Consider the following 461373-nt stretch of genomic DNA (forward strand, 5'->3'; position numbering starts at 1 on the left):
CAAGTGTTATTTCTCCTGCCTTTGTGACTTTGTTCGTGATTTGAGAAAGAGCCTCTGTCTCAAGTTTCATGCGCTGGTTTTCAAGTTCTGCGAGATACATAGCCTGAGACTCATCCACTGGCCTGTGATCTGCAAACCTCATATAATTGGCTTCAAGATAAGCCCTGTAGAACTCAAGTCCAGGTTCTTCGGAAAAGAGCCTGTCCCATTCCTCCTTCCCGAGCGAGGTCAATTTTACGGCTGAAAAAGCTACAGCTTTCTTGTATTCGGTAAACAGATCCTGTGTACTCCTTACCAAGGAAATAAAAAACGGCTCGTTTACGTTTTTACTGAGTTGAGTATGTGAGTAGGTGTACAGAATCTCTAGTGATTTTGAATACTCCTTTTCACTTTCCAGAAAATTAAGTAAATCGGACCCCGACAGCTTTTCAAATTTTGGACTGAAAGTCTCGTTTATCTCTTGCGGTATCTTTTTCAGTCTCTCAAGCTCTTCCGAAGCATCTTCCCTGCTGCTAAAAAGATACGCATCATCCCATTCCGTTGTAACCTCATCAGGATTAAACTCTTCTGATGCAAATTTTTCATTTGTGATTTCAGAAGATCTTTCTGTCGTTTCCGAAGTCCTGCCTTCCGGAAAAACTGCAAAGGACAGCAATGCTCCGAGAGCGAGGGACCCCTTTAATTTTCCTGAGAATATAAGCCTTTTAATTGAATTCATAAAAATGCAACCCCTGCTGTAATATAGAAAAACTGTTTATTATATCAATTATTAGCATTGATCTGATTTATCGCATGCAATCCTGTAGAGCGTATTAACGGGTTCACTCAGGCGAAAACCCTTTCCTCATAATTTATTACACTCTCGATTTCCTTTTCCGGCGATACCGGCAACGTCAGTTCTTCAGGGACTTTCTTTGGATCGGATTGGATACGAACTATACGCTGCGGTAAAGGAATTTCTATACCATTCTCCTCCAGAGTCTTTTTTATATTCCACAGGACTCTGGTTTTTATCCCGAACCATTCACTCACAGGCGCCCAGATTCTGACAGTAAGATTTACCCAGCTGTCCCCAAGATCACTTACGAAAACCGAAGGAGAGGGATTCAGGAGAGCAAAGGGCTCTTTGTCTATAAGGTCTTTGATAAGAAAGATTGCGGCATCTGCATCGTCACTGTAGCGGATCCTTATTGTATATTCAAACCGCCTGACAGGATGCCCGACAATATTTGTGATATTTGTGGTAAAGACCTGCTGGTTGGGCAAGCGGACAAGGAGCCCATCATAGGTTCTTATAATTGTTGAAATTATACGAATGTCAGTTACAAAGCCTGAGATTCCGCTTATCTCAACCTGATCTCCAATCTTTATTGGTCTTTCGACCATAAGGAAAAACCCCGAGATCAGGTTTCCCACAATGTTCTGGCTTGCAAAACCGAGGATGATACCTGTGACTCCTCCTGCAACCAGGAGAGCTGAGGGACTAATTCCTATTAGCGATAGATTAGAGAGGAAAACAATAGTAATCGTGCCGTAATAAAAAATTTTAACTATAGTCTCACACACATCTTTACTGACCCTGTCTTTGAGAGACCTGCGCAGGTAAAGCGAGAGAACTTTGGCAATGAGTATTGAAAAAGAAAGAATTAGAATAAACTTTAGCACCGATCCCAGAGTTACGTTACCGTTTGAGATAGGGAGGCGGATATCAAGAAAATCGAAATCCGTAATCAATAGCCCCACCCCATGTAAAACTTGGGAGGTACGAAACCAAGTTTCTGAAGACTATAGACTCCAAAAGCTTCTTTTCTGGCTTTAAAATCTCTTAGAGGGCTGCTTTTTAGCTCCCCACTAATATGCTGCAATTCAAAACTCGTTTCAGCTGTGTTCCTGTTGAGAATATCCATACGCGCTCGCATGAAAGCGTCGCCATCGCTTCCATAATAAAGTTTCATACCGTATGCACTGAAAACCGCCATTGAGATGGAAGCCCAATCCGAGGAGGTATTTCGAAGAGTCAATTCCATAACTCCCTCCTGTAGAGAATCGGGAGAAGGAGAAATTGAATACACCTTGCTTTTCCAGTGTTTACATAGAATTCCGTTTGAAACCTCCCCGTAAAGGGTAAATTTCTGCCTTGCCAGTGTCATCACATCCAGAAGCTGAATATTCCTGTCTCCCCTATCCGAGATGAAAACACCTATCTCTATCGGAAAAGTAAGGAAAATTCTTCTTTTTGCTCCACCTGCAAGAAGCAGGGTTTTCTCAAATTCGATAAGCAGGTATGGAGTAATTTCTTTAGGTGTATTCAGGGGTTCTACCGGATTTATTATCAGGCGTTTTCCATCCGCAAGGATGATTTTCTCTACTTTATCGGTTCCAAGCGCCCTCCTGTATATCCAGTGCTCTCCGTTGTTTTCCACAGAGATCGAAATCCCTTCCTGCTCTATTGAGAACGGGGGTTTATAATATCCGTACATAATAATCCGGAATTAAAATTTTGATAATTTCTAAATCTCTTAATATAGACTTACAACATTATAAAAATTTTTGCAGTTAAATCCTTTCCTGAATAATGAGGGGACAAAAGCAAAGAAGAAAAAGCAAGCAGGAGGCAGAAAAGAAGAAAATACCTGATAAGAAACAAAGGAAGAAGGGCTGCTAAGAGAGAAAACTATGAAGGCACGGAGAAGAACAAAAGGAAAAATCAGTATACCCTGGAAAAAAGAAAGTCAAACCCATCTCCTTTTCTTAAAATAAAGAAACATACTGACTCCCAGAATAGTCATTCCAAACATTACTGCCGGATAACCCCACCGCCATTCAAGTTCAGGCATGTATTTGAAATTCATGCCGTAAACGCCTGCTATGAAAGTGAGGGGAATGAAAATCGTTGCTATAACAGTCAGAACCTTCATGACATCGTTCATCCTGTAGCTTAAACTGGAGAGGTAGATATCTACCATTGAAGATAGAATATCCCGGAAATCTTCAACTGAATCAATTACCTGGATTGTATGGTCATAAACATCTCTCAGGTAAATGCGGGTAGTCTCTTTGATAAGATCTGACTCAATCCTCTGCAAGCCACTTATCATCTCTCGGAGGGGCCAGACTGCTTTACGGAGGGTAATCATATCCCTTTTATATTTCTGGATAGTCTTGAGAGTTTCAGGGCTTGGCTCTATTATCAGCTCCTCTTCAAGATCTTCTATCTCGTCCCCGAAGTACTCAAGTATCAAAAAGTAATTATCGACGACTGCATCAATTAAGTTGTAGGCAAGATAATCCACCCCGGTTTTTCGCAGGCGAGAAGCCGGATTTACAAACCTTTCCCGCACAGAGTCAAAAGCATCCCAATGCCTTTCCTGAAAAGAGAGGATATAATTGGGTCCAATGATGATGCTTACCTGATCTATAACGATCTCTTTCTTTTCCTTATCAAAGAGCATCATTTTTAAAATCGTATAAATATACGATCCGTAATCTTCAGTCTTAGGTCGCTGCCCTGTGTTGAGCACATCTTCGAGGGTAAGGGGATGGATATCGAAATAACTCCCAAGCTTTTCTATAATGTCTACTCGGTCCAATCCATCCACATTTATCCATAAATTGAGATTGGGCAGGTTCTTAAACTCCATGCATTCTTCTATGGTCTCCAGCTTTCGTTCAATAAGCGTATCACTGTTATAAGCCAAGACCCGGATCTCTACCTTCTCGACCTTCTTTTCTCCCACATGGACGAGTGTTCCAGGTGCAAGCCCGATTTTTGACCCCCTTCTTTCAAAAGACCCCATGCGTGTTTCTCTGCCCCACATTCTAATAAAATAGATTACTCATTAATTCAAACTTCATTGATTTAAGCTTGTGCACAACTTTTTACTCGAATAATTTTTTTAAACTTTTGAGTTATTCTGTCTTATTTTTGATCCAACAGGATTTTCAACTGTACTAAATTTTATATATGCCTGTAGATAGATATATGTATTATTTATTTAATAGAATAATATGTTAAATATATTCAGATCTTTTCCAATAATTGGGAAATTTGGAAAGATCATCAGTTCTAGAATTGCAACATGGGGTGGTTAATATGGTGGAAACAGAGATTATGGATAGTTTATACGGTATGATCAATCAATTCATAGCATTTATTCCGACATTGGTAGCCATAATTCTTTTAATAATTATAGGAACAGTACTCGGGAAATTCCTTGGAAGGATCGGCGCAAAGATACTGGATAGAATAGGACTGGATGAACTCATTGACAGAACTGTTATAGGTGGGATGCTAAGAAGGTCACAGATGAGTACAGTCGCCTTTTTTGATGCAGTTATCCGGTGGTTTATTTATATCATCTTTGCAATAATCATTCTGGATCTTCTGGATATTGACGTTGTGAATGATTTCGTCAATCTTGTAATATACTACATCCCGCTAATTATCTCGGCTATTGTTGTCCTGCTCATAGGATTGCTAATTGTGGATTTTGTCAGCGATTTGCTCGAGAAGCTGCTTATATCGGCTGGAGTAGACGAGAGATTTGAACAAACTCCTATTGGAGCTTCTCTCAGATCTGGAGGGCTGACAGTCTCAAAGGTAATAGCTGGAGTAGTCAGGATATTCGGATATCTGATTTTCCTTACTGCTGCGTTTGATATCCTGCAACAGACCATGATTACCGATCTGTTGAGAGATATTACTCTGTACCTGCCACGTGTCCTTGTAGCTATCCTGATTCTGGTGATAGGTATTCTTGCTATTGATATAGTGATGGACTACCTGAGCAATACCGTCAGAGGCATGAATATAGAAGGGGCAGATATAATTATTCCACTTCTGAGAGGTTTCCTGCTTCTCATTGTGGTTCTGGTTGCCCTGGATACCATGCTAATTGATACTACCATCGTATACATATTCTTCAGGCCGCTGGCATGGGGAGTTGCAATTGTGGTCGCATTCAAGTATGGAGTTAAAGATGCACTTGTCGCCTATGCGAGAGAAAGGAAGTAACCCTTCCTTTTATTAATTTTTGAACTTTTCTTTTTGCATCCTGATTGTATCAATACAGATTAATTAATACATACAAAAAAATCCTGATTGACCGAAGAAGAACCTGTATGCCTGAAGAGGCTGAATAGCAGAACGAGACATCAGGGGGCTCAACTGAGTAAAATATAAAGAGATTTAATAAGAGACCATAGCAGGAAACAACAATAGAAAATTGAGAAAACAACCTGAGAAAGCCTAAGGAGGAGGTTTTTGATTATGGAACTTCCTTCTTTGGGCTAATGGATACTTTTGAGGGTTTTCAGCTTAATATTTTATAATTTTTTGTTTCATTTTATATATTTTTCAGGGGAGAACCTTCCTTTGCAAACCCACTTTTGTACTGTTTTGATCTTTTTTAAATCAATATTTATTTAAAGCTTCTTGTCAATCACTCAGGACATGGAAACCCCCGAAACCCCTTCCTCTTTCGCAGAAAATATGTCCTATTTTGATAGAGGACTGGAGCAGGCATTTACATGGTTTTCTGACAATCTGGGTACGTTCTTATTCATATTTTTTATTGGCTTGGTCACTATAATTGTTGCAAGGAATGTAAACCGCCTTCTGGACAGCTATTTCAAAAGAGCAAACAGCAAGCTGCATATAGACGCCACCTCTTTCCGAATGTTCAGGCATATTATTGTTGCATTAATCTACTTTATGGGAATAGTTGTTGTAATTTTCAGCATTCCAAGTCTTAGAAGCCTCTCAGTTGCCCTCTTTACAGGGGCAGGAATTGCCGGTATTGTCATCGGTCTTGCAGCCCAGAACACACTGAGCAATATAATAGCAGGGCTTTCCCTTGCCATTTTTCAACCTTTCAGGGTTGGAGACCGGCTGAATATTATGAATGAGTATGGGAAGGTTGCAGACCTTAACCTCAGGCATACTGTAATCATAACCTGGGACAACAGGCGGCTTATAATCCCTAACTCTAGAATTAGCAATGAAGCGATAATTAACTGGACTATAGAAGATCCTGCAGTGATCTGGCCAATAGACGTAAAAATTAGCTATGATGCCGACATTGACCTGGCAAGAAAAATCATGATCGAAGAAGCCAGAAAACATCCCAATGTTATGCCCCCGCATGAAGTTAAATATAACGTGGTCAAACCCGGCTTAATCAAGTCCGATAACCTTAAAATAGGACTCTTTGACTCCCCTGTACTTCGTCCCGTAGATCCGGATTTCAGGGAGAGAGGAGGAATTAAAGTAAGTGTTGTCGAACTGGGAGAATTTTCCGTAAATCTCCGCATGAATGTCTGGTTCAGAGATAGGAGTGTCGCGTACAGTTCAGGCTGCGAAATTCTGGAAGCTATTAAAAAACGCTTTGATAAGGAAGGCATAGAAATTCCATATCCACACAGGACTATTGTGTATAAAACCGATTTTAAGAAAGAAAAAGAAGCTCTCGAAAAATTCCCCCATCCAGAGGGGAATAAAACTGATTGCCCGGTTAAAACCGATTAAATCAGACGACTAGGTAAGCAATAAACCGGCTGGCAAGAAAAGCAAATGAGAGATCGGGGGCGAAAGGAGCAGTAAGAAGCTGGTTGATGAAGTTAAGGATGAAAGGTTAAAAGGGGATTTCACAATTCCCTTTCATCAATTACTCTTTTTGTCTTTTTCATGCTGCGGGGAAGTTCTCCTATCTTTACACCCACAACGTCTACGGTTACACCTATGAAGTCTTTGAAGGCTTTACCTATAGCTTTTTCGGTTTTTTGCTTTATTGAAGGGTCTTCTGCATTTTCGATCTCGACCCTGAAGGTCATGCTATCCCTGCCGTTTTTGCGTGTAAGCAAGATCTGGTATTCACTGCTAACGCCCGGAACTCTATGGATAACATCTTCGATCTGACCAGGGTAGATATTTACAGCCTTAAACTTTATACGGTCATCCGACCTTCCCAGAATCCTGTCAATTCTCGGGAAAGGGCAGCCGCATTTACAGACACCTGGAATAATCCGGGTCAGGTCTCTTGTCCTGTAACGAATGAGAGGAGCCCCCTCTTTTGTGAGGGTTGTAATTACAAGTTCTCCAAGCGTGCCTTCAGGAAGCTGTTCTCCAGTAATAGGATCAATTATCTCAAAGAGCAGATGATCGGACCAGTAATGCATGCCTTCATGGAACGAGCAATCAAGAGCAATGCCAGGTCCATAGATCTCAGTCAGCCCGTAGATGTCGAAAGTCTCTATCCCGAGTTCATTTTCGATGCGGCTGCGCATTTTTTCGCTCCAGCGTTCCGAACCTATAATCCCTACCCTTAAATGGATTTTGTCCTTAAGCCCGCGTTTTTCAATTTCTTCGGCGAGCAAAAGAGCATAGGAAGAGGTGCTTGCAAGAGCTGTTGATTTCAGGTCAATAAGCATTTCAAGCTGTTTTTCGGTATTCCCGGGACCTGTTGGGATAGCCATTGCTCCCAGGCGTTCAGCTCCAAGCTGGAATCCTATCCCTGCAGTCCAGAGTCCGTATCCTGGGGTGATCTGAATCCGGTCCAGGTTGGAAAGCCCTGCCAGCATGTAGCAGCGCATCATCATTTCAGCCCAGACATCCACATCTTTGCGGGTATAAGGGATGATTACAGGTTTACCTGTGGTCCCTGAAGAGGAGTGGATCCTTACGACTTCGGCTTCAGGTACTGCTTTCAGCCCGAGAGGATAAGCATCCCTGAGTTCCTCTTTATACGTGAAGGGTAGAAGTTTCAGGTCTTCGAGTGCCTTTATTTTTTCGATATCGATATTTGCTTCCCTGAACTTTTTCTGATAAAATGGACTGCTTTCAACTGCGCGCTTAAGCAGTGCCTTTAATTTTGCAAAAGTATCTTCTTCCGAAATATTGGGATTATAAAGCTGAACATTGGGATCAAGTTCAGAGTCAATAGATGCTTCATACATAAAATTTCACCTTCTGTTCCCCGCTCAGGTACCGGAGATAAATCTGATACATTTCATTGCGCGTTCGAATGCGGCTCTGTTCACAGCTCTGTATTTTTCAGGGATTTCAGCCTCAAGTACTGCCTTTAAAATTTCTTCAGAAAAGGGCAAAGCCCGCGCACCCACAGCCGCTCCAAGCATTGCAACGTTTGCAGCCCTGTATGTCCCTACATCTCCTGCAAGCTCCGTGAAATCGGAACAGATAATGTCAGGGTAGCATTCACATAAAAAGGAGAGCAAAGATGCAGGGTCATATTCAGGGCTTCCTGGCGGTCTTGATGCCGGCGGGATAGGATGAGTATTTACCAGAACCTTCCCGCCCTTCCTGAGAAAAGGCAGGTTCCGTACGGTTTCTGCGGGTTCCAGACCTAAAAGCAGGTCTGCCTGTCCTATGGGGATAAGTGACCCTAAAAGTTTGTCTCCTATTCTCACATGGCTGCTAACCGAACCTTCCCTCTGAGACATGCCTATAGTCTCGGCAGTGCTTACATGGAATCCGGCTCTCATGGCAGCAAGTGCAAGCAGTCGAGAAGCAAGCACAACACCCTGCCCGCCAACGCCTGCAATTAAAATATCATACTTCACAGCTTTTCCCCTCCTATGCAGATAGCTTCCGACGGGCAGATCTGCGCACAAAGCCCGCAACCAATGCAGCTATCATTTATGACAGGCTTATCTGAATCAAGGTTAATAGCAGGGCAGCCGAGTTCTTTTATACAGAAACCACAGCCTGTGCAGTCCTCAGATTTTATTCTGTAATATCTGTCAGATTTTGTAATCCCTGCACATCTGCCTTTGAATACTATAACGGACGGACCTTTAAAGTTCATGGCTTCCTTTGCGGCTTTTACACAATTTACCAGGCTGTCCGCCTCTAAAGTATTTACAGTCTTTACAAATTCGACCCCGCAACTCCTAACCACATCTGCAATCTCAATGGCTTTTGAAGCACTTCCAAGTGCGGTCAGACCCATGCCAGGATGGGGCTGATGTCCTGTCATTGCAGTTGTCCGGTTGTCAAGTACGGCAAGGGTGATATCGGCTCCGTTATAAACAGCGTTTACCACCGCAGGGATGCCTGAATGGAAGAAGGTTGAATCGCCGATAAAAGCTACATGCTTTGCTTTCGGGTTCGTGCGGAAAAGTCCTCCTGCAATGCTAATTCCGGCTCCCATGCAGAGGCAGGTATCCACCATGTTAAGTGGGTATGCATTTCCGAGAGTATAACAGCCTATATCCCCGGAAAAAATCGTATCAATTTGAGCCTCTTTTTTAAGCTGCTTTGCAGCCTGTTTGAAAGCATAAAAGACGGTTCTGTGCATGCAGCCTGCACAGAGGGTAGGTGCGCGGATCGGGAGGGGAGGAAGTTTCTCCCTCGAGATGGCAGGAGAAGCGTGGGAAAGCCGTAAACTCTCCCCAAAAGCCGCAAGTGAATCGTTTATGCTGTCAATGACAAGATCCACATTATATTCCCCACTTACAGGGAAAAAACCGTTCTTTTTTCCATAAACATCAACAGGCAGGTGTGCTTTTCCTATGAGCTGGAGAACCTGTTCCTCAAGGTAAGGATCAAGCTCTTCAGCCACTATCAGCCTGTCAATTCCTCTCAGGAAAGAAAGGACTGCTTTTTCCGGGAATGGATGTACTATCCCAATCTTGAAAAGTGTGAAAGTTTCTTCAAAATTGCTGACAGTTTCCACTGCTTCCTTTACGTAAAGAGCTGAGACGCCTGAAGCAAGAATCCCGATTCTTCCCGATCCCGAAATTGTATTGAATGGAAGCTCAGAAAAACGCTCGGAAAGCTGTGCCTGTATGCTTTCAAGCCAGGGATGCCGCTCGGCAGTAAGCCTCGGAAAGATCGTCCAGCGCCTGTCCTTTACGAATCCCTCGCCAACAGCTTCGACAGGCTCGGGTTCTGCAACTGCAACCTCAACATCCCCGCAGCTATGGGAAACCCGTGTGGTGGTTCTAAGAATAACAGGAATCTCGAATTCGTGCGAAAGCTCAAAAGCAAGCTTTGTCAGTTCATACGCTTCCTGAGGGGTTGCAGGGTCAAGGACAGGAATATTTGCAAAGTGCCCGAAAACTCGCGTATCCTGTTCGGTCTGGGAAGAATGGGGTCCGGGATCATCGGCAACGAGCAGGACAAGGGCTCCTTTTACCCCTATATAACTCAAGCTCATGAGGGGGTCGGATGCGACATTCAATCCTACCTGCTTCATTGTCACAAGTGCCTTTGCTCCGGAATAAGCAGCCCCTACAGCTGTTTCAAGTGCAACCTTTTCATTGCTGGACCACTCAACATAGATTCCACACCTGTCCGCATACCGGATAACCGTCTCCAGAGCCTCGGTTGAAGGAGTCCCAGGATACCCGGTAACCACCTGGACGCCAGCTTCTAAAGCGCCAAGTGCAATGGCTTCATTACCCATTAACAGTTTTTTTTCAGTCAATAAATCATCTCGAATTGAGGGTAATATTTTAACAATTTGGTAATATTAATAAACTTAGATAAACCTCAAGTAAATAAACTTGAAAAGATTTTGGATTTTTCTGAATTCTTAAGCTATTTATCAAAATTATTTTGAGGACCCTAAACCACTTTAAGGCAGTTAACTGTTTTTGTGCCACGGAAAATATGATGCCCATTTATGTACAATGTTGTGAAAAGAAGTACGTAAAATTCAAATATAAAGTTTTTGTTTTATCCTGAACCAGTTTTGTGAAAAACCAAATTTGAGCTAACAAATTCTTTTGCAGTGCGTATCATTCTCAGCAGCCCCACTCCTGATTGATCACCCTCCTTCTAGAACGTAAGCCATCAAAAGAAATTGATGCCGAAGAAGAGAACAGGAAAAAATATTTTGGAATTTTTAGTATTTTTAGGTGTGGGGACCATAAAAGAGGATTGTATCCAATTTAAAGGGATTCCATTACATACACAAATTCCCCACTACCCATAGAAAATTATGCTAATGTTGTATTTATAATTCACTTCGGAAATTGAATTGTAGATTTTATTTGATATCCCAGGTCAATATTGCTTATTCTTATTCTATTTCTTAAAAAGAAATGCCCGAGATTGCTAATCCGATTTTAATCATAGCCCGAGAGTAATAGCTGATCTGGCTCAGGTAGAAAAATGTTCCTGATCCAGAAGAAGGCACCACAACTTACCGGAAATTATTTTAATATTTTGCAATATTGTAAGACTCATGATTAACGAAGATAAAGTGCCAGGCGGCGCTGACAAGTGCCGAGAGTTCGGAGCAATGGGGGATCTCTTACGTGCACTCCAGAAGGAAGAGATGGAGCAAACGGAGACTTCCCCTGAAAAAACCCCCGAAGCCAGAATAACACAAAGCACAATTGACCTTATGACAGAAATCAATGCAACATTAAAAGAAATAGCTGAAACACAGAAGAGCATACTGGAAGAACTCAGAATGATTAAATAACCACAATAGCAAACTTTTTTCTAAAAAATTTTCAGTTCAAAGTTTGTAATAGAAAAATAACACAAAAACTGAATTAGAAACCGAGAGCTGAAAAAATCCTGAGAATCTTCCTGATTTTTATACCATTAGATTCAGATTTGTAGTTTAAGATTTTATTCTTTAATTCTTTAGTATTCTTTAATTCTTTAGAATACGTGACTTTTTGTAAGTATAGCTCCCGATTTCCTTATTGCCAACTGCCTTATTTCTTATTTTCTCAACGCTGCCTGAACCTTTTTAGTGTTTTCTATAGCTTTTCTCTTTAATTCAATCATTTTTTCCATTTCAGCTATTTTGGCTTCCAGCCAGAGTATCTTCATGTCCATCTTCATTAAAGCGATTTCCTTTTTCTGATCTGCAGGGAGAATTTCCCAGATTTCCTTCATCATTCCTCCGTGACCTTCATGCATGTTTAATTACCCCCTTTTCTCTAGCACTGATTTCACTGACAACTGCCACAACAATAACCTGGGACTGGAAAAAGTCTGCTGGCATCATAAAGAGATTATTATTACTGACATATAATAACTAGAGAAATATAAATTAGAATCCTATAATGATTGAAGCTAGAATTTTAAAAGGAAAGAATGTCAAAGAATGTACTGGTGGTCTTATATTTTGTTCGCAGATTACAGTGGATGTTGATTCAGAGAGAAAAAGTTATGATTCTGTCTGGCAGCCCCATTCTGTGGAAATTATGACTTATTCTGGCTTTGAGATTGGGAAGAATCACAACCTGGAAGAACATTCAGGCACAAGCTCGTAAGGGTCCAGTGAACTTCAAATTATGATCCTTCCAGCATCCAATTCTTAAAATGTTAGTTTGCCTTCTCATTCAATCCTGTGAATTTAAACTCAGATCGATTTCTCCCATCCCTGCCCGAAATCTATCAATGGTCTGACCTCATAGACCTCGAAGGTCAATGCAGCGTGTAATAGCTTCGCAGCTTCCTCGCCTACGAAATTTGCAGCCTGGGTCCGGATCATTTCGAGCAGTTCCCCGGATGTCGTATATTCCTTCAGTTTCATATAAACCCGGATGCCTTTCCAATCCGTAATCGAGTCTGCAGGCTCTATGATAGTATAAGTCGCATAAGGATTCTCCAGGAGGTTTGCAAAGGTACGGTTGTTGGCAGTTGCCGCCAGAACAGTCTTTTCATCAATCATTTGAGGCGAGCCGAAAACAGCAGAATCGACCCGTCCGTCACTGCTTGACGTACTGAGGACGCCAAGCCTTGGAGCTTTATTAAAATATTCAATCAAGTTTGCTGGCATATTTTATCTCCTTTGCATTAGTATTATCACTCATCCTTAAAAAGAAAAGCGAAATATTTCGGAACTTTAGCTTTTCAAAGGCAGTTTTTATTTATTTCGTTTAGCCCAGTTTTATTTTTTAGTCTAGCTTTGGAATTTCTGAGCTGGCGAAGGTTTTAGCCCATTCTGATCTGTTTTTTGATTCAATAAACTTTTGAGATTTATGATTTACAGAAATAGGTACACTGCCTTAGCTACAGGAATACAGATGAACCTGCGTTAATATATTCAATCATAAATAATTATGTTTATTGTGTAATATAATTTAGCAAATATTATATAAAATAAAGAATACTAGTATATTTGTGTGGGGAAAGGTAATATTTTTTATGGCGCTAATTTTTATTAGCGGTTTAATGATCACCACAGCTGGAGCGGTGCCGGTGATCGTAGATTTCAAAGATAAAGCTCACCCGGAGATTGTACAGTTTTATGGAAATGTAACGCACTGCTACAAATATATCCCTGCAGTAGCTGCTGATCTTCCGGAGCAGGCTATTGAAAATCTGAAAAAGAATAACAAAATCGCATACATAGAACTAGACTACGAAGTAAGTACATTAGAAGAGACCGCAACGTGGGGAATAACCAGAATTGGGGCTCCATTGGTACATACAAATGGCAACAAGGGGGCTGGAATCAACGTTGCAATAATAGACACCGGAATTAATTATAATCATCCTGACCTGCATGATAACTATAAAGGAGGATATGATTTCGTAAACGATGATATCGATCCTCTTGATGATAACGGGCATGGGACACATTGTGCTGGTATCATTGCTGCGGCAGATAATGATATAGGAGTTATCGGCGTTGCTCCTGAAGCCAATATCTATTCACTCAAAACGGTTAACAGTACAGGAAGCGGTAGTATCAGCGACTTGATAGCCGCAATTGAATGGGCAATTGAGACTCGTAAGGATGCAGACACCTCAAACGATATTCAGATAATATCTATGAGTCTGGCTTCAAAAAGTGGAGTGACAGCACTGGAAGCAGCGTGCTCACAAGCGTACAATTCCGGAATTCTGCTGATTGCAGCTGCTGGGAATTATGGAAACATCGAAGGAACAGGAGACTCTGTAGTTTATCCGGGAGCCTATAGTTCGGTAATAGCAGTTGCAGCAGTCGACTCCTTTAATAATAGGGCTTCATTCTCAAGCACAGGTCCAGCTGTTGAGCTTACTGCACTGGGCGTTAACATACTCTCAATCTCCTATCAGGATGGCTTGAAGTCGTTAAATGGGACATCTATGGCGTGCCCTCATGTTGCAGGAACTGCAGCACTGGTTCTGGCAGCAAACCCATCTTTCACCAACGATAAAGTAAGAGACAGGCTTGCACAAACAGCTACAGACCTTGGGGCTCCAGGAAGGGACAACCTGTATGGATATGGACTTGTGAATGCAGAGGCTGCTGTGGCTGCCCACACCTTATGAAACTTATACATAAGTTAATATGATAACCTGGCAGGTCGAGGATTCCTCCCCAGAAATGAAAACTACTTCCTTTAATCATAAAGTAAAGGAGCAGGGTATGCTCAAAAGCAAACCCATTCCTTATTTCCATCTTAAGTCAATTTGGGTTTTAATCCGAGTTCTATTCATTTACTCCCTTAGTTATGCAGTTAGATTTTTCTGTTTTCTCCAGCTTCTCTTCCCTTATTTTACCTGTGCCTTCTCCATTCCAGATACTTCGTAAACTCCATGGCTATAAGGGTGGTTGAAGCCAGCGGGATTATCATTGCCCAGTCGGAAAGCGAGAGTGGAACAGTCCTGAAAGCCACTTGCATGAAAGGCACGTAGATTGCAGCAAGCTGCAGGAGTATTGTGCTCAATACTGCATAGATAAGGGACTTATTTGTAAAGATTCCCAGGGAAAATACCGAATATCGTTCCGAACGCCAGTTAAAGGCGTTAAACATAAGTGAAACAACTACTAGGGTAAAGATTAAGGTCTGAATTTTTGGAAGGGGCGTCCCGTTACCGAGAGCCCAGTAAAGAACCCCAAGCGACTGGATTGCAATTAAAAGTCCCAGTCCGAGGCTTGCTATAATCATTCGCTTTGAGACCAGCCCTTCTTTTGCTTTAGCCGGTTTCTGCTTCATAAGCCCCCTGTCAGGAGCTTCCAGGGAAAGCGCCATTGGAGGCAGGCCATCGGTAATAAGGTTGATCCAGAGGATCTGAACCGCAATGACAGGCAGAGTCTGCCAGGCAAGCACTCCGACAAGCACGATAAGTACAAGGCCTATATGACAGGTAAGACCGTATGCAATGAAGTTTTTAATATTCTTCAGGATATTCCGGCCCTCTTCGACTGCCGACACGATGGACGCGAAATTGTCATCGGTCAGGATCATGCTTGAGGCTTCCTTACTGACATCCGTACCTGTAATACCCATAGCTATTCCCATATCTGCTGCTTTCAGGGCAGGAGCGTCATTTACTCCGTCTCCGGTCATTGCAACTATGTATCCCTTCTTCTTGAGTGCCTCAACAACTCTCAGCTTGTGTTCTGGATATACCCTTGCGTAGACCGAGACTTTTTCCACGATTTCTTCGAATTCTTTATTGTCAAGCGCATCCAGTTCGACACCTGTGAGGACAAGATCTCCTTCCCGGAAAATCCCGAGTTCCTTTGCAATCGCAAAAGCCGTGGTCTTGTGGTCGCCCGTAATCATCACGGTCCGGATTCCTGCACTGGTACAGGTAGCAATCGCGGTCTTTACCTCCTCTCTAGGAAGGTCACGCATACCCATAAGCCCTGCAAAAACCATTTCTTTTTCAGCGTCTTCAGCAAGAGTGTCTTCCGAAACCTTGCGGTAGGCAAATCCCATAACCCGAAGTGTCAGATTTGCCATGTCGTTTACTACATTGAGGATTTCCTGCTTTCTTTCGGAGGTTAATTCTTCTTCACGCCCCCCAAGGAAAATTTTCGTGCATGAAGAAAGGATAACCTCAGGAGCTCCTTTGGAATATGCATACGTCCCATCTTCGGAAAAATTGAGAGTGGTCATCATCTTCCTCTCGGAAGAAAAAGGAACTTCTCCTTTGCGCCTGTGTTTTTCCTCAAGGGCGGTTTTCCAGATGCCTTCTTTAGCTGCCACAACTACAAGAGCGCCTTCTGTAGGGTCACCTGTAATATCCCATACTCCATTTTCCTCAAACAGTCCTGCATCGTTACAGAGAGCTCCTGCAATCAGCAGCCTGTGAAGATGCACGTCTTCAGAAACAGGTTTGTCCCCGTTGAAGAAATCCCCTGCAGGTTTATATCCTTCGCCAGTAACACTCAAGAGGGTTCCATTCACGTACACCTTTTCAACAGTCATCTTGTTCTGGGTAAGCGTCCCGGTCTTATCGGTGCAAATAATATTGGTAGAGCCAAGTGTTTCTACTGATGGCAATCTTCTTATAAGTGCGTGCCTCTTTACCATTCTCCGAACACCAAGCGCAAGCCCGACTGTCACAACCGCAGGGAGAGCTTCGGGGATAGCCGCAACCGCAAGGGCAACTCCCCAGAGAAACATCTCAAAAGGATCAAAGCCCTGGAAAATTCCGAGTATAGCCACAAAAGCCACGACTATAAGGGTTGCAGTCCCGAGCCAGCGCCCGAACTGGTCAAGTTTTTCCTGAAGGGGTGTTCTCTCCCTTTCGATTTCACCCAGAAGCCCGGCAAGTTTCCCGAAAGCCGTATTCATGCCGGTTGCCGTAACAACGGCTTTACCCCTGCCGTAGGTGACCGAGGTTCCTGTGTAAACCATGTTTTTCCTGTCAGGCTGTGGGGTTTCGGTAGGAAAGATGTCTGTACATTTTCCCACAGGAATTGATTCTCCGGTGAGTGAGGACTCATCTATCTCCAGGGAGAGGGCTTCAAGAAGCCTTGCATCCGCAGGAATCCGATCTCCTGCCTGCAAAACTAAAATATCGCCCGGAACAAGCAGGGAAGACGGAATTTTCACTTCTTTCCCGTCCCTTATAACAAGAGCTTCTGGGCTGGTAAGTGCCTTCAAAAGTTTTATTGACTCTTCTGCCCTGTATTCCTGAACAAAACCAAGCACGCCAGCAAGGAACACGGTAAACAGGATAACAAAAGCATCAATAAGCTCTCCAAGGAAAGCAGAAACAAGTGCTGCAGCGATCAAAATTATAATAAGGAAACTTTTGAATTGAGAAAGAAAAAGCTTTACAACCGAGGTCTTTTCTTCTTCTTTAAGTTCGTTTTTTCCGTATTTTTCAAGCCGGTTCTTCGCTTCTCCCGAACTCAGTCCGTTTTCGGATGTGTTCAGGGTCTTTAGAACCGCGTCTGCGGCTTCATCATAATACATCCAGTTTTTATCTCCAGTTAAACCCATGCAAACGCATTCAGGTTAACAGCGTTTACAATCTGTCAATTTTAACTTATTTTCGGGAGCGTTAGTAATTCCGTAATAGAATATAGAACTTTGTGTGGAAAGATCCTTAAAATGCTCCTGCAAGTCTTTAACAGGCGCATTGAAAATGAAAATTTATGTTTAATTCTGCTGTAAAACAGGGACTTAATACTTAAAATAAAACAGAGTAAAAGCAGAATAACTTCTGGATCATTTCTTAAGTCTGAGCGATTGGATAAAAATAATTTTAGGAGTTATTATCAGGAATTCACGTTAATTTTCCCCGGATAACCATCAATTCCTCAAAAGAAACCTTTTTTCTTGCCACAACCTCAACCGCAAACCCTAATTTCTCCATTTTACCCTTAACCGCTTCCAGCCCGGTAATAGAGGAGATAAGCACAAGAATTTCCCCTCCTGGCTTGAGATAATTCTTTACTTCATCCAGAAAATGGTTCAGAGTATCTCTTCCACTGGTTCCGCCGTCAAAAGCATAATTTAACCATCCAGGGACTTTTTCCTCTCTTGAGGTGGGCAGATAGGGCGGGTTAAAGAGAATAAGGTCAAAAAGAGTCTCCGGATGCCGGGGTTTTAGCCCTTTGAAAAGGTCGGTGCGGATAACCTCAACCCCATTCATTTTCGCACAGCGTGCAGCGTGCGGGTTAATCTCGGTGGCGATAAGGCGGATGTCTTTCAGGTTTGCAAGGAGTACGGCTGATACGAAACCAGAGCCTGTCCCGATTTCAAGGATGTGCATACCTGGTTTTGCCTCTATCAGGGCTGCATCGGTAAGTAAAAAAGAATCTTCGGCAGGCTCATAGACAAGGTTCGTGTCTCCAAGCCTGATCCTGGCTTTTTTGTATTCGATTTCAACCATAATTCCAGGTTTTTATTGTTCTTTTGTTTCTTCTGCGAGAATTGATTTCTTTAAATCAACTATCTTGTTTGCGACCTGTGCAAGCTCCTCTGGAGTCAGGTTCTCAGCGCGTTTGTTCATTAAATCCTCAGGAAGCCGGGCAACCACTTCTTTAACGCTGGGAATTTTGAGCACATGATTCGTATTCAGGATTGCGTTTCTCAATTTTTTCCGGCGCTGGCTGAAAACTGCAGCCACGAAATCCATGAAAAAAGCCTGGTCTTTGACCTCGAAAGGTGCAGGGCGAGGCACAAGTTTAACAACTGCAGAATCAACCTCTGGTGCCGGCTGGAAAGCGCTCTTCGGGACTTTCATCAAAATAGAAGCGTCAGCGAAATAGCACGTATCAACCGTAAGACGCGAATAGTCCTTACAGTTGGGCTGGGAAACCATCCTGGCTGCAAACTCGTACTGGTACATGAGAATGCCAAGCTTGAATTTATGGCGGAGGAGCTTGAAGGTAATCTCCGAAGAGATGGAGTAGGGAAGGTTTGAAACGACCTTATCGAATTCAGGGAAATCTACTTTAAGAGCATCACCAGCAATGATCTCGATATTTTCAACCCCATCAAAACGGTCATGCAGAATCCTGACTAGAGCAGGGTCAAGTTCAATTACAATTACTTTTTTTGCCTTCCGTGCAAGCCTCTCTGTAAGGTTTCCAATACCTGCACCGATTTCAAGCACAACATCTTCGGGTCTCAGATCAGCAGCAGCTACTATCCTATCCAGATAGTCTGTGTCGACCAGAAAATGCTGATCAAAAGTGCCTCCTTTTATATTATATTTTTTAAGAAGAGAACGAACCAGAGCTGAGACCTCCTGAGTTATTGAATAAAAAATAGAATAGAGAGAGTTCACAGCTCACTCAGCTTTCTGGCGACGTGGAGGAGTTGTGAACAGCCTGTACTTGATGAAATCATCCTTTAGTTCTTCTTCAATCCTGTTGGCGATGACTTTAGCCGGGTCATGCAGGCTTGGAATTCTCTCACGGATATCCTGGAAACTCTTGAATTCTCCTTTTTTGCGCTCATCGATTATAGACCACATGAGTTTTTTGCCTATCCCGGGCAGAAGATCAAGCATATGCAGGCGTGTAGTTATGGAACGGGCTTCGTTAAAAAATTTTACAAAGCGCTCCTCCTGAGACCTGACACATGCCTCAAGGATAAAAGGCAGTTCAAGAATGGCTCCTGCCGTAAGCTCAGAATAACCTATTCTTTGCTTTACGTGATCGATTTCATCCCGATCTCCAGGGCCTATATAGACCCTTGATTGAATCTGAGGAACTACACCGTTTTTGGGAACAAGCTCCATAAGGGTAAATTTTTTGTCTCCTATAGCCTGGACAAGAGGCTTCTTCTGGTATGAAGCGGCGCTATTAACGGACTTCCCATATGGGAGGTAGTCAAGAACCCATGCATATTCCTCTCTTTCCTGCAAAATTTCCTGGGATTTTCCGGATGAGCGTGAAGCTCTCTCTGATTGTCTATTTGATTGCGGTTTGCCTGTTGGACGCCTGCCGCCATAAGAAGGTTTTTCAGCAGCTGACCTGCCAGCGTACGGTCTTTCTGATTGCGACTTCTCTACTCTCATCAGCACACATCCTATCAATAAACGTAAAATCCCATGGGAATCTGTGTTCAGGATGTAACTGATCCTGAGTCACACGAGATTTACTTTCATTCGGTTCGGAACCTATCCCATTAATTGGACTTGTCGAATATTCACAAAATTACGAGTATTCTCAAATTTTTATACTGTCCTAATTCTATACTGTCCTGTAACCGTCATCCCCGGACTCCATCTTCCTAACTCAAAGAGTCCTCTGTGTTCGATTTCAAGATTTCAAATCAAGATATTCCCTAATTTAAAGCACTTTAATTTTCGTAATACTTCCCTTATAAGCAACAAGATGAGAACTGCTATATAGCTTATTCCTTTTTAATCTCAGTTTTATTCAATGGCTTCCAGCACGTAATCGAGAATCTGATCCAATTCCTCGTTGCTCAGGGTATATTTCTCTTTAGCGTAGATTGATCGGATTTCGTCCCTTGACTGAGGCAAAATATCTGCGATCCTGATAGCGATTGAAGGCTTCATTTTTTCAAGCTCTAATAACTTGTTAACCAGTTCTCTTGATTTTTCCCCGCTGATTTTTGAAAACAGTTCAGCATGATGCAGGGCTTTTCTGAAACTGTATCCTATCTCAAGCCCCTGCTCCCTGCGCTCGTCTGCGATCTTGGTAAGTAGTTCTTTAACTTCGGCCAAGGTCAATAATTCTTCACTGAGGACTTCCTTAACTATCATTGAAATACACTCTTTTTGACTTAAAAACTGCTTATGCACGAAATTCGATCGTATTTAGCAATGATCTGAATTACAAATAATGTATTCTAATCTGGCTCAGGTATATGTCTGACAACCGATATATAATTATAGATATCCCCGTATCAGAATAAGAGATAAAATCTTAAAAGCAGCTTCTTCAAACTCCCACTCGCCTTTTAGCAGGCCTTCAGGGGGAGATTGAGTTTCCTATACTTATTTACAGGCAATATTTCCTGGAAGTTTCCATAAATTCCTGGCAGTAGCCCAAGCTACAGTAGAAGCCTGCATACTGTAAACTCAGGAAAAAGGGTTAGGTTTTACAACCTAACTGCCCGGAATCGGAATTAATATTTCTGTGGTTTGAGGTGCTGAGGAAGAGAAATAACTTCCTTAATTGCATTTCCGTTGCGGACTTGAAGAATATACGAACGGCCACGCTGCCCGATTACCTTTCCGGTAGAGCCCTGGAACTTAGGATTGGGCATACCTTTCTGAACGCTTGGGTCGATGTCGATATGAACCATCTGCCCTACTTCGAATTCCTGAATTGCCCTGCTTACAGGGGAAATTCCTCTTTCACGAACTGTCTTCTGTAACTTGTACCTTGTGCAGCGTTTTTCGCCGTGGGAGTTTGTCATCGCATGTTCCTCCTTAGAATGCTCGATTAATTTCTCAATAGTATATACAATTTTTCTCTAGATAAGATGAATATTATTTAAATAAATGTTCAGTAAGGCAATACTCTCCTGACCTGCGCATTAAATAAACCTGACAGATTGAATTTAAATATCAACGTTAATCACATCAAGATCTTCCACAAGCGCAGGAACTCCTAAAAGTTCGCTCAGGCTCGGTTTTGTCCTGCCCTCATCTCCGGAAATAAGCTCTTTTACATACAGTCCGCCTTCGCAATTTACTGTTATGTAAGCGTAGCCCTCATCTGTCAGTTCCTCAAGCCTGATACTATGTACGCGCCTCTTCCTGATAAGGTCGGCTCGTCTGTGAACCACACGCTTTGGAGTTTGCTGGGAGATTTCTGCGCCACTTAAAGCCTCAAGACTGGATTTAAGCTTTTCCTCTGAAACAGGCTCTTTAAATGTAACTTTAAGCTTATAAGTTTTATCCGCCTTTGAGCTTTTCAGGGTCTCAATCATATCTTTTCCAGTGAAGGTAAGCTCGCTTACCTCAACCTTTCCTGCAGCTTTTTCGTTGATATCTCTCATGAGGGCTTCAAGATCTGCGCTGCGTTTTTTAGGGGATTTTGCTTCCACTATAAAAGGCCTTCCACTGCCAAGCATCAGGGCATCGATATCTTCTCTGCCTGAACCGTGAAAAGCCGTATCTACTGCCTGGAAAGCTTCGACTACAGGCCCTTTTATAAGCTCGTCTACGGATTCCGGGTACTGCTTCCCTGTAAAACCGCATCTTTCGCATCCCTTTCCCTTGCATTTCCTGCACGGCCAGCGAGTCTGGGGGATTCCCCTGACCAGTTTGCGATAGCGCCCCAGAATATATACCGAGCGGATCTGGAGTTCAACCTCGTTTCTTGCAAGTTCAAGGGTAATTGTGATGTCAGGGTTCTCAAAATCCACATCTTTCTGGACTTTTTCAGCTATTCTTTTACCCACTTCCCTGTTAAGCTCGCTCTTAAGCTGTTCAGCGTATGCAGTTCCTATCTCTGCCCAGAGTATCTCTTCGTTCTCACTCAGAAGCCCACTAACCTTTGTGCCCACGAGGAATGTTGAGTATTCAAGACCCTCAAGGGCTTTTGCAGCTTTATCAGCCCACTCGTCCAGTTTTTTGAACTGGTCAAGGCAAACCCAGCACTGTTCATCTTCACCCATGATTCCAAGTGTTTTTCTTGCAAGCTCACTGCAAGGGGCAAGCTCCCTAAGAAGAGAATCGTCATTTTCAGTTTTGTAGATTCGGTCCCCTTCCAGGGCAAGGGCTAGTTTCAGTGCCTGCCCACGTTCTCTGTTGCTCAGGCCGGTGGACAGTTTTGCAAACTGGCGACCCAGGCAGTTGTCACATACGGGACCTTCGTGAAGAATCTTTTTTGAGATTTCAAGTACATCCATTTTCTTTCACTTTCTTCAAGCTCTTTGTTCGGGAATAGACCTGAGTGAATAATCAGGAAATGAGGGACAAATACTGGGTGAGGGCAACTGTCTTTAAGACGATATGTTACTGCCAGTCCCTGCAAAGGCAAAACTTAGGAAACATGGATTTCCGGAAAAAGTATTCGGAAAGATTTCTCCAGATAAGTTTCTATTCTGATACAGGGAGGTGGAATATAATTTTTGTGTTGGAATAAATTTAGGGATTTCAACTTAGTTCTCAATCCTGCGTTCGATTTCTCCGGGCAATTCCCCTCTTTGCGCTTCAGCTCTGTCCAGCTCATTATGCACAAGGGTTATGCAGTGATTGGAGTGAAGGGAAAGAGGACCCACCGAGATAATTTTCGCCCCTGCCTTAAGAAGCTGCTTTTCCTCTTCTTCGGTAACCCCTATATGGTCTCCCAAGAAGAAGACAGGGTCCCGAATCTCATTTGCAATTGCCCTGATGTCCTCGCCGTCCTCTCTCAGGTAGAAAAGGGTGCGCCCCTCAAACTTCGAGAGCAGGAAACCAAGGTCTCCCCTGCGAATCCAGACGCCTGGAGTGGAACGAATATCTTGCTCAGTTGCATCCTTTTTAAGGGCTTTCTGGATAAGAGAACCGCTGCTTCGCTCGTCTGGATTGAGATATCTCAGGTGAAGCCCTTCAAACCTGATAATTTTTCCTGGGTCAGGTTCTCCAAGAAGCAGCAAGTGTACATTTACATCCCTGCGCATTCCGAAGGAGAGAAAAAGGGCAGAACTCACACAGCGGCAAAGGATATCCATTCTTCCAGCGGAACCAGGAAGATCGTTTAAAGAAAAATCGCCGTCTGTCTTTGCCTTATGCCCTATAATAACGATATCGCGCATGGGCACTATAATTTACTAAGAGATATAAAAGATGTACGCAAACCTTTTTAGGAAAAAGTTTTATCAAAAACTTTTTAGAAAAAAGTTTTATCAAAAACTTTTTAGAAAAAAGTTTTATCAAAAAATTTTTAGAAAAAAGTTTTATCAAAACCTTTTTAGAAAAAAGATTTATCAAAAAGGCAGCCTTAGGATCTTTTGAATAATTTGAATAACAGGACCGGATAAGGATGAAGATACTGGCTATTTCTGATCCCCATGGGGATTATTCGAAGATAAGGAAAATGATGGAAAAGGCAGGAGATTTCGACCTGGCGGTTATTGTCGGAGATATTACTCATTTCGGACCCGATGAGAAGGTAGAAGAACTGATGGAACTCTTTGATAAGCCCGTGCTGGCAATTCCTGGAAATTGTGATCAGAGAAGTATTTTGAATGCCCTTGACGCCTCAAAGGCTACGAATCTGCACGGGAAGATTGAGCAAATAGGAAATATCAGTTTTATAGGGCTTGGCGGCTCAAATCCCACCCCTTTCAACACACCATTTGAGCTTTCAGAAGAGGAAATTGAGAAAGCCCTTGAAGGAATGGTCTGCTCTGCCGAAAATGCAGGTGAGTGTGGAACCATAGTACTTCTGACTCATGCTCCCCCCCATGGCGCACGAGATGAACTTCCTTTCGGGCACGTGGGCAGTAAGGCTATCCAGAAATTCGTTGACAGGGTAGATCTGATAATCTGCGGGCATATCCATGAGGCAAAAGGTCTGGAGAAAGTTGGAAAAACCGTAGTGCTAAACCCTGGCGAAGCTTCCAAAGGTTCCTGCGCCCTTGTTCACCTTCAAGAACCGGAAGGCAAACCCATTGAGGTCGAATTTGTAGAGGTATAAGATACCCGATTCAATAATGTGAAATGTCAATCTATAATCAGCTTCACCCAGACCTGGCAGGCTTTACCGGGAATTGTATATTGTAGGGAATAGACTATGAAGTTTCCGGGTTAATATTCACCTGAAAAGATTTTTCTCAGGTTTATGAACACCTCAGGAAATCTCACACAGGTTTTTCAATATACACTCAACCTTTTTCTTTTTTCAAGGGCTAAATTCATTACCAGGGACACCCATACTATATAATTATATTTTTGTTTTAGCTCGCTAATCAATCTCATTTGCAGAATCAATATTAACTTTATTCATCTGACTACCCATGATCATTCGTCCTATCAAACTATCATTTGCTTTAGTACTCTCATTTATTTACCTGCAGATTTAACTGGCATAATAACCAGGCACAGGCATATTGAAAATCACTAAGAGAAATGTGAATAATAGGATTGTATGACCGATGCCGGAGCAGATGGATAGAATTTAAATAAGTTAAATTGAGAGTTTAGATAAGGATTTTAAATACCTTAAATATGAATTTCAAATATGGTTTCCTTAAAACCTAATTCTGAACTTTATAGATCGAAAGATAATAGAGGTTGAGCTACGGGTATTATTGAAGATTTAGGTTTCGATCCGGTTTTTATGGATTTCATGACGAAGCTTGCCATATCCTTTCTGATTGGAATAATGGTGGGTATAGAAAGGGAGCATAGAGCAATTGAGCATGAAATCTTTGCCGGTGTGAGAACTTACAGCATAACCTGCATAACAGGCATGTTAACTGCTTACGTAAGCGAGGCAACAGGACAGGGTTTTGTTTACGTAGCTGCGCTTTTCATCGGGGCAGTCTGTTCCATAGTCACTTATTCCAAGATTTTTCTCTTCAAACGGATAGGAGTTACCAGCCCTATCAGCCTCTTCTTCATTTTTGTGGTGGGTGTACTTGTAGGCTATGACTACGGCATGTTTGCTATAGTCTCTTCAATAGTTGTAGCTATTCTTCTGATCCAGAAGAAACCTCTTCACCAGTTTGTAGGAAGCCTGACAAAAGAGGAACTTTACAATGCCATACAGTTTCTGGCTGTGGCTTTTATACTTTATCCTGTGATGCCGGATAGAGAGTTCTTCGGAGTTATAAACTTCAGGTCTGCAATCCTTATTGTAATTCTTGTTTCACTTATCAGTTTTTTAAGCTATGTACTCTTGAGAAAGTTCGGTACAACAAGCGGAATCTGTTATTCTGGCTTTGTAGGTGGCTTTGTGAACAGTGAAGCCACAACAGCTGCACTTGCGGGTCTCTCTAAACGAGCAAAGGAAATGGCCGACCCTGTGCTTACCGGAATCCTGCTCTGCAATATTTCCATGCTCATAAGGAATCTTGTGTTAGCTCTGATAGTTGACCCAACTGGTCAGATTACTTTATCTATGCTTCCTGTCCATACCGTGATAATTCTTGTTTCGATATTAATGGCTCTGAGGTATAATAAGAAATTCTGCTCGATAGGAGGAGAAGAGCTTAAAATCGAATCTCCTTTCTCGCTTGGTCAGGCATTCAAGTTCGGTACTGCTTTTACATTGATCCTTATAATAGGAAGTTTTGCCTATAAAGTTGCAGGAACTGCTGGAATCTACATCACCGCCCTCGGGGCTCTCGTCAGTAGTTCTGGAGTAATTGTCTCTGTAACTTTACTCGCCGTAAGCGGAAATATCTCCTATATAACTGCAGCTAACACTGCGGTGCTTGCAAGCATTATGGGTACGGTTAACAAAATTCTGATTTCGAAAATCTCTGGTTCTTCCAGCCTTTTTACCCTTGCAAGAAATACTTTTGGGATAATTGCAGTTATAGGGACTCTTGCTTTACTTTTATGGAACAGCATATGAACAAAGCTTTGAAGTGGATTTGTTTTCAGTAAAAGTATTTTATGATCTTAGAATTGATACTCCAGATCTCCTGTGATGTCTACACTTGATAAGCAGTGAATGCGATCCTCACAGTTACTGCCCATTAGCGAATATCTTTACACGCGAGCAGTAAATTAAAATTATTTAATAAGTAAGCTAAAGCTGTGGGGTGAAAGCAAGCTTCAAGAGTTTTTGAAAGGAATACTTACTCAAAGTAGTAAGAGCAATTCAAAAAGAGTGAAAAGTATATTTATATGTACGGGTAATCTTGAAAAAGAAAAATCAGATTTGAAATGCCCTTAAAGAAGGGCTGCAATACTATAAAATACCGGGTCTTATAAAGACTAAGGAAGCTAAAAATCTGAATAGTCAAGCATCAAATCAAATATTAGCTTATAATTGCATGGAATTTCGAGCTGAGGTATTAGCTTCGGAAATTTTATAACCGCAAGCGGTGGGGAATAAAATGAAAACAAAATTAATTGTGTTGCTTCTTATATTTGGCGTCGTTTTATTTTCAGGATGCGCAGGGGACGAACAGCCTTCGCCAGATGAAAATGGTACTCCTGTAGAAACTGAAACACCGGAAGAAAATGTAACTGCTGTAGAAACTGAAACACCAGAGGAAAATATAACTGCTGTAGAAACTGAAACACCAGAGGAAAATGTAACTGCCGTAGAAGCTGAAACACCGGAAGAAAATGAAACCGAGGAAACAGGCGGGGTTACAACTTCTGATAGAAGACCGGCTACATATACCATAAGGCTGGATAATAATATGGCACGCCCATCAAGTCTTGAGATTAAGCAAGGAGATAGGGTTGTCTGGTTAAACTGGGAGGACAGCCCGAGAAGGGTTTTTACACTTGTAAGTGAAGAAAATCTCTTTAATAACACAAATCTTGTGTACAAGCGTTCTTTTACCTATACCTTCAATGAGACCGGGGAATACCACTTCAGCGTTGTCGGTCAGCCCAGAATGAATGTTACTGTTAGTGTGGTTGAACCCTAAATAATAGCTATTTATAACTAAAAACAGCTGCCGGGAGACCTCCTGGCAAATCTATTTTTAATACTTTTTAAAGCCGGATTTCCTGAGCACACCTTTTATTTGCATTCTCCAAAATACTTATTGTTTTTTTGTTTCACGGCTCCGGTATATAGGGATTTTACCTGACAGCTAGACTACAGAATTCGTAATACACCTTGCCTTTTCCGCAGTATCGCAGGATAAATACACTGGTAAATCTGAAGCTTGGTGCATTGTCAAAAGAACTGGAAGATTTTCTGGATATCAGGGTTGGAGTTGAAAACTGAGACTTTTAATGCTGCAGTTTCTAAGCAGTATACAAAGTAACACTAAGCTCACTTCAGTATTATGTCATCCATATCAGTACTTATCACTCAGAATCCGTGCCCATATCTCAAGAATAACTCCAGCTTAATGAACTGTTATAAGAAAGCGTTATTATTTATAAACGGCTTATATTAAGTTAGGAATACAAAAGAAGATTACTAAATAAGGGGGAGGCGATTGGGAACAAACAAAATAATTCTACTCCTAATAGTTCTGTCAGTAGTAATTTCAGGCTGCCTGAGTTCGGGGGATGAGGAAAATGAAGAGGAAGATCAGGAGGCAGGCGGCAGTTCAGGAGGCTCACAAAGACCGAGACAAATGACAACACCCCCAGGAACGCAGAAAGAGATGTGGACAGCAGAAGAAACGGAAACTGAAGACGAAATGTGGACAGCGGAAGAAATGGGAACTCCAGCGGAGACGGTAGCACAGGAAGAGCTTGAGACACAGACAGAAACAGAAACTCAGGAAGAACTGGGAACACCGCAAGATACAGCAATTCCAGGAGCTGGGGAAGAAGCTGAGGCAGGGCAAACTGAAGAATGGACGGAAGAAGGAGGACAGGCTGGAGATGTACAGTCAGGTGGAGCCGTCCCAACCACACATCCTGTAAGGCTTAAGGATTATCTTATGATTCCCCCAAGACTGGAAATCAATACTGGAGAAACGGTTATATGGAGAAATTATCAGGAATCCAGTGTGCTTTTCCTTACCAGCAGGGAGTATCTTTTTGAGGATCAAAGGCTTGTTTACGGAGATACCTTTGAGTATACATTCACTGAACCGGGCAGCTATAATTTCAGTGTAAAAGGCTATCCCAAGATGCAGATGACCATTACTGTAAAATAATATCCCAAAGTATAGCAGTCTCAAATGATGTATAAAACTATAGTTGAAGGCACAACAAAGGTTTTAGTTCCAGTACCGCCTCAGGATGCAGCCTTCCCTCCGTCGGCAGCTCCGGTTTTTTATAATCCGGAGATGGAGCTTAACCGCGATATTAACGTTGCAGTTACAGCTGCATTTGTGAAAAGGCTCCTTTCGAGAAAAGAGCTTCTCAGGGAAGAAATCCGTTACGTGGACGCTTTTTCGGCGTCAGGGATAAGGGGACTAAGGATTGCAGGTGAAGTAGGTATCCATGCTACCATGAATGACTGGAATTCAGATGCGTTTGAAACGATAAAAGAAAACATCAAAATTAACGGGCTTGAGGAAAGAACCTTGGCTACCCGCAAGAATGCAAATGTATTGCTTCACGAGCAAAAGTTTCATATCGTGGATATTGATCCATTCGGCACTCCTTCACCTTTCCTGGACGCGGCGTCGGCCTCGGTCAAAAATCTGCTGTCGGTTACGGCAACGGACACAGCCCCGTTATGCGGAGCTCATCTGAGAGCCGGGATAAGAAAATATGCAGCCGTGCCTCTTAACACGGAATACCACAGTGAGATGGGGCTTCGAGTTCTCCTGGGAGCCTGTGCCAGAGAGCTTGCAAAGCACGAAAAAGGAATGTTACCCCTTATTTCCCATGTGACACGTCACTATGTTCGCACTTATCTCAAAGTTCTTCCCGGAACAAAACATACTGATAAAACTCTAGAGTCAATGGGTTTCAGCATTCACTGTCCGACATGTGGGTTTCGAGGGTCAGTGTATGGACTTGCAGTACATATCAAGAATGATTGCCCTGTTTGTGGGTCTTTCACACAGATTGCGGGTCCTTTGTGGCTTGGACCCTTCAGGGAACGGGCATTTTGTGATGAGGTTATCTCCGAACTTGAAGTGCATCCTCTAAACACAAAAGACAAAGCGAAAAAGTTAATTACCTTCTGCAGGGACGAACTCGATATCCCGATGTTCTATGACCAGCATGTAATCTGTAAAGAACTCGGAGTTTCCGCAACTGGAATAGAAACCCTCATAGAAGCCCTTAAGGCTCACGGATTTGAAGCGTCAAGGACTCATTTCAGCGGAACCTCGTTCCGAACCAATGCGCCTATAACGGAAATAAAAAAGATAATCAGGGCGCTTTCTGAATGAATTTTCAAGCAAAAGTTGAGAGGCAAATGAAGGTAGGAAACTCTCCCAGTATTGTATATAAACCACTGAAGAATACTTAAAACCTTTGATTGAGGTCCAGAAGTAATCCGCTAGAAAATTCCAATGTGATATTTATGTCCGATGAAAATGCAGAAAAATTATTCTTGCAGGAAAAGCCCACCCGTGCGCTGCTATTTATTGGCTCGATGGGAAAGACTTATGCATCTGTTATTTCTAAAGAGATAGATTCCACCTTTGCCCATACCACAAGAATCCTCGCGAAAATGGAACAGTGCGGACTTATAAGATTCACATTCGAGGGGCGGATAAAGTTTGTCGAACTTACGGAGTACGGGAGAGAAGTCGAAGCTGCCCTCAAAGAGTTCAGGGATATTATCGCAGAGGAACCTCCGGAAATTCAGGAAGAAAAGTCCCGGGAAACAGGGGTCGAAAAAGAGGAATTTACAGCCGGGGAAGAAGAGAAAGAGCCTGAACAGGTAGAAGAGCTTGATCCTCTGAGTGCAGAGATTCTTGAGAAGGTGAAAAAACTCCGGAGTAAAATAGAGAGCATTCACAGGGAGGCAGTGGAACAGGGAGATAGCAAGGATACGATTTCCCGGAAACTTGGTCCTTACAGTAGGGATATAAAGAAACTCCAGAACCAGATTGAAAGGGCAGAGAGCCCAATTAATGAAATTGTCACCTCAGCCCTGAATGAAAGTGAAGAACTTCTGGAAATGTATCTCAGGAACTGAGGGGATGTCCAGCTCCCGGCAAAAAGTAGAGAATTGGTAGGAAGAATATGATAAAAGTTGTAACTCTCCAGCATATTTATGGGAAGAACCGGGAAAGGATGGCAGAACTTCTAAAAACCCTGGTTGAGAATGAATTGAAGGATCTTGAGGTAAAAGTTGAGATATCCATCACCCCTGAAAACTGGGCTGAGTTTACTCTTGAAGGTGAGGATGAGGAAGTGTCTGCAAATTTGCTGACCTCCAGATACGGGACGCCTGTACAAAAAGCTGAACCTGGGAAGGTATACAGGGGCTTTCTCCAGGCTTTTTTAGAGGATGCTTTTCTGGTCAATATTGGTGTACCTGTCAGGGTTGAAGCCGGGGAACTCAAAGCTCTTGGCAGTGGAAAGCCAAAACAGCTTGCCTCAAGGTTCGGTCTTATACCCCATTTGCCGGTTGAAGTCGAGGTTATTGAGGCAAACAAGGATTTAAAAGCTCGTTTCACTAAAAAACAGCTTGATCTCTGGTGGAGCTGGAAAAAAGCAGCTACTGATAGGGTGACTGTTAACGGAGCAACGCGCTCGGAAATCAAAAGTGCAATTAAAAAAACAGGCCACGGAAGGGATATTTACGAAATCGAGCGCCTGGGGCTGCTGGAACATGCAATCGTGTGCCGGGAAAAAACCGATGGTCCAGGTATAGTTGCAGCAATAGGGCCTCGCCTGAAATCCGAAATGGGAGTTGTAATTGGGGAGGCGCGCTGACAGACTGCCCTTAAGAGAAAGCAGGACGAAGCCCGAAAAAAGAGCTGGCATGGGAAAATTTTGTAAGCCAGTAAATTCTAAGAACGAGATGTAGCTTAAACCCCAAAATACTAATAATACTTGGTATGTAGAACAGCGAATGTAATAAAGGAATTCATATTGTTATCTTGAAAAGACAGTGTTCATGCCCTGTCCCATAACACTCAGTCTCGGTAACTTTATAATCCTTTTCAAGCTTTCCTTTAAGGATCCCTTCAATAATGCCTTCTATTAAAGAGCAGAAAGGTTTCCCAATGACAGGCATTGAACTGGCTTTGAAACTATCTTCAATCTGAAGAGCAATGGGATCCGTGAGTACAGAAACCCGGCATTTTCCATGGAATTCTAGAAAATCCCCAATCTCTTTCAGGAGCTCATCCTGGGTTTCGGATTTGAAAATTGAGGAAACAGATATTCCAAGATCGCTTCCTATAGTTTTTACAACTGGAGCATTGTTAATTCCATATGCTTCAAAACCAAAGCAAAGCGCATGAAACAGGATTTCTGCAAAGCAGAACCTGTCATATCCATTTGCAGGAGCCTTTTCCAATAGTTTCCTGTAGTGCTCGATAAATGGTTCCTGAGAGCAACCCATGTAGCGGGATGTGAGGGAATAAATTTTGCGGCGGCGGTCTTTTGGGTTAAAGCTTTCTTCCACAAGCTCGCACGATCTGAGGTTGTTGAGATGTACGGAAATGGTTGACTTGGCTTTTGCTGTATATTTTACGATTTCATCGAATGACCTGGGCTCTTCCCTGAGCAGGTTGAGAATCTGGAGTTTAACAGGGCTGTCTATTGCTATCAGTCCTTTTTCGTTATAAAAAAATTCTGTTCTACTCTCAGATTTTGCCATAATATCTTTAGATAAGTTGCTCTCAGATTATATAAACCGTTCGCATCGCCACGAAGAATATCATAGTATATATAATTACAAACTTATAAAACCACAGTTTAAAGAGTACACTTAGAAAGAGATAACCCTGATTTAATAAGAGAAAACCTGGTTCGGGAAGAGAAATTTATAGTAAGGATATAGATATGCAAGAGAAATTTATAGTAAGGATATAGATATGCTAATAATATAATTCCAGCGAGAACAGCTAGACTGCAAATATACTGAAGCCTTCTGATAAAGCGTGTGAAAGAACTATAATGGAAGTAATAAAAAAGGATGAAAACCCAGATCGTTCGGCCTGGGAACTTTTAAAAAGCAAAGGGGAAAATATATGGGATTATTAGCGAGAATGGAGACAGTGCTCAAATCAAAGATGAGTAAGCTGCTTAACAAAATGGAAGACCCGCGGGAAACGCTGGATTATTCTTATGAGAGGCAGCTGGAATTGCTCCAGAATGTGAAAAAGGGTGTTGCAGAAGTTGCAACTTCAAAGAAGCGCCTCCAGCTTCAGCGTGCAAAGCTGGTTCAGAACATAGACAAACTGGAAGGTCAGGCAAGGGATGCCATTGCATCTGACAGGGAGGATCTTGCAAGGCTCGCTCTTGAAAGAAAGGCTGCCCTCCAGCAGCAGGTTGAAGAGATTAACCGGGAAATTGCAGAGCTTGACAAGCAGCAGGAGAAGCTGGTGGAAGCAGAAAAGCGCCTTTCAACGAAAGTGGAGATTTTCAGGACTCGAAAAGAGTCGATTAAAGCCCAGTATTCGGCAGCTGAAGCCCAGGTGAAAATCAATGAGTCTGTCACAGGAATAAGCGAAGAGATGGCAGATGTAGGTCTTGCACTTGAAAGGGCTGAAAATAAGACTGAAGAGATGAAGGCACGAGCTGAAGCAATCGACGAGCTTATGGAAGCAGGCACACTTGAAGACCTTACGGGCGGCAGGGACGAAATAGACCGGGAACTTGCAAAAATCAGTGCCAAAACCAGTGTAGAATCCGAACTTGCCAGACTCAAGGCTGAAGCCGGAAAAGAAGGCAAATAAGGAAAAGCAGGGGAGAAGAAGATAAGGAAGGGAATGTAAGGAGGTCTGAGAATTGATAATCAGGATTATGGGTGAAGGCCAGTACAGGGCACCGGAGGCTCTTTGTAACGAGTTGAATCAGATCGATAACAGGATTGTGAAATTGGTAGAGGAAGGAAAAGCCGAGGAATTCCAGAAAGAACTTGCTAAGTTGATTTCCGAGATAAAGAAAAATGGGGAGCCAGTTGGAGCGGAGGAGATAACAGAATCCGATATCATCGTGCCGCCAGCGGACCTGAGCCTTGAGGAAGCAAAAGACATATTTAAAGGTTCTGGAATCTTTAAGGATTAAAGTTGCAGCTTTAAAAAATTTTCCGGCACTGGGGATCAGAATTTCGGGTTAGCAGCCTTCAGTGCCTGTATTTATCGAATAACCATCACCGGTACCTTTGAGTGCCTGACAACGTTCTCTGCCACGCTACCGATCAGGAATTTTTTGATGCCTGTCAGACCATGCGTGCCCATTACTATAAGGTCAATATTGTTTTCATCGGCATATTCAAGGATTTTATCCGCTGGAATACCTTTCGAGTATGCGGGCTTAACTTTAACTCCGACTTGTTCTCCCAGTTTTCTCACGTTTTCAACCGCAACTTCTCCCTTATCTGCAAGATACTCCTCAAAGGCTTCACTCCAGCCCATAACCGTTCGCGTGGTTACTGCATGCTTAGTAGAGATTACATACAGGGCATGCACTTCAGCACCTATTGCCTTTGCGATATTTATTCCATATGAGGCAGCTCTTTCTGCATTCTCTGAACCGTCGGTTGCGATCAGAATTCTTTTGAAAAGACTTCCTTCCATTCTATCAACCCCCCTCTATAATAGAAAAACAAGTCCTTTTTAGGCTCACTATTTTCTTATTTTCTCATCATTTTCTTATTTTCTCACTATTTTCCTATTTTCTCACTATTTTCCTATTTTCTCACTATTTTCCTATTTTCTCACTATTTTCTTATTTTGTAATATCCATGAGAGTTTTTCTTTATTAAAACTCATTCTATTCTTTATTCTATAATTAAAAATATAAGTATTAATATTAACCTCATCTTGGGAGTTAGGTAATGAATTATAGCAGAAGCTGCTCCTTTTAGGCAAACTTATAATTTTTTTCTATATTGTATCAACATCTACATCAAACTCATACGTTTGATATTAAAAGCTTATTATAACGGAATTAAAAATAAGCTCCGAAAATTCATAACTCGAAGAAAGGTTTTAAAAATCAATTTAAGTTAGCATGTTGGTATATAGTCTACAAGCATACCATACATTTAAATAACGGATACCGAAACCAACGGATACCGAAACCAGCAGTTTCTACATCTACTGATACCAGTTAAGACTAAAAACCAGCGAAAAAAACCAGAAAAAAAACCAGAAAACTGGCTTCCTTCACTCCATGGAAGAGAGGGAAAAAATTTCCCCTCTCCTCTTCATCCTGTTTGTATGTCCTGCTTTCCCGGATAGCAACTCTTTCGTTACGGCTTTTCATTTAGTCTTTTTTCTTGATGCATGATAATTTCTGGCAAGTTCACACATCTGTTCCGCAACCTCGATAGGGTCTTTCCCCACGAGAATACATACCGGCTCTTTTCCAACTGCACCGGTCTCGCAAAAGATTCTGGGCATTTTTCCCCCTGCAGCCCTAATAGCTTCCTCGATCATCCAGGAGATAGCTTCTCCCCCCGCATCCTTCATATTCTCAGGTTCTTGACTTCGGTCTACAATAGGGAAATCCCATTCCTTCTCTTCACAGTAAGTTTTCAGAAAGTCGGCAATCTCGGGATTATTTGCAAAATCTATAATAGACCTTATCTCAGGATCTTTTTTCCGGATTTCCAGAAGGACACGTGCCATATAACCTGAAGCCCCAAATTTGATTTTTCCAATAGCTGCCGGAAATCCGTCAACTACGGAGATCCTTCCGTCTACTGCAAGCACATCTTCAGGATCTGTTGCTTCTCTTGATGCATATACAAAATTCGTACGAACCTCAGGGATCAAAGCTGAGAATTCCCCACATCCTTCAATCTGTTCAAGCCCAAGATATAAACGCCCAATCATGTCTGCCTTTTCATTGAGATCCATAGCATCACGGCTTCCCATTCAGTTTATCTTATGAGATCTCTTCTGCATCTGTAACTTATGTTATCTGTCTGTTTGTCAAATGTTTTAAAAGAAGTAGCCTGCCTGCCCTTAATGAATAAATTCTATCCGACGTGCCTGTAAGCGTAAGAGCTTATTCGCTACCGGTATCATTTGTCTCTAACCGATAGAAATGATACTCATATGGTTCCCAGGTATCGTTGATGGTTCCGTCTGTGACAGTTACGGTTCTGTTTTCCCATAAGACTTCATACTTTCCATTTGGCACGCCGGCAATTGTTGCAGTATTTGGTGTACAGTCTGCCTCGGTAAAGTCAAGCATGCTGGACGAAGCTATCAGTTTTTTACCTTCGGAATCAGTAAACATATAGGCAGTAACTGCATCGATTGTGCCACCAGGATCTGAAGTTATACTCTCCCTACCGCTGGTTACGTTTGTTCTCAGAAGTGTTCTGTTGCCATTCATAATCCAGGGCCAGATCTGCTCATATTTCGGCTTGAAATCAGCCCACCCTTCGTAGTTTGGAGTCCCGGCTGCATACTTATAAGCATATGAGAAAACCCCCTGCGCTCCGCCTAAGATTCCCATGACAATCTGGCTCTCGTGACGGTCAGCCACTTTTTGCTCAGTATCCAGATCCGGATCTGAAGGATTCACCTCAGTAGCCTGACCAAAAGCTTCGGTTGTTACGTATACAGTCTTTCCTGCATTCTTCCAATCAGGAGCATTGGCAATAAGATTCCCATATACCCAGGCGTGAGGGCGTTCAGGATGGAATTTTGTATAAGTTGTGAAATAACAGACATCCAGCCCCGGGATGAATTCTCTGTCATCAGGTCCAGTCTGCATATCACCTAAATAATCACCAGCAACAGCATTTGGGAAGTACTTTTTCATAGCTGTACGCATGTTGATAAGTGTAGAAGGATCATCTTCCTCGTCAGGAAGATAAACGCCATAGAAATCATTATCAGTAATTCCCATGTCCCTGACGTTTCTCCAGAAGCTTTCAGACTCCATCTGCGGACCGCTGGTAGCTACCAGATATTTCGAAATACCGAGCTGTTTGCCTCTATTAATATTATTAACAAACTGCTGTGGAGTTATAGAAGTCCTCCATCCTAAATGAACAAGCGTAGCACCCTCGGTTAAAAATTGAGTCCCTGTCTCCCATCCCATCATCCCATATGGTGCAACTGTGCCGCGTGGATATGGAAATTCACTGTTATTCGAAGAGTAATTTTCCGATGTATTTTGTCCGTTTGATGCCAGTGCAGCCGATGAGCCGAGAATTAAAACACAAACCAGGACGACTGCTGATGTCAAGAGTGATAAATATAAACTATCCTTAGTTTTCATCTGTTTCTATTCCCCCATTCCATCTCCCTTCCAGATGTGTGTGAATTACTCCGTGATTATAATAAATTTAGATAATATATATAACTGCAGGAGCATACTTCCTGGCACTCGGTTGATACTGTTTACAAATTAATCAGTTATTTTACGGTATTTTTGGGGGCTATAAAAAACAGCGCCGTTTCAATTCAACTGTGCGAGGTAAGCTGCGAATACTGCTGAAGATTTCTCTATAACTGCGATTTCTCAATTATTATAGTAGCAGCTCAGTCTAAATAAATTCTTATATTTTGGGGGAGATACATTCGTAAGAAATTTAAATATCTGAATTTTGCATGTTTACAAGATAATTTCAAAATTCTTTTTATTTTTAACAATTCAATTATAATTTCCAGAGCTGCTTTCATAGTCTGGAACTTTATAAATTCTATGGGGAGTAAGATTCAAAAATCAAGCTTTGGTTTTAGGGCAAACTTGTTTACAAAATGTATGAAGGGAGGCAAATAAAGGTGGAGAAAGATAATCAAAAAATGAAGACAGAGATCAACATGAAGAAGAATTTCAATATAATAAGCATTCTAAATGTGGGGAAAAAGCTAGTAATCTTCAGTGAACTTCTGATTCTATTTTTTGTTATAGGGTCATCTATAGCGATAGCAGATACAGAACCTTCAGAAATAAACACAGCATCTGAGATTCAGAGTAATGCCCTAAACCAGACTGACAGTCTCCCAGAGCTTAAATATGCACCGGAAAACCCCAAATTTACCAGATACCTTAACAATAAAAATTATACTCAAAGTGCACCTTCCCAAAGTGAGTATCAAACCGGTTTTGTACCCACACCTGTAGATCTCAGTCATCTAAGCGATGTTTCAGCAGGACATGTATCTGCTCCGGCTTACTATGATCTGCGAACTCTGAACAGGGTAACAGATGTGAGAGATCAGGGTCATGAAGGAACTTGCTGGGCATTTGCAACCTATGCGTCTCTGGAATCATACTTACTGCCGGAAGAAAACAGGGATTTCTCAGAAAACAATATGAAAAACCTGCTTTCTTCTGCATATCCAGAAGGTTTTGATTATACTCCGGATGAAGGCGGAAATCATCTCATGTCAACAGCCTATCTGGCTCGCTGGAGCGGACCAGTGGATGAAGCCGATGATCCTTATGATCCTTCTAATTATTCCTCGGTCTATTCACCTACGGGATTACGTGTACAGAAACACATACGAGACGTACTAATTATTCCAGACAGGAAAAGTCCAATGGACAATGATAACATAAAATCTGCAGTCCAGAACTACGGAGCGGTATATACCACAATGTACGTCGATCCTGCCTATTATTCCCCTGATCAACGTTACTATTACTTTAACAATGATATTTCATATCCTAATCATGCTGTGGCTATTGTTGGCTGGAATGACTCGTTTGATAAGAATCAATTTTCCAACGTTCCTCCCGGAAATGGTGCATTTATTGTAAAAAATAGCTGGGGCAAGACCTGGGGGGAGGACGGATATTTCTATGTATCCTACTACGACACAAAACTCGGGTACGATGGAAACGTTGTGTTCACAGCTGAAAACACTGATAATTATGATTCCATATACCAGTATGACCCGCTCGGATGGGTCAACAGTGTTGGATATAGTAATCCCACTTGCTGGTGTGCAAACGTCTTTACTGCAAAATCTTATGAAGTTCTCAAAGCCGTAGGTTTCTATACAACAGACTCAAACTGCAACTATGAAATATATATACACACTGATCCAGAGTTCAGCCCCATAAGTAGAACAGGCTATGTTCTTGCCCAAAGCGGTACAATTCCATTTGCAGGCTACCACACGATTCCCCTGAATTCAGGAGTTAAGCTCAAAGCAGGTCAAAAGTTTTCGGTAGTTCTGAAGCTTACAACTCCTGGATATAACTTCCCGATTGCCTTTGAATATCCAAGATCAGGCTACAGTAGTAAAGCAAGAGCAAACACAGGTGAGAGTTTTATAAGTCCTAATGGAATTAAATGGGAAGACTTAACAGCACACTATCCAAATGCAAATGTCTGTGTCAAGGCATTCACCTATCCAATTTCGTTCCCTGTTGCAAACTTCAGCAGCAATGTAAGCGAAGGTTATGTTCCATTGAATGTGCAGTTTAACGACAGCTCAAGAAATGCAACTGGATGGTACTGGGATTTTGGAGATGGAAACTATTCAACCGAGCAGAATCCTGTGCATGTTTATTCCAGAATAGGAACTTATCCTGTCAACCTGACCGCAAGCAATGATAATGGTACAGATTCAAAACTTGCTACTATCGCTGTTCTCAAGCAGCCTGCTTACGCATACATTGCAAACATGGGTAGCAACACTATCTCAGTAATTGACACAGCAAAAGACATTGTTATCACCACTGTGGAAGCAGGTGCTGGCCCTTATGGAGTTGGAGTAAGTCCGGATGGAAAAAAGGTATATGTAGCGAACAATGACAGCAACACTGTCTCTGCAATTGATACTGCAACAAACACTGTTACAGCCACAATTCCTGTAGGAAGGAAGCCCTGGGGAATTGCAGTCGCCCCCGATGGAACAAAGGTGCATGTGGCGAATAATCTGGATAATACTACATCTGTAATTGATACTGCAACGAACACTGTCATAACTACAGTCCCTGCAGGAATTTATCCTTCTGGAGTTGCAGTTACACCGGATGGAACAAAGGTATATTTTGCGAGTTCACATCACTCTGAAAACTCAACAGGCAGTATTGTTTCTGTAATTGACACTGCCACAAATGGGGTTATAGCCTCTGTGCCTGTGGGAAATGTTTCTACAGGAATTTCAGTCACCCCTGATGGAACAAAGGTGTACGTGTCGAACAGTCTGGACGATACTGTCTCTGTAATTGATACGGCTACAAACACTATAATAGCCACAGTGCCTGTAGGAGACAATCCTCAGGGAAATGCCGTGAGTCCAGAAGGAAAAATGGTATATGTGGCGAACTACGACAGCAATACCATTTCTATAATTGACGCGGTAACAGATACTCTTATAGCCTCTGTGCCTGTAGAAGTCAACCCTATTGGCGTTTCATTCAATCCTGATGAAAATGAGGCATATGTGACGAATAGTGGCAGCAACACTGTTTCTGTTATTGACACTGCCACACACAGGGTAAAAACCACAATGAGTGTAGGAGAATTTCCTGCTGCATTCGGGCAATTTATAAAGCAACCAGTACTTCCTTTTGCAAACTTCAACAGCAATGTGAGCGAGGGTTATGCTCCTCTTTCTGTCCAGTTTACCGACCTCTCGAAAAACGCAATGGAGTGGAGCTGGAATTTTGGAGATGGAAATTATTCAACTGAGCAAAATCCAGTGCATATCTTCTCTGCACCACAAATCCATATCGTTAACCTGACAGTAAGCAATGAAAAAGGAACTGCCTCAAAACTTGCTACAATAACTGTCACACAACAAAGCAGCCCAAGCGGCGGTGGCGATGGAAGCACCGATGGAAGCAGTGGAGGCAGTGGAAGCAGCAAAAGTGGGAGTTCAGGCGGTAAACGTGGTGGCAGCCGTGGCGGCGGTGGCGGTGGGGGTGGTTCCCCAGAGCCTGCAAGAAATGTGGATGTAAAGGAACTTTCACAAGTACGCGTTGTAAGCGGAAATTCTGTGAAATTTGATTTCCCGAAGAATGCCACCTGTGTTGTTTATGTGAGTTTTGATGCAAAGAAGACCGCAGGCAAGACTACAACCATTGTTGAACAGCTCAAAGCAAAATCAACCCTGACTTCAAATCTGTCCTCAGGTGAGGTTTATAAATACTTCAACCTCTGGGTTGGAAATGCAGGTTTCGCAACAGAAAAGAACATTGAGAACCCTGTAGTGTGCTTCAAGGTCGAAAAATCCTGGCTTGAGGATAAGAACATAGACCAGAATTCAATCACGCTTAACAGGTACAGCGATAAAAAATGGTCTGAACTGCCCATAAAGCTGTTGAGAGAAGATAGCAAATATCTGTATTTTACGGCTGATACCCCAGGATTCACTTACTTTGCAATAACAGGGAATACCATAGAGAAAGAATCCGAAAACGAAACTGAACTTGCAACGGATATCCAGGACCCCGGACAGGAGAGTATAGCCCTTGGAAGTAAGGATAAACTGGAAAGTAAGGATAGACTGACATCTGAGACGGGAAAAATTACAAGCATACCCGGATTTAGAGCGGTTTGTGGAGTTGTCAGTTTGCTGGCGATATCGTTCTGTAAAAGAAGATTTAATAACTAAAATAATTAAAGTACTAATGAGCGATAAAGTCTGGTAAAATGGGTGGTTAATCCACCTGATATTTTTTAGATATCTCTCTGTTTTGAGGCTTATCTATTTTTGGGCTTGTAATTTATCGTTGAACAGGCAGGCTATTGGTACTGTTTTCTTCAAGTACATGCTATCACATAACCTGATAAGTGCAACATTAAAGAAAAATTTATTTAGTTATCACCGCATATCTTAGTCCGGTTATATCCCCTTCTTTTCATGTCATAAACTTAGATGTTTTTTACTGATAGTCGAGATCTGGATAACTGTGTATTGAAGATATAATCTGGACTGATGCCTGGTGAACTCCTTGGATAGAAAAATAAAATTTAAAGTAATGAGAACCTCCTGTATTTTTGCAGGTATATTATGCCTTGTTCTCGTCTGCCAGATAGCTGCAGCGGACTCTTCTACTTGTCTGGACAATACAAAAAAGATAGCGGTATATCTTCCTTCAACTGATGTTGTGGCTCATGATCCTATATGCACTGCGATGTTTTTTGAATACAACCTTGATTATCTTACAGACTCTACAATTACATCGAATCTCACTAAAAAGAATTACGAGCTGCTTCTTGTTCCTGATAAGCATATGTCAGACAAAGCTGCTACAGCTGTGAACAAGTACCTGAACAGTGGGGGAAAAGTCTGGTTTTTTGCCGATCCAAGAATGAAACCAGACGGTTCTATATCGGACAATAGAATCAATATATTAGGAAAGCCCAGTGAAATCTGGATTAACCGTAGTAGTAATTTTATTGTAGACAATACCGATCCGATAACAAACGGTTTATCCAGATCATACAGATCCCTGAGCACAGCCAATAAATCCACATACACGAGGTCGTTCAATCCTGACAGCGGCAATATATCGGGATTCAAATACAAAGTCCTGGCATCAGTATGCAAAGATGGGGATGTGCTCATCCGATTTGAAAATACAAAAACAGGAGCTAAAGCCATCTATTCAAATGAGAATATGTTCATCTCGGGCGGCTCGTGCAACTATTTCAATAGAGAGACAGCAACCCGCCTGTTCCAGAACAGTAAAAACTGGATTCTTGGGCTTGATAAAAACACATATGGCATAAGCATCACCTATCCTAGAGGTGATAAACAGATAACTGTAACTATAGATGATGTTATGGGGGCAGATAAAGAAATTCAAAAAACCCGTAACTTCTTCGAGATGGAAAAGAGCAAGAAGCTTGCAAACGTGCAGGACATGAACACTTTCTTCATCGTTCCGGAATCACAAACATCAAAATCCGGGCTTGCCTATTTTTCTAAGTACGGGGATACGCACACGATCCATCCACATAGAATCACTGATTGGAGAGCAGATTTTACAGTAGCTCAGTTCCAGAAGAATATTACAAAGGCTCAATCAATAATGAACAAGGCTGCCGGCGTGCCAAACTATGGTTTTTCATCAATCCGGTTCCCCAATACAGCCGCATCCGTTCCGGCTTATCAGGCTGCATCGAATGCAGGGTTCATAATCGACAGCACCTACGGATACTATACCAGCATGACCGCCCTTGGAGATACGCAGTCAAATAACGTATTTTTCCCGAAGCAGAAGATTCTGTACGGAAAAGAGACAAATACCATAGAGATTGAAGTCCCGGGTTATTTCGATATCAGTCCACGTGATGCAAACGACTTTTACAGGAAAAATGCAGCCTGTCTGAAGCATTTCAAAGGAATCAATTTCCCGGCGAACTTTATTATAGCCGGTCATATTCAGGGTATGATGACAAAACCGGACCTGTTCTCAAATATGTCGAAAACCCTGGATTATATAGGCAAAAACACCGGCTATACTGTATTTTCAACGCTTGACCAGATTGCAAAATATAACGACGCTTTGAAATCCACAAAAATTCAGGCATATAACACCCCAAAAGGAGTTACTGTTGACATTACCACCTCAAAACAAATTGATAACTTTACAATTAAGCTGACAAATGTCAAAAAAGGTGTTAAAGCTCAGTATGACGGGACAGATAACTGTGATGTGATCCACGCAGACGGTGTGTATTATGTGTACCATACAGTTAGTCCGGGAACCCATCAGATAAGTGTGACCACTGCCTAACTGAGTATTGAGACTCAGTTTTTTTTAGAAGACAATATACTGCGTGAAATGATCACAGGAAAGCTTTCAAAAGGCTTAAAAAATTAAGCAAGAAAAGTCCTGTACTGTTTGAGGCAGTCTTCAAGAAAGCTGATGAAATTTGCATCAATCCTCAGCATTACAAAAATCTCAATTATCCTCTGAATAAGTAAATTAGAGTAATATCAACTAAGAAGAAGGATAAAAACTAGTCTCTTCACCAGAATTTCCACCAGGGTTTTTTCTGTATAACTTCCGGCAAGGATTCCATATTTATCTTGCTTTTTACTACATCTTTGTCTATCTCCATACTTATTATCTGATCCCAACGTATGGCTTCATTGTGCATCCTTCATTTAAAATTATTAACGATTCATTGTGTATATCATCAACTTTTCCAGAAATATCTTCCCCATTTGTTTTTATTCGTATGTGAGGAAAATCATCAATATAGAAATCAGTCACCATTTGCTTAAAACGGTTTGTGAAATATTTAATTTCCCTGTACAGAATAACTATAAACCTAAAGTTCACAATAAAAACTGATGCGTAGAAACCTAAAACAATTATTCATAGACTCAAATGTTTTGTTATTAATTTTATAATTATATCATAAACAGAAATAGTAAAAAGTAAAACACCGATGTTAAGTCCAATTATTAATCCTATTGAAAACCAATATGAGTAATAAATATATTTTGAGCACTTTTTTAATGATAACTCCTCTGTAAGCTTGGGCTCAGTGTATCTTTTAAAATTGAAAATATAAAAAAAGAAAGCTATAGTTACTACCATAATTAAAGGAAACAAGTTAAAAGATAGAACTACACTCAGCAGATCAATGTCATTTTGTCCCTCATAAAAAAAAATTATGATATACTGTGAAAAAACCAATTTTATTAATTCCATTTATTTTAGAAAGCGTAATCGACAATAAAAGTAAACAAACGAAAAGAAGAAGACCTAATGGTACCCCTTCAAGAAAAAAAAGGTATTTCATCGTCGTGTCATATTTATATCTATCTAATTTATAAAAAAGATTATCTATAGGTTTTGAATTATCGATTAGAAAATTTCTATATTCGTTTCTCCCTTGTACGTGTAGACCTTTGTTATTGAATTTATTTGAAAAGTATACATTGATTGGAATAACTAAAATAGGAATAATAATCCCAGTAATCCCAGTAACGATAACTTGTGTTACCCAATCAGAATTTATCAACTTTTATCACATATCGTCATTTACGACTTGATATAAATAAACTTTATGAAATTTTCATTATAATATTTATTAAAAACGGTTACCAAAGGAGCCACCACGATTTACGTCCATAATTTCGGGCAAAAGATTGTATTTTAACTTGCTGTTTTCCTGTTTTAGGCTCTATATATGATCTGTCTGTTCTGTGTAACTTCATTAAGCTGGCTTATCTGCTTGTTTTTGTAAGTATCTGCTTAAAAATGCCTATAAATAAAAACTTCTTTAGGGATTAACCTAATCCCAGAAACCAATTTCTTCCAAGCTTTAATTCTCTAAAAAAATTGCTGTTGAGAATAAAAGTTTATCACTTTCTAGCACTTTAAAAGAACATATAGCACATTAATCACTGATTTATCTCTTTGTAACAATCAATGCACAAAGGCTTAGCAAAAGATGTTTTGTTTGCCTTTCCGCAGTAGTGACAATATTTTTCTTGATATTTTTTATCCATATACCTTTGCCATGATTTAAAACAGGCAGGGCAGAGGGGCTTGTTTATATCAAAATTAATGCCTTTACCACACCTTATACAAAAACAGCTATTTGGTATTGCTATTTTGCTAACTTTTTTTAATTTCTTGCTGACCCGAATGGTTTGATTGGCAATGTCACCAAAATTGATCAGTTTCTTCTCATACTTTTTACTGGCACCAAATAATAAAGAAAGGTGCTGTGCAATATCTGCATAAAGAACGAGGCGTTCGATTTATCGATTTTAATTCCCATTTCCCAATTGTTTTCCTGGGGAGTGTTGATACAGGTTCATTGATGTAATAATGGCTGAATCTTCATTTAAGTAACATTTAGCGTGCAAATTGTCGAGTGAATAAATGCTAGCATTATTTAGTTGTTATAAAAGGAAATCCATGTCCCTATCATTGATTTCTCCATTCTTGCCAGAACGATACAGTACTTTAATATCAATGTCAGGCGATTCCTTTTCTGCTTGTTGAATCAGTATTTTTATCTTATCAGACATTTGAAGATATGGGCTTACCAGGTATAGCTTTTCTTTAGATCTTGATATCATTTTACTTAGTTCTGAAGAAGTTGCGTTTGTATCAAGAAATTCAACCATTTTAATCACAATCAAAAATCTTTGTTAATTGCATCAACAAGACTTCTCGACAGCATCTCTCTGAGCCTTCAAAGAGAAATACATATTTCGAACATAATTCTCCAGACCATATTTCCATTCCTTACATTCTGGTGTCTCTTGATTTGATTTATTTTTTAGTTTTCCTCATTATTTTGACCCCCTTATAAATTATAGAAAATGTTTCTATTTTTCTGGCTTTAAAAACATTCCAACTTATGTTAATAATTAATATTGATTGGTAGTATAAACATTTAACTGCAGATGAAATTCTTGTTTATAGTATTCTAAAAATAATATTGATTCGTTTAATTTTGTATACTAGGATTAAAAAGCGAGTTAGTTTATACTTAATGATCGCTTAGTTTTCGCAACCAGATATTTAAGTACATTAGTGCACTGGATGAAAAGTACTATCACCTACTGCAACTTTACAAACGGCATGCCCTGTTTTGCTCCCCTAATTAAAAAGACAAAAGGATGTCGAACCTGTAGACTAGTGTTTTCATTTTAAGATAAAGATAACATCTATTCTTCTTTCTCTTTCCTCTTATATTGATAATGAGCAGTAATATTAATCTAGTTTCCAGTATACATCCTTTATGGGGATAATGTGGGGAACAAAGTAACATATTTAGCAATTATTTTGATTTTTCTCATAAGCTTTACATCAATAGCGAGCGCCGGCAAAGAGACTATGATCGTAGGTGAGAGGCTAACATTGAGTCCATCAATCTATGGCAACATTGTTACATGGGCTGAGACTGCTACTGACAGTGCTGTCATGTATAACTTGACTACTGGAAATATAACAGGGCTAGGAGTACATATAGAAAGTAGCCCATCTATTCAAGGAGATAAAATTACATGGTGTGAAGAGGATAACGTAATTGTGTATAACATTTCCACTGACAAAGAAACTAAAATCATTAACGCAAGCAATCCAACGATCTATGGCGATAATCTTGTATATGTAAGATCAAAATATGCTAACGGTCAGCCTTCCTCTTATCAAGATGTTAAGTGCAACAGTTTATATTTATACAACCTTAGCACCAATAAAGAAGTTCAACTAACTCCATATAAGAATGCTCTTATTGGTGCTTCCATTTATGGGAATAAAATTGTATGGACACTATGGACACAGGCAGATCAAGTAAATTCAAGCGAATGGGAATGGAGTACAAACATTTCCATATACGACATATCCACAAAGAGAGTAAGTGACATCAGCAGAACTGGTACAGCACAAGGCAGTAAAATTTATGGAAACATTGTCGTGTGGATAGAATACCAGAACGGATCAATGAATATCCATATGCGAGATATTGCTAAGCATAAAACACGTCAGATTACTTTTGATGGCAATTCGACCAACCCAGATGTATATGGCGATAGAGTAGTGTGGGAAAGGAGATGCTGGGGAGGTGACAGATGGTTGAGTGACATTTATATGTACAATGTTTCAACTAATGAGACAATTCGTATTACAAATAGCACTTATGCAAGCGACCCTGCAATTTATGACGATAAAATTGTATACCTGGACACACGCAATGACATAGAATATCAGGTAGATAGAGATATATACTTGTATAATCTTTCAGCTTAACTCATAAGGCAAAAGCCTCTTTTTTTTATAGGAAGGAGTATAAAAACCAGAAGGTTCTCAGCTAAAGTGATAATTACAAACACTCACTTTTAACGTGTAAACTCCCTAAAGATGAATTTTCACCTTGAGAACAAAGAAAAAAATATACTTTTTATTACTTATTACCTGCAGGACAAAGCATATTGTCAGTAAACCAGAAACGATTTTTACATCCAGTGCACATATTTTCAGGTCCGCTGTTTATTACATAATTGGCAAACTCAGGGTCGCTAACATTCCCCTGCCCACGGCAACAAATAACCATAAGGAGGCATTACAATTCGATATTTAATGTGTTTCTGCGAATCACACTTCGTCTGTTATCTCGATCATCATATTCTTGGGGGAAGCGCAGCGAGTGAAAGGGAATGCGGGCTCTCAAAATGGAAGCATCCCTTTGTCGACTAAATGCAATTAATCTAAAAATTTATATACTTAGAATACTGTATAAAATTATACAATCTGCCAAGGTGGCGGAGGGGTCACGCAATCGCCAGCAGAGCGATTCAGTCCTGGTTCAAATCCGGACCTTGGCTTTTTCTATTCTTAAAGAATTATTTCTTTTTTAAAATAAATTTTTATATTTCTGTCTTTTTAATATCGTTAAATTATCTATCCTTTACTTCATTTAACGAATTAAAAGCAACTTCTTTTGCCATGAATTAGCCTCTTGAGATAACGAAGTGAATGAAAAGGGTGGCATCTTCCCAAAGGGAATTGGGGTGGAAAAACATTTATCATGCCTGAGATATATAAAAAACGTGAATAACACTTAATCTAATAAAAAAGGGCAGCTGATCTATTGGCAAAAGACAAACGCATTAAGTTTCCATCAGGCTCATATCAGGCTTCATATTATGGCGTCAACTATAGAATAGATCCTGAAAACGATATCGTGGAAATGAGCCAGAGGCTAAAACCCAGGTACAGCCCTGAAAGTAAGGAAGAAGCTATCAATCTTGCAAATAAGCTTGGACCAGAAAAGATTAAAAAAAGAGCCAGGCTATTCTCAATGCTTCTTCTCTTCTCAATATTATTATTCCTGTTTTTGCTGATCTTCCCTATATTTTTCCCTGTACAATCCGAAGGTCTTCTATCAGCCGGAAAATTTCTATCAATTGTCTCAGAAGTAGTTTTTCTTTATATGTTTGGGTATTACCGAGCCATGGCAAATTATTTTACAGATTCTTACTGCGAAAAATGTGGAAAGCATTTCGTTTTTGAGGAGTTTCAAGCTCCGCTCGTAAAAGAAGAAAGCAGAATAGATTCCTACACAAAAACCTTAACACAATACTGGCATTGTATAAACTGCGGGCATGAGGAAATAAAAATCGAACCTCAACCCGTAGATCATCATCAAGAAAAAAAACAGGACAATTTAAAAGAAGATACCTGCGAAGAATGCGGGAAAGAACATGCAATAGTGGAATACAGGAATATGGACGTATTAAATCGTGCTCTTAGAAAGAAAATCAGGTACTTTAAATGCAAAAACTGCGGCTACCATGAAATTAGACTAAATAAAAGGTTCAGAATATTTTAACAAAACCGTTTTACTGCGACCATTGAGCCGAAACCCGTTTACGAAAAGGCTTGACCGAAACCGTTGCGCCGGTTTATCATGCCTCCTTGACGGTTTTCGATAAAACCTTTTTTCAAAAGGTTTTTGATCAAACTTTTTTCTAAAAAGTTTGCGCTCCAGGCTTTTTTTCAAATAAATTGAAGACGAGTCCTCTTAAAAGAGGCTCGCTTTTCTAGCTGCCTGGTTTCAGGCTTGTTTCAGAAGCACTTTCATATCTTCTTCAACGGTTGTGTTGGGTCTGAGATTGAAGTTTTCAACCAGCACTTTAACCACGTTAGGTGAGAGGAAAGCCGGAAGTGTCGGGCCGAGGGTAATATTTTTTATGCCAAGACTCAGGAGGGCAAGCAGAACAAGCACGGCTTTTTGTTCGTACCAGGCTATATTATACGAGACCGGCAGGTCGTTTATGTTCTCAAGCCCGAAAACCTCTGCAAGTTTCTGGGCAATTACCACAAGCGAGTAAGAATCGTTGCACTGTCCGGCATCGATAACCCTCGGAATTCCTTCGATGTCACCGAGGTCGAGTTTATTATACCGGTATTTGGCACAGCCTGCAGTAAGAATTACGGTATCTTTAGGCAGGGCTTTTGCAAAATCGGTATAATAGGCTCTTTCTTTATGCCTGCCGTCACAACCTGCCATAACAATGAACCTGCTTATCTTTCCGCTTTTTACAGCGTCTATAATCTTATCCGCGACCGACAGAGCTGCCTCGTGTGCAAAACCTGCGGTTATAGTTCCGCTTTCGATAGGCTCAGGTGGCTTGCTCGTTTTTGCCTGCTCGATTAGAGGAGAAAAATCCTTAGTACCGTCTTCTTTTTCGTATATGTGGGTAAGCCCTTCAAATCCAACAACACCTGTAGTATAAATCCGATTTTTGTACGACTCTCTTGGCGGGATTATACAGTTTGTAGTCATAAGAATTGGACCGTTAAACTTCTCAAACTCTTCATACTGTTTCCACCATGAATTCCCGTAATTGCCTACGAAGTTATCGTATTTTTTGAAGGCAGGGTAGGCATTTGCAGGCAGCATTTCCCCGTGCGTATAAACATCAATTCCTGTGCCTTTTGTCTGCTCAAGCAGCTGTTCCAGGTCCCGGAGGTCATGTCCGCTAATGAGAATTCCGGGTCTGTCCCTGACTCCAATATTAACCGCTGTCGGCTCCGGGTTTCCATAGGTTTCTGTGTTTGCTTTATCGAGCAGGGCAAGCACGGATACGCCTTTTTTTCCGCATTCCAGAACCATTCCGAGCAGAGTTTCCATATCCAGGCTGTCGTCCGTAGTCGAGACAAGCCCTTTTTCTATGAACTCATAGATTCCTTCATCCTTATATCCCAGAACATACGCATGGTGAGCATAAGCAGCCAGACCTTTCAGTCCAAAGGTCAGAATCTCCCGGAGAGACCTGATATCCTCGTCCTGCGTGGAGTGAACTGCGACATCAAGGCTTCCTATATTCTCCGGAGTAACCGTAGCCACCGCAGGCAGGGATTTCTCAGCAGCTAAAGCTTCAGCTGGCAGTTTTCCTTTGATTTCGTCTCTGAGCTTAAACCCTTTGTTTATAAGAGACTCAAATTCCTGTTTATCAAAATTGGTGTTCGTAAGGGTTGCAAAGTAACTGTCAAGTACAAATCTGTCGGTTGCCTCTTCATTAACGCCTGCAGCCCTTGCTTTCAGGTTATAGAAAGAGATACTTTTGAGTACATAGATCAGCCTGTCCTGGAGATCTGCAACTTCTCCTTTTTTACCGCACACCCCATTTTTTGTACAGCCCTTTACATTAAGCGCTTCCTGACACTGGTTACAGAACATTTCTTCACCTCAACCTGTTTGTTATGAAATTCCTGTTTTCTTTATTTAAAAATCATTGGAAGTTCTTGAGTTTTTAAAATACTTAATATAGCATATCCTCGTGTTGGTATATTTCCTGGCGCTAGTATATTTATTATAATTTAATACACAGTAAATGATATAAACTAATATATACGAAACAGTTTCCAAATAGGTACCTGTTGTTTTCTGTAATTTCTGCAAGGCTTGTTTTTTACTTCCTCCTTTTTATCTGGAATTTCGAATTTTATACTACCTTACACCATCTCTATTTAATGCCAATGTTCACTGACTGTAATTCCGGAACAAGTACAATATGTCAACTTATTGTAAACGGAAATCTTTATCTTTGAGTAAACATATTCTCCGGCACCAGTTTGCATATATTTAATGGTTAACAATAAACTCGTTTACCTGCGCTCCGCTAAAAAAAAGCACAGGTAGTAGCTATATCGAGTTCAATAATCCAATATTGAGTTCAGCAGCTAATCTTCAGGGCTAAGCTTTACACAGTGAGGGTTCTTTTCATGAGCAGTAAAACTGAATTTCCAAAGGTAATGTGTACCCAGCACCCTGATTCGGCATCGAGATATATCGCAACACAGGAAGAACCTGAAGAAGCTATAGAAGCTGCAACGGTCTTCGGTTGTGATGAATACATGCCGGATTACGAAGGAAAGGCGACGCCTTACCATCAGAATGTCCAGATTGTATCAAAACTTATAGAGGAAACTAACCTTGTGCCCGGGAAGGACTTTTTCATCACGCCGAGGGCTCCGAGTGCAGTTCAGGAAAACCGGTTCAGGCAACTCATGGTTATGATGTCGATTGCAGAAGCTAATTACAATGCACATGAGTATCCGGACATCCAAGCAATCAATGAGTTCGTGCATCCCATGACAGACAGCGTCAGGGAAATTCTTGAAGCCCAGCAACATATGGTAGCTGTAAGTGAACTTGCAAAAAAGGAATTCGGGTTCTCAATGAAAGTCCCGCGCATAATTCCTCTTATCGAAGATGCTCCTTCACTGCTATATGCAGCAGAGCTTGTCGAAAACACGATGCATGCCTGGAAAGAACGTTTTGGGGCATCACCGGACAAGTTCAGGGTATTTCTGGGAAAATCGGATTCTGCCCTATCTTTCGGGCATGTTGCAAGCACATTATCCTGCAAATACGCAATAAACGGACTATCCGAGCTAAATTCCGAAATCGACACCCAAATCGGGATTATCTTCGGAGCAGGGACTCTGCCTTTCAGGGGACACCTTGACCTGAAAAACGCAGACAATTTCTTCAGGGAGTACCGGGGGATAGGAACCATTACTCTCCAATCAGCCCTCAGGTATAGCCATAAAAAAGGCGACGCTGAAGCCCTGGTAAATCTTGCAAAGGCAAAACTGCCGGAGACACCTGAACTTTTTTCAGCCGAGGAAAAAAAAGAAATAGTAAATCTCATAGGGATATTTGGAGCAGAATACAGTCGGATTCTCAGGCAGATAGCTCCCATGATAAATCGGATAGCTGATCTTCTCCCCCAGCAGCGAGACCGTCTTATGCATAAAGGAACAGGCGGCTATTCAAGAAATGCTCCTGACATTTCGGGTGTTGTCAAACTCTGCCGCACCGATGTAGGAAAAGAGCTTGAAGCCAGCATGCCTGCCGAAAACCTCCATCTTCCCAGGGCGATCAAGTTCACAGGTGCACTTTATTCCATAGGCCTGCCTCCAGAATTCATAGGCACAGGGCGCGCCCTTCAAAAAGCGCAGGAAAAACTCGGAGAAGCCGCCTGTGAAAATCTACTGACAAAGTACTTTCCTTCCCTAGCAAGCGACCTGAATTTTGCATCCCGGTACCTTGACCTCAATGTAGCTTCGCGCTTCCTGCCCGAAGCATGTCTGAAAGAAATCCGCAAAGACATTGAGATAGTACGTGAGATCTTTGACCTTGAAACCAAACCCGAACCCTCATACCGCATCCTGCTGGAAATGATGCAGCCCGACCTTCTCCAGGCAAAAAGTGCAGAAGAATGCATGGATGAGGAAGTTTCCCAGCTTGTGTGCTCGACCCTGACTAAAATGGGGAAAATCAGGAAGGCTCTCGGTTAAGGAAATTTTTCCTTAACCCCCTAAACCTTTTTGGAATTAAAATGCAATTAACCCACTAAATCAAAAAAGTGAAGATTTATATATACAAATGAATAATTCTTAGTATATAAAAATTAACTGTGATCAGATAGCTATCTGGACACGGATTTTACCTGCTTTGTTGTATCACAGGATTCTTGATTTCGTTTGAATCCTCCTTTACGTTCCAATAAGCGATGAGGCTTCGTAAAACGAATAAGTACTGCAGGGATGCAGTATGAATGACCCATAGATTATATGCAGGTGCTAGTTTGGGGTAGACAGGCTAATATAATTCTGCAACAGGGCAGCTATACTTGAAATATGCATATTTTTCTGAAGCTTCATCCAGGATGAGATATGACTCCATTTAAACTGCTTGAGAGGATTGAGTCTCATTACCTTGATCCCTCAAGAATATACAAAATTATAAGAAGAAAATACCAAACATCACACAGGCATAATATCACTTACCTCTATGCTGCCAGTTCCTCTTTGAACAGGTTCTCTCACCGGACAATGGGAAAAGTTACGACAAAAGTTCCGAAATTTGAAACCCCGGTATTCGGAAAAACGACTTTGAAACTTAAGGAGGATAGGGAATGGTAAGCGATGAAGAAATGAGATCTGGAAATATTGTGAATCTCTTCTTGAAATTCGCGTTCCCTACCGTTGTAGGAGTCATCATTGCTGGAATTCAGGGAATAATTGACGGTTTCTTTATAGGAAATGCTATCGGAAGCCAGGGGCTTGCAGCAGTCACCCTTGCATATCCGGCTTATATGGCTATAATCGCAGTTGGAGTAATTATAGGAATAGGGGCATCCAGTCTTACAGCATTGCAACTTGGGAAAGGAAATCTAAACAGAGCCTTGGATATAGTACATAATGCTTTTTCCCTGTGCCTTCTTACAGGAGCTATCTTTACAGTAGCGGGGCTGGTTTTCTGTAAAACTTCAATCAGCTTACTTGGGACAAGCGGTCCTACCCTGGATTTTGCCCGCGAGTACCTGAGGATTATTTTTATGGGTTCGGTTTTCATGATTCTGGCAATTGCCCTTGATCCGCTAGTAAGAAACGACGGGAAACCCAGGCTCTGTATGAATATCATGATTGCAGGAGTAATTGTAAATCTCGTGCTTGACTACCTTTTTATTATGCGTATGGGCATGGGAATGTCAGGTGCCGCTATTGCCACAATAATCTCCTTTGCCCTCCCGGCGTTACTGCTAATACATTATCTGTTTAGCAGTCAGGCAAAACTCAAACTCAGGCTTAAAGCCATGAGCTTGAAACTGGGAACTCTGCTCCAGATCCTCAGAGCCGGAACCCCGTCTTTCGTAATGCAGATATCAATTGCTTTTGTGCTTTTTGCACATAATTATATGCTGCTCAGGTACGGTTCCGAGCTTGCGGTCTCAGCTTACGGCATTATAGGATATGTTTTCTCAATTTTCTATATGCTTTTCGAAGGAATAGCCCTGGGAGTGCAGCCGATTATAGGCTTCAATTTCGGTGCTGGATACTATGAGAGAGTCTCAAAGACCCTGAAACTTACAATTCTCTCATGTATTCTCGTGGGAGCTCTCGGTTTTGCACTGGTCTACCTCTTTCCGGAGAGAGTTATTCAGATTTTCAGCCAGGACGACACCGAACTTCTGGGAATTACGCTGCGAGGAATGGAGATCTTCATGTTCTCTTTGCTCGTTGAAGGTACTGTGCTCCTCACTGCCATCTACTACCAGTCAATAAACAGGGTCCGAGCAGCACTTTTCATCTATCTGGGAAAAATTTTTGTTTTCCTGCTTCCTCTGCTCTTCATTCTGCCGATCTTCTTCGGCCTCGATGGGGTCTGGTCGGCTTCTCCGGTCACAGAGTACCTCATGATGATAATAGCTCTGGTCATGCTTTCGAAGGAATTTAAGTTTCTCAAGCACAATGCAGTAGAGAATAAACATCCAGCTGGTAAAAATCAGGCGTTAACAGTAATCAGACAGATCGGAAAAACCGAAGTAGAGGAAAATTCCAGGTTTGTTAAATTCAAGCCTGCAGAAAAAAAAGACATCTCGTGAGATGCTTCTCAAGGAAATTCCTCTCCTAGAACTTTAAAAAAGAGGCAGAAATGCCTCTTCATTCTTGCTGCAAAAGCAAAGTTTATAAGGAGAGCCAGTTCATGCTGCTGTTATCTCCACTTTCACTAGAATTCTAGTTTTGAATGTGCGTGGTTACAACTTGTTGAGTCCAGCAATGAGTCCAGCAATATAACTTACTCACTTACGGAGTTAATGACTGCTGTAAAGTGCCGCCAGCGGAAAACAATTCCCTGAAGCTTATATTGCGTGGAAAGTGCTAAAAACTCATACCTGTTCTGTAAATATTTTTTATTCCTAATAATTTAGTGGCGATAGTATTTGAAGAGCATAAGCGCAAGCGCCAGAATAGCCGTTACTAAACTGAAAGATGGTGTGGATGCCGCTGGAGTTGAAGCTTCTGAAACTGGCTTTTCATTAGAAGTGGATTGAGTTTCAGATTCAGGTTGTTCAGGAGTAGAAGTTTCGCCTTCGTAATATTCATTAGAGATAGTGCAGTAGGCAACAGTAAAACCTCCATTAACAAGAGGCTCAGAATCTCCATGAGCAAAAATTGCGTAATATATATCTAGAGGTATCGACCCACCTCTCCATCTTTCAGTCGGTTCTACAGTCCATTCGTATTCTTTAGAAGCATTTGCTTCTAAAATTTCCGGTTTCGAGTATTTTTCTATTCTTTCTGTTTAATCTATGCTTATATAAGCCTTTAATAAAGTAGGAAGCTGACGTTGTGTATAAACACCTTTAGAATAGTTACAGGAGCTAGTTTGAAGTCAAATGGGCTATTAACTTTGCCAGAGATTCCTTTTCATAGCAATGCAGCAGAGTTAGCAGCAAAAGTAAGAAAAAAGTGTCAACCTTTAAACCATGATAGATAAAGGGACAAAAACAAACGACAAATTTATGACAATGTTCAGATAACAAAAACAGGTTATAAGTGCATATAATTACATCTTTATAAAGTGAGCAGTATATTTGAGATGCTATTTCTGAATCAATAATCACAGAAAAAAAGTGCATTGAATTGAAAGTGGAGAACTCTCCACTCGATGATGAGGATATATAGCCTATGACGGAATCTGCAAGAAAAATGAGAATTGATATTCTCAACTTTAAACGTGCACTTTCGCTTGTCTGGCAAAGCGCACCTGGATGGACGCTAATAAGTGCCTTTTTAATAGTGCTGCAAGGTGCTCTGCCATTGGCTTCTCTTTATCTTATGAAATTGATAGTGGACTCTGTAACGACTGGTATCTCCTCATCAAATAAAGAGGCTGCCTTCGGACATATCGTGCTCCTTATCTTCCTAGCAGCTGCGGCAGCATTTTTCACTGTCCTGAACAGTGCAGTTTTAAGTATAGTTAGTGAAGCACAGGCAGCTTTGGTTTCAGACAATATCCTTGATTTACTTCATGATAAATCAATTGAGGCTGACCTAGAATATTATGAGAATCCTAAGTATTACGATACACTCTATAGAGCTCAAAATGATGCTCCTTTCAGGCCAACAAGAATAGTTAACAGCATTTTCCAGGTATGCCAAAATGGTATATCCTTAGTGATTGTATTCGGGTTGATTGCTTCTTTTAGCTGGATTGTAGCTGCATCTCTAACAATTGCAGCCATACCAGTAGCCTTTGTTCGTTTGATATACTCAAACAGAATTTATGAATGGCAATGTTCTTGCACGGCAAAGGAACGAAAAGTATGGTATTTTCACTGGCTGCTTACCAGTAATAGTAGTGTAAAGGAAATCAAACTGTTTAATCTTGGGCCTTTGTTCACGAAAAGGTACCATAACTTACGTAAGAAGCTTCGAAAGGAACGATTAACCATAACAGCTAAACAATCTGTAGCAGACCTAGCTACCCAAACCGTTAGTATTGCAACTATTTTTGTAAGTTTCATATTTATCGCTATGAGAGCTTTTCAGGGAAATATAACCCTTGGTGACCTGGTAATGTACTTTGGAGCTTTACAACAGGGCTATTCATTTCTTTCTAATTTCCTAAATGGTTTTGCAGATCTTTACGAGGACAACCTCTTTATGACAACGCTTTATAAATTTTTAGATCTAAAGCCTGCTTTGAAAGAATCATCAAATACAATACCAGTGCCTGAAAAGATTAAAGATGGGATCTTCTTCGAACATGTTGGATTTAGCTATCCTAACCAAAAAACCAGAGTCCTGAAAGACATCAACCTGCACATAAGTGCTGGAAAGACCATAGCTCTTGTTGGAGACAATGGATCGGGCAAAACTACACTGATAAAACTTCTTTGCAGATTCTATGATCCGACTGAAGGAAGGATACTGATTGACGGAATCGACATCCGCAATTTCAAAATACTAGATTTACGAAAAGAAATTAGTATCGTCTTTCAGGATTATATACATTACAATTTAACTGCTAGAGAAAATATTTGGTTCGGTGATGTAAATAAGCCTGTTGACGAAAAAAATATCCTGCAAGCAGCGGCGTGTTCAGGAGCAAATCGTATTATTGAACAGCTTGATAATGGCTACGAGACTATCCTGGGAAAGTGGCTTGAGGATGGCACAGAATTGAGTATTGGGGAATGGCAGAAAATAGCTATTGCCAGGGCTTTTTTCCGGGATTCCCAGATAATAGTTCTGGACGAGCCTACAAGCTCATTAGATCCGAAGGCTGAAGACGAAGTTTTCAAAAAATTTAAGCAAATTGCTGCAGGTCGAACTGCTATAATAATAAGTCACAGACTCTCAACAGTGAAAATGGCGGATTCCATATATTTCATGAAAGAGGGAAGGATCCTGGAAAGTGGTACTCATGATGAATTGATGGCTCTTGATGGTGAGTATGCACAACTTTTTAGGATTCAATCAAAACATTATAACTAAAGAAAAAAGATCTAAGATTAAGTTCTAATTTATGTTTAGTCATGTTACATTTTGCTTTTTTTCAGGATAGCAGCAGTAAAGGTTTTCAAATTTAGAATTAGTTGTAAAATAACAACTTCCCCTGCATCCACCTCGGCAAATGGCTCCTTTATCACAATCTTTACAACTGCCTGTCAGCATACTAACATCAAAATTTCTGTTGTAAGCAAAATTGCCTTCTTTAAACCAGATTTCGGATAAGGATTCTTCACGCAAATTGCCTTCAATAAACTCATCTGAGTACAGGGATTCACAACCTTTTACATTGCCTATACTATCTATTCCCACTACTCGCAAGCCCGCCTGGCATCCTGACCATTCACAAACTGTCCCTGGCGGACCCCTCAAATATGGTTCATTTTCATCAAAGTATCCGATGTCATCTCCTGCATAGATCGCGATCTTCTTTTCTTCACGCTTTTCTCTAATAAACTTGGTAATCAGCGGCACCTTAGCTGGGTCCAGGATAAGATTCTTTTCATCGGCCATATTTCCCATTGGATTAACTATCTGTATCTGCCAGGCCTTTATGCCCTTCTCCACAAGTAACTCATACATTTGCCATAAATCCTCAAAATTACTATCAACCAGACTGGTTACAACAGCCACAGGTATTTTTTCTCTTTTGAAGATATCAAAAGCTTTCATCACTTTTTCGAATGATGTGTTTACATTTCTCATATTATTATGATTGCTTTCCATTCCATCGAGAGAAATTCCCACATTAGTTAATTTGGCGTATTTGATCTGGGCAATTTGTTCATCTCCAAGTAAAAAGCCATTGGTAATAATATTAACATGAAGACCATTTTCAGATAATTTTCTGGCTATTTTTTCCCATCCCTTGTACAGAAAAACTTCTCCTCCAATGAAAGTTACCTGTTCGCATCCAAGTTCTATTAGCTGTTCGGCGACGTTAAGACATTCATCAACTGTGAGTTCTCTTCCTCTGGCTTTTCCTGCCATAGAGCCGCAGTGTTTGCAATTCATATTACATTTTAGCGTAAGTTCCCATACACAGAATTGAGGTATGTATTCAATTTGATTCATTTGTATTACTCCGTATAAAATGAGAATCTGGCAAAAGATAGATTTGAACATCAGGATGCTACATTAATTTAGGGAGGAATGCATTAATTTAGAGGTCAAATTTTAAATATAGTATGACTTACACAGTTGAAGTGTAAAATCAAGTACAATGTATTCTGCAATTAAAAATATACCATTTAACCAGTTATGGGTTTTTTATTGATTTTTCGGTTAAGCTGTGTAAGTCCTTTAAAGATTTCTTAAAGAAATATGAACTAAACTTTCTATAATCTTATTTCTTTCTTCATATTTCAATTACTTCACTTGGTATCCTCGACTACGATCACCCCGTACATGGGCACTATAGGTGGTACTGGTACTACCCCGTATTTCAGCACAGGACATGGTTTTTTCTTTCGTCTGTTTCTGTCAAATTGATGACACCAAGCAATGTTCATTTCATCAATTGTTCCGTCTGTCATCTCTTCACCACTCCATCTAATTTTTTTATTCTTTCAAAATGTAATTAATTAATAGTTTTTCTATAATTTAAAAACCTTAAAATCATAAAGGTACAATTTTATCATACTTGTTTTTGATATTTTATCACTTGTTTTTGCTCCGATTTTACCTCTTGTTTTTGCTTCAATTTTACCGAGACTACTTCCTTATTTTCCTTTAGTTTAACTTTTACTACAGCAGACTGTTTTTGATTAATTGTTCCATCCGATGTTTGTGCAGCATGCTGTAGTTGGTAAAGGTCAACATTCACACCATTTTCTATCTTTGATATGCCAAAACCTTGTTCAGAGCTAGTGTCTATTTCATTATCGCCGTTATTCGACCACGAATCAACCTGTTGTTCTTCATCCAACCTTGCAACTACTTTTTTTATATTACCATCTTTATCATAAACAACTTTTAAATTATTTTTACTGGCTTGATTTATCTCTCCGTTATCCGTTTGGGCAATCTGAACCTGACCAGAAATATAATTAACTCCATCGCGAGTAACGTTTAATGAGGCTGCTTGAACTTGATCCGCTGAAGATCCAGCTACAGCAGTACCGATACATGTCACCATTAATAATACACATATGAACAGCGAAAATATTTTATTAAAGACTGATTTATCTAATATTTCTTATCCCCCCTTGTGTTTAAAAAAACAAAAATACACTCCTGAATAGTATAGCATTATAATTCAGCTTCACTTAGAAGTAAAGTGTCCACTAAGAGTTTGATCGGAATATACATATGCGGAATTACCAGATGCAGAAGCCTGCGTAACACCTAAAGCAGCCATTCCATTCTTAAGTATTTCCGCCTGTGTATACGCAACTGCACTCGCAGATGAGGGCTTATCTACAGAACTTGCAGTTGCGTATACATAATTGGATACGCTTACAGTACCACGGATAACCTTATCTTTCTTAGGGGCTGCACTTGCTCCTGATACCAGCACTGTGAGAAGAATACACAGCACCAAACCCACTGCTATTAATTTTCTCATTTCGCCACACTCCTATGTTTACTTTAAATATTTGACAAATTTTTGTCATGTATTAATAGACGACCAATGCTTATGGAGTCGTCAAAATTATCATTATTTTCCCCACTAATCCATGAAATTCTTCTTTCCGAAGCTATCAAGCCAGCCGAAAGGGCAGTTCACATTACATCATTTATAGTTCACATTACATCATTTATTTTTGTTGCATGTGCATTATGCCTATCACTTTATCCTTTGGTGTAGATATGATTTTTAAGAAGGCTCTTTGCTCCTGGTAGATATCCCCATCCGACGCTTGACTTTGGCTTAACTTAATTTCCCCACTATCGTCTGTATTAATTGTCTTAACTAAATTTGAGTTTGGTTCCGCAATTGAATTTTTATTATTACTGTCATCCGTAGATGGGACATCAACGCTTTGGATTTCGCTCGCTCTTACAGTTGTGATTTCCACCCCACTTTGAGGGTTAACGAATACTTCTTCACTACCCTGCTGGGCTTGAGTTATTATTCCATCTCCAGATAATATCTCAGCAGATTGTTGCTGATCAACATTATAGCTAATCTTGCCATCATTAACGATCACTTCACCTGTTTGAGACTGATCAGCTGAAGACAAAGCTGAAGCACTATTAATAGAAGTTATCATTAGTGCTGCGCATATCAACAGAAAAGTAATACTTTTAAAAGTCAAACTTGTAAATATATTCACTTTTACCCCCTCCATTTAAAAGTGAACTACACTCCCAGAGAATACAGCTTATTGTTTATACTCCGAAGCAACGCTAATAAGCCCACTAGCCCTACATCTATCCAGAGCCACATGAAAATACCAAGATTTGCATTTTTCATATTGATCTGCTGTAATGATCAAAATCCCTAGTAATAAAAAAATGGCTCTGTTCATAGTGGCATTTTTTTTATATAAAAAGATATTCATATATTAAAAAACTATACAGTTTGAAACTTGATTTTTCTCTTCCCTTACGGTCATTCAGAAGACTGCCAGGGAAAAAAACATTTTATATTTTTTTTGTTAAAAGAGTATAGAAGGTGGTCGATGATGTGAACTTAAAGTACAAAAACATAACATTTTACATTTTGATTTAAATCTAAATCTTGGACAGTTGAAGGTCAAATAACATTGATTTTTCAGCTCAATTATATAAATCTATGATTATTTTTATACCTTTTATAATATCAATTATGAAACCCTTTATATTATAATAGTCCTATTATATTGATATTTATCGTTTTAGGCTATATTAATTTTAATGTTTCTTTTATATTCAAAGAGATATATAAAAAGGATAAATTTATATATTTTAGTCGAATCCTAAGTATTGTGACTTATTCCAGCACAACTATGGTGGAAGGGGATGCTAGCTCAGAGTATGCTGAGCACATTTTGCATACGTCTCAGCCTATGGTTGTGAGGGACATTTTATACAATATTAAGTCACAAGTACTGTAAACTAGTACGGGGTATAAGTACTGTAAACTAGTACGGGGTATAGTTAGATATTACAGTATTGTAAATTTGTATGGGTATAGTTTAATCATCACAGCAGAACTACGGGGTAATTAATTAGTGGGTAATAATTAGTGTTTGATAGCTACCACTATCAATGGATCCCACTAATTAGTAATTAATTAGTGGGTAATAATTAGTGTTTGATAGCTACCACTATCAATGGATCCCACTAATTAGTAATTAATTAGTGGGTAATAATTAGTGTTTGATAGCTACCACTATCAATGGATCCCACTAATTAGTAATTAATTAGTGGGTAATAATTAGTGTTTGATAGCTACCACTATCAATGGATCCCACTAATTAGTAATTAATTAGTGGGTAATAATTAGTGTTTGATAGCTACCACTATCAATGGATCCCACTAATTAGTGTTTGATAGCTACCACTATCAATGGATCCCACTAATTAGTGTTTGATAGCTACCACTATCAGTGGATCCCACTAATTAGTGTTTGATAGCTACCACTATCATTAGATCCCACTAATTAGTGCTACAAAGGTACCTCTAGATTTGTTTGTGATGATATATATGTTTAACTTAGGTTTAGGAAGAGGTGAATAAATGAGAAAACTAATTGGAATATTAATTGCACTGTGTCTCCTCACAGCGTTTGTATCAACAGCCTCAGCTGGGGGCTGTAAGCCAGGTGAAAATTGTTTTGATACAAAGATAAAGAATGTTGATAATGGTCTAGCAAAGTCTACACCAATCAAACTTATCGTTGGCGCTAGCGATTCTGAAGCAGAAGCAGAAGCAGAAGCAGAAGGTGACTGCCCACAAGCATATGCAGAAACTGGCGCTGGTCAGCTTGAAACCGGTACCTTTGCTTACGGCATAGCACAAGCAGATGGATACAAGGCTGAAGCCGAAGCCGAATCAGAAAGCAAAGCATTCTCCGTATTTACTGCTAACAAGAAGAAGTACTAATTAAATCTGCATAGGAATTAGTATTGAAAAATACTAATTCCTTTTTTTGAGAGTTTAAAAAACTGTAATAACAGGTCATTTGCCCCGAAGATAAAAACACTGATGATCTTGTTTCTTTTTATAGATATTTATCGTTGCCGAAAATTGTTCAGAAATTAAAGTAATCCCACCGTTAAGGCGATCTCAATATCCATAAAGAAAAGTCATCCTACGAAATATTCAGCGAAGATGGAACGAAACAACTTTTGGTCAAAAATTAAAATCTATAATTAAAAAAGCAATAATTTCATATTATTAAGTAACTGTTGGATAGTCTTCTTAGCTTACTGACAGTTCTTCTGTTATGCAGTACGTATCAAAAAATCAGTAAAAGAGCTGAAAAGAATGAACTGGAAAAAAAGTTTAATACTTATACTGGTTTTGATCTGTATTCCAGTCGCTGCAATCTCGCTTAATAGTGAAACCACATCACAGAATGGAGATGCTTCTGCGGCTTCAAAAGCTACAAGTCAAGCTACAATAAGCGATGAAGACATTTCTATGGCCTCAACACAGGATGGAGATGTTTCTGTGGCTTCAAAAGCTGCAAGTCAGGCTATAATAAGCAGCGGTGGAGACGTTTCTATGGTCTCAAAATCCACAAGTGAGGTCACTGTAAAACAGGGAGAAAGTTATACTGTTTCTCTAAAAGAAGATACGTCTACGGGCTATAATTGGAAAGTGACTCATTCAGATGGGCTCAAACTTCTATCTGACACGAACTCTGATGGAGAAAGGGAATTAAAGTTTCTTGCAGCTCAAAAAGGAAAACAAACAATAAAAGCGGAATACTACAAATCTGGAGAGGAAAGCCTAAAACTCACTTCTGAGTTTGTATTAAATGTAGTTTAATGCACATAGGATTGTGTACCGAGGACAGATATATGTTATAAAGATATAAAGGCAGCAGTTACGATTTTACGAGGAAATTAAAATTATTATAAATCCAGATTGTCCTTCCTGATCATCGGAATCTGACTGCGCACGCTAATTATCGATCTACTTCGAAAAGGCTAGTAACCATATATTAGATGGAAATATTAAGAAATTCTTTCGCTTCTTTTTCCAGAGATTTATATCTATTACCTGAGTTTATAAGAGAAATATGGGGTTTTCATGAAAAGAGGCTCTAACATAATAATCGTACTATTTTTTATATACCTGTCAATTCTCCTTGTTCCTGTCGTCTCTGCAGACCCAAATCCAGTTATAGTACAATATTTTCATCAAAAAGGCTGCCATTATTGCGAGATGACCGACCCTATTGTTGATAAAATTAAAGCTCAATATGAAAATGATGATGTTGTTATAATTGATATAAACACCAGCACCCCCGATGGTTTATATCAGTGGAATAAATATGGATTTGAAGGAATTCCAGCTATCGTGATAAACAATGAAACAAAGCTTTTCGGCGATGGAGAAATTACTGAAGAAAAACTGAGAACCACAATCGACGGGTATCTTGCAAAAAGTAGAGAAGAAACTGAACATACGACAGAGAACGCAACTGAAAACAAACGGGATAGTGAATATATAAATACGAATCTGAATTTACCAGTTGCTTATTCGCTCGGTCTTTTTGCAGGTTTTTCACCCTGTCTGATGGCCATACTGGGGTTTCTATTAAGCTTTACTGCAGGAACAAGCAATAGCACAAAAAATAGCATGATGCGTGCAACAGTATTTGGATTAGGACTGGTGACTTCTTACATAGTTCTGGGTCTGTGTTTGCTCTCTTTCAGAAAGTCAATTCCCAGTTTGGAAGGCTTTTCTTATGTTGCAGGAATAATCATAATTCTCATTGGATTAAACCTATTGGGGATTTTTAATTCACCTGTTGTTATGGATAATTATTTTCAAAACTCGGCTAGGAAATATGTAGGTACTTTGAGTGGAGTTTTCTTCCTTGGAGTACTATTCTCTTTTGTAAAAGTTCCCTGTACTGCTCCGATGCTTCTTGTACTGATCAGCAAAACCATAACAAATGGAACAGTTAGCAACCTGACCATGTTATTTGCTTTCAGCGCTGGAGTATTGACCCCTTTTATAGGAGTTGGCTTGTTAGGAGGCTATACTCTATCTAAACAAATTCGTTCATACAGGATGTACATAAAAAAAGTTAGTGGAATTGCACTTGTATTAATTGGTCTATGGATGATTTTTTAACTAATTTTTAAAAAACACTCATGAATTTACTCTACTTTTACAATAACATATTAGGATTTACCTGCAGGAAAAGAAGCAGCTTATCTTGATCAATTAGAAGCAGCTTATCTTGATCAATTCCTTCGTTTCATGATTCTTCAGAAACCTGTCTCAAGAATGCCTTTTTTAATTTAATTTTATTAGAATTTTAAAACGTTTTACTCAGAAGAAGAAAAGATAAGAGTAAATGCTATGAATACGATCGGGTTTACAAATTCTTAATTAAGTTGCCATTATTCTTAACAAACAGATGTATCATATAACTTACGAAAAATATATTTACTTTAAGAGAGTAGGTTCAACATTAGAAATCTTAATCCTGAAACTTTAATCCTATAAGAAAAGAGGATATCGGATTCTGATGAAACAAAACGGCAGTATGCGGGAAAAAGCCCTTAAAATAGAGAAGCTTGTGAGCTTTCTTTTGCCAGCGGTTATATTTTCCCTGGCTTTGTGGACTCTGGATAGACAGGTGCGTCACTTACACTCAATGTATATCATCAAAAATATTACCATCACTCCACTGAGCCATATAGAGCTTGCCTTTTTTTTAACTTTTTTGAGTTACCTTGCCTTAACAGGCTACGATTATCTGGCAGTCCGTCATATCAACCACCCTATGCCTTATAAACAGACAGCTCGGGCTTCATTTATCAGCATGTCCATAAGTTATAGTATTGGCTTTAATATCCTGACAGGAAGTTCTTTGCGATACAGATTTTATTCAAGAAATGGACTGGGTTTGCGCGAGATATGTGAGATCATAGTTTTCTGTATTCTCACCTTCTGGCTCGGCTTCTGTTTTGTCGGAGGCTTGCTCTTCACATTCTACCCTGTGAATCTGCCGGATTATATACTCAGGAATCCTGTCTCTTTAAACTTAATTGGAATTTTACTTCTGCTGTCCGTTGCTGTTTATTTCTTTTTCTCGTTCAGGAAGTGGAATTTCAGAATAGGGGAGTACCAGATAAGGGTTCCCGAACCAAAAATAGCTTTTTTCCAGCTTGTTTTATCCTCAGTAGATTATCTGCTTTCTGGAAGCATTATCTATTTCCTTTTGCCCTCAAGCCCACACCTTACCATGCTTCACGTACTTGTATTTTTTGCACTGGCTCAAATCATAGGTCTGATAAGCACTGTCCCTGGAGGGCTCGGAGTTTTTGAGACTCTGATGCTGTTTATGCTAGAACCATATTTCGGCACGGTTGATATAATAAGACCGCTTCTTCTCTTCAGGGCAATTTATTACTTCGTACCTTTCCTGTTTGGATTCCTAGCTCTTATATTGTATGAATATGAAGAGAGAGAAGAATTCCTGAAAAAAATCGGAAAAGCTACCTATTCCAGCCTGTCACAGGTAGTACCTCAGATTTTTTCTATTCTTGTCTTTCTTGGAGGTGTTTCTCTCCTCTTTTCCGGAGCTCTGCCTTCAAATCCCAGATACCTGCATGACCTCACTTACATAGTTCCCTTTCCCCTGATAGAATTTTCCAGGTTTTTCGGAAGCATTATGGGTGTATTGCTCCTTCTCCTGGCAAACGGTCTCTGGAAAAGAATTGACGGAGCTTATATTCTCTCACTTGCTGTGCTTTTGATGGGCGGAATTTTTGCCCTCCTGAAAGACTTTGATTATCATGAAGCGTCTGTTCTTTTTACCCTGTTTTTCTTTTTGCTCCCCTGCAGGAAATACTTTTACAGAAAGTCCTCACTTATGCACCAGTCATTTAGCAGCAAGAACATAATTGCTATAATCCTGGTGCTTGTAAGCTTTGTCTGGCTTGGACTTTTCTCATACCGGAATGTGGAATACTCAAACGAGCTCTGGTGGCAGTTTGGAATTAATTCCCAGGCATCCAGCTTTTTAAGGGCAACAGTTGGAACTTTCTTCCTGCTGCTGGTTTTAGGGATAGCTAAAATGCTGAGCCCCTTTTCCAGGGATATTCATATGCCAGGGGAAGAAGAAATGAAACTTGCAAAAACAATTATTAACCAGAGCAAGGAAACTGCTGGAAACCTGGCGCTTACTGGAGACAAATACTTGCTTTTCGACGATGAAAAGCAGGCATTTTTAATGTATGGAATTTACGGAAAGACCTGGGTTGCAATGGGAGACATTGTAGGAACCAGCAAACGGGCAAAAGAGCTGATTTGGGACTTTTATGAGATGAGTAGACTGAACCAGGGCAGGGCTGCTTTTTATGAGGTAAGTGAAAAGTATATTCCTGTGTATCTTGACCTCGGCATGACCCTGATAAAAATCGGGGAGGAAGCAAAAGTTCCCATTGAGACCTTTACCCTGGAAGGAAGTGCAGGAAAAGATTTCCGCTATACTGTGCGAAATGTGGAAAAAAAGGGATACAGGTTTGAAATTGTCTCCGGAGAAGAGGTTCTCCGCCTTATGCCCGAACTCCGACGTATCTCAGATGCCTGGCTGCAAATGAAAGCAGGAAAAGAAAAGCGATTTTCAATTGGGTTTTTTGACGAAAAATATCTGAGCAACTTCCCGATTGCCCTTGTGAGAAACGACTCCGAGATAGTTGCTTTTGCAAACATATGGACTGGAGCAGAAAAGGAAGAAATCAGTGTCGACCTCATGCGCTACGGTCCCAATGCCCCGTACAGAACAATGGAATACCTTTTTATCAAGCTAATGCTCTGGGGAAAAGAAATGGGGTACAAACACTTTTCTCTCGGGATGGCTCCTCTCTCAGGGCTTGAGAATCGACAATTTGCTCCTATCTGGCATAAAATAGGGTCTTTAATTTTTTCCCACGGAGAACACTTTTATAACTATAGGGGAGTAAGGGAGTTTAAAGAGAAATTCAATCCTGTCTGGAGCCCGAGATATATCGCACTCCCGAAAGGATTCAAACAGGGCCTGGTTTTAAAAGATATAGCAGCCCTGATCTCAGGAGGAGTAAAAGGGATTTTCACAAAGGAAAATAAGCGAGCAATAAGCCATAGAGGGCATCAAACTCCAGAAAAAACGCTGGAATAATGCATCAATTCATTAATTCAAACTTATCCAGTATCAGAAACATGAATTCCTTTGTGCCAACCAGATATTCTCGCTGCCCGAGCATTTCTTGCTTTTTCTGCACAAACGGTCCCTCCGCCAGCCCTTCCCCAAATCGCTCAATCAAAGACCGAATTCTTTCTTCATTCACCTCGGGATGAAACTGAAGCGCCACAACCCTTCCGTTATAAATGAATCCCTGGTTCTTGCAGCCCTCGCTTTCAAAAAGGTGAACAGCTCCTGCCGGCAGGTCAAAAGTCCTGCTGTGCCAGTGAAAAACCGTAATCCTTTCCGACAGCCCCTCAAGAAATTCTGGTTTATTTTTGCCGCCGGATGCCCTTACAGGAAACCATCCCATCTCCATATGCGGGTTTTCATAAACGCGGGCGCCGAGGATGTCAGCAAGCAATTGCGCACCAAGGCAGATTCCAAGTATCGGTTTTCCAGTGTCAACTGCCTGCTTGATAAATGCTTTTTCATCCCTCAGCCAGGGATTTTCTTCATAATCGTAGATTCCCATTGGACCACCCATGATGATAAGAAGATCAAAAGAATCAAGTTCCGGGGGACTTTTTGCCTCGTAAAAACGGGTTGACTCAAGCCTGTGTCCTTTGATTCTTGCATATTCTTCAATGGTGCCCAGGGTGTTTATGGGAGAGTGCTGGAGAACGTGGATTTTCATACAAGATCAGTTTGTAATTTCAAGATTAAATACTACCCTTAATTCATTGAGAATTTCATATATTACTGACAGTTCAATCGAAGAAGCTTTGCCCTCTTTTTCTTTATCAAAGGACATTAATTTTTACCAATCTTTTTTAAAATTAAAAATGTTCAATACAGGGATTTGGCTGAAATAAACTTATATTTCAGGATGAAGTTATAAAGATGATCACAATGAACTCTGATATTTTAATACGCAGTTTCATAATAGCCTGTTTAATAACACTTATAACAGTACTTATAGAAGCCGCTTATTACGGATTGCAGCCTGAAAACGCCTATTTAGCCAGCGACGTTGGTTATTCTGTTACCAGTCCTTTTGTGAATAATTATTCAGACTTAACAAGCCCTGTAAACCGGATAATCCTTGGTATAATATTCATCTCTACTTTTGTAATATCTTTAAAGGAGATATCTAAGAGAGCTAAAAAAGAAAAACCATGCAAAAGATATTACTGAAATCCCGACAAGGATGCAATGCATAAAATCTGACAAAAAGATATTCCTTCCTAAATCAGATTTAAGAATCATCTCTACACCTGTGTAGAGATCTCCGATTTATGTAAAGATACCTGATAAACATTTAGTGTCTCTAATAATACATCTGGTATACAAAGATACAGTTATTTTGTTCTTTAGCTTTTATTTAGCAGTTCCAGGGATAACTCAGAGTGGAAACAAATTTCTTTCAGCAGTCGTCCGTACCACAGATTATGGAAATATATAATGATCTGCAGCCAATCTATTCTTAAATAACATTTAAAGGGCTTAAAACAGATTTTTGACTTTTTCCGTTATTTTTCTCTCTTATTCAGTTAATTTAAATAATATTAGAGCTTTATTTAATTCGGGGAATATAAAACTACAATCCTATGAAACAATGGTTGAGGGATGCATTAAGCGCTAAGGTACTGCATTTTTCCACCGCGTTTCCTGTCATAATTCATGAGTATCATTTGATTGAACTCTAATTTGGGAGAAGCTGTATACCAGCGCACGGGAACTCAGGTTAATAGTGAAAAGTATGATCTTTTCAAGCTTTTTGTCAGTGAATGCCTGAAAAAGTTTTAATAAGAGAATTTTCACAAAATAAAAAACTCACAGCTAAAGCTATGGAAAGCATATTAAAAGCTCTCAAAACCTGATCCGGCAATCGAGAATTTACGCCTAACTATCAGACTTACTGGTTAAAGGCAGGGTAAAAGCATGAGATCAACAAAATCGGTTTGTCCGGAATGCAAAAAGATAATTACGGCTTCAATCTTTGAGGAAAATGGAAAACTGATAATGGAAAAAGGCTGCCCTGAACATGGGAACTTCAGGGATATATACTGGTCAGACGCTGAACTTTACAGGAAGTTTGAAATTCATTCACATACCGGATCAGAGATTTCCCATCTCCAGGATTCTGATTCCACAAATTGCCCATTTGATTGCGGTATCTGTCCTGCTCACCAGACAGGAACTTTGCTTGCAAATATAGACATCACCAACAGATGCAACCTTGCATGCCCTGTCTGTTTTGCAAACGCAAGAGTGACAGGTCTCATTTATGAGCCTAGTTTCGAGGAAATCAGAAAGATGATGGAAACGCTCAGAAACGAGAAACCTGTTCCATGCTATGCCGTTCAGTTTTCTGGCGGAGAGCCGACATTAAGGGATGACCTTCCTGAGATTATTGAACTGGCAGAAGAACTGGGTTTTTTGCAAATCCAGATTGCAAGCAACGGAGTTAAGCTTGCAAAAAGTCCAGAGTACTGCAAAAGACTTAAAGACGCCGGACTTCATACAATTTACCTCTCTTTTGATGGAGTCACACCAGATCCCTATATCAAAACCCGGGGTTTTAATGCCCTGCCCCTAAAGTTAAAAGCTATCAAAAACTGCAGGGATTTTGGACCAGATAGTCTTGTGCTTGTGCCGACGCTTGCAAAAGAGGTTAACGATTTCCAAGTTGGAGGAATCATCCGGTTTGCAGCCGAAAATCTTGACATTGTAAAAGGAGTAAATTTCCAGCCAATTGCTTTTACAGGAAGGGTGGACCAATCTCAGCGAGAAGATAAAAGGATTACCATACCTGATGTGCTGAGACTTGTGGAGGAACAGACCGACGGAGAGATCTCCCGCAACGCCTGGTATCCTGTATCTTCTGTAGTCCCTATAAGCCGGTTTTTATCCGCTATGAGGAAAGTCCCAATTCCTGAATTCACAGTCCACCAGCACTGCGGAGCTGCAACCTATCTATTCTTTGAAGAGGGTCATTTTATCCCGATTACAGATTTTATTGATGTTGATGGTTTTCTTGAGTTTATAAACGAAGTAATCCCTGAGATAAATGGGAAAGGAGGGCGGGTCCGAACCCTTGCAAAAGTCATAAAGGAGATCCCAAGGTACATTGACGAGAGCAGGGGACCGAAATCAATAAACGTAACCCGGATGATTCTTGACGTCCTTAAAGCCGGCGACAAAGAACATACCGCACGCTTCCACAGGAATACCCTATTCGTCGGAGTAATGCATTTTCAGGATCTGTATAACATAGATCTTGAGAGGATCAAAAAGTGCGGAGTTCATTATTCTACACCCGATGGCAGAATAATCCCTTTCTGCACATACAATACACTTTACAGGGAATCGGTTGAGCAACAGTTTTCAATGCCCTATACGCAAACAAATAAATCCGAACGTTAATAATGCAAGACAAAATATTGACCTTAGCAGAACAGTAATGACATAAGATAAAAACAGGAATAAAATCCAATAATAGAATATAAAACCAGAACATCAAATAAATTATTTAAAAAATTACCCCCACATATATTGAGATCTCATGAAAGTGTGGCCTCTAAATTCAAAAATTTTAGAAAATCCAGATTCTGAAAATGCAGATCAGAAAAAAACAGGCTTTAAGAAGTTTCAGGTTCCGCAAAAAGGTGAAGCCGGTTCTTTCTGGGAAAACAGGGGAGATAGATACCATTGCGGAGTTGACCTTTATGCCCCTGAAAAAACCGAGGTCGTCTCGATTGAAAGAGGAGTTGTCACAGAGATAGGGATAATGACCTCGCCTGAAATCCTGCCCTACTGGAATCCGACTTATTATGTAATTATTGAACATAGCAGGGAACTGTTCTGCAAATATGGTGAGCTTGCAGGCTTTACCGTGAAAAAAGGAGACGAAATCGAACCTGGGCAATTGATAGGGCATGTGGGCATGGTGCTGAACCCCAGCAAAATCGATGATTTCTGCCCGCTTTATATCCGGAAGTTAAAAGACAGGAATCCGAGCATGCTTCATTTTGAGTTCTGGAAAAAGCAGCCCATTGTTGCGCACAGGAATTATCTTGGGGGAAACTGGTTTGGCGAAGAAAAGCCGGAAAACTTGATTGATCCTACAGGCTACCTTGAACAACTACTATCGTGACATCCACAAATTAGACCTGACAATCTCACCTGTGCACTTATATAAAAGGAAGCTAATTTTTCTTCACACAAGGGTGCAGGAAAAAGCCTTAGCTTGCTGCCGTCTTACTATCTGGCTGGTGTTCTATGGAAAATCCAAATTTTGAGATCTCTGCAATCAATGAAAAAATAAATCGCCTTGAGAAAACTCAGGTAATCAAAAATTATTATCTGGTTCTGGGAGGGGGAAAAATCGGCACGGATTTCCTTCATTATGCCCGGAAAAACAAGTTCCCCTTCGTTCTCGTTATCGATAAGGACGAAAATGCTCCTGCTTCAGATGAGGCAGACATCAAAACTGAAGCCGAGGTGGTAAATCTCCTGAAAAATAAGGCTTCTGAACCTTCACCGAATAAAGTGCTTAAATCTCCCAGAGTAGCAGGGGCAGTCAAAAGGGAAGATGAAGGAGAGAACGAAAAAGAAGATGGGAAACCTGAGATCTACTTTTGCAAAATGGATCTTAAGCACATCCCTTTTCTTTTAAGCTATGGTATTCCTGAATATATTATTCCTGCTGTTCCCTGTCATGCGGTTGCATATATGCTTTCCGAGCTTCTAAAATTCCCTCTTGAACCTGCAAAGAACGAAAGCCTGGAAAAAATAGAAGATAAAAGCCAGAAAGGAAGCAGCCCTGTAACCGAGCTTATTATCGGACCTGAAAACAAAAGGCTCATGACATTTTTCGAAAAGCTTGCAGCTTCCTTTCCTGCTGATGTAATCGCAGGGCGTTACCCTGAACATGGAATGCTCTTTTTCTCTTATGCCAGGGAAGGAGAAATCTGTCCTGACGGCTGTCCGGGTCCTAGAGACCGCTGCCCCACATTCGGGAGGATAAAACCTGAGACCATTACGGAATATGCAGGGAAACTTCGCCAGAGCCTGCCAGGCTGGGTCTTTGAGAGCCACCAGATGAAGCCAGGTACAGGAGGGCTTAAAGGAAAGGAATTCAAGCAGAATCTACTGGAGATCTTTGAGTTTGTAAGAGCATTTAAAGAAAATAAGAGTGGAGAAAGGCTCGAGAATCCAGAAGATAGGGCATTTTTCATTGCCACTACCTGCACATGCCATGGAGTATTGAACCTGTTTTATGTGCTCTGAGAGTTTATTTTAAATAGCCTGATTGTATATTTTGTTAAACAACTGGACTATATAATCTCAATTATGTAGAAGCGCAGCTGGCAGGTGTAAAGCTATACTTGCAGTGATTGAATTCTTAGCGCCGCCAGCTTCGTTCTATTTTTTCGTACAAGCCAAGTAAATTATTTCGTGTGATTTTGTAATAGGGATGGTCTGGACCGTATTTTTTTTCGATTATATCGAGGGATTTTTCATACAGGTTGATTGCAGTTTCGTATTCGCCCATGCTTTCATGCAAGCCTGCAAGGTTGTTAAGAGTTGTGCCAATATCGGGATGGGTAGGACCTAGAGTTTTTTCATAAATCTGAAGGGCACGAGTATAAAGAGGAAGGGCTTTTTTGTGTTGACCAAGAATCCTATAAAGTTCGCCCAGGTTGTTTAAAGTCTTCGCAACGTCAGGGCTGTCAGGACCCAGGATGCGCTCCCGGATTTCGAGAGCTTGCGTGTATAACTCCAGCGCTTTTTCGTAGCGGCCTTTCTGGATATAGACGCCTGCGAGGTTGTTAAGGGTCGTAGCAAAGCCCGTATGTTCAGTTTTTCCGAAATTTTCCATGATTTCCAGGGATCTTGTATAAAGGATCATGGCTTTTTCATACCTTGTGGTCTGGAAATAGAGCAGGGCAAGATTGTTCAGAGTCTGGGCAACCTGCGGATGCTCAGCACCATATACCTTTTCCTGAAGCTTTAATGCCTGCCCGTAAGTATCCTCAGCTTCATCAAGTTTGCCCATCTCCGCGAGCAAAACGCCCAGGTTATTCAAGGTTCCGGCTTTATACCTCATAACCACATGGTTTTCAGGCTCCTGCTCAAGAAGTTTTTCGAGAAGTTTGAGAGCCTTCCTGAAGTGCTCTTCAGCTTTCTCAGGCTTTTCCATTCCCTTATAAAAAAAAGCCATCCTGTTCAGGGTTCTAACAGCGCCTAGGTTCTGCAGGCTGAGGAATTTCTCCTGAATCTTCAGAGCGCGGGTGTAGTATGAGGCGGCGTCTTCATACCTCTCCATCAGATAGTAGAGAGTACCAAGCTCACTTAGTGTATCCCCAGTTTCAGGTCTGGGTTGATTGGCAAGGTTTTCGCGGATTCTCAAAGCCATTAAAAAAAACTCTAGGGCTTTTTCGTAATTCTCTATATAACGGTAGATTCCTGCAAGCCCATTCAGTACAGATGCAGCCTCCGGACTTTCAGCCCCAATCTCCTTTTCCACAATGCCAAGCAGTTCTTCATAAAGGGGAAGGAGTATTTTCCAGTATCCGGATCTGTAGAAAGGCTCGGCTTTAACTATGAACCAGCTTACCAGTTCTTCCGGTTCAAAAGCCTCCTTTGCATGTATAAATGCTTCCTTTAAGGCGATTTCATCTTCAGGGGTGATAAGCTCTGGATCCAGATCTTTCAGCCTGCTTTCGTACCTTTCAAGCAGATCTCGGTGTTTTTTCGTTTTCTTTTCAATTCCCAACTCTTCTCTCGGGTTTTTATTTGAAATGTCAATAGAGCTGTTTTCTCCAGAATTTCTTCTTTTTCCTGAAACTACTTCTTTTCCTGAGATTTCCTCTTTTTCTGAATCTTTGCTGAAATTAGTCATGGTTTACCCCTCCTGAATAAAAAATAAGATAATAAAAGTCTTTATTTTAAGATATACTATATTTCACTCTAAATCACAGAATGCTTCTATATAAAATAAGTTTGTCCAACAATATATATTGTCAAAATCACTAAATTATATAGGATCTAGGCGGTTGAAACACTTTGCAACTCAGATTAAAACACTTCTTTCAATATAATCAAAAATCTTTGAGTTGAATGATTTCTCACTTTTTGCTTTATTGAGTATACTAAAACCTTCACCTCACTATATTCATATATCAGCTTGTGCCATAGCCACAGTATATGGCGAGCTACAAAGCCCTTGTAAAAGATGTTATCAGAAAAGCTGATGTCCTTCTTGAAATAATAGACGCCAGGTTTCCTGACGAGACCCGGAACAGCGAAGTAGAACGCGATATTATTCGCTTAAACAAACCTCTCATAATAGTAATCAACAAATCTGATCTCGTATCAAAGGAAAAACTTGAGAAGACAAAAGCCCGCCTTTCAAAAATTGCACCTGTAGTTTTTGTCTCCAGCAAGGAAAGGTCAGGAACAACAATGCTCAGGCACCAGATCCTCGCATCTGCCGCTATAAAAGCGGGTATAAAAGGGCGAGATATTCTGGTTGGCACTATCGGCTATCCCAATGTCGGCAAATCCTCCGTAATCAACAGCGTTACAGGCAGGCACAGGGCAAGTACATCTCCTATATCGGGACACACAAAAGGCGTTCAGCACGTATATGCAGGCTCACGCATTATGTTTATAGATACGCCTGGAGTTATCCCCTTTGATGAGAAAGATGAATATCTTCAGGGGCTGCTAGGAATAAAGGATGCAACCCACCTCAAGGACAAGATAGGAGTCGCCTTGAAAATAATCGAAAAAATGCTTGCCGAAAATAAAGCAGCCCTTGAATCATTCTATAACGTTACAATCGAAGACGAAAGTTCTTACGATGTGCTTGAGATGATAGGCAGACAGTGTAATTTCCTGCAGAAAAAAGAGGAGGTGGATGAGACAAGAACCGCTACCAGAATAATCAATGACTGGCAAAACGGGCTGCTTCTTATATAAAAACTCACATGATGTTGTTCCGTAAATCTTCGGTACAGATGCACACATTTACAGATATGTGCATCTAGTGAATCGTGACAGATAAGATGTGAGAAGGATAGGTTTCACCTCATTTCCATGAAGCGGTTTATGATTTTTTCAGGCAGCTCATCCCGGTTCTCCTCATCAACCGTGAATACCTCGAATTCTTTCCTCATCCTTTGAGCCAATTGGTGGCTGCTTGACCGATGCAGCACTGCAAGAACAGGTTTATTGGATTCCAGGACTGCTTCAACTGCCGAAACAAAAGCCTCGGATTTGAGCTCCATTGGCCCAACCTCATCGATAACTATCAGGTCACAATCCAGGGCATTCCTTAGAGCATTTGCCCCAATCCTTTCAAGATCTTTCAGGTTGACGTGATATTTTCCAACTCTAGGACCCTTTCCTCTGATAGAAGCCAGGAGTCCTGTTTTTCCGGTAGCAAGGTCTTTTATTGAGAATCCTTCCCTCTCCCCTTCATTCCGAATTTCGGCAGTCTGGATGCCGCCTATTTTTAAGCCCGACTGGTCGGCAAGTTTTTCAGCAACTTTTGCCACAACTGTTGATTTTCCAATACCTGGACTGCCGGTTACCGCGATTCTTAGCACGGTATTTAAGCCCGACTGGTCGGCAAGTTTTTCAGCAACTTTTGCCACAACTGTTGATTTTCCAATACCTGGACTGCCGGTTACCGCGATTCTTAGCACGGTATTTTCGCCCCCATTATATTCCCATTTCCCAGAATTATCTCATTTCCCTGAAAAATAGATCTTGATTTTATTTAAATCGGCAAGCAATGAAGCTTTACGTTGACTATAAAATGATTGCAGAACATACTGGAGTATACATCAGAAGTATCTATTGGGTTAACTTTAGCAAATATATACGAGGTTGAAAATTGTGACTACAGACCAGGAAATTCTTACCAGACTGCAGGAGATCGAGAAGAGAATAGAAAGAATGGAAGCTTCACTCGAAAGCATTAACAATATCCTGAAGAAAGTGGAGCAAAATACCTATTTTGGGTGTTATATGCCAGAGGGGAAACTGGAATAAAAATAGATAAACGGGAAATATATTTCCAGATTTCCCATACCTTACTTTTTTCGACGCTCCGCTTATTAATCGTTTGATGTTATTCCGAGGCAGCAAAAGAGGTGTCTCAAGGTCGCTTTTGTCCCGCGCTGAGGCGCAGATGGGACTAACCAGCTTTATGAATGAAAATCTAATCTGCTCTGTTTTGGGGAACTCAAGGATAAATCTTGAGAATTTAGTTGCAAAAGACGTTCTCTCAGATTCCTATTTAAATTAATTTTCTGGACTCTAAGTATTATTTACTCCATGTTTTCTTAAAAGGACTTCTTTTTTATATTAATATTCCAATGAGCAAATAAAAACAAAAGTATAAATTTGATAGTTTCTAATTTTTATTACTGAGAAGGTGTTTTTTGTGGACTATTACTCCCTCGACCTGCAAATCTCAAAGGGACCTGAAGGTTCCTACAACCTGTAAACAGCTTCAATTCTAGAAGATGGAGAGACTAAAGCCAGCCGAAATTTTGAACTCCGGCGCGATCTGAAACTTATTCAGATGCTGGATAGGATTGAAGAAAAAATTATTATTCCCAGACCCCAGCCTGAAGAAACAACTCATATTGAATTAGGAAAAATGCTGTACAATATTGTATTTTCAGGTGAACTGGGAGAGTACTTCAACAAACGCTTTAACGAAGTTCAGGATGAAAATTGCGGGCTCAGACTTTCATTGCAGTTCAGTGAAGATGTCCCGGAAATTGCAGCTTTGCCCTGGGAATATCTGCACGATGGAGAAGATTTTTTAATCACCAGAAGGAGCATTTTGCTCTCAAGACTTCCAGCCGGGGTAAAGAAAACCGAATCTAAACCACTTGATTCCGTTCTCCGAATGCTGGTAGTAATCTCAAGTCCAGAAGATCCCAAAATTCCACCATTAAACACCGAAAAAGAGCAGGAAATTATTCTGGAAGCCCTGGATAAGCTTCAGAAAGAACAAAAAATTAAGGTCGATTTCACAGAAGACGCCACCTTTGAAAACGTTCAGGGTTACCTTAACGAGCAAGAATATCACATAGTACATTTCACTGGGCATGGAGTAAGCAGAAACGGCAAAGGATATCTCGTATTTGAAACCGAAGATCGAAAAGCCAGACTAATAGACAATAAAATTCTCACAGACCTTTTTTCAGACATGGGCATGAGGCTTGTTGTGCTCAGTTCCTGCGAGTCAGCTAAAGGCTCGAACAAAGAAGCTTTCAGCGATTTAGCCAGTATGCTCTCAAAACGGAGAATTCCGGCTGTAGTCGCCATGCAGTACTCAGTACTGGATGATGTGGCAATCCAGTTTGCATATACGTTTTATAGAACGATTGCAAGCGGGAAATCAGTTGACATTGCCCTTAAAGAAGCCAGAATTGCAATGAAAAATTCAGAAAAGAGTAATGGATTTGACTTTGCAACGCCTGTGCTGTATCTTTCAGACTGCAATTGCGTTCAGGTAGGAGATATAAAACCCGAGCCTGCCGAATTTGTATTCAAACCTACAATGCTTTCGGATTTGCAGGTCATGAAAACTGGCTTCGTTGCTAGAAAAAAAGAGCTTCGAATTCTGGAAAAAGGATTTAGATCGGATATAAGGCGTGCTGCCATCATTCACGGCTTTGGCGGCATGGGAAAAACAGTACTTGCAACCCGACTTGCACTAAAGATGAACGAGTACTTCGATGGAGTCTTCGGGATGAAGTGCACTTCAACTACCAGACCTGAAGATATCCTGACAAGGATTAACAACTTCCTTATGATGAAAGGGAGGTTTGAACTTAATCAGATTCTTAATCAGCCTGAACCACTTGAAACTAAAACTTTCGTGCTGATAAATACACTTAATCAACTGCGTTTCCTTATAATCCTTGACAACTTTGAAGATTGCCTAGACGAAGACCGAAAAGAGATCGAAAGCCCTGAACTAAAGACATTTCTCCAGCAACTTCTGAATAACACCTACACAGGTACGAAATTCATCATAACAACTCGTTACGATTTTGACCCGCTTGAGGGCAGACTGCCTGAAAGCATAGAACATATTTCCCTTCCTGAACTTCACTTCCCGCAGACTAACTGGTTGATGAACAAGTATACAGAACTTGCAAATCTTGACATTCGGAAAAAGAAGCAGATTTACGATATAATAGGCGGACATCCCTGGACAATAGGGAAGTTTGCAAAACTTTCTTCTGTGCAGGGTGTGGACAGCTTAATGCTGGACTTAAAGCCCTTAAAAAAGGAACTTATGGAGTTTACCCTGCTTGAGAAATCTTTCTCGAAACTGGATTCAGAGGCTAAAAAACTTCTTATTTATGCCTCTATTTATGACGAAGCTGTCCCTGTAGAAGCATTATCATGGATTATTGGAGACGAAAAAGACGAAAGCCCATCTATTGTAGAACCTCTTCAAAAACTCATCCAGTGGGGTTTGATCTCAAAAGAGCAAGAATATGACCAAACCGTTTACATGGAACATACAATAGTCAGAAATTTCGCACAGGATAAGCTGAAAGAAGAAGGACTGGACAAAAAGAAGCTTCTTATCAGGGCTGCCAGATACTATGAAAACCTTGTCTCTCAAACCGGAAGCCTCTGGGATATTCTGAAAGCACGGGACTATTACTTCGAAGCGGAAGATTTTGAAAGTGCAAGCGAAATTGTAGAAAGTACTTCAAACCTCCTGATCCGCTGGGGGCATATTGAACTTGCAATGAACCTTTTGAACGAATCTATCAACTCGACATCAGGCGAAACAAAAACAAATGCCGAGTACACTCTTGCAACTATTTACTTCCACCTTGGAGACTTAAACACAGCATTGAAAATATATAATAACATTAGATATAAATGTGAAGAATGGGGGGACAAAAATGGATTTGCAGGAATACTGCACTCACTTGGAATGATTCATCAGGATCAGGGCAACTACGAAGAAGCCGTAAAACTGTACAACCAGTCCCTGAAAATTGCAGAAGAGCTCGGGAACAAAAGCGGAATTGCACACACACTGCACAATCTTGGAACGATTCATCAGGATCAGGGCAACTATGAAGAAGCCGTAAAACTGTACAACCAGTCCCTGAAAATTGCAGAAGAGCTCGGGAACAAAAGCGGAATTGCATCAACACTGCACCAGCTTGGAATGATTCATCAGAGGCAGGGCAACTATGAAGAAGCCGTAAAACTGTATAATCAGTCCCTGAAAATAAAAGAGGAGCTCGGGGATAAAAATGGATTTGCAATAACACTGCACCAGCTTGGAAGAATAAATGAAGAAGAAGGAGAATATAGTAGTGCTCTCAGAAATTATCTCATTTCTTTTTCAATCTTCGAGCAGTTGAATTCGCCTAATAAAGAAATTGTCGCAAGATCCCTTTTAATATTGCGAGATAAAATGGGAGAAAAGGAATTTGATGCTGAGTTTGAGAGGCTGGTGGGAGAATGATTTGTGAACCTATAAAGTGTCCTCACTGCGGGTATAGATACAGGACTGATGTAGAGAAATTTGTGGAAGATGGAGAAATAGTTGCAATTCGCACGGATTTTTCTGATGTTAAGAGATTATTCAAGAGAAAAACTGCCAAAAGTTTCTTTATAGATCTCAAATGCCCCAATTGCGAAAAAGAATTTGAATGGGAAGTGAAGACGTGACCGGGGGGGAAGCTGAGAGCGAAACCTATGAAGAAATTCCTGTTGAAACGGCAGAACCAAATCCTTTCTGGAAGCAGAATGCCTAAAAGCTTGTTGGGGAATCCATCTCCAGCGTGGAAGACACTGCAAAACAGTTTGTTACCATAACAGGGCTGCTCGAAGGGATTTATTTCCATGCGATAGCGTTTTCGGATGTAAAGAACGTGGAAGGGATTTCAGTCCTGATATACGCGGCTCCTCTTGTTTTATGGCTCGCAAGCCTGATTTTTGCGGTAATGGTGCTTGTCAGGAAAAAATATGGTATAAACATAAATTCAAGCCGGAAATCAAAGGAAACGTTTGAAGAAATTCTGGAAGAGAAATATAAGCATATAAGGATATCCAGTGTGTTTTTGATCCTCAGCTTTGTGGCACTTATTATTGCTCTCCTGCATTACATGGGAATTCTTTCCTACATATTTGAGATGTGGCAGAATTCTTCAGTTCAATTGTTCTAAGAATTGCTTTTCTTCTTTTGAGTTTGGTCTTTATTCATTTTTCAGTTTTCGAAAAGCTGGTCGCAAAGCGAACGGTGAGAGCCCCGTTCAAGAAAAACAATAACCATTCAGCCCGTAAAATGTGAATCCTCATTCTTCTTCAATTGTTGTCTCTGTTATGGATAATTTCATAGCTTACCTTTCCCCTGTCAATGCAGTCCCTGACAAGTTTTTCTCTCGGAGAAAGAGCTCCGGTTTTTCCGGTTTTGACCTCGACAAAGACTACCTTATTCATTTCTCCTTCCGAGAGCCCGTCAAAAACAATGAAATCTACAGGGGTGCCGAGGAAGCGGGCATCTTTAGGGTTGTACTCGAAATCCGGGAAATAGGGGATAAGGTGTTCCGTAACCTTGCCGCGGGTGACGGCTTCACTTTTCTTTACTGCGTCCTGGCGGATTTTTTTCTCCTCTTCCAATTTCCAGGTCCTGAAGAGAGTTTCGGCTCTTTCGGAAACCTGACGGTCCATCTCTCTCGCCTGCCAGGCTTCGAACATCTCCCTGGCACGGGACTCGGTCTTGCCTTTCAGGTCAATATATTTCAGGAGAAGATAAGCAGCAAGCAAGCCAAGTAAAAGGGCAAGAGTTGAAATTATCCAGTAGTCCACGGGTATTTCTCCGGAAAAGGTCAGGGTATATGAAAGGTAGGGTAGTGAAAGGTCAGAGTATATAATGAAATTATGTGAGAAATATGTCTCAAATAATAAATTTAGACTCTATAAATAGCTGAAATTATTTAAAACTTCTAGCAGGGCTTTCTTTAGATCAGGATAAATATGCAGATCAGAATAAATATGTAGATCAGACACAGGAAAATAAAAAGTCGAGATACTGGAAAATAAAAATTAAGACATTCAGGAAAGCAATTAAAAAATTCGTGCTGGCAGGGTATTTCCACTTACCAGACACGGGTGTTTTTCAGAGTTGCCAGAATATTTGTGAACTCATTGCTGAACCTGCACTTCACAAAGTCTGGAGAATTCAGGATGTTTTTCTTTATTTCTTGCAATCCGATCAGGAGATTTATATCGTCGCTGTATTCAAATTCTTCATCGGATGCCGTAATGTTCTCCGCAAGAACATCAAGAAGCTTTGGGTCGAGATCGCTTGTAAAATAAGCATCCAGAATCAGAAGATCTGAAATTCTCTTGTAGAAGTCAATGAGCTCCTGGTAGCCGGGTATAGAGTACTTTTTCGCTATTTGCTTCTGCCTGTTGAGATAAATCAGGTAGCGGGAGATTGTACTTATAATGTTTTCAGTAATCTCTTTTTTAGGGAACGTTATTGGAAACCTTTTCAGCATCTGTGCATTCAGACCGCTTGTGTTCCGTACTCCCTGGCGGCTCCAGATTTCGGGGAAAGCACTTGCTATCGAAGAGTTGAGCACGGCTGTAACATAGTGGTAGAGTGTAGGATCCCCGAGCACGATTCCTACTCCATTTGCAAAAACGTACTTGCCGGTCGGATCGTACGAAGCCTGCAGGCGTAAGTTACTGGTAACAATGATTTTAGGCGTATTAATGTATCTCAGGAAGCTCTCGTCCTCAAGGCGATAGTCAGCCGAATCGAATTCCTGTTTTTCAATTTTTGATTGCTGTTTAATTTCCATTAGATGCCTATAAGCTGCAGGAAACTTTGTTTTCAGTTCTTCGGGCTGGAATATCCTGTATTCTTTCCTTATGCTGTTGTCAAGGATCTCATAAGGCAGCATAAACTGGTACTTAGTTGACTGAACCGCAAATTCGCTTGGGACGGAATCATCCACATAGGGGTGCATGAGCTCCTTTTCTATACTTACCTGTTCTATGCCTACATTTGTGTGTGCATCTCTGCTGATGCAGGATGCATCTGTGCAGTTCTCTCTCGAAAGGTCAGCTCTTTGCAAAAAATCATTCGTTGGGGTAACACCTTCAAAAATTTCTATTGAGATGTCTTCTAGGGTTCTAGGGATTTTGCTCAGCCTTTCAACTATCTTGTCTTTACTCCAGAACATATATTTCACTTCTTTTTTATATATATAGGGAATTCCGGGTAAAATGGCTTCTCTGGTGGTTGGATCTTTAAAAATTCGTTTTTGATTTTGAGGCGCCTGATATTAACTCCTCATAATCTTCGTATTAGATGTTGGATGCACTTCTCGATATAATAATTTATTCTTAATAAAGGTTAACAATTGAAAAAACGGTTTTTCATTAAGGCTCAAAAATAAGAAATTAGCGCCATTAAATCTCACTTTTTTCTCAAATAAAATGAAGCTTTTTATGAATTAAGAAATAAATTTGGAGTTTACAATCCAGAAAAGACTTTTAATGTCATTCTCGCATTTTCCAGCATATTATGGTCGTTATTGAAATAAATATAGACTTTCTCAGGCCCAAATTCACGCATTTTCCTGAAAGTTTCGCTAATTTCTTCCATGGAATAATTATAATTGTACCAACCTTCCCTGCCGTGCATCCTCATATATATTATTTTTCCGGGAAAGATGCGGTTCCTGTAGTCCGGGGAATCTACTGATACCAGAGTAACCTCTTTCATAAGTTCTTCACATGCCTCATCATCACCGAGCAGCCTTCTATTCCTGATCTCCAGGGCGAATCTTTCCCCGAGTTTTGCGGCTTCTGCAAACCTGAGTGCCCTTGCTACATCATTGAAGTTCGGAGGCACCTGAAAGAGGTAAAAATCAATAATATGATCCATGGGTTCAAAAAGCTCCCTGAAATTCTCCCAGATTTCAAGGGAACTCCCACTGAGCTGGCGCCAGTGGGTTATGGATCTATGCACTTTTATGCTCCACCTGAGTCCTGCCCCTTTCGTGCTCCAGGCTTCAATCTGCCTGGGAAAGGGAAATCTATAGAAACTGGCGTTAAGCTCGACGCTGTTCAGGCTGGAATTTTCTATAAACCAGTCAAAGTTCTTCTTTTTGTTCCAATCATAGTACCAGCCGCTCGTTCCTACAAACACATCCATACATTTCCCTTTGGACTATCGGCTTAAAGGCAGAATTATTTCAGGTTCACCGGGTTTAGAAGTAGAAATCCTCACATTTCAGTGAAGCTTGTTCCCAGTATTTTTTATACCTTAATGTTTAATATTTCCCGGTCACTTTTGCAATCGTCCTGTGCACGCCATGTATACTCAACCCGCTTCCGAGATACATCATGGGGCAGTACCCTGTAATGCATTCTAGTTTCAGTTTCTGGCAGGCTTCAAGGGCTTTTTCGGTTTCGGTTCTCCAGTGGAGCCAGATTTTGCTTGCGCCTTTTTCCCTTAGTAGGGGAATTAGATCTCCGGGATCGGATTTTGTTATTCCTATAACTGCATTGGCTATGCCTGAGGGAAGAGAAGTGACATCTGTCAGAGAGTTAGGGTCAGGCTTCCCGGAAAGGTCTACAAGATAAACTTTTTTACCACGGTTTTTAAGTTCGGAAGCAGCCCATTTCATGGCTGGCTTTGTGCGGTCAGTAATTATTGTAAAAGCTTCTGCATCCCAGAATTTTTCCCGGTCTAAACCTGTTGGATCCATGTTAGATTCGCCTTCTTTTATAATCTGGATAAAATATAACTCATAAGTATAAATAAGTTGCAATCCTGTGATCTTTAAATTGATATTTAGAATCCTGTTTATTTTCTGCCTGTTTATCCTGCTTAGGGCTTTTAGAGTCTCTGCCCGCTGCCTGAAGCGCTCCGCCAAGTGCCTTTGCAAGTTCACAGTTTTGATTGCACCCCGAGGCACAGGTGCAGTATTTAGGCACGTTTTTCATCATCTACTGCCCTAGGAAACCGAAGGCTTTTAGTTTATCTTCATTTGCGGTCTGCACGAAGTTGTTTAAGTCCTGAATTCCATGATTTTTCACTCAATATTGTACGTTGTATATATATTACGTTGTATATATTCATATACCAGAGCGTCATAATTATATACCGATTTTTGATTGTACAGAAAAATGACCTTTAATAACAACCTTTATGAAGAATATAAGCTAACACCTAATTAACAGTGTTAATTTTTGAGCCTGGGTATAACAAGAAATTAACTTAAATAGTTTTAATCGGGGATAGTTCAGTTTCAAAAATTTCAGAGGCAAATTAAAAATGGAGACGGCTAATGAGAATTCTGAGATCAATTACAGAAATGAATTGCACTTTATCAAGGAAGAAGTAGCATCCCTGCGGAATGACATTTCACGGTTCTTGCAACGTGCAAACCAGCAGCACATCGAAGGAATAATTGGAGAGATGAGAAAGGACTTCATGAGACCTATGGTAGACTATCTATGTGAGGACGCAAGCGAGAGGATGCGTACCCGGATGACTGCTGACTGCGAGATGCGGGATTTTTGTGAGACCGCTTTCCTGGAGCTTTTACAGGAAACCGCAGGGCTTGTTGGGAAGGGCAGGGTCGAAACTGAAACCATAAAGATGTATCGGAACAGGCTTGAAGAACTAAAAAAGGAAACAAAAAACCTCAGTTGCAGCAGGTGTTTTCTAGAAGCTACGAATCTTTTTGAAAAACAAGTCAAACTCATGCGTTCGCTTCAGATTTATGAAGATCGGGAAGAAGAAGGTAACAAGATAGATATTAGTGAAATCGAGCCTGAGAGACTGGTCTCTGAGATCTGCGAGCCGGTAGCAAACCGACAGCGTCTCCTTATGCTCAAGGCACTTTCCGGGGAGAGTAAAACTTTCTCTGAACTTTCCAAACTTACAGGTCTGCGCGGTGGAAATTTACTCTTCCATCTTCAGAAATTGCTTGAGACGGGAATGATTTTACAGCGAAGTGAGCGAGGGGATTATATCATTACCAGAAAAGGTTATTCCACGCTTCAAGGGCTTTTCAGAATTTATTCCGAAATCGAGAAGGAATAAAAACTGAATAGATATAAAGGAAATTAGAGAAAAATAAAAGAAGTGAAGAAATATAAAGAAAATTAAAAAGGAATTAAGAAAGGAGAATCTTATTTCTCAACAAAACCGCCCTGATCTTATTTCTCAACAAAACCTCCTTGCTCAGGTTTTGTGATTTTATAAAAATAATTTCCCAGTGTCGCGATTAGATAAAAATTATTTCCCAGTATCTCAGGATTCTCTATACGTTCTTTGCCTTTCTGAAGTTTTCCGTGCTCAGGGATCAACAATAAAAACCTTAAATCCCTGTTATCTTTAAGAAGGAAATTTAAAGTTTTGTTATGGTAGAGATTTAACTTACCCTAATTATACCAGCAGATACACCTATTAACTTACTCTAATTATACTAACTGATGTACCTGTTCTGTAAATTATAGCCAACTGACTTATACCAGTTGACAAAAAATAAGGAAATAATGGAATACATTATAACTATTTTTTAACCATCATTTCCTATTGCATTAACAGGGCAAAGTTCCAGTGCCTCTTCACAGAGTTCTCTTTCTTCATCAGTTTCAGGTTGCTTATATACATAAGCGTTGGACTCATCTTCGTTCATCCTGAAGTTCTCTGGTGCGGTATCCACACATAGATGACAGGCTATGCAGCTATAGTCACAATAATAAGGTCCTGGAACATTTTCAGCAACTTTGTCTGCTTTATCAGCTATACTCTACTCCCCCATTGCATTTATTTCTCAATAAGAGTAATTAAGAGGATTTTATATAAAATTTAACATTTGAAAACGTTTTTTAGCGCTTCAAAATCCATGATTAGCTTTAAAATTCTGTAGACCTTAACCTGTAACGAAAAAACAGACTTATATCAACAATTGTCAGAAATTCTCTGTAAATGTTATAATCTTTTCTTATGGAAAGAGACTTGTATATAAATCGGCTTTTAGTCTGCTTCATAAAAATTATCTGTTCTAATAAATATATGTAATGATGGAACGGCGCGTTAAAAGCAGCTATTTTCTTTTAAAGCTCTGATAAAGATATAATCCCGAAATGGGATAGTAAGGATTCTTCTCTGCTCCCGAATATACCCTGAAAAGTTACCTTATTTATTTAATAACTTTCTTCTTTATAAGCAATTATATAAAACCAAATAAGGGGGAACAAGTATGGGAATAAATCTTGGAAACCAGAGCCCTGGAGACATGCCTATGAAACTCAGGCTGCCCGGGCCTGAGGTTTCGGGAATTAGCCAGATTGAAGAGCTCATTGCAAAGCGTAGATCCGTACGAAATTATAAAGACAAAAAACTCTCCGAGTCTGTGATTTCTCGTCTGCTCTGGGCAGCTCAGGGCGTAAGTTCGGAGACCGGCTTAAGAACCTCGCCTTCTGCAGGCGCGCTTTACCCGCTAGAAGTTCATCTCGTTATAGGAGAAAGCGGTGAGCTTGAGCCCGGGGTTTACAGGTACGTTCCTGAAGACCATACCCTTGTTCAGGAAATCTCGGGGGATATAAGGGAGAAGCTTTCAAAAGCTGCACTCTCCCAGCCCATGATTAAGAATGCTCCTGCTTCAATTGTAATCTCTGCAGTCTATGCACGGATAACGAGCAGATACGGAAATAGAGGTATTCGTTATACCCATATGGAAGCTGGGCATGCTGCCCAGAATGTATACCTCCTTGGAATGGAACTTGGGATAGGAACCTGTGCAGTAGGGGCTTTTAAAGATGAGGAGGTAAGAAGTGTGCTTAAGTTGCCGGCAAACCAGGAGCCTCTCTATATACTGCCCCTGGGTTACATATGATGAATTCCTTTCCATTATCGGGTTCTTGAAAGGGCTGTAAGAAGGGATTTAAAAAGGGAGTTTAGAAGAGATTCAGATGTTCCTTTTAAGCTCAGGGCTAATCTCGGAGTTTTCACGTATTAGCTTGCCATCAGAGTAAATGTATATTGCAAGCTCGCTTGTTGAGAACCTGACATCCCTGATATCCTCATCAGAAATCCCTTCTATATATTTAACCAGAGCTCTCAAGCTGCTCTGGTGAGCGCAGACCAGAACTTTTTTTCCTGCCTTTACAGCAGGCAGGATTTTCTCTTTGAAATATGGCACTGCACGTTCATATACAGCTTTGAGGCTTTCTCCTTCAGGCGGGCCAGGCTCAAAGTTCCACCGCCAGGAGGCAAGCTTCTCTGCTCCATATTTCTCTTCCATTTTCTGTTTTTTCCTGCCCTGAAGCCTTCCGTAGTAACGTTCGTTTAAAGCAGGCGTTAAATAAATCGGGATAAGCTTTTTACCGAGCTTTTCAGGATACGAATACCAGTCTACTTTCCCTGTACTATCTCCATCGCCTGACCCTTCGTGGACAACAACTCCTGTCTTCTTCTGCCCGGACAGTATTATGAAAAGAGTTTCCTGTGTCCGGACGAGGTTTGAGGCAAAAGCAAGGTCCAGCTCAAACCTTCCAAGCTCTTCTGCACACTCAAGAGCTTCTTCAATCCCCTTCCTGCTGAGAGGAACATCTACCCAGCCGGCAAGCCTGTCATCAGGCTTTAAGCCGGGTTCTCCATGCCTGACAAGTATAAGAACACCCATATAATTCTACTCCATTAAAAATTAAATTCTTAGGAAAACATTTTTTATAAAAATTACATTTATATAAAAACTATGTTAGGCAGATAAGTTATTATAATCAAGTAAATAAGTTTCAATAGTTGGAAGTCAGTAAATTCTCAGGTTTTATTATCTCTTCGGTGCAGGCTTGAACTCAAGTCTGGTGTCGTAAAGAAGGTGCCAGAGATCGCCTTTTTTTTCAATTCTATCCGCATCGATTACAGCTCCCTGTCCCTCAATCTTGAACCTTATACTGCGCTTCCCGAATGTAACTTTTCCGAGCCTGCTTTCCATCCTGCTGTAATCAAGGGCATCAGCAAGCCTGACAAGGGCAGCCACTCTCAAGGTAAGCTGCTGAAGATCTTCTGGCATTTTTCCGAATTCCTTTCCTTTAAGCTTCTCAAGTTTTTCATTTCCAATCCTTTTTTTATGCAGGAAAGCCGTCCAGTAAATGACTGGCCACAGCCTTTCAGGCACTTCCGATGGCGGGTGCTGGAGCAGAATAAGTCTTCCTGCTTTATGATGATTCTCAAAATCCTTAGCCGCGCCTATATCATGAACAAGCGCCGCTATCTCTACAAGCTTTCTCATCTCAGGACGCAGTCCATGAACAGAACTAAGGATATCAAAAAGCTCAAGAGCATTCCTTGCCACATTATCGGCGTGGCTGCGTTCAATTCCATAAACATGGAAAAGATCTTCTAAACGCAGAGGCTCAGACGAAAAGGCTTTCTCCGAATAGCCAGATTTTGAAGATCCGTCAGTTACACTCAAATTTGACTCCTTTCTTATTTTTCTCTCATTAATATCATAATGTACTGACTTAAACTTATTTTCGATCCTTTCATAAGTTATTTTCACTCAAAGCTTTTCTCAAAAGACTTGCATTGCACCACTTGACCACGCCTCCATGCCGGTTTTTGATCAAACTTTTTCTAAAAAGTTTGTGGTCAAGCTATTTTTCAAAAAAGTTTGCGCTCAAGCTATTTTTTTGAAAAGGCTTGCGGGAATGATAAGTCAATTATTATATATAACGTCCAGGCTCTTAATAAGCAATGATTAAAATTAGTTTCAATCAGGGAACGCTTCTTATAGAGGGAAATGTGAGAGTTCCTAATTCAGTCTGGGATGAAAGAAGCGGAAGTTTCAGGGCTCTTGCCCTTTATTACAGAGATATAATAAATTATCTGAAAAATTCAAAAATTCCTTTTAAAGATGAAGTACTTGACCTTCTTCCCTGTCCTGATCTGGCAGCAGCATACGAAGCTTCGGGAAAGAAACTTAAGTTAAGGGATTACCAGGCTGAGGCTCTCGTGTCCTGGGGGGAAAACGATAGATGGGGAGTGATCGTCCTGCCGACAGGTAGTGGAAAAACTCTTGTTGGGATTCGAGCAATTGCAGGCTGCAATACTCCTACCCTTGTTGTTGCTCCAACGCTTGATCTGCTCGAACAGTGGAGAAGACAACTTGAAGAAGCTTTTTCTATGGAAATCGGAAAGCTTGGAGGCGGGGAGAAGAAAATTCTTCCAATAACGGTTTCCACATATGATTCTGCTTATATCTATGCCGAAACCCTTGGGAACAGGTTCGGTCTGCTTATTTTTGACGAGGTTCACCACCTGCCTGCACCTGGGTACAGAAGCATTGCCGAGTTTTCCGCAGCGCCCTACAGGCTTGGGCTGACTGCTACTTACGAACGTGAAGATGAGTTGCATTCAGAGTTGAACAGGCTTGTAGGGGGAAAAGTTTACGAAAAGCATGTTTCGGAACTTGCAGGCGGTCATCTCGCCCCTTACAGAATTAAGCGTGTAGCTGCTGTACTCACGGATGAGGAGAGGAAGAAATACGATGAATACCATTCCATCTATGTCGATTATCTCAGGAAGACCGGGATAGTAATCCGGGGACCAAGGGATTTTCAGAAGCTGGTTATGAAAAGCGGAAGAGACCCAAAAGCCAGGAGAGCCCTTCTTGCAAGAAACGCTGCAAGAGACCTTGCTTTTAATACCGATTCAAAAATTGAAAAGTTAAAAGAGATCTTGAAAGCACATACGGAAGACAGAATATTCATTTTTACGGAGCATAACCGGCTTGTTCACCGGATTTCCAGGGAATTTCTTATTCCTGCAATTACTTACAGAACATCTGCAAAAGAGAGAAATTCTATCCTCGAGAAATTCAGGAAAGGGGAGTACAGAGCTGTAGTCACCTCAAAGGTACTTGACGAGGGCATTGATGTTCCTGAGGCAAACATAGGAATTATAGCCAGCGGGACAGGGAGCAAATTAGCGTATATACAGCGCCTCGGAAGGATTCTCAGGAAAAAGGAAGGAAAAGAAGCCATACTTTATGAAATAATAACCGTAGAAACGACTGAGGCTGAAACTGCAAGGAGGAGAAAGGAAGCTATTTCAATCCGAAAAAAAGCTGAAAAATCAGGAAGGGAAAGCGGAATGAAAAAAGAAAAAAATCCTGGAGGCGGATCACCTGCTTACATCTGACCTGCTTGTAACCCGCATTTCCGGAGGGAAAATAAAGCCTGTATATGCAGCTTTTAATCCAGAAAACCTGGAACTTGCAAGGCTCCTGATAGAGACTTTTGAGCAGCATGTCGGAAAAACTTATGGCGATCTCCTTGCCGAACTTGAGGGCTATGAGGAGATGAATTATCGTTTTATAAGAGGGCTTTCCCAGCTGCTTGGAAGGCGGGCAGTGATCGAAACGGATGCAGCTATTGATCCATTTCTTGCAAGGGAAACGGTTTTTGAAGCCTGTAGAGGCATGGCACTTTCTCGTGCCGAGAGAGAAGAGGCTCTGCAAAAAGCCGCAAAAAAACTTTCAATTTCGACCGAGGAACTCGAAAAAGCACTATGGGCTGACCTTGAGGAAAATCAGGTCGTAAGAAGCTTTCTTCCCCTTTCACCCGCAGAACTTCTCCAACAGTACAATATTTCTCTGACACAGACCCTCCTTTTTCGTGCAATTGATCTTGACATCTGGACTAAAGGCGATTTTCAGAACTTGCTCTGGAGAATCCACCGCCTGGGGCTAATGTACTCCCTTGAAGATACTGAAGAGTCAAAAGGCGAAATTGATAAGGGAAAAGAAAGATCTGAAGGAGAGCCCGGTGGAAAAAAAGAGGGATTAAGAGCGGTTCACCTGCACCTTGACGGGCCAGCCTCTCTTTTTCGGGTCTCTGAACGCTATGGGAATTCCTTTGCAAAAATCTTTCCTGTCCTGCTAAAATCAAAAGGCTGGAAGCTCAGGGCTGGCATTCTTCACAAAGGTTTCCGGGGAAAGCGAATTCTGGAGTTTACTCTTGATGATTCGGAAGAAGCGTTCAAAGTTATGCCTGAGGCAGCTCCGACCCCTGGGGTTCTCCCTCCAGAAATTCAGATTAAAGAAGAAAAAGGAGAATACCAGGCTGGAACTGAAGAAATCGAAGCTGAAGAGGTAGCCTATGACAGCAAGCTTGAACAGATGTTCGGCAGCCTCAGTCTTGGAAGCTGGGAGATAATAAGGGAACCGACAATTCTTAAAGCCGGAAGACATGCTTTTGTCCCTGACTTTGCCCTGCAGCGGAATGGTATAAAGGTATATCTTGAAATTGTGGGGTTCTGGACACCGGAATACCTTGAAAACAAGGTTAAGAAACTCAGGCAAGTGAAAAAGCCTGTAATTCTCCTGATTGACAGGAAACTCAAGTGTTCTGAAAAAGATTTTCCCTCGCAGGAAGTTATTTTCTTTGATAAAAAAATCCCGGCAAACGAGGTCATGAAGATACTTCGAAGGTACGAGGAAAAAAAGCTTTCAGAAGACCGCTCGAAACTTGGGGAAATAGAACTTTCGCTTTCAGGTGAACTTATAAACCTTGAAGAAATTGCAGCCGAAAAAGGAGTACTGCCTGATGCCCTAAAAGGAGTGGTCGCAGACAGGCTTGCGTTAGGAAAATATCAGGATTACGTGCTCCTTGAAAATTACTTAATTCACAGGCAGCTATTGGAAAGAATTGATAAGGAGTTTGAAAAGCCAGGTGCAGTAGAGACATATGCCGACGCAGTAAAAGTTTTTGAGACTTTCGGGCTTGATCGCAGCCTTTACTATCCTGTGCTCGAGCAGCTCGGGTATAAGGTTATCTGGGCAGGGTTGAGTGAAGAGAGTGCGAAGGTGAAAAAAGCCGATGATTAAATAAACTGTAGAAGTTTAATTAGTTTTGAATCGGAAACAAATAGGTTTAACGGGTTAACTAAACTTTGTTTCACCTTCAAACTTCTCTAAACTTCGTTCTTCAGGTTAATTTTGATTCTTCAGGTTAATTCTTATTCTTCAGGCTAATTCTTATTCTTCAGACTAATTCTGATTTCAGCTCATTCAACATATTCCACGTTCTTTTTTACAGGCTTGAAAAGTTTCATGAACTCATGCACCTCTTGAGGAAAATCTGTGCTTATAGGAAGTCCCAGGGCTTTTGCATCAGCAGCTGAGAGAGGAGTGCTGTGGATCATTTCCCCGCTGACCAGTTTATCGACCACTTCATCGAGCCTGCTTTCACCAGAGGGACCTGGCTGGATTTTGCCTTCGAGAAGCTCTTTTGCGACGTCCCTGGTTAGCTTAAGGGCTTTTCTGGAGATGTCGCTCATAACAAGGGTAGCGTCGTCAGCTTTTTCTTTTTTTGTTTCTGCTGCATAGATCCAGGAAGCGGCGGGGAATGTCCCGCGCATGAAATCTCCTATCTGAGGATCTATAGGTCCGATAACGGCATCTTTATCCATCACGATTTCGTTTGCAGCAAGGGCTATAATTGTGCCTCCTGACATTGAATAGTGCGGGATAATAACCCTTGTGTTTTTAGGGTGCCGCCTTAGGGCACGAGCAATCTGGATGCTGGCATGGAGCTGCCCGCCAGGAGTGTGCAGGATGAGTTCAAGCGGGTAATCCTGGTATTGCCTTATCCAGCGCAGGATTTGCTCGGCATCTTCTTCATCTATGTACTGATAGACAGGCAGCCCGAAAACGGAAATTGCCTCTCGCCTGTGGATCATTGTGAGTATTTTGCAGCCGTGTTGTTTTTCCATAGCTCTCAGTTTTGACATGCGCCTCATGCGAATTTGCTTTAGCTGCGACTGTGGGTAGATTACTGCATAGAGAAACAGAAGTATAAACAGGAGAGTCATCAAATCCCAGAGACTAATTGTAGTATTCTCAAGCGTAGCCAGATTATTCCTCCATAAGCTCCCGAAGGCCACTAAAGTTACTGTAAATTGAAATTAGCCTCCGGGTTTAATTTCAATATAAATAGATGTGCAGGCTTTTAATTTTTAGTGCCCCGTCCTGAAGGAAGTAGCAGTATTAGATGGGGTTTAGCAGTATTAGATGGATTTTTGTCTGCAATTAGGAGAAGGAAAGATAGAAAAAATAAAGAAGAGTAGATAAGAAGGTAGAGAATAAAAACTTACAAAAACTTTACCTGGTTTTATTGAGAAATCAGCCTGAGTCCGACTATTCCTGAGAAGATCAGAAAAATACAGAAAACTCTGGCAAGCTCCAGGGACTCGTTAAAGAGCAGAGATCCTAAAACAGTGGTGCCAATAACTCCTATTCCGGTCCAGATTGCGTAGCTGGTTCCTATTGGCAAGGTTTTCAGGGACTGGGACAGGAAATAAAAGCTAAGAATCATGCAAACAACGGTAAAAATACTGGGATAAAGCCGTGTGAAACCGTCAGTATATTTCAGCCCGATTGCCCAGGCAGCCTCAAAAAGCCCCGCGATAAAAAGAAAAAACCATTCCATTTTTGTTTTACAACCTTTTATTTTACAATGCGTTTAAGTAACTTATAGGATCACCGTGAAGACGGCAATTAAAATGCGTTTAACGTTTTTTTCTTTTTATAACTTTGCCTGCAAGAAAGAACTCTGAAAACCTGTTAAGCATCTAAAAAATGCAATAATAAACAAGTAAAATCAGAGCTAGAAAACAGAAAAAAGTTTGAAATTAGAATTAAAAGTTAAAAAGCAGAACTGAATATCAAAATTGGAGATCAAACTAAAAACCTGAACCGAAAATCTAAATTAAAAACTGAAACTAGAAATCTAAATTAAAAACCGGAACTAAAGATCTGAACAAAAAATCGTAACTGAAAATAAGAACTAAAAATAGGAAGAAGAAAACAATAAGCCTTTAATCCATGCCGGATAATATTTCTTCAATATGGGAGCCCCGAAGTACCTGAAACGTTACTTCAAGGTGCAAAAAAATGAAATGCCTGCCCTCTTCAAGGTAACAGAAAGAGTTCCTGTCGAGTTTGACCCAGGCATGCAGCTTGAAGAACTCAGGAAAATTCATGAGAAGGAAATCGAAGAATACCGAAAACTCAGGGAAAATCTTGAAATCGAAGCCGCAGAAGCTCTTGCTTATAAGGATGCGGCTGAGAGGTTAACGTTTTTTACCGAAAGCTTCCTGGAAATGCCGAAAGCCAGCCCCTCCCTCCTCGACCTTAAAGTTGAAATCGTGGACAGGATGCTGGAGAAATGCCACTGCTGCGGATGGCGCTGTGAGGTTAACAGGAAAACAGGTGAAAAAGGTTTCTGCAGGCTGACAGATCTCTCAAATTATGCCTCCGAGTTCCTGCATATGGGAGAAGAGCCAGAACTTGTGCCCTCTCATACAATATTTTTTACGGGCTGTACCTTCGCCTGCGTATACTGCCAGAACTGGGATATTTCAACCTGCCCTGATTCCGGAACCCGCGTCGAACCCAGGAAACTTGCAAAGTTAATAGACCTGCGGAGAATGCATGGAGCAAGGAATGTAAATTTCGTAACTCCTACCCCGCACACACATACTGTACTGAAAACTATCCGTGAAGTCTCTGTAAACACGCCTGTAATCTGGAACTCAAATATGTACCATTCCCGGGAAATTGCAGAAATGCTCGAAGGGGTTGTGGATGTCTACCTGGGGGATTTCAAGTATGGAAACAATGAATGTGCCCGGAGATACTCAAAGATAAAAAATTATCTTGAAGTCGTACAGCCCAATTTCGAATTTGCCTACAAGACCGCAGAAGTCCTCCTTCGCCACCTGGTTCTCCCCGGTCACCTGGAGTGCTGTACAAAGCCCATTGCAGAATGGGTTGAAAAGAATATCCCGCAAATCAGGTTCAACCTTATGTTTCAATACAGGCCGTGTTACCGGGCTATGGAGTATCCGGATCTAGGACGCCACCTGACCCCGGAAGAAGAAGCCAGGGCAATCGATATTGTAAGAGAAGCAGGAATTGAGGATTTGCTTATTTAACATCGAATGCAAGCTGATTGAATTAATAGCGTTGTAAATAGATTAGATCGCTGTAGAAGAAAAGAAGTAAATTTATTTCGATATTAACTCTTTCGATATAATACTCCACAATGTATAAAATTAGCTATATATAACTAGACACACAAATAGCTGTCTATGGGGAGGGGCAGTGGAACATTTAAATTCGTATTGATAGTTCTTACTTTTTGCCTGCTGATCCAGGGGTGTTATGGGCAAAGCGATGGAAGTACAACAGATTCAGACAATTCGCAAAATACACAGGAACCAATTATAATAGAGAGATATGAGTGGATTCTTTTATTACCGATTATTTATGGGAATCTTCTCTTTTTAAGCTGGGTATCGAGGTTTTTTGACAAAATGAACCTTTGTTTTGTTATTTTTATACTTATAGCACTTCTAGTGTTGATTGTTCTCATTATTTTCTGTCCCCAAGTTGTCTTTCTAGGAACAAATAATTCCTCCGCTATTTTGTCCTGTTCTGAGACGTTCCTGCCGGGAGCAAATAATTCCTCTGCTATTTTGTCCTGTATTGAGAGATTCCCATCAGGAGCAGATAGTTCCTGTATCTTTTTTTACTTCTACTTGCTGATTTTTATCATAGTTTCTTTAATTATTATTGCTGTGTTATATAGTGCCTTCTTTAAAAGAGATAAAGAAGGATACAGCCTGATATTAGACAAAGATAAAGTGAAAATATTAGAAGACTACGCGATAGTAAATATAGAAGGCTTAGAAATTGACGAAAAGAAAGTGAAAAACGATGAATGGAAAAAAGGTGATGATGAAGAAAATACATATAAAGATAGAGTAAAAGTCCACAAAGATAAAGTCAGAATAAATAAAAGTCGCATATTGATAGACGAGAATGAGTTAATAGTCAACCTTCACGATATAGTAAGGAATTTTCTTATAATTTTTATGGGGCTCATGTGGCCTACAATACTTCTTTACTTCCACATCAGGCGGATAGACTATGTTACATTTTATGGGATAGAGAGTCTGGCGTTTCCAGTTTACATAATAGTTGCATCCTCTATTGGCGTACTCTCATACCTTTATTTAAGTATTGAAGATACTTTTTGCCAGCTCATTCCGGAATACAAAAAAATAAGCATTGCCTGGTCATATCTTAGAAGAATTGCTATTGCACCTTTTATAGCACTAATAGGTTTTTATATCCTTAAATACATGCGAAACACGGAAGAAATAACTACCTTAGATGCTTATTCTGTATTCATATTTTCTTTTTTTGCAGGAGTGTTTACTAAAACTATAGAAGAATGGGTTTATGAGTGGGTTCAAAAACTTCTTCCAGGGGATAAGAAGAGTGAGTTTGAAGCCAGGACAGAGTACCAGATCAAAGAATCTGAACTTGTCAAAAAGTTGAGATTAGATGAAGATCTAGCGTATGCACTATACAATGTAAAAGTAAGATCCATAGAAGAACTTGCAGCCTCTGATGCTAAGAACCTGAAAAATAGATTGAATTATGATACCCGAAATCTGGGAGAACATATGGGACTCATACTTACGGAGCAACAAGAGAGATTTGACAGCTATTCTGAAAAGCAGATTAGAATGTATATTGACAGAGCTCAGACCTACATGAGTATTAATAAATCAGAATTTGTCACAAAACTTAATATGGATATGGATCTGGCATTCAAACTTTACTATTTTGCCAGCGTAAAAACTCTTGAAGACCTGAAAAACTGTAAACCAGCTGAAGTAATTGAGAAAATCTGCATCTCCAAAAAAGAAGCAGAAGAAATAGCAAAGAGCAAATCTATTAGCCGTAAAGAAGTTTACAAAGATTTATGTGGATATTCAGAATTAGAAGAAGATATTGAAAAATTCAAGAAAAAAGCAGACTGCATTTGCTATTTTGCCCGCATAAAAACTCTTGAAGATCTGAAAAAACGTGATCCAGCTGAAACGTTTGAGAAAATCTACACCTGTAAAGAAGAAGCTGAAGAACTGGCAAATAGAATGAATATTGATGTCAAAGAACTTTACAAAGCTTCGTGTGAATGTCCAGAAAACACAGCAGTAAACAAGATTGGGCTCCAAAATAAGGGAGAAAATCACTCAGATACAGAAAAATAAAATAAGAAGAATAAGGAAAATAAAATAAAAAGAATAAGAAAAAACTAAGGTTCAGAGCAGGTTTAGTAACCTCTAGTGAACCTTATATAACTAGTAATGTGCTGCCGTTTAAGTCCTGAACATTATTGCATGATATTTATATTCATAATACATTGACTGCACATAGCGCATCTCAAAACCATGCTTATTTGCGATTTCCTGAAGTTTATAAGGGTTATGGGAAAAACCGTAAATGTTTCTTGGGCGATTTTTTAAAGTTGCAGATATTGAATACCAGAGGTCGCACCATATCCTGTATAGAGCTTTCAAGACTCCTGCTTTCGGTGCAAATAACCCTAATTTCCATAATGGATATAATCGGGGATCCAGTACGTCAAAAAAGACTATTTTACCATCGGGATTGAGATATTTTGACGCATTGGCAATAAAGGCATCAATCTCTTGAAATGTTAAGTACTGGATTACTCCGGCTGCAGTTATCCGATCAAAGGGGAATTGCAGATGATCCCAGAGAGTTTCATGGTTTGCAAGGATCAGGTCGATGTTATTGCATCCCTTTTCCTTGATCCTTTTATCTGCTTCTCTGAGCATGGATGGAGAAAAATCAACTCCTACAAGTTTTTCATACTTAGGAGCATAATATGTTAGGAGTTCTGCGGAGCCACATCCAAAGTCGAGAAGGGTTTTGCCTCCATCAAGGTGAAATAATTTTTCCCTGGCTTCCAGGGCAAGAAACTCTTCAGTTGAATACCTGTGCCCTCCGTGTGTCTTATCCTTGAAAAAGTCTTCCCAGATATTTATCGGCTTTACATGAACTTTTTTCATCCTCTCCGTGCTTTCTACTTCCATACCCCTTCTTCCTGTATTTTTTTCTTAAAATTAAATTTTAGGAATATCATTAGTCAATTATATTAGTTGTAATAAAATGACCAGCAAGCTCCGAATTGTTTAATTCAAACCGTAAAATAGTGTGTTCTGCTTTTTCGGGAAGATCTGAGAGCCTTTCTGCTTAAGACCAGTACACTATTTTCTTTACCCACCCTAAATACTTCTAATTAATAATATAATATATATTTAATCTTTGGAAAAATAATGTCACTGTAAAATTCTTAAATCAAAAATAAACCCCTGAGTCTTCAGCCGAGAGGATAAGAGTTTATTTCCTCACATTCTCCGATTAAAGATTCGCCAGTTAAAGACTGAATTTCTTATCTTTATCTAATGTTCTTAAAAAAAGCAGCAAAAACGCTAAAATAGACTAAGTTTGCAGAAAAAGGCTTAAGGTAAGAAACTGACGGAAATATATAAAGCCCCCGCAACAGTTCCCCCGGTTCACCTAAACTCAGAACGGAGTTAGAGGTGAGGCATCGGTGCTATTATAATATTCCAGTTAGAATTTTTGCTTGTTTTTTAATTTCTGGTAGCAAATGAAGGCTGGAAAAATTATTCCAGCATCCATTTCCACACAGGTTTGACCAGAATTATTTTCTTTCCGCTCTTGCTTTCAACTTTTACGATTTCCTCATCATCCATTGTAAGAATAAGCCCTTCCTCAAGGCCGTATTCTTCAAGCGCCTCTGTAAGTCCCTGAATTTCTCTTTCCCTGACTGCTGGGCTTCCGAAACAAACCGAAATCTGAATCGCATCTGAGACTTCCTGGCTGTCCTTTTCCTTAATAATGAAATCACATTCTTTCCTGTTCTGGAAATAAAATACCTGTTTTTCCCTTCTCAGCAGTTCAAGGAATACAAGGTTTTCAAATCTCAGCCCGAGGCTGTCAGGATAATCGGGATATACTGCTTTGAAAAAGCCTGTATCTCCTATGTAAACTTTACAGGGAGTTTCTTCAATACCGACATCTTCCTGAATAACATTAATTTTTGGGACCCTGTACACTAAAAAAATATCTTCCAGATAATCAAGATAGCTGTTTATGATCTCCTCATTCTCAATTTCACTCACTTTTTTTAAGGTATCGAGGGAGTATTCCGAAGCCATGTTTGAGATCAGGAATATGGCGAGCTCTCTTAGCTTCTGGATATCATATCCAGCTACAGCCCCCTGTTGCAGACCTTCTTCAAAGTAGTTCCGGCAAAAACTTATGTCACCATTTTTTACTACATCCGGAAAACCACCATTTTCAAAGTATTGCAGGAACATGCACAATAGTTCATCGCATCTGGAGGGCGTTAAAAAGCCTGGCTCCGGTATTCCTTTACCTTTAATCCGCAGGAATTCTTTAAAAGAGAATGGGAAAAGCCTTAGAACTTTTCCTCTTCCTTCAAACCTTGAGGAGAATTCATTTATTGATTTTAGTTTAGATGAAGTCAGGAAGACTCCTGCTCCCTGTGTGTGCAGCCTGTCAACCCAGTTTTCCCATTCAGGGAGATTATGGATCTCATCAAGGAAGTAGAAAACCCGGGCTGTGCTATCTTCAGTTTCCCTTTTACAAAGCTCTGCTGCAGTTTTCTCAATAGCCTGCAAGCCCTCTGGTCCGATCTGCTGCATCCGACTGTCTTCAAAGTCGATATAGAGTTTTGCTCCATCCACAGAGCCTGCAACCTGACTCAGGAAAGAAGTTTTACCTGCGTGAGAAGGACCTGAGATGAGCTTGATTTCACTGCTTTCCACAGTACAGCGGGGGGAAATGCCACGGGGAACTAATTCTGGTGAATTTTGAAAGAATGTCTGGTGACTGAGTATCAGGGGAAGAAGTTCTAGTTCTTGCATGTTACCAGAATAGTTTTTGAAATGGAAATATATAATTTTTCTGGCATGAATAAATGTCTTCGCCCAATAATAACCCCTGGCATATAAGCTGGGAAAATTGACAAAAGCCGGAAGTGTCTTGCAGCCCCGTGAACCGAGAATTTCCATTTATGGAGAGGGCTTGCTATAAACACTTGTCTGAGTCTGGTGTTAATACAATGGGGCTAAAATAAATTAATAGAAACATATAAATAAAGGAGTCAATATGTTCCCTTTATAAAGTAAAAGTCGAATCAACAGGCAGAAGTCAGCCGACAGGTAAGGGTCAGGTCATTTCCTTGAGACTCTGTTAAAACTTTATTCCTTTTTCGATTCATAAATCGTTTTTGTTTTCCCACAGCGTGTACATACAAAATACTTTTCTTTTACATTCGAGGCGTAAATATTCAAGCCGCCGCTTCTCTTCCATTTATGCAGCCCTATAAAGCATAGGATGTTTTTCCTTTGAGATTTTCCGGAAATCTGGTACGGAGCTCTATACCCCAAGAATTCCACTCCTGCCTGCTCTTCTGGAGTTAAAGGTAATTGGTTTTGAATAAGATGACATATCTCATCGGGTTTTATATCATAATTGTTCTGTTACTTTTATAATCTTATTGTGAGTTTTAAAAATGAGATCTTTATAGGGCTGGATTTTTATAGAGTGTTTTTTCTATTTAACAGGTTTAAAAAGAAAGAACTTTTAAAAATATTAATATTTATATAAAGAATTATATTTTTTAAAATAAAGGATTAATTTTATTAGAAAAACTGTTCTGAAGAACATGGAATAATTAACCATATGAAAAAAATAGAGTCATAATAATTAACCACATGAAAAAAATAGAGTCATCAATTCAAGCACGATATTAACTTGATCTCTGTCATGTGCTTGAATTGATGACTGTCGATATTCTTTCACATATAATGCTTCCTGCGTTCGGCGATGGCGGCTGTCTTTCAGACTTGTCAGGTATTCTTAGCAGCAGCTCTTTCGGAATTTGAAGCGGCGGAATTTGAACTTATTACAGAAGTCAAATCCGCGTCCACAGCCCCAGCCGCCGCCAAAGCTGCCACAGCTGAACCATTTAAAGCGGTCAAAGTCTTTGAATCTACCAAAACATCCTCCACACATTAGATTTTCCTCCTTGATTTTATTTTATATTTGTAATACCTCTTTTGTACCTGGTTTTGAATATCTGAGAAGGTGAAATTTTTTGCATAGGCATGTACGATCTCCGAATCAAGCTTTCTATCAACCCTCTCAGACCACCTATAAAACTCACAGGCAATTATTCCAAAAATCCAGCAAGGGATTTTCATTTAAACAAAAACTTGTTTAAATAAAACTGCCCGTAAGTTCAAATAAACATATAATTTGAAATTATATAATATTACTAGAATAATTTCTCCTTATTTAATAATAGACTTAGAAAATCTGGGCAAACCATTGGCTAAAAAAATAGGTTTAATCTTACATTTAATTTATAAAGTTGATTTCTTATTTTTCCTTGATATAGCCGGAATTTTTTACCTACAACTCAATATTTATGCGAAAATAAAGTTTCTTTGGCATAAAAAATCCATATTATCGGGATAAACACAATTATAAGTTCAAAAAGCTCTGGATTTTATTGAAAAATAATGAATTACTCTTTCTATTTGCATAACACATAACTATGATTCCTTTTTTTATAAGATAAAGACTTTGTATAGCCCATATACTGACATCGAAAGCCGCAGGGTCTTTATTTTCATGATACTTAGACTAAAAATTTTCAAATATTTTAGAAAACGAGTAAGCGTTAGAAAGGATTTACTTGGTTTCCAGATAAAAAGATATGATCTAAAATTACAATTGAATTTTGAGAGAAATAAAAATATATAACCATAATTGAGAGAATTTTCCTGAAACTTATCCATTATTCACTAAAAATGGTTACATATTCTATTTCTCCGATTTCTTTGGCTGAATAATTTTTACTGATGTCTGTTTTTAATCTCATTATACTTAGAATACCCTAGACTTCTGCTATCTGGCTGTAAGATGTTAACAAACATCTAATCAGAAGTCTCAGTTTTTATAGCTCAATCAGCCCCAGTACTTAAAAGAAGTTAAAAGAAAAAGATGAGATAGAGGCTTATCCATTGACCTCTTAATAGATGCCGGTCAACTTTAGAAAAGACCCTCTAATCTGTTCTAAGACCTACGTAATCAAGGTTTTCCAGCTTCTATAGTTCGGAGAAGGACTAGTACGAATAAGCCTCATCGATTTTCCATTATATAGGCTGCTTTTAAATATAGATAGTTTATTTTGATTCTTCACTGTTTAGGCGGGCAATATCTATCTAAACAGCTCAGTCTATGGTGGAAGTCAGCAACAGTGATTGAAATCACATCAGGAGTTTAGTATACAATTTAATATTCAGGCAAAAATAAAACTTCTTTGGCATAAATATGCAATGTTCTATATCTATAACTAAACTAAGCACTAAAAACACATATATTTACAGAAAAAATAGTATTGCTAACGTTATCAACTACTCTATTTTTAAACTTCAATACTTTAATGTATTTATTTAAAAGTTGAGAAAACCTGGTTACTCTTATAAATAACAAATTTCGACCTAACCTATGAGTAAATTAGAGAATCTTTCAATGCACTGGGCTCAAAGCAGCCTGAATGGAAATCCTTCGTCCTCAAACACATGAAGATTGATAGCTACTAACTCATAGGTAAAAAATATATAACCATCAATTCAGGAAAGGAAGATTAATCAGAAGCAATCTTCCCGCTTTGAGATGATGGCTACTATTGTTTCATCTATGTTCAAGTTTTCCAGGGTTCAGTGCTATTCTTAGCACCAACCGCCCCAGCCACAGCGTCCCCAGCGACGCCAACCCCAGTTACGGCAGCCCCAGCCGCCCCAACCACAATTTCCGAACCACATTATATTTACCTCCACTATTTTGCGATTCTATTTATTATTTCATACTTTGCAGGTACTGTAGAGATGGACTGTAGGCTAAAGAATTGCACATTCTAACCAAAAACCTTCAGCACTCCACTCATACTTTCACGGCAACTTTTAGAAATTACGCGACTTTTAGAAATCATTGGAGTTACTTGCTTCCATTGGAGAGGAGCAATTTTGTCATGAAAGTACGATTAAACATAGAATTACAAATTATATAAAAGAAATAGAATAACTGTTTCTTAATATTAATAGTCTTGAGAAAACTGGATAAACCTTCTTTCGATAAAACAAACTCACTTTTTCAGTTATTCCACAATATCTAATTCTATTAAAACTCTCAATAAATCAGGAATAATGATCTGTAAGTAGTCTGCGGTTTACTATTCAAGCAAAAAAAGCAATTTCAAGAATAACTGGGGATATATTCCCTGACTAATTTCAATTTGAAGCCTTAAGAGATTTGCATCTGGTTGGAAAGATTGCAGGACTCTTTTTATTTTTAAACTTTATAACTTCAGTTTTTCCTGCTCTAAGTAAAATATGCGTATAAATGGCAGCTATTCAATAGAATAAGTTTTTTGATTTAATCTATAGATAAAAATAGACGAAATCGTAAGTTTATAATAAACTATTATCTTTAACTGGGTTACTCTGTTTTTAATATTTTACGGTTTCTATTAATTTTTTTGCCCACTTCAACTTCTTTTTTTTATGATGTTTATTCCCGGATCTTCAAAATCAAGTTCAGCAAGTTTGACATTCCCAGCCTTGGACTCCTTTGCAATAAAAAAGGGGCTGTGAGTGCTGAGAATCCAATCCTTTACTGTGATTGCTCAGATCAATAATTTTCCAGATCAGCGGCTTTCCAGATCAAATCCTGTGCATGAAACGGAAAACATCTTCATGCTGTACCTTGACCTCGACTCCAAGGCTCTTTCCCTCGGCATCCATAGCTTCCTGGAAAGCTGCAAGGTCAAAGTTCTCCTGTGGGGCTTCTGCAAACATAATCATGGTAAAGATGCCCTGCAAAATAGTCTGAGTGATATCAACAATGTTTACATTGAAATTTGCCATCACAGTAGTGATCCTGGCAACAATTCCTACTCTATCGCTGCCTATAACCGTAATAATGAAACGACTTGATGCCATTTTATATTCTCCTGCTGCTCGGATCTTTTTCCTGCAGACCGATGCTTAAACGTTTAAATTGATAGAGAAAGGTGAGATTTTGCTCAGATTGAAGACCTGATACCTAATAAATTAAACTACTGTTTTAAAATAAATCAACTCAGAGCACTCCTTATATTTAATTATTCTCAAAGGAAATTTATCTCAGAGGAAGAAGCGTTGCCTGCAACTAAATAAAAAGATTTAACCATAGATCTCAAACCTTGCCTTTACAAACAAGTTCAATAATTTTCTCAGCAATTTCGTTAATATTTTCTTTTCCTTTAAGTTTTATTGAAAAATCAGCATATTTCCGGTACAGCGTCATCCTTTCTTCAAAAAGTTCTTTCAAGCTCCTGTCCCTGAGTCCTACTATCCCTCTTTTTCTTGCATTGGGAAGCCTTCTTATAATACTTCTGAAGGGAGCATCCAGAAAAACTATTTTCGATATCTTCTTCAGATGTTCCATGGCTTTTTCGGAATAAACCACACTCCCGCCAGGGGAAATGATGCAGTTGTCAACCTGACCAAGCTTCAGGATAGCTTCTTCTTCAAGCCTGATAAGAGCTGAGTCCCCTTCATTATCAATCAGGGTCTGAAGGGGCATTCCTATATTTTCCGTGATCAGGCGATCCACATCGATAAAAGTGTAATCAAGGCGTTTTGCAAGTACTCTTCCGACAGTGCTTTTTCCTGCTCCTGCCATCCCGATTAATGTTATGTTCATTGACGCACTCTTCTCAGTTCTAGAAATAAAGGAATCCGCTATTTGAGGTTTTCCTACACAAAGGTCAGAGAAATATAAATCATTCGGACAAGATATGTTCTCCAGCTATATAATGTACAATGGTGCCGTTTATCCGAAAGGATCTTTACTTGCGTATAACCTGCCGGGATATATACCATATCCTGTGGTAAATAAAATTGTAGGCTACAAAGATTCCTGGGTAAAAAAGAAAAAAATAGCTTGCCTGGGCGTTATATTCTGAAAGCTGCCAATAGCCCAGATAGAAATATATATTTAATAACGGTCATAAGGTTTATTAAAAATAAGGACATTATGAAAAAGTATAAGAAACCTTAAAGATTAATTTAGAAGTAGATGGTAGGGTCGAGTCCCTATTCTCGTCCCTACCTGCGATCCAACCCAAAGATTAAGAGGAAACCCTATTACTCTTAATCTATATCCTATAGCGGTGTGGGGCTATATATCATAACCGACCCAAAAAAAAGCTCTTAAGCCTAATTTTTAAGCACATTTTGCATTTTTTCTCTAGCAAAATTTTTAATCACATAAAAATATTTAATCAAAACATGAAATTAAATTAGAATTAAAATATTGATTGTTGACGGCATCAATAAGTGAATTAGCGCTAAACTAAAGACTTAGCGGCTTTCTAAGTCATCCTTTCCTCCATTGAGACAAAGTCATACAGGCTTTTGTTTAAAAATAGAAATAAAGGATTTTTAGATTCAATGACAAGTTTAGAAGAATGATAGGAATCCATTTTCAGTCCGCGGATTCCTATCGATGATCCCAACCCCATAAGATTGAGAGTAAGCTCACAACTCTCAACCTGTACTCCCTGATATACTATTTTGAGATATATATTATAACCTGTCTAAAAAATAATTTCTGATTAAAATTTAGCGAATAGGCAGATATTTTTTGACCCTTTAAAATTTTAAAGAACGGAAAATAATGCAATACAATAAATACATACATTAAATGCATACATAAAAAACAAGTGGTATAATAGAAAAAATAAAAAGGGCTCATAAACCCTTTAAAAATTCCAGTCTTTTGGATCAAGTGCTTTGAATAGTTATTCAAGTAAGATAAGCCCTTAGAGGGGGAAAGCCGTTAAAACTTACAGAACTGTAACTCTGGGTATAGGCACCTGCCGTAAAGATATAAACCCGGTTTCCTTCCCGCATTGTATGAGGAAAAGTATACTTGTAATGTTCATAAAGAATATCCATGCTGTCGCAGGTCGGACCTGCAAGGATTACTTCCTCAGCACAGCCCTTTTTATCGCAGAAGATAGGATATTTGATGCACTCATCAAGGGTTTCTATAAGGCCCCCGAATTTGCCGATATCGAGATACACCCATTTGTACTGGTTAAATCTGGCTTTCTTGGAGATCATCACAATTTCACTTACGATTATTCCGGCATTGGCGACAAGAGAGCGCCCGGGTTCTATTATAATTTCAGGTAGCTCCTCCCCGAAGTCTTCATGCAAAAAGCGCCGGATTTCCCGTGCATAAGTCTCTAGATCATGAGCTCGCGCCTGGTATTTTGCAGGAAAGCCTCCACCAAGGTTGATCATCTTCAGATGTATGCCCTTTTCAGCCACTGCCTCAAAAAGGTACTTGCACTTGGAAATAGCATTGTCCCACTGACCAATGTCCCTTTGCTGGGAGCCAACATGAAAAGAAAGCCCATACGGCTCAAGCCCCAGTTTTTCAGCTTTCAAAATGAGCTTATAAATAAGATCGGGATGCGAACCGAATTTTCTTGAGAGAGGCCAGTCAGCCCCATCACTCTCAGTAAGGATACGGAAAAAGACTCTGGATCCTGGCGCTCTTCTGGCTAGCTTTTTCAAATCGCTCTCAGAATCGGTAACATAAAGTCTCACCCCTTTTTCGTATGCATACGCTATGTCCTTCTCCTTTTTGATAGTATTGCCGTAACTGATCCTTTCAGGCTCTACACCAAGCCTGAGAAGCTGATCAAGTTCGTAGATTGTTGCCACATCAAAATTCGAACCTTTATTCTTCAGGGCAAGCACAACCTCATCCATGGGGTTAGCTTTTACAGCATAATGAATTTTCGCAAAAGGCATTTGCTCTACCAGTTCATCATAGCTTTGCTCTATTCTCTGCAGGTCAACGATTAAAAACGGGGTTTCTTTGTCACGGGAGAATTTTTTAATTCGGTTAAACTCGTCTCTTGAGATGAAATCCTCCAGCGGAAATTCGTAATGCTCTCTTCTCAAATTTACTCCCTCTCTAAATGTAAAATGTTCTTAAATTCATGTAATTACTGGTTAATAATTTTTAGTGTTTCAACTATTTGTAATGATTATTAGGTTTATAATCAATTATTTGAGCAATGCGTGAAATAGAACGATTCAAATAAAATTTGAGGTATATAAAACTAATTGTTAATGAATAAAAAGCATAAAAATAGCTTAATTAATTAAGTATTTAATTTAAGCCGTTATATTGTGAAAAAAAGCCTAATTAAAAGGGTTTTTTATATTAAAGACAGTAAAAATCTTTTTAACTCTGTAGAAGAAACTAAAAATCGTAGACAATTCAGAAATATGCAGAGATAATTTTACCCTTTAAAGAGGATATTAAGAATCTAAAGCCTGATAGAAACATTATTAAGCAGTTAAATACTGTTAAGAGACCTGTATATATGTATTTCCATCAGAAAGCTATTATTAAACCATTTTCACTGATATCAAATTTATGAATTTTCTAAGTAATTTTAATATGTACTGGACAGATGCTTCTTTCGGGTTCTGAGCAGTGCTATCAGTAGAGCGATTCCAGAGATTACGAGTCCGTAAATTATGACCTCCAGGCTTAGCTGGAAAAAAAGAAATACTGCAGAGAGGGCACCAAGAAACGGGAGCAGGGGAAAACGCCCGATATTCAGGGGTACTTTATAAGGACGATTTCTGTCGGGGTCAGTATAACGAAGCTTTATGAGGGAAAGATTGACCATGAAAAAGACAATAAAGATCATGAAATTAGAAATATTTGCAACAACTGCAATATCCCCTAGCAGCACAAACAGGGCTGAGAAACAGACAACCCCAAAAATTGCGACCCATGGAGTATGGTATCTGTGATGCACCCTGGAAAGACTTTCTGGAAGCGACCCTGCATCTGCCATGCCATAAACAATCCTCGACCCTCCAAGCATAACCACAAGTACAGTATTCATAGTGGAAAAAAGGGCAATCCAGGACATAAGGACAAAAGCGTCACTCCCAAGAGAAACAGCAACAACATCAGCAAGCGGAACATTTGAAAGTCCCAGAATACGAAAATCGAGCACGCTTACGGCGGTTACTGCCACACACATATAAAGAAGAACAGTAAAAAATATAGCAATAAGCAGGGCTTTTGGCGTAGTTTTTTCAGCTTCTTTCGTTTCCTGAGACAATCTCACAACATCTTCAAACCCGAGAAACGCAAAAAAAATCAGAGTTGAAGCCTCAAAGACTCCTGCCAGATCAGGAGCCTCAAAATAATTTACCGTCCCAAGGTAGGGGAACCCGGTGTAAATGACAATTAAAAGCCCAGTTACTTCTATGAGACTTATAATACTAGCCAGCCTAGCAGATTCTTTTATCCCATATACCATAATAAAGCTGAGAAAAATAAACAGGCATATTATCCCTAATAAATACTCGATTCCGAAAAGGCTGCTGAAATACCTGCCGAATCCCAGAGCAATCGCAGAGGCTGTTATTACTACATAACAGATAACGAGCAATCCAATAAATAAGCCAGCGCGTTCTCCGAAGGCTCTTTTTACAAATTCATACTCTGCTCCAGCTCTGGGATACATGGAAGAAAGCTCCATATAACTAAGGGCGGAAAGTGCAGCCGCTGCCCCAGCAAAGAGAAAAGAAAACCAGACCATATTGCCTGCAAGCCCTGCAGCTTTTCCCATAAGTACATAAATCCCGGCTCCTAAAATATTACCAATTCCTACCAGAGTAGCCTCCAGCAAACTCAATTCCTTTTTTAGCTCAGATTCCCCTTTCATAAAAACCCCTGCGTCCAGAACTTGGGATTCAGGACAAAGATAATCTAAAAACTGGATAGACCTGTTAGAAAGATTATTTTCTGAAGGTTTATAATCAAGTCTATGTTACCTTTCTTTCCAAACTACCCTTTTATATAATGCTCAAATCCCAATACTTTTATAATGCTCTAATCCCAATAAAAGGCTTAGTTTCCGGAAACAAATTTAGTACAGACATTATGCCTACAGTAAGCTTATGCATAAGTGTAATCCTGAGCTTCAGTAACTTATGTTCCTATTCTCCATTAATTTGTCAGATTTGCATAAAAAGAAAATAAGTTGAGAATCGTAATTTCGATTCCCACCTTAAATGTAGCGCCGTAAATAGTTGCCAAAAAAGGCTGGTAAGGTCTCCAAACTGGATCAAATCCTTTTACGGATGAAAGGAGCCTTACAAGTACACTAAAAAAGGGTTCTCAAGGTCTGAATGCAGAGACTTCTCAGGTTGTTTTCATTTTTTGTGCAAGCTCTCGACCAATATCCTCAATCTTTTTCAAATCTTCTTCTCTAGGCTTGCCCTTCACCTGAAGTGTTCCAACAACTTCCATCTTTGAAGGAACAAGAATATCCCCTGCCTGTTTCAAAGCTCCTCCGCCCCAGCCAAAGGACCCGAGTATAACTCCATACTTTGCAGGTGGATTGAGAGCTTTTACAAGGTAAGTGCCGTAAACGGCAAGAGGGTGCATGCCTGCAAGGACGGTGGGAGCCCCAAGGATAATAGCACGGGAATCGACCAGTTCCCTTGCGATATCTCCTGTATCGGAAACTGCAAGGTCATAAATCCTGACATCTATACCTTCTTTCATCAGCACTTCGGCAATAGTTTTGACCATAAGCTGTGTGGAACCCCACATACTCACATAGACAATAAGGGCTTTATTTTCTGTCTCCCCTGCTGTCCATTTTGCATAGGGCTCAAGTATACGCTGAGGATTTTTATAAATAGGTCCATGGCTCGGGGCAATAATCTCAATATCAAGATCCTTTATTTTTTCAAGAGCCTTTGCTCCCATTTTCCCAAAAGGCATCATTATTTCCCCATAATAGCGTTTTGCAAGAGGAATAAGGTCTTCCAGGTCTTCATCGTAAATGCCCTGGGCTGTGTGAGCCCCGAAGAAATCACATGGGAAAAGTACCCTGTCTTCAGGCAGGTATGTGAACATGGTTTCAGGCCAGTGAAGCCAGGGAGCTTCGATAAAGCGCAGGGTTTTGCCTCCCAGGTCAAGCGTATCTCCTTCGGCAACGACCTTAACCCGACCCTCAGGAAGTTCATGGTACAGGCTTGCCATCTTCACGCCTCTTTCCGTAGTAATAAGCACTGAGGCAGGAGCCCTATCCATGATATAACGAATAGCATTGGCATGATCTGGTTCAGCATGATTCATAATAAGGTAGTCCAGTTTCTCGAGGCTGGAAACCATATTTATCTTATTTTCGAACTCCTCTTCGAAACCTGGGTTCACGGTATCTATGAGAGCTACTTTTTCTTGTCCTTTCACAAGGTAAGCGTTATAGCTCGTGCCCTGAGGCAATGGGATCAAAGCATCAAACATTCGGCGGTTCCAATCTTTTGCCCCAACACAGAATACGTCTTTGGCAATCTCAGGAATACTGTAAGTCTCCATATTTTTCCTCCATCTTCCCAATGCAATAAAATTGGCTCAAAATGGGAAGTAGATAAATCTCCATCCACTTCTTCAATTTGAGAATTGAACTTATTTAATGGTTATATTGTTCTCGTATGATATATTTATTAGGCAAAACCCTTAACTGACGAAACCTCAGCGGAAGGGACTTTAACTGGCATCTCAATTTAATCATTCAATATAATTTATAATTAAGAATAGAGCTATGCTATCTCTGTTCTTTTATTTCTTTTATAAAAACAATAAAGGGAAAACTTTATATAGACAGCAGTAAGTTATCTACTTCCTAGCAGGCAAGAGTTTAAAAAATTATAGCCAATGTGGCTACCCGTGAGCCTGAAAATTATTCGGAATTAACAGGATTTTAGCGCCCGAATATGCAGTAAAAAAGAAGGGATAAGCATGAAACCATCATCTATAAAAATGAATCCTAATAAGCTGGTACAGTATCTCAACAAACCAGCAGATGAATTCACCAAAGAAGACATCATGAAGTTTATCAGGGAGAATGGCATAAAGATGCTCAACTTCCGTTATGCTGGCGGGGATGGGAGACTTAAAGCCTTAAACTTCGTCATAAGGAGTGAAGAGCACCTTGATACAGTACTTTCCACCGGAGAAAGAGTGGACGGTTCCAGCCTATTCAAATACATTGAAGCTGATTCAAGCGACCTTTATGTCGTGCCTAAATACCGCACTGCTTTTGTAAATCCATTTGAAAAGATCCCGACCCTTGACTTACTCTGCTCATTCTTTGACAAAGATGGGAATCCTCTTGCAAGTTCAGCCGAAAATATCATGAAGAAGGCTCACGATGTCCTTAAGGAGAAGACAGGCTACGAGTTAAATGTAATGGCTGAACTCGAGTATTATGTTATTTGCGACAAAAACAAGATTGACACTGACTTCCCGGCTGTTGATCAGAGAGGATATCATGAGGCAGGACCTTTCACAAAATTTGAGCAGCTCAGGAAGGATACCATGCTCGCTATTGCTGAAGCTGGGGGATTAATAAAATACGGGCACTCTGAAGTCGGAAATTTCACTGACGATAAATACTACTACGAACAGAATGAAATCGAATTCGAAACCACAAATATTGAGGACGCTGCTGACCGTCTGCTCATTGCAAAGTGGATGCTCAGAATGATTGCAGCCCAGTATGGAGTCACTGTCAGTTATTCCCCGAAAATTACAGTTGGAAAGGCAGGCAGTGGACTGCATATCCACATGAAGCTCATGAAAGACGGCAAGACCGCAACTGTTGACGATGAAGGAAAGCTGAGTGATCCTGCAAAGAAAGCAATCGCTGGCTGCCTGGATATCGCTTCAGCAATTACCGCCTTTGGGAACACGATCCCGACATCCTACCTGCGCCTTGTACCTCACCAGGAAGCTCCAACAAACATCTGTTGGGGAGACAGAAACCGTTCTGCACTCATTCGCGTACCTCTTGGATGGACCGGTGATGCAAGCAAAATGATTACCATTGCAAACCCGAACTATTCTGAAGATTTCAAGAATTTCCACGGCAGACAGACATATGAATTCCGTGCTGCAGACGGCTCTGCTAACATTTATCTCCTCCTTGCCGGACTTTGTGTTGGTACCCGCCATGGTCTTGAGATGGAGAATGCCCTTGAGCTTTCAAAGAAACTTTACATTAATGTGAATATCTTCAAAGAGGAACACAAAGACAGGCTTGCCGAGCTAGAACACCTGCCTGCGTCCTGTTATGAGTCAGCTCAGGCTCTGAAAGCAAAGAAAGAGATCTTCATGCAATACGATGTATTTACTGAAGGTATGCTTGACGGAATTATCAGCAGCCTTGAAGCTTACAACGACTACCAGCTCAGTGAGAGGCTCTACGGCAAGAACGAAGAAATCAGGAAACTTGTGGATCAGTACATCCACATTGGCTGAGACTGTTTCAGCATTTGAAAAACTTTTCTATCCTGAAAAACACAGATCTCTGCTCCTCAGAAAGCAGGGATCTGCCCAAAACAATTTCTTAAAAATCCATTTTCTATAGTTTCAAGAGACAATCTTTTATTGCTTTTGACATCAGCTTTTTATCGCTTTTGACATCAGTTTTCTTCGTTTTTTAGCCAATCTTTCTTACTACTTTTGACTTCAGACTTCTTCATAACTTTTCACTTAAGGTTTCTTTACCCAGTTCTTACCTGACTCCCATCCAGTGAGTTTATCCATTCTAGTTTTACCCCTTCTGACTTTTTAGCACTGCTTTGCACAGTTCATTCTAGTTTTACCCCTTTTGACTTTTCAGCACTGCTTTGCACAGACGCTTCAGGTTTCACATCCAGAGCTGAAATTCAGGGTTTATTTTATCTATCTTAACGAAATCTATAGGTAGCGTAAAGTGATAAAACCCGAATTAAGTACCCGAATTGATCAGAAATGAAAAATAACAGCAATCCAGAAAAACCCATTAAAAAAGATAGAAACCTCCATGAAAACCCTGTTCCAAAAATAACTATAATCAGCTCTGCTCCCGACCTTGCCAGCCAGAATATTAAAGCCCATCTCCTTAGCCTTGAGGAGTGGGAAATTCTTGAGCTCCCTGAAAATTCTGGATTCTCTGCTGCCTGGGAATCAAGGGATGGAAAATTCAGGCTTATCGAAATCGAAGAGATGCATATTTTTCAGGACGGGCTCGACAGAAGACTCGAGAACATAGGGCTGCCAGCCTCTCTTATAATTTTTGCATCCAAACATCGGAGTAAAGAAGAAATCTCTTCCCTGACTGTACATTGCACAGGAAATCCCTCAGATGAAGCAAGGCTTGGAGGCTGCCCTAAATCCCTTGCGGTTTCCTCCCCGGCTGCCATGAAATCTATTCTTATGGAAATGAAGCGCCTGGCTGAACAAAAAAATCTGAAGTATGATGTCACCCTTGAAGTAACCCATCATGGACCCACAGAACTCTCCGTTCCATCGCTTTATGCCGAAATTGGAAGCACCGAGGTGCAGTGGAAAGATCCTGATGCAGGCGAGGTTGCCGCAAAAGCCATCCTTGCAGTTTCCCTTGAGAAAGTGCCTACTGCTCTCGGTTTCGGAGGCGGGCATTATGCCATACGTCAGACAGGACTTCTGCTTGAAACCGGAATCTCTTTCGGGCATAATTTTCCCAAATACCAGCTGGAATTCGTGGACGAAGCCCTGATAAGGCAGGCTATTGAAAAATCAAAGGCTGATTTTGCTTATTTTGACAGGAAATCCATGAAGAGCGAAGATAGGCACAGGATTTCCGAAATCCTTGATAAATTGGGGCTCAAAGTCCTCAAAGAATCTGAGATCAGGGAACAGTACGGGTATGAGAGTTTACAGTAATAATAAATTATATAGGATAATAAATTATATAGGGTGACTGCTGACTTTAGGGAAAATATTTTAACTGAAAAAGCTATCTTCTGAGGAATAATACTTAGAAAAATAATGGAAAACAGTAGAAAAATGAGCTTAGCGATCCTATATTCTAGAAAACTATCACTAAGCTCTTTTTCCAGTCATTCGCAATGTTTTTACACATCATAAATTTGTCTAAGCTTATTGCTTCAGTTTCATAGGTTCTCCGCAGCATGTTACATCGCCGGTACAGCAGGCTTCTGAGGCGCAGGTAACGTCTCCACATTCTTTTACAACCTCAAGCTCAAAACCACATCTTTCGCAGCGAAGAACCTGCCCCAGTTTCAAATCTCCACAATTCATCTTCATACCACCTCAATTGCTTGATAGAAAAGGTATGTAATTTAGATTCAAGCTGATTTTGAAACAATGTTTCTGAACACTGGTCTGTAAAGCCTGAACCGTAAGGAAGTCAAGGAATAATATGTTGCGAATTATTTGAATGTGAAAAATAATCTGGCAAATTTCTGGCAATAACAGAGATTACTGGATTAAACATAGAGATATTATTTATATAGTTGAGTCATATAGAATTAATATGTTTGACCAGGACCTGATCCGAAAACTGCTGGATGAAGGCACAATTAACCAAGCTCAGGCCGAAAAAATGTGAGCTGACCTTGAGGAATATCAAGCGGAGCACAGGTCAAAAAAGCAAATTATTGCCTTTTCTATAATAGGAGCAATATTGCTTGGGATTGGTGCTTCCTCTTTGTAGCTTCCAACTGGGAAAAGATAGGAGACATTTTCCGAATAATTCTTCTTGCAGGAAGCACTGTAAGAATACATTATGCTGGCTATTACCTGAGATATGAAAATCAGAAATATCCGAAACTGGGTTTTGCCCTGATTTTCCTTTCAGCTCTGTTTTTTGGAGCAAGCCTCTTTTTGATTGCCCAGATTTACAATATCAATGCAAACAACAGTACCCTTGTACTGGTATGGCTTCTTGGGGTTTCTCCACTTATCTAGGGCTACAGGTGTACTGCAGTTGCCGGGCTTTGCTCTTTACATTTTACCTCTGGATAAGCCTTCTGTACAATGAGAGAATTGACCTTCGTGAAATGATAAACATCCTGGGTCTTTACCTTATATCAGGCATTGCCCTCTATTTTACGGGAATTTTGCATGAGCTGTCAGAAAAAGTAAAACATGCTGCAGCAGCGTTTAAGTTCGTGGGGCTACAAGCTGTTCTCCTTCTAATATTTATACAGACTTTTAGATTCTGGGTGTCAAAAGACAAAGAGATTGTTCCCGTAATTCATGTTTTTTTAGGGATTCTTTCCTGGCAGTCCTGCTATTAAAACCGTTCCGATCAAAGCTTAAAGATTTCCAAACAGGCATGAGCATGGCTGCAAGTTTGCGGGAGTGGAACAATAAAAAGCTTCAGTTTGAGCGCCAGAAACTGTAGAATCATAAAAGATACATTGAGAATATGCGGATGAACCAGAAGAAAATCCTTTATTTAACCCTTATTTTCTGGCTCCTGATTTTCTCAGGCTTTATTGCTTATAAAGAATACACCCTCAGGACCGGCACTGAAGTTTTGCTCAAAACCCTGCCTGTAGATCCAAGGGACCTTTTCAGGGGAGACTACGTCACCCTTAATTATGAGATCAGTACCCTGGATATGGAAAGGATTGAGGCTGAGAATTCCTATTTCTACTACAGTGATCCTGTATATCTGTCACTGAAACTGGAAAATGGGTATGGCATACCTAAAAAAATCTACACAACCCCACCAAAGAATGAACTTTACATCAAAGGTAAGGTAAAAGATATCACATATGACTGGGAAGCAGAAGAGAACACCATTAAGGAACTCAGAGTAGATTACGGCATTGAAAGCTATTTCGTTCCTGAAGGCAGGGGAATCGAAATCGAGATAGAACAGCAGACAGGACGAAAACAGATTGATGCAAAAGTTATCATCGATAAATACGGAAATGCAGTAGTTAAAAGTTTATTAATCGATGGAGAAGAAATTGAGTTTTAAGCTTAAACCTTTTAAAAAAGGCAGTCTGCCTAATTCTCTGTAAATTTTCCGTTTTTTGAACTGGAGGGATGTTAATTTAAAAAGAATATCATGGGATATTTTCTTGAGAAAAATCCCCTATCCCGTTATAGTTTTTCCGAAAAAATATAAGTGTTCAAGCTTGCTTTTGAACTTCATTAATTAATTGTGCCGTCATGACTGTGTTTCCAATAGAAAAAAGATATATAATGAACGATAAAAGCCACCCAATTACAGGAACAAAGAGCATTGCAACCGTACATATAGATGTAACCAGTGCTTTTTTATCTTCCGAAACGTACACATATCCCCATCCTGGCACAAGAGATAACAGGAACGCCAGAGCTACAACTTTTTGCCCCTTCTCTTTCTCAATTTCACGACATTCTGGACAGAATGTGCTCCTTTTTCCCGCATATTCTAAAGTTTTAAAACAATTAACACAGTACGAATATTTTGATTTCACAATTCCCACTAATTTTGTCCGTTTATCTTCCCCATAAGTATACATATGCCCCAAGTTAAATACCACCTTTAAATAAAGTATATATAATAAAACTCATGAATGTATAAAAAAGTGATGTACATAAAAAATTATATTCAGAAAGTATCAAACGTTAGTATCATGAGTTTACTGTAAAGTTAAGAGTCGATGTTTTGTATACTGTGTGTAAATTTGTTTTTTGATCTTGGTGAAAGAGCGAAAACCCTGAGCAACATTTCGATGCGCGGTTTATTGAGTGCAGAAGTTCTGGCTAAAGAGGTTTGACCGAAAATTATATAATTAGGTAAATCCTAACTAATAAATCAGATCGAGATGAGGGAGAAAAAAGAGCATTTGTTCATAATTTTTGAAAAATTGATCAAAATTAAAAGCGAATGCTCTTCTCAAATCTTCTCAGAGTGTGGGTTATCGGATCTTACGCTCAAGCAGATCGAATATTTAAGAGCCATAGATGAAAACGAAGAAGTAACATTTAGCAAGCTTGCTAAGATCACAAGCAACTCAAAGCCCACCATTACCGAGATGATTAACAAGTTTGTCAAAATGGAGTGTGTCTATAAGGAGAGATCCAAGGACGATGGTAGAATTTTTTACATCCGTCTTACAGAGAAAGGGCATGCTGTAGCCCATGCTGAGGAGCACGCTTTATCACAGGTTATCGAGAGGATAGCAAATTCGCTGGATGAGAAAGAGATGGACATGCTTATCAAAATTCTTGGAAAGATAAGGTAATTTTTTTTGTCCGCAAAAAAAGTTAGGTAAATTGAAACTAAATATTTGAGATAATAATTGAGACGATTGACGATGTATTCAGAGCAAACTAGAGAAAACCGAGAGAAACTGGTAGTACCCCTTTTTGGAATAGTGGTTTACCCTAAAAGCCGGACAAAACTCATGGCTGACAAAGTTACCGGCGAAATCCTGCTAAATGAGATGAAAAATGCCGAATCCGTGAGTGCCATTGGGCTGACAGTAAAAAGCGGCACAAAAGCTTCGGACCTGTCCGAAGACAGCTTGTATAAAATAGGAAATTTACTTAAAATCACATTTATACAGCCTGCTGATGACGGATATCTTGTTGTCGCAAAGGCTATTCAGAGAGTAGAAGCAGTCTCTATATATAGAAGAGATGGGCTGTTTTATGCGACATACAGTCCTGTCTATGATGTGCCTGACTTCGATGAAGACACTGAAGCCGAAGTTATGGCAAGCATAAAGGAGACAATTTACGAAATAAGCAAGAAGTTCCAGGGTTCGGAGCAGTTTACCCGCCCCATTGAGAAGATGGAATCCATTGACCAGATAATAGGCTTTGTCATGCCGTACATACCTGTGAAACTTGCTGAAAAACAGAGGCTTCTGGAGCTAGCTTCAGTTCGTGAACGGTATCTTTTGTTCCTCCACATTCTGACAAAGCATAAAGAAAATGTTAACTTCCAGATCGAAATGGCAAAAAAAGTTACCGACAGAATAAGCAAGTCGAACAGAGAAGCAATGCTCCGCGAGCAGCTGAAGATTATTCAGGAAGAACTCAATGAAGGAGATGATTCAGCATCAGGTGATGCCGCATACAGGGAAAGGATTGAGAACTCAAAGATGCCTGATGAGGTAAAAAAGAAGGCTCTGTCCGAGCTGAAGAAACTCGAAACTGGAGGCAATCACAATCCTGAAGCCAATATTATAAGGAATTACCTCGACCTCTTGCTCGACCTTCCCTGGGTAACCGAAGAGAAAAAGAGCATTGACATTGCCGAAGCCCGGCGTGTGCTTGAGAGCAACCACTACGGACTTGAAAAGGTCAAGGAGAGAATAATCCAGCACCTGGCAGTAATGAAACTGAAAAAGGAGAAGCAGGGCTCAATTCTACTTCTTGTTGGTCCTCCAGGAACCGGGAAAACAAGCCTTGGAAAAAGCATTGCTGATGCCCTGGGCAGGAAATACGTGCGGGTCAGCCTCGGAGGCGTCAAAGATGAAGCCGAAATCCGTGGTCACAGGCGGACATATATAGGAGCTCTTCCAGGAAGGATTATTCAGGGCATGAGAAAAGCAGGCACCAAAAATCCGGTATTTATCCTTGATGAGGTTGATAAGCTTTCAGCTTCTTACTCTGGAGACCCGGCAAGTGCCCTTCTCGAAGTCCTTGACCCTGAACAGAATAGCACCTTCTCAGATCATTATCTGGAAGTTCCATACGACCTGTCGGATGTGCTGTTCATAGCTACTGCCAACTCTATGGCAAGTATCCCATGGCCGCTTCTGGACAGAATGGAGACGATTGAGATCTCAGGGTATACAAAGAATGAGAAGCTCGCTATCGCAAAAGCCCATCTGCTTCCCTATATCCTGGAGGAACATGGTCTTGATGCGGAAAAACTCAAAATCGAGGATGAAGCTCTGAAGGTAATTATTGATAGGTACACCCGAGAAGCAGGCGTTCGTGGGCTTAAAAAACAACTTGCTAAGATTGCAAGATTCGTATCCGAAAAGATCGTTTCAGGCAAAGCCGACCTTCCTTACGTTGTAAGGGTGGATATGCTTAAAGAAATCCTCGGAAAAGAGATAATTCGGCAGGAAGAAGCCAGAAAAGAGAATGTACCCGGCGTGGTTACAGGACTTGCCTGGACACCTGTAGGAGGAGATATTCTCTTCATAGAAGGCACGTTTATGCCAGGCACTGGAAAGCTTACGCTTACAGGGCAGCTTGGGGATGTTATGAAAGAATCGGCAAAGATATCTCTGAGCCTTGTAAGGTCAAGGCTTGCAAACACTGTAAACAGCTTTGACTTTACTTCAAGCGACATCCACATCCACGTGCCTTCAGGTGCAACCCCAAAAGATGGTCCATCTGCTGGTGTGACCCTTTTCACGGCTCTGACATCCCTGATTACGGGCAAAGCGGTTGACCCGAAACTTGCCATGACAGGAGAGGTAACGCTAAGCGGCGCCGTACTGCCTGTTGGCGGCATAAAAGAGAAAGTCCTTGCAGCCCATAGGGCAGGCATAAAGAAGGTAATCTTGCCGAAAGAGAACGAAAGGGATCTTGAGGATGTGCCTGAGGATGTCAGAAACGAACTTAAGTTCATACCTGTAGAGACCATCGAAGAAGTCCTGAAAGAAGCCCTGGATATTGACCTGCCCAGACCGGTAGCGTCATTTCCAGGAAACACTTTCGCACCTGCACACAATGCATAAGTGTTAAGAATTATGCCTAAGCACTGAAAATAATGCATAAACCTTAACAGGTGCAGAATAGGGGTAACGGCTTTCAAAGCCGCAAATACCCCGTACTTTTCCTAATTTTGCATAATTCTGAAACACCTTTTATTTTTCTTCCCATTTTTTTTCATGATCTGATTTTCTTGCCTAACTTATTCGGAATTCTATCTGATATTTCTATCTGATATATGTCTGGAGGATTCAAAGCACTTCAGTTCTTTTTTATAGCGATTGTGATAGCCGTATCGGAAATAAAATTTCTATTTTATAGACAGCAAATATTATCCTGTTTGGAGATTTATATGAAAACGGAACGTTTGGAGGTAAAATATGAAAGTAATGGCAATAAACGGAAGCCCAAGGAAAAACTGGAACACAGCGACCCTGCTGGAGAAAGCTCTTGAAGGTGCAGCATCAGAAGGCGCAGAAACAGAAATTGTCCATCTCTATGACCTTGAGTTCAAAGGGTGCACAAGCTGCTTTGCCTGCAAATTAAAAGATGGAAAAAGCCTTGCAAGATGCGCGATTAAAGATGAACTGACCCCTGTGCTTGAAAGGCTGGAAGAAGCCGATGCGGTAATCCTCGGATCGCCAATATATCTCGGGAACTTAACGGGAGAAATGAGATCCTTCATGGAACGCTATATATTCCCGTATATTACTTACTCAGTTGATGTTCAGACATTTTATCCGAAAAATATCCCGGTTGGTTTCATCTACACCATGAATATCAAGGAAGAAAACTTTGATATGTTTTGTCTTGATAAGGTTTTTGAACTGAACGAAAGGCTTGCAACAAGAATTTTCGGATATTCTGAATCATTATGGAGTACCGACACATACCAGTTTGATGATTATTCAAAGTACCTCTCATCAATCTTCAATCCCGAAGAGAAGGCAAAAAGGCAAAAAGAAGTTTTCCCACAGGACTGTCAGAAAGCCTTTGAGATGGGAGCAAGGTTCGTGAGAAGGCAAAAAGCTCTGGAAGCAGAGAAGGAGAAATAATAAAAAATTAAAGGAAAAATAATAAAAATTACATGAAAAATAATAAAACTTAAAGAAAAAAATTACTTAAACTCAGGCAGCTTCACCACACCCTTGAAGAGCTTGCAAAAAAGTTAAATCTATCCACAGCTTCAGAAGAAAGCCCCAGTTCTTCAAACATTTCCCTGAAAACTGTCCTGTATTCTTCTTCAGGTATAGTTTCTCCACTGCTTCCTGCAGGCATTATGATTTCTAGTCTGACCTTCCCAGAGGCATCGAGGTCAACTATGTACCTGTTCCCATTATTATAAGTCATTATCCTCGCCTCCGGGACAAAATATCTTACCGAACCCAGCCGGTTTCCGTCCTTAAGAAAAACTTCTTCTATGTCTGAGCCTGCTGTGGAGTACGCATAAATACCCATAGGTGAACTGTAACTGGAATAGTCACTGCTTTCCATGAGATAGGCATATACGCCCGGAAAATCCGGAGATTCATTCACCTGTATTTCAGCGTTCCAGGTCTGGTTTTGTGCTGCTTTTTTCAGAGCCCCAAGATAATTTTCCGAAGCTTCATCATCCAGGCTGAAGAGAAGCCCGAATTTTTCAAGCATCCATGAGTCATCCGGAAATTCCGATATCTGTAAGGGAGATCCGGGGTCGGAGTGGCTGAAGTTCGAAATCGCCACATAGGTTCTGGCTTCCGATTCGTCTTCACAAATGAAAACCGTTAGCTCGGAGTTACTATTATAATTGAACCTTATATCCTGCACACGAGCAGCACCTCCGAAACTTTCCCGGACTTCCGGGACATCACCGGGATCAAAGCCCGAAAAACTTCCGGGCCAGGGCCAGGAGCCTTCCACCTCATAACCAGCTTTCTCCGCTTTTGTAAGTACGGAACTGTAGTCAAAAGACCCGATATCAACTTTCTCCTCAGTATAGTACCAGGAGCTATCAATCAAACCCATTATTAAAAAAGGGCTGTAGAGATACAGTACAAAAAGGAGAGGAAGAATTAATAATAGTATCAGTATGACCTTTTGCTTATTCACGAAACCCTCAACTCCTTGGAAAATATTAGTAGACTGGTGACACTGCCAGTGTTAGAAATTATATAAAATCTTAAAAAGTTCAGAGAGTACAAAATAGCTTTTCGTAACATCACAATATAGTATAAAAATAATAAATAAGTTTGCCTTACTTTGCAAACTGTCAGATCAAAAAAACTAGAGAATTTGCGAATCAGAGAAGCCTGCTCAAAGCAGTTCCAAGATGGAAATATAGGTTGATCTCGAAACAGGAGACTCAGTAAAAATCAAAGAATCGGGACTCTATGTTCAAACAGTCCCTCTGATACCTCTTTTCTGCAAAATGCACCACGCAGCAAGTACAAGGGTTCCGCAGCCTAGAGCAATTGCTCCGAGCACAGGGATCTTATCTCCCCACTCAAGGGAGATAAACCACATACCTATAGCCCCGAGGGTGAAATAGGTGAAAATCAGCAGGGAAGAAGCCGAACCTGTGTCCCTGTCAACCTGTTCCAGAACAAGGTTGTTGCTTGGTGGCCGGCTAATACCGACTGAAAAGGTTATTAGGAACATTGGCAGGGCAAAACTCCAGGGGCCATGCTTCCCGGTTGTGAGAAGAAGGATTCCGCCCAGTAAGATTCCTGCAAAACCCATTGTCATTAGGTGTCCGGAACTGAAGACCTTTCTTAACCGGAGACAGGTAATAGAGCCAACCATAATCGCAAGCGCGTTGAAAGCAAAGAAGTAACTATACTTCTGCTCTGTGAGCCCGAATTCAGTGACATAAATCGTAGAAGAGCCTGCTACGAAACTGTAAAGAGGAAAAAGGCTGATTGACATTACCAGTACCATTATCAGGTAAAGAGGATTGAGCATCAGTCGGCCGTAGGCATGCATTACTCTGGAAAATGGAGTGTTCGATACCGAAGTTAGCGTCTCGGGAAAACGAAGAACTCCAAACATTCCGATCCCTCCCATAACTGCCTGTATAATAAAGATCCAGGGCCAGGAGAAGTCAACAAGGATCCAGCCTCCGATTACAGGAGCAAGCATGGGAGCAATTGCCATTATAACAGCTGTATATGCCAGCACTCTTTCCCTTTCCTGCCCCGAGAAAATATCCCTTGTCATTGCCATTGAGAGAGAAGAGCTTGCGGCAGCTCCTGCCGCCTGGAGCATGCGAGAGAATATTAACATGGATGCGCTTGATGCCAGAGCACAGAGAAAACTCGCAACTATGTATACTGCAAGCCCGAAAAGCAAAGGTTTGCGGCGGCCAAACCTGTCGGAAATCGGTCCATAGAATAGAAGGAAAAAACCATAGGTAACAAAGAAGCAAACCAGGGTCAGGTTGATCACTGAAAGGGGCTGATTCCAGGTTTCGGCAAGAGAAGGAAGAGCAGGGAGCATCATATCTGTTGACATTGCGGGAAAAGCTGTTAAAAGAGCTAACAACGGTATTGTTCCCTTTAGATTATCTCGCAAGTTTCCGTTCTGGTTACCTTTAAAGTTATATTTTCCTTTTCGAAAATGCATAGTGGGTCCTTTTACGTTTTTACTTGTTAAGTATATAATCAAATATAATAATTTGCTAAATCTAATAACTGGCTAAATCCAGAAACTCATTATAACCGGATAAACTGATAATAAAGGACATACTGGTTATGAGAGGACAAACTGGTTGTGATAGAATTCATAATATGTAAACTGCCTAAGGAAGGATAAACTAAGGCAAGTGTGATGAGTATCGAAAATAACAGAAGGATTTATAAAAGTTGTCAGTCTGTCCGGATTAAGAAAGTTAATTTAGTCAAAGACTAAAATTTCGTCAATATCAAGTAAGAGGTTAACCGCGGAGACCATAAAACTACCTATTAAGAGACTATCCGAGAAGTGTTGTGACCTGTGATTATTTAAAATAGGAAAGACAGCCGACAGTTAATATATTCTTAATGAGAAATAACAACTTGTTATTTTATTCTTTTGAAAATTGTAAACACTCTTAATACTCAAAGAATGAAATGTTCTTAATTACACAAAGAATGCCCCATAAATGAAATTTGGTATTCGAGGAAGCAAATATGAGAATTAAGTTAACCAGTGTGTTTGTAGATGATCAGGAAAAGGCTCTTAAGTTTTATACTGAGATTTTAGGCTTCGTTAAGAAAACCGATATACCAGTGGGAGAATTCAGGTGGTTAACTGTTGTCTCTCCCGAGGAACCCGAAGGCACAGAATTACTTCTTGAGCCAAATGACAATCCGGCTGCCAGAGAATTCCAGAAAGCACTTTATAATCAAGGGATACCATTAACAGCTTTTTTCGTGGAAGATATTCAAAAAGAATATGAACGAATGAAAAATCTTGGCGTGAAATTTGCCCAGGAACCAACAAAAATGGAAACCACAACCATCGCCGTATTTGATGACACCTGTGGCAATCTCATACAGATAGTGCAGAATAGTTCTGCTTAAATCTTATTCAAAAACTGTATTTTACACAAAGTTTAGATCAGACAAAATTATCCTTGATAGGACAAAAAATAGCTTGAATAAAAAAAATTTGATGTGCTCTCAATTTACTGATTGGTTTAATAAGTATACTTTCATTTAAAAATTAGACACAGATTATAACATTATGAACTCACCTTTTTATTCCAGCCATTAAAAAAGGAAAAGTGAGCAACTTGATAGAACAGCAGCAGTTAATCTATTTTATTGCAGCCTCTGTGACACTTACGCTTCTTCCGGGTCCCGATATCTTATTCGTACTGACCCAGAGCATTTCCCAGGGCAAGAGAGCAGGAATTGTAACCGCATCCGGACTCTGTACAGGCGTATTTGTCCATACCACTGCAGCAGCACTAGGAATTTCTGCTCTTGTGTATAAATCCGCTCTCGCCTTTGAGATTATAAAATATGCAGGGGCAGCTTATCTGCTCTACCTCGCCTGGCAAGCCTTGCGAGAAAATGGAGAGTTAATCTCTTCTGCACCTGTCCGGGAAACCAGTGCCGCTGCCCTTTACAGGCGAGGAATTTTTATGAATGTCTTAAACCCCAAAGTTGCTCTCTTTTTCCTTGCCTTCCTGCCCCAATTCGTAAATATAGATTCCGGAAATATTCCTGTGCAGATGATATTTCTAGGAATAATCTTTATGGTTCAGGCCTGGCTGATTTTTTCCGCAATCTCAGTCTTTGCCGGATCCATTGGCGAAAAAATAATACAGAAGCCAGGCATTGGCAGGTACATTAACTGGGGAAAAACTGGGATTTTCACATTCATTGGGATTAAGCTTGCTCTATCTCATAAATAAGTAAAGATATTGTTAAAAGTAACCCAGTGAAGAATCATGACTGACTAGCCGGGCTACCTAGTTTTCCCTTCTGTTGTTCTGCAAACTTTTTAAATTCTTCTGCCTCTATCACAGGAAACACATCTACCTGGCACAAGTCGGTGAACGGCAGATTATAAGTTATATAATCTTTGACAGTTTCTACATCATACAGCGTAATCACACGCCCCCCGCCTGCATCAAACCATTGATTAATGACTTTTAAACCATTCGGAAAACCCATTTTTTCCACTTGTTCCCATCGTTTATACAGTTCCATTGTATTTTCAGGATCAAATGTTGTTATATCTAACAATAGCATATTTTTCATTCCTTATTTTATCTGATTACTGAGTATAAAAAATTAGTCTGTTTTTACTAGTATATAGGATGCAAGACTCATAAATGTTTTGTACAAATAAGAGAGCTTGTATCAAAAAAGCTGACTCCCTGCTCTGGAATTGCTTAAAACCCTAAAATGCGATAAAACAATTGATAAATTGCAATCTCCACATTTAACAATTAATAGGTCAGATAACTTTCCATCTCTTGATAGATTTATCTCTGCACCAGATTTTGAATAAGCTTCATTCTATAATGTTTGAAATTGATATTGGGCTGGTGCTGTGAAATGAAATGCCCTGCATGTGGTATAGAAAATCGGAGAAGAAATTCAAGAAAAAGAATGGTTATTTATTAAGAGCATCGATCTTAAAGATCGGTTAGTAATGACATGTTATACTTTTTAATATCATTAATGAGTAAGTCACTTATTCTCTGTCTCTAGTCGGGATTCTAGGTATTCCTTCAGAACTACAGCGTTGTTCAATTTTTCATCTTTTGCAGCATAGAGCAGGGTCAGATCGGTTTCTCTAGCTTTTGCGAGAAGTTGCTGCACATAATCCTCTTTATGCTCAAGCTCTTTAAGGTAGCATTTCCTAAATTCCTCCCATTTTTCAGGATCATGAGAAAACCATTTTCTGAGCCTGTCTTCAGGAGCTATTTCCTTTATCCAGAGATCAAATCTTGCTTCGCTTTTCTTGAGACCTCTGGGCCAGAGTCTATCCACAAGTACCCTGAATCCATCTTGATCGGACGGCTGCTCGTAGACTCTTTTAACTCGGATCAATGGATGCTCCCTCTTAACCAATTTAACTCTTTTAACCAGTTGCTCCATCTAAACAAGTTAATTTATGTTTATGTACATTAATGCTTTATATCTGTTTTTTATACCCAGCTTTCAGATTTGCTTTTTATTCCATTTTTTGATTCAATTTTTACTCTTATCTGTTTGGCTCTGGTTTAGTTTTCCTTTCTAGCATAACCTTCTATTTTTACTTGTAACAATTTTCCTTTTATCCCGACTGGGCTTTTTATATCACGGCACCCAATATAACATGTGTTGTCTGTGAAGAAGAGTGTAAAGTTTTGTAAAAATTTAATAAGAACTATTTAATAAAAGTCCCGTACGTTATATAACTATCAGGGGGAAGCATGAGCCAAGGATATGTAAAAAATCTTGTCACCAGAACAATGAGAGAATGGATGGAAAATGATTCCATGACATACAGTGCTGCACTGGCTTTTTATTTTGTACTGAGTCTTCCTGCACTTTTATTATTTTCGGTATCAATAGGCAGTATTTTTTTGATGTCAAAAAGCATTCAGGAAAACATACTCGGTTATCTAGAAGGGGTAGTTGATGAGAGCATAATCAGCATGATCACCTTACTTTTCGAGCGTATTCCGGACATTAATTCTCTCTCTATAAACGCATTAATAGGGTTTGCAATTCTACTCTGGAGCGCTAGCAATATTTTCAGGCAGTTGAAGAACTTCCTTGAACGAGCCTGGAATATAAAACCCTCTGAACCCAATAATATAATGGACTTTGTAAAGGATGCTATGGTATCTTTTGCTATTGTTATTCTCTTTGGAGGGCTGCTCGTACTGAGCATACTTGTTGAAGGGTTCGTTTATACGATCTCAAGATTCTTCCAGAATTATTTTCCTTTCTCACCTTCCATTGCAGATTATGCAGGTTCTATAGCTAGTTTCCTAATGCTTGTGCTATTCTTTATCCTTGTGTATAAACTTCTTCCGGATAAAAGTTTTAATTTGAAATCTGTTCTTATGGGGTCCCTGATAACAGTAATTATGATAACGATAGGTAAATATGTTATGGCACTTTATTTTCTGTACGCCAATCCTGCAAGTGTATATGGGGCTATAGGGTCGATTATATGGTTATTTCTTCTCATCTATTATTCCTCGATAATGATTACTATCGGTGCGGTATTTACAAAAGTTTATTCTGAAAGCTAAAAGTGTACTAAAGATCCCTGCTTCTGTAAGAAAAATCTGTTTACACAAATCGAGATTCTGGCATGAGAGTGAAAAATGTCAGATTGAAGTCTAAAGCCAGAAACCTTCTGAATTCGAAATCTAAATAAAAAAATAAGAATTGGATTCTTAACTTAAAGATCAGACTTTGCTGTTATAAGTATTCCGTTTTTCACTTTTTCTCCACTTTTTCCTCTTTGAGAACCTTTTTTGCAATAAGGAAAACCGCAAATGCAATAATAATAAAGTTTATTAATTCTGCCAGAAAAGCTCCCCAACTTAATACTACAGACCCCAGTTCAAGAGTAGCCTCCCTCCAGGCTCCTCCGGGAATAAAAGGCGTGATTATTGGCATGATTATATTATCCACAAGGGATTTTACAAGAGCTGTAGATGCGATACCCATGATAAAGGCAACTGCAAGTGGGATTACCTTATATTCGTAGAGAAAATCTTTAAATTCACTTAAAAGCCCCATTTGATCCTCCTGTTAATAGATAACTGAAACAATTGGCAATAAAATTAACAGATATATCTAAATTGTAAATTAAGTTCTTAATAAAATAGGAAACATTATTCAGAATTATATACAGAGTAAATATATAAAGGGTTGCTTGAGAAACTGTTAGAAAAAATAGTTCAGCCCTAAAGCTCAAAGGCACGAATTAGTGCCAGCGTTCCATGTGTCTGGAATGGGTTTCAAGATAGGCGCCTTTCTCATAGAAATGGTCATAGAATTCGAGATCCAGGTGCTGTGCCTGAAGATAGGGCATGACAATAATGCTCGGAACCGTTCCAGGGAATTTCCCGAAACGGTCGTAAATGTACTGGGCCTGTAAAGCAATACATGCCTTAAACTTTTCATCGTGCCGCTTTGCCCTGCTTCGGACTGCCTTTGTATCCTTGTAATAGCCTGGGGTTTCCGGATGGAAGGGACCTCCGGAACCGAATTTTCTTTCAGTCAGGGCATCTACAGCCTGGCGCATGTCCTTGTAGTGAGGAAGCGTATAACCCTCAAACACTCCCGGAAGCCCGGTAGGATTGGGAAGGGACCAGCGTTCATCCGTATCATACCTGAAACCAAGTCCGGGCACGTCGGGGTTCCCACTCGCTCCGAGAACTGCAAAAGGATCCATGCCGTTAAACATCCAGCCGCCCAATCCCATTGCCTGCAGCATAAGCATTCCCGAGTAACAGGCGATTGAAAGTTCTGCAGTGGCTTCCGAGAATGACCATAGTTCAAGAAAACTCAAAGGTAAGGGATTCTCGGTGTCAACAAGCTCGCTAAATTCCTCAAGCCCTTCTATCCTTTGCCCATGCACATCATCATAAAAACATGTCCCATTCTGCGTGTAGTAACAGAGCCCAGCAAGCACGTGCTGGGCAAGGTCAGCAACAGGAATAATAAGTGTTGTGCCCGGCTGGTTGACGACCCAGGTATTGTGGGCTTCGACATATGGAGTCTCAGGAGGGATCTTCAGCCTGCCGTCTGCAATTTTTCTAACTCTTGCTCTGTGTGCCCTGAGCAATTCTTCGGTCTCGAAAGTCCCGTTTTCCGAGCGTCTGGCAAGCTCGGGAGCATCACGAGTCTCGAAGAAATAAACGCCTGTATCGTCTGTGAAAAAAACTTCGCTTGTATGGAAGCCGGCAGCCGATGGAAAAGTACGCCCTCCTGCACTGCATGCATAGTTGGCAAGGTAAGGGGCATATCTCTCCCCGCGCATAATCAGATTGTGCCAGCCGGTATTACCTGCTACTGCCGAAAGCACCAGCACCTGTTCCTCTTCAGTCAAAGGCAGAGGATCATGCTTTGATTTGTACTTGAAATAGCCATCCGGAATTGAAGCCCCCATAAAGAAACGGCGTGCCCTTCTGCCAAAAAGTGCATCCACAAATTTGAAATCAAGAACATCCTTAAAACCAGGTGGAAGATTTTCCCTATCCATGTCCAACACCCCATGACAGATTTTGTTAAAGCATTTATAAGGCTTTTGCCCAGTGGCTGTTTCAAAGATGGCTACATATAAGCTACCTCTATAAATTTAACCGGATGCCTTTGCCCAACTAAAAAATTCAGCTAAACAGAACCTTACAATCTGAATGAAGCAAAGTTATCTTATGTACTCGTCTCTTCGGGGTGAAAATACCTCGATAGCTATGGAATCCTCTAGAGTTTCAACGGCATGAGCTACACCGCCTGAAATGTTCCAGGAATCCCCTGGCTCCACATCAAAAGTTTCTTCCCCGATGGTCAGAATAATTTTACCTGAAATCAGGTAACCGGTATGTTCGTGAATATGGTCATGGGTTGGAAGAATACCGCCATCTTTCAGAAAAAATTCGCTCATCAGAGTCTTTTCTCCATATACTATTGTTTTCATACTAACTCCAGGAAGAATTTCCCTGTAACTATTTGCCTTATTTTTGTAAAACATAATACCCTCAACCTTCTGCTACAAACAGATCTGTAAAAAATAAAAACATAATAAATTCAGAAAGAACTCAACTTTACATATTTTTTCTTCCATTTTAATTTGTCGTAAGCCTGTAAATTTAAGGTTTAGCCTGCATTTCGGGGTTTGACCGAGGATTAAGAGAAAAATCTTGAAATTATAACATCCCCCATTTTTCTTTGCTTGAATTTCATAAAATCGACAAGGTAATATTATAACAATAATTTTATATATTAGGAACACATATTATAGTGTAAGGCATCTGATATAAACGCTTTTCTTATACCCAATTCATTTTTATCCCCCTCCCCCCTCCCAAACTCCCAAACACTCCCAATATCAGATGCCTTCCCCTTTTAATTTTCAGTTTCTCGAGATTTTTACATATTCATTTCTTTAGCCTTTCCATCTTTACATCTTTACAACTTTTTAATAGTATTTAGTTTCTTTTTGTCGCCTATATATCTTAGCCTATGTCTTAGAGACTCTCCAATTTCAACTGCATCTCGTTTATTTCTCTTATAAACTCACAGTCCTGAAAGTATCTTGATATTACTTCATCAAAAAGATTATTTAAAAAATTTGGAAGAAGGAACAACAGCCTATGAGTTTTTAACAGGGAATGCAGATTCTATACTCAGTTTCTGAATGAAAAATTCAGGGAAAAAAGTTTTTACAGAAAATAATTTGAGTACTTCGAAAAATTCCCACAAAATAGCAGTATAAAATCAATTTTATATATTTATGGGTATTATTATACTCTGGGCATCTGTAAACTCTCCTTTTAAACACCCCCCTTCTTTATCCCTGTTCCTCCTTAATAAAAACGGATGCCCTTTTCCTTCTAAAAACCTATTTTCTTCCAAGAACCTGTAGAGCCTTTGCTGGAAATGGAAATATTATAAACGAATTCGCTCTTTTGCTCCCTCCTCTCTTTTGCTTTTTCCTATTTTCTCTTGTTTTCTCCTATTTTCTCTTGCTTCTCCTCTCTTTTGCTTTTTTGAGTCTTTCAATTTTACAGAGGAGGCTTTAAAATTGCTTAATAGGCATATTAATGTAAAAACGTATTAGAGAATAAAACAAAATTACGTAAAGAGAAATGGAGATGATACATTGACAGAAAATCCGTTACAGGTTATTGTGGATCAGGACCCTGAATTATTTAACCTGCTTGAAAATACACGTGAACTTGCATTTGTGGAAGGCGGGATTCCTATCAAATACAAGTTCCTGCTCGCAATGGCTCTGGATGCAGCCGGTGGCTCGGCAGGTGGAGTAAAATCCCTTGCAATCCAGGCAATGCAAGCTGGAGCAACAAAAGAGGAAATAATGCAGGCAGTAAGGATAACCCAGTACATTTGCGGGGCTGGAGCCGTTTATACAGCTTCAGAGGCACTTAAAGATATTTTATGAATTAAGAAAAATCAGCAGCTTTAACAGGTTTGACATTTTAACCCTCCCATATCGAGTACCTGCCTCAGGCAAGCAATACAACCGTGATTGTAGATTCTGAACACATTTTCTCTGCTAATTTATACTATCACTTCATTTATATTAATATCTTTATTTCGCAGATAGATGAGATAAACTCGATAAAGAAACTAAAAACGGAAATTCTCTTCCAGGAACAGGGCAGATGCTGCCGAAATTAGATATAAGATACAATATATTCAGGAATTCAACAAGCCATTCGTGCGGTAATCATCGTCGAAATATACTTTGAATCTTTTGGCGAGGAATTAAAGCTAGAATGGATCACTTTGAAACGGGGAGGGGTTTAACATGGAGGATATTCAGAAACTTATGGAAATGCCTGTTAATGAACTGTTGCAGGAATTAAGAGCCCGTGAAACAAAAACCGGGAAAACTGCTATGGCGGTACCTGCAGAACCAAGTGAAAGTCTCAGAGAGTTCGATGATGCAACAATTGTCGGGGTTCTTAAAGAGAAACAGAGAGTAATTTACGGAATTGATGACCGTATTGATGTGTGTTATCTTCCCGACGGACCAGACAAGGATGATGTGGACAGCGTAGTCGCTCTTTTCAGAGCCTCAAAAGTAATTGATAATGGGGATGGTACCTCTACGTTGCAAACCAGCAACTTCGGTGAATCTAAAAATCTGTGCCCTGGGGAACGCTTCAGAAACCAGCCGACAGGAGCTTTCTGTTCTGGTTTTCTAGTTGCACCTGACATCATCGCTACAGCTGGACATTGTGTCAATGCCGGCAATGTAACAAATGTTCGCTTTGTATTCGGATTCCGTATGCGTGATTCAAACACTGCAGAAACTATCATTGACAATACGGAAATCTACCGCGGTGTAGAACTTATAGGGCGAGAAGAAGCAGGACATGGGGCGGATTGGGCACTTGTACGGATTGACCGTCCGGTAACCAACCATCGTATTGCCCGGATAAGAAGGAATGGTAAAGTAAGTGACACTCAAAAACTGCACGTTATAGGGCATCCAGCCGGCTTGCCCACAAAATTCGCGGGTGGAGCGTCAATTCGCGATAATCAGAAGGGCGCATTTTTCACAGCAAATCTTGATACTTATGGGGGAAACTCGGGATCTCCAGTCTTTAACAGTGAGACTCATGAAGTTGAAGGTATTCTTGTTCGGGGTGAAACCGACTTTGTCAGCCAGGGTACCTGTAATGTCTCTCTTGTTTGCCCGAGTTCAGGATGCAGGGGAGAGGACTGCACCCGGACTACCGAATTTCAGCACCTTGTCCCTGAGCCGTCATCCCTTCAGGAACAGCCAATCCCTCGCTGAGAAGACGACTCAGATAGCAAGTCAATAAGAGTATCTTTCTTGTGGTCAGGCAAACGATAAAGCATCGTTTTATTGATTATCCAATCAGATCGACACCGTATTCCTTTTTCTGTAGGGGAGCTACACTTGCACGGTGTCGATCTATAAGCCTGAGGAATTTCAGTAGCTGGCTATAATAAATGAGCAAAAGCTAAATGAGCAGAAGCGTACACCATGTCTTTCTCAACTGTTGATTTTAAAGCCTTTGAAAAAAAAGCAGCTTCAGCTATTGACAGCGCCGAGTCTCTTGAGGAGATTGAAACATTCCTCAGATCACAGCCTGGCGTAAAGTCTGTGCAGCTGGGAGATTACCTGATGAAATCAAATCCCCCGCAGCGTGAGTTTATAGTAGAGTTCAGCATGCAAGACGGCTCAACGGTCAAGAAGATTGTCAATATTTTTGACCTGGGCAACCAGCGGTTCGAGTTCAACGAGCTGCGTGACGAGTAATAGCTATATTCCCTGAGAAAAAAAGACTAATATATTTGGAAATAGCCTTATTCACACGAATAAAAATCTATTTTTTACATTGAGTAAAAATGTTTTTTGTTCAGTTCAATAAAAATTTTAGATTAGTTTTTTCTATTTTCATACGGTTTGGGTACTTTATTCCATTAATAAAGATACAATAACGTATAATTACGTTAATGACGTCATCCTAAAGGTAGAGAGAATAATGGGAGAAAGAGAGCAAGGGGGGATGTGGATGCTTTACCGAAGGATGCCAAAGACCGGAGACAGGATCTCAATACTGGGTTTCGGGTGCATGCGGTTTTCTGTTAAAGATGGAAAGATTGACAGGGAGAAGGCAAAGCGCCAGGTACGTTATGCAATTGATCATGGAGTGAACTACATCGATACGGCGTGGACATATCATCTTGGAGAGAATGAACCCTTCCTGGGTAAGATCCTTGCTGGCGGATATCGAGAAAAGGTCAAGCTTGCTACAAAACTTCCCTCATGGATAATAAAAAGCAGGAAGGATATGGACAGGATACTGAATGCCCAGCTTGAAAGGCTCAGGACAGACCATATCGATTATTATCTTGCTCACTCACTTATCGGAACTTTATGGGACAGGCTGGAAAGCCTTGGAGTAACCGATTTCCTTGACAGAGCGAAAGCTGACGGTCGAATTAAAAATGCGGGATTTTCTTTTCATGGATCAGTCGGGGATTTCAAGCGAATTGTAAATGCATATCCCTGGACTTTCTACCAGATCCAGTATAATTTCCTTGACCGAAAGAATCAGGCAGGTACTGAAGGGCTTAAGTATACCGCCTCAAAAAACTGGGGGTTATTGTCATGGAGCCCCTGCGCGGAGGTAAACTGACAAGGTTTATACCACCTGAGATCAAAGAGATCTGGAACGAAGCTGAAATAAAACGTACACCTGCGGAATGGGGACTTCGCTGGGTGTGGAACCATCCCGAAGTTACGGCTGTGCTTTCAGGCATGAATGAGGAATCCCATATTAAAGAAAACCTGAGAATCGCAGACGAAGCCTATCCGAACTCCCTGACTGAAGCTGAAATGCAGCTGGTGGATAGGGTTGAGGAGAAATACCGCAAGCTTATGAACACAGGCTGCACAGGCTGCAGATATTGTTTACCCTGTCCTTCAGGCGTGGACATTCCTAGCTGTTTTGAGATATATGACAACGTATACCTCTCGGGCGATGAGGATGAAGGCAAGCTTATGTACGCAGCAAAACCAGGTGGAATAATAAGAGATGATGTCCCTGGCTATGCTTCCCAGTGCGTACAGTGCGGACAATGCCTTGAAAAATGCCCTCAACATCTGGATATACCCGCTTTACTGAAGACCATTGCACAAAAATTCGAAGGCGCCGATCCGGAAATCTGGAAAGATGCTGCAAGAGAAAAGTTCGGTAAGGAACAGGAAGCTAAAAGCCATTTAAATCTGGAATCTACAGAAACAAATTCTACTCTGTTTTGAGCACATCCCCGTTGTACCGGTTTATCACCAACCATCGCGCCGCTTGACCACGCCGTTCTGGGGTTTTCGCTCAAGCCTTTTTTGAAAAGGTTTTTGATCAAACTTTTTTCTAAAAAGTTTGCGTTCAAGCAGTTTTTTGAAAAGGCTTGTGGAAAAAATTAAAAGTCAGGGAGACAACTTAAAAAGAAAGGGTAATGGAAATGTTGTACAGAAAAATTCCAAAGAACGGAGATGAGCTCTCTATACTTGGGTTCGGATGCATGCGCCTTCCTGTGAAAGAAGATGGAAAGATTGATGAAGAAAAGGCTACCCGGCAGGTGCGATATGCAATTGACCACGGGATAAATTATATCGACACAGCCTGGCCATATCACATGGGGGAAAGTGAGCTTTTCCTGGGCAGGGCGCTTGCAGGCGGATATCGGGAAAAGGTCAAGCTTGCTACAAAACTCCCATCCTGGACAATAAAAAATACCGATGATATGGACAGGATCCTGAATTCCCAGCTTGAAAGACTCAGGACAGATCATATTGATTATTATTTAATTCATGGGCTTGTGGGGACTTTATGGGATAAAATGGAAAAGCTTGAGGTTCTGGACTTCCTTGATAGAGCTAAGGCTGATGGCAGAATAATAAATGCGGGATTTTCATTCCACGGGTCAATTGAGGATTTTAAGCAGATTGTGGATGCCTATCCCTGGGTTTTCTGCCAGATCCAGTATAATTATCTGGATGAAAAGAACCAGGCAGGAACGGAAGGACTTGAGTATGCAGCCTCAAAAAACCTAGGAATTATTGTCATGGAGCCGCTGCGTGGGGGCAAACTGACAAATCCTGTGCCTCCTGAGATACAGGAGATCTGGAACGAAGCTGAAATAAAACGTACACCTGCGGAATGGGGACTTCGCTGGGTGTGGAACCATCCCGAAGTTACGGTTGTGCTTTCAGGCATGAATGAGGAAGCCCATATTGAAGAAAACCTGAGAATCGCAGACGAAGCTTATCCGAACTCCCTGACTGAAGCTGAACTGCAGCTTGTAAAGCGAGTTGAGCAAAAATATCGTGAACTTATGAAAGTTGGCTGCACAGGCTGCAGGTACTGTTTACCCTGCCCTTCAGGCGTGGACATTCCTGGCTGTTTTGAGATATATGATAATTTTTCCCTTTCAGGCAATGAGAGAGAAGCAAAGTTGATGTATGCAGCAAAGCCAGGCGGGATAATAAGAGGCGATGTGCCCGGGTATGCTTCCCAGTGTGTACAGTGTGGAGAGTGCGTTGAAAAATGCCCGCAGCATCTTGACATTCCTTCCCTGCTTGAAGCTGTGGCAGAAAAATTTGAGGGAAAAGACCACAAGGGATGGAGACTGATTGCGAAAAAGTCTTTCGGGAAAGAGTAAAATGTGTCAAGAGACGTGTAGATGCGTCAGGGAAAAATAACTGGGCTATATAATGGAGCACTGCTCCTTTTTGCCCTTTATTTAGCCTGTTAATACTAACACTGAAATGTAACTGCCCATTTTATTGCCTTTCAGTTCAGCACTCTCTTCCTATCGAAAAAGCCTTCCCAATATTACACCCAATGCTGTAATAGCTCCGGCTTCCTGTGTCGTATATAATTGGACGGATTTTCTCAATGTCCGGGTTCTTATTTTCATCAAGCACGGATTCTTCGGCTTTAATATCAATAATTTCTCCTACAAAGAGGGTGTGAAGCCCTATTTCAAGGGTATGCAGAAGTTTGCACTCAAGGACAATCGGAAATTCTTCGACGTAAGGGGCAGGCACAACTTCACTCCTAACAGGGGTGAGACAGGCTCCCTCAAACTTGTTTTCATCCCGGCCGCTTGTAATGCCGAGGTAATCGGTTTCTTTTACATACTTTTCTGATGGGATACTTACGGTAAATGCTTTATTTTCTATAATGCCGGCATAACTATAAGTTGCTTTTCTTAAGGATACGCTGACACATGGAGGGTTAGAACAGCAGATCCCTCCCCAGGCTGCAGTCATGGCATTGGGTATCCCGTTCATATCGTAAGTGCCTACTACCCAGGTCGGCGTCGGAAACGCGAGTGGCTTTGCTCCTATTGATTGCTTCATGCTTTTAACTTCTTTTCGATAATACAAAAAGGTTTTTTCGAGCCGGGATCATACGCATTCTGTCTGCTGGTATTCCAGGCATTCTTCAGATACTTTATATAATTGATAGCAGGCAAAGTGATAAATTGTTTATTTAGATAATTTATCTGGCGGCTATTATATATATTATGGTTAATATAATAGAGGTACGCGGCTGAAACATCATCTTTAATTAAAAAATAATAGATGATTTCTTTTCCTGTTCAGGATTAATGAATATCCGTTATCCGGGTAAGCACTGGGTCTTCAAACAGGAAAAAACCCGGAGAGCCGTAAAAACCAGTTATAGAAACTTAAAGTTGCTGTAACTGTATTTGAAGTAAGGGGTTAGCAGAATACAGGGGGTATAGAAATAAGAGAAATAAAAATTAAGAAAATACATGTACTGGGTGGTCTGTTAACAGGAACTGTCGCCGGGGTTGCTGCGGGACTGATTGCTGGACTTGTCATGATGTTTATTTACAACAGATTTATTCATGAGAGAGCAGTGCACAAAAAAGTCATATCTGCTTCTAAGGAGTTCCTTAAACCACATAAATGCATCATATTACAATAAGAAATATAAATTTAAAAAATTTAATGTGTTAAACGTGCTGTCAAATTAAACTAACGTTTAATTTCTTTTCCTGCTCAGGATTGGTAAACGTTTATATTCAGCGAGTATCGATCCTCCAGAATCCATGCCCACGAGAGCATTTAAACGCGACCCGGTTATTACCGATGAAAAAGGTGTTTCCCTTGATGGAAATCATGATGGCAAAGCTGGGGGAGATTTCGAATACAGGTTCAATGTCATGAGGTAACAGAGTTCTCTCTGAAAAATCCTTTTAGTTCTTTTTTTCGCTCTTTTTCGAGTCTTTTTTTAATTTTCTTTTTTGTTCTTCTATTCAGCCCTTTTTTATCCTGAATATCTTCTTTATCCTGAATATCTTCTTTATCCTGAATATCTTCTTTTATCCTGAATATATTCTTTTATCCTGAATATATTCTTTTATCCTGATATATTCTTTTATCCTAATATCTTCCATCCGAACAGGATTGCATCTCTTAAACCAGAAGAACTATTTCCTGTCTGTGTTAAAATTTACTCATCAACTCAGTGTTAATTTTCGAATCAGTTTCTCTTTTCAATTTTCCCTGTGTATGCATTTCCTTTCTGTTACGTCACTATAATATACAAGAAGCTTTGAGGATAGTCTTAAGTTATTTAATATTTTATATAGTTGCCGTTATATAATATGTGAGCTATAGGATAGATACAAGAGCATTAAATTCATTACTTCCCTTTCCGGGCAAGAATTATAAAATAATGGGACTGTCCGACAAGGGAAAATTGAGGGGGTGAATGATTGCTAAACATGAGAAAATACGGTAAGCTAATGCTGAGTGCATATATAATGAAGAATATGAAATCAGGGGGTTCTCTAAGGAGTAAGGGCATCTTGCGTAAGTATGCTAAGCTGGCTCTAGGGGCATATCTTCTTAAAAAATTAAAACCAGAGAAATCTGAAAAAGAAATGAAATTTGAAGTAGAACCTGAAGAAGAGATCATACCAAGTGGAGCAGTTGAGGTTAAGGAAGGTAGGGGGTCTTTAATGAAAATCGGTAAAATAACTCTTGGTGTGCTTGCTGGTGCTGCAATCGTATACGCTCTTAAGAAACAGGTTGCTAAAAAGAGCGGGTACAGGATCGGAATGTAATGAGCTGGAGAGAGTATAACCTGTAAAAAGCGAATAAATGGCGTAAACTCCTGCTGGGCATTTGCAGGAGCTGCCATTATATATACAGCTAAAAAATACATGCTATGACAGGTTCCTTCCAGAAGCATAAAAATCTTTTTCCAATCTTTTCAAGCGTGGACAGTCTCCTCCGAGGGTTAAGTCCATCTATCCTGACAGGCAGAAGTTTGCTTTCAGGCATGATTTTTCTATCTGGATCGAGTTCGACATGCCTATGAATAAAGCAACCATTACGAAAAAAACCGTAATAATTAGAAGTTCTGCATCAAAAAAGCCTGTCGATAGTTTGCTAGATATGAATTGGATTCATAATGGACGAGCGTGATATTGTCCTTGATGGGATGGAGATGGAAAGCTTGGCGGAGACTTTGAATTGAATACACTTATAAGGTAGAATCGAAATATGAATTAAAAAGGCTCTGCCTTCCAAAATAATCCAATATCTCTATTTTGATTTACTCTTTCTTCTTTTTTGTGAGCTTTATTGAGTTGACTCCTGCTTGACTTCTGTTTTACTCTGTTTCCTGTTTACTTTCTCAGGTTCGGACAGTTCGCCATATCCTCCGCCGCCCGGGGTTTCAATTACAAAAAGCTCGCCTGCCTTCAGTGCAATCTCTGCCTGACCTCCAACTTCGAGAACACTGCCGTCCCTGCGGATAAGCAGGTTTCTTCCGCACTTTCCGGGTCTTCCGCCTTTGAGCCCAAAAGGCGGGAATTTTCTGTGGCTTGAGAGAATGGCGACATTCATATCTTTCAGGAACCTGAACTTTCGGATAACCCCGTTTCCACCCCTGAACTTGCCTTCTCCGCCGCTTCCTTCCCGTATGGAAAACTCCTCAAGTAAAACTGGAAATCTTGTCTCAAGGATCTCAGGGTCGGTAATCCTTGAGTTGGTCATATGAGTGTGGACAGCATCCGTTCCTGAAAAGTCTGGACCTGCTCCTGCACCTCCGCAAATGGTTTCATAATACTGGAAATCTGCATTTCCGAAGGTAAAATTGTTCATAGTACCCTGGGAAGCCGCAAGTTTGCCCAGGGCTCCGAAAAGGGCATCAACAATATACTGCGATGTTTCAACATTGCCTGCAACAACAGCAGCAGGCGGCTCTGGTCTCAGCAATGAGCCTTCAGGGATAATAATCTCAAGCGGCCTCAGGCAGCCTGCATTAAGGGGGATATCACTTTTTACAAGCGTCCTGAAAGCGTAGAGTACAGCAGCAATGCAAACCGAAGCTGGAGCATTGAAGTTATTCGGAAGCTGGGGGGAAGTACCTGTAAAATCTATTCTTGCACTCCGATTTTTGCGATCAATTGTAACTTTTACCCGGATGGCACTTCCATCGTCGAGTTTATATGTGAATTCCCCATCAGCAAGCCTGTCAATAACTCTTCTGACCGCTTCCTCGGCGTTATCCTGCACATGACCCATATACGCTTCAACCGTCTCAAGGGAAAACTCCTCAATCATCTTACGCAGTTCAGAAAGCCCTTTTTCATTTGCAGCGATCTGTGCACGAATATCAGCAATATTTTGAGCAGGATTTCTTGCAGGATATTTTCCCGAGCCTAGCCAGGCTTTCAGTCTTTCTTCACAGAAACGACCCTGTTCAACAATTTTCATACCCTCGCTCAAAACTCCTTCTTCCAAGATTGTCCTGCTGTTAGGAGGCACAGAACCGGGACTTATTCCTCCTACATCGGCATGATGACCTCTCGAAGCCAGGTAAAACAGGATTTTCCCGGAATCTCCAAACATCGGGGTAACAACCGTGATATCAGGTAGATGGGTTCCCCCGTTGTATGGGGAATTGATAAGATACACATCTCTTGGTCGCATTCCCTTTAATTGCGTCCGGATAAGGGACTTTACGCATTCTCCCATTGAGCCCAGATGCACAGGGATATGAGGAGCATTTGCTATGAGATTCCCCTGCCCATCGAAAACGGCACAGGAAAAATCCAGCCTTTCCTTTATGTTTACCGAGTGAGCAGTATTCTGCAGGGTGAACCCCATCTGCTCGGCAACCGACATGAACTTGTTATTAAATATCTCAAGCATTACAGGATCGACATCAGTTCCTATAGCTATCTGAGCTGGAAGCAGAGTTTTTCTTTTAAGGAAAAGATGGTTGCGTTTAGTAACCCTCCCTTCCCAACCGGGTTCGAGAATAATTGTTGTGTTTTTCTCTATAAGCATCGCGGGCCCGCTTATGCAGGTTCCGGGTTTGAGCTCGTCCCTATTGAAAACTGATGTCTCGTGAAATTCTCCATTGCTATACATCCTGACTTTAGCAACAGGAGAGATAACCGGATTTTCTTCCTTTTCCAGCACAGGGTCAGTAACCCTCTCATTAATCCCGATAGTTTCTACAGAAACAGCTTCAATAATTATGGGCTTTCCCTCCATTATAAATCCGAAGCATTTCCTGTGGGCTTCCTCGAAGCTTTTCCTTAGAGCATCCTTATCCCCAAAATCGACAACCAGCTGCGTATCCGAGCCTGCATAACGCATATGCACTTTATAGAGTGACATAATTTTATCTTCCTGCACTCCTTGTTCGCGCATGAGCCGACTGCCCTCATTTTCAAGCCCAAGAAACACCGGCTTCAAATCTTCTACCAGCGTATCTGAGAGTTCGCTGCCCACATAGTGCTCTTTTATCAGCCTCTGGTCTGCAAGCCCCATGCCGTATGCCGAGAGCACACCTGCATAAGGATGAATGAAAATGCTTTTGATCCCGAGGCTATCTGCAACCCTGCAGGCGTGCTGGGCAGCAGCACCTCCGAAACAGCAGAGGGTATATTCCTTTATATTGTAGCCCCGCTGGACCGAGATTTTCTTTATGGCGTTTGCCATATTCTCAACCGCAACCGAAAGGAAACCCTCGGCTACCTGCTCAGGTGTCCAGATATTACTGTCATTTTCGCTTTCGCTTTTGCCTTCTTTTTTGCCTTCTCCTGAAATCTTTTCAGCAAGCTCTGTGAACTTCCTGCGCACAAGCTCAGAGTCAAGCGGCTGATCGGCGTTAGGCCCAAAAGTAGCCGGAAAAAATGCAGGCTGAAGTTTTCCAAGCATGACATTGCAGTCAGTAACCGTAAGTGGTCCACCTTTTCTGTAACACACCGGACCCGGGTCCGAACCTGCCGAGTCAGGACCTACCCTGAATCTGCCCCCCTCATAATGAAGTATGGAGCCTCCGCCTGCTGCAACCGTATGGATGCGCATCATGGGAGTACGAAGACGCACCCCTGCAATCTCAGTTTCAAGACTGCGCTCGTACTCCCCGCTGTACTGGGCTACATCCGTAGAAGTGCCTCCCATATCGAAAGTAATTATTTTCTTTACCCCTGCCATTTCTGAGGTAGCAACAGCCCCAACGATTCCCCCAGCCGGACCCGACAGGATGCAGTCCTTACCCTGAAAAGTGTTGGCGTCCGTAAGCCCTCCGCTGGACTGCATGAACATTAACCTGGGAGTTTTTTCAGATTCCTTCTTTTTTCCATCCCCTTCTTCATTTTCCCTATCTCCTGTCTCCCCTCTTCTTTTTTCTATTTCACCTTCATTTTTTTTCTCTTCCCTGCCGTCTTCAAGGGATTTCTGAACCATATCAACATACCTGCGGAGCACAGGTGAGAGATAAGCATCGACTACGGTCGTTTCCCCCCTGCTTACGAGTTTAATTAACGGGCTTGTCTGATGGGAGAGTGACACCTGCGTAAACCCGATTTCCCTGGCAAGCCTGCCGAGTTTAAGCTCATGCTCAGGAAACCTGTACGCATGCATGAGTACAATTGCAACTGAGCAAATTCCGGCTTCAAAAGCCGCTTCAAGCTCTTTTCTTGCATTTTTAAGGTCCAGGGCTGCAATTTCCTCCCCGCTGGCTCCTACCCTGCCGGACACCTCGATAACTCTCTCATAAAGCTGGTCAGGAAGTTCGATCTTCTGAGCAAAAATATCCGGGCGATTCTGATACCCGATTCTCAGGACATCCCTGAACCCCCGGTTTATAACAAGAACAGTCCTTTCCCCTTTCCGTTCAAGCAGAGCATTCGTGCCGACCGTTGTTCCCATTTTCACGGATTCTATAATCTCAGCGGGCAGCGGTGCATCTCCTGGCAGCCCGAGAATCTGCCGAATCCCATGCATGGCTGCATCCTTATAGTGGCACGGATCGTCTGAAAGAAGCTTATGAGTGATTATTTTTCCATCAGGACTGCGAGCAACGATATCAGTAAACGTGCCTCCGCGGTCAATCCAGAACTGCCATCCGGCTTTGGGGGACATGAAAGGAATAATTGTATAAGTTGTATTAATTATTAATCGGGAATTTTTAGGTTTAGCTTGATTTTAGATCAACACAAACCGGTTTTCAGAATACACAGAGTCAAAATTAGGGTTCTGCTAACTCTTCGGGAGATGAAGTATGAAAAATGAGGAGGTTAAGTTAGAGTTTTGATTCCTTTTGAGATAGTTGTGAAAATGGATTAAAAATAGAATATTCAAGCTCGCTCAAGTTTGCTTCAGCCTGTCGTGCTCGCCAAATTATCGGTTGATGGCACTTCACTTCCTTTGAGTTTTACCTCCTGTCCTTTGATATTCTTTTTCTTCTTTTCTTCAAGTATTGGGAGGCATGCCACTATTCCGTCAATTATGGCTTCAGGCCTTGGAGTGCAGCCTGGAACATATACATCTACTGGTATTACCTGATCTACTCCGCCTATTACGTTATAGCACCCGTGGAAAATCCCACCTGTGGATGCACAGGCTCCGACTGCCAGAACAACTTTTGGATCAGGAATCTGATTGTAGATGTTTTTAAGTACGTTTACATTTTTGTAATTTACCGCGCCTGTAACCACCATTATGTCCGCCTGCTTGGGGGTGCCTATGTTTAAAATACCAAACCTTTCAGCGTCATATAAAGGGGTAAGACAGGCTACTACTTCAATATCACAGCCATTACAACTATTACAATTTACGTGTATAATCCATGGAGATTTTGCCAGTGTCATAAACAGTCTCTCTTACATTTTTCCTAATTGGTAATATTACAATTATAGGAACTAATTTTATATAAATTTAATTATATAATTAAGAAGCTATCTGGATTAATTATTCTAAGTAAAAGAAAAGGAAAGGAGAAAGAGAAGAAAAAGGAAGAAAAGGAAAGAAAAAGGAAGAAAAGGAAAGAAAAAATAAGCTGTCTGGGCTGTGTACAGCCTCCGATACGGGCTAAAATATTAGGTTCTGCCAGGAATAACTTTCAGGCTTCCTGTGTTTTATCTATTTCCATAGCTTTCAAAACATCAACATTCGAAGTTGTCTGAATTAAATAGAACTGCTGGCTCACAGACGCAGTTTTCCTCGCTGCTGTTTCCATACAGAGCATGAGGATTTTTACAGCATCTTGAAAAGTGCTTTTTTTCGTCCAGTTATCCTTGAAGCATTTATTGGCTATCTGCTTAGTGAATTCGTTTCCGAGGACTATTAAGGTACTTCCTTTCGCGTGCGAAGTTAAGGTTAATTCGGAATCTCTTATTTCGGCAATCGCGTAATTTCCAGCTGAGGCATAAAGTCTCCTTTTTTTGACAACTCCTCCTTCAATTGATGATACTTCCCCTATCAGAACGCCGTCTCTCTCAAAGATTTTGCTTTTGCAGTCCTTGACCGTTATGCTGACCCCGAATTCTCTGGCTTTTTCTGCAAGTTCGTCATCCGTGACTATTGCCCCACTGTAAAGCTCCTTTTCGAGCTTTTCCCGATCCTGCTTATCTCCTTCGAAGGTTATTTCCCGCAGGTCTCCGGTCATTACTGCACCGTTTTTCCCGATAAAAGCGATAACTAGGGTCATGTGATTAATCTCTCCAGGTTTTTCGTAAAATGAATCATCCAGGCTTTCATAAAACAAATCATAACCATCTTACAGATTTGAAAGGGCTTATTCTTAAAAACACTTATAGAAACACAATATATAAAAAAGGGATAGAAAATATAAATTTAGGTTGCAGAAAAGCTAAAAATAAGGATGCTCGGAATTATTTAACATCCTTTAAACCATTTAAATACGCTTCAAGGTCTTTTAAACCATTTAAACGCGCTTCAAGGTCTGTATTGTATCCCTCAAATTAGATATATAGGCGTAAAGTACTATATCAAGTGAGCTGGATTTCTATTCTCCTTTTTTCTTCAGGGAACAGACATTGTAAATATTGCCAAAAATCATTTTTAACTGGAAATTTCTTTCGATAGGAAACCTTAAATATTCATATATGTTATCTATATCTAACTAAATGTTTGAAATATCGAATAATTTGTGGAAAATAAGCAACAAACCCTTTAAAAAAGACTGAAATCAAATGCGAGACGAATTATGGAAAAGACACACCTGTACAAGCTTATTCTTGGAATAATCCTAATAGCCGTCGGAATCTTATCTGTAGTCTTATTGGAAGTCCTTTTCGATAATGATATGCTGATCCCAATCGTTCTCATCAATATTGGACTGATTATTTTCGCTGCCACGGTTTTCAGACACTTCAGGCGTAGAGACCTTCCTGACAGGGACGAAAGGACAAAAAAGCTGGCAGCGTATGGGATTACTTATTCCTGGCTGCTGACTCTTGTTGTCATTGTGGTGCTTTCCTGGGTTCAGTACTTCGGGTTGGCTGAACTGACTGCAAACGGCGTGCTTGGCATACTTCTTTTCTTTATGATTATCTCCTCAAACGTTTTCAGGTGGTACTTCATGCGGAAGGGTGACATCGAATAAGGCTGGAGGGAAAGCCGTGAAAACAAGGATAAAGGAATTCCGGGCGAGGTATGACCTTACTCAGGAAGCCCTTGCAAAAATGGTAGGAGTACGGAGAGAAACAATAGTCTTCCTTGAGAAAGGAAAATACAACCCCTCTCTCAAGCTTGCGTACAAGATCTCAAAGTGTCTGGGAACCACAATCGATGAATTATTTATCTTTGAAGATTCGGATCTTGAATGAATTCCCTGAAGCACTTTTCTTCTCAGCATCTTAATTAATTCTTAATTAAATCTTTATTTTTAAAAGAATTCTGCCGCTCTTTAATGCTTTTTTATCTTTTTCTTTAACAATTTTATCTTTTTCTAACTACATTATATATTTTTTAATATTTATGTCTACTAATCTGATATCTCTTCCGATTTAAAGAATAGAGAAAATAAACTTTTAAACAATTAGATATATTTACATAAGTAAGTCTTTCAGGAGAGAAATATGGACAATACACTGATTGCCTTTCGGAATGTCTGGAAAATCTATCAGATGGGGGAGGTCAAGGTCAATGCCCTGAGAGCTGTAAGCGTAAAGTTCAGGAAAGGAGAGTTCGCCGCAATAATCGGGCCTTCCGGAAGCGGAAAATCCACAATGATGAATCTTGTGGGCTGTCTGGATATTCCCACAAAAGGCGAGATCTACCTGAAAGGCCGGAACATAGCCTGGCTTAAAGAATCGGAGCTTGCAGTTCTGAGAGGCAGAACAATAGGATTTGTTTTCCAGCAGTATAATCTGATTCCTGGCATGACTGCCCTTGAAAACGTACTTCTGCCACTTGAAATTCAGGAAATTGATGATCGGATAGCAGAAAGAAAGGCAAAAAAGTTGCTTTCACTCGTAGGGCTTTCAGATAAAATCCAGCATAAACCTTCTCAACTTTCAGGCGGTCAGCAACAAAGGGTCTCAATAGCAAGGGCTCTTGCCTGCAATCCAGAAATAATCCTCGCAGATGAGCCAACAGGTGCCCTTGACAGTGTAACAGGAAGGGAATTGCTGGAAATGCTTTACAGGCTCTGGAAAGAAGAAGGCAAAACAATAGTCATGGTTACTCATGACCTGCACCTTGCAAAGTACGCAAGCAGGCACATCGAGCTAAAAGATGGAAAAATTGTCAGAGATGGGATAAACGAAGAGAGGCTTACTCCTGAAACCCATCTTGAAGAACAGGAGACTGAAGCCTGAGAGGAAGGCTATCAACGTTTCCAGGTTTTAAGATGACACTCGGGAAATTATTAGAAGATTTTCTGGATTATTTAGAAATTTTCAAAATTATCAGGACTTTCAAACTTAGAATGCTGTATTCAGATTGTACTCAAATCATCTCAGAATTATTCAAATGTGTTTCGAAGTATGCGCTCGATAAAAACCTTTCAGGTACTTCTTTAGACTTATAAAATTGATAAACTGAGGGATATGGATGGATTGTAAATTTACAGGTTTTATTTGCGTGCTTTTACTGCTCTTCTCACTCGCTCAACCCGTCCTGGCAGAAGACAGTTCTGAGGATAAGAGCACTTCTTATGTAAGTGCGGGGCTTGATAAAGGCTTAACTATCGACCTGCTCAACCAGGATCCTGACCCCGTAAAACCCGGGGATATTCTTGAAGTCAGGCTTTCCGTACAGAACATGGGATATAAGGATCTAGAGGACTGTGTGCTGGAAATCAAGCCCAGTTATCCTTTCAAAGCTCTTGCCGGCGAGAAGCTTGTACAGAACATCGGCACTCTGGGAAAACGTTCTGAAGACAGCCGCAGAAAGGTCGTGAAATTCAAGCTAGGGGTTGAGAACAGCGTCAATGCAGGCAAATATCCCCTGAAAGTGTACGCTTATACGAAAGGAGACGGAAATCGGCTTGCTCTTACAAAAGAACTCAATATAGAAATTGATAGCGAATCAAACGCTGAAATCGAGTATATAAGTGTTGAAAAATTGGTGCCCGGAACAAAGACCACTCTTGTTTTCGGCATAAAGAATGTAGGGAACTCTCCTTTGAAAAATGCAATGTTTTCCTGGGAATGTACAGGGGATGTTATCCTGCCTGTGGGTTCAAGCAATGTCAAGCACATTAATCATATTGACATAGGAGATACCGCAAATGTCAGTTTCGAGGTTCTGACGAACGTCAATACGAAGCCAGGTCTGTATAAGCTGGATATGATACTCACGTATGACGATATTGAAGAACTCAAGACTATCACGGAAGCGGGCACTGTAGAAAACCAGAAGCGAAAAGAGATAAAAAGCAAGGCTGGAATCTATGTTGGAGGCACAACTGAGTTTGATATTGCGTTCATGGAAAGGGGACCAACAGGATCTTACACTTTTTCGGTTTCGAATATAGGGAATAATGGGGCAAACTCAGTTAAGGTTTCTGTTCCCCTGCAGGAGAACTGGACTGTTACGGACGGAAGCAACTCCGTAATGCTTGGAAACCTGCAAAAAGGCGACATGACAGTTGCCGATTTCAATCTTAAGCCAAAAGAGGTAGGGAAAGATCTGCCTATAAAATTTGAGATCAGCTATACCTCAAATGATGGAATCAGGCAGGTCGAGGAAAAACAATTAACCCTTTACTCCTCACCTTTTTCCTCATCAATTGAGCCTGGCATGCCAGAAAAGGGCGGGTCAAGCTCATTTAAATACAAGGCAGGATTCGCTATGCTTGCCTGTGTATTATGCGTTGTAGGTTACAAAAAACACCAGAAAAAGATGGGAATGAAAAATGCACAGGAAAAAGAGTTTAATGAAATAAAATCCGAGGACCCGGACAGGTAAATCAAAAGAACGCGGAAGATGGAGTCTGTGTTCCATGAAAACCGGGAAAATTTTAAAAATTGCCCTGAGTATGGTTAAAGCCAATAAGCTGAGAAGCTGGCTGACAATTATAGGGGTGATAATAGGCATTGCCTCGGTAATGGCAATCGTCACTACAGGAGAGTATTTCGAGAAAGAAGTGACTGAGACACTGGAGGGTTTTGGGGGCGATACTATCACAATAGTAGCCTCAACTCCCTTCCACATAACCGATGAAGAATTTGTAATAGAGGATCTGGAAGATCCGGAAGAGAGCTCTGAATATTCGGAAGTAAGTTCGGGGGTAGTTATAGAAAACGACGAGGGGAAAAGGGAAACCGGGACTGATATGTCCGATTATCTCGAATCTGAGTCAGAAGAAGCTGAACTCACAAAAATGGATGTGTTTGCTCTGCGCAGTATTCCGGCTATTGAATATATTAATGTCAATGTTGAAAAGGATGCAGAACTGAAATTCGGGGGTGAGAGCACCTGGGTCTGGGTCAAAGGTGTAGACCCTGAAGTATGGCCCAAAATCTCAAAGAAAGAACTGGAGCAGGGGCGGATGCTGAAAGCCGGGGATAGGAACGTTGTGATTCTTTCAAACGAGCTTGCAAAGGAGAGTTTTGAGAAGGAAATCAGGCTCAACCAGATGATTCTGTTAAACGGAAGGTCATATCGGGTGATCGGAATCCTGGAAGAAAATGGCGGGCTCCTGGGAGGCTTTACCGGACTTTTCGGGAGCAGTGTCTATATGCCTTACCAGGATGTGTATTCCCTTGCCAGGGATGAGGATCTTCCAGAGAGGGAAACCTACAGCTCAATAGAATTAAAACTTCACAAAGGAGCTGACTATAACTCCGCAATTCAGGAGATTGAGAATAAATTAAGAATTTCAAGAAGAGTTAATGAAGATACCCAGGATTTCTATGTTAATTCCAACAGAGAAGCAATAGAAGGCGTCAGAAAATTGATTAACGGGCTTACAGCTTTCCTGGCGTTTATTGCAGGAATTTCTCTTCTTGTAGGTTCTACAGGGATTGCCAATACCATGTTTACATCTGTACTCGAAAAAACTAAAGAGATCGGGATAATGAAAGCCATAGGAGCGAAAAATAGGGATATAATGCTGATCTTTCTTTGCAACTCCGCGATGATTAGCCTTGTAGGCGGGATTATAGGCATTCTCCTCGGCACGGCTGCAGTGCAGGCAGTCCTTCTCTTTCTCTCAATTAGGATGAATGCTCCCTTCGAGTTCGCCCTCAGCCTTAAAGCTACCTTTGTTGCAACCTTTGTTTCCATACTCGTGGGTTTGATTGCAGGGCTGGTGCCTGCAAAGAACGCCTCAGAACTGAAGCCTGTGGACGCATTGAGATATGAGTAAGGTAATAAAAGTAGCTTTTCCATAGATTGAATCTGGTCAATGAAAAAACGCAGGAAGAGGTAAAGAAAAGGACTACTTTAAATAATTCCTTTACCCTAAAAGTACTGAAATGAAAAATCGTGTTCAAAATTCCGGCATCGGAAGAACAGATATAAGGATAAGCAAAATAAAAGAACCAATAGGTTCTGAACCTGCTATCGGAAAGATCTATGACTGTCTTTTTGCCTTATACGGTCCCCAGGGCTGGTGGCCTTTGACCGATCTTCAAAAGACTGGCTTTGCAGTCCCCTCAAAAACCGGTTCTGTCCAGGGATACCATCCTGCCGACTATACCTATCCTCAAACCCGGAACCAGCAATTTGAAATCATCTGCGGAGCCCTGCTCACCCAGAATACGAGCTGGATACAGGTTGAAAAAGCTCTCTCCAACCTTAAACAGATAAATGCTCTTTGCCCAGAAGCAATTCTTTCCCTTGATCCGGAAGCCCTGAAGGAAGCTATCAGACCGGCAGGTTATTATAACCAGAAAGCAGTGCGCCTGAAAACCCTTGCAGGCTGGTTTTCGGAGCTTGGAGACCGGATTCCTGCGCGGGAAGAGCTTCTTTCGTTAAAAGGCGTGGGTCCCGAAACTGCGGATTCTATCCTGCTGTATGCCTTCAAACAGCTTTCCTTTGTCGTTGATGCCTACACAAAAAGAATAGTAACAAACCTTGGTCTTGTTGATGAAAAAGCAGGTTATAATGAAATCAAAGCCCTGTTTGAAGAAAATTTGCCTCAAGACCTGGCTGTGTATCAGGAGTATCATGCCCTGCTTGTTGAGCATGCCAAAAGGTATTATCAGAAAAAAGGCAATTGGGGTAATGATATTTTACTGAAATGTATATCTTAGGGGATGTAATAATAAAAACGATAGTAATATTAAATTCAAAGAACAGATTATAAACTTCTTTGAATGATATAAAGTGTCTGAGAGAATTGTACCTCAAAAAACTTTTGTGGCTCGCTTGTTTTTCGTACAATTGCTCAGTGCAGCAAATTCGTTTTTAAACAAAAATGGATCATAAGTTGCAAACACTGTCTTTTCTTTAGGTCGTTGCCAGAATTTCTAAATAACTCTTTGAATATATCCCGAATTCTCTTTTCACCCATTAACCTTCACTTTGAGCTGAGATACTGGCTGGAACAATAACTGCAAAGCATATTTGGGGATCGAAACTCAAATTTAATTATTAAAAAAAGTTCAAAACCGTGATTCATTATAAGAACCATTTCAGGTGAATACTTTCACATAGCTCGGGTGCTCCTTTTAACCTATTACTCATTATTTATTTTGAGGTTGGTTAAAATGGATACATCAGAAAAATATATCAAAATGTGCTCATTAGCGAAGGAAGTTCAGAGGAAATGGGTGTTCCAATCCGGAGATTTTGTTTACAATCCTGTTTTTGAAGAAGTTGAAGTTTTATTATATCCAGGAAATAATTCTATTAATTATATCTGGCTACCGAGACAGGATCAACTTCAGGAAATCTGTATCGAGTTCTTTATGAAGAATTTAGAGATATCGAGATTCGAAGCATTCCTGCGATTTTTAGAGTGGTACTCCTGGCGTCTTAAATATGCTTTTGAACATGGACTCAAGAATGGAAACGGTTTCATCGACTCGGGAGAAGAACTTTTGTTAAATCGCGCTATGATAATGATGTACGGGAAAAAATGGGATGGAGAGAACTGGGTAATAGCGCTTAAAGGTTATGAACCGAGATCCGGTTCAAGACTATCCCTGGATCAAAGTTATTAAGGCATGATTGTTGCTTCAGAAAACGGAAAGGAAAAAAGGTTGCAGAAACTGTGGAAAATGCCTTTCAGAAAAAGGTTGGAGACAGTGCTTGTCATTATGCCGTTACTGGGAATTATTCAGAATTAAAAGGTTTAGGGAAAAAGAATAAAGCCCTGCGAAACTTCGAGCGAATTCGTCGCCTGCCGGAGTTTTCGCCTTGATTTGCATATATTTCTTTATCCGATTTGAACACCTGTATCGACGTGCAAATACTTAATCAAGCGGCTACACACCCATAATTCAGGGATATTCAACCCATTAATTATTTTTCAGTTAGCCTTTTATGTCGTCTTGCATTGATTTGTGATTCCACTTCTTAAATTTTTGGCTCGAAACGAAGCAGGTCTCTTAGCGGGCTTCTTATACGAGCTTTATTTCGCACCAGTCCGAGAGTTCTGCATCAAGAATCCCTTCATGGACCATCTTCTCGATCTCGTTTTCAACCTGTCCGTACGTGAACTTATAGTCGTGCGAGATTGCGGAGATGACATCGGGGGTGTGGCAGAATCTGTCCGGGAACGCTTCATTGAATATTGCCAGGTTCTTGAGAATCAGTTCCCTGAGTTTTTCCATTTTTACACCTCTTTCTAATTATATTTACTTTTTTAATCTTAGGTTCGAGATCTCTTCTCAACATACTATATTCGTAGTGCAAGCATATATAGATTTTCCTAATATACTATATAGTTTAGAGGTTTTCGGGCGCTTAATTATTAATATACTTAACGCCAGGATTGCAGTTCCTAAACTTAGTTTCCTCAAAACTAAATATTTGAAGAATGTATTATAAGATGCTTTATGAGTATATTTGGAGAGTGTGGATTTAAGAGGGTACAAAAATCAAGATAGAAGTATAATCAGGGTAGAATAAAAATGGCTGAAAACAAAACCAATAAAAATAGAAACAAAACCAATAAGAATAAAAATAATCAATAAAAAGGCTCTGTTGTGAGCCATATCCGGATCTGGCAAACTTATGGCTCCATGATCCCGAAAAAAGGCGCAGACCTTATGCTTGCCCTTGAGCCAATGGAAGCCGTAAGGTACCTAGATTTCCTGAAAGACGGTGGGATTATTATAGTAAATACCCAGCCTGTAGTTCCTGTAACCGTTACTTCGGGTCAGGCAAAATACCCTGAGGTTTCAGATACCCTTGATGCCCTTGTCTGAAAAATACATAGTAAAAGCCTTCAATGCCGATGAACTGGCGTTTGAAGCCGGGAGCAGGCTTTCAATGAATGTCGTAATGGTAGGGGCAGTTTCAGGCTATCTGCCCATTCCGAAAGAAACCCTGCTTGAGAGCATAAAAGCCCTTGTGCCTCAGAAAATGGTTGAAGTGAATCTCAGGGCTTTTGAAGCAGGAAAACAGAAAGTAGAGGAAAGTTGAGACTTAGAAAATCTAAAACTTTCCTTTTTAGAACTTTTTTTCCTTTTTAGAACTTTTCTTTTTTTTCATTGCCTATGCCCATATATACAGGCTTTTTAACGGGGCAATTTAAATATTCTCGTTTTATACACCTATATAAATATATTACATTTAAGAAGTAAGACTTTAATTAAATAGTAAAAATACATCGTCAATATAAATACATAAATTATAGAGTTAACTTTCATTGAGAACAGATACTTTACCTATGACCCACTACATGTGAAGGGGATACTAAAACATGGAACAAATTAAGAATGATATTGTCGATTATTTGAAGGCTAATTCTTTTATGGACAATAACACTCTCCTGAATGATAATGATTCTCTCGCTCAAAATGGCATAATAGATTCAATTGGTTTGCTTGAACTTATGGATTATATCTGTGAGAAATATTCTATTGATATTCCTGAGGACATGCTCACCCCGGAAAATTTTGATACTCTGGAAGGAATTGCGAATATGATAATTAAGCTGTCGAAGTGACACAGTATGCGGATTGATGCGTATATCAGCGAGTACGCCAGAAAAACCCCTCAAAATATTGCTCTTGAAGAGGGCACAAATTCCATTTCCTATAGCTGCCTTGACACTGATATAAATGCTATTGCTTCACATTTGACAGATTTTAATCACTGTCGGTTTGCAATCCTGGCAGAGTCAAGCATGCGGTATATAAAGATGCTTATGGCAGTATACCGATCAGCTAACATTGCCATTCCTCTGCCAATAGAATTTCCCAGGTTCAGTCTTGAGAAGCTTCTTGACACAGCCCATATCAACAATATCCTCACAACCGATACCCAGTACTCAAGATTTGGAGAGGGATTTTTTGAGCGTTTTGGAACTGTAATAGTTCTTTCCAGGGATACTTCCGTAAACATTCTCCGCAAAAATATCGAGACTGAACGGAATAATCCTGAACTTCGGCTTGTTCTTTATACCTCAGGCACAACAGGTACTCCAAAAGGAGTCATGTTAAGTGACAGAAATCTTGTATCAAATGCAGAATCCATAATCAAGGTACTTCGGCTAACCTCCAGTGATAAAGGAGCGCTTGTAATATCCCCTCATCATGCTTTTGGGAATTCCATAATTAACTCCCACCTGGCGTCTGGGGGTTCGGTCTGTGTTGGGAATATGAATTTCATTGCTTCAGTTTTCAACCTTATAGAATCAGATGTCTCAATATTTTATGGAGTACCCAGCACTTACCGTATACTTCTCAAATATCCTGATAGATTCAAACGATCCTTTGCAAAGGTCAGAACTGCTGCATCGGCAGGTGGAGGAATGGATAAAGCTATTGTGAAAGAAATGAAGGAGTTAGTTCCTGGTCTTGAAATCCTTCCTATGTACGGCCAGACTGAAGCAACTGCTAGACTTGCCTACCTGCCAGCAGAAGACGTGGATGAGTTTGTTGACACTATAGGAAAAGCAATTCCGGGTGTTACACTGGATGTCTTTGACTCCGATTCCAATCCCGCAGACCTTAACACAACAGGAGAACTGGTTGCTACTGGGGATAATATTATGCTGGGTTATCTGGACGACGAGATCGCAACTGAAAAGAGAATTATAAACGGTTGGCTCCATACCGGCGACCTCGCACAGAAACTGCCCAATGGATATATCCGACTCCTCGGGCGCAAAGACGACCTTATAAAAATAGGTGATCATCGTGTTAATCCGAGAGAGATTGAGAAAAATATAGAAGAGAACACCGAAGTCTCCAGGGTTTTTGTTGTACCAGTGCCCCATGAACTTATGGGAACTGCAATCAGTCTCCTGGTCATACCTGCAGAAAGAACAGAAATCGAAAAGCTGTTTTCGTTCTGCCGGAAAAACCTGCCAGGTTACCTGTGCCCAAGAGAAATATTATTCATTAATCATCTACCCTTGAGCGAGAACGGGAAAATATCCAATCGATCCATTATAGAGGAGTACAAACATGTCAAAGCTAATATGTAAAAAGTGTATTCTTGATTCCGATATTCCAGGTATACAGATTAACAAGGAAAGTGGTCTCTGCCATTTCTGTGAGACATATACCCCTCTTACTCCTCAGGAAAGGACTGAGTACCTTACAAGAATTGAAAAGCTTTTTGAACAATACGTGGGGGCAGGAAACTACGATATAATTTATGCACTTTCTGGGGGCAAAGACTCCTCATACACCCTTTATAAACTTAAAAAAGATTACCCCTTTTTGAAAGTTCTGGCTGTTCAGTTCAATAATGGTTTTACTTCCGAGGGTGCAATTAGAAACGCAAAAAAGATGTGCGAGATTACAGGCTGCGATTATTTCCAGTTGACAATGAAAGAAGAAATTCTGCTGGATACATTCCGAAAAGCTGCTGAATCTTATGATGCCTTTCCGAGATTTGCCAAATATCGAGCCAGTGATATCTGTAACGTTTGCATCAGTATCATTAAGCAAAAACTGATTGAAAAAGCCATCACTGAGAAGGCTCCTTTTATTGTATTTGCTTTTACAGCCGGGCAGTCTCCTAATCCTATAATCCCTCTATCCGCTAATTTTATCCAGTGGTCAAGAAACCTGTTTGAAACCCAGCTCCAAAAAATAGGCATCGATGATAAGGATGAACTGTTCCTCCTGAAAAAAGCGGTTCTTGCAAATCTCGGTGAGAACGTTCCGAGTATCCTGCACCCTCTCTGCTTATGGGATTATAATGAAGATATAATACTTGAGACCCTGCTGGAAATCGGTTGGGAACCCCCAGGAATCAATGACAGCAACTCAACTAACTGTACCTTGAATTCCTTTGCCTGTTACAACCACCTGAAAAAATATGGATTCCATCCATACACCTTTGATATTGCAGGGCTTGTTCGAAGCGGGGATATGCCCAGGGAAGAAGGGTTTGAGAAAATTACTCAGGAACTGTCTCAACCCCTGATAATGGAGGCTGCAAAGAAGCTAAATTCCAATTTAAATCGATTTTAAAACTTTTTAACTAAGATTTAACATAAATGGTACATTCATTCCGAGGGTTAAGAAGAGATTAAGTAGACTTAATTATACTCTTAAGAGAAAGAGGGAAGAATATAAAAAATGTAGAGAAGAAAGTTTTTACTCTCTTTTGATAAAATCAAATACGGCTACCAATACATAGTAAAGAAATATTTTTAGTTATCAAAAGAAAGTTTGGAAAAATGCTGTGGGACAGGAAAGTTTTATGGTTAAGTCAAAGAAATAAAAATTAGGCTGTTAATTTTTAATATAATCAAAAAGTGACAGAAATAATTTGCATCAAATTTAGGATATGTACAGAGCCTAAAATACTCTTATTTGTTTCATTCTTCCGGGTTATCCATAATTTTTTCGAGTTTATTTCAATGGAAAAACTTTTCTTTTTTATTCTATTTACTGCTGCCTTTCACCTTCCGTTTTCCAACCGCTTTGTCTATGAGGAAGTGCGGCAAGTGACAGACAGAAACAAATGCAATGCAAAAGATTCATGTTTGCAGGGAAAAAATGAGCAGAACAAATAATGATGCTGTAATACTGGGTGCAAATAGTTTAGCTTCAATGGTGCTGTTTTTTTGGATTTGCTTCTGACTTTTTGACATTTATTATTCTATTTTCTTTTCCGACTTACTTTTTCCCAAAAAACAGTTTAATTGTGGACTTAGGTGTGAAGTTACAGATCGATAGCGTCAGCACAATCATCTTTCATAAATTATTTTGTTGAAAAGTAAATTCATTAACTTTATATAATCTTCTAATGTAACTTCTGTAATATAATGTTATTTGAATCGACTAACATTATATGATAAATCTAAGATTTCCACCAGAAAAACACGCTTAAACTTTTAACAATAGCTTATGTGAAAGATCCCTAATTAAGTGGAGTGCTTATGAGTCCCAAGTGTAGCTGTTTGTGGTGATTATTACACTTGTTCACTCTGTTATTAAATTGTAATATCCAGACAATATCTGTATAAAGACTTCCAAACACCTTGACAATAACGTCTCAACAATAGTCTCAGAAAAGAGGTCCTGAAAATGAGCAGTGAGCTTTGTATGGATAATAGCACTCAGAGCATGATTAAAAATGAAGAACAAATATTCACTGCGATTAAGGCTCCTCAAAATCTAACCGTGATTCTTCCTGCTTACAATGAAGAAGTATCCATTGGAAGCATAGTCCTGCTTTCCAAATTGTATGCAGATAGTGTCATCGTTGTTGATGATGGCAGTTCTGACCGCACAGCTGAAATAGCTAGAAAAGCCGGAGCTGAAGTGATAATCCATGAAGTTAACCGTGGAAAAGGCGGAGCCCTAAAAACCGGCTTTACAGCAGCAGCCTCTCTAGGTGCTGATATAATTGTGACAATGGACTCCGATGGTCAGCATAACCCTGCTGACATTCCGAAGTTAGTTGATCCTATTATCAGAGGCGAGGCTGATATTGTCAATGGTAGCCGTTATATAAATGGTCTGGATAGAAATACTCCTGCATACCGCCGTTTTGGACAAAAAATTCTTGACAGGTTCACCAACCTAAACTCAGGCCTCAAAATTACTGATTCTCTGAGCGGTTTTCGCGCATTTGCAGCTTCTACAAAAGACGCTTTTCGCTTCACTGCCGAGGGTATGGCAATAGAAAGCGAAATGCTCGCAGATGCAGGAAAGGCGGGTTTTAGAACTAAAGAAGTAGAAATTGGTGCCCGTTATGATGTTGAGTGCTCAACTTTAAACCCGATTAAACATGGATTTGAGGTTTTTGCAAAGATTTTAAGGGCTATAGAGCTTGAGAAGCCCCTTTTCTGCTTCACAGTGCCTGGTACGTTACTTGTAATAGCCGGTCTCTGTACAGGAGCTTATTTTCTGCATGTCTTTATCTCAGGAGGAAACCTGTATTTCGGACCTACAATACTTATGGTTCTCCTTACTGTTGTAGGGAGCTTTTTGGCACTGATTGGTATACTATTGCATTCAATGTCCACAATCATTAGGGATATCAAAGGAGTTTAAAGCTCAATAATTGGCTGCAGCATAATATTTTATTTTCGGGCAGAAGAGGCTAATGGTTTCAGAGGGGTTAATAAGATGGATAATGTTCCCAAAGTGTCTGTTGTTGTTTGCTCATATTCTCATGAGAGATATTCGGATACTATCGAGACGATAGAGTCGTTAGTCAAGCAATCTTATCAAAATATTGAAATTATTTTAGTGGTCGATAGAAATCTAGATTTATTTAAAGATTTCAATGAATCCGATTATCTAAAGTCATTAGATAATCTGATAATAGGTTTTTCAAATTTGCCTGGTTTATCGAATGCTCGAAATAAAGGAGTTGAACTCTCATCTGGGAGTATTATCGCATTTATTGATGATGATGCTATCGCAGATACAGACTGGATTTCCAATTTAGCAGTTTTTTATAAGGATCCAAAGGTTGTTAGCGTGGGAGGCCCTATGAAACCATTATGGATATCGGGTGAAGCTAAATGGATTCCAGAAGAGTTTTACTGGACAATGGGTTGTTCGTATAAAAGTCAAAAAGATACGATCCATTGTGTAAGGAGTAATTTCGGTTCTAATATGTCGTTTAGAAGTATGGTATTTAGTAAAGTTGGTCTTTTTAATGATAAATACGGTCTGATAAATAACAATATGAGAACTGGGGAAGAGACCGAATTTGGTATTAGAATTTTGAATACACTAAATAATTCAAAGATAATATATAATCCAGATGCGATTGTTTACCACAAAATATTTGAATTCCGCAAATCTTTTGCGTTCTTAGTGAGGCGGTGCTTTGGGTACGGTTGTGCGATATCAAATATAGGTAGTCAGAAAAAATTAGTAGATAATCAATTACAGTCGACGGAGACAAATTTTTTAAGTTATCTGATAAAATTTTCTTTCCCTGAAAGATTGAAAAATATTATTCATCTGAAAAGCGTCTATACTAACACCGCAAATATTGTTGCACTCTTTACTTTTTGTATGGTTGTTTTTGTAGGTTTTGTCAGCGGTGAATTCATTCAATTGATTAACTCATTTTCAAAAGTTGTTTTACATTTTAATGAAAGTTCGCATAATTATTTTGGCAAAGAGAAAACTGATTAATTTATAACTTACGTACTAAATGTATAAAATTAAATATAATAACCACCATTAATTAAAATTATGCTCTAGAAAATTTAGCAGCTTAATGCTAATATTTTTTCAGTTCAAGTATGTCATACATAATTTTATTTATATAAATTATAGATAAATCCTTCAGTTTTGAAAAAATTTAATAAGTTGCGGTGGGCATTTTGAATAAAAATTTGCTGCGTTCGACTATCCTTACTTTTTCCACTTTTCTATCTGCCCTGTGGATATTTTTTATGCATGTTAACTGGAATTACATACAAGATATAAGGCATTCAGACCCGATCTGGCTTGTTAACGGCGTTTGGCCCTGGATCCATATTATAATTATAATGTATGTATTACTTTTCCTCATAATAGTGAAGTATGATCTAAAGGGAAAAATATTCCATCTTATTTTTATCGCTTATTTAGTATTAGTCATAGACTCAACACCATATTTTTTGTCTACTTTATATCGTTTTCCAGACACTATTAACGTAGTACACGCGTCTGTCTTACTCCCAGAAGTATTATCTGACTCGATTGAGTTGTCCTATCCTGAAAGTTTTCCTGGCTCTTACATGTTGTTTCATATAGTTCATTTACTGGCAGGTATAGATTTATTTGCGTTCTCTCGGTTTATTTTCACGCCTTTAGTTTTGATATCCATGTTTGCCTTCTGGTATTTATTAACAGCACATCTTTTTGATTCAAGAGTTGCCTTTATTTCAACTGTGGTTGCAATTCCAACACAAATTATTGAAATATCACTCACTCCCAATTCCTTAGCTATAATATTAACATTAGTTTGCTTATTTTCATGTTTCTCAGATAAATGGAATGCAAAAATTCTATTTTATATAGTTGCGATTGCACTTGTATCAACCCATGCAATACATCCGATTGTATTGCTAGTGATTCTTGTGTTTTTTTATTTTTATATTCGTATAACCAAGTTAAACATACTGGACATAACTTGGAAAAAAATTTGTTTCGTATTTCTCTCTTGGATCACATGGATATTCTCACCATCCTGTGTTATGGGTGCCGGAATAATTGAAACTCTTCATCGTATGCTGTCTTTGGAAAGCAGAAATTGGAGTCATGCTTCCACGTATACAGTTGGTACTGGAAATCTAGCGGCGGATTATGTATGGATACAAAATCTTACGATGTTTAAATATGAGCTGTATGCACTGGTTTTGGCAGTTATAATCGTATGCGATCTTTACTTTATAGGTTTTTATGCCTTCACTACTAACAATATAAATATGTTAAAAGAGCCCAAACTTATTATGAAATATTTTATGCTGCTACTAGGTGTGATTTTCTCAACCATTACTTTAGGTAATTTGATTTTAGGGGGATCAGATACTCAGAATATTATTAGCCGAACATTAAATTATTCACTACTATTTGTTTCGATATTTATAGCTTCATCATTCAGCTCTTTAAATATTCCATCCAAATCTTTACGTAAAACCATTAAGGGTTTCTTTATTGTTTTTCTATTGATTGCCTTTGCAACATATCCATTTTATTCTTACGGCAGAGATTCTTATATCAATTATCCTATGTCCCAGGAAGTCGGATCTAATTTTTTCAGGGATCATGCACCTGATGATAATCTAAATGCAGTTTCATCATACACTAAAGCAGAATATTTCTATCAAATGATGGAAGGTAGAGATGAAGAGGAGGATAACGTGAGGAGATCTACTGTGTATGTTAACGGGTGGTATTCTATGAATTACCAAACTGAAGTCAGTCATGATGTTAGTAATGAGATGACATCAAGTTTTGGATGAGTTGTAAAGTTTTAATAAGTTATTTAAATAACTTTTGAAAGTTTACCTAAGAATTATTCCAAAAAGTATTATATTTCAATTTATTATCATTTGAGTAATGATAAAGCTGAAAATTATGTCGTTTGTGAGATTCTTAATAAAGTGGATAAAAATAGAATTTTAATTACAATCGACAGAAAAGCAGCCTGAAAATAATTAGAAATATGGAGCTCATCTCAAAATCATTTATTTCCATAATGATAAACTCTTGAGATTATTTGGCTAATTCGGAAATCAATTGATTGTCCCAAATTGAGATTTATTTGAAATTTAGAATCTATCTGAGTTTTGTTATGTTTTCAATATTAATCTCAGATAGATTTATGCATAAAGGATAAGATTTTCCTGATGTTTGGAATGCGATAGAAGAATACAGCTATAATATGCATAAAGCAGTTACGTTGAAAGGAAAAAGATAGGGTTAAATAAGTAAGGTAAAAGGTGCTTTAAGTGGGCTTATCTGTTTTTAATTATTTCTGGCTCGTTGTGAGTTTTATTTATGGTAAAGTATTCCATGAAAAAATGAGTGAAGGAGTTACTCATTTCTTCAAAAATTTATCATATGTGGGATTTGGAACATTCATTGGAACTGCCTTTTTATTTACTTTCAATGTGCTCGTCGGCAGGCTACTTGGACCTCTAGAGTACGGAAAATTCAGTCTAGTCCAATCAATTTCAATGTTTTTGTATGTTCCTATGCTTATGGGGTATCATAATGCAATGGTAAAATATAATGCTGAAGAAGAAAAATATGACAGACAGAAAAATGTAATCTCAACGACCTATATTTTAGTGCTTATTTTTACAACAATATCAGTAATTATATATTTATTTATTCCACAAAAAATATTAGAATACTTCTCTGTATCTAATGAAATATTTGATTTATGTATTCTTTTTTCTGTATTATATGCAGTTTATATGCTCCTAACAGCCACAGTTAATGGATTACATAAAATGAAAGCATTTGCAATGATTACTCCAATATATAGCACTATATTATTATTTACTTTTTTAAGCATTGCTTATATAAAGCCCCTTTCATATAAATTAGCTATATTTTCAATGCTTTTTTCATATCTAATAACATCTTGTTTAATACTAATTTATATTCGTAAATACCTTACATATGAGTTTGATAGAAAATGGGCGCATACGTTGACAAATTTTGCAATATACTCAATAATAGGAAGCATGACTTTCGTATTATACCCTAATATAAATCAAATACTAATAAACATGTATATGAGTACTGAAAATTTAGGGCTCTATAATGCTTACAGTTTCGCCTCAGTAAATATTGCGTCGTTAATTTTTAATATTTTCAATGGAGTATTCTTCCCGGTTGCATCAAAATGTAAAGATAAGACTGTTATTCTAAAAAGAATCAATAGAATTGCACCTTATTTAATTATATTCGGAACTATTTTTATAATTATTGTCGAATTTATTATTTTAAATATTTATGGTAGTAAATATACAATAAAAATCCCATTATTGTTTTCATTTGCAATTCTCAGTATTTTAATTGTTTACTATGGAACTTATAACTGGACTTTCTCTTCAGAAGGATTGGATGGTGTTAAATTAGTTAATAAAACTTCAATACTTATAGCTATTATCAATGTAATTTTGGCTATGTTTTTTATACCTTATCTAGGATTAATCGGAGCCACAATATCAACTTCTATTGCACTGGTTATAGGAGTATATTTCTTATTAAGTAAAGGAAAATATTTCAAATATGATAAAATTTAGCCTTGTTTCTAAAATAGTTTATGAAACTCTGAAAAATATGTATTCCATTATGAAAATTAAAAAATTATATTTATATTAGCCAATCGATAGGATTGATGCTTCCAGTTAAATTCTATTAACAAAAGTTTTAATTTTCATACTTATACAGCTATATCTAGCTAATTTAAAGAAATTGATGACCGGATAAATTGATCAAGAAATCACCAAGTATTCACTGAAAAAATGCTGCCTTATTTATTCATACTATATTTAAAATAAATTATTTGACTACGAATGTATAATAAAAGAAGTGAAGGTATGAATTTAATATATTTTTATCCCAAAGAAGACAATGCACCTGCAAATTTAGCACGTGAGTTGTACTTAGCCATTAAAATTAAAAAAGATTTAAATTTATGTATCAGTCCTTATCCTTGCAGTGATCTGTATCCTATGGATTCATACAGCTTAAAAGATTTATTTTTTGGTTCTAACGAATTTGTTGGGGTTCATATGACTACAAGTCCTTTTTTTGCTCCAACAAAACGATTTTTATTGCATCTAATAGCTGTATTAAAAAGAATACCTATTATTTTAAATTATCATGGTGATATTCGAATTGAAACCATGAATCAGCTTAAAAATAAAAGCTGGGTCAACTTCCTTAAATATATTCCAAGCTATCTTTTTGTTTCCCGATTCCTGAAAAATGCAGAAAAAGTAATTGTAAACTCATACAATATGAAATCTCTTGTTGAGAGGAAATATAATGTATCAAATGTTTATGTTATACCAAACGCGATAAATGATTTCTGGTTTTCTGAAAGCAAATCAAAAATTCACTTGGAAGGTTGTCCTTCAATTTTCTATCATGGCAGACTTTCTTATGAAAAAGGGGTTGATCTTCTTATTAAAGGTCTTGCAAAGAGCAAGAGATCAGATGTGATTTTATATATTTCAGGCATTGGTGATCAATTAGATTATTTGAAGTCTATTGCTGCAGAAGAAGGAATTAGTGATAACGTAAAGTTTTTAGGTAAAATTACAAACGATGAACTGAAGATGTATCTATCAAGTGTTGATCTGGCAATATATCCTTCTAGATACGAACCTTTTTCCCTTGCTATTTTAGAGGCTTTTGCTACACTAAACGGTATTGTATTCTATTCTAATAAGGCAGGGATAAATGACTTTGTAAATAATATGAATTTTGAGCTGAAATCTTTTGAACCCACTGTTGACGAAATTGCGAATATTATTCGGAGTCACTATTCTGCCGAAGAAGTGGATCACATTGTATCAATGCAAAAGAAATTTGCAAAATTTTTTACATGGGATTCAGTTTCTGCTCAATATATTCAAGTTTACAATGAATTGAAAAAAAATAAGTAAAATTTTTACCTTTGGATGATGAACTTATGTAATTTATAATTTTATTGATAGTGTGCCTAATTTACTGTAAAATTCGCTCTATCCTTTTACTCTTTTTTGATTTATTCTATTATACACTTATATCTTGTAATCCTCTCTTCACTAATATTACAGTATTGGACCACAAGTCTCGATACTAACTCTTGATTAGAGAATACTCCCATTCACTACTTTGCTTCTTCTTCTTTTTATCTCCTTGTTAGTTCTCTCCATAGCATTTGTTGTCCTTATTCCTTCCAGTGATTCTTTGGAATATAGAGTCAATCATATTTTACAGAAAATTTGGTAAGCTATTGAAGGCTCAGAAAAAGTTAGTAAGAGTAAATTTTATAGCTACATATTTTTGCCGTATTATTTATTTAATTATAGAATTACAATATTATTCTATAGTTATAATTTTCGTAAGTGGCATTACACTTACTTTTATCATTAGATTTTGGAATTAAGTCTTCGGTTTACTAGGATCAATAATTGAAATTAAGTATTGCTGGTGCTTGTAACTCTTATTTTAGCCCTTCCTGGACTCTTTGTGGCGCATCCGTATTCCTCTCTTGAATACCGATCATGATAAAGGAACTTTTTTAGCTTGTAGTTTAAAGTAATTGGTATAAACAAGTGGATTATAAAAAGTACTAGAGCAAATACAGTTTAATACATTATTAATTCTTACGAATCATAAGATTAAGGTATGGTTTAGTAAAAGCTGGGTTTATATTTGGCATTATTTTTTTCAATATTTTTTCATACTTGCGATTCAATCCTTTCGAGGCTAACAACTCATAAATATATTGGCATTTACCATAAATCCCAAAATCGCTGAGATTACTTATAATGTCCAAGCTTTCGATTGGCCCCATAGTAAGCTCGAGCTCGTGGTAACTGACTCCTCTCCCCCATCGGGATAATTTGACCAAATCTTTTGGAACACTATCTGGAAGCTCATTGAACTCATATCTCTTGCTAAAGGAGGCATAATCGTATGCTATGTCGTCTGGCAGCCAATAATAAAACGGCAGAAGCGATGTGTGAGAGTCATAATACCATAACCTATTTGGCGTATCTATGACTGCCCAGATATTTCCCGGCTTTAACATTTCCCATGTTTTTTTATGGAGATCAGCCTTTCCTGTATGGTCATATGTTCCAAGCTGGCGAAAAATATTATAAAATCAAAATCGCTACCAGAGAGTTTGCTTGCAATTTCGGTTGCATTGCACTCAATAAACTGTGCGTTTACACCATGTAGTTCACAGCGTTTTTTCGCAACGGCCAAAGAATCGGCGTCTACATCGACTCCCACAACATTTGCACCTTGCTCAGCTAACGCTACGGTAGAAGAACCCGTACCACATCCTATTTCGAGAATTCGAGCGTTTTTTATGGGTTTTGCACTATCAAGCCAGGGAATTACTGAGTGTCGATCATAATCAAGCCTCTTAATGAGCTGGTTCTCCATGTCCCTCTTTCCTTCTTCCGATTCGAGAAAACTGGTTTCCACATCTCGGTAGAGGTTATACCTTAAACATTCTTTAAGTTCCAGAGCTTTATCATTATTAATCTCAGTAAAGTTTTTTTTTATGCTTTTTGGAACCGAAAAATTAGCAATTGTTTTCTCTGCTAAGGATATGAGGTTTCTATGTATATTCATAATGTGAATGTAAAAACACATGACTATATTAATGTTTTTATAACTTTGCAAAACCTTCAATTTCAGTCAAGATAAACCTGCATTTTTTGTTATGTTATTATACTAACAGTTCTACTTTTACTTCTTTTACTGGTTTTAAAATTTCTACTTAAGATAATTTTCTAAACTTTTTATTACTAATATTATTATTTCAATGATTATTTTACAACGTGAGCGTAGAGGGTCACGAATACCCCGTCCTTTAGGACGGAGATGAAGTAAACCCCTGCCTCTTCGTTTTTCTCTTTAAATCTTTAGACCATAGCTTCCTTGTATAGAGAGTAAATCAGATCGGAAATCAAGGTTGAAATTTCGGCTTTATTCTAAAAGAACAGGGAAGCTCCGCCGGAGCTTCCTGAAAGCTTCAATATCAGTAGACACAATAAAAAAGGTAATAATAGGATGGAAAATTAGCCAAAAAACATATCATGGGATTAAGCATGTAAGTACTTTGATAAAGAAATCAAATAGGTCAAGAAAGTCTCAATGTTATGTGATGGATAATGGATATGATTCCGAAGAAATTCATACTCTAATAAGAAATGAGATAAAAGCAGATTCAATAGTACCTTTAAGAGAAAGAAAAAGAATGAGAATAAACGGAAAATATAGAAAGCAGTAACACGTAGGGTTTGACATAATCACATACAATAGAAGGAATATAGTAAAGACAATAATATATGTAGTAAAAAGGAAATTTGGAGAAACATTAAAAGCAAGAAAGGTTAAAAATCAAGTAAAAGGGGTAAAAGTTAAACTAATAGTTTATAATATAAACGAAAAAGTAGTAGAATTATTATGGATTAAATTAAGGATTTCTACAGAGCGAATAAAAATGAAAAATAAAACAATATAAAGTAAAAAATCAAGATAATATATTATAAAAAACTAGTATAAACGAGAGACACGTCTTTAGAGTAAAAAAAGGGGACAAAGAAAAAAGTCACAGATTTAATTTGCTCCATTGGTGGCAAGATTATATCTGGCTCTGAACTCAGAGTTTTAAAACTCGGCAGCTCTAATTTTAAATCCACATCTGCGGAATATGCAGGTTTTTAAAGGGAGCAGTTTGAAGAGAAAAACATGAGGAATGGAAGTGGAAAAGTTTGTTTCTCAGTGTCCTTATCCCATGCTGAGGATAGGAAAGGATGGAAAGGTTATCTATTCGAATCGGGCAGCAGAGCTCTTCCTTCACGAATGGGGCATAAAAATAGGAGAGAAAGTCCCCTCATCTATTGGAAATACCGTAAAGAGAGTAATTTTCCGAGTAAATCCTGAGACAATAGAAATGAAATTTAGAAAAAAGGTTTACCTTGTCTCATTTCACCCACTTGAAGGGGAAGATCAGGTTAACGCTTACGGATTTGATATAACCAGCCAAAAAAAACTGAAAGAAAAACTTCGGATCAAAGAGCGGCAGAGCGATGCACTCCATAAAATAGGAAGGATGGCTCTCAGGCGCGAAAGCCTGCAGGCTTTTATGGATGAAAGTGTAAAACTGGTTGCAAGGACTCTTGGTGTCGAATACAGTAAAATTATGGAACTTTGTCCTGATGGAAATTTTCTGCTCAGAGCAAGTGAAGGTTGGGAGCCAGAATTTGTAGGAAAGGTTATCGTCAGCGGGAGTAAAGAATACCAGGCAGGGTACACTATATACTCAAAAGTTGCGGTAATTGTAAGAGATTTTAAAAAGGAAAAACGTTTTAGCGCTTCACCTTTTCTGAAAGAGCATGATATAGCCAGCGGGATAAGTGTCACTATAGGAAAGATAGAGAAGCCTTTTGGAGTATTGAGTGTCCACTCAAAGAGACCAAAAAGATTTACTGCGGATGATACGTTTTTCCTCAACTCGGTCGCTGTTCTAATTTCTGAAGTAATCGAACGCAGGCATGCTGAAGAAGAACTCCGCCAGTACAAGGAACAGCTTGAAGAACTGGTTAAACAGAGAACCTCAGAACTTATAAGAATAAACGAGAGGCTTACCGAGGAAATCGCAGGACGCAAGCAGGTTGAGAAAGCCCTTCAGAATAATGTGTATTTTTTGGAAACTTTCCTTGATGCCATCCCCTCGCCAGTCTTTTACAGGAATCTGGAGGGAATCTACCAGGGATGCAACGAAAGATTTGCCCAAGAAATGCTTGGTCTTCCAAAAGAAAAGGTAATAGGGCATTCAATGTTTGAGCCCACTTTCCGCACTATTTTTTCACATATAATATTTTTCGTATTTTTCTCCCATCAATCTCAGTACTTTAATGGTTTCCTCATCCAGATTTAATACTTTCTTTATCCTCTTTCCCTCAATTTCGATCTCTAACTCTGTTATTCTTCTAAACAGGAAGAATATCCATTTCATTGTTGGAGTCTGTGTTTCCTTCTTAACCTGGTTTCTAATAGCCTCTTTTGTTTCTTCCAATCTTGTTCTCAGTTTCCACTCAGCTATTGAATACAACAATAAGCATAGAACCATTACCATTGCAAGTGCTTCTATTCTGGATTCTTTTTTCAGGTATACCTCAGACACTCTGAAACTCTTATCTTTCAGGAACCTGAATCCCCTTTCAACCGTTCCCTGTTCCTTATAGTATTCCAGGAGTTGATCTGGAGTCAACTCCAGATCATTGGTTGCAAGAATGAACCTTCCCAACTTTGCTCTTCTTTCTTTTACTTTCTCCTGATCATGTTTTATCTCCGCTTCTATCAGGTAGAAAGTCTGTACCTCTTCATTTTTCCTTGGTCTTCCTTTCTTGTTTTCAAGTCTGCGAACCTTAGTTGTTATTTCAAGTTTCGTGAACTCATATGATTCATTCTCTTTCAACCATTGTTCAGCAGCCATTCTTGCGTCAGCTTCACAGGCAAATTCACGATTAGAAAGCTTTTTAAGGGATTTTTCTGCTGCTTCAAGCTCCTTAAGAATCTTTTCATCAAATGTCTTCTCTTCCTTCTTTTTCATTTCCTCTGAGCAGAATACACCCCATAACTGTTCTATTCCACCATAGCAGGATTTTGCAGCATAACAAGAATAACGTTCATCAGAGCATGTTTCCAGAATTAAGTCTGCCATCAAGAGTTCCTTTGCTTCATTGATGGTTGCCGGAACTCTCGATATAAAAAAAGCGTTAGTTCCTATCTCTTTTACATTATCTTCAGTATAAAATGCGCTGTCTGCAACATGGTAGACTCTTTCATCGAGATTCAGGTTCTGTGTTAATTCTTTTATGGTTTTGATGAGAACTTTCTTATCTGAACTGTTGCCGTCTAATGCTCTTACAAAAAGAGGAATTCCTTTCTGGTCAGTAACCATGGAAATGGTAAAACGAAGTAAGTCGACTCTTTTGTCTTTAGGATGACCATAAGTAATGTTGATAGTTTTGCCATCATTATCGTATTCATAGTCACCATGAACACTGAAATTTGTAGTATCTGTATGGCAAAAACGGGGGTTAATAGGAACGTGTTTCATAGCTTGCAAAATAATGTGGTTGAAGAGTTCGGTTGCTCCGCATTCCTGGATTTTGTCCAGAGTTCTGCCAAAAACATCATCATTAAGGTGTTCTGGGAGAACACCTTCTCCCAGTAACCTTTCAGTGGGTAAGTTTTCAAAAAAAGCAGGAAACAGGTAAAGACGACGTTCAGTAAACCCTAAACCATTGATACACATTGCCTTAAGAACAGTAGAATGAGGGATGTTATGGCCACTTTTCTTGGGGAGAAGAGTGTCAATCAAATCTGAAATGCCAAGTTCGTCAAATACGCCAGCAATAAGGCCATAATGACCAAGATGAGTTGTGGATTCAGAGCTAGGGGAGAGAGTCATCAAGGTAAAATGGGAAGAGATTTTATAAAAAGTATTGGAAGAATTTAAAAAATATAAAATTAAGAAATTTTACTGCGGAAAGTGGGTTTGAGTTCAGGAAGCAGTTTTCGGATAAAACCTTCGAAGTCTCTACCTATTATGACAGGATTCTTCTTGAGGAAGGCAAAAGCATACCTCATGAAGTGAAAATAATATGCGCCATAAATGGAAAGGAAAGAATTTTTCTTGCCCACAAGGCTACTTACAGCAGTGTATCTGGGGAAATAATCGGAATCGTTGGTGTGATGCTTGATATTACTGAACTTAAAAAAGCCGAGCAAGCTCTTCTGAAGACTGAAGAAATCCGGAAAAAAGAAATTCACCATAGAATCAAAAACAACCTGCAGGTGATCTCATCCTTATTAAGCCTTCAGGCTGAACATTTCAGCGACAGGGAGGTAAGGGAGTCCTTCCATGACAGCCAGAACCGGGTTATATCGATGTCTCAAATTCATGAAGAGCTCTATAAAACAGGAGAAACCGGAAACTTTGAGACCTTTGATTTTAAACCATACCTCCAGAAACTTGCAAATGAGCTCTTCAGTTCATATGTTGTTGGCGATCAGGATATTCACTTAGAACTTGACCTCGAAAGTGTGTTTCTCGGAATGGATACCGGAATTCCTCTCGGGATTATAATTAACGAACTTGTATCCAACTCACTAAAACATGCTTTTCCCAACGGAAAGGGAGAAATCCAGATAAAATTGCACAGAATAGGCAGCGGCAAAATAGAGGATGAAGATAGAGGCACTGACAGGCGTGAACCCCCTGAATATTTACTGGTTGTCTCGGATAATGGAATAGGGCTTCCGGATGAAATCGATTTCAGGCATACTACTTCTCTCGGGCTTCAACTTGTAAATCTCCTCGTGGAACAGATCGAAGGCAGCATTGAGCTTATAAAAGGAGCAGGGACCGAATTCAGGATAAAATTCAGAGAAAATGCCTGCGAAGCATGAAAACAGATTAAAGAAGTACAATATTCTGAAAAAAATATTCTTGAAAAACAATATTCCTGAAAAACGGCATACTCGAATACTAAAAGTTCTGAATCTACACTCTGGTTTATGGAAACTTTAGCATTTCAGGAATTAAAGAGACAGATGTTTTAACGAACCAGAACGCAAAAACCAGAATTACAATATAAGTAATTGCTTCGGCTAACTTACTCATAAAGTTATGGTTGAACTTATAATACATAAGATTTTTTATTATACAGTGGATCTAGCATTTCAGCTTCCTTTTATACTTTTCCAGCAGCTCACAGTGTTATCTAATTAATTTCTTTTTGATTTATTTTATATCTTGAATTAAAATACATGGACAGCAGATGCCTTAAAATACAACCAGATATTGGTTCCTACAGAAAGACTAAGCTCATTGAGAGATTCGCGCGTTATAAACACAGTGATTAACTCTCCAGTATCTACTAGCAATTTTATAAATGATCCTGTATCAATTATTTTATAAATTTTACCTTGAATTGTATTTCTGGCGCTTGTTTGAAACTTTTCCCTGGATACTGTTATCTCATCAGGTCGTATAGTAAAATGAACTTTACCTTTTTTTCCTGATAAAGCAAATACTGTTATGAAATCTGTTTTGATTTTTACGAGACCATCTGAACTATCCTCAATTTGACCGCTCATTAGATTTTCAATACCAATAAAGTCAGCCACAAATCTGTTTTTGGGTTTTCTAAATATTCTATCAGGTGTTCCAGACTGCAGGATCTGACCATTATAGAGTATAATCATTCTATCTGCAAGCTTTTGACCCTGTGAGAGGTCATGAGTAGTCATTATAATGGTTGTTTCAGATTCACGGTTAATTCTCAGGATCAGTTTTTCCATTTTCTTTTTAGATATAGGATCAAGATTTGCAGTCGGTTCATCAAGTAAGAGTAACCTGGGATCTGTAATCATTGCCCGTGCAAGGGCAAGCCTTTGAGTCTCACCACCTGATAACTTAAGCGCATTTCTATTCTCATAGCCTGGAAGACCAATCAACTCAAGGATTTCTTTGATCTTCTTATCCATATTCTCTTTTTTACCCCTGACTTTCAAGCCATAAGCGATATTATCATAAACGCTGGCTTTAAAAGCAAGCGGCTTTTGAAAAACCATTCCAATTTGCCTTCTTATATTCAGCCGAATATCATTCGATTCGTTAGCATTCGTACCTTCAAAATATATAGTCCCAGATGAAGGTTTTTCCAGTAAATCAATTAATCTAAGAAGCACAGTTTTTCCAGATCCAGTTGGACCAACAAGCGCAGTACTGGTCCCCCTTCTAAATTGTAAGTTAATATTCTTGAGAACCTGGAGGTCTCCATAGTTTTTGTAAACTTCTTCCAACTCTACTATGTTCATCCTTACACCTGACCTATTGAATTAATCTTTACCCTGCAGATAATTCAATACTAAATTGATTAGTAGAGCCAGGGAGAGAAGTATGAATCCCAAAGCAATTGAAAGCACCAGATTACCTCTGGATGTCTCAAGAGATATGGCAGTGGTAAAATTCCTTGTAAAGCCTCTGATATTACCCCCTATGAGTATGGCAACTCCTACTTCTGATATAGCCCTACCAAACCCAAGTATTACAGCACTCATTATAGCATAACGAGCTTCCTTTATGATGGTAATTATTGTTTGATAAGTACTGGCTCCCAGAGAGATTGCTAATTCTCTTATCTGGATGCTGACTCCAACAAGAGCAGTGATAGTAAATCCAATAAGAATAGGCAGTATGAGCAGCGTCTGCCCTATTATCATTCCAGTGGGAGTAAAAAGAAGATTTAGAAATCCGAAAGGGCCCTGTTGAGATATCAGGAGGAAAAGAAAAAGCCCCACTAAAACTGTGGGAACGCTGTAAAGGGTTTGAATAAGATTTATCAAGGTTCGTTTTCCTCGAAACTCATAGAAGTAAATTATTCCACCAATAGGAATTGATATTAAGGAAGCTATGAGTGTTGCAGTTAATGAGACATAAAGGCTTAATCTGGTTATTCCTATTAATTCGGGATCGCGCTCTATTATTAATTCTACTGCCTGTAGAATAGCGCTGATAATTTCATTCAAAAAACCACCTGAATCTGGTACGCCCTGAAATTTAGCAATTTTATAGTTTATGAGTGAATGTATCAGTTTTTTAAGTTACACTGACTAAAAAAGATGGTTTAAACCATCTTCATGATGGTAAACCCTGAGATATTGGAATGAAAAGAGGCTGCCCATATTCTTCTCTACCAAAATTCTGGATTATTTCCTGTCCATCCGGAGAAACAAGGAAGTTCACAAAGTTTTGAGCTCCTTCATAATTAACATTCGGATGTCTTTCTGGATTTACAGGCATTGCTGCATAAACATTAAGCAGTTCATCTCCTGTCGTCACTAATGGTACAATCCGGATTCTTCCCTCGTTTGTATATGCAAGAAATGTTCCAGAATCAGTTAAAGTATAAGCATTCTGCTCACTGGCAAGCAAAAGAGTTTCCCCCATACCTCTACCACTTTCAATGTACCATGCACCCGAGCCACTAACTTCCTCATAGCTTACTCCAGTTCTTTCCCAGATTTGTTTCTCCCTTGCATGTGTGCCCGAATCGTCCCCACGCGATGCAAATTTAACCTCATCAGGATTGTTTTGACCTTCTTCCATTATTTTGCTAAAGGCTTCTGTAGCGTTAAGACCTCTTATTCCAGCCGGGTCATTTTCAGGTCCCACAATCCAGAAATAATTATATGCTATTTCTGTACGATTTGTGCCGAATCCACTTTCAATAAATTCCTCTTCTCGATTTTTATCATGAGTAAGAAGAACGTCAGCATCTCCTCTTTCACCATACTTTAAGGCTATACCTGTACCCCCAGATATAACAGACACATCTACTCCGGGATATTTATCTTCAAATGCCGTTTCTATCTCTTCTAAAAGCCCGGTGTCCTCTAAACTGGTCGTGGTAGAAACGATTAATCGTGTTGTCTCCGGTTGTGTAGACGTATTATATGCATATATGCCGGCGCCCACAATCAATATAGCCAGTATGCCGATAATAAGAAAGACTCTGCGATTCATTCTATTCCCCCAATTAATTAAAATATTCTATCAAAATTTAGTACGATTTGTTCACTCAACTATATCAATTATAACTTTCAGCTAATTCTAGTAACGCATTACTACAAAAATTATTATGTGATGTGAAAAAATTATTATGTGGTTATGAAAAATAGGATTATTCTTAAAGAACAAATTAAAATTTTGAGAATTGTTAATGAAAATACAATTAACTCTTTATTTTTATATTTCATAAGAGAAGAACCGAGTGCTTTAGCATTAACTCAGACGGACTGGAGATATTTATTAAACAGGCTCGATGAATAACAAATTGCAAAATAGAAATTATGTTTATAAAAATTTAATATTTTAGTGCGGGAGAAGGGATTCGAACCCCTGAACGCCTGCGCGAAACGATCTTGAGTCGTTCACCGTTGACCGCTTGGTTACTCCCGCTTGGTGCTGAGTTATTTTTGGTTTATATTTACATGGATTTCCTGATTATATCTTGTTTACTACCATCAACCGCTTAGATTACTTCGCTTTTTCAGGAATCCAATAAGGTAACGATAGAACTAGAATATAAAGCTAATCCTGTAAATAAACGATTTGAAAAAAATTTTAAGTTAATTTTAAGTTAATTTTAAGTTAAATCTAAGTTAATTCTAAGTTATTTTAAGTTAATTTTAAATTGATTTTAAGCTAGTTTTAAGTTAATTTAAAATTAACTTAAAGTAGGAATATTGGGACTATTGATCTGAATTTTTTCTGGCTCAGCTTTTCCGACCTTAGATTTTCGATGTTTAGTCCTGCCTGTTTTTCAGGTTTCTTCGCCTGAGCTATTAACACGGACCCAATCAAGATACTCCTTTTCTCCTTCAATTCCCCAGAATTCAATTGCAGGCAGCTCATATGTGTGTAACGACCTTACAAGCTTTGTGATCTCTTCAAAACGTGAAGAATCGGTTTTTACGAACATGGCAATCTCATTGTCTTCTTCAAGCTTTTCCTTCCATCGGTAAACCGAAGATACTGGAAACATATTTACGCAGGCTGCAAGCCTCCTTGAGACAAGCTCTCTTGCAATCTTCGACGCATTCTCCATATTCCCGGCAGTAATATATACAATTCCAAGCATGAGCAGACACCTCACAGAAACCTGATATTATCACAATTGATGCAAGGGACATTACTCCTATGTGACTAGTATCTATCGCATCTCCACGGAAATTAATTTTCCCAGGATATGCCGTATCTATGAATTTAACATGCTTTAACATGATCTAGATATTATATCTTCCATAGGTCGCCACATAATTCCATATATATTTTTATATAATTATGATGTATATAACTATGTACCTTTTTCTGGATATGAGTCTTCTTGAAAAAAGGTGGCAGTATTATATTGATTTAAAATAAATAGTAAAGCATACTATAACATTTTTATACCATATTGAGTACTAAAGCTCTCAACATAATGAACAAATTGGCGTAGAATGCCATACGCAGAGTTATATATCAACGGTATTAAATTTTATTATATATGCTCTCAACAGCTATATATTTACAGCCTTATTAAAAATTCACTTTAAGCCAGCCTGTTATAAATCAGGCTGGCGTAATTCATAACTGATTATGCTTAATTCACAATCGGTTAGCTTAATAGTTTCGGAGAATTTCCTTGAGTGGCACAAGCATTGCACTGGGTATTATTTTATTGTACTGGTTCCTCGTTTCCGTCCTCGATAGAAAGGGGATTCTGGAGAAGTATAACATAAGCACATTCGGGCCGCTTCCCATCCTCATGATAAGGACAACGAGGGGGCTTAAATTTCTGGATGTACTCGCCCGCCCGAAGCTTTACTGGAGGAGCTTTGCGAACCTCGGGATACTGCTGATGTTTGCAGGCATGATTGCAATGTTCCTGGTCATAGCTCTCTCGGACCTCGCGCTGTATACTTCATTCCTTAACGGAAACGTACCAGAACCAGGAAAATACAATGCTCCAAGAAATATCCTGCTTATCCCGGGCGTAAACGAGTTTATTCCTTTTACCTGGGGTGTTATTGCACTCATAGTTACGCTTGTTGTGCACGAATTTTCACATGCAATCCTCTGCAGGGTTGAAGGCATCAGAGTCAAATCAATGGGCATCCTGTATGCTCTAGTTCCTGTAGGGGGTTTTGCTGAGCCTGATGATGAACAGCTTTTCGGGCCAAAGAATACAGAAAAGGAACCTCCTCTCACAGCCACGATCGAAGAAATCGAGGAATGGGAAAAGAGAAAGAAAGCAAGACAAGAAAGTGAGGGATCAGGGCTTAAGGAATTGAAGCAAGAAGAGTCAGGTTCCGGTCCCGTAACAGGCGCCACAAGGACTCAGAGAGCCCGGATTCTTGCAGCAGGCGTTATGGCAAATTTCAGCGTTGCTTTTGTAGCTTTATTACTTTTCTTTGGGCCTGTACTGGGAGCAATTGCTCCCTTAAGCGATGCAATGGTTCTAACCGTAAACGAAAGTTCGCCGGCTGACCTTGCAGGGCTTGAGGAAGGTATGATAATAACACAAATTAATGATACAGATATCACAACAGCCGTAGATCTGCAAACCTATCTCGAGACAACGAGCCCTGGGGACACCGTCCGCATCTATGCCGAGAAAAATGATACTGTTTCCACACACGATTTACAGATTGCTCCAGTCCCTTCGGACTACATTGGTGGAGTGATCGTGGGTGGGGTAGTTCCGGGAAGCCCTGCAGCAGAAGCAGGGATTGAAACCGGAATGACAATGATCAGGATCAACGATACGAAAATGCAAAACGTTGCAGCTTTCATAAACTTTATGGAGACCACACGGGCAAACCAGACCGTAGAAGTAGAGTTACTTCCCCATGAGAATTATACAGGCAACCTTACAGAAAATGGCACTGTAGTTTTCGATGTGAAGCTGTCTTCCAGTTCTGAGGATGATCGCGGTTTCCTTGGAATTGTCTACGGAAATAACGGAGTTGTTGCATTCCCTATGCTGGGGATTTCTGTATGGATGCCGCAGGCAAAAGTATATCTTGATGCCCTTAAGCAAATTCCATCCCTGCTAACCGTGCCTGCAGGCTGGCTTATTCTCTTTGGACTTCCTATTTATGGATTTGCAGGTGAGGGATTCCGTGGCTTCTCAGGTACAATAATACAGTTTTATCAGCCTGTGGGCTGGGCAGAGCCTCTGGGAATAGGGATTTTCTGGATCGCAAATACCCTGCTCTGGATTGGCTGGCTGAACTTTTATGTCGGGCTGTTCAACTGCTTGCCTGCCGTGCCTCTGGACGGAGGTCATGTGTTTAAAGATTATATTTATTCTTTTGTATATCGGCTTACAAGGAGCGATTCGGTCTCAGAAAAGGTCTCAAATTCGATCACAGCAAGCTTTTCGATGTTGATCCTGTTCTCATTTATCTTTATGATATTGGGACCTTTCGTCGGGCAATGGATCTGATTGACCTCAAAATTTCAGACAGATCCCTTACCTTTAAAAAACATAAATCTTCGGGTTTACTACTTTATCTGTACTTTATTCAAGCCGATTATTCTTAATTTTCCTTTTCATTTTTTAAATCTTTTAGAAAGATACGGAAAGCACAGATTAATTGTACCCCTTACTTCTTTTGTTCCGTGTTTTCTGTGCTCTCCGTGTTTAACTTTTCACTTGAGATTGGTTAAGAAGTTTTAGTCATTGATTATAATTCTATTTTAGAACTTAATTAATTTTTTGGCAAAGATTATATCACTTAAGAGATGTTATAATAACTATGAAAATTATCTGCTATTGAGGTGTGGTTATATGGAAAGTTTATCTACAGGAATAGAGGAGCTGGATATACTGATAGATGGAGGTTATCCTAAAGGAAAAAGCATTCTGATTACAGGTCCTCCGGGCTCGGGGAAGACTATTCTCGGGATTCACTTCCTTCACAGGAACTGCAAGGAAGGCAAGAAATGCATATTAATCCTTACAAGGGAACTTACGGAAGATATTCTCAACCAGTCCCATAGCCTCAACCTTGATCTCAAGCCTTTTCTGGAGAATGGGCAGCTTACAATCAAGAACATCTTTGAAGACAAAATGAATAAAATCAAGAGCGCTTCCAAATTCGGGAAAGGGCTCTGTGCTGTGAACACCGATATAATCGAGTATCTCAGCTCCATATCCTCGGAAGTTGATGTCGTGGTTATTGACAATATAGGGGTAATGGCTATAAATCACGATATAAGAGAGTTTGCCGATGAGTTTAGTTCAATCAGTATTATTCTTCTAAAAAATGGATGCACGACCCTTTTTATAATGGATGAGGACTCTTACAATCTCACCCACAGGCTTACCGGCTATATGGTCTTTGGGCTGATTCGGTTAACTTTACAGGAGAATTTTAAATCTGGAAAAACAAAAAAATATCTCTACATTGAAAAGATGAGGGATAAAGCCGTGCCTGTCAAATATTCCTTATTTGATATTACCTCTGAAGGAGTACAAATAATCACAGGCATAAGATGAACTTTTACAGGCTTAACTAAAAACAGAGCTTTGCCTTCCTCTTATAAGGAATTCACAGCAATCATTCCTGTTTCCTATAGTCTTAAGTGCTTCAACACTGAAATCTGGGTCTACTTTCAAAGTTATGATTGAGAATATTTTCCTGGTCAAAGTGCATAGAATAGGGTTTCTTCGGGCTTCTTCCCCCTTCCAGGGGCATTTTGTTCCCTTTACTATGCACGAGCTATCTTTTTCACCCATTTCAGAACAGAAGTCTCCACCCAGCTGGTTCATAATCTCGGCGCAAACCTCGCCTGCATAAGCGAAATCCATCTTCCTGCTTTCAAGATGGTACATCTCAAGCAGGGTATTCTCGACCATGCCTGTCATCTGGTTAATTATTATCTTCTTTTCCTCATTTGAAACAAACTGGAGCAGAGTAGGAATGACTGCGGTCAGGATACCCTGTACCCGGTTTTTTATCTCAAGGCTGTCGCGGTCAGCCACCAGCCTATCATGGAGGTATTTTACCCTGAGTAGAGATTTTACTCTGGTTTTGAGCTCAAGCCTGTTTATGGGTTTTGTAAGAAAATCATCAGCTCCAGCTTCAATTCCTTTGATCCTATCTTCAATCTGGGAAAGCGCAGTAAGCATCAAAACCGGGATAAATTGATTTTTAGGATCGCTTTTGACGATTTTACACACATCATAACCGCTGATCTCAGGCATCATGACATCCAGGAGAATCATATCAGGTTTTTCTTCCTCTAATTTCTGAATAGCTTCTTTCCCGCTGCTGGCAGTAATGACATCATATGGTTCTACTGAAAGATAAGCTTCAATAAGCTCTACGTTTTCAAGCATGTCATCTACAATAAGAATTTTCGGTCTGCTTTTTTTATTCCACAAGGTTTCCTCCCCCGGACTCGCGAATCTTTATCCCTTCAGATGTGATTTCAAAAATAGACATCTCAGGAGAAACAGGAGTGCTGCGCATCTTGGGTATACTCAGGTAGCGCTCCATTTTTCCAAGGTAAGAATTTTCCCTTACCAGCAGGCGAATAGACCCGTAAACCGAATATTCAGCAAGCTGGTGGGTTATGTTGTGTGCGGACTCATCCATGATTAAAAGCGCAGTACAGCCTTTTTTCCTTACCAGGTAATTCAGCGCATCAAACTGGTCTCTGAGCCTTTTTATGGACACCCTAAGAACAAAGGTACCTATATTGTCTATTACAAGGCATTCCGTTCCTTCACGTATTAATTCTACAAGATTGGGAATTTCAATATCCAGACTTTCAGGCTTGAACCCATACCTGGTCTGTCCTATAATTTCGGAACGGTTCTCGAAGATATTTTCTATAATAAGCTGTCCGCTTTCATAGTACGGGGTAAGATCGCGCCCTAAAAGGCTTGCCTGGTAGAGGATATCCTCAGGGGTCTCTTCAGTAGCAATTATCATGCATTTTCTGCCTTCAAGACAGTTTTTATAAATAAAATGAATTCCGAAGATTGTTTTCCCACTCCCTGCTATGCCTGTTATAAGGGTTACTTTGTTTACAGGGTAACCCCCACTTAGCTTCCTGTCAAGCTCCTCTATACCTGTTGAAAGCCTGTCCATTTTTATAGACCCTCTTACTTTCTGTATTCTATCTTTATAGTCTTCCCGTACTCTGAAATTATAGAATCATTAGCCTGCATGATAGAGCGATCTCCTGCAAACTCTGAATTTAGAATTGTTTATAAAGAGACTTGTTCCATTCAACTCCGCATTATATAGACAAAGCCTTCAAACCTTGTTGCCCAATCTTAATCCAACTGTCTTACCGTGCCGTAGAACTTTTGCCTATCAGGTTTTCGTCATTTCAAATTTTTATGAATATTACTTGTTCCACTCTTTTTATTATTGCGCATTCTTATTCTGTCACACTTTCTATATATTTTTATTCACTCATAGATTATCCATATCCAGTTGGGCACTTTATATCAAGATTTCAGGCTGGTCTTTTCCCAGTTAGCGCTTTTTTAACTTAATGATCCTGAATTCTGTCTTTACCAGTTCTGAGATTTCTTCATCATCCTTTTATCTCTTTCATTTTACCCTTTTGGCCTCTTTCTGCTCTTTTTTACCCCAATCTTCTTCGGTCAGATTTCTTTTTGCCTCAATATTCCTGATGTCTTAATTTTGAGAGAAAAGTTTAATATGGATAGCTTCTATCAATAGTGCTACACTGCGGGCTCGTGGGGTAGCCAGGATATCCTAATGGGCTTCGAAGTAAGATTCTTACGAAGATACCCATTGACTCGTGTTCGAATCGCGGCGGGCCCGCTAACTTATTTTTTCCATCCTTCCTGACGTTGTAAAGGAAGCTTATCCTTTTCTGGATTATTTCTTTCAGAGCTGAAAACAGATAATTGGCACTCTTATGCAGATATCCCACAGGATCTAAAAATATAGCAAGTCAATTTAATATATTATTATTAATATACTTCTTCATGGGAAAGGGGGATAAACAGGAAAGAATTTGCTGGCAGAACAGGGGCTTATAAATCAATATAACAACTTGGCGAGAAAGACATTACCTGAAAATTGATTCATTTCTATGTTTTTTTGACATCTTTTGTCACTGAGAGCTCATAGTAGGTTGGTTTGAACTTTCATTATCACCCTTGATTCTTACCAGTCGTCCCAGAAAAAAAATACTCAGTAATAAAAACGGTACGATGCAGCTAAGAAGAAGCTGTTAAAGGTCAATATGGAGAGTAAAAATAGTACCCTGAACCTTGGCACGGTTATTTCGGTCCGCGGCAGCATTGTAGACGTATTTTTCGAGAAGCATTTGCCGCCTGTATACACGTTGCTGCGTACAGGAAAAGAAAACCAGATTGCTATTGAGGTTTTGACCCAGCTTGATGCTCACCGTCTCCGCGGAATCGCTCTGACTCCTACCGAAGGTCTTGCTCGAGGCATGAAAGTGATAGATACAGGTGGACCTTTGAAGGCGCCTGTTGGTAAGGGAATCCTCTCACGAATGTTCGATGTATTTGGAAATGCCATAGACGGCAAGGAGCAGCCATCCGATATTCAATGGCGTTCTATACATCAGGCTCCGCCGCCACTCTCACGTCGGTCTACAATTTCTGAGGTCTTCGAGACTGGCATCAAGATTATAGATGTGCTGGCACCTCTTGAACGCGGTAGCAAGACTGGGCTCTTCGGGGGAGCAGGGGTTGGCAAAACTGTCCTGCTAACAGAAATGATTCACAATATGGTCAAGCATCATCAGGGAGTAAGCATATTTTGCGGCATAGGCGAACGCAGCCGCGAAGGGGAAGAGCTTTATCGTGACATGAAAGCTGCAGGGGTGCTCCCCAATATGGTCATGGTTTTCGGACAGATGAACGAACCTCCAGGCGCTCGTTTCCGGGTAGGTCATACGGCTCTGACAATGGCAGAATATTTCCGGGACGATGAGCATCGCGATGTGCTGCTGCTAATAGATAACATTTTCCGGTTTATCCAGGCTGGTTCTGAGGTATCCGGCTTGATGGGACAGATGCCTTCACGCCTTGGTTACCAGCCGACACTGGGCACTGAGCTGTCAGAACTTGAAGAACGCATTTCCAATACAGACGCTGGAGCCATTATGTCAATTCAAGCCGTGTATGTGCCGGCTGATGACTTTACGGACCCTGCGGCTGTGCATACATTCTCGCATCTTTCTGCTTCGCTTGTTCTTTCGCGCAAAAGAGCAAGCGAAGGACTCTATCCAGCTATTGATCCTTTGCAGTCAAATTCCAAAATATCTACACCTGGCGTTATAGGCGAAAGGCATTATCGTCTGGCTCAGGAAATCCGGCAGACACTTGCACAATACGCCGAACTCAAGGACATTATATCTATGCTTGGCTTGGAGCAGCTGTCGCAGGAAGACCGCAACGTGGTAGCCCGTGCCCGCCGACTGGAACGTTTCCTTACACAGCCGTTTTTCACTACAGAACAATTCACAGGCTATAAAGGCAAATTTGTCGCCCTTTCCGATGCGCTCGAGGGCTGTGAGCGTATTTTGCGCGATGAATTCAAAGAATATGCTGAAAGCGATCTTTACATGATTGGAACAATTGACGAAGCAGTAGCCAAAAAATCAAGCAGGGAAAGATCATGAACTCAGCACTCATGGATCTTAAAATTCTCCTGCCTTTCAAGGTCTTCGCAGATAAGAAAGGCGTATTACGCATAGTTGCCGAAACTCGTGCGGGTTCACTTGGACTTCTGCCACATCGACTTGATTGTGTTGCAGCTCTGGAGCCCGGAATCCTTACCTACGAAACCGAGGCTGAAGGCGAGATTTATGTTGCAGTCGATGAGGGAGTACTGGTAAAAACCGGTCCAAATGTGCTGGTTTCTGTGCGCAATGCCGTTGCCGGAACAGATCTGAGCCAGTTGAAAGAAACCGTAGAGAATGAGTTTTTGGCTGTAGATGAGACCGAGCAAAAAGTCCGTTCAGTGATGACAAAGCTGGAAATCGGGCTTATACGTCGCTTAGCAGAGTTTCGAAGTGGTTGACAGAATGGCAGAAAAACCTTCAAAAGACGAACCCCGTCTGGTCCGCCAGGTTGGGGCAAAGGCTGAACGCAAGCTCAGAGCACAGAGCCAGGTGAACCGGACTATCTGGCTTGGTTTAGGTATGATGGGGCTTATAGGCTGGTCAGTGGCAGTTCCAACCCTGCTTGGTGCTGCACTTGGGCTCTGGCTGGATGAACATTATCCAGCAAGCTATTCCTGGACGCTCACCATGCTGATTATTGGCTTATTCATCGGCTGCCTGAATGCATGGTACTGGGTAAGCAGGGAGCATAGGGAAATGCAACAGAACGAGGAGGATAACAATGAATGATGCTTTAAATCTCGTCTCGGCGCTGGCAGCTGGTTTTTTGCTAGGAGCTTTTTTCTTCGGAGGTCTCTGGTGGACGGTTCAGAGGGGGCTTTCATCCAGACGACCTGCATTGTGGTTTCTCGGCAGCCTGCTGCTGCGTACTGGCATTTCTGTTGCTGGATTTTACCTAGCTTCAGGAGGTCACTTGGAGAGGCTGTTAATATGCTTATTCGGGTTTTTCGCTATGCGCAGTGTTGTGCTCAGAATCACCAGACTCCAGGAGGAAGAACCGAATCAGTTAATAAAGGAGGCCAGTCATGCGAATTAGCCCTGATGAGCTGATTTTCTGGCAGTACGGATTTATCAAGCTCAACGCTACCATTGTGTACACCTGGGGACTGATGCTTTTAATGGCAGTCGGCTCAAAAATCGTTACAGACAAACTTTCCACAGGTCTGAAACGTTCTCGCTGGCAGAATGTTCTGGAAATTATTGTCACGGGTATTTTGAAGCAGATTGAAGACGTCGGCCTGGATAAGCCGCGAAAGTATCTGGACTTTCTGGGTACACTCTTTCTGTTCATTGCCGTAGCTAACCTCTGTATTATTATTCCAGGCTATGAACCACCTACCGGCTCTCTTTCAACCACTGCTGCGCTTGCATTATGCGTGTTTGTAGCTGTGCCGCTCTTCGGGATTGAAGAGCAGGGAGCTGGCAACTACCTGAGGTCGTATACAGAACCCACGATTATTATGCTGCCGTTTAATATAATCAGCGAGGTATCCCGCACCATATCTCTGGCAATTCGTCTGTTTGGTAATATTATGAGTGGCACGATGATCGTTGCCATTTTGCTGACCATTGCGCCGTTCATCTTCCCGGAGCTCATGATTGCTCTAGGTCTGCTCATTGGAATGGTGCAGGCCTACATTTTCAGTATCCTGGCTACAGTTTATATTGCTGCTGCCACCCGAACCAGCAAATCCAGGCGTGAAACTGGGGAATAAGAATGAAATGAAAAATCTAAGAACAGAAGGGGGATATTATGGCTTTAGATAATTATACAACTATAATCGCAGTAGCGTCAATTGTCACCTCTGGCATCACTATAGGTATTGGGGTTCTAGGACCTGCAATCGGTGAAGGGCGAGCTGTTGCTACAGCTCTGAGCTCACTGGCACAGCAACCTGACGCTTCGGCAACCATTACCCGGACCCTGTTCGTTGGCCTTGCTATGATCGAGTCCCTTTCTATCTATTGTTTCGTTATCTCGATTATTCTGATCTTTGCCAACCCATTCTGGAATAGAGCAATTACCTGAGTTGCTGAGGAAAATAGCTTATGCTGATCGATTGGTTCACGGTTATTGCACAGGTACTCAACTTCCTAATACTTGTGTGGTTGCTGAAGCGCTTTCTTTATAAACCCATTCTCAACGCTATTGATGCGCGTGAGAAAAAGGTGGCAGATGAACTTGCGAGTGCCGATGCAAAAGAGGCAGAAGCACAAAGAGAGAAAGAAGAGTTCAAGCGTAAGAACGAGGAATTTGACCAAGAGCGCGCCGAACTCCTCAAAAGGGCACAGGATGAAGCAAGAGCAGAACGCCAGCGGCTTCTAGAGGAAGCACGGAGAGAAGCTTTGGATTTGAAGGCAAAACAGCTGGAAGCATTAAGGATTGACAGAGAGAACTTAAATCGGGAAATAAGCTTCCGGACTCAAAAGGAAGTTTTTGCCATAGCTAGAAAGGTTCTGAGAGATCTGGCTGGAGCAAGCCTCGAAGAAAGTGCTGTTGAAGTGTTTGCTCGAAGGCTTCACGAGTTAAAAGATGAAGAGAAGGAGCAACTGACCTCAGCTATTAGTGCGTCACCAGGTTCCGTGAATATACGCACCGCGTTCGATCTTCCACAAACACAGCGCGACCTGATAAAAAAGACAATTAAGGAAGCACTTGGTGTAGAAATTCAACCAAAATTCGAAACTACTCCGGATCTGGTCAGTGGTATTGAGTTAACAACAAACGGACAAAAAGTGGCGTGGAGTATTAAAGATTATCTCACATCTCTGGAAACAAGTATTGACGAGCTTCTGAAAGAACAGCCCGGAAGCGGGACCAAACCAGAGCCTGAACAGGATGAATCAAGGTCAAAAACCGGATCTTGAGCCGTAACCAGGCATGAAGCCACATCTAATATCTAAACCTGAACAGGAATCCGGGAACGAGCAGGAGTCTGAGAATGAACCCTAATTTTTACTGAACAAAGCGTCACTCCTGAACCAAAATCCACATAAAGGGTCGATGGACATGGAAGCTACAAGCCTGAAAGATATTTTAGATAGGGCTTTCAATGAGATCAGCGAGGTACGTGAGTCATTCACTCCAAGGCTTACTCCAAGGGAGATTGGCACTATAAAGACAGTCTCTACAGGTATTGCCAATGTCTCCGGTCTTCCTGGTGTGGGTTTTGAGGAACTGATAAAGTTTCCCGGCGATGTGTTTGGGATTGCTTTTAACGTGGACGAAGATGAAATCGGTGTTGTCCTGCTCGGCGAACACTATCATCTGAATGCAGGGGATCAGGTTGAACGTACTGGCAGGGTTATGGACGTAGCTGTAGGTGAGGGTTTGTTGGGGCGAGTAATCGATCCTCTGGGTCGGCCATTGGACGGCAAAGGACCTGTAATATCCAGTAAGCGCTTGCCTATTGAACGCCCCAGTCCAGCAATTGTGAACCGTTCTCCTGTCAGCGTGCCTCTTCAGACAGGTATCAAAGTTATTGATGCGTTGATTCCAATAGGACGCGGCCAGAGAGAGTTAATTTTAGGAGACCGTCAGACTGGAAAAACTTCAATTGCAATTGATACAATCCTCAATCAGCGCGATTATAATGTTCTGTGTGTTTATTGTGCAATTGGTCAGCGTGCGTCAGCAGTTGCCAGGGCAGTAGCAATCTTGCGCGAAAAAGGGGCAATGGATTATACTGTCGTTGTGGTGACTGAGGGCAGCGATCCCCCAGGACTAACCTATATTGCTCCTTATTCTGCTACTAGCATTGCAGAATATTTTATGGAAGCTGGTCGGGATGTGCTGATTGTTTATGACGACCTGACCAATCATGTGCGTGCTTATCGCGAACTTTCCCTCTTGCTTCGCCGCCCTCCTGGACGTGAAGCGTATCCTGGCGATATTTTTTATATCCACTCACGGTTATTGGAGCGAGCTACCCACCTGCTCGAAAAGCTCGGCGGTGGCTCACTTACTGCTCTCCCCATTATTGAAACCGAAGCACAGAATATTTCAGCTTATATTCCAACCAATTTGATTTCAATTACTGACGGGCAGATTTATCTCTCACCTTCATTGTTTGAGCTGGGAGTACTGCCTGCAGTTGATGTTGGCAAATCTGTTTCTCGCGTAGGTGGTAAAGCACAGCTTGCAGCCTACCGCGAAGTAGCTGGATATCTGAAGCTAGCCTACTCGCAGTTTGAAGAACTCGAAGCTTTTACCCGGTTTGGTGCCAGGCTGGATGAAAACACACGCAGGATAATAGAGCATGGCAGGCGTATCCGTGCCCTTCTCAAGCAGCCGGAATCCTCTCCTTTGCCCGTACTCGATCAAATTGTTCTTCTGCTTGCTTTAAATGCTAAACTTTTCGACAGCGTGCCACTTGACCGGATGGAAGAGGCTGAAGCATCCCTACGCAGAGCAGTAGTTGATATTCCTGCAGAGGTGCGCGAACATCTCAAAGCTGATGCAGAATTGACCGACAATGACCGAAAAGCAATCCTTGAGATCGCGCGTAAAGCACTGGAACATTTTCAGCCCAGCTAAAACTGAGAATGAGTCAGAAGCTAAAGCTGGAAAAAAATTCGTGCCTGAATCTCAAACATGTGATGAAACAGGGCAGGAAGCTCAAACTGAAGGAAAACCCGAACCGGAGGCTGATGAGAAACAATGAGCGAAACTCTGGCAAGTCTGCGCCTAAAAATCGATAGAGCAAAAGATCTTCAATCTGTCGTTCGAACAATGAAAGCTCTGGCAGCCTCAAATGTAGGACAATATGAAAAATCAGTCAGTGCATTGTCTGATTACTATCGTACAGTTGAGTTAGGACTGAGAACATGTTTCCGGGAAATAGGAACCTCAGTTACTCCTTCAAAACGAAAAAAACAAATGGGTACTGGCACGGTAGGTGCTGTTGTATTTGGTTCAGATCAGGGGCTGGTAGGTCAGTTTAATGATATTATTACGGATTACGCCGTCAAGAAGCTGGCAGCTTTCCCTGGCAAAGTTCAGGTTTGGGGTGTAGGTGAACGTGTTTATTCACGTTTGGCAGAAGCGGGTTTGCCACTTGTAGGGTTGTTTGCGGTACCAAACTCCGTCAAAGCTATTACTCCGCTTATAGGGCAGATCCTTTTGGAGAGCGAAAAACTTCGCAGCCAGGACGAAGATGCTGAACTCTATCTTTTTTATAACCGCCACAAAACCAGGATTACTTATGAGCCTGTCAGTCAGCGATTGCTGCCACTGGACGAGACCTGGCAAAGTGACCTGGCTAAACTCTCCTGGCCAACTAAGAACCTGCCTGAAGTCATAGGGAACAGCGAAGAAACTACGCGAGCGATGATCAGTGAATATCTTTTCGTCTCACTTTTTCGGGCTTGCGCCGAATCCCTGGCAAGTGAAAATTCGAGCAGGCTGGCAGCAATGCAGCGTGCAGACAAAAATATTGAGGATTTGCTTGAGAACCTTAGTGGAGAATTTTACCGTGTGCGGCAGAGTGGCATCGACGAAGAGCTCTTTGAGGTTATCTCAGGCTACGAAGCTTTGTCCAGATCTCGCAGTTCTGATCACCGCAAAGACGATGACTGAGCACAAACTCTGGATAAAACGAGAAACTGATAAATAAGTTCTCTATCTAGACCTGAGAGGATACTGAATTTTTGAGAAGTCACTGAATTTTTGAGAGGCTACTGAATTCTGAGAGGTTATTGAATTTCGGAGAGGTTATTAAATTTCCGAGAGATTATTGAATTTCTGAAGAGGTTACTGAATTTCTGAGAAGATTACTGGTTCTGAAAAGATCGCTGGATTCTGAAAATTATTTGCTCAGAAATAAATTTTAATGTATGGAGACCTTTACATTTATTTGAGAATTCTCAAATCTGACTTTCCAGATAATTATTTATCATCTTAGCAAAATTCTATATCATGAGCTGGTACGGAATAGAAGCAATAAATAGAGCTATCTCAAGAACAAGAAAAGCTCTTTTTGAACCTTTTGACTTCTGGAAATGGGCAAAACTCGCAATAATCATCCTGTTAGGTGGGGCTGGGTCGGGTTATGGGAGTTCGACCAATTACAGTACAGAGACGCAAGACTTAGGAAACAATTTTCCGATTATTGAGCTCCCGGAAACTTTGTTAACTCCCATGATTTTAATAGTAGTATTATTTCTTATTCTAGTTTTGATTCTTTCGTATATTTCCAGTGTCATGGAGTTTGTTTTTGTGGAATCCCTTGTTAGAAACGAAGTAAAGTTCTGGGCTTATTCACGAAGGTTCCTTGGAAAAGGATTCAATCTCCTGCTGGTGCGCTTAGCCATAGGGCTTATATTTCTGGTGCTCCTTGGAATAGCCTTTCTCCCCATTATCCTCGAAAGTCCTTCTGATTTTGCCTTGCCTGAATTGCTTGGAGAGATTTTCTGGCTTGTGGGATTATTTATCTTATTAGCTCTGCTTGCGATTGTAATAGAATCCTTTATCAGTCTTGCAATCCCAGTTTCCATTTACCGGGATAAAGGCATACTTTCAGCTTTCCGCATGATTTATGGAAATTTCAGGAAAAGCTGGAAGGAAGTTATAGTTTACTGGCTTACCAGATTCGTGCTCACGATAGGGACGAGCATTATTGTAATTATTTTCTCCGTGCTGATGACGCTGGTTCTGGGGCTTGGTTTCCTTATTTTTGACGTGGCTCTGTACTTCCTTTTTTCTCAGCTTGTATCGGAATCTCTCACCTGGATACTCCTGATCCCCTTTATCGTCATAGAACTATTTTTAATTCTGGTAATCCTTATTTTCCTTAGCGTTCCCTTTGTGGTTTTCATGAAATATCATCTGCTGAGCTTCCTCGAAGCTTGGTTTGCAGAAGCAGAAATTCCTTTCTTTGATGTTCCTGTAGTAGAACCTGAAACCGGGTTTAATAAGCCTGAGCCAGAATTTTAAACTAATTTAAGAAAGTTCAGGTCCCTGATCTTCCCCTGGCATGTATGGGAAAAGCTCAGGACTCTGAACCATTATATAAATTTATTTCTAGGCATCCAAGTCAGCTTTAAAGGCAAATTCGATATAAAGGATTCTTTAACAAACCGTTGCTCTGCAACCCTTTTACTAAAGGCTTGACCGCAAACTTTTTGAAAAAAGTTTGATCAAAAACCGGCATGATGGCGTGATAAACCGACGCAACGGTTTCTCTCAAGCTTTTTTTTAAAAGGCTTGCGCTCAAGCTTTATTAAAAAAGGCTTGGTTATAACAAAGCTTAAATCAAGAATAGCAATTACTGAATAAATTGATTGGCATGCGGAAGGTCCGTTTCTTTCAGAATAGGCAACGGCTTTCTTTCCCGAAAACGGATATTGTGTTCGTTAAATACTTATTTGAAGTTTAATATATAAGCGGCCGGTAGTAAAGTTTTCCAACAGTTCACCGGTTAAAAGTTAATAGTAACGCCTATCAGGCGGCTGCAAAATAGGATTTGCACTGACCGCACTTTCACTTTAGATAATCTTTCTTCAGGGAGACCCCTATATGATAAAAGAAATCACTGCCAAATATAATGCAGAGCAAATCGAAAAGAAGGTAACGCAGCTCTGGGAAGATAGCGAAGCTTATCAAAAAACCCGGGAGCACCGCAAGACCGGAAAAAAGCTTTTTTTTGTTGATGGACCCCCATATACGACTGGACATATCCACCTTGGGACTGCCTGGAATAAGATCATTAAAGACTCCATTCTTCGCTATTATTCCATGAATAACTATAATATCCTCGAGCGCCCGGGCTGGGATATGCACGGCTTGCCAATCGAGGTCAAAGTCGAAGGTGTGCTAGGCTTCAAATCGAAAAAGGACATAGAGAGCTTTGGGGTAGAGAATTTCATTGAAAAATGTAAAGAATTCGCTCTCACCCAGAAACAAGCAATGACTGAACAGTTCCAGAGGCTTGGGGTCTGGATGAACTGGGAAGACCCCTACATGACCTTAAAAGACAACTACATCGAGGCTGCCTGGTGGACCCTAAAGCAGGCAAGCGAAAAAGACCTGCTTGAGGTTGGCAAGCGCTCAGTCAACTGGTGCCCTCGCTGTGAGACGGCAATTGCGGATTCAGAGGTTGAATATTCCGAAAGAACCGACCCTTCCATTTATGTGAAATTCAAGGTCAAAGGTGAGGAAAACACCTTCATAGTCATCTGGACAACAACCCCCTGGACAATTCCAGCAAACGTAGCTGTAGCCGTACATCCGGACTTTGAATACTCGAAATTCAGGGCTATCAAGCAGGACGGTTCCGAAGAAATTTTGATTACGGCTACAGACCTGATCAAAAATGTCCTTAAACAGGGGAGATATGTTGACTACGAAGTACTTGAAACGATGCGCGGAGACGAACTCACGAAACTTGAGTACGAAAGCCCTATCGGGGATCTTGTGCCCATCCAGAATGAGATAAGGCACGGAGTTTATCTTGCCGATTTCGTAGCTGTAGAAAACACAGGCTGTGTACATATCGCCCCTGGACACGGTATGGATGACTTTAACCTTGGTGTGAAGTATAACCTTCCAATTCTCTGCCCTGTGGGCCCGAACGGCTCCTATACTGAGGAAGCCGGAGAATATGCAGGCAAGAATGTAAGGGAAGCAAACCCGATTGTAATTGAAGATCTCAGGGAACGCAACAGGCTGCTTGCGGAAGGGACAATCACGCACAGGTACGGACACTGCTGGCGCTGCAAAACGCCCATTATCTATCTGGCAACCGAGCAGTGGTTCCTCAAAGTTACCGAGATAAAGGATAAGATGCTTGAGGAAATCGATGCTGTAGATTGGTACCCAGATTGGGCAGGTTCAGCCCGTTTCAGAACCTGGGTGGAAGGCGCCCGGGACTGGTGTATCTCTAGGCAGCGTTATTGGGGAATTCCCATACCGGTCTGGAAGTGTAAAAAGTGTGGAAAGCTTGAGGTAATAGGAACCAAAGCCGAACTGCTGGAAAAATCAGGAACAGCCGGCGATATCGAACTTCACCGACCCTATGTAGATAAAATCACTATCCCCTGTGAGTGCGGCGGAGAGAAGAAGCGCGTAGAAGATGTTTTCGATGTCTGGTTTGATTCAGCTGTAGCGTCATGGGCTACCTTGCAGTTCCCGCAGACACGGGAGCAGTTCGATGAATGGTGGCCTGCTGACTTTATCACTGAGGGACATGACCAGACCCGTGGCTGGTTCTACTCTCAACTGGGAGCAAGCATGGTAAGCTTCGGACGGGCGCCGTATAAGAGTGTGCTCATGCACGGCTTTACGCTTGATGCGGGCGGAAAGAAAATGTCCAAGAGCCTTGGAAACGTGGTTTCACCTATAGATATCGTTGACAGGTTCGGGGCTGATACCCTGCGTGCCTATGTGCTTTCTTCAAGTGCGCCCTGGGACGACCTGAAATTCAACCTTGAAGAAGTAGAAAATATCCACCGCTCAATCAATATTCTCTGGAATGTTTTCAGGTTCCCTCTGCCATATATGGCTCTCGACAATTTTGACCCGCTGAAAATTAGCCTTGATTCCGTAAAAGACGCGCTCAGGGAAGAGGACAGGTGGATTCTCTCAAGAGTCCAATCCGTTATCAAAACCGTGGACGAAGCGATGAGCGGATATCAACTGCATAAAGCCGTGCGCGAAATCATGGAGTTTATTCTGGAAGACCTCTCCCGCTGGTATATCCAGCTTATCCGCCCAAGAACCTGGACCGAGGCTGAGGATCCCGACAAGCTTGCAGCTTATTGCGTGCTTTATGAAGTTTATGTAACCCTTACGAAGCTGATCTCGCCTTTCATGCCTTACCTGGCTGAAGAGATGTACCAGAACCTGATCCGGAACGCAGATCCGAACGCATTGGAATCGGTTCATATGTGCGATTGGCCGACAGTCAATGAAGCTTATCTCGATCCTGAACTTGAGTCAGCAATGGATACTGTGCGTTCTATTGTGGAAGCCGCCTCAAATGCCCGCCAGAAAGCAGGAAGAAAGCTCAGATGGCCTGTATCCCGAATAATTGTTTCCCCTAAAAATGAGGATGTAGCAAAAGCTGTCGAGAACTTGCGCTCAGTCCTTATGGATCAGACTAATTCCAAGTCAATTGTGCTGACGCCTGTAGGTAAGAGCTGGGATGAACTCGGGCTTGAAGTGATTCCAGATCCGGGCAAAATAGGCCCTGTTTTCAAGAAAGACGCAGGAAAAGTCATTTCTGTCCTGCAGAAAGTTGACGGCTTTGCCCTTAAGAAAGCTTTCTCTGAGGCTGGAGAGTTTGAACTTTCCCTTGCAGACGGAACAAGGGTTACAGTAACCTCGAACATGGCAAACTTCAAAGAGACCCTGCCCGAAGGTACAGCAAGTGCAGAATCCGATGCAGGCATTGTCTATGTAGATGCGAACCTGAATCCCGAACTGGAAGCTGAAGGATATGCAAGAGAAGTAATTCGCAGACTTCAGGATATGCGAAAGGAACTTGACCTTGTGGTGGATGAAAATATCCGCGCTCTGGTTAGGATCGAAGACGAAAGGGTCTTAAAGCTAGTTGAAACCCTGAAGGATCTGATCGCAGAAGAAGTAAGAGCCGATATCTTTGAGCTTGGCAGCGATATTAATGTTACCGGAGCCCTTGTAAAGGACTGGGATGTCGAAGGCATTGCCATGAAGATGGGTATCGCAAAAAAGTAAGCCCTGAAGAGGATTGGAGATCAGAGAGGTTTGGAGATCAGAGAGAAGATTGAAAATCTGAGAGAGTTAGAAGCCAAACTATAAAATGGGAAAGGATTGACTGAAATGAATTTTGCTGCCTGGGAGCCGATTTACGAACAAATACTTGAGGATTTTGGATTCGATCGTGCCGGTGATGAAGAAGCAGCCCAATTCCTTTCCCGCAAGCTGACAGAGGAAAATACTGTCAGCCTGTCCGAACTTAAAGCTCTGATCTCTGGAAAGCCTGTCCTGGTATGCGGAAATGCTCCCAAACTCAGGAGAGAGCTTTCAGAAATCAATTTTTCGGATTTTACGGTAATTGCAGCCGACGGGGCAGCCGCAGTTCTTATGGACATGGGCATTGTACCTGAGATTATCTGCACCGACCTTGACGGCAATTCAGAAGCTGATATTGAGAAAGAGATTCTTGCCTGTGAAAAGGGTTCCATTGTCCTGATCCATGCACACGGGGACAATATTGATAAACTCGAAAAATATGTACCTCGCTTTAAGAGATTTATTGCGACTACTCAGGCAAAACCTTTTGATAAGGTGTATAATTTTGGAGGATTTAGCGACGGAGATCGATGCTTTTTCTTAGCAAGGGAGTTCGGAGCAAAAAATATCAAGCTTGCAGGGTTTGATTTTGAAGATCCAGGAGTTAACACCATTAAAAAAAAGAAGTTAAAGTGGGCAAAAAAATTAATAGGTATGGTAGACTATTAAAGAGAAAGTAGTCCATTTAAAGATAATACTATATCATAAGCTTGCCGTTGTGCTTATTTTCATACATGGATTGAATCAAAAAACTTATCCTATTGAATAGCCGTCATTTATATACATATTTTACATAAAACAGGAATGATTGAAGTTATAAAGTTTAAAAATAAAAAGAGTCTTTCAATTTTTCCAACTAGATACAGGTCTCTTAAGGCTTTAAATTGAAATTAGCCAGAAAATAGAACCTAGGTTATTCTTGAGATTACTTTTTTTGCTTGAATAGTGAAATCGCAGATTATCTACAGATCATTATTCCTGATTTATTGAAAGTTTTAATAGAATTAGATATTGTGGAATAAATGCAAAAGTGAGTTTGTTTTATTGACAGAGGGTTTATCCATTTTTCTTAAGACTATTAATATTAAGAAACAGTTATTCTAGATCTTTTATATAATTTATAATTATATTTTTAATCGTACTTTCATGGCAAAATTATTCCTCTCCAACGGAAGCACGTAACTCCGATGATTTCTAAAAGTTGCCGTGAAAGTATGAGTAGGGTATTGAGGACTTCGGTTAGAGAGTGTAATTTTCCAGTGTAGCTCTCTGATCCGAAAGTCCACCTCTAAGCATCTGAAAAGCATAGAGTAACAAATAGCATAAAATAACAAATAAAACTGCAAAATCGTGGAGGTAAATATAATGTGGTGGTTTGGACATTGCGGCTGGGGTTGTCGTAACTGGTTCTGGCGCAAATGGCGCCGCTGTGGTTGGTGCTAAGAATTACTACTGAAACCTGGAACTATTGAACATGGATGAGACTACAGCAGCCATCATCTCAAAGCGGGAGATTGCTTCTGATTAATCGTCCTGTTCTGAGTTGATGGCTACATATTTTTGATATATATTTTTACCTGTTATTTCTGGAATATTACTTTCTAGCCTTCCTGCAGGTGAAGCAGTATTAGCAGCACCAATTCTTTTCTGCAGCTGACCAAGAAGTATACTGCCTGTCTGAGATAAAACTTTGACTTCCGGAAAATTGCAAAACCAAACTAAAAAACGGGGATTCAATATAGCTAACTGAGTCAACGTTTTGATTTCAATGAATACATAACGGACTTCAAGCGAGTAAGAAGAGGGGCTAGCTCATCCTTTTTTTTCATCAGGGATTCAAAGAGAGAAAATAAGACAAATGGCTAAAGAAAGACAAATGGCTAAAGGTGTGCTTTTGATCTCTGGAACAAACCGTCAGCTTCATGTATTCCATAGCGAATTTCATATGGGGAAGGGATTATAACTTGAGAAGCTGAACAGGGTGAGATGCAGAGAATGTCATGCACAATCTGTATTTATCTATGAACAGTTGCCGAACATCATTCTAACCTGCTTCCCTGGCTTAGATTACATCAAAAAGGCGTAGTGATAACCGTTATTAATCCCAATCTTGGTAAGATCGGGAGATCACTGTTGTACCCCTTCAATGAGATACCTTGGGATAAAAAATGGTACTGTGAAGGTAAGCCTTTATCTGTATATCTGTATGACACTTTGGAAGAGATTGACTTACTCCTTGAAATAATTAAAGAGATAGCACGCATGGTGTAAGCATGTTCAAGATTGTTCCCTGTATAAAATACGACAATCGATCAATGACTCCTTCATCACATGATGTTGTTATTGAAGTACCTCTTTCTGTATTTGTCAATGGCCGCCATGCTCTAACTGCAATGATAAGTCCGGTAATGCTTGAAGAATTTATCACAGGTTTTCTATACACAGAAAGGATAATCCGCAAACTGGAAGATATCGACTCCTTGCGTATAGAAGAAAAGGATACTGCTGCCCCTAGTGCAGGTGTTCTGACAAAAAATCCTTTTTCGATAATGGTTTCGAGTAAAACTGTTCTTTCTGGATGCGGCGGCGATACATCATACCTTGATCCTGACAGGCTTCCAAAAATCCAGTCTGATATGCTCATAGAGCCTTCTACAATAAGCAAAATAATGAAGGAAACTCTAGTTTCAGATCTTCACACTAGAACAGGAGGAATTCATATTGTAGGACTTTTTGGACCTAATGGAAAAATCTGCATAATAGAGGACATAGGCAGACACAATGCTCTTGACAAGGTAATAGGTTATGGATTAAAACATGATGTGGATTTTTCCAGAACAATTGTGACCTGTTCGGGAAGACTCTCTTCAGAAATGGTAAGAAAATGCCTGATAGCCAATATTCCTGTTATCGCATCAAGAGGTGCAACAACTACCCTTGCCATAAATATGGGAAAGCAGTCAGGGCTTACTATTATTGGTTTTGTCCGAGGTCACAAGATGATCATATACACAGGTGTGGAAAGAATAATAAGTCAAGAACCTGTTTGATCGCACTAAATCATTTGTTTCAGTCTGGAAACGCAGAATTATCAGGTAGCCCTCAGTTGTTTTATATTAATCGTTTTTTGATGTTTTTCCATCTCATTTTTTATTTTAAATCCTGTCCCAAACTAATATATGTTGAAATTATGAATCTAGCATGAAATTATAAGTCTAACACTATATTCTTCTTCCATGAAATTGATGACATTCTAGGAACTCTATGGATCATATCTCCTCACAGAAACCAATAAAAAAGGCTTCGTGCAGAGACAAGAAAGTTAATGCTAGATTTAGAGCTTGAGTCAATAGAGCCTGCAAATCAAGTATTTAGTTGGAGATCTTAACCAGCCATGAAGCATAAAAATTCAAGAAAAGACTTTGAAGAAAGCCCAACAGAATCTCTTGTAGACCCTTACGGACGAAAGGTGACTGGGCTTCGAATATCCATCACCAATAGGTGTAACTTTTCATGCATGTACTGCCATCGTGAAGGCGAAGATAGCTGCACCTGTGGCCCAGCTGGGCTAGAAATGAAACCTGAGTTGATCTGTGAGATTGTCAGAGTAGCTGCAAAATTTGGAATCCAAAAAGTTAAATTTTCAGGAGGCGAACCTCTAATCCGAAAAGACTTTGAGGAGATTCTTGCCTGCCTTCCTCCATTAAAAGAGGTTTCTGTAACCACAAACGGTTTACAACTTGAAGAACGTGCAAAATCCCTGAAGGCTGCGGGTTTGGATAGAATAAATATAAGTCTCGATACTCTTATTCCCGAAAAATATGAGGAGATTACCGGAGCTCCGCCGGGTTCTCTTGAGAAGGTTATCAGGGGCATTGATAGCGCAGTTGAAGCTGGACTGATCCCTGTAAAGTTGAATATGGTACTCCTGAAAGGTATAAACGATAATGAAATCGATTCCATGATGGAATTTATCCGGCAGTATAAAGGGAAGGTAATTTTGCAACTCATAGAGCTTATGAATATTGACCCAAAGCTTTCAAAATACATGATTGATACGAAAGCCCTTGAGAAAAGCCTGACTGATAGGGCAAGTGATGTTATTGTCAGGCAGTTACACCATCGGAAAAAATATATTATCGACGGGATTGAAGTAGAATTTGTGCACCCTATGGATAACTCGGAATTTTGCGCCTACTGCAGCAGGTTGAGAATTACAGCCGATGGAAAATTTAAACCCTGCCTGCTTGTAAATAAGAATCTTGTAGATTTCCGGGAAGCCAAAAATCCTAAAGAAATAGAAAAGCTCCTCAAGCTTGCTGTAAGTAGACGGAGACCATATTATTCTCCTGTTAATATCTCTAAGTAGAAGAATTGTTAAAAATAAAATAATTACGAAAAAAACATCTTTTTTGAATCAAAATTGAGAAATTAGCGTTTTTCTATTATTAAAATCTCCTTCGCAGTAAAAGTCATACTGATTTTGATTTCAATTTTTGATAAATTGTGGAAAATCTCAAAGAAGATCATTAAAGTCCTGCTCTTTCAACCAATAAGTCTGCAACCTGCTTTGCATCTTTGAATGGGAAATCTTTGTCAGTTATAAGACATCTTGCCTCTGCTGCAGTAACTTCAACATCACCAATTTTACATGTTGTATCCAGCCCCTCAGGTAAAGCAGCAATCAGTTCTTCCAGTGTATTGATTGGAAACTTTGCATCTTTAAGTATTTCTATAATCTGTTCATAAACTTCTTCTCTTACGCTCATCCTTTTTCTCCGATTATATTTTTCTTTTAATAAGAGGATTATCAAAAAATTTAGTGTCTGGTTTTTCTTACGAGAAAAGATAAAGTGATCAAGAAAGTTGCCCAGTAATATTCTTAATAGCACCTATATAAGCCAAAATAATATTATAAGAGGCTGTATCTATTGATACTAAGTATAGATTTAACAATATAGTTGCAAATATGTATGAAGTCGGCAATGAGATGATTGCTGAACGAACATCTCATTGCAATTTTTACAACACTGTATACGCTTTTTCTGCCGGACTGGAACTTCTACGTCTACAAGTTTCCAGGAATACACTTTTTCTCCTGCCTCCAGAAGAATGGGTACAACCTCCTCATGGGGAAGCTTTTCAGTGTTCAGGTACCAGGCATGGAGTTTGGGATAGGCTTTTGTTTTCTCTGGATCAAGGATTATTCTGACACCTTTTATGCTGCGTACTCCTTCAGGTGCCTGTTTGTTTACAGTAACCGCCGTCTTCCCCAGGTTTTTAATCTTCAACCCTCCATTTCCGATTGTAGCACCAGCAAGGATCTGGAATGGGTCAGGCATGCAGCTTTGAGTCTCGGAGGCCACATATATGCGCTCCCCCTCGCTGACATCGAGTGCTTTTTTTGCAATATTGAGATCTGAATGCCAATTAATGCTCCAAAGGTGAGGAAGCCGTGAAAAGGAATGACTTTTTCAATCTGTGAAAGCAGCTCAGGATCTTTTATCTGCTTCATGATTGCTTCTATATTTTCTTTCTCTAATTGCGAGTTTTTATGCAATAAGTACCCCCACAGGTCTAACTGTTATTATTATGAAATATGAATATATGATAATATTTGTGGTCACGATTATATAATTTCTATAATATTTATTGTTAAAATGATTATATATCTAAATAAAATCGTCCCAATAGTCGTAGAAAATCATACTTTTTTTTGTCCCCACAAAAAAAGACCTCGGATTTTTTTAAATAATTTACTTGGAAGTTCAGGCACTTTTAGAGACTTATCTTTTATTTTCTCCAGATCCAATATTATTCTGGATAATAGAGCTCTGCCAAAGTACTGTGGCAACGATTTGAGCCCCTGAACCTGCGAGACTACTTGAATTATGTGATACTTTTTTTCAAAGGAATAGATTTTAAAACTAAAAGATATTCCCAACTTAATGATTATAAATAGAAGATTATTAATATGACAACAATTATTATGTAATAATATGTAATTACATTTATTTTTATAATGAAACTTTATATTATATTCAAATATTTAAAAATTAATGGTTAGAGGCTCCATTAATTCCAATAGCGGGTCAATAAAATCATATGGCAGCCTAAAATCTTCTTTTTGATTACTGTTCAGATAAAGCATTAAAAATGTCGCAGGTGTTTTACTTTGTGGAGATTTAAAAATGGATTTGTAGCGCTGGTTGTAACCTTCCTCGTAGTGATGGCAGGTTTTGGTATAGGTTCTGCAGTTGCAGATAGCTCAATTGACGGTAATTCTACTATTGATTATACTCCCGTCAGTTCTGATTCCATAGCTGATACAACTGTAGACAATAGTGTAGATAAAAATGTAGATAAAATTACAGATGAGACTGCAGATAAAACTACAGATAAAAAAATAGTTGAAAATGTAGATAAAACTACAGAAAAAACTGCAGATGATACAACTGTAGATAATAATGTAGATGAAAATGCAGGTAAAACTACAGATGATACAACTGTAAATAAGAATGTAGATAAGACTACAGATAAAACTGCGGATGATACAGCTGTAGATAAGAATGTAGATAAGAATGTAGACAAAACTACAGATGACAAAACTACAGATGATACAACTGTAGATAAGAATGTAGATAAGACTACAGATAAAACTACAGATGATACAGCTGTAGATAAGAATGTAGATAAGAATGTAGATAAGACTACAGATAAAACTGCAGATGATACATCTGTAAATAAGAATGTAGATAAAACTACAGATAAAACTGCAGACAAGAATGTAGATAACATAGTTGCAGACAACTCAAATGATCAGAAAAGTAAGAATGAAAAAATAATTGATGAGGAAGATGAAGAAGTAGTATGTGAAACTCCAGAGGAAGTAGAAGAAGTCTGCGAAGAAGCTCCAGAAAAAGAAGTTGTATGTAAAACTCCAACAAAAGACGTTAAATGTGTAGAGACAAGCCCGCAAGCTGTTGATCTATGTGTAAATAACACTACCGAACAAGCGAATATATCAGGTACTGATGAGCCAAAAGAAAATATACTGAATAATTTTATTAAAAGTATTCTCAATATATTTAATGGGAATAACTCTTCCGAAACAACTCTGGAACAGACAACTGTCCAAAATACCAGTACTCCAGCAGACAAGAACCTGACCATACATTTCCTTGATGTTGGACAGGGCGACTCTATTCTGATAGAATTTAATAATAGCACTATGCTAATAGATGCAGGGGAAAGTGGTCAAGAAGACTTTATTTTAGACTACCTGCAAAACCAGGGAATTTCCACGCTGAACTATGTAGTTGCAACCCATCCGCATTCTGACCACATCGGCGGTATGGATGATATTCTTAATAATTTCCAGGTTGACAATTTCATTGACAGTGGTTATCCTCATACAACTCAGACATATGAAGATATGCTGACCATAATTGACCAGAAAGACATTCCTTTTGAAGTGGCTCAGGCTGGTCAGACAATTGATTTTGATCCTGCTGTTGATATTGAAGTCATGAGCCCTGGGACTACATATTCAGATGACCTGAACGAAAATTCCGTAGTCCTAAAAATAACTTATGGGGATACTTCTTTCCTGCTCATGGGCGACGCAGGTTTGGAGACTGAAGAAAACATAATGAAAGCTGGTTACGATGTGGATTCTGATATTCTCAAAGTAGGACATCATGGAAGCCAATCTGGAAGCGGAGAAGCCTTTATTTCAGCTGTAAGTCCTGAAGTAAGTGTTATTGAAGTTGGAGCAGAAAATGATTACGGACATCCTGATCCCGAGATTCTTGAGAGATTACAGAAGGTTTCGAAAGTTTACAGAACAGACCTAGATGGTACAGTTACTGTCACAACAGATGGGTCTACCTATACTGTAACTACTCAGAAATCCGATACTCCATATGTAAGTCCTGATCCAGTATTGACAGAAATAAATGAAGTAATACCGACAGAAACATCAACATCTATAAATGAAGTAACATCTGCACAAACATCAACATCTGAACCGGTAAAGGCTCGAGTTGCAATATCAGATACAACTGACGCAAGCATTGAAAACGATGAAAACTCGAAATCTGCATCTACAACGGCGGCATCGAACACAATTGATAAGGATAGCAAGTTATTATATGCAAGTTTAAAATCTGATGTATATCATTCAGCAGGGTGCCAATTCGTCAAACGAATAAAACCGGAAAATCTCATTACATTTAACAGCCAAAAAGAAGCAGAAGCTGCTGGTTACAGAGCATGTAAAGTGTGCGGCGGTAAATAACTGCTCTAAAACAAGCTTAAATTAACAGCATAAACAAATAATCCTTAGTAATGACCCTTGTACAAGTTAATAATCGCAAAATAACCTGCAGGGTCATTTACTAAACATTTTATTTTTTTACACTTTATTTTTCTGAGGATCTCTCCCAAAAATCAAAATTCGCTTTTCTAGGTCTCGCACTTTAAGTGGACAATCATGTTTCTGATCATGAAAGAAATCTTTCTTTTCTTAATAAATCCAATATGTATCAAAAATCAGAGACTATTTTACTTATTTAATTAAATATTGGGATCTCCATATATAAATTTTAAACTCATTCTAATAATGAAAATATGACAATAAGCACAATCAAATTAATAAAAGTAATTCTCAACGTATTATTACCTGAATAATAAAACTATCTAAATGGATACTATTTTTGAAGATAAAATCAGTGGGGGGAGTATATTGAAGAGTAAGATCCTATTTACAGTTTTCATTTTGATTTTCCTGATGGGAGTAATGCCTACAGTATCGGCAAAAGATATTATAGTGGGCTATGGGAGTGGATCAGATTATACAATACAGGAAGCTATAGATAATGCAGAAGCTGGAGATGTAATACTAATAAAGCCTGGAACTTATTTTGAAAATATAAATGTCTCAAAAACAGGACTGACTATTAAACCAGAAACAAGCGGTGTAGTCATACAACCAACGGATAATTCAAATGAAACTGTCACTATAAGCGAGTCAGGTGTAACATTAACTGGTCTTAATATATACGGAGATGTGCTTGTAAGTTTATGGGCTTTTGATAGAAGCTTTGAATACCAAAATGACAACCCTACCTATGTAACAAACAACGTTATCGAGAATGGCGGTATTAGAGTAGGATCAGAGAGTTCTTCTGTTACCATATCTGGGAATCGAGTTTCAGGTAATGGTATAGATGTCTCTTGTTGTGGTTCATATAACGCAATAGTGAATAATGAAGTTTCGAACAGTGTAACAGGTATATCCGTATATGACGAGAGATATATGCCGCCAATTAGAGGTAATAAAATAAGTAACTGTAGCGTAGGAATACATGTTTCAGGGGTAACTTATGATGTTATAAACAACGAGATAACAAATTGTGGAAAAGGCATAGTTGCAGGAGAAACTGGTGGAGCTACGTTAATTGGAAACAAAATAACGTACTGTACCGATTGTGGAGTTGAAGCGATTGGATATTTAGGTATTAACTATAATAACTACTTCAATAACACCGTGAATGTAAAAATTGATGAGTACAGTAATATAAAAGGCTGGAATACTACACTTACCAGCGGTACAAACATTATTGGTGGACCATATATAGGAGGTAACTATTGGGCAAAACCAGATGGGACTGGTTTCTCCCAAACCGCTATTGATGCAAACGGAGACGGAATTGCAGACTCAGCTTATGTTATTGACGAAAATAATATTGACTATTTACCCCTCACAGCTAAGTATAACTCAGTACCACCTGCTTCCGACTTCAAAGCCAATGTAACTTCTGGAGCTGCACCTTTAGTTGTGTTATTCACTGACACCAGCACTGGTGGATCTCCAACTTCCTGGCTATGGGACTTTGGAGACGGTATCACTTCAAAACATGCCATGAATGCAACCCACACGTTTACAAAACCAGGAAATTATACAATCAGCCTGACTGTTGAAAACGCCGCCGGGAATAGTACAGCAACAAAGCCTAATTACATAGTTGTCACTGATTTCACTGATTTAAATGTTCCAATCGCAAATTACAGTAGCAATGTCACAAAGGGTTATGCTCCCCTGACAGTGCAGTTTTATGATCTCTCCCGGAATGCAGTTTCAAGGGTGTGGGACTTCAATAACGACGGAATACCTGATTCCAGTGAACCTAATCCCGTTTATGTGTATACAGCCCCGGGAACGTACTTTGTAAACCTGACAATATACAATGCAAAAGGAGTTTCCTCAAAGGGTACTACAATAACTGTACTGGAAAGCAGTCCCAGCAGTGATAGCAACTCAAACAGTGATAGCAACTCAAACAGTGATGGGAATAGTGGAGAAAGCAAAAAGAGTGGAGGCAGCAGCCGTGGCGGAGGTGGCGGTGGGGGCGGTTCCCCAGAGCCTGCAAGAAATGTGGATGTAAAGGAACTTTCACAAGTACGCGTTGTAAGCGGAAATTCTGTGAAATTTGATTTCCCGAAGAATGCCACCTGTGTTGTTTATGTGAGTTTTGATGCAAAGAAGACCGCAGGCAAGACCACAACCATTGCCGAGCAGCTCAAAGCAAAATCAACCCTGACTTCAAATCTGTCCTCAGGTGAGGTTTATAAATACTTCAACCTCTGGGTCGGAAATGCAGGGTTTGCAACGGAAAAGAATATTGAAAACCCTGTAGTGTGCTTCAAGGTTGAAAAATCCTGGCTTGAGGATAAGAACATTGACCAGAATTCAATCACGCTTAACAGGTACAGCGATAAAAAATGGTCTGAACTGCCCGTAAAGCTGTTGAGAGAAGATAGCAAATATCTGTACTTCAAGGCAGACACCCCAGGCTTCACCCACTTTGCAATAACAGGGAATACCATAGAGAAAGAAGAAGTTGCTGAGACAAAACATGAGTCTGGGATTGAAAATCTAAGAAATAATACTGAAAATGTAACAGTAAGTATCGAGCAAACTTCTGATCAAAACGAAAGTGCAAGTATCCCTGGCTTCAAAATAATTTACGGAATAATCGGGCTTATTGGACTGTTCCTGTGCAAAAGTAGACGATAACGAGTTTTAAACTCGTTTTAAAACGAATTTTAAAGTTATTCTTAGCAGGATTGAGGATAAAAATTGCGGTTTTGATTGTGAGGGATAAAAAACAATTAAAATTAATATCCCTCTCTTTTTATTACCTCATGAGAGCAGAGAAGGAAACATTCTGAATATTATCACTTCCAGACATGAAAGGAGACAGAAACTGCAAAAGAAAGAATATCCAGTTTGCTGAGCGGCTTAAGAACAAAGATATAGGCTGAACTGAATTCTCCAGATAAGGTACACTCAAAAAATCAAGTCTGAAGTCTCCAGATAAAGTTCACTCAAAAGATCAAGTTCTGATATATTATTTTAGAAATTTCCTGACCGGTATTTTATTTCTCTTCCTGGTGATTTCCGAATATTGTTTAACAACTCTCTTTTGCACAAAGGTATAATTATCCAGGGAATCAGATAATCATAAACATCGTCGTCGGAAAAGCCATCCAATTTTTGTTATTCGTATCACACCATTCAACAAAGTGTTTAATAGTATGATTAGTTAGAAATAGTGACTTCTGACTGAGTCCATCAGTCCGATATTTCCTTAAATATCTTGTAATAAACTCATCGTTTTCTTAATAGGGAGATAACATTCATGTCATTTAAACATAGTGGGTTTTATTCGCCTTCCAACAACGAAATTCTGGAGACAATCCAGATGGTCAGGATGGAACATCTAGACATAAGAACCGTAACAATGGGTATCAACCTCAGGGATTGCAGCCATCCTGATATTGAAGTTTTCAATGAGAATATTTACGAAAAAATAACCACACGCGCAAAAGATCTTGTGCGCACAACAGACGAGATCCAGCGCCTCTATGGAATTCCGATAATCAATAAACGAATCTCAGTAACCCCTATAGCCATAGCAGCCGAAAGTTGCAGGTCTAACGATTTCGTATCCATTGCAAAGACCATGGATGAGGCTGCAAAAGATGTACAGGTGGATTTTATAGGAGGTTTTAGTGCCCTTGTCCATAAAGGCGTAACTGCTGGAGACCTGAAGCTTATCAATTCCATTCCGGAAGCCCTCGCAGATACGGAAAAGGTCTGCTCGTCTGTAAACCTTGCTACTACACGCACCGGTATTAATATGGATGCAGTCGGTCTGATGGGCGGCATAATAAAAGAGACTGCGGAGCTGACTGCGGATAAAGATGGGATAGGCTGTGCTAAACTTGTAACCTTTGCAAATGCCCCGGAAGATAATCCCTTTATGGCAGGAGCTTTTCATGGAGTAGGTGAACCCGAGTGCGTCATCAATGTTGGGGTCAGTGGGCCTGGCGTTGTGAATGCTGCAATTAACGAGCTTGAAAACCCGAATCTTACTGAGATTTCCGAGACCATCAAAAAGACAGCCTTTAAAATAACCCGTATGGGCGAAATGGTAGGCAGGGAAGTTTCACGAAGGCTTGGAGTTGAATTCGGGATTCTTGACCTTTCCCTTGCCCCGACACCCGAAATAGGGGACAGTGTTGCTGCAATTCTTGAGGCAATGGGACTTGAGCGATGCGGAGCCCATGGAACGACTGCAGCCCTTGCCCTCCTGAACGATGCCGTGAAAAAAGGCGGGGCAATGGCTTCTTCTTCGGTAGGCGGCCTGAGTGGGGCTTTTATTCCTGTCAGTGAAGACGCAGGTATGATTGAAGCCGTCAGGGCAGGAGCCCTCAGCCTGGAGAAGCTTGAAGCCATGACCAGTATCTGCTCAGTTGGTCTTGATATGATCGCAGTCCCAGGTGACACTCCTGCTTCCACCATATCGGCTATTATTGCCGATGAGATGGCAATAGGAGTAATAAATAGAAAGACCACCGCAGTCAGGATTATCCCTGCACCCGGGAAAGGAGTTGGGGATTCTGTTGAGTTCGGCGGGCTGCTTGGAAATGCCCCTATTATGCCAGTAAGCACTTTCAGTTCTGAGGTTTTCGTAAAACGGGGAGGAAGAATTCCAGCTCCAATCCAGTCACTTACGAACTGAAACAATGGACTGAAAGGTTTTCAAGGACACTGATACTTTCTCAAGAATATCGGATCATATCCGCGAATCTGGCAATTAATTTTTCATGAAGAAGGGTCAATTCACTCCCTGAAGAGCTCTTCAGCCACTGAAATTGCTGGGCTCTTCAAAATAAAAACTTGTAAAAAGAATTTAGGCTTAAAATTTTATGTTAAAATATAATATTTGCCTGGAAACAATTTTTTGTATAATTAATTTAAAATAATTTTATGTTATTCGATATTTTTGAGTAGGGGAATAAGTGGAGCATCATCAGGTCTAGAGTAGGGGAATAAGTGGAGCATCATCAGGCAAACAAACTGGACAAATAAACCGAGAGCGCTGATCTATCTCTTCGAATAAATGTGTTTGGGGGGAGCACGATATCTTCGAAGAGGCTGCATTGGGGGATGCAGTAAACGGATTCAGCGCCTCTGGACTTCTTCCTGCTGTCCATTTGATTCGTTATTCCTCTTAATTAAAGTCTTTAGTTTTCATTTGATGAAGAAACGCAGGGCGATTGAAGAATTAATACAATTATGAGATCCGGAGTTCAGATCGAAAGCCGGCTTCTTTAACCTTACGGAGGTACAGTAATGAAAAGAACTGCACCGAAATCTTATATTACTTCGGGACACAGTGCCTGTCCGGGCTGCTGTGATATTTTTGCTGCAAAATTCACACTCATGGGAGCAGGTCCCAACACCATTATTGTTAACCCGACAGGCTGCCTGGAGGTTACAACTACGCCATACCCATTGACATCATGGCAGGTTCCCTGGATCCATTCGCTTTTTGAGAATGCAGCTGCAGTAGCCTCAGGTATCGAAGCTGGTTTAAAAGCTCTCGGTAAAAAGAAAGATATTAAAGTTATAGCTATTGCAGGTGACGGTGCTACAATGGATATAGGTTTTGGGGCAATTTCTGGTGCGTTTGAGCGAGGACACGACTTCACCTACATCTGTATGGACAATGAAGCCTATATGAACACCGGAGCCCAGCGCAGCAGTGGGACCCCCTATGATGCCAGCACACCGACCACTCCAGCCGGGAAAGCTTCCTTTGGAAACCCATTCCCCAAAAAGAATATGCCTGCCATAATGGCAGCCCACGGCTCTCCGTATGTAGCCACAACCTCGATAGGCTACCCGAGGGACATGATGCGTAAGGTCAAGAAAGCTACCGAAATCGTTGGTCCTACCTACATCCACGCACACGCCCCCTGTACAACAGGCTGGGGTTTTGACACCTCAAAGACCCTTGAGATCGCCAAACTAGCAGTCGAAACCTGCCTCTGGCCCCTCTATGAGATGGAAAATGGGGAAATTACACAGGTCAGAAAAATCAAAGATCCGAGACCGGTAGAGGAATATCTTAAAACTCAGAAGAGGTTTAAACACCTTTTCGTAATGGAAGGTGGAGAAGAGGAGATCAGGAAGATTCAGGCGATAGCAGACTGGAACATAAAGCATTTCGGGCTTCAGTGAAAACAGGGGTTTTAATTGAACGTTTTTACTTTCTCACTTTCAGGTTCTTCAAGCCTGCAGGCGTTTTAAGTTTCATATCCGAGATTTTTTATTTACAGGCATAAGGATTTTTTATTTCGAATCTATCCAGAGCGTCCTCATCATTTCCCTTATTGCTTCTATCTTTTTTATGTTTGCTTCACCGTTTATTATATTAAGCTCATTGAAAGATTCAAGGGCAAGCTTGGCTGCAATTGATGTGTCGTTCAGATACTTGTTTTCTGTATTACTCATAATGGTCTGAAGAGCTGAAGCTGCCTGGAGAATCGCATTTTCCATATTTTCCTCTTCAGCATTTTTTCTAATATCTTCAATAGAGCTTGCTATCTTTCTTACTGTATCCTGAAGGTTTTCTTGCATGGCTGCAGCAGCCATTTCCTGAAGCATAAGCTTTACTCCAACTGCAGCTTCTTCAAGGCTCTTTTGAGCCGTAAGTTTTCCAATATCCCCAAGGCATGAGATGCATATTGCAGCATTTTCAGAATTATCAGGAAACTCCATCCTGGCAACCGCTTTTCCGATTTCTCCAAGACCTATTGCTACTGCTATGGTTTCTCGTTCCTGGTTAAGAAGAGCTGCTGTATTCCCGCTCTTCCCCAGCACTGAGGCTGCGAGCCTGGCTACCATTTCCATCTGCTGTTCAGCAGCTATTTTTCCTATAGCTCCAAATGAAAGCAGTACCCGAACCGTTATGCTTTGCATATTCTGCTGCGTGGAACATTGTAGCAGCCTTTCGAGGCTGCGGATAGCGCTGATTGCAGCTTCTTCCATTCCCTGAACAGCGGCAGCTTTTCCTATCTCCTTTATGGAAATTATCGTTTTTTCAGCTTCTTGCTCCTTTCCTTCACTCAAATAACCTGTGCCGATTTCGGTAAGAATATTAAGAGCCTGACTCACACCTTCTTCAAGCCCTTCATTAACCGAAGTGAACCCTAAACTTACTACCTTGTCTTCATCCTCTGAGAACATCGCGCAGGACTCCTTTTTGAGGCTACTTTTCATTAAATGAGACTGCTAAAAAAGCACAGTATGTAGTAATCAAGAATTCCTTAACCTCTTCAACACCCACTCAATCTATTTTTACAATTATTTCATGTGCTCTTAATTTATGTCTCCCTTGACTCAAATATTTTCAGGTAACAACGTAAGCTTTCAGACGGATTAATAAGCCATTGAATCCATAATTCGTTAGATAAAATTAACAAATTCATTAGATTAAACTGATGAATTATTAGATTAATCTAATAATTCATCAGGAAAAGATGTTACCTTCTTTTATCAAGTATGCGTCATATGGTATACTTACAGGCTAAGAGACAGGTAGCAGAAGGCGATTTATCCGATGCTGGAAAAGAAAATGCAGGCTCAGCAGCCCCGGTGCCAGGCAGAAAATGATTCATTCAGGTGTGAGCTTATAAGCTTTAATGAAGTCCTGCGGCTCTCAAAAATTCTGGCGCGAAAAATCAAAGCTTCAGGTTATAAGCCTGACCTGATTGTAGCAATCGGGAGAGGAGGTTATGTTCCCGGAAGGCTAATTTCCGATTTTTTGCTTTTTGATGATTTAACCTCATTGAAGATCGAGCATTACACACGAGCTGCAAACATACGGGAAGAGGTAAGGATAAAATTCCCTATTCCTGTAGATATAACCGGAAAAAAATCCTGATTGTCGATGATGTAACCGATACCGGCGAGACTCTCAACCTTGCAGTAAGTTACGCTCTGAGCCTGAAACCCACAAGTGTCATGACTGCAGTTCTTCAGCATAAAACCTGCTCAGCTTTCACACCTGATTTTTACGCCCAAAAAATCATTAAATGGCGCTGGATCATTTACCCCTGGGCAAGATATGAAGATTTAGCAGGGTTTGCAGAAAAATCATCCAGGACAGAACCCTTGACTCTCTCAAATCATTAATGAGTTTAGGTGCAGGTACAGACTGGAAATCAAAAAAGCCGAACTCATTGAAATTCTGGATGATCTAACCGAGAGGGGAGAAATCAAAAAAATTAGAAGCGAGCCCCCTGCATGGCAGGTCTCGAAAGATTGATTATACCTATAAGCAGCAGATGTAAAATTACATTACCGTTTCAGTAACCAGCTCCAGATCTCCCTTTGAGAAAACTCTGGATACCCTGACTTTCCAGTCTCCATCTGAACTCTCGCTGTCAGCCTGGATCAGGTTATAACACTGCGTGGTCTTTCCTCTGATTTTGGAGGAACAGAACGTGCCTGCGTTTACCACAAGCATATTATTGAGATTCCAGACCCAGGGAATGTGGCAGTGCCCGCAGAGGACAAGATTAACCTTACATCGATTCAGAAGTTCAAGAATGTCTCCTGCATCTACAAGGACGGTATTTTCCCTGCCTGCAAGAGGTATGGGCACAAGATGATGGTGCAGGGCAAAAATCTTGAAGTCTTTGCCTGTAGTAAAAGCTTCCTTGATCCAGCCGTAGTTTTCCCTGCCGATGTGCCCTTCGTCAAGGTCAGGCTGTGAAGAGTCAGCTCCTACGACAGTAACGTTTCTGAAACTCCGTGAAAAGAACCGATCCTTAAAAAGATCTTCAAAGTGGAGGTACCCTGCGTTCTTCGAATCATGGTTACCAGGGACAAGGATTTTATTTTCGCATTCAATCCTGTCAATGAATTGCTTTACTCCATCATATTCCGCAGAAAATCCATTCTCAGTCAGGTCGCCTGTAATCACAACGAAATCCGGTCCTAACCGGTTTATGCTGTCAACCATAGAATCTGCGATTCCCGGGACAAAATACGCATCTGAATAGTGAATATCCGAAAGATGTACAATCTGTATAATTTTTACTTCCTCTTTTTATTAATTTCAAATATATCAAATTAATTATATTCGAGCACTGGAATTCTGTAGCATTATATATAGTTATCTGTCAAATTTACATATTTACAAATATCTAATTATAATTCATTAAAAAAGAAGACTTACATTAAGAAACCTGTGAAGATGCTATAAATATTTATTTCACATTTATTAGTAGAGAATATCTATAAATTGTAAAGCATTGCAAGCCAAATCTTTATATAGCAAACCTCAGCCTATTTTTTCCCTTCCGACGCGCGGCAAGTCTGTCCTGTCACTTCGTTTTCGATAAAACCTTTTTTGAAAAAGTGTTCGATAAAACCCTTTTTGAAAAGGTTTTCACTTAAACGAGTGAAACGAGTAAAACTGATAGCGCAGTGTATAGGTTTAGAGCAAAGCTTTGACCATCCTCCCGAGACGGGACTCGGGCAACAAATAAATTAATAATGAGTTAGGACTATTCACCTACGTTTCAGCTTCGTCATTATATTTTCATTTAATTTACCCTCAATTTAAGGTGAATTTATGTCATTAGCAAAACTAAGAACACATTATACAGCCGATATCAAGCCTGGAAAGGTTGATAACGGTCAGAAAATTACTCTGGCTGGGTGGGTCCACGAGGTAAGAGACCTCGGAGGGATCTGTTTTGTAGTGCTCCGAGACCGGGAAGGAAAGGCACAGGTCACCCTTGTAAAGAAGAAAGTTGATAAAGAGCTGTTTAACGCTGCAAGAAGGCTTGTTCGCGAATCAGTGATTTCAGTAACTGGCTCAGTTAAATTTGAAGAAAAGGCTCCAAACGGATATGAGCTGCTTCCTGACGAGATCACTGTCCTGAATGTTGCAGATTCTCCCCTGCCAATGGATACTACAGGCAAGGTGGAGGCTGAGCTTGATACCAGGCTGGATTCAAGATTTATCGACCTGAGAAGAGCCGAAACAACTGCAATCTTCAAGATAAGACACCAGGCTCTCCAGGCAATCAGGAAATACTTTGTAGAAAACGGATTTATCGAGACCGCAACCCCCAAGGTCGTAGCGACTGCGACTGAGGGTGGTACAGCACTTTTCCCTATTACCTACTTTGATAGGGAAGCTTTTTTGAACCAAAGTCCCCAGCTCTTCAAGCAAATTCTTATGAGCGGCGGTCTTGATAGGGTCTTTGAGATTGGTCCCATTTTCAGGGCAGAAGAACATGATACCCGCAGGCACCTGAACGAGGCTACTTCTATCGATATAGAGGTCAGTTTCGCAGACCATTTCGATGTAATGGAAATTTTAGAGAACCTTGTAGCTTATGTTTACACTCAGGTTATTGAGAAGTGTACGTCCTCCCTTGAGACACTTGAGGTTGAACTGAAAGTTCCGAAAACTCCTTTCCTCAAGCTTACTTATGATGAAGTAATCGAGATTGTAAATGCCCGCTCGGAAGAGAAAATGCATTGGGGAGATGATCTCAGCACGCTCGGAGAGCATGTTGTGGGTGATTATGTTTACGAAACCACAGAGGAATCACACTATTTCATTATTGACTGGCCAACTGAGATTAAACCATTCTATGCCATGCCTTATGAAGACAGACCAGAGTACAGCAAGTCTTTTGATATGATGCACCGAACAATGGAACTGTCTTCAGGAGCCCAGCGTATCCATATCCCTGACCTGCTTAAGATCCGAATAGAATCACAGGGTCTGAATCCTGAGGGTTTCGAGTTCTACCTGAAGGCTTTCAGATACGGAATGCCTCCACATGCAGGCTGGGGTATGGGCTGTGAAAGGTTTATCATGACCATGCTCGGAACCGAAAATATCAGGGATACCGTACTCTTCCCCAGGGATAGAAGAAGACTTTCTCCCTGAAATTCCCTTATTTTTGGTGTTTAAACAATTTCAGTTAGTCTCCAGTTAATCTCCAGTTTAATAATCATATTATCTTTTCCCAAGATTTGAGCCGGAAGGAAATATATATGGCAGTAAGAAACATTTCCACCGATTCCCCGGAAAAACGTGCAGCAGGTGTTGCTGCTTCCAGGATAGTGGAATCGAGAATGGTTGTGGGGCTTGGAACAGGCTCGACAGTTGCATATACTATAAAAGAACTTGGCAGGAGGATCAGGGAAGAGGGGCTTGAAATTCTGGGTGTTGTCACCTCATACCAGTCGGAGATGCTTGCTATAGAAGCTGGCATCCCTCTAACAACCCTTGCCCAGCACCCTGAACTGGATATTGCTATTGACGGAGTAGATCAGATCGATTCCAGGCTTTACGCAATCAAGGGTGGAGGAGCTGCTCACACCCGGGAAAAAATAGTATCGTCATCTTCAAAACGTTTCGTGGTCGTAGCCGATGAGTCAAAAACAAGTAAGCAGCTTGATAAAACCGTACCTATCGAGGTTTTACCTTTTGCAAAGACCCTTGTGGTTAAGAAGATAAAGGAACTGGGAGGAAAACCCGAGCTGAGGTCTGCTTTAAGAAAAGATGGACCCGTGATAACCGATAATGGAAACTTTATACTTGATGTTGATTTCGGTGTAATAAACGATCCTGAAAACCTTGCTCTCCAACTATCTTCAATTCCTGGAGTTGTAGAACATGGGATATTTTCTAATGTGGATGAACTCTATATCGGGAAAAAAGACGAATCAGTGGAGATAATAAGGAGATAATAGGGATCTGGAATTCAGGAAATAATAGTCTGGAAGCAGTTCAAAATTGTTACAAACAAGGTAAGATTCAGTTAAATATAGCCCAGGCGTAAGCTTTCCTCAGCTTCAATAAAAATCCCCTGAGAGAATAAGAACAACAAAATGACTGCCTTTCGGGCTTCATTTCCGGAGTCTTATGCGAAAATAAAGTTTTACCCTCAAGAATTAACACACACCCGGTATGTTTTTATAGAAGTATTATCAGTAATTTTGTGATCAAATAATACTGCTTCAGATTAGGCAACTGATTAAATTACATTTCCAGGCTGATATTGGGCTAAAGTGGCTGTAAGCCAGGACAATATCAAAATTTTGAGTAACTGTCTTCGACACCTATATTTCATTTTAAGGAGGTTTTGGTTCAGATGGAAAGAAGTGGCCAGCCAATCATAATAGTAGATCCTAGAAAAGAGCGAACAAAGGGAAGAGAAGCGCTCAGCATGAATATTGCGGCTGCAAAGGCAGTGGCCAGTATAGTCAGGAGCACACTCGGACCGAGAGGAATGGACAAGATGCTTATCAATCCCATCGGGGATATAACAATTACAAACGACGGTGCAACTATTTTACACGATATGTCCATTGAGCATCCGGCAGCCAAGATGGTGGTGGAAGTTGCTGAATCACTTGAAAGCTCAGCCGGGGATGGGACTACAAGTGCTGTCGTGCTCACAGGCAGTCTGCTGGAAAAGGCAGAGAGCCTTATTGAGAGTGGAGTGCACCCGACAGCTGTTATTAAAGGATACAGGCTTGCAGCCGAGAAAGCTATCGAGCTTTTTGATAACATGGCGATCCCAGTTGACGAGAGCAAAAAAGACTTGCTTATAGAGGTTGCCAGAACTTCTATTACGGGGAAAGCTTCTGAAAAATATAAACGCATGATTGCGGAACTTTGTGTGAATGCCGCACTCGCTATTCGCGAGAGAGGAATAATCGACCTCAAAGACGTCATTATTGCAAAAGATGTTGGCGGCAAAATTGAAGAAACCGAGTTTGTCGAAGGCATTGTAATAGATAAGGTTGCTCTGGACAGAGAATTCCCTCTGAAGATAGAGAATCCAAAGATTGCCCTCATCGATACATCAATGGAAATTGCCAAGACCGCAAACAAAGCAAAAATTCAGATAAACACGTATAGCGATATTGAGAATTTCGTAAAGCAGGAAGAAGAATCTCTATACGAAATGGCAGACCATATTATTCAAGCAGGCGCAAATGCGGTTTTCTGTTCCAAGGGCATGGATGACAAGGTCGCAGCCTATCTACAAAACCGGGGAGTTTATGCAACCCGCAGGGTTAAGAATGAGGATATGCAGCACCTTGTAGATGCTACAGGCGGAAAACCTGTCCGCAATATCAAGGAACTGACCGAAAAAGAACTTGGTCACGCAGGGCTTCTTGAACAGGTCAGGGATGGCGACCAGGGTAAAACCTACCTAAGGGACTGCAAGGGTGCAAAATCTGTATCGATTGTCATCAGGGGTGCTACCGAGCATGTAGTTGATAACCTTGAACGCGCAATTGATGACGCCCTCTGGGTAGTGAAATGTGCGGTAGAAGATGGCAAGGTTGTTGCAGGCGGCGGTGCATCTGAGGTCGAAGTTGCACTCGGGCTTCGCGCATATGCCTCCAGCATCGGCGGGCGGGAACAGATGGCAGTAAAGGCTTTTGCCGACGCTCTTGAAGAAATCCCCAGGACAATTGCCAGAAACGCAGGTTTGGACACTATCAACGCAATAATAAACCTCAGGGCAAAGCACGCCGAAAACAAAAACGCTGGTCTGAACGTCAATACAGGTGCTGCCGAAGATATGCTCGAAAAAGGCATAATTGATCCTCTAAGGGTTAAGATCAACGCCGTCAAAGCCGGATCAGAAGCCGCAGAAATGGTACTGCGTGTTGATGATATGCTCCGAGCCCAGCGCTCTGAAATGCCTGAAGTCAAACCCGAACACAGGGCAAGCACCTACGACGGCATGACACCCCCGCAGATTGACATGCGCAGGTAAAGACAAGTTAGATAAATACTGGAAGTACTCAGAAAATTTCAAGAAGGAAAGCTGCAGATCCCATTCAGCAACCTTCTTATTTTAATTCTCTTTTGTTTTTTTACATGTTTTTATTGTTCTATTTTTGTTCGAACTATCCTTAAATCCCTTTTTACTTTCTGAATGATTATTATATATTCGCATAAATAAATATAGTGCTAAATTAATATATCCATTGGACTTCAGGACTAAATAGAGGGGTATAAGCTTATTAATGGAGAAGTTAGTGTGACTCCTGAGGACTTCTTTATACAGTTAGTTAATTCACTTCCATTTCCATATAACTTACTTGCAATTTTTATTATAACAATATATATTTTTTTAGCCAAGATTTATTATACGCAGAATAAAAGTAAGGTCAATGAACTTTTAGGATGTCATTTTAAACATATTACTGTTGGTCTAATCCTAATTATAATATCAACAGCCTTTTTGGCTGCCATTTATTTTGTACACGAAAGCTTTTTCTTTCCTGAGCCTCCAGAAGACCGATTTATAGTTGCAATCTCGCCTTTTTATGCGGTTAGTCCCCAGGGTTACTCAGGTAGATATGTATACTCCGGGTAAAATTAAGGACGAAATTGAAAAAGTTGAGGGGAATACAATAAATGTTATAATTCTGGATTCACCTCCAATAACTGATGATAAAGACGCAGTACAGAAAGGGAAAAAAACTGGAGCCCATCTTGTTATTTACGGAGGGGATCATAGGGTTGTTACAGGTGAAACCATTACAGAATTTTATATAATATCCACAAATACATCTTCTACAACACCATTATTCCTGGATGTTAATAGTAGTAAAAAAGCAATTCCTATCTTATATTCCGACAAATCAATTCGGCTTGAATCAGTAAAGCAAAATGTATCCTCTGCCGTATATACAGCTCTTGCATTCGAATACTATAGAAAATCTCAATATGCATCTGCAATTAAAATGTTTAAACACATTGTAAATTATGAAAATGAAAAAACTATTTTATTTTATATTGGGAACTGTTATTGTGAGCTTAGTAATTTTGATGGAAGCGTACCTAATAAATTCCTGATTAATGAAAGTCTGCTAAATGAGAGCTTAGTATACTATTATAAAACTATTGAAATTGATTGCAATTATTCACTTGCTTGGAATAACATAGGATATGTTCTTGAAGAGTTGGGCAATCATGATGAAGCACTAAAAGCCTATGATAAAGCCATTCAGCTTGATCCTAACAATTCAATTGCTTGGGATAACAAAGGATGCACTCTCGATAGCTTAAGTAGGTATGATGAAGCAATAAATGCCTTTGATAAAGCCATTCAGCTTGATCCGAGCAATTCATTTGCTTGGAATAATAAAGGAAGCGCTCTCTATAGTTTAGGTAAGTATGATGAAGCAATAGATGCCTATGATAAAGCCATTCAGCTTGATCCTAACAATTCAATTGCTTGGTATAAGCGAGCATGTGTTTTTTCACTTATCAATGACAAGGAGCAAGCAATGTCTGATTTAAAGTACGCAATTGAGCTTAACTCATCGTACAAAGAAATCTCAAGAAACGATAGTTATTTTGAAAAATTATGGACAGATGAAGAGTTCAAAAAACTAGTGAATAACACTAAATAATCTAGTTAGTATTACTGAATTTAAAAAAAAGACAATAATGATTTGATTAATAGTTGATAATAGCTTGATACCTTTTTAAGGTACTATATTCACCTTTATTTTAAATATTTTCAAAGCCAGCTCAAATTTCCCCGTAAAACTGCCTGTAATCCTCAATTGCTTTTTTAGCCTGTGCAGGAAATTCTTTTTTCATAAATTCTATAAACTCATCTCTTGATTGAATTTCCTTCAGGATTTCAAGCATGCGGGCGGCAAATTTCATCGATTCAACACTTCCTTTCTGTAATTCAAGAGAGAGACAGAGGGCTTCTTTTGGAAAGTACTTCCTCCTGATCCATGGAGAAACCGAGCCAAGAAGCACGCCGTCTTTCAGAATGCTGTAGGCAGGCACCCCTATGAGTTCAAGTCTGTTTTTTCCAGCAAGCTTTTCAAGGTTCTGGCTGGAATATGAGTGAAGTTCAAGATAGATCTCGGGTTTCAGTTCTTCAATAGCCTTGAGGATTTTCTTTCCGGGCCCTGTATAATAACCCGAGGTCAGGGTTGAGACGTACTTTCCACGGTTTACAACTGGAATTAAGGCAAGAGTGCCAGTTTTTGGAGGTTTTATATTCTCCAGGAGTTCAGCTGTATCTTTCCACTCGTTCCCGTGCAGACCCGCAACAAAGAGCCTGACTGGCTTTCCGCTGCCGTAAATTCTAATCTCGGCATCCGGGTGCGAGTCTGGCGTTTTTATATATTCGCGCTTTGCAGGAAAGGGATCTTCTGAACCCTCTATTCCATTAAAAGTCATTCGCTTCAGTACCTCTGTATTGCTTTTATTCGGACTGCCTATTTTCTTCTTCAGATAGGTTTTTTTCTTCAGACAGCTTTTTTTATTCAGACATCTTTTCTTCTTCGGGTAGGGGCTTTCTTGCGATTACATAAATCTCCTGTTTTTCGGAATTGATGACCTGCTGAATTTCAAGCCCGAGATTCTCTATTTTACTAAGGATGGGTTTTGGGTCCTTTCGCTTTGGGATTTTGATAACCTGAAGCAGCTTTCCTCCGGGTCTCAGCAGAGGCAGCACTCTCGAAAGAGCCTTGACCGAATCTTCAGGTTCAAGGGTCATATCTGAAAGAATAACATCCACAGGTTCTTCTGAGAATAAGTTCAGAGGCATAGTAAAAACATCTCCGAATGTCACCTCGACATTTTCCCTCTCGTGTGCGATTTTCCCAAGCTCACTCCTGAAATTCCTGCTGAACTCAATGCCTTTCACGTTTCCAGCAATTTCCGAAGCATAGAGGAGAAATCCACCTGCGCTGGACCCAAGATCAAGCACCCTATCCCCGGGTTTAAGAATCCCGCTTTTCTCCTGAATAAACTTGAGCTTGAAATATCCCTGAGGCTGATCCAGCCCCTCGGTAACCTCAATAACATCCTCAGTAGAAACATCTCTGGAGACCTTTGTTACCACCGTTCCATTAACCTTAACATTTCCGGCAATGATAGCAGCTTTGGCTCTCCCCCTTGATTTGAAATAGCCCATATCCACAAGGTATGCATCCAGTCTCATGGGGCATTGTATCGGCAGAGCCTGTATATATAGCAAGCCGGTGTATAGCAAACTAGAGAAAGCATTTTCAACTGTTGGTTAATTCAAAAAGCATATTAAATTTCAGAATCTTCTCATAATTCGTCTGCTGAGCCAATTTAAGCTTGCATTTCTCAAAAATAGCCCTTCCTGAAAACTGGAATAGACCTGGCATCATGAGTTCAGTCATAAACGAGGTCACAAAGCAGAGCGTGTACATTGAGTTTAGTAAAAAAGAAGGTGGGCAGGCTGGTGGAACTGCCCATGCTTGCCTGTATACTAAACATCAGGGAAACAGGATCCTCAGCGGTGCTGCTAAAATTCGCCACCTGAGACTCCTGTTCGGATTATATTACTTTCTGAGGTTTAATTGTTATTTCATTTAGGTTTAATTGTTATTTCTTTTTAGGTTTAATGGTTATCTCTTTCTTGATGCCTCCCACGTCTATCTTGAAATTCCCGGCTGGGGCAGCTGTTGTATCATAGAAGTAATTGAAGCCCCCATTCGAATCAACTTTTACCTGCTGGAAAGCCGTAATATTCAAATCAACCTTTGAGACCTTTTTTTCAGCATCTCCATCGATTTTTATCTTATAGGTTCCGGGAGGAACGTTTGACTGAGATACTATTGCACTATTCCCTGAAGCATCTGAGCTTTTTGTTAACCAGATAACCTTTTTTACCCTCACATTGAGGTTTTTGGCTCCCTCGGCTTCCACCGTAAAGAAGTTGTTAAGACCTTCAGGGATTTTTATTTCATCAATAGTATATTCAAATTTTCCTTTTGAGACAGGAACAATCTTCTCGAAATTTACAGATATGTCGACTTTTTCTCCCGGAAAATACCCCCTTTTATATTGAGTACATCCCCGGAAGCAGGTTCCTTAGGGGAAAAATCCCATTGGCTAACAGGTTTTTCCAGAACCGTTATGTTTGCGATCATTGAACTTGTGCCGTTTTCATTAACTGCAGTTAGATTAACAGTATAGTTTCCTGCTGCAAAATAAGTATGCACTGGATTTTGCTCGGTTGAATAATTTCCGTCTCCAAAGTCCCAATTTACAGAAGTCGCATTTTCTGACAGATCTGTAAACTGTACCGATAGAGAAACATAACCCTCTGTGACATTGCTGCTGAAGTTTGCTACAGGCAGCACTTGCTCTACCAGAGCAGAACCTATAAACTGCCCAAAGGAACATGGGTAACTTCCCGCACTGACATTGGCTATAACAGTATCTATTACTGTGTCAATTATATGAACAGTAGAAGTATCGGAATTAGTAATGATATGTATATGGTCCTGTCGCCGAGGAATTCTGATATATATCCGGTCCTATGATTGAAGAGTTTTGATGCTCATCTTGCCATATAGTCGAAGAATTATTTGCTGAAACAACTGATGTTGTAGATAAAATCAAAACCAATAATAAAAAATGGGCTGCTAAACCAAAAAATACCGAAAACCTTGTCTCGGTTTTTATATGTATTACCTTCTTTTTTTCTCGATATCAATAATAAAAATAAAAAATTTCATAAATATCAGTTAACAAAAGATTTAAAAGTTTTTCTAGAAATCTCACTTTTATAAAAATATGAGAATCATATTCCAAAATAAATTATAATTTTATTATTAATCGTAGAGAAAAGAATATATTTTTATATAATCTTACTATTTTTATAGCAAAGCTCATACTGAATTCTTTATTCTAACATTAGTTCTCCTGGCATTTCAAAAGAACATAGTCATGTTTGTAATGTGCAAACCTTTGCGCATTCATTTACTGAAATTCAGATTTACTTCCTGTCCGATAAGTCGAGCAAGCCGTTTTATCCTGCAAGCCTGGTGAGATAGTGTATCAAGAGATTCTTAAAAAATTTACCTCATTGTTCCCCCTATGGGCAGTACTTTTGTCTGCTGTTGCATACGTTTATCCTGAGTACTTTGCTCCCCATCAGGGGCTTATTGTGCCTTTTCTGAGCCTTATTATGCTAGGGATGGGGGTTACCCTCTCGGTGAACAGTTTCCTTGCAGTATTGAAGAAGCCGTCAGTGGTTATACTGGGCACTTTAATGCAGTACACCCTCATGCCTCTTGCAGCCTGGATAGTCTGCACGGTTTTGAAGTTGCCTCCCGACCTGGCTATTGGTGTTATTGTGCTTGGGTGCTGCCCGGGCGGCACGGCTTCGAATGTGATTTCTTATTTAGCAAAGGCTGACGTGGCTCTTTCAATAGTCCTTACGTCGGTCTCCACGTTACTTGCTTTTCTTGCAACTCCTTTCCTTACCTGGATTTTCATAGGTCAGACTGTAGAGGTCGATGTCACAGGCATGCTGGTCAGTGTTGTAAATATGGTAATCGTGCCTGTAGTGTTAGGGCTTGCAATCAACCATTTCTTTGAGAAACAAATAAGCACGGTCAAGGAAGTTTTTCCAGCAATTTCAGCCGCAGCTATAGTAATCATTATTGCAATAATAATAGGGACAAATAGCGCAAACCTGGAACAGAGCGGACCACTGATCCTGCTCGCAGTGATCCTGCACAATGGGCTTGGGCTTGCTGGAGGCTACTGGTTTTCAAAAGCTCTGAAACTAAGTGAAATCGAAGCCCGGACTATCGCAATTGAGGTTGGAATGCAGAACTCCGGTCTGAGTGTCGCACTTGCTATAAAGCATTTCACGGCAACAGCCGCACTTCCAGGTGCGATCTTTAGCATCTGGCATAACCTGTCAGGGGCTCTCCTGGCTGGACACTGGTCAAAACAAAGTCCACAGGCTGCTGATAATAATGAGAGGCGCTGGAAAAAAGTTAAGCAAAAAAATTGAGGCAAAAAACTGAGAATCTCAAAAAAGACTAAGATAATGGCTATAGATAATGGTTAACGTCTTCTGCCTCGCCTGATCCGTGAGGCAGTTGTTTTTATTTTTGGTTTTGATTTGCTTCCGGTATCATGAGTTAATGAATTCTCATCTATTTTTTCTGCTGTTTCTGTCGGATTGGAGTTATAAGAAAGGGTTCTTGTCTACAATCTTTATTCAAATCTATTAAAATATTCTAATGTAGATAATTATTTATATAATAGATATAATCTAGCCATCCGTTATATGAATAAAAGCTTAAATCTCGCTTTTCCTGCAGTTTTTCTATGTTTTTTTCTCGTTATTTTTAAGGATAAACTCCTGGCTTAACAGGCTTATTCATGCTGTTTATAGAAAAAAGTCATTAATCCGGGCTGAAAGTATTGAAAGCAAACAGTTTTAGAATTAAAAATAAGAAATCATGCAATTCACCATCGGTAAACCTTACTCATTGAATCTAAATTCGAAGAGCCAGTTATTTGTTGATTAATACTTTCACTTTGCTATATTACTCTATTAATAACAAGTCTGCATTCTGCTGTATGTATCGAAAAATGGGTTGAAAACGGGTTGTATAAATCGGAAAATTGCCATCCGTAGTTTGGATAAATCAATATCAATCAATTATAACTAATTATTTATAATAATATATCGAATTATCTGTCGGAATGAACAACTTGATAAGAAAACGTAAATATTAAGCTTTTCAAAAAGTTCCTGAGAATCATAACATAACATATTAATTCATATTATTTCTGGGTTTTTAGAGTTCAAGGTAAAATCCAGACTTGATTCAGACTTTACTCTTACCTTAAAACTGTCATAAATTAAAATCTGTAAACTAAAATTCTCATCTAATTAATTCAACTGGATAAAACCCGGGAGAAGAAAAATGAAAAATATTATTATTAAAGGGGCACGGGAACACAACCTGAAAGATATCACTGTGGAACTCCCGCGGGACAAATTTATTGTTATTACAGGAGTTTCGGGTTCAGGAAAATCTACTCTGGCTTTTGATACAATTTATGCCGAAGGGCAGCGGCGCTATGTGGAGTCACTCTCGGCTTATGCGCGGCAATTCCTCGGGCTTATGAACAAGCCGGATGTAGACAGCATTGAGGGATTATCTCCTGCGATCTCCATTGAACAGAAAACTACATCAAAAAACCCTCGAAGTACGGTCGGGACTGTTACGGAAATTTATGACTATCTGAGGCTGCTTTTCGCAAGGATAGGCACGCCTTACTGCCCGACTCACAATATTAAAATCGAGTCCCAGTCCCCCGAAAAGATTGCGGACAGCTTGAGCAGGGAATGCGAGGGCATGATTACTATTCTCGCACCTGTGGTTCGGCAAAAGAAAGGGACTTACCAGCATCTTTTCAGGGAACTGAATAATGAGGGTTTCTCCCGGATTAGGGTAAATGGCGAGATCTACAGGACTGACGATGAGATCACCCTCGACCGCTACAAAAAACATGATATTGAAGTTGTAATTGATCGGCTGGATCCCTCTGAAGACCGCTCAAGGCTAGTAGAAGCCTGTGAAAACGCCCTCAAGAAAGGTGACGGGCTTTTAATCGTGGTTGATTCGGAAGGAAAAGACCACCTTTATTCCTCAAATATGGCATGTCCGATCTGCGGAATGGCTTTTGAAGAACTCCAGCCCAGGATGTTTTCCTTCAACAGTCCCTTTGGAGCCTGTGAAGCCTGTAACGGGCTCGGATTCAAGATGGAATTTGACCCGGATCTTATTATTCCGAATAAAAAACTCTGTATTGCGGACGGGGCTGTTGCTCTTTACAGGAATTACCTGGACAGTTACCGGAGTCAGCATCTGAGAGCTGTTGCAAAGCACTTTGGGTTCGATATTTTTACCCCAATTGAGGATCTCACAGATGAGCAGTACAATGTGCTTATGTACGGTTCGAACGAACGAATGCAGTTCGAGATGAGCATGAAGAACGGAGATGCTCACTGGTCACATAAAGGAACGTGGGAAGGACTGATTCCTCAGTCTGAGAGGCTGTACAGCCAGACAAAATCCGAATACAGGCGCAAGGAACTTGAGAAATTCATGCAGGTCAAGCCCTGCCCGAAATGTGAAGGCAGGCGTCTGAAGGAAAAAGTGCTTGCAGTAAAGCTGGGTGGAAAATCCATTGTTGACATAACCGATCTTTCAATTCGGGAATGCATCCAATTTTTCGAAAACCTTGATCTCTCGGAAAAGGAAAGGGAGATAGCAAAGCAGGTTTTAAAGGAAATTCGATCCAGGCTTGGTTTCCTTGAGCATGTGGGACTCGATTATCTCACGCTTTCCCGCAGCTCAGGCACTCTCTCAGGCGGAGAAGCACAGCGGATCCGGCTGGCTACCCAGATAGGTTCAAACCTCATGGGCGTGCTCTATGTGCTGGACGAACCTTCAATAGGGCTGCATCAGAGAGACAATGAAAGGCTTATCCAAACTCTCCAGACCCTGCGGGACCTTGGAAATACCCTGATAGTCGTGGAACACGATGAAGATACCATCCGGGCTGCGGATTATGTACTCGATATAGGACCAGGGGCAGGCATTCACGGAGGTTACGTGGTAGCCGAAGGTACGCCTGAAGAAATTGAAAGGAACAAGGAATCCCTGACAGGACAGTACCTCTCGGGAGAAAAACAGATAAAGCTGCCAGCTTTTCGAAGGCGGAGCGATTCGTTCATCAGGCTTAAAGGGTGCAGGGCAAACAACCTTAAAAACATAGATGTGAATATCCCGATAGGAGTCCTGACCGTGGTTACAGGGGTTTCGGGATCTGGAAAATCCACACTTATTTACGATACACTGTACAAAGCCCTGACAAAGAAAATAAACAAATCAAATGTAACTCCAGGGGAGTATGACGAGCTGATTTTTGATTCCGAGATTGACAAGGTAATCGTTATTGACCAGAGCCCTATCGGCAGGACTCCTCGTTCAAACCCTGCAACCTATACCAAAGTCTTTGATGCTATCAGGCAGGCTTTTGCCGAGACAAAGGAAGCCAAAATCCGGGGCTATAAGAACGGACGCTTCTCTTTCAACGTAAAAGGAGGGCGCTGCGAAGCCTGCCAGGGAGACGGGATGATAAAAATAGAGATGAACTTCCTGCCTGATGTATACATTGAATGTGAGGAGTGTAAAGGTACGCGCTACAACCGGGAAACCCTCGAAGTAAAATACAGGGGCAAATCTATTGCTGAAGTCCTGGATATGACTGTAGAAGAAGCTGCCGAACATTTCGAGAATATACCTGCAATCAAAAGCAAACTCGATACCCTGATAAGGGTCGGGCTTGGTTATATCAAACTTGGGCAGAGTTCAACAACGCTTTCTGGTGGGGAAGCCCAAAGAATTAAACTGACAAGGGAGCTTTCTAAAAAGGGCACCGGAAGGACAATTTACCTCCTTGATGAACCCACAACAGGGCTCCACTTCCATGACGTCAAGAAACTAATTGCAGTCCTTAACAGGCTTGTAGCAAAAGGAAATACCGTGGTTATAATCGAGCACAACATGGACATAATCAAATCAGCAGACTATATCATCGACCTTGGCCCTGAAGGTGGAGATGCAGGCGGAGAGATCATTGCCGAAGGAACCCCAGAAGAGGTGGCTCTGGTTCAGGGAAGCTATACTGCACGCTTCCTTGCACCCAAACTCTCAGACTCATACCAGAGCATGTCAGAAGCAAAGCCTGTTGAGGCAGTTTTCGAAGAAGGAGAAGCGTTTGAGGTTGATTTTGAAGAGTTTGAAGAGGATCTGAGTGATGAGTCCGAAGGATTTGAAGAAAATTCTGAAGAAGACCTTGAAGACAATTCCAGAGGTTTCAGGCACTGCAAACACAGAACCGATAAAGCGCTTGAAGAACAGTTAATTTAAAGTCGATATCAGGTCGATTTAAAGCTGATTTAAAGCCGTTTAAAAGAAAAAACTAATTTAAATCAATTTTAAACTTTGTGTAACGGCTAAAAAATTGGATATGAGGTTTAAAAATGATTGACCTGGAAGCTCTTCCTCACCTCCCTGGCTGTTACCTCTTTAAAAACGAAGAAGGGACTGTGCTGTATGTGGGCAAGGCAAAAGACCTTAAAAAGCGGGTGAGCAGCTACTTCCAGAAACGAGACCATGACCCGAAAACCGAGAGCCTTGTACAAGCTGCTCGAGACCTTGATTTCATTGTCACGAATACGGAAGTAGAGGCTTTACTCCTTGAGAACACTCTGATCAAAAAACACTGGCCGCGATACAATATTGCTCTCAAGGACTCAAAGCGGTATGCCTGCATTCACTTAACCGAAGAAAAGTTTCCAAGGATCAGGCTCTCCAGGAAGAGAAGTGAAAACGGGATCTCTTTTGGACCCTTTATATCGGCAAAGGAAAGAGATTACATTTTTGAGGTTGTAAGAAAGACCTTCCAGCTAAGAACCTGCAAGCAGATGCCAAAGCGTGCCTGCCTGAGATACCACATGGCAGCATGTAGCGGACCCTGCATAGGTGCAATTTCTCCTGAAAAATATGCCGAAAAAGTGAAAAAAGCCAGTTCTGTCCTGAAAGGCAATATCAGAGAACTCATAGAGTCCATGGAGAAGGAGATGAGAGAACTGGCATCAAGGCAGCAGTTCGAGCAGGCTATGGCTCTCAGGGACGAAATTGCAGCTCTTGAATATCTTCAGGAAAAACAGAATGTGGAGAGGCAGAAAAAGCATAACGAGGATATCCTGAGCTATATTGTCAGGGACAACACCGTTTATCTTATGCTTTTCAAGGTTTACAAAGGCACTCTTGAGGACAAACAGGACTATGTTTTTGCTTACGGGGAGAATTTCCTGGAAGAATTCCTGGTACAGTATTACTCCGAGAACGAACCACCTGAAGAACTCATCCTGCCTGAACCTCTTGATGACTCGCTTGTAGATTTTCTTTCACACGTAAAGGGAATTAAGGTGAAAGTTACAGTTCCAAAGCAGGGAGAGAAAAAGGAACTTCTCGACCTTGCCCTGAAAAATGTGGAAATCGGCTTCTTCGGAGACCGGAAAAAGCTCGAAGCCCTGCAAAGTAAACTCTCTCTTCCAAAACTTCCGAATGTTATAGAATGCTTCGATATATCGCATCTCTCAGGCACGGCTACGGTTGGCTCCATGGTGCAGTTTCGCGGAGGCAGACCTGATAAACACAATTACCGCCGTTTCCGGATCGAGGGTGTTGAGGGAATTGATGATTTCGCTTCCATTGCCGAGGTTGTTCGGAGGCGTTACTCCCGCCTGCTTGAGGACAAACATGACCTGCCAGACCTGATCATAATAGATGGGGGAAAAGGTCAGCTTTCCTCAGCTTTTGAAGAACTCCGGAAATTAAAGCTCCGGATTCCTATTATTTCCATAGCCAAGCGGGAAGAAGAGATCTATGTGCCTGGACTTAAGTCTCCGCTTCCAATTAAAAAAGACGACAAAGCCTCGTTATTTATTCAGGAAATCCGGGATGAAGCTCACAGGTTTGCAATCAACTACAACCGCTTGCTAAGGCAGAAATCCCTTATTCCTAAAAATTCCTGATTCTTAAAACTGTATTATTATATAATTTATATATTTAGAATCTCATTATAGGTCTTGATTTTATGAATTCTTCAGATCAAACCTCCCAGACAGTATCTCAAAAATTTTCCGAAACAGCACATAATGCCCGATATCAGGACAGCCCGCAGTTCAAGCTGGTTTCCGATTTTGAGCCCAAGGGTTCCCAGCCGCAGGCAATTAAAAGTCTTGTGGAGGGGTTGAAAAAAGGAGAGCGTTTCCAGACCCTTCTAGGGGTAACCGGGTCAGGGAAAACCTATACCATTGCAAATGTAATAAACCAGATAAAGAAACCCACCCTTGTTATTGCCCATAATAAAACACTTGCTGCCCAGCTCTACAATGAATTCAGGGAATTCTTCCCTGAAAACCGGGTGGAGTATTTCGTCTCCTATTACGATTATTACCAGCCAGAGTCCTATCTTCCTGCCAAAGACCAGTATATTGAAAAAGATGCCATGATTAACCCGAAAATCGAGCAGATGAGGCTTGCTGCAACTGCTTCCCTGATGTCGCGCCAGGACGTTATTGTCGTGGCGTCCGTATCCTGCATTTACGGGCTTGGCAATCCTGAGAACTTCCAGAACATGGGATTTGAATTAAAGGTTGGGGATAGGGTTCAGAGGAAAGAAATCCTGCAAAAGCTCATTGAAATCCAGTTCGAGCGAAACGACCTTGAGCTTATGCCCGGGCGATTCAGGGTAAAAGGGGATACCATTGACATTATTCCCGGTTATTTTGATAACATTATCCGGATTGAGCTTTTCGGGAACGAGATTGATCGGATCTCCGAGGTGGACAAGCAGACCGGACAGCGAACTGAAGACATGGATTATTTCTTCGTCTACCCAGCCAGGCACTATGTCATCCCTGAAGAAGAGCAGAAAAGTGCGATTCAGTCCATTCTTGAAGAGCTTGAGGCTCGTCTTCCTGAACTCGGGCTGCTTGAGTCCCACAGACTGAAACAGCGCACGATTTATGATATAGAAATGATTCAGGAGACCGGAAGTTGCAAAGGCATTGAAAATTATTCGAGGCACTTTGACCACCGCAAGCCCGGAGAGAAACCTTTCTGCCTGCTTGACTATTTCCCTGAGGACTTCCTGATGGTCATTGATGAAAGCCACCAGACCATACCGCAGCTTCACGGGATGTATAACGGGGACCGTTCAAGAAAGAAGAACCTTGTTGACTACGGGTTCAGGCTGCCCAGTGCCTACGATAACAGACCCCTGAAGTTCGATGAATTCGAGAAATACATGAAAAATGTGATCTTTGTCTCAGCAACCCCTGGAGATTACGAAAAAGAGCACTCATCCCGGATCGTGGAACAGATTATCCGCCCAACAGGCCTTGTCGACCCTGAAGTGGAAGTTCGCCCTCTTGAAGGGCAGGTCAGGGACGTTATGCAGGAAGTCAGGAAGGTTGTGGAAAGGGGAGATCGTGCCCTTGTGACCACGCTGACAAAGAAGCTTGCTGAAGAACTTACCGAATACCTTGCAAGGAACGAGATCAAAGCTCGCTATCTGCACTCGGATATCAAAACTATTGAAAGGACTGAGATCATCCGCGAGCTCCGGCTTGGCAAATTCGATGTTCTTGTCGGAATCAATTTGCTAAGGGAAGGGCTTGATATTCCGGAAGTGGGTTTCATAGGCATTCTCGATGCTGATAAAGAAGGTTTCCTGAGAGATTCAAAAAGTTTGATCCAGATAATCGGCAGAGCAGCTCGGAACGCCAATTCAAAGGTTGTCCTGTATGCCGACAATATAACCGATTCCATCAAAACAGCCGTTAACGAGACTGAACGCCGCCGCTCCATGCAGATTGCTTACAATAAAGAACACGGCATAGTCCCGACAACCATCAGGAAACCCATAAGGGAGAAGGTTGTGGATATCACCGACACAAAACACATCCCGAAAACCGATATCCCCAAAATGATCATCGAACTGGAAGCCAAGATGAAAGAAGCAGCCGACAGGCTGGATTTCGAGCGGGCAATCCAGCTAAGGGAAATGATAAAGAAACTGGAGAAAGAGATAAAAGTAGCCTGAGAGGGTTAGAAAGTCTCCATTTTCTTTCTTACCTTTCTACTTTCTACTTTCTTTTGCTTTTTTTACATTTTTTACCTTTTTACCTTCTTTTGCCATTTTTTACATTTTTTTAGCTTTTTTACCTTCTTTCTTTTTTACTTTATTTCTACAAGGTTTCCTTCTACGACAGTATTTTTCTCTTGCCCGCCAGTTTTTTGATCTATGTGTTGATCCACAATTCTTTTAAACTGTAAGTTTGAACCCTGATCAAACCGGATAAAACTACAGAATTCGGATAAAACTACAGAATTATATGTAATACTCAACGTAGAAACGGTAAGCAACCTGAAGTTCTTCCAGCTCCCTGGGCTCCAGTTCAAAATCAGGCTGACCGGCTTTGTAGATTTTTTTCCCTAGATTTTTGAAGGTAGCCTCGCACCTAATATTTTCGGGAAGTTGAGCTTCAAAACTGTCACATTTGTTACAGATTTCCAGGACAAGCTTTTCTATTTCTTCAGAACTGAAGACTTTTTTATTTTCAGGGATGTAATTTACCTCAACTACAAGTTCTTCCTTACTCAACAGATCTGCCCAGAAACCTGAAAATTCAGTTCCTTCTATCCTGTAATCCTGAAGCTCAAAGCTTCTTGTAATTGTATTCTTGATTTTACCGTCCTCCATGTGCTTGTTTTAGGAAGTGGATGTATATAAACTATCTCAAAATAAAACGGACCCTTGAAGGTATTCGATTTTTTAAAACATCGGATTCTCAGAAGCTTTACTCGATGAGAACTTTAACTTATGAGGATCTTCCATAAGAGAATGAACTTTAAAGTACCCTCTAAGGTTCATTGAAACGGATTTTATTTTGGAAAGAAATATTTATATCCACGATTTCAGAATAGCTGCCAATCCGGATAGGAGGACCCCATGTACCGAAACCTGAGGTGACAATTATCTGGAAGTCTCCTTTCTTTGAATAGCCCCAGCTATTTTCAAACACATGCCTGGAAATTAAAGTGTTGGGGAAAAACTGTCCAGCGTGTGTATGTCCGGATAACTGCAAATCAACCCCATTTTGCTGTCCTTCTCCAAGGCTTACTGGCTGGTGATCCAGAAGAATAATCGGTAAGTTACGGTCGATATCCTTTAAAAGCTCGGAAAGCTCGATGCGGGTTTTTCCTGCCATATGGGCTGCCATGCGGTCATCCCGACCAACTATGTAAAACTGGTTGTTTACTTTCACACATTCATCAACCAGGACATTAACTCCAGCCTGTCTGAGGTACTCAATTGCCTGCTTACTCCTGCCTCCAATATATTCATGGTTCCCGAGGACCGCATATACTCCGCACCTGGGCTGTAATTTTTTCAATATTTCCGGCATTTTGTTGCTGATAAAGAATCTCACGTCTTCATCAATGGTGTCTCCAACAAGGAATACAATATCCGGGTCAAGTTCATTGATTTTCTTAACCATTGATTCAAGGTGTTTATTATCAATCACCGGTCCAAGGTGAATATCGGATACCATGACTGCATGGAGTTCTGGCAGTTCAGGCACTGCTTTTTTAATAAAAACATCGTAATGTGTTACACGTGGATGATTTGCATTCCAGGTACCATATATTAAGAGAAGAGATACCATGGATAAAACTGCAAGTCCCCAGTATAATGACGGATAATTAGTCATCTGAGCCCCAGGGAAGGCGAAATTGATCAGGAAGTGAATAATATCCACATCTATCCATATAAGAAGCGAATAATAGACAGCAGCCAGCCAGTAATCTCCAGTTATTGTGGCGAGGTAATTGACAGATCCGGGATAAATTCTCTTTCCTAACTTGACTGCAAAGAGCGAGATTGCAAGGAACAGATAGCCTATCCAGTAGAGAAAAGAGTAAGGCTCAATAAAATTTTGAATTGATTGGAAAAAGCGTAAGCCAACATAATAGTTGCCTGCAAAATAGATCGAGATAAAAATAATAAAAACACAGAGGAAGAGAAAATTCGTTCTTCGGATTACTATTCCATCCCTTTTGTTTACTCCTTCATTTATTTCCCCGGAATCTTCTCTTTTATCTGCCTTCACTTTTATCTGTCTTCATATTTTTATTCAATGTTGCATTTTATCTAATGTTACACTTATCGAATATTATAGTTTTATTATATTTTATATAATATTATTTTTATCATCATTCCTGTTTTCAGAGTTTTTTAAGCATAATTGACATTATGCCCGATCTGGAAGGCTTTGTTGAATGAGGCTGGAACATCATATTTTCCATCATTCCAGAAGACCCGAACATTTCCTCATTGACGCGGTCGTTTATCTCGTCGAAAATCATTTTGTAGGCTGGGCAGTGGGGATCAACGCCTTCTATTTTTCCGTCTGAAGGCACCAGCGCATTGTATGGGCATCCACCTCTGCAATACTTTATATGGGCGCATTTGCTGCATGCCGTGTCCACATATTCTTTATACTGGAACATTTGCTTCCAGGCTTCGGATTGAGCAAGGTCTGCCATTGTCGGGCGGTCATAAACATTACCCATTACATATTCGGGCATGCCTACAAAGCGATAGCAGGGGTATATGCTTCCCTCAGGACCAACCGCAAAGGTATCTCCCATACAGTCAACATAAGTACAGACAGCACCTTTTCCTGTAAATACGCCTTTACACAGATGGTCAATATTCATAACTTCTATTCTGCCCAGATTTTCAAGGTATTTGTCAAGAAGATAAATTAGGAGTTCTCCATACTCTTCAGGTTCAAGGGTCCACTGGTTGGGGTTATCGCCTTTTAAAGAAGGCAAGCAAGGATGGAATTTAAGTGTCAGTCCATTCTCAAGATAAAAGTTGAAAATTTCTTCCCTTGACTTTACAGAATGCGAAGTAAAAGTAGTAATGAATCTAACTTCAAGCCCATGAGCTCTTGCAATTTCATAACCTTTCATGGTTTTATCGAAGTATCCTTTTCCCCTCTGCGAATCATTAAGTTCCTTCGGGCCGTCAAGGCTTGAACCTATTGGAACATTGTATTCGGCAAAAATCTCGGCGATCTCATGGGTCATTTTCCAGAGGTTTGTCTGTATTGCAAAAGCTATATGCCTGGTGCTTAAACCCTCAGCTAGAAGCGGAAGTGCTTCCCTGTAGAATTCCGCGCCTGCCAGGAGCGGTTCCCCGCCATGAAAAGTAAAAGTAACTGAATCTCCCCTGAAAACCTTAAGCCACTCAACCACTTCTTTTATGGTTTCAATTTTCATTATCGGGGATTTCTCTTCGGAACTCCAGCAATAACTGCAGTTAGCAGGACAACCAAGGGTAGGGATCAGCATGACATGAAAAGGCATATTTTAAGCACCCTTTTTTTAAGCTTCCTTAAATTATTAGTACTTTTCTAAGTTGTTCTCAGAAGGAAAAGAAGGTAAAGAGCAACTAAAAAAACCAGCTAAGTAAAAACTGGCTAAATAAGCCAGAGATATAATAGCAAAGAAGGCTACCTCAAAGGTATCATTCTGAAATCAAGTAATATTAATTGAATTCCTTAAACTCAATTCCTTCAAACCTGCATTTTGTAAGTTTTCCCTCGCGAAAAATATACAGGAAAACTTTGAAAAGGGCATAAAGCCTGAAATAATAAGCGAGCAGGACAGAAGAACGAAACCCGCTGATATATATAATTCTCTTATCATCCTTCATAGAATTGTCCAGGAATTTTACTACCCCATCAAAGGTTTCTCTTTCAAGTGTGCTTCCTTTCGGCAGGCGAGGTCCAATCACTATCACGTCTTTCTCCATACCGTCAGCACTTTTCGTTCCTTCTACAAAACCGTAGTTGAAAATTGTTGGCAGCGGAGAGAAGAAAACCTTTTCATAGCCTTTTTTTGTCTTATTATATTTCCAGAAACTGTATTTTGGAGTCTCTATAATAATTTTCATGGGAAATAGTCCTGTTGTAGTCGGGGAGTAACTTTTAAGAGTTTCCTTAGCCTCATGTTTTCCATTTGTCAATTGTGCGTTTTTTAACTCTTTAGCCTTACGTGCCTTTATTACGTGATTTCAATTTCTCAGCCTATGTTTTTCCATGCTTTTAGCCTTTCCTGCAAGCCAAAAAGCATATATTAAAATAGTTCTTCAAAGGCGAATGAATCTGAAAGAATGAAAAATCTGTATCCTGACAATATCTGACAGCAGAGGCACACAAGATGAGTTTTCGAAATAGAGTGAGTTTGCGAGATGCAATGAGAGGTATAATTGAAGAACCCCTGCTTCAGATGGTTCCAAAACGTTTTGATTATATAGGTGATGTGGCTATAATTTCGATCCCTCCAGAGCTTGAGGCTTATAAAGCAACTATTGCTTCAAAGCTGCTTTCCATGCGGGGCAATACGCGGGCTGTGCTTAATAAGGTAAGCAAACTCGAAGGCGAGCACAGGGTTGCGGACTTTGAACTTCTGTTAGGGGAATCAACGGAAACTATTCACAGGGAAAACGGCTATAAATATAAACTGGATGTCAAAAAAGTCTTTTTTAATCCCCGCCTGTACTCGGAAAGAGGAAGGATAGCCTCGAAGATTACGTCTGGAGAGCGTATTATAATTCCTTTCGCAGGAGTAGGTCCTTTTGTGCTTCCTGCCGCAGGAAAAGGGGCGAAAGTATATGCTATTGAGATAAACCCAGATGCCTGTGCCTGCCTCAAGGAAAATATTCGGATTAACAGGCTCGAAGGACAGGTAACCGTTATTCAGGAGGATTTTAAGAAACTTTTCCAGCCTGAGAAAATTTTTCCGATTCTTAACCCTTCGAAAGCCAGTGAAAAACCAGAAACTGGTAAAAATGACGAAAATTGCATTTTTGACAGGGCTATTGTACCGACCCCTTACGGCATGGATCTCGTCCTTGAAAGGATCATAAAGTTTGTAAGAGTAGGCGGATACATTCATTTTTACACCTTTAAAGCCGAATCCCAGATTTCGGAACTAATTGAAGATTATAAAGAAATGGGTCTTGAGGTAGAATTTTACAGGCGCGCCGGAAATGTTGCCCCTGGCATCAGCAGGTGGGTTTTTGATCTTATTAAAAAATAGGTGTGAAAAGGTGTAGAGATTTTTCACTCATCAGCGGCAGAAACCTTCAGTCCTCAAGCCCGATATGCTTCAGGACATGGTGATAATGTTCAGGCGGCAGCCGCGAAAAAAATGCTCCCGTTACAACTTCGCTAAGGGAGGGATGAATATCCATCGCCCGCATGATCGGCGCAGGGCTTCTCAATTCAGTATACATAAGAGGAATTATCTGGTGGATCAGGACTGAGGCATGTGGGCCTATTATATGGGCTCCCAGGATTTTATCTTCCTCCGCATCCAGAATCACCTTTACGAAATAGTCCCTGGCTTCCATAGCCGCTCCTTTAGCAGTATCTTCAAAAAACTTGAGACCTATGACGATTCTTTCCTCTCCGTACCTTTCCACGGCTTTCTGCTCTCCCATGCCTACTCCGGCAATCTCGGGATAGGAAAAAACAGCATGAGGCACGGCGTGGTAGTCTGCCTTTACTTTTTCTTTCATGATGGCATTGAGATAAACTATCCCGGATTCATAGTTTCCCACATGCTTTAGCAGATATTTTCCATTTGCGTCTCCTAACGCCCAGATATTCGGCTGTGAGGTCTCAAGATACTCGTTCACCAGAATCCATCCATTTTTATCGGTTTTGATTCCGGCTCGTTCGGGGTGGAGGATATCGGTATTCGGTACTCTTCCTGTTGCCACGAGGATCTCATCTACAATGATTCTTACTTCCTGTCCCGAATTTCTCTCCTTCGCAATAACAGCTTTCTGTCCGTTTTCTTCTTTCCTGACCTCTACAGCTTCATGGTTCGTAATAATCCGCATATATTCTGACATCTTCATCAAAGCAAGCCTTGAGATCTCGGGCTCTTCCTGCGGAAGAAATTGGGGATTTCTCCCTATAACCGTGACTTCGGCTCCCATAGCTGAGAAAAAGTGCCCGTATTCAGCTGCAATATAACCTCCTCCGAGAATCGCAAGCCTTTTTGGGCATTCCACGAGTCCAAGCACTGTATCGCTCGTGAGGTATCCTGCTTCTTCCAAACCTTTAACAGACGGGATTGCAGGTCTTGAGCCGGTACAAAGGAAGATCATTTCAGAGTGCAGGATTTTGTCACCGACTTTAAGGGTATAAGGAGAAACGAACTCCGCGCTTTCATGATAGTAGTCAAAATACCTGTTTCCGGTCAGACTCTTTTTTATTGCCTCTATATCCTCTCCTATTTTCCTGCGCATCCTTTCCATAATCCCAAGAAAATCGATGCCCTCTATTTTTATCTTAATTCCGAAATTGGTTGCTGTTTCCACTTCCCTGATAAGCTCGGCAGGATAGAGCAGGGTTTTTGAAGGGATGCATCCTCTTGTAAGACAGATCCCGCCAGGTTCGTCTTTGTCGATAACGGCAATTCTCATTTCAGGGTTAAAATCAATAATTTGGTTTATATAATTCATTGCAGAGCCTGTACCTATAATGATAAGATCATAATTCTCCATACTCCTCCCCTCACAGCCGAATACGGCTTGCATCTTTGTCGATTATACTATATTTTATCTCTGGTTATACTTATGGATCAAAATTCTTATTAGATTTCTATATTTTATCTCTGGTTATACTTATGGATCAAAATTCTTATTAGATTTCGTGTATACGCCTGGAGATGAATCAGTGTTATTTTGAGGATTCTGAAAAACAAATGAGAGGCAAAAGTTATTTTATCAACTGGATTATCTCTAAAAAGCTTAAAGATTTGCTAAGAATTTGCGTAAATTTCTCCGACCACAATATCTAAAACAGATATTTTTAAATTTTAATCCGTATTTTTAAATTATCTCTGAAGGAGAAAAACGACTATCTATTTATAAAGATAAGCCTATTCTATGTAACTTCCCACAAAGAGAAAAAACAAAAGATGTACCATAATGAACAGAGCTGCCCCATCTTTTAAAAACAGGAATTCTCTCCAGGGAACTCCTGTAATGCATATCCTTTATCTCCTGCTTATCCTTATAGCTCCTTTTGCAGGGGTGAATATCCTTTTTCTCCTGTCTATCGCACTTTTTGTGAGAATCCGGTTTTCAGGAAGGGTCTTTTCTTATAACAGAAGCGCTATCAGCCTTATATTTTCCCTAGTTCTAATGCTTTTTGTTTCCGTAATTTCAGGAGGCTCTTCTTTTACCTATCCTTTCTACATAGTACTTGCCGCTTTTGCAATTGCAGTTGTAGGAGACCATGGGACTTATTTTTCCGATACCGATCCTGTGCCTGATTTTACTACAAGGAGGAGCAGGATAAAAAAGAGGAGTTTTTCAACACTCTGGAGTTCGGCTTTCCTGGCACTTCGGATTGTTGCCGCATTCCTTGCCGCAAGCTGGATCATCTACTGGCAGGGGCTTTTAGTCTCATACAACCTGGTATTTTTCATAGCTGTAATTGGGGCAGTTACAGGTTCACTTTTCGAGTCAATCCCCTCTAAGATCGATAAGAATATTTCGGTGCCCCTTGGCTCAGGAATGACAATGTGGATTTTTGAGGAGTTCAGATACTGGGTGCCTCCTGAAGAAATAGTTGTAGCACTTGCCTTCTCATTTTTCCTGGGCGTGCTGGCTTACAGGGCGAAAATTGCTGATGTTTCTGCCCTTCTGAGTGCCGCACTTCTGGGAGTCCTGATAATCGTTTTTAGCGGTCTTTCCTGGTTCCTGCTCCTGCTCACGTTCTTTATCCTCGGAGGCGGGTTTACGAGATACAAATATGCTTACAAAGAGTCCATAGGGATTGCCCAGGCTAAAGACGGAATACGGAGTTACGAAAATGTATTTTCAAATAGTACGGCAGCCCTTGTCCTGGCGGTAGCATATGGGGTTTTTCCTGAGCACAGCCTTCCTATTATCTATGCTTATATGGGCACGGTCGCAACAGCTACCGGAGATACCCTTGCAAGTGAAATAGGCACAACTGCAAAAGGAAGACCAAGAATGATAACGACCTTGAAGCCTTCTGAGCCCGGGGCTGATGGGGCAGTGTCACTACTCGGTGAATTTGCTGCAATCCTGGGCTCTGCAGTGATAGGGATTCTTGCATACTTACTGGGAGTCTCGGACAATTTTATATTAACGGTTCTTATAACGACAGCAGGAGGCTTTTTCGGGACAAATATTGATAGTCTCCTTGGAGCTACTCTTCAGAAAAGAGGGGTACTCTCAAACAGCGGAGTAAACTTCGTAGCAACATTTACAGGGGCAGGAATTTCCGCAGCACTGTACTATCTCATAGCCTGAAATATTCATTTATATTTTCAGGCACATATCCTTAAGAAAAAGGGTCATGAGGTATTTTGTTTCTCATTTATTCTAATTTTATTTTGAAGCGTACAGGGAGGTAACCAGATGACTGAAACCGAACATACAGGCAAGAAAGTCCTGCTTGTAATCGCTCAGGAAGAGTTCAGGGATGAGGAATGTTTTATTCCGAAACAGCTTTTTGAGGCAGCGGGAGTAGAAGTTACTGTTGCAGCCGAATCTATGGAAACAGCTAAAGGGATGCTGGGAGGCACAATCAAGCCTGATATAAAAATCTCAGAAGCCAGAATTGACGAATATGATGCAATAGTAATCTCAGGAGGGTCAGGCTCAAGAAAATACTTGTGGGATAACAAAGCGTTGCAAAACCTCGTAAAAGAAGCCGATGCCCTTAAAAAGGTGATTTCTGCGATTTGCATCTCCCCTGTTGTGCTGGCAAGAACAGGTATCCTGAAGGGTAAAGAGAGCACGGTTTTCAAAAGCCCGGATACAGTACGCGAACTTGAGGAACATGGAGCTGTCTATCTGGACCGTGATGTGGTGGTTTCAGGGCGCGTGGTTACAGGGCGAGACCCAGCAAGTGCTGATGCATTTGGTAAAGCCGTACTTGAAGCCCTGAAGAAAGTTTAATTCCTTTCTGAAGCCCTGAGAAAAGGTCAATATCTCATTAAGATCTTATACACAGTCTACTTTGCCAAAAAAAGCAATCTGAGATTTTATTTATTCAATTATTGATGTGCTTGCTATGACAGAGGAACTTGAAGCTATACTGGCTTATCACCAGGCAAGTAAACATAACTTCAAAGCTTATGCGCCTGGGCCTCACCGCCTTGATATGCAGATCATGCCAGATCCCTTCCTAAACTATTATGGAACTCGACTTTTAAATCTGGATTTGTGGAGTGATGAGCAGATAAAAACTGAGATTTTTCCTGCTTATGAACAGGCTTTCTCACCAGAGAAACTCAGGGCAGCAGAACTGAGTAAAAAATCGATTTCCCAGCTTTTTTTCGACAGCTTTGCTATTTCAGCCTGGAAGGCTGCAGGAGGTATGAAATGGCCTCTCCGCGTCAATCCTTCAAGCGGAAACCTGCATCCTACCGAGGTATACCTGATTTCCGGTCCTGTAAAAGGGTTACTTAAAAACCCTTCGGTCTGCCATTATGCCCCTCTGCCTCATGCCCTTGAACTCAGAGCCGAATTCTCCCAGGAGACCTGGGAAATGCTAAGGTCAGGCTTTCCTGATGGCACTATTTTCGTGGGTTTGACTTCAATATACTGGCGGGCTTCCTGGAAATATGGGCTCAGAGCCTTCAGATATGCACAGCATGATATAGGACATGCGATTTCTGCCCTGACATTTGCTGCTGCCGGTCTTGGCTGGAAAACGAGCATTCTTGCAGATATGGGTTCAAAAGAGATAGCAGCACTTCTCGGTATATCCGGGGACAAAGGTCACGAAAAGCAGGAACCTGCCTGTATGCTCGCGGTCTATCCGGCAGGAAAAACCTGCACTAGAGGCAGGCTTTCTTCCGAGGTTATCTCAGCTTTTAAAAACCTTTCCTGGGAAGGCATTCCTAACCGTTTGAGCCCGAAGCATGTTGAATGGGTAGGTATTGAAAAAGCGGCTCTGGCAACTCAAAAGAATGGAACCGATTACCTGGAGAAAAAAGGGGAAATGGAATCTGGTACACGGACCGTTCCACCCCTTAAACCCGACAATTTTGAGGCTCATTCTGATTTTGAGACTGTTCCCCTGCGCAGCATTATTCGCGGAAGGAGAAGCGCTATAGAAATGGATAACAGCGCATACATGGAAAAAGAGACATTTTATGCGATGCTGCAAAAAACCCTTCCTCAGAATAGCCCGATTTTCAATCCTCTCGCCTTTGGTCCTTTCACTCACCTTCTACTTTTCGTAAACCGAGTAAAAGGTCTTTTTCCGGGACTTTATATCTTCCTTCGCAAACCCGAAGAAAAGGAAAGACTTAAAGCTGCTATCATGCCGGATTTTTTATGGGAAAAACCGAAAGATTGTCCATCTGAGCTTGAGCTCTATATGCTAATGGAAGAAACCTTACATTATTTTGCAGCCCAGCTTTCCTGCGCCCAGCGAAAAGCTGCAGATGCCTGTTTCACTGCCTGCATGCTTTCGGAATTCGAAAAGCCTCTGAACAGGTTTGGTGCCTGGATATATCCATACCTTTTCTGGGAATGCGGATTTCTGGGGCAGCTTCTTTACCTTGAAGCCGAAGCAAATGGTCTGAGAGGCTGCGGGATAGGGTGTTTCTTTGATGATCCTTTACATGAAACCATAGGGCTTAAAGGGCTTGAATATCAGGATCTTTATCACTTCGCCGTAGGTTATCCGCTTCAGGAAATAGGCGTTATAACCCTTCCAGCATATGAAGAGTAACTTTTTTAACTCTCCAACCTCGTCATTCCTTTCCCTGTTCTTTGCCTTCTTTGCTTCTTCTTCTCAAGCTTCTTCTTCTTACAATTCCTGGCTGAGAAGGTGGGACAGGTATCTCACATCCTGATGTCAGATCACATTCTATTACAATTCCGCGCAGCAGTCGACCCAGAATATCCGAACCAGTTATAATCCTTTTTTCCTCGCCCCAGTAAAGAATAAGATCCTGATCGATTACATCATCTTCAGGATACTGCGGATATACCTTAAACTGGCGGATCACTTTTTCAAGTCTGGTCTTCGGGGATTTTACCACAACCGGGAAATGGCAATAAGAAAGCGGGATGAATGGACCTTTCTTGTAGACCGCATCCCTCAGGAAACCATCCGCATCAAGCACCATGACAGGCTCATTCTGCGGGTTGGTAATTATTACCCATTTCTTCCCGGATGCTTCGATTTTTTGTAGAAAAGGATCATTCGGTTCCCTTTTGAAAGCAGGAAACACCGGACGGTTGTTTTCGACAGGGAGAGAAATTATGCTTCTCTCGTCTATTATTGAACCCTCATCGGAAATGCTGACGTCATCTATGGAAAGAAAGTTCAGGGCTCCTATTCCTTCAAATTTGCCTATATCTGTCCTTCCTGACTCGATATGTTTTTCGAGCATAATCCGCATAGCTTGCTCCTTGAAGAGTTCAAGCTTTTCCCTACCCAACCACCAGTCAAGAATAAGCGCTGTAGGCTTGGCTACGGGATAGAGCAGCATCTGGTAGAATCGGATTAGAGGGGTCAGCTTTGCTCCCAATGATAGAGCATTTCGGGAAAAATAAGCCTGAGGTGCAATCTCTCCGAAACTGGTAATTACGAAAGTAGAGAAGAGAAATGCCGAAGCCCCTGTCAGCACGGAATCCGTAAGCAGGGCAATCAGGACATTTACGCCTACGTTGCCCCAAAGCAATGTCGTAAGCAGGAAATTTGAATCTCTTCGGATCTGCAGAATTTTGATAGCGTCTTCATTGCCAGCTTCAGCCTCTATCTCAAGCCTGAGTCTTCCAAGTCCAAAAGTTCCAATTGTCATACCGGAAAAAATAGCGGATTGAGTTATGAAGATTAAAATCGCTATCCAGATAAATATTTCATTCATTGTGAGTCTATAACCTCTATAAGCTTCATGCAGAAGTAATTCTGAAACTTAATCTGTTGCCGTTTAACATTTAATTGTAATTGTTCAATGGGTTAATCTGTCAGTGATTAATTGTTTAACATATTAATAACTTTAATAGGGACATAATTCAATAACCAGTCCCTCATTCATTCCATTATATACCATTTTAACTGATTAATTCCTAATTTTATATATTTAACCTGATCGCCGTTATCCTCTAATTTTGATCTATGGCTTTGCATTACTTTACTTTTTTGTAAGTTTAGCCTTACTTTCTTACCTAGTCTGAACCATTAAATTCCTGTAAATTTGATGCATTTTGACAGACTGCCGAAACCGTAAGTTATACTGAATCATCGATCGGTCAAACATGCTGAGGAAAAGTATTATAAGGAGTATTAACCTGAAAAACCTTATCCTTTACAGAATAGATTATGATATTCCTGACCCTGCAGGCTGCAATAATTACTCTTTTGATCAGTGATATACATGAAAAAAGAAACAAATAACGTCAGATCACTTTCTGAAGTCCCCGAGATCTGCCACACCCCTGATGTTCCTGTTGTCGGCACGGAAAAGCGGATTGTACTCCTTATTGCGATACTTGCAGGATTTATCACTCCTTTTGACGGTTCGGCAGTAAATATTGCCCTGCCTGTACTGGGAGCCGAATTTCACATGGATGCTATTGCTCTCTCCTGGGTTGCGACAGCATACCTCCTTTCATCAGCACTGTTTCTTGTCCCGTTCGGAAAAATCGCAGATATTTACGGAAGGAAAAAAATTTTTCTCTATGGTATCGCGGTTTTCAGCCTATCATCTTTAATTATGACCATGGTCTCCTCTACTGAAATGCTGATCGGAGTGCGGGTTTTCCAGGGTATAGGAAGTGCCATGATTTTCGGGACAGGCGTCGCTATAATTACCTCGGTCTTTCCGCCAGGTGAGCGCGGAAAAGCTATTGGTATCTATGTTACTGCAGTTTACATCGGGCTTTCAATAGGTCCCTTACTGGGAGGAGCGATGACACAGTATCTTGGCTGGAGAAGCATCTTTTTCGTAAATGTCCCTATAGGCATTATAACAATTCTGCTGATCCTCTGGAAAATTAAGGGCGAATGGGCGGAGTGTAAAGGAGAAAAATTCGACCTCATAGGATCAGTCATATATGGTGCAGCGATAGTTGCGCTCATGTACGGTTTCTCTGCTCTCCCTGACTTTCAAGGAGCTGCCCTGATAGCCGCAGGAATTCTTGGAATTATAATTTTTGCCCTGTACGAGATGAGAATACCTTCTCCCGTTCTTGATATTTCTCTCCTGACAAAAAACCGAATCTTTGCCTTTTCGAACCTATCTGCGCTCATCAATTATAGCGCGACCTTCGCAGTAACCTTTCTCCTGAGCCTCGACCTGCAGTACACTAAAGGTTTTACTCCTGCCCATGCCGGGACTATCCTGATAGTGCAGCCAGTTGTCATGGCTATGGTTTCACCAATTGCCGGTCGGCTCTCGGACAGGATTGAGCCTCGCATTGTTGCATCGGTAGGAATGACATTTACCGCAATTGGGCTCTTTCTTCTTATTTTCCTTACAGATGTGACTCCTATCTGGTACCTGATTGTCATTCTGATTGTCCTGGGTATAGGTTTCGGGCTCTTTTCGTCCCCAAATACAAATGCAATCATGAGCTCGGTAGATAAAAGATATTATGGCGTCGCATCAGGGATGAACGGGACTATGCGGCTCCTTGGTCAGATGCTCTCAATGGGTATTGCGATGATGATCTTTGCAATTGTTATCGGTCCTGTAGAGATTACCCCCGAATATTACTCCCAGTTCATTTTAAGCCTGCACTATGCGTTTATCCTGTTTACAGCTTTCTGCATTATTGGTATATTCACATCCCTTGTAAGAGGAAAGAGAAAGCCTGTAACTCATGCCGGCATACCTGAGAAGAGCAAAAGATAATAGGTAATCCCTTCTAATTCACTAATTAAGGTGATAATCATGAAGGTTCTTGGAATTAGTGCAAGTCCCAGAGGAAGTGAGAGCAACACCCTTCAACTGGTAAAGTCTGTGATCAAAGGTGCTGAATCCGAAGGTGCGGAAGTCGAACTGATAGACCTCTACACACTTAAGATAGAATACTGCACAGGGTGCGGAGCCTGTTATGCGACAGGAGAGTGCCCCCTGATCGACGATTTTGAGGAGCTTCTTGACAGAATCATGAATGCCGATGGAATTGTTTTTGGGGCTCCGAATTATATTAACTCGGTTCCGGCGCCTATGAAAGCCTTCTTCGATCGGCTTTCAGACGTTATCCACTGTCAGATGCTATCCGGAAAGTTCGGTTGCTCAGTATCCACTGGAGGAGGTACTGCGGATGTGGTCGTAGATTACATGAATAGTGTGCTCATGACTCTTGGAGTTACTGTTGTCGGAGGGCTTGGCGTTGTAATGGCAGGAAACCCGGCTGCACCCCAGCAGGCTGCAGGATCTGCTGAGGAGCTTGGTAAGAAGCTGGTAAAGTCAATCCGCGGAGAAATAAAATATCCGGAGCAGGAGGAACAGCATCGTCAGAATGTCGAATATTTCTGCCGGCTTGCCCAATCCAATAAAGAGCGTTTTGCCCATGACTACGACTGGTACGTACGGATGGGTCTTATAAAGTAAGAATCAGCAGGATGTCTGCGTACCCCACGCCTGAATCTTACTGGAAGTCGGCGTTTAAGTCTGAGTCCGAAGAAATGAAAATTAGCATTAAAAAGAATGAAAAATTAGCATTAAATCATCTCTAAATTTGAAAAGCAGGCAGAGAATCTACCTGCTTTCCTGTTACTTTTAATGTTCAAAATAGAAAAAATCTGCATTTTTCAGACTGATCAGGAATTATCATTTTTCAGATTGATCAGGAATTATCATTTGTTTTATTCGGTGTATAATTCCTTGCTGGTTATCTACTCTACCGTTATCTACTCTTCCGTAAATTTCCTGTTATGTTCTTAATTTCTGCTTTATTGCTAACTTTCTGTTTTACAATTTGACTGCATCACTATTATAGTATGTCCAAATTTTATATACTTTAGTCTATATTTTCTCATAAGCAATTTACAAAACCTGCAATATTTACAAAAACCTGCAGTTTGTTATGGCTTAACTGCCAGCAGGCGGTGAAAAAGATTCGCTTTGAGGCAAAGTACTCATAGGCGTACTGCCATAACTTTATTGTAGCCGGGGGTTTTTTAATGGATGTATCTAATCTAAGCAAGGAACAAGGAGAACACATTCCTGGAATCGACAGGGGTAAGGTTGTAATGTACGGTCTCAGTACCTGTGTGTGGTGCAAGAAAACAAAGAAACTGCTTACCGATCTTGGTGTGGAATTTGAATTTATATACGTGGATAAGCTTGAGGGAGAGCAGGAAGAACAGGCTGTCGAGGAAGTAAAACGCTTCAATCCTTCAGCTTCCTTCCCAACAACTGTTATAAACGGGAAGAAAGCTATCGTGGGTTTTAAAGAAAAAGAAATCCGCGAAGCCCTTGGCTTTTAAGGAGGAAGTTAGCTGAAACAGAGCTAAAAAAGTCTTTGATAAAACTTTTTTAGAAAAGCTTCATTAAAATCTATTGGTTTTCCAAGAAATTTTAATTATAAGGGGATGTTGGGCTGAAAAAGGAAGAAGCTGCCGAGGAAGGTATAACAGATGAGCTTGTGGACAAAGTCTACAGGCATTTGAATAAGCAGGTAGAAGCGTCGGGATATCACCTCAATCCTGATGTCGAGTTTACAAAAGAGCTTATATGGGGGCTGCTCGTCAACGAGCGGCGGTACGGCTATTGGTCCTGCCCGTGCCGGCTCTCTGCCAATAATCTGGAAGAAGACCTGGACATTGTCTGTCCATGCTACTATCGAGATCCCGATCTGAATGACTATGGAGCCTGTTACTGTGCGCTCTATGTTTCGGACGAGGTCATCCGGGGAGAAAGAAGCGTGGAACCGGTTCCAGAAAGGCGCCCTCCCAAAGAGCAGAGAGATATTGAAAGAGAAGAAGAAAAGAAAAGAGCCGAGATGATAGAAAATATGGAATTCACAGGAAAACTTTCAAAGCCAGTATGGAGATGCAAGGTTTGCGGATACCTCTCTGCCATGGACGAACCACCTGGGGTCTGTCCGATTTGTAAAGCCAGAAAGGAAAGATTTGAACGGTTTATGTAAGGTTCAGTAAATTTTTCCTTTATTATTTTCCATTTTTGCAACTTTTTTATTCTAATTTTGATTCTACTTGATAAATTGAGTTCATACTTAAAGAAATCGAAGGATTAAACGAAGGCGTATAAAACTAACAGGTCAGGTTCAATTATAATTATTGGAAAAATGATCAAATGCTGCCTAATAAGAATAAAGGTACTCGACGCTGTCGATGTGGAATATTTTTGACTCTAAAAAACTTCTGTAAGCCTGTAAATTTATAAGGTGAATCTAACCAAATTATATGCATTGAAAATTATATATCCATTTAATTAACAATTATTAACCGGGAAGTCAAGCTGTTATAAAGACATTAGCAGCCATGGGATTTCATGGAAACGATGTTTTCAATTATTTTAATGGGGGTTATCCAGCAGAGGAGAAATCAGGCAGGCTGAAGAACAATACTTCTAGAATCCACACTAATTCGTGGCAACTGTCTGGAATTGATTGAAGCACCTGAGAAAAATTAGTGTTCCATCCAGCTTCAAGTTGGAAAGCTTTTATCTGTTACTGGAATGAATCTAAAATACTGAGAAGCTGTTTAAGCTATATCCGTGTTAATTTTCACTGGAGCTTTCTTAACTTTTATGTTTCAAGTTGAATTTTATGCTAAACCTTTCATAATTTCTGGGAATCTTCTTTGATAAACAGGGCAATTATATGGGAACTAAGAAGTACTTTAGTAAAGGGGGATGATTTATGAGAAAATCACTGGTACCAGGTCTTATTTTATTTATAATTCTTTTTGCTGCACTGCCTTACTCAGCAGGGGCTGTCGATGAAGATCTTCTTAAATATACAAGCTCAGGAAACGCTTTTGGGGGTGGAGATAACCTTCAGATTGACGAGGACATCCAGGGAGATCTGGTGCTTGCAGGCTCCCGGCTTGAAATAAACGGGGATATTGGAGACGATTTCATAGGTGCAGGCGGGCAGTTAATTGTTAACGGCAACGTTTCGGGAAATATTATCGCAGCTGGAGGCTCAATCCGGATTAACGGGAATGTAGGCGGAGATGTAGCAGCCGCAGGCGGTCAGATTTTTCTTTCCCGGGATAGCGTTGTCGAGGGGGATCTTCTACTTGGCGGAGGAGAAATAACGCTTGATGGAATCGTTAACGGAAATGGGGATATCTCAGCAGGTACTTTAAGAGCCGGTGACGACTTCGAGCTTAGAGGGGATCTAAAACTGCAAGCTGAGAATTATCCCCCTGATCTGGATGATAAAGTAGGCGGAAACCTCAATATTACTCAGGTAAATGCAACCGAAGAGCAATATGCAGGTGCCGCCAGAGGGTTTAACGTTTTATCATTTATTATAGGGTTGCTTGCAGCCCTGATCCTGGGTCTGGTTCTTATATATCTTTTCCCGGGTTTCGTAAGAGGGGTTGCAGATCTTGTAAAAGATTCACCTTTGAAAACTGCACTACTGGGCCTTCTGGCTTTGATTTTCCTCCCTGTACTTGCGTTAATCCTGCTTATTACCATATTCGGGTGGAGCCTCTCGGTCCTGATAATCCTGCTTCTGGCACTTGCGGTTCTCATTGCGACAATACCTGTCAAATTGCTTGCAGGTGAGCTAATCTATAATAAAATCTTAAAAAAGGAAGCCGGAGAAATAGCGTATTATCTTGTCGGTGCAGTTGTGTTTGCAATTTTATATGAAATTCCCATTGTGGGATGGCTAATAGGTTTTATTGCACTCATTATCGGGCTGGGGGCGATAATAGCCTGGCTTGGGATTCGCGCCAGGTCGACAGGTTAAATGTGCTAGTTAAACTGGCAGACTTTTTAAGCAGGGGAAAAATTGGAGATCTGGAAAATTAAGAAAACTGGAATTCAGGAGAAAATTAAAAATGGGAAGGAATTTTCAGGAAAGGACTTCCTTCCTGTACTTTTCCATTCCCATCCTTTCAAGAAGATCTCCGAGCCTCTCACCGTCAAGCCCTTCTCTCCTGTAATACTCAAAGGTTTTTTCAAGGACTGAAAATACCTGCTCCTCATCTGCAAGTTCAAGAAGTTTAATCCCTTGCATGGGCTGGAGTCCTGCCTTTCCTCCAACAAAAATCGTGCATCCGATTTTTCCTGCCCTCAGGGCATCTTTCCGGCAGGCAGCAATACAAGCTCCGCAGAGAATACATTTTTTAGTATTTATAAAGGCTTTATCTTCCAGGACTTTTATTGCTCCAACCTTACACGCTTTCTCGCAGAGCTTACAACCGACACAATTCTCTCCAAGAATTTCAGGTTTCACATTGCCCATGATTCCAAAATCGTTTTCCTGAGGTCTTACACAGGCTGAAGGGCAGCCTGTTACTGCAATCTTTAACTTTTTAGGGACAGCTTCTCCAAAGTATTTTTCATCTATCTTGCATGCCAGGTTCTCGCAGTCGATCAAGCCGTTTCTGCAGACCCTATTTCCCTGACAGGCGACAACTGCTCTTACCCTTTTTCCGGCAGAGCCTGCTGAAATGCCCTGTTTCTCAAGTTCATTTCTTGCTGCTTCAGTATCTTCAAGTTTAACAAAAGGGATCTCAATCTGTTGCCTTGATGTTATGTGAATATAGCCAGAACCATATTTTTCAGCTGCATCTGCAATTGCCCGTAGTTTTTTGGCGTCCAGATTCCCACTCACTACCTTCAGCCGCATTGAAAACATATTTTCCTGCCTCTGAGGTAGAAATCCCTTGCTTTTAAGTAAGGACACATCTATTTTTTTTCCACTCATATAGAATCACTTATTACAAAAGCAACTCTTCTTGATGTATATAAGTATTTTTGTATATCATCTGTTTTTTATTAGATTGCAGCTTTTGCCCGAATTCGTAATCTGGGAAATTTGGAAGCATATCTAACCCGAGAAAACAAATTATTTGGATTGGGTAAGTCAAGATAACTTGATCATTAATAAAAGGGTAAAGTAAGAGAAAGAAAAAACATTGAACTGCAAAGGTATTACATAAAATCCGACCCCTATGAAGATACTGAGTATGGCATTTTTTTCCTAAAGTGCAGCCCGACAACAGGCCTATGATAAATAGTTCAGGAATCCCATACGGAGCTGAGAACCGTTTCACATCTTTCAGGCAGTAGATTACAAGCAACAGGAGAATTATAGAGGAAGATTTTCCTCAACGACTGGGAGCATTTCTGGCGGTTCTCTTGAGCTGAAAAACAGGAATTGAAGGGCTTTCGTTGCAAAGGGTGTAAGCGCTATGACCGCAATTGTTACAGGTAAGCCTGTAAAATGCATGCCTGAGATAATACCGGTTGAGGAATTGAGCAATTTTCACAAGTACTGTCTTAGTAAATCTGTCTTCGTAAATTATACTTTCGTCAAGCTCTTCGGGCTGAGTAAATGCAGCCATTATCAGTATCAGGCAAAGCAATATACTTGAAGCCTCAGCCGGCTTTTTTCAGGGTTACTCCCGGGAAGTTCCTCGCTTTTTCTCCAGAAGTGCCCATAATTTTTCACATTCATTTGCTGTAAGCCCGATATGTTTGATAAGGTATTCTTCCGTTTTCTCATTCCTTACCGTACCTTTTATCAAATGGCTTATCGTATCTCTGTGGTGCCCTGTTATTCGTTCAATACTTCGTATCCCATTTTTTTCCAGAAAAAGCCGATATATTAACCTTATTTCATCTGCAGGCAGATGTTTACGGTAAACGGGGGTGCCTACTGTATCCATAAAAAATCTTCCGCAATGTTTACAGTAGTATCTCTGATGTCCGGTCTTATACTTTCCCCGTTTTATAACAGCCTTTCCTTCCGCTCTTTGGTAATATTCACATTCGGGATTTGGGCATAGAACCTCATTCAAGTTTTCAACTGACATAATATAATCAATAAGTTGTAACTTCTATAATATATTTATTTTGCTTGCTTGATTTCAGATGCTATATTCCACGCAGATTATTAAGCACAAAGGCAATCGTTATTCAAAAAATTACTATCGGATAACGGTATGGTACATACCAATATTCTCACATCATATTTATTATTTATGAGAAGCCCGGACTTGCTGCTCCTGCAATTATCTGTCCCAGAGCATCAAGATAACTTTCTTGACCGAAGTCTGCCTGTTCCAGCGATCAAGCCTTTTTCCCGCAAGTGTCCAAATGGCAGGAGATATTCCCTTCTTTTGCATGTTCATCGACTACTGGGATCATCTGCCGAATAAATCCCTATAATCCCGAGACTACCTGTTGGGTTGACCAACCTTACGAGATCATTTATTACCAGGGTCGGGTTTTCTTTTGAGGGATCTTCTTGGTCTCCTGCCTGATAGCCAACCGCATCTATACCTTACATGACACCTTTCACTTTTTTCCCGCCAGGCAGGAGTGACTGCACAATTGCCGGGTTCATAGTCCTTATCATCTGGATCATGGCTACAGGATCACTTACGATAAAAAATCCAGTTAGATTTAGCACCTGAACTCATGCCTTAAATTGAATATTTACCGGGCATTGCATCTGCTGAGAGAATTAAATCAAAAGAAATATACACTTTAAGTAGTAACACAGGACAGATGAAGTCCCTTAAATGACGCATAAATAATCTGCAAATAATATGTAAAAAATTTAATCAGTCGTTACAAATATCAGAATTAAAACAATACCGATAACTGAAATGGTCACAATAATTAGAATATTTATGCTGTTTAAGAAAAATAAATGTGAATATTTAAGTAGTAAAAATTTGCCGAGGGAAGTTGATTGGTAAGCCAAGCATATAAAAACTTACTCAGATTGTTTGAAAGCTTAGAGAATAGGCGTCCATATGACAGATTAAAAAGAATGTTAATTATTTCACTAGCTATCTTTTTCATAGCAGGGCTAACAGTAGCAATAGCAGTATTTTGGGGTGTAAAAACTCCAGGATACCAGCGGGGCTATATAGACGGTTATCGGGAAAGCTACAAGGCTGCTCTCGAAGGTGAACATTACAATGTCAAAGCTGGTCTCCTGAATGAAAGCCGCGGCTTCTACAACGATGGCTACCGAGACGGCTATGATGAAGGCTATCCTGAAGGGCAAATAGACCGGGTAATCTACTTGGAACATGAAGCTGCGAAGAGATACGAAGATAGCCAGCACTCAGAGACCAGCCAGAATAATGAAACCAGTCTGAGTCATGAGACTGACAACGATCATGAAACTATTCAGGGCAACGAGACCAGCCAAAACAGCAGAACCAGCAGACCCCGTGAAATCAACTACCTGAGCGATGATTAAGGTTAATAACATTATAACTCAGAAAAGAAGTGCCTATGCCTTTTTCCGTATTTCACTTAATTTATACCCTTTAAAAACGTGCAACCCCAGAGAAAGCTATAACCCAGTATGTTTTTTTGTATAAGACTAAAAGGATTTATTAATCTCACTTACTAATATTGTTTCCATGCCTGTAGAAACAAGGGAAATATGCGACAGAGAACAATAAAGAAAGTTTTGTGAGGTTTCGGAAATCTACAAGTAAAGGTTATGCTCCAATGGCTGTAATGCGCTTCTCAAAGACGTCATTAGTAGGATTCCTTATATGGGTGTAGATGTTGCCAAGCTCTTTGAGGCCAAAAAGATTGGCTGCATGATTCGTATCCCGGAAGACATATGACGTTATCTGGTATATGGGTACTGTTCGTGCTCCTGTAACCGGGTCCGGACTCTGCCCAGAGTGAAGTGCAAGCGTCCCTAGCTTATAGTTCTCTGTTGTCATTTGAATTATCCTCCCTCTTTACTTGAAGATTATATTTGTCAGCAATATCCTGAAAAGTATCTATTACATAGCGAACTTTCTCCCATGAGAGTCCGTATGTATTGAGTTTCCAGACGCGTGTGGCTCCTGCAAATTCTCCGACAATACCCTTACTTGAGAGTTCATCTGTAAGGAAGAAACCTCTCCGCTTATGTTTCTGTGCTATAACATCAAAACTTTCGGTAGTGTCGATTTTAGATAGTGTATGTTTACGTGGGTACTCAGAGACAACTTTACTGCCTTTTATAGCAAGTAAACCATCAATTAGATAGTTTGATTTTCTCAACTCATCTTCCCAGTTTTTTACTCTCTCCTTAACTGTAGGAAATGAAGCCATCATACCCAGCAATGTTGAGCCCATAAGTGTGCATCCTAGCATTTCGACTTCTTTAACGCCAAACTTGCGTCCGGTAAGATCACCCGTCATCTGTGTTGTGCGGAATATTTTCGGAGCCCATTCCTCAGTCGTTGCCAGTACCCCTGACGGTGCAGGCGATGCCATACTTTTGTGACCTGAGCCCACAACAAAATCCGCGCCAATATCCTTTCCATCCACAGGCATAACCCCAACAGTATATGCACCGTTGTACAGAAGAGGAATATCATACTGATGTGCAACTTTTGCTATGCCCTTTACATCGTGTTCGTTGGCATACTGGTAATCAAAGTGATCTATCATTACCAGCACAGGCAGCTTTCCTGTTTCTTGCTTTACTGCTTCGATCCTTTCAGCAGTAGCATCTGCTGTTACGATATTGTGCTCGTTTAAGGGCACTTCTCTTACTATTCCTCCTGCTTCTTCTACTGCCAGGAACTCTGTATAATGAGCCAGAGCTGAAACAATAACAGAGTCACCTTTATCAACCAGAGTGGAAGCCACTGCCTGAAAGCCGCGCCTTGCACCAGGAACTACACGAGCAACATCCATGTTAACGAAACTTGCGAGTTGTTCATGAAATGGTGCTATGGGCGGACTGCTTATTTTGTCCAGCCTGAAGGGTTTTCGGCAGGCGTCACAGGTGGAGTAGCCGTCACCGTATGCTATGAGAGCTTTTCGGGCTTCAGGTGTAAGCCTTCCTGCTGCCTGAATTGGCTGTATATTGATATAGTTCTCTTCTCTGGACCGGATATCAATATTATTAGCTATTTTCCTGATTTCCGGGACCCCAGTACTGTTCTCTATATCATCCAGAATTTTTCTGACTCTGTCCACTCCTTTTCTAATGGAATGTTCTTCTTCTGGAGTTATAGTATCTGGAAGTCTTTGTCTAAGTATCTCCCGAATATCCTCAAGGGCAAAAAGTGCCTCAAACGTTTTTTGTGTTCTTATATCCATAATATCCCTAAGCTAAGACCCGGAATCGAACCGGGATGAATGGATCTGCAGTCCATTGCGTAACCTTTCCGCCATCTCAGCATTCATATAAATTTAGTTTTGCTTATACGCCCGAGATTCCACAGGCGTACACAGTTATTGCATCTGTGGATTCCTGCGGAAAACGGGCTATTCAAAAGATTGTGGGTTATAGCTGTTTTTTGTCTGTTCATCTACGACTTGGTATTCATACAGGGCGTTAGGTAGATTTTGATTCGCTGCAGGCACTTCACAATTGTGAAGTCTGGATTTTAATCCATTTTCGGCTTTGCTTGCTTTGTTAAAACCTCCTTCATGCTAAAAAATGCATTAAATTTTTTCTGTTAAAAGTTTTCTCATGATAGAAAAAACTTTTAAGCCAGAGTCTGGAATCTAACCGGGATAAATGGATCTGCAGTCCACTACATAGCATTTCCGCCACCAGGCAAATCTAATTCACAATTGTGAACTGATAACATAACATATTCATTATTAATATTTAAAACTATTTTTTAGGGCAAAAAATGCCTTAAGTCAATTAAGTATGGTATAGAAGAATGGTTCGAATAACAGATCATAATCATCTTTAATATTATCTATATATGAAGGCAAAAAGTACCTGAAGATCATCTGTATCCGTAGATTAAGGATGAAAATTGCCTTGTTGGCAGATATAAAACAGCTGTACAAGCCCTGCTGCTAAAAATAAAATTTTATTCATTTTAGCAATTAAATAAAAATTTGTTTTATTTAATTGTAAGCAGCTTATATATTAACGAGGTATTTCTTACAAAAAAGGGTATATCCATAGTTAAGAATTAAGAATTAGCAAATAAAGATGCGAAACTTGTAATTATAAATCCTCCTTTATTCTTGAGTGCTCGGCTAATTAAATGACTCCTGTACCTTCCCTTTGCTTTCCAGATTTATTTTTTAAAACCTCCTCATTTTCACACTAACAGCAAATCTGTAAAAATAAACCCGGTTTTATGTTATGTCGCAATTTTGTATAAAGCCTTCAGAATTGAGTACCTTTTATTCTCCAAGGTTACACTATAGTAAGGTACCAGTTTCGGAGAAAATGCAATAATAAAGTTCGCAAATCTGGGAACATTTCCTGCCATAACATTCGTATACTCAAAATTTCTGGACTGGAGGTCAAGAAACTTATTGTAGTAAAGAAGAGCAATGGATCCCCTCAAGCTAAAAGCCGGGTCCCGGGCGGAAGACCAGGAGACCGTACTTTTCTTTCCGTAAAGAGTCAGATGTGCTGCGACTGCTTCTCCTTCGGGAGTTTCGGATACAAGCATGTAACCGATATTCTTTTTCCGAATCAGGTCAAAAACTTTCCCAAAAAAACCTCTTAGGCAACGGGGGTTTCAGTTCAGTCTCTCATAAACTTTGGAAAACAAATCGTAATAGATTTCAGGATCATATTGCATATCCCGATCCTGAGCCCTGCTTTAACTGCGGATTTAAGGTCTTTCCGGATTGTTCTGGAAATGTTCTTATCTACATTTTCCTTCAGATCCAGGTGGTGGGTATAGTGAACCTTGGAGTCCCAGCTGTTCTAGATAAATGGTCTGATATCCTCGATTCCGGGAGAAAACTTCAGGTGGATACTATCAAGCCCTGCTTTGAAAGGAATTTACTGAGTACATCAAGGATTTCGTGGATCTCCTGTACTTGTTTGCTTGTTCTGGAGCTGGAATTTTCCTTTATAAGAGGTCCGCAATAGTCAGTCGAATTGCAGGTCGAAGATACTATTTTCAGGATTCCCTTGATATTTTTAACAAAAAGGAGGTATCCCCCACAAGCTCACTGTTTTTGAAACAGCCATAGATTCTCACATCCCTGGCAAGTACATCCCTGTAGATCTCAAGCCAGTCACTGGTATGAAAAACTGTCAGAAACTGCCAGAAATAGTAAAGTTTGAAAAAGCTTAAAGAGATTTAATTTGGTTCTATAGCTTTTTCGTGTGCAGTTACCACGTCATCGAGTTTCATGGTTATCTTATCTTCTGAAATTGTGTAAGGAATGCTCTCTTTTGGAAATGCTACACAACCTCCTCCGATACCCGTACCTGTCTCAGCATCAAAGACAGTACCGCAAGAATCACACACAAGAGTACCGTTCTCAAGCGTAAATCCTATTGAATTGCATGGAGGGCATACATTGGACCTGACAAAGACCTTGTCATCAAACCGGTAATCCATGACTACAATTTCGCCTATGTCAGTATTCACTTTAAAGAGAACGTTTGTATTTTCAACCACCGAGCTGGCTTGGAATGGATACCTGATCTGCACTTGCCTGTGCAGTGACCCAGGTAGCTTTTGCAGAACCTGTATCATTTTCACCTGTTGTAGAACCGGTTCCTGCGAATCCGGCTGCTACTAAAGATATTGCGAGTACTAGCAAACTCCAAAAATCAATTTTTTATTCATGTTTTTCATTCCGCGACATTTCCTCTTTTAAATATATGATGCGGTCAGAATACGCTGCAAGTTCTCCATTATGGGTGACCATTACTACGGTCATTTCTCCAGCCAGGGATTTCAGCAAAGAGATTATCATGAATCGTAGCTGCATCAAATGCCCCTGTTGGTTCATCTGCAAGCAGAAACGAAGTATGGCATAGTCGCCATAATAATAAGACTCTTTTCTTAAGGCAACTGTCACTTATGACTTTTACAAAAAAACCGTTCAGAGACTGAACTCGAGCTCCTTGCTGATGCATTTGCAGGCAAAATTGCTGGCGAAGCAGCAGTAGAATCTGCAAGGGGAAAGCTACAATAAAAATCCCTTCACTTCGAGTTTTAATATTCTTTTTCTTCTATTAATCGGAATTGATCATAACCTTTTTAAGCTCACAATAGTTACCATTAATCTATTCACAATTGTTAACATCTTAAAAATACTGATGTTAATGAATTTAATTTCACCATTGAAAACTTCCTGCTGGTAAACAAGAACCAAACTTAGCAAATACACCATCGCAATATGCTTCTTTAAAGGGTATAACCATGGACGCTGAACTTAATGCATTTATAAAAGCATACCTGATAAGTATTGGAAGTGTTCGGGTAGACAGCTCGCTTCTTCCTGACCAGCATAGTAGTATGGCTACAGCTGGACCAGGGGCAGGATGCTCCTCAGTTTTTCTCAGGTCAGGAGACAAACGGGTCAGGCTAGCAATTAATGATTCTTCTCCTTTGTGTATAATGCCTGAAGATGAACATGTTGTCGTTGTTAAAGGTGAAGAAGTAATTGCTAGGGGTGTAGCCGTTTCGCCGGAGAAAGAGGTCAGAAGGGCGGCAGAAATTGTAAAGCAGCTTACACGTGAGTATGACCTTCCTATAGGTGTCTCACTGTATCCCACAAAGACCTCATCCGAAGAACTTTATTCGGCAGGCGCATGCGAGATAAAGTACAATGTCGAGACCATGGATCCTGTACTTTTCCGCCGCTTCTGCCCGGATCTTTCACTGGATTCTGTGCTTGATTCTCTTGATACAGCAGTGGATGTATTCGGCCGAAATCGGGTATCTTCGAACTTCATAATTGGCCTTGGGGAAAGTGACGAGACCGTCCGAAGAGGTATTAAACAGCTTACTGAGCGATGCATAATTCCTATTCTCAGGCCTATATCCCCTCATCCTCTCAGAAAAGATGTAAAAAATATTACCAGACCGGATGCTGCACGGCTTCTAAAACTTGGGAATATGTTGAGGGATATGCTTGATCGCAACTCTCTCTGTGCAGATAAAGCGCAGACAATGTGCCTGTTGTGTACAGGCTGCGACCTTACACCTCATAGAGACCTTTGAAACTGTACTTATGCAGCTCTATTATGTGCTGAATGATAATGATAGCGTATTGATAGAGTATTAATAGCGTACTGATAGCATACTGATCTAATAATAGCGTACTGATAGCATACTGATCTAATTGCAGTCCCCATAACTCTCTGAAGAGTCTTACAAATTCAGATTAGTTTATCTTTTCTATTTTTCCGATATTTCCAATATAATATCCTTATTAGGATATAATTCAGTCAAGAATTGTCTATTTAGGTTAGAAATATCTATTTTTGTGGAAAGCCTTATAAAAACTGGAGCTAAACTCTTGAGCATATGACTCAACAGTTCACTCTTACCATCCAAGCTGGAAAAAACAAGTTCGGAGAACTGGAGGGATTTGACAGCATAGAGATAAGGGCAGGAGACACCTTGTCAATTGTAGGTCCTACCGGCTCGGGAAAATCCGCTTTAATAAATGATATTGAGACCCTTGCACAGGGGGATAGTGTAACAGGCAGGCGGATTCTTATTAATGGAGAAGAGCCTCCCGAAGCTTTTGTACGCGAACCTGCTTTCAAACCGATTTCCCTCATAACCCAGAACACGCGCTGTCTGGCAGATCTCTCGGTCGAAGCATTCCTGCTGATGCATATAAAGGCACGAAAACCTGGCAGGGAAGACTTGCTTGATGAGACAATAAAGCTTGCAAACACATTTACGGGCGAAGCTATCAGCCCTAAAAGCCGGATGAGCGGCTTATCAGGGGGTCAGACCCGATCACTTATGATTGCCGATGCTCTTGTAATCGGGGATACCCCAATACTTTTGCTCGACGAGATCGAGAACGCAGGCATTTTTAAAGACCGGGTAATCGAGTCGCTTCAGGGAAGAAACAAGGCTGTTATCCTTGTAACTCACGATCCTTATCTTGCCCTTAAGGCAAGCCGGCGCATAGTGATGAAACACGGGGGAGTTTCCTCTGTTATCGAGCCAATGGGCAGGGAAAGACACCTTATCGAAGAACTTGCCTTAGTCGAAGACCAGCTTCATAAAATCCGTGAGAAAATAAGGCTGGGAGCTGCTTTCCCATCAAACTCTAGGGAGGTTTTTCCAGAGACATTGATGGCTGCGGTTGAACAGGAGGTAAGCTACAGATGAAACTTCTTATAATTGCAGGCCCTCCAAGCGGAGGAAAAACAGCTGTGATCCGCCAGGTTATAAAAAACCTCCCAGAGGGAGCACTTCCTGCGTTCCTGAAGATTGACGTGGTGCATGCAACTGAAGACGAAGAGCTTGCAGAAGAGTTTGACATTCCTGTCAAAAAGATATATTCCGGAGATGTGTGTCCCGACCACATGGGAATCCTTGTGCTTGAAGATGCATTGCACTGGGCTGCGAGCCTTTCAAGAAATCTTCTGATAGTTGAGAGTGCGGGTCTCTGCCTCAGGTGTACGCCTTATACAACAGATTCACTCGGGATTGCGGTTGTAAGTTCGATGTCAGGCACAAACTCTCCTTTTAAAATGGCGCCCCTGCTTGCACTTGCGGATGTGGCAGTCGTTACCAAGACCGATCTTGTTTCACAGGCTGAAAAAGAGGTTTTCAGGGAAAATATCCGAAAAGTAGTCCCAGGTATTGATATTGTGGAAACAAATGCAATCCAGGGAACCGGGCTGAGGTATCTCATGAGGCGGATTGCCAACCAGCCTGAGATAGGCACGGAACCTGTAGTGCTAAGGGGATCTCCTCCGCTTGGTGTATGTACGGTATGTATCGGCAAAAAGGAGATAGGATGGAAAAACCACTTTGGGATTATCCGTCCGCTCGATATGTCGGAGCCCGTATATAGGGGTGACTGAAGATGAATAAATGGACTCCGCCTGGTAAAAACTGTGGAGCTTGCGGTTCCCAGACCTGCTCTGGCTTTGTTGACCGGCTTGAAGGAGGTTTGGCAGAACCAAGTCTCTGCCCCTTTTACAGTAAAGAGAAAACAAGAAGCCAGGAAAACATCATGAGCTTGGGAAACACTCCAAACCTGAGAAATTTTGTATCCCAGGCTAAAGATTTTACTTACTCGGGAATAGATGTTGTAGGGAAGGAATATGATTTTGTTCTACTCCCGTTTCCGGATGAGCCGTCAGCCAGGAAGTTTATAGTGCCTTTCAGGGCCGATCTTGTTGAAGTATGGGGAATAAAAAAAGGAGACCTTGTAACTGGCCGTCCTGCAGGTCCTGGGTGCCCGGTCTACCATGCTCTTAGAGTTCTGAGTGCAAATCCGGTTACGGGCGTAATCGAGTGTCATACTGTGGGCCCAATGGAAGCACGAAAAGAAGATGTTCATGATGTACAGGCATATCACGTCCATGCTTTTGAAGGAGTTGCCAGTCCTGTAAAAAAGCCTCCTGTTTTTGGAACACGTCAGTATTTCCTGCCTGGCAACTGCATGATAGGGCTTGCACACACTGCTCTTGTGAATATGGTTTTCCAGAAATCCTTCGGAACTCACGTCCGGCTTGAAGATATCAGGATACTATGAAAACGATTGAGGAAATTAACGAGACAGGGTACTATGAAAACGATTGAGGAAATTAACGAGAGAATTGCCTGCAATGATGCGATAGTCCTGACTGCAGCAGAATTTAAGTCCATGGTTCGCAACGGTCAGAAAGTGACTGTCGATGATGTGGATGTGGTCACAACCGGAACATTTGGCGTAATGTCCGGCACGATGGCTGTTATGATGGTACCCGTAGCCGGGAAGTGCAGTTTTGAAAGGGCGGACGCTGTATGGTTAAACGGCGTACCTGCCCAGCCCGGTCCCTGCCCTAACGAACGACTTGGGGTTGTAGATCTTGTGATTAACGGGACAGCCCATGCCGATGATCGTTATGGCGGAGGGCATCTTTTCCGGGATCTTGTAAAAGGAAAAACTATTGATGTGCTGGTGGAGGCACATGGGAGGAGTTACGAAAATCAGGTTACGCTTGATGAGATTGAACTCGCCCGAATAATCACTACAAGACTTGCGTTCAAAAATTATCACGCACTGATAAACCCCACCTCTTCCACGATAAGCTCTATCTTCTCTGTGACAGGACTTACAGGTCCTTTTACGGAAGCGACAGTATCAGGGTGCGGGGAGATAAACCCTCTGCATAATGACCCCTCCCACAGATCGATAGGTGTGGGCACAAGAGTGCTTTTAAACGGTGCACCGGGTTATATCATGGGAAAAGGTACCAGGGCTAGTCCTGATAAGCCAAACGTCTCAGCCTATGCAGATATGAAAGGTATGGACCCTACCATGATGGGCGGGATGAAAACCGCACACGGTCCTGAATGTCTGACCTCGCTTGCAGTCCCTATCCCTGTTCTTGACGAAGAGATCCTTGAGGGGTTAAAAATTCTGGACCGGGATATCCCATTACCGGTATCGGATGTAAACGGGCGTACTGCACATGCAAAAGTAAACTATGGGCATATATGGGAAGGCACTGACAAAGTTATCCGCGTTGAGGAAAGTAAATGTCTGCACCATCCGAACTGTGCTGCAATGCGCACATGTCCAACAGAAGCAATCTCAAATGATTGCGTTATCAACAGAGACCTGTGTATTAACTGTGGAACCTGTACACTCCAGTGCCGTGAAGGAGTATTCCGTGCAAGGCTTGGGTCCATAGAACTGGCTGAAGGAAATGTCCCCATATCCCTGAGGCAGTCAGACAGGGCAAGGGCAGAAAGGCTTTGTACAATGCTTAAGAACCGTATACTAAAGCAGGAGTTCGTACTCACAAAGATGCTGGAACCTCTCTGACCGATTCCGAATTTATGAAATACTCCTGGAATCGCAATACTGCTATCACGTCAACTCTATAATGTTACAGATAACAGGTTGCACTAATAAGTCCAAATTATTGGATAAGTTTATTAGAATTTTCGGAATTGACGTGATATCTATCACTCAGTTAGAAAGATGATTTTATTTTTTTGAAGTGCTGGATTTCTGGGTCATTCATTGATACATAGCTGGTGTTCTTATAGTGAAAGAAAAAATTGAGTTTGACAGTCATACTCATGAAGAAAACAAAGGGATCTCAAAAAATTGTGCAGGGAATTGCGGCAATGCTGGATTCGAGAGATATTCCATATTCCCAGATACGGCGGGAATGGGGAAGGATATTCATAGAGACCACGGCTGCCCGACTTCGATGACCTTCCCATCTGTTACAATTACTCTTGTTTTTCCAAGCAATTCTATTATATGAGGCATTATTAAACCTATTAACTGATTTTAAACTGATCAATATATTAAAAGGGGTAAGATTTTGAAACTCTTTCTTGTGTATTATGTAAATAACTCAGGACTTGGCAAACGACATTCACTAGATTTTAAATTTTTGCGCAGTATTCACTCAAACTTTTTTCAGAACTCGTTACAGTTTCCTAGATGATGTTTCAATCTGCCCAAAACTCGGATTGGGTTGCCCGTACTGCTGTAACATACGGGCAATTTGCAGGAAATTCACAATTGTGAATTCGTCTTATGTTAAATATAGTTATCGAGAAGTTTCTATTATTTAGAAAACTGCGCTTAAAAATCAAAGGAACACAATGAAAAGATATAGAAAAAAGACAAAGAAACTTATAAAAATCGGTATTATGCCTCAGTTCTTCTTAGTCTTACGCTTTATCTTCCGGTATGCATTCCTTTTCATTATCGGCTTGCTCTTCCGGACCACATATACTGCTGCACCTCATTTCAATCCCCCGGGCACTCACGCAGATCTCACAGATCCGTTATACATCGTCAGAAACCATATTGTCGATCAGATCCTGAGCAAGCTTTTCAATTAATTCCTTCGTCTCGCCCTGAAATTCGATCCTGTATCCTCTTTTTCCCGAGATATACTGAGAAGCTGCAGACAGGGCAATCCCAAGCAACTTTGCCACTATTGTCTGTAATTGTCCTTTTTTTACAAGTTCGATTGCAAGGCTGGCTCTTATTGCGGGAACCAGATCCCACACAATCTTCTGACAGGGAGTTTCCATAATTACCTCACTTTTTAAGGTTTACAATTGAGAACAATATAACTTCAGTATATATATTTATTATTAGTAGAAAATAATAGTAAGACTGTTTGAAAAGGAGAAGGTAGAAGTAATATATATCTAGAGAGTGGCTTGATTTAACAGTTTTCAGAATTTCCGAAAAAACCTATGGTTCTCCTGAACACTTATCTTTTCCGTATATTTTACAATAAAACTTAAATAGTCACAATTGTTATGATTATTCACAATTGTGAAGGCGACAATGTGATTGTTGATGATAAGGCAGTTTACATTGACAACTCGGCTACAACTCCTATAAGAAAAGAAGTTGTCGAAGCGATGTTTGCCTATATGAAAGAGAATTTTGGGAACCCTTCTTCCATCTATGAGATTGGAAAGATCTCAAAACATGTAATAGACAGAGCAAGGAAAAGGTTGCCGATGCGCCCGAGGCTGAAGAAAACGAGATCTATTTTACAAATATATACATTGAGACCCGGAGTACAATAAATGGAGAAATATATAGCAGAAAAATATGTCAGACAGATAATGCTTTTTGGAGAAGAAGGCCAGAAAAAATTAAGAAAAGCAAAAATTTTCGTTGCTGGGGCAGGAGGGCTTGGATCTCCGATCTCTACCTATCTTGCCATTGCAGGTATCGGGAAAATAATACTTGCAGATTTTGATTCGGTCGAACTCAGCAATCTCAACAGGCAGTTTCTCCATCATGAAAAAGATGTAGGGAGAGAGAAGATCAAATCCGCAGAGGAAAAACTCCTCTCCCTGAACCCAGAAATAAAAATCGAAACGATCAGAGAAAGAATTACCGAAGAAAACGCAGATTCGGTAGTTCCTTCCTGTGACCTCATAATAGATGCGCTGGACAACTTTGATACAAGGCATGTGCTAAACAGGCTTGCTGTGGAACGGAACATACCCCTGGTTCATGGAGCGGTTTCGGGATACAGGGGGCAGGTAACGACTGTAATTCCGGGAAAAACTCCATGCCTTTACTGTATTTTTCCTACGTCCTTAAAAAAAGAGGTATTTCCGGTACTTGGAACAACTCCAGGGGTAATAGGTACCATCCAGGCTAATGAAGCGATTAAATATATAACAGGGCAAGGAAAGCTTCTGGAAGGACGCCTCCTGTTATGGGACGGGCTTTCATGCTCTTTTAGTGAGCTGAAGATTAATAAAACTGAAAATTGTCCGATCTGCAGAGCTAATAAAGAGTTATGAAGCTCTCTCTGAATTCCTTTTTCATCAGTTCGTCGTTTATTTCTTAATTTATTATTTCATCGTTTATTTCTCAAACCTATTACCTGTTCATAATTTGTGCTTTAAATTTAAACACAAGTCCTGCACCCAACCTTGAGCAACAGAACATCAACTAAGGCAGAAAACTGACTGATGAATAAAGGGAATACTACTAGTAAAAAGGGTTTTCTTCTACACTGGCTCCTTTTTATGATACTGTAGTTATGCCTTTTTCCGGTGTAATGGATAAAGTGGTAAATACTACAAATGCCAAAAAAGGTTCCAAAATATTAGACATTGCCACAGGAACTGGACAGCAGATCGTATATATTAATTTTGATAGGATTGAGAAGGTAAGAAAAATTGTGCTGCAAATTATAGGGGAATTTTAAAAGCTTTTTGTTTCTTAAAAAAGAGACCCTTTAGGGGATTTTTTATTAAAATTTTCGAAAATGTTTATTTCCTTAAAAGAGCAATGTTTAGAGCCGATCTGATTCTAATTTTTCATACGTTTCCCAGGCTGCGGAGAACTTTAGAAGAAATCGCAATTCCCATGCAACTGTCAAGCATTATCGAGGATAGAAGCCCTATTACCTTTCCTTCCTGCAGGATAGGGGAGCCGCTGTCTCCGGGTTTCGGCATATCAAGACACCTAAAGCCCAGATAAAGCAGTGAAGCTCCGGCATTGACCACCCTGCACCGGACAATATGAATATCATTGACAAGAAAAGCTTCCTCCAGTTCAGTTGCACTGCCAAGTTCGGTTATTTTAACAGGATGTTCATAAGGAAGCTTTATCAGGGCAAGATCATAAGCTTTCAGAACACTGGTAACAGCAACTTCCATCCCATTCACTATCAAATTATCTCCTTCCCCCCGGAAGATATGGGATGCTGTGACCATATAAGGCAGCCCTTTGATTAAAATAACGGCGCCAACAATACACCGTTTTCCCTTATAGAAAAAAGAACTGCCTGCTTTTATCATAGATCTTTCATTAATCAACTGATTTTGATTAGATTTATTAATGGCACTTATCATATTTATGTTAAATCACGCTCTATTTACGTTTAAGGAACTCTAGAAGCCTGTATTCTCAAAAATAAGACATGAAGTGCGTATTTCCTGGAGAAATTATCTTCAAAAGTATCGCATCTTGTCTGGCTTATATTTATTATTCAGCTTGTCTCCAGCCTCCCGAATGAAGAGTTTGATCTTAATTTCCCCCTTGATTCGGTATGGAAATGCATATTTTAAAAAATTAGCTGATCCAGTCTGGAAATGCATACTTTAAAGAATTAGAAACAAGTTCATTGACAATCAACCCAAAAGGCACTGCCGTATGCATATCAAAGAAAATATTCTTTCAAGTTCCATGCTTAAGCTGATACTGGAATCTCCAAGCCTGTAAGTCTGGAAAAAAGATTTCAACAAGGTTCTCCAGATATAGAGAGAAGTTCAGCCTATTGATTTCTCCACCTTCGTGCAGTTCTTCATGGATAAGTGCCATAGATAGGACTCTATTCTGGCTTACCCTGGAGGTTTCAAGGGTTTCCGAGTCCTCAACATATCCCCGGTTATTGAAGCTTTCAGCCTGGAGATTGATGTTACAAAATGAGACTTTGGAAATGAGACTTTAGTAATCACAGAGCTATGTTGTTCCTTAAAATTAGCTGAGAAGTAGATGGTAGGGTCGAGTCCCTATTCTCGTCCCTACCTGCAATCCAACCCAAAGATTAAGAGGAACCCTATTACTCTTAATCTGGAAATTAATATAGTGATATAATTATATATCATTTTTGGCGTGAAAAATTAGCTTCATTTTAAATTTTAATGATATTGAAAATTATAATGTAATAAAAAAATTCAATCATAGAATATTTTTTTATATGAAACTATTTTTTGCGTCATAAATTTAAAATAAAATACAATACTAAGTAGATTCCGGAGTGGAGGACTAAGGGAATAAAGTGGGGGATAGCGTCAATATAAAAGATTGCCTGGAGGTTACTGATATATCTTCGAACAAGCGGCAAGGGAGATAATTTCGGAGAAACTGTATATGGGGGAGTACAGTGAAAGAATGAAATACCTCCAGGCAATTTCTTAATGACTGTTTTTCTCTGTTTTCTATCTTTTAGTTTTCTGTTTTAACCTGTGTTGAGACCAATATTTTTATTAAATATTTTAAAGATACAGAGCTTTCCTTGATAAGCCGAATTTACTTTTACTAGTGATTTTTTTTACAAAGACTTTCTGACTCGCAGAAAATTCAATTCCTGACAATAAAGATACGTTTCCTGATTATCATCCTCTTTAGAAAGAAATAGAAAATGATTTAAGGAACATTCTTTTTAGAAAGAAATAGAAAATGAGATAAGAAATATAAAAAGAGATATTAAATGAGAAGCTTAATAGCAAAAAAGTAAACGGAGAGCCTTTTCAAATTTGTTAGCTCTCGTATGTTGCGCCGAATGTCAGAAAAGCTGTTCTATTTTTTAGTCGATTTTATTGAATTTGGAAGAAGCTGCTCCGCAAATTGGACAGTTTCCCTGAGGTTCGCCTTCTAAAGTATATCCACAGACACTGCAGACGTAGTAATCAACCTCTTCATTCTGCCCAATTTCGTTCAAGGCTTTCTCAAATAGTGCGGCATGAATTCTTTCCACTTTGTTTGCCACTTCAAAGCTCCAGAGGGCTCTTTTGTCCTCTTCCTTCTTCGCCTCCTCTATAAATTCAGGGTACATCTTCGTAAATTCATACGTTTCGCCGCTAATAGCATCTTTGAGATTATCCATTGTGGTTCCAACCCCTCCCATCCGCTGAAAATGATTGAGAGCATGGACTGTTTCAGCAGCAGCAGCGGCTCTGAAGAGCTTAGCTATCTGATGATAGCCTTCTTCATCGGCTCTTTTCGCAAAGGCAAGGTATGTTCTGTTTGCCATCGATTCGCCGGTAAATGCGGCTTTAAGATTATCTTTAGAACTCATACATATCTCCCCTTACTAATTAAGATCTTTTCTCATCTTATTTACTATATCATGTAATATCAGTTTAGCGCCCGAACGGGCTGGTATTAAACCGAGATCTGTTGTGCTATGCAATATTATAGTCATTTGCAAAAGTATCTGAATATATTCAGGTATTCTACAAAGCCAATTTTTTGTAAAAAGTATAATAAATTGTATTCTTAATCATCTTTTGACTAAGAGATTATCTTTTGACTAAGAGTATCCTTTTAAAAAAATATTTTTTATATAACTCTTACAATTGCGCTGTTTTATTGATATTATTTAGTCCTGCAAAATAGATCTTAAGTTTGAGTAAGTCCTGCTCTATAATGAACCTGAAATATTTTGCGTTAAACAATTTTTTGCTTTGATAGAATTTTTGATATCATTTATTTAATATATTTTTATGATATCCTATGTGTTGGAGTTGGAATAAAGCAAAAGAATTTCCCGTAGAATACTACCTAGAATTTTAAGGAGTTTTATTCATGAAATATCTAAAAACATGTCCAAAATGCAGGGGTAACCTGGAATTACATTCAGATGGTGAGACCCAGTATTGTAATATTTGCAGTTACTGGACAAAAACCGGTACTGCAAGGCTCGATTCAATAATGATTTATGGATAAGAAATCTACATAAAAAATCATAAAATGAGGGGGAGAAATATGGAATACGAACTTGAGGAAGTCGAAAGAGATTACATCGAATTTAGAAAAGAAATGGGAGAGGAGTAAACACTCTCCATTTTATTACTTCACCATATACTCATGTATTTATTCAAGAGTATACTCTACTTTTATGAAGAAGATTTAACATAGACCTGTTAAAAACAGTTAAATGGTTAATTCCTGCAAATATTCAAAAAGTATCTTTATTCCTTATCTAAAAGTATCTTTATTCCTTATCTAAAAGGATCTTTTATTCCTTATCTAAAGGTATCTTTTATTCCTTATCTAAAAGAACCTTTTATTCCTTATTTATTATGAGTTCCAAGAAAAACTAAAATTGTGAATTCGTATTTAAGAGCAAATTTATTTCTAGTGCAGGACTTATTCATTTTTTTAAAGATTATTAATATTAAGAATAAGTTATTCTGTAGATTTTATATTATTAAATGCTGCATATCGTTCCATTACGTGTTTTTGACCAATACAGAAACAGATCAAACACAATCCGATGAAGGCACAAAAACAGCACTTATTCCTGGTACATGACCATAAAATGAATCTTTCGCAAACTTAGCTGTGTACTATAACAATCAACCTGCTGATCTATGGAACTCATTCAGGGTAGCAAACAGGTTAAAAAGTGATTTTCAGCAATAAGCGGAAAGAAAGAGGCGTGTAAAGGTCATCAATATCGAAGGCAGGTCTCATATGGTACAGAATTGGACGATGACATGAAGAAGGTCGTTTCCGACAACAAATTGAAAGGAGATATTTATGTCACAGGAAAATAATTATCATGCACTTTCAGACGACAAAATTGGGAAAAATTATTCAGAAGAAAACCTGAAATCCTTTCCCATTCAGCAGAATTCAACACCTGCTGAGCTGGTCGATGCGCTCAATCTGGTTTTCGGCAAGCAAACCTATGGCCGCGCAGTCCATGCGAAAGGTATAGTGATGAGGGGAAGGTTTCTTCCCAGCCAGCAGGCATCAACTTTGAGCAAGGCACCGCACTTTCAGGATATCGCAGTTCCCATAACCGTCAGATTTTCCGACTTTGCCGGCATACTCACGATCTCGGATACCGATCCTCTTTCAAGCCCACGCGGTCTTGCATTGAAATTCCACCTGCCGGATGGGACGGAAACGGATCTGATAACGCATTCGTTCAATGGATTCCCCGTCGCCACAATTGATGAGTTCAAGGAACTCTTGATCGCGCTTGGTTCAAGTGGACCTAGTGTTGCTGCGCCTACACCGGCTGATATTTACCTGGCTGCACATCCGATTGCGAAGTCGTTTCTTGAGTCGCAACTGCCACCTCCAGTAAGCTATGCAACACTCACTTATTATGCTGTCAATAGTTTCAAATTCACCAATGCACAGGGTGAGACCAGTTTTGGGCGCTACCAAATAGTTCCTCAGGCAGGCAATCAGTTTTTATCTGAGGAGGAAATTGCGAGAGCATCCCCCAATTACCTTGCTGATGAAATCCGTCAGCGAGTAGCTGACTCTCCTATAAGGTTTAATTTCCGCGTCCAGCTTCCGGAGCCAGGAGATGAAATAGATAATCCTTCAATTGCATGGCCAGATACACGCAAAACTATCGATATCGGTGTTATTGAAATTACGGAAGCAGTCCATGATAGTGCTACAGTGGAGCGTGATCTGCTCTTTCTGCCATCCCGATTACCAGCAGGAATCGAGCCAGCCGACCCGATGGTCTATCGCAGTCCAGCCTATATAATATCATACCAGCGTCGTCATCAATAAATCGAGAGAAAGTTAGGCTGGGACACTCAGCTATCTGAGGTACCTGGCGAATATCAGAGATCCTGGCAGCAGCAGATACAGATTCTTAACCAGATTACCTACAACCCAAGAAACTGCTATTGCAAGTAAGAGCCCTCCAACTAGAGGAGCTATCCCGCGAGGCAAGTTTCCTGTAAAATATGACCATTCAAAACAAGGTTTCAAAGTATACTGATAATGGACTGTAAATACGGTTAATGCATTAGCAATACACTGGTAGTATACTGGCAATTATACTTTTTTATTTTAAAAATTAGATTCTTGTTTAAATTAGTGTTTAGTTGCTATAGCACGTTTGATGTAGCTCATTTGAATAATTTATTATATATTGTAAAAATCGCATTTGATAGATAGTTTTGTGTTATATTTCCTGCACTGATAGGTCTGAAGATGCTGGCTAATTGGTTATAGAAAACCTTGGATAATTTTATACCCCTCATATCAACATACCTGTAAAACAGATAGCTCAGGGGTATTATTACTAACACAGACAGGACACAGGAAATCAGGACAGCTGCACCATAGGGTAATACCGGATGCAGGACGAGGAATAGTGCACAGGTGAGAGTGCTTATTACCAGGAAATGTACCAGGTACAGAGAATAGGATATTTTTCCGAGAAAGACCAGTACCGGAGAAGAAAATATTTTTTGCATCCGTTGACTGTTAAGTAAGACATACATTAACATGCCTGCACCAAGAATATGGTAAGCATACTTTGGTGTCTGGAAGAAACCGTTATCGAGAAACGCGTATAACGAATCAGCTGTCACGGTGCCTACAGGGTATGAACCTAAAAAAAGTCCCGAAGCCAGTACAATAGACAATATTACTTTATTGCTTGTTTTAAATATTGATGTCTTACCGTTGAATACGTCGGCGAGCCCCATTCCTATAATGAAAGCCAGATAGTAAGTGTTGAGGAAGAGCACGACTGCGGCAAGGTAAAATGTCCAGCGGGCACGCAGGGACCCGAAAAATAGAGCCATTGCAAAAACAAGCATCGATCCATAAAATTCTACTGACATGGTCCACAAAACAGGGTTATAGGTATCATCACCTGCGAAAAAAGTCCCCCAAGCCGCCTGTTTAATTGCTTCGGCAAGATCTGGTGTAAAAGTCCAGTAATTGGCATAATTATTGTTTCCTGAGATCATTACAGCTTCAATAAAGTAATGGTACATTTCGGTTGATGCCAGTAAGAATGATAACATTGTAGCTGCAAATACTGGAACAAATAATCTTATATATCGGCGTACTGCACCGCTTATTATTATGCTCCTGTCTTTTGTTTTAAAATATTTTTGAGTTAATACGTAGCCGCTAAGAACGAAGAAGATACAGACCGAAAAGTTCCCTGCGCCTATTAATCCCAGTGGTGTACTTGTAAATATCTTTTCAAGATTTCCGAGATGTGACGGCATCCGATCACTATAGATCATTGCCGGGAGTAATACTATAAAAAAGTGCATTAACATAACATTAATCGCAGCTACACCGCGCAGCCCATCAAGATAGCCAATCTTTTCGGTCATACTTATTGCTCAAGGAGGATTTCATTCAATGGTTTATACAGCTAGTCCTGCTGGAATTTAATGAATTATTCTGCCACCACTGCCCTTATTCTGTCTCAGTTCTGTTTCAGTGCTAGCTTTAGTGGGCATTGATCCTGAATAACGATAGTTACAGATAAAATAAGTCTTTCCATTTGTTCCAATTATGTTTTATTTGTATCGCTCACTAAGCAGAATTATGCTAGAAAAAATTGTTGACTAAGTGGAATTATATTAGAAAAAATTGCTTGACTTAGCAGAATTATGTTAGAAAAAATTGTGTGTAACAGGATAGAAGGCTCTAAATTAGATAGGATAGAAGGCCCTAAATTAGCTTTGATTATAAAAATTCTATTAATGGGGTTTCTATATTTACATAAAAAGTGTTATTACATCATAGAATTTTCATATCAATTCACTAAAAAAATTCCAAAGAATGGATTCGGGAGAATCCAGTTAATCTCCACTGATTTTTACTGTTAATTGAACTTCAGTCTTTCAGGACGGTGCCTCCATCCTCACAATTAGCTATAAACACTCCGTTATTAAGGACGCCGCCGGGAACATTAATGATTCCGTCTTCTATCCAGACTCTATAATTCTCAGAGATTAAACATCCTTCATCCTTTTGGAATATTGAGGAGTGCTTATAGTAGTTCAATCGTATAGTATCTGGGGTTTCCTCATAGAGTCCACATTCTTTGAATTTTTTATTTATGTAGACGTCAAACGTGCCATCATCGTGGAGAATAAAGTGGGTTGTTCTGTTAGTGTATTTTCTGGGCATAGGGATCACACTGGTTTTAATAAGTTAAGATATGAAATTTATTTTTCAGTTTAATCTATAGGGTTTTATTATAGGGTTTTATTTTTGATGCTGTTCGGCTTCATATACAGTTTCACATATTTATATATATTTACTTTTATTTATCATTTTTTAGGGTTTTCAACAGCATCTATAACAGCATTAAATTAGAATAATATAAGTTTTGTCTCTTTAAAACTCATTTTTATTCGGGTTGCTTAAACAGAAATTCGCGCTGGAAATTCTATTGTTGCCTTAGTGAGTTTTTGTTACAGGATATGTTTTTTGTTTACAGGATAGCAAAGATGTGTTGCTGTGGGGCTATTATCTAATCCTTGCCACTTGCTGCTCTTTCTTTTTTACATTAATTCCAACGATTCTTCCAGTTTGGTATAAATATAAAAAGACCCCGACAATTGACATTATTTCTAAAATTGTAAAGTAAATCATTTGTGAACTATCACCCAAATTATAATTATGCCAGATAAATAAAAGATAACCGAAGCAATAAATCATATTGGCATAATACGCTTTATTGACCATAACCATGTATGATGCTATTAAGTTAGGTACGATTATCCAAATAGTTTCTATCATTTTTCCTATCCATTTTTATTATGCGAGTCTCTAAGAACACATAATAATAGTATTATATAAAAGTTATGATAAAAATAAAATTATGCGGTCCTTTCTTACAATAACCGGACAACTTTTGTTTAAAATAAACCAGTTTATATAAAAATATTAGCAGATGTTAAGTTTGATAGTACAATTCATGGAACTGTTTTGCTGCGAATTTGGATAAGTACAGACTAAAAACTCCTGCACAAAATTACCCCAATCCTTGTTTTAGTGGATCTTGCATTCGAATAAGCGTACGGTTCACCGGTTGCTTTGGATGGAATATGTTTCAATCCTTGTTTTAGTGGATCTTGCATTCGAATTCGAAGACAACAGGAGCCGGGCAGGAGTCTTTAAACGGTTTCAATCCTTGTTTTAGTGGATCTTGCATTCGAATCCGCCTACCCATGCTAAACGGTTATCCCCACATCCAGTTTCAATCCTTGTTTTAGTGGATCTTGCATTCGAATGTTTCCCCACCCTGAAAGAGACCTGAGACGAAAGAGTTTCAATCCTTGTTTTAGTGGATCTTGCATTCGAATGTTTCCCCACCCTGAAAGAGACCTGAGACGAAAGAGTTTCAATCCTTGTTTTAGTGGATCTTGCATTCGAATATGTAGATGGGATTGCCTAACCACTCACTTGTAAGTTTCAATCCTTGTTTTAGTGGATCTTGCATTCGAATTCGTAAATGCCGAGGATCACGAAACGTTTGTAGAATTGTTTCAATCCTTGTTTTAGTGGATCTTGCATTCGAATAGAATTCTTCAGTTCATCCCTGATAGGTCTTTCACCCGGTTTCAATCCTTGTTTTAGTGGATCTTGCATTCGAATGTTCTCACCGGACATGGTCGAGGATGGTATGACTAGTTTCAATCCTTGTTTTAGTGGATCTTGCATTCGAATCCATTTTGATTTTATTTTTTTCGTTTGATCTAACGGTTTCAATCCTTGTTTTAGTGGATCTTGCATTCGAATCTTAATTTAATCAGGCTTATAACTGAACTCCCCGACTGTTTCAATCCTTGTTTTAGTGGATCTTGCATTCGAATTTCAGACAAAAAAGAACGCAACTGTGGAGAAGGTATAGTTTCAATCCTTGTTTTAGTGGATCTTGCATTCGAATGATATTGTACGCGGGTGCAGTCGATTGTCCTTGAAAGGTTTCAATCCTTGTTTTAGTGGATCTTGCATTCGAATAAGTATCCGGTACGAACGCTCAGCTGTACATAGGCGGTTTCAATCCTTGTTTTAGTGGATCTTGCATTCGAATAAGTATTGGATGAGTACGAAGAGATGAAAAAGGAAAGTTTCAATCCTTGTTTTAGTGGATCTTGCATTCGAATTGGTCTTCCCGCTGTGCCCTCTGCACTCCCAGGAGAGTTTCAATCCTTGTTTTAGTGGATCTTGCATTCGAATTTCTAACGAGAAACAGGTAAGTTCTTGTCCAAATTGGTTTCAATCCTTGTTTTAGTGGATCTTGCATTCGAATAAAAGGAACTGCTGGAAGGTTATCTATACGAGCCATGTTTCAATCCTTGTTTTAGTGGATCTTGCATTCGAATAATTATGCAAGCGGAGGAACGGTATAGGAACCGCAGCAGTTTCAATCCTTGTTTTAGTGGATCTTGCATTCGAATATGGTTGAAATTACCTTCCCGCTTGGATTCTTCAGTGGTTTCAATCCTTGTTTTAGTGGATCTTGCATTCGAATGGGCTTGATGTCTTGCCAATGGATACAAAGAAGATATGTTTCAATCCTTGTTTTAGTGGATCTTGCATTCGAATAGCAGTCGAAAAGATTTTGAATGTCAGAGAAGAACGTTTCAATCCTTGTTTTAGTGGATCTTGCATTCGAATCAATCGACGACAAGATTACCTTTATTTACGGTACTGGTTTCAATCCTTGTTTTAGTGGATCTTGCATTCGAATGGATCGTCAGATGCTTTTGTGGAAAGAACTGTACGCGTTTCAATCCTTGTTTTAGTGGATCTTGCATTCGAATGAGCTGGATGTAATTCTCATCCTGGCTGCACTACGATGTTTCAATCCTTGTTTTAGTGGATCTTGCATTCGAATAGTTTTATATCAGTTTTGACGATTTCGGGAATATCAAGTTTCAATCCTTGTTTTAGTGGATCTTGCATTCGAATCAAGATTAAAGTTTTGTAGTAAAGCCCAAAGCCTAGTTTCAATCCTTGTTTTAGTGGATCTTGCATTCGAATATATTAAAACAGTTGACTGCCTACGCAAAAGAACACTGGTTTCAATCCTTGTTTTAGTGGATCTTGCATTCGAATGAGGTGGAAATGTCGAATGTCGAATTATGATACACAGTTTCAATCCTTGTTTTAGTGGATCTTGCATTCGAATCCGTCAATTTTTCAGGATCGAATGACCCATTTATAGTTTCAATCCTTGTTTTAGTGGATCTTGCATTCGAATTCAACCGCTACCGAATTTTCGTTTTTGAATACTTGGTTTCAATCCTTGTTTTAGTGGATCTTGCATTCGAATTCCGGGGGTTGAAGGTTGGCGGCCTTCAATCTCTACTGTTTCAATCCTTGTTTTAGTGGATCTTGCATTCGAATCTTTAATCTTGTCTTCTCTGCTCTCTCAATCTCAGTGTTTCAATCCTTGTTTTAGTGGATCTTGCATTCGAATCCAGTGTATGATAAAATGTACTGTCTGAAAGGGAAAAGCGGTTTCAATCCTTGTTTTAGTGGATCTTGCATTCGAATTTTTTTTCCCGTTTTCATCGAGAGAATTCCTCATGGTTTCAATCCTTGTTTTAGTGGATCTTGCATTCGAATCATCAAAAAATACCTCTTGAGTAGTGCCATCTTTAGTTTCAATCCTTGTTTTAGTGGATCTTGCATTCGAATTGGGATAAATGACGAGGTTGAGATTCAGGCAGCTAGTTTCAATCCTTGTTTTAGTGGATCTTGCATTCGAATCTAATCAACAAAAAAATTGAGGGAAACAATAATGAAGTTTCAATCCTTGTTTTAGTGGATCTTGCATTCGAATATATTTTATCTAAGAAGGCGAGAAATATTTACCTGTTTCAATCCTTGTTTTAGTGGATCTTGCATTCGAATTTTATACCAGTTTGCAAAATCCCAGTTTCCAGCTCTGGTTTCAATCCTTGTTTTAGTGGATCTTGCATTCGAATTAGTCAATCCCCAGGACGTCCAGGACCTCGATGAATTGTTTCAATCCTTGTTTTAGTGGATCTTGCATTCGAATATGGATATTCTTCTGTACGCTGTTCTGCTCGTTTTGGGTTTCAATCCTTGTTTTAGTGGATCTTGCATTCGAATGTGCTTAAGCTGTCTGGGAGGGTTGGGGCTGAAGATAGTTTCAATCCTTGTTTTAGTGGATCTTGCATTCGAATGTCGTTCAAGGTTCATCGTGGGGTAGTTGACATAAGTTTCAATCCTTGTTTTAGTGGATCTTGCATTCGAATTCTTAATGCAGAGATGGAGAATGCTGGAGTTCTGAGTGAGTTTCAATCCTTGTTTTAGTGGATCTTGCATTCGAATGTTAATGGTTGCAGGTGGAGCTGCAGCAGGAGCAGGTTTCAATCCTTGTTTTAGTGGATCTTGCATTCGAATGTATAACGAGGTAATCAGGGAAAGGCTAAAACAAAGTTTCAATCCTTGTTTTAGTGGATCTTGCATTCGAATCTGTCCCATACACATCTGAAAATTTCGTACCATTTGCGTTTCAATCCTTGTTTTAGTGGATCTTGCATTCGAATCTGTCAATAGCTCGGCATACGGTCCTTTCGGCAAAGTTTCAATCCTTGTTTTAGTGGATCTTGCATTCGAATAAATAGTACCCCAATCAATAGTCTTTTTATTGACCAGTTTCAATCCTTGTTTTAGTGGATCTTGCATTCGAATTGGTATGTCGTCATGTTCTGTCCTCAATGTCTATAGAGTTTCAATCCTTGTTTTAGTGGATCTTGCATTCGAATGATGGGGAAAGCTGCTCGGTCGCTGGACTTGTGGAGCAGTTTCAATCCTTGTTTTAGTGGATCTTGCATTCGAATGGGATGAAGAAACCACGCTCTTCGTAGATTTTCCGGGTTTCAATCCTTGTTTTAGTGGATCTTGCATTCGAATAATTAACTCGGATAATTTAGTTCTGAAGGGCAAAACGTTTCAATCCTTGTTTTAGTGGATCTTGCATTCGAATCTTTATTTGTACGGGGTGTACGGGGTATTTTTGAAAAAGTTTCAATCCTTGTTTTAGTGGATCTTGCATTCGAATGCCGAGAACCGAGGAATAGACCTCTGTGTAATAAACATGTTTCAATCCTTGTTTTAGTGGATCTTGCATTCGAATTGATGATTTGGATTTATAACAGGATATTTTGAGGGAGTTTCAATCCTTGTTTTAGTGGATCTTGCATTCGAATAGGCGTTGTAGATGTTTAACAGGGTCGAATAAGTAGTTTCAATCCTTGTTTTAGTGGATCTTGCATTCGAATTGAGAGGCTACAGGAGTTATCCTTCGAGGGAGTAAAAAGTTTCAATCCTTGTTTTAGTGGATCTTGCATTCGAATAGACTAGGATGTCAGCTGAGATATTCATCCGAGCCGGTTTCAATCCTTGTTTTAGTGGATCTTGCATTCGAATTCTTAGGTTGTACAATATACTATACAACCTATTACTATAGTTTCAATCCTTGTTTTAGTGGATCTTGCATTCGAATTTGAATCATTGGTGAGTTTTCAAACGGCTACCTTTGTTTCAATCCTTGTTTTAGTGGATCTTGCATTCGAATGTCACAGAGCGCATGATATGCCACATACGTAATCTAGTTTCAATCCTTGTTTTAGTGGATCTTGCATTCGAATCGGATATTATATGTGTGGATACAATCAGAAGGAATAGTTTCAATCCTTGTTTTAGTGGATCTTGCATTCGAATTAGGGATATCACACGTTCATTTCGCGTGAGGCCGTCGGTTTCAATCCTTGTTTTAGTGGATCTTGCATTCGAATTCCTCGCACTCATCCGACTCTGGAAAATATCCGCAAGTTTCAATCCTTGTTTTAGTGGATCTTGCATTCGAATATCACGGAAAAAGGCAGCACAGCCGAGCGTGAAGCCAGTTTCAATCCTTGTTTTAGTGGATCTTGCATTCGAATATGTTTGCAACGGCATAATCTCCCGAAGGCGAATATGGTTTCAATCCTTGTTTTAGTGGATCTTGCATTCGAATTTAAAAATTTAGTAAGTGAACCTTCAATAGACTCCTCGTTTCAATCCTTGTTTTAGTGGATCTTGCATTCGAATAAAAAGAACTAATTCGGAGGAAAAGAAAATGATATGTTTCAATCCTTGTTTTAGTGGATCTTGCATTCGAATAGTATATCCTGTTTTTCAAAGTATGGTCATGCAGGGTTTCAATCCTTGTTTTAGTGGATCTTGCATTCGAATTGTAAAAAAATATAAACACCTATAATAATATAGGAAAGTTTCAATCCTTGTTTTAGTGGATCTTGCATTCGAATTCGGTTAGAATTTGCACTTAAACCGGGGTGAAGAGGTTTCAATCCTTGTTTTAGTGGATCTTGCATTCGAATAGGGGAAAATTTTCTTTTATTTGGCTAGAAAAAGCCTGAAATTGGTCCTATATTAAAACTAAATTTCTTGTTGGGATATTATCAAACCCTTTATAAATACAAGAAATATAATGCTTTCATGGTTTTTGGCTATTATGTATATGCTATTCTACTTATTAAAATCTTGGTTTATTCTTTAACCAGCAATATTTTCTACAGCACAAGTCAATTTCCTAAGTCTGCAGCCAGAAGATTATTGTTTAAGCTTATAACGGTATTTGTATAAAATCGAATATTTTTTACTCTTTTTTAAAATTATAGCTTAACTTACCACTTCACATACAAAAATCTTTAGCGAATTTACATTCACGGCATACCCCTGCGCTGCTGTTTTTTCAATATTAACAAGCTATCAAATTTCTTTCGTCCTTTTGTTGATCTCTGCGATTTTTTCCCAGAACTGTGTAAATTTTTGTGTCAAAAATTTAATATACTACTGTGTATAAAATAGTATCAAGTTAGATGAAGATAAGGGGGAGCTTTCGAATTTTTTAAATTTATTTTTGTTAAGTTCTGGGCGATCCTTATTAAAAAACTTTATAAGTAGGCAAATACTTTAAAAATGGAAGGGACCAAATTATAATAATAATGGGTGGTAATAGTGGGAAACTCCTTCGAGTATGGTCAATACGCAACAATTTCTGGAAGACACTCTGAACCTGTAAGCGGTATAATCAAAGTTGACCTGTATAGAGACGAACAAGAAATTTTACAGGGGTTTGTGCGTAGTAAAGCTGAACAGAAAACAAAATATTATAGCAACAGAATAGCTGAAATGAATCGGAAATACGGCATGGATTACTCAACTTTTCAAAACAGGGTTTATTTAAGAGCAGCCGAGATAGATCTTGAGGAGTGGAATGACCTCGTACTATGGGGAGGTTACGTCAAAGCATATCGATACTGGGCACAGTTCTGCTGAGCTCAGGTTTAAATGCTGGAAACCTGCCGTTCTAGATACTTCATATATTAAGCTCTTGCACAACGAGGAAGAATTAAATATATTTTTTCCGCAATCGAAAAGAGAATAGCATTTATAAGTTATTTCTAACTTTTTTCGGCATCCATAGCTACAGGCTTTATCTTAATTGAAAAACGGAAGAACCTGTGAAGTTATAGAATTTTTATACTATTTCTCATGAACTAACTGGGTAATGTAATGGGCTATTTAATATATCAATTCTCTAAAACTCTTGACTCAATATAAATTGTCTCCACATTCTTTTTTTATAGGTTCACTGTGAATTTAAGCTTATATTTTACTTAATTGCTGAACTTTCCTGCCCTTAGAAACTCCCTTAAAGCTAAGTAGTTAAAAAAATCTAAAAAGATTAATTGAAAAGGGGTTTAAAAGGTTAGTTAAAAAAAGGTTAAAAAGGTTAATTGAAAAGAGGCTAAAAAGGTTAATTGAAAAACAGGAGAAAATTAACCTTCTAATTTTAGTTTTAGCCTATCAATTTAAATTCATTAATCAGGTCTGTCATGTCAAGCTCAAATCCAACAACTGCATACCCCAGGGTAAAATTGCTTATAACCTCAGGATGGAATTCTCCAAAAACCCCAATTTTTTTGCCCTTAATATAGACATCAGCCCGCCTGCCTTCAAGAAAAGCAGGGTCTTCGGATTCCTTCACCTCATAGGGGAGCATCATTTCCCTCATGAAGGCATCCACTACCTCATAAACCTCGGTGAAGTTTGCCTGCGGGTGAATTGAAACTGCAGCTACGTGCTGTCTTGTTATTTCGTTGCGTACAACCTCCCCGAACTCGAAGATTTTTTGAGGAAGTTCCCTGTGCTGGTTTAATGCAAGGATCTCAAGGAGGTTGGGAAGCAAAGCTGTCCTGACCATTGTCTGGTCTTCGCTAATCGAGTGAAGGACATGCGTGACATCATCCGTCTTTTGCCTGCGCATGTTCTCAAAATTGATTTTTTCACTGGTGAGCGTAAAGGGCATGACCTCATAGTAGCCAAGACCAACCATTATTTCATTTATAGGAGAGCGAATCAAAGAAATCGGATGTGCCTTTCCTGCAGTATAGGTCTCGGGAATCCTTAGTTTGATATTCTCATACCCATAACCTTTGCCTATATCCTCGATAAGGTCGTAGTTATGAAGAATGTCAGCCCTGTAAGCCGGAACTTTCACCTCAACAATTTCTTCGTCAAGAACTTCTGCTCCAAAACGCATCCTCTCAAGCTGTTTAACTATTTCTTCCAGCGAGAGTTCCATGCCGAGAAGGGATTTTACCTCAGACTTTGTAAGGAGCCTGCTCTTCGGCTCAAGGTCAGGCAGGATTAACTCTTCGCAGTCGGGTCTGATAACCTTTACAGACTCTATCCGCCCGCCCCTTTCCGCAAGCGCGGTAACTACAATATTCAGGGCAGTGTATACGGCTTCTCCTAGCCCTGTGACATCGATGAAAAGGTCGGTAGTTTTCTCAGTCACGCTTGTAAGTGTCCCGTTAATAATAGGCGGGAAGGACAGCACATTGTCGTCAGCATCCAGAATGATAGGATATTTATCAAAGTCCCTGACAAGATGGGCAAACCTTTTACCTTTGGGATGCTTTTCCAGGATTTCGGTCATGCTCATTTTTTCAGTGTAATCCAGAGGCACGAACTCGAAACTCGGGTCAATAGCCATATACCTGAAAGGCGGCTTTACGTTTGAGAGGTCGTGCACGCCTATTGATACTTTTTTCCTGTTTCTTCCAAGCCCCCAGTGTAGATCTTCCTGAAGATCCATAAGGGATTTTATGGAAGAGGATGTGAACTTTACGCCTCTTACAACTGCACTCCCGAGAAAAGGCCTGATTCTCAGGATATCCTGGCTGACAAAAATCGAAACGTTTGACGGATGTACCTCATACTCGGGCAGCCCGGTCTCAATATCCAGGAAACCTCGCATTGCCCTGGCTACCCCTTCCACACTATAAAGATCAGGTCTATCAGGGAAGAATTCGATATCGATAGACTCTTCTTCAATCCTTTCGATGTCGGCTCCTATCATGGGCACCCTATTTATTATAGTTTCCTTATCGGTTCCTGTGAGTTTCTCGAGGTCGTCATACTGCAAGGTAATTACTGGCATTGGAAATTCATCTCGTGCATGGTGTGGAAAATATATTTTTTAAATATACATCTAATTAGAAAGAATAAGATATATTGTCTTAGAAAATGCTAAGAGATTCTCTCTTTAAGGTATAATTCTTTTGTGAATAACTACAACTTAACTTCCAAAATACTCAACTTTAGATTTAACGTTTTTGTTTGAGGCGGTGTTTGAAGAACTTCAAAAAAAATTGAAAATCTGGAAAGCCTGGAAAACACAGCTCTGGGAGCGAGTTTGTGCTAGAGTCTCAAATTTAAACTGGCTTTTCGCTATTTTGAGTGGGTAATTTACATCCATTTCCTGAGTATTGAAGCAACATGTTCAAAATTTAGAAAGTTTTATTATTTAAAATCAAATTCGAGCTCATTGTTTTTCCCCTTGATCGAATAACTGTATAGTTAATGAATTATTTTTTCAACGCATAAAAAACGGCGAAGAGTTTTTAAATTGTAATTCGTTGAGGCAGGAAATATATTTAAACAATAAACTCAGATTTATTCAAAATAATATATTAAAATATTTGTATAGTTCTAGAGCTATCACAAAACCAATCTTATTCCCAAATCATAACTTTTCAGAAAGATTTCCATAATCAGAAATCGATTGATTATTCAGAATCGGGATTTAGAGAAGTGATATTGAATTTTGGGATAAGTTCATAGTCAAAAATTTCACTGAGGGCAATTAATGAATACTTCATGCCTATGTTCAGGTTCAATATTCTTAGTTAAAATGTTCAGACACTTAAATACCTCTGCCCTAGCTCCAGAGGAGTAAAATAAATGATAACATCTTTACTGGCACATATTGACGTACTTCTTGGCTTTGGCATTTTAATTCTTACTATATTCTACAGATTTGACTTCCCTCCTGTACTGGGTTATCTTGTAACAGGTATGCTGATAGGACCTTATGGGATCGGCATTATAAATGGAGGAGAGATTGTAGATTTAAATTCCGAGCTTGGTGTGATCTTCCTTCTTTTTACAATAGGAGTTGACCTTTCCTTAGGGGAACTCTGGAAAATGAGAAGGGATGTACTGCTTGGGGGAACTCTCCATTTGCTCTTTACAACAGCATTAATTTTTGTTGTATGTTCCGCTTTAGGCTTTAGTCCAGCGACATCTGTCTTTCTCGGTTTGTTAATTTCACTTAGCAGTACCGCAATAGTAATCAAGATTTTTCAGGACAGAAATGAAGTCAATACTGCTCATGGGAAAACTTCGCTTGCAATTCTGATATTTCAGGATCTTGCAATTGTACCTCTGATGTTGATCACTCCGATACTTGCAGGAAATTCTGTAAGTTTTGACGGAGCCCTTCCAGGTATGTTGCTCAAAGGTTCGCTCATTATCCTGGTTTTCATTCTGAGCGACAAATTTCTGTTTCCCTGGATATTTTAGTAGGTAAGACCGGAAGCAAACAATTGTTTCTAGCCAGTGTTGTATTCATCTGTTTATCATCAGCGGTCTTTACCTCGAGTATCGGGCTGTCAACAGCTTTTGGAGCTCTCTTAGCTGGAGTCATTATGTCTGATTCCCAGTACAGTAAACAGGCAATGGGTAATATTTTACCTTTGAAAGACGCGTTTATGTGTTTCTTTTTTGTGTCTGTAGGCATGCTTCTGGATATTAACTATTTACTTGATAACCTCCAGATTCTCGTATTTGCAACACTCGCCTTAATTATCGTAAAATCAATAGCTGGAGTTGTTGCAAATCTCTTTCTTGGGGCTCCTCTCCGTACAACTATATTGACAGGACTTGCACTTTCACAGGTAGGAGAATTCTCTTTTGTTCTTTCCAGATTAGGAGTAGAATATTCACTCCTGACAGAAGAGACTTACCAGGCATTTCTGGCGGTTTCAATCCTTACTATGGGTGCTGCGCCTTTTTTGATTAATGCTGCCTACAAGCCTGTTGACTTTATTGTCAGAAAGGTTTCAGAGACTCCTCTCGGCATGAAAATTGTAAATGGTTTCTATTCAAGCTCTCTTCAAGAGGAAACCGATGTTGAACCTGACATAAAAGACCACATTATAATCGTAGGCTTCGGTTTTTCCGGGAAGGCAATTTCAAATGCTGCAAAAACTGCAGGTATCCCTTATATCATCGTGGAATCAGACCCTGAAACTGTCAAACAGGAAAAAATGAAAGGAGAAAGTATACAATATGGGGATGCGGTATTTGGGGCTGTACTGGAACATGCGGGAATAAAAAATGCAAGAGTTCTTGTAATTGCGATTTCAGATGAAGCCTCTACAAGGAGAATAGTCGAGAAGGCAAAAGAGTTGAACCCTAATGTCTGCATTATTACCAGGGTATGGGATTTACAGGAAATGGAATATCTCAATGACCTCGGTGCAGATGAAATTATCCCCGAAGAATACGAAACTTCAGTAGAGATCTTTTTCCGCATACTGAGAAAGTATCTGGTGCCACAGGAAGATATTGAAAAGTTGGTTAACGACCTGCGATCTAACGGCTATTTAATGATGCGAAAATTGTCTGTCGATACAAGTACAGAATTTAACAGCGAATTCAGTCTAAAGGATGGGCTTCCAGGAGTAGATATTCAGGTGGTTAAAGTAGAAGAAGGCTCTAATTTTGACGGAAAAACCCTGGCAGATCTGGAATTAAGGAAAAAATATAGAGTGACAGTACTTTCTATTCGTAGGGATTCAGAAATGATCTATGTTCCTGATGGGAACTCCCTCATCCAGGCAAAAGACGTCTGCGTTATTTTGGGAGAACCCAAGGATCTTTTCAATATAAGAAAGTTCTTTGAAAATGTTCACGAATAAGCGTCATTTTCTTTGCAACTTTTTAGAGAATAAACTATGCCTTACCCTACTTTTATAAGTAATAAAAAAGCTCTCTTCCCTAAATAAGGAGCAGCCGAAAAATGATGATCGCAGGAATTGATGAAGCCGGAAAAGGTCCTGTAATCGGACCCATGTGCGTAGGAGGCATAAAAATAGAGGAGTCGAGAGCCCATATTCTCAAAGTTCTCGGGGTTGCAGATTCCAAGAAACTGACGCCGAAAAAACGGGAGCATCTTGCAGCCCAGATAAAAAAATATGCGGACGACTTTTTTATTCTGGAGGTCAGCCCTTCTCAGATTGACGAACTCAGGAAGATCATGAGCATGAACGAGATTATGGTTGTCTGTTTCTCGAAGGTGCTCGAATATCTGAAACCAGATGTAGTTTTTGCCGATGCAGCTGATGTTAAAGCCGAGCGTTTTGCATACAACCTCCGCAGACAATATGCAAAAACCAACCCTGCCCATGCAGAGGAAATCGAAATAATCTGCGAACATCAGGCAGATATGATCTATCCCGTTGTTTCGGCTGCTTCAATTATTGCAAAGGTGCGCAGGGACGAGCTTATAAAGGAACTCAAGCAGGAATGGGGCGATTTCGGCAGCGGTTACCCCTCAGACCCCAAGACAAAAGAATTCCTGCTGAAATGGGGAAAAGAGCACTCAGGAGAGTTTCCCAGTATAGTCAGGCAGTCCTGGCAGACTCTAGTAAATATCAGGGAAGAACTGAAAAAGGATGAACTTAAGTGAAAAATCGGAAATTGTAAAAAGAGAGAAAGTTCATAAAAATGAAAAGAATTTCGAAATATAAAAATTCTTTTCACTCGAAATTCCAGTAGATTTTACACTAGCAATAAATCATTATACTTACATATCTATGTTATTCTCATTCATATTTTCCAGGGTTTCTTCTGAGGAAACATTCTCGACAAGAGGCATGTAATCTATATTTCCGGTTGTCTCGTTGACAACGTAAGGCGTGTCTCCTATACCGTTTCCATCAGCATCTGTTCCGTTATAATCATTCCATGTATTGCCTGCTGAACTGCTGTTCCATGTGTTCGTTCCTTCATCTTCAGCATTGAAGAAGTTGAAGAAGTCATTCAGGTAAATCGTGTTACCGGATGATCCGCTGGAATATATCCCAATTCCATTCATGTATATGCTGTTATTAGTCAGGAAATTGGATTCAGCCGTATTGTCAAGCACAATTCCATTATCGTTTCTTAAAACGAAGTTATTTTCAAGTGTGTTCATTCTTGATGTGGACAGTAAGATTCCTATCTCATTTGATTCTACAGTGTTGCCCATAAGGGTATTGTTAGTAGAATTGTCTATGTGAATTCCGTGGTTGTTAATTGTAGCCACATTATTTGACAACTCATTTTCGTTAGATTGGGTCAGGTAAATTCCGCTGGCTCCAAAACCTATAAGGTTGTTGTCAAGGTGGTTAAAATGGGAATTGCTGAGGCCAATGCCAATATCATTCAATATCAGCGTATTGTTACTTATTAAGCAGTTTTGCACGCCTTCAAGGGAAATCCCGACCTCTCTGTCCATATCCATTCCTGAAGGGCCTCCTGCAATATAGAAGCCACTTATTGTCACGTTGTTTGACCTTATGGTGAATACATCCTCAGCCGGAATTGCACCAATTACATAGGTGCGATTCATCATGTCACCCGAAAGGTCGGTGCTCGAGATAATTGAAATTTCCTTATTTACGTTTACATTTTCTCTGTATACGCCAGGGCTTACGAGGATTGTATCTCCATTCTGTGCATTATTAATAGCTTCCTGGATCGAAGTATAGTTTCCTTCCCCATTACTGCCTACGGTGAAAACAGCAGCATCTGCCTGAGTAGATGCCACCCCGAGCACAAGAAGAAGGGCTATGCAAATACTCTGGATCGGTTTTCCTTTCATAGACTGATACTCCCCCTATTAATTATATAGCTAGAAAGATAATTCCTGTCTTTATAATAATTCATAAGAATAATTATCTGAGTTAATAAAAAGATTTTGAAATATATATTCTGAAAAATAAACCTGAACTTATATTTATAAATGCTTTCAATAATTAATTGTAATCGGAAATCTCAGTCAGCACAGGAAACTTGATTTGTATAGCCCGGTAAGAGATCACCAAGAAAGAGAGAAATTTGTCGCAAGAATACCGAAATAGATAAAAGCGTTTAATATAATTAACAGGCACTAATTGCCAGATTAAACTTCCAGATTAAATTGCTAGATCCAACTGTCAGATTAAATTGCAGATTCAACTAGATGAAATTGCCAGATTAAACTACCAGATATGGAAGTAACAGGACTCTCAAAATAAAAACGACAAAACAAAAATATTGATAAATAGAATTAATAACCATATAACTTAGCAGATAAATTAAAATAGTAAATAAATTAAAGTGACAAAAAATTAAAGTGGCAAAATAATTAAAGTCACAGCATAAATTAAAGAGCAAAAGCGGACTAATCAGAAATTTTCCGTGATATAATCCATCATTGACTCGAATACCCGCAGGCCATCGTCTGAGCCCAAAATTGCCTCGGAGGCTCTTTCCGGATGGGGCATGAGACCTAAAATGTTTCTTGAAGAGTTTACTATTCCTGCAATATTCTCAAGAGACCCGTTAGGGTTAGATGCTTCTGTTACTTTTCCGTTTTCATCAACATACCTGAAGACAACCTGCTCGTTCTCGTCAAGCTCTGCCAGGCTTTTCTCTTCGGCATAGAACTGCCCTTCCATATGAGCTATGGGCATCCTGACAATCTCGCCTTTCCTGAACTTCGAGGTAAAAGGCGTATCAACAGTCTCTACCCTTAGGTTTGTCCAGTGGCATCTGAATTTAGGATACTGGTTAGTTGTCAGGGCTCCCTCCAGCAGGCGGGCTTCGGTGAGAATCTGGAAGCCGTTGCAGATCCCCAGGATAGGCTTGCCTTCGGCTGCAAGTTTTTTCACTGAATTCATAATTGGGGTGAGGGCTGCAATCGCTCCTGCCCTGAGATAGTCTCCGTAGGAGAAACCACCAGGTACAACTACTCCGTCAAAACCAGTAAGATCCTCCTGTTTGTACCAGACAGTCTCGGCGTTCACACCCACAACATCTTTAAGGACATGCAGAACGTCAAGGTCGCAGTTTGTGCCTCCGAACTGAAGTATGGCAATTTTCATTTTTTCCCCTCAAGTTTCAAAGTTTTAGTTTTTCTGACCTCAATCGTCTTTCCACAATAGTTCATTTAAGTTCCTTGAGCTCGACTGTATAATTGTGGATGATTGGGTTTGCAATAAGCTTCTGGCACATCTCGTCAACTTTCTGCGCTGCAAGCTCTGCAGATTCAGCTTCAAGCACGATTTCGTACAGCCTTGCGGTTTTTACGCTATCAACCTGGTAGCCAAGTTGTCCGAGAGCCCTTTTTATGGTTGTGCCTTCAGGATCAAGCATACCTGCTTTCTGTTCAATTCTAACTGTTGCCTGGTACTGCATCTTTATAAGCCTCAATTTTAAATTTTGAAATTAAACGAAAATCCCGCTTTTAGAAGTCCGATAATGGATTAAAAGTGAGGGATCAAGTGTAAGGTCATGTAATTTGAAAGTAAACAATTATGGTTTTGAATCAAATAATTAGAAGGCATTTTATTATTCTAGCGATCTTTCTTATTCACTTTTCAATGCTGGCTTGTTTTTAACTTGCCTTGCCAGCACTGATTTCAAGGGAAATAAGGATAAAAGCTATTTAATCTTATGGGTCTTAGAGAATAAAAAGTACATTTTTATTTCTTTTGCTTTAAATTCTTGGTTTGTTGCTAGAGCCTTACGCTTGTCAAGACTGTAGAGCATTCCGAAAATAGCCTTTCAGTAAACTGTTCCGAAAATAGTTTAAAGAATGCTCACGGACTTCTGAGGAAAGCAGGTTCATTTTATGTTTTTGAAATTTTCAACGTCATTAAATATTTCGCCGATCTCAAAAATAAATGCCTTGAACAAAACTTATGTCATGAATTGTTTTTTAGGTCGATTATGATATATATCCCTATCCTTATAAGACTAGTAGATTGAGAGTTCTAGGGTTTCCTCTCAATCTCTGGGTTGGATCGCAGGTAGGGACGAGAATAGGGACTCGAACCCTACCATCTACTTATAGAATGAGATTAAGAGCAATGGGGTTTCCTCTTAATCTCCGGGTTGGATCGCAGGTAGGGACGAGAATAGGGACTCGGACCTACCATCTACTTCTAGACCAATAAATTACTTTTAAAATAATACTGCCTTTTAGCAAGCACTTTTAAAAGCAATTTTTAAAAGCCTCTCTTTTTCTTACAATGTCATTCGGCGTTAATAAAGCTTATGATTGACTCCAGATTCAAACCTTTTAAATATACCTCTTTTATCAATCAATTGTAGTGCCTGTATTAAATTCTTGAGATCATGTCTCCCAATAGTGATTATCCATTCAGACTACTCTGAAAGTTAGCAGGATATTCAAGGGATTAAAGAGCAGCCTGATTAATAGAAAAATACTGAGTAGTCAAAAAAATTGCTGGCTGCTTAAAAATTACTGAAAACCACCTGAAAGCCGCTACAAAATTATTTTGAGAATCCTTAGAGAAAGGTAAAAAACACCATAGGCAGAGAAGCCTCTTCTCCACCCGTCTTTTCCACAACGCAGTTTTTCAAAACTCAATTTTTTTTCATGCCTTAAAATCTTCAGATTTTCACGTTTTCTCTTGCCCACTGCACTCCGGCTTCGAGAACCATCTGGTTGAACTCAATAACTTTAGGCTTCCCTGCGAAGTTTTCAGCAAGAGCTTCCTTGAAGACTTCCTCTTCCAGACCTGTTGCGTTAAGACCAGCGAGGACTCCAAGCATGAATGAGTTGGCAGCCTTTTCTGAACCAGCTTCCTTGGCTTTTTCGGTTGCAGGGACTGAAATGGCTCTGGCATGTGCAGGCGTTTCGACCTCGCCAATAGAGGAATCATAGAGGATAAGCCCTCCTTCACGGACTGTCCCTTTGAACCTTTCAAGGGAAGGACGGTTCATAGCTATCAGGATGTCAGGGGTATAAACCGTAGGAGAGCCTATGGGCTGTCCTGAAATAACAACCGAACAGTTTGATGTGCCCCCTCTCTGCTCCGGACCATAGGATGGGAACCATGATGCATTGAGGTTTGCCTTTACTCCAGCCTGGGCAAGGATAATGCCCATGCTGAGGACACCCTGCCCTCCAAAACCTGCAATTTTGGTCTGGATCGGGGCAAAATCCGTTCTGGCAGGTTTCTCTTCAGCAGCCGCCTCAATGCCGTACAGCTTCTCAAGGGTTTCAGTTGTAAAGTCACTGACTCCGCGGTGGAGAGGTTCGACTTCTTCGGATCTGTCTCTGAAGTTCTTGACTGGGAATTCTTTTTCCATTTCCTCATTTATGAAACGGACAGCCTGTTCCGCATTCATTCTGAGGTTAGTCGGGCAGGCAGCAAGAACCTCAACAAAAGCATATCCTTTGCCATCACGCTGGATCTCAAGCGCCTTCCTTATGGCTTTTCTGGCTTTTCTTATGTGGGAAATATCCGAAACTGAGACCCTCTCAATAAAAACCGGAGCTTTAAGGTTGTCCAGTAACTCGCACATATGGAGAGGATAGCCTGCAAACCTGGGATCTCTGCCCTCAGGACATGTTGTGGTTTTTTCACCCACAAGGGTTGTAGGTGCCATTTGTCCTCCTGTCATTCCGTAAACGGTATTGTTTACAAAAAAGACTGCGAGCTTTTCACCCCGATTTGCAGCCTGAAGAGTCTCATTCAGGCCTATGGAAGCAAGGTCTCCATCTCCCTGGTAAGAAATAACCACGGCATTTTCTTCGGCTCTGGAAACCCCTGTTCCTACCGCAGGCGCCCGTCCATGGGCAACCTGAATATTGCCTGTATCGAAATAATAGTAAGCAAAGACCGCACAGCCCACAGGGCTGATCATAATGGTTCTGTCCTGAATCCCGAGATCGTCAATTGCCTCGGCAATAAGCTTGTGCAAAACCCCATGCCCACAGCCAGGGCAGTAGTGAGTGGCTGTTGAAGCTGCCCCTCCTTTGCGAGGGTAATCCGCATACAGGGCTTTTGGCCTTCCAATAACTTTTTCTCCATTAATAATTTCTGCTGCCATTTTCATGCCTCCCCTGCAATTTTCCTGATTTTATCCATAATCTGGTCAAGGGTGATCAGGTTTCCTCCCATACGGTTTACGAGTTCCACAGGCTGTGAGCAGCTAATTGCAAGCTTGATGTCGTCTTTCATCTGTCCGTTGCTCATTTCCACGGAAATAAAGGAGCAACCCTTGTCTGCCAGAGCTTTCAACGGCGCTTCAGGGAATGGGAAGAGCGTTTTTGGTCTGAAAAGCCCTACTTTGATACCCTCCTGCCTTGAAAGATCCACAGCTGACCTGCAAATCCTGCTGCTGATCCCGTAAGAGACAAGGACAATAGAAGCATCCTCGGTCAGGTATTCCTCATAATCGACTTCGTTCTGCCTTATAAGCTCGTACTTTGCCTGCAGTTTTTCATTAAATCTTCCAAGCTCATTAAAGTCCAGGAAGATCGAGGTTATCAGGTTATGTCGGGTTTCGGCTGTACCGTTGACAGCCCAGGTGGTATCGATTTCAGGAACAATAGCTTGCTTTGGGAACTCAAGGGACTCAATCATCTGCCCGAGCACACCATCTGCAAGTACCACAACGGGGTTTCTGTACTTGAAAGCAAGCTCAAAAGCTTTCATAGTAAAGTCGCACATCTCCTGCACTGAATTCGGGGCAAGCACTATATTTTTGTAGTTTCCGTGCCCCCCGCCTTTTACCACCTGATTATAGTCCGCCTGTTCAGGTCCTATGTTCCCCAAGCCTGGACCTGCCCTCATAACATCTACAAGTACGCAGGGAAGCTCGGCACCGGCAAGGTAGGAAAGCCCTTCCTGCATCAGGCTAATTCCAGGGCCTGAAGAAGCTGTCATAACCCTGTGCCCTGCTGACGCCCCTCCGTAGACCATGTTAATGGCCGACTCTTCGGATTCAGCCTGAACGAATTTCCTGCCTACTTTAGGGAAATATTTGGACGCATCATGCAGAATTTCACTTGCCGGAGTAATCGGGTATCCGAAGAAACAATCACATCCTGCATAGAGTGCCCCGACGATTACTGCGGAGTTACCTTTCATGAGTCGTGTTGCCATATTTTTCCTCCTTTTCTGCCTTATTCCGCTTCCTCAATTTTCAGGGGGATATGAATCTCGATTGCAAGCGGTTCTGGGCAGGTATAATAACAATTCGCGCAGCCTGAGCAGCCCTCTCCTTTGTATTCCACATAATGGTAGCCCCGTGAGTTCAGGTTTTCACTCATGAAAAGCACATCTTTCGGGCAGGCTAGAAGGCAGCGCCCACAGGCTTTACACTCCAGAGTATTAATAACAGGGTATGCTTCTTTTTTATCATCCTTTGGCATATGAATCCTCATTTTATTCCTTTTTCAGTTGCCCTTTGGGCTCTTCTCAGCTTTCAGGTCCATTTTCGGATCTGGGACCATCCGGAGTTTTATTTTTTCCCCGAACTTTTTAAGTCCGTGATTTTTTATCCGGTTTCTGTGACAGAATGAAAGCCTTGAATTATCAATTTATTTTTTACAATCTAAACCATAAGTCTGCTAATCCCGTATGTAGCATGAATAGTCGTTGTATTCCGTAAATTAAAATTTCTTAAATTAACGGGAATAATTAATTGCAAAATGAATCCGAAATCAGATTTCTCAGAGTAAACTTTTCACAAGGTTTAAGATACTTATTTCTTTCTTTTCTTTTTCTTTTTTTAATCTGATCCGAGACTTATTGATTCCAGGGTCAAAATGGACAGAATTAAATCTGATCCTGTTTATACTAATTGGATCCGATCCTCCGTAGCTAAATTTTCCAGTTTTTCTTCAGACTATTCTCAGGATCATTCCTGGCTTTCTAAACCCTGGTCTTTGTGCCGGATCTCAACCCTGCGGATTTTTCCGCTGATGGTCTTTGGAAGTTCCTCAACAAAATCTATAATGCGTGGATACTTGTAAGGGGCAGTGACTCTTTTTACGTGCTCCTGAAGTTCCTTTTTAAGCGCGTCTCCGGGTGTGTACCCTTTTGTGAGCACAACAGTTGCCTTGATAACCTGGCCTCTTATAGGGTCAGGAGCACCTGTAATTGCGCATTCAAGCACCGCAGGATGCTGGATAAGGGCACTTTCTACTTCGAAGGGTCCGACTTTGTATCCTGAGGTCTTTATGATATCGTCAGCCCTTCCCACAAACCACAGGTAGCCGTCTTCGTCCTTCCAGGCCATATCTCCTGTGTGGTAATAGCCATCGTGCCAGGTTTCCTTAGTTTTCTCAGGATCTTTTCCGTAGTGAACAAAGAGCCCTACAGGCTTTCCTTCCATTGTATTGATGACGATTTCTCCCTCTTCCCCGACTTCACAGATCCTGCCGTCCCTGTCCATCAATTCGATTTTAAAACCAGGAGATGGCTTCCCTATTGATCCGGGCTTAGGTTCCATCCAGGGATAGGTCGCAATGGTCACAACAGTTTCAGTTTGCCCGAAGCCTTCCATAAGCTTTATTCCGGTGAATTCCAGAAATCGGTTGTATACCTCAGGGTTAAGAGGTTCACCTGCAACAACCGCGTATTTCAGGGTACCGAAATCATATTTTGAGAGGTCTTCCTTAATCAGGAAGCGATAGATTGTAGGCGGGGCACAGAAAGTTGTAACCCCGTGTCTCGAGGCTTTTTCAAGCAAGTTTTTGGCATCAAAACGGTCATAGTCATAGACAAAAACCGCACAACCTGCGATCCATTGCCCATAGAGTTTTCCCCATACGCATTTTCCCCAGCCGCTGTCTGCAACCGTATAGTGAAGCCCGTCATCTTCCACATTCTGCCAGTATTTTGCAGTGAGAATGTGTCCTAGAGGGTAGGTAAAGTCATGTTCTACCATTTTCGGGAAACCAGCAGTCCCTGAGGAGAAATAAGCGAGGGAAATATCGCTGTTTTTTGTAGCAGCCTCGCCTGTAGGACGTTCAAAATCTGCTGAAGCCTCTTCAAGTTCTTTCCTGAAATCAATCCAGCCTTCTCGAGCTTTTCCTCCAACTACTGCTTTTTTGAGTGGGATATTCCCACACTGGGAATGTGCTTCGTCTACCTGTTCGGGAACTCCATCTTCCGCTATGCAAACAATCATCTTTAGTCCGGCTTTTTCGATCCGGTATACAATATCCCGCGTCTTGAGCATATGTGTTGCAGGTACGGCAATGGCTCCCAGTTTATGCAGTGCAAGGATACAAAACCAGAACTCATACCTGCTCTTTAAGGTGAGCATTACATAGTCGCCTTTCCCTATTCCATGCTTTGCAAAGAAATTCGCGGCTTTATCGCTGTAGTACTTCATATCTTTGAAAGTAAAGCGCCTCTCTTCCCCTTCATCATTACACCAGACCATAGCAAGCTTTTCAGGGGAATCTCTCGCATAGACATCGACTACGTCATAGGCAAAGTTGAAGTTTTCAGGAACAAGGATTTTAAAATTCTCTTTGAAATCCTCATAGGAATCAAAATCGGTTTTGGAAACAAATTTATTGAGCAAAGAGGTCATTTGGACACCCGTTTTATCTGCTTATTTCATAGCTTGTATGTTTTTGAGGGCTTCAGTGCCTGATTCTAATCCTGATTTTGCCCTGCTTCTCGATTTTTCTGCCAGTTTGAGACCAAACATAAATCAGATCAGGTTAAATGCAGGTCAAGTTGACTGCGTTAAATCAGATATTATCAAACCGAATATCCTCAAGCAAATTATCATTGAGTCGTATTATCAAACCGAGCTGTATTGTATTATTACATTATAGCTGCCAGGAATCTGGCTGTTTCTCCATTCAGAGCTTCCATGGCGTGCTTATAAGAGGAATCAAAGTAAATAGAATCTCCTTTATTCAGGATAATCTCATTATTGTGGATATAGACCTTCAGGCTTCCTTCCAGTACATAGTTAAATTCCTGCCCAGGGTGGGAATTGGTTTCAGGTTTTGCTCCGGGCGGTTTGGGCTCGACTGTCACTATAAAAAATTCAGCTTTCTTGTGAATAAATTTTTCAGCCAGGTTCTGGTACTTGTACTGCTTCCTTCTCTCAACGCTAACTCCTTTTCCATCCCGTGTGACTGTAAAAATATTCATGCGCGGCTCTTCTCCTGTCAGGAGGGTAGCCATATCCACGCGCAACTTCTGTGCGATCTCAAAAAGTATACTTGCCGGAATATCCTCGCTTCCGTTTTCATATTTCTCATAAGTCTCTTCGGATACCTGCAGATACTCTGCCATATCTCTGACCGTGAAATCCGATAGCTCACGCAGTTCACGTACTCGATCTGCGATCTCTTTTATTTTTTCCTGCATGATATGTCTTCTCCAGCTGGATTTTTCAAGAATAACTTAAGATCTGCTTAAAAACCTTTGGCTTTGCAGATTTGACTGAATACTTGAAAAGGGAAACTTTTCTTTAAGAATTATTGTGGGTTATTTTTCAGAATTATTGTGGGTTATTTTCCAGAATTATTGTAATTATTTTTTCAGAGTTATGTAATCATTTTTTTAGAATCGTGTTAATTTTCCTTTTGGTATTAATAAGAATTATAATTAATATACATTATCATTAAAGTTCTATCAGGTCATACTATTAACAGGGAATTGCAGGAAGCATAAGAACAAACATAGTAGAACTAAGTCTGAAACATAGTAGAACTAAGTCTGCGCTTTAAAGCAAACAATTTCTCGGATTTAGAAAACAACCCAAATATATAATTATATTTCTAAGAGCAGATTTTTAAACTTAACCAAGCCAGTCTTTATTTCTCAGAATTTGCTGCAGGATATTAATTTAATCCGATAATTGAAATTTAGAGAAGGTTAATAGTAAGACACTATTTTATAATTGTGCTCCAAATTTTTATATTGGGTATTTTTGCAGGCAAATAAGCCTGAGAAAGATATTCTGGATATTTTTTTCTAACAAAGTCTTTAAATAGACTTTAATTTTAAATTCTGTTTTCTAATATTCTTTTTAAATCAATAATTTTATATGCTATCCTTTTAAAAAATAATTCTATAAATTTCTTGGTCGATATGCTGGTTAAAATGTCAAAATATCTAACTTTCAGATGGGTCTTCTTACTTGCAATATCTCTAGTGCTGCTCCCAATTTCAGAAACCGGAGCAGTGGAAAATATTTATGTGTCCCCGGGAGAATCAATCCAGGCTGCAGTAGATAACGCCTCCCATGGCGATATTATTATCGTAGAGCCCGGAGAATATAATGAAAGCATTCAAATCGACCAGGATAATCTGACAATTATCTCAGATTCAAAAGTTCCTTCTGACACGGTTATAAGCGCAGAGAACGCAGACAGCAATGTATTCAAGGTAGTTGCCAGCAACGTAACAATTAGCGGCTTCTCAATAGTTGACAGCAAATGCGGGATTTACCTGAGTAGTGTTCAAAACTGTATCATAAATAACAACAACATCTCTGGAAATAAGATTGGAATCTGCCTGTTTAAATCTGAAAATAACACTCTGTACAATAATCTCGTATATTCAAACACTAACTGCGGCATCAGGTCACTTACTTCTTCAGGAAATACGATATACAGCAATTATTTCAATAATACGAATAATGCCAGGGATGATAAATTCAATGTCTGGAACCTGACCTCAGGCAATTGTTGGAGTGATTACACAGGCAAGGATGAGGATGGAGATGGTATCGGCGACATGGCTTATGTCGTCAACCGCCGGACAAAGAGTATGGATTACAGACCGTTAATGGCTTTCGTTCCACAGCCTCCTATACTGCCGAAAGCGATTTTCACTTCCAATGTTACAATTGGGTATGCCCCTCTCACAGTCGAATTCACGGAATTATCTAAGAATGCCAGCTCACATTTATGGAGTCTTGGAAACCTGAGCCTTTCAAACACATCGGATTTTTTGCATACTTTTACCGATGAAGGCGATTACACGGTTACCCTGACCGTTACTAACGAGAACGGCAGCGACTCGACCAGTATGACCATAAATGTTTTGAAAGCTCCGGACCCTTCGGTTCCGATACTCCCTGAGGCTAAATTTATTACCAATGTTACAGAAGGGTATGTTCCTCTTACGGTACAGTTTTTTGATACTTCCAAAAATGCAGCCTCACTATGCTGGAACTTTGGAGACGGGAAGAGTTCTTACTGCCCAGACCCCATACATACTTTTTGCTGCCCTGGAAATTATACCGTCTGGCTTACAGCAAGAAATGATAATGGCAGTTCTACAACTGGTATCGTTATTACGGTTCTTAAGCCGATAAACCAATCCATCGCTGAAGACAATGATCCGGAGGGCATTGAAGATCAGGGCTTAGGTCGTAGAAACATAGGTAAAAGGATAGATGGAGTTCTGAACAGGGAAAACCTTGATTCTGCTGGTGACTTTATCCTATCCTTTACCGGAACCCGATCTGCTGCGGAACTTGCGCTGTTAGTAGAGCAAGAAATCTTCAGAACTGCAGATCTCATTAAAGATCTGACAGCGGATTCGGTACCCGAAATTGAGTTAAGAGATATTTCCATGCGTGAGTTATTTTTGGGTTTTCTGGGAATAGCTCTGGTACTCTCCATTTTTAGAAGAAAGAGAAAATAATCAATAACTATAAAAATTCATTTTCAATTGAATAGACTGCTTTTAAGCAAGTTTTCCTATCAAATATCATTTTATCTCCGGAATCTTAATTTGAAGCGTGAAAGAGCTTCAATAAATGCTTACGCCTTTGACCGAGGGTAACTTAAGGATTTTGTCCACGAGCTCTCCAGGTACTTTCTTGTCGGTAATTATGGTAAGTCTTGGATTATCAGTTAGATAGGGATCATCTGAGACTGCCTGCCGGATGCTTACATTGCTCTCAGCAATCAGACCTGCAACCTCTGCAAGGATACCAACGTGAGATGCATCTTCGGGAATAATAATGATCACTCCCAAGCCAAGAGAAGGGGCTACGTCTCTAAGGAAAGGGATGGAATGTACATTTTTAAAAATCGTGCTTAGAAGTTCGTCTGAAATAATAGTCTTTGTAGTTGCGTCAACCACCCGCCGGTCAACACCTGCCTCCTTTGCAAGCTGAGTATGTGCTATCTCAATGCCTCCGGAGGTGACCTTTCCTTCTTCGTTTACCTGGAATCCTCGCTCAAAAAGCAATTTAAGCACTTTTGCCTGTGCAGGATATTTTTCAAATTTTTTGAGTAATGTCTGCCACATACACACAAAGTTTAAACCTAGTTCCCTGATATATAGTTTCTTATTGCATTTAATTAAAAACCGCTGTACTGCAAGCGCTGTGCCGCAAGCCTTTTCAAAAAAGGCTTGAGCGAAAACGCTGTTTTTGATCAAACTTTTTCTAAAAAAGTTTGTGCCGCAAGCCTTTTCAAAAAAGGCTTGAGCGAAACCGTTGCGCCGGTTTATCACCAAGCGTTGCGCCGCTTGACCACGCCGCCACGCCATTTTTGATCAAACTTTTTTCTAAAAAGTTTGTGATCAAATATTTTTTCCAAAAAGCTTGCGATAATTCAAATATTTTGGCGTTAACTGTCGCTTGCGTTAATTTGATGTACTAGCAGGAGACGACTCACTAATATGGAAGCATCCAGCACAGGCAGTAAGCAGGAATCCAGAAAAACTGACTATCAGCTCCTTCTTATTGCTGGTCTCAAGAAAGAAATAGAAATGGCTCATAAACTTGACCCTGAACAGCTTGCAGCTGAAATCAGAAGAATCGGCTTCTATTGCCAGCGTTGTGGAAAATGCTGTCGGCGGGCTTTCGGGGACAACAGGGTAGCGGTAATTCCTTCCGAGATCGAGAGAATTCGAGAGCATACAGGTCTGTCAAAATTAGAGGTTGCAGAACCATTTATACCTGAAATTCCTATCCCGAATGAAAACCAGGAAGATGAGGAAAACCACCCCGAGCCTTCTTTCAGGCAGTCAGAGGAAAATGAAGAGCAACTCTCTCCTGAATCCCTTGAGTCTCTTCAGGAGTGTATTGATCTTGAGGGCAAGATTCATGCTTTTGGATGGATACTCAGGCGAAAGAAAAATGGGGATTGTATTTTTATCGAGAAAGATACCCACAGGTGCCAGATATATCCGGTTCGCCCTATGCTCTGCAGCACTTATCCCTTTTATATTGAAGGATTGAGATTGCACACTTGCGAATGTGAGGGGCTCGGGTATCCAATCTCGATCGAGGACAGCCGAAAACTGGCTGAAGATCTCCTCATGAGGTATATTTCGGAACTTGAGGACACCCTTGTCATGTATGAAAAGTTTGTAGATTTCAGGAGAGATAAAAAGGGTCTTGAGATTGCAAAAATGAGCCTGATGAGCCGCACATGTACCTGTATAGTTCACGACAGCCTGGGAAGTACTGAATTATTGGTTAACAGCCAGGACTAACAGAAACTCAGGATTTGCAGGCTAAACTTATCTATTTTTAAAAAAGCTTCGTCTCTTTATGAGCTTGAAAGACTTTTGACTTTTTGCTATAGTACACCATCAATTAAATTTATTTATTAGAAAGAGCCAGTTATTCCCCATGACCGGAATGTCTGCTAATGAAAATCGTCCGATGACCGTTTCGGAAAAGATCTTTTCGAAGGCCTCCGGAAGTCCCGTAAAGGCCGGAGATTTCGTGCTGGCAAATATAGACCTGGCAATGACGCATGACATTACAGGTCCGCTGGCAGTCAAAGGCTTTTACGAGATAATGAAAGACAGAGAAGAGAAAAAAGTCTGGGACCCTACGAAAATAGTGATCGTGTTTGACCACCAAGTTCCTGCGGATTCTATCAACGCCACAGCAAACCATATTATGCTTCGGGAATTTGCTGAGGAACAGGGCATTTTAAATTATGATGTATACGAAGGAGTTTGCCATCAGGTTCTTCCTGAGAAAGGGCATGTGCTGCCAGGAGATCTAATAGTTGGCTCGGACTCGCATACGTGTGCATATGGCGCACTGGGGGCGTTTTCTACGGGCATAGGGTCTACTGATATGGCAGCGGTCTTTGCTACTGGCAAGCTCTGGTTCAGGGTACCTGAAACTTTCCGCTTTGAAGTTGAAGGCAGCCTGCCAGAAAGGGTTTACTCAAAAGACCTTATTCTTCACCTAATAGGCGATGTAGGAGTAGAAGGAGTCAGGTATATGGCTGCTGAGTTTGGAGGCTCAACAATTCGTTCTCTTTCTATTCCTGAGCGCATGACCATGTCCAATATGGCAATCGAGATGGGAGGAAAGGCAGGAATTATCGAAGCAGATGAAGTGACTGCAGACTACCTCAAAGAGAGAATCCTATACTATGAATTTGACCCATACTGGAAATCCGATGAGGGCGCAGAATATGTAGGAGTTAGGCACTACGATGTATCGGACCTTGAGCCCCAGGTTGCCTGCCCTCACAATGTGGATAACGTGAAACCCGTAACCGAAGTTGAAGGCACAAAACTTGACCAGATCTTTGTAGGTTCCTGCACGAATGGCAGGTTTGAGGATATCAAAATCATGGCTGATATTATGGGCGATGAGCCAGTAGCAAAGGGCGTTCGCCTGATTGTTGTTCCCGCATCACGGACCGAGTATATAAAGCTCCTGAAAGCTGGATATATAGAAAAACTTATAAATGCAGGTGCAATCGTAGAATTCCCCTGCTGCGGACCCTGTATGGGTGGCTCTTTCGGCTTGCTTGGGGCTGGAGAAGTGGGCCTTGCAACCTCGAATCGCAACTTTAAAGGCAGAGAAGGAAGTCCTGAATCCTTTGTGTATCTATCTTCCCCTGCAACTGCAGGAGCGTCAGCTCTTACCGGAGAAATTACTGACCCAAGGAAGGTTTGAAAAATCTCCTGTTTTTACTTTTTTGAGATTTCTGGCTTTTGACTTTTTGAATGTTTGTCTAATTAACAGGTGTTAGAATGACGGATACCGATTTATCAATTTTGAACAGGGTATATGAGATCATCTTGGATCGAAAACAGAATTATGACGAGTGCTCATATGTCTGCAAGCTCCTGAATCACCCTAAAGGAATGAATAAGATTCTTGAGAAAGTAGGAGAAGAATCAATTGAAACTATTCTTGCAGTCAGGAACGAAGACCATGACGAGATTGTTTCGGAAAGTTCAGACCTGATCTTTCATCTTCTTATACTGCTTGCTGCAAACAACATTACCCTGGATGAAATTGCAGCCGAACTTAGTGCCAGGCATGAAAGAATGAAAAGGGACTGAAGATTTGGAGGTTTTTACCTCCCGGTTTGAGCATGGAAATAATCCATAACCTAAAAGAATTTAGGAATTCCAGGTTTTCGGCTGCTTCAGGAAACTCTTATGAAAGCTTTCAGGAAGCCGCAAAAAATTCTGCTTTTCAATATACTGCCAGTTCGTTCAGAACATCGGTTTTCGACAGCGTGCCTTTGGGTACACCGTTAATGGTTACGATAAGCCTTCCAACATTATACTTATGGAAGAGTTTTACCACATCGTAGAGTTGCATATCTCCGTCAACTGTGATGAGTTCCTTTGTCATAATATCTTTGACTTTTACGTTCGTTTTTCCCTGGGCAATAGCATGGGCAATATCAGTATAGGTAACAATTCCCACTATCTTTCCTTTGTCTTCTACAGGAGCGCCGTGAACATTGTTCCTGATGAAAAGTCGGGTTGCTTCCTGGATACTTGCATTCAGGTTCACAAGCAGAGGAGGATATTTCATATAATGTTTGACATGTTTTTTAGGGAGAGAGATCATTTCAGTAATATTGAAAAGAATAGAGTTGTTAGTATCATCCCTTCCTATGACTTCTCCACGAATTATCAGGCGGTTTACAGGCGTGGGACCTACCTGAATTTTGTCGTCCATAACGAAGTCTTTTGTGTTTCCTATTACGCGGATGACTCCATTGCATACATCAGGGTTCCTGACAGTCGTAAAACTAATCTCTGAAGCCGTAGCTCCCTCAACTAACACATTGTTTCTGTAGATGGGAACCACTGATTCATTTTTCAATTGCTGTATCCGTAATGCGTCGTATGCTGCTCCTGTGGGTTTATATCCTCCCTTTGGTCCGGGTACTCCTTCCACAAGCCCCAGGGCTTTTAATAACTGCATCTGATTGCGGATAGTCCCAGGATTACGCTGGATGACCTCGGCTATTTCTTCCCCTTTGATTGCCCGGTCTTTTTGCCGCTGAAGGTTGATTAATGCTATAAGAATATCTTTTTGAATCGGAGTGAGTTCCATACTACCACCATTAATTTCATATACCTTTATAAGGATGATGTATAAAACCTATACATCAATAATGTAAGTTAACGCAGATATTTACATAATTAATGATTACAAATAATTACACATTACTATTACAAATATAAAAAGAGTCCGGTTCTGCTTTGAATATCCTCCTGGTTCTTCACTTTACATTGAAGTTGTCACCAGGATTTATAATTACAAATATAAAACCTGAAAATAAATTCCCTCTCAGGGGATCGCCTTCAGGAATCTCTGCAAGACTTTTACTTGCGTGTTTGTTTTGTTAAAACTTTTCATCCATAATAAGGTTTATATGCTCAGCAGAGCCCCAGAGGGTTAGAACATGATGATCTTTGAGAAAATACGTACAGTTCCTACTTCCGATGAATTAATTAATAAAGCCTTCAAGCGGTCAGCACGAGCTATGGCTGGGAAAACTATTGATAGCAGGGAGAGTCGGTTCAGAGCAAATGAATCCATGCTGCTGACCGCTGCAAACATTCTCACGGATAACCTTGCGAATATAGTCAGGAGATTCCCGAGTTTTGAAAGCTTACCCAGATTCTATTATGAGCTTACAGACATTTTGGTAGGTGTAGAAAAGCTCAAGATGTCTCTTGCATCTGTGGACTGGGCAAGCAGGAAGATCCATGAGGTTGCAAGGAGTTATGTTGGGAAAATCCGGGCTTCGGAGGTTCCTGAGCCTGTCCGGAAAGAGGCTTTCGGAAGGCTTGCCTCAATTATCAAATCCATCAGCAAAGACCTTCTTTTCCTCAACGAAGCCAGAAATATTTTGAGGAAGCTTCCTGACGTCCAGGACGAATCTACAATTGTGGTTGCCGGCTATCCGAATGTTGGGAAGTCAAGTTTCGTTTCGAAAATTACAGGTGCAAGCCCAGAGGTAGCTCCCTATCCTTTCACAACAAAAGGAGTAACAATCGGGCACTTTACACGCGATGGGGTGCGCTACCAGGTTATGGATACTCCGGGCCTGCTTGACCGCCCGATGTCCGAAAGAAACGATATTGAAAGACAGGCAATTACCGCAATTCGTTACCTTGATGCAGTCGTAATGTTCATAATTGACCCCAGTGAAAGCTGCGGATACGCAATCGAGGAGCAGAAACGCCTGCTTGCCGAAATTCGAGAGAACTTCAAGCTTCCTATTCTTGTGGTTGCAAATAAAGCTGACAGACCTGAGTTCCAGGAACTTGATGAGGCAGAGTTTAATATTTCTACGGTTACTGGGGAAGGGATTACAGAAGTCATGGACAGACTTCTGGAGATGATTGAAGAAAAGCGCCTATCCTCTCCTTCCGAAGAACCTGATACTGAGCCTGCAATCTGATGCTCGAGTCCCATCTCGGGAGACGGCTCAGATTTTTTAAACTTTTGCGCGATATTTCATCTTAAATTATTCCAAATTGCATGAGGAGGGCAACAGAAATAAGTATAAAGCCGGTTGTCAGTCTGATCTCTACTCTCCATCTTTCCCTGAATTCTGTTACTTTGTTTGGGCTGAGTCCGGAGGCAAGAAGGAGACCCAGGGCAATTACAGGAAGCAGAAGCCCCAGATTATAAATACCCATGTATAATGTTCCCCTTACAATGTCGGTTTTTGTTGCCAGAATACTCAGGAGTGAGAGAAAGATAGCTCCTACGCAGGGGGCTTTAACTAGAGAAAACATGCTTCCGGAGAGGAAGGACAGCAGCAGAAGGTTGTTTTTGTCCATTTTTGCCATGAACCGTTTCAGTGGTTCAGGAGTCCTGAAAGTAGTTTTTGCATGCTTTTTCAGCCAGTAGGCATCAAAGATATGCCAGAAACCGAGCAGGGCAATGAGCAGGATTGAAGCGTCTATAAAACTTTCCTGGATTTCAGGCAGGAAATTAACAACACTGAGTATGCCCAATCCTGCAAGCATATACATTGTAAAGATCCCTATCGAAAACCCAAGTGTGATTTCGAGCATTTCTCTTCTTCTTCCATGCTGGGCAAGGGTGACTGAAGCAAGAAAAGCCATTACTGCGAGTAGACAGGGGTTAAAGCCTGCCATAACGCCTGCTGTCAGAAGCAAGAAGGGGCTGATCCTCTCTATATGTTTACTTTTCCCTTCCCGACTTCCTGTAGTAAGGGAAAGCATAAGATCCTGGGTAATAAGTAAAGGAAATGCCTGGGCTTCGGTCAGAAAAATTCCTGTCGGGCTCTGGGATGTTCCATAAAAGGAGTACTTTAGCCAGCTCTCAGGCATGGAGGCTGAGCCGGAAGCAGGGCTCAGCAATAAAAGAATACAGGTAAGAGCAAATATTCCTTTATTTAAAGACAGCAAACGCACAGATTTCTTTTTCATATGTTTTTCCAGGATTATTTTATGAGGATATTCTAAATTCTCAAGATCAACGGATAAATAATCTTTTCTGAGATCCCGATTTCTGCTTGTTGATGGTTTCTTTCTTATGAGCAGAGAGAATCCGTGTTCGGATCAGTTATCCATTTTTAACTTTCCTGTTTTTATAATGAAAAAAAGTTATGTACTGATAGCAATTATCTCTTTCGTTTTTGTTAATTAATATGATGTATTTAGCTTCAATTATGTATCTGTAATCTAGCTTCAGTTATGTATCTGTATATAATAGAGGTCTCATAAATTTTGTAGAGAATCACCTCAGCTTGCTGAGAGTGAGTATAAATCTATACTCTTCTAATAAACTCAGTAATTTAGCAATTTCAAGCTAAATTGGCTGAAGTAATTGGCTGAAGTGCTGCTATGAAAGATAGCAGCAGAATATTTGACAAAAAAATCCTGATCTGAGAAATCTGAGAAATATATTTCTCAGAATATTTCTCAGAGTATTATTCTTTGGATAGTTTCTCAGAGCACCTTTTCCATGATGCTCAGCGCTCTTTCGATATCTTTCATCGATGCCGCATAGGATATCCGGATGTAGCCTTCTCCTTCGCTTCCGAAAGCTGTACCGGGAACGACAATAATGCCGTTTGATATCATTTTCGAGGCGATCTCTGTGGAATTCGAAACTTTCGGGAAAGCATAGAAAGCGCCTTTTGGAGGGGCACATTCCATTCCAAGCTCGCTCAAGCCTTTTACAAGCACGTCCCTGCGTTTTCTGAACTCCTCGCGCATGGCATTGACAGAATCTTTGGGCCCTGTCACGGCAGCATAAGCGGCTTTCTGAGCGATTGAGTTAGCGCATGCCTGTATGTACTGGTGCACCTTCAGCATCTGGTCAATGTAATCTTTTCTGGCTGCCACATACCCTAGTCTCCAGCCTGTCATAGCATAGCTCTTTGAGGTAGCATTTACCGTAATCACATTATCCGAGTAGCTGGCAGGGCTTACGTGCTCTCCTTCATAAATAAAGTATTCATAGACCTCGTCAGAAATAATAGTTATATTGTGGTCATCAGCAATTTCAGCAAGGGCTTTTATATCTGCCCTGCTTGCAACTGCACCTGTGGGATTTGAAGGGGAATTCAGGACAATGGCTCTCGTTTTCGGGGTAATTTTCTCAAGCACAGTACCAGGCTTCATAGTGAGGTCTTCGGCAAGCGGTACACTCACAGCTTTGCCGTTAAGGATCTCAGTCAGTGCATTATAAGAAACAAAGCCAGGATTTGAAATGAGGACTTCATCCCCGGGATTTAGAAGAGCTGCAAGGGCAATTGTAAGCCCCTCGGATGCTCCCGAAGTTACAATTATTTCTTCCGGGGAAACAGAAAACCCGTTTTCCTCCCTGAACTTGGTACTCAAGGCTTCTCTCAACTCCGGGATTCCAGTACCTACAGTATAACCCGTAAAGCCCTCGTTTATGGCTTTTATTGCGGCAGCTTTGATATGCTCCGGGGTATCAAAATCCGGCTGCCCAAGCCCAAGGTTAATTGCATCCGACCCTGCAGCTTCGAAAATCTTTCTAATCCCAGACGTGTCTATCCTGGTGACGTTTTCAGAAAATTTTATTCCTTTCAAATTGAGCCCTCCTGTATCCCTGCAAATAACTGTTCTGAATATACCCACTGTTTTCCGACAATTTATGGACTATTTTTATTCAATGTTTGTGTGCCTTGACTTAAGTTCGGCTTCCGATGCACCTGTAAGCGTTATCAGCTGCGCGATTATAGAATCAAGGAAAATTAACGAGGTAATTTCGAAAGATGTGCCCAGAGGAGGCATGTTTTTGTAATCCCCACGTAAATTTCTTTCAAGGTAGCCGCCTGCATCAAGGTCGTTTTTGGTCTTGCTCGGAAGGATCATAACTATATCCGAGATTCTACCAAGTGTAGATTCTTTTTTGGAAGTTACCGTTATGAGGGTCGAGCCAATATCTTTTACTATTTTTCCGAGGTCTGCTATAGAGCGGGTTTCCCCTGACCCTGAGATAGCAATTACAACATCCTCTGGCTTAACAGCAGGAGTTATGGTTTCGCCTACCACATACACGCTGAATCCAAGGTGCATAAGCCTCATTGCAAAAGCCTTGGCAACAAGCCCTGACCTTCCGGCTCCCATCAAAAAGATTCTTTCGCCTTCAAGAATTTTCTGGATCATAGCCTTTATGGCTTTTCTGTCAAGTACATCAATTACCTCATTGAGGGTCTCTGCAATCATTCTCATTGATAATAATACTTCTTCGCAGTCGTTTACCTGAACTTTTTCCACATGAGTTACTTTTTCCATATGAGTTCTCCAAAACACATTGGGTTAAATACCTAATTCACTAAATAGATTAAAGTTTTATCTACCTGACTGCATCAATAATTGAAAGCCTGCGTCAAAAATGACATTTATTCTGAAGCGCTTTTTCAAAAGCCTGCTCCACTCCCTTTAAGTTTATGATGTGGATTTTAGGATAAGTTTTTGGAAACTTTCCTTTTATCCTGCCGCAGCACCAGCGCAGGTTTTTACTTGCTTGTTTGCGGGTCGGTCTTGTAATTAATAGCTTTCAATTCCCAATTTTCAATATTGTTCTTAAATTCGTGATAAAGCCTCTGTATATCGCAGTCACTCCCATTCCAGTAAAAGTCCTTACGTGCATCTCCTTTCTTGAGTTCTTCAAGTATAAATTTTGATAAGTGGAAAAGAGCTTTTTTATTGGAGAAAGGAATACTATAGTTTACGCGATAGCCGCCGGCTGTTTTTCCATAGGACACGAGCGTGTACCCTTTACTCTCATATTCCGTGATCTCATCAAAGCTGCAGATTATCTCAAACTCATGAACCGTAGACTGATCGATTTTTGAAATCCCTAGGAGTATCTGCGCTATAATGTGATCAGGAACCTTCCGTCCAAACCATACTGCGATTTTCCCATAAGTACAGGTTACATTAACGTCATTCCTGCCCATCTCAAAGGAGCCGAGGGACTGGGGAGGGAAGATTATAGCTTCCGAGTCTTGGGTCTTCTGGGCACACATTGCTTCCACTTCGTTTATTTACTTGTAGAGACAAGTGCACTTATGAGGTTCCTATCTTTCTTAAGGGTTTTTAGCTGGTTTGCAGGTCCTATTACTGTAAGTCGTTTACTGCTCTGTTTTTTGAACAATTTTCCCAGCAGCGAACCCTCAGAGTTTGCAGGATAACTTTGCATTTCAATACCTGAAAACACATCAGGCTGGATTGCTGACATTGTCATTTCTATAAGCTTTGCTTCCTCCATAGGGTTCAGGCCCTTTTCAAGCACCAGTATTTTACCTTTCCTTACCTCATCGATTATATATCGGACTTTTTCCATTGAAGCCATCTGAGAAATTCGGGCTTCGGATATTAGATCAAGCTGAATTCCCTGCATGTAGATCACCCGAACTGTTTTGCCAGAGCTTCATAAAACGAATCCATTCCAATTCCTTCAAGTGCTGAAACTGGCACCATGGGGTGCTGGGGAAAGGCTTCCTTTATGACGGCTGGGTCGGCATCAGGAAGGTCTATTTTGTTTGCCACAATAAGAAGTGGAAGGTTCCTGGCTTCCATATTCCCTATTACCGTTACATTTACCTGGGTATAAGGATTTTCGGTGGAATCCATAACCAGTATGACACCATCGAGGTCATCCAGCCATTTGACAGCTTCGATTACCCCTTCTGTTGCTTCTTTGGACCGCTTCTTGGACTCGGCATCACTCATTCCCTGCTCCATGAAGTCGTGGAAATCGATTTTTGTAGCAAGCCCGGGCGTGTCTACGATATCAAGGTTGATGGTATGCCCGTTTGCCTCGATAACTATTCCATTCCTTCGTTTGGCATGCCTGGTCTCATGGGCGATATGAGAAACAGAACCCATTGTTTCGTCGCCTCCTACCCAGTCCTTGAGGATCCGGTTGCTGAGGGTTGTCTTGCCGGCATTGGGGGGACCGTAGATTCCTATGCATGCTCCTTTTTTCTTGAAGAGCTTACTGAATATTTTTGAAAAGCTTACCTTAAATCGTTTTATCATATTCATAGCTTCCCTCCTTTGGGAAAAGCACAGCACCTAAGGATTTCTCGGATTGCTTTCCTGTATGGGTTGGTAATTATAGTAAATTTTTGATTTATTGATCCATGCATATAAGTAATTTCCATTTGTTTGTAGTGAGAGGATCAGAGGAAATTGGAGATATTCCTTTCCCTTTCCGGCACATCCAGGTATAAACAGGGGGTTTCGGATCCTTTCTACGGTAAAATAGAAAGTGCCTCCGTGGAAATAACATCAGAATATAAATAAATTGCTTTTATTGCCTTATTCCCTCACCACAATGATAAAAGCTTTTTATTTTGAATAAAAAGCTTTTTATTCAAGAGATATTATTTCTCCTGAAATTCTTTTATTTGTATTAAATTTTTGTATGTGCACTGATGTTCTGCACATTCCTTTATATTTTTTCCTATTTTTATTCATTCAACCTTAAAAATATAAATCATTTATATCAGAATATCTTCCGATATCCACCTGATTTAATGTTAAATACCAGCTTTTACAGCTCAGTTTTCCTCTAGATATTTCAAGATATCTTTTAAAAATTAAGATTATTTTTATAAATTACAGTATATTTTTTTGTATAGCTCAGGGCATTGAAAGGTAAATCTCCCTCGAGTTTAAGATCTTAGCTATATATCTAATTTTTTTATTACTTCAAGCATATTTTACTAAAAACAGCAATACCTTTACCTTTCAGGTGAGGAACATTTCTCATTCCTCAGACAGGGTTTTGCTCATCTGTTCCAGATTTGGCTTTCATCAGTGCAAGGTAATAATCAATAATTTTTAAGCGCCCTTACAGCGACCTTTCGGGTTAAATCTGATAAATTTGAGATCAGGAATATTTATTCATAATTTTATAGTACTTCCTGGTAACAAAGCACTTTTTCTATACACCGCTCAATCTAACTATTTATATATGGGGATTCCCGCTTTCTTGATGAATCTTGAGTCCTGTCTTTGGGCAGCATAATCAGGTTCTATGAAGAAATACAGCAAAAAATATTAAAGAACAGCGCATTCTGAACTTGATGACATTTCAAGGGAATGCCTGCGCATCAGGGGCAGGAACCATAATAAATGCCATAGCAACATGGAAGGGCGCTGCATTTGGAATTGACTTACTGACCTTTGCAGAAGTCGAACTTTCAGAAGATGAGAGAGGAATCTCAGGTTTTATCGAGGAAATGCCTGAAGGGGATACCCGTCTTATTGAGCAGTGTGTCGAAATGACCCTGGAGCGGTTCGGGCTTGAGATGGGAGGTACAGTAAAGACAAGAAGTGAGATCCCTCTGGCAGGCGGGCTCAAGAGCAGCAGTGCCGCAGCAAATGCCTCAGTCCTTGCAACCCTTCGTGCAGTTGGGAAGACTTTACCGCCTCTTGAGATAGTAAAACTGGGGGTGGCGGCTGCAAAAAAAGTAGGGGTTACTATAACAGGCGCCTTTGATGATGCGTGTGCTTCTTTTTTTGGGGGAATTGTGGTTACCGATAACCGTAAAATGGAACTTCTCAGGCGTGAGGAGTTTAATTCAAAAGTCCTGATATTTGCGCCTGCCAAGAAAGCTTTCAGTGCGGATACAGATGTAAAGCGCTCAAGACTTATAGCCCCGTACGTGGAAATTGCTTACGAACTTGCCCTAAAAGGTGAATATGAACGAGCCATGACGCTCAATGGTTTCCTCTATTGCGGAACTCTTGGCTTTGGCACGGAACATATGCTTCGAGCACTTGAGCTCGGGGTAAAAGGAGTAAGCCTATCCGGAACAGGACCCTCATATGCGGCACTTGTCCGAGCTGAACAGGTAAAAGAACTGAGATCAGCCTGGGAAAGCTGTGGAGTAGAAGGTAGGGTTATAGAAACCTCTATAAATAACAGAGATGCAATGTCTTTATAAAGCGAGGGGTTCACTTGAGCGAACTTGAGGCTGTCCGCAAAGAAATTGAAGAAATTGATAGGGAAATTCTTGCCCTTATTAATAAAAGAGTAAACTTGGCTGAGAAGGTACTTGAATCAAAAAGAATAAATGGAACTTCGATAAATGACCAAAGACAAAATGAGGTTGTAATAAACAGGGCTTTAAATGCTGCAACCGAGCTCAATCTTGATCTGGGGTCCATAAAGGCTATTTTTGAGATCCTTATCAAGATGAGTATTGAACGCCAGAACGAGTTGAGTGGCAAGGGAAGTCTGCCCTGATGCTGAGGAGAAAGAAAAATGGTTGATATCTCAATAATCATGGGTTCCGAATCCGATAGGTCTGTCGCCAATCGTGCGGTAGCCGTGCTGGAAAAAAGTAAATACACATATGAAGTAATGGTTATTTCCGCTCACAGGAACCCTGACGAACTTGACAGCTACATCTCAAGCACAGATGCAAAGGTCTTTATTACAATTGCAGGTTTATCAGCAGCCCTTCCAGGAGTCGTGGCTTCCAAAACAAAAAAACCTGTAATAGGAGTTCCTGTTAGTGCAAAACTTGGAGGGCTTGATGCCCTGCTTTCCATTGCCCAGATGCCTCCAGGTGTACCTGTCGGAAGTGTAGGAATAGATAACGGAGCAAATGGTGCACATCTTGCCCTGAGAATCCTAGACTTGATAGATACCGTAAAAACTTAAAAATTCTGTTAACTAAGAGTCTGTTAACTAAGAATCCTGTTAACTGAGAATCCGTTAAAAGCCTTCACTACAGGTTTAAAAACACATAGATTATTTCCTCTATGGATTTTGCCACGAGAATTTCTTTTTTTAAACTGTCTTATTATTTGCTTTTGATCTTTATTATCTATTCTGTTTTTATTATCCATTTTTATATCTGTATAGGAATTAAAAAAAAGATAATTAGAGAACAAGCATTAGAAAACAAGTATTAGAAAACAAGCATTAGAAGACAGTATTAGTGGATTATATTGGGGATGGGCATCTGAGTATTGGGAATGTGGGGAGTTGGGGGTAAAAATGTTGGCTGAGGTTTAAAACAGAATAAGGTTTTTCTCAGATGCCTCACATACAAAAATATGTATCATATTATATAAAAATAGGGATATACTGCTATTTATATCAAATTTTTTGCAGTACCTTAATTTTTTAAAGAATCCTTTAAACGGAAATTTATGTTGACAGTTTAGATTAAGTCTCAAAAAGCCATTGGGAGAGGCTATAAAGATAATAAACTTAAAAACACATGCAAGTATCAGACATTAAGAATAATAAGAAAGAAAATTTTACTCAATTTTTGTCAACAAGTTTTGCTTCGAGGATCTTTAGAGTGCCAGTGTCGCCTTGCCATTCAACCTCACTTTTCACAATCTCAATGCGTTTTTTGAAGAAGGGAGCATCAAGTACAACAGTCTCGTACTCTCCACCTTCACCTGCCATGTGAACCATGTACCTTTTGTTCAGGGCTTTCAGATGTTCAATAGAGTTTACGTTTATAGGGCGACCCAGCCAGGATTTATCAAGACCGTCAGCTGCAACCCTGACAATTCGAATATCAAGCACTTTAGACATTTCGGTGAGCAATTCCTCAGGGTCTCTGTGCCAGAGGGGGGCATAGACCTTAAGTCCCAGGGAGTCGCAGATCTTCTGTACTCTGCCTGCCTGGTACTGGGATTCAATCGCGCCTATGACTACACCATCTACATCCACTTTCTTGAGGGCAAGGGTCAAGTCATCAAGCTCGAGCTCCTTTATTCCACTTGATTCTTGCTGAATCAGCGGGATCTCAGAGGCGGCAGAGATTAATTCTACCATGTGGAGGTTTATTGAGTGGTACATATAGGAATCGTCCCTTGCGGGAATTATATTTATCAGGTGGGTGACTTCATGCCCTTCCAGGAGGGCTTTATATATGGCAAAAATCGAGTCCTTGCCACCGGAAACCAGTGCTGCGAGTCTCATCTGCATTCCTTTTTTTGTTACTTTTTTTCCTTATTTCGGGGAATTATAATGCGTGATCATTATAATATATACTTTTTGAATTTTCATCATCCTGTCTTTGATATTCACAATCTCAGCATCCTTTCTCAAGTTTTCCGAAATTAGCCTCATAGCGGGTCTTCATTTCTTCCCATGTGGGGAGACCTGTCTGGCAACCCCGGGTCTCTACAACAAAGGAGGCTACAGTCGACCCGATTTTTCCGCATGTTGAAAGTGAATACCCTCTGGTGAAAGCCAGCAAAAAACCAGCCCTGTAGGCGTCTCCCGCGCCTGTAGGATCTACAGCTCTGACAGGAATCACAGGTATTATAAGTTCTTCTTCATCTGTATAGACCCTGCTGCCCTCGGCATCATATGTCACCACGATAATATCAATAGCAGCCTTAAGCTCAGAGAAGCTTTTTCCAGTTATCTCTAAGACCCGCCTGATTTCGTGCCGGTTAGCAAAAAGGATATCAGCATGGGCAAGTATAAGCTCAAGGTTTTCTTTCGAATATGTAACAAGATCCTGTCCGGGATCAAAGGAGACGAAGCCGGCAATCTGTGCGATTTTTGAATTGTAGATAGAGTCTGCAGTTGCAAGATGGACAAAATCTACCGGTTCGGGCTCCAAATCTTTGAATTTTGAAGAGGCTCCCCAATAAAAATAGGTTGCCTGGTTGCCTTCCCTGTCCGTGAAAATAAATGCCTTGGAGATTTTCTGATCCTTAAGCCTGTATAGTCTGGAGAGGTCAACACGGGCTTCTGTAAGGAGTTTTTCATATCCTGAGCTTTCAAAATCCATCCCTACAGGAGAAATTAGCTGGCTTTTTCCCCCAAGCCTTGCGATGGCAACTGCAATATTGGCAGCTCCTCCTCCAGGATATTCTTCGTAGTCAATAACAGGGGACGACTCATTTTTTCCTGCGATTTTCTCAACATTTACTATGTAATCAAGGGCAGTATGCCCTACAACCGAAATTACTCTGTCCATGTAGTGTCCTCTTTTCTTATGAGCTGTGAAAATACCCAGAGTCTTTGTGCTGGATATGATTTAAAAAACCAAGTCTGACGGAATGGTAAAACTTGTTTTTGCTGGCTTCAATTAAATGATAAAACTCATTTCTTACCAGAAGTTTCTTCTCGACCGTAAATCTATTCAAGCCAGTAATATAAAAACCAGGGGCATAACTAACCGCAGCATAATATTTCTCTTATCCTTACAGGTTCCGGAAAAACTGTTTATTTGCCTGCTTTGCTCTTCTGCTGCTGTTCGCCTTTCTCGGTTGATCTTTCAAATTCGGTCACTTCAATAACTCTCAACGGAATGTCCCTGAGGGATTTCCCTATGACAGATTTTGCAATCCTTTCCGCATGTTCGGCAGACTCGGCATCAAAAACCTTCATCTCAAAAATAAGACCTACAAGAGCTGTGTTCGCTGCTATGAAAACACTGCTGAAAGGTTCGCCGCACACCGGGCAGGATGTAGTTCCTACGTCAACCTCTACAAAATCCAGTTTAGGGTTCAGGCGTTTTCCAGCCTCAGAAATCGCAACCCCTATAGCATCATCAGCCGTCTTTACATCTCTAACCAACCAAGCTGCTTCAAGTACCACATGAAAGTTCTTCATTCTGTCCACCATGCTTATTTATATAAATTTTTCAGGAAGATCTCCAGATAAGTTAAAGATTTTTACAGGATTTAAGGAATAGAATAAAGTATATAAATTGTTTCTGTTTCGGATATAATATGCTATCCTTTCTCCCTGGTATCAGGGCTCAGTTATTTTTTGACTTTTCTCTCCTTTTTATGCTCACTTACCCATTTATATAGTAAAAAGCGTTTCATCATCGACTGCAAAAACCCCGAGTTTTGCTCCCGCATCAAGCCAGGCATGACCATAGCTGAAAGATGCGAGGGCGTTTACAGGGTCGTTATTTTCCAGGAAATAAACCCCATCTTTATAATAGGCTTCTGCCATCGTATAATAATCCTTTGCAACAGCATACATATGAGAGGCTGGTATTGGGAAGTATTTTGCTTTCTGAAGTGCCCTTTTTAACATATCTTCGTACCTTTTGACTTTTTCATCCAGATCTGCAGGCATTCTAATCACCGCGAGCTTTGCTAGAATATTAATTTTTGTTATTATTTGCGTGTGTTGTTCTCCTTACTCTGCTTCTTTCATGAATCCAATAGGGGCTCCTGCAAGTTTCACAAGTGCTTCAGCCTCAAGAAAGTGCAGTTTCCCGGGAATCACAAGGATATGGAGAGGTTTTCCAAAATCGAAGTCTTTTAAGTTTTCCACGTAGTCTGCTTTTACAACAGGTTTTTCCGAGCCTGCCCTGGCTATTCCTACTGCTGCAGCTCCGCTTATAACCCCTTCTCCTCTTTTTTCCTCAACCTCCAGGAGAAGCTCAAGTGCGGTGTTTACAGTCATATAACCTTTCTCCTGGTCTATATCCAGAAAGACCAAGGTGTGCAGGCCAAGTTCTAAGTTTTGTTTTATAATGTCATAAGGAGTTTCCGAGATTACTCTTGTGCCTCTCCCGCTTTCATAGGGATGAGGAATGCTTGCGGATCTCCCAAAGCGATAGTTCTGCAATCCCGTAAGCCCTGAGACAGCTGAGGCAATTGAAGCCCCGTGAATCAGGCGGGTTTCTATTCCCAGTTTTTCAGCTCTCAGGCGTAAATCTACATGGGTTGTGGAAACCATTGTATCTCCGCCTGTCAGGAAACATAGCTTCTTGTTCCTTGCCTCGCTGAGCCAGTCAGGATGCTGTTCTACATCCTCTCTTGAAAGCAGAAAAACTTTTTTTCCATAAAGCTTCTCCATTCTTTCAAGGCTTGTCCCCATAAGACAGGACGTGTAAAACTCTGCATAAACGAGGTCAGCTTCCCTGATAGCTTCAAGTCCCTTTAAAGAAATGTCATATTCGTCAAAAAGACCCAGACCTATAAATGTAAGCATAGCCCGTTTTAGGAATCCTCTTTGTTTAAAGCTTTTTGTTCGGAGCGACCAGGACGATAAAAATTCATTGTTTCCTATGTTTACGGGCACGATTAACTTATTTATATTTGGAAATTAATACTACAATGGGTTTATAACTGCAGTTTTTAAAGGGGTTTTAATAATGGTTAAAGTTACACTTATTCATGCCAGCTGGTGTACTGCCTGCCCGGCAACTCGTAGATTCTGGAAAGATCTGAAATCTGAATACAACTTTGAATACGAAGAAATAGATGTGGAAACTCCGGAGGGTCAGGCATTGATTGATAAATATGGCATAATTGGGGTTCCTACGACTATTATTGATGGGGAGGTAGCTTTTACGGGTCTTCCGAAAAAAGCCGAAGCGATTGCTCGTATTAGCTGAATTTTAGACTTAAAATGCACATTTTTTGAGACATTCTTCTTAATTTGGAGGAAGCATGTACGACCTAATAATTGTAGGAGGGGGCCCCGCAGGGCTCACAGCCGGTATTTATGCTGTACGTTTCGGGCTTAACACTCTGATTCTTGAAAGAAGCGAGATCAGCGGCCAGATCGCGCTTGCAGATATAGTGGAAAATTACCCTGGCTTTCCATCGATTTCAGGGCTTGAACTGATGGAAAATTATAAAAAGCATGCTCAGGAAGTAGGGGTAGAAACAAAAATAACTGAAGTTCTTTCTGTTCGCACGGAGGGGGATAAGAAAATAGTCTCCACAGACGGCGGAGACCTCGAATCAAAGGCTGTTATAATTGCCACTGGCGCAAATCCCAAGCCTCTGAATGTGCCCGGGGAAAAAGAATTCATTAGTAAAGGAGTATCCTATTGCGCCACATGTGACGGACCATTTTTCAAGAATAAAACGGTTGTAATAGTCGGAGGCGGCAATTCGGCAGTTACGGATGCTCTTTTCCTTTCAAAGATTGCCCGGAAAGTCTATCTTATTCACAGAAGAGACCAGTTGAGAGCTGCAAAAGTCCTTAAGGACAGAGCCTTCGCAACTCCGAATATTGAGTTCATTTTTAATACCCTTGTTCTTGAAATAATAGGCAGCAGCGGAGAAATTCGAAGAGTCGAAAAAGTAATAATTAAAAATCTCAAAAGTGGAGAACAGCGTGAGCTGGCTACAGACGGTGTTTTTATTTACGTAGGCATTCACCCTAACACTGAAATCATTGATGTGGATAAGGATGAGGAAGGCTTTATCAAGACTGACCGTTTCCTTGAGACTTCACAGAAAGGAATTTATGCTGCGGGAGACTGCCGAGACACACCTATCTGGCAACTTGTGGCAGCTGTTAGAGATGGAGCGCTCGCAGCCACTTCTGCAAATGCGTACATAGAAAGCCTAAAAAAGGATGTTACATAAAAAATTATCCGAATAAGGGTCTTCCCAGTCGAAACTGTCTTAAAGTTTATCATCAGTAAATTTTAAAAAACGGAGCAGTAAACCTATTCTGCCCCCTTGTTTTCAATTTTTCGCACATAGCTTTTTTCGGGCTTATTTCAGTATCTGATTGATTTTATTATAGAAATCTATTATCAGGCGTGTTGCTTCGCTGTCCATGTTGAGCTGAAAAGTCCGGATTTGCTTTCCAAGTGGTTTTTCTATAACAATGCCTGATTCAATCAAGGGAGTAATAACCCTTGAGACACTGGAGTGAGACAGACCAGTTTCTTCAGCAATTCCCGAAAGGTAAGTTGATTCATTCTGGTGCTCGATCAAATTTTTGAGAACTGTCATTTGTGCAGTTTTTCCGAAGATTTTTTCCATTGGATCCATTGTTATCATCTCAGAGGTGGCTGTTCTCAGTAAGTAATTCTTATTTCCAATATTAACTTGCTATTTACCGTTATAAACTTATCTGCTTATTGGTTAAGCCGGCGATACATAAAAATTCTTCTAAATATTTGGGTAACTCTGCTTTCTTTAAACTGTATTAAGTTTGTATCAATATCAATTCCAAAAAAATTGGAAAATATTTAATACCTAAGAAAATGTATAATGTATGGTGATGGAGGGTATGAATAATAAAAATCTTGACCATGAGATTTTAAAATTGATTGAAGCGCATCCTGAAATAACTGAAAAGGATATAGCCTCGTCTCTTTCAGTCTCGGAAGAACTGGTAAAAACTCGCATTGAGAGTTTTAAAGATACAAGGCAAAAAATCCTGATTATGGGTGAAGGGAGCAGTACTCCAAATATTAAGACTGCGCTTGAAGCTGAAAACTATAATGTTGTCAAGTTTTCTGGTGGCTCTTCAGCACTTGAAGCCGTGAAAACTGAGAGACCCGACCTTGTATTGCTGGATACCGGACTTGCCGACATTGATAGCTTTAAAATATGCGAGCAACTTAGAAGCAGTTCAAATTACTGGTGGATCCCGGTAATGGTGCTCAGCGAGAGAGGTGGGGCGAAAAATTGGATTAAAGCTTTTGAATCAGGTGTAGATGACTATGTTACTGCGCCTTTCAACCCGGTGGAACTTAGAGCGAGAGTGGGAATGGTATTAAGGCGTGCTCAGGTTTAACTCGAAAGCCAGATAGCAGGAAAGAGCTCCTTCTTTCGCAAGGGCATTGCAAGCGGAAAACGGTTCTGAAAAGACCGATCTTTAGGGCATCCCATCGAAAAATTTTATCTTTTCAGGAATATCCGAAACATTCTAAGGCGTTTTTATTAATTCTTGTACCAAACGTTTTTATTAAATATCCTGTTAAAAATATATGTCACTTCTATAGTGGCTTCCTGAACTTAATTGGTTAATTTATGACATCTGCCACAATTCCCAGTATAATCATATCCAATATTTGTGTAAAGATCTTTGGAATACACTTTTAGAAGATTAAAAGCTGTGAAAGGAAGATTTCCCGTTCTAATTTGAAACTAAGGTCTCAAGTTCAGTCTCCTGAATTTAGAGAGATTCTCATATTCCCAATAGAAACGCTAATAATCAAACTGTTAAAATGCCGTGAGAGAAGGAAATTCCAACTTTTGTCAGAATTGAACTTGTCTTATTTTTCCGTTTTTATTTTATAGGTCTACTTTTTTCATGTCAGGGCAAAAACGTGGAGGAAATAGAAAAAAGTCGGAAAAATCTGAGACTAAAATCAATATATTTTATTAATTTTAATAATAATTTGAAAGAGCTCGATATAAAATTATTTAAGCCTATCTAATTCTTATCCATGACTTTTAAATTATATTTTTAAAATAATAAAACCTCAGAAATATTTCAAAATCCTTAAAAAATAGCAAAACATAGGTTATCATGCGCAACTGTAAATATGTCGTCAGGGCGTAAATCATGGTGTGAGGCGTGAATATCTCCTTATTTTTGATACGGAACTAAAGTACAAAATCGATTTAACGCTCTGAAGGCATATACTATTATTGCTGGAGTTTATGTGACAGATGTGGAAAAACGTAATCGAAAAAAGGTGTGGTTGAGTGATGACTTCGAATGAGTGGTACAATAAAGGCGTTGCACTCCATGAGCTTGGACGATTTCAGGAAGCTCTGGATGCATACAACAAAGCTCTGGAAGCAAGCCCTGACAATGCAAAAATCCTGCTTAACAAAGGGATGGTTCTGAGAAGTCTTTTCAGATATGAAGAGGCTCTCGATGCCCTTAACAGGTCCCTTGAGATCAATCCTGCGGATGCGAAAACCTGGTACACCAAAGCTGAACTGCTTATGGATCTGATGCAGTATAGAGAGGCTCTGGATGCTTACCATCGGGCTATATATCTCGCTCCTGAAGACCCTGAAGCCTGGTACAGGCGAGGAATGGCTCTGAGGGAAATGAAGGCATATGAAGAAGCTATGGATGATTTTGAGAAGGCTATCCGTCTTTATGAAAAGAAATGTGATATGAGTTCCATGAGTGCAAGCGAATGGTGCAAGAAAGGCATGGGGCTCTGCAAGATAAAGAGTTATGAAGAAGCTATTAATGCGTTTGACAAGGCACTTGAATTAAACCCTGCTAACGGAAAGGCTCTTTATAACAAAGGTTTAGCTCTCCGCTGGCTTGGAAAACATGAAGAAGCAAGACTTTATACAGAAAAGGCTGTGGAGGTTTTTGAGAGCAAGATAAAAGCAAATCCTGAAAATGCCCGGTTCTGGTATAATAAAGGAATTGCCCTGAGGGATCTGGAGAGATATAACGAGGCACTTCAGGCTTTTGAGAAGGCTATCGATATCAACCCAAGTTTTACAAAAGCCTGGATTGGTAAAGGTATTGTATACGACAGGATTAAGAAACACCAGAAAGCAATAGAAGCCTATGAGAGAGCAGTCGATATAAACCCAGTTTATTCCGATCTCCTTTGAGTAGCCCGACTTCAGGTTTTTACATAATGTCAAAGCCCAGAGCTAAAAAAAGCCGTTAGCCGAAAATCCTTTTCGGATTTCCAGACTGGCGGCTAAATGTTTACTTTTCTCTGAAATTATTCTATAGCTTGACGTACCTGACTTACAGATCTTGTGTTTAACTTCAACCTGCTCAAGTCTAGTTATAAAATACTAAAATAATTTGTTATTTAATAATAACCTTATTTGTTATTTTGTCAAGTAATAATAACACATCAATTAAGCCAGTCCAAAAGTATACTTTAATCTGTACTCTTTTATTGGATATCGAGCGTAAATGCACTCTCAGCACTGTCCCATTCACCGGTTTATGGATTACAGGTACATCTTGGAGACTTTGCATAGAGGTTCCCAGTGAATCCATAAGCCCAGGGTCTGCAATTCAATTAAAAATATTTTTGTGAATTTACATTAGCCTTATTTTTGTTTAGACTCCGGAATCTCAAGCAAATCCGAAAAGGTACTGAGTCTAAAATCAAAAAATTGATCCATTTCTTCTCCGGGCCTCCAATCTCCATAAGAGGCGTATGCAGTTCTTAATCCTAGTTTGCGGGCAGGCACAATATCCCTTTTAATGCTGTCTCCTACTACCAGAGTTTCATCAGGTTTTGTCCCGAGAGCCTCAAGTGCAAAAAGAAAATGCGCAGGATCTGGCTTTTTTGTTCCAGTCATATCTGCCGCCACGAGGAGATCGAAGTATTTCAGGAGCCCAACTCTTGTAAGCCTTGCCAGTGCATGACGTCTATCGGCATCTGTTATGATTGCAAGTTTTAAACCTAACTCCCTAAGCTTATCAAGAGTGTCCGTTACAGCTGGATAGAGTTCAAGATTTCTTAGTTTTTCCCTCTCATAAATCTCACAACACTCCCTGTAACCCTGAACCGTAAAAAGATTTCTTTCCTGCATGTAGTCACGAATGTTTTCGTAATCTTCAAAACCATAAATTCCCCTCAGAAAATACCTGAAAAGTTCCGAAGGTTCCCCGATAGTGTCTCCTTTTTCCTTCCCAAGATGTGAGATTATCTCCCTGCAGGCTCTGAGTTTTGCGGCTATGAAGTCAAAAAGGGTATTGTCCATATCAAAAAGAATGGCTTTCAGAGTCCCTCGATAAACCTCTTCTGTGTTCTTCTGAACTCTTTTTCTGTTCTTCTCATCTTCTTCCATTTTCTGCCTGCCTTTTTCTGAATTTTGAGTACATTGCTTTTATTTTTCCTTATTCACCTTTCCTGTACTTTTTCCAGAGTTTTTAGGGGAGAGGCTATAAAAGCCATAAAGGACAGATGTATAGATCATAAAGACAACAGATTTAAGTAAATACCTAACGCGGCACTTAAGAGTCCGCAGGATTTACTATAAAAGTCAGAACAGGATATTTTGATATGAACTCCGATGAACCAAATGACAAAGCCTTCACAAAAGAAGGCAGGAAAGAAAAATCTGAAGAAAAACCTGTTTCCGAAGACACGTATATTCTCAATGATACGGGGGATGTGGGGAAGCAGGAAGTTACCGACGAGATCCTTGCAGCCGAACTTAACGAATGCGGACTTGACTTTCTCAGGCTTGGGAAATTTAATGAGGCAATTGTATCTTTTGACAAGGCAATTAGCATAGATCCGAATAACATATACCTTTTAAACAATAAGGCTGCAGTCCTTGAGACCCTTGGAAGATATGAAGAAGCCATTGAGCTTTATAAAAAAGCTATAAAGATCAATCCTGAGGATCCTGATCTCTGGAACAATATAGCTTTTTCCTTTTCCCAGGCTGGAGAGTACAAAGAAGCTATCGAAGCCTATGAAAAAGCTCTTGAGATAAGACCTGACTATCCCAACGCGTGGTATGGAAAAGCCCTGAACCTGAGCCAGGTTGGAGAATACGAGGCGGCTATCGAAGCCTATGAAAAGGTACTTGAGGAAGATCCCGATTATAAAGAAGCCTGGGTAGGAAAAGGAATAGCTCTCGGGCAAATGGGCAACTATGATGAGGCAATTATCGCTTACGACAGGGCATTAGAAATTGATCCTGATTTCCTTGAAGCCTGGTACTATAAAGGTGTGGATCTGGACAGTCTTGGAAGTTACAGGCAGGCACTCAAAGCATATAAAAAATCTGTGGAACTTGATCCTGAGAACGATGATGCCTGGAATAATATGGGAATAGACCTCGAGAATCTCGAAGAATATGATGAAGCAATTAAAGCTTTTGACAAAGCAATTGAAATTAACGCTGAAAATGCCGATGTCTGGTACAACAAAGGTTTTACCCTGAGCCAGATGCAGAGATTTGAAGAAGCCGTAGAGACATACAGGAAAGCAATAGAGCTTGACCCTGAGTATTTCGAAGCTTATTCCAGTCTGGGTTTCGTGCTCGTCCAGCTCAAGCGTTTTGAGGAAGCTCTGGAGATTTATGAGAAGGCGCTCCAGCTTAATCCTGAGGCTGCAGACTCCTGGTTTGGGAAGGCTGTCTGCCTGAGCTTCCTCGGACGGGAAGAAGAGGCTGAAGAAGCATACATAAAAGCTGTAGAAATCGATCCCAGATATGCTGAGGTAGGAGGAGACACACAGTAACCGAACTTTCAAATCAAAGAGCCTGTTCTTATCCAGGACTCTTTTTCATTTGCTCTCTATCTTTTATTTTTTCTCGGATATAGCGGTCTGAAAGAAAGGACGGTCTGAAGGAAAGGATTTAGCATAAAAATAAAAAAATTCTATCGTAGGAAAAAATTGTATACAATATGCCGTCTTGTGGAGGCAGGAAAAAGGAGAAGGCATACGATTCAGATAATTGAGACAATCTTTATCTTTGTTTTTATTCCTTCTCCTTAAATCAAAGTCTTCACTCCGCTTCTTCCTGAACTACCACAGTTCCTCTCATATCTGGATGGATCGAGCAGTAATAATCGTAGCTGCCTGCATTGGTAAACAGGAACTCGTATGAATCTCCCTGGTTCAGAACCTCAGATCTAAAATTGGTCCCTGTACCTACCACGGTATGAGAAGCTGTGTCAAGATTAGTCCATTTTACGGTGTCACCTGTGGAGATATTGACTGTAGCTGGGTTAAAGGCGTTATCTTCTATTGCTACTTCTACAGTCTCGCCGTCACCTATCGGAAGCCCAGACGTTTCTCCCTCTACCGGGGCCGCCGGTTCTTCTGCTGGAGCAGCAGGTGTTTCAGCTGGTGTTATCCGTTCTTCGCTTGCTCCGCCTTCACCTGCTTCCGGTGTTCTTTCTCCTTCCTCAGCCGGAGTTACTCCTTCCTCGATCCCACCTTCTTCACCAGTGTCAGCACATCCTATTGCGAAGAATATGCTGAGTAAAATTATAAAAACTGCAAGTTCTCTTCTCATTCTTTTCCCCCCAAAATAAGGTGGTTTATAATTAATATTCTGATTTTATAATAGTTCCTACCAGATTCTAAACATAGTTTCTTCCAAAATTAAGCTGGCATTATTGTGCTTTAAAGAATGAGACTGAAATAGACCCTCGAATTCCTCATTTTTAATTCATCTTTTTCTCTTATTCAGAGGTAAAATACTTTAAATGTATAAAATAGGTACTTTAAAATGGGTTTAAGGTGTACACAGTATCTTTCATACGGTTAAAGGTATATACAGTGACTTTAACACAAAAAACACTGCCGTCAGTAAAAAGCGATTCAATGGGTTAAGAGCATTTATTTATTTTTGAAGAAGTAGAAAATATTTAAAAGCTCTTTCTTCTAAGCTAAACTCTCAGGCAACCCTGATATATCTTCTAGAGAGGACGCGGGTATGGATATTTAATCCAGTACTTCTATTCAATTACTTTTCTTCCTGCTGCATCTGGAGTGCAACAGCTAAGCTGGTAATATTTAAAGTTTCTGTTAGAACTGTACTTAAATAGTTTTGCATTAGGGGCAATGCATTATGGGCAGGTTCCTGAGCACGGCTGATTATCATAATAATTCAGCCTTGCTAACAGTTGCTGGATTGCCTGCCCATACTGGTATTAATTTAAGTTTATTCAGCTACCGCCTGTGCGGGGAGTTACTCTGATTACTCCACCATTCTCGTCTGCAGTGCCCGTAACGTTTCTGGCTGGAGTCTCTTCTTCAGTTACATTCTCCATTTCAGTTTCAGCTGGGGTGCCTTCTTCAGCCGGAGTTACTGCTACAACTGGAGTTTCTGCTACAACTGGAGTCTCTGCCACTACTTCTTCAACCGGAGTTACAACTTCAACTTCAGTTACAGCCTCAACCTCAGTTACAACCTGCGCTGGAGTCCCTTCTTCAGCTGGAGTTACACCCTCCACTTCTTCAGCTGGAGTTCCTGCTTCCGGAGCCTCTCCCTCTTCACCAGCGCATCCAATTGCGAGGAAAACGCCTAACAATACTATCAACATGATAAGTGCTTTTCTCATACCTTCCCTCCACTTAATCCGTGCGTTTTATAAAATGCTTTATAATAGATATTGAGGTTTTATAATAATTACTGCTAGATTCTGAACATTATTCCTTTTAAGATTCTAATTAGACTCTAAATTTGACTCGCAGGCTTCATAGAGAAATCGTGTTCGATTAACCAATACATTCCTTTTTAAATTATATTTATTTTAAATAGTTACTAAAAATATGTTTATAGAGGGAGTTAGATCTCTATTAGAACCTAAAAAATCCTGGTTCATTAGAAAGAAAAAGAATTAAAAAATAAACTAATAAATATATTCAAATGCTGACCATTAAAAATACCTGGCAGTTGATCATCACTTCAGTTAACCATCATTTTATTGTTATGTCAACCCTAAACTTAATACATTTTACCGGAAAAGAAATTATTTGGCTAACTGTATTTCTTTCCCGGTAAACTGTGATTTCATTGTTTTATCTGACTCTCACCTGCTTTTTTGATTAAACCCAGAAATCTGCTATTAATTGCAAATTTAGAGCAGAAATACAAAGTACAATAAAAAATCTGAGTTTTAGGTGATTGTTTTTACAGATCAGCTTTATCCAGAATTTTTATTCACTTTAGACATACCAGCAGGATCAGACTCTTACCAGTAGGGGCGGACTCTTACCGGTAAAACCGAACTCGTCTGCTTACAATCCTTCTGGATAAATTTATTCACCTTTGCTGGGAGTTACTCTGATTACTCTACCTCCAGTCTGATTTTCAGCGGCGGTCTCTTCCTCCTCAGCTATTTGCTCTTCTTCCTGTGCACCTCCTTCTGGTGTTACATCCTCCACTGCTTCAGCTGGAGTTACATCTTCTACTGCTTCAGCTGGAGTGCCTTCTTCAACTGTAGCTCCTTCTTCAGCCGGAGTTACTGCCACAACTGGAGTTTCTGCTACAACTGGAGTTTCTGCCACTACTTCTTCAACCGGAGTTACAACCTCAACTTCAGTTACAGCCTCAACCTCAGTTACAGCCTGTGCTGGAGTCCCTTCTTCAGCTGGAGTTACATCCTCCACTTCTTCAGCTGGAGTTCCTGCTTCCGGAGCCTCTCCCTCCTCACCAGCGCATCCAATTGCGAGGAAAACGCCTAACAATACTATCAACATGATAAGTGCTTTTCTCATATATTTTCCCCCACATAGTTGTGTGTTTATAACAGATGATCTGTAATAGATGTTGAGGTTTTATAATGATTACTGCTAGATTCTGAACATAATTTCTGCTCAAATCAAGAAATCCGGTTATTTAAGGAGATTTCTCTCTATCGGAGCTTCTATGCAGCATCATTCCGAATAAATTTAAACTGAAAGCTTTATTTTCTCGCCAATTTCTTTAAGTTATAATATTTGGAATTCTAATATTGTAATGCTTTTAAATGACTTTTCGGGGGGAAGTCATGAAGATCAAATCCATTAATCCTTATACAGAAGAGGTAAACTGGGTATATGACTCGTTTTCTTTCGCAGAGTGCGAGGCTAAAATTGGAAAATCCAGGGCTGCTTTTTCCGGATGGAGTTCATTGCCTGTGGAGGAAAGGGCAAAGCATTTCACACGGGTCTCCAGTGTCCTTCGGCAAAATACTGAGATCTATGCCGAAATTATTACTAAGGAGATGGGAAAACCTATCAGGCAGTCAAGGGGCGAGATTGAAAAATGCGCCTGGCTTTGCGATTATTACGCAGAAAATGCAGCAGAATTTCTGAAAGACGAGATTGTGGATACGGGAGCTGAGAAAAGTTATGTAACTTTTGAGCCACTCGGGGTAATTTTTGGGATAATGCCCTGGAATTTTCCATTCTGGCAGGTCTTCAGGTTTGCAGTGCCCGCAATATGTGCAGGAAATGTATGCGTTATCAAACATGCATCAAATGTGCCAAGGTCGGCAATGGAGATTGAGAAAGTTTTTATTGAAGCCGGGTTTCCGGAAAACGTTTTTAGTTCCCTGTTAATTGACGCGAAGACTGCAAGGGAAATTATTGAAAAAGAAATGGTAGATGGAGTTTCGCTTACCGGCAGCGTAGGTGCAGGCTCGGAGATAGGGGAACTTGCCGGAAAACTGATCAAGCCTGTTGTGCTGGAACTGGGAGGTTCAGATCCTTTTATAGTACTTGAGGATGCTGACATCGAGAGGGCTGCGCAGGTAGCTGTAGAATCTCGATTTCTTAATACCGGACAGAGCTGTATTGCTGCCAAGCGCTTTATTGTTATTGAAGACGTTGTGGTTGACTTCATCGAGGCATTTGAGCTTGAAATGCAGGAACTGAAGATCGGGAATCCTATGGATGAGGAGACCGATATAGGACCGATTGCGAAGAAAGAATTTCTCGATAGTCTTGAGAAGGTTTTGAAAGACGCGAAAAAGAAAGGTGCAGAACCTCACATCTATGGAGAAGAGCAGAGTAAGGGTTTCTTCTTTAGACCGACCCTTATCCCTGCAGCAAGTACAGATATGAAGGTCTGCAATGTCGAGGTTTTCGGGCCCATTGCCCCTGTTATCACGGCAAAGGACGAGGATGAAGCCGTAAAAATTGCAAACTCAACAGAATTCGGGCTTGGAGCCGAGATCTGGTCAAGAGACCTTGAAAGAGCCCAGAGGCTGGCAAAAAGAATAAAATCCGGATTTGTAGCAATTAATGGAATGGTCAAATCCGACCCGAGGCTGCCTTTTGGTGGGGTAAAGAAGTCTGGAGTCGGGAGAGAACTTTCCCATTATGGGCTCAAAGAATTTGTGAATATAAAAACAGTTGTTGTCAACAGGTAAAATATCTGAACTGCAAACTTAATTTAAGCTTAAATAGCTTAGTCAGAACTTAATAAGCAAACATGAGTTAGTTATACCCAGTTCGGATAAAAGCCAGATAACTTATTTGAGGTTTTTCATGAAGGCTTCAGATCTTTTCGTTGCCCAGCTTAAGGAGGAAGGTGTAGAATATATCTTCGGGCTGCCAGGCGAAGAAAATCTTGACCTGCTTGAATCCCTTAGGACTTCCGGAATCAAACTTATAGTAACAAGGCATGAACAGGCTGCAGCATTTATGGCTGCAACATATGGGAGGCTGACAGGTAAACCAGGAGTTTGTTTTTCAACGCTTGGTCCAGGGGCTACCAATCTTGTCACAGGTGTTGCCCAGGCACAGCTTATAGGAGCCCCTCTTATTTCCATATCCGGTCAGAAGGCTCTGATCGATAACTGGCAAGCTCGCTTCCAGCTTGTAAATGTTGTCAGGATGATGGAACCTCTCTGCAAAAACGCTGTGTCCATTACAGATCCCGGAATGATTCCCACAGTTATTCGCAACGCCTTCAAACATGCGGAAGCTGAAAGACCAGGAGCTGTACATATCGAGCTTCCTGAAGACGTGGCTGGAGCAGAAACTGAAGCTGTGGTGCAGAAGCGAAGCGAGATTAAAATCCCTCACCCTGATCCCGAAGCTGTAAAAAAAGCCGCAGCCATGATCTGTGAGGCTAAAAATCCGCTGATCATAGTTTCTTCAGGTGCAAACAGGAAAGCGGTCAGTGAAGAGCTCGAGGACTTTGTCCAGCGGACAGGCATCTACCTTGTGCATACCCAGATGGGAAAAGGTGTCGTTCCAGATGACTGCCCTCAGAGTCTCTTTGCCACCGGAATTCATGCCCGAGACTATGTTAACTGCGGAATTGACATAGCTGACCTTATTATTACTATTGGGTACGATATAGTTGAATATCCTCCCTATCTGTGGAACAGGGCACTGGACAAGCAGATTATAAATATTGATTTTGTGGAGTCCGTACCTGACAGGTATTTTAACCCGACTGTAGAAATAATCGGGGATATCGCCTTTTCAATCCGAGAACTTGCCGCATGTATACCGGGAAGACGAGAATTTCCGGTTTTTGAGCAAACTAAAAGTTTCATTGAAGAGAAGATAAACACTGTCGCCAGGAAGAGTTATCCTCCTCTCCCACAGGCGGTAGTCCAGAGTGTCAGGAAGGTGCTCGGGAGAAAAGACATAATCACGCTTGACAACGGGATTTATAAACTCTGGTTTGCTCGCCTTTATAAGACATATGCCCCAAATACCGTGCTCCTTGACAATGCGCTTGCAACTATGGGCGCAGGGCTTCCGTCAGGAATTGCCGCAAAACTTCTTAATCCAGAGCGCCGGGTACTTGCAATCTGTGGGGATGGAGGGTTTATGATGAACTGCCAGGAACTTGAGACTGCAGTCCGATATGGAATCCCTGTTGTCGTCCTTATCCTTAATGACAATGGTTTTGGATTCATTAAATGGAAACAGAAAAAATTGAATTTTACGGATTATGGGCTAGATTATGGAAATCCTGATTTCCCTAGCTTTGCTAGGAGCTTTGGAGCTGAGGGATTCAAGGTTAGGGAAGATGATGACCTTGAAGAGGTTCTCGAGCGAGCTTTTGCCCTTAATAAGGTGGCAGTTATCGAATGTCCTATTGATTATTCTGTAAACTATGAGACTTTCTCGATAGAACTGGGAAAGCTCACATGTAAGTTCTGATCTGAAAATAAAAATTTTGGCTGCAAATAGGGTTTGCGGATTAAATCCATGCAAGCCCCAGATTTTAGAATTAAGCCCTGAGGGGGGGACTAATGGAAGGCAAAGAAAATGAGGCTGGATATCCTGTACACTCACATGATGTAGTTATAGTCGGTGCCGGAATTACAGGGCTTAGGGCGGCGATTGAAACCGTAGATCAGGGGCTCAATACAGCCGTTATTTCTAAGGTGCATCCTCTCCGCTCCCACTCCGTAGCAGCCCAGGGAGGGATAAATGCAGCTTTAGGAAATGCCGTAGCCAGTGATTCCTGGGAAGCACATGCCTTTGATACAGTAAGGGGGTCGGATTATCTGGCTGACCAGGATGCCGTGGAAATCCTGTGTAAAAACGCACCTGAAGCAGTGATAGAGCTTGAGCATTTCGGAACTGTTTTTTCCAGGCTTCCTGACGGCAGGATTGCTCAGAGACCCTTTGGAGGAGGTATGTTCCCAAGAACCTGCTACGCTGCAGATCGGACAGGGCATAATATTCTGCATTCACTCTATGAACAACTTGTTGGCAGGCAGAGAAAAGAAAGTGAAAACTGTGAAAACCGGAAGCCGAGCAAACTTAGCTTTTACGAAGAATTTTTTGTAACCTCCCTTGTAAAGTCAGGAGAAAGCCTGTCTGAGAAAGGCTCGAAGAAAGAAGAAAGATGTGTAGGCTGTACTGCTCTGAATATCGCTGATGGGAACTTGCATGGTTTTACCTGCCATTCTCTTTTACTTGCAACCGGCGGTTTTGGGCGACTTTTTGACCGTTCCACAAACGCCCTGATTAATACAGGGGACGGTGCATCCCTGGCGCTTCGGGCAGGTGTGCCTTTAAAGGACATGGAATTCGTGCAGTTCCATCCAACTACCCTTTACGGCACAAACATCCTGATCACAGAAGGTGCAAGAGGAGAAGGTGGGTATCTCCTGAATAACAGGAATGAGCGTTTTATGGAGAGATATGCCCCTGCCTCCATGGAGCTTGCCCCAAGAGATATTGTTGCGAGAGCCATCCAGCAGGAAATTGAAGAAAGCAGGGGATTTGAGGGCGGTTACGTCCTCCTTGACCTGAGGCACCTGAAAGAGGAGAGAATTACAGAACGCCTGCCCGGGATAAGGCTCATCTGTCTGAACTTTGCAGGCATTGATCCTGTTAAATCTCCAATCCCGGTACAGCCAGGTCAGCATTATTCAATGGGAGGAATTTCGGTAGGCAACTCCCTGGAAACCGAACTCCCAGGGCTGTATGCGGCAGGAGAATGCGCCTGCATAAGCGTGCATGGGGCAAATCGGCTAGGAGGCAATTCTCTGCTTGAAACTGTGGTTTTCGGCAAGCTTGCAGGGCAGGAGATAGGAAAAGCTTTCCTGGCTTCTGGATATGATAGAAAGGAGGCTAAAAAGGCTGTCCTTGAGAGCCTGCATAGGGAAAACGAGCGTATAAAAACCCTGCTCGCCAGAAAATCCGGAGTAAAAATGCACAGCCTCAGGGATGAACTGAGAAAAACAATGTTTGAATATTTCGGAGTTTTTCGGGAAGGGAAAAAGATGGAAAAAGGTTTGGAAAAACTCCTCCAGCTTAAAAACCGCTTTAGCGATGTTTATATTAATAATAAATCCAGAGAATTTAATTATGCACTTATCTATGCTCTCGAACTTGAGGGATTGTTTGATATTGGAGAAGCCGTTGCAAGAGGAGCTATTGCCAGGAAGGAAAGCAGGGGTTCCCATTCAAGGGTTGATTACCCGCAGAGGGACGACAATAACTTCCTTCATCACACTCTGTACAGGCTAAAAAAAGGAAACCCTGTGCTTGAATCCCTACCTGTAAGGATCAGGAAGTTTCCTGTTAAGGAGCGTGTATATTGATGAAATTGAAGGTATTTCGATTTGACAGGAAAGATGGGAAGTCCCGTTATGATACTTTTGAAATCGAGCCCTCTGCAGGAATGACAGTCCTTTCCGCGTTATTCAAAATCCAGGAAGAATTTGATGATTCCCTTGCTTTCCGCTACTCCTGCAGAGGCGCGGTTTGCGGAAGCTGTGCAATGCTGATTAATAAAATACCTTCGCTTGCCTGTCAGACCCGGATAGAATCCCTGCTTAAAGGTGAAAGAAGAGTAAAGTTGCGCCCCTTTCCTGGAATGGAAGAGAATATTTCCTGGGATCCCGAAAATGAGGTACTTGTAGAGCCCCTTCCTTCTCTGCCGAAAATTAAAGACCTTATAGTGGATATGGATAAGTTTTTCGAATTTTACAGAGCAATCGAGCCGACTTTAAAACCGGCTCCAAAACCGCCCGAGAAGGAGCATCTCATGCAGCCTGATCCTGTAAAAGAGCTTGAGAAATACACAAACTGCATACTCTGTGCAGCCTGCGTGAGTGCCTGCCCTGTCTCGGGAAAGGAAAAAGATTTTCTAGGTCCTGCAGCTCTTGCAAAACTGTACAGGTTCTATATAGATCCCCGCGAAGCGAATAATGAATTGCGGCTCATGCTCGCCAACAGCAAATCAGGCTGGTGGGGTTGTGAATTCCATGCCAACTGCAGGGCTGTCTGCCCAAAAGGTGTTCCACCTATTGAGGGCATCGGAAAAGCCAGGAGGCAAATCAAAAAATCTGGGATGGAACCTGTACAAAAATTCTGAGATTCTCAAAGGAGATCTTCTGGGGTGATCTATTACTTTGAATAGTCGGATTGAGAAAGATTCTCTTGGGGAAATGGAAGTTCCAGCTGATGCTTATTATGGCATTCAGACCCAGCGTGCTATCTGTAATTTCCCTGTAAGCGGGCACAGGGCGAGCCCGGAGTTTATCAGGGCATATATTCTTGTAAAAAAGGCAGCAGCACTTACCAATCTGGAGCTTGGAGTGCTTGACAGGGTGAGAGGAGATGCCATTGTAGCTGCAGCCGATGAAGTGCTTTCCGGGCTTTCAGGAAAGTATTCAGACCAGTTTCCTGTGGATATCTTCCAAGCAGGGGCAGGCACTTCTTTTAATATGAACGTTAACGAGGTACTTGCAAACCGGGCTCTGGAAATCCTGGGCCGGAACCGGGGAGATTACAGCTTCCTGAGCCCTAACGACCATGTAAATATGTCTCAATCAACCAATGATACCTTTCCGACCGCCTCAAGCATAGCTGTAATTTTTGCGGCTGACAGGCTTATTGATGTGCTTGCCTCTCTTGCGGAAGCTTTTCAGGCAAAAGCACTGGAATTCTCGAGAATCCCTAAATCTGGCCGGACACACCTTATGGACGCCTTGCCTGTGACTCTTGGCGATGAATTCGGAGCTTATGCGGCTGCGCTGCTGAGGGCTTCAGGCAGGATAAAAGAGCGAAGAAATGATCTGCTTGAACTTCCTTTAGGAGGGACTGCAACCGGGACAGGGGCTAATACCGATCCGAAATATCGCGAGCTTGTAATTTCGAAACTTTCCGAGCTCTGTAAATTACCTTTTCGAAAGGCAAGCAATAGTTTTGAAGCCCTGCAGAGCCGTTCCCAGCTTGCTGCTTTTTCAGGAGCCCTTCGGGAATTAGCACTTGAACTTATAAGAATAGCCAATGATTTGAGGCTCCTTAACGCCGGTCCAACTTCTGGAATTTCTGAAATTGAGCTTCCTGCTGTGCAGCCTGGCTCGTCCATGATGCCGGGAAAATACAACCCTGTAATGGCTGAATGCCTGGATATGATAGGGTTCCAGATTGTAGGCAATGACACTGCAGTGGCTTTTGCAACTCAGGCTGGGCAGCTCGAGCTCAATGTTATGACCCCTGTTATAACCTCCAATATTCTTATGTCAGTTTCCCTTCTCACAAACTATCTGCCGATTTTTCAGACTCGCTGCGTGGAAGGGATAAAAGCGAATGAAGATAGGTGCAGAGCCTACCTTGAGTTGAATCCTACCCTTGTAACCTTCCTTGCCCCAAAGTTAGGGTATCTTAATGCTGCCGAGATTGCAAAAGAGGTGCTGGATAAGAGAATACCTGTAAAGGAAGTCCTGGTAATGAGGGGGTTTTTGAGCAAAGAGGAAGCCGATGAACTACTTAAAATTGAAAACCTGCTACAATTCCCTGGCTCAGAAAAAAGTAAAACGAGCTTGAAAGAGTAAAACGAGATTAGAAAGTAAATGAGATTAAGAGCATTAAGTTAGATTAAAAGCTTTTAAATGAAATTGAGAGTATAAAATTAGATCAAAAGCTTCTTTTATTAGTTTTCAAAACCATGGGTTAACTGCGGTTAATTAAGCGTAGGCTAAGACAATCTGTGTAAAATGAATGAAGGTTTTAAGGCATCCTCAGTTAAGATACCCTTTTCTTTCAAGCCATTCGACCTGAGGCCTTGTATATTTCCAGGTAACATCGGCTTTGGAATCCTGAATTTCCCAGGGGTTCGCTATTACTATATCACCTTCGCGTATCCACATTCTCTTTTTTTTGGACCCAGGAATCCGGCCCATTCGGACGACTCCGTCCATACATTGTAATGTGACCCTTTTTGAACCAAGTAAACCTGATACAGTTGCAAGAACCTCGTTTCTGTCCTTACGGGGAGTACGTACCCTTGTTACTTCCGGGGCATCTCCTGTACCTACAGGCTTATTTGATCCTGCATTTCTCTTTTTCATAATGCTTCTATAATTAGCCAAATTATTCCTCCGATTTTTGTCTCTTATTCGATAGTTTTAATCTCGGATAGTTTTTTCTTGCTTTTACCCTTAATTCGCCTGTTTTTACTTCTTTCCGGATATCTTTACAGGTCTTCACCGTCTAATGCTGTTAACTTTCTCAGAAAGACCTGTAGAACGATTGTTTCCTGGTCCCCAAAAACCCCTGAACAAAAGGTAAAAAGCAAAGCGACTCAAGACAAATAATGAAAATGAATTGAGCATTAATCCTAGCTAAGCCATAAAGCTGGCTAAATCTTTAAAATTAATACCCAACGCAGATCGTTTTTAGAATTTCCTGTGGTTAGGCAGGCAGTCTCTACAGTAAACCGGTCTTCCTTCGGTCGGTTTGAATGGAACTTCAGTCTCAATACCGCAGTCAGAACAGGTAACTCTGGTCATTTCCCTGGGGCTGCTGTTGCCGCCTCTGAATCCTCCGTGGTTTCTGTCTCTGTTGCCACCACGGTAAGAATTTCCTCTGTCATTAAAACCCATTTTCGTTTCACCTCCGTTATAAACGGATAACAATAAGGCAAAAATAAGATTGTATAAAATTTATTGATTAAAAACAAAAATGGAGTTTTTAATAACAGATTATACGTCTCTTTATTTTCAACCACCTCTACATAGTTATTTGATTATATAAATCTTTCTATCAATCATCTTAGAAATCTGCACACTTAATGGAAATTATAAAATCGATCTTGTTGATAGATCTAGAATTTACCTATAAATTTAGAGATTTTATATCTGTTCAGATAGATTATAAAAGAGATTAAATTCCGTAGTTGAATATGAAAAGGAGATTGATGACTCAATAAGAAGAAAAGACTATGAACTTTCAATAAAACATTCTATCCGGTATAATCAATACTATCCGATATGATCATTATAAAAGAAGGGAGTCCGTTTGACCTGCCCAAGCTAACGAAACGGACATAATCTGTTATTAAAATTTTTTGAACAAACCTGGCACGTTAATACCTGTTTTCTCTGGGTTTCCTGTGGTTAGGAAGGCATTCTCTACAGTAGACTGGTCTGTCAGGGTCAGGTCTGAATGGTACCTGAGTTTCAGAGCCACAATCCGAACAGGTTGCGTTGTGCATTTCCCTTAGACCTCCGAACCCTCCGCGGTTGCTGTCCCTTCCCCTGAAGGGATTTCTGTTATTAAAAACCATTTTATTTTCACCTCCGCTTACAGCGGATAGTCATTTGTTTAAAAATAAGACTGTATATTGCTCTTTGATTAAAAACAGGAACTAGTTTTTAATAACAGAATATACATTTCTTTATTTTTAATACTCTTAATATGCAATCAAATTATATAAATCTTACCTATAAAAAGCATACTCATGCAGAAAAGTGCTTTTGCTTCAGAAAATTATAGTAAGTTAATGGAATAACCTCAGAAATTACAGGGAAGTGTTTGAAGAAGAAACATGGGAAGGAGAGAAGGGTTTAACCGAGAGCTGGTTAAAACCGGAGTGATGGGGGAATACAGTTTTATCGAGTTTACTGCATTATTTCGGGTGCTCACTTGAGGTATCCTTTTCTTTCAAGCCATTCGACCTGATGCTTTGTGTATTTCCAGATTACATCGGCTTTGGAATCCTGAATATCCCAGGGGGTGACGATTACTACATCTCCCTCGTGGATCCACATTTTCTTGTTCTTGGATCCTGGAATCCGCCCCATCCGGACTACACCGTCCATACACTGCAATTTCACCCTTTTTGAACCTAAAAGGCTTCCTACGGTTGCCAGGACTTCGTGGTTTTCTTTGCGCGGAGTGCGTACCCTTGTTACTTCCTGCGTGGAGGGTGTAGCGCCCCCAGCCCCTGCTTTTCTTTTTCTTATATTGCTTCTATAATTCGCCAGATTAACTCCTCTTTGATTATCAGTTTGGTTTATTTTATTATGATTTGCTACTTTCTTGTCAACTTATCAAACATTCTATACTAAGCGATGCTTCAGGTACTTTAACGTGAGGGTTCATAAACGGATAGGAATTAAAGAACCTCTAAAAACCTGAATCTTTGAAAGCTCCTGAACCTCAAGAATTTCCACATATCAAAGATATTTAAAGATCCTTCACTGTTCCCCAGCCCAGAGATCCCATCAAACGGTTCTATTATCCCATGAATAAGTAAATTAAAGCATTAATAAAAGTTCGGGATTATAAGATCCCTAGCCTGCTATAAGGTAAAAACTTAGAACAAAAAGAAAGCAGGTGTTGATAATTTTAAAATCAGCACTCACCTTAATTTTAATTTAAAAGCTTTTAAATTAGAATTTCCTATGATTAGACAGGCAATCTCTACAGTAAACTGGTCTTCCTTCAGCCGGCTTGAATGGAACCTGGGTCTCTACACCACAGTCAGAACAAACTGCAGGATACATTTCCCTAGGACCGTTGTTGCTGCCTCTGAAAGCTCCGCGGTTGTCTCTGTTTCCCCGGCTGCTGTCTCTTCCCCTGAAAGAGCTCCCTCTGTTATTAAAACTCATTTTCGTTTCACCTCCGCTTACAGCGGATACAGTCTAAGTTGCCATAAAAATAAGATCTATACATTCTTTTATTAAAAACAAAATGAGTTTTTAATAACAGAGTATATGACTCTTTATTTTTACTGCGATTATGTCCGTGGCTTTTATACTATATAAATGTATCTGAAAAATATCTCTATTACAATAATAAAAACCTGATAACGAAAGAAAGCTTTTCGAGTCATCAATCGTGGTTTTTAACTGAAGAAAGCAAATAAGAGTAGATTTAGAAGGGGAAATAATATTAAATAAAAAATAAATGAAAGAGAAGATAAAAATAAAGAGACGAAAAATAATTAATTAATGAACTCTCATTATCTGCTCTTACTGGCAATTTTATTTGAAGTCTGCGGAACTACATGCATGAAACTTTCCCAGGGATTCTCAAAAATTCTTCCTTCTATACTAATTTTTGTTTTTTATGCGGTGAGCTTTTTCCTATTTACCCTGGCCCTTAAGGGTATGGATGTAAGCATTGCATATGCAGTATGGGCAGGATTAGGTACAGCTCTGATTACTATTATCGGGATTTTATGGTTCAGGGAACCTGTCAATTCTGTGAAAATGATTTCTCTTTTCATTGTCGTGGTAGGGTTAATTGGGCTTAACCTCAGCGACAGAATAACCTGAAAAAACCTGAGCAACCCTGAAACAATAGTCTCAAATATGAAGTCTACCAGCAAACAGATAGTTCTTTCTTGAAAATATTTATATCCTGAGATAAGGACTAGATAAGGACTAAAAATAAGAAAGATATTTCAGGCAGCCCCTGAAATCCGCCCTATCAGGAACTGTCTGAAAGGCTCTTCGCGTAAGGATTTAATCCTAATACATACGGTAGCCGACACCGTCTTGCTACCGATGTAGTTAGGTTCTCATCCCACAGCTGAAATTGCAGGTCTGCCTGCATGCCTGAATCCCTACAGAGAAATGTGGCTATTTCTGCTGCATTCACAACCTTCCTGAAACTTATCAGTCACAGGACAGGTTGCCTGTATGGGACTCATAAGCGGCCTCTGCTGCAATTGCACCGGAAGGGATCAGAGTGTGTGTGACGATATTACAAGAGAGCAGAGGTCGCATTTTCCGTTCGAACTCCCTAAAGTTCATTTTTTTCAGTTTTTCCAGTGTTTATCCATTTTTTGAATTTTCTTTCTTATTTTTAAGATCTTTATTTTTTTCAATTCTAAAGATCTTTAAGCTCCCATTTTGTTACATCCCAACTTTTGACTTTATTTCTCGGGAGGCAAGTTGGGACTAATTCTAAAATTGTAAAATTAAAATATAAGTATACTTTCTTCAACAGTCCAGTAATTTCTCTGGTTGAAGGCTTTTAAAGCTTGATAATACTTTATCTCCCTTTATGAAAGATGAGAAAAATTCAGAATTGTAAAATATTACAGATCAACTCACATATAATTAAATTAGGAGTTGAAAGCCTAAAATAAGAATTTCAATTATTTAATATTCTTATTATTCTCGGTTACATCTGTTAATATTTCTGAAAAAACAAAAAATCCCAGAAATTTTTTTCTATAGCTTCCATTATGGTATACAATCCGAAAATTTCATAACAGGCATGGGATAAGCTCCAGATACCAATTTAGATCTGGAGAAACAGTTAAAGTCGGGCACATCTCTTTCTCTATCTTTCTTCTCTGAAACTCGGGGATGATCAGGAGATTTCGGCGCATTTACGGTTACCCTACTTGCTTAGGCTATTTTTGCAAAAAACTCAGGGACGATCAGGAAATACAGTTACCTTACCCTTGCTTGAGCTATTTTTGCAAGAGCACATACCTGTGCTACCGAAGGAAATGTATTCGCGGCAAATGCCTACCTTGCTTATTCCACAAACTCGCCCATAGTCCCACTAAGGCGGCGCTTTATTGCAAGTTAGCTCTCTATTTTCGGTTTTATTTTATGTTGTATATTGTAAAAAAATGTAAAAGGTAATTAATAGACGTTATAAAATTAATTGGACAGTTAATATATAAATTATTAATTTAATCTGTATATTAACAAATTATGGTCATTATAACAATGAGTATCGGTTCAAACTTATCTTGTCTTGAACCGGAGGGTTAATGTAATTCTGGAGGGTAAGTTTTGAAAATCATGCTTATCGGAGACTGCCGTAACCGGCAGAGGTTCAGTGCCGCATTTTTTGTCATCTTATTTCTATTCTCATCATATGTAGGAAGTGCAGAGGTTATTTATGTAGAACCCGGAAACTCAATCCAAGCTGCAGTAAATAATTCTACATCCGGGGATATTGTAATTGTGAAAGCAGGAGAGTATCAGGAGAACGTGCTTGTCAATGTATCTGGAATAAAGATCAGTTCGGAATCTAATAGCTCTGGAGCTGTGCTTATAAAAGCCAGGGACGGAAATTCAAGCGTATTCCGGGTTAAAGCTGATAACGTGACTATCAGTGGTTTCAATATAACTGGAACAGGGGAAATTACTGCCGCTCCTGAGGCTTCAAATTCCATAAATACCTCTGACCACGGCAATAATTCCAGTAATCTCAGCGATACAGGAGAAAATCCGGTTACAGATCAGGCTCCTGATTCCGAATCGAATGCGTCTGTCTATTTATGGGATGAGATAAGCTGCCCTCCGGCAGGGATCTGTCTTGAGCAGGTAAATAACTGCACAATCGAGAATAATACATTTTTCGAAAATCAGTACGGAGTTTACCTCCAGAACTCCAGAAACTGTACACTCCTGAAAAACACTTTTCTCCGAAACGGCATCTGGCTCGATGAGGGATGTGGGAAGAACTTGCTGCTAAATAATACCATTGAGGGGAGTAATCTCATTATTGGAGCCCATTGCTGGGACAATATAATGTTCCAGAATCGTGTCTTGAATGGCAATGGGATAAGCATTGCCTGCTGCGGTGGAAACAATCTAGTCTCATGGAATGAAATCGTAAACTGCAGTACCGGCATCGATATTTATGACGTTCAGGCAAGAACTGTGCTTCGTGACAATCTGATTACAGGTTGCAGGGAAGGAATTTATTTGACCTTCGTCTTCGATTCCAGAATATATAACAACACGATTTCAAATGGCAGCACAGGCATCCTTCTAAAAGAAGACTGCCACGACAACGAGCTGTCTGACAACAAAATAACAGCAAATAATGAATCTGGCATCTACCTGCTGGATCACAGTGCAAATAACCGAATTTACAATAATTGTTTCAATAATAGCATAAATGTGAAAACAGAAAATGCTGAAGGAAATATCTGGAATACTACGCAGTCTGTTGGGACAAATATAATTGGGGGACCAAACCTGGGAGGAAATTTCTGGGCAAATCCGAATGGTTCGGGTTTTAGCCAGAAATGTACGGACCTAGATAAGGATGGAATCTGTGATTCCCCTTATGAGGTTAATGGCAGTGAATTTGATCACCTGCCACTTTGTTCTGTCTCTTAAAGGATATTGAATATAACTTAATCTGTTCTGGCTTTTCGATTAGCCAGGACTAGATTCCTTTTTCCACTGTAAACTCTGGGAAAAAATTCATTTGGGTTAAACTCCTTCATTATAATTATTATGAGACAGTTGGCGGGAATATGGTTGTTTATAGCACTGGGTTTGTCCTTCGGCCTGTTTGCAGATTTGGGAGCTGCGGACCCAGTTATCCCGAATAATGGGAACGTAAATCTTTCGGAACTCAGGGCTTTTAATCTGCTCTGTAAGTGTGAAACCGGACACATAGTTAATGCGGTTTCTCTCTCTTCCGGGGGGAATTTTCTTGCAACAGGGGGCTTTGATCATAATGTTTCTCTTTTCAATTCTGAGGGAAAAAAACTCTGGAGCTATACTACAGGAGATGTTGTTTATACAGTATCGATTTCTTCGGATGGGACCCGTGTAGCTGCAGGTAGCAACGATAATAAGGTATACTGTTTTGCACGGAATGGTAATCTGCTCTGGGATTATGAAACCGGGGGCAGTCTGAATAGTGTGGCGGTCTCTTACGACGGTTCCTATGTGGCAGCAGGCAGTGAGGACGGCAAGCTATACTTCTTTAGCAGGGAAGGCAAGCTTTTATGGAATTTCGATTCAAGAGATCCCATCCGAAGTGTAGCTATCTCAAGAGATGGTTCCTATGTTGCAGCCGGGGGTTACAATAAGTATATTTACCTTTTTGACAGCAAAGGAAAAAAAATCTGGGAAAGGAAGACAGGCAGTGTAATCAATAGCGTATGCATGACTCCACAAGCTCACTATGTGGCTGCTGGTGGATCCAATTATAATGTGTATCTTCTTTCCCAGAAAGGGGAGTTTTCCTGGATGCATAATCCTGCTTACTGGATCAGCAGCGTTTCACTAACAAGCAACGGCTCACACCTGGCAGCCGGAAGTTTTGACGATAGAGTCTATCTATTTAACAATACAGGCACAAAACTCTGGGACTATAAGGCAAAGGACGATATTTACAGCGTTGCAATTTCCCCAGATGCGTCATTTATTGCAGCCGGAAGCTGGGATGATACGCTTTACGTCCTCGATATGGAGGGAAAAGAATTCTGGAACACCAGTTGTGGAGGAAATATTAACTGCGTGTCTATTTCTCTTGACAGCTCAACTCTTGCCGCGGCAAGTGACGACGGATCAGCGTACCTTTTTGAGCGAAACTCCACGGTTTTTGCACGGCTCTTTGGAGATAGTTTCCTTTACAGTAAAGAGATCAGAGAATCCGACCTTGATAAGGAAGGGGAAACCGGAATACCGCTAAATGAGGGTACTGCAACGACTGAAGGTATTGAAAACGTAGTTGAGATTGCATCGGCTTCTTCAGGTGAAAACTCGGCTGATATAAATAATAAAGCCGATTTGGGCACAGAGAATTACGGCTTTTTGGGGGACTCCTCAGAGCTTTCCGGACTGCTTAATTTCTTTAAGTTTCCTATAGTTCTTTTACTGGCAGTCATGATAGTAGCCATCTTCCTGAAAAACAAAACCTTCAAACGAGCCCAAGAGGAGGACCCTGACGACTTTGAAAACCTTGATGATGAAAAACACATTCCTGAAAATTAAGAAGAAAATCCGAAAATCTGAAATTTACAGAACTGAAGGTATTGAAGGTATAAATCTCCAGTTCTGAAAATTTCCTTTCTATAAATCTTAATCCGTAAATCTCAATTCTGTAAATTTCAATTCTTAAAATCTCAATTCTGAGATTTTAATTCTTTAAATTTTAGTTCTGTAAATCTTAATCCTTTAAACTTCAGTTTCGCAAATTTTAATTCTTTAAATCCCAGTACTGCAAATTTCAATACTATTAATCTCAGTACTGTTAATCTCTATCCCATAAATAATAATCATATAGTTATGAGATCTTATTTTTACTGGAAGTATGTATTTCTCAGCTATGTAGCTTTCAATTATAAGCTGATTTACATCTGTAGAATCTTGTAGAGTCTTAAACAGCTCAATTTTTTAAATATCTGGATCTCTGGCAGTTTTCAAATCTTTGCTTGCAGCTTTGGATAAAGCCCTTACATGGAAATCCACATCGAGCTCCTTGGCAAGCTTTCTACACTCTTCTATGTCTATTTCGGACACTTCAACTACTGTAACTCTTGTATTGATTCCTGCCTGTTTTGCTCCTCTTATAAAATCGAGTACTGCACCATAAGCGTTTTTGTGAACTGGTCTGCAGAGTTTGTTATACTTTTCTTCGGACTCGGCGTTCAAACTTACGGAAATTGAGTCTATACCTGCAGATTTCAACTCCGAAATCACGTCTCTTCTCGGATTTATCAGGGCTGCCTGTCCGTTGGTATCAAGCCTGACCCGGATATTTTGACTTTTTAGCCAGCGGGTTATTGCAAGCACTGTGTCAAACCTGAGAGTGGGTTCTCCAAGTCCTGTGAATACAATCTCTCGATATTTTGAAAGATCCAGTCCTTTCAGGGCTTCAATGACTTCTTCAGTTGTCGGTTCTTTCGAGAGCCTAAGGTTATATCCGTAAACCCCGTCTGCAAAATTGCGGATGCAGAAGACACAATCCGCACTGCATCGGTTTGTAAGGTTAAGATAGAGATTTTTGTGAGCTTCATAGTAGATTGTGTCCATGTGATCAAAATTTCTTACATTCCTTATAACCATGACGTGTTAACTCGGTTTTTCATCCGGGAACTGAAATAACCTTATATATAAGAATTTCTTATTACTCTACTTCTGCCTTTCGTTTATGACTAACGTTTTCAAGCAGAAAGTTTATAGGTGATCATGTACTTCTAAGGTTCGATCTGCGGCATTTAGCTAGCAGTATCTAGTTTCAACTCATTTACTCTCCGCATTGAAGTATCTCAGGCTTTATTAAAAATCTGAAGCTCAATGTTGATAGATGTGTGTTAAAAAACCTATGATTGATGAAAAATTGCGAGTACCGCAATTTCGAAGGAGAAATTTAAATGGCACAATTAGCTAAATTCGATGTTCCAGAAGAACTTACAAACAAAGCACTTGAAGCTCTGGAGCTTGCCAGAGACACTGGAAAGATCAAAAAAGGCACCAATGAAGCCACAAAAGCAATCGAGAGAGGCAATGCAAAGCTCGTTCTCATTGCAGAAGACATAGAGCCTCCCGAGATCGTTGCTCATATCGCTCCTCTTTCCGAAGAAAAGAAAACACCTTACATTTTCGTCAAAAACCAGAAGGAACTGGGTGCAGCCAGCGGGCTTAGTGTGTCCTGTGCAACTGTCGCAATTGTGGATGCAGGAAAAGCAGCTGAAATGGTTCAGGACATTGCCCAGAAGCTTGAAGCTCTTAAATAATCCTGATAATAGGAGGTGCTGATTATGGTTGACGAAAGCACAACCGGCGGCTTTGCTGCTGAGGTCATTGACGTTATCGGGAATACGGGTATGCATGGTGAAGCCAGCCAGATCCAGTGCAGGGTTCTGGAAGGCAGGGACAAGGGTCGTGTTATTACAAGAAACTGCGTAGGCCCTGTGCGCGTTGGCGACATCCTGATGCTTCTTGAAACTTCAAGAGAAGCAAAGAAACTGACCACCAGATAAGAAAGCGGTGAGACGGATGGAACAGAGGAAATGCTATTTTTGTGGGAAGATGCTGGAGCCCGGGACCGGTAAGCTCTACGTCAAGAAAGACGGCTCTACCTACTATATGCACTCTTCCAAGTGCATGAACAACTTCAACCTGGGTAGACTGCCAAGGCGTACCGAGTGGACCGAGAAAGGCAGAATCCAGTTGAAGAAAGCATAAGAATAGAGTTGGCAGTTTATTCGAATTATTAAGGTGTGTACATGGAACAGACATACGTTATGGTAAAGCCTGACGGAGTCCAGCGCGGGCTGATCGGAGAGGTAATTTCCAGAATCGAGAAGCGGGGTTTGAAAATCGTCGCTCTCAAGATGAACGTTATCAGTGAAGATACTGCAAAAGAACACTATGCTGAACATGCAGCAAAACCTTTCTTCTCTGGTCTTGTAGAATTCATCACGTCGGGCCCTTCAGTTTCAATGGTAGTTGAAGGAAAAGACGCAATCCGGGTCATGAGGGCTATAAACGGGGCTACAAACCCTGTAGATGCGGCTCCCGGAACAATCCGTGGTGACTTCGCTCTGGATGTGGGCAGAAATGTAGTTCATGCATCCGATTCCCCCGACGCTGCAGCAAGGGAAATCGCAATTCACTTTAAGGACTCCGAGATAGGGAAATATTCCAGGATTGACGAGGTCTGTCTGTACGAATAAAGCAGGTACTCAAAGCCTTTTTCCGTGTTTCTGAGACTTCAGGACACTACTCCAGGCTTTCTGTTTATCCGGTACGGTACCTGCAATATGGGTCCATAGGGGAAACCCGGACCCTTCTGGACCTGCAGCAAATAAGACGCGGGAATGAGAGAGGTTTTGCATATGGCTGACAAGAAAAATTTAAGGACTCCCATAGTCTGCGTGATGGGGCACGTCGACCACGGGAAAACGACTTTGCTGGACAAGATCAGGGGCACTGCAATTGCTAGTGGAGAAGCCGGCGCTATCACACAGCATATAGGGGCAACTGAAGTCCCAATAGACGTGATTGTCAGCAAGCTCAGAGATCCGAAGCTTCGAGACAGGTTTATAGTGCCAGGACTGCTCTTTATTGATACCCCAGGACACCATGCCTTTACAACTTTAAGAAGCAGGGGAGGCGCTCTAGCCGATCTTGCAGTTGTAGTTGTGGATATAAACGAAGGTTTCAAGCCCCAGACCTATGAGAGTCTGCAGATTTTAAAGCGTTTTAGAACTCCTTTTGTTGTTGTTGCCAATAAGATCGACAAAATTGGCGGCTGGGTTCCACATAAAGACCTGCCTTTTGCAGCCACTTTCAAAAAACAGTCCGGGGATGTCCAGGCTCGGCTTGAGACAAAACTCTACGAAGTAATAGGCGAGCTGTACAATCAAGGTTTTTCAGCAGATCGTTATGACCGGGTTACAAACTTCCAGAAAACCCTGGGTGTTGTGCCTGTAAGTGCTTTTACGGGTGAAGGAATTCCTGATGTCCTTATGGTGCTTCTGGGCCTGGCTCAGAAATTCCTAGAGGCAAACCTGCGGTACAGCGCTACAGGTCCTGGAGTCGGCACTGTGCTAGAAGTCAAGGAAGAGAAAGGACTGGGTACAACCCTTGATATTATTCTCTATGACGGCACTCTGAAAAAGGGCGATACTGTTGTTATCGGAAGCCTGGGAGAACCCATCCAAACAAAGGTCCGTGCGCTTTTAAAACCCAGGGAACTTTCTGAAATCCATTACGAGAGCAAGTTCAAACAGGTGAGTAAGGTCACTGCTGCTGCTGGTGTAAAAATTTCGGCTCCCGGGCTCGAAGGTGCCCTTGCAGGCTCTCCGATAAGGGTTGCTACCGAAGAAACTCTTGATGAGATTGTAGCCCAGATAAAATCCGAGATCGATGAGGTAAGGATTGATACTGATTCGGAAGGTATCATGATCAAAGCCGATACTCTTGGCTCCCTTGAGGCTCTTGTCCATGAGTTTCAGAAAGATGAGATTCCTATCAGGAAAGCCGAAGTAGGAGACATCTCACACCGGGATGCGGTTGAGGCGTCGACTGTCGAAGACCCGATTTATTCCGTGATTGTCGGTTTCAATGTCAAGGTTCACCCTGACGCTAGAGATTTTCTGCAGGAAAGCAATGTGAAGGTATTCACAAGTGATGTGATCTACCGCCTGGTTGAAGATTACCAGAAATATGTGAAAGAACAGCAGGAACAAGCTGAAAAGAAGATTTTTGAAACGATAATCCGTCCCGGAAAATTCAAAATCCTTCCGGGCTGTGTATTCCGCCAGAGCAAGCCTGCAGTTGTCGGCGTAAGAGTGCTTGGTGGAGTCGTGCGGACAAATGTCGATGTTATGCTTGAAAACGGAAACGTTGTAGGCAAGATTAAGGGACTGCAGTCCGAAGGCGAGAACATTCCGTCGGCAGGGGTAGGCAAAGAGGTTGCAATGGCAATTGAAGGCGCAACCGTAGGCAGGCAGATTAAAGAAGAAGACGTGCTCTACATTAATGTGCCTGAGAAGCATGCTAAAATTCTTGAGCACGAGATTTATGATTCCCTTTCAACCGATGAGAAAGAAACTCTTGATGCTTTCCTTTCCCTGAAAAGGAAAGACAATCCTTTCTGGGCAAAATAATGCTTATAAGTGTAGATTACGTTCAGAAGTTATCTCAGGCTGCAAATAAGGTTCAGGTGAAAATTCAGGAAAAATCCGGTTAAAGTTTCGGATGAAAAGGCAAAGGAATTATTAAAAAATAAAATCAGATATTGGAGGATTTCACATGGCTAGTTTCAAAGTTGTAATTTCTGACCCAAAGGAAGGGCGCGCTTACCAGGTCGATGTAAAAGACCCTGAAGCAAACGCATTAATCGGAAAATCAATAGGCGATGTTGTTGACGGCGGCATTTTTGGTCTTACCGGATACAAAATCCAGATCACTGGCGGCTGCGACGGCAGCGGTTTCGTTATGAAACCCGACCTCCCAGGTCCCAGAAGGCAGAGAATCCTGCTTGCAGTCGGCGTGGGCTATTCCCCTAAACTCCCCGGACAGCGCAGGAGAAAGATGATGCGCGGCAAGGAAATTGCCCCTGACATCGTCCAGATCAATGCAAAAGTCGTTGAATACGGAAGCAAATCCATAAGAGCCCTTCTCGGCCTCGAAGCTCCGGCAGAAGCACCAGCAGAAGCTCCAGCAGAGTAATTTCTAAAAGTTCCGCCTGCAGGCGGGCTTTAAAACACTTTTCACTTTATTTTTAGTCCTGGTTCGTTTTTATTTGACCTATTTTGATATTGTTTTTTCTTATTTGGTTTTGTTTTGACTTATTTCATTTGCTATTGATTTTAGTGTTCTTTTTCTACTTCTTGTTTCCTTCTCTCTCGTCTTTTTACAAGTATATTCCCTATAACGAACCCAATTCCCATGAAAATTCCAGTACGTGTTCCATTCATTAAATCATTAGACAGGTACCCTAATAATGTGCATACGATAAGAATAATAATAAAATGCAAAAAATTTGCCATGTCACTATTGAGAGAATGAAGGTTGTGGTTACCAATTTTGAGCATGACGATAACAGTTCATAGTGGTTGAAAACAGATTTCAGATATTCATCAAAATTCCTTTCCCTTCGTTAAATACGTACCACACTAGATAGATAACTCCTACCAGGGCAACAATATTTCCTATCGCTTTAAGGACTAGTATATCTGTGATATCCATAAAAGCAACTCCGATCAGAATATCTGCAACCGCAAATAGAAATGTTCCTTTATCATGTTATTTCCTCCCTAAGTATATTCAGTGTTTAGCATAATCTATTGTAAAAACTATAAGAGCTATAAACCCAAAAATCAGAAAATACTGATTTTGTGTGAGGATTGCCTGCGAAACAAGTGCTAAAACGATACATAGACCAACCACAAATCACAGTATTGGTAAATCTCTTTTTTCACGCATTTTAATAGATGAGAATAATGCTGCAAAGCCCACTAATATAATAAATATAGAGTAATTGCTAGAGTTCATAAAAAATCTATTGTACCAAATAAAATTAGCAGAAAAGAGACTATGAGAGAAATATCACCCCATCTATTCTTATCGGTCTCAGTGATTTGAATATTACCATCTTCCTTTTCTATTTATTTCATCTAAAAGGCAAGAAACAAACTTTAAAACAACTTTAAAATCTATTTCTTGCCCTCAGATATGCAGGATTTAGAGTTGCTCTTAAAACTACTAGATCCTGCAAAACTTTCTCACTTCACAAGTTTAAAATAAATATTGATAAGTTTTTCTGTCAAAATATTCGCCAATTAGCCGTATAGTTTTATGAAAATTTATTACAAAAAATAATATTCACAAAAAGACATCACAATACCGTTTACTGAAATATTTTATCAAAAAGAGAAGTAATGAGAATGATTTTTCATCCTCAGTGTCAGAAAAAAAGTATAAGTTTTTATGCGACTTATAAACGCTTTTAGAGAAGTCTCTTTCCTGGCTCTGCGAAGGCTTTGCACTCATAAACTTCAGTAATTTTCATAACTACAAGGGCTTTTGCAGGGAACTTATCGGATTTAGCTTTAACCTCTTTATACATTTTCTCGTAATCTTCACCTTCGGTCTTTATCTCAATATCCCCTTTTATCTGGTAACAGCCCTCGATGTCCGGACCCCAGACATAAAGTGCTCCTCTCGGATTTTCATCAAGGTTCTTGCGGGTCTTTAGGAAATAATTGTCCGTAATCCAGATAGTTTCCCCATCTTCCTGCAATTTGCACATGCCTATCGGTATTACGTTCGGTTCTCCGCTTTTAGATGCGGTTGCAAACGGAAAAATTTTCATCTTTGCAAAATCATTCTTCATTTCTTCTGTTAATTTTACCATTTATTTTTACCCCTTATTGAATTGGTTTTTATTAATATGGCTGCAATCCGTATATAACTTTCAAGGTATTAAAAACAAAAGAAGTTATAACACTTTTTATTCAGCCTTTTATATTTATAACTTAGCATGCCTTAAGAGGCAGGAAAGCGTGTAGAAAATAAGATAGTATAAATATATATAAATTTCTTAAAAAATATTTAGTAAAAAACGCAATATAAGTTTATAAAGCTTAATACAAAAATCACAAAAATTTGTAATAAAGAAAACAGCCGGAAATAAAACTAGAAATCCTTCTGTTTTAACAGTTAAACACTTTATCCAGGAAATATTGATGAATCCGTAAATCGTCGGTCAATTCCGGATGGAAAGCAAGCGCCAGCACATTTCTCTGCTCTGCGGCAATAATCAGGTCATCAAGCCTGGAAAGTACGCGAACCTCAGGTCCGCAGCTTACAATTCCGGGAGCTCTGATAAACACGCCGGTGAAAGGAGAATCAAGGACCTCAACTTCGAGTTCAGCTTCAAAAGAATCCCTCTGCCGACCAAAAGCGTTCCTGTTAACTCTGGTATCCATAATTCCGAGCAGCTCCTGCCTGGTTTTCTCAACCTGCTCATCCCCTTCCTTCGCAACTACAATCAAACCTGCACAGGTTCCGAGAATTGGAACGCCTCTTGCAGCCGCATCCTTAATCTCTTCTGCAATCCCCTCGCGGGCAAGCAGCCTGCAAAGCGTTGTACTCTCCCCGCCGGGAATCACAATCCCGCTGCACTCCGGGACAATGCCTTTATGCTTTATAGCAACTACCTCTGCATCTGCCCTTCTTTCCCTGAGGGCTCTCCTCAAAGCATCAACATGCTCAGAAACCGCTCCCTGAATAGCGATTACACCTATTTTCATGAAGAACACCATTTTCCAGAAGTAATTTTACCTGTTAATCCAAAAATAAAAAATGAAGAATTTATTCTTACAGCCCGTAAGAAAAAATCCATTTTTAAAAATAAAATTCTAAACCCCGTTTTGTGTGAAACTGAACGCCAGTTTTTCTAAATTGCCGCTTAAGCGAATTAATAATTGTTTTACTTGTCCATAAATTATTCCGCTTGAGGGAGCGTAGCGACCGAAACGGAGGCTTGCTGTTGCGATTACATCGCAACTCCCAGAAAATCTTCGATTTTCTGTGCTCCCGAAGCGAAATTCGGGGTTACCAGCCACGTTCCTGAAGTGCTTCCTCAGCAGGGATCGTACTTGCGCTGATACCTTTCATGCCAGAACCGACGCCTTTTGAAATCTCCGCAAGTTTTGCAGGGTTGTCAAAGTTGTTTACGGCTTCAACGATGGCTTTTGCCATCTTCTCGGGTTTCTCGGCTTTGAAAATGCCTGAACCCACAAAGACTCCATCTGCTCCAAGGCGCATCATCAGTGCTGCATCTGCAGGGGTCGCAATTCCGCCGGCTGCAAAGTTTACCACAGGCAAGCGCTGCATTTTTGAAGTTTCGACTACAAGCTCGATAGGAGCTTCGATTTCCCTGGAAACCATAATCAGTTCTTCTTTAGTCTTCCCGGCAAGTGCACGGATCTCGCCCTGAATCTGCTTCATGTGTTTAACTGCCTGGCTGACATCTCCGGTTCCGGCTTCCCCTTTCGTCCGGATCATGGCTGCCCCTTCGTTAATTCTCCGGAGGGCTTCCCCAAGGTTTCGGGCTCCGCAGACAAAAGGCACGGTAAACTGCGTTTTGTCTATGTGGTAATAAGGGTCGGCAGGGGTCAGAACCTCGGACTCATCTATCATGTCAACACCAAGAGCTTCCAGGATTTCTGCTTCTACGAAGTGACCTATCCTGACTTTTGCCATTACAGGGATTGTAACCGTATCAATTATCTGCTGGATTATTTCAGGATCGGCCATACGCGCAACTCCGCCTGCTTTCCTGATGTCGGCAGGAACAGCCTGGAGAGCCATAACAGCAACTGCTCCGGCTTCTTCTGCGATCCTGGCCTGCTCAGGAGTTGTAACATCCATAATCACACCCCCTTTCTGCATTCTTGCAAAGCCCCGCTTAATAAGCTCGGTTCCGTGTCTTAACTTTTCAAAGTCCATGAATGTCTTCCTCTCTGTTTTGGTATAATTATAAGTCTTATGCCGTGGGAAACCCTCTCCACGGTGAAATGACTCTCAGGTTTTTTCCATTGTTGCAACCGATAGGTTGCGATTTTCGGTTAGTTATATCTCAGGTGAATTGTGAATACGCTCAATAGTTAAAAGCATTATTTAAGTTATTCCTTGTGAATAATTACAGAACAAATTAGATTATAATGATATACGACCTTTCCCTTTTTTCCACAAGAGTAAAATTTTATTAATCCTGTACGGTTCGCTCAATTCTGTACGGTTCATTCCCTCTTTAGCAAGTGCATTACAGAGCCTTACTGCAATCTTTTAATATATTTTTGTTTATAATTTAAGGCTATTAACACTATTTCAGTCTTCATATAATATTATGATCCCCTACCGATTATAAGATATAAAGTTTTCTCAAGATACAGGGCAAATAGGATTCGAAGAATTTCTCGGTAACCCTGAATAATTCAATATTTCTTATTCAATTCTATAGGCTTCAGCGGATTTTGACAACCACAGCATAAGACTATAAAATCCAGTTCTCAGAAACTTTATTAAAATTCCACGAATCTTATTAATCTTAATAACTCTTCCCAGACTTTTCCAATGATCTCCTGTCCAGTTCACTCTCCTGAGCGCCTGCAATCTCCCTTCTATAGAGATTGAGTTTTATGCAGGCGACTGCAGATATCCATATTGTAGATGCAGGGACGAAAGCTTCCAGGAATTCTATGAGTTTAAAGCTGAGAAAGCCTGCAGCTCCGATGGCATCAAACCCGACAGCAAGAACAAAGCAGGAGACTCCAAACAGCAGAAGGGCGATAAATACCCTCAAAACTCTCTGTTCCGCACTTCCAGTATCATCAGGGAGCCCTTTTCGTATAATCAGAATGTATGCTACATTTGTGCCAAGGAAAAATCCTGCTGCTTCAGCACTTACCAGAGATAGAGCTGCAAATGCAGGAAGGAGAACTAAAATAACGGAGTAAAAAATGATATTCTGCCACCTGAATGCAAGTTCGAAGTTCTCTTTCCTGAAAAACTCATCTTTCAGAGGGCTTTTAAGAAATAGGGTAAAAGCGGTCAGTAAAGTTAAGCCTATTGCCGTTCCTCCCAGCACATCTCCCAGGAAATGTCTTCCAAGGTACATCCTCGAAAACGCTACAAGTAATACCATTATTGGAGTCATGATTTTAATTATTCTGCTGCAGAAAATCGCATAACTTCCTCCCCAGAGTGCAGTCGTAAGTGAAGCATGCCCTGAAGGAAAACCAAAACATGAGTGGGTAAGTGATTCATCATGACGAAACGCTTCAAGAACTTCCTTGTCTGGAAGTGCGAACACACCATCAGGTCCATCCCCACTAAAAGGCGAGGTACTCTTTACTCCTGATTCAAGGTTAATCACTCTATTATCTACAAAATCCGGCCTTGGAAAAGCGACTATTGTCTTAAGAATCTCAGTAATCAGCCCTGTCCAGATTAAGAGCTGAAACAGAAGAAAACCTTTCCTGAAACTAATCCCGAAAGTGATGCATATTACTGCGGCAGCTAAGAAGGCTGACGATCCCATTTTAGTTATCAGGATCATCAGAAGGGTAAACCACTCATTTCCAAGGGATTGCAAATAAATTATAGGCTCGGTCTGAAACAAAGGTTCCGTCTCCTAATCAGATAATTGCTGCGGTATCCAGCTTTCCTCAAAAAGACTGGGTAAAGCCAGATATCAGAGAATCTATGAAATTTCTTACTGATTCAGGGCAGATAAATTATTTTAACTTTACTGATTTATTTCCGCACTGGATAATCCGTTTCAGCGTTGCAGGCACAATACCTGTATAACGGGCTTCTTCCAGGGCTGTCTTTCTCCATCTTGCAATGTTTTCAACACCTGCGATGTGGAATACTACTATAAATTTTGCCTGGATTCCGGGATTCTATTTAAGAGGGCAGAAGATTTGTTTAACATATATACAGAAGGCAAAGTTATATCAGAAATATGCGCTAAAGGCTTTTCGGAAGTACAAATCGAAATTCTATGTTAAAAAATGTCGGAAATGAACAAAGGAAATATCAGGATTTTTCCTTTAAAGAAATAATAATCTGTATGGTTTATATCCCTTAGCATATAATTTTCTATTAATATATCTGGGAATTATCCTGTTATATGAAGTATGTCAGGCTCATACATAGACAGGTTTTCAGAGCCTCCCGGAACCTCATGTATTCCGGAAAAGGACATCCAGATTGCAGGATAGTTCCCAGTGTATATAATTTTGGGGGGTAATAAATTCCATGAACAAATTAGTTATATTCTTGCTCATAGCGAGCCTGCTTAGCGCTTTAGGGGGTGCGGCTGCCTTCTATTGCAATTCAGAGGTTTTAGATGTTTCCGAAAAAGCCTGCAATAATACCGAGAGCAAGCACTTAGCTTCACCACAGGATAACTGTAATGAGACCAGAAATAATTCATCCCTGATAGAGACTGAAATTGTAAATATTACAAGCGGGTCTAAGGTTTATCCGGCTTATACAGCAGTTCCGGCTGAAGAAGGAAATTACCCGGCTATAGTACTTATTCACTCATTCAGAGGTTTCGAGCCCGGCTATCAGACTATGGTAGACAGAATGGCTGAAGACGGATATTTTGTGATTGCTCCTTTCTGGCAGACCCACTCCGAAGCTCCTTCGGACGCCGAAGTGGAAGCCCTTATCAGGAACAGCACAGCTTACCTTGAGACAAGGGACGAGGTAGACCCCGAGAAATTAGGGCTTACGGGCTTCTGTGCTGGCGGCAGGTATACCATGCTTTTCCTGCCCCAGATGGATGAGTTCGAATCTGGGGTAGCCTGGTATGGTTTCCCTTACATGGGCGGAACTGAAACCCAGCCCGGCATACCGGCAAACATGACAGACCAGCTTGATGCGCCTATGCTTATAATACACGGCACAAGGGACCAGTATAGCAATATTACCGATATTTACAGGTATGCCAGTGAACTGGACGCAGCTGATAAGTATTTTGAGCTGAAGGTTTACCAGGGCGAACTTCATGGTTTTATGCTTACAGAAGATGGAGAACTTTCTGAAAGCTTTGTTGCACAGGACGCATATGAAGAGATGATAACCTTCTTTGACAGAACATTGAATAATTCGAGCCCGTAAGAACATCTAACAATTCAACGCTGTAAGAACACCAATAGTTCGACATAGTAATTTGAGAGGGGCTGTCCTCTCGTTAACAAATTTTATTTTTAATAAGAGACAAACATTTCCTTTTTATAAAAAACGGCTTCTCGTTTTACCTGCAATCCTGAAGAGTTGCTTTTAATGCCTAACTTTTGTTTCCATTATTCTCAAAAGTAAAGACAACTTTGCAACTCTCGCACACGATTTTTCAAAAAGAAATAATATATCTTTTATTTTCTATATTATATTATAAAAATCCGCGCAGGAATAAGGGGTTATGGTAAACGTAATTTCCCATATGGGAGTGGGTCTACTCATAGGTCTGGCTTTAGGCCTGAAAGGAGACAAGTTGAGAGCCGTAGTGTTATTATCCGTGCTTCCTGATCTGGATTACATCCTGTACTCTGCATTTGTCTTTACCGAAATCAGTCTGAGCCCTGAGGCTAGAAACCAGCTTTTCTATCTGATCGGGCACAGGGAATTCACGCATTCCGTACTCTTCATTGTCATGGTTACACTTTTTATCTGGTTTAAGACAAAAGACTGGCTTTTTACTGTCGGAGGATTCCAGTCCCTTTTCTTCCACTCCTACCTGGATTACGTTACAAGCTGGAAAATGCGTCCTCTCTATCCCTTCAGTACAGATACGTCTATTATGAGAGCCGTTTATTTCTTTGACCCCCTGTTAAATTTACTTCCTCTCCTGCCTCCCTTCATTGTGATTATGGGAAGTTTGAGCAACATGAAAAAAATCAACGGGAAAATAAGAAGCTTCTGCACGTTAATATCAAATATCGATGATAAGCTCTATTCCTCTCTAATTCTTCTGTTACTAGTCTGGCTAACCTTCATGCCGATTTCAAAAGCTTTCCTGATCAACCATATTTCCGAGATCGAAGAAGCCGAAATAAGCTACCAGAGTACCTATCCCGAATCCGTGGATAAGTTCCTGACAGCGTACTCATATAACTCTACACATTATAAAGTCCTCAGAGTAGGTTATCTCTCAGGGATCGAGGAAAGCTTCTACGTTGAAAAGGTTTCCGTGGAGGGAAACATCTCGGATTTTGAGGATTACATAAAAAGAGCGGAGAATCTGTACAGGGAAGGTGTATCTGATGAAATCGATTATCCTGTTTACAGCGTTTCGGGAGATAATAATACGGTAACGGTTACCCTCAGTGATGCAAGAAATCCGTATCTTGAAGAACTGGCTTATTTTAAGTCGTTTTACAGGTTTATTTTTGACAGGAACAGTACAGAGTATGAAGTCTACGCAGGTATGTATGGGGGACAGGAAGAGAGGCTGGGCAAGAACTGGTATGGATGAGCTTCTCAGTCATTACCCTCAAGTAAATAGCCTATGAAAGAATACCATGAGAATCATAGTGTCTTGCCTTCTGTACAGCAGATATCCAAAAGCGTGTCCTAGTTTCCCTTTATACCTGATTGATATTACTGTTCTGATTTACCTTTATACCTGATCGGATTATTATTCTGATTTCCTTTTACACCTATCGAATTACTATTTATCAATTCTTTTATATAATATCAGGCGAATATTATAGATGCTTTCTCAGCAAACTATCAAAAAGAGATTACTCAAACTAAATCAGAAAGAGTGCTTGGAGTACGACATAAAAATCCATGATTTAGATACGCAGTTGGAGAACTGTTAAAATCTGTTAAGAATTATTAGAAAAATTATAGAGATATTACCAAAAACATTAAAATTTGGCTAAAAAATTTACACAGACGGTAAATTTATGGTAAATACACTTTCCCATCTTGGAGTCGGTCTGCTCCTTTCCTATGCTCTGGGTCTTAAAGGAAGGAAGAGACTGGTTTTACTCTTTCTTTCTTTACTTCCAGATCTTGACTACTTCACATATTCGGTATTTACGCTCATCAGCGGCAGTGTAAGCCATGAGGCTCGGAACCAGCTATTCTACCTGCTTGGTCACAGGGAGTTTACACACTCGATTTTTTTTGCTTTCCTTGTCGCACTTCTGATCTGGTTCAGTACTAAAGACAGACGCTTTACTTTCGGAGGGCTTCAGGCTGTTTTCCTTCATATTTTGCTCGATTATACAACAAGTGCAAAAATGCGCCCCTTCTATCCGTTCAGTACCGAGGAGTCAGCTCTCAGAGCCATTTATCCCTTCGACCCAATTCTAAACCTTCTCCCGCTGCTGCCTCTGTATATAGTGGCTTCAGAATTTGTTAAAAACAGCTGGAGTACTAAAGACAGGGATACTTGGAACAGGAAGCTTAATGGGTTAAACAGGTTCCATAGTCTTGTGAACAGAAACGAGAAGAAATTCTATGCCTCCGTAATCCTGGTTCTCCTGCTCTGGATCGTGGTTTTTCCGGTTGCAAAAATCTCCCTGATCAGGCATGTTTCCGATACTGAAGGGACCGAGATAAGCTACAGGAACACTTATCCAATATCCATCGGCAAATTCCTTGCAGCCTACTCGTACAGTGATACCCATTACAAGCTGATAAAAGTCAGCTACTGGTCAGGAGTTGAGAAGAGCTTTTATGTCGAAAAAGTCTCAGTAACAGGCAATGTCCCTGACGCCCAGGCATATGCCGAAAGGGCAGGAAAACTTTACAGTGCTTCAGTACCCCAGGCAATTGATTATCCCGTGTATTCAGTCTCCGAAGAAAACGGGTTAGTAACCGTGGTTTTGAGCGATGCCAGAAATCCGTACGTTGACAAATGGCCTTACTTCGATACAGTCTACAGATTCGTTTTTGATAGAGAGAGCGGAGAATATGAGGTATATGAGAGCCATTATGGAAGACCGGAAAAGAAGCTCGATAAAAATTACTTTGAATAACTCAAATAAATAAAACTGCTTTGAGTGAAGTTGCTTTTAGTGAAGCTGCTTGAGTGAGGCTGCTTCGAGTGAGGCTGCTTTGAGTGAAACTGCTTTGGGTAAAGCTGTTTTGAGTGAAACTGCTTTGAGTGCTCAAATAAATATAAACTTGCTTTTGATAGAAAAAAGCCTTATTTCCAATTACCCTTAAAATAAAAAGGTAATTGGAAAAATTTAATCAGAATGGAACAGACATTTTAAAGACAATTTTTAGACTAGATTTTTCGATTATTTTCTCACTTTCATGAAGTATTTGTCAATTTCTTCCCAGTTGATTATATTCCAGAATCCTTCTATGAACTTGCCCCTATCATTCTTGTAATCAATATAGTAAGCATGTTCCCACACATCAAGGTCCATGATAATCGGATAATCGGGCACAAGATTTACGTTGTGCTTCTCGATCTGCAAAATCATGAGCCTTTCCGTATCCTTACAGTAGGTCAAGGCTGCCCATCCGGAACCTTCAACACTTAATGCGACCTGAGAAAACTCCTTTTTAAACCTGTCAAAGCTTCCGAAATTTTCTTTGATCACTTCAGCCAGTTCGCCGACAGGCTCTTTACTTGAGTTGCTCTCTGGGGTCATCTCCCACCAGAAAAAGTCATGAAGGACATGCCCGCCGAGATTGAATGTCAGAGCTTTTGCGGCGGCTTTATAATCAAAATCCGTTCCTTCTTTCCTTGCCTTGTCCATCATCTCTATAAGTGAGTTTGCATTGGTCACATAAGCCTGATGATGCTTGTCGTGGTGAATGCGTAGCTGTTCTTCGGAAATGTAAGGTTCAAGGTCTGAATAGCCATATTTCAAATCTGGTAACTTGTATAACCCTTTAGCCATGTTGTTATCCCCTATTCCTGATCAAATACATACTAAATCGCCAGATGGCAATTCCAATGCAGAATATAGTTATACGCCGCATCTATTTAAAGGTAAAAGATGCAAACTATGAAAGATTCTTGTAGAAACCTATCTGGATTAGTATTAACTCTCTGGATATTATAAGAATATATAAGAATTCGAACTATTTTTATCTTCTGTTATTATATCTTCCGCTCATGCCATCTTTTTTCTTTTTGGTTTCCTCTGTTTCTCCAAACCTTTCAATTAAAAATATATATTTTCACAGTTATTTTCTTTAACTAAGGGATAAAGAAAATGGTAAACACACTCTCCCACCTGGGAATTGGCTTATTGATCGCTCTTGTCCTCGGCTTCAAAGGAAAAAAGCGAAATGAAGTAGCTTTCATGTCAATTCTTCCGGATCTGGATTTTATACCATATGCGGTATTTGCCCTCATTGCCGGCAGTTTAAGCCATGAGGCTAGAAACCAGCTTTTCTACCTTTTCGGGCACAGGGAATTCATGCACTCCATCCTTTTCATCCTGTTTGTAACGCTTTTGATCTGGCTCAAAACAAAAGACCGCCTGTTCACGGTTGCCGGGCTTGCAGCCATCCTTTCCCACGTCTACCTCGATTACGCGACAAGCTGGAAGATGCGCCCCTTTTATCCGTTCAGCACTGAAACATCCACTCTCGGAGCCGTTCACTTTTTCGACCCGCTGGCAAACCTCATTCCTCTGCTGCCCATTTTTATAGTACTCGTGAGCTACCTGAAAAACCGGGGAAAATGGAGCGGGAAATTCGAGAATTTCTGTGCCTTTGTCACGAGCAACCGCAGCAAATTCTATACAACCCTCGCAGTCGTGCTTGTAATCTGGCTTGTTGCATTCCTGCCTGCGGCAAAACTATTTCTTGTGAATTATATTTCTGGCGCGGAAGGAGCAAAAATCAGCTATCAGAATACCTATCCCTCATCCTTCGGGAAATTCATTACCGCATATCCCTATAACGCCACCCATTACAAAATCATGGAAGTGAGCTACTGGTCAGGCATCGAAAGAAGTGATTATATCGAGAAAATTAACGTGACCGGCAACGTTTCCGATGCCGCCGCCTATGCCGAGAGAGCCGGAAAACTCTACAGCACAGCCGTTCCGCAGGAAATCGATTATCCTGTCTACAGCGTTTCGGAAGGAAATGGATCGGTAACTGTCACGCTGAGCGATGCCAGAAATCCGTACGTTAAGTACTGGGCTTATTTCAAGAAGGTTTACAGGTTCGTTTTTGATAGGGAAAGCGGAGAGTATGTTGCGTATGCGAGCGATAGGCAGGGAGAGAGGGAGGAGAGATTGGAGGAAAATTGGTTTAGAGATATTTCATCTCTCAAAATCAGTTAACTCATAATTCCAGAACCAAGGAAAGTCATCAAATGAAAAACCGATAAAGTCTTCATCATGAGAAATAACCCCTAAGTCTTTTGCCTCTTCCCAGTATTGTTCTACTGCTTCATAGAACTCATGGAATATTTCTGGGTAATACTTGAGAACTCCAATTAACATGTAATTGATATTACTACTTATCTGTAGTTTATAATTAGGTCTAAAAGATGAAAAATATAATCTACTATATAGATATGATAAACATTCTTCCAGATAATTGGTTAACTTATATATTGCCTTTTTAGAAGCTTCATTTTGGGTTCTCCGCCGTTTAGAAGTCTTGCAAATAGTGGATGAGAAGCGTTGTAAATTACTTCTGTGTCAGCCGCTTTATAGAAGCCTGGAGGATGTACAAAAATTGGTGCTTTTCCTATTGAACCAATATGTATTTGCTGTATAAACTTGTTATATTTTCTAAAAACAATATTTTCATCACTTTTTTTAGTATTATAAAATGTTTTGATTACTACTCCTGGTATCGAAGTAATATAAATTTCTGAAGAATCTCCTAAGATTTCATTTAAGAAACTATTTCGCTCCTCTTCACCTTCTTCTTGCATAAGAAGAATGGTTCTTGGGCCAATAAGACTCTTAGTTTCTTCCAATATTTTAGCGTCAGTTATTTTCTCTGGAAGGTCATTAGCGCCAGTAATTGCCAAATTTGTTATATTATCCAGTTCCTTCAAAGTTTTATATTTTCTTTGTCCATCGTCAGAAATAGTTAACAATGGTACATAATTTAAAAAGATTTTTACCAGAGTATTCTTAGATTTTTCACAATAATATAAGCCTTTATATAATAATGATCCCGATAAACTCAGGATCTCATCTTCTAATAGTTCATTAACTTTTTCGATATACTGTTCAACTGAACTTGAATCATTAGTAGTCTTCAAATATTTCTCGAGTCCCTCTAAAATATTTTGCTCTATTTTACCAATAAATTCATAATATTTCTCATCCATAATTACATGTGATCTACTGGGAGATAATGATAATTTAGACTGGCCGGAGATGTTTATTGATGCTTGAATGGCTGCCTTGTAAGATAGCCGTCCAAGTGGGAATTCGCTACTGGGGATTGCAAATCCCCTTTGAGCGATAATACTTAGAACAGTAGGTTTTAAAAAATTAGGTTTAACAACGTATAGTTTTCCCTCTATGCCCTCCTTTTTATCATCGAATGAAACTTCAAAGTGTTCTTTCACGACGTTTTTACTTCTTATTTTTTCCCCTGGTAAAAGAGGTTCATATTTGCTCTTTCCTTTGTCAGTATTAATTTCTATCTGATATTCTATGAAAGGAGCTATTTCTGAAATTGTCTTTACTAATGTCTCGGCGGAAAATGGATGATTGGGTTTTAAATACAAAGTTATCTTTGTTCCATACTTAGAACGATTAGATTGCTTTCTTATAAAATAATCATAAGCTGTTGGAATCTCAAAATATATTGGTTCAGAGGGATTAAACTCTTCTTCAAACGTTTTCCTTCTACTCTCAACAGTAAACTTATCGGCAACCATAAAGACTGATAAAATACCTATTCCGAATTCACTTACTGGATCTACATCTACATTCTTTTGCCGAAACTCTGGACTCTGGTAGTAACTTCTACCGACTCTCATGAAATAATTCTTAAATATTTTTTCATCCATCCCTATGCCATTGTCTTCAATAATCAATTCGTTATTTCTCAAAGAGACTTCTATAGAAGGTTTATATCCATTTCCTTCTCTTTTTTCTAGAGACTCTCTATAACGTACGGCATCTACAGAGTTCTGTAGAAGCTCTCTAAGTGCTACAATCGGATTTCTATAGAGTCCTTCTCCCATCAATAAGTCAAGTACTCTACGATAATCAAGTTCAAAACGGAAATCACAGTATTCATAGCCAATAGAATGAATCTCTGCATCAACTGGCTCAGAAAGTTTAAGTATATACTTATCCTCTAAATTGTCTCTGTAACTTGAGACTAATCGATAGCTATCTTCAATTTCCTTATCGATTTCTTTTATGAATTTTCTAAGTGTTCGTTCCTGTTCTGGATGTTTACAATTAGCTACAATTTTTATCTTCTCAGGTGTAATTTGAAATCCGGTTATAGAGAGATGTTTTTTCCACTCTTTGATACTAACCTCGTCTTTTGGATTTATGTAGTAGAATAAATGTCTCGGAGTTCTCTCGGGATCTACATCCAAAATATCAGCCAATCGAAATATTACAGCTAAATACTGAACATTTACTAGTTTATTCAGTACGACAGTATCATTTGGCCAAGATTTAGTATTATACAAAGCTTTTACTGGAAGCTCATGACTGTCACATACCGCCCTTACCAAGTTACCATATGGAATGTTTTTCCATGAAATTTCAGAATCCAATTTATATTCATCGATTATTTTGTGTGCGCGTTGAACGTGATTTTTTCGAAGAAAATCAGTAAAAGCTTTGTTTTCAATAGCAAGCACTACTTCATAATCACTATTGTTTTTCGCTTCCTCCAACTTTCTGTATAGTTCTTCATTTGAGGTTAAATGTTTTTTAAATTCACTAGTTTTAACTATCTGCTTCCGCTCATCAGAAGATGAGATCATTCCTATATCATGAAGATAGGCAGCATAAATAAGTATGGAAATCTCAATAGTGTTTAATTGTTTAAGAGTTTCACAAGGTATTATTTTGTCCATATTTTCAATTACATGAACGCTGTGATTAGCATTATGCAATGTGAATTCAGGCATGTTTTCTGGAACTCTTTCTAGCAAAGGAGCAGCCTTGCGAACAACTGAAATTATATTTTGTGAAATCTCATAATCTTCGAATGAGGTCTCTTTCGATTCTTCTTTCTCTTTCTCACGAAGCTTTTTAAACAGAACAGTTTGTTTTAACCTGAGAATCGCATCTTCAGACATTTATCTGCTCCTTTTCTGCTTGCAAATCCTTTAAACATATAACCTGATTTATTTTTTGTTTTTATCTTTGTATATTAGTTCAATACTTTCACTTCTTTTCGGTCTCCGTCGCCTGCTCTGCAGGCGTGTACCAACCCTGTTTTAAGAATCGCCAAATCTTAAACCGACACTGAATAATGAATATTCTGAAAAATCATTCCTTTAACGCCTTATTATTAGAAGTGTTTCAAAGTAGTTCGTTTTCTGGAAAAATTTAATCTATGTGTACAAACATTTAAACTAATATGGAAGTGTTAATGTGAATTATTTTACTGTATTTACGGATGTAATACTGAAACCTTCAGAGTTTTTCAAAAAAATGCCTCGTGAGGATAGTTTCGTTCATCCTTTGATTTTCAGCATAATATTTCTATTACTTACAGTATTAACTGGACATTTTTTTGATAGTATTTACCTAAATAAATACATTGAAATCCCTGGACCTGTCTTTATTACTGAACTTTTGCAAATTTTCTTTTCTTATGCATGTGTCTCAATAGGATGTGTTTTGTCTTTTAAATTTCTTGCAAATAAAGAAAATTATGAAGAATCTTTTAAAATAGTTGCTTACTCGTTTGCAGTTTTACCTTTTCAATTTATTCCTTTTTCTCTGATACCAATAATAGCCAGTATATATTGGATACATATTTGCATTCGAGGAGGGCAGTTTGTTTATAATCTGAGTTATTGGAAGTCATGCTTTATTGTATTGATAGGATCATTAGTCTTTCCTATTCTGCTAGCTTTTCTAATAATTGACATCACTTTATATCTATGAAACTGAGAATATTCAATCAATTTTCACTTTGGTGAAGGCTGAATGATTTTTCTCAGAAATTACAGGTAAAGGCAGATGATAAAAACCATATTCTCTTTTAAATCTTACAACATAATTTCACATTTATTTATAGACACTAGTAAAATGCCACGAAAATTATATACATAAACTTTTAGACCCGTAGCATAAGGTTCTGAGAATTCTAAAAACTATACCTTCCGGCACCCAATATTCAAAAAATCGATTCAAAAAACTCACCTCGAAAAATAAGTCCCCCGTCCGGCTCCCCTCCGGACAAAAACCCCGCCGCCGGAAATCAATTCCCCAAAAAAATAATTCCAGCAGCATTTGAGTGAAGAATTATTCTTCTTCACCCGCGTATGTTATTCAGTCTTCTCAACCTCTTCGGGCTCGTCTTTATCAGCGTCTTCAGGTTCTTCGGCTTCTTCGTCAGCGGCTTCGAGGTCTTCAAACTCTTCAGCCTCTTCAAAGTCTTCTTCGGCTTCGTCTTCCTGAAGATTGGTTTCATTGCCGGCTGAAGCTGCTTCTGCGGCTTGCCGGGATCTGGTGGCTTTGGATTTCAGTTCTTCTTCGGTTTTACCGTTCTGGATCCTTGCCACGCCTGCGACTGTGTCACCGGGTTTGAGGTTAATGAGCCTTACGCCCTGAGTGTTTCTACCATGGATTGGGATATCTTTGACCGGGATGCGGATTATTATGCCATCTGCGCTGGTGAAGATAAGCTCGTCATCCTGAGCTACGGACCTAACTCTCGAAACCGGGCCGTTTCTCGCGCTGGTGACTATCGTTTTCACACCTTTTCCGCCGCGGCGGTGCAGAGGATACTGGGAGTACTCAGTTCTTTTACCAAAACCATTTTCAGTAACGGTTAGGAGGGTTGCGTTCTCGTCAACAAGATCCACGCTTACAACCTCGTCTTCGGGACCGTCAAGGGTCATACCGCGGACGCCTCTTGCGGTTCTGCCCATCGGGCGGACATCTTCTTCCGAGAAGCGGATAGCTTTTCCTTTTCTGGATACCATGACCACTTCCTTATTCCCGTCAGTCAGCAGAACCTTCACAAGCTCATCGCCTTCGTCAAGGGTGACTGCGATTATGCCTGCTTTTCTTGGGTTCCTGAACTCGGAGAGAGGCGTCTTTTTGACAATGCCTGCCCGTGTTGCCATAAGCAGATAATGGTTTTCGTCAAACTCTTTTACCGGGATCATGGCATTGATCATTTCGCCTTCATGGAGTTCAAGGAGGTTTACTATGGCTTTGCCTCTCGACTGGCGGGGACCTTCCGGGATCTCATAAACTTTCTGCCAGTAGATCCTTCCCAGGTTTGTAAAGAACAGGATATAATCGTGGGTTGAAGCAATGAAAAGATTTTCCACAAAATCTTCTTCCTTTGTCTCCATGCCGATTATACCCCGCCCTCCTCGGCGCTGCATGGTATAAGTGCTGAGAGGTAGACGTTTTATATAGCCTCCGTTCGTAATCGTGACCACAACTTCTTCTTCGGGAATGAGATCCTCTTCCCTGACCTCAGCAACTGCAGGCAAGATTTTTGTCCTGCGGGCATCGCCATATTTTTCCTTGAGCTCCAGGAGTTCATTCCTGATTATCTCGTATTTGAGCTCATCACTTTCAATAATTTTCTCTAGTTCGCCAATCAGCTTTATAAGACTCTCAAGTTCCTCAATGACCTTTTGAGTCTCAAGCCCTGTCAGGCGCTGTAACCTCATATCAAGGATAGCTTTTGACTGTATCTCATCAAGGGCGAAATTCTCCATCAAGCCTCGCTTTGCTTCATCCGCATTTGCCGAGCCCTTTATAAGAGCAACAACGGCATCTATGTTATCCAGAGCAATTTTCAGCCCTTCAAGGATATGGGCTCGCTCCTCGCTCTTTCTGAGGTCATAAAGCGTCCGCTTCTGGATAATCTCCATCCTGTATTCCAGGTAGATCTCAAGAAGCTCTTTCAGGTTCAACTCCTTTGGCTTTCCGTCAACAAGAGCCAGGTTAATTATCCCAAAAGTGGTTTCCATTTGTGTGTGCTTATAAAGCTGGTTTAAAACGACTTTTGGATTTGTGCCTCGGGAAAGCTCAATAACAATCCTGATTCCTTCCCTATCAGACTCGTCCCGAAGGTCTGAAATTCCAACGATTGTTTTTTCCCGAACTAACTGGGCAATATTTTCAATCATCTTGGCTTTGTTTACCTGGTAGGGAATCTCAGTTACGATAATCTGCTGCCTGTCTTTCTTTAACTCCTGAATATCGGCAACTGCCCGAACCTTTACAGTGCCACGCCCTGTCATATACGCCGATTTTATGCCTGCAGTTCCGATAATATTAGCCCCAGTTGGGAAATCCGGTCCTTTGATCACAGTCATGAGTTCAGGAATAGTGGCGGTTGGGTTTTCGATAAGCATCAGGGCTCCATCAACTACCTCTCCTAAATTGTGGGGAGCCATATTCGTCGCCATCCCGACTGCGATACCCGTGGATCCATTAATAAGGAGGTTCGGAAGCTTTGCAGGAAGGACTTCGGGCTCTTCCAGTGACCCGTCATAATTGGGTCTGAAAGGTACGGTCTCCTTGTCGATGTCAGCCAGCATTTCCTCTGCTATCTTGTCCATACGGACTTCGGTGTAACGCATGGCAGCAGCGGAATCACCATCTATTGACCCGAAGTTTCCCTGTCCATCAATTAAAGGATAGCGGAGGGAGAAATCCTGAACCATACGCACGATGGTGTCATAAACTGCAGCGTCTCCGTGCGGGTGGTATTTACCGAGCACGTCTCCCACCACACGGGCAGATTTTTTATATGGCTTGTCGTATGTGATTCCTGCTTCCTTCATGGCAAAAAGAATCCTGCGATGGACAGGTTTTAAACCGTCGCGAGCATCGGGAAGAGCTCTTCCAACAATGACACTCATCGCATAATTGATATAGGAGCGCTTCATCTCGTCATCAATAAGGACGGAAGTAACTCCCACTCTTCCGGGTTCAGGCTCCTCGTCCTCGGGCTCTCCGTTTTTCGGCTCCTCAGGTACAGGATCTGGTAGGGTTATCTCGGTGTTTTCATCCAGCTCCTCTGGTATGGAGTAGGGTGCAGTTTCCTGTTCTTCTGCTTCCGGCTCTTCGTCCGGCTCGTCAGGGATAAGCGTAGATTGATAAAATTTTTTCATTTTAGATTCCGATTTATTCTCTTCTTGGTCATTTGCCATTTTTAGCCACCTCAGATATCCAGATCCACAACTTCTTTTGCATGCGCTTCTATGAAGTTCCGACGTGGCTCAACTTCGTCTCCCATAAGGATCCGGAAGATCTCATCAGCCCGGATTGCATCATCCAGGGTTACCTGTAAAAGGGTTCGGCTTTCAGGATTCATTGTGGTTTCCCAGAGCTGTTCAGGGTTCATTTCTCCGAGACCCTTATAGCGCTGGATGGTAAGTCCTTTTTCCCCAAGTTCTTTCTTCTTTTCATCCAGTTCCCGGTCTGAGTACACATAGTATTCTGCCTTTCCCTTCTTTATGCGGTAAAGAGGAGGCTGGGCTATGTACACGTACCCGGCATCGATTAAAGGCCGCATGTACCGGAAGAACAGTGTCAAGAGAAGAGTTCTTATATGCGCTCCGTCAACATCGGCATCAGTCATGATGATTATTTTGTGGTAACGTGCACTATCAAGATCAAAGTCCTCACTGACGCCTGTGCCTATGGCTGTAATCAGGGAAACAACCTCGCTGTTTTTCAGGATCTTTGCAAGCCTGGCTTTCTCCACATTCAGGATCTTTCCCCGCAGAGGAAGAATTGCCTGGAAACTCCTGTCTCTGCCCTGTTTTGCTGAGCCGCCTGCTGAATCTCCTTCCACAATATAGATCTCACAGACTGCGGGATTTTTTTCCGAACAGTCCGCAAGTTTTCCCGGAAGGGTACTGACCTCAAGAGCACTCTTTCTTCGGGTCAGTTCTCTTGCTTTTTTTGCAGCTTCCCTGGCTTTCTGAGCAAGGAGTGCTTTTTCAAGGATAACATTTGCAACCTTTGGATTCTCCTCAAAGTACTCGGCAAGCCCATCAGTTACAAGGGAGTCTACTATGCCTTTGACATCGCTATTTCCTAGCTTTGTCTTGGTCTGCCCCTCGAACTGTGGTTCCAGGAGTTTGACACTGATGATTGCAGTCAGTCCTTCCCTCACATCGTCGCCTGTAAGTTTTACATCCTCTTTTGAGAGCTTATTGGCTTTGATGTAGTCGTTTGCAACCCGTGTTAGAGCGGTCTTGAAACCAATAATGTGGGTTCCGCCTTCGTGAGTATTTATGTTGTTTGCAAAGGAGTACACATTCTCAGTATAGCTATTTGTGTACTGCATTGCAATTTCGACTACCATGTCGTCTCTCTTCCGTTCGAAATAGATCGGTTTTTCATGGAGAGGCTGCTTTTTCCTGTTCAGGTACTCAACGAATTCTACTATTCCGCCGTTATAATTGAAGGTATCAGACTGCCCATCGGGGGTTCTTAAATCCTTGAGGCTGATGGTAAGGCCCCTATTCAGGAAAGCAAGTTCCCTTAATCTGTTTGAGAGTATCTCGTAATTGAAATCCGTTGTTTCGAAAATTTTTGCATCTGGTTTAAAAGTGGTTTTTGTGCCTGTAGTCTTGGATGTCCCGATTTCCTGGACGCCAGTTTCGGGTTTTCCACGGGCATAGCGCTGGAAGTACTTCTTGCCCTCTCTTGATACCTCTACTTCAAGCCATTCCGAAAGTGCATTTACAACAGAAACCCCTACTCCATGCAGTCCCCCTGAGACTTTATAGGTGCTCTTGTCGAATTTCCCTCCTGCATGCAGAATCGTCATTACGACTTCAAGTGCGGATTTCTTGTAAAATGGATGGGGATCGATAGGGATTCCTCTCCCATTGTCCAGAACTGTCACACTTCCGTCCTGATTGATTGTGACATCTATCCTGGTACAGAAGCCTGCAAGAGCTTCATCAATACTGTTATCTACTACCTCATAGACTAGGTGGTGGAGCCCGCGGCTATCCGTGCTTCCTATGTACATGCTGGGTCGTTTCCGGACAGCTTCCAGGCCTTCCAGCACCTGGATGCGCGAGGCGTCGTATACCTGTTTATCACTCATCTTGGTTTATTCTCCATAAAAATCTAATAAGTTATAGGAACTATGTATCATTTCAATTTTTTTAAAAAATTCGCGGGAAAACTTTTATCAAAATAGGACTTTAGGAATCGTGTCAAGTCTATAAGCCTTCAATTTTTATTGAACAATTTTTATATTTAATTCTTATCTTTTCTACCACGAACCAAATTCAATATGCGCTCATACATTTTAAGCCTTTAGATCCCCTGAAAATTCAGCAAGATTTTTTGGCATAAATCCTCTTAAAACAAGCGATTTTTAGCATAATTTTGCAGCCGAATATGCGCTTTTCATACTAATTTTTTAGCACGTCTTTAGTTTAAATAAATATTTTCTGTTTCGTTCACAAAGAAATCTCTCTCACAGCAAGTCATGGCAGGAGTCGCGGCACTTATACAGTCCTTCAGTAAAGTATTACACGTTTAATTTCACTATATTTTCCAACAGTCTAAAAAGTAATTCCCGAATAAAAACCAGCTTGGAGTAAATACTGTTCATCACGATGCATATTAATATTAGCTATGTCAGCCAGAAGGATTCGCCCGCAGTTTACACTAAGTCAAAACTCCAGCCAATAAATTTGAATGTAACTATATAAATTTAACCATGCCGTTGACTCTAGACCGTTGAGCTGAAACCGTTGCGCCGGTTTATCACCAAGCGTTGCGCCGCTTAACCACGCCGTTGCTTGGGGTTTTCGCTCAAGCCTTTTTTGAAAAGGCTTGTGATCAAACTTTTTTCTAAAAAGTTTGCGCTCAAGCTCTTTTTTCAAAAGGCTTGCGCTCCAAAATCTTTTTTCAAAAGATTTTGTGAAAAGGCTTGCAGGATGCAAGCTTTAAAGCATACCCAGTTCTTTTAACCGGTTCGGAAGATAAACCTCGGTTACGAAATCGAGACCTTTGCCTGCGAAAGCCTGCTGTTCAGCTTTTTTACCTATATCGAGCTGAAGCTGAATCTGTTCTTGCCAGTAATCGGATTCGAAACGGGGATCGGATAGCTCACTCCGCAGTGCGCTTATGTCCTGTTCTGTAAGCTTGTCGGTTGAGAGTTCATATTCGACTATATCTGAAGGCTGTAGACCGAGGAACTTAGCTGATGGAGTTGCCATAAATTCAGAGAGATGGGCACTTTTTATGGCTCCGTAGGCAACCGAGGCATAGATCCTGTAGGACCAGGGGTCGCCGTCCGTAAAAACGGCTACAGGGAGGTCTAGCTCCTCGTTCATACGTTTGATAATCCTGCGGGTTGACCTTGCAGGCTGTCCTTTTAAATGGACAAGGATCGCATTGTAAGCTTCGTCAAAGCCATTTTCCATAAGACGCGCGTACATACCACCAGTTTCTATGGCAATTATCATGCTTGCATCGTGGTCTTTGAATTCAATATTTTCCACATTGAAAGGAATCTGGTATCCGCCTTCACCCACGTCCTTCTGGCAGTGAATAATCCGTTCTCCTCTTTTTGTCTGCTCGGTAATCTCAATGGGTCCAAACATTGTAGCCCCGTCCTCCTCAGGGCGCATATGGAAAAATTCCCTCTGGAGATTGGTAAGGAGCTCAAGATCTTCGATCAGGCGGTCGCTCTCAGCCTGTTCTTTGAACTTCGCAGCAACCCAGCCCTCTGAAATATAGTAGAGTTCTCGAAGCGTTGATCCGCGATTATGGGCGAGATGTTCGTTTATAAGGAAGTCTGTCGCGTAAACGGTTTTCAGGAGCTGGAATGCCCCTTTTACGGTTTTTGCGCTCCTTTCGCTTTCTCTGTCTCCGTAGACCCAGACATCACTCTCATCGGAATATTCTATATTCGCTTTTGTCCGGCTTGGAAGGCTGACGCTTGGGATAACCTCATTCTCAAACTGGTTATAGATCCTTTCTACAAGTTCAAGCAGCTTTTCCCTTGCCAGGGCATCTCCCTTAGACATTTTGTTATTTGTTTCTCTAGCCATTTTTATGCCCCCTTGAAGGCTTTTGCCCCGGTTACAAGCTCTTCTTCGAGCCCTTCCACAATAAGGTCGGGAAGTTTTTCGAGTTCTTTATCAGTCACACTTTCTATCCTGTAGCTGAGTACCTTTGAAGATCCAACTGCTGCCGAGATATCCCATACGTAATCATAGTCGTTGCCCAGGGTCACAACCTTTGGTTCTGGCTTTGCCCTGCTTATTGTCCATGGCAGCATCTCATGAACTCTGAACGCGTATGAAGAAGTTCCGAAATTCTTAACCTTAATTACAATATCTGCGGACCCATCCTCATTCTTTTTAACTTTTCTGTGTACGAGCAGATTCCCCATAATCTTTGCAACAACAGGGTTAATGTCAGGGACATCCTTTTCCAGGATATTTGCTACCTTTGAAGCCATCTGCGGGAGTACCTTTGTAATTATAATCTCTTTCTCCCGGCGCTTCTTAAGGTTGCTCTGTTTACTAAGATAGTGCTTGAGTTTTCGTGCAACCTCCTTGATTGCAAGATCAATCTCATCTTTGATTACGGGAATATCGGCAATTGCATCCTTTGATTCTGAGGTAAAAGGTACGTTAATAGATGCCACATGAACAAGCAGGATAGCCGGGCCTACAGGAAGTCCCCCTCCAGGCTGGTTTAAGCCGTACTGCTTCCATTTGATGTCTTCTACTGCATGTGTGATCACGCAGCCTCCCTGCTGGTAAAGCAGAGGCACCCGATTAGCAAAACGCATTATGCTGATCTTGTCTTCTTTCGGAAGGTCCCCCCCATAGGCGAGCCCGACTTCAACTACAAAAGGGTTTCCGGAATATACTGCAGGTTTTCGCGTGCTTGTGGCAATGAAATCCACGTTTGTTTCTTTTTCAAGCCCTCTGTAGATCAGCTCTTCCCCGATCGGGGAAAGACAGTCTGTCGGAGGAGCCATGATCTTTACCTTTTCAAAAGCTTCGATTAACTTTCTTGCTTCATGGCGTCCCAGGGTTTTTGGGTCGACTTCGGGATCAAGCCCCGCAGCTTTGCAAATCTCTTCGGCAGTCAGCAAACCTATTTTACAGAATGAGTATCGGAGGAATGGGGCGAGTTTCTGGCGCTCGGTGTAATGGAGCATTTTCATAAGAGTGCCAAGCTCTATACCTTCAGGATGGGGCAGGATTTCCTGGGCTGGCTCAGGCATCTTATCCGTGGCTCTTTCAAAGACCACCTCGTTACCGTCAGGCTCTATAAGGGTAATTCTTGCATGTGGATTCACAATTGCAGTAGCTTTGAGGTACTCGTAAACTGACTGCCTTCTTCCTTTTACATAGGCAGCCTTCATCTCCAGCTCGATCTGAGTCCCGTGCGGGCGGAACCAGTCTCTGATTTCATCTTTCAGAATGTCAGGCTCATTCGTGCTGGTATTGATCATAAGCTCGTAATAGTGGGCAGGGGAATTGGGACCGGTTTTGGACAGAATTTTCGTATGCCTGCCCGCAGTCATCTGGGCATAGAGTACGGCTGCAGAAATCCCTATTCCCTGCTGTCCCCGGCTCTGCTTGAGGGCATGGAACCTTGAACCGTAGAGAAGCTTTGCAAAAACCTTTGGAATTTGTTCTTTTACAATTCCAGGCCCGTTGTCTTCTACAATGACAGTTACGTAGTCCTGTCCGGTTCTTTCGATCTGGACAAGGATGTCAGGCAAAATACCTGCTTCTTCGCAGGCATCAAGGGCATTATCAACAGCTTCTTTTACGGTTGTTATAAGGCTTCGAGGCGCCGAGTCAAAACCCAGGATCTGCCTGTTCTTCTCGAAAAACTCTGCGACACTTATTGATTTTTGATGCTTTGCAAGTTCTTCTGCAACGGTGAATTCCATGAAATTTTACCTCTGGTGAGAATGTAATGTAACTTTATATTATTTTACAAATGACTAAACTAAGAATTAAAGTAAGAATTTATGCTTCTTTCAGCAGCAATTTTTAGTCTTATATTTTCTTAGAACATCCTTCAACACATGAGAAATAGTTCGCAGCCTGAAAAACATTTTTACAATAAGAAAAATAGTCTCACAATATAAAAAAATATCTTTATATACAGCAAAAGAGCATAAAATCAGAAAATTTTCATTTACGTTTTTATTTTAAGCAGGTTTAATTAAAACCTTTAAGCAGCTGATTCTGACGATTTCCATTTTTCATAAAAAGTCAGGGTAGTCCGCACCTGCTAGAAAATATAAATTATTCATTTTGTCTCGTGATAGAATCCTGTTGATTTCGACTCTGGCAGTTTAAAGTTCTGCCCCGATAATTGTCTTGGTCGTTTTTACGGTTTCCTGTTGTCTGATTATATCTACCACATCGTTAAGAGTGTACAGATCTTCAACATCTATAATTACTACAAAATCAAATTCCCCAAAGACATGATAAACGTCCTTAATCCCTTCAATGTTCTTGAGTTCCCTGTATGCCGCCTTTTCATAACCTGGCAGCACGTTTATCATTGATATACCGAAAATGGCATCACAACCTTAAAATTTATTATGCTATTAATGAGGTAGGATCTATGGTAAAACAGAGGTATTATTTTGAAAAGCTTGTTTGATAAATGGCTTGGAGCAGTTGCAAAGTCAGATAACACAAAAAGAAATTACTCGCATGCTATTAAAGCATTTTGTGAATTTGTAGATAAAGCTCCTGATCAACTCATTATTGAAGCTGAAAAAGAAATCAAAGAAGGTTTGCTAACGCGTGAAAGATCTGTTTCTGATTATGTACCAGACTTCATAGAGCATTTGGAAAGCAAGAACCTTGCTCCTAATACCATTCGCGGATATATAATGGCTATTCAGTCGTTTTACAATTACTATGATATTCAATTTCCTAAACAGAGAAACCTTGAATCTATAGTATTAGAAAGTAACGTTGAAATACCTTCAAAAAATGACGTTCAAAAAATATTAAAAGTATGTGATCCTTTGGAGAAGGCAATTGTTCTTGTTGGTGCTTCAGGTGGATTAAGCTCTAATGAGATTATTAATCTAAAAGTTGGTACTTTTAAGGATGGATATGATTCTACAACAGGAATAACGACCTTAAAAATACGTAGAGGCAAAACTAAGACCGATTTTATCACATTTCTCACTCCTGAAGCTAGTCAGGCAGTTAATGATTACCTAGAGTTCAGAGATAGAAAATCTGATTCAACCGATATTAGGAAACAAAGACAATTACAGAAGCAGCATGTTTATTCTGATAACGATTATCTTTTTATTGGTAGGACAATACCGAATGAATGGCTTGAGAAAAGAGATGAGCGACTCAGGAAGCTTGAAAGAAATTCCTTCCTCAAGATATACCGGATGCTGAATGAAAAAGCCCGTAAGTCAACTCCTAAAGGGACATGGAATATCATCCGAAGTCACAACCTGAGAAAATACTATGACTCTGCTTTGTTAAATGCTGGTTGCGACTCTTTCTTTGTTGAGTTTACAATGGGACATAAAATTGATAGAACTAAAGCCGCTTATTTTCGATCTGATCCAACCTCTTTAGCAAAGATATATGGAAAATATGTGCCTTATCTCACAATTCAAAAAGAGGCAGATATTTCAGAAAGTCCTGAATACCTGCGGATCAAACAGGAGAATCAGATCTTGCAAGCTGAGACAGCCCGACATGTTGTGGAAAGATCAGAGCTGCAAGAACTAAAGGCAGAGATAGAAAGGATAAAGGAATCCCAAGAAATTACCGAGATTACACTAGAACTGCAGAAAAAAGATCCTGAGTTCTTAAATGCTGTTATGGAGGCTCTTAAAGCTATGAAAAATTAATTTTCTAGTTTCCTTATATAAAATTTTAATTATTTTTATGAAAAGATCCAGCACTTAAAATATTGAAGGACATTTGCTACCCCAATTGTGATAGGATGTTATTATACTAATGTTTTTTTATTGTTTAGTAGCAACTAATATAGACAGATATATAAAGAGATTAACCGTTCACAATTATGAACGGTTAATAATTATTAACCGTTTATCGGTAGCAGGCTCATAGTTTGACCATTATCTTTTTATATAAGAGAACTGTACAATACTTTACAGTAAAGTAAAAAAATTGGTGGAGATTAATAACAGACTGATATAAAACATACAAAAAAACGTTAAATTAAGATTTAACGGCACTAGAGGTTATTTTACTATTACAGTATAAATTCAACAACATAGTTCACTTAAAATGGAGAATAAAATGGAATATCCACAACTATACGGAGGCAAAGTACCTGTCGTAATGTATGTTGAGAAAGATGTCTTTGCAAAAATCGAAGCAAAGCGTGGTAAAGAGTCTAGAAATTCATTCTTAAACAGAGTACTTGAAAAGGCATTAAAAACGGGAGTCCGTTAAATCTGCCTTCTCTGCGTCTGGTCCACACAGAGAAATTAGGCAGTCAACGACTTATCGAATATAGCGAGATTGTGTATTACAATAAGATTGCATTTGTACTACACAGCGTAGTATTGTGTAAAAGGATGTATATATACTTTTACAAATACGGACTTCTGTTTTTGATTGCCTTTTGCAGTTTTTCGGCTCTAGGAGCTTAAATGCTGAATATCGAACAGTTGCAACCCTACACAGTTGAGACTTTGAAAAAAATTTGTGCAGATCGAAGAGATACCATCGAGCATATGCAAAAATTCGGAACCACCTTTGAAAAAGCTGTAGCACTCGTGATCCTTACAGCCGGAGGCGAGAAAAGTGCAGTATAAAAACAGATGTACAGATGGTTCACAACATCTGCAATATGTTTCAGGCCAAACTTTGGACTATATGCCACCCTCTAAGAGAATAGATTACTCTTTCAATCGTCTAAGAAACTTTTCTAAGCATCAGTGGCTAGATACTAAACGCTTGCAGGATAATAAGCCTGAAAAATTGCACGAAGAGGAGCAGAGCGGGAGGACTTATTAATGTCCCTTCCTGTCATTTCTAAAAAAACCCTTAATGAGGGAATTTTGGATCATTGCAGGAAGGCTGCGAACTTAGACAAATTCGTTAAGTTATATGATAAAGGTGATTGGAGAGCCTTTAAATATCCCTCTTAGTCCAAGGCAGATTACGCACTATGCTTTATTATTGCCTTCCATACTCAAAATAAAAGGCAAATTGACAGGTTTTTTAGAAAAGGAGCGCTTTACGGGAAGATTAGAACCGGACTTGTAAGCATACAGGGTGTTTAAATGGTTCAACTTACCCTTACACAAAATCCTCGAATGAGCCAGGATAAGCGGATAGGAATTGCCAATCAAATCTATGACCAGTTCGTATCTGGGCCCTGTATTATTTACAAAACTACTAGGGCTGGAGCTACGATTTCACTACTAGCAGAATCCATGAATAGAAACGAAAAGTTTGTTTGTTTAGTCCCTACTAATAGGATTGCAACTAACACAGTAATAAAAGACTCTAAAAAGTACTCAGATTTGGATAATGCTGTAGTTATTCGTGTTCCTGCGAACAAAGAATGCCTAAAAAATGAGCTTCTCTGTGAAAAATACCCAGATCTAAGGCAACTTCCTGTACTACCTATTGCAGATTCATGTTTTGAATGCGATGAGTTTGATAAATGCTTGATTACAGCAGTTGTAAGAAAACCTGATGCAAATGGTATTGTATTGACTTACAAAAAAATAGCAGCTCTCCAGCTTGCTTCTCATTTAAGACCTAATACATATGCAGAAGAGGTTTTAAAGGTACTTGAGAAGTCAAAAAATCTGATACTAGATGAAATCCACGAAATACAGTTCGGAGATATAACTTCAGTTACAGTGTACAATGACACATCTTTCGATATTGTAAATCTGGAGAAATATATCTCCATAATGACTGATTTTGATTATCTACGCCGAGTAATTACTCAGTTTTCCTTAATAATGAAAGATAATACGGCTCTGTAGAAATCCTTAATTTAATCCATAATAATTGTATTACTTTTTTGTTTATATTATAGACTATTAGTTTAACTTTTACTTCTTTTACTTGATTTCTAACCTTTCTTGCTCTTAATGTTTCTCCAAATTTTCTTTTTACAACAGATATTATTGTCTCTACTATATTCCTTCTATTGTATTTGATCTTATCAAAGTCTTTGTTTAATTGTTTTCTATATTTTCCGTTTATTCTCTTTCTTTTTCTTTCTCTCAAAGGTACTATTGAATCTGCTTTTATCTCTTCTCTTATTAGAGTATGAATTTCTTCGGAATCATATCCTTTATCCATCACATAACATTGAGACTTTCTTGACTTGTTTGATTGTCTTATCAGAGTCTTTGCATGCTTGACATCATGATCTGTTTTTTGGCTAATTTTCCATCCTAATATTACTTTTTTAATAGTGTCTACTGATATTGAAGTTTTAAGGAAGCTCCTTCGGAGCTTCCCTGTTCTCTTAGAATAATAATGACTTGCATAAGAACTCGTAAATCCTGTTGCATCAATTGCCGTAATGAGAACTTTTTCTCCATGTGAGTAAAATAGTTTTAGAGTTTTTGACAAAATTAGGTTAAACAATGAAGAGGGAATTCTGGACACAAACTTTTGAAGAGTAGTGTAATGAGGAACCTTATCAAGGTCAAGTTTTTCCTTTATACTGTTCATGAGGTCAACAAGTTCTACAAAGTCACGGTAGTCTGTACTTATATACTCCTTCAATAAAACAAGAACAAGAAGCTGATGTTGAGTATAAACACGTTTGGAATATTTGCAGGAGTAAAGGTTCAGTCTGGAAGACTGAACCGTTTTAAGACTGAGATCAATAAATTTAATATACTTATTTGATGACAATAGCAATTGCTCCTTTGTTTTTTGTGTGGACAAAAAAATTAAGGAGCATTTTTACAATTTTATTTTTATAATTTTTGGGTAAAAACAGAATTTAGAGGATTTCTACAGAGCCGATAATACCATAAAGACTTCTGTTCATGAAGTTTTAGGTGGTGCTCAGGAGGAGGACTACTGGAAGCATCATCTTACCAAATCAATTCCGAACCCGAGCACTGGAGTAGCCGATGACGGAGAAAACGAGACTAAAGTCACATTAGGTGCATATAAAGAAATTATAGAACTAACAAAGAAAAGGAGAAATTATGACCTTGAAATGGGTAATATTCTAGATCTCTACAAAATGATATCAATTGTTACGAGTAAAGTCATCTCTATCAATGGTATACGAGATAAAGGAACTATAAAAATAAATCTATCTGCAGTTGATCAGTTAACCACCAAAATGATTCAGTCTTATACGAAGAGAATGCAAAGCAGGAATAGGCGTATCTTATTGACCTCTGCAACAATTTGCAGTTATGATTATGGGCAACTGTTTTCAGGTGGAGTCAAACTTAAAAAAATAACATTTGGGATCAATGGGGATCCAGTGAACAATAACTCTAAAATGCTTATTCTGTCCGATTCCAAAAAGTATGACGCCTTCGGTAGAAACTCACGATCAAATAAGAGAGACGAGATCGTATCTAAGATAATAAGCATTTTAGAAATATATGGAGATGAGGACTGCATAATTGTAACTATCAGCGAGAGAGAAGCTTCAAGTTTAGAGGCTGCATTGAAGGCTGCAGGACACCCGTATGAAGTAACTTATTACAAAGATCCTAAAATGATGGGGATATCTGCAAGTCAGAGGATTATGATTGCTGTAGGGGTTGCAAACAAGCCTTCAAATGCTTTTGACGTGGTTACAACAGACACTGAATCCTCTAAGAGAATGTTATATGAGTCTATCCATTGTGATACATGGCAGGCCTGGAGTAGAGTAAAAGATCCTAATAGTGAAGTTCCAAGTATTGTGTTCGCTTTAGGATGTACTGTAGAGGAATGTGAGGGTTTAACAACATGGGGATTTGATCGAAGTATAGAGATTGCTCCTTATATTGAAAGGCAGAAAAAACGGATTACAGTTTCGTGTGACAAAGGATTAATTTCGAAGCCACAAATAAAAAAATGTAAGAATTTTGATGAGATGATGAAGGAGGCTAGTTTACATAAACGGTCTAAAAAAACACTGAAAAATACTGAAAATCTCCTTATTTATAATAATATAAGGAGATTTTGCTATAAATACCCTAAAATTTTACACAGTAGCGAAGAGATTGTAAAACTCATTATCAATCGTAACGATGCTTATGCCATGCAGAAATCTGACGGGTCATACATAAAGTTTTCTACTCAAGTTACGGACGAAACTATTAGAAAGCATTTGAAAGGGATCATTACAATTGGTGCTTATCAATTCAATCAGGAGAATAAAGTTAAATGGATCTGTTTCGACATAGATTCTCATCCACCTAAAAATAGAATTGAAAGCGAAGAAGATATTAGAAAAAGAGATGAAAAAGCAGAGTACAACCGAGAGAGAATGTGTAATTTCCTGAAAAACGCCAATATACCTTTTCTTCTGGAAAAATCAGGTTCGCCTCACTCTTATCATATATGGGTGTTTCTTCGCCCTGTAGATGGAAAGAAGGCAAAACAATTTGCAACGATAATAAAAAAAGAAAGCGGAATTAATTGTGAAGTATTTCCAAAGCAGGAAGGAATAGGGAAAAACAGCTATGGTAATCTTGTTAAGGTTCCTTTGGCAACTCATCAAAAGCATAAAACTCAGTCTCACATAATGGTTAATGGTAAATTTGTAAGAGAATTTACTGATTTGGAAGTCGAAGTTTTAGATATTAGTGGTTTTGAAGCTCCAGAAGAAAAAACAGTTGAGAAGAAAATAAGGCCTGAAAAACACTTAGTTCGAGTAAATGGTCAGATTAAGACTAAAATAAGACCTTGTATCAGGAATGCTCTAAAAATGCAGTTAACAGGTGATTCTGGCAACTTCATGCGTGTAGCTATTTGCAGGGAACATTACAACGCTGGAGTACACAATCCTGAAGAATTAACTAATCTTTTTAGGACTCAATCTGACTTCTCTTATAGAAAAACGAAATACTACATTCATAAGGTACTTGAAAAACTATTACCTAATGTAAAATGTGAGACTTTACGAGTGAAGGGAGGTGAATTTGTAAACTGTGCAGGTTGCCCCTGCACGGAAGTAACTTTTCTTACTCATCATATAAAGGATGATTTTAAAATAACCTAATTACTTCACAATTGTGAAGTTATGGTGTTCAGTGTATATGTGCAATTATATCCTAAAAACCCTTTTTGATACGAATTGTCTTGTACTAATTATATTAATATGCAAATATATTAAATATGTTGCTATGTAATTTTTTCGAAAAATACAATGAGATTGAAGGGATACCCGTATTTTTTCAAACACCAGATTGGGTTTTGATCTTAATTCGATTCTCTATAGGAGATAAAACTGTAATAGACATTCCATGTGAACTGGCTCCAATAGCTAAAGTAACGTTATATGTAGAGTGCTTAGTATTAATCTCATGAATAACACTTGAAGAATACAAACAGGATAACTGGATATTAGAAGACTTGTTCCTTGGTTTAGAAATCAAAGGTGTTGAGCATCCAAACTGGCAAGAAGAAATGAAAAAAATAGTAAGTAAGATCAGTGTGAAGAGGAATGAAAGACATGAATAACGAAAACGAGTCAATAAAAGCAAATAAACTTTCTCGGTTATCGTCTTCCAGCCGTAAAACGTACGACTTAAACGAGGAAATAATTCAGTGTAACAGGTTATTGAATGATCCTTATATAACTAAACGTGATAAAGCAGAATATCTCGAATGGAAACAGACGTTAGAAGACAAGGTTATTGAATGGTGGGATATCAATACCGAATGCCTGCAAGAGAGAAACCCTGAAAGCTGGGTTCTTGAGCTTGACAGGAAAGCTTTTGAAGTAATGCTAAAAAATATTCATAACGGCGAAGAGACTGATATTTTTGATTTACTGTTTGATAAGCATAGAATCCATATTGAGTGTTTCCCTAGGGACCTCGGAAGCGGTGAGTTTGGGATGCAGTTCTATTGTCCAATTTGTGAAGACTGGCATTTACATGGAATAGGAGAAGGGCATAGGGTAGCCCATTGCAGGTTTGATGGCTTTCATAGGTACGGAGAAAAAATGCCCAGAGACAACCCGCTTCAAGAGCATGGCTATGTAATAAAAATGATGAACGAAGAAGATCTGCGGAGAATTCGAGATGAGATCGACGCTTATCTAACATATACAGAGAGCAAAGGACCGCATAATAACCACGGCAATTTTAAGTGTGACCGAGTTCAGAAGGGTATATATAAAGTAACCAAAGAAGTTGACGGAAAGGAATAAACAAGGTTAGATGAGATACCTATAGAATACCAGTATAGTGTAAATTCACTCCAGGAGTTCTACAAGGCTCAAGGCTCGTTAAAAAGTTTTTCTGTTATCCCGATTGTTATTGGCAATTGCAAAGTCCTTCTTTTCCTCGGGAGGAGTATAATGACTACATTTACAATTTTTCGGCTTTGTAAGCCGGCTTTAAATTTATTCGTAAAAGATGTTCTTTCTATCGTCTATCCTTTCTTTGACTTCTTAAAGTGAATATATTCTCAAATAATGTGTTTAAGACTATACGCTTTATAGGTTATGGAGATGAGAATAACAACGCTTTCAGAATCAGACGAGACTCAGAAGAACGAGTATAAAGAAGCTAATCAGGGAAGGAATAACAACACGACCTGTTTATTTCGAAATAGGAACCTAGAACCTGATATAGTGATGATGAAACATACAGGGATTTGGAGAAAGCAATCTCTAGGAGATAGTTAGGAGGCATATACTGCAGGATCATAACTAGGCCAAATTGTTGTTTATATAAAGACTGGCTCTAATCAGATGTAGCACCGAAATAAGATGCTTAAAGTTGGCAGAGAAATTGATACCTCAAAACAAATGCGGAGTGTGGGATTCGAACTCCAAAATCCCTCGATACCATACTTAGCATATTAATATTATATACTATTTTTCAATCCCTAGTATTCCTTATGAGTTAAAATGATGACCATACAAACCTACACATAGAGTTGTCAAAATAATCTACTCTACTTTCCGCAGAGATATACAAAAATCACCTATTTTCTCAATTGGGGCGTAAAGTAAAAGCCGTCCTGCTTTTAACTAATAATATTGGGCAAATCAATAAATTGTCTTTATATCTATGTACTCTATGGAATATAGGTTACATAAAATTCCTGCAATAATTTCTTCAGCAATAATATCTTCCACTTCAGCAGGTCTTCTGTTATTTCAGTATGTCTTCGGTTATTTCAGCAAAAATTTTTCTTATTTTCCTAATCTTTACTGATACAATTCATATTGCTTCGACTACAACTTATACTCCAATAGTTTCTGTAAGTACTCTTGAAGTAAAAGTTTTTTTGATATTTACTGCACCATAAAAGAATGAATGCTATTATTTTTAGATTAGCGCTCTATATTGGTAATTTTGGAACGATTCTTTATATACATGGAGCGCATACTATGTTTAATGACATATATAAATCTATACGATGATTTTTTGTATCATGATAAGACTTGCAAAATTACTAAGGAAGAACTGAATGAGTTATTCCCTCAATATAAAGAACGCTGGGATGAATTACTAGGAGATTCTAATGGTTGGAGGAGAATTAAAATTGTAACTGCAGCATTTGCAGATATCGGAGAGGAAGGGGGCATATCGATGTTAGTTACCCCAACCATAGATGGTGAATTTCCAGTCAAAACCGAGGAAACCTTCGAAGAACAGGCACAAAAGTATGATAAAATTGTAGGTAGTGTTCATGAATTTGGCACCTGCAAATCCGATCTTTCCGAAGAATGTAAATATCCACTTGCACAAATGTATGTAGCTGATCCAGATGCTAAAATAGAAAAGTTCAATGAATTTAAACTAAAATACGGAACTGTTGAAGAAAAAAGGGAGATTATTAAAGAAATTGAAAGAGAAAAAGAAATTGGAACATATTATTCCCTTGATCTAGGTATATGGGAGCCTGTAAAAATGGATAGAGGCGAGTATAAAGGTATGGACCCAGTAGTTACAAGTCAAGGAAATGTAGCAGTTGGTAGAAAGTATGCTGGACAAAGTGTAAAAGTTTTTGTAAGGAAGCAGTGAAAATTAACTTAAACTTATTTCTTTTTTGAAACCATATCTTTGTCGGGGACTATGCAGCAAAGTTCCCGCACAATTGTTACTTTAATCCCAACTTCATTCTATCCACAACTTTTCCAACTTTAAAGGTGAATTCCTTCCTCCTAACTATTGGATTATTCTTTCTCATTATGGAAAAACTAAGATCTACTCAAATTTGTTGTTTATCGGATTATTTCCTAACTATGGTTCAAACACGCGAAGTATGCATTGAATTTCTAAGTCGAGCTTTCTACAGAAGTAGAAAATAGGAGAAAAGAGATAGTAAGAAATTAATTGTCTTCTGGTATATGGATGATTACTGTTAATTCTTGACCCTCTAATTCCTTGCCCACAGAAGACAGGCGTCCATTATTCCCAAAAACGCCAGTAAATACACGGTCATCAGGCGTAACCATAAGGTTATTTCGTTCCTTATGTCCGACTATAATAGTTACTTCTTTGTTTGCGTATGCTGTTTTTTTAGGCATAGGGTATCCCTTAGAATCCACTTTGAAATATTCTACTTCATCATGTCTATTCGGGATCAGCACCATACTGCACATTATTTTCATGGGTACAGTATTAGACGGCCTATTAGGTTCTCCAGTCATATTCTTTATATAGTAGACTTAAACTTTATAAACTTTATGACGCAAAAAAGGGATTAATCAACTTCTTTTATCTCTTTCGCAGTTACGTTCTCTTCCCAATGTACAGAAAAAGGGGATCATTTAGATCACCCCATGTCTCGCAAGAATCTGCCTTCCTATCTGCCATTGTTGTGCTATTCTGCAGGCTTCCTCATTTGTCAGGTTGAAAGGCTCAAGAATTAAGTAAGCTTCGGATATTGTTGTTGCTCTTTCGAGTGCTTTCTGAATTTTATGCCATTTTGTTGCTTTTCCTCTTCTCTGAATCATTCTACTACTCCTTTTATCTTATCTGGTCTTTCTTATTCAATACTAAAATTAGGCTTAAAGTATATATAGTTTATGACTAAAAAACTGATTTAATTCACCATAACCCCATATTCTTAATGCTCCATTTGTCTCCTATTTATGTTTTGACCTATGCTCCACTAAAAGGAATAAAGTTTATATACTTTAAGCCTAATCACTTTATTGTAGTAACATACAAGGAGCGCAACAAATGAGAATTCAAGACCTTAAAATTGGAATGGCTGTCAGATACGAAAACCAGAAGTGGAAAGGCATAGTAACAGGCATTAGAGCTTCATACAATGAAGCAGTTGTAGTCTTTGAAGGAGACGGAGCAGATGAGTTTATAGAAATCGATTATCTGAGGCCCTTCTAATCAGGCCTTCTGATTCTTTTCATGTTGTGCTCGGGAGAAGGTGAATGAAAATGAGAAGAACGACTTATGAGATGATTTTCGCAAGACTTCAGCAAATGGGAATTATTGACGAATACGGAGAGATGCAAGCTGACTATATGAAGTTTGCAAGCTCCGGTTTAATGCCTTTAAACGTGGATAAGCTCACATCTAATACAATCGCGTTAGCACACAACGGAAAGCAAAACGGGGATGTAATGGCTGACCCTGATATGGAAGTGAGGGTTTATCCAGAATTGAAAATGGCTGAAGCTCTTTCATTTAGAAATGATTACATGGGGATCTATCAAGAAGTATATCCAGAGCCTGGAAAATACTATCCGAAACTCAAGAAGGAGCTCAACAATTTTCTGAACAACTGGCTTAAAACTATGATTGAAATGCAGGATTATCAATTAGCAGCATAAGAAATGGAGAAAGTATACTCGGAACTGGCTTATCCATGAAGCTGGAAGAGTACCATGGGCTTTCTGTGGAGATCTCTCCAGAAGATGAGGTGTTTCTCATTCCAGATAAGTTCAATTGGTGCTCCATCTTCCGTGGGATTGGAATCGCTGAAAAAGGATGTTACCATTACATAAATGAAAGTGAAAACAGTAAATGGGACATTTACTGAGTTTTACAGTTATCAAGTATCCCCTTTGTCAATGTTTTAACTAACTCTGTATACTGTTCAAAAGAGTTGGTTCTTCCTTAACCCTTTCTGTGTATTTTATATAATGTTTGATCCCATATGATAATCTCTGAGAATTATCGACTCATTAGTAATCCATCAAGCTGATCTAGAATGCATCAAGAATAATTGATACTCGCCCTCTGGATTTTTAAAACTTTAATCTCTATTTTAATTATAGTCTTTAAATGTCCAATGTAAAAGGGGATTGAATATGAGTAAAGGGAATGATGCAATGTTGGAAGAAGAGAATCCTGAAAGTGACTCAAAAGATGAGGAAGAAGATTTACTGTATACTCATAAGTCTGAAGATAGAGGAAGTAGTATGCAATGGAACTCTGCCTTCTGCAGAAGACCAGGCCATTAAAAACGAATAAAACGCCTAAAACTTCGTGACTCCTGAATGATTTTAACTGTAATAATATTTCTTTAAAATGGAGGTATTAGCATGTCATTTTTTAACGAAACATTGCCTGAAACTGCGGAAGCTTTCGGACAGATGAGAAATTCCATTTTTAAAGACGCTTTTCTTGACCTTAAAACAAAAGAATTAATTGCTGTCGCTTCTTCAGTCCTTATGCGCTGTCAGTTCTGCGTTGATACTCATTCCCAAAGAGCCATTGCTGCAGGAGCAGCAAAGGAGGAGATCGCAGAAGCCATTTCAGTCGCAATGTTTGTTGCTGCGGGTCCACAAATAGGATGGACTAATATCTATAAAGAAAACATATACGATAAAATCTTTGAAAAGGATATTAAAGAAGAAGATGACTGTAACTGTTGCTGTGGCGACTGAATACCTAATTTTATTATCTAAATTTTCATAACTTTACCTGATTTATTCTAATTTTATTCCTTTACTACAAGGACAGAACTTTTGGAGTGCCTTATCACCTTATTGGTTACACTTCCAAGCAAAAATCTTTCTAACCCACCTTTACCAAGAGTTCCCATTATTATCAGATTTACTTTTTTCTGCTCAGCAAATTCTAGGATTGCATTGGCGGGGTTACCTTCAATAACTACACTTTCAAAGCCTATTCCCTTATTCCTTGCAACATCTCTTGCGTATTGAATAGCATCCTTTCCTTCTTGACGCAGAGTTTCCTCTACGACATCCCAGTTAGAGCCTAGATAAATTGGTGTCTCCAACGTAGGCAGAGTATATGCATTTTTGTCCAGAACATAAAGGACATAGACCTTTGCGCCCACTAATTTTGCAAGTTCCATTCCTTGAAGCACGGCATTTTGACTAAACTTAGAACCATCTGTTGCAATCAGAATTGTCTGGTAAGTATTGTTAAGAGTCACTAATCTCCCCCAGTTCCAATAGTTATTGAATTGCGTTGATAAAACTAAATAAAAACAAGTTATTACAATATTATTTGAAATACAAGTAAATGAAATTATGGTAGCTGTTTATACAGCCTTTGATATTATGTAAGAGATGAGTTCTCATGTTTACTTAGTTTGGAGGGGCTTTATCTTTGAGATAACGTTTAGAATATCTCTGAATTCTGGGTTCAGCCTGTAAAACTTCCATTTAGAGACGTTGTAAGCTTCGATAATTCCACATTTTCTCATAATAGTCAGATGGTGAGAAACTAGGTTCTGCCTCTCATTTAACTTGAATATAAGTTCGCATACACAATGGTCTCTCTGAGAGAGAAAGTATGCAATTTTTAATCTTATAGGATGCCCGAGAGCACTGAATATTTCACTCGCTTTTTTAATCTCATTGTCCAGAAAATCTATTTCCTGGATCATTTTTTCTTCCCATTCCTTTTTTTTCTCAGGGTCCGCAGGACAGCAGTAACTCATGAACAAAAGAAGTTAACTGTTCTAAATAAGAGTTTTCATATCAATTTCGTTTGATATTAAACTTATTACTTTTTATACTTGGCAGTTTTTTCCCCATTCTCATACTCTGAGATTGCATGTCAATGTATGTTGATATGGAAATGTTCATTTTTTATCAACTGGAATCCCGAATTTAATTGAAGGAACTGATGCGTGTTTATTGAATGCAATTTACTTAATATTTATAACTGTAATATAATTTTTTGGTCATGTCGCCTATTTGGCATCAATTAGATTCTTAAAATCTTTTTGCTCTTTTGTAATCTGGGTAAAATATTTATATCATTCATTATACTTGAATATATCAACATATTTTGATTCTTAGAATCGTTTGTAGCAAAAACGTAACTGCTGATTTGGGAGAATTATAATGAAACGACTAAATAAAATACAGGATAAAGAGCGAATTTATTCATTTCCTTTCTTTTTAAAAAAGCCGCTCTATGTTTTAGCTATTTTTTGCTTAGTTTTCTTCAGCTTGGGCTGCACTGATATTAATGATTCTGGTGATAAAACAGGGACTGTTGAAACTACAGCTGATGTTAATAATTCTGCTAGTAAAGCAGAATTGATTGAAGTCACGAACCTTAGTCAGATTGACGAGGCTCTAATAAAAGGTCCCGTTGTGCTGAAGCTTGGATCTAAGGGCTGTATCCCCTGTAAGGAGCAAGAAGATATACTTTCAGAGATTCTTCCAATGTATCAGGGCTCTGCTTCAATCATGCTTATTGATATCAAAGAGTATCCAGAATTTGCGACAACATTTGGAGTAAGAGTAATTCCAGATACCTGTATAATTACAGGCATCGAGGACGGCAAATATATGTATATACGACAGGACGGAAGCAAAAGTTCAGAAAGATCAAGTGCAAGGTTCCTGGGTGTTGTTGATAAAGAAACTCTTTCAATGACACTTGAGAAAGCTATTGACTCCAGAAACACAAAGGAGTAAATCTATGTTTTCCGACTTTCTTCCGGTTGCTGCTTTTTTTGCAGGAGTAGTGAGTGTACTCTCCCCCTGCATCCTTCCTGTAATTCCGGCAGTCTTTGCTTATTCAACTGAAAAAGGAAAGTTCAGGCCCCTTGCAATCGTACTGGGGCTGTCCATTTCCTTTACCAGCATGGGGATTGTCACTTCCCTTTTTGGAGCAACACTTACAGCCTATTTAGATCTACTTTATGTCTTTGCCGAGGCTCTTCTTATCACGATGGGTGTTTCACTACTCTTTGACCTCAATATCTTCAATTTTTTTGGAAATTTTTCTTCACTTGCAAATTCCAGAAAGGAAGGTCTTTTTGGAGGCCTTTTACTTGGTCTCTCCCTTGGGATTGTCTGGCTTCCTTGTGTTGGCTCAGTACTTGGTACCATCCTTACAATGGTTGCAGTTTCAGGTAAAGTTGCGTATGGAGCTCTAATGCTTTTCATATATTCCATAGGCTTTTCCATTCCCATGCTTCTCGTTGCTTATTCTGCGAACTTTTCCTCCGCGAGACTTCAGAAAGTTTCAAAATATGGGTTTCCTTTAAAAAAGATTGCAGGCCTTATTGTTTTGGGTGTCGGCTTTTATATGGTTTACCAGAACCATTTTAGTAGTTTCTGAGCTTTTAGGTACTTCCAGAAACTTATTTTTCAGATCCTGGAAGATATTGAAAATAGAGCACCCAGTATACTGATATTCTACAGCAGTTTGAAGTTGTTTTTTGTCTAACAATAAGTAACTCTAGAATCTTCAATCCTTTTTGATTAGACATTACTTTTAAAAATGAGTTCAAGAACTAAAGGATTTAGAACTAATAACCATAAATATATATGGATATATGCCCATATACTCATATAACCATGCTTGATAGTAAAGTGAAGTTCTTTAAAGCTCTCGGAGATGAGACAAGGCTTACTATCCTGTCTTACTTGCTGGAGCACAGTTACTGTGCCTGTGATTTCTCTTCTCTTACAAGAAAGGATCAAACTACGGTCTCAAAACACCTTAAGGTTCTTGTTGAGGCTGGTATTTTGAAGTACGAAAAACAGGGAAGAAACATCATCTATAGCATTAAAAACGAGGAGATTGGGGCTTTGCTTCTATCTCTTGGGATTAAGGATGTAAAGCCCTGTTGTGATGGACAGCAGGTCTCAGGAGTATGTCCTATGTGCAAAACTGAACACAGAACTAATACTGTTAATGAGACTGTTGATAACAGGGTTGAGAAATAAAGCTAAGGATAACTGAAAGTAAGCTAAAGGTAGAATAGAAAAATATCAACTAAGGAATGGGTAGGACAATGGATGCAAATGAAAAAAAGGAAGTTATCAAAAAGAAGTATCAGGACATTGCAGTCTTCGGAGGTTCCTGCTGTCCTGGCGGTTCCTGCTGTGGAGAGACAAGTCCGGTAGACCTTTCCAAGTCTCTCGGCTATTCCGAATCTGATGTTCAGGCTGTTCCGGATGCAAACCTGGGACTTGGATGTGGCAACCCTACTGCTTTTGCAGATCTGAAACCGGGAGATATCGTTCTGGACCTGGGTTCTGGTGCGGGATTCGATTGCTTCCTTGCTGCACAAAAAGTCGGAAGCTCAGGAAAGGTTATCGGAGTCGATATGACTCTGGAGATGATTGAAAAAGCGCAGGCTAACGCTCAAAAATATGGATATTCAAACGTTGAATTCCGCCATGGAGATATTGAAGCTCTTCCGGTTGAAGACAGTTCGGTAGATATTATTATCAGCAACTGTGTGATTAACCTGGCACCTAATAAAGAAAAGGTTTTCAGGGAGGCTTTCCGTGTCCTGAAACCAGAGGGCAGGATGTATATTTCGGATATGGTTCTCCTTGAAGATTTACCTGAAGAGCTTAAAGATGACACTGGTCTGCTCGCAGGCTGTATCGCTGGTGCCGTTTTAAAAGAGGAATATTTGAAGTTTCTGAAAAAAGCAGGGTTCTCAATAGAGATTCTAAATGAAGATTTGGATATCAGCAAAAGGCAATACGGAGATTTGCCAGTTGAGAGCCTGAAATTAAAAGCCTGGGTGTAAAAAGAAGACAGGGCAAATATGGGAAAAAGCATGAGTGAATATCATCAGTTCCTGATGGTTTCTTCACTGATCCCCAATTTTCTTTTATTATTTAAAGAATCTGTACTTATTATACCTGATTTTTAATGCTTTATAAAAGGATTAATAACCGTCACAATGCTAATTAATTGTTGTATTCAATAACAATTAATGGTACCAAATACAAGATTACAGGAAAAAAAGAAAATTCTTTTTCTATGCACTCACAACTCAGCCAGGTCTCAGATGGCGGAAGGTCTTTTGAGGGCTATCTATGGAGATCGATACGAGGCTTACAGTGCTGGGGTCAGTGCCACAGCTGTAAATCCCTATGCTGTTCAGGTTATGAAGGAGATAGGTATCGATATCTCCAGTCAGTACTCAAAAACTCCCAAAGAATTCCGGGATATCATTTTTGATATGGCAGTCACAGTATGTGATCGGGCTAGAGTTTCCTGTCCTATATGCAGTACGAACCTGGAAATTCAGACCGAATACCCCAAAGCAAGAGAAGTAATTCATAAAAGTTTTGAGGATCCTGCTGCAGCTTTGGGATCAGAAGAAGAGAAGCTAAAGGTTTTCCGCCAGGTCAGAGATGAGATAAAAGACTGGATCTCCCAGGTATTTGGGAAATAATGTCTGGTCTTTGATCTGCTTGCCTGGCATCATTCCTTAACTTTTTTGAAGATTTTCACAATGTCAGCATATTTGCAAGATATCCTGCAATCACAGCTATTGAAAAAACCGTCACCACGAAGGCTGTCAGTAGTCTTCTCTTGAATATTGATGATAGAAGTGTCAGCTCAGGTATGCTGGCTCCTGCACCGCCGATTATCAGTGCCAGAACAGCTCCCACACTCATTCCCTTCTCAATGAGTGCCAGTCCAATAGGAATCATAGTTTCAGCCCGGATATAGATAGGGACACCGATAATTGCAGCAACAGGAACTGCTAGAGGATTGTCCGGCCCGGCTAGGCGGGAAATGATATCCGTGGGCACGAAACCGTGAATGAATGCTCCGATTCCTGCTCCCAAGAGCAGATAAGGCATAAGCTGACGGAAAAGGCTAAATGCGAATACTGCAGACCGCTGTATTCTGGACTTCGCATTCGTTTCCTGCTCACAGTCACAGCGGTTTCGTACAACAGCAACTGGCTTAATCTGACTGGAAAAGCCTAACCCATCAAGTAAGAGACCTATAACAATTGTAGATACGAAGACAACGACAAAATAGAGAGCAGCTATCTTCCAGCCCAATAGTATGATAAATAGAGATATTATTACCGGGTTTAGCAAAGGTGACGAGAAAAGAAATGCCATTGCTGCAGCAAAAGGTACACCAGCCTTAAGCATCCCCAGGAGAAGCGGTACGGTTGAACAGGAGCAGAAGGGAGTAAGTGCACCAAATCCTGCCCCAAGAATACTGCCTACAACTTTATTTCTTCCCCCCAGAGCTTTTTTTATGGTTTCATCAGGGACATACTCCTGAATCAGTCCCACTAGAAAGGTTATTCCAATAAATAAAACAGTAAGTTCTACAGCTATCTCAATAAAGAACTTGGCCGCCACAATTAAATTATCCCAGAACATTTTGATCATCCTTCAAAATTATTTTTTTCTTCAAATAATCGAAAGCTACAGCTCTTTGAAACTTGAAAGCGACACATATCCTCTCAGAAACCCGACTTTTTTGAGGTTTAGACCGTTTTTGAGAGGTTCAACTTCGTCCCTAAATACTACTTTCAAAAAGAGAACTTTCTGGAAGCTCATTTATCATAAAGTAGTTTTGCCTGGTTAAGTATTTCAATAACTGCTCCTTCCGAGAGACGAAAGTAAGACCATTTCCCTTCTTTCCGTTCTTTGATCAGGCATGCACTCTTCAAAACTGAAAGATGGTGAGAAACAGTCGATTGAGAGTTTGAAAGGGCAATAGTTAATTCGCAGGCACAGAGTTCTCCTTCTTTTAATAGTTTTATAATTTTGAGACGATTGGGATCTGAAAGGGCTTTAAAAATCCTAGCTTCCGAATGTAGTGCTTCTTCATCCAGTTCATTTACCAGAGAACTGAGCTTCTGCGTTCTTACCTCTAACTGATCCCTGTCAAAAATAAAACGTTCCAATCTTCCAATTTCTACTTCACGCTTACTTTTATTCACATCTAATTTTCTTTCAGCTTCCATGAGTTTACCTACAGCAGCTGCCTCCACCTTCTAAAGGAAGTAGCATCTTTTTGCTCTGTTCTTTTGACCAGCACTTCACACACAGTTTTATAATTCCTAAGTCCCTGTGATTGGCTCGGAGTAACGAATCTTCCTCTTTTCCGCAAATTGAGCATGTGAGATTCATTTCCATCGACTCACAACAAAATTCTTGTCAGTAAATGGCAACACTACATATTCATATACGTAGATATAATTACTTTCTTTTCCCCTGCCAGTATGTCTCATATTCCTTAAGTACTGCGACTTTGAGTTTCTCCAGTTCTTCTTCGGGAATTTCATTTATTTTTGTAAGGTTTCGGACAAGTTCTTCTATGTCTATATTTTCCGGTGCCTTGCCTGCAGAAAAATGCTTTTCGAATTCCTCATCCAATCCGGCAATTTCCATATCTTTGTTGTCAACTTTTATTTTTTTGATGCTTACAATAGAAGGACCGCAGCAACAGCAACTTTTGTCGCTTCCAACCAATTTTCCAAGCAAATTTTTTCCAAGTTTGCCCATCTAAGAACATCTCCATTAGAGATCTATAAGATATATCAAGAATTATTGATATTTATGTCTGTCGATATGATATAAAAAGATAACGACTTCAAAAATAGAAGCCTCAATGATGGGAATAAAATAGGCATATGTGGCTTTCCATATATTCGAACGAAACTACTTATTGGCCGATTTCAAGGATGACAACTATATTGTAATCTCTAAGTTAGGGACCAAGAATAACAAGGGCAGAAATAAGGATTATAAGCGATTAAGATCTTGGAAATTCATAAGGGTAATTCAGAGTTAACTTCTGTCTTTAGAAAAGTATATATACCTTCTACATTCAATGTATGTTGATATGATTAATGAAGAAAATCTACAACTATTTAAGGCCCTTAGCGAAGATACAAGGTATAGAATTATCAAGGCTTTAATTGAATCTGAGTGTAAATGTGGGGAAAATAAACATGGTAATAAAGGAGAAATATGTGCGTGTGAGATCCCAGAAATTATCGGCAAGACTCAATCCAACACCTCAATGCACCTTGCAAAACTACAGGATTGGGGGATAATTAAAGTAAGAAAAGACGGCAAAAAGAGATTATATTCTATACAAAATGAAAAAATCAGGAAAATCTTGGAAGTCCTTGAAGAATAAGATTTTGTAATAATTATTGAAAACTTAAGAGTTATGAAGAGTTGTGTTTTCATCAGCTCATTTATTTACATCTCAAGTTTCAGGGAATCTTTTTCTATATTCCACCTCTTTTCTCATTCATCAAATCTGCGGATTTTTTTCTCTGAAAACATGTCGGGGAATCTGCTGATATCAGTAAATCTGTAAGAATTCAAAATGAATAAAGTGTTTCGAGGCCTATGGGAATATTTATATAGTATGCAATGTATCAATGTATGTTGATATATTTGAGAATTGAGAAATCAGTGAAGAAATGATGGATATAAAGGAGGAGCCAAAATGGTTGACGTGTTTTATCCTCTTCAATGGATTGCTGACCAACTGACATACGAGGTGTTAGGAATTGCACCTGATACGCGCCTCGCTGCCAGTGTTAATTTTGTTATCTATGATGTAATGAAAATTTTCGTTCTTCTGGCTGTAATGATCTTTATCGTTTCCTACATGAGGACATATATCACTCCTGAAAGAACAAGACAGGTTCTTGGAAGCAAGCAAGGAATCAGATATTATGTTCTTGCGTCTCTTATTGGAACAGTGACTCCTTTCTGTTCGTGTTCATCAGTTCCGATCTTTATAGGATTTGTGGAAGCTGGAGTGCCTCTGGGAGTCACTTTCGCTTTTCTGATCACTTCTCCTCTTATAAACGAAGCTGCTGTAGCTGCTCTATGGGCAACTCTCGGCCTTAAGGCTACAGTGATGTATGTTATATCAGGAGTTGCACTGGGTGTTCTGGGTGGTTATCTAATTGGTCATTTGAAACTTGAAAGATATGTAGAAGACTTTGTGTATAAGATGAAAGTGGGAAAACAGAGTACTGAAGATCAAAAACTAACAATTAAGGAAAGAGTAGATTTTGCTTTTGAGAGCGTAAAGGAAATTGTGGGTAGAGTATGGCTCTATGTAATAATTGGAGTCACTATAGGAGGCATTTTTCATGGATATGCGCCTGAAGGTATACTCGAAAAGTATGCAGGGGAAGACAATCTTCTTGCAGTGCCAATTGCTGTACTTATCGGAGTGCCCCTTTACTCGAACGTTATGGCAATGATACCTATTGTTGAAAGCCTGATAGGAAAAGGACTTCCAGTAGGAACTGCCCTGGCATTTCTCATGTCTGTTACAGCCGTGTCTCTGCCTGAGATGATTATCCTTAGAAAGGTACTGAAAAAAGAACTGATAGCGATCTTTGTTTCAATTGTAGCAGTTTCGATAATCTTTACAGGTTATCTATTCAATATGTTGTTGTAAACCTGCTACCTTCTGAAATTTGAGAGCATTAAAAATTAGTAAATATAATCGAAGTAGAGTTCAACTAATGAAAAAGGAGGAAAATGTATGAAAATAGAAATTCTCGGAACAGGATGCGCCAAATGCAAAAAAACAAAAGAAACGATTGAAAAAGTACTGAAACAAACTGGCGTTGAAGCTGAAGTAATTAAAGTTGAGGATATTGAAAAAATTATGAGCTACGGCGTTATGGTTACACCTGCAGTTGTTATCGATGGAGACGTAAAACTTGCGGGCAAAGTTCCAGACGAAAAAGACATTCGAAAATGGATTGCAAAATAACCGAGAAATATGTGCTTTTTGTAAAAAGATTCAAAATTAAACGAGGATCTGAAGGAGAGAAAAAAAATGGCAGAAGAAACTAATGTTCATGCGGCTCGGCAAACGTTGCACTTTTCCCCTGCGCAGGGGCAGCCAATGTTGGACAGATCTCAAACAAAATCGCTATTGCGCTTGAAGAGCAGGGAATTGGAAATCTTATGTGCACTGTTGGAATAGGAGCCAGAGCTCCAGGACTCATGAAATCCGCTGAATCTTCTGACAGGATTATTGCAATTGACGGCTGTCCGGTAAACTGTGCCAGCAAGACTCTCGAACTTGCAGGTTTTAAAGTTGGCCGCCAGATAGTAATTTCAGAATTAGGGATTAAGAAAACAAAGGATAGAAACCCAAAGAATGAAGAAGTAGACGAGATTCTCGAAAAGGTCATTGGGATACTGCAATCGGAGTGATTTAGGTTCCAATTAACATCTATTCAGTGCTAAAACTATCTTTCTTAATGACCAAAAACTTAAGTGACCAAAATTAAGGGTGACAAATTGGCTGAATTTACTGTAAATTCTACTATCTGTGGTTTTGTCCACAAAGTACATGGAAGCAAAAAAGGAAATAAAATTATTGTTGACATAGAAACCCCATGTGAAAAGATAAAGAAATTTTCTCACATGGAAGTTCCCATGATGGAAATTCTGGATATAAAGAATAACTACGTGATTGATAGAGCACAGGAAGCCCAGTGTTCCTCAAATTGCCTTGTACCCTGTGCAGTGCTCAATCTTTGCAGAATGGAAAGTGGTTTCCTTGCAAAATCTCTGGTAAAAAAGGCAGGTGGCATCAGTATAGATTTTAATGAAGTTTAAAAAAGGAAAATTTTTCCTTTTTTCATTTAATATAATATTTTAAGAGCTTACCCTTTCTTAATCTTGGACATTACATTCTGCTTTACTTCATTTTCATATTTCTTCCAGCTGTGTTCATGAATCTCGGGCATGGAAAGTTCCGGGGCTTCACTCCTTTCCTTTCCGCTGCAGGAATCGATTGCCTGTTGAATGGCTTTAGGGTCGGTTGTCCCTACAAGGTCAATGAGTTCAATTTCCCGGAGAAAGCGAGAGATTGCAGTAGCCGGAATTTCGTCAAGATAAGGTATCACTCCTTCCGAACCGATAATCTTTTTTGACCCTCCGAAAGTCGAAACCCCATTCTCGACAAGTGCCAGCAAGGATTGCCCGGCAAAATGGTCACTTTCCTTTCCGCAGACTATCAGGCAACTGATATTGGGGTTCGAGAGCACATTAACTATCACCTTCTCAATCCCAAAATTTTCCGTAAAACAGGTTCCGCAGATAGCGTAGTTTTTCAGGTTCAGGCTTTGATAATCAGAAGCGAGGGTTACTACTGCTGCATGAGATTTTGGGTCTCCTACTATATAATCACCGGGAGTTACAGGCCATTCCATGTAAAAGCACCTTTTCTTAGTAATTCTTCAAGTTAAAAGTTTTTCCTAAGTTCATTTTTAATAACTTGCAATTTTCTCTTAATTTGTTATTAAATGAGATATCAATTTCTGTTTGACTTTATGAAGTTGAGTTATGTGTGAGTCTACATTTTCGATGTTACCGATGCTTCTTTCTGTTGTTTTATACTCTTCTTTTTATTTTTCAAAAGTGCAATTCTCTCATCCCTACTCCAACAACTAGTAAATTTGTTTCCATAGGAGGATGATTCCAGCCATCAGGAGAAACAGTTTTTTTCTCAATTGAGATCTCAACCTGGTTGCCACTTAGTCCACAATCTCTCATATAGTCTTCAACAAGTTTTTTTCCAATATCGGTTGCCGTCTCCAGAGCTTCTGAGTAAGTATCAAATCTCAGCCTACTGCCTGGAGCAAATATAAGGAAATCCTTGTCTGGAGACATGAGACTTGCTGGCCTTATGAGAATTTCAGCTCTTTTGATTCCTTTTCCTACAAGTGCTCCAACTGCATTTCCTACCTCAGCATGTTCTGGAACTAAGATATCCGCGTCTATAAACTCTTCCAATTCCTTTCTGTGCGCTCTAACAGGTCCCCCAAGCAGGACAACAGGAACTTGCAGTTTGAATTTAGCAGGATAGTTCCCATCCAGAATCTTCTCAATGGATTCATATGGAACTCCTGTCAGGATATATGAGAGAAGTTGAAGTGCCATGTTTCGTGCAACTTTCTTTTTTATGGCAGTACAGAGTTCTCCCGGTGTCATGCGCATAAGTCTTGCAAGTCTTTCTGCACCTATACGTGAAGCTTCTTCACTCCAGGCTGTATATTCTCCTAACACATGAAGAGCGTCGGTAGGTGTGAAGCCAATTGCCTGAACAAGGCGTTTTTTGATGAGACAGTCTAGAGTCTGAGGATGAACATCTTTTCTTATAAGGGCTGAGATTTCAAACACAGAAACAGGTTCTTCCCCTATTACCTCCAGTACTTCAGCTTCGGCTTTACTTAGTTCTCCTGCAGCATATTCAGATCTTACAAAGAACTTTGTGGGTTGGATGTTCTCACAGAGATCTTCTCTGGCAGGCATGGGCGTTCTTTTGAGGTTATTTAAAAAATTTGGATACTTTATTGCAGCGACTGCAAGTGGTATGACTCGCCTGGGCCCGAGGAAGAGTTCCCTGTTTACAGCCCAGATATGGCTATCTCCGCCTGTAGCTGTGGTTTCCATCCTGATCGCCCTTACGCGGGTCTTCCATCCACCTACAACAGCTCCCTCGTCGCTCAAGTCAGGAACACCCATACAGATTGAAGAGATATCCGTACTTGTGCCTCCTACATCAATTACGGCACAGGTCTCAAGTCCGGAGAGATAGGAAGCTCCAACAAGACTTGCTGCCGGACCTGAGAAAATAGTTTCTATTGGCTTTTGAAGTGCATCTTTGATTCCGACCACTGAGCCATCACATTTGAGCATAAGGAGCCGAGCATTAATTCCTCGTTCTTTAATATCTTTTATTATGGACTGAACGAACTGTCTTGTTATGGGGATTAGCTGTGCATTCAGAAAAGCTGTTACTGCCCTTTCGTAAGCCCCCAATTCTTGAGAAAGCTCGTGTCCACAAACGACAGGCAGCCCCGTAAGCTCAAGGATTCGGTCCTTTGCTTTAAGTTCATGTTCCGGGTTCCTCGTGCTGAAATAGGATGATATGGCAAAAGCTGAAACCCTGTCCTTAACCTGCAGGGCAAATTTCTCAATAGACTTCAAGTCTAGAGAAGCTTTTTCTTCTCCATTGTGGTCATGTCCACCTGTAACAAAAAGTACGTGTTCAGTTGGTAATTCCCGTTCAAGAGGATGATCTCCTATAAGAATCATGGCTACTGGAAAACCGGTACCCTCAAGAATAGTATTGGTAGAAAGAGTTGTAGAAACCGAAACTAGCTTTATGTTTTTAAGATAATCAGGATTCAGGCCGTCTATTACGTTTTTGATGCCAATGTGTAGATCTGGGTAGGTAGTAAGTGCCTTATTCGAATCTACAATGACGCCATCCGAGTCTCTAACAAGCACTGCATCGGTGTATGTGCCTCCTGCGTCAATCCCCAAGCTATACTGCATGTTAAAACAACTCCTTTTTTGCTATTTTGAGGAAATTATGATATTCTTTTATTTTGTCTATACTCTTGAATATGTTGTGATATGTCTTTTAGCAAGAAAGGCAACAAAACAAGAAGAGGCTAAATCCTCCAAAATAAGGATATGCCTCATGTGTACAGCTTTAATTGATTGTAAAAACTATACTGCACAGACTATTTCGTTGTTACCTCAGGCGCGGTTAAATTCTTAATAATCAGCAAAATGTGAGATTTATTATTCTCCACACATTTTGAAGGAAATACAGTATTTATTTCTCCAGTAAAGCGCGACATTTACAAGTCCTATCATAACTGGCACTTCAATCAGAGGACCTACTACAGCTGCAAATGCCTGTCCGGAATCAATGCCGAAAACCGCTACTGCTACTGCAATTGCAAGTTCGAAGTTATTGCTGGCTGCTGTAAATGAAAGAGATGTTGTCTGTCCGTAATTTACTCCCAGTTTCATAGAGATAAAAAACGAAACTGCAAACATAACAACGAAATAGATTAAGAGGGGAATTGCGATCCTTACAACATCTAACGGTAGGGTAACAATGTATTCTCCTTTTAAAGAGAACATCACAACAATAGTAAACAGTAGAGCATAAAGTGAGATACGGCCTGCTTTGGGAACGAATTTTTCATCATACCATTTGGCTCCTTTTGAGGGGCGCAGGAAATAACGGGTTAAAAAGCCAGCTGCGAAAGGAATTCCAAGGTAGATCGCAACACTCTGGGCAACTTCTCCCATAGAGACATCTATTTCCATGCCACTAAATCCAAGCCACTCAGGCAGCACGGTTATGAAGAAGTAGGCAAAGATAGAGTAGAATACTAGCTGAAAGATAGAGTTGAAAGCGACTAGAGCAGCAGCATACTCATTGTCTCCATCTGCCAGAGTGTTCCAGACAATCACCATGGCAATACATCTTGCAAGCCCAATTAGAATCACACCTACCATATACTCGGGATAATCTCTCAAAAATACAATGGCAAGTATAAACATCAAAATAGGACCAATGATCCAGTTTTGCAGTAAGGACAAACCCAATACTTTGTGATTCTTGAAAACCTTGCCTAATTCTTCGTATTTAACTCGTGCCAGTGGAGGATACATCATAACTATCAAACCAATGGCGATAGGAATCGATGTAGTACCAATAGATAGACTCTGCAAAAATTCTGCAAAGCCAGGGAAAACGAAACCTAGAGCTATACCGATAAACATAGCTAGAAAAATCCAAACAGTTAAATAACGATTGAGAAACGATAATTTTGATACAACGGACTCTTCCATAATGATCATCCTCTGTTTTAACCAAATAATTATTTAGTTAGCTGCAAGATCTTCCGCTTGTTTTGAGTTTTTCCAATAAAGATAAGTCTTTTTTACAAATGCCAATTTTTTCGATTTCATTGTTGATAATGATCGAGAGAAATGGATATTGTAGAAAAATTTCGTCATTAAGTCGGTAATAAACCCACTGAGATTTTTTTTCGGAGACGATAATTCTAGCTATTTTCAATTTATTAAGATGCCGGGAAACATTGGATTGTTTAATTCTCAGAACTGCTTCAATATCACAGACACACAATTCACCGTTTCTTAAAAGATTAAGTATCCGTAGTCTGTTTTCATCAGCCAATGCCTTAAATATCTGTACAATATCCGTGGCATCACCACCATTATATGAGTATATGCAATTATACTCATATATGTTAAATATACTTATTTATATTTTACTACTGATTGTTAATCCGGAATAGGTTGGTTGCTGAGATCATCTAGTCTAGAATTTGTCACCTCGTATCGATATTTATTTTTACAATTATCCATTTTGTTTAAATTTATAAAGCACATAAAGTTCGATATCAACGAAATTTGATATCTCCTAGAGACTTGACATTACTATTCACTCTCACTAAGTTCTAAATAAAAAAATGATAAGGAAAACTTGCAGGACTAAAAAATAAAAGGTAAGGCATTGACTGAAATTACTGAAAATTCCACTAGCTGTGATTTTGTTCACACAATCAGCGGAAGCAAAAAGGAAGTAAAATTATTATTAACATAGAAACCTAGTGTGAAAGGATAAAGAAATTTTCTCACATGAAAATCCATGAAGGAGATTCTGAATAGTAAAAATAGTCATGTTATTCATAAGGCATAGGAAGCTAAATGCTGCTCAAACTGTATCGTACCCTGCGCAGTACTCAATCTTTACAAACTGGAAAGTGGCTTACTTGCAAAATCTCTGATCAAAAGGCAGGCAGCATCAGTATTGAATTTTAGGATGTTTGAAACTGTAAAGTACCGGAGAGTAATGATAAAAATAACAGTTTGATTGTATGGGTTGGTTTTTTAAATTTTTACGCTTTTACTTCTTCTACCTTAAAATCACTGCCAACGATTTTTTCCATCAAATATCCTATAAGTATAAACAGTGGGAGGGAAATTAGAGTCCTTACAACTGTAAATTTTATTCCCAAATAACCGATCTCTATTCCTAACATAGGTAACTTCATGGATGAAAAAGCTCCTAAATAAATGAAAATGTTCCTCACGGAGGCACCTTTTTTTGATAAAATGTAAGCAACCGGGAAAGCACCATAAAGCGGGCCTGCCTGAAGCATTGCTAACAAAATAACTATAAAAATGCCTTTAACTCCAGATTCTTTACCTACATGTTTTTCAAGTATCTCTTTTGGAACCCATACATCAAAAAGTCCGATTATTATGAACAGAAATGGAACAAATGAAATCATTTCTATAAAGAATTCAGTAAAATTAGAATATATACTAAGACCAGGCTTAAATCCCATCAGGTATGAACTTACTGAAAAGAGGACAAACAGTATAACCCACGTATAGTTTTTCAGATATTTCTTCACATTAACCAGCCCACAAAAATGCCTATTATTACTGCTGCAATGAGATTCAAGATATTCCTCGTTATTGCTGCTTTCTTCCCAAAGTATTTGATTTCAAGAGGCATCGTGACAACTCCGACCATTATAAGAGTAGTGATAAAAACCGCAATAACAGAGTAAGTTGCACCTTGCTTAAGTAAAGTTGCAGCCAGAGGATATGAGATAAATCCGGGTATCAGTGTTATTGACCCAATACATGCAGCTATTCCAAAACCAGACCAGCCAGAATTTGCTCCGAGATAATGCACAATTACAGAATCTGGAATAAAGAAAAGGACTATGCTTATAAGGATTAAAATATTAAGAAAAGGGTGGAAAATATTGAAAAACATTTTTCCTCCTTTCTTCAGGCCGAGAAATGTCTTATCTTTATCCAGAATAAGAGAAATTAGTAAGCTTATACCAGTCAGCAATCCAAAGATAAATGTATTGTTAAATACCATTTCTCTCCGACCATTTTGAGAGTTGCCTAATTTCGCTAAGAAGAGAGAAAATAACTTTAGGATATCAAATGTGTTATAAATCCTTAAATTGACCTTTTAAGATTCAAGGTTTCAATTCAATCTCAGTCCTCATAACGTTATCCACTTGGTCTTCCGATTCTTTAGGTTTTTCTTCCCAGAAGATAGGACCATACTCATTTCCACCATATATATCCATCCAGCAGAACTGTGAACTCTCAGGTATCCTAAGAACTTCAGAAAGAATACTCTCCTTTATATACACGAAATTTTCCTTATCCTTCTGCTCTCTTTTAATTGTAAGGCGAGTCCCAATTACGCTTCTAATTTCATTAAAACTTAAAACATCCCTTTCTTTTGTCTTTTTTTGACAAGAATATTTATTTTCAAAATACAGTGCAATAGTTACTGCTACTATTACAGCAGCTATAAAAACTTCAATAAAGGCGTGCATTATGCCTTGCTTAGTTAAAGTACAAGCCATGGGATGCAATAATAAACCGGGTATTTGGATGATTGACCCCGAAAATGCAGAAGTTCCAAAATTATTCCAGCAAGGATTAGCTCCAAGATAATGCACAATTAAGGCATCAGGGATTAAGTACAGTATTATTTTTGTAAGGGTTAAAGTATTGAAGGAATAAAGAAAAATTTTAAAGATTATTTTTTCTAATTTGTTCAAGCTAAGTAGTGCTTTATCTCTCCCCAAAACAAAAGAAAGAAATGAACTTCTCTCATTCAAAAATCCAAAGATAGAAATATTACTAAACATTATTCCTCTCAATTATTTGGAAATGGTTCTGATTTTGCTCTTCAAGCGCATAACTCCTATTGTTATTTCAAATAAATTTGAAACAATATATAGATATTCCTATCTCAAAAAACGCACATGGTATTCTTCAAATAACATGCCCAAAAAATGAGAGCACTTGAGAGCACTTTCATGCTAAACAAAACAAGCATCTTAAATTTTAATTTAATGAAAAAGATGCAGAAATATCGCTTGGTTTTCAGTATACTTATTTCCCTGATGCTTTCTGTACTTCTTTTGTTATCTCTTTCATCATCTCTCCCACAAGTGTTGCTTTTTCGCAGTGGGAAGCTTCTTTCGGGCTGCAGTTTAGGAGAATACTCATTAACCTATCCGCTGTCCTGTAAAATTTCATATCCTCAACCTTTACCAGGAATGAGGATAAACCTTCGCTAAACTCCCTGCATTTCTCGTGATCGCAGACTGCCTGTTCATGAAGCCGACTCACACGTTCCAATTCCTTAATAAATTCAGGTGGGAGCTTTTCGACCATATATAAGACTGTCCTATCAAGCGATTATTAATCTATTATTTTTACTTTCATTCAAAATGTATATGTACATCTGCAATTTTCCATCATATCCTCTATGAAAACAGAATAAAAGTTGTCCGGAATTATAACCTTCTCTCTGCTGTTTATAGCTCTAGCCTCGAGATCTTCCTGACATGCATAAACTAAACACCCTGGTATTTCCTGTATACCGGAAAGCAGGTGATAGACTCCATCTCCCGCAAGGTAAAGCCTAGCATTTCCGGAACGAACTATCAGTTTAAGACAAAGTTCCGATCGCAGGTTGAATGGAGGTTTTGTCAGTAGGAATACATCATACTCTTCTTGCATACTATTACCCCTTTTTTAAAATAAGATAACGGAGTCTGAGTTTTCCATCTCTTCTAGAAAATCCTCTTCATCTACAAGTTCTATGGTCTCTATAAGAATTTCACCAAAAAGACCCCTTTCAATCAGTGAGGGTTCATGCACAATTACTCTTAACTCTCCATATGAGTAAAGGATGTCTGAGAGGTTTGGCATTCCAAGATTTGTGCTGTCCTGGTCAGCAGCTGCAAGATAAACTCCATCTCCATAAAGGCCGAGAGTTACGTTCATTCCCATAAGACTTACTGCAGCTGCATTTAATGCTCCAAAGGCTTTTTCAGTGCCGTATGGGGCAGTGTCCAGCAGATAGAAAACTGAGTTCATAGTTCAGACCTCGTTTCTGGAGTTTATCTTGACAGTGATATTACTCTATCACTCTTTTTCAGCATTTCTGCGAGTTCGTAAAGACTGGAGATCTTTATTCCGGGAAGGTAGTCTTTGCAGTTACTTCCTTTCAAAGTATTCTCTTCTGCGATATAACCTCGTGCAGCAGCACATCTTGCACATGCCCTGATAACAGCGCCTTTCTCTGCCAGTCCGGTGAAGAGTTCACCTGCGCTGGCAAAAAAGGATGGGTTCTGGCCTCTTTTGGGTATGTGCACTGCATCCAGGTAAAGGAATATGTTCACATGATATCGTTTAAGTGCTTCTTCAGCTAGTTTGCAGGCTATTTCGGTATATTCTGAAATATAAGGGCCATCGGTAAGTACTATAGTAAGCGTCTTCAAAGTTTCCTCCAAACAAACTATATTTTATTAATATTTTAGATGTAATTAACCAAAACCTCAAGATGCTCTTGATTATTTACGTACTCCGGCTCTTTAAGGGGTGTGCACAATTCCAGAGCTGCCTGTCTAGCCATAAGCTTGATGGCAAAGCTGTAACATCCCTGCTCGCCACATCTGCCACAGTTGGTTTGGGGCAGGTGTTTATATATCTCCATAAGATTAACCTTTACCTTTTCTCTGGGAGCTGGAGCTTCGCCTTTTGCAATAGCCTCATTGATAGTACTCTTCAATCTTTCAAGTTCTTGTTTAGCTTCGTTTTCGTTTTTGACCATTCTGATGGAAACTTTCCCGCTACCGTAAATAGTTGTGATGATTTCTCCTTTTTGAATTATCAAGCTATCTTTTCTATCTGAATAACTACTTCTTTGAAAGAGAGTTACAAGGAGTTTCAAAACTCTACCAAGTGGTGGAGTTATATTTGCACTTATCCTGAGTCTTGAGGCATCAGCTATGCAGGGCAAAACCTGTCTGATACTTGCAATCTCTATTGGCTTTGCCTGTGAGAAATCAGTGATTTCCTCAGGATTTGACTCTTTTTTACCTTTCAGGAAATTCCTTCCGTACTCACTTAACTTTACAGCTTCTTCTTCTAGCTCGATAAGGCCCGCATCTTTGAGAATCTTGAGATGGAAATTAAGAGATGACTTTCCAACTATCTCTTCGATTTCCCTGGTACTTCTATCGCCGTTTCCCAAGAAATTAATTATTTTCCTCCGAGTACCATTTGCTACAGCGAAATTTACCAGTTTTGTTTCACTCGCGTTTTCTGGCACGTTTAACACCTACTCAAAAGTTAAAGGTCAGGTTTTCTAATCCTATTCACAGAATCAGAAACCTTTGTTATGAGCGAAATTAACCTCTTCAAGACCAATTTATCCAGTAAATGATCTATGAATTGGTTTTATAAAAACCCGAAAGTTAAATATCAAGAAAGGCTGATATTGAAACTGTTTGATCAGTTTATTGTATAAAAAAGTGGATAATGGACATTAATGAAGTAAGGTAAACAAAATTTATTCAGCTCCTCCTTTTAATATATAGTTCTTTTCTTAACGTCTCTAATTACATAGATCATATTTTTATAGACATCATTGGATCAGATATAAGCAGTTAAGACCTGCAAATGCTCCTGATTGAGTGCATATTGCGACTCTTTAAGTGGTGTACATTTCTCTAGAGAAGCTTCACCACTCATCAGCTTTATTGCAAAAGTATAGCAGCTCTGTTCACCGCACTTTCCACAGTTAGTCTGAGGCAGATATTTGTAGATCTCCATAGGTTCTACCCTGACTTTTTCCCTGGGAGCTGGAGCTACGCCTTTTACAATAGCATCATTGATGGTGCTCTTCAAGTTCTGGAGAGATTCTTTGGCTTCACCCTCACTTTTTATCATTGTCATGGTTACTTTTCCAGTGCCGTAAATAGTTGTAATAATCTCTCCTTTTTGAATTATCAGAGCGTTTATTTTGTCAGAATATTTACCTCTAGGAAAGAGTGGCTCAAAAACCTTAAGGGTTCCACCTAGGGGAGGAGCTATGTTTGCAATTACCCTGAACTTTGAAGAATCAGCTATACAGGGTAAAAGCTGCCTGACTTCGGTAACATCTATCGATTTTACCTGAGAAAGATCTGCAGTTTTATCCATACTTTTCTCTTCTTTTTCTTTAAGGAAATTTCTGCCATATTCGCTTAGCTTTACAGTCCCTTCTCCCATCTCAATTAAACTTGCCTGCTGAAGAAGCTTAAGATGGAAATCAAGCATGGACTTCCCTACCTCTCCTCCAACTTCTTCAGTACTTTTGTCTCCTGTCGATAAGAAGTTCATTATCTTCCGTCGGGTAACATTAGACATCGCATTGTTTACCAGTTTTATCTCATTGGGATTTCCAGGCATCTTTACCACCTACAAGAGTTATAGAAGTTTAATTAATTTTCAGAAGTAAAAATATCAAGTATTTTTTATCTCAAAAACAAAAATTCGATTCCCTTAATCGATATGAATTTAGTTCATAAAAACCCCCAAGACAGGTATCAAAAAAGATTGATATGAAATGCTGGAGTTTAGCTTATTCATTTAATCTTTCAAGATCTAATTCTGACAAGTACCTTTTCTGTCAGTTATGCCAAACTCATCAAAATAAGAGTGGAAGGTTAAGAGTAATAATTACTTAAATGTAAGGGATGGATGTAGTAACTTTAACACAGCTTCTTGGTGTACTAAAGTTTTTGTGGAAAGTGTGAGATCTAATATTTTCCTTTTATTTTTTTCTCAATAAATATTTTATACGCAAACCTAAATGCAGTTGAAAAGATCTCAAGAAAACCTTGTATTCAATTTTTCTATCGAGTATATGATTTACTTATGACAGTTGAGAAATGACTGTAACGTTATTAGAACGGTTTATCAATTTAGGCACTTATTTTTATACAGCCAAGAAAATAGGCAGCATTATACCTGTTAATAGATCTTCGGTATTAAAATAATGAATTATAAAATTATTTTACGGCGTGTTTAAATATTTGTTGGTTACTATTACAATAAGCCGATGCTCTAAAATCATATTCTCTAACTATTATAATTACTTATATTTACATATCTCGCAAAATTTATATTATTGTGCTTCCTTATACACATTCACAATTATCATTGTGACTCCTATTACCATAAATACCAAGTATGAGGTAACGGCTGCAAGTTATTTATCTTTTTTCCGGGAATCCGAAAAACTGATTGGAATAGTTGAGTTAACCGTATCTTTAGCTTATTTCTAATACAGTCCAGAAATTTTTCTAATCAATAATTTTTATAAAGAATCCTTTTTCTAAGGTTGGGGATTATTTTAATATTATCAGTGTATAATACAAGCGCATGCCCCCAGAGTCTCAAAGGGATGAAGATATTTTCGAGTCCCAGTATATTGATAAATACCTCAGCGAGTACGCTAGTGTTTCGTCAATAGTACGTGAGGCGCTACCCTTTGAACTTATTGCCACTGTAGGGGGAGTTATAGCAGGGATAATCTTTTCGGGGATGACAGCCGAACTTGAGATGATTCCTGGACTGCTTGTGATTTATCCCGGCGTGCTGGGGCTTCGAGGAAATATTTCATCTACTCTTGGCTCAAGGCTTGGCAGTGCAATCCACCTTGGGCTGATTACAGACCTTGACAGGCGTAATCCCGAACTCATGAATAATATCTATGGCTCCCTTATCCTGAGTGTTATTATTGCCATAGTTCTCGGAGTTCTGGGGCACTATGTGACCCTTGCCTTGGGCTTCGAAAGTGCAGGTGTCCTTAAACTTACCCTTATCTGTGTGATTTCAGCCTTTACATCCGGGATAATTCTCTCGATTATTGCGGCTCTGCTGGCTATAGGAATGTTCAGGTTCGGCTTTGATCCTGACAACGTTGTAACGCCTTCGATTGCAACCCTGGGAGATATTGTCTCCATGCTCATGCTTTTCATCTCGGCAAAACTGGTGGTGATGCTTTGACGAAAGAAGAACATCAGACTCCGTATTATACGATAGAGGGCATCATTCAGCGTGGGCTTCCTGTACTTATCATCACATGTATAATGTCAATTCTCGTAGGGCAGATTCTGAACTCAAGAGAAGAAAGCCTTATATCCATGCCAGCGATACTGATTCTTATTCCATCCCTTATCAAGATCGGGGGAGATACCGGCAGCATGCTTGGGGCAAGGCTCTCATCGGCTCTCCATATGGGGCTTGGGGATAATCTTAGAAGTAACCCAGTTGTACGCAACAGCGTAATTGCTGCTTCAATTGTAGGGTTTATTTCATCGATTTCTGTCAGCATACTGGTCTTTCTGGCAAGCAGCTTGTTTGGCTTCGGAATGCCTCTTCTCACCCTCCTGCAAATCAGCCTGATAGCTGTTGCTATAGAGCTTGCAGTTGTTTATTCCGCAACGGTAGCCATCGCCTTTGCCTCCCACCGATTTGGGATCGATCCGGATGATACAGTTATACCTTTCATAGCAAGCCTTGGAGACCTGGTCGGCGTTGCAGGAATTTTAATAGCCCTGAATCTGTTAGAAATTTTATAAACAATGTTTTAATTAAAAGCTAGTTATACTATTATTCAATTTTATTATATTCCATCCAGGCTCTTGAGCGCCTGAATAATTCAAAAATTAATAATTACTATGAAGTATATACTCATAGATACCAACATAAGGTAGAGTTGATATAGAGACTATGTTCCCTAAAGAATTCAGATACAGTCCAAAGAATATCAAAGATCTTTTGACTGAGATGAAGGATACTTCCGAACTCATGGTAGATCTTGCATACACTGCAATGATCTATGATGACGAGGATATTGCACAAGAGGTACTCAATCTTGAAGACAAGATGGATACCCTCGATTACCATATAAAAATGGCTGCGATGTTAAGCACACGCAGGGTTGACGAAGCCGAAGGGCTCCTTGGTGTTTTACAGGTTGCTGCGTGTTCAGAAAATATCGCAAATGCCGCTGGGGATATTGCGAAAATTGTGCTCATGAATATGGGCATTCCGATGGAGCTGAAAGTTGCTCTCAGGGAAGCAGAAGAAACCGTAGTCAGGGCAACAATCGCCGAGGAATCTGTAATGGCAGGACGTACACTTGGCGATCTCGAGCTTGACCTTGAGACAGGCATGTGGGTCATTGCTATTCGGAGAAATGAAGACTGGATTTATGATCCTGACAAGGAAACTCGCCTGCGCCAGGGTGACGTTCTGATTGCCAGAGGGCATGATGAAGGAGTCCCTCTTTTCTTCGAAATGGCCACGACAAGGAAATTTATCCCGAAAGAAATCGAGCATGATAAGATCTTAAAAGATCTTGAGCATGCCGTGGATATTATCGTGGATATGAAGAATATGTCCGAACTGTCTGTAGGGCTTGCATACTCAGCTATTCTCTTTGACAATGAAGACATAGCATATGAGGTCAGTGCCCTGGAATCCGAAATGGACTCCATGAAATACGAACTCCAGCACTGGGTACTTGAGACTGCAAAGCATGTTGAGGATGTAAACATTCTCAGGGGAATTCTGCACCTTGCAAGTGCTTCAGAAGCGATTTCTGACGCTGCCTACGAAATTGCGGATACCGTACTTAGGGATATTGAACTCCACCCAATTATTACTCTCGCAGTCAGGAATTCCGAAGAGGTTATAACCAGGCTCCAGGTTGAGAAATGTTCTCCCATAGTCGGAAAGACTTTCTATGAGCTGAAGCTTGAGACGGAAACCGGACTTCATGTAATGGCAATCAAGAGAGATGACCGCTGGGTCTATGCTCCAAAAGGGAATACTGTTATCCAGGCAGGAGATATGCTCATTGCACGAGGCTCAAGAATTGGCGAAGGGGCACTTATAGAGATGTGTGAGTGCAAACTGGACCAGTAACTTCACCCCTAACCCTAAAATTCGCCGTAGCAAACCCTCTCATACAGGTTAATTAAGGACAGTTTACAGGAGGTATAACTGAGATATAGCTTCCAGGCTGTCTTATAACTTCTCGTAATCTCACAATAGCACATTCCATCGGGCTGTTGTGGGCTTGTCTCTGTAAAGTACTCCAGAACAGCAGGCTTCGAACCATTCTCTAACTTTTTTTGAAAGCTTGCAATATTCTTAACTTTTATACAACTGGTTGCATATTACTATGTGGGAGTTTTGAGTATGGTAGTTGTAGGTCTTTCAAGAAATAAAGATACTCTGGAGTCAGTAAGAGAGGCAGTTGAGCTCGCAGGAGGGCTTGGAATAGAAGAAGGATCCACTGTACTGATCCGCCCTAACGCAAACACCGCAGACCTGCCTCCTGGCTCTACAAATCCAGAAGTACTGAAGGGAGCTATACGGGAAGCAAAGAAATGCAATCCGGGAAAAATTATTGTTGCCGAAAAGTCGATGACCACGCTGGATACTGAGATGGTACTCAGGAAGCTTGGGCTCTGGCAGGCGGCTGAAGCCGAAGGAGTGGATGAGATTCTTACCTTTGACCACATGAAACGCTCACATGTGAAACCTGAAGGCGCTTTTTCCTGGCCCGAGGGATTTTACGTTCCTGAGTTTCTGGCTTCTGTGGATTACGTGATTGCACTTCCTGTTATCAAGACCCACTGGACTGCAACATTTACCATGGGCTTGAAATCCCAGATCAGCATAACTGCAGATCGTGACAGGAGACAGCTTCCTCACGGTCAGCACAAATACGTGCTTTTCGGGAACATGATTGCCGAATCAAACCTTGTCTACAAACCTGACTTTTACATCTCAGACGCCACGAAATGTTTTGTGACTGGCGGACCTGACATGGGAACCCTTAAAGAGCCTGGCATTGTAATGGCATGCTCTGATGTAATTGCAAATGATGTTGTAGGGCTTGCTCTGCTGAAAACCCTTGGGACTGTTCCGAAAATTCAGGAACACTCGGTATGGGCTCAGCCCCAGATCAGAAGAGCAGTAGAACTTGGACTGGGGATACGCAGCAGAGAAGAAATAACAATAAAAAGCTCAGGAATTGAGGAGATTGAAGAAATTCTTGCTAATCTTACCTGACAACGCGGTCTGGAAGTTTTAAAAGGAAGCTATAGATTGACAGGTCACAAGAAGTCTGATTTCCGTTTTTTCTCCAATTTAAAATTTTTGCTTTTCAGAACAGAAATTTTAACAATCCTTAAAAAAGAATATTCAGGTAAGTGTTTACAGAATAAAAGTCCTCATATATAAAATTAACAGAGCCTAGCAATTTTTTAGCAATTTTACAGGGGTTTAGAGTAACTTTATCATGTTCAATTTTCGAATTTCTTTGCTTTTACTTCTCTTTTTTTCAAGACTGTGGAAATATGCTTACATGTCACCATAATTTATTTATTTTCGACTTTCCCATAGATTATTGGGGAATTTTCAATGAAATGTGAAGCTTGTGGAGTAGAAAGTGAGGAAAAGTACTGCATGGAATGTGGCAAAGTAATGAACGAAGTTGTAAGACGGGTAGGAGAAGCCCGCTGGGCTGCAATAGATGATTGTTCGTTTATCTATCCGCTTGTCCAGCGTGTAGCTAAAGGAGAGGCTACAGTCAATGACATAATTCAGGCTCTTGAAGTAGAAGACTGATTCCGGTTCTCAAGGAATATCAGCTTACGGCTTCTTGAGACAGCTGTTGGGTTTTTTAAATTTACCTTCCAGCAGGCATCATGTTAGCTGAGAGAGCTTGACTGATGCCTGCCGGATTGCAGCTGGGGGTACAAGCATGCCTGAGTTAAGCCTTAAATCAAACCTCAAAATTGACTTTAAGGCTCAATCTTTTGAGATTAAATCTTAGTGCATGCCACGTGGCCTAGCCTTAAGATTATATCTCTTTAGCTTTAATATTACATTGTTGAGCAGTCTTCCTGCTGTCAGGAGCTGATGCCATATATGAACAGAAAAGCCGGTACAGTTATTCTGATATTCTTGCTTGCAGGAGTGCTCTTTACATCGGGATGTGTTCAAAATGAGAAGGCAGAGTCACCTGTAAAGGCAGAGACACCTGTAAATAATGAATCTGCCGAAGCCGGCAAAGGGGACGAAAACATGAATATTAAAAGTATAAAGGTTTTTAGCAGCGCATTTGCAGCTAATGGTAGTATTCCAGGAAAGTATACCTGTGACGGAATAAATGTAAACCCGCCTCTGGAATTTGAAGGTATTCCTGAAGAAGCCGAAAGTTTGGTGCTTATAGTAGACGACCCTGATGCTCCCATGAAAACTTTTACACACTGGATTGTCTGGAATATTGAACCTGTGGCAAAAATAGAGGAAGACAGCATACCTGGGGTTGAAGGAATAAATGATTTCAAAAAAATAGGATATGGCGGACCATGTCCATCCTCGGGCACACACAGGTATTTCTTCCGGGTTTATGCTCTGGACAAGCAGCTCGACCTTAAAGCAGGTGCAGGGAGAAAAGAGCTTGAGAATGAAATGATAGGACATATTATTGCCGAAGGGGAATTAATGGGGAAATACAGCAAAAAATAATCTTTCTTAAGGGGGGAAGAGAGTGGAAGAAAATCAAACCGCTGAAACGAATCCTGATTTCTTCGAGAATCCCGGGGGCGGTCTGGAAAAAGCAACCTTTGCTGCCGGCTGCTTCTGGGGCGTTGAAGAAGCTTTCCGACAGGTTAAAGGGGTAGTTGCAACTGCGGTTGGTTTCAGCGGCGGGCACTTTGAACACCCGACCTATGAACAGGTTTGTAACCTTGACACCGGTCACGCCGAAGCAGTTCGGGTCATTTTCGACCCGAAAGTGGTGTCTTACGAGACTCTGCTTGATGTCTTCTGGAAAATCCATGACCCTACAACAAAGGACAGGCAGGGTCCCGATATAGGTAAACAATACCGTTCAGTCATCTTTTACCATAACGAGGAACAAAAGGCTGCCGCTCTGGCTTCAAAAGAAAAGCTTGAAAAATCAGGGGCTTTCAAAAATCCCATAGTGACCGAGATTGTGCCGATTTCGGAGTTCTATATGGCTGAGGAATATCATCAGCAGTACTATGAAAAAAAGGGTTTTCTGAAAAATGTGTTCAGAAGCTTTAAGAAATGATTACCCTAAGTAAATGTGCTCTGCAGCTCCTCATATTGGAAACACAATTATCAGAAAGATTCTTTTGGTGAAATAGCGCTTAAACCGACATTACCTGTTACATCATGCCGTATTTTTAATTTCTATAAATCATAATTTATATTAAATCCGCGTTCAAAGGAAACTATTCAATAACCCTGGAGTTACCATCTTTTCACCGGAAATAAGCGCCGATCTTGAACGCAAAGTTCACTTTTATTTAAAATCCGGGATAATTATTTACCTTCCCATATCCTATTTTTTCTCATGATTTTTGACCCTATCACTGTCTGTAACCTGGAGCTCCAGAACCGTTTTGTAAGGTCTGCAACACACGAATTTCTGGCTGAGGAAGACGGGACGCCAACCTCAAGGCTTGGAGATGTTTATGAAGAGCTTGCCAAAAACGAGGTCGGGCTTATAATAACCGGCTATTCCTATGTGCTCCCTGGCGGGCAGAGTGATATTTTACAACAAGGGATCTATGATGACCGTTTTATTGAACCTTACAGGAAGATAACCGAAAGGGTTCACAGGTACAGAAGCAAAATCGTTCTCCAGATCGTGCATGGAGGGCGGCAGGCAAATGTTTCGGACGAATATCCGGTTCCTATCGCTCCTTCGGCAGTAAAAGACGGACACTCAGCGGTTGTACCAAGAGAAATGACCGAAGATGAAATCCTGGAGATGATCGAAGCTTTTACAAAAGCGGCTGTCAGGGCAAAAAAAGCAGGTTTTGACGGAGTGCAGCTCCACTGTGCCCACGGCTTCCTCTTGAGTAACTTTATCTCCCCCTACACCAACAGGCGGACTGACAGATGGGGAGGCTCGGTGGAAAACCGAACAAGGATAATCACGGAAATTGTCAGGCGCATAAAAGAAGAAACAGGAAATTCTTTTCCCATTCTAGTCAAACTGAATGCAACTGACGGCTTCCAGCCCGGCTGCTCAAAAAAGGCTGAAATCGGACTCGATATTACGCAGGCGGTAGAAATCGCAAAACTGCTTGAGAAAGCCGGAGTCTGTGCGATAGAGGTCAGTGGAGGAATAGGGGAGACAGCTGGGGTAACTATAAGAACCGCAATCAATGCCCCTGCCAAAGAAGCATATTTCAAGGATTGTTCAAAAGCAATAAAGGATGCAGTAAATATCCCGGTCATTCTTGTAGGCGGGATCAGGTCGCTTCAGGTTATTAATTACCTTCTTGAAAACGGATTTGCAGATCTTGTTTCAATGAGCAGGGTGTTTATAAGCGAACCTGATATTGTTCTGAAATTCAAATCAGGGCAGGTAAAAAAAGCAAGATGCGTTTCCTGTAATCTTTGTTTTGATCCAGAAGGCATAAGCTGCAACTTTGAATTTGAGTAAGGGATTACATTTTGCTTCCGCATTCCAGAAGATGACATTAGAATCCCACTTGAGTAAAGGATTAAATCCAGTCCTCAATTTGAGTAAGCTCCTGAATTCCTTCTTCTTTTACCATTCATTCATATTATAATTCTCTTCTGCCTGTTTTCATCTCTTTTTATCCATCATTTATCTCTTTTCTACCTGTTTCATAATTTTTATTCTGGTTGTTTGTATTACATGAGATATTTAAAAGCGTACTTTAACGTACATTTTTTATAATAGAGTGGTGCAAAAGAGATAAGCCTTCAAAGTTATCTACAGGATTCGGGTATTTATTTTTCTGCCGGGTCCGCTATCCCAGAGAATTTGTGAGGAAATCGAATAATGTTAGAAGAGAACCGTGTCGGTAGTAAAATACGCCAGCTTAGAGAAGCCAAGGAAATGACCATTGAAGAACTGGCTGAAGCCAGTCAGAGCAGCGCGGAATTAATCCGGCAGCTAGAAGATGGAGCCCTGATTCCGTCTTTAACGCCTCTTATAAAGATTGCCCGGGCTTTAGGCGTCCGCCTCGGTACTTTTCTGGACGATATGCCCCAGAGTGGGCCTGTAATTGTCAGGGCAGGGCGATCCGAGAAAGTAGTCCGTTTTTCGGGAAAAACTGAGAAACCCAAAGAGAGTGCTCTTGAGTTCTACTCTCTTGCCTCGGATAAAGCAGACCGCCACATGGAACCTTTTATTATTGACATCCACCCTTCCCCCAACGAAAGCCACCCGCTCTCTTCTCACGAAGGAGAGGAATTCATCTATGTCCTGTCAGGAGAAATCGAGATTTTTTACGGAAAGGACGTTCAGAGGCTGAGCGCAGGAGACAGCATTTATTATGACTCCATTGTCCCGCATGATGTTCACGCAGCAGGCGAAGGGGATGCAAAAATTCTGGCTGTAATCTATGCTCCCCTGTAAAATTACAGTCAGGTAGAGAAAAAGTAAGAACTTAGCTTAACTGGTGAGAAGTTCTGGATTTAAAAGTTAGATTTAAAAACTAAGTACAAGTATCTCAGAGTCAGGTAATCCAAAATGTTCAGTACAATTGTTAGTCCGCGATTTGGGGACATAGACGGGCTTGGGCATGTAAATAACACTGTCCTCCCTGTCTGGTTCGAAATTGGAAGAAACCCGATATTCCGGCTGTTTTCACCGGATCTTGATCTCAGTCCTGATGTATGGCATTTGATTCTGGTCAGAACAGAGTTTGATTTTCTACGCCAGATGTATTTCAGATCTGATGTGGAAATAAGAACTTATATTACAAAGATCGGAAACAGTTCTTTCACTGTCGGGCATGAAGCCTGGCAGGAAGGAGAGCTTAAGGTCAGGGGTCAGGCAGTGCTGGTCTATTATGACTTCAAGCTCCAGAAAGCAATCCCTCTTCCGGATTCGATCAGAGAGATCCTAAAAGAACATATGCTCCCTGCAATGGACAGCACTGAAATGGGTACGGATACGGATTCTCCCTGCTCGATATGAATATACTTGCCTCCAGTAAACGAGCTTTGAGATTTAATATCTCGGCTCGTAAGCTAATGATTTCTAAAAAATAGATAATGCAAGTGAGAGGCTGAAATTATGGATCTTATAGAAGACTCCCTCGGTCAATACTTTGAAAAACAGGTGGCTGTAGATCCTGATCATGAATTTATTGTTTACCCTGATAGGAATCTCCGTTTTACTTATGGGCAATTTAACGAAAGGGTCAATAACCTTGCAAAAGGGCTGCTAGCTATAGGAATAAAAAAAGGAGATCATGTAGGAATCTGGGCAAAAAACGTTCCTGACTGGCTTACATTCATGTTTGCAACAGCTAAGATAGGGGCAGTACTTGTTACTGTAAATACTGCCTACAAAAGCCATGAAGTTGAGTACGTAATAAAGCAGTCTGATATGAAAGCCCTGGCTCTTATTGATGGTTTCAGGGATGTTGATTATCTTGAAATAATCTATGGACTAGTTCCCGAACTAAAGAGTTCTGAGAGAGGGCGACTGAAAAGCAAAAATTTCCCGTATCTAAAGAGCGTAATTTACATTGGGCAGGAAAAGCATAGGGGTATGTATAATACCAATGAGCTCATGCTGCTTGGCAGTCACTATCCCGACGACAAGCTCAGGGAAATCCTGGCGAGTGTAACCGCAGATGATGTCGTAAATATGCAGTACACCTCTGGAACTACGGGCTTCCCGAAAGGAGTTATGCTTACCAGCAAAAACATTCTAAATAACGGGCTCTCCATAGGCGACCGCCAGAAATTCACCCATGAAGACCGTCTCTGTCTGCCTGTACCTCTTTTCCACTGTTTTGGAATAGTGCTAGGAGTCATGGCGGTTCTGACGCACAGGGCAACGCTTGTTATGCTTGAGGTTTTTGACCCCCTGCTTGTGCTTGCAGCAGTTCAGAAAGAGAAGTGTACAGCTCTCTACGGCGTGCCTACAATGTTTATTGCCGAGTATACGCACCCCATGTTCGATATGTTTGACCTTTCCTCCTTGAGAACCGGGATTATGGCTGGCTCTACCTGCCCCATAGAAGCTATGAAAAAGGTTGTAAACGATATGCACTGTTATCAGATTACAAGTGTGTACGGGCTGACTGAAGCTTCTCCTGGCATGACTCAGACCACAGTTGACGACCCTCTCGAGCTCAGAGTAGAGACAGTAGGGAAACATTTCCCTGGAGTTGAGGTCAGGATAGTAGACCCAAATACAAATGAACCTCTACCTCCGAATACAGTTGGAGAAATTTGCTGCCGCGGATATAATGTAATGAAAGGCTACTATAAAATGCCTGAAGAAACGAGAAAAGTGATTGATGAGGACGGCTGGCTGCACAGCGGGGATCTTGGGACCTGTGACGAGAACGGCTATTTCAGGATCACAGGCAGGATTAAAGACATGATCATCCGGGGAGGTGAAAACATATACCCAAGGGAAATTGAAGAATTCCTTCACACCATGCCCGGAATAAAAGATGCCCAGGTTGTGGGGATTCCTGACGAGAAATACGGAGAAATTGTAGGAGCTTTTGTAATTCTCGAAAAGGGCGCAGACCTTACCGAAGCTGACATAAGGGATTATGCTATAGGCAAGATCGCCCGTTATAAGGTTCCCAAGCATGTCTTCATCGTGGACGAATATCCCCTGACAGCAAGCGGGAAGATTCAAAAGTACAAACTAAGGGAGCTGGCTGTAGAGCTTCTTAAAAAGAAGAGTGAAAACACCGCTTAATAAAAAACAGCTGGCTAAGACAACAATTGATTAAAAACAGAAGCTAATCAGTATAATTAGCTGTAAGGCAGTGCATACCAGTATAATTAGCCATAAGGCAGCATATCGGCCTTTCAGGCCGGTTTACCTTTTTGTTAAATTTTAAGTCATTGATTTTTTTCGCTTTAAAATTTAAAGCTATTAAAAAATAAGGTGCCAGCATATTTTAGGAATCAATTATATTTTTGGAACATATCGTAAATTATTCTAATATCCAAAACTTTATAGTGATTTAAAAACGGCAGGCAATTGAATATTTGCCATAATTTATTATATATACAATTTCAGCATTAGAAGGATTTAGTTGTAAGAGAAGCGTAACAGTGTACTATAGCATAGCGTATGGGGAGCTTTTCACAGGGGTTTCATCGATTGAGAGCTCAGGGATCCGAAAGGAGCTCTCAATCAATCACCAATTTCAGATAATTGATTTCTACACTGTTTCTCTTGCAACTGTGGGAGAATATGGAATTATTCTCCAGGGGGGGGTTTCATCGATTGAGAGTCCGGGTCACCAAACAGGGACTCTCAATCAATTACCAATCTTTAACTTTTAACTGAATACTTTTTTAATTCGGCGTTAGCATAGCTTATAACTTTTAACATTATTTTGCAGCTTATTAACATTATTTTGCGGCTTAAACACACTTGTGAAATTAAGCATCACTTATTAACTTAGATATATTTATGAAATTTTAGCACAACTTATTGACTCAGTAAATTGCATGAATAATCGAATTTTTCTCTTTTTTAGAGTTAAGCCTGTTAGAGTTAAGTTTTTGAGTTTCCCCAAACTGACCTTTAGTAAATCTTTCAAACAATCAATACTGTGCTATCCTATTTAAGTCCTTTGATGAGTCACTTTTTATTTGTATGAATACTAACAAAAACTGATTCATCGCGTCATAATAATGTTTTTATTCTATAAATTTTTTTTCAATGATTGCCGCAAAACCGAACAGGTAAAGAGTTCTGAACCTTAATATTTTTAAAAATCTTTGTAATATTATCATTTTATGCACATAACACTGCAGAGACAGAAACCATTTCACATGTGAAGCGTTCAGGTGTTAAACTCAGCTGGCTGTTACTGCTGCATCTGGAGATGCAATGATATCGATCGGCTCAAAGATACTTCACAGCACCAGTTAAAAACAAATTACTGGACTGGGCAAAAATACATAAAATTGCGATTACATCGTAACTAAAAGAAAAATCAAAGATTCTCCTGGTCCCAAAACATAATTCGAACCGTTCTTCCGAGAAAGAATTCGGACAACAGTAAAATTAATAAAAAAAGAACCTATAATAACTGTGTAATTTTTGGTGGTCAAACTCATAAGCCTGAGAAGAGGGGATTTATAATACTATTGGTGGATTTTATCCGGACTTGTGTCCTGAGTTAATTCACTGAGGGGAAAATCAAACCATGTAGACGTGATTTTAGAGGGGATTATGAGAGACTACGTTTATGAAAAAATGGAAGAATTGATCAATGATGAAAACGGGTGAAGGAATGGATCGAATAAAAATTCTGGTTGTTGAAGACCAGACTATTGTGGCTCTTAATATTAAAAATAAATTGAAAAATCTGGGCTATGACGTACCATGTACCGCAGTTTCAGGGGAGGAGGCTATAAAAGAAGCCGAACTTAAGAAGGTTGACCTCGTGTTAATGGATATTATGCTAAAAGGAAACATGGATGGAATTGAAGCTGCCCGGATTATTAAATCACGCTTTGGAATACCTGTAATCTACCTTACTGCCTGCACAGATTGCGAGACACTTGAGCGAGCTAAGGCAACAGAACCAGAGGGTTATATTTCGAAGCCTTTTAAAGAAGAGGATCTCTGTGAGACTATAGAAGCCGCTCTTCTTAAAAACCGATTAATAAGGAAAACATGAGAAGGCTTTTGAAGCTCCATGCCATGTGACGGTATTCTCAAAGCTCAAAATCTCTTGAACTGATAGAGTGATTAAAAAGCCTGAAATACCTTGGCATTAGCATTTACTAAAAATTAAATATTATTATAAGTTAAATTAAAAGAATTAAAGCCAATTTTATAGTTTAATGACTTTTGCGGCTTTCATAGCATTGGAAACCATTGTATCGATATCCATTTTTCTTTCTTCATGCACAATAAGGTCATAGTTTGCTCCTATTTCAGGTCGCTCCGGCACGGCAGTGCAAGTGCCTGCGGGCCGGCTGGAGATATCATACGTTCCGATTTTGCGGGCAATATCTATAATCTCGGTCTTATCAAAGGCAATTAAAGGATGATAAATAGGAATAGCAAGCTGATAGATTTCGGCATACATGTTGGCAGCGGTCTGGGAGGCTACCTGTCCAAGGGAAGAGCCGGTAATAATTCCGCTTGCGCCCTCTTTTTTCATAACCTCGTAAGCTTCCCGATACATCATGCGTTTGCATAAGAGACAGGTATTTTTCCGGCTGCAGAGGTCGATAAAAGCCCGGAGGTTCGGACCATGAGGGATCTCATAAGTCTTAAACTGATGTCCAGGAGCCCATTTCTGGAGCTGGCGAATACAATCAAAAGCACGTTCTCTTGCGGCATTCTCGGCATAAGGGGAATTATTGCAATAGACAGGAATAATCGTAACTCCGCGCCTCATCATAAGCCAGGCTGCAACCGGAGAATCAAGCCCACCTGACATCAAAACTACCATACTGCCCTGCGTGCCGAGAGGAAGCCCACCAACTCCTTTAAACGTTCTCAGGTAAACATAAGCCAGATTCTGACGCATCTCAACAAAAATTTCCTTATCAGGAGAACTCAGGTCAACCCTTGGATGTTTCCCTTCTTTTTCCAGTGTGCTCCAGACAGCATCTCCGCAGACCCTGCCGATGTCCGCTGAAGAGAAGGAATGTGTTCCACTTCTTCTTGCCCTGATGGCAAAAGACTCCCCTTCTAAAACCAGATCCTTTGCAAGGGCAGCACATACAGCGGATACACTCTCAAGAGTAGGCTCTGTTGACAATGCAGGGGAAGTTGAGACAACTCCAAAAACATCAGCAGCAGCTTCAGCCGCGCGGGCATCCACAGTCTCGATAAATATCCTTCCCCACTCCCGCCGTATCTGGGAATATGGAATGCCTCTCGAGTCGAGCATTGCCGCAATATTAGTCATAAGGATTTTCTCATACCAGTTCCGAATTCCTGCGCTTTTAAGGGCGAGTTCCCCATAGCGTACTATGACTACGTCAGATTGAGTTTCATGCCCGGAAGAAGAAGGGTCGGAGCTATATTTTTTCATTTTTTCAGTATGACTTTCCGAAATATTCCTGATTTTTCTTTTTCCCGAAGTATTGATATCAGCCTCGGTCTGTGCTTCTGATTTACTGGAATTGTCTGTCATGGGTATTACGATAAGGACGGCATGAAGTTTAAAGTTTTCAGGAAAAAGAATTTTGTTTATAGAAATAGTAAAAGTAAATAAGCCCAAAGCAAAAAACAATAAGAAGAAAATAAATACCGACGGCAGCCAAAAAAACTTGAAAAAATTGTGCCAGTGTGCAGTAATGCACACTGAGCTTCTGAGTTCCAATATTCTGGAATTCAAACTTCAGCCGGCTTCCGGAATACGCCATTCTTCGTTATTATTTGCTTTTCCCCCATCAGGCTCTGGCACATACCAGTCACCTGAATCCTGGTTTCCCTTCTCTTCACCGAACTCCGAAGTATAGTTATTGGTATTGTTTTCCAGATTATCAGAAGATTCCCGGGTAAAGTTGCTGGTATTATTTTCCAGATTGTCAGAGGATTTCTGGATATCTCCTGATAGGGGAGTTTTGGTCATGTTCTTACTTATGTTTCCTGATGCGTTTTCCTCTCCTCCGTACCATCTTGAGGGCAGCGTGTAATTCAAAGTGCTGTCGTAAGTCTCAGGAAGGAAGAATCGAGTTCCTTTATTCTGCAGGGCATCTACAAAACCGGGATCGATCTCATCGAGTTTTTTCTTACACTCTTCAGCCTCATCTAGCTCCTTAATGGTGTAAAGAGCAAACCTTTTATTGTAAAGGACCGAAGGTGAGTTCGGATCAATTGCAAGAGCACTGTCGTAGCATGAAATTGCCTCTTCAGTGTTTCCCATCATGTTGTTGATGAACCCCTTATTATACCATGCCGTGATACAGTCAGGCTTAAGCTGGACTACCCTGTCGAAACAATTCAGTGCAGCTTTATTGCTGCTTATCGTGAGATAAGCACATCCCTGCAAATACAGGGTTGAAGCATTATCCGAATCGTATTCAAGTGCTTTGTTGTAGCAGTCAATCGCCTGCTGATACTTCTCCAGTTTGTAGAGTGCAAAACCTTTGTGGTTGTAAGCATCCACATCCTCGGGATTCAACTCAAGAATCCTGTCGTAACAACCTATTGCTCCCTCAAAGTTTCCGTTCTTCTCCAGGGCTTTTCCCTGCATGTAAATTATCTCCGTGTTATCTGGCGAGATTTCAAGCATTCTTTCATAACATGCAGCAGCTTCCTCATACCTTCCAAGTTCCTCAAATAAAGAAGCTTTCTCAGCCAGGATCTGGGTATTATCAGGCTCAAGCTCAATTATTCTATCGTAGTCCGCAAGCGCATCCTCGGATTTATTAGATTTTGACAGAGCAATAGCACGATTCCTGAGAGCCTCGCGATTTTCAGGCTCAGAATCCAGGATAGTGGTATAACAGGAGACTGCCTCCTCATACCGGCCCAGGTTAGCAAGGGCAATACCTTTCCCAAGAAGAGCCTCGGTATTGCTGGAGTTCAGAGCAAGCACCTGGTCATAGTAACTGATTGCTTCTTCCAGCCTTCCAAGATCACTTACGGTAGAGGCAACTCCGTACCATGCCGCACTTGACTGAGGATCAAGATCCAGAGCTTTCTGGTAGCATTCCACAGCTTCCTCATTTCTATTAAGCTTTTCAAATATCAAACCCTTTTGATACCAGGCATCAGAACTTGAGGGATTGATTTTTAGTACCATATCGTAGCAGGTAAGGGCATCTTCATACATTCCAAGTTTACTATAGATGGCAGCCTTCCCGGACCATGGCGCGTCATAACCGAACTCCGGGCTGAGGGAACTAAGATCTTCCGAGAGTTCGGATTCATCATTTGAATTTGCATATTTATGATTCAGAAGATAAGACCAGAAACCTCCAGAAAGCGCCTGGGCAGGATTCGCATCCACACTAATATTTTTAACAGATTCAGACACTGAAGCTTCTGTTGAATTCTTTCCTAGATTTTCATTCAGTTTAAAACGGGCAGCAGAATAATCGGGGTCTATCTGAAGTGTCCTGTTATAACAATCTGAAGCTTCGGCATGTCTTCCGAGTTCATCGAGAATAAGACCTTTATTGTACCAGACATCAGCACTGTCTGGAACGGCATCAAGGACTTTATTGTAGCACTTGAGCGAGCTTTCGTATTCTCCAAGCTTTGCAAGAGCAAAAGCCTTACCATACCATGCAAGCGTATAGTTTTCATCGATTTTAAGGGCTTTATCGTAGCTTTTTACCGCGCTGTCATAATCTTTTATCTTTGAAGCATCGAGACCTTTCTTGTACCATACTTTAGCATACCTGGAATCCAGTTTCAGGGCTCGGTCATAGCACTCAATGGCTTCTTTATACCTACCAAGTTTGTCAAGGTCAAGACCCTTCATATACCAGACAACAGCGTGTTCTGGCTCGGTCTCAAGAACCTCATCATAGCATTCAATTGCAGCTTCGTATTTCCCAAGCTTATCAAGAGAAAGGGCTTTCTCGTACCAGATCTTGATTACAGGAGACTCAAACTCAGGAGTTTCGGAATAACCTGGAAGGGAAGCTTCGTAAACACTCAGCTTTTCGAGCAGTTCACCTCCGATTTCCTTAACCGGAATCCCTGTATCCGGATTAAGCGCCTTATCATAACAGGCTATTGCAGCATCGTATTGACCGGCTTTATTAAGCAAAGAACCTTTGCTGTACCATGCCTCGGAATTGCCAGGGTTATAGGTCAAAATCTCATCATAGCACTTCAAAGCCTCATCAATTCTCCCGAGATTTTCGAGGCATAAACCCTTTCCTTTCAAGGCTTCAAGGTTTTCAGGCTCAGAAAGGAGAACAAAATCATAGCAGGCAAGAGCCTCTTCGTATGCTCCCATCCTTTCAAGGTTAACACCTTTCTTGTGCCAGGCGTTTACCATATCAGGATTATAAGAAATTGCTTTGTCATAACAGTCTACTGCAGCTTCATAATCCCCTAACTTGTCAAGAATTTCTCCTTTCTGGTACCATAGTTCAGAATTGTCAGGAGTGATATTAAGAGCTCTATCAAAAGCCTCCATTGCCTCTTTATATTGTTCAAGTCCGAGGTAAGCCATTCCCTGCATCTGCAGCGCCCTAGAAGAATTGGAATTTAATTCAATGGATTTATTATAAGCAGCCAGAGCTTCCTCATCAAGCCCCATCTTCTCGGAAGCAAGAGCTTTTTGGTACCAGACAGTGGAAACATAGGTGTCAGCAGCAAAGCTTTTATCATAACAGTTAATTGCATCAACATATTTTTTTAGTTTAAAGAATTCATCCCCTTTTTCAGACCAGCTCCCTGAAGAAACTGGAAAGGTCGAAAGAGCCTTCTCATAACAGTTTATTGCTTCTTCATATTCTCCCAGTTCAGCCAGAGAGCAGCCTTTCCCATACCAGGCAAGTGATGAATTGGGGTCTATATCCAGTGCATCGTTATAGCAGTCTATAGAAAGATTATATTCTCGAAGAGAATGCAGTGCATGTCCCTTATCAATAAGACCTTCTACAGAAGTTGGACGCTGCGAGATTACCTTATCAAGGTCAGGAGTAATTTTAGCTCCTGTATTTTCATTACCCTTTACAATCCGTCCTTGGTCTGTAATAGCTCCTGCTACAGGTGAAAAACCTGAAAAATATAATGTCAAAGCAAGGAGAATAAATAAATTAACAATTAATTTATTTTTTTTCACTGAGCTCATTAAACACCCCTATTTATTTTAATGAGTTCCTAAAGAAACTTTTCATAAAGAGTCTTCCACTATCGTTTTATTTCACTATTCTATACTGTTCAATAACCACGTAAGCGAGAACAATAAAAGAATAATAATAACTAAATAAATTCCTTTTGCCCCTCCCGAAGATAGTTTACCCAGTTTATGACCATTCCCTTGATTGATACTTAGTTTTAGGAGTACCTCCATATAAAATTTTTGCAGTTTAAAAAGAATGTTCAGGCTTCTTCTATATTTAACCCGATAATATATTATTGTTACAGAAATAATAAATAGTAAAATAAAAACGCATAATAAGGGAAATAAAAATTATTAGTATAAGTATAGCCTCTAGACCTTCGAAAACATGCGGAAGTCTTATACATTGAGGCTCCTATTGAAGTATGCATATGGAAAGAAGAGCTGGAACTCCTGAGAAAGTGGTTTTTGGATTATATAGATTAATTTTCTTCTCCTGAGACTTTTGTAAAGGAAAACATAAATCTGAAAAATAAAACATACGGCTGGTAGAGTCTGTGAAAATATTCTTTTACTGACCGAACTAAAAAAACTGGAGAGGATGGTTGCAGGTTCGCCAAAGCAACAGCCCAGTTTCATGACCTGGGCCGTTTTGAGCATTTTAAAAAATACAGGATGTTTAGAGACTCTGAATCTGAAAACCACTCTCTACTTGGAGAAAAAAATTCTCCAAAATACAGACGTTCTTTCCCGTCTTCCCTGTGGGAAAAAACTTTAATTCTGAAAACTGTGGAATGTCATAACCTCATGAGAATTCCCGAATGTGAAGAAAATTCTAGAAAATTTCTTTTTATTCAAGGACCCACCAGGAGATCATTCCATATATCTTCTACGATTTTCGCTGCCCAGGCTGCGGCGATAATCCGAACGAATCTGGCTTCTTGACTGCTCTACAAGCATTAATTCCAGGGAATCCTCTGTATATTCTTCGAGTTTATTTTGATCTTCTTCCTCTATTTTGTGTTTACTTCTATCCATTTCCTCTATTTCCTTTTTATTCTGATCCCTTTCTTCTGTTTCCAGCCTGTTGCAATTTTTTTTCTCGATCATATCAAATCACCCGTGCGTTGACCAAGGGTAAAAACATGCTTTATCTCACATATATCTCATATACTATTACATAGCCTACTGTTCAATGGTCTAAAATTAAACTCGTTTTAAACGGAAGTCTATTCTAAATGGAACTTATTTTAATTAGATTTTATTTTAATAGAGTTTAATAGAACTTATTTTAATTAGGTTTATATTAATAGAGTTTAATAGAACTTATTTTAATTAGAGCTTATTTCTAATAGGGCTTATTTTCAAATCACCCGTGCGTTGACCAAGGGTAAAAACATGCTTTATCTCACATATATCTCATATACTATTACATAGCCTACTGTTCAATGGTCTAAAATTAAACTCGTTTTAAACGGAAGTCTATTCTAAATGGAACTTATTTTAATTAGATTTTATTTTAATAGAGTTTAATAGAACTTATTTTAATTAGGTTTATATTAATAGAGTTTAATAGAACTTATTTTAATTAGAGCTTATTTCTAATAGGGCTTATTTTAACCGGGGTTTTGTTTTAATTACAGTTTCTCAGATGCTTCTTCTCAGGATCGGATCCCCGAAAGGTGCTTCAAGATTTATCAATAACCTTGAGTCCTGAAGGCTGTTCAATAAATTTCACCTCGAGACCGGGAACTTCAGCCAGCCGGGAACACAGAGCCTCCATACCCGGATTCTCCGTAGCATAGTGAGTGGCGTCAATCAGGCAGAGATCTCCATAAGCACGGAGAATATTATGCTTGAGTTCGGAAGATATGAAAGCATCAACTCCATTTGCCCTGGCAAGCTCTAGGAATTCGGTTGAGAACCCGCTGCCTCCAACGACCATCACCCGTTTTATCTCTTCTTTTTCTCCGGCATACATTACAGGAGTTTTAAGGACATCAGAGACACAGGATGCAAGTTCAGCCAGGGAACACGGTTCGATATCCCCTATCCTGCCTATCTCCACGGTTTTGATATTCCTGAGCCCGAGCTTTGAGGCAAGCACATCGTTGATGCCTCCTTCAGCCCTATCGTAATTTGTGTGCATGCTGTAAAGGGATATTTCATTCTCAAGAGCAAGCTTCAGACATTTCGCCAGAGGCTTTGAAATTTTGTTTATGGGATGGAAAATAAGGGTATGGTGGGTAACCAGCAGATCTGCTTTCATTTCTGCAGCTTTCTCAAGCACATAAATGGTAGCATCAAGGGAGACCGCAACCCTTTTTATATCATTATCCAGGTCGAGAATTAGCCCAATCCTGCCTTCATCAAATTCGTCAGCAAGCTCGGGTGGTGCAATTTTTTCGAGAATTTCCACAACTTTTGCAAGTTTCATAAAACACCTCCGATATACGCCTGAAGCTGTTACCTCTTGATAGCATTTGAAAATTTCCAATTCTACCTTGCCAGGGTATGAGCTTTAAAATGAAAACATCTCTAATATTAGAAGTTTATTAAGATTCTAAACTCTACAAAAAATTAAAATACCTGTCATTAAGATAGTTTATAGGGTCATAATTACAGAGTTAAAACAAAATTTACAGAGTTAAGATAAATCTGTTAAAAAATTGCTTTAGAATTTAACAATATAAATCTAACAGCATAGGCGATTTAAAAATTATAAATCATAGGGGAATGCTGGGGCAAAAAACAATGCATTGGATTATAATACGGCCGTATTACTGTAAATAAACATTTAATATTTATTTATATTCTGAAAGTAAAGATATTTAGGTAGCTGTAATTGTTGCAACAATCCAGAATGCATGCTTCCAGTGCGCAGATTGTTATAAAAGTGAAATCAAGGAAGGTAACTATGGATAAGAAGCTTGCACTGATTGCATTATTTGCCGTTTTCTTCTTTCTGGCTGTCTCAATGACCACCCTGGCGGCAGAAGATATCGAGTGGGTAGAAGAACGTGATGGAACTACACTGCACTGGGGGAAAACGATAACAGTCGGCGACTATGTTATAAAAGCAGAAGACTTTAATGAAAACAAGCAAGTATTCGTCTCAATTTCAAAGGAGGGGGAAAAATTAAAGACTGCTCCTCTTTCCGCAGGCCTGGAAGTAGTATATGATGACAAAATAAAAGTTTATGCTCGGGAAGTAGATCCAAATTATGAGATTATAAAGAGAGATGGAAAGGAGTTCAGGACAGGGAACTGGAATCCTTATGCTAAACTGGATATATTTCTAAAGGGAGAGCCGAATTTTGACATAGGCGTTGAAACTAAAAAGGATACATATGACTCCAAATCTACTGGGGACAGCGCAATCGATGTATCAATAAAGATTAAAAATGACGGAAAAGCAAAAGCTAAGGATACCGTTCTAACCATTGATACGGCTGGAATGGAGGTTCTTAAAGGAAAAACAACATACAAACTTGGGGAAGTTCTTAAAGGCGAGACTCTTGAGCCTGTAAATATTACGCTAAAAACTCCAACTCCCTGGGTCGATACTGACCTTAACATAACTGCAAAAACTACATGTGTGGATGTGAGGGGCGATAAATATGAAAACGTGGGTTCGAAAGTTATAAAAGTAGAGAAAAAATGGGGTCTTGTTATCTCAAAGATTGTTACGAAAAATAATCATATGGGAAAGCCTGTACATGTCACTGTCAACGTCCGAAATGAAGGGGTCTGTGATCTGAATAATATAGTGCTCAAGGATTCAATTGCTCCTGAAACTCACCTCCAGAACCCTGTAACTCTTGAGAAGACCTTTTCGCTTAAATCTGGAGAAACAAGTGAAAAAGTTTTTGAGTATAACCTGATTCCTGACAAGCCAGGAGAATTTACTTTCCCGCAAGCTATAGCTACTTTTACTCTTCCCAATGGGCAGAACGGAGAGGCTGCTTCTAATAACTCGGAGAAAGTAAAAATTTATGGGCCTGAAATAACAGTTACGAAAAACATAAACAGGCAACAGCTTAATCAGGGAGATGAGCTGACTGTTACTGTCACTGCAAAAAATACGGGGAATGTTGATGCAAGTGTAACGTTGACCGATATAATACCTCCTGAAGCTAAATTTATAAGCGGGGAAACCAGATTCAAACAAGTTCTCGAAAGTGATGGGGGCTCAAGACAAATAAAATACATCCTGCAAATGAATAAAGAAGGAGAAATCCACCTTCCTGCATGTAAAGCAACTTTTCTCGATCTTGATGGGTATTCAGGAGAGGTCATCTCGGATGCTCCTGTTATTTATGTAGGAGTAGGCCTTCCTCTTGAAGAAAGCAGCCCACAACCCGAAGGGATAACGGGATCCAGCCATGAAAAAAATGACTCTTTAAGCAGCCTCAAAGAACAGGATAACGGAGAAACTCCCGGATTCAGTGTTATTCTTGCTGCAGCAGGACTTCTAGCTGCTACAGGTTTACTGGGAAAAAGACGACCGTGAAGGAAATTAAAGATCTAAACTGAAGATAACAGAATAAGGTAAACATAGATACACTTTCTTTTATATTTTCCATGTTTACCTTATTCCGTAATTAAAGTTCTGGCTGAGTATTTCCCTGCTATGCAGTAGAACAAAAAATCAGTATAAACACTTAAGATTCTGATGTATATTATATTTTAGCCCTTTTTTGGTTGTTCTTTTTCGATCTATTCCTTTTTTTCTATCTGCTCTTGTATTTTCTTGCCATCCCCGAGAATAGAATATTAAAACGAACCTTTTTTTAACTTAGGAACATCTGGATAAAAAATAAAATAAATTTAGTAGCAGAACGCTAATATCGCGGTGATCTTCCGAAAGTGAAAAAAGGAGAGAAAAATGAAAGAACTGCAGAGCCGGCTTAAAACAAAAACTCTAGTGCTTACCCATGGGGACTCGGATGGAATCTGTTCGGGTGCGATTGCAAAAACTGCTTATCCGGATGCTTATGTATATTTTACAAGTCCAGTTAACCTTCTTGAGAAGTTAAGGCTTATTGAGGATGTGAGAAACCTAATTATCTGCGATATCGCAATAGATGAGAGGAACTGCTCTGAGCTTTATACAATGCTTTGCAGGTTTGCAAAAAAATGCAACCTTTACTATATTGACCATCACCCTCTCCCGAAGAGCTGTATAAAAGAAAGCTGGTTTTACCATGAGTCTGAAGCCTGTTCCTCAGAACTAACCTACAGGCTTTTTGAAAAGCGCCTGAACAGGGATATGCGGAGAGTAGCCATATATGGAGCTATAGGGGACTTTTGCGACAACACCGAGCATGTAAAAAGCTGGATTAAAGACTGGGATAAAAGAAACCTTTACTTCCAAGCTGGAACTCTGACCCAGGCTATCCTTTATAAAGGAAAAGAGTACGAATTCAAAAGAAGCCTGATCGAACCCCTCTCAAAGGATATTATTCCCTCAAATGTCCCTGAACTGCTTGAGCTCGCAAGGGAAGCTGCTATCAATGAGGAGAAGATAAGGCTTTTTGTTAAGGAAAACGTGAAGACCCTGAGAAATTGTGCGTATATTGTAAATAGCAATAATTCCATTTCAAAAGCAGCAATTTACGCAGCCTCCTATGGCAGGCGTAATGTTGGGATTGCTGCTGAATACCGTGAGAGAAAGGAAGCTTACGACCTGAGCATCCGCTCGCGGGGAGAGGTCGATGTAAACCGTATTCTCCGCTCAGTCGCTCCCAAGTTCGGGGGAAGCGGTGGAGGTCACCCTCTTGCGGCAGGTGCTCGAATCCCGGAAAATTCCCTTTACATATTCCTCAGAGCTTTTGATAAGGAACTCGGAGAGGCAAATGAAGCAGAAGACAATGGAAATAAGTAAAATCGCAGCTGAAAGCGGAATAAGCTTTGAGATAATTTTTGTGGGCCGCTCAAACGTGGGCAAATCCTCCCTGCTTAGGGAACTCTTCGGGGCGAAGGTAAGGGTTGGAAAGCGCCCTGGGGTTACCCTTCGCCCTGCACATATCCAGATTTCGGACCTGCTTATCACGGATATGCCGGGCTTCGGCTTCATGAGCGGAGTAAAAGACCGGAAACAAGACATCATAAAAGATAAAACTGTGCATTATATTGAAGACAACGCCGAAAGAATAAAACTCGGGGTACTTGTAATAGACGGTCCTGCTCTCCCGCAGATTGTGGATCGCTGGGATTCAAGAAACCAGATCCCAATAGACGTCGAGATGTTCGATTTCCTGAGGGAAGTCGGGATTGACACCATTATCGCAGCAAACAAGATGGACAAAGTAAAAGAAAACGAGTACGATCCTCTCCTTGACGAGATTGCATTTTGGCTCGGGCTTGAGCCGCCCTGGCAGAACTGGAAGCATATAATAGCCCCGATAAGCGCGAAAAAAGGAGACCTGAAAGCCTTAAAGGGCTTGCTTCGGGACAGGCTGCACGAAATGAAAAGGGATGACCTCTTCAAGTATGTTTGATTTTTGAGAAATTTTCATCCTTAGTATAATTATATGTAAACTCGCTCAGAAACGAATTTTACAACACTCAATTTTAAGCTTAAAAAGCCATTCATTTCCTGTCGCCGCATTCACAGATATTTTTCTTACTTTCTTATTGAATTTTTCTAACACAATATATTATTTTATCTTCTGTCGGGCGTGTATATTGGTGTCATTTTTGCTAATTTTGTTGTTTAGCGAAGGAAAAAGTATTAAAATTATTTGTAAAAGTAAAGTCGAATTTTTGGTGTCAATTAGAACTCGAAGACTTTTACGTTTCTATTAAAACCTGACCGGTTTAATGAATGTTTAATTAAACTCATGAAAATTCACCTGCATAATTTTACATAATAAATTTATATCCGAAGATTGAAACCTTATTTAGTTTCAGAGTTCAAAGAAGACTATAGGTGGAAATTTTTTCATGAAGAAAAAATCAATTTATAAAAAATTGATTATCGCTGCCATTATTGTTTTTCTGATTCTAGTAATACCCCTGGTACTGTTTGCTTCAACACATGTTGAGCCAAATATGTCAGTTGACAAGGAAAATCCAGATGGTATATGGACTGCAAATGATACTAATGATTCAGCTAATACTAATGACTCAATCGATACGAAAACTCCAGTTAAAGAACTGCAAGTAGGAGGTTTAACCATTCAATTTGAAGAAGGAGTTACTAAACCCGAAGTTAAAGCTATTCTTGAAAACTGCAACCTGACCATGTATAGGCTGAATTATGATGTAGATGATTACGCAGACAAATATTACATAAAGGTAGATGAAAATAAAAGAGATGAATTGAAAAAAGAGGAGAATTGGAATGATCCTGTATATCCTGAAATCCCTGAACCTAGATTCCCTGAAATCAAAAAGGGAAATTATTATTACATTCTTGTATCCGAAGAAGGTCTTGAGGATGAAAGTGTTCTTAAGGTGGTGGAAAAATATAATCTTCAGATTAAAAAGTTTGTTTGGTGTTATCTTCACCTTGGCGATGAGTCTAAGTATTGGATTCCAGAGAAAGATGCACTTAGAATGAAAAATGAGCTTGAAAAGAATGAAACGGTTTTGAACGTATTCCCTGAATATCTTGAAGGGTAAAATGTGCTGCAATGACAATTTATTGCAGAAGTGTTAATGAAATTATCGTGAAGTTACAAACAGAATGTTAGAATGTGACTATTCAGCCTGGGTAAAACAATACCAACAATGAACAAATTTCGGTAAGTTAGTTCTCTTTAATTGTTGACTATTGATTGCGTTTTTAAATTGTTTTGTGCAGGATTAAGTCCTGCATTTTATTTTGTTATGTATTTGGAGAGAGAGTATGGAAACAAAAACAAAACCCTTAATCGCAGCTTTTCTTGCGGTTTTAGCAATATTTCTAGTCTTCTTTTTAATGATTTATCAGCCTGGTGCAGGTATGTATATTAGGGCAGATAAATTTCAGGATCCACCAGAGAGATACATAGAGTTCAGTTTAGAAGATCTTGAGAAATATCCCTGTGTTAAAGAAGCGGTGATGAATCCAGGAAAAAATATAATAGTACCTTCCAACTACCATGAAAATATATCGGAGTTTGGGAAAATCTCATCCAATAATGGAACTAATTATATAAAAGTTAATAATGAGTATTATGACATGCATTATGAATCTGCTGACTAATCGATGATATACATATGAAATTTTGATATTGAGCCCATCCTACTAACGGAAGGCTTACTTACGTTCCAAAACTTCTGTTTATATGTAAAATTAATCTCCGAAAAATGTCCTGTCGTTGACTAAGAAAATATTTATTTCCAGCCGAAAAAGACAAAGGATTTAAACTGTTTCAAAAAAGAGTAATCAAAAGGTCATGTGATTGCCGCAAAAAGAAAACGGCAGCCGCTCCCCCTTTTTACAGCCTTTTCAACTGCTGGCTGTATACCTTTTCTATCCTCTGTATTGTATCGGCTTCTTCCGGGTCTTTATCGTCCCGGATGCGGATAAAGCGCGGGAAACGCAATGCAAAGCCTGAGTTATAATTGGGGCTTTTCTGGATTTCCTCAAAGGCGATCTCAAGGACGATTTTTGGGCGTACTGCAAATACTCCGCCTGCCTCTCCGCCTTCCATGAGGTCAGAGAGCATCTCTGTGAGCTCCTTTAGCTGATCGTCAGTCAGACCCGTGCCCACTTTGCCTACCTGGAGAAAACGACCGGTTTCTGGATCATAACAGGCAACAGTATAAGAGCCTATAAGGTTTGCACGCCTGCCAAAGCCCCATTCCGCTCCCACAATTACAAGGTCGAGGGTTTCCATAAGAGGTTTTTTCTTAATCCAGTTTTTGCCGCGTTTGCCAGGAGAATAGACCGAATTCGGGTTTTTGACCATAAGACCTTCATGCCCGGCTTTTAAAGCCTCCTTGTAGATCTGTTCTATAAGTTCGAGGTCTCCGGTTATCACCTGTTTGGCTACGCAGATTGATTTTGAGTCCTCAGTTGAGCTTTCAACACAGGACTCAAGCGCTTTTCTCCTTTCAATGAGAGGCAGGTCTATCAGGGTTTTTCCGTTTAAGTACATGATGTCAAAAAGGTTGAGTTGAATAGGGATGCCGAGGGCTTTTTCTTCCACATGGTACTTGCGCCTGAAACGCTTGAGAATTTCCTGAAATGCCCTGGGCTTGCCGTTTTTGTCCACAGCCACGGCTTCCCCATCAAGGATTGCCGACTCAGCTTTTACGTGCTTGCGAATTATCTCCACAAGGTCGGGAAGGGAATTCGTAACATTTTCGAGTTTGCGTGAAAAAAGCGTAACCGAATCTCCAGCCTTATGGATCTGGAGTCTTGCCCCATCAAACTTCCATTCAATTGCAGCCTCCCCCATTTCCCTGATGTCGGCAGCTATATCAGGACTGATCTGGGAAAGCATCATTCTAATCGGGCGATTGATTTCGATTCCCAGGCGTTCAAGGGCTTCTATTCCGCCTTCCTTTGCAGTTGCAGCAACTATCCCGAGGTCGTTTGTGACCATAAAGGCATGCTCGACCACGTCCACAGGCACAGAGAAAGCTTTTGCAATCGCGTCCCTTACAACGCCTTCACCGACGCCGATCCTGAGTTCCTCAAGGGCAAGTCTGGCGATATATTTTGCTTCCCTGGGGGTTGAGGAGTTGAAGAGAAACTGAAGATTTTTTATCTTGATATCCTGTGAGCCTTTCCCCGAAGCTTCTGAGGCGATTTTGAAACGGTTATAAACCTCCGTTATTGAGAGTTCGGGCTGCTCTTCGAAGAAAGAAGAGAAAGTAACCTGATTTTTCCTCTTTTCCTTAAGGATAAGCAGGGTTGTGTCCCCTATATCTCCAGTAGTCCGTAGAAGAGATTCTATGCTTTTCACAGACATTCCCGAAGCTCTGGAAAGGGCGGCATACAGCAGGCTTATTCCGATTCCCAGCTGCTTTCCACTCCAGGCAGGAAAAACCTCACTCATAATAAAATGAGTTGCAATGGGCAGTTCTTCTACATCGACCTTTTTAAGAAAATCCGCAACTCTATTTGTAGTATCAATAGTACTTGAGATCTTCTCAATCGCCTGGCAGGTCTCTGAAAATTCCCTGAAGCTTGTCATGATCCACGCAAATTTTTATTTTATCCAAATAGATAGATCCGAACTTTTTGTTTATCCGTTTCCATAAATTGCGACCAGATCGCTGAGAATTGCACTTGCGGTCTCGATCGGACCTGCACCCTTCCCCGTAACCGTAATTTCTCCTGCAAGCTCGGTATCTATCGATGCCACGTTCAGAGTTCCTCCCACTGCAAGGGGATGGTTGATAGGTACAAGCCTTGGAGCTACATGAATCCTTTCCCTGCTGACTTCACCTACGAGTTTGATCACATGCCCTCTTTCATAAGCCATTTCGAGGGCTTCAGGCGTGACTTTTGTAATCCCTGTAACTTCAACGTCGTTATAAGTTACATCAAGCCCGAAAATCGAATTGGCGAGAATAACAAGTTTGCAAGCTGTATCGATTCCCTCCACATCATACGTGGGATCGGTTTCAGCAATGCCAAGCTGCATGGATTCGGTTAGAATGTCATTATAGCTTGCCCTCTCCTCAAGCATTCTTGTCAGGATATAATTGCAGGTCCCATTCAGAATTCCTTTGATGCTTTTAATCTTGTTGCCTGCAAGCACCTCATTTGCCAGGTTGATAATAGGCATTGAACCGCCGACGGTCGCCTCAAACCTGAAATGCGAGCCTGCTGCCTTTGCGGCTTCCATGAGTTCCCTGTACTTGAGGGTAAGGGGTCCCTTATTGGAGGTAATAACATCTTTTCCGGTCTGGAAGGCTGCAAGCATATTCTGCAGCCCTACTCCACCGGTTCGTATATCCGTAGGAGTAGTTTCAATCACCAGATTATGCGGTATGGACCGGATAACCTCAACTCCGGAGATAGGTTCAATAGCTACCGTTCCATCTTTCATCTTCCTGGAAAGGCAGTCGGCAAGATCCACGCCCTCAGGATTAACGGTTGCGCCCTTTGAGTCCACAACAGCAACAACTTTTACCTCCAGCCCGATACTTTCAAGATATTCTTTTTTCATAAGGAGTACTTCAGCCACACCTTGCCCAATTGCCCCGAACCCGAGAATGGAACAGTAAACAGTTTTCATTTTTCATATCTCCTATAATTTTTTTCAGGCCTGAACATCTATTGGAAGAACCATAAGCAGGTCTTTCTTTGCCGAGACTTCTTTGAGGATGGAAAGTGCCTTTTGCATATCCTCTTTACTAATAGCATTAATTTTCATTAGAGCTGAAGAAAGCATATTGATACCGGGCATGGAAAGGGAGAGATCCACAACTTCAGCAAAGCCAGTTTTGTCAATCTCATCAATCGTATCCTGGATCCCTGTATGAACCACATGTCCGATGAGCACTACGTTTACGCTCTCCCTGAAACGGTGTTCTCCGACTCTTACCACTCGAATTCCGTTCTCTTCCAGCTTTGCCTTTATTATCTCAATGTTTTCAGGCTTTGTTTCAAGTACAAGCTTTACAGGCACTGTTTTTCTGGGGGTTCTCCTCTGGTGGTGATGTACTACTGTTATCAGGTTAGCCTTACATTCCGAAAGAGGCTGGAGGGCTAAAAGCATCTGCCCGGGTACATCTTTTAACTCAATGTCCATGGAAACTCGCATGTTGTCCCTCGTAGGTTTTTTAATAATCCCTTGTGCAATCTAAATAGTGATCTGTCAAATATTGTATTAGCAGCTTACTATCAGGGTTGAGATGATATATCGGAGTATCTGGTTCTGATCCAGCCATCTAGCTCCTTAAATCTGATTTTTATAATTTGATATTCTGTTAAATGCTTTTCAGATCCGTTCCCGCGAAGCAGAACCCTGTTACTCCGATTTGTTATTAACGCAGTTATATCAGGCAAGCAGTTTCCGAGCATAAGAAATTAAAAAGGATATTCAAATATACCGCGTATTCCAAACATTGTTAACCCTTTCTGCTGCTTAGTAGATGAATTAAGTTATATAGTTTACTGTTTATGTCCCTTCAAAAAAGAATTCAAAGGGTACAATATTTGCTTACTCCTTCTTTTTTCTAAGTTCTGCTTGTTTGGAGATATGAACATCAGGAATGCGGATTATATTTCCCCTTCCTCTTTTGAATTTCTCAATGAGCCCACGCTCTTCAAGGTCCGAGAGCATAAGGCTGACTTTGGACTCCGAATAAGGAGATTTTTTCCTCAGTTCTCTCTGGCTGATCCGGTTTCCGCTGGCACGAACTAGCTCCAAAATTTCTTTTAGATCATCTGGGAGATTAATTTTTGAATGTTTCGCGGACTCCGAACTCGATTTACCGGGCTCCTCTTCCTTAAGAAGAGAGTCCTGAGCCTCTTCTTCAGACTCGGTTCTCTGCTGTAAAACCTCACCAGTTTCAGGTATCTCTTCGGACTCCAGATTAGGCTGAGCAGAGTTAGTTTCTGAATTTTTTACAATGTTTTCTGCTGTATTGATTTTAGCTTCTTTAGAGAATACTGCATCCTTTATGGGTTCTTCAGGCTCCAGCAGGTATGGCTGTCGGTTTTCCTCGGGAAAATGGGTGTATGCCGGTTTATCAAGGCTCTTCTTTAAAAAGTAGCCAGCCAGCATAAGGACTATGAGAGCGAGGAGAGCCGAACCTAAAAAGGTATACTGAGAGCCTGGTGGTGGGGATACAGGTCCCATCTCCTCATAATCCAGAACAGGTGCTTCTAATTCATCCTGATTCAGAAGCTCCTCATTAGAGGGGGGGAACAGGAGAAGATCATGCACATACTCTCCATCATCTGAAATTACAACCTCTTCCGTAGCTGTATAAACAATCCTGTTTCCTTCAAGATAGTTTGCAGTTATTGTATAGGTGCCAGGGGTGAGGTTGAAAGAATAATGTGAATCCGTTGCAATGAAGTTCTGTTCTGGGGTGGAATTAATTTCTACAATTGAGTTGTTAAGAGGCTTGAAAGTGTACCATTCGTAAACTGTTCCTTGAATCTTGGCCGCTGTTGCATCTCCCTGAAGGACTATAATCAGGAAGAGGACAAGTGCAAACCTGCAGAGCTTTCTAAAATTCACACAAGGTTAATCGATTTTTTAACATAAATCTTTTACTTTTCCTTACAAAGAGATGCAAAAAAAATAAATGCGTATTAAAGCTTTATCAAGGGAATAGACAGCTCATCAAGCTTAAAAGCTCATATCTTCCTGTTAATATGATCCTTTTGAAAAAGAGTGCTTATATTTACCTTGATCTATATAACAGCATAACAACTTGTAAACGGAGGCAGTCAGATGAAAAAATCGAGAGTATTACACTATCTGGCTTGTTTTACGATAGTATTAACATTACTCAGTTTGCTGTCAGGAGACTCCTTCGCTGCCAGAGATTCTTCAGAACATGAAAACGACAATCCGAATCAGTACATGCGTGAAGATCCCCACGGTTCATATATGAATGGGACTGACAGCATAAATGGGGCAAGCAGTACTGAATCTGATGTGAAACAAGAACAAAAGAATCTCAGCTCAAAAAATAGAAATGAAATTTCCGAGCATAAACAGGGAATAAAACAATTACAGGAAGAACTCCAGTTTCATAAGCAAGAGTACCGTAAAGCAAAAGAAGATTTTCTCAAGATCAGGAATAGTATTCAGAGAGAAGAACTTGACCTTGATTCCGAAGAGGCTCTAAATGCCACAAAGTTCTACCTTAACTCAAGTATTGAATATATGATAGCTCACCTTTCATACGTAAAGAGCAACATAGAATACTCAAAAGGGAGCGGAACAGAAGAAAAAATTGTTGACATCGATAAAAATATAAAACTGCTTGAGATCGAGAGGACAAATATTGCAAAAGCATCAAGCCATGAAGAACTTGTTGTTGTGGTTAGGTCTGTACGCGAAATATGGAATAATGCCGAGAAAACCAGCCTTTCAAGCGCAGGGGAGACTGTCAGTGAGAAAATAGGAGAATCTCTTAAGAAATCCGAAAACCTCTCTGAAAATCTTAGTATAAAAGTAGAGGACATGAAAAAAACGGGCGTTAACACCGCTGAGCTTGAAACTGAACTTGCCAGTTATATATCATATATAAAATCCGCACAGGAAAAGAAAGAAGCGGCAGATTCTATCTATAGTAGTGAGAATACCACTCGGGAGGATCTGCAAAAGGCGAATAATTACCTTCGTCAATCCCTCAATGATATTAGTAAGGCGAATAAGATACTCAGGAAAATGTTCGGCGAATTGAAGAATTATGAAATCGAGAGAGACAAAGGATCTGAAGTTAATATAACATAATTTAGCTCGGAAACTTAACAAAACCCAAATTAAAAATATAAAGAATTTAAATTAGAAAAGGCATTGAATTAACTTGAGAACAGCCTGAAACTGCAGATAGAAAAAATTTGCTCAGGGGATGAGACTGGAAGAACCTACTGAAAGAAAAATTACATGATAAAGGAGACAGAAAATGGTTAAATTCACTCACCTGCTCGTACTGTCAGCCTTAATTATCTGGCTTGCAGGATCCGGTTGTCTAGGAAACGATACATCTGAAATGGAAAAGTCAGAGGCAGATCCAAACGCCGCTGAGGCAGGAAACGGGATATCCGCTGAAGATCTGGAAATAGAACTTACGCAAGCCGAAATCCAGAGTCTTGATTCTGATATGGCAGAACTCGAAGGTTTGCTTGAGAATGCAAGCCCTGAAGAAGAGATAGTAATTGAAGAATTAGAGATGTAAAGGAAAGAAGTGAAAAACCATGGAATAATCGGTTTCACTTAAAAAACATCTTTTCCTTGTTTTTGATTCTCTGAATTTCTTCTTCTAGTTTCTGTATCCTGGATTCAAGCTCATTCATGTCTTTTTTAGTAAAAATATCGATTTTCGAGATTGACTCCTGAATTTTCTCTGAGATTTTCTTCTCAAGATCGAGCTTCTGTCTTTTTCTTTCTTCCAGCATTTCCTGGACAACTTTTTTACCTTCTTCTTTATTGATGTCTCCTTTATCAACAAGTTCCTTTACAAGTTCATTTATCCTGTCCTCGGTTATTGCCCAGAGGCCGGCTCCTATAAGCCCCAGTTTTCTTACGGATTCTCTCATGTACAAACACTCGCTGTTAATCTCAATCTGAAAAGAATATATTAAAAAACCTTACGTAAAAATATTTTATGTAAAAATAATTAATTAATATGATCTCTAAAGATGTATTAAAGTTCCCCCCATATTGAAGAATATAGACATAATTTGTTTTTATTTATTTTTCCATAAGCTTATTAATTTAAGAGTTAAAATGAATGAAATTGCAGTCATTTTAACGTTAACAGATTACTTAACCGAAAGAAAATATATAAATACATTAATTGATGATGTTATTTGGGGGTAATTTAATGGCAGATATGACAAAAGTTTCACCATCTATATGCGCATATCCTGACGAAAAGTATGAGAATCTTGAAATTGAGGTCATCCTTCCGGGGGTAGAAAAGAAAGATATTACTTTTAAGATCACAGAAGACGGCTTTTATGTGAGAGCTACCAAGGAAGGAGTCGAATATGTGGACAGCTATGCAATCTGCTGTCCGGTTGTCCCGGAAAAAGCGACAGCCAAGTACTCAAACGGTATACTTAAAGTTACCGTACCTTATCAGCAGCCTTTTGAAAACGCCATTGATGTAAAAATTGAGTAAGGTAATCGGGGACTTATGCAGTTGAGTCGGGAAAATCAGCAACAGACCTTCTCATTTTAATGTTGTTTCTCAACTGCTTAAGTCCTGAATATATGTATAATTGGATTTTTAAAGAAGAGGTTTTCAAATGAAAAAAATGACAGAGCAGCATCTTATCAATGCATTCGGAGGAGAAAGCCAGGCTCATATGAGATACTTACATTTTGGAAATCAGGCGGAAAAAGAGAAATTCAGTAACGTAGCCCGTTTATTTCGCGCGATTGCCCATGCTGAATATGTACATGCAGGAGACCATTACAGGGAACTAAGACATCTCGATGGGGGATTTGTCGCAAACAGCATGGGAGCCTTTGGTCCAGGGGATACAGTAAAAAACCTTAAACTGGCAATTGCTGGGGAGACATTTGAGATTGAGGAAATGTATCCTTCATATATAGAAGTTGCAAAATTCCAGGGAGAAAAAGGCGCGCAGAGAAGTTTTGAATGGTCATATGCCAGTGAAAAATTGCATAAACAGCTTTTCGAAAGAGCACTGGAGCAGGTGAGCTCAGGAAAGGACATAGAGCTTGGTCCTGTCCAGATCTGTGAAGTATGCGGATACACTCTTGAGGGAGAAGCCCCGGACGTGTGCCCAGTATGTGGAGCGCTTAAGGACAAATTTACCGCGTTTGAATAATTGCTTAATTTTCCGGAGTGACTCCCTATTTATTTTTTACTGGATCTTATAGATTCAGGAATATACTCCCTGTCTAAAACAGCTCTGCCCGAAGAAATCATGCTGAGGCTTTATTGCGATCTTCCCTCTCTTCAAGCCTATCCGCTACTCTGGGCCATAGAGACAGCGAAATTATCATAGAAATAACAAAAACAAAAATAGAACCCGCAGCCATGTCTACTCGGGTGTAGGCTATTTCTCCTCTTGATATATTGGTTAAAAGAGATCCTGAAAGGAAAAGAACAACAAGCAGTATTGAAGTGGCAAGACTTAACAAAAAAACTATTCTTTGCTTGTTTTCCGCGGATCCAAAATATACCATATAATTCTCCCGATTACCTATCCTGATTTTTATTTTAAATTGCTCTCTTAATTATTTATTAATTTACTATTTTGATTACTTTCCTAATTATTTATTAATTTATTATTTTGATTACTTCCCTGATTATTTATCTCAATTTACTGTTTTGATTACTCCTCTGCTTAACCATCCTATTTATACATCTTTGCTAAGCACCGAAAGCATTCTCTGATTCATTTAAGTTTGCTTCTTTTCATTAGCAGGGAATTGGTAGTCACCGAGACTGAGCTCAAAGCCATAAAGGCAGCAGCAAGTTCTGGTGTAATCAATATTCGATTAAAAACAGGATAAAGAATCCCGGCTGCAATAGGAATACCTATCGAATTATATCCAAAAGCCCAGAACAGGTTCTGTTTGATCTTGCGGATAGTAAGCCGGCTCAGCTTAAGAGCCACGACCACATCTCTGGGGTCGTTCTTTATAAGTACGATTTCTGCGGACTCCATTGCTACATCAGTGCCCGCTCCCATTGCAATTCCCACATCAGACTGGATCAATGCAGGAGCGTCATTAATGCCGTCACCTACCATCCCGACAAGCTTTCCTTCATCCTGAAGTTTTTTAATTTCATTTGCCTTATCCTCAGGAAGCACCTCAGCAAGCACTCTTGAGATACCTAATTGTCTGGATATCGCACCTGCTGTAATGGCATTGTCTCCTGTAATCATAGCTACCTCGATTCCCATTTTTTTCAGGGTCTCAACTGCTTCCCTGGAGGTCTCCTTAAGGGTATCGGCAACTGCAACAATGCCCATGATTTTTTTCTCATACGCCACGAGCATCGCAGTTTTTCCATCTTCCTCAAATGCACGCATTTCAGGCTCAAGGATCTCAAAGGAGATCCCGTACTCTTCCATAAGTTTACGTGTGCCGAGCAGGATTTGCTTTCCCTCAAAATAAGCTTCAACACCCTTTCCCGGAATTGAACGGAAATTTTCTGCTTTTCCGGGGCTGATCTTCATCTCCTCAGCTCCCTTTACAATAGCTTCTCCCAGGGGATGTTCCGATCCCTTTTCAGCCGTTGCAGCTATAAAAAGCACCTGTTCCTTTTCATTACCAGGGGCTGCAAACACATCTGTGAGTTTTGGAGTGCCTTCCGTAAGAGTTCCGGTTTTGTCGAAAACTATAGTATCAAGCTTATGTGCCCTCTCGAGGGCTTCCCCACCTTTTATGAGGATCCCGTTTTCCGCTCCCCGACCAGTGCCCACCATGATGGCTGCAGGAGTTGCAAGCCCAACCGCGCATGGGCATGAGATCACAAGGATTGTAATGCCTATAAGCAGGGAAAAGAGGAAGGGGCTGATTCCTCCCATAGATGTGGATACATCAAAGCGCCAGTAGCCTACGAAGAACCAGAAGAAAAAGGCGAGAAGGGTAAGAATATGCACCGCTATTATGAAGTTGCCAGCAAAGACATCCGCAACCCTCTGGATTGGGGCTTTAGAGGTCTGAGTATTTTCAACAAGCCTGATTATCTGGGCAAGAGCGGTATCAGCCCCAACTTTAGTAGCCCGGAAATTAAAAGTTCCTGTTTTATTTAGCGTAGCCCCGATAACCGTGCTGCCTGGGCTTTTCTCTACAGGAATACTCTCACCGGTAAGCATTGACTCATCCACTGCCGAACTGCCTTCAACTACAACCCCGTCAACCGGAATTTTCTCTCCTGGGCGAACAACAACAATGTCGCCAACCACGACATCTTCTACAGGAACCTCTTTCTCCACACCATCCACAAGAATTCGGGAGGTCTTTGCCCTGAGTCCCATCAATTTTCTTATTGCTTCCGAAGTCCGGCTCCTTGCCCTGGCTTCGAGATACCTACCAAGCACGATGAAAAGTATAAGGAGAGCTACCGTATCGTAATAGAGAGTATCATACCCGGGTCCGAGATCAAAAAATGTTGCTGCTACGCTGATTATGTAGGCAGACCCTGTCCCTCCGGCAATCAGCAGATCCATATCGGTTACGCCGTGCCTGAAACCTTTAAAAGTCCCGACAAAAAACTGCCTGCCAGGGAAGATAAGGATGAGGGTTGACAATATAAAAAGCACTACTGGGTCGAAGAGGAAGGAAGGAATAAACCCCATAAGAGAAGGAAACAGCATACCCATATTCCCGATAGCAACCGGAATTCCAAGCACAGCAGCAATAATCAGGTTATTTTTCTGCTTTTGGATCTCAGCCTCCCTTGATATCTGCTCTCTGTCTTCATATTCCACAGCTTCAGTCCGGACTGATGCCCCATAACCAATTCTCCGTACCGCAGCAATAATCTCTCTTACGGAAATCTGGGCTGAGTCGAATTCCACAACTGCCTTTTCAAGTGGGAAATTTACTGAAGCCGAAATCACGCCGTCGGTCTTATTAAGAACTCTCTCGATATTTGCAGCGCAGGAGGCGCAACTCATACCTTCGAGGTTAAGAGTTACCGTATCCTTCTCTACCTTATATCCGATTGATTCGATAGTATCTTCAATCTCCTTAGGAGAGATAAGCGAGGGATCAAAACCGACTTTTGCCCTTCCAAGTTCCAGATTGACAACTACTGAACTCACTCCTGCTTTCTTTTTTAATACTCTCTCAATATTTGCGACGCAGGCTGAGCAGGTCATGCCAGAAACTCCTAGCGTGATTTCTTTTAAACCGGTTTTCGGCTCTGAGACTTGCGAGGCTTCTCCTGCTGGCAGCTCACAGGTTAGATCCTGGGGACAGGCTTGAGGAGCCTCTTCTGATCCCTCTGGTTCCGTCAAGGTCCTTTCCTCAGCCTCTGTTTCTGTCCCCGCCGCTTCTGCTGCCCCAAAAAATTCCGCCTGTGATTCTTCCTGTGTTTTTTCGCGTTCTGTTGAGTATCCCGCCTTCCGGATAGCTGCCTTTATGTCTTCCAGGGTTATTTTTTCAGGATCAAAGCTAAATGTGGCGTATTCGGATTCGAGATTTACATCAACGGATTCTATTCCCTCAAGAGAAGAAATGGCATCCGCTACTCTTTTCTGGCAGTGACCACAGGTCATGCCGTAAACTCCAATGGTAACTTCCATCAAATGTGCCGCCTGTTCAGTTTTTCAGGATTACCCGGCATTCAGTGAACTCTTCTGGGCTCTTCTATGGTTTTGTAGCCAGCTTTAAGCAGGGTCATCTGTATGACATATGCATCAGTTACCCGGCTGTCATAGGCTACATTTACGGTTCTTTCAGGAATATTGATATCTACTCTGGAAACCCCATTAATAGAGGTAATGAGCTTTGTGACCATGTCCTTGCAGTACCTGCATACAAGGTCGTCTACTATGAATGTTGTCTCCCCGATATGTTCACCCCCCGCAGCATAACTGTTTTTCTAGTTGCTTTATCCAAATAGTTAATCTAGTAAAAATCTGTATTTTTAGTATATAATAAATTCTTTGAAAATGCTATATGGAGTGACATATCACAGAGGTTCATATCCGGTTTCTCTGATTGCAGCCTTGACATCTTCGAGATTTACCTTTCCTTCTTCATATTCAATAGTTACCTGTTTAGTCTGAAGATTTACGTCCGCCCTCTTCACACCCTCTACGGCTTCAACGGCTTTTTTAACCCTCAACTGGCAATGCATGCAGGACATGCCTTCGACTTTTATGATTTCCTGAGCCATGTTTTCAATCTCCGTTTAATTTTATTTAAGGATTATATCATAATAATTTTCTGGAATACTTCAGGATTAAATAGGTATATGTCACGTTTGTCACAAATTCTTTGCGCAGAATCAGGTTAATGTAACTGATCCAAATGTTCTTTTTAGTTTTGGTCTTTTTGAATATTCTCTAAGCACAATCAGAGTCTATTACTTTTTTGGCATTTTTATTATCCACTGCTATAATATCCACTGCTATAAACTTCAGGATAATGCTGGCAGTCTGCTTCAGGGAAATACCAGCTCTATTTCAGTTTTATTGATAAAAATTCGGTTTTCCCGCGGGCTTTAGCTGAAAAAAATAGCTGATCTAGAGAATACTCTTGCTTTCAGAAAAGACAATATTGACAGATCCTCAGAGATTACCTATAAAAATTAATAATGCCTGCACAGGCACTAAAAAATAAAAGCAGGCAAAATCTAAGATTTTATTATAATTTACTCTGCTTACAGGCATTATAGACTATTTTATCCACTGAATGAGTTCTGCTCACTTTCTTATGCTCACTTTCTTACATTGACAAATAATGCATAACATGGATTGACGTGAGCTTAACCTGTGTTTTGATCCATTCAAGCCGGGCAGCAGCTTTCATTATTGCCCGTGTAATTTTTCATCATACAGGGCATCATAGCAGCATTGTCTGCATGATCTTTCATCATACAGGGCATCATAGTTGCGTTCTCTGAAAGATTCCCTTTCATACAGTGCATCATACAACACATCATAGTTTTGTTCATTGAATCGTTGCCCATCATAGAATTATTTCCCATCATGCAATGCATGCAGTGGTGCATACAGTAGGGCATCTTGATATCATTCATTGAGTCATTATCCATCATACAGGGCATCATGGTGTCATTCATTGAGTCGTTATCCATCATACAGGGCATCGTAGTGTCATTCATTGAGTCGTTATCCATCATACAGGGCATCACGGTCTTGTTCATTGAATCGGCACACATCATTGAATTATTTCCCATCATGCAATGCATGCAGTGGTGCATACAGTAGAGCATCTTGATGTCCTTCATTGAGTAGTTACCCATCATACAGGGCATCATGGTGTCATTCATTGAGTCATTATCCATCATACAGGGCATCGTAGTGTCATTCATTGAGTCGTTATCCATCATACAGGGCATCACGGTCTTGTTGCAATAATCCTTTTCACAATCCATGGTGGTATTGTTGCCATAATCTGTTTCGCAGCCCATCAAGCAACGATTGTATGCCTGTTCACAGTTATATACGCAACAATCATAGCCCTCTTTACAGTCCATAGTATCATTGCAGTAGTCTTCTCCACAATCCAATAAACAACAAGTGTAGTTTTCTACACATTTCATGGTAACATTGTTGCAGTAATCTTTTTCACAATCCATGGTGGTATTGTTGGAGTATTCCTTACAAACACAGACCTGTCCGCTGGATTTTCCTTTATCTGCAGCTCCTGCAACCGGCTGCACCAGTCCGGCTATTATCAATCCTATAGATACCAGCAGTAACACTGACTTTGTGATTCCAGACTTAACCATCTCTGTTACTCCCCCCGTTATATCCAAGTTGTATGTTTAATATACCAGCACGCTTAGCATGCCGGTTAATATTTATGTACCAAGTAAATATAAAAGCATTATTATATTAGAAATAATTCCTTCTAAGTTCCCCTTATATGTGCTTTTGTAGCAAGCGATCTTTTTAGATTTATTACGCTACTGATAATGAAACTAACATTGTGTTTAAAAAATTATAAGTCCTGACAACATAAAACATAACAGATGATAAACTTAGTAAACTGGAGCTAGATTTGCAACCCTTAATTAATACAATAAAAGAAATGATTAAAAAATACTAATATTATTGAAAAGGAGAGATGTAACTGACTGCGTGTGCGTGTAGAATATTGGAGTAAATCCATTTATTGTCTGCACCTTGAGATCAGTTAAGCACATCAGAAAATAAAGAAAAGAGAGAAACAGAATTATAAAGGCTCGTACCCTGCTTCCCGCACGGCAGCCTTGATTTCTTCCAGGTCGGTTCTGGTCTCCTCGAATTCCACAACAGCTTCTTTTGTTTTCGGATTTACATCAACCACAGTTACACCCTGGACGGAAGCAATAGTTCTCCCAACCCTTAAGATGCAGTGATTACACTCTATCCCCTCAATTTTTAAGGTCTCCTGTGTCAGAGATCCAACCCCCCGTTAGTAAGTTCTGGATTTTTTACCTGTAATTTTTACCTGTAATCTTTTACCCGTAATCTTTTACCCGTAATTTTTTAATCCCCATTTTTATATTATTATATGGTTTGAATTGAATTTAAGCTTTATTTTACCTATTTCTGTTTTTGTGTTTCACAGGTTTTATTATGGAATTTTTGCTCACCCAGCCCTTTACAGATTAAATATACCCTCAATCTCCCCGAATTGTAGCAACAAGGACTATCAAGATAGATGCTCCGATTCCAGCCAACCCAACCCAGGAAAAAGTACCACCATTTAACAGGATATACGCTGAGATAATAAGCAGGACAGCAAGGTAGAGTTCTTTCGAAAAAACCGTTTTCCTGCTTTCTTCCTGCTTTAAAGAAAGGAATCTATCCCCCATTTCTTCCAATTTATCGGCAACTTCCCGAATTGTTGCCCTTATTTCAGCCTTTTCGTCCACAGGTTCAGTGGAAAATTCGATGTGGATAGCATGCCCTTTCGGCTCATTAAGCTTTTTATAAGCTTCCATGAGAACAGGAATTGCAATAGTTTTAATATTGTATCTCGGATCCAGTTCCAGACAGACCCCTTCTATAAGCAGGATCGCTCTCTGCAGGGTTGAAAATTCCCCGGGCAGCCGGATATTATATTTCAGACCGAGTTTTGCGTAATTGTCGCTTTGTCTGCCTTCAAGCCCATAGTTCTGGTTTGCAATCAGGCTGTCCATATCTTTCCTGAGCCTGCGGATGTCAACATCCCGTGCATTCGCACCCCCAATTTTCAGGAAACCCTGGGTTGCCCCTTCCACGTCCCTGTTGTGGATGGCATAGTAAAACTCCAGCATGTGCTTCTGAAGCTCTTTATCAATACTGCCCACAGCCCCGAAATCGATAAAAGCTATGGTATCGTTTTCCTGAACCAGCATATTGCCCCCATGAGGGTCAGCATGGTAAAAGCCGTCGATATAGACCTGCTTTAGGTAACTTCTGGTAATGGTACGTGTATATTCCGATTTCTTGCTTTGAGGCACAGGCATATTAATTATGTCTTTAATCTGGGTTCCGTGGATGTATTCCATTGTAAGGACATTGGCTGAACAATAATCCGGATAAACTTTGGGTACAGATACATTTTTCACGTTCTTGAAATTGTCTTCAAAACGCCGCATATTAATGGCTTCAGTTCTCAGGTCGACCTCGCGGGTAAGCATCTCCCGAATCTCCAGTAAGAAGGCATCAATATCGAAATTGCCCCCCAATCCAAGCACCTTTCGCATTACAGGCTTGAAATCATCCAGAATAGAGAGGTCGATGTTTATAATGTCAATGAGGTTTGGGCGGAGAATCTTGACGGCAACCGGTTTGCCTTTCAAAATCCCTTTGTAGACCTGCGCAATCGAGCCGCTAGCAATCGGTTCCGGGTCAAAGCTGTCAAAGATTTCAATAAAAGCTTTTGCTTTTCTTTCCCGTGAAGCCTTAAGCTCCTCTTCCGTCTTTTTCCGATTTCGCTCCGCAAGCGTCTGGTATTCACAAACACAGGCAAGATCAAGAGATTCAGCCATCTCTTCAAAAGGTAGCGGCTTAACCTTGTCCTGAAGGTTTGCCATTTCTATGACATAAGGCTGTGGAACAAGATCAGGTCGCTTGCTCATTGTCTGTCCAATTTTGATGAAAGTCGGCCCAAGCTCTTCGAAAGCCTGTCTGAGCTTTACAGCCGTATTTCTGATCTCGAGATCAAAAGCACAGGCACAATCGGGATTCGAAATGTAATTGGTGTGCAAATCCCGGTAAAGTTCAGGAATAAGATTGTACTTTAAAAAAACTCTGGTAACCTCAAGGTACCGCTTTGTTTTTTCCAGCATCCATTTATTAATTGTTCATTATTGCTTAAGAGAATTTTCTTTAAGATTGCCAGATGGGTTTTTGAAGAACTGGATAAAATTAAGATACTGCTTCATCGCTTGAAAATATCTGGTTAAAAATTTATCAATCTAAGATTATTTGAAAACTTTGTCGATTGAGGATGCATAAATTGAATTAATTATTGAAAGTTTTTATTAAATCTTTTAGAAAAATTAATAAAGCATGTTACAAGAATAATGTCAAATGTTACTGGACGCCTTTGTGGACTCGGTTGAGTATCTTTTAAAAACGGGTCCCTCAATAATCCTGGGGGTTATCCTTGCAGAACTTCTTGTAAGCCTAGGCTGGTTCTATAAATTTGATTTTCTGGTAAGCCCGATCACAAACTACGCCCATCTCAGAAAAGAATGCGGTGTGGGCTTCCTTACAGCTTTTGCATCCACATCGTCAGCAAATGCTTCGCTTAAAAGCATGTACGACGGAGGAATGATAAAAGAAGACGAACTGGTAATAGCCGCGGTTCTTAACTCCTTCCCTGCCATTGTCATGCACTGGAGAACCCTGATCCCAATACTTGTGCCCCTGCTCGGCACAACCGGGATTATCTACGTGGGACTGATAACTCTCGTTGGCTTTGTAAAAACCCTGATAGTACTTATCGCCGGTCATTTCCTGCTTAAAGGAGAGAAAGTATATTTCGATGAGTTTGAGAAGAAAGAAGCCCCAGAATTAAAAATAGCCTTTAAGGAAAGCCTGAAAACCTCAAAGAAAACCATAACCAGAATTTTCAAAGTGATGGTGCCCGTAACCATCCTTGTTTTTATCCTGACAGACCTGGGAGTGTTTGATTCCCTCGGCTCGTTTCTTAAACCTATTTCGGAGTACCTTCCCGTGCCTGTGGAAGGGCTCCCGGTAATTGCAGCCCTTTTTGCAAGCCATCTTGCAGCCTACACGCTAGCAGCAAGCCTCATGGAACAGGGAATCCTGAGCGGCATTGAAGTCATAATTGTCCTGCTGGTAGGCAATATTATAACAAGCCTCGGAACCCTGAGAATCTATATCCCGCATTACGTGGGAATCTTCGGTCCCAAGATAGGGATGAAAACTATCCTGATTTCTCAGGTTCTAAGGCTGCTCGTTCTGATTGGGATCACAGGAATAGTTATAATGATTTATTAAGGTGAAAATAAATTTAGTAATTTAATTAAACTCACGATTTAGCAACTGTTATTGTGTCTATCTTAAATTTCTCAAGTTCCTGTACTAGATTGCTTGGGAGTTCGCTTATTTTATACTCCTTGCCTTCAGTTTTATTATTCAAAGCTTCGAGGAATAAGTCAAAATATTTCTCATCATTTTTGCCTTTCGACAACGATATAAATTTTGCTAATTGCTCATTATCCATTTTCCACATTCGGAAAATCAGAATCGCATTCCAGAAACAGGAAAATAATTTAATGTATCCGTCACAAGTATCTTATTGAGATGACGCCGCATTTCGAAAGTCTTGATTATATCAAAAATTCGTATAGCTCGCGAATTTGCCAGATAGCACAGGAAAAAAAGCCGGAAAGAAGATAGTTGGGACTTTATGCCTGTTTGTGCCTGATGAGATCATCTTTGCAGCAGGTGCTGACCGTGTTATTCTCTGTAGGGGTAAAAACGATACCGTAGCCATAGCAGAGCAGTATTTGCCAAGAAACATCTGTCCTCTTGTCAAATCTTCCTTTGGATCAATTGTTAATGACGGCTGCTCGGGTGTAAAATCCTGCTCTCATTTCAGCCTTGTAGATATGATCGTCGCTGAGAATACCTGTGATAGTAAAAAAAAGATGTATGAATTACTGGGAAATTATATCCCTACCTATGTACTCGATCTCCCGCAGAGACCTGATAGCCCGGAAGCTATAAAATATTTTTTGGGAGAGCTTAACAGATTCAAGGGCGTAATGGAACAGTTGACTGGTAATAAGGTCACTGATGAGCAGTTAAAAAAGGAAATAAAATCCCTGAACGAGACAAGACAGCTACTTCACAGGCTTTATGACCTGAGAAAAGCAGACCCTCCATTGATTAGTGACCTTGATGTCCTGAAGATAATGCAGAAACAGTACTTCCTCTCGCCTGAGGAATTTAAAAAATCTCTTCTCATGCTTATCAATGAAGCGAAACATGTTAAGGTGAATTTGCCACAAAAACCCAGAATAATGATATCCGGTTGTCCGATGGCTGGCGGCAACACAAAAGTGTCGGAAATAATAGAGAACAGGGGCGGCGTTATAGTTGTGGAGGAAAGCTGTACAGGCACAAGATCTTTCTGGGACCTGGTTGACGAAAACAAAGATCCGATGACTGCACTGGCTGAACGCTACCTCAAAATACCCTGCTCCTGTATGACGCCCAACGATAGACGTATAGATAATATTCTGGAGCTTGCAAAAGATTTTAAAGTCGATGGTGTGGTGTATTATACTCTGCAGTTCTGCCATGGCTATAACATCGAGAAGTATAAGGTACAGCAGGCGCTGAAGAAAACAGGGATACCAATGCTTTCTATCGAAACTGACTATAGCAGTTCGGATATTGAACAGATCGGACTTCGGGTAGACGCTTTTATGGAGATGCTTTCATGATCTCAGCAGGAATAGATTCAGGTTCAGCCACCACAAAAGCCGTCCTTCTTAACGACGTTAAGATAGTCGCCAGCGTGGTATTACCAACCACATTTGATTTGTTATCCGCTGCAGAAAATGCATATAAAAAAGCGCTTGCTGATGCAGGAATTGATAGAAATTCTGTGAGCGGAGTGTATGCGACCGGATATGGAAGGAATAGCATAAAATTTGCCGACAAAACCATAAGCGAAATTACTGCTCATGCAATGGGTGCTCACTATCTTTATCCTGATGTCAGCGGAATTATTGACATTGGAGGTCAGGATAGCAAGGTTATTCTGGTTAACGATGGCAAAGTGACCGATTTTTTAATGAACGACAAGTGCGCGGCTGGCACAGGTAAATTCTTAGAGTACACTGCAAAGGCTCTTGAGGTTCCTTTAGAGGAATTGGGGCCCCTTGCGCTAGCCTCAGAAAAACCCGCCAGTATAACAAGCATGTGTACTGTATTTGCCGAGTCCGAGGTTATATCTCTCCGAGCGAGAGGATTTAAAAAAGAGGATATTGCTGCCGGACTAATTGAAAGCATAGCTAGAAGAGTTGCTACCATGGCACGACAGATTGGATTAAAGCAGAACCTGGCTTTCGTAGGAGGTGTGGCAAAGAACGCCGGGATTAAGGTATTTCTGGAAAAAGAGCTGGGCACCTCACTCTATGTACCCCCTGAGCCGCAGATAACGGGAGCACTTGGGGCTGCACTTTACGGCATCAGTTAAAGCCAAGAGGTCTATCTTTTGTTTCACATATGCCAGATTTAAGACTATGGTTTTGCTCGAATCTTCCTGAAAACATCCCTGAAAGCCAGGCTTTTCTCTTCCTTAATCGTGAATCCGGCTTTTTTGATATTCCTCACAGTATCTCGTGTAGTATGATCTCCAAGCAGGAAAAATAGAACCGGATTAATCAAATGTTCCATAAGATCAAAAAAAGGGGAACTGCTGTGTACGTGTTCAAGTGCTATCAGTTCCCCGGATGGTTTTAGAACGCGCTTCATTTCCTTAAGAGCTTTTACAGGGTCAGGGATTGTGCAGAGCACGAAAGTCGTTACCACGTAATCGAAGCTGTTGTCCGGGAAATCAAGCTGTTCGGCATCCATAGGATAAAGAGTGACGTTTTTCATGGTTTTCGCTTTTTCCCGGGCTTTCCTGAGCATTTTTTCGCTTTTATCAATTCCTATCACCCGGCAGCCTGCTGGATAATAAATCAGGTTTCTTCCCGTGCCAACCCCGACATCCAGAACTTTTCCGCTCAGGTTTGAAAGAGCTTCTTTTCTCCATTTCCGGAAAAAGAAAAGCTCCAGAGGCAGGTCTATCAGCTCATATATTGGTGCGATTCGGTTATACTTTGAGACAAAGGACATTAGACAAATTTACGCTTTCCTTATGATTAGCTTTTTGGGATACCGGAAGAAAAAAGTATTTATCAGGTACTGTCCGCCTGCTATCATTGTCCTGCATGAGAACTTCGGGAAACCGATTCATATTTAAGCGTTAGAATTAATACCACGCTACAAAGCTTACACTAAATATAACATTAAATTTTACATTAAGTCCCTCACTAAATTTCACATTAAATCGTGAATTAGACTCATAGATAATATCGAATTAGAAATTATTACTTACAGGCGTTGAGACAAATTCCCAAACATTGTTACTCCTAAAGAAATTGTACTCTTACCGATTAATTTCACAAGAACCAGAAAGAGGAAAACCCTATGAGCAATATTTTACGCAGAGGCAGGCTGGAAGCCGCCCAGGATGAAGAAATCTTACGCTACACATCCTCTATGGAAGCTGACAGGTGGATATTTGATGCTGATATAGTGGTGGATCTTGCCCACACGGTAATGCTGAGAGAGCAGGGCATTATAAACCGGGAAGACTGCAGCAAAATTCTTAACGGACTTTTGAAAATCAGGGAAGAAGGAATGGAAAAGCTCGATTTCAACTATGAAGACATTCATATATCTCTTGAGTCGAGACTCATCGATCTGGTCGGGGAAGATGTAGGAGGCAGGATGCACTCGGGACGTTCAAGAAATGATGAGGTTGCAACCTGTATCAGACTCGTGCTAAGGGAGGAACTGATAGGGTTGCTTGAAGAAATCCATGAGCTGAGGCAAACCCTTCTAACCCTTGCAGAAAAACATACTGATACGCTCATGCCTGGTTTCACTCACCTGCAGCATGCCCAGCCGACAACACTTGCCCATCACCTCTGCGCCCACGAAGCTGCTCTTGGCAGAGATTTCGACAGAATTCTGGGCGCTTATTCAAGAGTAAATCTCTGCCCGCTTGGGGCTGCAGCTTTTGCTTCCACTGGTTTTAACCTGAACAGGAGAAGAACCCAGGAACTCCTGGGCTTTGCAGGTCTGCTTGAGAACTCAATGGATGCGGTCAGCAGCCGTGACTTTCTTATTGAATGCTCCTCGAGCTTTACAAATCTCATGATAAACCTGAGCCGCATGGCAGAAGAGCTTGTAATCTGGTCCTCTTCCGAATTTAATTTCATAGAACTGGACGATATGTACGCTTCTACCTCCTCGATTATGCCGCAGAAGAAAAACCCGGATACCGTCGAACTTATGCGCGGGAAAACAGGAGTAGCCGTGGGAGCACTTATGTCCCTGATTACGATCTGCAAGGGGCTTCCCCTGAGTTATAACCGTGACCTGCAGGAAGCAACCCCGAATATCTGGCGGTCCGTAGAAACGGTAAGGGCTTCAGTAAGGATAATGGAAGGAATAATAAAAACCATGAAAATCCGTACTGAAGTGCTCGCTGCCCAATCAGTCACAGGTTTTACGACAGCTACCGAACTTGCAGATACCTTTGTCCGGGAAACCGGAATTCCTTTCAGGACTGCTCACCAGATCGTAGGCATGCTTGCAAGAGAAATGGAAAAGCCCACTCTGGAAAAGATTGATTCTGTAGCCGAAATTGTGCTGGGTGAATCGCTTTCAAGCCGTGGGCTCACGGAAAAGATGGTAAAAGAAGCCCTTAATCCGGTATCAAACATAAAGCGAAGAAATATTGCTGGGGGACCTGCTCCCGAAGAGATGCAAAGGTATCTCTCAAGAAGGCGTACTGAACTCGAACTTAACAGGCAGGAAATTGCAACCCTGCGAGATGTCACAGATTCGGCTTTTGAGAACCTGCTTGCAGTTGTTAATGAGTACAGGAAAGTTTGAGCTGTGGTAGAGCAAACCAGTAATTAATACGCTTTATATTAATTAATATAAAGTTAATGTTAATAAGGTATATACAGCATGTATTAGCACATTCAGTATTAATAAATTGATATTAGCACGCCTAGTATGATGAACTGATATTAGCACGCTTAGTAATGATAAGCTGATATTAGCACCAATATTGTTTAACTCAGCATTTTAAAAATTATCGCAAGGGATTATTTATGGAATTCAAACAGGGCGACAGGGTACGCATTGAAAAGAACGGCACTGTATATGAAGGCAGAGTAATGCCGTCTATGGAAGGATATATAACAATAAAAATGGACAACGGTTATAATGCCGGATTTTCCACAGACAGGGTAAAGATAACACTTCTGGAAGGTAATGGAGAAAGCACAAACGGAGGCGAAAACAGCGCGAAAGAATCCAGGGAGACGGGAGAGGAAGTCACAAAGCCTGGAAAAAAGCTTCCAAAGGTTGCTATCCTTTCCACAGGCGGAACTATTGCTAGCAAAGTCGACTATCGGACAGGCGCAGTAACATCACAGTTTACAGCTGATGATATTCTTGCAGCTATCCCTGAACTTAAAGAGATAGCCGATTTTAAAGGCAGGGTAATCTCAAGTATCCTCTCAGAGAATATGGATGTCGGAGCCTGGGAAAAACTTGCCAGCGCTGTCGTAGAAGAAATAAAAGACGGTGCTGATGGTATAATTATAACCCACGGGACAGACACCATGATGTACACGGCTGCTGCCCTCTCCTTCATGATCGAGACACCTGTACCCATTGTCCTAGTAGGTTCCCAGAGAAGTGCAGACCGTCCCAGCAGTGATAGTGCCATGAATGCAATCTGTGCAGCCCGTGTTGCAGTAAGCGATATTGCTGAGGTTTCGGTTGTCATGCACGGAACAACCTCGGACGATTACTGTGAGATCCACCGCGGAACCAAAGTCAGGAAAATGCATACTTCCCGCAGGGATGCTTTCAAGTCCATAAATTCCCTTCCTATAGGAACTGTGGATTATAATACAGGGGAAATAAAAACTTTCACTAATTATATAAAACGTGGAGAGAGACCTCTCAAATTTAAGCCAGGTATGGAGCCTAAATGTGCCCTTGTTAAATTTACACCGGATGCAGACCCTGATATTCTTGACTATTATATCAGAGGCGGATACAGAGGACTGGTTCTTGAAGGTACGGGTCTCGGGCACGTTTCTACTAAGTGGGTTCCCCTTATCCAGAAAGCCACGGATTCAAAGATACCTGTTGTAGTAACATCCCAGTGCCTTAATGGCAGAGTTTGTGACCGCGTTTATAATACAGGCCGTGATATGCTGAAAGCCGGTGCAATCGAAGGTGAAGATACCCTGCCCGAAACCGCCCTTGTTAAACTTATGTGGGTACTTGGACAGACCGATGAGTACAATGAAGCTATTAGCATGCTCAGGGAAAATCTCAGTGGAGAGATCACCGAGTGCTGTTTTAAGTAAAAGAAGTCAAAAAAATTCAGAGAATCATGCTAAGAAGAAAAAAACTAACCCCTTCAGGGGTTAATTTTCAATTTTTAAAAGGAATGAGTCCTTTAAGGATTAGATCTGTAATTTCCGTCTTTCATTATAATTTTTTTATGTATCCAGCCATGATGCAATGGTTTATTAAAATCTGTAATTAAGATCTGTAATTAAGATCTGTAATTAAGATCTGTAATTAAGATCTGTAATTAAGATCTGTAATTAAGATCTGTAATTAAGATCTGTATATGGATTCAGAATACTGGTTTCATCCAAGCTAGATTTACCGCTATTTCCAGCCTGTGAGTTCAATTATTAAATGATAGAACCTGTTGATATGCTATGATTTACGATGTCACTTTATACCGTAATTTTCTTTACTCAATATATTTAAATAACAAAAAGCATTAATGTACAATGCTAACAAGTGTCATGTTAGCTATTATCAAGTTAATGTCATCAGGAAATTCAGGAAGGTGCTATAGATGCTCGGAATAAATGATCCATTTATCTGGCTTGGGTATCTTGCCAGTATATTAAGTGCACTCTTGTGCCTGGTTTATGGAGCCTACCACTGGAGAGGCGGAGACGAGGAACAGATGGTAAAGAGCAGCGCTAAAAAGGTAGCGACCCAGGATCAATAAAACTGGAGACAGAATTAAGATTGATATAAAAGCTCAGGTTAAATCGGATTTTTGAAAAAACCTGAGAAAAACAGTATTAGAATTATTCTGGAATGATCTCATCATGGCAGTCAGTATTTCAGTTCTTCTCCCCTTTCTTATCGTATATCTTGGAGCCACTTTCTATGTCGCTTACCTTGGATACAGGAAGAATTCCAAGACCGAAGGGTATATGCTCGCCGGTCGGCAGGTGCATCCTGCAGTTATGGCGCTCTCCTACGGAGCTGCATTTATCAGCACCTCTGCAATTATAGGATTCGGTGGAGTAGCTGCGTCTCTAGGAATGGGACTCTTATGGCTCGTGTTTATGAACATCTTTTTTGGGATCTTCATCGCCTTCGTGGTTTTTGGGCCCCGAACCCGGCGCATGGGACTCAATCTGGGAGCTATAACCTATCCTGAGTTTATTGGAAAGCGTTTCCAGTCAAAGTTCATTCAGGCATTTTCCGGACTTCTGATCGGAATCTTCATGCCCCTCTACGCATCAAGCGTTATAATAGGAGCCGGAAGATTCCTTGAGACAACCCTTGGAATTAATTATAACATTGCTCTTATAATATTCACTGTTATCATTGCCTCTTATGTGATTAAAGGCGGACTGCTCTCAGTAATGTACGTGGATGCCATGCAGGCTGTCCTGATGTTGTTTGGAATGGGTTTCCTGCTTATTTACACTTACAGCATGCTTGGAGGAGTTACTGAAGCCCACCAAGCTCTTACAGATATGGCACACCTTGTACCTCCTGCCCTTGCAGCCCAGGGACACAGGGGCTGGACTTCAATGCCGGCTTTTGGCTCCCCTATCTGGTGGACAATGGTTTCCACAATTATAATGGGTGTGGGAATAGGAGTACTTGCACAGCCGCAGCTTGCAGTGAGGTTCATGACTGTAAAAGACGACCGCTCCCTGAAAAGAGCAGTTGCCGTGGGAGGTCCTTTCCTCCTTATGATGGTAGGAGTTGCATACGCTATAGGGGCACTTTCCAACGTATATTTCTACAGAACAACGGGCGTGATTGCGCTTCAGGCAGTTCCGGACGGGAATACCGATCTTATAATGCCTGCTTTCCTTAACCATGCAATGCCTGAAATGTTTGTTACGCTCTTTATGCTCTGCCTGCTTTCAGCCGCAATGTCTACAGCAGCAGCCCAGTTCCATACAATGGGCACGGCAATAGGGTACGATGTATACCAGCAGAGTATAATGAAAGGCAAATCCAGAGCAACAGTCCACGTTACAAGAATAGGAATTGCCTTTACCATTCTTGTAGCAGTAATTCTGGCATATATCCTTCCGGGAAGCATTATCGCCAGAGCGACTGCGATGTTCATGGGCTTATGCACGTCCGCTTTCCTGCCCCTGTTTATCGGAGCACTTTTCTGGAAGCGCACAACAAAAGCCGGAGCAATTGCAAGCCTGGTAATAGGGTCTTTAAGCAGCCTCTTCTGGCTGACTTTCGTGCATGAAAAAGAAGCAATACCTCTAGGAATCTGCCAGGCGATCTTCGGCAAGGAAACCTTACTTACAGGCACCTGGCCTCTTGTAGACCCGATCCTGATCGCAACTCCACTGTCCTTGATCGCCCTGGTTGTTGTAAGCCTTATGACACCCCAATTTTCACCCGAATTCCTGAAGAAAGTTTTCAGGTTCAGGTTTGAAGATGAGAAAGAAGAAAGCTCAGAAAAAGTAACAAGTGGTGCAGCAGATTCAATAGGCGTTTAAGCCTGCAACCCTGTCTCCACCTTTACATGTTTTATTTCTTCTTTCAATTTCATTTTTTATACTTCATTGATTAGCTTTCTTGTTTTCCTTTTCCTTCTTTTCTGACCGGCAGCGTCTGCCCCCCATGTGGCATAAGGTGGATTTTTGCATCAGGGTTTTCCGAAAACACCTCAGATAAGGCATCATTTACACTTGCCATCGGAGTGAAGAAAGCAGATCTTATTTGTTCATCCTGGAGTTTAGAAACCAGATAAAGCTTAAATTTTTTTGAAATTTTAGCAATTATTGCAGTTTTGTGCCCACCGAACTCGAAACATTGTTTGAAACGCTCGATTGCATCATCTGGGCTCCGACATTCCCTGTTCCAGCATTCATACACCTGATTTCCAATTCCTTCGGCGCATTCAGCCACAAGGATAATGGAGCCGCCTGTTTTCACAGCCTGGGTTGCATTGTCAAGGGCTTTACTTGCCTGGAAAAGGTTGATATCTTTCGGGAAACCCCCGCAGGAAACTATAACTGCATTTGCGGGCTCTACAGGCACCTTATACATGGAATCCACTACCTCCACGCCTTTCCTGTGAGCCTCGATAAAATCCCCGGCAACGGCAGCAACGATTTCTTTTTTACTGTCAAGCACTACATTCAGGATAAAGTCAAGACCGGCAATTTTTGCAGCTTCTTCCATGTCCTGCCGCACAGGACCATCGACCCTTCCGGAAACAGCCTTTTCATCAATCATCATTTTGTGGTTTGCTATTACTGCCTCTTTTGAGCTTACCCCAGGCAGCACTGACTTTGCTCCTCCGCTGTACCCTGCGTAATAATGGAATTCGATGCTTCCAGTACCTATAACAAGATCTGCATCCAGAACATTTTCAAAGATTTCAACCGGGGTTCCTCGTGAGGTTGTGCCAATATATCTGCACCTGCTGGTATCGTGCTGGATGCAGCGAATTTTCTTATAAATCTCTTCTCCTACCAGTCTTCTGGATTCTTCTTCAGTCTGGTTTCGATGGAGTCCGAGGGCAAAGATAATAGTGATATTCTCAGCTTTTGTCCCTCCAAGATAAAGCTCTTCGAGTAGAGGAGGGAGAATTTTTCCAGTCGGAGTTGGTCTTGTAATATCACTGACTATAATTGCAATTTTGGAATTAGGGTTTACAATCTCAGATAGCCTTTTACTTTTTATAGGATTTTCAAGGGCTTTTTTAATTAAAAAATCTCCTCTTTCTTTTATTTCAGGTTCAGAAGGCAGAATAATACTGGATATGTTTCGTTTAGGAATATCCAGCTCAAGTGACATATTTCCAAAAGCCAGTGATATTGTTTTTGTGTTTGCAGCATTATATGGCATTTTAATTGCCTTTTTTTATGTTTTTTTATATAACTGTATTATTTTGGGGCTATTTTCTTTTATAATCTTCTCCTTTATGCCACCTTTTATTTTATTACAGGTAAAGTCCACCCACCATTGGGCATAACATGGATTTTAGCCTTCGGGTTTTCGGAAATAATTTTTTCAAGCGCTTCTTCTACACTTGTAACAGGAATAAAGAAGGCACTTCTGCTCTCAGTTTCTGGAAGCTTTGAGACAAGGTAAAGCTTGAATTCTTTTGCAGCCCTTCCGACAATGGCAGCTTTATGTCCGCCGAACTCAAAATGTTTTCTGAATTTTTGTACCGCTTTATCGGGAGTTTTGCATTCTCTACTCCAGCGCTCATATGTACTATCCCCGATTCCTTCAGCACATTCGGCTACAAGCACTATTGAGCCTCCTTTTTTCACGGCTTGGGTTGAATTCTCAAGGGATTTTGTCGCCTGGAAGAGGTTAATATCCTTTGGAAATCCCCCGCAGGAAACAACGACCGCATCTGCAGGATCTACAGGCACCTTATACATAGAATCCACAATCTCGGCTCCTTTCCTGTGAGCTTTTATAAAGTCTCCAGCAACAGCAGCAACTATTCTTTTTTTACTGTCAAGCACAACGTTAAGGATAAAATCAAGACCTGCAATCCTTGCAGCTTCCTCTATATTCTGTCTTGCCGGATTATCGGCTCTACCTGAGAGAAGCTCACCTTCAAAGAGTTTGCTGTAAAAACTATGATAAGAAAGTATGGAGTTTTCCGAACTGACTCCTGGAAGGATGGATTTTCCTCCTCCGCCATATCCTGCATAATAGTGAAATTCCACTGTGCCTGTGCTTATAATAACATCAGAGTCAACTACTTCTTCGAAAACCTCAACTGGAGTTCCAAAACTCGTTTCTCCAAGATACCTGCACCTTTTCCTGTCATGCTGGATGCACCTAATTTTTTCATAGATTTCCTCCCCTACAAGATGGCGGCATTCTTCTTCAGTCTGGTTTCGATGGAGCCCGAGTGCAAAGACAATAGTGATATTCTCAGCTTTTGCCCCTCCAAGATAAAGCTCTTCGAGCAGAGGAGGGAGGATTTTTTTAGTTGGAGTTGGTCTTGTAATATCACTGACTATAATTGCAACCTTAGAATCAGGGTTTACAATCTCAGAAAGCCTTTTACTTTTTATAGGATTTTCAAGCGATTTTTTGATCAAAGAGAAAGGGTCTTCCTTTATTTCAGGTTCCAAAGGTAAAATTATACTTGCAAGGTTTCTTTCCGGAATTTCAAACTCAACTCCCGTGCTTCCGAAAGAAAGTGATATTTTTTTTATGTTTGCAGTCATAGTTATGCCGATACTTTATCTGATGCCATTTTTCTTTGTTGTAAAATAATAGGGATAAACAGGTATAAAAAGAACTATAATAATTTCAAAGGCAATTCAAAATTTTATTTTTATTTATAATCTTCTTTGGCGTTTTACAGGTAAAGTCCACCCTCCCTCAGGCATGATGTGGACTTTAGCATCGGAATTTTCGGAAAATACTTTCCCAAGTGCCTCTTCTATGCTTTTTACAGGCGTGAAAAAGGCTTTTTCACTTTCTGCATCCGGAAGCTTTGAAACAAGGTAGAGCTTGAATTCTTTTGCAGCCCTCCCGACAATAGCAGCTTTGTGCCCGCCGAACTCAAAACATTTTTTGAAGCGTTCAACTGCCTCTTCAGGACCCCTGCATTCCCTGTTCCAGCATTCGTAAACTTTGTTTCCAATTCCTTCTGCACATTCGGCTACCAGGATGATCGAGCCTCCTTCTTTTACGGCAGGAATGGCGTGTTCAAGCGATTTTATTGCCTGGTAAAGATTGATGTCTTTTGGGAAACCACCGCAGGAAACAATGACTGCATCCGCAGGCTCTACGGGCACTTTATACATGGCATCAACGTGTTCTGCACCTTTCCTGTGGGCTTCGATGAAATCCCCGGCAACGGCAGCAACAATCTCTTTTTTGCTGTTTATTACAACATTTAAGATGAAATCAAGACCTGCAATCCTTGCAGCTTCTTCTATATTCTGTCTTGCCGGGCTGTCGGCTCTGCCTGAGAGGGGATCCCCTTCAAAGAGTTTGCTATAAAAACTGTGAAACGAGAGTATGGATTCTTCCGAACTGACCCCAGGAAGGATGGATTTTCCTCCTCCTCCATACCCTGCATAATAGTGAAATTCCACTGTGCCTGTGCTTATAATAACATCAGAGTCGACTACTTCTTCGAAAACTTCAACAGGAGTTCCAAAACTCGTTTCTCCAAGATACCTGCACCTTTTCCTGTCATGCTGGATGCATCTAATTTTTTCATAGATTTCCTCCCCTACAAGATGGCGACACTCTTCTTCAGTCTGTAAGCGATGGAGTCCGAGGGCAAAGACAATAGTGATATTCTCAGCTTTTGCTCCTCCAAGATAAAGCTCTTCGAGCAGAGGAGGAAGAATTTTTCCAGTCGGAGTTGGTCTTGTAATATCACTGACTATAATTGCAACCTTGGAATCAGGGTTTACAATCTCAGATAGCCTTTTACTTTTTATAGGATTTTCAAGCGCTTTTTTGACCAAAGAAAAAGGATCTTCCTTTATTTCTGATTCCGAAGGCAGAATGATACTGGACATGTTTTTCTCAGGTATACTCAACTCAAAAATTCCATTCCCAAACGCGAGTGAAATCGTTTTTATATTCTCAGTCATAATCATTCCGATGTCTTCGTACTAATTATATAAAATCGTATAGGTAAACAATGAGAATTAAATTTAAATCTGGTTTCAAACTCCAGGCTAAACTGGCAGCTAAAATTAGATTTGTATTCTAACAATATATTTATTATTTTAATAATATATTTTACCTTTTAATAATATATTTTACCTTTTAATAATATATTTGTTATTTTAATAGTTTTCCCATCCTGAGTTCCGCTTCTAGGTGATGGGTTTGTTTCGCTCCCCGAGTCCAGTCTCGGAAGCCGAGTCCAGGCTCTGGAGGACGGAGCTCTTTTCGATATGCTGCGCTCCGCTCAAGATGACTATACAAGAAGTAAAAAAATCATAATTAGTTAGCTAAAAAGAGATAAAACTAGAAAAGAAATATATTAAGTTTAAAGTTCGATTGACTCACCTGGCTTCATTATAATCACTTTTGTGCTGGTTTTTGATTCAACGGACTGCTGGAATTCAAGAGGGTCCTGGCTGATTACATCGAAGGTGTTATAGTGCATGGGGATTGCGATTTTGGGGCGGATGAGTTCTACAGCTTTTACGGCTTCTTTTATGCCCATTGTGAAATGACCACCTATGGGCAGGAGGGCTATTTCAGGTTCGTAGAGTTCGCCTATAAGCTGCATGTCGCCGAAAACCCCAGTGTCTCCGGCGTGGTAGATAGTACGTCCGTTGATCTGTATAATGAAGCCTGCCGGGGAGCCGCCATCGAAACTGAAGCCGGAGGCATCGATTGAGGAGGAGTGGAGCGCATTGGTCATGGTTAGCTTTATGCCTTCAACGTTCATTGTGCCGCCTTTATTCATGCCTTCTGCAAAAACTCCTTTGGATTTGATATAGTTTGCAACCTCGTGAATGGAAATTATTCTGCACCCGGTTCGTTTTCCGATTTCTATCGCATCTCCGAGATGGTCTTGATGCCCGTGAGTTATGACTAATACGTCGGGGTTCAGTTCCTCAGGAGTACATGGAGCCATTGGATTTCCTGAAATAAAAGGATCGATCAGTAATCTCTTTTCAGCTTCCAATAAAAAAGCCGAATGCCCGAGCCAGGTGATTTTTATGCCAGCCATTTCTTTCCCTCACAGTCAGTCATTTTTTATTAAAACGTAATAATGCGTAATGTAATTTTCGATGATAACCCGATATTTTTGAATTTCGATAATAGTTGGATGGTTTACAAAAAAAAGTTATGTTAATATGTAACTTTCAATAATAAAGTCAGGAACAGGATGAAAATTAGCGTTGTGATCCACGGACCCGAGATTATCGACTCTGGAGAAGCAAAAATAGTTTTAGAA

Annotated in this window: 416 protein-coding genes, 4 tRNA genes, 4 pseudogenes and 1 CRISPR repeat array (2 of these 425 cut by a window edge); of the genes and pseudogenes, 223 read left to right on the forward strand and 201 right to left on the reverse strand. The window is 40.4% G+C overall.

Annotated elements, in window-relative coordinates:
- The 4 genes from MSTHT_RS03180 to corA all read right to left on the reverse strand — a co-directional run.
- Positions 1 to 718, reverse strand: partial view of a M3 family oligoendopeptidase gene (locus tag MSTHT_RS03180; RefSeq protein WP_231588173.1) — the 5' end (the start) only. Its footprint begins 1253 nt before the window's first position; only the first 718 of its 1971 coding nucleotides appear in the window; it begins with the start codon at positions 716 to 718; its stop codon lies off the left edge, out of view.
- A gap of 107 nt (positions 719 to 825) precedes the next feature.
- Positions 826 to 1743 carry a mechanosensitive ion channel family protein gene (locus MSTHT_RS03185; protein ID WP_048166529.1) on the reverse strand — a complete coding sequence of 306 codons (918 nt, stop codon included), beginning with the start codon at positions 1741 to 1743 and terminating at the stop codon, positions 826 to 828.
- The gene (locus MSTHT_RS03190) at positions 1731 to 2480 is read right to left on the reverse strand and encodes a DUF432 domain-containing protein (RefSeq protein WP_048166530.1); all 750 of its coding nucleotides are present in this window, start codon (positions 2478 to 2480) and stop codon (positions 1731 to 1733) included. The genes MSTHT_RS03185 and MSTHT_RS03190 overlap by 13 nt, the downstream gene beginning before the upstream one ends.
- A gap of 252 nt (positions 2481 to 2732) precedes the next feature.
- Entirely contained in the window at positions 2733 to 3797 is a 1065-nt protein-coding gene (gene corA, locus MSTHT_RS03195) for a magnesium/cobalt transporter CorA (RefSeq protein ID WP_048166531.1), read from the reverse strand.
- A gap of 296 nt (positions 3798 to 4093) precedes the next feature.
- Here corA and MSTHT_RS03200 point away from each other — a divergent pair, with 296 nt between their 5' ends.
- On the forward strand, positions 4094 to 5014 hold the full coding sequence (locus tag MSTHT_RS03200) for a mechanosensitive ion channel family protein (protein WP_048166532.1): 921 nt from the start codon (positions 4094 to 4096) through the stop codon (positions 5012 to 5014).
- Positions 5015 to 5452: 438 nt separating this feature from the next.
- Complete coding sequence (locus tag MSTHT_RS03205) at positions 5453 to 6526, forward strand: mechanosensitive ion channel family protein (protein WP_048166533.1); 1074 nt, start codon at positions 5453 to 5455, stop codon at positions 6524 to 6526.
- Between the two features lie 119 nt (positions 6527 to 6645).
- Here the strand turns inward: MSTHT_RS03205 and MSTHT_RS03210 are convergent, their stop codons facing one another.
- The 3 genes from MSTHT_RS03210 to iorA are packed head-to-tail and all read right to left on the reverse strand — an operon-like array spanning position 6646 to position 10445.
- The gene (locus tag MSTHT_RS03210) at positions 6646 to 7953 is read right to left on the reverse strand and encodes a phenylacetate--CoA ligase family protein (RefSeq protein WP_048166534.1); all 1308 of its coding nucleotides are present in this window, start codon (positions 7951 to 7953) and stop codon (positions 6646 to 6648) included.
- A gap of 24 nt (positions 7954 to 7977) precedes the next feature.
- Complete coding sequence (locus MSTHT_RS03215) at positions 7978 to 8577, reverse strand: indolepyruvate oxidoreductase subunit beta (RefSeq protein WP_048166535.1); 600 nt, start codon at positions 8575 to 8577, stop codon at positions 7978 to 7980.
- Positions 8574 to 10445: an indolepyruvate ferredoxin oxidoreductase subunit alpha gene (gene iorA, locus MSTHT_RS03220; protein WP_048166536.1), complete on the reverse strand. Its 1872-nt coding sequence runs from the start codon at positions 10443 to 10445 to the stop codon at positions 8574 to 8576. Before iorA ends, MSTHT_RS03215 begins: the two co-directional genes overlap by 4 nt.
- A gap of 762 nt (positions 10446 to 11207) precedes the next feature.
- Between iorA and MSTHT_RS03225 the strand changes: the two genes are divergently transcribed.
- Complete coding sequence (locus tag MSTHT_RS03225) at positions 11208 to 11450, forward strand: hypothetical protein (RefSeq protein ID WP_048166537.1); 243 nt, start codon at positions 11208 to 11210, stop codon at positions 11448 to 11450.
- A gap of 248 nt (positions 11451 to 11698) precedes the next feature.
- Here MSTHT_RS03225 and MSTHT_RS03230 read toward each other — a convergent pair whose 3' ends face one another.
- Positions 11699 to 11899: a hypothetical protein gene (locus tag MSTHT_RS03230; protein WP_048166538.1), complete on the reverse strand. Its 201-nt coding sequence runs from the start codon at positions 11897 to 11899 to the stop codon at positions 11699 to 11701.
- A gap of 146 nt (positions 11900 to 12045) precedes the next feature.
- On the opposite strand from MSTHT_RS03230, the gene MSTHT_RS03235 reads away from it, so the two are divergent.
- Positions 12046 to 12255 carry a hypothetical protein gene (locus MSTHT_RS03235; RefSeq protein WP_048166539.1) on the forward strand — a complete coding sequence of 70 codons (210 nt, stop codon included), beginning with the start codon at positions 12046 to 12048 and terminating at the stop codon, positions 12253 to 12255.
- Between the two features lie 89 nt (positions 12256 to 12344).
- Here MSTHT_RS03235 and MSTHT_RS03240 read toward each other — a convergent pair whose 3' ends face one another.
- Positions 12345 to 12764, reverse strand: a complete 420-nt coding sequence (locus MSTHT_RS03240) for a pyridoxamine 5'-phosphate oxidase family protein (RefSeq protein WP_048166540.1) — start codon at positions 12762 to 12764, stop codon at positions 12345 to 12347.
- A 395-nt stretch (positions 12765 to 13159) separates the two neighbouring features.
- Here MSTHT_RS03240 and MSTHT_RS03245 point away from each other — a divergent pair, with 395 nt between their 5' ends.
- Positions 13160 to 14245, forward strand: coding sequence for a S8 family peptidase (locus MSTHT_RS03245; protein ID WP_197071761.1), 1086 nt, complete (start codon positions 13160 to 13162; stop codon positions 14243 to 14245).
- Positions 14246 to 14472: 227 nt separating this feature from the next.
- Here MSTHT_RS03245 and MSTHT_RS03250 read toward each other — a convergent pair whose 3' ends face one another.
- The 8 genes from MSTHT_RS03250 to trmY all read right to left on the reverse strand — a co-directional run bounded on the left by MSTHT_RS03250 (position 14473) and on the right by trmY (position 23388).
- Positions 14473 to 17157: a calcium-transporting P-type ATPase, PMR1-type gene (locus MSTHT_RS03250; RefSeq protein WP_231588174.1), complete on the reverse strand. Its 2685-nt coding sequence runs from the start codon at positions 17155 to 17157 to the stop codon at positions 14473 to 14475.
- Between the two features lie 286 nt (positions 17158 to 17443).
- The gene (locus MSTHT_RS03255) at positions 17444 to 18052 is read right to left on the reverse strand and encodes a HemK2/MTQ2 family protein methyltransferase (RefSeq protein WP_048166543.1); all 609 of its coding nucleotides are present in this window, start codon (positions 18050 to 18052) and stop codon (positions 17444 to 17446) included.
- A gap of 12 nt (positions 18053 to 18064) precedes the next feature.
- Complete coding sequence (rsmA, locus tag MSTHT_RS03260; protein ID WP_181952235.1) at positions 18065 to 18901, reverse strand: 16S rRNA (adenine(1518)-N(6)/adenine(1519)-N(6))-dimethyltransferase RsmA; 837 nt, start codon at positions 18899 to 18901, stop codon at positions 18065 to 18067.
- 54 nt (positions 18902 to 18955) lie between these two features.
- Entirely contained in the window at positions 18956 to 19687 is a 732-nt protein-coding gene (locus MSTHT_RS03265) for a DUF655 domain-containing protein (protein WP_048166544.1), read from the reverse strand.
- Between the two features lie 360 nt (positions 19688 to 20047).
- Positions 20048 to 20401, reverse strand: a complete 354-nt coding sequence (locus MSTHT_RS03270; protein ID WP_048166545.1) for an RNA polymerase Rpb4 family protein — start codon at positions 20399 to 20401, stop codon at positions 20048 to 20050.
- 365 nt (positions 20402 to 20766) lie between these two features.
- Positions 20767 to 21060 (reverse strand): 50S ribosomal protein L21e, encoded by a 294-nt coding sequence (locus MSTHT_RS03275; protein WP_048166546.1) that lies wholly within the window; start codon positions 21058 to 21060, stop codon positions 20767 to 20769.
- Between the two features lie 144 nt (positions 21061 to 21204).
- Positions 21205 to 22500 (reverse strand): tRNA pseudouridine(54/55) synthase Pus10, encoded by a 1296-nt coding sequence (locus MSTHT_RS03280; RefSeq protein ID WP_048166547.1) that lies wholly within the window; start codon positions 22498 to 22500, stop codon positions 21205 to 21207.
- A 252-nt stretch (positions 22501 to 22752) separates the two neighbouring features.
- Positions 22753 to 23388 (reverse strand): tRNA (pseudouridine(54)-N(1))-methyltransferase TrmY, encoded by a 636-nt coding sequence (gene trmY, locus MSTHT_RS03285; RefSeq protein ID WP_048168349.1) that lies wholly within the window; start codon positions 23386 to 23388, stop codon positions 22753 to 22755.
- A 227-nt stretch (positions 23389 to 23615) separates the two neighbouring features.
- Between trmY and MSTHT_RS03290 the strand changes: the two genes are divergently transcribed.
- The 7 genes from MSTHT_RS03290 to MSTHT_RS03320 all read left to right on the forward strand — a co-directional run bounded on the left by MSTHT_RS03290 (position 23616) and on the right by MSTHT_RS03320 (position 31072).
- Positions 23616 to 24272 (forward strand): metallophosphoesterase, encoded by a 657-nt coding sequence (locus tag MSTHT_RS03290; RefSeq protein WP_048166548.1) that lies wholly within the window; start codon positions 23616 to 23618, stop codon positions 24270 to 24272.
- Positions 24273 to 24914: 642 nt separating this feature from the next.
- Positions 24915 to 26156: an MgtC/SapB family protein gene (locus MSTHT_RS03295; protein ID WP_048166549.1), complete on the forward strand. Its 1242-nt coding sequence runs from the start codon at positions 24915 to 24917 to the stop codon at positions 26154 to 26156.
- A gap of 487 nt (positions 26157 to 26643) precedes the next feature.
- Positions 26644 to 27189, forward strand: a complete 546-nt coding sequence (locus tag MSTHT_RS03300; protein WP_048166550.1) for a cupredoxin domain-containing protein — start codon at positions 26644 to 26646, stop codon at positions 27187 to 27189.
- A 522-nt stretch (positions 27190 to 27711) separates the two neighbouring features.
- The gene (locus MSTHT_RS03305; RefSeq protein WP_048166551.1) at positions 27712 to 28383 is read left to right on the forward strand and encodes a cupredoxin domain-containing protein; all 672 of its coding nucleotides are present in this window, start codon (positions 27712 to 27714) and stop codon (positions 28381 to 28383) included.
- Between the two features lie 24 nt (positions 28384 to 28407).
- A complete protein-coding gene (locus tag MSTHT_RS03310) occupies positions 28408 to 29574 on the forward strand; it encodes a tRNA (guanine(10)-N(2))-dimethyltransferase (RefSeq protein ID WP_048166552.1) in 1167 nt (388 codons plus the stop codon).
- Between the two features lie 134 nt (positions 29575 to 29708).
- The gene (locus MSTHT_RS03315) at positions 29709 to 30329 is read left to right on the forward strand and encodes a MarR family winged helix-turn-helix transcriptional regulator (RefSeq protein WP_048166553.1); all 621 of its coding nucleotides are present in this window, start codon (positions 29709 to 29711) and stop codon (positions 30327 to 30329) included.
- A gap of 47 nt (positions 30330 to 30376) precedes the next feature.
- Positions 30377 to 31072 (forward strand): DUF2110 family protein, encoded by a 696-nt coding sequence (locus MSTHT_RS03320; protein WP_048166554.1) that lies wholly within the window; start codon positions 30377 to 30379, stop codon positions 31070 to 31072.
- Between the two features lie 154 nt (positions 31073 to 31226).
- Here MSTHT_RS03320 and MSTHT_RS03325 read toward each other — a convergent pair whose 3' ends face one another.
- Complete coding sequence (locus tag MSTHT_RS03325; RefSeq protein WP_048166555.1) at positions 31227 to 31964, reverse strand: V4R domain-containing protein; 738 nt, start codon at positions 31962 to 31964, stop codon at positions 31227 to 31229.
- Positions 31965 to 32337: 373 nt separating this feature from the next.
- Between MSTHT_RS03325 and MSTHT_RS03330 the strand changes: the two genes are divergently transcribed.
- Positions 32338 to 33045: a PspA/IM30 family protein gene (locus tag MSTHT_RS03330; RefSeq protein ID WP_048166556.1), complete on the forward strand. Its 708-nt coding sequence runs from the start codon at positions 32338 to 32340 to the stop codon at positions 33043 to 33045.
- Positions 33046 to 33097: 52 nt separating this feature from the next.
- Positions 33098 to 33376 carry a PspA-associated protein PspAA gene (gene pspAA, locus MSTHT_RS03335; RefSeq protein ID WP_048166557.1) on the forward strand — a complete coding sequence of 93 codons (279 nt, stop codon included), beginning with the start codon at positions 33098 to 33100 and terminating at the stop codon, positions 33374 to 33376.
- Positions 33377 to 33447: 71 nt separating this feature from the next.
- On the opposite strand, the gene MSTHT_RS03340 is transcribed toward pspAA, so the two are convergent.
- The 3 genes from MSTHT_RS03340 to MSTHT_RS03350 form a co-directional block, all read right to left on the reverse strand.
- On the reverse strand, positions 33448 to 33888 hold the full coding sequence (locus MSTHT_RS03340; protein WP_048166558.1) for a universal stress protein: 441 nt from the start codon (positions 33886 to 33888) through the stop codon (positions 33448 to 33450).
- Positions 33889 to 34575: 687 nt separating this feature from the next.
- A complete protein-coding gene (locus MSTHT_RS03345) occupies positions 34576 to 35193 on the reverse strand; it encodes a thiamine-phosphate synthase family protein (protein ID WP_231588175.1) in 618 nt (205 codons plus the stop codon).
- Positions 35194 to 35326: 133 nt separating this feature from the next.
- Positions 35327 to 36553: a hypothetical protein gene (locus tag MSTHT_RS03350; RefSeq protein ID WP_048166559.1), complete on the reverse strand. Its 1227-nt coding sequence runs from the start codon at positions 36551 to 36553 to the stop codon at positions 35327 to 35329.
- 527 nt (positions 36554 to 37080) lie between these two features.
- On the opposite strand from MSTHT_RS03350, the gene MSTHT_RS14975 reads away from it, so the two are divergent.
- Together MSTHT_RS14975 and MSTHT_RS03360 are read left to right on the forward strand one after the other, a co-directional pair.
- Positions 37081 to 40851 (forward strand): PGF-pre-PGF domain-containing protein, encoded by a 3771-nt coding sequence (locus tag MSTHT_RS14975; RefSeq protein WP_231588176.1) that lies wholly within the window; start codon positions 37081 to 37083, stop codon positions 40849 to 40851.
- A gap of 367 nt (positions 40852 to 41218) precedes the next feature.
- Complete coding sequence (locus tag MSTHT_RS03360) at positions 41219 to 42982, forward strand: hypothetical protein (RefSeq protein WP_149761717.1); 1764 nt, start codon at positions 41219 to 41221, stop codon at positions 42980 to 42982.
- Positions 42983 to 43315: 333 nt separating this feature from the next.
- On the opposite strand, the gene MSTHT_RS14315 is transcribed toward MSTHT_RS03360, so the two are convergent.
- Entirely contained in the window at positions 43316 to 43468 is a 153-nt protein-coding gene (locus tag MSTHT_RS14315; protein ID WP_156149700.1) for a hypothetical protein, read from the reverse strand.
- Between the two features lie 1643 nt (positions 43469 to 45111).
- Entirely contained in the window at positions 45112 to 45348 is a 237-nt protein-coding gene (locus MSTHT_RS13685; protein ID WP_052721821.1) for a phospholipase D-like domain-containing protein, read from the reverse strand.
- Positions 45349 to 45970: 622 nt separating this feature from the next.
- Here MSTHT_RS13685 and MSTHT_RS03380 point away from each other — a divergent pair.
- A complete protein-coding gene (locus tag MSTHT_RS03380) occupies positions 45971 to 46969 on the forward strand; it encodes a TolB family protein (RefSeq protein ID WP_048166563.1) in 999 nt (332 codons plus the stop codon).
- Positions 46970 to 47123: 154 nt separating this feature from the next.
- Here MSTHT_RS03380 and MSTHT_RS14320 read toward each other — a convergent pair whose 3' ends face one another.
- On the reverse strand, positions 47124 to 47273 hold the full coding sequence (locus tag MSTHT_RS14320; RefSeq protein WP_156149701.1) for a hypothetical protein: 150 nt from the start codon (positions 47271 to 47273) through the stop codon (positions 47124 to 47126).
- 199 nt (positions 47274 to 47472) lie between these two features.
- Between MSTHT_RS14320 and MSTHT_RS14325 the strand changes: the two genes are divergently transcribed.
- Positions 47473 to 47544 (forward strand) — tRNA-Cys (locus MSTHT_RS14325).
- 266 nt (positions 47545 to 47810) lie between these two features.
- Positions 47811 to 48551: a zinc ribbon domain-containing protein gene (locus MSTHT_RS03390; protein ID WP_048166565.1), complete on the forward strand. Its 741-nt coding sequence runs from the start codon at positions 47811 to 47813 to the stop codon at positions 48549 to 48551.
- Positions 48552 to 48776: 225 nt separating this feature from the next.
- On the opposite strand, the gene hcp is transcribed toward MSTHT_RS03390, so the two are convergent.
- Positions 48777 to 50405, reverse strand: a complete 1629-nt coding sequence (gene hcp / locus MSTHT_RS03395) for a hydroxylamine reductase (RefSeq protein ID WP_048166566.1) — start codon at positions 50403 to 50405, stop codon at positions 48777 to 48779.
- 545 nt (positions 50406 to 50950) lie between these two features.
- Between hcp and ppcA the strand changes: the two genes are divergently transcribed.
- The 3 genes from ppcA (at position 50951) to MSTHT_RS03410 (ending at position 54621) form a co-directional block, all read left to right on the forward strand.
- Entirely contained in the window at positions 50951 to 52531 is a 1581-nt protein-coding gene (gene ppcA / locus MSTHT_RS03400; protein WP_048166567.1) for a phosphoenolpyruvate carboxylase, read from the forward strand.
- A 378-nt stretch (positions 52532 to 52909) separates the two neighbouring features.
- The gene (locus tag MSTHT_RS03405) at positions 52910 to 53158 is read left to right on the forward strand and encodes a hypothetical protein (protein ID WP_048166568.1); all 249 of its coding nucleotides are present in this window, start codon (positions 52910 to 52912) and stop codon (positions 53156 to 53158) included.
- Positions 53152 to 54621 carry an MATE family efflux transporter gene (locus MSTHT_RS03410; protein ID WP_048166569.1) on the forward strand — a complete coding sequence of 490 codons (1470 nt, stop codon included), beginning with the start codon at positions 53152 to 53154 and terminating at the stop codon, positions 54619 to 54621. Before MSTHT_RS03405 ends, MSTHT_RS03410 begins: the two co-directional genes overlap by 7 nt.
- A 500-nt stretch (positions 54622 to 55121) precedes the next feature.
- Here MSTHT_RS03410 and MSTHT_RS14980 read toward each other — a convergent pair.
- Positions 55122 to 55313 (reverse strand): annotated as a pseudogene (locus MSTHT_RS14980) (sarcinarray family MAST domain-containing protein); the annotation flags it as partial.
- 416 nt (positions 55314 to 55729) lie between these two features.
- Here MSTHT_RS14980 and MSTHT_RS03415 point away from each other — a divergent pair.
- Positions 55730 to 57520, forward strand: a complete 1791-nt coding sequence (locus MSTHT_RS03415) for an ABC transporter ATP-binding protein (protein WP_197071762.1) — start codon at positions 55730 to 55732, stop codon at positions 57518 to 57520.
- 39 nt (positions 57521 to 57559) lie between these two features.
- Here MSTHT_RS03415 and MSTHT_RS03420 read toward each other — a convergent pair whose 3' ends face one another.
- From MSTHT_RS03420 to MSTHT_RS03435, 5 genes are all read right to left on the reverse strand, one after another.
- On the reverse strand, positions 57560 to 58609 hold the full coding sequence (locus MSTHT_RS03420; protein ID WP_048166571.1) for a radical SAM/SPASM domain-containing protein: 1050 nt from the start codon (positions 58607 to 58609) through the stop codon (positions 57560 to 57562).
- A gap of 299 nt (positions 58610 to 58908) precedes the next feature.
- Entirely contained in the window at positions 58909 to 59070 is a 162-nt protein-coding gene (locus tag MSTHT_RS14330; RefSeq protein WP_156149702.1) for a hypothetical protein, read from the reverse strand.
- Between the two features lie 101 nt (positions 59071 to 59171).
- Positions 59172 to 59672 carry a hypothetical protein gene (locus MSTHT_RS03425; protein ID WP_048166572.1) on the reverse strand — a complete coding sequence of 167 codons (501 nt, stop codon included), beginning with the start codon at positions 59670 to 59672 and terminating at the stop codon, positions 59172 to 59174.
- A 126-nt stretch (positions 59673 to 59798) separates the two neighbouring features.
- The gene (locus MSTHT_RS03430; protein ID WP_048166573.1) at positions 59799 to 60101 is read right to left on the reverse strand and encodes a hypothetical protein; all 303 of its coding nucleotides are present in this window, start codon (positions 60099 to 60101) and stop codon (positions 59799 to 59801) included.
- Between the two features lie 193 nt (positions 60102 to 60294).
- Entirely contained in the window at positions 60295 to 60813 is a 519-nt protein-coding gene (locus tag MSTHT_RS03435) for a hypothetical protein (protein WP_054298212.1), read from the reverse strand.
- Positions 60814 to 62200: 1387 nt separating this feature from the next.
- On the opposite strand from MSTHT_RS03435, the gene MSTHT_RS03440 reads away from it, so the two are divergent.
- The 4 genes from MSTHT_RS03440 to mprF all read left to right on the forward strand — a co-directional run bounded on the left by MSTHT_RS03440 (position 62201) and on the right by mprF (position 67811).
- Positions 62201 to 62566 (forward strand): hypothetical protein, encoded by a 366-nt coding sequence (locus MSTHT_RS03440; protein WP_048166575.1) that lies wholly within the window; start codon positions 62201 to 62203, stop codon positions 62564 to 62566.
- Positions 62567 to 62950: 384 nt separating this feature from the next.
- On the forward strand, positions 62951 to 63457 hold the full coding sequence (locus MSTHT_RS03445) for a protease inhibitor I42 family protein (protein WP_048166576.1): 507 nt from the start codon (positions 62951 to 62953) through the stop codon (positions 63455 to 63457).
- Positions 63458 to 63721: 264 nt separating this feature from the next.
- Entirely contained in the window at positions 63722 to 64774 is a 1053-nt protein-coding gene (locus tag MSTHT_RS03450; protein ID WP_048166577.1) for a cytochrome c biogenesis protein CcdA, read from the forward strand.
- Positions 64775 to 65174: 400 nt separating this feature from the next.
- Positions 65175 to 67811, forward strand: coding sequence for a bifunctional lysylphosphatidylglycerol flippase/synthetase MprF (mprF, locus tag MSTHT_RS03455; RefSeq protein WP_048166578.1), 2637 nt, complete (start codon positions 65175 to 65177; stop codon positions 67809 to 67811).
- A gap of 4 nt (positions 67812 to 67815) precedes the next feature.
- Here mprF and MSTHT_RS03460 read toward each other — a convergent pair whose 3' ends face one another.
- Positions 67816 to 68511 (reverse strand): type 1 glutamine amidotransferase, encoded by a 696-nt coding sequence (locus tag MSTHT_RS03460; RefSeq protein WP_048166579.1) that lies wholly within the window; start codon positions 68509 to 68511, stop codon positions 67816 to 67818.
- Positions 68512 to 68717: 206 nt separating this feature from the next.
- Here MSTHT_RS03460 and MSTHT_RS03465 point away from each other — a divergent pair, with 206 nt between their 5' ends.
- The 4 genes from MSTHT_RS03465 (at position 68718) to MSTHT_RS03480 (ending at position 73109) form a co-directional block, all read left to right on the forward strand.
- Positions 68718 to 69011: a hypothetical protein gene (locus MSTHT_RS03465; RefSeq protein ID WP_226999538.1), complete on the forward strand. Its 294-nt coding sequence runs from the start codon at positions 68718 to 68720 to the stop codon at positions 69009 to 69011.
- A 747-nt stretch (positions 69012 to 69758) separates the two neighbouring features.
- On the forward strand, positions 69759 to 71243 hold the full coding sequence (gene tes, locus MSTHT_RS03470; RefSeq protein ID WP_048166580.1) for a tetraether lipid synthase Tes: 1485 nt from the start codon (positions 69759 to 69761) through the stop codon (positions 71241 to 71243).
- Positions 71244 to 71382: 139 nt separating this feature from the next.
- Positions 71383 to 71973, forward strand: coding sequence for a M23 family metallopeptidase (locus tag MSTHT_RS03475; protein WP_048166581.1), 591 nt, complete (start codon positions 71383 to 71385; stop codon positions 71971 to 71973).
- A gap of 125 nt (positions 71974 to 72098) precedes the next feature.
- On the forward strand, positions 72099 to 73109 hold the full coding sequence (locus MSTHT_RS03480) for a hypothetical protein (RefSeq protein WP_048166582.1): 1011 nt from the start codon (positions 72099 to 72101) through the stop codon (positions 73107 to 73109).
- A gap of 115 nt (positions 73110 to 73224) precedes the next feature.
- Here the strand turns inward: MSTHT_RS03480 and MSTHT_RS03485 are convergent, their stop codons facing one another.
- Positions 73225 to 74724, reverse strand: a complete 1500-nt coding sequence (locus MSTHT_RS03485; protein ID WP_082086743.1) for a tetratricopeptide repeat protein — start codon at positions 74722 to 74724, stop codon at positions 73225 to 73227.
- 305 nt (positions 74725 to 75029) lie between these two features.
- Between MSTHT_RS03485 and MSTHT_RS03490 the strand changes: the two genes are divergently transcribed.
- Positions 75030 to 75806 (forward strand): GTPase, encoded by a 777-nt coding sequence (locus MSTHT_RS03490; protein ID WP_048166583.1) that lies wholly within the window; start codon positions 75030 to 75032, stop codon positions 75804 to 75806.
- 104 nt (positions 75807 to 75910) lie between these two features.
- On the opposite strand, the gene MSTHT_RS03495 is transcribed toward MSTHT_RS03490, so the two are convergent.
- Positions 75911 to 76534, reverse strand: coding sequence for an NTPase (locus MSTHT_RS03495; protein ID WP_149761830.1), 624 nt, complete (start codon positions 76532 to 76534; stop codon positions 75911 to 75913).
- A 193-nt stretch (positions 76535 to 76727) separates the two neighbouring features.
- Here MSTHT_RS03495 and MSTHT_RS14335 point away from each other — a divergent pair, with 193 nt between their 5' ends.
- From MSTHT_RS14335 to MSTHT_RS03510, 4 genes are all read left to right on the forward strand, one after another.
- Entirely contained in the window at positions 76728 to 76883 is a 156-nt protein-coding gene (locus MSTHT_RS14335; protein ID WP_156149703.1) for a hypothetical protein, read from the forward strand.
- A gap of 535 nt (positions 76884 to 77418) precedes the next feature.
- Complete coding sequence (locus MSTHT_RS03500; RefSeq protein WP_048166584.1) at positions 77419 to 80352, forward strand: tetratricopeptide repeat protein; 2934 nt, start codon at positions 77419 to 77421, stop codon at positions 80350 to 80352.
- On the forward strand, positions 80349 to 80558 hold the full coding sequence (locus MSTHT_RS03505; RefSeq protein WP_048166585.1) for a hypothetical protein: 210 nt from the start codon (positions 80349 to 80351) through the stop codon (positions 80556 to 80558). Before MSTHT_RS03500 ends, MSTHT_RS03505 begins: the two co-directional genes overlap by 4 nt.
- A 113-nt stretch (positions 80559 to 80671) precedes the next feature.
- Positions 80672 to 81055 (forward strand): hypothetical protein, encoded by a 384-nt coding sequence (locus MSTHT_RS03510; protein WP_048166586.1) that lies wholly within the window; start codon positions 80672 to 80674, stop codon positions 81053 to 81055.
- Positions 81056 to 81194: 139 nt separating this feature from the next.
- Here MSTHT_RS03510 and MSTHT_RS03515 read toward each other — a convergent pair whose 3' ends face one another.
- The 5 genes from MSTHT_RS03515 to MSTHT_RS14745 form a co-directional block, all read right to left on the reverse strand.
- Entirely contained in the window at positions 81195 to 81698 is a 504-nt protein-coding gene (locus tag MSTHT_RS03515; protein WP_148704294.1) for a Holliday junction resolvase-like protein, read from the reverse strand.
- Positions 81699 to 81988: 290 nt separating this feature from the next.
- A complete protein-coding gene (locus MSTHT_RS03520; protein WP_048166587.1) occupies positions 81989 to 83083 on the reverse strand; it encodes a hypothetical protein in 1095 nt (364 codons plus the stop codon).
- 293 nt (positions 83084 to 83376) lie between these two features.
- Positions 83377 to 84060 (reverse strand): DUF72 domain-containing protein, encoded by a 684-nt coding sequence (locus tag MSTHT_RS03525; protein ID WP_048166588.1) that lies wholly within the window; start codon positions 84058 to 84060, stop codon positions 83377 to 83379.
- 118 nt (positions 84061 to 84178) lie between these two features.
- Positions 84179 to 84616 carry a hypothetical protein gene (locus MSTHT_RS03530; protein ID WP_048168356.1) on the reverse strand — a complete coding sequence of 146 codons (438 nt, stop codon included), beginning with the start codon at positions 84614 to 84616 and terminating at the stop codon, positions 84179 to 84181.
- A 40-nt stretch (positions 84617 to 84656) separates the two neighbouring features.
- On the reverse strand, positions 84657 to 84857 hold the full coding sequence (locus MSTHT_RS14745) for a hypothetical protein (RefSeq protein ID WP_181952261.1): 201 nt from the start codon (positions 84855 to 84857) through the stop codon (positions 84657 to 84659).
- Positions 84858 to 85185: 328 nt separating this feature from the next.
- On the opposite strand from MSTHT_RS14745, the gene MSTHT_RS03535 reads away from it, so the two are divergent.
- Positions 85186 to 85959, forward strand: coding sequence for a winged helix-turn-helix domain-containing protein (locus MSTHT_RS03535; RefSeq protein WP_048166589.1), 774 nt, complete (start codon positions 85186 to 85188; stop codon positions 85957 to 85959).
- Positions 85960 to 86437: 478 nt separating this feature from the next.
- Here the strand turns inward: MSTHT_RS03535 and MSTHT_RS03540 are convergent, their stop codons facing one another.
- Positions 86438 to 86668 carry a ferredoxin gene (locus tag MSTHT_RS03540; protein ID WP_048166590.1) on the reverse strand — a complete coding sequence of 77 codons (231 nt, stop codon included), beginning with the start codon at positions 86666 to 86668 and terminating at the stop codon, positions 86438 to 86440.
- A gap of 456 nt (positions 86669 to 87124) precedes the next feature.
- Between MSTHT_RS03540 and MSTHT_RS13975 the strand changes: the two genes are divergently transcribed.
- Positions 87125 to 87760 (forward strand): SagB/ThcOx family dehydrogenase, encoded by a 636-nt coding sequence (locus MSTHT_RS13975; protein ID WP_082086744.1) that lies wholly within the window; start codon positions 87125 to 87127, stop codon positions 87758 to 87760.
- Positions 87761 to 87832: 72 nt separating this feature from the next.
- Here the strand turns inward: MSTHT_RS13975 and MSTHT_RS03550 are convergent, their stop codons facing one another.
- Positions 87833 to 88549, reverse strand: coding sequence for a histidine phosphatase family protein (locus MSTHT_RS03550; protein ID WP_048166591.1), 717 nt, complete (start codon positions 88547 to 88549; stop codon positions 87833 to 87835).
- A 147-nt stretch (positions 88550 to 88696) separates the two neighbouring features.
- On the reverse strand, positions 88697 to 89341 hold the full coding sequence (locus MSTHT_RS03555) for an HD domain-containing protein (protein ID WP_048168358.1): 645 nt from the start codon (positions 89339 to 89341) through the stop codon (positions 88697 to 88699).
- A 281-nt stretch (positions 89342 to 89622) separates the two neighbouring features.
- Here MSTHT_RS03555 and MSTHT_RS03560 point away from each other — a divergent pair, with 281 nt between their 5' ends.
- Positions 89623 to 91068, forward strand: coding sequence for a DEAD/DEAH box helicase (locus MSTHT_RS03560; RefSeq protein ID WP_048166592.1), 1446 nt, complete (start codon positions 89623 to 89625; stop codon positions 91066 to 91068).
- Positions 91055 to 92755 (forward strand): DUF790 family protein, encoded by a 1701-nt coding sequence (locus MSTHT_RS03565; RefSeq protein ID WP_048166593.1) that lies wholly within the window; start codon positions 91055 to 91057, stop codon positions 92753 to 92755. Before MSTHT_RS03560 ends, MSTHT_RS03565 begins: the two co-directional genes overlap by 14 nt.
- Before the next feature lie 179 nt (positions 92756 to 92934).
- Here MSTHT_RS03565 and MSTHT_RS03570 read toward each other — a convergent pair whose 3' ends face one another.
- Positions 92935 to 93813: an SDH family Clp fold serine proteinase gene (locus tag MSTHT_RS03570; RefSeq protein WP_231588177.1), complete on the reverse strand. Its 879-nt coding sequence runs from the start codon at positions 93811 to 93813 to the stop codon at positions 92935 to 92937.
- A 227-nt stretch (positions 93814 to 94040) separates the two neighbouring features.
- The gene (gene sugE / locus MSTHT_RS03575; RefSeq protein WP_048166594.1) at positions 94041 to 94358 is read right to left on the reverse strand and encodes a quaternary ammonium compound efflux SMR transporter SugE; all 318 of its coding nucleotides are present in this window, start codon (positions 94356 to 94358) and stop codon (positions 94041 to 94043) included.
- 418 nt (positions 94359 to 94776) lie between these two features.
- Between sugE and MSTHT_RS03580 the strand changes: the two genes are divergently transcribed.
- Together MSTHT_RS03580 and MSTHT_RS03585 are read left to right on the forward strand one after the other, a co-directional pair.
- Positions 94777 to 95865, forward strand: coding sequence for a radical SAM protein (locus MSTHT_RS03580; RefSeq protein WP_048166595.1), 1089 nt, complete (start codon positions 94777 to 94779; stop codon positions 95863 to 95865).
- A gap of 156 nt (positions 95866 to 96021) precedes the next feature.
- Positions 96022 to 97995, forward strand: a complete 1974-nt coding sequence (locus tag MSTHT_RS03585) for a hypothetical protein (RefSeq protein WP_148704293.1) — start codon at positions 96022 to 96024, stop codon at positions 97993 to 97995.
- 108 nt (positions 97996 to 98103) lie between these two features.
- Here MSTHT_RS03585 and MSTHT_RS03590 read toward each other — a convergent pair whose 3' ends face one another.
- From MSTHT_RS03590 to MSTHT_RS03620, 6 genes are all read right to left on the reverse strand, one after another.
- Positions 98104 to 98844 carry a class I SAM-dependent methyltransferase gene (locus MSTHT_RS03590; protein ID WP_082086746.1) on the reverse strand — a complete coding sequence of 247 codons (741 nt, stop codon included), beginning with the start codon at positions 98842 to 98844 and terminating at the stop codon, positions 98104 to 98106.
- A gap of 594 nt (positions 98845 to 99438) precedes the next feature.
- Positions 99439 to 100725, reverse strand: a complete 1287-nt coding sequence (locus tag MSTHT_RS03595; RefSeq protein WP_048168361.1) for an ATP-binding protein — start codon at positions 100723 to 100725, stop codon at positions 99439 to 99441.
- A 336-nt stretch (positions 100726 to 101061) separates the two neighbouring features.
- A complete protein-coding gene (locus MSTHT_RS03600) occupies positions 101062 to 101250 on the reverse strand; it encodes a hypothetical protein (protein WP_374756229.1) in 189 nt (62 codons plus the stop codon).
- 462 nt (positions 101251 to 101712) lie between these two features.
- Positions 101713 to 101862 carry a hypothetical protein gene (locus MSTHT_RS14340; RefSeq protein WP_156149704.1) on the reverse strand — a complete coding sequence of 50 codons (150 nt, stop codon included), beginning with the start codon at positions 101860 to 101862 and terminating at the stop codon, positions 101713 to 101715.
- Positions 101863 to 104592: 2730 nt separating this feature from the next.
- Positions 104593 to 104871, reverse strand: a complete 279-nt coding sequence (locus tag MSTHT_RS03615) for an ACT domain-containing protein (protein ID WP_048166600.1) — start codon at positions 104869 to 104871, stop codon at positions 104593 to 104595.
- Between the two features lie 235 nt (positions 104872 to 105106).
- The gene (locus MSTHT_RS03620) at positions 105107 to 105616 is read right to left on the reverse strand and encodes a shikimate kinase (protein WP_048166601.1); all 510 of its coding nucleotides are present in this window, start codon (positions 105614 to 105616) and stop codon (positions 105107 to 105109) included.
- Positions 105617 to 105710: 94 nt separating this feature from the next.
- On the opposite strand from MSTHT_RS03620, the gene MSTHT_RS14345 reads away from it, so the two are divergent.
- A complete protein-coding gene (locus MSTHT_RS14345) occupies positions 105711 to 105878 on the forward strand; it encodes a hypothetical protein (protein WP_156149705.1) in 168 nt (55 codons plus the stop codon).
- Between the two features lie 841 nt (positions 105879 to 106719).
- Here the strand turns inward: MSTHT_RS14345 and MSTHT_RS03625 are convergent.
- The 3 genes from MSTHT_RS03625 to MSTHT_RS03635 all read right to left on the reverse strand — a co-directional run bounded on the left by MSTHT_RS03625 (position 106720) and on the right by MSTHT_RS03635 (position 111349).
- Entirely contained in the window at positions 106720 to 107892 is a 1173-nt protein-coding gene (locus MSTHT_RS03625) for a type III PLP-dependent enzyme (RefSeq protein ID WP_048166602.1), read from the reverse strand.
- Between the two features lie 500 nt (positions 107893 to 108392).
- Positions 108393 to 109685: an APC family permease gene (locus MSTHT_RS03630; RefSeq protein WP_048166603.1), complete on the reverse strand. Its 1293-nt coding sequence runs from the start codon at positions 109683 to 109685 to the stop codon at positions 108393 to 108395.
- 479 nt (positions 109686 to 110164) lie between these two features.
- Positions 110165 to 111349, reverse strand: coding sequence for an FprA family A-type flavoprotein (locus MSTHT_RS03635; protein WP_048166604.1), 1185 nt, complete (start codon positions 111347 to 111349; stop codon positions 110165 to 110167).
- A 423-nt stretch (positions 111350 to 111772) separates the two neighbouring features.
- On the opposite strand from MSTHT_RS03635, the gene MSTHT_RS03640 reads away from it, so the two are divergent.
- Both MSTHT_RS03640 and MSTHT_RS03645 read left to right on the forward strand, forming a co-directional pair.
- A complete protein-coding gene (locus MSTHT_RS03640; protein ID WP_048166605.1) occupies positions 111773 to 113293 on the forward strand; it encodes a glutamine synthetase family protein in 1521 nt (506 codons plus the stop codon).
- Between the two features lie 495 nt (positions 113294 to 113788).
- On the forward strand, positions 113789 to 114721 hold the full coding sequence (locus tag MSTHT_RS03645) for a D-aminoacyl-tRNA deacylase (RefSeq protein WP_082086747.1): 933 nt from the start codon (positions 113789 to 113791) through the stop codon (positions 114719 to 114721).
- Positions 114722 to 114937: 216 nt separating this feature from the next.
- On the opposite strand, the gene MSTHT_RS14750 is transcribed toward MSTHT_RS03645, so the two are convergent.
- Complete coding sequence (locus tag MSTHT_RS14750; RefSeq protein WP_181952253.1) at positions 114938 to 115099, reverse strand: hypothetical protein; 162 nt, start codon at positions 115097 to 115099, stop codon at positions 114938 to 114940.
- A gap of 453 nt (positions 115100 to 115552) precedes the next feature.
- Between MSTHT_RS14750 and MSTHT_RS15485 the strand changes: the two genes are divergently transcribed.
- The 3 genes from MSTHT_RS15485 to MSTHT_RS03655 all read left to right on the forward strand — a co-directional run bounded on the left by MSTHT_RS15485 (position 115553) and on the right by MSTHT_RS03655 (position 116792).
- Positions 115553 to 115768, forward strand: coding sequence for a DUF2157 domain-containing protein (locus MSTHT_RS15485; protein ID WP_394297017.1), 216 nt, complete (start codon positions 115553 to 115555; stop codon positions 115766 to 115768).
- A complete protein-coding gene (locus tag MSTHT_RS03650; protein ID WP_149761834.1) occupies positions 115738 to 116100 on the forward strand; it encodes a hypothetical protein in 363 nt (120 codons plus the stop codon). Before MSTHT_RS15485 ends, MSTHT_RS03650 begins: the two co-directional genes overlap by 31 nt.
- 137 nt (positions 116101 to 116237) lie before the next feature.
- Positions 116238 to 116792 carry a GDYXXLXY domain-containing protein gene (locus tag MSTHT_RS03655; protein WP_181952254.1) on the forward strand — a complete coding sequence of 185 codons (555 nt, stop codon included), beginning with the start codon at positions 116238 to 116240 and terminating at the stop codon, positions 116790 to 116792.
- 154 nt (positions 116793 to 116946) lie between these two features.
- Here MSTHT_RS03655 and MSTHT_RS03660 read toward each other — a convergent pair whose 3' ends face one another.
- Entirely contained in the window at positions 116947 to 117330 is a 384-nt protein-coding gene (locus tag MSTHT_RS03660) for an RING finger protein (protein WP_048166608.1), read from the reverse strand.
- 339 nt (positions 117331 to 117669) lie between these two features.
- Here MSTHT_RS03660 and MSTHT_RS03665 point away from each other — a divergent pair, with 339 nt between their 5' ends.
- From MSTHT_RS03665 to MSTHT_RS03675, 3 genes are all read left to right on the forward strand, one after another.
- Complete coding sequence (locus MSTHT_RS03665) at positions 117670 to 118047, forward strand: MarR family winged helix-turn-helix transcriptional regulator (protein ID WP_231588178.1); 378 nt, start codon at positions 117670 to 117672, stop codon at positions 118045 to 118047.
- 72 nt (positions 118048 to 118119) lie between these two features.
- On the forward strand, positions 118120 to 120507 hold the full coding sequence (gene lon / locus MSTHT_RS03670; protein WP_048166610.1) for an endopeptidase La: 2388 nt from the start codon (positions 118120 to 118122) through the stop codon (positions 120505 to 120507).
- A 354-nt stretch (positions 120508 to 120861) separates the two neighbouring features.
- On the forward strand, positions 120862 to 121536 hold the full coding sequence (locus tag MSTHT_RS03675) for a flavodoxin family protein (protein ID WP_048166611.1): 675 nt from the start codon (positions 120862 to 120864) through the stop codon (positions 121534 to 121536).
- 82 nt (positions 121537 to 121618) lie between these two features.
- Here MSTHT_RS03675 and MSTHT_RS03680 read toward each other — a convergent pair whose 3' ends face one another.
- Both MSTHT_RS03680 and MSTHT_RS03685 read right to left on the reverse strand, forming a co-directional pair.
- Positions 121619 to 122569, reverse strand: coding sequence for a hypothetical protein (locus MSTHT_RS03680; RefSeq protein WP_052721822.1), 951 nt, complete (start codon positions 122567 to 122569; stop codon positions 121619 to 121621).
- A gap of 285 nt (positions 122570 to 122854) precedes the next feature.
- Positions 122855 to 124081, reverse strand: a complete 1227-nt coding sequence (locus tag MSTHT_RS03685; RefSeq protein WP_048166612.1) for a multidrug effflux MFS transporter — start codon at positions 124079 to 124081, stop codon at positions 122855 to 122857.
- Positions 124082 to 124626: 545 nt separating this feature from the next.
- Between MSTHT_RS03685 and MSTHT_RS03690 the strand changes: the two genes are divergently transcribed.
- Together MSTHT_RS03690 and MSTHT_RS03695 are read left to right on the forward strand one after the other, a co-directional pair.
- Complete coding sequence (locus tag MSTHT_RS03690) at positions 124627 to 125019, forward strand: VOC family protein (RefSeq protein WP_048166613.1); 393 nt, start codon at positions 124627 to 124629, stop codon at positions 125017 to 125019.
- Between the two features lie 203 nt (positions 125020 to 125222).
- The gene (locus tag MSTHT_RS03695; protein ID WP_048166614.1) at positions 125223 to 125858 is read left to right on the forward strand and encodes a LysE family translocator; all 636 of its coding nucleotides are present in this window, start codon (positions 125223 to 125225) and stop codon (positions 125856 to 125858) included.
- 34 nt (positions 125859 to 125892) lie between these two features.
- Here the strand turns inward: MSTHT_RS03695 and MSTHT_RS03700 are convergent, their stop codons facing one another.
- Together MSTHT_RS03700 and MSTHT_RS03705 are read right to left on the reverse strand one after the other, a co-directional pair.
- Positions 125893 to 126207: a DUF3303 domain-containing protein gene (locus MSTHT_RS03700; protein ID WP_082086749.1), complete on the reverse strand. Its 315-nt coding sequence runs from the start codon at positions 126205 to 126207 to the stop codon at positions 125893 to 125895.
- Positions 126208 to 126642: 435 nt separating this feature from the next.
- The gene (locus MSTHT_RS03705) at positions 126643 to 127005 is read right to left on the reverse strand and encodes a DUF488 domain-containing protein (protein WP_048166616.1); all 363 of its coding nucleotides are present in this window, start codon (positions 127003 to 127005) and stop codon (positions 126643 to 126645) included.
- 365 nt (positions 127006 to 127370) lie between these two features.
- On the opposite strand from MSTHT_RS03705, the gene MSTHT_RS03710 reads away from it, so the two are divergent.
- Entirely contained in the window at positions 127371 to 128201 is an 831-nt protein-coding gene (locus MSTHT_RS03710; RefSeq protein ID WP_048166617.1) for a YihY/virulence factor BrkB family protein, read from the forward strand.
- A 190-nt stretch (positions 128202 to 128391) separates the two neighbouring features.
- On the opposite strand, the gene MSTHT_RS03715 is transcribed toward MSTHT_RS03710, so the two are convergent.
- The 4 genes from MSTHT_RS03715 to MSTHT_RS15320 form a co-directional block, all read right to left on the reverse strand.
- Entirely contained in the window at positions 128392 to 128697 is a 306-nt protein-coding gene (locus MSTHT_RS03715) for a large conductance mechanosensitive channel protein MscL (protein WP_048166618.1), read from the reverse strand.
- A 187-nt stretch (positions 128698 to 128884) separates the two neighbouring features.
- The gene (locus MSTHT_RS03720) at positions 128885 to 130165 is read right to left on the reverse strand and encodes a hypothetical protein (protein ID WP_048166619.1); all 1281 of its coding nucleotides are present in this window, start codon (positions 130163 to 130165) and stop codon (positions 128885 to 128887) included.
- Between the two features lie 165 nt (positions 130166 to 130330).
- Positions 130331 to 130600 (reverse strand): cupin domain-containing protein, encoded by a 270-nt coding sequence (locus MSTHT_RS03725; protein ID WP_231588180.1) that lies wholly within the window; start codon positions 130598 to 130600, stop codon positions 130331 to 130333.
- Positions 130601 to 131406: 806 nt separating this feature from the next.
- Positions 131407 to 131538 (reverse strand): hypothetical protein, encoded by a 132-nt coding sequence (locus MSTHT_RS15320; RefSeq protein WP_259274589.1) that lies wholly within the window; start codon positions 131536 to 131538, stop codon positions 131407 to 131409.
- Positions 131539 to 131785: 247 nt separating this feature from the next.
- Between MSTHT_RS15320 and MSTHT_RS03730 the strand changes: the two genes are divergently transcribed.
- The 5 genes and pseudogenes from MSTHT_RS03730 (at position 131786) to MSTHT_RS03750 (ending at position 136848) form a co-directional block, all read left to right on the forward strand.
- Positions 131786 to 132085: a carboxymuconolactone decarboxylase family protein gene (locus MSTHT_RS03730; protein ID WP_082086750.1), complete on the forward strand. Its 300-nt coding sequence runs from the start codon at positions 131786 to 131788 to the stop codon at positions 132083 to 132085.
- 369 nt (positions 132086 to 132454) lie between these two features.
- Positions 132455 to 133450 (forward strand): trypsin-like serine peptidase, encoded by a 996-nt coding sequence (locus MSTHT_RS03735; RefSeq protein WP_048166622.1) that lies wholly within the window; start codon positions 132455 to 132457, stop codon positions 133448 to 133450.
- Between the two features lie 213 nt (positions 133451 to 133663).
- Positions 133664 to 133939, forward strand: a complete 276-nt coding sequence (locus MSTHT_RS03740) for a hypothetical protein (RefSeq protein WP_048166623.1) — start codon at positions 133664 to 133666, stop codon at positions 133937 to 133939.
- Positions 133940 to 134195: 256 nt separating this feature from the next.
- Positions 134196 to 135448, forward strand: a pseudogene (locus MSTHT_RS03745) (aldo/keto reductase).
- Positions 135449 to 135648: 200 nt separating this feature from the next.
- The gene (locus MSTHT_RS03750) at positions 135649 to 136848 is read left to right on the forward strand and encodes an aldo/keto reductase (RefSeq protein WP_048168364.1); all 1200 of its coding nucleotides are present in this window, start codon (positions 135649 to 135651) and stop codon (positions 136846 to 136848) included.
- 136 nt (positions 136849 to 136984) lie between these two features.
- Here the strand turns inward: MSTHT_RS03750 and MSTHT_RS03755 are convergent, their stop codons facing one another.
- Complete coding sequence (locus tag MSTHT_RS03755; protein ID WP_048166624.1) at positions 136985 to 137551, reverse strand: flavin reductase family protein; 567 nt, start codon at positions 137549 to 137551, stop codon at positions 136985 to 136987.
- A gap of 719 nt (positions 137552 to 138270) precedes the next feature.
- On the opposite strand from MSTHT_RS03755, the gene MSTHT_RS15325 reads away from it, so the two are divergent.
- From MSTHT_RS15325 to MSTHT_RS14985, 3 genes are all read left to right on the forward strand, one after another.
- Positions 138271 to 138393: a hypothetical protein gene (locus MSTHT_RS15325; protein WP_259274590.1), complete on the forward strand. Its 123-nt coding sequence runs from the start codon at positions 138271 to 138273 to the stop codon at positions 138391 to 138393.
- A 555-nt stretch (positions 138394 to 138948) separates the two neighbouring features.
- On the forward strand, positions 138949 to 139290 hold the full coding sequence (locus tag MSTHT_RS03760; RefSeq protein WP_048166625.1) for a hypothetical protein: 342 nt from the start codon (positions 138949 to 138951) through the stop codon (positions 139288 to 139290).
- Positions 139291 to 139474: 184 nt separating this feature from the next.
- The gene (locus tag MSTHT_RS14985; RefSeq protein WP_231588237.1) at positions 139475 to 139654 is read left to right on the forward strand and encodes a hypothetical protein; all 180 of its coding nucleotides are present in this window, start codon (positions 139475 to 139477) and stop codon (positions 139652 to 139654) included.
- Between the two features lie 156 nt (positions 139655 to 139810).
- Here MSTHT_RS14985 and MSTHT_RS03765 read toward each other — a convergent pair whose 3' ends face one another.
- From MSTHT_RS03765 to MSTHT_RS03775, 3 genes are all read right to left on the reverse strand, one after another.
- The gene (locus tag MSTHT_RS03765) at positions 139811 to 143614 is read right to left on the reverse strand and encodes a hydantoinase B/oxoprolinase family protein (RefSeq protein WP_048166626.1); all 3804 of its coding nucleotides are present in this window, start codon (positions 143612 to 143614) and stop codon (positions 139811 to 139813) included.
- Between the two features lie 236 nt (positions 143615 to 143850).
- Positions 143851 to 144342 (reverse strand): NADH-quinone oxidoreductase subunit B family protein, encoded by a 492-nt coding sequence (locus MSTHT_RS03770; RefSeq protein WP_048166627.1) that lies wholly within the window; start codon positions 144340 to 144342, stop codon positions 143851 to 143853.
- Between the two features lie 251 nt (positions 144343 to 144593).
- Positions 144594 to 145181: an MJ0548 connectase family domain-containing protein gene (locus MSTHT_RS03775; RefSeq protein ID WP_048168365.1), complete on the reverse strand. Its 588-nt coding sequence runs from the start codon at positions 145179 to 145181 to the stop codon at positions 144594 to 144596.
- A gap of 519 nt (positions 145182 to 145700) precedes the next feature.
- Here MSTHT_RS03775 and MSTHT_RS03780 point away from each other — a divergent pair.
- The 7 genes from MSTHT_RS03780 to MSTHT_RS03810 all read left to right on the forward strand — a co-directional run bounded on the left by MSTHT_RS03780 (position 145701) and on the right by MSTHT_RS03810 (position 152112).
- On the forward strand, positions 145701 to 146099 hold the full coding sequence (locus MSTHT_RS03780; protein ID WP_048166628.1) for a hypothetical protein: 399 nt from the start codon (positions 145701 to 145703) through the stop codon (positions 146097 to 146099).
- 16 nt (positions 146100 to 146115) lie between these two features.
- Entirely contained in the window at positions 146116 to 146322 is a 207-nt protein-coding gene (locus MSTHT_RS03785) for a helix-turn-helix transcriptional regulator (RefSeq protein WP_048168366.1), read from the forward strand.
- A 252-nt stretch (positions 146323 to 146574) separates the two neighbouring features.
- Positions 146575 to 147315, forward strand: coding sequence for an ABC transporter ATP-binding protein (locus tag MSTHT_RS03790; RefSeq protein ID WP_048166629.1), 741 nt, complete (start codon positions 146575 to 146577; stop codon positions 147313 to 147315).
- A gap of 235 nt (positions 147316 to 147550) precedes the next feature.
- Positions 147551 to 148909 carry a COG1361 S-layer family protein gene (locus tag MSTHT_RS03795; RefSeq protein ID WP_052721823.1) on the forward strand — a complete coding sequence of 453 codons (1359 nt, stop codon included), beginning with the start codon at positions 147551 to 147553 and terminating at the stop codon, positions 148907 to 148909.
- 34 nt (positions 148910 to 148943) lie between these two features.
- Positions 148944 to 150311 carry an ABC transporter permease gene (locus MSTHT_RS03800; RefSeq protein ID WP_048166630.1) on the forward strand — a complete coding sequence of 456 codons (1368 nt, stop codon included), beginning with the start codon at positions 148944 to 148946 and terminating at the stop codon, positions 150309 to 150311.
- A gap of 109 nt (positions 150312 to 150420) precedes the next feature.
- Positions 150421 to 151200, forward strand: coding sequence for an endonuclease III domain-containing protein (locus tag MSTHT_RS03805; protein ID WP_082086751.1), 780 nt, complete (start codon positions 150421 to 150423; stop codon positions 151198 to 151200).
- Positions 151201 to 151656: 456 nt separating this feature from the next.
- The gene (locus MSTHT_RS03810) at positions 151657 to 152112 is read left to right on the forward strand and encodes a hypothetical protein (RefSeq protein WP_048166631.1); all 456 of its coding nucleotides are present in this window, start codon (positions 151657 to 151659) and stop codon (positions 152110 to 152112) included.
- Between the two features lie 399 nt (positions 152113 to 152511).
- On the opposite strand, the gene MSTHT_RS03815 is transcribed toward MSTHT_RS03810, so the two are convergent.
- Positions 152512 to 152724, reverse strand: coding sequence for a hypothetical protein (locus MSTHT_RS03815; protein WP_048166632.1), 213 nt, complete (start codon positions 152722 to 152724; stop codon positions 152512 to 152514).
- A 411-nt stretch (positions 152725 to 153135) separates the two neighbouring features.
- Between MSTHT_RS03815 and MSTHT_RS15330 the strand changes: the two genes are divergently transcribed.
- From MSTHT_RS15330 to MSTHT_RS03860, 10 genes are all read left to right on the forward strand, one after another.
- On the forward strand, positions 153136 to 153321 hold the full coding sequence (locus tag MSTHT_RS15330) for a 2-oxoacid:acceptor oxidoreductase family protein (RefSeq protein WP_269429862.1): 186 nt from the start codon (positions 153136 to 153138) through the stop codon (positions 153319 to 153321).
- A complete protein-coding gene (locus MSTHT_RS15335) occupies positions 153314 to 153538 on the forward strand; it encodes a 2-oxoacid:acceptor oxidoreductase family protein (protein WP_261788295.1) in 225 nt (74 codons plus the stop codon). The genes MSTHT_RS15330 and MSTHT_RS15335 overlap by 8 nt, the downstream gene beginning before the upstream one ends.
- A gap of 280 nt (positions 153539 to 153818) precedes the next feature.
- Positions 153819 to 154064 (forward strand): acyl carrier protein, encoded by a 246-nt coding sequence (locus MSTHT_RS03825; RefSeq protein WP_048166633.1) that lies wholly within the window; start codon positions 153819 to 153821, stop codon positions 154062 to 154064.
- A gap of 6 nt (positions 154065 to 154070) precedes the next feature.
- On the forward strand, positions 154071 to 155549 hold the full coding sequence (locus MSTHT_RS03830) for a class I adenylate-forming enzyme family protein (protein ID WP_048166634.1): 1479 nt from the start codon (positions 154071 to 154073) through the stop codon (positions 155547 to 155549).
- Positions 155530 to 156546, forward strand: a complete 1017-nt coding sequence (locus MSTHT_RS03835; protein ID WP_048166635.1) for an adenine nucleotide alpha hydrolase family protein — start codon at positions 155530 to 155532, stop codon at positions 156544 to 156546. The genes MSTHT_RS03830 and MSTHT_RS03835 overlap by 20 nt, the downstream gene beginning before the upstream one ends.
- 1062 nt (positions 156547 to 157608) lie before the next feature.
- On the forward strand, positions 157609 to 158580 hold the full coding sequence (locus MSTHT_RS03840; protein ID WP_048166636.1) for a glycosyltransferase family 2 protein: 972 nt from the start codon (positions 157609 to 157611) through the stop codon (positions 158578 to 158580).
- A gap of 75 nt (positions 158581 to 158655) precedes the next feature.
- A complete protein-coding gene (locus tag MSTHT_RS03845; RefSeq protein WP_048166637.1) occupies positions 158656 to 159681 on the forward strand; it encodes a glycosyltransferase in 1026 nt (341 codons plus the stop codon).
- 386 nt (positions 159682 to 160067) lie between these two features.
- Positions 160068 to 161498 (forward strand): hypothetical protein, encoded by a 1431-nt coding sequence (locus MSTHT_RS03850; protein ID WP_156149706.1) that lies wholly within the window; start codon positions 160068 to 160070, stop codon positions 161496 to 161498.
- Positions 161499 to 162059: 561 nt separating this feature from the next.
- On the forward strand, positions 162060 to 163295 hold the full coding sequence (locus MSTHT_RS03855) for an oligosaccharide flippase family protein (protein ID WP_156149707.1): 1236 nt from the start codon (positions 162060 to 162062) through the stop codon (positions 163293 to 163295).
- A gap of 297 nt (positions 163296 to 163592) precedes the next feature.
- On the forward strand, positions 163593 to 164666 hold the full coding sequence (locus tag MSTHT_RS03860) for a glycosyltransferase family 4 protein (RefSeq protein ID WP_048167046.1): 1074 nt from the start codon (positions 163593 to 163595) through the stop codon (positions 164664 to 164666).
- 1126 nt (positions 164667 to 165792) lie between these two features.
- On the opposite strand, the gene MSTHT_RS03870 is transcribed toward MSTHT_RS03860, so the two are convergent.
- Positions 165793 to 166353 (reverse strand): class I SAM-dependent methyltransferase, encoded by a 561-nt coding sequence (locus tag MSTHT_RS03870; RefSeq protein ID WP_187148748.1) that lies wholly within the window; start codon positions 166351 to 166353, stop codon positions 165793 to 165795.
- 343 nt (positions 166354 to 166696) lie between these two features.
- Here MSTHT_RS03870 and MSTHT_RS13690 point away from each other — a divergent pair, with 343 nt between their 5' ends.
- Positions 166697 to 167014, forward strand: coding sequence for a transposase (locus MSTHT_RS13690; protein ID WP_052721824.1), 318 nt, complete (start codon positions 166697 to 166699; stop codon positions 167012 to 167014).
- 468 nt (positions 167015 to 167482) lie between these two features.
- Positions 167483 to 168667 carry a GAF domain-containing protein gene (locus MSTHT_RS03880; protein WP_052721825.1) on the forward strand — a complete coding sequence of 395 codons (1185 nt, stop codon included), beginning with the start codon at positions 167483 to 167485 and terminating at the stop codon, positions 168665 to 168667.
- On the opposite strand, the gene MSTHT_RS03885 is transcribed toward MSTHT_RS03880, so the two are convergent.
- Positions 168596 to 170206, reverse strand: coding sequence for an IS1634 family transposase (locus tag MSTHT_RS03885; protein WP_048166643.1), 1611 nt, complete (start codon positions 170204 to 170206; stop codon positions 168596 to 168598). The two genes, MSTHT_RS03880 and MSTHT_RS03885, sit on opposite strands and share 72 nt — an antisense overlap.
- Positions 170207 to 170388: 182 nt before the next feature.
- On the opposite strand from MSTHT_RS03885, the gene MSTHT_RS03890 reads away from it, so the two are divergent.
- Positions 170389 to 171207: a sensor histidine kinase gene (locus tag MSTHT_RS03890; RefSeq protein ID WP_331454383.1), complete on the forward strand. Its 819-nt coding sequence runs from the start codon at positions 170389 to 170391 to the stop codon at positions 171205 to 171207.
- Positions 171208 to 171558: 351 nt separating this feature from the next.
- Here MSTHT_RS03890 and MSTHT_RS03895 read toward each other — a convergent pair whose 3' ends face one another.
- The 5 genes from MSTHT_RS03895 to cutA form a co-directional block, all read right to left on the reverse strand.
- Entirely contained in the window at positions 171559 to 172620 is a 1062-nt protein-coding gene (locus tag MSTHT_RS03895; RefSeq protein WP_048166644.1) for an ABC transporter ATP-binding protein, read from the reverse strand.
- Positions 172621 to 172641: 21 nt separating this feature from the next.
- Entirely contained in the window at positions 172642 to 173331 is a 690-nt protein-coding gene (locus MSTHT_RS03900) for an ABC transporter permease (protein ID WP_048166645.1), read from the reverse strand.
- A 109-nt stretch (positions 173332 to 173440) separates the two neighbouring features.
- Positions 173441 to 174328 (reverse strand): substrate-binding domain-containing protein, encoded by an 888-nt coding sequence (locus MSTHT_RS03905; RefSeq protein ID WP_048166646.1) that lies wholly within the window; start codon positions 174326 to 174328, stop codon positions 173441 to 173443.
- 352 nt (positions 174329 to 174680) lie between these two features.
- Positions 174681 to 174763 (reverse strand) — tRNA-Leu (locus MSTHT_RS03910).
- Positions 174764 to 175127: 364 nt separating this feature from the next.
- Positions 175128 to 175445, reverse strand: coding sequence for a divalent-cation tolerance protein CutA (gene cutA, locus MSTHT_RS03915; RefSeq protein ID WP_048166647.1), 318 nt, complete (start codon positions 175443 to 175445; stop codon positions 175128 to 175130).
- A gap of 546 nt (positions 175446 to 175991) precedes the next feature.
- Between cutA and MSTHT_RS03920 the strand changes: the two genes are divergently transcribed.
- Both MSTHT_RS03920 and MSTHT_RS03925 read left to right on the forward strand, forming a co-directional pair.
- A complete protein-coding gene (locus MSTHT_RS03920; protein WP_048166648.1) occupies positions 175992 to 177797 on the forward strand; it encodes a site-2 protease family protein in 1806 nt (601 codons plus the stop codon).
- 345 nt (positions 177798 to 178142) lie between these two features.
- Positions 178143 to 178853: an RAD55 family ATPase gene (locus MSTHT_RS03925; RefSeq protein WP_048166649.1), complete on the forward strand. Its 711-nt coding sequence runs from the start codon at positions 178143 to 178145 to the stop codon at positions 178851 to 178853.
- A 12-nt stretch (positions 178854 to 178865) separates the two neighbouring features.
- Here the strand turns inward: MSTHT_RS03925 and MSTHT_RS03930 are convergent, their stop codons facing one another.
- Together MSTHT_RS03930 and MSTHT_RS03935 are read right to left on the reverse strand one after the other, a co-directional pair.
- Positions 178866 to 179741, reverse strand: coding sequence for a response regulator (locus MSTHT_RS03930; RefSeq protein WP_048166650.1), 876 nt, complete (start codon positions 179739 to 179741; stop codon positions 178866 to 178868).
- A complete protein-coding gene (locus tag MSTHT_RS03935) occupies positions 179731 to 180453 on the reverse strand; it encodes an ATPase domain-containing protein (protein ID WP_048166651.1) in 723 nt (240 codons plus the stop codon). The genes MSTHT_RS03930 and MSTHT_RS03935 overlap by 11 nt, the downstream gene beginning before the upstream one ends.
- A gap of 614 nt (positions 180454 to 181067) precedes the next feature.
- Between MSTHT_RS03935 and MSTHT_RS03940 the strand changes: the two genes are divergently transcribed.
- The 13 genes from MSTHT_RS03940 (at position 181068) to MSTHT_RS04000 (ending at position 194441) form a co-directional block, all read left to right on the forward strand.
- Positions 181068 to 181161 (forward strand) — tRNA-Arg (locus MSTHT_RS03940).
- Positions 181162 to 181588: 427 nt separating this feature from the next.
- Complete coding sequence (gene atpD, locus MSTHT_RS03945; protein ID WP_048166652.1) at positions 181589 to 182998, forward strand: F0F1 ATP synthase subunit beta; 1410 nt, start codon at positions 181589 to 181591, stop codon at positions 182996 to 182998.
- The gene (locus MSTHT_RS03950; protein ID WP_082086754.1) at positions 182995 to 183399 is read left to right on the forward strand and encodes a F0F1 ATP synthase subunit epsilon; all 405 of its coding nucleotides are present in this window, start codon (positions 182995 to 182997) and stop codon (positions 183397 to 183399) included. The genes atpD and MSTHT_RS03950 overlap by 4 nt, the downstream gene beginning before the upstream one ends.
- A 4-nt stretch (positions 183400 to 183403) precedes the next feature.
- Positions 183404 to 183730 carry an AtpZ/AtpI family protein gene (locus tag MSTHT_RS03955; protein ID WP_048168372.1) on the forward strand — a complete coding sequence of 109 codons (327 nt, stop codon included), beginning with the start codon at positions 183404 to 183406 and terminating at the stop codon, positions 183728 to 183730.
- Positions 183723 to 184037, forward strand: coding sequence for an N-ATPase subunit AtpR (locus MSTHT_RS03960; protein WP_048166653.1), 315 nt, complete (start codon positions 183723 to 183725; stop codon positions 184035 to 184037). Before MSTHT_RS03955 ends, MSTHT_RS03960 begins: the two co-directional genes overlap by 8 nt.
- A complete protein-coding gene (locus MSTHT_RS03965; protein ID WP_048166654.1) occupies positions 184027 to 184716 on the forward strand; it encodes a F0F1 ATP synthase subunit A in 690 nt (229 codons plus the stop codon). The genes MSTHT_RS03960 and MSTHT_RS03965 overlap by 11 nt, the downstream gene beginning before the upstream one ends.
- 38 nt (positions 184717 to 184754) lie before the next feature.
- Positions 184755 to 185030, forward strand: coding sequence for a F0F1 ATP synthase subunit C (locus tag MSTHT_RS03970; protein WP_048166655.1), 276 nt, complete (start codon positions 184755 to 184757; stop codon positions 185028 to 185030).
- A gap of 20 nt (positions 185031 to 185050) precedes the next feature.
- Positions 185051 to 185869: a F0F1 ATP synthase subunit B family protein gene (locus tag MSTHT_RS03975; RefSeq protein ID WP_048166656.1), complete on the forward strand. Its 819-nt coding sequence runs from the start codon at positions 185051 to 185053 to the stop codon at positions 185867 to 185869.
- 136 nt (positions 185870 to 186005) lie between these two features.
- On the forward strand, positions 186006 to 187538 hold the full coding sequence (locus tag MSTHT_RS03980; protein ID WP_048166657.1) for an alternate F1F0 ATPase, F1 subunit alpha: 1533 nt from the start codon (positions 186006 to 186008) through the stop codon (positions 187536 to 187538).
- A gap of 123 nt (positions 187539 to 187661) precedes the next feature.
- Positions 187662 to 188579 (forward strand): F0F1 ATP synthase subunit gamma, encoded by a 918-nt coding sequence (locus MSTHT_RS03985; protein ID WP_048166658.1) that lies wholly within the window; start codon positions 187662 to 187664, stop codon positions 188577 to 188579.
- A gap of 339 nt (positions 188580 to 188918) precedes the next feature.
- Positions 188919 to 189935: a DUF7544 domain-containing protein gene (locus MSTHT_RS03990; protein ID WP_048166659.1), complete on the forward strand. Its 1017-nt coding sequence runs from the start codon at positions 188919 to 188921 to the stop codon at positions 189933 to 189935.
- Positions 189936 to 190517: 582 nt separating this feature from the next.
- Positions 190518 to 193694 carry an isoleucine--tRNA ligase gene (gene ileS / locus MSTHT_RS03995; protein ID WP_048166660.1) on the forward strand — a complete coding sequence of 1059 codons (3177 nt, stop codon included), beginning with the start codon at positions 190518 to 190520 and terminating at the stop codon, positions 193692 to 193694.
- A 105-nt stretch (positions 193695 to 193799) separates the two neighbouring features.
- The gene (locus MSTHT_RS04000; RefSeq protein ID WP_048166661.1) at positions 193800 to 194441 is read left to right on the forward strand and encodes a 6-hydroxymethylpterin diphosphokinase MptE-like protein; all 642 of its coding nucleotides are present in this window, start codon (positions 193800 to 193802) and stop codon (positions 194439 to 194441) included.
- An 855-nt stretch (positions 194442 to 195296) separates the two neighbouring features.
- Here the strand turns inward: MSTHT_RS04000 and MSTHT_RS04005 are convergent.
- Positions 195297 to 195527, reverse strand: a complete 231-nt coding sequence (locus MSTHT_RS04005) for a hypothetical protein (protein WP_048166662.1) — start codon at positions 195525 to 195527, stop codon at positions 195297 to 195299.
- 391 nt (positions 195528 to 195918) lie between these two features.
- On the opposite strand from MSTHT_RS04005, the gene MSTHT_RS15490 reads away from it, so the two are divergent.
- The 3 genes from MSTHT_RS15490 to moaA all read left to right on the forward strand — a co-directional run bounded on the left by MSTHT_RS15490 (position 195919) and on the right by moaA (position 198141).
- A complete protein-coding gene (locus MSTHT_RS15490; RefSeq protein ID WP_197071763.1) occupies positions 195919 to 196017 on the forward strand; it encodes a hypothetical protein in 99 nt (32 codons plus the stop codon).
- A gap of 28 nt (positions 196018 to 196045) precedes the next feature.
- Positions 196046 to 196822 (forward strand): formate dehydrogenase accessory sulfurtransferase FdhD, encoded by a 777-nt coding sequence (gene fdhD, locus MSTHT_RS04015; RefSeq protein WP_048166664.1) that lies wholly within the window; start codon positions 196046 to 196048, stop codon positions 196820 to 196822.
- A 344-nt stretch (positions 196823 to 197166) separates the two neighbouring features.
- Complete coding sequence (gene moaA, locus MSTHT_RS04020) at positions 197167 to 198141, forward strand: GTP 3',8-cyclase MoaA (RefSeq protein ID WP_048166665.1); 975 nt, start codon at positions 197167 to 197169, stop codon at positions 198139 to 198141.
- A gap of 160 nt (positions 198142 to 198301) precedes the next feature.
- Here moaA and MSTHT_RS04025 read toward each other — a convergent pair whose 3' ends face one another.
- From MSTHT_RS04025 to MSTHT_RS14990, 3 genes are all read right to left on the reverse strand, one after another.
- Complete coding sequence (locus tag MSTHT_RS04025; protein ID WP_048166666.1) at positions 198302 to 198541, reverse strand: MTH865 family protein; 240 nt, start codon at positions 198539 to 198541, stop codon at positions 198302 to 198304.
- A gap of 180 nt (positions 198542 to 198721) precedes the next feature.
- The gene (locus MSTHT_RS04030; protein WP_231588181.1) at positions 198722 to 199138 is read right to left on the reverse strand and encodes an FmdE family protein; all 417 of its coding nucleotides are present in this window, start codon (positions 199136 to 199138) and stop codon (positions 198722 to 198724) included.
- Positions 199060 to 199332, reverse strand: coding sequence for a hypothetical protein (locus MSTHT_RS14990; RefSeq protein ID WP_231588182.1), 273 nt, complete (start codon positions 199330 to 199332; stop codon positions 199060 to 199062). The genes MSTHT_RS04030 and MSTHT_RS14990 overlap by 79 nt, the downstream gene beginning before the upstream one ends.
- A 615-nt stretch (positions 199333 to 199947) precedes the next feature.
- Between MSTHT_RS14990 and MSTHT_RS13990 the strand changes: the two genes are divergently transcribed.
- The 4 genes from MSTHT_RS13990 (at position 199948) to MSTHT_RS04050 (ending at position 208368) form a co-directional block, all read left to right on the forward strand.
- Positions 199948 to 202071 (forward strand): MBL fold metallo-hydrolase, encoded by a 2124-nt coding sequence (locus MSTHT_RS13990; protein WP_082086757.1) that lies wholly within the window; start codon positions 199948 to 199950, stop codon positions 202069 to 202071.
- A gap of 447 nt (positions 202072 to 202518) precedes the next feature.
- Complete coding sequence (locus tag MSTHT_RS04040) at positions 202519 to 204852, forward strand: PGF-pre-PGF domain-containing protein (RefSeq protein WP_052721908.1); 2334 nt, start codon at positions 202519 to 202521, stop codon at positions 204850 to 204852.
- Between the two features lie 625 nt (positions 204853 to 205477).
- Positions 205478 to 206863 carry a PFL family protein gene (locus tag MSTHT_RS04045; RefSeq protein WP_048166668.1) on the forward strand — a complete coding sequence of 462 codons (1386 nt, stop codon included), beginning with the start codon at positions 205478 to 205480 and terminating at the stop codon, positions 206861 to 206863.
- A 614-nt stretch (positions 206864 to 207477) separates the two neighbouring features.
- On the forward strand, positions 207478 to 208368 hold the full coding sequence (locus MSTHT_RS04050; protein ID WP_048166669.1) for a thiamine pyrophosphate-dependent enzyme: 891 nt from the start codon (positions 207478 to 207480) through the stop codon (positions 208366 to 208368).
- Positions 208369 to 208479: 111 nt separating this feature from the next.
- On the opposite strand, the gene MSTHT_RS04055 is transcribed toward MSTHT_RS04050, so the two are convergent.
- On the reverse strand, positions 208480 to 209409 hold the full coding sequence (locus MSTHT_RS04055; protein WP_231588183.1) for a hypothetical protein: 930 nt from the start codon (positions 209407 to 209409) through the stop codon (positions 208480 to 208482).
- 340 nt (positions 209410 to 209749) lie between these two features.
- On the opposite strand from MSTHT_RS04055, the gene MSTHT_RS14995 reads away from it, so the two are divergent.
- Entirely contained in the window at positions 209750 to 210073 is a 324-nt protein-coding gene (locus MSTHT_RS14995) for a phosphoribosyltransferase (RefSeq protein ID WP_231588184.1), read from the forward strand.
- The gene (locus MSTHT_RS15000; RefSeq protein WP_231588238.1) at positions 210073 to 210324 is read left to right on the forward strand and encodes a phosphoribosyltransferase; all 252 of its coding nucleotides are present in this window, start codon (positions 210073 to 210075) and stop codon (positions 210322 to 210324) included. Before MSTHT_RS14995 ends, MSTHT_RS15000 begins: the two co-directional genes overlap by 1 nt.
- Positions 210325 to 210484: 160 nt before the next feature.
- Here MSTHT_RS15000 and MSTHT_RS04065 read toward each other — a convergent pair whose 3' ends face one another.
- A complete protein-coding gene (locus tag MSTHT_RS04065; RefSeq protein WP_231588239.1) occupies positions 210485 to 211201 on the reverse strand; it encodes a metallophosphoesterase family protein in 717 nt (238 codons plus the stop codon).
- Positions 211202 to 211771: 570 nt separating this feature from the next.
- Here MSTHT_RS04065 and aspS point away from each other — a divergent pair.
- From aspS to MSTHT_RS13695, 5 genes are all read left to right on the forward strand, one after another.
- A complete protein-coding gene (gene aspS / locus MSTHT_RS04070) occupies positions 211772 to 213106 on the forward strand; it encodes an aspartate--tRNA(Asn) ligase (protein ID WP_048166672.1) in 1335 nt (444 codons plus the stop codon).
- Between the two features lie 107 nt (positions 213107 to 213213).
- Positions 213214 to 213912, forward strand: coding sequence for a ribose 5-phosphate isomerase A (gene rpiA / locus MSTHT_RS04075; RefSeq protein WP_048166673.1), 699 nt, complete (start codon positions 213214 to 213216; stop codon positions 213910 to 213912).
- Between the two features lie 404 nt (positions 213913 to 214316).
- Positions 214317 to 215960, forward strand: coding sequence for a thermosome subunit alpha (thsA, locus tag MSTHT_RS04080; protein WP_048166674.1), 1644 nt, complete (start codon positions 214317 to 214319; stop codon positions 215958 to 215960).
- Between the two features lie 267 nt (positions 215961 to 216227).
- The gene (locus MSTHT_RS14355; protein ID WP_048166675.1) at positions 216228 to 216566 is read left to right on the forward strand and encodes a hypothetical protein; all 339 of its coding nucleotides are present in this window, start codon (positions 216228 to 216230) and stop codon (positions 216564 to 216566) included.
- Complete coding sequence (locus tag MSTHT_RS13695; protein ID WP_052721826.1) at positions 216550 to 217608, forward strand: tetratricopeptide repeat protein; 1059 nt, start codon at positions 216550 to 216552, stop codon at positions 217606 to 217608. Before MSTHT_RS14355 ends, MSTHT_RS13695 begins: the two co-directional genes overlap by 17 nt.
- Positions 217609 to 217729: 121 nt before the next feature.
- Here the strand turns inward: MSTHT_RS13695 and MSTHT_RS04095 are convergent, their stop codons facing one another.
- From MSTHT_RS04095 to MSTHT_RS13705, 5 genes are all read right to left on the reverse strand, one after another.
- Positions 217730 to 218398 carry a DUF2119 domain-containing protein gene (locus MSTHT_RS04095; protein ID WP_082086760.1) on the reverse strand — a complete coding sequence of 223 codons (669 nt, stop codon included), beginning with the start codon at positions 218396 to 218398 and terminating at the stop codon, positions 217730 to 217732.
- Positions 218399 to 218480: 82 nt separating this feature from the next.
- Positions 218481 to 219164: a S4 domain-containing protein gene (locus tag MSTHT_RS04100; RefSeq protein ID WP_048166676.1), complete on the reverse strand. Its 684-nt coding sequence runs from the start codon at positions 219162 to 219164 to the stop codon at positions 218481 to 218483.
- A 200-nt stretch (positions 219165 to 219364) separates the two neighbouring features.
- Positions 219365 to 219511 (reverse strand): hypothetical protein, encoded by a 147-nt coding sequence (locus MSTHT_RS14360; RefSeq protein ID WP_156149708.1) that lies wholly within the window; start codon positions 219509 to 219511, stop codon positions 219365 to 219367.
- 66 nt (positions 219512 to 219577) lie between these two features.
- On the reverse strand, positions 219578 to 219901 hold the full coding sequence (locus tag MSTHT_RS13700; RefSeq protein ID WP_052721827.1) for a hypothetical protein: 324 nt from the start codon (positions 219899 to 219901) through the stop codon (positions 219578 to 219580).
- Positions 219902 to 219993: 92 nt separating this feature from the next.
- Positions 219994 to 220338: a PKD domain-containing protein gene (locus MSTHT_RS13705; RefSeq protein WP_052721828.1), complete on the reverse strand. Its 345-nt coding sequence runs from the start codon at positions 220336 to 220338 to the stop codon at positions 219994 to 219996.
- Positions 220339 to 221045: 707 nt separating this feature from the next.
- On the opposite strand from MSTHT_RS13705, the gene MSTHT_RS04115 reads away from it, so the two are divergent.
- The 4 genes from MSTHT_RS04115 (at position 221046) to uvrB (ending at position 229696) form a co-directional block, all read left to right on the forward strand.
- A complete protein-coding gene (locus tag MSTHT_RS04115; protein ID WP_048168376.1) occupies positions 221046 to 222005 on the forward strand; it encodes a bile acid:sodium symporter family protein in 960 nt (319 codons plus the stop codon).
- A gap of 925 nt (positions 222006 to 222930) precedes the next feature.
- Positions 222931 to 225948 carry an excinuclease ABC subunit UvrA gene (gene uvrA / locus MSTHT_RS04120; RefSeq protein ID WP_048166678.1) on the forward strand — a complete coding sequence of 1006 codons (3018 nt, stop codon included), beginning with the start codon at positions 222931 to 222933 and terminating at the stop codon, positions 225946 to 225948.
- Positions 225949 to 226061: 113 nt separating this feature from the next.
- Positions 226062 to 227621 (forward strand): excinuclease ABC subunit UvrC, encoded by a 1560-nt coding sequence (gene uvrC, locus MSTHT_RS04125; protein WP_048166679.1) that lies wholly within the window; start codon positions 226062 to 226064, stop codon positions 227619 to 227621.
- Between the two features lie 62 nt (positions 227622 to 227683).
- Positions 227684 to 229696, forward strand: coding sequence for an excinuclease ABC subunit UvrB (gene uvrB / locus MSTHT_RS04130; RefSeq protein ID WP_048166680.1), 2013 nt, complete (start codon positions 227684 to 227686; stop codon positions 229694 to 229696).
- A gap of 288 nt (positions 229697 to 229984) precedes the next feature.
- Here the strand turns inward: uvrB and MSTHT_RS04135 are convergent, their stop codons facing one another.
- The 4 genes from MSTHT_RS04135 to MSTHT_RS04150 all read right to left on the reverse strand — a co-directional run bounded on the left by MSTHT_RS04135 (position 229985) and on the right by MSTHT_RS04150 (position 233692).
- Positions 229985 to 230356: a hypothetical protein gene (locus tag MSTHT_RS04135; protein ID WP_048166681.1), complete on the reverse strand. Its 372-nt coding sequence runs from the start codon at positions 230354 to 230356 to the stop codon at positions 229985 to 229987.
- Between the two features lie 160 nt (positions 230357 to 230516).
- Positions 230517 to 231767 (reverse strand): metallophosphoesterase, encoded by a 1251-nt coding sequence (locus MSTHT_RS04140; RefSeq protein ID WP_231588185.1) that lies wholly within the window; start codon positions 231765 to 231767, stop codon positions 230517 to 230519.
- 115 nt (positions 231768 to 231882) lie between these two features.
- On the reverse strand, positions 231883 to 233031 hold the full coding sequence (locus MSTHT_RS04145) for a TIGR04083 family peptide-modifying radical SAM enzyme (RefSeq protein WP_048166682.1): 1149 nt from the start codon (positions 233029 to 233031) through the stop codon (positions 231883 to 231885).
- 181 nt (positions 233032 to 233212) lie between these two features.
- Positions 233213 to 233692: an inorganic diphosphatase gene (locus MSTHT_RS04150; protein ID WP_231588186.1), complete on the reverse strand. Its 480-nt coding sequence runs from the start codon at positions 233690 to 233692 to the stop codon at positions 233213 to 233215.
- A gap of 194 nt (positions 233693 to 233886) precedes the next feature.
- Between MSTHT_RS04150 and MSTHT_RS04155 the strand changes: the two genes are divergently transcribed.
- Positions 233887 to 234768, forward strand: coding sequence for a class I SAM-dependent methyltransferase (locus MSTHT_RS04155; RefSeq protein WP_048166684.1), 882 nt, complete (start codon positions 233887 to 233889; stop codon positions 234766 to 234768).
- Positions 234769 to 234814: 46 nt separating this feature from the next.
- On the opposite strand, the gene MSTHT_RS04160 is transcribed toward MSTHT_RS04155, so the two are convergent.
- Positions 234815 to 236245: a dihydrolipoyl dehydrogenase gene (locus MSTHT_RS04160; protein ID WP_048166685.1), complete on the reverse strand. Its 1431-nt coding sequence runs from the start codon at positions 236243 to 236245 to the stop codon at positions 234815 to 234817.
- 426 nt (positions 236246 to 236671) lie between these two features.
- Between MSTHT_RS04160 and MSTHT_RS04165 the strand changes: the two genes are divergently transcribed.
- The 3 genes from MSTHT_RS04165 (at position 236672) to MSTHT_RS04175 (ending at position 240464) form a co-directional block, all read left to right on the forward strand.
- Positions 236672 to 238027: a TIGR00297 family protein gene (locus MSTHT_RS04165; RefSeq protein WP_048166686.1), complete on the forward strand. Its 1356-nt coding sequence runs from the start codon at positions 236672 to 236674 to the stop codon at positions 238025 to 238027.
- Positions 238028 to 238135: 108 nt separating this feature from the next.
- Entirely contained in the window at positions 238136 to 238678 is a 543-nt protein-coding gene (locus MSTHT_RS04170; RefSeq protein WP_048166687.1) for a DJ-1/PfpI family protein, read from the forward strand.
- Positions 238679 to 238793: 115 nt separating this feature from the next.
- Positions 238794 to 240464: a SagB/ThcOx family dehydrogenase gene (locus MSTHT_RS04175; RefSeq protein WP_048166688.1), complete on the forward strand. Its 1671-nt coding sequence runs from the start codon at positions 238794 to 238796 to the stop codon at positions 240462 to 240464.
- Positions 240465 to 240486: 22 nt separating this feature from the next.
- Here MSTHT_RS04175 and MSTHT_RS04180 read toward each other — a convergent pair whose 3' ends face one another.
- Positions 240487 to 241608, reverse strand: a complete 1122-nt coding sequence (locus MSTHT_RS04180) for a DUF21 domain-containing protein (RefSeq protein WP_048166689.1) — start codon at positions 241606 to 241608, stop codon at positions 240487 to 240489.
- Between the two features lie 510 nt (positions 241609 to 242118).
- Here MSTHT_RS04180 and MSTHT_RS04185 point away from each other — a divergent pair.
- The 5 genes from MSTHT_RS04185 (at position 242119) to MSTHT_RS04205 (ending at position 247642) form a co-directional block, all read left to right on the forward strand.
- Positions 242119 to 243597, forward strand: a complete 1479-nt coding sequence (locus MSTHT_RS04185; RefSeq protein ID WP_048166690.1) for an MFS transporter — start codon at positions 242119 to 242121, stop codon at positions 243595 to 243597.
- A gap of 39 nt (positions 243598 to 243636) precedes the next feature.
- Positions 243637 to 244302 carry a flavodoxin family protein gene (locus tag MSTHT_RS04190; protein ID WP_048166691.1) on the forward strand — a complete coding sequence of 222 codons (666 nt, stop codon included), beginning with the start codon at positions 243637 to 243639 and terminating at the stop codon, positions 244300 to 244302.
- Positions 244303 to 244874: 572 nt separating this feature from the next.
- Positions 244875 to 245180: a glutaredoxin family protein gene (locus MSTHT_RS04195; RefSeq protein WP_048166692.1), complete on the forward strand. Its 306-nt coding sequence runs from the start codon at positions 244875 to 244877 to the stop codon at positions 245178 to 245180.
- A 158-nt stretch (positions 245181 to 245338) separates the two neighbouring features.
- Positions 245339 to 245842 (forward strand): ferredoxin-thioredoxin reductase catalytic domain-containing protein, encoded by a 504-nt coding sequence (locus MSTHT_RS04200; protein WP_181952257.1) that lies wholly within the window; start codon positions 245339 to 245341, stop codon positions 245840 to 245842.
- A 735-nt stretch (positions 245843 to 246577) separates the two neighbouring features.
- The gene (locus tag MSTHT_RS04205) at positions 246578 to 247642 is read left to right on the forward strand and encodes a hypothetical protein (RefSeq protein WP_048166694.1); all 1065 of its coding nucleotides are present in this window, start codon (positions 246578 to 246580) and stop codon (positions 247640 to 247642) included.
- 105 nt (positions 247643 to 247747) lie between these two features.
- Here the strand turns inward: MSTHT_RS04205 and MSTHT_RS04210 are convergent, their stop codons facing one another.
- The 4 genes from MSTHT_RS04210 to MSTHT_RS15340 form a co-directional block, all read right to left on the reverse strand.
- Positions 247748 to 248605 (reverse strand): 4Fe-4S binding protein, encoded by an 858-nt coding sequence (locus MSTHT_RS04210; protein WP_048166695.1) that lies wholly within the window; start codon positions 248603 to 248605, stop codon positions 247748 to 247750.
- A gap of 403 nt (positions 248606 to 249008) precedes the next feature.
- Entirely contained in the window at positions 249009 to 249245 is a 237-nt protein-coding gene (locus MSTHT_RS14365) for a hypothetical protein (RefSeq protein WP_156149709.1), read from the reverse strand.
- A gap of 54 nt (positions 249246 to 249299) precedes the next feature.
- The gene (locus MSTHT_RS04220) at positions 249300 to 249716 is read right to left on the reverse strand and encodes an IS1/IS1595 family N-terminal zinc-binding domain-containing protein (protein WP_048166696.1); all 417 of its coding nucleotides are present in this window, start codon (positions 249714 to 249716) and stop codon (positions 249300 to 249302) included.
- A 470-nt stretch (positions 249717 to 250186) separates the two neighbouring features.
- Positions 250187 to 250315, reverse strand: a complete 129-nt coding sequence (locus tag MSTHT_RS15340; RefSeq protein ID WP_259274591.1) for a hypothetical protein — start codon at positions 250313 to 250315, stop codon at positions 250187 to 250189.
- 366 nt (positions 250316 to 250681) lie between these two features.
- Here MSTHT_RS15340 and MSTHT_RS04225 point away from each other — a divergent pair, with 366 nt between their 5' ends.
- The gene (locus tag MSTHT_RS04225; protein WP_048166697.1) at positions 250682 to 251119 is read left to right on the forward strand and encodes a hypothetical protein; all 438 of its coding nucleotides are present in this window, start codon (positions 250682 to 250684) and stop codon (positions 251117 to 251119) included.
- Between the two features lie 247 nt (positions 251120 to 251366).
- Here MSTHT_RS04225 and MSTHT_RS04230 read toward each other — a convergent pair whose 3' ends face one another.
- The 7 genes from MSTHT_RS04230 to MSTHT_RS14375 all read right to left on the reverse strand — a co-directional run bounded on the left by MSTHT_RS04230 (position 251367) and on the right by MSTHT_RS14375 (position 255585).
- Positions 251367 to 251600, reverse strand: a complete 234-nt coding sequence (locus MSTHT_RS04230; RefSeq protein ID WP_048166698.1) for a PLP-dependent transferase — start codon at positions 251598 to 251600, stop codon at positions 251367 to 251369.
- Complete coding sequence (gene pscS, locus MSTHT_RS04235; protein WP_048166699.1) at positions 251581 to 252975, reverse strand: O-phospho-L-seryl-tRNA:Cys-tRNA synthase; 1395 nt, start codon at positions 252973 to 252975, stop codon at positions 251581 to 251583. Before pscS ends, MSTHT_RS04230 begins: the two co-directional genes overlap by 20 nt.
- Positions 252976 to 252985: 10 nt before the next feature.
- Positions 252986 to 253056 (reverse strand) — tRNA-Cys (locus tag MSTHT_RS14370).
- A 929-nt stretch (positions 253057 to 253985) separates the two neighbouring features.
- A complete protein-coding gene (locus MSTHT_RS13710; RefSeq protein ID WP_052721829.1) occupies positions 253986 to 254303 on the reverse strand; it encodes a hypothetical protein in 318 nt (105 codons plus the stop codon).
- Positions 254304 to 254945: 642 nt separating this feature from the next.
- Entirely contained in the window at positions 254946 to 255239 is a 294-nt protein-coding gene (locus MSTHT_RS04245) for a Fe-S-containing protein (RefSeq protein WP_181952259.1), read from the reverse strand.
- A gap of 22 nt (positions 255240 to 255261) precedes the next feature.
- A complete protein-coding gene (locus MSTHT_RS14765; protein ID WP_181952260.1) occupies positions 255262 to 255414 on the reverse strand; it encodes a hypothetical protein in 153 nt (50 codons plus the stop codon).
- A gap of 18 nt (positions 255415 to 255432) precedes the next feature.
- Entirely contained in the window at positions 255433 to 255585 is a 153-nt protein-coding gene (locus MSTHT_RS14375; RefSeq protein WP_156149710.1) for a hypothetical protein, read from the reverse strand.
- Between the two features lie 434 nt (positions 255586 to 256019).
- Here MSTHT_RS14375 and MSTHT_RS04250 point away from each other — a divergent pair, with 434 nt between their 5' ends.
- The 6 genes from MSTHT_RS04250 (at position 256020) to MSTHT_RS15005 (ending at position 261061) form a co-directional block, all read left to right on the forward strand.
- Positions 256020 to 256823, forward strand: coding sequence for a hypothetical protein (locus tag MSTHT_RS04250; protein ID WP_048166701.1), 804 nt, complete (start codon positions 256020 to 256022; stop codon positions 256821 to 256823).
- Between the two features lie 306 nt (positions 256824 to 257129).
- Positions 257130 to 257954, forward strand: coding sequence for an ATP-binding cassette domain-containing protein (locus MSTHT_RS04255; RefSeq protein WP_048166702.1), 825 nt, complete (start codon positions 257130 to 257132; stop codon positions 257952 to 257954).
- Positions 257951 to 258655: a GTP-binding protein gene (locus MSTHT_RS04260; RefSeq protein WP_048166703.1), complete on the forward strand. Its 705-nt coding sequence runs from the start codon at positions 257951 to 257953 to the stop codon at positions 258653 to 258655. Before MSTHT_RS04255 ends, MSTHT_RS04260 begins: the two co-directional genes overlap by 4 nt.
- Before the next feature lie 2 nt (positions 258656 to 258657).
- Positions 258658 to 259332 carry a (Fe-S)-binding protein gene (locus MSTHT_RS04265; protein ID WP_048166704.1) on the forward strand — a complete coding sequence of 225 codons (675 nt, stop codon included), beginning with the start codon at positions 258658 to 258660 and terminating at the stop codon, positions 259330 to 259332.
- Positions 259333 to 259365: 33 nt separating this feature from the next.
- Positions 259366 to 260610, forward strand: a complete 1245-nt coding sequence (locus MSTHT_RS04270) for a methanogenesis marker 16 metalloprotein (protein WP_048166705.1) — start codon at positions 259366 to 259368, stop codon at positions 260608 to 260610.
- A 226-nt stretch (positions 260611 to 260836) separates the two neighbouring features.
- Positions 260837 to 261061: a hypothetical protein gene (locus tag MSTHT_RS15005; RefSeq protein WP_048166706.1), complete on the forward strand. Its 225-nt coding sequence runs from the start codon at positions 260837 to 260839 to the stop codon at positions 261059 to 261061.
- Positions 261062 to 261593: 532 nt separating this feature from the next.
- Here MSTHT_RS15005 and MSTHT_RS04280 read toward each other — a convergent pair.
- Positions 261594 to 261845 (reverse strand): transcriptional regulator, encoded by a 252-nt coding sequence (locus MSTHT_RS04280; protein WP_048166707.1) that lies wholly within the window; start codon positions 261843 to 261845, stop codon positions 261594 to 261596.
- Positions 261846 to 262079: 234 nt separating this feature from the next.
- Between MSTHT_RS04280 and MSTHT_RS04285 the strand changes: the two genes are divergently transcribed.
- The 3 genes from MSTHT_RS04285 to MSTHT_RS15010 all read left to right on the forward strand — a co-directional run bounded on the left by MSTHT_RS04285 (position 262080) and on the right by MSTHT_RS15010 (position 263497).
- Complete coding sequence (locus tag MSTHT_RS04285) at positions 262080 to 262355, forward strand: aminotransferase class V-fold PLP-dependent enzyme (RefSeq protein WP_231588187.1); 276 nt, start codon at positions 262080 to 262082, stop codon at positions 262353 to 262355.
- Positions 262356 to 263087 (forward strand): HesA/MoeB/ThiF family protein, encoded by a 732-nt coding sequence (locus tag MSTHT_RS04290; protein ID WP_048166709.1) that lies wholly within the window; start codon positions 262356 to 262358, stop codon positions 263085 to 263087. It abuts the gene before it with no gap.
- 260 nt (positions 263088 to 263347) lie between these two features.
- Entirely contained in the window at positions 263348 to 263497 is a 150-nt protein-coding gene (locus tag MSTHT_RS15010) for a hypothetical protein (RefSeq protein ID WP_231588188.1), read from the forward strand.
- Between the two features lie 112 nt (positions 263498 to 263609).
- Here the strand turns inward: MSTHT_RS15010 and MSTHT_RS04295 are convergent, their stop codons facing one another.
- The 3 genes and pseudogenes from MSTHT_RS04295 to MSTHT_RS04300 form a co-directional block, all read right to left on the reverse strand.
- Positions 263610 to 264008: a serine protease family protein gene (locus MSTHT_RS04295; protein ID WP_231588189.1), complete on the reverse strand. Its 399-nt coding sequence runs from the start codon at positions 264006 to 264008 to the stop codon at positions 263610 to 263612.
- 376 nt (positions 264009 to 264384) lie between these two features.
- Positions 264385 to 264711 (reverse strand): annotated as a pseudogene (locus MSTHT_RS15495) (histidine kinase dimerization/phosphoacceptor domain -containing protein); the annotation flags it as partial.
- Positions 264712 to 265603: 892 nt separating this feature from the next.
- Complete coding sequence (locus MSTHT_RS04300) at positions 265604 to 266095, reverse strand: rubrerythrin family protein (protein ID WP_048166711.1); 492 nt, start codon at positions 266093 to 266095, stop codon at positions 265604 to 265606.
- 1466 nt (positions 266096 to 267561) lie between these two features.
- On the opposite strand from MSTHT_RS04300, the gene MSTHT_RS04305 reads away from it, so the two are divergent.
- Entirely contained in the window at positions 267562 to 268560 is a 999-nt protein-coding gene (locus MSTHT_RS04305; RefSeq protein ID WP_082086764.1) for a catalase family peroxidase, read from the forward strand.
- Positions 268561 to 268904: 344 nt separating this feature from the next.
- Here MSTHT_RS04305 and MSTHT_RS04310 read toward each other — a convergent pair whose 3' ends face one another.
- Together MSTHT_RS04310 and MSTHT_RS04315 are read right to left on the reverse strand one after the other, a co-directional pair.
- On the reverse strand, positions 268905 to 270134 hold the full coding sequence (locus MSTHT_RS04310) for an acyltransferase family protein (RefSeq protein ID WP_048166712.1): 1230 nt from the start codon (positions 270132 to 270134) through the stop codon (positions 268905 to 268907).
- 508 nt (positions 270135 to 270642) lie between these two features.
- The gene (locus tag MSTHT_RS04315; RefSeq protein WP_048168379.1) at positions 270643 to 270939 is read right to left on the reverse strand and encodes a hypothetical protein; all 297 of its coding nucleotides are present in this window, start codon (positions 270937 to 270939) and stop codon (positions 270643 to 270645) included.
- A gap of 852 nt (positions 270940 to 271791) precedes the next feature.
- A CRISPR array of direct repeats spans positions 271792 to 277178; the repeat unit is 37 nt; unit sequence GTTTCAATCCTTGTTTTAGTGGATCTTGCATTCGAAT.
- Positions 277179 to 277818: 640 nt separating this feature from the next.
- Between MSTHT_RS04315 and MSTHT_RS04325 the strand changes: the two genes are divergently transcribed.
- Complete coding sequence (locus MSTHT_RS04325) at positions 277819 to 278139, forward strand: hypothetical protein (protein WP_048166714.1); 321 nt, start codon at positions 277819 to 277821, stop codon at positions 278137 to 278139.
- A 523-nt stretch (positions 278140 to 278662) separates the two neighbouring features.
- On the opposite strand, the gene pheT is transcribed toward MSTHT_RS04325, so the two are convergent.
- Positions 278663 to 280309: a phenylalanine--tRNA ligase subunit beta gene (gene pheT / locus MSTHT_RS04330; protein ID WP_048166715.1), complete on the reverse strand. Its 1647-nt coding sequence runs from the start codon at positions 280307 to 280309 to the stop codon at positions 278663 to 278665.
- Between the two features lie 803 nt (positions 280310 to 281112).
- Here pheT and MSTHT_RS15345 point away from each other — a divergent pair.
- The 3 genes from MSTHT_RS15345 (at position 281113) to rnhB (ending at position 283903) form a co-directional block, all read left to right on the forward strand.
- A complete protein-coding gene (locus tag MSTHT_RS15345; RefSeq protein ID WP_269429863.1) occupies positions 281113 to 281733 on the forward strand; it encodes a cation:proton antiporter domain-containing protein in 621 nt (206 codons plus the stop codon).
- Positions 281734 to 281756: 23 nt separating this feature from the next.
- Complete coding sequence (locus MSTHT_RS15350) at positions 281757 to 283133, forward strand: NAD-binding protein (RefSeq protein WP_269429864.1); 1377 nt, start codon at positions 281757 to 281759, stop codon at positions 283131 to 283133.
- A gap of 101 nt (positions 283134 to 283234) precedes the next feature.
- The gene (rnhB, locus tag MSTHT_RS04340; RefSeq protein WP_048166716.1) at positions 283235 to 283903 is read left to right on the forward strand and encodes a ribonuclease HII; all 669 of its coding nucleotides are present in this window, start codon (positions 283235 to 283237) and stop codon (positions 283901 to 283903) included.
- A 117-nt stretch (positions 283904 to 284020) separates the two neighbouring features.
- Here rnhB and MSTHT_RS04345 read toward each other — a convergent pair whose 3' ends face one another.
- From MSTHT_RS04345 to MSTHT_RS04380, 8 genes are all read right to left on the reverse strand, one after another.
- Positions 284021 to 285079 (reverse strand): right-handed parallel beta-helix repeat-containing protein, encoded by a 1059-nt coding sequence (locus tag MSTHT_RS04345; RefSeq protein ID WP_048166717.1) that lies wholly within the window; start codon positions 285077 to 285079, stop codon positions 284021 to 284023.
- Positions 285080 to 285644: 565 nt separating this feature from the next.
- Positions 285645 to 286343: a phosphoribosylformylglycinamidine synthase subunit PurQ gene (gene purQ, locus MSTHT_RS04350; protein WP_048166718.1), complete on the reverse strand. Its 699-nt coding sequence runs from the start codon at positions 286341 to 286343 to the stop codon at positions 285645 to 285647.
- A gap of 61 nt (positions 286344 to 286404) precedes the next feature.
- Positions 286405 to 286656, reverse strand: coding sequence for a phosphoribosylformylglycinamidine synthase subunit PurS (purS, locus tag MSTHT_RS04355; RefSeq protein WP_048166719.1), 252 nt, complete (start codon positions 286654 to 286656; stop codon positions 286405 to 286407).
- Positions 286657 to 287877: 1221 nt separating this feature from the next.
- Complete coding sequence (locus MSTHT_RS04360) at positions 287878 to 289323, reverse strand: 2-oxoacid:acceptor oxidoreductase family protein (RefSeq protein ID WP_048168380.1); 1446 nt, start codon at positions 289321 to 289323, stop codon at positions 287878 to 287880.
- Between the two features lie 2 nt (positions 289324 to 289325).
- Positions 289326 to 290381: a 3-methyl-2-oxobutanoate dehydrogenase subunit VorB gene (locus tag MSTHT_RS04365; RefSeq protein ID WP_048166720.1), complete on the reverse strand. Its 1056-nt coding sequence runs from the start codon at positions 290379 to 290381 to the stop codon at positions 289326 to 289328.
- A gap of 20 nt (positions 290382 to 290401) precedes the next feature.
- Positions 290402 to 290650, reverse strand: coding sequence for a 4Fe-4S dicluster domain-containing protein (locus MSTHT_RS04370; protein ID WP_048166721.1), 249 nt, complete (start codon positions 290648 to 290650; stop codon positions 290402 to 290404).
- A gap of 488 nt (positions 290651 to 291138) precedes the next feature.
- A complete protein-coding gene (locus tag MSTHT_RS04375; protein ID WP_048166722.1) occupies positions 291139 to 292824 on the reverse strand; it encodes an AMP-binding protein in 1686 nt (561 codons plus the stop codon).
- Between the two features lie 239 nt (positions 292825 to 293063).
- Positions 293064 to 293618: a helix-turn-helix domain-containing protein gene (locus MSTHT_RS04380; protein WP_048166723.1), complete on the reverse strand. Its 555-nt coding sequence runs from the start codon at positions 293616 to 293618 to the stop codon at positions 293064 to 293066.
- Positions 293619 to 294356: 738 nt separating this feature from the next.
- On the opposite strand from MSTHT_RS04380, the gene MSTHT_RS04385 reads away from it, so the two are divergent.
- Positions 294357 to 295907, forward strand: coding sequence for a PKD domain-containing protein (locus MSTHT_RS04385; protein ID WP_048166724.1), 1551 nt, complete (start codon positions 294357 to 294359; stop codon positions 295905 to 295907).
- A gap of 108 nt (positions 295908 to 296015) precedes the next feature.
- Here the strand turns inward: MSTHT_RS04385 and MSTHT_RS04390 are convergent, their stop codons facing one another.
- Positions 296016 to 296519 carry an amino acid-binding protein gene (locus MSTHT_RS04390; protein WP_048168381.1) on the reverse strand — a complete coding sequence of 168 codons (504 nt, stop codon included), beginning with the start codon at positions 296517 to 296519 and terminating at the stop codon, positions 296016 to 296018.
- Positions 296520 to 296894: 375 nt separating this feature from the next.
- Between MSTHT_RS04390 and MSTHT_RS04395 the strand changes: the two genes are divergently transcribed.
- From MSTHT_RS04395 to hisE, 3 genes are all read left to right on the forward strand, one after another.
- Positions 296895 to 297713: a YkgJ family cysteine cluster protein gene (locus MSTHT_RS04395; protein ID WP_048166725.1), complete on the forward strand. Its 819-nt coding sequence runs from the start codon at positions 296895 to 296897 to the stop codon at positions 297711 to 297713.
- A 148-nt stretch (positions 297714 to 297861) separates the two neighbouring features.
- Positions 297862 to 299148 (forward strand): 3-isopropylmalate dehydratase large subunit, encoded by a 1287-nt coding sequence (locus tag MSTHT_RS04400; RefSeq protein WP_181952191.1) that lies wholly within the window; start codon positions 297862 to 297864, stop codon positions 299146 to 299148.
- A 77-nt stretch (positions 299149 to 299225) separates the two neighbouring features.
- Complete coding sequence (gene hisE, locus MSTHT_RS04405) at positions 299226 to 299540, forward strand: phosphoribosyl-ATP diphosphatase (RefSeq protein WP_048166727.1); 315 nt, start codon at positions 299226 to 299228, stop codon at positions 299538 to 299540.
- Positions 299541 to 299676: 136 nt separating this feature from the next.
- Here the strand turns inward: hisE and MSTHT_RS04410 are convergent, their stop codons facing one another.
- Positions 299677 to 300552, reverse strand: coding sequence for a CBS domain-containing protein (locus MSTHT_RS04410; RefSeq protein WP_048166728.1), 876 nt, complete (start codon positions 300550 to 300552; stop codon positions 299677 to 299679).
- Positions 300553 to 300904: 352 nt separating this feature from the next.
- Here MSTHT_RS04410 and MSTHT_RS04415 point away from each other — a divergent pair, with 352 nt between their 5' ends.
- Positions 300905 to 301909, forward strand: coding sequence for an NOG1 family protein (locus MSTHT_RS04415; RefSeq protein ID WP_048166729.1), 1005 nt, complete (start codon positions 300905 to 300907; stop codon positions 301907 to 301909).
- A 61-nt stretch (positions 301910 to 301970) separates the two neighbouring features.
- On the opposite strand, the gene MSTHT_RS04420 is transcribed toward MSTHT_RS04415, so the two are convergent.
- From MSTHT_RS04420 to MSTHT_RS04445, 6 genes are all read right to left on the reverse strand, one after another.
- Complete coding sequence (locus MSTHT_RS04420; protein ID WP_231588191.1) at positions 301971 to 302909, reverse strand: cytochrome c biogenesis CcdA family protein; 939 nt, start codon at positions 302907 to 302909, stop codon at positions 301971 to 301973.
- A 522-nt stretch (positions 302910 to 303431) separates the two neighbouring features.
- The gene (locus tag MSTHT_RS04425; RefSeq protein ID WP_048166730.1) at positions 303432 to 304544 is read right to left on the reverse strand and encodes a pyridoxal phosphate-dependent aminotransferase; all 1113 of its coding nucleotides are present in this window, start codon (positions 304542 to 304544) and stop codon (positions 303432 to 303434) included.
- Between the two features lie 75 nt (positions 304545 to 304619).
- A complete protein-coding gene (hxlB, locus tag MSTHT_RS04430) occupies positions 304620 to 305252 on the reverse strand; it encodes a 6-phospho-3-hexuloisomerase (protein WP_048166731.1) in 633 nt (210 codons plus the stop codon).
- 224 nt (positions 305253 to 305476) lie between these two features.
- On the reverse strand, positions 305477 to 305989 hold the full coding sequence (locus MSTHT_RS04435) for a hypothetical protein (protein WP_048166732.1): 513 nt from the start codon (positions 305987 to 305989) through the stop codon (positions 305477 to 305479).
- 14 nt (positions 305990 to 306003) lie between these two features.
- A complete protein-coding gene (locus MSTHT_RS04440) occupies positions 306004 to 306363 on the reverse strand; it encodes a DUF2073 domain-containing protein (protein WP_048166733.1) in 360 nt (119 codons plus the stop codon).
- Positions 306364 to 306368: 5 nt separating this feature from the next.
- Complete coding sequence (locus tag MSTHT_RS04445; RefSeq protein ID WP_048166734.1) at positions 306369 to 307010, reverse strand: Era-like GTP-binding protein; 642 nt, start codon at positions 307008 to 307010, stop codon at positions 306369 to 306371.
- 1046 nt (positions 307011 to 308056) lie between these two features.
- Here MSTHT_RS04445 and MSTHT_RS04450 point away from each other — a divergent pair.
- Genes MSTHT_RS04450 through MSTHT_RS04460 form a run of 3 tightly spaced genes read left to right on the forward strand, consistent with a single transcriptional unit; the run spans position 308057 to position 309642 of the window.
- Positions 308057 to 308920: a shikimate kinase gene (locus MSTHT_RS04450; protein ID WP_048166735.1), complete on the forward strand. Its 864-nt coding sequence runs from the start codon at positions 308057 to 308059 to the stop codon at positions 308918 to 308920.
- 14 nt (positions 308921 to 308934) lie between these two features.
- Positions 308935 to 309222, forward strand: coding sequence for a chorismate mutase (locus MSTHT_RS04455; protein ID WP_048166736.1), 288 nt, complete (start codon positions 308935 to 308937; stop codon positions 309220 to 309222).
- An 18-nt stretch (positions 309223 to 309240) separates the two neighbouring features.
- On the forward strand, positions 309241 to 309642 hold the full coding sequence (locus MSTHT_RS04460) for a 5-(carboxyamino)imidazole ribonucleotide mutase (protein WP_048166737.1): 402 nt from the start codon (positions 309241 to 309243) through the stop codon (positions 309640 to 309642).
- A gap of 609 nt (positions 309643 to 310251) precedes the next feature.
- On the opposite strand, the gene MSTHT_RS04465 is transcribed toward MSTHT_RS04460, so the two are convergent.
- The 5 genes from MSTHT_RS04465 to dph5 all read right to left on the reverse strand — a co-directional run bounded on the left by MSTHT_RS04465 (position 310252) and on the right by dph5 (position 313914).
- Entirely contained in the window at positions 310252 to 310923 is a 672-nt protein-coding gene (locus MSTHT_RS04465) for a diphthine--ammonia ligase (RefSeq protein ID WP_048166738.1), read from the reverse strand.
- Between the two features lie 112 nt (positions 310924 to 311035).
- A complete protein-coding gene (locus MSTHT_RS04470; protein WP_048166739.1) occupies positions 311036 to 311935 on the reverse strand; it encodes a carbohydrate kinase family protein in 900 nt (299 codons plus the stop codon).
- A gap of 248 nt (positions 311936 to 312183) precedes the next feature.
- Positions 312184 to 312573 carry a DUF555 domain-containing protein gene (locus MSTHT_RS04475; protein WP_048168383.1) on the reverse strand — a complete coding sequence of 130 codons (390 nt, stop codon included), beginning with the start codon at positions 312571 to 312573 and terminating at the stop codon, positions 312184 to 312186.
- 195 nt (positions 312574 to 312768) lie between these two features.
- Positions 312769 to 313050, reverse strand: a complete 282-nt coding sequence (locus MSTHT_RS04480) for a DUF357 domain-containing protein (RefSeq protein WP_048166740.1) — start codon at positions 313048 to 313050, stop codon at positions 312769 to 312771.
- Between the two features lie 63 nt (positions 313051 to 313113).
- The gene (gene dph5 / locus MSTHT_RS04485; RefSeq protein ID WP_048166741.1) at positions 313114 to 313914 is read right to left on the reverse strand and encodes a diphthine synthase; all 801 of its coding nucleotides are present in this window, start codon (positions 313912 to 313914) and stop codon (positions 313114 to 313116) included.
- 163 nt (positions 313915 to 314077) lie between these two features.
- Here dph5 and MSTHT_RS04490 point away from each other — a divergent pair, with 163 nt between their 5' ends.
- Both MSTHT_RS04490 and trxB read left to right on the forward strand, forming a co-directional pair.
- Positions 314078 to 314320, forward strand: coding sequence for a glutaredoxin family protein (locus MSTHT_RS04490; RefSeq protein WP_048166742.1), 243 nt, complete (start codon positions 314078 to 314080; stop codon positions 314318 to 314320).
- Between the two features lie 55 nt (positions 314321 to 314375).
- Positions 314376 to 315305, forward strand: coding sequence for a thioredoxin-disulfide reductase (gene trxB, locus MSTHT_RS04495; RefSeq protein WP_048166743.1), 930 nt, complete (start codon positions 314376 to 314378; stop codon positions 315303 to 315305).
- Positions 315306 to 315437: 132 nt separating this feature from the next.
- Here trxB and MSTHT_RS04500 read toward each other — a convergent pair whose 3' ends face one another.
- Positions 315438 to 315719, reverse strand: coding sequence for a MarR family transcriptional regulator (locus tag MSTHT_RS04500; RefSeq protein WP_048166744.1), 282 nt, complete (start codon positions 315717 to 315719; stop codon positions 315438 to 315440).
- Positions 315720 to 315960: 241 nt separating this feature from the next.
- On the opposite strand from MSTHT_RS04500, the gene MSTHT_RS04505 reads away from it, so the two are divergent.
- Both MSTHT_RS04505 and MSTHT_RS04510 read left to right on the forward strand, forming a co-directional pair.
- Complete coding sequence (locus MSTHT_RS04505; RefSeq protein ID WP_048168384.1) at positions 315961 to 316470, forward strand: response regulator; 510 nt, start codon at positions 315961 to 315963, stop codon at positions 316468 to 316470.
- Between the two features lie 920 nt (positions 316471 to 317390).
- Entirely contained in the window at positions 317391 to 318269 is an 879-nt protein-coding gene (locus MSTHT_RS04510; protein WP_048166745.1) for a tetratricopeptide repeat protein, read from the forward strand.
- 456 nt (positions 318270 to 318725) lie between these two features.
- Here the strand turns inward: MSTHT_RS04510 and MSTHT_RS04515 are convergent, their stop codons facing one another.
- Positions 318726 to 319472 carry an HAD family hydrolase gene (locus MSTHT_RS04515; protein ID WP_048166746.1) on the reverse strand — a complete coding sequence of 249 codons (747 nt, stop codon included), beginning with the start codon at positions 319470 to 319472 and terminating at the stop codon, positions 318726 to 318728.
- A gap of 215 nt (positions 319473 to 319687) precedes the next feature.
- On the opposite strand from MSTHT_RS04515, the gene MSTHT_RS04520 reads away from it, so the two are divergent.
- Complete coding sequence (locus MSTHT_RS04520) at positions 319688 to 320878, forward strand: tetratricopeptide repeat protein (RefSeq protein ID WP_048166747.1); 1191 nt, start codon at positions 319688 to 319690, stop codon at positions 320876 to 320878.
- Between the two features lie 268 nt (positions 320879 to 321146).
- Here MSTHT_RS04520 and MSTHT_RS04525 read toward each other — a convergent pair whose 3' ends face one another.
- The 3 genes from MSTHT_RS04525 to MSTHT_RS04535 all read right to left on the reverse strand — a co-directional run bounded on the left by MSTHT_RS04525 (position 321147) and on the right by MSTHT_RS04535 (position 323869).
- Positions 321147 to 321659 (reverse strand): cupredoxin domain-containing protein, encoded by a 513-nt coding sequence (locus tag MSTHT_RS04525; RefSeq protein WP_048166748.1) that lies wholly within the window; start codon positions 321657 to 321659, stop codon positions 321147 to 321149.
- 655 nt (positions 321660 to 322314) lie between these two features.
- On the reverse strand, positions 322315 to 322710 hold the full coding sequence (locus MSTHT_RS04530) for a hypothetical protein (RefSeq protein ID WP_048166749.1): 396 nt from the start codon (positions 322708 to 322710) through the stop codon (positions 322315 to 322317).
- 700 nt (positions 322711 to 323410) lie between these two features.
- Positions 323411 to 323869 carry a hypothetical protein gene (locus tag MSTHT_RS04535; protein ID WP_048166750.1) on the reverse strand — a complete coding sequence of 153 codons (459 nt, stop codon included), beginning with the start codon at positions 323867 to 323869 and terminating at the stop codon, positions 323411 to 323413.
- 272 nt (positions 323870 to 324141) lie between these two features.
- Between MSTHT_RS04535 and MSTHT_RS04540 the strand changes: the two genes are divergently transcribed.
- The 5 genes from MSTHT_RS04540 to MSTHT_RS04560 all read left to right on the forward strand — a co-directional run bounded on the left by MSTHT_RS04540 (position 324142) and on the right by MSTHT_RS04560 (position 331398).
- Entirely contained in the window at positions 324142 to 325506 is a 1365-nt protein-coding gene (locus MSTHT_RS04540) for an NAD-dependent succinate-semialdehyde dehydrogenase (protein ID WP_048166751.1), read from the forward strand.
- Between the two features lie 118 nt (positions 325507 to 325624).
- Positions 325625 to 327259, forward strand: coding sequence for an acetolactate synthase large subunit (locus MSTHT_RS04545; protein WP_048166752.1), 1635 nt, complete (start codon positions 325625 to 325627; stop codon positions 327257 to 327259).
- A gap of 92 nt (positions 327260 to 327351) precedes the next feature.
- Complete coding sequence (locus tag MSTHT_RS04550) at positions 327352 to 329157, forward strand: FAD-binding protein (protein WP_048166753.1); 1806 nt, start codon at positions 327352 to 327354, stop codon at positions 329155 to 329157.
- On the forward strand, positions 329157 to 329933 hold the full coding sequence (locus MSTHT_RS04555; RefSeq protein ID WP_048166754.1) for a succinate dehydrogenase/fumarate reductase iron-sulfur subunit: 777 nt from the start codon (positions 329157 to 329159) through the stop codon (positions 329931 to 329933). Before MSTHT_RS04550 ends, MSTHT_RS04555 begins: the two co-directional genes overlap by 1 nt.
- A gap of 37 nt (positions 329934 to 329970) precedes the next feature.
- Positions 329971 to 331398, forward strand: coding sequence for an aspartate ammonia-lyase (locus tag MSTHT_RS04560; RefSeq protein WP_148704582.1), 1428 nt, complete (start codon positions 329971 to 329973; stop codon positions 331396 to 331398).
- Positions 331399 to 331584: 186 nt separating this feature from the next.
- Here the strand turns inward: MSTHT_RS04560 and eif1A (MSTHT_RS04565) are convergent, their stop codons facing one another.
- The 5 genes from eif1A (MSTHT_RS04565) to MSTHT_RS04585 form a co-directional block, all read right to left on the reverse strand.
- On the reverse strand, positions 331585 to 331914 hold the full coding sequence (eif1A, locus tag MSTHT_RS04565; protein WP_048166755.1) for a translation initiation factor eIF-1A: 330 nt from the start codon (positions 331912 to 331914) through the stop codon (positions 331585 to 331587).
- A 327-nt stretch (positions 331915 to 332241) separates the two neighbouring features.
- Positions 332242 to 332448, reverse strand: coding sequence for a CxxC-x17-CxxC domain-containing protein (locus tag MSTHT_RS04570; protein ID WP_048166756.1), 207 nt, complete (start codon positions 332446 to 332448; stop codon positions 332242 to 332244).
- A 482-nt stretch (positions 332449 to 332930) separates the two neighbouring features.
- Positions 332931 to 333131 (reverse strand): CxxC-x17-CxxC domain-containing protein, encoded by a 201-nt coding sequence (locus tag MSTHT_RS04575; protein ID WP_048166757.1) that lies wholly within the window; start codon positions 333129 to 333131, stop codon positions 332931 to 332933.
- Positions 333132 to 333486: 355 nt separating this feature from the next.
- Positions 333487 to 333810, reverse strand: coding sequence for a translation initiation factor eIF-1A (eif1A, locus tag MSTHT_RS04580; protein ID WP_048166758.1), 324 nt, complete (start codon positions 333808 to 333810; stop codon positions 333487 to 333489).
- A 429-nt stretch (positions 333811 to 334239) separates the two neighbouring features.
- Positions 334240 to 334458, reverse strand: coding sequence for a CxxC-x17-CxxC domain-containing protein (locus MSTHT_RS04585; RefSeq protein ID WP_048166759.1), 219 nt, complete (start codon positions 334456 to 334458; stop codon positions 334240 to 334242).
- Between the two features lie 342 nt (positions 334459 to 334800).
- Here MSTHT_RS04585 and MSTHT_RS04590 point away from each other — a divergent pair, with 342 nt between their 5' ends.
- Positions 334801 to 335127 carry a DMT family transporter gene (locus MSTHT_RS04590; RefSeq protein WP_048166760.1) on the forward strand — a complete coding sequence of 109 codons (327 nt, stop codon included), beginning with the start codon at positions 334801 to 334803 and terminating at the stop codon, positions 335125 to 335127.
- A gap of 342 nt (positions 335128 to 335469) precedes the next feature.
- Here MSTHT_RS04590 and MSTHT_RS14390 read toward each other — a convergent pair whose 3' ends face one another.
- Positions 335470 to 335607: a hypothetical protein gene (locus tag MSTHT_RS14390; RefSeq protein ID WP_156149712.1), complete on the reverse strand. Its 138-nt coding sequence runs from the start codon at positions 335605 to 335607 to the stop codon at positions 335470 to 335472.
- Positions 335608 to 336615: 1008 nt separating this feature from the next.
- Here MSTHT_RS14390 and MSTHT_RS04595 point away from each other — a divergent pair.
- Both MSTHT_RS04595 and MSTHT_RS04600 read left to right on the forward strand, forming a co-directional pair.
- A complete protein-coding gene (locus MSTHT_RS04595; RefSeq protein WP_048168386.1) occupies positions 336616 to 337947 on the forward strand; it encodes a right-handed parallel beta-helix repeat-containing protein in 1332 nt (443 codons plus the stop codon).
- A gap of 144 nt (positions 337948 to 338091) precedes the next feature.
- A complete protein-coding gene (locus MSTHT_RS04600) occupies positions 338092 to 339558 on the forward strand; it encodes a WD40 repeat domain-containing protein (RefSeq protein WP_231588192.1) in 1467 nt (488 codons plus the stop codon).
- Positions 339559 to 339960: 402 nt separating this feature from the next.
- Here the strand turns inward: MSTHT_RS04600 and MSTHT_RS04605 are convergent, their stop codons facing one another.
- The gene (locus tag MSTHT_RS04605) at positions 339961 to 340632 is read right to left on the reverse strand and encodes a TatD family nuclease-associated radical SAM protein (RefSeq protein ID WP_048166762.1); all 672 of its coding nucleotides are present in this window, start codon (positions 340630 to 340632) and stop codon (positions 339961 to 339963) included.
- A 308-nt stretch (positions 340633 to 340940) separates the two neighbouring features.
- On the opposite strand from MSTHT_RS04605, the gene rpl7ae reads away from it, so the two are divergent.
- From rpl7ae to MSTHT_RS04635, 6 genes are all read left to right on the forward strand, one after another.
- Entirely contained in the window at positions 340941 to 341303 is a 363-nt protein-coding gene (gene rpl7ae / locus MSTHT_RS04610; RefSeq protein ID WP_048166763.1) for a 50S ribosomal protein L7Ae, read from the forward strand.
- 24 nt (positions 341304 to 341327) lie between these two features.
- The gene (locus MSTHT_RS04615; protein ID WP_048166764.1) at positions 341328 to 341549 is read left to right on the forward strand and encodes a 30S ribosomal protein S28e; all 222 of its coding nucleotides are present in this window, start codon (positions 341328 to 341330) and stop codon (positions 341547 to 341549) included.
- A 16-nt stretch (positions 341550 to 341565) separates the two neighbouring features.
- Positions 341566 to 341754: a 50S ribosomal protein L24e gene (locus MSTHT_RS04620; RefSeq protein WP_048166765.1), complete on the forward strand. Its 189-nt coding sequence runs from the start codon at positions 341566 to 341568 to the stop codon at positions 341752 to 341754.
- 41 nt (positions 341755 to 341795) lie between these two features.
- On the forward strand, positions 341796 to 342245 hold the full coding sequence (gene ndk / locus MSTHT_RS04625) for a nucleoside-diphosphate kinase (RefSeq protein ID WP_048166766.1): 450 nt from the start codon (positions 341796 to 341798) through the stop codon (positions 342243 to 342245).
- A gap of 162 nt (positions 342246 to 342407) precedes the next feature.
- On the forward strand, positions 342408 to 344183 hold the full coding sequence (infB, locus tag MSTHT_RS04630) for a translation initiation factor IF-2 (protein ID WP_048166767.1): 1776 nt from the start codon (positions 342408 to 342410) through the stop codon (positions 344181 to 344183).
- 145 nt (positions 344184 to 344328) lie between these two features.
- A complete protein-coding gene (locus tag MSTHT_RS04635) occupies positions 344329 to 344748 on the forward strand; it encodes a 30S ribosomal protein S6e (RefSeq protein WP_048166768.1) in 420 nt (139 codons plus the stop codon).
- A 1279-nt stretch (positions 344749 to 346027) separates the two neighbouring features.
- On the opposite strand, the gene MSTHT_RS04645 is transcribed toward MSTHT_RS04635, so the two are convergent.
- The 4 genes from MSTHT_RS04645 to MSTHT_RS04660 form a co-directional block, all read right to left on the reverse strand.
- Positions 346028 to 346435, reverse strand: coding sequence for a pyridoxamine 5'-phosphate oxidase family protein (locus MSTHT_RS04645; protein ID WP_048166770.1), 408 nt, complete (start codon positions 346433 to 346435; stop codon positions 346028 to 346030).
- Positions 346436 to 346733: 298 nt separating this feature from the next.
- Entirely contained in the window at positions 346734 to 347333 is a 600-nt protein-coding gene (gene pdxT, locus MSTHT_RS04650; RefSeq protein WP_048166771.1) for a pyridoxal 5'-phosphate synthase glutaminase subunit PdxT, read from the reverse strand.
- Positions 347334 to 347637: 304 nt separating this feature from the next.
- The gene (gene pdxS, locus MSTHT_RS04655) at positions 347638 to 348534 is read right to left on the reverse strand and encodes a pyridoxal 5'-phosphate synthase lyase subunit PdxS (protein ID WP_048166772.1); all 897 of its coding nucleotides are present in this window, start codon (positions 348532 to 348534) and stop codon (positions 347638 to 347640) included.
- Between the two features lie 601 nt (positions 348535 to 349135).
- Positions 349136 to 350209, reverse strand: a complete 1074-nt coding sequence (locus MSTHT_RS04660; RefSeq protein ID WP_048166773.1) for a phosphatase PAP2 family protein — start codon at positions 350207 to 350209, stop codon at positions 349136 to 349138.
- Positions 350210 to 350850: 641 nt separating this feature from the next.
- On the opposite strand from MSTHT_RS04660, the gene MSTHT_RS04665 reads away from it, so the two are divergent.
- The 3 genes from MSTHT_RS04665 to MSTHT_RS04675 all read left to right on the forward strand — a co-directional run bounded on the left by MSTHT_RS04665 (position 350851) and on the right by MSTHT_RS04675 (position 354590).
- Positions 350851 to 351720 carry a dienelactone hydrolase family protein gene (locus MSTHT_RS04665; RefSeq protein WP_082086767.1) on the forward strand — a complete coding sequence of 290 codons (870 nt, stop codon included), beginning with the start codon at positions 350851 to 350853 and terminating at the stop codon, positions 351718 to 351720.
- 301 nt (positions 351721 to 352021) lie between these two features.
- Entirely contained in the window at positions 352022 to 353074 is a 1053-nt protein-coding gene (locus MSTHT_RS04670; RefSeq protein ID WP_048166774.1) for a metal-dependent hydrolase, read from the forward strand.
- A 436-nt stretch (positions 353075 to 353510) separates the two neighbouring features.
- A complete protein-coding gene (locus MSTHT_RS04675; RefSeq protein WP_048166775.1) occupies positions 353511 to 354590 on the forward strand; it encodes a metal-dependent hydrolase in 1080 nt (359 codons plus the stop codon).
- 267 nt (positions 354591 to 354857) lie between these two features.
- Here the strand turns inward: MSTHT_RS04675 and MSTHT_RS04680 are convergent, their stop codons facing one another.
- Complete coding sequence (locus tag MSTHT_RS04680) at positions 354858 to 355469, reverse strand: superoxide dismutase (RefSeq protein WP_048166776.1); 612 nt, start codon at positions 355467 to 355469, stop codon at positions 354858 to 354860.
- 318 nt (positions 355470 to 355787) lie between these two features.
- Here MSTHT_RS04680 and MSTHT_RS04685 point away from each other — a divergent pair, with 318 nt between their 5' ends.
- Positions 355788 to 356870 (forward strand): metal-dependent hydrolase, encoded by a 1083-nt coding sequence (locus tag MSTHT_RS04685; RefSeq protein ID WP_048166777.1) that lies wholly within the window; start codon positions 355788 to 355790, stop codon positions 356868 to 356870.
- On the opposite strand, the gene MSTHT_RS15025 is transcribed toward MSTHT_RS04685, so the two are convergent.
- Complete coding sequence (locus tag MSTHT_RS15025) at positions 356850 to 357032, reverse strand: hypothetical protein (RefSeq protein WP_231588193.1); 183 nt, start codon at positions 357030 to 357032, stop codon at positions 356850 to 356852. The two genes, MSTHT_RS04685 and MSTHT_RS15025, sit on opposite strands and share 21 nt — an antisense overlap.
- 101 nt (positions 357033 to 357133) lie before the next feature.
- A complete protein-coding gene (locus MSTHT_RS04690) occupies positions 357134 to 359824 on the reverse strand; it encodes an HD domain-containing protein (RefSeq protein WP_231588194.1) in 2691 nt (896 codons plus the stop codon).
- 298 nt (positions 359825 to 360122) lie between these two features.
- Here MSTHT_RS04690 and MSTHT_RS15500 point away from each other — a divergent pair, with 298 nt between their 5' ends.
- A complete protein-coding gene (locus MSTHT_RS15500) occupies positions 360123 to 360641 on the forward strand; it encodes a YIP1 family protein (protein WP_048166778.1) in 519 nt (172 codons plus the stop codon).
- 383 nt (positions 360642 to 361024) lie between these two features.
- On the opposite strand, the gene gyrA is transcribed toward MSTHT_RS15500, so the two are convergent.
- From gyrA to MSTHT_RS04725, 6 genes are all read right to left on the reverse strand, one after another.
- Positions 361025 to 363880 carry a DNA gyrase subunit A gene (gene gyrA / locus MSTHT_RS04700; protein ID WP_048166779.1) on the reverse strand — a complete coding sequence of 952 codons (2856 nt, stop codon included), beginning with the start codon at positions 363878 to 363880 and terminating at the stop codon, positions 361025 to 361027.
- Positions 363881 to 363891: 11 nt separating this feature from the next.
- A complete protein-coding gene (gyrB, locus tag MSTHT_RS04705) occupies positions 363892 to 365796 on the reverse strand; it encodes a DNA topoisomerase (ATP-hydrolyzing) subunit B (RefSeq protein WP_048166780.1) in 1905 nt (634 codons plus the stop codon).
- Positions 365797 to 366373: 577 nt separating this feature from the next.
- A complete protein-coding gene (locus MSTHT_RS04710; RefSeq protein WP_156149713.1) occupies positions 366374 to 366586 on the reverse strand; it encodes a hypothetical protein in 213 nt (70 codons plus the stop codon).
- 63 nt (positions 366587 to 366649) lie between these two features.
- Positions 366650 to 367759 carry a DNA topoisomerase IV subunit A gene (locus MSTHT_RS04715; RefSeq protein WP_048166782.1) on the reverse strand — a complete coding sequence of 370 codons (1110 nt, stop codon included), beginning with the start codon at positions 367757 to 367759 and terminating at the stop codon, positions 366650 to 366652.
- A 2-nt stretch (positions 367760 to 367761) separates the two neighbouring features.
- Positions 367762 to 369627: a DNA topoisomerase VI subunit B gene (locus MSTHT_RS04720; protein ID WP_048166783.1), complete on the reverse strand. Its 1866-nt coding sequence runs from the start codon at positions 369625 to 369627 to the stop codon at positions 367762 to 367764.
- Positions 369628 to 370038: 411 nt separating this feature from the next.
- Entirely contained in the window at positions 370039 to 370251 is a 213-nt protein-coding gene (locus MSTHT_RS04725) for an Lrp/AsnC ligand binding domain-containing protein (RefSeq protein WP_048166784.1), read from the reverse strand.
- Between the two features lie 84 nt (positions 370252 to 370335).
- Between MSTHT_RS04725 and MSTHT_RS04730 the strand changes: the two genes are divergently transcribed.
- The 5 genes and pseudogenes from MSTHT_RS04730 (at position 370336) to MSTHT_RS04740 (ending at position 373704) form a co-directional block, all read left to right on the forward strand.
- Positions 370336 to 371580: a tyrosine-type recombinase/integrase gene (locus tag MSTHT_RS04730; protein WP_048166785.1), complete on the forward strand. Its 1245-nt coding sequence runs from the start codon at positions 370336 to 370338 to the stop codon at positions 371578 to 371580.
- Between the two features lie 415 nt (positions 371581 to 371995).
- Positions 371996 to 372151, forward strand: a complete 156-nt coding sequence (locus MSTHT_RS14395) for a hypothetical protein (RefSeq protein ID WP_156149714.1) — start codon at positions 371996 to 371998, stop codon at positions 372149 to 372151.
- A gap of 200 nt (positions 372152 to 372351) precedes the next feature.
- Entirely contained in the window at positions 372352 to 372516 is a 165-nt protein-coding gene (locus MSTHT_RS14400) for a hypothetical protein (RefSeq protein WP_156149715.1), read from the forward strand.
- A 348-nt stretch (positions 372517 to 372864) separates the two neighbouring features.
- Positions 372865 to 372987 (forward strand): annotated as a pseudogene (locus MSTHT_RS15505) (hypothetical protein); the annotation flags it as partial.
- Complete coding sequence (locus MSTHT_RS04740; RefSeq protein WP_048166787.1) at positions 372988 to 373704, forward strand: hypothetical protein; 717 nt, start codon at positions 372988 to 372990, stop codon at positions 373702 to 373704.
- Here MSTHT_RS04740 and MSTHT_RS04745 read toward each other — a convergent pair.
- Positions 373661 to 374590: an IS5 family transposase gene (locus MSTHT_RS04745; protein ID WP_048166788.1), complete on the reverse strand. Its 930-nt coding sequence runs from the start codon at positions 374588 to 374590 to the stop codon at positions 373661 to 373663. The two genes, MSTHT_RS04740 and MSTHT_RS04745, sit on opposite strands and share 44 nt — an antisense overlap.
- 493 nt (positions 374591 to 375083) lie before the next feature.
- On the opposite strand from MSTHT_RS04745, the gene MSTHT_RS04750 reads away from it, so the two are divergent.
- From MSTHT_RS04750 to MSTHT_RS04760, 3 genes are all read left to right on the forward strand, one after another.
- Positions 375084 to 376913, forward strand: coding sequence for a TOTE conflict system archaeo-eukaryotic primase domain-containing protein (locus tag MSTHT_RS04750; protein WP_156149716.1), 1830 nt, complete (start codon positions 375084 to 375086; stop codon positions 376911 to 376913).
- A 444-nt stretch (positions 376914 to 377357) separates the two neighbouring features.
- Positions 377358 to 378068, forward strand: coding sequence for a hypothetical protein (locus tag MSTHT_RS04755; protein ID WP_156149717.1), 711 nt, complete (start codon positions 377358 to 377360; stop codon positions 378066 to 378068).
- 1198 nt (positions 378069 to 379266) lie between these two features.
- Positions 379267 to 379896, forward strand: a complete 630-nt coding sequence (locus MSTHT_RS04760; RefSeq protein ID WP_048166791.1) for a hypothetical protein — start codon at positions 379267 to 379269, stop codon at positions 379894 to 379896.
- Positions 379897 to 380204: 308 nt separating this feature from the next.
- Here MSTHT_RS04760 and MSTHT_RS04765 read toward each other — a convergent pair whose 3' ends face one another.
- Complete coding sequence (locus tag MSTHT_RS04765) at positions 380205 to 380525, reverse strand: hypothetical protein (protein WP_156149718.1); 321 nt, start codon at positions 380523 to 380525, stop codon at positions 380205 to 380207.
- Between the two features lie 120 nt (positions 380526 to 380645).
- On the reverse strand, positions 380646 to 380831 hold the full coding sequence (locus MSTHT_RS04770; protein WP_048166793.1) for a hypothetical protein: 186 nt from the start codon (positions 380829 to 380831) through the stop codon (positions 380646 to 380648).
- Between the two features lie 229 nt (positions 380832 to 381060).
- Between MSTHT_RS04770 and MSTHT_RS14405 the strand changes: the two genes are divergently transcribed.
- From MSTHT_RS14405 to MSTHT_RS04780, 5 genes are all read left to right on the forward strand, one after another.
- Entirely contained in the window at positions 381061 to 381225 is a 165-nt protein-coding gene (locus MSTHT_RS14405) for a hypothetical protein (protein ID WP_156149719.1), read from the forward strand.
- A 44-nt stretch (positions 381226 to 381269) separates the two neighbouring features.
- Positions 381270 to 381671, forward strand: coding sequence for a DUF1249 domain-containing protein (locus MSTHT_RS04775; protein ID WP_082086768.1), 402 nt, complete (start codon positions 381270 to 381272; stop codon positions 381669 to 381671).
- Between the two features lie 35 nt (positions 381672 to 381706).
- Positions 381707 to 381880, forward strand: a complete 174-nt coding sequence (locus tag MSTHT_RS14410) for a hypothetical protein (RefSeq protein WP_156149720.1) — start codon at positions 381707 to 381709, stop codon at positions 381878 to 381880.
- A gap of 271 nt (positions 381881 to 382151) precedes the next feature.
- Positions 382152 to 382304, forward strand: coding sequence for a hypothetical protein (locus MSTHT_RS14415; RefSeq protein WP_156149721.1), 153 nt, complete (start codon positions 382152 to 382154; stop codon positions 382302 to 382304).
- A gap of 81 nt (positions 382305 to 382385) precedes the next feature.
- Complete coding sequence (locus tag MSTHT_RS04780) at positions 382386 to 382730, forward strand: carboxymuconolactone decarboxylase family protein (protein ID WP_048166795.1); 345 nt, start codon at positions 382386 to 382388, stop codon at positions 382728 to 382730.
- A gap of 53 nt (positions 382731 to 382783) precedes the next feature.
- Here MSTHT_RS04780 and MSTHT_RS04785 read toward each other — a convergent pair whose 3' ends face one another.
- Both MSTHT_RS04785 and MSTHT_RS04790 read right to left on the reverse strand, forming a co-directional pair.
- The gene (locus MSTHT_RS04785) at positions 382784 to 383245 is read right to left on the reverse strand and encodes a universal stress protein (RefSeq protein ID WP_048166796.1); all 462 of its coding nucleotides are present in this window, start codon (positions 383243 to 383245) and stop codon (positions 382784 to 382786) included.
- 150 nt (positions 383246 to 383395) lie between these two features.
- Positions 383396 to 383755 (reverse strand): ArsR/SmtB family transcription factor, encoded by a 360-nt coding sequence (locus tag MSTHT_RS04790; protein WP_048166797.1) that lies wholly within the window; start codon positions 383753 to 383755, stop codon positions 383396 to 383398.
- A gap of 409 nt (positions 383756 to 384164) precedes the next feature.
- Here MSTHT_RS04790 and MSTHT_RS04795 point away from each other — a divergent pair, with 409 nt between their 5' ends.
- From MSTHT_RS04795 to MSTHT_RS04815, 5 genes are all read left to right on the forward strand, one after another.
- Positions 384165 to 384746, forward strand: coding sequence for a thioredoxin family protein (locus tag MSTHT_RS04795; RefSeq protein WP_048166798.1), 582 nt, complete (start codon positions 384165 to 384167; stop codon positions 384744 to 384746).
- Positions 384747 to 384750: 4 nt separating this feature from the next.
- The gene (locus tag MSTHT_RS04800; RefSeq protein WP_048166799.1) at positions 384751 to 385395 is read left to right on the forward strand and encodes a cytochrome c biogenesis CcdA family protein; all 645 of its coding nucleotides are present in this window, start codon (positions 384751 to 384753) and stop codon (positions 385393 to 385395) included.
- Between the two features lie 209 nt (positions 385396 to 385604).
- Positions 385605 to 386006 (forward strand): ArsR/SmtB family transcription factor, encoded by a 402-nt coding sequence (locus MSTHT_RS04805; RefSeq protein WP_048166800.1) that lies wholly within the window; start codon positions 385605 to 385607, stop codon positions 386004 to 386006.
- 68 nt (positions 386007 to 386074) lie between these two features.
- Positions 386075 to 386824, forward strand: a complete 750-nt coding sequence (locus tag MSTHT_RS04810; protein WP_048166801.1) for an arsenite methyltransferase — start codon at positions 386075 to 386077, stop codon at positions 386822 to 386824.
- A 189-nt stretch (positions 386825 to 387013) separates the two neighbouring features.
- On the forward strand, positions 387014 to 387478 hold the full coding sequence (locus MSTHT_RS04815) for an arsenate reductase ArsC (protein WP_048166802.1): 465 nt from the start codon (positions 387014 to 387016) through the stop codon (positions 387476 to 387478).
- Positions 387479 to 387533: 55 nt separating this feature from the next.
- Here MSTHT_RS04815 and MSTHT_RS04820 read toward each other — a convergent pair whose 3' ends face one another.
- From MSTHT_RS04820 to MSTHT_RS04830, 3 genes are all read right to left on the reverse strand, one after another.
- Positions 387534 to 388433: a permease gene (locus tag MSTHT_RS04820; protein ID WP_048166803.1), complete on the reverse strand. Its 900-nt coding sequence runs from the start codon at positions 388431 to 388433 to the stop codon at positions 387534 to 387536.
- Positions 388434 to 388609: 176 nt separating this feature from the next.
- Complete coding sequence (locus tag MSTHT_RS04825) at positions 388610 to 389050, reverse strand: ArsR/SmtB family transcription factor (protein WP_231588196.1); 441 nt, start codon at positions 389048 to 389050, stop codon at positions 388610 to 388612.
- Between the two features lie 208 nt (positions 389051 to 389258).
- Complete coding sequence (locus tag MSTHT_RS04830) at positions 389259 to 389564, reverse strand: hypothetical protein (protein ID WP_048166804.1); 306 nt, start codon at positions 389562 to 389564, stop codon at positions 389259 to 389261.
- A gap of 340 nt (positions 389565 to 389904) precedes the next feature.
- On the opposite strand from MSTHT_RS04830, the gene MSTHT_RS04835 reads away from it, so the two are divergent.
- From MSTHT_RS04835 to MSTHT_RS04855, 5 genes are all read left to right on the forward strand, one after another.
- Positions 389905 to 390204: an ArsR/SmtB family transcription factor gene (locus MSTHT_RS04835; RefSeq protein WP_231588197.1), complete on the forward strand. Its 300-nt coding sequence runs from the start codon at positions 389905 to 389907 to the stop codon at positions 390202 to 390204.
- A gap of 318 nt (positions 390205 to 390522) precedes the next feature.
- Positions 390523 to 391494 carry a permease gene (locus tag MSTHT_RS04840; protein WP_048166806.1) on the forward strand — a complete coding sequence of 324 codons (972 nt, stop codon included), beginning with the start codon at positions 390523 to 390525 and terminating at the stop codon, positions 391492 to 391494.
- Positions 391495 to 391581: 87 nt separating this feature from the next.
- On the forward strand, positions 391582 to 391815 hold the full coding sequence (locus MSTHT_RS04845) for a thioredoxin family protein (protein WP_048166807.1): 234 nt from the start codon (positions 391582 to 391584) through the stop codon (positions 391813 to 391815).
- 164 nt (positions 391816 to 391979) lie between these two features.
- Positions 391980 to 392264, forward strand: a complete 285-nt coding sequence (locus MSTHT_RS04850) for a putative zinc-binding protein (protein WP_231588242.1) — start codon at positions 391980 to 391982, stop codon at positions 392262 to 392264.
- 87 nt (positions 392265 to 392351) lie between these two features.
- A complete protein-coding gene (locus MSTHT_RS04855) occupies positions 392352 to 392672 on the forward strand; it encodes a DUF6951 family protein (RefSeq protein ID WP_048166808.1) in 321 nt (106 codons plus the stop codon).
- Positions 392673 to 392719: 47 nt separating this feature from the next.
- Here MSTHT_RS04855 and MSTHT_RS04860 read toward each other — a convergent pair whose 3' ends face one another.
- From MSTHT_RS04860 to MSTHT_RS04920, 13 genes are all read right to left on the reverse strand, one after another.
- Complete coding sequence (locus MSTHT_RS04860; protein WP_394297018.1) at positions 392720 to 393292, reverse strand: tetrahydromethanopterin S-methyltransferase subunit A; 573 nt, start codon at positions 393290 to 393292, stop codon at positions 392720 to 392722.
- Positions 393293 to 393470: 178 nt separating this feature from the next.
- Positions 393471 to 395399: a hydantoinase/oxoprolinase family protein gene (locus tag MSTHT_RS04865; protein ID WP_048166810.1), complete on the reverse strand. Its 1929-nt coding sequence runs from the start codon at positions 395397 to 395399 to the stop codon at positions 393471 to 393473.
- A 252-nt stretch (positions 395400 to 395651) separates the two neighbouring features.
- Positions 395652 to 396725, reverse strand: coding sequence for an ACR3 family arsenite efflux transporter (gene arsB / locus MSTHT_RS04870; protein WP_449288746.1), 1074 nt, complete (start codon positions 396723 to 396725; stop codon positions 395652 to 395654).
- A 28-nt stretch (positions 396726 to 396753) separates the two neighbouring features.
- Complete coding sequence (locus tag MSTHT_RS04875) at positions 396754 to 397152, reverse strand: ArsR/SmtB family transcription factor (RefSeq protein ID WP_449288747.1); 399 nt, start codon at positions 397150 to 397152, stop codon at positions 396754 to 396756.
- Between the two features lie 637 nt (positions 397153 to 397789).
- Complete coding sequence (locus MSTHT_RS04880) at positions 397790 to 398311, reverse strand: permease (protein ID WP_048166812.1); 522 nt, start codon at positions 398309 to 398311, stop codon at positions 397790 to 397792.
- On the reverse strand, positions 398308 to 398682 hold the full coding sequence (locus tag MSTHT_RS04885) for a permease (RefSeq protein ID WP_231588199.1): 375 nt from the start codon (positions 398680 to 398682) through the stop codon (positions 398308 to 398310). The genes MSTHT_RS04880 and MSTHT_RS04885 overlap by 4 nt, the downstream gene beginning before the upstream one ends.
- Before the next feature lie 214 nt (positions 398683 to 398896).
- Entirely contained in the window at positions 398897 to 399583 is a 687-nt protein-coding gene (locus MSTHT_RS04890; protein WP_048166814.1) for a hypothetical protein, read from the reverse strand.
- Between the two features lie 247 nt (positions 399584 to 399830).
- Positions 399831 to 400115 carry a hypothetical protein gene (locus tag MSTHT_RS04895; protein ID WP_048166815.1) on the reverse strand — a complete coding sequence of 95 codons (285 nt, stop codon included), beginning with the start codon at positions 400113 to 400115 and terminating at the stop codon, positions 399831 to 399833.
- 51 nt (positions 400116 to 400166) lie between these two features.
- Entirely contained in the window at positions 400167 to 400463 is a 297-nt protein-coding gene (tusB, locus tag MSTHT_RS04900; RefSeq protein ID WP_048166816.1) for a sulfurtransferase complex subunit TusB, read from the reverse strand.
- 15 nt (positions 400464 to 400478) lie between these two features.
- Positions 400479 to 400823: a DsrE family protein gene (locus tag MSTHT_RS04905; RefSeq protein ID WP_048166817.1), complete on the reverse strand. Its 345-nt coding sequence runs from the start codon at positions 400821 to 400823 to the stop codon at positions 400479 to 400481.
- A 23-nt stretch (positions 400824 to 400846) separates the two neighbouring features.
- Positions 400847 to 401227, reverse strand: coding sequence for a DsrE/DsrF/TusD sulfur relay family protein (locus tag MSTHT_RS04910; RefSeq protein ID WP_082086771.1), 381 nt, complete (start codon positions 401225 to 401227; stop codon positions 400847 to 400849).
- 35 nt (positions 401228 to 401262) lie between these two features.
- The gene (locus MSTHT_RS04915; RefSeq protein ID WP_082086772.1) at positions 401263 to 402069 is read right to left on the reverse strand and encodes a (Fe-S)-binding protein; all 807 of its coding nucleotides are present in this window, start codon (positions 402067 to 402069) and stop codon (positions 401263 to 401265) included.
- 314 nt (positions 402070 to 402383) lie between these two features.
- On the reverse strand, positions 402384 to 403181 hold the full coding sequence (locus MSTHT_RS04920) for a (Fe-S)-binding protein (protein WP_048166820.1): 798 nt from the start codon (positions 403179 to 403181) through the stop codon (positions 402384 to 402386).
- Between the two features lie 975 nt (positions 403182 to 404156).
- Here MSTHT_RS04920 and MSTHT_RS04925 point away from each other — a divergent pair.
- The 12 genes from MSTHT_RS04925 (at position 404157) to MSTHT_RS04980 (ending at position 416488) form a co-directional block, all read left to right on the forward strand.
- The gene (locus MSTHT_RS04925; protein WP_048166821.1) at positions 404157 to 404783 is read left to right on the forward strand and encodes a magnesium transporter; all 627 of its coding nucleotides are present in this window, start codon (positions 404157 to 404159) and stop codon (positions 404781 to 404783) included.
- A gap of 83 nt (positions 404784 to 404866) precedes the next feature.
- The gene (locus MSTHT_RS04930; RefSeq protein WP_048168391.1) at positions 404867 to 405358 is read left to right on the forward strand and encodes a magnesium transporter; all 492 of its coding nucleotides are present in this window, start codon (positions 404867 to 404869) and stop codon (positions 405356 to 405358) included.
- A gap of 151 nt (positions 405359 to 405509) precedes the next feature.
- Positions 405510 to 406709, forward strand: a complete 1200-nt coding sequence (locus MSTHT_RS04935) for a potassium channel family protein (RefSeq protein WP_048166822.1) — start codon at positions 405510 to 405512, stop codon at positions 406707 to 406709.
- Positions 406710 to 406985: 276 nt separating this feature from the next.
- Positions 406986 to 407864 (forward strand): DUF362 domain-containing protein, encoded by an 879-nt coding sequence (locus MSTHT_RS04940; RefSeq protein ID WP_048166823.1) that lies wholly within the window; start codon positions 406986 to 406988, stop codon positions 407862 to 407864.
- 351 nt (positions 407865 to 408215) lie between these two features.
- A complete protein-coding gene (locus MSTHT_RS04945; protein ID WP_048166824.1) occupies positions 408216 to 408422 on the forward strand; it encodes a hypothetical protein in 207 nt (68 codons plus the stop codon).
- A 303-nt stretch (positions 408423 to 408725) separates the two neighbouring features.
- Positions 408726 to 409328, forward strand: a complete 603-nt coding sequence (locus MSTHT_RS04950) for a YbhB/YbcL family Raf kinase inhibitor-like protein (protein WP_048166825.1) — start codon at positions 408726 to 408728, stop codon at positions 409326 to 409328.
- 22 nt (positions 409329 to 409350) lie between these two features.
- Entirely contained in the window at positions 409351 to 409896 is a 546-nt protein-coding gene (gene msrA / locus MSTHT_RS04955; protein ID WP_231588200.1) for a peptide-methionine (S)-S-oxide reductase MsrA, read from the forward strand.
- Positions 409897 to 410181: 285 nt separating this feature from the next.
- Complete coding sequence (locus MSTHT_RS04960) at positions 410182 to 411282, forward strand: NADH:flavin oxidoreductase (protein ID WP_048166826.1); 1101 nt, start codon at positions 410182 to 410184, stop codon at positions 411280 to 411282.
- Between the two features lie 366 nt (positions 411283 to 411648).
- The gene (locus MSTHT_RS04965; protein ID WP_048166827.1) at positions 411649 to 412227 is read left to right on the forward strand and encodes a helix-turn-helix domain-containing protein; all 579 of its coding nucleotides are present in this window, start codon (positions 411649 to 411651) and stop codon (positions 412225 to 412227) included.
- 114 nt (positions 412228 to 412341) lie between these two features.
- On the forward strand, positions 412342 to 412791 hold the full coding sequence (locus MSTHT_RS04970; protein ID WP_048166828.1) for an acyl-CoA thioesterase: 450 nt from the start codon (positions 412342 to 412344) through the stop codon (positions 412789 to 412791).
- Positions 412792 to 412890: 99 nt separating this feature from the next.
- The gene (locus MSTHT_RS04975; RefSeq protein WP_048166829.1) at positions 412891 to 414543 is read left to right on the forward strand and encodes an AMP-binding protein; all 1653 of its coding nucleotides are present in this window, start codon (positions 412891 to 412893) and stop codon (positions 414541 to 414543) included.
- A gap of 1555 nt (positions 414544 to 416098) precedes the next feature.
- On the forward strand, positions 416099 to 416488 hold the full coding sequence (locus MSTHT_RS04980) for a response regulator (RefSeq protein ID WP_048168393.1): 390 nt from the start codon (positions 416099 to 416101) through the stop codon (positions 416486 to 416488).
- A gap of 156 nt (positions 416489 to 416644) precedes the next feature.
- Here MSTHT_RS04980 and thiI read toward each other — a convergent pair whose 3' ends face one another.
- The 4 genes from thiI to MSTHT_RS05000 all read right to left on the reverse strand — a co-directional run bounded on the left by thiI (position 416645) and on the right by MSTHT_RS05000 (position 424016).
- Positions 416645 to 417859, reverse strand: a complete 1215-nt coding sequence (gene thiI / locus MSTHT_RS04985; RefSeq protein ID WP_048168394.1) for a tRNA uracil 4-sulfurtransferase ThiI — start codon at positions 417857 to 417859, stop codon at positions 416645 to 416647.
- Between the two features lie 309 nt (positions 417860 to 418168).
- On the reverse strand, positions 418169 to 421534 hold the full coding sequence (locus tag MSTHT_RS04990) for a tetratricopeptide repeat protein (RefSeq protein ID WP_231588201.1): 3366 nt from the start codon (positions 421532 to 421534) through the stop codon (positions 418169 to 418171).
- 918 nt (positions 421535 to 422452) lie between these two features.
- Positions 422453 to 422689 carry a hypothetical protein gene (locus tag MSTHT_RS15030; protein ID WP_048166831.1) on the reverse strand — a complete coding sequence of 79 codons (237 nt, stop codon included), beginning with the start codon at positions 422687 to 422689 and terminating at the stop codon, positions 422453 to 422455.
- A gap of 577 nt (positions 422690 to 423266) precedes the next feature.
- Positions 423267 to 424016, reverse strand: coding sequence for a Nif3-like dinuclear metal center hexameric protein (locus MSTHT_RS05000; protein ID WP_048166832.1), 750 nt, complete (start codon positions 424014 to 424016; stop codon positions 423267 to 423269).
- Positions 424017 to 424475: 459 nt separating this feature from the next.
- Here MSTHT_RS05000 and MSTHT_RS05005 point away from each other — a divergent pair, with 459 nt between their 5' ends.
- The 5 genes from MSTHT_RS05005 (at position 424476) to MSTHT_RS05025 (ending at position 429773) form a co-directional block, all read left to right on the forward strand.
- The gene (locus MSTHT_RS05005; protein ID WP_231588202.1) at positions 424476 to 426092 is read left to right on the forward strand and encodes a DUF11 domain-containing protein; all 1617 of its coding nucleotides are present in this window, start codon (positions 424476 to 424478) and stop codon (positions 426090 to 426092) included.
- A gap of 375 nt (positions 426093 to 426467) precedes the next feature.
- Positions 426468 to 427466, forward strand: a complete 999-nt coding sequence (locus tag MSTHT_RS05010) for a DHHA1 domain-containing protein (RefSeq protein ID WP_048166834.1) — start codon at positions 426468 to 426470, stop codon at positions 427464 to 427466.
- Positions 427453 to 428082, forward strand: coding sequence for a GTP-binding protein EngB (gene engB, locus MSTHT_RS05015; RefSeq protein ID WP_048168395.1), 630 nt, complete (start codon positions 427453 to 427455; stop codon positions 428080 to 428082). Before MSTHT_RS05010 ends, engB begins: the two co-directional genes overlap by 14 nt.
- 445 nt (positions 428083 to 428527) lie before the next feature.
- Entirely contained in the window at positions 428528 to 429208 is a 681-nt protein-coding gene (locus MSTHT_RS05020; protein ID WP_052721834.1) for a UPF0228 family protein, read from the forward strand.
- 226 nt (positions 429209 to 429434) lie between these two features.
- Positions 429435 to 429773, forward strand: a complete 339-nt coding sequence (locus tag MSTHT_RS05025; RefSeq protein WP_048166835.1) for a hypothetical protein — start codon at positions 429435 to 429437, stop codon at positions 429771 to 429773.
- Between the two features lie 235 nt (positions 429774 to 430008).
- Here the strand turns inward: MSTHT_RS05025 and MSTHT_RS05030 are convergent, their stop codons facing one another.
- From MSTHT_RS05030 to MSTHT_RS05045, 4 genes are all read right to left on the reverse strand, one after another.
- Positions 430009 to 431715, reverse strand: coding sequence for an ATP-dependent DNA ligase (locus tag MSTHT_RS05030; RefSeq protein WP_048166836.1), 1707 nt, complete (start codon positions 431713 to 431715; stop codon positions 430009 to 430011).
- Positions 431716 to 431766: 51 nt separating this feature from the next.
- On the reverse strand, positions 431767 to 432765 hold the full coding sequence (locus tag MSTHT_RS05035) for a homoserine dehydrogenase (protein WP_048166837.1): 999 nt from the start codon (positions 432763 to 432765) through the stop codon (positions 431767 to 431769).
- Positions 432766 to 432789: 24 nt separating this feature from the next.
- On the reverse strand, positions 432790 to 433293 hold the full coding sequence (locus MSTHT_RS05040; RefSeq protein WP_048166838.1) for an amino acid-binding protein: 504 nt from the start codon (positions 433291 to 433293) through the stop codon (positions 432790 to 432792).
- A gap of 399 nt (positions 433294 to 433692) precedes the next feature.
- Positions 433693 to 434721 carry a helix-turn-helix transcriptional regulator gene (locus MSTHT_RS05045; RefSeq protein WP_048166839.1) on the reverse strand — a complete coding sequence of 343 codons (1029 nt, stop codon included), beginning with the start codon at positions 434719 to 434721 and terminating at the stop codon, positions 433693 to 433695.
- A gap of 216 nt (positions 434722 to 434937) precedes the next feature.
- On the opposite strand from MSTHT_RS05045, the gene MSTHT_RS14770 reads away from it, so the two are divergent.
- Entirely contained in the window at positions 434938 to 435948 is a 1011-nt protein-coding gene (locus MSTHT_RS14770; protein ID WP_048166840.1) for a coiled-coil domain-containing protein, read from the forward strand.
- A 172-nt stretch (positions 435949 to 436120) separates the two neighbouring features.
- Positions 436121 to 436393, forward strand: coding sequence for a hypothetical protein (locus MSTHT_RS05055; protein WP_048166841.1), 273 nt, complete (start codon positions 436121 to 436123; stop codon positions 436391 to 436393).
- 34 nt (positions 436394 to 436427) lie between these two features.
- Here MSTHT_RS05055 and MSTHT_RS05060 read toward each other — a convergent pair whose 3' ends face one another.
- Positions 436428 to 436754 (reverse strand): phasin family protein, encoded by a 327-nt coding sequence (locus MSTHT_RS05060; protein WP_048166842.1) that lies wholly within the window; start codon positions 436752 to 436754, stop codon positions 436428 to 436430.
- A 287-nt stretch (positions 436755 to 437041) separates the two neighbouring features.
- On the opposite strand from MSTHT_RS05060, the gene MSTHT_RS05065 reads away from it, so the two are divergent.
- On the forward strand, positions 437042 to 437341 hold the full coding sequence (locus MSTHT_RS05065; protein ID WP_048166843.1) for an Hsp20/alpha crystallin family protein: 300 nt from the start codon (positions 437042 to 437044) through the stop codon (positions 437339 to 437341).
- Between the two features lie 127 nt (positions 437342 to 437468).
- Positions 437469 to 438017: a rubrerythrin family protein gene (locus MSTHT_RS05070; protein WP_048166844.1), complete on the forward strand. Its 549-nt coding sequence runs from the start codon at positions 437469 to 437471 to the stop codon at positions 438015 to 438017.
- 97 nt (positions 438018 to 438114) lie between these two features.
- On the opposite strand, the gene MSTHT_RS05075 is transcribed toward MSTHT_RS05070, so the two are convergent.
- The 7 genes from MSTHT_RS05075 to MSTHT_RS05105 form a co-directional block, all read right to left on the reverse strand.
- Positions 438115 to 438378, reverse strand: coding sequence for a hypothetical protein (locus tag MSTHT_RS05075; protein WP_048166845.1), 264 nt, complete (start codon positions 438376 to 438378; stop codon positions 438115 to 438117).
- 212 nt (positions 438379 to 438590) lie between these two features.
- On the reverse strand, positions 438591 to 441455 hold the full coding sequence (locus MSTHT_RS05080; RefSeq protein ID WP_048166846.1) for a heavy metal translocating P-type ATPase: 2865 nt from the start codon (positions 441453 to 441455) through the stop codon (positions 438591 to 438593).
- A gap of 41 nt (positions 441456 to 441496) precedes the next feature.
- A complete protein-coding gene (locus tag MSTHT_RS05085; protein WP_048166847.1) occupies positions 441497 to 441724 on the reverse strand; it encodes a heavy-metal-associated domain-containing protein in 228 nt (75 codons plus the stop codon).
- 120 nt (positions 441725 to 441844) lie between these two features.
- Entirely contained in the window at positions 441845 to 442051 is a 207-nt protein-coding gene (locus MSTHT_RS05090) for a heavy-metal-associated domain-containing protein (protein ID WP_048166848.1), read from the reverse strand.
- A gap of 612 nt (positions 442052 to 442663) precedes the next feature.
- A complete protein-coding gene (locus tag MSTHT_RS05095; protein WP_048166849.1) occupies positions 442664 to 443629 on the reverse strand; it encodes a hypothetical protein in 966 nt (321 codons plus the stop codon).
- A 446-nt stretch (positions 443630 to 444075) separates the two neighbouring features.
- Entirely contained in the window at positions 444076 to 444282 is a 207-nt protein-coding gene (locus tag MSTHT_RS14010) for a heavy-metal-associated domain-containing protein (protein WP_082086773.1), read from the reverse strand.
- Between the two features lie 223 nt (positions 444283 to 444505).
- Positions 444506 to 446161 carry an ABC1 kinase family protein gene (locus MSTHT_RS05105; RefSeq protein WP_048166851.1) on the reverse strand — a complete coding sequence of 552 codons (1656 nt, stop codon included), beginning with the start codon at positions 446159 to 446161 and terminating at the stop codon, positions 444506 to 444508.
- A gap of 244 nt (positions 446162 to 446405) precedes the next feature.
- On the opposite strand from MSTHT_RS05105, the gene MSTHT_RS05110 reads away from it, so the two are divergent.
- Positions 446406 to 447341 (forward strand): nucleoside recognition domain-containing protein, encoded by a 936-nt coding sequence (locus MSTHT_RS05110; RefSeq protein WP_048166852.1) that lies wholly within the window; start codon positions 446406 to 446408, stop codon positions 447339 to 447341.
- Positions 447342 to 447372: 31 nt separating this feature from the next.
- Here MSTHT_RS05110 and MSTHT_RS05115 read toward each other — a convergent pair whose 3' ends face one another.
- A complete protein-coding gene (locus MSTHT_RS05115) occupies positions 447373 to 447576 on the reverse strand; it encodes a hypothetical protein (protein WP_048166853.1) in 204 nt (67 codons plus the stop codon).
- Positions 447577 to 447703: 127 nt separating this feature from the next.
- Here MSTHT_RS05115 and MSTHT_RS05120 point away from each other — a divergent pair, with 127 nt between their 5' ends.
- Positions 447704 to 448795, forward strand: a complete 1092-nt coding sequence (locus MSTHT_RS05120) for a double-cubane-cluster-containing anaerobic reductase (RefSeq protein ID WP_231588204.1) — start codon at positions 447704 to 447706, stop codon at positions 448793 to 448795.
- Positions 448792 to 449553, forward strand: a complete 762-nt coding sequence (locus tag MSTHT_RS05125; RefSeq protein WP_048166854.1) for an acyl-CoA dehydratase activase — start codon at positions 448792 to 448794, stop codon at positions 449551 to 449553. Before MSTHT_RS05120 ends, MSTHT_RS05125 begins: the two co-directional genes overlap by 4 nt.
- A gap of 44 nt (positions 449554 to 449597) precedes the next feature.
- Here the strand turns inward: MSTHT_RS05125 and MSTHT_RS05130 are convergent, their stop codons facing one another.
- Positions 449598 to 450197, reverse strand: a complete 600-nt coding sequence (locus MSTHT_RS05130) for a class I SAM-dependent methyltransferase (RefSeq protein ID WP_048166855.1) — start codon at positions 450195 to 450197, stop codon at positions 449598 to 449600.
- Positions 450198 to 450551: 354 nt separating this feature from the next.
- Here MSTHT_RS05130 and argH point away from each other — a divergent pair, with 354 nt between their 5' ends.
- The 4 genes from argH to MSTHT_RS05145 all read left to right on the forward strand — a co-directional run bounded on the left by argH (position 450552) and on the right by MSTHT_RS05145 (position 455953).
- Positions 450552 to 452027, forward strand: coding sequence for an argininosuccinate lyase (gene argH / locus MSTHT_RS05135; RefSeq protein ID WP_048166856.1), 1476 nt, complete (start codon positions 450552 to 450554; stop codon positions 452025 to 452027).
- 224 nt (positions 452028 to 452251) lie between these two features.
- Positions 452252 to 453526, forward strand: coding sequence for a Glu-tRNA(Gln) amidotransferase subunit GatD (gene gatD / locus MSTHT_RS05140; RefSeq protein ID WP_048166857.1), 1275 nt, complete (start codon positions 452252 to 452254; stop codon positions 453524 to 453526).
- A gap of 506 nt (positions 453527 to 454032) precedes the next feature.
- A complete protein-coding gene (locus MSTHT_RS14775; protein ID WP_181952184.1) occupies positions 454033 to 454191 on the forward strand; it encodes a symporter small accessory protein in 159 nt (52 codons plus the stop codon).
- A 103-nt stretch (positions 454192 to 454294) separates the two neighbouring features.
- Positions 454295 to 455953 carry a sodium:solute symporter family protein gene (locus MSTHT_RS05145; RefSeq protein ID WP_048166858.1) on the forward strand — a complete coding sequence of 553 codons (1659 nt, stop codon included), beginning with the start codon at positions 454295 to 454297 and terminating at the stop codon, positions 455951 to 455953.
- Between the two features lie 70 nt (positions 455954 to 456023).
- On the opposite strand, the gene larA (MSTHT_RS05150) is transcribed toward MSTHT_RS05145, so the two are convergent.
- From larA (MSTHT_RS05150) to MSTHT_RS05165, 4 genes are all read right to left on the reverse strand, one after another.
- Positions 456024 to 457310, reverse strand: a complete 1287-nt coding sequence (larA, locus tag MSTHT_RS05150; protein ID WP_048166859.1) for a nickel-dependent lactate racemase — start codon at positions 457308 to 457310, stop codon at positions 456024 to 456026.
- 86 nt (positions 457311 to 457396) lie between these two features.
- Positions 457397 to 458659: a nickel-dependent lactate racemase gene (gene larA / locus MSTHT_RS05155; protein WP_048166860.1), complete on the reverse strand. Its 1263-nt coding sequence runs from the start codon at positions 458657 to 458659 to the stop codon at positions 457397 to 457399.
- A gap of 114 nt (positions 458660 to 458773) precedes the next feature.
- Positions 458774 to 460048 carry a nickel-dependent lactate racemase gene (gene larA, locus MSTHT_RS05160; RefSeq protein ID WP_048168396.1) on the reverse strand — a complete coding sequence of 425 codons (1275 nt, stop codon included), beginning with the start codon at positions 460046 to 460048 and terminating at the stop codon, positions 458774 to 458776.
- Positions 460049 to 460452: 404 nt separating this feature from the next.
- Positions 460453 to 461145: a metal-dependent hydrolase gene (locus MSTHT_RS05165; RefSeq protein WP_082086774.1), complete on the reverse strand. Its 693-nt coding sequence runs from the start codon at positions 461143 to 461145 to the stop codon at positions 460453 to 460455.
- A 159-nt stretch (positions 461146 to 461304) separates the two neighbouring features.
- Between MSTHT_RS05165 and MSTHT_RS05170 the strand changes: the two genes are divergently transcribed.
- On the forward strand, positions 461305 to 461373 hold the start of the coding sequence (locus tag MSTHT_RS05170) for a DUF2117 family protein (protein WP_048166861.1). The gene runs 1107 nt beyond the window's last position; the window shows 69 of its 1176 coding nt (coding positions 1-69); the start codon lies at positions 461305 to 461307; the stop codon falls past the right edge of the window.

The sequence above is a fragment of the Methanosarcina thermophila TM-1 genome, from assembly GCF_000969885.1.
Lineage (GTDB): Archaea > Halobacteriota > Methanosarcinia > Methanosarcinales > Methanosarcinaceae > Methanosarcina > Methanosarcina thermophila.

Excerpts from the sequence above, each read along its gene's own strand:
- uvrC (WP_048166679.1), top strand. The coding sequence starts at position 226,062 with ATGATTGACCTGGAAGCTCTTCCTCACCTCCCTGGCTGTTACCTCTTT.
- MSTHT_RS04940 (WP_048166823.1), top strand. The coding sequence starts at position 406,986 with ATGGTAGTTGTAGGTCTTTCAAGAAATAAAGATACTCTGGAGTCAGTA.
- MSTHT_RS03280 (WP_048166547.1), bottom strand. The coding sequence starts at position 22,500 with ATGGATGTACTTGAAATCTCAAAAAAGATTCTTCACGAAGGTCCCGTA.
- MSTHT_RS03445 (WP_048166576.1), top strand. The coding sequence starts at position 62,951 with ATGAACTGGAAAAAAAGTTTAATACTTATACTGGTTTTGATCTGTATT.
- MSTHT_RS04380 (WP_048166723.1), bottom strand. The coding sequence starts at position 293,618 with ATGCAGGAAAAAATAAAAGAGATCGCAGATCGAGTACGTGAACTGCGT.
- MSTHT_RS04770 (WP_048166793.1), bottom strand. The coding sequence starts at position 380,831 with ATGATTCAGAGAAGAGGAAAAGCAACAAAATGGCATAAAATTCAGAAA.
- MSTHT_RS05165 (WP_082086774.1), bottom strand. The coding sequence starts at position 461,145 with ATGGCTGGCATAAAAATCACCTGGCTCGGGCATTCGGCTTTTTTATTG.
- hxlB (WP_048166731.1), bottom strand. The coding sequence starts at position 305,252 with ATGGAAAAAGTAACTCATGTGGAAAAAGTTCAGGTAAACGACTGCGAA.
- MSTHT_RS14320 (WP_156149701.1), bottom strand. The coding sequence starts at position 47,273 with ATGGTTATTTGTTGCCGTGGGCAGGGGAATGTTAGCGACCCTGAGTTT.
- MSTHT_RS05060 (WP_048166842.1), bottom strand. The coding sequence starts at position 436,754 with ATGAGAGAATCCGTAAGAAAACTGGGGCTTATAGGAGCCGGCCTCTGG.
- MSTHT_RS03500 (WP_048166584.1), top strand. The coding sequence starts at position 77,419 with ATGCTGGATAGGATTGAAGAAAAAATTATTATTCCCAGACCCCAGCCT.
- MSTHT_RS03685 (WP_048166612.1), bottom strand. The coding sequence starts at position 124,081 with ATGCATTTTCGAAAAGGAAAATATAACTTTAAAGGTAACCAGAACGGA.
- MSTHT_RS03640 (WP_048166605.1), top strand. The coding sequence starts at position 111,773 with ATGAAACCATCATCTATAAAAATGAATCCTAATAAGCTGGTACAGTAT.
- MSTHT_RS05075 (WP_048166845.1), bottom strand. The coding sequence starts at position 438,378 with ATGGTATATTTTGGATCCGCGGAAAACAAGCAAAGAATAGTTTTTTTG.
- MSTHT_RS03350 (WP_048166559.1), bottom strand. The coding sequence starts at position 36,553 with ATGAAAACTAAGGATAGTTTATATTTATCACTCTTGACATCAGCAGTC.
- gatD (WP_048166857.1), top strand. The coding sequence starts at position 452,252 with ATGGAATTCAAACAGGGCGACAGGGTACGCATTGAAAAGAACGGCACT.
- pdxT (WP_048166771.1), bottom strand. The coding sequence starts at position 347,333 with ATGAAAATAGGTGTAATCGCTATTCAGGGAGCGGTTTCTGAGCATGTT.
- ppcA (WP_048166567.1), top strand. The coding sequence starts at position 50,951 with ATGAGCAGTAAAACTGAATTTCCAAAGGTAATGTGTACCCAGCACCCT.
- MSTHT_RS04725 (WP_048166784.1), bottom strand. The coding sequence starts at position 370,251 with ATGATAAACGTGCTGCCAGGTTATGAAAAGGCGGCATACAGGGAACTC.
- MSTHT_RS04345 (WP_048166717.1), bottom strand. The coding sequence starts at position 285,079 with ATGAAAGGAAAACCGATCCAGAGTATTTGCATAGCCCTTCTTCTTGTG.
- MSTHT_RS15030 (WP_048166831.1), bottom strand. The coding sequence starts at position 422,689 with ATGATCGAGAAAAAAAATTGCAACAGGCTGGAAACAGAAGAAAGGGAT.
- MSTHT_RS04510 (WP_048166745.1), top strand. The coding sequence starts at position 317,391 with ATGACTTCGAATGAGTGGTACAATAAAGGCGTTGCACTCCATGAGCTT.
- MSTHT_RS04170 (WP_048166687.1), top strand. The coding sequence starts at position 238,136 with ATGACTGAAACCGAACATACAGGCAAGAAAGTCCTGCTTGTAATCGCT.
- MSTHT_RS14390 (WP_156149712.1), bottom strand. The coding sequence starts at position 335,607 with ATGAACTTTAGGGAGTTCGAACGGAAAATGCGACCTCTGCTCTCTTGT.
- MSTHT_RS03635 (WP_048166604.1), bottom strand. The coding sequence starts at position 111,349 with ATGGAGACTTACAGTATTCCTGAGATTGCCAAAGACGTATTCTGTGTT.
- MSTHT_RS03770 (WP_048166627.1), bottom strand. The coding sequence starts at position 144,342 with ATGACACTGGCAAAATCTCCATGGATTATACACGTAAATTGTAATAGT.
- MSTHT_RS14975 (WP_231588176.1), top strand. The coding sequence starts at position 37,081 with ATGAAGACAGAGATCAACATGAAGAAGAATTTCAATATAATAAGCATT.
- ndk (WP_048166766.1), top strand. The coding sequence starts at position 341,796 with ATGGAACAGACATACGTTATGGTAAAGCCTGACGGAGTCCAGCGCGGG.
- MSTHT_RS03845 (WP_048166637.1), top strand. The coding sequence starts at position 158,656 with ATGGATAATGTTCCCAAAGTGTCTGTTGTTGTTTGCTCATATTCTCAT.
- MSTHT_RS03300 (WP_048166550.1), top strand. The coding sequence starts at position 26,644 with ATGAAAACAAAATTAATTGTGTTGCTTCTTATATTTGGCGTCGTTTTA.
- MSTHT_RS04520 (WP_048166747.1), top strand. The coding sequence starts at position 319,688 with ATGAACTCCGATGAACCAAATGACAAAGCCTTCACAAAAGAAGGCAGG.
- MSTHT_RS04370 (WP_048166721.1), bottom strand. The coding sequence starts at position 290,650 with ATGCCAAAGGATGATAAAAAAGAAGCATACCCTGTTATTAATACTCTG.
- MSTHT_RS03415 (WP_197071762.1), top strand. The coding sequence starts at position 55,730 with ATGAGAATTGATATTCTCAACTTTAAACGTGCACTTTCGCTTGTCTGG.
- MSTHT_RS04000 (WP_048166661.1), top strand. The coding sequence starts at position 193,800 with ATGAATTTTGCTGCCTGGGAGCCGATTTACGAACAAATACTTGAGGAT.
- MSTHT_RS04440 (WP_048166733.1), bottom strand. The coding sequence starts at position 306,363 with ATGCAGGGAATTCAGCTTGATCTAATATCCGAAGCCCGAATTTCTCAG.
- MSTHT_RS05025 (WP_048166835.1), top strand. The coding sequence starts at position 429,435 with ATGGAAACAAAAACAAAACCCTTAATCGCAGCTTTTCTTGCGGTTTTA.
- MSTHT_RS03590 (WP_082086746.1), bottom strand. The coding sequence starts at position 98,844 with ATGGAAGTAGAAAGCACGGAGAGGATGAAAAAAGTTCATGTAAAGCCG.
- MSTHT_RS03490 (WP_048166583.1), top strand. The coding sequence starts at position 75,030 with ATGGCGAGCTACAAAGCCCTTGTAAAAGATGTTATCAGAAAAGCTGAT.
- aspS (WP_048166672.1), top strand. The coding sequence starts at position 211,772 with ATGTCATTAGCAAAACTAAGAACACATTATACAGCCGATATCAAGCCT.
- MSTHT_RS14405 (WP_156149719.1), top strand. The coding sequence starts at position 381,061 with ATGAGAATTCAAGACCTTAAAATTGGAATGGCTGTCAGATACGAAAAC.
- MSTHT_RS03965 (WP_048166654.1), top strand. The coding sequence starts at position 184,027 with ATGCGAATTAGCCCTGATGAGCTGATTTTCTGGCAGTACGGATTTATC.
- MSTHT_RS04280 (WP_048166707.1), bottom strand. The coding sequence starts at position 261,845 with ATGGAAACTCCCTGTCAGAAGATTGTGTGGGATCTGGTTCCCGCAATA.
- MSTHT_RS05020 (WP_052721834.1), top strand. The coding sequence starts at position 428,528 with ATGAAGAAAAAATCAATTTATAAAAAATTGATTATCGCTGCCATTATT.
- MSTHT_RS03955 (WP_048168372.1), top strand. The coding sequence starts at position 183,404 with ATGGCAGAAAAACCTTCAAAAGACGAACCCCGTCTGGTCCGCCAGGTT.
- MSTHT_RS04665 (WP_082086767.1), top strand. The coding sequence starts at position 350,851 with ATGAACAAATTAGTTATATTCTTGCTCATAGCGAGCCTGCTTAGCGCT.
- MSTHT_RS03970 (WP_048166655.1), top strand. The coding sequence starts at position 184,755 with ATGGCTTTAGATAATTATACAACTATAATCGCAGTAGCGTCAATTGTC.
- MSTHT_RS14750 (WP_181952253.1), bottom strand. The coding sequence starts at position 115,099 with ATGAATTGTGGAGATTTGAAACTGGGGCAGGTTCTTCGCTGCGAAAGA.
- dph5 (WP_048166741.1), bottom strand. The coding sequence starts at position 313,914 with ATGCTTACATTTATAGGTCTGGGTCTTTTTGACGAATATGACATTTCT.
- engB (WP_048168395.1), top strand. The coding sequence starts at position 427,453 with ATGGAAATAAGTAAAATCGCAGCTGAAAGCGGAATAAGCTTTGAGATA.
- MSTHT_RS04285 (WP_231588187.1), top strand. The coding sequence starts at position 262,080 with ATGATTATTCACAATTGTGAAGGCGACAATGTGATTGTTGATGATAAG.
- MSTHT_RS04415 (WP_048166729.1), top strand. The coding sequence starts at position 300,905 with ATGATGATCTTTGAGAAAATACGTACAGTTCCTACTTCCGATGAATTA.
- MSTHT_RS03210 (WP_048166534.1), bottom strand. The coding sequence starts at position 7,953 with ATGTATGAAGCATCTATTGACTCTGAACTTGATCCCAATGTTCAGCTT.
- MSTHT_RS04305 (WP_082086764.1), top strand. The coding sequence starts at position 267,562 with ATGTCACAGGAAAATAATTATCATGCACTTTCAGACGACAAAATTGGG.
- MSTHT_RS04255 (WP_048166702.1), top strand. The coding sequence starts at position 257,130 with ATGACTCAACAGTTCACTCTTACCATCCAAGCTGGAAAAAACAAGTTC.
- MSTHT_RS03440 (WP_048166575.1), top strand. The coding sequence starts at position 62,201 with ATGAGAAAACTAATTGGAATATTAATTGCACTGTGTCTCCTCACAGCG.
- MSTHT_RS04290 (WP_048166709.1), top strand. The coding sequence starts at position 262,356 with ATGGAGAAATATATAGCAGAAAAATATGTCAGACAGATAATGCTTTTT.
- MSTHT_RS04445 (WP_048166734.1), bottom strand. The coding sequence starts at position 307,010 with ATGAATATGATAAAACGATTTAAGGTAAGCTTTTCAAAAATATTCAGT.
- MSTHT_RS15010 (WP_231588188.1), top strand. The coding sequence starts at position 263,348 with ATGGATAAAGTGGTAAATACTACAAATGCCAAAAAAGGTTCCAAAATA.
- MSTHT_RS04525 (WP_048166748.1), bottom strand. The coding sequence starts at position 321,659 with ATGAGAAGAGAACTTGCAGTTTTTATAATTTTACTCAGCATATTCTTC.
- MSTHT_RS15025 (WP_231588193.1), bottom strand. The coding sequence starts at position 357,032 with ATGTTAATTGGAGTTCTCAAGTATTACCCAGAAATATTCCATGAGTTC.
- MSTHT_RS13975 (WP_082086744.1), top strand. The coding sequence starts at position 87,125 with ATGGGAATAAATCTTGGAAACCAGAGCCCTGGAGACATGCCTATGAAA.
- MSTHT_RS14375 (WP_156149710.1), bottom strand. The coding sequence starts at position 255,585 with ATGCAGCTACGATTCATGATAATCTCTTTGCTGAAATCCCTGGCTGGA.
- MSTHT_RS03925 (WP_048166649.1), top strand. The coding sequence starts at position 178,143 with ATGGAAAGTTTATCTACAGGAATAGAGGAGCTGGATATACTGATAGAT.
- argH (WP_048166856.1), top strand. The coding sequence starts at position 450,552 with ATGAGCAATATTTTACGCAGAGGCAGGCTGGAAGCCGCCCAGGATGAA.
- MSTHT_RS03430 (WP_048166573.1), bottom strand. The coding sequence starts at position 60,101 with ATGAGAAAATTAATAGCAGTGGGTTTGGTGCTGTGTATTCTTCTCACA.
- MSTHT_RS03805 (WP_082086751.1), top strand. The coding sequence starts at position 150,421 with ATGAAAAATCGTGTTCAAAATTCCGGCATCGGAAGAACAGATATAAGG.
- MSTHT_RS03615 (WP_048166600.1), bottom strand. The coding sequence starts at position 104,871 with ATGGCATCAAGTCGTTTCATTATTACGGTTATAGGCAGCGATAGAGTA.
- MSTHT_RS04575 (WP_048166757.1), bottom strand. The coding sequence starts at position 333,131 with ATGGTTTTTAATAACAGAAATCCCTTCAGGGGAAGGGACAGCAACCGC.
- MSTHT_RS04470 (WP_048166739.1), bottom strand. The coding sequence starts at position 311,935 with ATGGACAGAGTAATTTCGGTTGTAGGGCATACTGCCCTTGATTACATA.
- MSTHT_RS04310 (WP_048166712.1), bottom strand. The coding sequence starts at position 270,134 with ATGACCGAAAAGATTGGCTATCTTGATGGGCTGCGCGGTGTAGCTGCG.
- MSTHT_RS04775 (WP_082086768.1), top strand. The coding sequence starts at position 381,270 with ATGAAAATGAGAAGAACGACTTATGAGATGATTTTCGCAAGACTTCAG.
- hisE (WP_048166727.1), top strand. The coding sequence starts at position 299,226 with ATGACGGATACCGATTTATCAATTTTGAACAGGGTATATGAGATCATC.
- MSTHT_RS03410 (WP_048166569.1), top strand. The coding sequence starts at position 53,152 with ATGGTAAGCGATGAAGAAATGAGATCTGGAAATATTGTGAATCTCTTC.
- MSTHT_RS03585 (WP_148704293.1), top strand. The coding sequence starts at position 96,022 with ATGGGGAGGGGCAGTGGAACATTTAAATTCGTATTGATAGTTCTTACT.
- MSTHT_RS13695 (WP_052721826.1), top strand. The coding sequence starts at position 216,550 with ATGTATACTCCGGGTAAAATTAAGGACGAAATTGAAAAAGTTGAGGGG.
- MSTHT_RS04185 (WP_048166690.1), top strand. The coding sequence starts at position 242,119 with ATGAAAAAAGAAACAAATAACGTCAGATCACTTTCTGAAGTCCCCGAG.
- MSTHT_RS04190 (WP_048166691.1), top strand. The coding sequence starts at position 243,637 with ATGAAGGTTCTTGGAATTAGTGCAAGTCCCAGAGGAAGTGAGAGCAAC.
- MSTHT_RS03405 (WP_048166568.1), top strand. The coding sequence starts at position 52,910 with ATGACTCCATTTAAACTGCTTGAGAGGATTGAGTCTCATTACCTTGAT.
- MSTHT_RS04585 (WP_048166759.1), bottom strand. The coding sequence starts at position 334,458 with ATGAGTTTTAATAACAGAGGGAGCTCTTTCAGGGGAAGAGACAGCAGC.
- MSTHT_RS05125 (WP_048166854.1), top strand. The coding sequence starts at position 448,792 with ATGATCTCAGCAGGAATAGATTCAGGTTCAGCCACCACAAAAGCCGTC.
- MSTHT_RS05110 (WP_048166852.1), top strand. The coding sequence starts at position 446,406 with ATGTTACTGGACGCCTTTGTGGACTCGGTTGAGTATCTTTTAAAAACG.
- MSTHT_RS04815 (WP_048166802.1), top strand. The coding sequence starts at position 387,014 with ATGGTACCAAATACAAGATTACAGGAAAAAAAGAAAATTCTTTTTCTA.
- MSTHT_RS04980 (WP_048168393.1), top strand. The coding sequence starts at position 416,099 with ATGGATCGAATAAAAATTCTGGTTGTTGAAGACCAGACTATTGTGGCT.
- MSTHT_RS05040 (WP_048166838.1), bottom strand. The coding sequence starts at position 433,293 with ATGCGAGTTTCCATGGACATTGAGTTAAAAGATGTACCCGGGCAGATG.
- gyrA (WP_048166779.1), bottom strand. The coding sequence starts at position 363,880 with ATGGCAAATGACCAAGAAGAGAATAAATCGGAATCTAAAATGAAAAAA.
- MSTHT_RS04715 (WP_048166782.1), bottom strand. The coding sequence starts at position 367,759 with ATGGCTAGAGAAACAAATAACAAAATGTCTAAGGGAGATGCCCTGGCA.
- MSTHT_RS04550 (WP_048166753.1), top strand. The coding sequence starts at position 327,352 with ATGGAAGGCAAAGAAAATGAGGCTGGATATCCTGTACACTCACATGAT.
- MSTHT_RS04460 (WP_048166737.1), top strand. The coding sequence starts at position 309,241 with ATGGTTGATATCTCAATAATCATGGGTTCCGAATCCGATAGGTCTGTC.
- thiI (WP_048168394.1), bottom strand. The coding sequence starts at position 417,859 with ATGAAAAAATATAGCTCCGACCCTTCTTCTTCCGGGCATGAAACTCAA.
- MSTHT_RS04590 (WP_048166760.1), top strand. The coding sequence starts at position 334,801 with ATGAACTCTCATTATCTGCTCTTACTGGCAATTTTATTTGAAGTCTGC.
- MSTHT_RS03935 (WP_048166651.1), bottom strand. The coding sequence starts at position 180,453 with ATGGACAGGCTTTCAACAGGTATAGAGGAGCTTGACAGGAAGCTAAGT.
- MSTHT_RS04220 (WP_048166696.1), bottom strand. The coding sequence starts at position 249,716 with ATGTCAGTTGAAAACTTGAATGAGGTTCTATGCCCAAATCCCGAATGT.
- MSTHT_RS03975 (WP_048166656.1), top strand. The coding sequence starts at position 185,051 with ATGCTGATCGATTGGTTCACGGTTATTGCACAGGTACTCAACTTCCTA.
- fdhD (WP_048166664.1), top strand. The coding sequence starts at position 196,046 with ATGTTCAAGATTGTTCCCTGTATAAAATACGACAATCGATCAATGACT.
- MSTHT_RS04270 (WP_048166705.1), top strand. The coding sequence starts at position 259,366 with ATGAAAACGATTGAGGAAATTAACGAGAGAATTGCCTGCAATGATGCG.
- MSTHT_RS14400 (WP_156149715.1), top strand. The coding sequence starts at position 372,352 with ATGCTGAATATCGAACAGTTGCAACCCTACACAGTTGAGACTTTGAAA.
- MSTHT_RS05070 (WP_048166844.1), top strand. The coding sequence starts at position 437,469 with ATGAAAAAAATGACAGAGCAGCATCTTATCAATGCATTCGGAGGAGAA.
- MSTHT_RS04295 (WP_231588189.1), bottom strand. The coding sequence starts at position 264,008 with ATGGTCACAGCATCCCATATCTTCCGGGGGGAAGGAGATAATTTGATA.
- MSTHT_RS14745 (WP_181952261.1), bottom strand. The coding sequence starts at position 84,857 with ATGATGAAAAACGTGCCTAAATACTGCACCTGTGCCTCGGGGTGCAAT.
- MSTHT_RS04045 (WP_048166668.1), top strand. The coding sequence starts at position 205,478 with ATGTCATTTAAACATAGTGGGTTTTATTCGCCTTCCAACAACGAAATT.
- MSTHT_RS03200 (WP_048166532.1), top strand. The coding sequence starts at position 4,094 with ATGGTGGAAACAGAGATTATGGATAGTTTATACGGTATGATCAATCAA.
- MSTHT_RS03750 (WP_048168364.1), top strand. The coding sequence starts at position 135,649 with ATGTTGTACAGAAAAATTCCAAAGAACGGAGATGAGCTCTCTATACTT.
- MSTHT_RS04145 (WP_048166682.1), bottom strand. The coding sequence starts at position 233,031 with ATGCCTTTTCATGTCATGCTGATCCCTACCCTTGGTTGTCCTGCTAAC.
- MSTHT_RS04760 (WP_048166791.1), top strand. The coding sequence starts at position 379,267 with ATGACATATATAAATCTATACGATGATTTTTTGTATCATGATAAGACT.
- MSTHT_RS05130 (WP_048166855.1), bottom strand. The coding sequence starts at position 450,197 with ATGTCCTTTGTCTCAAAGTATAACCGAATCGCACCAATATATGAGCTG.
- MSTHT_RS04740 (WP_048166787.1), top strand. The coding sequence starts at position 372,988 with ATGGTTCAACTTACCCTTACACAAAATCCTCGAATGAGCCAGGATAAG.
- uvrA (WP_048166678.1), top strand. The coding sequence starts at position 222,931 with ATGAAAAATATTATTATTAAAGGGGCACGGGAACACAACCTGAAAGAT.
- MSTHT_RS03620 (WP_048166601.1), bottom strand. The coding sequence starts at position 105,616 with ATGAACATAACATTAATCGGGATGGCAGGAGCAGGAAAAAGCACTGTC.
- MSTHT_RS03780 (WP_048166628.1), top strand. The coding sequence starts at position 145,701 with ATGGAAAAGACACACCTGTACAAGCTTATTCTTGGAATAATCCTAATA.
- MSTHT_RS05035 (WP_048166837.1), bottom strand. The coding sequence starts at position 432,765 with ATGAAAACTGTTTACTGTTCCATTCTCGGGTTCGGGGCAATTGGGCAA.
- trmY (WP_048168349.1), bottom strand. The coding sequence starts at position 23,388 with ATGCGCGATATCGTTATTATAGGGCATAAGGCAAAGACAGACGGCGAT.
- MSTHT_RS04100 (WP_048166676.1), bottom strand. The coding sequence starts at position 219,164 with ATGAGACTGGATGCATACCTTGTGGATATGGGCTATTTCAAATCAAGG.
- MSTHT_RS04820 (WP_048166803.1), bottom strand. The coding sequence starts at position 388,433 with ATGTTCTGGGATAATTTAATTGTGGCGGCCAAGTTCTTTATTGAGATA.
- MSTHT_RS03880 (WP_052721825.1), top strand. The coding sequence starts at position 167,483 with ATGGAAGTGGAAAAGTTTGTTTCTCAGTGTCCTTATCCCATGCTGAGG.
- MSTHT_RS04300 (WP_048166711.1), bottom strand. The coding sequence starts at position 266,095 with ATGAGTTCTAAAGATAATCTTAAAGCCGCATTTACCGGCGAATCGATG.
- purQ (WP_048166718.1), bottom strand. The coding sequence starts at position 286,343 with ATGAAAATTGCCATACTTCAGTTCGGAGGCACAAACTGCGACCTTGAC.
- MSTHT_RS14995 (WP_231588184.1), top strand. The coding sequence starts at position 209,750 with ATGCTGGAAAAGAAAATGCAGGCTCAGCAGCCCCGGTGCCAGGCAGAA.
- MSTHT_RS03990 (WP_048166659.1), top strand. The coding sequence starts at position 188,919 with ATGAGCTGGTACGGAATAGAAGCAATAAATAGAGCTATCTCAAGAACA.
- MSTHT_RS04720 (WP_048166783.1), bottom strand. The coding sequence starts at position 369,627 with ATGGAATTCACCGTTGCAGAAGAACTTGCAAAGCATCAAAAATCAATA.
- MSTHT_RS03690 (WP_048166613.1), top strand. The coding sequence starts at position 124,627 with ATGAGAATTAAGTTAACCAGTGTGTTTGTAGATGATCAGGAAAAGGCT.
- MSTHT_RS04490 (WP_048166742.1), top strand. The coding sequence starts at position 314,078 with ATGGTTAAAGTTACACTTATTCATGCCAGCTGGTGTACTGCCTGCCCG.
- MSTHT_RS03885 (WP_048166643.1), bottom strand. The coding sequence starts at position 170,206 with ATGACTCTCTCCCCTAGCTCTGAATCCACAACTCATCTTGGTCATTAT.
- MSTHT_RS03720 (WP_048166619.1), bottom strand. The coding sequence starts at position 130,165 with ATGGATAGGGAAAATCTTCCACCTGGTTTTAAGGATGTTCTTGATTTC.
- MSTHT_RS04260 (WP_048166703.1), top strand. The coding sequence starts at position 257,951 with ATGAAACTTCTTATAATTGCAGGCCCTCCAAGCGGAGGAAAAACAGCT.
- MSTHT_RS03345 (WP_231588175.1), bottom strand. The coding sequence starts at position 35,193 with ATGGGAAGCCGTGATGCTATGGATCTCAATGAAAAGGCAGACATGATT.
- MSTHT_RS03835 (WP_048166635.1), top strand. The coding sequence starts at position 155,530 with ATGTCAAAGCTAATATGTAAAAAGTGTATTCTTGATTCCGATATTCCA.
- MSTHT_RS04095 (WP_082086760.1), bottom strand. The coding sequence starts at position 218,398 with ATGACTTTTAATGGAATAGAGGGTTCAGAAGATCCCTTTCCTGCAAAG.
- MSTHT_RS04450 (WP_048166735.1), top strand. The coding sequence starts at position 308,057 with ATGACATTTCAAGGGAATGCCTGCGCATCAGGGGCAGGAACCATAATA.
- MSTHT_RS03340 (WP_048166558.1), bottom strand. The coding sequence starts at position 33,888 with ATGGAAGGAAGTCTTTTCAAAAGAATTCTGATCGCAACCGACGGTTCA.
- MSTHT_RS04765 (WP_156149718.1), bottom strand. The coding sequence starts at position 380,525 with ATGACTGGAGAACCTAATAGGCCGTCTAATACTGTACCCATGAAAATA.
- MSTHT_RS04905 (WP_048166817.1), bottom strand. The coding sequence starts at position 400,823 with ATGAACTCAGTTTTCTATCTGCTGGACACTGCCCCATACGGCACTGAA.
- MSTHT_RS03465 (WP_226999538.1), top strand. The coding sequence starts at position 68,718 with ATGATCACAATGAACTCTGATATTTTAATACGCAGTTTCATAATAGCC.
- rnhB (WP_048166716.1), top strand. The coding sequence starts at position 283,235 with ATGATGATCGCAGGAATTGATGAAGCCGGAAAAGGTCCTGTAATCGGA.
- MSTHT_RS04845 (WP_048166807.1), top strand. The coding sequence starts at position 391,582 with ATGAAAATAGAAATTCTCGGAACAGGATGCGCCAAATGCAAAAAAACA.
- MSTHT_RS03710 (WP_048166617.1), top strand. The coding sequence starts at position 127,371 with ATGAGCCAAGGATATGTAAAAAATCTTGTCACCAGAACAATGAGAGAA.
- MSTHT_RS03425 (WP_048166572.1), bottom strand. The coding sequence starts at position 59,672 with ATGGTGACATGTATCGGTACTGCTGTAGCTGGATCTTCAGCGGATCAA.
- MSTHT_RS05010 (WP_048166834.1), top strand. The coding sequence starts at position 426,468 with ATGAAAGAACTGCAGAGCCGGCTTAAAACAAAAACTCTAGTGCTTACC.
- gyrB (WP_048166780.1), bottom strand. The coding sequence starts at position 365,796 with ATGAGTGATAAACAGGTATACGACGCCTCGCGCATCCAGGTGCTGGAA.
- MSTHT_RS03325 (WP_048166555.1), bottom strand. The coding sequence starts at position 31,964 with ATGGCAAAATCTGAGAGTAGAACAGAATTTTTTTATAACGAAAAAGGA.
- MSTHT_RS05080 (WP_048166846.1), bottom strand. The coding sequence starts at position 441,455 with ATGGAAGTTACCATTGGAGTTTACGGCATGACCTGTGGTCACTGCCAG.
- MSTHT_RS04475 (WP_048168383.1), bottom strand. The coding sequence starts at position 312,573 with ATGAAGAACTTTCATGTGGTACTTGAAGCAGCTTGGTTGGTTAGAGAT.
- MSTHT_RS14395 (WP_156149714.1), top strand. The coding sequence starts at position 371,996 with ATGGAATATCCACAACTATACGGAGGCAAAGTACCTGTCGTAATGTAT.
- MSTHT_RS04645 (WP_048166770.1), bottom strand. The coding sequence starts at position 346,435 with ATGGTAAAATTAACAGAAGAAATGAAGAATGATTTTGCAAAGATGAAA.
- MSTHT_RS04165 (WP_048166686.1), top strand. The coding sequence starts at position 236,672 with ATGAACAGAGCTGCCCCATCTTTTAAAAACAGGAATTCTCTCCAGGGA.
- MSTHT_RS05145 (WP_048166858.1), top strand. The coding sequence starts at position 454,295 with ATGGCAGTCAGTATTTCAGTTCTTCTCCCCTTTCTTATCGTATATCTT.
- MSTHT_RS03895 (WP_048166644.1), bottom strand. The coding sequence starts at position 172,620 with ATGAACATAGTAGAGTTGGAAGAAGTTTACAAAAACTATGGAGACCTC.
- MSTHT_RS03800 (WP_048166630.1), top strand. The coding sequence starts at position 148,944 with ATGAAAACCGGGAAAATTTTAAAAATTGCCCTGAGTATGGTTAAAGCC.
- MSTHT_RS14365 (WP_156149709.1), bottom strand. The coding sequence starts at position 249,245 with ATGGCTGCATTTACTCAGCCCGAAGAGCTTGACGAAAGTATAATTTAC.
- MSTHT_RS04685 (WP_048166777.1), top strand. The coding sequence starts at position 355,788 with ATGGTAAACACACTCTCCCACCTGGGAATTGGCTTATTGATCGCTCTT.
- MSTHT_RS04410 (WP_048166728.1), bottom strand. The coding sequence starts at position 300,552 with ATGGAACTCACTCCGATTCAAAAAGATATTCTTATAGCATTAATCAAC.
- sugE (WP_048166594.1), bottom strand. The coding sequence starts at position 94,358 with ATGGAATGGTTTTTTCTTTTTATCGCGGGGCTTTTTGAGGCTGCCTGG.
- MSTHT_RS04555 (WP_048166754.1), top strand. The coding sequence starts at position 329,157 with ATGAAATTGAAGGTATTTCGATTTGACAGGAAAGATGGGAAGTCCCGT.
- MSTHT_RS03740 (WP_048166623.1), top strand. The coding sequence starts at position 133,664 with ATGTCTTTCTCAACTGTTGATTTTAAAGCCTTTGAAAAAAAAGCAGCT.
- MSTHT_RS03525 (WP_048166588.1), bottom strand. The coding sequence starts at position 84,060 with ATGGATGTGTTTGTAGGAACGAGCGGCTGGTACTATGATTGGAACAAA.
- MSTHT_RS04360 (WP_048168380.1), bottom strand. The coding sequence starts at position 289,323 with ATGGCAGCAGAAATTATTAATGGAGAAAAAGTTATTGGAAGGCCAAAA.
- MSTHT_RS03650 (WP_149761834.1), top strand. The coding sequence starts at position 115,738 with ATGGCTTCTTGGGGTTTCTCCACTTATCTAGGGCTACAGGTGTACTGC.
- MSTHT_RS03985 (WP_048166658.1), top strand. The coding sequence starts at position 187,662 with ATGAGCGAAACTCTGGCAAGTCTGCGCCTAAAAATCGATAGAGCAAAA.
- MSTHT_RS04315 (WP_048168379.1), bottom strand. The coding sequence starts at position 270,939 with ATGCCCAGAAAATACACTAACAGAACAACCCACTTTATTCTCCACGAT.
- MSTHT_RS04050 (WP_048166669.1), top strand. The coding sequence starts at position 207,478 with ATGAAAAGAACTGCACCGAAATCTTATATTACTTCGGGACACAGTGCC.
- MSTHT_RS03755 (WP_048166624.1), bottom strand. The coding sequence starts at position 137,551 with ATGAAGCAATCAATAGGAGCAAAGCCACTCGCGTTTCCGACGCCGACC.
- MSTHT_RS04965 (WP_048166827.1), top strand. The coding sequence starts at position 411,649 with ATGTTAGAAGAGAACCGTGTCGGTAGTAAAATACGCCAGCTTAGAGAA.
- MSTHT_RS04930 (WP_048168391.1), top strand. The coding sequence starts at position 404,867 with ATGTCAATTCTCGTAGGGCAGATTCTGAACTCAAGAGAAGAAAGCCTT.
- MSTHT_RS03265 (WP_048166544.1), bottom strand. The coding sequence starts at position 19,687 with ATGAGAGTAGAGAAGTCGCAATCAGAAAGACCGTACGCTGGCAGGTCA.
- MSTHT_RS03245 (WP_197071761.1), top strand. The coding sequence starts at position 13,160 with ATGATCACCACAGCTGGAGCGGTGCCGGTGATCGTAGATTTCAAAGAT.
- MSTHT_RS04055 (WP_231588183.1), bottom strand. The coding sequence starts at position 209,409 with ATGAAAAGTAGCCTCAAAAAGGAGTCCTGCGCGATGTTCTCAGAGGAT.
- MSTHT_RS03830 (WP_048166634.1), top strand. The coding sequence starts at position 154,071 with ATGCGGATTGATGCGTATATCAGCGAGTACGCCAGAAAAACCCCTCAA.
- MSTHT_RS04885 (WP_231588199.1), bottom strand. The coding sequence starts at position 398,682 with ATGTTTTTCAATATTTTCCACCCTTTTCTTAATATTTTAATCCTTATA.
- MSTHT_RS04570 (WP_048166756.1), bottom strand. The coding sequence starts at position 332,448 with ATGGGTTTTAATGACAGAGGAAATTCTTACCGTGGTGGCAACAGAGAC.
- MSTHT_RS03980 (WP_048166657.1), top strand. The coding sequence starts at position 186,006 with ATGGACATGGAAGCTACAAGCCTGAAAGATATTTTAGATAGGGCTTTC.
- MSTHT_RS05105 (WP_048166851.1), bottom strand. The coding sequence starts at position 446,161 with ATGCTGGAAAAAACAAAGCGGTACCTTGAGGTTACCAGAGTTTTTTTA.
- arsB (WP_449288746.1), bottom strand. The coding sequence starts at position 396,725 with ATGATCATTATGGAAGAGTCCGTTGTATCAAAATTATCGTTTCTCAAT.
- cutA (WP_048166647.1), bottom strand. The coding sequence starts at position 175,445 with ATGCTTGGAATTGTATATATTACTGCCGGGAATATGGAGAATGCGTCG.
- MSTHT_RS03855 (WP_156149707.1), top strand. The coding sequence starts at position 162,060 with ATGAGTGAAGGAGTTACTCATTTCTTCAAAAATTTATCATATGTGGGA.
- eif1A (WP_048166755.1), bottom strand. The coding sequence starts at position 331,914 with ATGAAAAAGAGAAATGCAGGATCAAATAAGCCTGTAGGTACAGGAGAT.
- MSTHT_RS03825 (WP_048166633.1), top strand. The coding sequence starts at position 153,819 with ATGGAACAAATTAAGAATGATATTGTCGATTATTTGAAGGCTAATTCT.
- MSTHT_RS03700 (WP_082086749.1), bottom strand. The coding sequence starts at position 126,207 with ATGAAAAATATGCTATTGTTAGATATAACAACATTTGATCCTGAAAAT.
- MSTHT_RS04225 (WP_048166697.1), top strand. The coding sequence starts at position 250,682 with ATGTTAATTATTTCACTAGCTATCTTTTTCATAGCAGGGCTAACAGTA.
- MSTHT_RS15325 (WP_259274590.1), top strand. The coding sequence starts at position 138,271 with ATGCCCACGAGAGCATTTAAACGCGACCCGGTTATTACCGATGAAAAA.
- MSTHT_RS03225 (WP_048166537.1), top strand. The coding sequence starts at position 11,208 with ATGATTAACGAAGATAAAGTGCCAGGCGGCGCTGACAAGTGCCGAGAG.
- MSTHT_RS03475 (WP_048166581.1), top strand. The coding sequence starts at position 71,383 with ATGAAAGTGTGGCCTCTAAATTCAAAAATTTTAGAAAATCCAGATTCT.
- MSTHT_RS03310 (WP_048166552.1), top strand. The coding sequence starts at position 28,408 with ATGATGTATAAAACTATAGTTGAAGGCACAACAAAGGTTTTAGTTCCA.
- MSTHT_RS03270 (WP_048166545.1), bottom strand. The coding sequence starts at position 20,401 with ATGATAGTTAAGGAAGTCCTCAGTGAAGAATTATTGACCTTGGCCGAA.
- pdxS (WP_048166772.1), bottom strand. The coding sequence starts at position 348,534 with ATGGACTTTGAAAAGTTAAGACACGGAACCGAGCTTATTAAGCGGGGC.
- MSTHT_RS03235 (WP_048166539.1), top strand. The coding sequence starts at position 12,046 with ATGATTGAAGCTAGAATTTTAAAAGGAAAGAATGTCAAAGAATGTACT.
- MSTHT_RS04375 (WP_048166722.1), bottom strand. The coding sequence starts at position 292,824 with ATGACCTCTTTGCTCAATAAATTTGTTTCCAAAACCGATTTTGATTCC.
- MSTHT_RS04810 (WP_048166801.1), top strand. The coding sequence starts at position 386,075 with ATGGATGCAAATGAAAAAAAGGAAGTTATCAAAAAGAAGTATCAGGAC.
- MSTHT_RS03485 (WP_082086743.1), bottom strand. The coding sequence starts at position 74,724 with ATGACTAATTTCAGCAAAGATTCAGAAAAAGAGGAAATCTCAGGAAAA.
- MSTHT_RS03765 (WP_048166626.1), bottom strand. The coding sequence starts at position 143,614 with ATGTCCCCCAAAGCCGGATGGCAGTTCTGGATTGACCGCGGAGGCACG.
- MSTHT_RS15330 (WP_269429862.1), top strand. The coding sequence starts at position 153,136 with ATGATCCCGAAAAAAGGCGCAGACCTTATGCTTGCCCTTGAGCCAATG.
- MSTHT_RS04935 (WP_048166822.1), top strand. The coding sequence starts at position 405,510 with ATGTTCCCTAAAGAATTCAGATACAGTCCAAAGAATATCAAAGATCTT.
- MSTHT_RS04195 (WP_048166692.1), top strand. The coding sequence starts at position 244,875 with ATGGATGTATCTAATCTAAGCAAGGAACAAGGAGAACACATTCCTGGA.
- MSTHT_RS03255 (WP_048166543.1), bottom strand. The coding sequence starts at position 18,052 with ATGGTTGAAATCGAATACAAAAAAGCCAGGATCAGGCTTGGAGACACG.
- MSTHT_RS04830 (WP_048166804.1), bottom strand. The coding sequence starts at position 389,564 with ATGGGCAAACTTGGAAAAAATTTGCTTGGAAAATTGGTTGGAAGCGAC.
- MSTHT_RS03505 (WP_048166585.1), top strand. The coding sequence starts at position 80,349 with ATGATTTGTGAACCTATAAAGTGTCCTCACTGCGGGTATAGATACAGG.
- MSTHT_RS05065 (WP_048166843.1), top strand. The coding sequence starts at position 437,042 with ATGGCAGATATGACAAAAGTTTCACCATCTATATGCGCATATCCTGAC.
- MSTHT_RS04800 (WP_048166799.1), top strand. The coding sequence starts at position 384,751 with ATGTTTTCCGACTTTCTTCCGGTTGCTGCTTTTTTTGCAGGAGTAGTG.
- MSTHT_RS04975 (WP_048166829.1), top strand. The coding sequence starts at position 412,891 with ATGGATCTTATAGAAGACTCCCTCGGTCAATACTTTGAAAAACAGGTG.
- pscS (WP_048166699.1), bottom strand. The coding sequence starts at position 252,975 with ATGGATATAAGAACACAAAAAACGTTTGAGGCACTTTTTGCCCTTGAG.
- MSTHT_RS04530 (WP_048166749.1), bottom strand. The coding sequence starts at position 322,710 with ATGAGAAAAGCACTTATCATGTTGATAGTATTGTTAGGCGTTTTCCTC.
- MSTHT_RS04840 (WP_048166806.1), top strand. The coding sequence starts at position 390,523 with ATGGTTGACGTGTTTTATCCTCTTCAATGGATTGCTGACCAACTGACA.
- tusB (WP_048166816.1), bottom strand. The coding sequence starts at position 400,463 with ATGCAAGAAGAGTATGATGTATTCCTACTGACAAAACCTCCATTCAAC.
- MSTHT_RS04480 (WP_048166740.1), bottom strand. The coding sequence starts at position 313,050 with ATGCCTGCAGATCTGGATGAAAAAGTCAAAAGGTACGAAGATATGTTA.
- MSTHT_RS04210 (WP_048166695.1), bottom strand. The coding sequence starts at position 248,605 with ATGAGTGGAAAAAAAATAGATGTGTCCTTACTTAAAAGCAAGGGATTT.
- larA (WP_048168396.1), bottom strand. The coding sequence starts at position 460,048 with ATGACTGAGAATATAAAAACGATTTCACTCGCGTTTGGGAATGGAATT.
- MSTHT_RS04690 (WP_231588194.1), bottom strand. The coding sequence starts at position 359,824 with ATGTCTGAAGATGCGATTCTCAGGTTAAAACAAACTGTTCTGTTTAAA.
- MSTHT_RS04515 (WP_048166746.1), bottom strand. The coding sequence starts at position 319,472 with ATGGAAGAAGATGAGAAGAACAGAAAAAGAGTTCAGAAGAACACAGAA.
- tes (WP_048166580.1), top strand. The coding sequence starts at position 69,759 with ATGAGATCAACAAAATCGGTTTGTCCGGAATGCAAAAAGATAATTACG.
- MSTHT_RS04500 (WP_048166744.1), bottom strand. The coding sequence starts at position 315,719 with ATGGATCCAATGGAAAAAATCTTCGGAAAAACTGCACAAATGACAGTT.
- MSTHT_RS13710 (WP_052721829.1), bottom strand. The coding sequence starts at position 254,303 with ATGCTTGTATCCGAAACTCCCGAAGGAGAAGCAGTCGCAGCACATCTG.
- atpD (WP_048166652.1), top strand. The coding sequence starts at position 181,589 with ATGGAGAGTAAAAATAGTACCCTGAACCTTGGCACGGTTATTTCGGTC.
- MSTHT_RS04160 (WP_048166685.1), bottom strand. The coding sequence starts at position 236,245 with ATGGAGAATTATGATCTTATCATTATAGGTACAGGCTCTGCAATGAAT.
- ileS (WP_048166660.1), top strand. The coding sequence starts at position 190,518 with ATGATAAAAGAAATCACTGCCAAATATAATGCAGAGCAAATCGAAAAG.
- MSTHT_RS03240 (WP_048166540.1), bottom strand. The coding sequence starts at position 12,764 with ATGCCAGCAAACTTGATTGAATATTTTAATAAAGCTCCAAGGCTTGGC.
- uvrB (WP_048166680.1), top strand. The coding sequence starts at position 227,684 with ATGAATTCTTCAGATCAAACCTCCCAGACAGTATCTCAAAAATTTTCC.
- MSTHT_RS03580 (WP_048166595.1), top strand. The coding sequence starts at position 94,777 with ATGGGAGCCCCGAAGTACCTGAAACGTTACTTCAAGGTGCAAAAAAAT.
- MSTHT_RS03645 (WP_082086747.1), top strand. The coding sequence starts at position 113,789 with ATGAAAAATAACAGCAATCCAGAAAAACCCATTAAAAAAGATAGAAAC.
- MSTHT_RS04620 (WP_048166765.1), top strand. The coding sequence starts at position 341,566 with ATGGAACAGAGGAAATGCTATTTTTGTGGGAAGATGCTGGAGCCCGGG.
- MSTHT_RS03275 (WP_048166546.1), bottom strand. The coding sequence starts at position 21,060 with ATGACAAACTCCCACGGCGAAAAACGCTGCACAAGGTACAAGTTACAG.
- MSTHT_RS03905 (WP_048166646.1), bottom strand. The coding sequence starts at position 174,328 with ATGAATCGCAGAGTCTTTCTTATTATCGGCATACTGGCTATATTGATT.
- MSTHT_RS04395 (WP_048166725.1), top strand. The coding sequence starts at position 296,895 with ATGGAAGCATCCAGCACAGGCAGTAAGCAGGAATCCAGAAAAACTGAC.
- MSTHT_RS03295 (WP_048166549.1), top strand. The coding sequence starts at position 24,915 with ATGGATTTCATGACGAAGCTTGCCATATCCTTTCTGATTGGAATAATG.
- MSTHT_RS03315 (WP_048166553.1), top strand. The coding sequence starts at position 29,709 with ATGTCCGATGAAAATGCAGAAAAATTATTCTTGCAGGAAAAGCCCACC.
- MSTHT_RS15345 (WP_269429863.1), top strand. The coding sequence starts at position 281,113 with ATGATAACATCTTTACTGGCACATATTGACGTACTTCTTGGCTTTGGC.
- MSTHT_RS03655 (WP_181952254.1), top strand. The coding sequence starts at position 116,238 with ATGAACCAGAAGAAAATCCTTTATTTAACCCTTATTTTCTGGCTCCTG.
- MSTHT_RS04605 (WP_048166762.1), bottom strand. The coding sequence starts at position 340,632 with ATGGTTATAAGGAATGTAAGAAATTTTGATCACATGGACACAATCTAC.
- MSTHT_RS03320 (WP_048166554.1), top strand. The coding sequence starts at position 30,377 with ATGATAAAAGTTGTAACTCTCCAGCATATTTATGGGAAGAACCGGGAA.
- MSTHT_RS04865 (WP_048166810.1), bottom strand. The coding sequence starts at position 395,399 with ATGCAGTATAGCTTGGGGATTGACGCAGGAGGCACATACACCGATGCA.
- MSTHT_RS04135 (WP_048166681.1), bottom strand. The coding sequence starts at position 230,356 with ATGGAGGACGGTAAAATCAAGAATACAATTACAAGAAGCTTTGAGCTT.
- MSTHT_RS04420 (WP_231588191.1), bottom strand. The coding sequence starts at position 302,909 with ATGAAAAAGAAATCTGTGCGTTTGCTGTCTTTAAATAAAGGAATATTT.
- MSTHT_RS04945 (WP_048166824.1), top strand. The coding sequence starts at position 408,216 with ATGAAATGTGAAGCTTGTGGAGTAGAAAGTGAGGAAAAGTACTGCATG.
- moaA (WP_048166665.1), top strand. The coding sequence starts at position 197,167 with ATGAAGCATAAAAATTCAAGAAAAGACTTTGAAGAAAGCCCAACAGAA.
- MSTHT_RS03480 (WP_048166582.1), top strand. The coding sequence starts at position 72,099 with ATGGAAAATCCAAATTTTGAGATCTCTGCAATCAATGAAAAAATAAAT.
- MSTHT_RS03460 (WP_048166579.1), bottom strand. The coding sequence starts at position 68,511 with ATGAAAATCCACGTTCTCCAGCACTCTCCCATAAACACCCTGGGCACC.
- MSTHT_RS14315 (WP_156149700.1), bottom strand. The coding sequence starts at position 43,468 with ATGGTGACTGATTTCTATATTGATGATTTTCCTCACATACGAATAAAA.
- purS (WP_048166719.1), bottom strand. The coding sequence starts at position 286,656 with ATGCAGTACCAGGCAACAGTTAGAATTGAACAGAAAGCAGGTATGCTT.
- MSTHT_RS14330 (WP_156149702.1), bottom strand. The coding sequence starts at position 59,070 with ATGACAGACGGAACAATTGATGAAATGAACATTGCTTGGTGTCATCAA.
- MSTHT_RS03595 (WP_048168361.1), bottom strand. The coding sequence starts at position 100,725 with ATGCAAGAACTAGAACTTCTTCCCCTGATACTCAGTCACCAGACATTC.
- MSTHT_RS03560 (WP_048166592.1), top strand. The coding sequence starts at position 89,623 with ATGATTAAAATTAGTTTCAATCAGGGAACGCTTCTTATAGAGGGAAAT.
- MSTHT_RS03790 (WP_048166629.1), top strand. The coding sequence starts at position 146,575 with ATGGACAATACACTGATTGCCTTTCGGAATGTCTGGAAAATCTATCAG.
- MSTHT_RS04615 (WP_048166764.1), top strand. The coding sequence starts at position 341,328 with ATGGTTGACGAAAGCACAACCGGCGGCTTTGCTGCTGAGGTCATTGAC.
- MSTHT_RS03760 (WP_048166625.1), top strand. The coding sequence starts at position 138,949 with ATGAGAAAATACGGTAAGCTAATGCTGAGTGCATATATAATGAAGAAT.
- MSTHT_RS05095 (WP_048166849.1), bottom strand. The coding sequence starts at position 443,629 with ATGGTTAAGTCTGGAATCACAAAGTCAGTGTTACTGCTGGTATCTATA.
- MSTHT_RS14415 (WP_156149721.1), top strand. The coding sequence starts at position 382,152 with ATGAGTAAAGGGAATGATGCAATGTTGGAAGAAGAGAATCCTGAAAGT.
- MSTHT_RS04890 (WP_048166814.1), bottom strand. The coding sequence starts at position 399,583 with ATGTTTAGTAATATTTCTATCTTTGGATTTTTGAATGAGAGAAGTTCA.
- MSTHT_RS03630 (WP_048166603.1), bottom strand. The coding sequence starts at position 109,685 with ATGAAAGGGGAATCTGAGCTAAAAAAGGAATTGAGTTTGCTGGAGGCT.
- rpl7ae (WP_048166763.1), top strand. The coding sequence starts at position 340,941 with ATGGCACAATTAGCTAAATTCGATGTTCCAGAAGAACTTACAAACAAA.
- MSTHT_RS03795 (WP_052721823.1), top strand. The coding sequence starts at position 147,551 with ATGGATTGTAAATTTACAGGTTTTATTTGCGTGCTTTTACTGCTCTTC.
- MSTHT_RS03715 (WP_048166618.1), bottom strand. The coding sequence starts at position 128,697 with ATGGGGCTTTTAAGTGAATTTAAAGATTTTCTCTACGAATATAAGGTA.
- MSTHT_RS15490 (WP_197071763.1), top strand. The coding sequence starts at position 195,919 with ATGAGATACCTTGGGATAAAAAATGGTACTGTGAAGGTAAGCCTTTAT.
- mprF (WP_048166578.1), top strand. The coding sequence starts at position 65,175 with ATGAAACAAAACGGCAGTATGCGGGAAAAAGCCCTTAAAATAGAGAAG.
- MSTHT_RS03190 (WP_048166530.1), bottom strand. The coding sequence starts at position 2,480 with ATGTACGGATATTATAAACCCCCGTTCTCAATAGAGCAGGAAGGGATT.
- MSTHT_RS03870 (WP_187148748.1), bottom strand. The coding sequence starts at position 166,353 with ATGAATATACATAGAAACCTCATATCCTTAGCAGAGAAAACAATTGCT.
- MSTHT_RS03520 (WP_048166587.1), bottom strand. The coding sequence starts at position 83,083 with ATGTTCTGGAGTAAAGACAAGATAGTTGAAAGGCTGAGCAAAATCCCT.
- MSTHT_RS14775 (WP_181952184.1), top strand. The coding sequence starts at position 454,033 with ATGCTCGGAATAAATGATCCATTTATCTGGCTTGGGTATCTTGCCAGT.
- rpiA (WP_048166673.1), top strand. The coding sequence starts at position 213,214 with ATGGCAGTAAGAAACATTTCCACCGATTCCCCGGAAAAACGTGCAGCA.
- MSTHT_RS03725 (WP_231588180.1), bottom strand. The coding sequence starts at position 130,600 with ATGAAAACAATAGTATATGGAGAAAAGACTCTGATGAGCGAATTTTTT.
- MSTHT_RS03420 (WP_048166571.1), bottom strand. The coding sequence starts at position 58,609 with ATGAATCAAATTGAATACATACCTCAATTCTGTGTATGGGAACTTACG.
- MSTHT_RS04670 (WP_048166774.1), top strand. The coding sequence starts at position 352,022 with ATGGTAAACGTAATTTCCCATATGGGAGTGGGTCTACTCATAGGTCTG.
- MSTHT_RS05000 (WP_048166832.1), bottom strand. The coding sequence starts at position 424,016 with ATGAAACTTGCAAAAGTTGTGGAAATTCTCGAAAAAATTGCACCACCC.
- MSTHT_RS04780 (WP_048166795.1), top strand. The coding sequence starts at position 382,386 with ATGTCATTTTTTAACGAAACATTGCCTGAAACTGCGGAAGCTTTCGGA.
- MSTHT_RS05030 (WP_048166836.1), bottom strand. The coding sequence starts at position 431,715 with ATGACAAGCTTCAGGGAATTTTCAGAGACCTGCCAGGCGATTGAGAAG.
- MSTHT_RS04755 (WP_156149717.1), top strand. The coding sequence starts at position 377,358 with ATGAAAGACATGAATAACGAAAACGAGTCAATAAAAGCAAATAAACTT.
- MSTHT_RS03775 (WP_048168365.1), bottom strand. The coding sequence starts at position 145,181 with ATGACCCTAGTTATCGCTTTTATCGGGAAAAACGGTGCAGTAATGACC.
- MSTHT_RS04025 (WP_048166666.1), bottom strand. The coding sequence starts at position 198,541 with ATGAGCGTAAGAGAAGAAGTTTATGAACAGATTATAGAAATACTTAAA.
- MSTHT_RS03675 (WP_048166611.1), top strand. The coding sequence starts at position 120,862 with ATGAAAGTAATGGCAATAAACGGAAGCCCAAGGAAAAACTGGAACACA.
- MSTHT_RS14345 (WP_156149705.1), top strand. The coding sequence starts at position 105,711 with ATGTTCTCCAGCTATATAATGTACAATGGTGCCGTTTATCCGAAAGGA.
- MSTHT_RS03535 (WP_048166589.1), top strand. The coding sequence starts at position 85,186 with ATGGAGACGGCTAATGAGAATTCTGAGATCAATTACAGAAATGAATTG.
- MSTHT_RS04205 (WP_048166694.1), top strand. The coding sequence starts at position 246,578 with ATGAGAAAATCACTGGTACCAGGTCTTATTTTATTTATAATTCTTTTT.
- MSTHT_RS04390 (WP_048168381.1), bottom strand. The coding sequence starts at position 296,519 with ATGTGGCAGACATTACTCAAAAAATTTGAAAAATATCCTGCACAGGCA.
- corA (WP_048166531.1), bottom strand. The coding sequence starts at position 3,797 with ATGGGGTCTTTTGAAAGAAGGGGGTCAAAAATCGGGCTTGCACCTGGA.
- infB (WP_048166767.1), top strand. The coding sequence starts at position 342,408 with ATGGCTGACAAGAAAAATTTAAGGACTCCCATAGTCTGCGTGATGGGG.
- MSTHT_RS04540 (WP_048166751.1), top strand. The coding sequence starts at position 324,142 with ATGAAGATCAAATCCATTAATCCTTATACAGAAGAGGTAAACTGGGTA.
- MSTHT_RS04385 (WP_048166724.1), top strand. The coding sequence starts at position 294,357 with ATGTCAAAATATCTAACTTTCAGATGGGTCTTCTTACTTGCAATATCT.
- MSTHT_RS04265 (WP_048166704.1), top strand. The coding sequence starts at position 258,658 with ATGAATAAATGGACTCCGCCTGGTAAAAACTGTGGAGCTTGCGGTTCC.
- MSTHT_RS04400 (WP_181952191.1), top strand. The coding sequence starts at position 297,862 with ATGTCTGCTAATGAAAATCGTCCGATGACCGTTTCGGAAAAGATCTTT.
- MSTHT_RS04805 (WP_048166800.1), top strand. The coding sequence starts at position 385,605 with ATGGATATATGCCCATATACTCATATAACCATGCTTGATAGTAAAGTG.
- larA (WP_048166859.1), bottom strand. The coding sequence starts at position 457,310 with ATGCCATATAATGCTGCAAACACAAAAACAATATCACTGGCTTTTGGA.
- MSTHT_RS04795 (WP_048166798.1), top strand. The coding sequence starts at position 384,165 with ATGAAACGACTAAATAAAATACAGGATAAAGAGCGAATTTATTCATTT.
- MSTHT_RS04950 (WP_048166825.1), top strand. The coding sequence starts at position 408,726 with ATGAACAGAAAAGCCGGTACAGTTATTCTGATATTCTTGCTTGCAGGA.
- MSTHT_RS04680 (WP_048166776.1), bottom strand. The coding sequence starts at position 355,469 with ATGGCTAAAGGGTTATACAAGTTACCAGATTTGAAATATGGCTATTCA.
- trxB (WP_048166743.1), top strand. The coding sequence starts at position 314,376 with ATGTACGACCTAATAATTGTAGGAGGGGGCCCCGCAGGGCTCACAGCC.
- MSTHT_RS04435 (WP_048166732.1), bottom strand. The coding sequence starts at position 305,989 with ATGTGTGCCCAGAAGACCCAAGACTCGGAAGCTATAATCTTCCCTCCC.
- thsA (WP_048166674.1), top strand. The coding sequence starts at position 214,317 with ATGGAAAGAAGTGGCCAGCCAATCATAATAGTAGATCCTAGAAAAGAG.
- MSTHT_RS04675 (WP_048166775.1), top strand. The coding sequence starts at position 353,511 with ATGGTAAATACACTTTCCCATCTTGGAGTCGGTCTGCTCCTTTCCTAT.
- MSTHT_RS03735 (WP_048166622.1), top strand. The coding sequence starts at position 132,455 with ATGGAGGATATTCAGAAACTTATGGAAATGCCTGTTAATGAACTGTTG.
- MSTHT_RS03550 (WP_048166591.1), bottom strand. The coding sequence starts at position 88,549 with ATGGGTGTTCTTATACTTGTCAGGCATGGAGAACCCGGCTTAAAGCCT.
- MSTHT_RS04180 (WP_048166689.1), bottom strand. The coding sequence starts at position 241,608 with ATGAATGAAATATTTATCTGGATAGCGATTTTAATCTTCATAACTCAA.
- MSTHT_RS04365 (WP_048166720.1), bottom strand. The coding sequence starts at position 290,381 with ATGGCAACACGACTCATGAAAGGTAACTCCGCAGTAATCGTCGGGGCA.
- MSTHT_RS05115 (WP_048166853.1), bottom strand. The coding sequence starts at position 447,576 with ATGTGGAAAATGGATAATGAGCAATTAGCAAAATTTATATCGTTGTCG.
- MSTHT_RS03250 (WP_231588174.1), bottom strand. The coding sequence starts at position 17,157 with ATGGGTTTAACTGGAGATAAAAACTGGATGTATTATGATGAAGCCGCA.
- MSTHT_RS03230 (WP_048166538.1), bottom strand. The coding sequence starts at position 11,899 with ATGCATGAAGGTCACGGAGGAATGATGAAGGAAATCTGGGAAATTCTC.
- MSTHT_RS03450 (WP_048166577.1), top strand. The coding sequence starts at position 63,722 with ATGAAAAGAGGCTCTAACATAATAATCGTACTATTTTTTATATACCTG.
- MSTHT_RS04790 (WP_048166797.1), bottom strand. The coding sequence starts at position 383,755 with ATGAGTTACTGCTGTCCTGCGGACCCTGAGAAAAAAAAGGAATGGGAA.
- MSTHT_RS04465 (WP_048166738.1), bottom strand. The coding sequence starts at position 310,923 with ATGAGACTCGCAGCACTGGTTTCCGGTGGCAAGGACTCGATTTTTGCC.
- MSTHT_RS03810 (WP_048166631.1), top strand. The coding sequence starts at position 151,657 with ATGGATACATCAGAAAAATATATCAAAATGTGCTCATTAGCGAAGGAA.
- MSTHT_RS04175 (WP_048166688.1), top strand. The coding sequence starts at position 238,794 with ATGACAGAGGAACTTGAAGCTATACTGGCTTATCACCAGGCAAGTAAA.
- MSTHT_RS04545 (WP_048166752.1), top strand. The coding sequence starts at position 325,625 with ATGAAGGCTTCAGATCTTTTCGTTGCCCAGCTTAAGGAGGAAGGTGTA.
- MSTHT_RS03360 (WP_149761717.1), top strand. The coding sequence starts at position 41,219 with ATGAGAACCTCCTGTATTTTTGCAGGTATATTATGCCTTGTTCTCGTC.
- larA (WP_048166860.1), bottom strand. The coding sequence starts at position 458,659 with ATGACTGCAAACATAAAAAAAATATCACTTTCTTTCGGAAGCACGGGA.
- hcp (WP_048166566.1), bottom strand. The coding sequence starts at position 50,405 with ATGTTCTGTAACCAGTGTCAGGAAGCGCTTAATGTAAAGGGCTGTACA.
- MSTHT_RS04535 (WP_048166750.1), bottom strand. The coding sequence starts at position 323,869 with ATGAGAAAAGCACTTATCATGTTGATAGTATTGTTAGGCGTTTTCCTC.
- MSTHT_RS04505 (WP_048168384.1), top strand. The coding sequence starts at position 315,961 with ATGAATAATAAAAATCTTGACCATGAGATTTTAAAATTGATTGAAGCG.
- pheT (WP_048166715.1), bottom strand. The coding sequence starts at position 280,309 with ATGCCAGTAATTACCTTGCAGTATGACGACCTCGAGAAACTCACAGGA.
- MSTHT_RS03205 (WP_048166533.1), top strand. The coding sequence starts at position 5,453 with ATGGAAACCCCCGAAACCCCTTCCTCTTTCGCAGAAAATATGTCCTAT.
- MSTHT_RS14410 (WP_156149720.1), top strand. The coding sequence starts at position 381,707 with ATGAAGCTGGAAGAGTACCATGGGCTTTCTGTGGAGATCTCTCCAGAA.
- MSTHT_RS14770 (WP_048166840.1), top strand. The coding sequence starts at position 434,938 with ATGAAAAAATCGAGAGTATTACACTATCTGGCTTGTTTTACGATAGTA.
- MSTHT_RS05055 (WP_048166841.1), top strand. The coding sequence starts at position 436,121 with ATGGTTAAATTCACTCACCTGCTCGTACTGTCAGCCTTAATTATCTGG.
- MSTHT_RS04250 (WP_048166701.1), top strand. The coding sequence starts at position 256,020 with ATGGACGCTGAACTTAATGCATTTATAAAAGCATACCTGATAAGTATT.
- MSTHT_RS04960 (WP_048166826.1), top strand. The coding sequence starts at position 410,182 with ATGATTTTTGACCCTATCACTGTCTGTAACCTGGAGCTCCAGAACCGT.
- MSTHT_RS03530 (WP_048168356.1), bottom strand. The coding sequence starts at position 84,616 with ATGGATCCAACAGGTTTAGACCGGGAAAAATTCTGGGATGCAGAAGCT.
- MSTHT_RS04925 (WP_048166821.1), top strand. The coding sequence starts at position 404,157 with ATGCCCCCAGAGTCTCAAAGGGATGAAGATATTTTCGAGTCCCAGTAT.
- MSTHT_RS03860 (WP_048167046.1), top strand. The coding sequence starts at position 163,593 with ATGAATTTAATATATTTTTATCCCAAAGAAGACAATGCACCTGCAAAT.
- MSTHT_RS05090 (WP_048166848.1), bottom strand. The coding sequence starts at position 442,051 with ATGGCTCAGGAAATCATAAAAGTCGAAGGCATGTCCTGCATGCATTGC.
- MSTHT_RS04595 (WP_048168386.1), top strand. The coding sequence starts at position 336,616 with ATGCTTATCGGAGACTGCCGTAACCGGCAGAGGTTCAGTGCCGCATTT.
- MSTHT_RS04920 (WP_048166820.1), bottom strand. The coding sequence starts at position 403,181 with ATGCCTGGAAATCCCAATGAGATAAAACTGGTAAACAATGCGATGTCT.
- MSTHT_RS04155 (WP_048166684.1), top strand. The coding sequence starts at position 233,887 with ATGAGTTTTCGAAATAGAGTGAGTTTGCGAGATGCAATGAGAGGTATA.
- lon (WP_048166610.1), top strand. The coding sequence starts at position 118,120 with ATGTATTCAGAGCAAACTAGAGAAAACCGAGAGAAACTGGTAGTACCC.
- MSTHT_RS03960 (WP_048166653.1), top strand. The coding sequence starts at position 183,723 with ATGAATGATGCTTTAAATCTCGTCTCGGCGCTGGCAGCTGGTTTTTTG.
- MSTHT_RS04895 (WP_048166815.1), bottom strand. The coding sequence starts at position 400,115 with ATGGTCGAAAAGCTCCCACCTGAATTTATTAAGGAATTGGAACGTGTG.
- MSTHT_RS03840 (WP_048166636.1), top strand. The coding sequence starts at position 157,609 with ATGAGCAGTGAGCTTTGTATGGATAATAGCACTCAGAGCATGATTAAA.
- MSTHT_RS04635 (WP_048166768.1), top strand. The coding sequence starts at position 344,329 with ATGGCTAGTTTCAAAGTTGTAATTTCTGACCCAAAGGAAGGGCGCGCT.
- MSTHT_RS04835 (WP_231588197.1), top strand. The coding sequence starts at position 389,905 with ATGATTAATGAAGAAAATCTACAACTATTTAAGGCCCTTAGCGAAGAT.
- MSTHT_RS03330 (WP_048166556.1), top strand. The coding sequence starts at position 32,338 with ATGGGATTATTAGCGAGAATGGAGACAGTGCTCAAATCAAAGATGAGT.
- MSTHT_RS04970 (WP_048166828.1), top strand. The coding sequence starts at position 412,342 with ATGTTCAGTACAATTGTTAGTCCGCGATTTGGGGACATAGACGGGCTT.
- MSTHT_RS03950 (WP_082086754.1), top strand. The coding sequence starts at position 182,995 with ATGAACTCAGCACTCATGGATCTTAAAATTCTCCTGCCTTTCAAGGTC.
- MSTHT_RS03815 (WP_048166632.1), bottom strand. The coding sequence starts at position 152,724 with ATGGAAAAACTCAGGGAACTGATTCTCAAGAACCTGGCAATATTCAAT.
- MSTHT_RS04230 (WP_048166698.1), bottom strand. The coding sequence starts at position 251,600 with ATGACAACAGAGAACTATAAGCTAGGGACGCTTGCACTTCACTCTGGG.
- MSTHT_RS03290 (WP_048166548.1), top strand. The coding sequence starts at position 23,616 with ATGAAGATACTGGCTATTTCTGATCCCCATGGGGATTATTCGAAGATA.